267 protein-coding genes and 1 tRNA gene (1 of these 268 only partly in view) are annotated in these 343,526 nt (G+C 39.5%); 119 read left to right on the top strand and 149 right to left on the bottom strand.

The features are described 5' to 3' along the window. Positions 1-575 precede the first annotated feature (575 nt). The 4 genes from B3600_RS07525 to B3600_RS07510 all read right to left on the bottom strand — a co-directional run bounded on the left by B3600_RS07525 (position 576) and on the right by B3600_RS07510 (position 4,439). On the bottom strand, positions 576-1,022 hold the full coding sequence (locus B3600_RS07525) for a nuclear transport factor 2 family protein (protein ID WP_286752591.1): 447 nt from the start codon (positions 1,020-1,022) through the stop codon (positions 576-578). A gap of 241 nt (positions 1,023-1,263) precedes the next feature. Further along, positions 1,264-2,346, bottom strand: a complete 1,083-nt coding sequence (locus tag B3600_RS07520; RefSeq protein ID WP_286752590.1) for a S41 family peptidase — start codon at positions 2,344-2,346, stop codon at positions 1,264-1,266. A gap of 1,026 nt (positions 2,347-3,372) precedes the next feature. Continuing rightward, positions 3,373-3,822: a hypothetical protein gene (locus B3600_RS07515; RefSeq protein WP_286752589.1), complete on the bottom strand. Its 450-nt coding sequence runs from the start codon at positions 3,820-3,822 to the stop codon at positions 3,373-3,375. A 170-nt stretch (positions 3,823-3,992) separates the two neighbouring features. Beyond that, positions 3,993-4,439 (bottom strand): nuclear transport factor 2 family protein, encoded by a 447-nt coding sequence (locus B3600_RS07510; protein WP_286752588.1) that lies wholly within the window; start codon positions 4,437-4,439, stop codon positions 3,993-3,995. Positions 4,440-4,657: 218 nt separating this feature from the next. Between B3600_RS07510 and B3600_RS07505 the strand changes: the two genes are divergently transcribed. Further along, the gene (locus B3600_RS07505; RefSeq protein WP_286752587.1) at positions 4,658-5,416 is read left to right on the top strand and encodes a type 1 glutamine amidotransferase domain-containing protein; all 759 of its coding nucleotides are present in this window, start codon (positions 4,658-4,660) and stop codon (positions 5,414-5,416) included. A 289-nt stretch (positions 5,417-5,705) separates the two neighbouring features. On the opposite strand, the gene B3600_RS07500 is transcribed toward B3600_RS07505, so the two are convergent. Continuing rightward, the gene (locus B3600_RS07500; RefSeq protein WP_286752586.1) at positions 5,706-6,692 is read right to left on the bottom strand and encodes a PDDEXK nuclease domain-containing protein; all 987 of its coding nucleotides are present in this window, start codon (positions 6,690-6,692) and stop codon (positions 5,706-5,708) included. 133 nt (positions 6,693-6,825) lie between these two features. After that, complete coding sequence (locus B3600_RS07495) at positions 6,826-7,272, bottom strand: nuclear transport factor 2 family protein (protein WP_286752585.1); 447 nt, start codon at positions 7,270-7,272, stop codon at positions 6,826-6,828. 216 nt (positions 7,273-7,488) lie between these two features. Here B3600_RS07495 and B3600_RS07490 point away from each other — a divergent pair, with 216 nt between their 5' ends. Next, positions 7,489-8,766 carry a hypothetical protein gene (locus tag B3600_RS07490; RefSeq protein ID WP_286752584.1) on the top strand — a complete coding sequence of 426 codons (1,278 nt, stop codon included), beginning with the start codon at positions 7,489-7,491 and terminating at the stop codon, positions 8,764-8,766. 254 nt (positions 8,767-9,020) lie between these two features. On the opposite strand, the gene B3600_RS07485 is transcribed toward B3600_RS07490, so the two are convergent. After that, entirely contained in the window at positions 9,021-9,467 is a 447-nt protein-coding gene (locus B3600_RS07485) for a nuclear transport factor 2 family protein (protein ID WP_286752583.1), read from the bottom strand. Positions 9,468-9,644: 177 nt separating this feature from the next. On the opposite strand from B3600_RS07485, the gene B3600_RS07480 reads away from it, so the two are divergent. The 3 genes from B3600_RS07480 to B3600_RS07470 all read left to right on the top strand — a co-directional run bounded on the left by B3600_RS07480 (position 9,645) and on the right by B3600_RS07470 (position 11,489). Then, positions 9,645-10,196 carry a hypothetical protein gene (locus tag B3600_RS07480; RefSeq protein ID WP_286752582.1) on the top strand — a complete coding sequence of 184 codons (552 nt, stop codon included), beginning with the start codon at positions 9,645-9,647 and terminating at the stop codon, positions 10,194-10,196. 236 nt (positions 10,197-10,432) lie between these two features. Further along, a complete protein-coding gene (locus B3600_RS07475) occupies positions 10,433-10,951 on the top strand; it encodes a hypothetical protein (protein ID WP_286752581.1) in 519 nt (172 codons plus the stop codon). 4 nt (positions 10,952-10,955) lie between these two features. Then, on the top strand, positions 10,956-11,489 hold the full coding sequence (locus B3600_RS07470) for an STM3941 family protein (protein ID WP_286752580.1): 534 nt from the start codon (positions 10,956-10,958) through the stop codon (positions 11,487-11,489). 121 nt (positions 11,490-11,610) lie between these two features. Here the strand turns inward: B3600_RS07470 and B3600_RS07465 are convergent, their stop codons facing one another. The 12 genes from B3600_RS07465 to B3600_RS07415 all read right to left on the bottom strand — a co-directional run bounded on the left by B3600_RS07465 (position 11,611) and on the right by B3600_RS07415 (position 22,487). Beyond that, positions 11,611-11,853: a DUF7683 domain-containing protein gene (locus tag B3600_RS07465; protein WP_286752579.1), complete on the bottom strand. Its 243-nt coding sequence runs from the start codon at positions 11,851-11,853 to the stop codon at positions 11,611-11,613. Positions 11,854-12,013: 160 nt separating this feature from the next. Beyond that, on the bottom strand, positions 12,014-12,424 hold the full coding sequence (locus tag B3600_RS07460; RefSeq protein ID WP_286752578.1) for a hypothetical protein: 411 nt from the start codon (positions 12,422-12,424) through the stop codon (positions 12,014-12,016). Positions 12,425-12,506: 82 nt separating this feature from the next. Beyond that, positions 12,507-12,716, bottom strand: a complete 210-nt coding sequence (locus tag B3600_RS25570; protein WP_376749826.1) for a hypothetical protein — start codon at positions 12,714-12,716, stop codon at positions 12,507-12,509. Between the two features lie 582 nt (positions 12,717-13,298). Next, positions 13,299-14,057 carry an NADAR family protein gene (locus B3600_RS07455; RefSeq protein ID WP_286752577.1) on the bottom strand — a complete coding sequence of 253 codons (759 nt, stop codon included), beginning with the start codon at positions 14,055-14,057 and terminating at the stop codon, positions 13,299-13,301. A 151-nt stretch (positions 14,058-14,208) separates the two neighbouring features. Then, positions 14,209-16,857 carry a hypothetical protein gene (locus tag B3600_RS07450; RefSeq protein WP_286752576.1) on the bottom strand — a complete coding sequence of 883 codons (2,649 nt, stop codon included), beginning with the start codon at positions 16,855-16,857 and terminating at the stop codon, positions 14,209-14,211. Between the two features lie 21 nt (positions 16,858-16,878). Further along, positions 16,879-17,694, bottom strand: coding sequence for a GLPGLI family protein (locus B3600_RS07445; RefSeq protein WP_286752575.1), 816 nt, complete (start codon positions 17,692-17,694; stop codon positions 16,879-16,881). 464 nt (positions 17,695-18,158) lie between these two features. Beyond that, the gene (locus tag B3600_RS07440; protein ID WP_286752574.1) at positions 18,159-18,434 is read right to left on the bottom strand and encodes a hypothetical protein; all 276 of its coding nucleotides are present in this window, start codon (positions 18,432-18,434) and stop codon (positions 18,159-18,161) included. Between the two features lie 385 nt (positions 18,435-18,819). After that, positions 18,820-19,359 carry a hypothetical protein gene (locus tag B3600_RS07435; RefSeq protein ID WP_286752573.1) on the bottom strand — a complete coding sequence of 180 codons (540 nt, stop codon included), beginning with the start codon at positions 19,357-19,359 and terminating at the stop codon, positions 18,820-18,822. Between the two features lie 208 nt (positions 19,360-19,567). Beyond that, on the bottom strand, positions 19,568-20,278 hold the full coding sequence (locus tag B3600_RS07430; RefSeq protein ID WP_286752572.1) for a hypothetical protein: 711 nt from the start codon (positions 20,276-20,278) through the stop codon (positions 19,568-19,570). A gap of 352 nt (positions 20,279-20,630) precedes the next feature. Then, a complete protein-coding gene (locus B3600_RS07425; protein ID WP_286752571.1) occupies positions 20,631-21,053 on the bottom strand; it encodes a hypothetical protein in 423 nt (140 codons plus the stop codon). A 62-nt stretch (positions 21,054-21,115) separates the two neighbouring features. Continuing rightward, entirely contained in the window at positions 21,116-21,679 is a 564-nt protein-coding gene (locus tag B3600_RS07420; protein WP_286752570.1) for a suppressor of fused domain protein, read from the bottom strand. Positions 21,680-22,040: 361 nt separating this feature from the next. Further along, positions 22,041-22,487, bottom strand: a complete 447-nt coding sequence (locus tag B3600_RS07415; protein WP_286752569.1) for a nuclear transport factor 2 family protein — start codon at positions 22,485-22,487, stop codon at positions 22,041-22,043. Positions 22,488-22,860: 373 nt separating this feature from the next. Between B3600_RS07415 and B3600_RS07410 the strand changes: the two genes are divergently transcribed. Genes B3600_RS07410 through B3600_RS07375 form a run of 8 tightly spaced genes read left to right on the top strand, consistent with a single transcriptional unit; the run spans position 22,861 to position 33,854 of the window. After that, the gene (locus B3600_RS07410; protein WP_286752568.1) at positions 22,861-23,595 is read left to right on the top strand and encodes a PP2C family protein-serine/threonine phosphatase; all 735 of its coding nucleotides are present in this window, start codon (positions 22,861-22,863) and stop codon (positions 23,593-23,595) included. Positions 23,596-23,614: 19 nt separating this feature from the next. Next, positions 23,615-25,411 carry an SEL1-like repeat-containing protein kinase family protein gene (locus tag B3600_RS07405; RefSeq protein ID WP_286752567.1) on the top strand — a complete coding sequence of 599 codons (1,797 nt, stop codon included), beginning with the start codon at positions 23,615-23,617 and terminating at the stop codon, positions 25,409-25,411. A gap of 24 nt (positions 25,412-25,435) precedes the next feature. After that, positions 25,436-27,037, top strand: a complete 1,602-nt coding sequence (locus tag B3600_RS07400; protein ID WP_286752566.1) for a hypothetical protein — start codon at positions 25,436-25,438, stop codon at positions 27,035-27,037. A 14-nt stretch (positions 27,038-27,051) separates the two neighbouring features. Then, a complete protein-coding gene (locus B3600_RS07395; protein ID WP_286752565.1) occupies positions 27,052-28,911 on the top strand; it encodes a hypothetical protein in 1,860 nt (619 codons plus the stop codon). Beyond that, the gene (locus B3600_RS07390; protein WP_286752564.1) at positions 28,904-29,617 is read left to right on the top strand and encodes an FHA domain-containing protein; all 714 of its coding nucleotides are present in this window, start codon (positions 28,904-28,906) and stop codon (positions 29,615-29,617) included. The genes B3600_RS07395 and B3600_RS07390 overlap by 8 nt, the downstream gene beginning before the upstream one ends. 4 nt (positions 29,618-29,621) lie before the next feature. Next, positions 29,622-31,343, top strand: coding sequence for a hypothetical protein (locus B3600_RS07385; protein WP_286752563.1), 1,722 nt, complete (start codon positions 29,622-29,624; stop codon positions 31,341-31,343). Between the two features lie 4 nt (positions 31,344-31,347). Then, positions 31,348-32,868 (top strand): Hsp70 family protein, encoded by a 1,521-nt coding sequence (locus B3600_RS07380; RefSeq protein WP_286752562.1) that lies wholly within the window; start codon positions 31,348-31,350, stop codon positions 32,866-32,868. Further along, positions 32,865-33,854: a hypothetical protein gene (locus B3600_RS07375; RefSeq protein WP_286752561.1), complete on the top strand. Its 990-nt coding sequence runs from the start codon at positions 32,865-32,867 to the stop codon at positions 33,852-33,854. Before B3600_RS07380 ends, B3600_RS07375 begins: the two co-directional genes overlap by 4 nt. Before the next feature lie 146 nt (positions 33,855-34,000). Here B3600_RS07375 and B3600_RS07370 read toward each other — a convergent pair whose 3' ends face one another. Beyond that, positions 34,001-34,447 carry a hypothetical protein gene (locus B3600_RS07370; RefSeq protein WP_286752560.1) on the bottom strand — a complete coding sequence of 149 codons (447 nt, stop codon included), beginning with the start codon at positions 34,445-34,447 and terminating at the stop codon, positions 34,001-34,003. A gap of 360 nt (positions 34,448-34,807) precedes the next feature. Here B3600_RS07370 and B3600_RS07365 point away from each other — a divergent pair, with 360 nt between their 5' ends. The 6 genes from B3600_RS07365 to B3600_RS07340 all read left to right on the top strand — a co-directional run bounded on the left by B3600_RS07365 (position 34,808) and on the right by B3600_RS07340 (position 43,639). Further along, positions 34,808-35,125 (top strand): hypothetical protein, encoded by a 318-nt coding sequence (locus tag B3600_RS07365; protein WP_286752559.1) that lies wholly within the window; start codon positions 34,808-34,810, stop codon positions 35,123-35,125. A gap of 392 nt (positions 35,126-35,517) precedes the next feature. Beyond that, positions 35,518-37,230, top strand: a complete 1,713-nt coding sequence (locus B3600_RS07360) for a hypothetical protein (protein ID WP_286752558.1) — start codon at positions 35,518-35,520, stop codon at positions 37,228-37,230. A gap of 11 nt (positions 37,231-37,241) precedes the next feature. After that, positions 37,242-38,981, top strand: coding sequence for a hypothetical protein (locus B3600_RS07355; RefSeq protein ID WP_286752557.1), 1,740 nt, complete (start codon positions 37,242-37,244; stop codon positions 38,979-38,981). A gap of 7 nt (positions 38,982-38,988) precedes the next feature. Beyond that, a complete protein-coding gene (locus B3600_RS07350; protein ID WP_286752556.1) occupies positions 38,989-40,701 on the top strand; it encodes a hypothetical protein in 1,713 nt (570 codons plus the stop codon). 9 nt (positions 40,702-40,710) lie between these two features. Continuing rightward, on the top strand, positions 40,711-42,390 hold the full coding sequence (locus B3600_RS07345) for a hypothetical protein (protein WP_286752555.1): 1,680 nt from the start codon (positions 40,711-40,713) through the stop codon (positions 42,388-42,390). 217 nt (positions 42,391-42,607) lie between these two features. After that, the gene (locus B3600_RS07340) at positions 42,608-43,639 is read left to right on the top strand and encodes a hypothetical protein (protein ID WP_286752554.1); all 1,032 of its coding nucleotides are present in this window, start codon (positions 42,608-42,610) and stop codon (positions 43,637-43,639) included. An 80-nt stretch (positions 43,640-43,719) separates the two neighbouring features. On the opposite strand, the gene B3600_RS07335 is transcribed toward B3600_RS07340, so the two are convergent. Beyond that, entirely contained in the window at positions 43,720-44,166 is a 447-nt protein-coding gene (locus B3600_RS07335; RefSeq protein ID WP_201639637.1) for a nuclear transport factor 2 family protein, read from the bottom strand. 534 nt (positions 44,167-44,700) lie between these two features. Further along, positions 44,701-47,247: a tetratricopeptide repeat protein gene (locus tag B3600_RS07330; protein WP_286752553.1), complete on the bottom strand. Its 2,547-nt coding sequence runs from the start codon at positions 47,245-47,247 to the stop codon at positions 44,701-44,703. Between the two features lie 507 nt (positions 47,248-47,754). Between B3600_RS07330 and B3600_RS07325 the strand changes: the two genes are divergently transcribed. Further along, positions 47,755-48,666: a DUF6624 domain-containing protein gene (locus B3600_RS07325; protein ID WP_070565262.1), complete on the top strand. Its 912-nt coding sequence runs from the start codon at positions 47,755-47,757 to the stop codon at positions 48,664-48,666. A gap of 41 nt (positions 48,667-48,707) precedes the next feature. Here B3600_RS07325 and B3600_RS07320 read toward each other — a convergent pair whose 3' ends face one another. Continuing rightward, complete coding sequence (locus tag B3600_RS07320; RefSeq protein WP_146752988.1) at positions 48,708-49,076, bottom strand: hypothetical protein; 369 nt, start codon at positions 49,074-49,076, stop codon at positions 48,708-48,710. A 205-nt stretch (positions 49,077-49,281) separates the two neighbouring features. Beyond that, positions 49,282-49,728, bottom strand: coding sequence for a nuclear transport factor 2 family protein (locus B3600_RS07315; protein WP_286752552.1), 447 nt, complete (start codon positions 49,726-49,728; stop codon positions 49,282-49,284). 424 nt (positions 49,729-50,152) lie between these two features. Here B3600_RS07315 and B3600_RS07310 point away from each other — a divergent pair, with 424 nt between their 5' ends. Further along, a complete protein-coding gene (locus B3600_RS07310; RefSeq protein ID WP_286752551.1) occupies positions 50,153-50,506 on the top strand; it encodes an ABC transporter permease in 354 nt (117 codons plus the stop codon). Positions 50,507-50,543: 37 nt separating this feature from the next. On the opposite strand, the gene B3600_RS07305 is transcribed toward B3600_RS07310, so the two are convergent. From B3600_RS07305 to B3600_RS07290, 4 genes are all read right to left on the bottom strand, one after another. Then, positions 50,544-51,311, bottom strand: a complete 768-nt coding sequence (locus B3600_RS07305) for a hypothetical protein (RefSeq protein ID WP_286752550.1) — start codon at positions 51,309-51,311, stop codon at positions 50,544-50,546. 141 nt (positions 51,312-51,452) lie between these two features. Then, a complete protein-coding gene (locus tag B3600_RS07300) occupies positions 51,453-52,775 on the bottom strand; it encodes a BNR repeat-containing protein (RefSeq protein WP_286752549.1) in 1,323 nt (440 codons plus the stop codon). Positions 52,776-52,844: 69 nt separating this feature from the next. After that, on the bottom strand, positions 52,845-54,086 hold the full coding sequence (locus B3600_RS07295) for a DUF2264 domain-containing protein (protein ID WP_286752548.1): 1,242 nt from the start codon (positions 54,084-54,086) through the stop codon (positions 52,845-52,847). Positions 54,087-54,099: 13 nt separating this feature from the next. Continuing rightward, the gene (locus B3600_RS07290) at positions 54,100-55,215 is read right to left on the bottom strand and encodes a glycoside hydrolase family 88 protein (protein WP_201639643.1); all 1,116 of its coding nucleotides are present in this window, start codon (positions 55,213-55,215) and stop codon (positions 54,100-54,102) included. A gap of 431 nt (positions 55,216-55,646) precedes the next feature. Here B3600_RS07290 and B3600_RS07285 point away from each other — a divergent pair, with 431 nt between their 5' ends. Continuing rightward, the gene (locus B3600_RS07285; RefSeq protein WP_286752547.1) at positions 55,647-59,600 is read left to right on the top strand and encodes a hybrid sensor histidine kinase/response regulator transcription factor; all 3,954 of its coding nucleotides are present in this window, start codon (positions 55,647-55,649) and stop codon (positions 59,598-59,600) included. A gap of 73 nt (positions 59,601-59,673) precedes the next feature. On the opposite strand, the gene B3600_RS07280 is transcribed toward B3600_RS07285, so the two are convergent. From B3600_RS07280 to B3600_RS07255, 6 genes are all read right to left on the bottom strand, one after another. Further along, entirely contained in the window at positions 59,674-62,856 is a 3,183-nt protein-coding gene (locus B3600_RS07280; RefSeq protein ID WP_286752546.1) for a glycoside hydrolase family 2 TIM barrel-domain containing protein, read from the bottom strand. 87 nt (positions 62,857-62,943) lie between these two features. Continuing rightward, complete coding sequence (locus B3600_RS07275; protein ID WP_286752545.1) at positions 62,944-64,698, bottom strand: family 43 glycosylhydrolase; 1,755 nt, start codon at positions 64,696-64,698, stop codon at positions 62,944-62,946. A gap of 156 nt (positions 64,699-64,854) precedes the next feature. After that, the gene (locus B3600_RS07270; RefSeq protein WP_286752544.1) at positions 64,855-66,852 is read right to left on the bottom strand and encodes a RagB/SusD family nutrient uptake outer membrane protein; all 1,998 of its coding nucleotides are present in this window, start codon (positions 66,850-66,852) and stop codon (positions 64,855-64,857) included. 11 nt (positions 66,853-66,863) lie between these two features. Beyond that, positions 66,864-70,064 (bottom strand): SusC/RagA family TonB-linked outer membrane protein, encoded by a 3,201-nt coding sequence (locus tag B3600_RS07265; protein ID WP_083295897.1) that lies wholly within the window; start codon positions 70,062-70,064, stop codon positions 66,864-66,866. A 727-nt stretch (positions 70,065-70,791) separates the two neighbouring features. Continuing rightward, a complete protein-coding gene (locus B3600_RS07260) occupies positions 70,792-72,006 on the bottom strand; it encodes an outer membrane beta-barrel protein (protein ID WP_286752543.1) in 1,215 nt (404 codons plus the stop codon). Then, positions 72,003-72,581, bottom strand: coding sequence for an RNA polymerase sigma factor (locus B3600_RS07255; protein ID WP_236586116.1), 579 nt, complete (start codon positions 72,579-72,581; stop codon positions 72,003-72,005). Before B3600_RS07255 ends, B3600_RS07260 begins: the two co-directional genes overlap by 4 nt. Before the next feature lie 162 nt (positions 72,582-72,743). Here B3600_RS07255 and B3600_RS07250 point away from each other — a divergent pair, with 162 nt between their 5' ends. Genes B3600_RS07250 through B3600_RS07235 form a run of 4 tightly spaced genes read left to right on the top strand, consistent with a single transcriptional unit; the run spans position 72,744 to position 75,540 of the window. Further along, positions 72,744-73,601 carry a hypothetical protein gene (locus tag B3600_RS07250; RefSeq protein WP_286752542.1) on the top strand — a complete coding sequence of 286 codons (858 nt, stop codon included), beginning with the start codon at positions 72,744-72,746 and terminating at the stop codon, positions 73,599-73,601. A gap of 23 nt (positions 73,602-73,624) precedes the next feature. Next, positions 73,625-74,032 (top strand): c-type cytochrome, encoded by a 408-nt coding sequence (locus B3600_RS07245; protein WP_286752541.1) that lies wholly within the window; start codon positions 73,625-73,627, stop codon positions 74,030-74,032. A 10-nt stretch (positions 74,033-74,042) separates the two neighbouring features. Then, entirely contained in the window at positions 74,043-74,594 is a 552-nt protein-coding gene (locus B3600_RS07240; protein ID WP_286752540.1) for a YceI family protein, read from the top strand. 16 nt (positions 74,595-74,610) lie between these two features. Continuing rightward, entirely contained in the window at positions 74,611-75,540 is a 930-nt protein-coding gene (locus B3600_RS07235; protein ID WP_115050753.1) for a DUF5777 family beta-barrel protein, read from the top strand. Positions 75,541-75,692: 152 nt separating this feature from the next. Here the strand turns inward: B3600_RS07235 and B3600_RS07230 are convergent, their stop codons facing one another. Together B3600_RS07230 and B3600_RS07225 are read right to left on the bottom strand one after the other, a co-directional pair. Then, positions 75,693-75,878 (bottom strand): CsbD family protein, encoded by a 186-nt coding sequence (locus tag B3600_RS07230; RefSeq protein ID WP_046672091.1) that lies wholly within the window; start codon positions 75,876-75,878, stop codon positions 75,693-75,695. A 127-nt stretch (positions 75,879-76,005) separates the two neighbouring features. Further along, positions 76,006-76,401 carry a hypothetical protein gene (locus B3600_RS07225; protein WP_070565238.1) on the bottom strand — a complete coding sequence of 132 codons (396 nt, stop codon included), beginning with the start codon at positions 76,399-76,401 and terminating at the stop codon, positions 76,006-76,008. Between the two features lie 325 nt (positions 76,402-76,726). Between B3600_RS07225 and B3600_RS07220 the strand changes: the two genes are divergently transcribed. The 5 genes from B3600_RS07220 to B3600_RS07200 all read left to right on the top strand — a co-directional run bounded on the left by B3600_RS07220 (position 76,727) and on the right by B3600_RS07200 (position 83,662). Then, on the top strand, positions 76,727-77,092 hold the full coding sequence (locus B3600_RS07220) for a hypothetical protein (protein ID WP_286752539.1): 366 nt from the start codon (positions 76,727-76,729) through the stop codon (positions 77,090-77,092). A gap of 79 nt (positions 77,093-77,171) precedes the next feature. After that, on the top strand, positions 77,172-77,702 hold the full coding sequence (locus tag B3600_RS07215; RefSeq protein ID WP_286752538.1) for a sigma-70 family RNA polymerase sigma factor: 531 nt from the start codon (positions 77,172-77,174) through the stop codon (positions 77,700-77,702). Between the two features lie 42 nt (positions 77,703-77,744). Continuing rightward, positions 77,745-78,770 carry a FecR family protein gene (locus B3600_RS07210; protein WP_286752537.1) on the top strand — a complete coding sequence of 342 codons (1,026 nt, stop codon included), beginning with the start codon at positions 77,745-77,747 and terminating at the stop codon, positions 78,768-78,770. A gap of 25 nt (positions 78,771-78,795) precedes the next feature. Next, a complete protein-coding gene (locus tag B3600_RS07205) occupies positions 78,796-82,152 on the top strand; it encodes a SusC/RagA family TonB-linked outer membrane protein (protein ID WP_286752536.1) in 3,357 nt (1,118 codons plus the stop codon). Positions 82,153-82,162: 10 nt separating this feature from the next. Continuing rightward, positions 82,163-83,662, top strand: a complete 1,500-nt coding sequence (locus B3600_RS07200) for a SusD/RagB family nutrient-binding outer membrane lipoprotein (RefSeq protein WP_286752535.1) — start codon at positions 82,163-82,165, stop codon at positions 83,660-83,662. A 225-nt stretch (positions 83,663-83,887) separates the two neighbouring features. Here B3600_RS07200 and B3600_RS07195 read toward each other — a convergent pair whose 3' ends face one another. Beyond that, positions 83,888-84,778 (bottom strand): DUF6694 family lipoprotein, encoded by an 891-nt coding sequence (locus tag B3600_RS07195; RefSeq protein ID WP_286752534.1) that lies wholly within the window; start codon positions 84,776-84,778, stop codon positions 83,888-83,890. 89 nt (positions 84,779-84,867) lie between these two features. Next, positions 84,868-85,422, bottom strand: coding sequence for a hypothetical protein (locus B3600_RS07190; RefSeq protein ID WP_286752533.1), 555 nt, complete (start codon positions 85,420-85,422; stop codon positions 84,868-84,870). Between the two features lie 303 nt (positions 85,423-85,725). On the opposite strand from B3600_RS07190, the gene B3600_RS07185 reads away from it, so the two are divergent. The 6 genes from B3600_RS07185 (at position 85,726) to B3600_RS07160 (ending at position 96,303) form a co-directional block, all read left to right on the top strand. Then, positions 85,726-86,313, top strand: coding sequence for an RNA polymerase sigma factor (locus tag B3600_RS07185; protein WP_046672100.1), 588 nt, complete (start codon positions 85,726-85,728; stop codon positions 86,311-86,313). 56 nt (positions 86,314-86,369) lie between these two features. Continuing rightward, the gene (locus B3600_RS07180; protein WP_286752532.1) at positions 86,370-87,473 is read left to right on the top strand and encodes a FecR family protein; all 1,104 of its coding nucleotides are present in this window, start codon (positions 86,370-86,372) and stop codon (positions 87,471-87,473) included. A 180-nt stretch (positions 87,474-87,653) separates the two neighbouring features. After that, a complete protein-coding gene (locus tag B3600_RS07175) occupies positions 87,654-91,136 on the top strand; it encodes a TonB-dependent receptor (protein ID WP_286752531.1) in 3,483 nt (1,160 codons plus the stop codon). A gap of 24 nt (positions 91,137-91,160) precedes the next feature. Continuing rightward, positions 91,161-92,828 (top strand): RagB/SusD family nutrient uptake outer membrane protein, encoded by a 1,668-nt coding sequence (locus B3600_RS07170; protein WP_286752530.1) that lies wholly within the window; start codon positions 91,161-91,163, stop codon positions 92,826-92,828. Between the two features lie 11 nt (positions 92,829-92,839). Beyond that, positions 92,840-94,186: an alpha-L-fucosidase gene (locus B3600_RS07165; protein ID WP_286752529.1), complete on the top strand. Its 1,347-nt coding sequence runs from the start codon at positions 92,840-92,842 to the stop codon at positions 94,184-94,186. 353 nt (positions 94,187-94,539) lie between these two features. Continuing rightward, a complete protein-coding gene (locus tag B3600_RS07160) occupies positions 94,540-96,303 on the top strand; it encodes a hypothetical protein (protein ID WP_286752528.1) in 1,764 nt (587 codons plus the stop codon). Positions 96,304-96,370: 67 nt separating this feature from the next. On the opposite strand, the gene B3600_RS07155 is transcribed toward B3600_RS07160, so the two are convergent. The 4 genes from B3600_RS07155 to B3600_RS07140 all read right to left on the bottom strand — a co-directional run bounded on the left by B3600_RS07155 (position 96,371) and on the right by B3600_RS07140 (position 101,397). Beyond that, positions 96,371-98,785 carry a TonB-dependent receptor gene (locus B3600_RS07155; protein WP_286752527.1) on the bottom strand — a complete coding sequence of 805 codons (2,415 nt, stop codon included), beginning with the start codon at positions 98,783-98,785 and terminating at the stop codon, positions 96,371-96,373. 133 nt (positions 98,786-98,918) lie between these two features. Continuing rightward, on the bottom strand, positions 98,919-100,034 hold the full coding sequence (locus B3600_RS07150) for a hypothetical protein (protein WP_286752526.1): 1,116 nt from the start codon (positions 100,032-100,034) through the stop codon (positions 98,919-98,921). A gap of 94 nt (positions 100,035-100,128) precedes the next feature. Next, positions 100,129-100,731, bottom strand: coding sequence for a hypothetical protein (locus tag B3600_RS07145; protein WP_286752525.1), 603 nt, complete (start codon positions 100,729-100,731; stop codon positions 100,129-100,131). A gap of 132 nt (positions 100,732-100,863) precedes the next feature. Beyond that, complete coding sequence (locus B3600_RS07140) at positions 100,864-101,397, bottom strand: sigma-70 family RNA polymerase sigma factor (RefSeq protein ID WP_286752524.1); 534 nt, start codon at positions 101,395-101,397, stop codon at positions 100,864-100,866. Positions 101,398-101,552: 155 nt separating this feature from the next. On the opposite strand from B3600_RS07140, the gene B3600_RS25565 reads away from it, so the two are divergent. Continuing rightward, complete coding sequence (locus B3600_RS25565) at positions 101,553-101,744, top strand: GtrA family protein (protein ID WP_376749790.1); 192 nt, start codon at positions 101,553-101,555, stop codon at positions 101,742-101,744. A 97-nt stretch (positions 101,745-101,841) separates the two neighbouring features. Here B3600_RS25565 and B3600_RS07135 read toward each other — a convergent pair whose 3' ends face one another. Next, positions 101,842-102,777, bottom strand: coding sequence for a hypothetical protein (locus B3600_RS07135; protein WP_286752523.1), 936 nt, complete (start codon positions 102,775-102,777; stop codon positions 101,842-101,844). Positions 102,778-103,028: 251 nt separating this feature from the next. On the opposite strand from B3600_RS07135, the gene B3600_RS07130 reads away from it, so the two are divergent. From B3600_RS07130 to B3600_RS07120, 3 genes are all read left to right on the top strand, one after another. Continuing rightward, a complete protein-coding gene (locus B3600_RS07130; RefSeq protein WP_182329863.1) occupies positions 103,029-103,625 on the top strand; it encodes a porin family protein in 597 nt (198 codons plus the stop codon). Positions 103,626-103,830: 205 nt separating this feature from the next. Continuing rightward, positions 103,831-104,736: a sensor histidine kinase gene (locus tag B3600_RS07125; RefSeq protein WP_286752522.1), complete on the top strand. Its 906-nt coding sequence runs from the start codon at positions 103,831-103,833 to the stop codon at positions 104,734-104,736. Between the two features lie 9 nt (positions 104,737-104,745). Continuing rightward, positions 104,746-105,474, top strand: coding sequence for a LytR/AlgR family response regulator transcription factor (locus B3600_RS07120; protein ID WP_286752521.1), 729 nt, complete (start codon positions 104,746-104,748; stop codon positions 105,472-105,474). On the opposite strand, the gene B3600_RS07115 is transcribed toward B3600_RS07120, so the two are convergent. From B3600_RS07115 to B3600_RS07075, 9 genes are all read right to left on the bottom strand, one after another. Then, positions 105,475-106,383: a DUF6268 family outer membrane beta-barrel protein gene (locus tag B3600_RS07115; protein WP_286752520.1), complete on the bottom strand. Its 909-nt coding sequence runs from the start codon at positions 106,381-106,383 to the stop codon at positions 105,475-105,477. Positions 106,384-106,521: 138 nt separating this feature from the next. Then, the gene (locus B3600_RS07110; protein ID WP_286752519.1) at positions 106,522-107,283 is read right to left on the bottom strand and encodes an SDR family NAD(P)-dependent oxidoreductase; all 762 of its coding nucleotides are present in this window, start codon (positions 107,281-107,283) and stop codon (positions 106,522-106,524) included. A 36-nt stretch (positions 107,284-107,319) separates the two neighbouring features. Further along, the gene (locus B3600_RS07105) at positions 107,320-108,168 is read right to left on the bottom strand and encodes a TraB/GumN family protein (protein ID WP_286752518.1); all 849 of its coding nucleotides are present in this window, start codon (positions 108,166-108,168) and stop codon (positions 107,320-107,322) included. Positions 108,169-109,043: 875 nt separating this feature from the next. After that, the gene (locus B3600_RS07100; RefSeq protein WP_286752517.1) at positions 109,044-109,487 is read right to left on the bottom strand and encodes an SRPBCC family protein; all 444 of its coding nucleotides are present in this window, start codon (positions 109,485-109,487) and stop codon (positions 109,044-109,046) included. 277 nt (positions 109,488-109,764) lie between these two features. After that, positions 109,765-110,670: an AraC family transcriptional regulator gene (locus B3600_RS07095; protein WP_070565230.1), complete on the bottom strand. Its 906-nt coding sequence runs from the start codon at positions 110,668-110,670 to the stop codon at positions 109,765-109,767. Between the two features lie 201 nt (positions 110,671-110,871). Further along, positions 110,872-111,861 carry a DUF5007 domain-containing protein gene (locus B3600_RS07090; RefSeq protein WP_070565228.1) on the bottom strand — a complete coding sequence of 330 codons (990 nt, stop codon included), beginning with the start codon at positions 111,859-111,861 and terminating at the stop codon, positions 110,872-110,874. Positions 111,862-111,869: 8 nt separating this feature from the next. Then, positions 111,870-112,553 carry a hypothetical protein gene (locus tag B3600_RS07085; RefSeq protein WP_070565225.1) on the bottom strand — a complete coding sequence of 228 codons (684 nt, stop codon included), beginning with the start codon at positions 112,551-112,553 and terminating at the stop codon, positions 111,870-111,872. 17 nt (positions 112,554-112,570) lie between these two features. Continuing rightward, positions 112,571-114,184, bottom strand: coding sequence for a RagB/SusD family nutrient uptake outer membrane protein (locus tag B3600_RS07080; RefSeq protein ID WP_046671676.1), 1,614 nt, complete (start codon positions 114,182-114,184; stop codon positions 112,571-112,573). A gap of 4 nt (positions 114,185-114,188) precedes the next feature. After that, the gene (locus tag B3600_RS07075; protein ID WP_286752516.1) at positions 114,189-117,326 is read right to left on the bottom strand and encodes a SusC/RagA family TonB-linked outer membrane protein; all 3,138 of its coding nucleotides are present in this window, start codon (positions 117,324-117,326) and stop codon (positions 114,189-114,191) included. Between the two features lie 239 nt (positions 117,327-117,565). Between B3600_RS07075 and B3600_RS07070 the strand changes: the two genes are divergently transcribed. Together B3600_RS07070 and B3600_RS07065 are read left to right on the top strand one after the other, a co-directional pair. After that, positions 117,566-118,732, top strand: a complete 1,167-nt coding sequence (locus tag B3600_RS07070; protein ID WP_286752515.1) for an FN3 domain-containing metallophosphoesterase family protein — start codon at positions 117,566-117,568, stop codon at positions 118,730-118,732. Between the two features lie 47 nt (positions 118,733-118,779). Further along, positions 118,780-119,316, top strand: coding sequence for a GNAT family N-acetyltransferase (locus B3600_RS07065; RefSeq protein ID WP_286752514.1), 537 nt, complete (start codon positions 118,780-118,782; stop codon positions 119,314-119,316). A 25-nt stretch (positions 119,317-119,341) separates the two neighbouring features. Here the strand turns inward: B3600_RS07065 and B3600_RS07060 are convergent, their stop codons facing one another. The 3 genes from B3600_RS07060 to B3600_RS07050 form a co-directional block, all read right to left on the bottom strand. Continuing rightward, positions 119,342-120,184, bottom strand: coding sequence for an alpha/beta hydrolase (locus tag B3600_RS07060; protein ID WP_286752513.1), 843 nt, complete (start codon positions 120,182-120,184; stop codon positions 119,342-119,344). A gap of 187 nt (positions 120,185-120,371) precedes the next feature. Continuing rightward, complete coding sequence (locus B3600_RS07055) at positions 120,372-120,593, bottom strand: methyltransferase type 11 (protein ID WP_070565219.1); 222 nt, start codon at positions 120,591-120,593, stop codon at positions 120,372-120,374. A gap of 500 nt (positions 120,594-121,093) precedes the next feature. Beyond that, entirely contained in the window at positions 121,094-121,309 is a 216-nt protein-coding gene (locus B3600_RS07050) for a hypothetical protein (RefSeq protein ID WP_070565216.1), read from the bottom strand. Positions 121,310-121,630: 321 nt separating this feature from the next. Here B3600_RS07050 and B3600_RS07045 point away from each other — a divergent pair, with 321 nt between their 5' ends. Beyond that, positions 121,631-124,090, top strand: a complete 2,460-nt coding sequence (locus B3600_RS07045) for a bifunctional YncE family protein/alkaline phosphatase family protein (protein ID WP_286752512.1) — start codon at positions 121,631-121,633, stop codon at positions 124,088-124,090. Positions 124,091-124,161: 71 nt separating this feature from the next. Here B3600_RS07045 and B3600_RS07040 read toward each other — a convergent pair whose 3' ends face one another. After that, positions 124,162-124,758 (bottom strand): HD domain-containing protein, encoded by a 597-nt coding sequence (locus B3600_RS07040; protein WP_286752511.1) that lies wholly within the window; start codon positions 124,756-124,758, stop codon positions 124,162-124,164. A 181-nt stretch (positions 124,759-124,939) separates the two neighbouring features. Between B3600_RS07040 and B3600_RS07035 the strand changes: the two genes are divergently transcribed. The 6 genes from B3600_RS07035 (at position 124,940) to B3600_RS07010 (ending at position 130,638) form a co-directional block, all read left to right on the top strand. Further along, entirely contained in the window at positions 124,940-125,962 is a 1,023-nt protein-coding gene (locus tag B3600_RS07035) for an LLM class flavin-dependent oxidoreductase (RefSeq protein WP_286752510.1), read from the top strand. Positions 125,963-125,974: 12 nt separating this feature from the next. Further along, a complete protein-coding gene (locus B3600_RS07030; RefSeq protein ID WP_286752509.1) occupies positions 125,975-127,096 on the top strand; it encodes an NAD(P)-binding domain-containing protein in 1,122 nt (373 codons plus the stop codon). Positions 127,097-127,255: 159 nt separating this feature from the next. After that, positions 127,256-128,167: a hypothetical protein gene (locus B3600_RS07025; protein WP_286752508.1), complete on the top strand. Its 912-nt coding sequence runs from the start codon at positions 127,256-127,258 to the stop codon at positions 128,165-128,167. Positions 128,168-128,313: 146 nt separating this feature from the next. Next, positions 128,314-129,087 (top strand): helix-turn-helix domain-containing protein, encoded by a 774-nt coding sequence (locus B3600_RS07020; protein ID WP_070565203.1) that lies wholly within the window; start codon positions 128,314-128,316, stop codon positions 129,085-129,087. A 199-nt stretch (positions 129,088-129,286) separates the two neighbouring features. Next, positions 129,287-129,784: a DUF1772 domain-containing protein gene (locus B3600_RS07015; RefSeq protein ID WP_286752507.1), complete on the top strand. Its 498-nt coding sequence runs from the start codon at positions 129,287-129,289 to the stop codon at positions 129,782-129,784. Between the two features lie 350 nt (positions 129,785-130,134). After that, positions 130,135-130,638 carry a hypothetical protein gene (locus tag B3600_RS07010; protein ID WP_070565311.1) on the top strand — a complete coding sequence of 168 codons (504 nt, stop codon included), beginning with the start codon at positions 130,135-130,137 and terminating at the stop codon, positions 130,636-130,638. Positions 130,639-131,163: 525 nt separating this feature from the next. Here the strand turns inward: B3600_RS07010 and B3600_RS07005 are convergent. Further along, on the bottom strand, positions 131,164-131,970 hold the full coding sequence (locus B3600_RS07005) for a hypothetical protein (protein ID WP_053003475.1): 807 nt from the start codon (positions 131,968-131,970) through the stop codon (positions 131,164-131,166). Between the two features lie 338 nt (positions 131,971-132,308). Here B3600_RS07005 and B3600_RS07000 point away from each other — a divergent pair, with 338 nt between their 5' ends. Next, entirely contained in the window at positions 132,309-132,881 is a 573-nt protein-coding gene (locus tag B3600_RS07000) for a hypothetical protein (RefSeq protein ID WP_286752506.1), read from the top strand. 150 nt (positions 132,882-133,031) lie between these two features. On the opposite strand, the gene B3600_RS06995 is transcribed toward B3600_RS07000, so the two are convergent. Genes B3600_RS06995 through B3600_RS06985 form a run of 3 tightly spaced genes read right to left on the bottom strand, consistent with a single transcriptional unit; the run spans position 133,032 to position 134,362 of the window. Then, positions 133,032-133,547 (bottom strand): hypothetical protein, encoded by a 516-nt coding sequence (locus B3600_RS06995; protein ID WP_115049766.1) that lies wholly within the window; start codon positions 133,545-133,547, stop codon positions 133,032-133,034. Further along, the gene (locus B3600_RS06990) at positions 133,504-133,881 is read right to left on the bottom strand and encodes a hypothetical protein (RefSeq protein WP_046671699.1); all 378 of its coding nucleotides are present in this window, start codon (positions 133,879-133,881) and stop codon (positions 133,504-133,506) included. Before B3600_RS06990 ends, B3600_RS06995 begins: the two co-directional genes overlap by 44 nt. After that, the gene (locus tag B3600_RS06985) at positions 133,868-134,362 is read right to left on the bottom strand and encodes an N-acetylmuramoyl-L-alanine amidase (RefSeq protein ID WP_286752505.1); all 495 of its coding nucleotides are present in this window, start codon (positions 134,360-134,362) and stop codon (positions 133,868-133,870) included. Before B3600_RS06985 ends, B3600_RS06990 begins: the two co-directional genes overlap by 14 nt. A 727-nt stretch (positions 134,363-135,089) precedes the next feature. On the opposite strand from B3600_RS06985, the gene B3600_RS06980 reads away from it, so the two are divergent. The 4 genes from B3600_RS06980 to nudK all read left to right on the top strand — a co-directional run bounded on the left by B3600_RS06980 (position 135,090) and on the right by nudK (position 139,125). Beyond that, complete coding sequence (locus B3600_RS06980; protein ID WP_115049762.1) at positions 135,090-135,986, top strand: SIR2 family protein; 897 nt, start codon at positions 135,090-135,092, stop codon at positions 135,984-135,986. Between the two features lie 351 nt (positions 135,987-136,337). Then, positions 136,338-137,567 (top strand): hypothetical protein, encoded by a 1,230-nt coding sequence (locus tag B3600_RS06975; protein ID WP_286752504.1) that lies wholly within the window; start codon positions 136,338-136,340, stop codon positions 137,565-137,567. Between the two features lie 31 nt (positions 137,568-137,598). Further along, entirely contained in the window at positions 137,599-138,438 is an 840-nt protein-coding gene (locus B3600_RS06970; RefSeq protein ID WP_286752503.1) for a helix-turn-helix domain-containing protein, read from the top strand. A 105-nt stretch (positions 138,439-138,543) separates the two neighbouring features. After that, positions 138,544-139,125: a GDP-mannose pyrophosphatase NudK gene (nudK, locus tag B3600_RS06965; RefSeq protein ID WP_286752502.1), complete on the top strand. Its 582-nt coding sequence runs from the start codon at positions 138,544-138,546 to the stop codon at positions 139,123-139,125. A 23-nt stretch (positions 139,126-139,148) separates the two neighbouring features. Here nudK and B3600_RS06960 read toward each other — a convergent pair whose 3' ends face one another. From B3600_RS06960 to B3600_RS06930, 7 genes are all read right to left on the bottom strand, one after another. Beyond that, positions 139,149-139,481: a hypothetical protein gene (locus B3600_RS06960; RefSeq protein ID WP_286752501.1), complete on the bottom strand. Its 333-nt coding sequence runs from the start codon at positions 139,479-139,481 to the stop codon at positions 139,149-139,151. A gap of 232 nt (positions 139,482-139,713) precedes the next feature. Beyond that, entirely contained in the window at positions 139,714-139,974 is a 261-nt protein-coding gene (locus B3600_RS06955) for an Ada metal-binding domain-containing protein (RefSeq protein WP_286752500.1), read from the bottom strand. 10 nt (positions 139,975-139,984) lie between these two features. Beyond that, positions 139,985-140,698, bottom strand: coding sequence for a 2OG-Fe(II) oxygenase (locus tag B3600_RS06950; RefSeq protein ID WP_286752499.1), 714 nt, complete (start codon positions 140,696-140,698; stop codon positions 139,985-139,987). Between the two features lie 171 nt (positions 140,699-140,869). After that, positions 140,870-141,301 (bottom strand): MarR family winged helix-turn-helix transcriptional regulator, encoded by a 432-nt coding sequence (locus tag B3600_RS06945; protein ID WP_286752498.1) that lies wholly within the window; start codon positions 141,299-141,301, stop codon positions 140,870-140,872. A gap of 46 nt (positions 141,302-141,347) precedes the next feature. Next, positions 141,348-141,983: a nitroreductase family protein gene (locus tag B3600_RS06940; protein ID WP_286752497.1), complete on the bottom strand. Its 636-nt coding sequence runs from the start codon at positions 141,981-141,983 to the stop codon at positions 141,348-141,350. Positions 141,984-141,995: 12 nt separating this feature from the next. Then, positions 141,996-142,364: a DUF1304 domain-containing protein gene (locus B3600_RS06935; protein WP_286752496.1), complete on the bottom strand. Its 369-nt coding sequence runs from the start codon at positions 142,362-142,364 to the stop codon at positions 141,996-141,998. Between the two features lie 3 nt (positions 142,365-142,367). Next, positions 142,368-142,793: an organic hydroperoxide resistance protein gene (locus B3600_RS06930; RefSeq protein ID WP_159729772.1), complete on the bottom strand. Its 426-nt coding sequence runs from the start codon at positions 142,791-142,793 to the stop codon at positions 142,368-142,370. A gap of 167 nt (positions 142,794-142,960) precedes the next feature. On the opposite strand from B3600_RS06930, the gene B3600_RS06925 reads away from it, so the two are divergent. The 3 genes from B3600_RS06925 (at position 142,961) to B3600_RS06915 (ending at position 145,660) form a co-directional block, all read left to right on the top strand. Then, entirely contained in the window at positions 142,961-143,875 is a 915-nt protein-coding gene (locus tag B3600_RS06925) for a helix-turn-helix domain-containing protein (protein ID WP_286752495.1), read from the top strand. A gap of 93 nt (positions 143,876-143,968) precedes the next feature. Then, entirely contained in the window at positions 143,969-144,730 is a 762-nt protein-coding gene (locus B3600_RS06920) for an SDR family NAD(P)-dependent oxidoreductase (protein ID WP_286752494.1), read from the top strand. Between the two features lie 192 nt (positions 144,731-144,922). Further along, the gene (locus B3600_RS06915; protein ID WP_286752493.1) at positions 144,923-145,660 is read left to right on the top strand and encodes a metallophosphoesterase family protein; all 738 of its coding nucleotides are present in this window, start codon (positions 144,923-144,925) and stop codon (positions 145,658-145,660) included. 139 nt (positions 145,661-145,799) lie between these two features. On the opposite strand, the gene B3600_RS06910 is transcribed toward B3600_RS06915, so the two are convergent. The 10 genes from B3600_RS06910 to B3600_RS06865 form a co-directional block, all read right to left on the bottom strand. Next, on the bottom strand, positions 145,800-147,956 hold the full coding sequence (locus B3600_RS06910; RefSeq protein WP_286752492.1) for an IPT/TIG domain-containing protein: 2,157 nt from the start codon (positions 147,954-147,956) through the stop codon (positions 145,800-145,802). 61 nt (positions 147,957-148,017) lie between these two features. After that, positions 148,018-151,269 (bottom strand): TonB-dependent receptor, encoded by a 3,252-nt coding sequence (locus B3600_RS06905; RefSeq protein WP_286752491.1) that lies wholly within the window; start codon positions 151,267-151,269, stop codon positions 148,018-148,020. Between the two features lie 100 nt (positions 151,270-151,369). Further along, entirely contained in the window at positions 151,370-152,368 is a 999-nt protein-coding gene (locus tag B3600_RS06900; RefSeq protein ID WP_286752490.1) for a fasciclin domain-containing protein, read from the bottom strand. A gap of 3 nt (positions 152,369-152,371) precedes the next feature. Then, entirely contained in the window at positions 152,372-153,715 is a 1,344-nt protein-coding gene (locus tag B3600_RS06895) for a fasciclin domain-containing protein (RefSeq protein WP_286752489.1), read from the bottom strand. Continuing rightward, entirely contained in the window at positions 153,705-154,826 is a 1,122-nt protein-coding gene (locus tag B3600_RS06890) for a fasciclin domain-containing protein (RefSeq protein WP_286752488.1), read from the bottom strand. Before B3600_RS06890 ends, B3600_RS06895 begins: the two co-directional genes overlap by 11 nt. Positions 154,827-154,837: 11 nt before the next feature. Continuing rightward, positions 154,838-156,043, bottom strand: coding sequence for a hypothetical protein (locus B3600_RS06885; RefSeq protein WP_115049744.1), 1,206 nt, complete (start codon positions 156,041-156,043; stop codon positions 154,838-154,840). Further along, positions 156,043-157,677 (bottom strand): DUF4397 domain-containing protein, encoded by a 1,635-nt coding sequence (locus B3600_RS06880; protein WP_286752487.1) that lies wholly within the window; start codon positions 157,675-157,677, stop codon positions 156,043-156,045. Before B3600_RS06880 ends, B3600_RS06885 begins: the two co-directional genes overlap by 1 nt. A 103-nt stretch (positions 157,678-157,780) precedes the next feature. After that, on the bottom strand, positions 157,781-161,245 hold the full coding sequence (locus B3600_RS06875; protein WP_286752486.1) for a carboxypeptidase-like regulatory domain-containing protein: 3,465 nt from the start codon (positions 161,243-161,245) through the stop codon (positions 157,781-157,783). A gap of 131 nt (positions 161,246-161,376) precedes the next feature. Continuing rightward, positions 161,377-162,576 carry a FecR family protein gene (locus B3600_RS06870; RefSeq protein WP_286752485.1) on the bottom strand — a complete coding sequence of 400 codons (1,200 nt, stop codon included), beginning with the start codon at positions 162,574-162,576 and terminating at the stop codon, positions 161,377-161,379. A 60-nt stretch (positions 162,577-162,636) separates the two neighbouring features. Beyond that, positions 162,637-163,257: an RNA polymerase sigma factor gene (locus tag B3600_RS06865; protein WP_286752484.1), complete on the bottom strand. Its 621-nt coding sequence runs from the start codon at positions 163,255-163,257 to the stop codon at positions 162,637-162,639. 198 nt (positions 163,258-163,455) lie between these two features. Here B3600_RS06865 and B3600_RS06860 point away from each other — a divergent pair, with 198 nt between their 5' ends. After that, entirely contained in the window at positions 163,456-163,929 is a 474-nt protein-coding gene (locus tag B3600_RS06860; RefSeq protein WP_286752483.1) for a DinB family protein, read from the top strand. Between the two features lie 4 nt (positions 163,930-163,933). Here the strand turns inward: B3600_RS06860 and B3600_RS06855 are convergent, their stop codons facing one another. Next, positions 163,934-164,320, bottom strand: coding sequence for a winged helix-turn-helix transcriptional regulator (locus B3600_RS06855; RefSeq protein WP_112374037.1), 387 nt, complete (start codon positions 164,318-164,320; stop codon positions 163,934-163,936). 167 nt (positions 164,321-164,487) lie between these two features. On the opposite strand from B3600_RS06855, the gene B3600_RS06850 reads away from it, so the two are divergent. The 6 genes from B3600_RS06850 to B3600_RS06825 all read left to right on the top strand — a co-directional run bounded on the left by B3600_RS06850 (position 164,488) and on the right by B3600_RS06825 (position 169,229). Continuing rightward, positions 164,488-165,480, top strand: a complete 993-nt coding sequence (locus B3600_RS06850) for an NADP-dependent oxidoreductase (RefSeq protein ID WP_286752482.1) — start codon at positions 164,488-164,490, stop codon at positions 165,478-165,480. Continuing rightward, a complete protein-coding gene (locus B3600_RS06845; RefSeq protein WP_112373615.1) occupies positions 165,477-165,944 on the top strand; it encodes a cupin domain-containing protein in 468 nt (155 codons plus the stop codon). The genes B3600_RS06850 and B3600_RS06845 overlap by 4 nt, the downstream gene beginning before the upstream one ends. A 102-nt stretch (positions 165,945-166,046) precedes the next feature. Then, entirely contained in the window at positions 166,047-166,613 is a 567-nt protein-coding gene (locus B3600_RS06840) for a Crp/Fnr family transcriptional regulator (RefSeq protein ID WP_286752481.1), read from the top strand. Between the two features lie 58 nt (positions 166,614-166,671). Then, on the top strand, positions 166,672-167,253 hold the full coding sequence (locus tag B3600_RS06835) for an NAD(P)H-dependent oxidoreductase (RefSeq protein ID WP_286752480.1): 582 nt from the start codon (positions 166,672-166,674) through the stop codon (positions 167,251-167,253). 122 nt (positions 167,254-167,375) lie between these two features. Next, a complete protein-coding gene (locus tag B3600_RS06830) occupies positions 167,376-168,650 on the top strand; it encodes an adenylosuccinate synthase (RefSeq protein ID WP_286752479.1) in 1,275 nt (424 codons plus the stop codon). Between the two features lie 12 nt (positions 168,651-168,662). Further along, complete coding sequence (locus tag B3600_RS06825) at positions 168,663-169,229, top strand: Crp/Fnr family transcriptional regulator (RefSeq protein ID WP_286752478.1); 567 nt, start codon at positions 168,663-168,665, stop codon at positions 169,227-169,229. 113 nt (positions 169,230-169,342) lie between these two features. On the opposite strand, the gene B3600_RS06820 is transcribed toward B3600_RS06825, so the two are convergent. The 3 genes from B3600_RS06820 to B3600_RS06810 all read right to left on the bottom strand — a co-directional run bounded on the left by B3600_RS06820 (position 169,343) and on the right by B3600_RS06810 (position 175,651). After that, complete coding sequence (locus tag B3600_RS06820; protein WP_286752477.1) at positions 169,343-170,578, bottom strand: porin; 1,236 nt, start codon at positions 170,576-170,578, stop codon at positions 169,343-169,345. Between the two features lie 280 nt (positions 170,579-170,858). After that, complete coding sequence (locus B3600_RS06815; RefSeq protein WP_286752476.1) at positions 170,859-172,394, bottom strand: RagB/SusD family nutrient uptake outer membrane protein; 1,536 nt, start codon at positions 172,392-172,394, stop codon at positions 170,859-170,861. An 11-nt stretch (positions 172,395-172,405) separates the two neighbouring features. Continuing rightward, on the bottom strand, positions 172,406-175,651 hold the full coding sequence (locus B3600_RS06810; RefSeq protein WP_286752475.1) for a SusC/RagA family TonB-linked outer membrane protein: 3,246 nt from the start codon (positions 175,649-175,651) through the stop codon (positions 172,406-172,408). Between the two features lie 473 nt (positions 175,652-176,124). On the opposite strand from B3600_RS06810, the gene B3600_RS06805 reads away from it, so the two are divergent. After that, positions 176,125-176,484, top strand: a complete 360-nt coding sequence (locus B3600_RS06805; protein WP_286752474.1) for a VOC family protein — start codon at positions 176,125-176,127, stop codon at positions 176,482-176,484. A gap of 51 nt (positions 176,485-176,535) precedes the next feature. On the opposite strand, the gene B3600_RS06800 is transcribed toward B3600_RS06805, so the two are convergent. The 4 genes from B3600_RS06800 to B3600_RS06785 form a co-directional block, all read right to left on the bottom strand. After that, complete coding sequence (locus B3600_RS06800; RefSeq protein WP_286752473.1) at positions 176,536-177,225, bottom strand: energy transducer TonB; 690 nt, start codon at positions 177,223-177,225, stop codon at positions 176,536-176,538. Between the two features lie 131 nt (positions 177,226-177,356). Then, on the bottom strand, positions 177,357-178,289 hold the full coding sequence (locus tag B3600_RS06795; RefSeq protein ID WP_159332777.1) for a DUF1735 domain-containing protein: 933 nt from the start codon (positions 178,287-178,289) through the stop codon (positions 177,357-177,359). Between the two features lie 11 nt (positions 178,290-178,300). Continuing rightward, positions 178,301-179,884, bottom strand: coding sequence for a SusD/RagB family nutrient-binding outer membrane lipoprotein (locus B3600_RS06790; RefSeq protein WP_159729811.1), 1,584 nt, complete (start codon positions 179,882-179,884; stop codon positions 178,301-178,303). Positions 179,885-179,895: 11 nt separating this feature from the next. Continuing rightward, positions 179,896-183,033 carry a SusC/RagA family TonB-linked outer membrane protein gene (locus B3600_RS06785; RefSeq protein ID WP_159332775.1) on the bottom strand — a complete coding sequence of 1,046 codons (3,138 nt, stop codon included), beginning with the start codon at positions 183,031-183,033 and terminating at the stop codon, positions 179,896-179,898. 1,116 nt (positions 183,034-184,149) lie between these two features. Between B3600_RS06785 and B3600_RS06780 the strand changes: the two genes are divergently transcribed. Next, positions 184,150-184,434, top strand: a complete 285-nt coding sequence (locus B3600_RS06780) for a hypothetical protein (RefSeq protein WP_286752472.1) — start codon at positions 184,150-184,152, stop codon at positions 184,432-184,434. After that, on the top strand, positions 184,431-185,516 hold the full coding sequence (locus B3600_RS06775; RefSeq protein WP_286752471.1) for a hypothetical protein: 1,086 nt from the start codon (positions 184,431-184,433) through the stop codon (positions 185,514-185,516). Before B3600_RS06780 ends, B3600_RS06775 begins: the two co-directional genes overlap by 4 nt. Positions 185,517-186,623: 1,107 nt before the next feature. Here B3600_RS06775 and B3600_RS06770 read toward each other — a convergent pair. The 4 genes from B3600_RS06770 to B3600_RS06755 all read right to left on the bottom strand — a co-directional run bounded on the left by B3600_RS06770 (position 186,624) and on the right by B3600_RS06755 (position 194,701). After that, on the bottom strand, positions 186,624-188,069 hold the full coding sequence (locus B3600_RS06770; protein ID WP_286752470.1) for a SusD/RagB family nutrient-binding outer membrane lipoprotein: 1,446 nt from the start codon (positions 188,067-188,069) through the stop codon (positions 186,624-186,626). Between the two features lie 18 nt (positions 188,070-188,087). Further along, the gene (locus B3600_RS06765; RefSeq protein ID WP_286752469.1) at positions 188,088-191,321 is read right to left on the bottom strand and encodes a SusC/RagA family TonB-linked outer membrane protein; all 3,234 of its coding nucleotides are present in this window, start codon (positions 191,319-191,321) and stop codon (positions 188,088-188,090) included. Between the two features lie 726 nt (positions 191,322-192,047). Beyond that, positions 192,048-193,319 carry a serine--tRNA ligase gene (gene serS / locus B3600_RS06760; RefSeq protein ID WP_286752468.1) on the bottom strand — a complete coding sequence of 424 codons (1,272 nt, stop codon included), beginning with the start codon at positions 193,317-193,319 and terminating at the stop codon, positions 192,048-192,050. A gap of 308 nt (positions 193,320-193,627) precedes the next feature. Next, a complete protein-coding gene (locus tag B3600_RS06755) occupies positions 193,628-194,701 on the bottom strand; it encodes a class I fructose-bisphosphate aldolase (protein WP_115049722.1) in 1,074 nt (357 codons plus the stop codon). Positions 194,702-194,812: 111 nt separating this feature from the next. Between B3600_RS06755 and rsmI the strand changes: the two genes are divergently transcribed. From rsmI to B3600_RS06735, 4 genes are all read left to right on the top strand, one after another. Then, on the top strand, positions 194,813-195,478 hold the full coding sequence (gene rsmI / locus B3600_RS06750; RefSeq protein ID WP_175441977.1) for a 16S rRNA (cytidine(1402)-2'-O)-methyltransferase: 666 nt from the start codon (positions 194,813-194,815) through the stop codon (positions 195,476-195,478). A 36-nt stretch (positions 195,479-195,514) separates the two neighbouring features. Next, the gene (locus tag B3600_RS06745; protein ID WP_112373631.1) at positions 195,515-196,276 is read left to right on the top strand and encodes a PH domain-containing protein; all 762 of its coding nucleotides are present in this window, start codon (positions 195,515-195,517) and stop codon (positions 196,274-196,276) included. 23 nt (positions 196,277-196,299) lie between these two features. Next, entirely contained in the window at positions 196,300-197,925 is a 1,626-nt protein-coding gene (lnt, locus tag B3600_RS06740; protein WP_286752467.1) for an apolipoprotein N-acyltransferase, read from the top strand. 208 nt (positions 197,926-198,133) lie between these two features. Continuing rightward, on the top strand, positions 198,134-199,270 hold the full coding sequence (locus B3600_RS06735; protein WP_286752466.1) for a cysteine desulfurase family protein: 1,137 nt from the start codon (positions 198,134-198,136) through the stop codon (positions 199,268-199,270). A 172-nt stretch (positions 199,271-199,442) separates the two neighbouring features. On the opposite strand, the gene B3600_RS06730 is transcribed toward B3600_RS06735, so the two are convergent. Beyond that, on the bottom strand, positions 199,443-199,862 hold the full coding sequence (locus B3600_RS06730) for a copper resistance protein NlpE (RefSeq protein ID WP_286752465.1): 420 nt from the start codon (positions 199,860-199,862) through the stop codon (positions 199,443-199,445). A gap of 84 nt (positions 199,863-199,946) precedes the next feature. Continuing rightward, positions 199,947-200,279 (bottom strand): tetratricopeptide repeat protein, encoded by a 333-nt coding sequence (locus B3600_RS06725; RefSeq protein ID WP_046674005.1) that lies wholly within the window; start codon positions 200,277-200,279, stop codon positions 199,947-199,949. A gap of 401 nt (positions 200,280-200,680) precedes the next feature. Here B3600_RS06725 and B3600_RS06720 point away from each other — a divergent pair, with 401 nt between their 5' ends. From B3600_RS06720 to B3600_RS06700, 5 genes are all read left to right on the top strand, one after another. Next, positions 200,681-201,418 (top strand): electron transfer flavoprotein subunit beta/FixA family protein, encoded by a 738-nt coding sequence (locus B3600_RS06720; RefSeq protein ID WP_286752464.1) that lies wholly within the window; start codon positions 200,681-200,683, stop codon positions 201,416-201,418. Positions 201,419-201,438: 20 nt separating this feature from the next. Further along, positions 201,439-202,413 carry an electron transfer flavoprotein subunit alpha/FixB family protein gene (locus B3600_RS06715; RefSeq protein WP_286752463.1) on the top strand — a complete coding sequence of 325 codons (975 nt, stop codon included), beginning with the start codon at positions 201,439-201,441 and terminating at the stop codon, positions 202,411-202,413. Positions 202,414-202,528: 115 nt separating this feature from the next. After that, positions 202,529-203,155, top strand: a complete 627-nt coding sequence (locus tag B3600_RS06710; protein WP_046674002.1) for a bifunctional nuclease domain-containing protein — start codon at positions 202,529-202,531, stop codon at positions 203,153-203,155. 45 nt (positions 203,156-203,200) lie between these two features. Further along, complete coding sequence (locus tag B3600_RS06705; protein ID WP_070565037.1) at positions 203,201-204,571, top strand: nucleoside permease; 1,371 nt, start codon at positions 203,201-203,203, stop codon at positions 204,569-204,571. Between the two features lie 39 nt (positions 204,572-204,610). After that, positions 204,611-205,936: a mechanosensitive ion channel family protein gene (locus B3600_RS06700; protein ID WP_286752462.1), complete on the top strand. Its 1,326-nt coding sequence runs from the start codon at positions 204,611-204,613 to the stop codon at positions 205,934-205,936. Positions 205,937-206,355: 419 nt separating this feature from the next. On the opposite strand, the gene B3600_RS06695 is transcribed toward B3600_RS06700, so the two are convergent. From B3600_RS06695 to B3600_RS06685, 3 genes are all read right to left on the bottom strand, one after another. Beyond that, positions 206,356-207,915: a calcineurin-like phosphoesterase family protein gene (locus B3600_RS06695; RefSeq protein ID WP_286752461.1), complete on the bottom strand. Its 1,560-nt coding sequence runs from the start codon at positions 207,913-207,915 to the stop codon at positions 206,356-206,358. Positions 207,916-208,260: 345 nt separating this feature from the next. Next, complete coding sequence (locus B3600_RS06690; protein WP_286752460.1) at positions 208,261-208,764, bottom strand: hypothetical protein; 504 nt, start codon at positions 208,762-208,764, stop codon at positions 208,261-208,263. Positions 208,765-208,855: 91 nt separating this feature from the next. Further along, complete coding sequence (locus B3600_RS06685) at positions 208,856-209,428, bottom strand: C40 family peptidase (protein WP_046673998.1); 573 nt, start codon at positions 209,426-209,428, stop codon at positions 208,856-208,858. 175 nt (positions 209,429-209,603) lie between these two features. Here B3600_RS06685 and B3600_RS06680 point away from each other — a divergent pair, with 175 nt between their 5' ends. After that, positions 209,604-210,500 (top strand): EamA family transporter, encoded by an 897-nt coding sequence (locus B3600_RS06680; RefSeq protein ID WP_112373638.1) that lies wholly within the window; start codon positions 209,604-209,606, stop codon positions 210,498-210,500. 174 nt (positions 210,501-210,674) lie between these two features. Here B3600_RS06680 and mtaB read toward each other — a convergent pair whose 3' ends face one another. Then, entirely contained in the window at positions 210,675-211,997 is a 1,323-nt protein-coding gene (gene mtaB, locus B3600_RS06675) for a tRNA (N(6)-L-threonylcarbamoyladenosine(37)-C(2))-methylthiotransferase MtaB (protein ID WP_112373639.1), read from the bottom strand. 266 nt (positions 211,998-212,263) lie between these two features. Here mtaB and B3600_RS06670 point away from each other — a divergent pair, with 266 nt between their 5' ends. The 3 genes from B3600_RS06670 (at position 212,264) to B3600_RS06660 (ending at position 215,017) form a co-directional block, all read left to right on the top strand. Next, entirely contained in the window at positions 212,264-213,085 is an 822-nt protein-coding gene (locus B3600_RS06670) for a thymidylate synthase (RefSeq protein ID WP_070565019.1), read from the top strand. A 61-nt stretch (positions 213,086-213,146) separates the two neighbouring features. Beyond that, positions 213,147-213,641 (top strand): dihydrofolate reductase, encoded by a 495-nt coding sequence (locus B3600_RS06665; protein WP_115049706.1) that lies wholly within the window; start codon positions 213,147-213,149, stop codon positions 213,639-213,641. 167 nt (positions 213,642-213,808) lie between these two features. Beyond that, on the top strand, positions 213,809-215,017 hold the full coding sequence (locus tag B3600_RS06660; RefSeq protein ID WP_286752459.1) for a serine hydrolase: 1,209 nt from the start codon (positions 213,809-213,811) through the stop codon (positions 215,015-215,017). Positions 215,018-215,224: 207 nt separating this feature from the next. On the opposite strand, the gene B3600_RS06655 is transcribed toward B3600_RS06660, so the two are convergent. Further along, entirely contained in the window at positions 215,225-216,232 is a 1,008-nt protein-coding gene (locus B3600_RS06655; RefSeq protein WP_286752458.1) for a D-alanine--D-alanine ligase family protein, read from the bottom strand. Between the two features lie 147 nt (positions 216,233-216,379). On the opposite strand from B3600_RS06655, the gene B3600_RS06650 reads away from it, so the two are divergent. The 6 genes from B3600_RS06650 to B3600_RS06625 all read left to right on the top strand — a co-directional run bounded on the left by B3600_RS06650 (position 216,380) and on the right by B3600_RS06625 (position 223,071). Beyond that, a complete protein-coding gene (locus B3600_RS06650) occupies positions 216,380-217,366 on the top strand; it encodes a PASTA domain-containing protein (RefSeq protein WP_070565008.1) in 987 nt (328 codons plus the stop codon). A 194-nt stretch (positions 217,367-217,560) separates the two neighbouring features. Continuing rightward, positions 217,561-218,601, top strand: a complete 1,041-nt coding sequence (gene mltG, locus B3600_RS06645; RefSeq protein WP_112373644.1) for an endolytic transglycosylase MltG — start codon at positions 217,561-217,563, stop codon at positions 218,599-218,601. Further along, positions 218,601-219,008 carry an acyl-CoA thioesterase gene (locus B3600_RS06640; protein ID WP_070564999.1) on the top strand — a complete coding sequence of 136 codons (408 nt, stop codon included), beginning with the start codon at positions 218,601-218,603 and terminating at the stop codon, positions 219,006-219,008. Before mltG ends, B3600_RS06640 begins: the two co-directional genes overlap by 1 nt. A 1-nt stretch (position 219,009) precedes the next feature. Continuing rightward, on the top strand, positions 219,010-219,975 hold the full coding sequence (locus B3600_RS06635; protein WP_070564997.1) for a YihY/virulence factor BrkB family protein: 966 nt from the start codon (positions 219,010-219,012) through the stop codon (positions 219,973-219,975). A gap of 224 nt (positions 219,976-220,199) precedes the next feature. Beyond that, positions 220,200-222,131 carry a 30S ribosomal protein S1 gene (gene rpsA, locus B3600_RS06630; protein WP_070564994.1) on the top strand — a complete coding sequence of 644 codons (1,932 nt, stop codon included), beginning with the start codon at positions 220,200-220,202 and terminating at the stop codon, positions 222,129-222,131. Between the two features lie 100 nt (positions 222,132-222,231). Beyond that, a complete protein-coding gene (locus B3600_RS06625) occupies positions 222,232-223,071 on the top strand; it encodes a sulfurtransferase (protein ID WP_286752457.1) in 840 nt (279 codons plus the stop codon). Between the two features lies 1 nt (position 223,072). On the opposite strand, the gene B3600_RS06620 is transcribed toward B3600_RS06625, so the two are convergent. The 4 genes from B3600_RS06620 to gyrB all read right to left on the bottom strand — a co-directional run bounded on the left by B3600_RS06620 (position 223,073) and on the right by gyrB (position 231,206). Continuing rightward, positions 223,073-224,974 carry a RecQ family ATP-dependent DNA helicase gene (locus B3600_RS06620; RefSeq protein ID WP_112373646.1) on the bottom strand — a complete coding sequence of 634 codons (1,902 nt, stop codon included), beginning with the start codon at positions 224,972-224,974 and terminating at the stop codon, positions 223,073-223,075. Next, a complete protein-coding gene (locus B3600_RS06615; protein ID WP_286752456.1) occupies positions 224,971-227,055 on the bottom strand; it encodes a ComEC/Rec2 family competence protein in 2,085 nt (694 codons plus the stop codon). Before B3600_RS06615 ends, B3600_RS06620 begins: the two co-directional genes overlap by 4 nt. Next, a complete protein-coding gene (locus B3600_RS06610; protein ID WP_286752455.1) occupies positions 227,052-229,088 on the bottom strand; it encodes a ComEA family DNA-binding protein in 2,037 nt (678 codons plus the stop codon). Before B3600_RS06610 ends, B3600_RS06615 begins: the two co-directional genes overlap by 4 nt. A gap of 159 nt (positions 229,089-229,247) precedes the next feature. Beyond that, positions 229,248-231,206 (bottom strand): DNA topoisomerase (ATP-hydrolyzing) subunit B, encoded by a 1,959-nt coding sequence (gyrB, locus tag B3600_RS06605; protein WP_070564980.1) that lies wholly within the window; start codon positions 231,204-231,206, stop codon positions 229,248-229,250. Between the two features lie 191 nt (positions 231,207-231,397). Here gyrB and B3600_RS06600 point away from each other — a divergent pair, with 191 nt between their 5' ends. Beyond that, positions 231,398-232,015 (top strand): OmpH family outer membrane protein, encoded by a 618-nt coding sequence (locus B3600_RS06600; protein WP_046673981.1) that lies wholly within the window; start codon positions 231,398-231,400, stop codon positions 232,013-232,015. Positions 232,016-232,103: 88 nt separating this feature from the next. Continuing rightward, the gene (locus B3600_RS06595; RefSeq protein ID WP_046673980.1) at positions 232,104-233,009 is read left to right on the top strand and encodes a CorA family divalent cation transporter; all 906 of its coding nucleotides are present in this window, start codon (positions 232,104-232,106) and stop codon (positions 233,007-233,009) included. Here B3600_RS06595 and tsaB read toward each other — a convergent pair. The 5 genes from tsaB to mscL all read right to left on the bottom strand — a co-directional run bounded on the left by tsaB (position 233,004) and on the right by mscL (position 235,225). After that, positions 233,004-233,711: a tRNA (adenosine(37)-N6)-threonylcarbamoyltransferase complex dimerization subunit type 1 TsaB gene (gene tsaB, locus B3600_RS06590; protein ID WP_286752454.1), complete on the bottom strand. Its 708-nt coding sequence runs from the start codon at positions 233,709-233,711 to the stop codon at positions 233,004-233,006. The genes B3600_RS06595 and tsaB overlap by 6 nt on opposite strands. 14 nt (positions 233,712-233,725) lie before the next feature. Next, positions 233,726-233,980 (bottom strand): membrane protein insertion efficiency factor YidD, encoded by a 255-nt coding sequence (gene yidD, locus B3600_RS06585; RefSeq protein ID WP_083295891.1) that lies wholly within the window; start codon positions 233,978-233,980, stop codon positions 233,726-233,728. Continuing rightward, positions 233,943-234,359: a ribonuclease P protein component gene (locus B3600_RS06580; protein ID WP_070564971.1), complete on the bottom strand. Its 417-nt coding sequence runs from the start codon at positions 234,357-234,359 to the stop codon at positions 233,943-233,945. Before B3600_RS06580 ends, yidD begins: the two co-directional genes overlap by 38 nt. 60 nt (positions 234,360-234,419) lie before the next feature. Then, positions 234,420-234,578 (bottom strand): 50S ribosomal protein L34, encoded by a 159-nt coding sequence (rpmH, locus tag B3600_RS06575; RefSeq protein WP_075991291.1) that lies wholly within the window; start codon positions 234,576-234,578, stop codon positions 234,420-234,422. A gap of 239 nt (positions 234,579-234,817) precedes the next feature. Continuing rightward, a complete protein-coding gene (gene mscL / locus B3600_RS06570; protein ID WP_046673978.1) occupies positions 234,818-235,225 on the bottom strand; it encodes a large-conductance mechanosensitive channel protein MscL in 408 nt (135 codons plus the stop codon). 278 nt (positions 235,226-235,503) lie between these two features. On the opposite strand from mscL, the gene B3600_RS06565 reads away from it, so the two are divergent. After that, positions 235,504-236,145, top strand: a complete 642-nt coding sequence (locus B3600_RS06565) for a response regulator transcription factor (RefSeq protein ID WP_070564968.1) — start codon at positions 235,504-235,506, stop codon at positions 236,143-236,145. 29 nt (positions 236,146-236,174) lie between these two features. Here B3600_RS06565 and B3600_RS06560 read toward each other — a convergent pair whose 3' ends face one another. From B3600_RS06560 to mraZ, 14 genes are all read right to left on the bottom strand, one after another. Beyond that, entirely contained in the window at positions 236,175-237,317 is a 1,143-nt protein-coding gene (locus B3600_RS06560; RefSeq protein ID WP_070564965.1) for a sugar phosphate isomerase/epimerase family protein, read from the bottom strand. An 88-nt stretch (positions 237,318-237,405) separates the two neighbouring features. Then, a complete protein-coding gene (gene ftsZ / locus B3600_RS06555) occupies positions 237,406-239,103 on the bottom strand; it encodes a cell division protein FtsZ (RefSeq protein WP_046673976.1) in 1,698 nt (565 codons plus the stop codon). A gap of 140 nt (positions 239,104-239,243) precedes the next feature. Then, positions 239,244-240,620, bottom strand: a complete 1,377-nt coding sequence (gene ftsA, locus B3600_RS06550) for a cell division protein FtsA (protein ID WP_070564959.1) — start codon at positions 240,618-240,620, stop codon at positions 239,244-239,246. Between the two features lie 25 nt (positions 240,621-240,645). Beyond that, the gene (locus B3600_RS06545) at positions 240,646-241,482 is read right to left on the bottom strand and encodes a cell division protein FtsQ/DivIB (protein ID WP_286752453.1); all 837 of its coding nucleotides are present in this window, start codon (positions 241,480-241,482) and stop codon (positions 240,646-240,648) included. Then, the gene (gene murC / locus B3600_RS06540; RefSeq protein ID WP_286752452.1) at positions 241,475-242,830 is read right to left on the bottom strand and encodes a UDP-N-acetylmuramate--L-alanine ligase; all 1,356 of its coding nucleotides are present in this window, start codon (positions 242,828-242,830) and stop codon (positions 241,475-241,477) included. The genes B3600_RS06545 and murC overlap by 8 nt, the downstream gene beginning before the upstream one ends. Before the next feature lie 7 nt (positions 242,831-242,837). Continuing rightward, complete coding sequence (murG, locus tag B3600_RS06535) at positions 242,838-243,941, bottom strand: undecaprenyldiphospho-muramoylpentapeptide beta-N-acetylglucosaminyltransferase (RefSeq protein WP_286752451.1); 1,104 nt, start codon at positions 243,939-243,941, stop codon at positions 242,838-242,840. 13 nt (positions 243,942-243,954) lie between these two features. Beyond that, a complete protein-coding gene (locus B3600_RS06530; protein ID WP_046673971.1) occupies positions 243,955-245,154 on the bottom strand; it encodes an FtsW/RodA/SpoVE family cell cycle protein in 1,200 nt (399 codons plus the stop codon). A gap of 30 nt (positions 245,155-245,184) precedes the next feature. Continuing rightward, positions 245,185-246,558, bottom strand: a complete 1,374-nt coding sequence (gene murD, locus B3600_RS06525) for a UDP-N-acetylmuramoyl-L-alanine--D-glutamate ligase (RefSeq protein ID WP_070564947.1) — start codon at positions 246,556-246,558, stop codon at positions 245,185-245,187. A gap of 2 nt (positions 246,559-246,560) precedes the next feature. Next, positions 246,561-247,805 (bottom strand): phospho-N-acetylmuramoyl-pentapeptide-transferase, encoded by a 1,245-nt coding sequence (gene mraY, locus B3600_RS06520; RefSeq protein ID WP_046673969.1) that lies wholly within the window; start codon positions 247,803-247,805, stop codon positions 246,561-246,563. 4 nt (positions 247,806-247,809) lie between these two features. Next, a complete protein-coding gene (locus B3600_RS06515) occupies positions 247,810-249,270 on the bottom strand; it encodes a UDP-N-acetylmuramoyl-L-alanyl-D-glutamate--2,6-diaminopimelate ligase (RefSeq protein WP_286752450.1) in 1,461 nt (486 codons plus the stop codon). Beyond that, positions 249,270-251,387, bottom strand: coding sequence for a penicillin-binding protein (locus B3600_RS06510; RefSeq protein ID WP_286752449.1), 2,118 nt, complete (start codon positions 251,385-251,387; stop codon positions 249,270-249,272). The genes B3600_RS06515 and B3600_RS06510 overlap by 1 nt, the downstream gene beginning before the upstream one ends. A gap of 8 nt (positions 251,388-251,395) precedes the next feature. Continuing rightward, on the bottom strand, positions 251,396-251,809 hold the full coding sequence (locus B3600_RS06505) for an FtsL-like putative cell division protein (protein ID WP_286752448.1): 414 nt from the start codon (positions 251,807-251,809) through the stop codon (positions 251,396-251,398). Positions 251,810-251,823: 14 nt separating this feature from the next. Next, entirely contained in the window at positions 251,824-252,738 is a 915-nt protein-coding gene (rsmH, locus tag B3600_RS06500) for a 16S rRNA (cytosine(1402)-N(4))-methyltransferase RsmH (RefSeq protein WP_286752447.1), read from the bottom strand. A gap of 4 nt (positions 252,739-252,742) precedes the next feature. After that, positions 252,743-253,204 (bottom strand): division/cell wall cluster transcriptional repressor MraZ, encoded by a 462-nt coding sequence (gene mraZ / locus B3600_RS06495; protein WP_286752446.1) that lies wholly within the window; start codon positions 253,202-253,204, stop codon positions 252,743-252,745. Positions 253,205-253,639: 435 nt separating this feature from the next. Between mraZ and aspS the strand changes: the two genes are divergently transcribed. The 3 genes from aspS to B3600_RS06480 all read left to right on the top strand — a co-directional run bounded on the left by aspS (position 253,640) and on the right by B3600_RS06480 (position 258,086). After that, positions 253,640-255,391, top strand: a complete 1,752-nt coding sequence (aspS, locus tag B3600_RS06490; RefSeq protein ID WP_286752445.1) for an aspartate--tRNA ligase — start codon at positions 253,640-253,642, stop codon at positions 255,389-255,391. A 97-nt stretch (positions 255,392-255,488) separates the two neighbouring features. Continuing rightward, a complete protein-coding gene (locus B3600_RS06485; protein WP_286752444.1) occupies positions 255,489-256,877 on the top strand; it encodes a LutB/LldF family L-lactate oxidation iron-sulfur protein in 1,389 nt (462 codons plus the stop codon). A 72-nt stretch (positions 256,878-256,949) separates the two neighbouring features. Then, the gene (locus B3600_RS06480) at positions 256,950-258,086 is read left to right on the top strand and encodes an acyltransferase (RefSeq protein ID WP_286752443.1); all 1,137 of its coding nucleotides are present in this window, start codon (positions 256,950-256,952) and stop codon (positions 258,084-258,086) included. A gap of 188 nt (positions 258,087-258,274) precedes the next feature. Here B3600_RS06480 and B3600_RS06475 read toward each other — a convergent pair whose 3' ends face one another. After that, positions 258,275-258,811: a hypothetical protein gene (locus B3600_RS06475; protein ID WP_286752442.1), complete on the bottom strand. Its 537-nt coding sequence runs from the start codon at positions 258,809-258,811 to the stop codon at positions 258,275-258,277. 100 nt (positions 258,812-258,911) lie between these two features. Beyond that, a complete protein-coding gene (locus tag B3600_RS06470; RefSeq protein WP_286752441.1) occupies positions 258,912-259,820 on the bottom strand; it encodes an energy transducer TonB in 909 nt (302 codons plus the stop codon). 72 nt (positions 259,821-259,892) lie between these two features. Between B3600_RS06470 and B3600_RS06465 the strand changes: the two genes are divergently transcribed. Next, entirely contained in the window at positions 259,893-260,714 is an 822-nt protein-coding gene (locus B3600_RS06465; protein WP_286752440.1) for a hypothetical protein, read from the top strand. 67 nt (positions 260,715-260,781) lie between these two features. On the opposite strand, the gene tsaD is transcribed toward B3600_RS06465, so the two are convergent. Further along, entirely contained in the window at positions 260,782-261,783 is a 1,002-nt protein-coding gene (tsaD, locus tag B3600_RS06460; RefSeq protein ID WP_046673959.1) for a tRNA (adenosine(37)-N6)-threonylcarbamoyltransferase complex transferase subunit TsaD, read from the bottom strand. 52 nt (positions 261,784-261,835) lie between these two features. Between tsaD and B3600_RS06455 the strand changes: the two genes are divergently transcribed. Further along, complete coding sequence (locus B3600_RS06455) at positions 261,836-266,215, top strand: translocation/assembly module TamB domain-containing protein (RefSeq protein ID WP_286752439.1); 4,380 nt, start codon at positions 261,836-261,838, stop codon at positions 266,213-266,215. On the opposite strand, the gene B3600_RS06450 is transcribed toward B3600_RS06455, so the two are convergent. From B3600_RS06450 to B3600_RS06440, 3 genes are all read right to left on the bottom strand, one after another. Next, the gene (locus B3600_RS06450) at positions 266,208-266,405 is read right to left on the bottom strand and encodes a hypothetical protein (RefSeq protein WP_112373665.1); all 198 of its coding nucleotides are present in this window, start codon (positions 266,403-266,405) and stop codon (positions 266,208-266,210) included. The genes B3600_RS06455 and B3600_RS06450 overlap by 8 nt on opposite strands. 101 nt (positions 266,406-266,506) lie before the next feature. Beyond that, positions 266,507-267,832: a trigger factor gene (locus B3600_RS06445; RefSeq protein ID WP_046673958.1), complete on the bottom strand. Its 1,326-nt coding sequence runs from the start codon at positions 267,830-267,832 to the stop codon at positions 266,507-266,509. Positions 267,833-267,900: 68 nt separating this feature from the next. Then, positions 267,901-267,982 (bottom strand) — tRNA-Leu (locus B3600_RS06440). A gap of 149 nt (positions 267,983-268,131) precedes the next feature. Here B3600_RS06440 and B3600_RS06435 point away from each other — a divergent pair. The 5 genes from B3600_RS06435 (at position 268,132) to B3600_RS06415 (ending at position 273,318) form a co-directional block, all read left to right on the top strand. Next, positions 268,132-268,743 (top strand): hypothetical protein, encoded by a 612-nt coding sequence (locus B3600_RS06435; protein ID WP_286752438.1) that lies wholly within the window; start codon positions 268,132-268,134, stop codon positions 268,741-268,743. Further along, entirely contained in the window at positions 268,740-269,042 is a 303-nt protein-coding gene (locus B3600_RS06430) for a winged helix-turn-helix domain-containing protein (protein ID WP_046673956.1), read from the top strand. Before B3600_RS06435 ends, B3600_RS06430 begins: the two co-directional genes overlap by 4 nt. 51 nt (positions 269,043-269,093) lie before the next feature. After that, a complete protein-coding gene (locus B3600_RS06425; RefSeq protein ID WP_286752437.1) occupies positions 269,094-269,585 on the top strand; it encodes a hypothetical protein in 492 nt (163 codons plus the stop codon). A 4-nt stretch (positions 269,586-269,589) separates the two neighbouring features. Further along, complete coding sequence (gene creD, locus B3600_RS06420) at positions 269,590-271,056, top strand: cell envelope integrity protein CreD (RefSeq protein WP_286752436.1); 1,467 nt, start codon at positions 269,590-269,592, stop codon at positions 271,054-271,056. 180 nt (positions 271,057-271,236) lie between these two features. Further along, positions 271,237-273,318 (top strand): S9 family peptidase, encoded by a 2,082-nt coding sequence (locus B3600_RS06415; RefSeq protein ID WP_286752435.1) that lies wholly within the window; start codon positions 271,237-271,239, stop codon positions 273,316-273,318. 169 nt (positions 273,319-273,487) lie between these two features. On the opposite strand, the gene B3600_RS06410 is transcribed toward B3600_RS06415, so the two are convergent. Both B3600_RS06410 and B3600_RS06405 read right to left on the bottom strand, forming a co-directional pair. Continuing rightward, on the bottom strand, positions 273,488-274,435 hold the full coding sequence (locus B3600_RS06410; RefSeq protein ID WP_046673953.1) for an MlaD family protein: 948 nt from the start codon (positions 274,433-274,435) through the stop codon (positions 273,488-273,490). 61 nt (positions 274,436-274,496) lie between these two features. Beyond that, complete coding sequence (locus tag B3600_RS06405; RefSeq protein WP_046673952.1) at positions 274,497-275,297, bottom strand: N-acetylmuramoyl-L-alanine amidase family protein; 801 nt, start codon at positions 275,295-275,297, stop codon at positions 274,497-274,499. A gap of 201 nt (positions 275,298-275,498) precedes the next feature. On the opposite strand from B3600_RS06405, the gene B3600_RS06400 reads away from it, so the two are divergent. From B3600_RS06400 to B3600_RS06390, 3 genes are all read left to right on the top strand, one after another. Further along, positions 275,499-278,132, top strand: a complete 2,634-nt coding sequence (locus B3600_RS06400) for a putative LPS assembly protein LptD (protein WP_286752434.1) — start codon at positions 275,499-275,501, stop codon at positions 278,130-278,132. Between the two features lie 275 nt (positions 278,133-278,407). Further along, on the top strand, positions 278,408-279,667 hold the full coding sequence (locus tag B3600_RS06395; RefSeq protein ID WP_286752433.1) for a competence/damage-inducible protein A: 1,260 nt from the start codon (positions 278,408-278,410) through the stop codon (positions 279,665-279,667). A gap of 112 nt (positions 279,668-279,779) precedes the next feature. Next, entirely contained in the window at positions 279,780-281,141 is a 1,362-nt protein-coding gene (locus tag B3600_RS06390) for a dihydrolipoamide acetyltransferase family protein (RefSeq protein WP_286752432.1), read from the top strand. 83 nt (positions 281,142-281,224) lie between these two features. Here the strand turns inward: B3600_RS06390 and B3600_RS06385 are convergent, their stop codons facing one another. Beyond that, positions 281,225-282,601 (bottom strand): MATE family efflux transporter, encoded by a 1,377-nt coding sequence (locus tag B3600_RS06385; RefSeq protein ID WP_070564888.1) that lies wholly within the window; start codon positions 282,599-282,601, stop codon positions 281,225-281,227. A gap of 241 nt (positions 282,602-282,842) precedes the next feature. On the opposite strand from B3600_RS06385, the gene B3600_RS06380 reads away from it, so the two are divergent. The 5 genes from B3600_RS06380 to B3600_RS06360 all read left to right on the top strand — a co-directional run bounded on the left by B3600_RS06380 (position 282,843) and on the right by B3600_RS06360 (position 287,897). Further along, positions 282,843-283,364, top strand: a complete 522-nt coding sequence (locus B3600_RS06380; RefSeq protein ID WP_046673947.1) for a Sec-independent protein translocase subunit TatA/TatB — start codon at positions 282,843-282,845, stop codon at positions 283,362-283,364. An 85-nt stretch (positions 283,365-283,449) separates the two neighbouring features. Further along, positions 283,450-285,687 carry a Tex family protein gene (locus B3600_RS06375; protein WP_286752431.1) on the top strand — a complete coding sequence of 746 codons (2,238 nt, stop codon included), beginning with the start codon at positions 283,450-283,452 and terminating at the stop codon, positions 285,685-285,687. 184 nt (positions 285,688-285,871) lie between these two features. Continuing rightward, entirely contained in the window at positions 285,872-286,582 is a 711-nt protein-coding gene (locus B3600_RS06370) for a hypothetical protein (protein WP_070564880.1), read from the top strand. A gap of 5 nt (positions 286,583-286,587) precedes the next feature. After that, the gene (locus tag B3600_RS06365; RefSeq protein WP_286752430.1) at positions 286,588-286,866 is read left to right on the top strand and encodes a hypothetical protein; all 279 of its coding nucleotides are present in this window, start codon (positions 286,588-286,590) and stop codon (positions 286,864-286,866) included. A gap of 782 nt (positions 286,867-287,648) precedes the next feature. Beyond that, positions 287,649-287,897 carry a hypothetical protein gene (locus tag B3600_RS06360; protein ID WP_286752429.1) on the top strand — a complete coding sequence of 83 codons (249 nt, stop codon included), beginning with the start codon at positions 287,649-287,651 and terminating at the stop codon, positions 287,895-287,897. Between the two features lie 185 nt (positions 287,898-288,082). Here the strand turns inward: B3600_RS06360 and B3600_RS06355 are convergent, their stop codons facing one another. The 10 genes from B3600_RS06355 to B3600_RS06310 all read right to left on the bottom strand — a co-directional run bounded on the left by B3600_RS06355 (position 288,083) and on the right by B3600_RS06310 (position 304,508). Continuing rightward, a complete protein-coding gene (locus tag B3600_RS06355) occupies positions 288,083-289,351 on the bottom strand; it encodes a family 16 glycosylhydrolase (RefSeq protein WP_070564865.1) in 1,269 nt (422 codons plus the stop codon). A 173-nt stretch (positions 289,352-289,524) separates the two neighbouring features. Continuing rightward, positions 289,525-290,682 (bottom strand): sialidase family protein, encoded by a 1,158-nt coding sequence (locus B3600_RS06350; protein WP_286752428.1) that lies wholly within the window; start codon positions 290,680-290,682, stop codon positions 289,525-289,527. A 68-nt stretch (positions 290,683-290,750) separates the two neighbouring features. Further along, complete coding sequence (locus B3600_RS06345; protein WP_286752427.1) at positions 290,751-292,739, bottom strand: family 20 glycosylhydrolase; 1,989 nt, start codon at positions 292,737-292,739, stop codon at positions 290,751-290,753. A 6-nt stretch (positions 292,740-292,745) separates the two neighbouring features. After that, positions 292,746-293,963, bottom strand: a complete 1,218-nt coding sequence (locus B3600_RS06340; RefSeq protein ID WP_083295890.1) for an AGE family epimerase/isomerase — start codon at positions 293,961-293,963, stop codon at positions 292,746-292,748. A 32-nt stretch (positions 293,964-293,995) separates the two neighbouring features. Next, the gene (locus B3600_RS06335; protein ID WP_286752426.1) at positions 293,996-296,101 is read right to left on the bottom strand and encodes a GDSL-type esterase/lipase family protein; all 2,106 of its coding nucleotides are present in this window, start codon (positions 296,099-296,101) and stop codon (positions 293,996-293,998) included. A 34-nt stretch (positions 296,102-296,135) separates the two neighbouring features. Further along, entirely contained in the window at positions 296,136-297,371 is a 1,236-nt protein-coding gene (locus tag B3600_RS06330) for an MFS transporter (RefSeq protein ID WP_286752425.1), read from the bottom strand. A gap of 51 nt (positions 297,372-297,422) precedes the next feature. After that, positions 297,423-298,562, bottom strand: a complete 1,140-nt coding sequence (locus B3600_RS06325) for a hypothetical protein (protein WP_286752424.1) — start codon at positions 298,560-298,562, stop codon at positions 297,423-297,425. An 88-nt stretch (positions 298,563-298,650) separates the two neighbouring features. Continuing rightward, positions 298,651-299,571, bottom strand: coding sequence for a dihydrodipicolinate synthase family protein (locus B3600_RS06320; protein WP_115049664.1), 921 nt, complete (start codon positions 299,569-299,571; stop codon positions 298,651-298,653). Positions 299,572-299,645: 74 nt separating this feature from the next. Then, positions 299,646-301,211, bottom strand: a complete 1,566-nt coding sequence (locus tag B3600_RS06315; protein WP_286752423.1) for a RagB/SusD family nutrient uptake outer membrane protein — start codon at positions 301,209-301,211, stop codon at positions 299,646-299,648. 9 nt (positions 301,212-301,220) lie between these two features. Further along, positions 301,221-304,508, bottom strand: a complete 3,288-nt coding sequence (locus B3600_RS06310; RefSeq protein ID WP_286752422.1) for a SusC/RagA family TonB-linked outer membrane protein — start codon at positions 304,506-304,508, stop codon at positions 301,221-301,223. Positions 304,509-304,656: 148 nt separating this feature from the next. Here B3600_RS06310 and B3600_RS06305 point away from each other — a divergent pair, with 148 nt between their 5' ends. The 3 genes from B3600_RS06305 to B3600_RS06295 all read left to right on the top strand — a co-directional run bounded on the left by B3600_RS06305 (position 304,657) and on the right by B3600_RS06295 (position 310,235). Further along, the gene (locus B3600_RS06305) at positions 304,657-305,385 is read left to right on the top strand and encodes a FadR/GntR family transcriptional regulator (RefSeq protein ID WP_112373680.1); all 729 of its coding nucleotides are present in this window, start codon (positions 304,657-304,659) and stop codon (positions 305,383-305,385) included. A gap of 336 nt (positions 305,386-305,721) precedes the next feature. Beyond that, positions 305,722-307,254, top strand: a complete 1,533-nt coding sequence (locus tag B3600_RS06300) for a sulfatase family protein (protein WP_286752421.1) — start codon at positions 305,722-305,724, stop codon at positions 307,252-307,254. A 293-nt stretch (positions 307,255-307,547) separates the two neighbouring features. Beyond that, positions 307,548-310,235, top strand: coding sequence for a carboxypeptidase-like regulatory domain-containing protein (locus B3600_RS06295; RefSeq protein ID WP_286752420.1), 2,688 nt, complete (start codon positions 307,548-307,550; stop codon positions 310,233-310,235). Positions 310,236-310,283: 48 nt separating this feature from the next. Here B3600_RS06295 and B3600_RS06290 read toward each other — a convergent pair whose 3' ends face one another. Next, complete coding sequence (locus tag B3600_RS06290; RefSeq protein ID WP_112373683.1) at positions 310,284-310,895, bottom strand: hypothetical protein; 612 nt, start codon at positions 310,893-310,895, stop codon at positions 310,284-310,286. Positions 310,896-311,324: 429 nt separating this feature from the next. Between B3600_RS06290 and B3600_RS06285 the strand changes: the two genes are divergently transcribed. From B3600_RS06285 to B3600_RS06275, 3 genes are all read left to right on the top strand, one after another. Next, the gene (locus B3600_RS06285; protein WP_286752419.1) at positions 311,325-314,444 is read left to right on the top strand and encodes a SusC/RagA family TonB-linked outer membrane protein; all 3,120 of its coding nucleotides are present in this window, start codon (positions 311,325-311,327) and stop codon (positions 314,442-314,444) included. 130 nt (positions 314,445-314,574) lie between these two features. Then, entirely contained in the window at positions 314,575-316,014 is a 1,440-nt protein-coding gene (locus B3600_RS06280) for a SusD/RagB family nutrient-binding outer membrane lipoprotein (protein ID WP_115049657.1), read from the top strand. A 102-nt stretch (positions 316,015-316,116) separates the two neighbouring features. Then, complete coding sequence (locus B3600_RS06275) at positions 316,117-316,542, top strand: tetratricopeptide repeat protein (protein WP_046673933.1); 426 nt, start codon at positions 316,117-316,119, stop codon at positions 316,540-316,542. A gap of 10 nt (positions 316,543-316,552) precedes the next feature. On the opposite strand, the gene B3600_RS06270 is transcribed toward B3600_RS06275, so the two are convergent. Then, positions 316,553-317,428, bottom strand: a complete 876-nt coding sequence (locus B3600_RS06270) for a glycerophosphodiester phosphodiesterase family protein (protein ID WP_286752418.1) — start codon at positions 317,426-317,428, stop codon at positions 316,553-316,555. Between the two features lie 276 nt (positions 317,429-317,704). Here B3600_RS06270 and B3600_RS06265 point away from each other — a divergent pair, with 276 nt between their 5' ends. Beyond that, positions 317,705-320,035 (top strand): TonB-dependent receptor, encoded by a 2,331-nt coding sequence (locus B3600_RS06265; protein WP_286752417.1) that lies wholly within the window; start codon positions 317,705-317,707, stop codon positions 320,033-320,035. 1 nt (position 320,036) lies between these two features. Beyond that, positions 320,037-321,218, top strand: coding sequence for a PepSY-associated TM helix domain-containing protein (locus B3600_RS06260; protein WP_286752416.1), 1,182 nt, complete (start codon positions 320,037-320,039; stop codon positions 321,216-321,218). A gap of 338 nt (positions 321,219-321,556) precedes the next feature. On the opposite strand, the gene B3600_RS06255 is transcribed toward B3600_RS06260, so the two are convergent. The 7 genes from B3600_RS06255 to B3600_RS06225 form a co-directional block, all read right to left on the bottom strand. Then, positions 321,557-323,041 carry a RagB/SusD family nutrient uptake outer membrane protein gene (locus tag B3600_RS06255; RefSeq protein ID WP_286752415.1) on the bottom strand — a complete coding sequence of 495 codons (1,485 nt, stop codon included), beginning with the start codon at positions 323,039-323,041 and terminating at the stop codon, positions 321,557-321,559. A gap of 36 nt (positions 323,042-323,077) precedes the next feature. Next, positions 323,078-326,188: a SusC/RagA family TonB-linked outer membrane protein gene (locus tag B3600_RS06250; RefSeq protein ID WP_286752414.1), complete on the bottom strand. Its 3,111-nt coding sequence runs from the start codon at positions 326,186-326,188 to the stop codon at positions 323,078-323,080. A gap of 230 nt (positions 326,189-326,418) precedes the next feature. Next, a complete protein-coding gene (locus B3600_RS06245; RefSeq protein ID WP_046673927.1) occupies positions 326,419-327,144 on the bottom strand; it encodes a LytR/AlgR family response regulator transcription factor in 726 nt (241 codons plus the stop codon). Between the two features lie 75 nt (positions 327,145-327,219). Next, positions 327,220-328,539: a RagB/SusD family nutrient uptake outer membrane protein gene (locus B3600_RS06240; protein WP_286752413.1), complete on the bottom strand. Its 1,320-nt coding sequence runs from the start codon at positions 328,537-328,539 to the stop codon at positions 327,220-327,222. Between the two features lie 21 nt (positions 328,540-328,560). Further along, positions 328,561-331,899 carry a SusC/RagA family TonB-linked outer membrane protein gene (locus B3600_RS06235; RefSeq protein WP_286752412.1) on the bottom strand — a complete coding sequence of 1,113 codons (3,339 nt, stop codon included), beginning with the start codon at positions 331,897-331,899 and terminating at the stop codon, positions 328,561-328,563. 19 nt (positions 331,900-331,918) lie between these two features. After that, complete coding sequence (locus tag B3600_RS06230; protein WP_286752411.1) at positions 331,919-334,522, bottom strand: zinc-dependent metalloprotease; 2,604 nt, start codon at positions 334,520-334,522, stop codon at positions 331,919-331,921. 380 nt (positions 334,523-334,902) lie between these two features. Then, positions 334,903-336,270, bottom strand: a complete 1,368-nt coding sequence (locus B3600_RS06225) for a sensor histidine kinase (protein WP_046673923.1) — start codon at positions 336,268-336,270, stop codon at positions 334,903-334,905. A gap of 162 nt (positions 336,271-336,432) precedes the next feature. Between B3600_RS06225 and B3600_RS06220 the strand changes: the two genes are divergently transcribed. After that, positions 336,433-339,606: an AsmA-like C-terminal region-containing protein gene (locus tag B3600_RS06220; RefSeq protein ID WP_286752410.1), complete on the top strand. Its 3,174-nt coding sequence runs from the start codon at positions 336,433-336,435 to the stop codon at positions 339,604-339,606. A 114-nt stretch (positions 339,607-339,720) separates the two neighbouring features. Continuing rightward, positions 339,721-340,248 (top strand): hypothetical protein, encoded by a 528-nt coding sequence (locus B3600_RS06215; RefSeq protein ID WP_286752409.1) that lies wholly within the window; start codon positions 339,721-339,723, stop codon positions 340,246-340,248. Positions 340,249-340,263: 15 nt separating this feature from the next. Here B3600_RS06215 and B3600_RS06210 read toward each other — a convergent pair whose 3' ends face one another. Then, positions 340,264-340,686, bottom strand: a complete 423-nt coding sequence (locus B3600_RS06210) for an NUDIX hydrolase (RefSeq protein ID WP_070564777.1) — start codon at positions 340,684-340,686, stop codon at positions 340,264-340,266. Between the two features lie 128 nt (positions 340,687-340,814). Further along, entirely contained in the window at positions 340,815-341,972 is a 1,158-nt protein-coding gene (locus B3600_RS06205; protein ID WP_286752408.1) for an aspartate aminotransferase family protein, read from the bottom strand. 218 nt (positions 341,973-342,190) lie between these two features. Between B3600_RS06205 and B3600_RS06200 the strand changes: the two genes are divergently transcribed. Further along, positions 342,191-343,526, top strand: the 5' portion of a protein-coding gene (locus B3600_RS06200; RefSeq protein ID WP_286752407.1) for a PLP-dependent aminotransferase family protein. Its footprint extends 101 nt past the window's final position; the window shows 1,336 of its 1,437 coding nt (coding positions 1-1,336); it begins with the start codon at positions 342,191-342,193; its stop codon lies beyond the right edge, outside the window.

Raw genomic sequence — 343,526 nt, 5'->3', positions numbered from 1 at the left:
ACAGTTGGTGTTACACTCCCTTTTCATAAGGAGAACGGCGTCTCCTTATCTAATACTAGGGTCTAGCTCCTCCGTAGTGACCAAAAGATGTGGAATTCCAGCCTGGCTCAGGATTATTCATACTATATCCAATAGAGTCTACAATAAGATCTGCAACTTTACTTTAAAAAAAAGTCGCCAATAAATCTTCCACCATCGATTGTCGACATTTCATTAACACTCAAGTCTTGAGCATCAAAACTTTTCAAATCTAATTTATTCATTTTTTTTAAACTTTGAATTTACTCCAATAAAACTATTTAGAAATGACTATTGTTCTTACAATACAAAACGGCTACAAGCTACCTTTTGAAAGAAAGGTCCAACATAAAAATTGGCGTCGTACAGTGAAAATCCAATAGTCTTTAAAAACATTGGATGACGAAACAAAAAAGAGGAAACAATAGGAAACATAAAAATTACTGTACAAATAAACGCTAAGAGAAAGGGTCTGATGAGAATCAGGCCCTTTTGACGTAAAAAAGCCACATCTCACGACATGGCTTCACAACATATATATTTGTAAGGGATGGCTCCTATTTATAAGAATTGATCGATTTGGATACTTTCCAGTCATTGCCCACACGCTCCAACGTAACCAGATCTGTTTTGGTGAAGTTCTCAAATTTCAACGTGACTTTAGCTACCATATAGTCTGCCGATTCTTCTAAGATGTCTGTGCTTACTACACAATTCAGCTTTTCTCCGTTTTGTTTCTTCAAAGATTTAACCACTTCGCTACGGCTGTTAGACTGCACATTGGTTGCTTGGATCTTTTGATTAAAATCAGCTGCAAATAACTGCTCTACGCCTGCAGATTCACCTTCTGTCGTCACTGCAACATAATGCTCAAGGGCAAAGTCTGCTGTAGAAAGGTTAACGTTTGCTTTTGCTGATTTGGAACCCGGTCCTTCAGCTGCCATAGCGAAAGTTGATACGGCGATTAGGGCTGCTGCTGCGAATGTTTTTACTAGAGTTTTCATAATGTCTTTATTTTATTGTGTTAGTTTATCTGTTCTTATTTGTTGACTCAAAACTACAACACAATAGGCCTCTAGCCTACAGGCTTTAGACCAACAATCAAGAAAACTCGGTGAATGGAAGGAATGGGGAGGTGAAAAGACTCACTGCAATGATTATTTTTTACTGTTGTAATGATCTTATGGTCTTTATTTGAATAATGATCGTTTGCTATAAAAATACGCTATGTGAATCTATGTATTTTCATAAAGAGAAATTACTTCGCTTGCTTAGAATTTCCAAAGCTTTCTCAATATAGTCTTTCTTACTATTAATCACCGCTTCTAATAATTGATTCGTGGTTTTAATATTTGAAAGATCAAATGGCAAAAGAAAATCAGGATTCACTCCTTCGTTAATTTTATATTTTTTCCCATTACGGTCTTTTAAAACACTTATAGTCAAATCCAGCGAAAAATTATTCCCAATCTCATAATATTGATTGGTCGATGTGAGACCGTATGTCTTTTGACCAACCGTTATCACATTTTTCTGTCCTTTAAAATGTAATAAAAATGCCTCGGCAGCACTGGCGGTATAATAACTGGTCAAAATAATAATGGGAACTTGCGTATTCTTCAATTTAATGGGCGGACGTTTTTTGGGATCTAGCTCTAAAATATCATATACTTGCTTAGCTTGTTCCCCTTCTGGTTTAAGAACTACCGAAATCTTTTTTTCCTCCCCTTTATTCAAAACATCTGAATAGCTGTAATCGACGTCAATTAATGACGCAAAATGCCATATCATGGGATAGTTGGCTCCACCACTGTTTTCGGTAAGGTCTATTATCCAAGCTTGGGGATTATTATCATCCAAAAATTTGAGCTGTTTTCCAATAGTATCTATATATTTTGCCTGCTCCAACCTAACTGGAGGAATATTTATATAAGCATATTTTCTGTCAATCATATCATATCTAAAATTTTTGGGTGGCAGGCCTGCATCTGAATCAGTCATCTTCGCCATCTGACGCAACTGAACCATAAAATCCGCTTTGATGCTCGTATCGGTCTCATGATATTGTATAGAAGAATGCACATCCCGGAGATCACTCAGAACCGTCTTGAATAAGGGGAGTAAATCTTTAGCTTCTTTAATACCACAACTTTTCTTGATGATAATCGGAGCAATAGAGTCCCAATTTACATTGGCACTGGAATATGCATTGGATTTAACTGTATCAATAAAAGCATTTGTTAATTGCAGGATGTCCTTATTTTGGGCAACTGCACTAAAACAGAACGTAAAAAACGATAGTACAATAAGTAAAGAAGATCTCATCATGCTCAAATATAAGATAAAAAGAAAAATTTTTTCATTGATTAATTACTTAAATAATAAATCTTAGTTTGAAAACAGAGCAAGATAGGCACGCAAAAAAGCCACATCTCGTGGCGTGACCTTAAATAAGGCTCAATCTATTTTAGAAATAGTCATTTTAAGCTTTCTTTTTCACATCGCACTTACCAATCATTTTCCGTTCAAAGGAACAAAAAAAGTAGCCGGTTCATAATCATCTTCCGCTAACAAAAACCTTTTAAATAGAATAAATAGGCTATAGAATATTTTGCAATTAATGGGCTCTCTAAGTTCCAAATTGTAGATTTTTCCGTGTCCAATGCATTGCCCTTGTTAAAATAAGATATGCATTAAAACTGATACATTCAAATATTAACTTATACTTATTCACAATTTTCAATCAGTTTTTAGATAATAATTAATCACTTGTTATTCAGTTTACATTAAGTAATCACTGGCGATCACTGAACAAGTTTTGTTTAAACACTTAATTTGCCCCCTCTTTAAACAGAATTTGTTGAAAAAAATTTAAAAGAATGGAGAGCGGCTAAAATAGAAAAAGCCACATCCTGAGACATGGCTTCACAACTTGTATATTTGTAAGGGATGGCTCTTAATTATAGGAATTGATTGATTTGGAAACTTTCCATTCATTCCCCACACGCTCCAACGTAACTAAAAATCACTCCAATAAAACTATTTCAAATTGACTATTGTTCTTACAATATAAAACGGCTACAAACTACCTTTCGAAGGAAAGGTTCAACATAAAAATTGGCGTCGTACAGTGAAAATCCAATAGTCTTTAAAAACATTGGATGACGAAACAAAAAAGAGGAAACGATAGGAAACATAAAAATTACTGTACAAATAAACGCTAAGAGAAAGGGTCTGATGAGAGTCAGGCCCTTTTGACGTAAAAAGCCAGATTTCAGGATCTGGCTTCTAAACTAAAACGTACTACCCCTAGTTTTCGGGATCCTTTATTTGCTCCAATAAACATATCATCCGCTAATAATCAGCCTTTGTTATAAGCATCCATCTCATTATATTGAAAATGAAAAATAATGCAAGCCAAGCAAAAGAAAACATATCCGGGTATTGTAAGACAGCATGTAGGCTATAAAGACCTGCTATCCCTATAACTATCGAAAATATCCTATCTAATGTAGTTCCCAGTCTTCTTTTTACGATATATAACGAATGCAGTAAAACTGTTGTACAGATTAGAATATAAATAACCGCCAGTAGAGCTTGAACAACTAAGTCCCACATGTTGATGAAATCAACATAATTCAGGCAAGTAAAAAACTGAAATAGAGCAAGAAATAACACCATAAAAAAAAGGAGCGTAAATTTTTCACCCGGTAGAGGTAAAAGCAACAAAAGCAATATTATAATGATATTAATAAACGCTTTATATTTTACTAGTCTTTCCATTAAGAAACTATGCTTTTTCATAATTGATTTATTTAATATCCCAAAGCTACCCTTCTTTTAAGATCAAAAATTTGATAAAAGGCAAAAAAAAGACATATCTCTTTACCATGGATGTTGTCTATACGCCAAAACAAAAAAAGCCACATCTTCCGATATGGCTCTACAACATATATATTTATTTGGGATGGCTTCTACTTATACGAATTGATTGATTTGGAAACTTTCCAGTCATTGCCTACACGCTCCAAGGTAACTAGATCTGTTTTAGTGAAATTCTCAAATTTCAACGTCACTTTAGCCACCATATAGTCTGCGGATTCTTCTAAGATGTCTGTGCTTACTGTACAGTTCAGCTTCTCTCCTTTTTGCTTTTTCAAGGATTTAACCACTTCGCTACGGCTGTTAGACTGCGCATTGGTAGTTTGGATCTTTTGATTGAAATCAGCTGCAAACAACTGCTCTACTCCTGCTGATTCTCCCTCTGTCGTTACCGCAACGTAGTGATCTAAAGCCAAGTCCGCTGTGGAAAGGTTAACGTTTGCTTTTGCCGATTTTGTTCCCGGTCCTTCAGCTGCCATAGCGAAAGTTGATACTGTGATTAAGGCTGCCGCTGCGAATGTTTTTACTAATGAGTTCATAATGTCTTTATTTTATATTGTTAGTTTATCTGTTCTTATTTGTTGACTCAAAACTACAACACAATAGGCCCCTAGCCTATGGCCTTTAGACTAACAGACCGGAAAACTCGGTGAATGGCAGGAATGGGGAGGTGAATTTTAATTTTGTGATGTAGGTCACGGTAAATTACCATACAAAATCAAGAAATTTGTTCCAACAAGAAGAAAATCAAAGCAATATGAAAGCAAAACAACTCTTTAGGCAAATAGGAATATTTTCGGCTTTATTAATCTTAATAGTAACGCATTGCTATGCAACAAACCGAAAACCAAAAATTCTATTCGTAGTGACTAGCCACGATACAAAAGGCAATACAGGCGAAAAAACAGGTTATTATCTCGGGGAAGTCTCGCATCCATGGGAGGTTTTAACAGCTGCCGGATATGAGATTGATTTTGTTAGCCCACAGGGCGGAAATCCACCTGTGGATGGATTTGACCTAAATGATCCCGTTAACAAAAAATTCTGGGAGGATAAATACTACCACAGTAAAATTACCCATTCACTCAAACCTTCTCAGGTCAAACCTGAAGAATATAAAGCTATCTTTTATGCCGGAGGACATGGTGCGATGTGGGATCTTCCTTTCGACTCATCAATCGCAAAGATTGCCAGCAAAATATACGAGGCAAATGGGGTCATTGCAGCTGTATGTCATGGACCTGCAGGCTTAACCAACATCAAACTGAGCACCGGCGAATATTTGATAAAAGGGAAAAAAGTTAATGGCTTTAGCAACGAAGAAGAAGAGCTTGTAAAGCTCAGCAATGTTGTTCCCTTTTTACTAGAAGATAGACTAAAAGCAATAGGTGGGATTTATGAAAAATCCGAACCTTGGCAGTCCCATGTCACCGTTGACGGTAGATTGATCACTGGCCAAAATCCACAATCAGCCAAGGCTGTAGGCATGGCCATCGTCAGGGCATTAGGTGAGTAAGGTATCCTCAAAAAAAGCAACATCTAACGACGTGACCATAATAAATAGATGATTTACTTTTTATAGTGTTAGTTTTTTCATCTAAATAATTTGTTCTTCATTTGTGATGAAGCTATCATTAGCATTTCCATCGATGCTCATGATGGTTATTGTTCTTATTTGTTGACTCAAAGCTACAATACAATAGGCCCCAAGCCTACTGGCTTTAGACCAACGATCAGGAATACTCGATGAGTGACGGGGAAGGAAGAGGTAATTACACCGACGATATATAGTAACAAATAACAATCTAAATATCACTATTATCAGCCTGTTCAAATAATTCGTGTAACTTTTGTTGAAGTAGCTTTTTATCGGGTAATTGTGTTTTATATTCCGCGACTACTGTTGGTGAAAGACTGCGGCTCAAAGCATACTCAACCACCTCACTATCTTTATCTTTACATAATAGAACACCAATACTTGCGTTCTCATTGGATCGCTTAACGTCTCGATCAAGAGCCTCTAGATAAAAATTCAACTGACCAAGATGCTCGGGCTTAAATTTATCTACTTTTAATTCAAATGCCACTAAGCACTGTAATCCTCTATGAAAAAAAAGTAGATCAATATAAAAGTCAGAATTTCCCACTTGTACTTTATATTCTTGGTCAATAAATAGGAAGTCTCGCCCTAGCTCAAGAATAAAATCTTTCATCTGACGAAGCAGCCCTTTTTGAAGATCTCCTTCATTATAGGATTCTGGTAAATTTAAAAAGTCAAAAACGTAGCTATCTTTAAACGCTTTATTAATGTCTACCTCAAATTCTCTCGGCAGTGACGAGAGTTTTGCATTTCCAATCATTGTGCGCTCAAAGACAGAACTATTAATCTGTCGCTCCAACTCCCTGGAACTATATTTTTCCTCGATAGTTAGCTTCAAATAAAATTCCTTTTCTTCAACTGTCTTGGTACGGCTAAAAATTAAAACATTATTTGTCCAACTCAATTCTCTCGTCAATGCCGAGAGTTTTTCACTGCTGCGATACGTTTCGTAAAACTGTTTCATTCGCCAAAGATTCTTATCTGAAAAACCTTTCAATTCAGGTTCGTGCTGTTTAATGAAAAAAGCCAATTCTTTGACGACCGACTGTCCCCATTCGGAAGTTTCAATCCGCGCGCTAATATACTTTCCAATACGCCAATATAAATTCATTAATTCCGTATTAACTGCCTTAATAGCTTTAGATTGAGATTCTTTAATAAGCTGAATAATTTCTACAAAACGCTGCTCCATGTATAAAGGATTATTTCTCAAATATATAAAAATCTAAAAAAATTAGCAATCAAAAGAAAATATCATTTTTAGAAAAAACACCACATCATTCGATGTGGTGTCATAACATTTATATATTTACTTGAGATGGCTCTTATTTATACGAATTGATCGATCTGGATACTTTCCAATCATTGCCCACACGTTCCAAGGTAACTAGATCTGTTTTGGTGAAATTCTCAAATTTCAAAGTCACTTTAGCAACCATATAGTCTGCCGATTCATCGATGATATCGGTGCTTACTGTACAGTTCAGCTTTTCGCCTTTTTGCTTTTTCAATAGTTTAACTACGGCACTACGGCTGTTAGACTGTGCATTGGTAGCTTGGATCTTTTGGCTGAAATCGTCGGCGAATAACTGCTCTACTCCTGCTGATTCTCCCTCTGTAGTTACTGCAACGTAGTGATCGAGTGCCAAGTCTCCTGTGGAAAGGCTAACGTTTGCTTTTGCCGATTTTTTTCCCGGTCCTTCAGCTGCCATAGCAAATGTGGATACTGCGATTAGGGCTACTGCTGCGAATGTTTTTACTAGCGTTCTCATAATGTCTTTATTTTATTATGTTAGTTTTTTGTTCTTATTTGTTGACTCAAAATTACAATACAATAGGCCCCTAGCCTACCGGCTTTAGACCAACGCTCAGGAAAACTCGGTGAATGGCGGAAATGGGGAGAGGAAAGGGTTTAGAATAAAGCATTGAATTTTCGATAATCAGACTATAACAGCTATCTTTAATAGCAAAAGCTTCCACAAGTCCAAATGATTGAAATTTACCATCAACACTATAAAATATTAATCTATACCGATCACCAATATACAGTTGAGTCTGCCGATAATCTCAGACGCTACAAACAGGTATATGTTGATGATTCTCGTGATCGATATAGCAACGTATCTAACATTGCCATTTTAGTAAATCATGGTCAAGATGAAGTGGCTAGTGCCATTCTTTGTGATACAGGGGTTTTCACAGGATTGAGCGAATCCTCCTTTATAATCGAGGAAAGTGTGCTTTATATTTGCGCGGGGAATAAACTGTATTATTTAAATATACCAGACTTAACACTCAAATGGACAGGACAAGTAGATCATATAACGAATTTCAGTGTTCAGAAATTAGAAGATGATCTGCTCGTTCATGGTGAACTCGAAATCACAAGAATAACAAAACTCGGAGAAATAAAATGGCGATTTGGAGGACACGATATCTGGGTAAATAATAATGGCCATCAAGAAGTGACAGTATTACCGAAAAGTATACAACTGGTTGACTTCCAATCAATTTTTTATGCTATCGGATTTGATGGAAATACTATTTCTAAAAAAGCAGCGGATTATACAACGGCTATCATCTATTCATATGATAAAATCATAGGGTCAGCACAACTAGAAGCTGGGGATTTTTCTATGGGAGGCCTATATGGATACTTTAACCCCAATCAAACATATTTCGCACAGATTCAGCAGCACGCCCAGGAATTTCTAAATACAAATGGTCAGAATTTAAAAGAATGGCTGGCCTTAAGATTAAATATTCAACTCGAAAATGGACTGTTTTTATTTCCCACAGGAGGTATAACGATAGAAGATAGTGAGGAATTGCCAGAAGAACCTAAAAGAATCCACCTAGCGGGAGTTGACACTAAAATAATTGAGGATTTTATTATCGAAAATCCTACAACAGCCTTTGTAGAATATCCTTGGGATGCAATATCAATTGAGAAAAAATTAGCTTTCGAAGATATGCTGTATAAAGAAATCGATTCATCAGGATCTATAGTCGATTATTTACGGAGCCATTCTACGAACACTATTTTAAAAGGAGCCACAGTTTCAGCCTTTTGCATAAATGTTAATTCATCTCAGGTTTTATTTGAAATACAAAGTAAAAAGATCGATCAACGCTTTGCATTAATAGCATTCAAGCAATCCGATCGAGATGGAACTCATTTGTTAAAAGGTATTAAATTATTTAATGATTTTGACGAATTCAAAGATCTCAAGATGTATCCAGACAGAAATCAATGGGAGAAATAAATTGAAATGAAAAAGGAAGGCAAGATCTTCATATAGTATAAATAAGCCTATACAATTTATCAAAAAAATTTATTCCAATAAAACTATTTTCAAATAGCCGTTGTTCTTATAATACAAAACGGCTACAAGCTGCCTTTCGAAAGAAAGGTTCAACATAAAAATTGGCGTCGTACAGTGAAAATCCAATAGTCTTAAAAAACATTGGATGACGAAACAAAAAACCTATAGCTTCGCAGAGCACTAGTTCTTGAGATTTATTTATATGAATTAATTGATTTGGATACTTTCCAGTTCTTGCCCAGACGCTCCAAGGTAACTAGATCTGTTTTGGTGAAATTCTCAAATTTCAAGGTTACTTTAGCAACCATATATTCTGCCGATTCCTCGATGATATCGGTGCTTACTGTACAGTTCATCTTCTCGCCTTTTTGCTTTTTAAAAGATTTAACAACTTCGCTACGGTTGTAAGACTGTGCATTCGAAGATTGGATCTTTTGATTAAAATCTTCAGCAAATAACTGATCTACTCCTGCTGATTCTCCCTCCGTAGTGACCGCAACATAGTGATCAAGTGCCAAGTCTGCTGTGGAAAGGTTAACGTTTGCTTTTGTTGCTTTTGCTCCAGGTCCTTCAGCTGCCATAGCGAAAGTGGATACTGTGATTAAGGCTGCCGCTGCGAATGTTTTTACTAATGCCTTCATAATGTCTTTATTTTATATTGTTAGTTTATCTGTTCTTATTTGTTCTTATTTGTTGACTCAAAACTACAACACAATAGGCCCCTAGCCTATTAGCTTTAGACCAACGATCAGGAAAACTCGGTGAATGGCGAGAATGGGGAGGTAAATATTTTCTTATCTTTAAGAAAATATGCTAATATGGTTGACTTAACACGTAGAAAGGTTCTTGCGTATCATTTAAGACATTTAGCTGTCGGACTTATCAGCAATGATGACTTTGAGGAAGAGATAATAGACAATGTATCCTTTGGTTGTCTTCCTGAATATTATTATTCTTCAAAACAAGCCAAATTTGATGATCCTATCATAAGACCAATGCTCGAATTAAGCTGGTGTTTATATAGCGATTTAGAAAATCATAAATTTACTGGTAAAAACCAGCTTTCTGATAAAGAGCTGAAAGACATTGCTCGGTTTATTTTATTCCTACATTCGGATTTTGAGTACGAGTGGCCTTACTTTGATCGTATAAATCCGCTATTTAGGTTTTCATTTAAAGACTTGTTATTTACTGCTCTCACTTTGGGACAACATTATGGCGTAAAACTAAATGAGCAGAAACAGCAGTTTGAAGAATTTATGCATACAGGAGATCATGAGCTATGGCCTTTTATCAGCAAAAAACAGTATGAACAGCAATTGAGAAAGCAACCATTTTTAAGAGGCATAAATTCAATAAAATCCAACTAAGGGTGCTGATAGAAATACGTCGAATAATGACACTTCCACCAAAAAAAATCAAATAATTGAATTTATCGTATTGTTTTAAATAGCGTAGTTCATTATTTTTAGGGAAATACAAAATTTAACAAAGACCATATAAACGAGATATCAAAACACGGGTATCAGAAAAACACTTTAACCTTTAAATTATAATAAGCATGAGAATGACCCAAAGCAACCTACGTATATCTGAATTAATCCACATGAAAAAACTAATATTTACTGTCCTTTTCGTATCATTATTTTCACTAGGTTATGCCCAGACTACAGTTCAGATCTCAAAGACATCAAAAGGAGCACCTATTATGTTTGTTGATAGTGTACAGATAAGCCAAGCAGACCTGCAAAAATTGAATCCTAACGACATAGCTTCAGTCAAAGTATATAAAGATAGTCAAGCATTTAAACACATTGACAGTAATGCAAATGGAGCCCTCTACGTTGAAACAAAGCAATTCTGCAGAAAACGCTTTCTTAACTACTTCAAATCTAAATCATCAGCGTTCAAGCATCTATTGGAGTCCCAGGGCAGCGATGACGGTTTTCATTACATCCTTCATGGAAAATTACTTAATAAAGGCTATGAGGAAAAACTCGCAGCTATTAATGACAAATTTTTTAAATCCATAACAATCATTGAAAAAAAGGAACTTGTGGACAGATATGGTGCTACGGACAAGAATTTCGGAATATTAATTGTTTCGGATGAGCCAGAAATTTAAAATAATGGAAAATAAATCTGAGCATATAATTCGCTTGTATAGCAACAAAAAGAAAACATTGTTAATGCTAATTGGTTCGCTACTGTTTGTCGCAGGTGGTATTTTCTTTGTAATGCATCCGGATAGTTTTGACGGTGAACCTCTAATAACGAGGATGATCGGTATCCTATGTATTTTATTTTTTGGTCTCGCCGCCATCGTATTCGTCCGATATTTGATTTCAAACCGGCTACTTCTTGAGATTACGGATCAGGGGCTGCATATCGGCGATATACACAAAACTTTTATCGGATGGCAAGATATCAGTGGCTTTAAGGAAATAGCGATCTATTCAACCCCTATTATCGTTATCCTAATTAAAAATAGTAAGGCAGTGATAGATGAGGAGCCCAACATGATCAAAAAGAAAATGATGCAGTTTAATATGAATTATGGTTCGCCATACAACCTTAGCAGCGGCAATATGGCTATAAGGCATAAGGAGCTATTCAGACTCTTGAATGAAAAACTCATAAAATATTCAAATAACAACGTATAACAAAACCGAATATTTCTCCGCTAAGGCAAAAAGCAGAGCCATTTCAAAAACTGTCAATTTGTTTCATTACAATCCTTTTTTACTAAAAGCTGATATTTCTATTTGTAAAGTCTCATAATTATCAAGCCTGAAAACAATCAATTTGATATATATATTTATCAAATTCGAATTCAATGTCTACATATTTTTTTAGAATCTCAGATTCCGCTATATTAATATCATACGGATTGTACATTAAAGGATCTTCAATCGGAGGTCTAAAAGTCTCCTTCAAAATAGCTAAAGGTATAACGTCTATATTAAATTCACCAATAAGCCCCTCATCTCTTCTATCAAACCAACTAATTATACGTTCTATTTTCATAAAAAATCATCTTTATCATATTGCGCATAAGTTTGGTTATAAACGCTGAATACTTTTAAAATGGTTCGTGGAAAACATCTGTTCTTTGCTTCAAAAGAGTCAACAAAAACACCTACTTGCTTAAATACAGTAATCATAGAGCCTGGATGTTTGATACACATCATTCACAAACTTGATTGTCTAAACTATGAAGATTTCCTATACTATCCGTATAAAATTTTAGTGAAACACGGCTAGCATCAAAAACTGTTCTATTAGTGAAAATATATGTACTTCTGGGTTTCAATGAAAAAGAATTCATTTTACCAAACCGAAACGACTCATCTACCCTGTTTTTATTATAAATATCTTTTAAATCTACAGTCTTTTGATGTCTTACATTACCCTTCAATAAAAAGTAATACGAAGTATCGTTTTCTTCTATTTCAAAACGTACAATGTCTCCTTCTTTTGATACTATTTTTTTTTCATTCAGATTAATGCAAATATTATTTCCAGCACAACCTACCATTGAATAAGCTATCATCACTAAATATAGAAAGAATACATCATTATTTATTTTCATCATCATTTTTATTAACTACAATACTCATTTTTGGCAACAATCCCTTAGATTACTTACAATATCAAAAAGAAAATCTTTACAATAGAAATTATAACCTATATTTCCCTTGGTTAATATCCTTTTCAAATATTCTCAAATTTGATTTTGCAGTAATTGACTCAAGTTCAGCTCCTCTTTTATATAATTCGTAACTCATCTTTAAATCTTGCCGAATCCCTTCGCCTCTTTCATAAAAATCCGCCAGGTTATTATAAGCCTCTGCATAGCCACCAGTAGCGCATTTTGTATACCAATAGATACATTTCTTTGGATTGTATAATGGGTTATTAACACCTAAAAAACTAATTGAATCAAACTGTTGCGCATAATCATATTGACCTTCCGGATTACCGCTATAAGCGCTTTTTTTAGGTGATCAAATGCCAGCCAATATAATTTGTGCTTTTCAAAGTTCTTGTCCTTTCTCAAAATCTATGGTTTATTTCTTATTTCCCAATAAGGGATTTCTATTTTAAGCCAACACAATTTATAAAAAAAATCACGCTGATAAAACTATTTCAAATTGGCTATTGTTCTTACAATACAAAACGGCTACAAGCTACCTTTCGAAAGAAAGGTTCAACATAAAAATTGGCGTCGTACAGTAAAAATCCAATAGTCTTTAAAAACATCGGATGATGAAACAAAAAAGAGGAAACGATAGGAAACATAAAAATTACTGTACAACTAAACGCTAAGAGAAAGGGTCTGATGAGAATCAGGCCCTTTCGACGTAAAAAAGCCACATCTCCCGGCGTGGCTTTAATAAATAGATGATTCACTAGTGGTTTGTCTTTCATTACTGGCAAACCACCAGTTGTAAAATTCTATTTATACGAAGTTAATAAAAATCCGTCCAAGAATATGGACGAGGATAGGTCAGTTGATATATGGTTTGTTCTCTTTTAGACAGGTTATTATAATAAGCACTGAATTTCCTTAAATATTCTTCTCCAGTTCCCATTCTCCAAAACATATCTCTGCTGTCCTTATCGGAAAACTTCAACCAAGGCGGCTGCATAGCGTTTTGAAGTACTTGAAATTGTCCAAATTGACCTAGAAAATCCCGTACTTCCATCAATGCAAAGCCCAATAAATTTTGACCACGCCAACAATAAATGTTTTCAATATCGACGTCATCTTGTGCAAGTCCAATACCCCAGATGGTATCAACGGGGCTTGCCTCAACAAGAACTCTATTTTCTGTTTTTAACAGGTATTCGGCCAGCGCCCAATGTTGATTAAACTTATGGATGTTTCCGTTCTTAACGATCTCAACTTTGCGTTCATTCCAAATCTGATCATCATAGCCTACAACTTGCCTTCCCAACTCTTTGGCCTCACCCGGTTTAATACAGTTAATGATTTTCTCAAAGTTCTTTTTATCATCAAAAAGCAATGCTTTTTGGGCCATCATCCAATGTTCCGCAGTCCTATAGGTAATATTGTCTACGGTAAACGGACTCTCATACCATTGACTGAAAACAAATTTTCCAACTTCCTGATTTTGCTTACCTGTATGCCCCCAAAAGAAGAGAAATTTGAAGCTATCTCCATTTTCAAATCTATCTGTTAGCCACTTGATATTATATCGTACCATATTCTCCATTCAAAATCCTCCGCCCCAGTGCTCGAACTGCCAATGTAGAATTCCGGGCCTTGATGACCTTCACCTCCTTGTTTAGGACAGTCATAAGTGGAGTTTCGGGGTTTGTGAGCCTTAAGTTAACAAATTCTTTGGGAGTTAAACACTAAATTTTAAATCGCATTGCTAGCAAAACCTGTCTTGGTCTGAGTTCGAAATAACTCTGTATAAGCTCATAGTCTGAGGAAAATTGCTGCAGATAGTTTTTATTATTCAAGATATTGGTTGCTGTCAGCTCTAAATCGGTATGCCAATGGCTTAGCCTGAACCGATAAGTTGCGTCCATAAAATACTGACTCTTTTGTGCCTTGACATTATTTGCATATAATGAATTGGACAAGGTGATCAAATGTAGATCATGAGGGGCAATTACCAGATTGAAAAAATGATTGTTATACAACAACTCATTGCGCTGTCCAGCGGCCAATCTATTGTGGGTCCGCCCCATGGCAACTCGGTAATCTCCAGAAATTAACGATGAAGACGAATTGATCAATTCAAGTGTGAATGACTGACTATTTACATGTTGTTTGACCAATTGCTCATTCAGCAAATAATCTGAAGTAGTCCAACTGAAATTTCCGTTTAACTTTGCTACAGTTTTGATACGAACAAATAGTTTGGAAAATCCACCACTGATCCCATGCGACAGGCTCTGTGCATCTTGATTAATAATTTTGGTCGCGCTGCGGCCCATACTGTCCAATACCGTACTAAACATATAGTCACGCCAACTTTTTCTGAAATTATACCCCAGATTGGCAAAGCTTGCTTTCAAGGTGTTTTTATACGCATAATGTATTCCTGTGTTCAGCTCTTCATTCTTGAGTAAGCGTGCATCATACTTTTGGATACTGCGATACTGACTGATGATGTACCCATTATAGAAATTGTCGAGCCCACCAAAAGTTCGACCTCCACTCAGGTTGGTACTGATCGTATTTTTTCCATTAAACAGATAAGACACCGAAGCAGACGGATTCCAGCTGCTCCGCAATTCATTTTTCAGACGCTGTACACCCTGTTGTTTGACATTATAGTGATATTGACTGAATGGCAGATTAAAACTGTATTTAAACTTCCGCGCTTCTTTTCCAATTTGGAGCGCCATCCGTAGCTGCAGCTGCGCGCTATTCATAGCATTGAAATAACCGCTATCCAGGACGCGAATGTCATCTTGATCATGCAGCTCGATATAGCTGTTTAACGTACTGTTGTTGTAATTCAGGTTGATGCTAGGTGAGAAAGTCCAGGTTTTGATCTTGCGCGATAAACTCAGGCCATTTTCAAAATTAAAGCTCTTAAATCGAACGATCTGTCCCATCTGATCATAGGGCATCCCGCCATTGAGCAACGATTCAAATTGACCGGGATTGACCGAAAGACGTTGGGGTGTACTGTGCCACTCTAAAGTAGACGTGATATTGACCAACTGTTTGCCTATAAAACGGCCGAGTGAAAAAGAATTGAGAAAGGCTTCGTCTGAGAATTTTTTGTCCTGCTGTATCGGGATATCTTCATTAAAAAGAATATTGCCGACACTGTTGTTCCAATGTTTACGATAATTGGCACTGTTGCTAAAAAAAACGTTTGACTCGTTCTTTTCGACCAGCACCCCAATATTCAACTCATCGATACCATAGCGATTGTCCACCACCTCCTGATTGTGAATAACTTCGTTGTTTGTAAAATATTGTGTCGACGTAGATCCTTGCAGTTTTCGATTATCATGAAAATAAGAAAAATTACATTTGACTTCGAAACCATTCTTTAACTTTTGAATCATATTGCTGCTCATTAGAAAGATTTGGTTTTTCAACCATTTTTTCTGATCGAAGCCAGGAGTGGCTACCTCACGAATGGAGAGATAGGATGGTCCATCTGAAAAGCGAGATCGCGCTGTAAAATAACCAGTGCCTGAATAGAATGGTTTTAACTGCTGTGACACATCATCGCCAACATTGTTCGTCTGAAATGAATTGAGCATTTGAAAGGTCTTGGCAAATGTCATGGGCGTAATATTAACATCCCAAAGCCCGGGGGCTGCCCCAAGACCTAATTTACCGGTACCTGTTGTGGTAAATTTCTTAAGCTGCAAATTAAGGGTGGCGCGATTGGAAAGGACCAACTTATCCAACATTTTGATGGGTTGATGATTTTCAAGGATCTGGACTTTCATAACCGCATCTGCTGGAAGATTTTGATTGATAAGCCCGTAACGTCCGCCCATCATGTCCAAACCATTGACCCGATACTGTTGAATAGGTTCGCCCTGGTAAAAGATCTGACCGTTGCGCATCTCTACACCTGGAAGCTTCTTGATGATATCACCTATTACACGATCTTGCGCTCCTGTAAAAGAAGCTACATTGTAATTGATCGTATCTTTTCGGTTGTACACTGGCACATCCGACACCTTTACCTCTTGTATCTTCCGCACCTCACTTTTTAAAATATAAGCATAGTTTGCGGTCGCATTGACAACATGTACGCTACGTTTGGCGTAGCTGAGATGATTAAAATCCAACTGTACTGAATCTACGTCGCTAGCTTTAACAATAAGTTTGAAAGCTCCACTGGCGTCACTTTTTGAAAAGCTCAATATAGCTGCAGAACCGATCTTTTTATAAGACACGGTGACATTGGCGATCGGTTTTTGATTTTCGTCGAGTAATTTGCCTGTAATAATGGTTTGCGCAAAGGAATGGCCACCTATCCAGATAAATATGATCGTGAAAAAGAGTTTAGCTAGCATAGCATCTATTTGCACATCTCATTAATACCGCTCGATAGGATTGTTATCTGTTTTCATTTCTGCACGAATATTTATTTTACTTTCGTCAGATAATATAGCTCCGGTCAATAGCGCATATTCAATCATATTATCCCTTAATTTTTGCCTTTCCTTATAAAAATTAGCTTTTGTTGTCTTTTGGATAATAAGGTCTGGGCGTAGTTGATCGAAAGTGGCCGATACACTGTTTACTTTGCTTATGGAGGCCATATCGAATGTGAAATACTTATCCTGATCTGATATGGACAACACTAAACCTGGTAGTCCACAAAACTTATACGGACCATCTGAAATCGGTATATCCATGGTGAACCACGCGATCCATTTTCGCCCGCCCCAGTCCGTCGTTGCTTTTTGACAAACAAAATGATGTATATGGGCAGTGTCCGGGTGTATTTCCCATTGCATATCCGCCTTATTTTCCTCATAGTAGGACAGCTCATTATTTCCATTAAACCCCACCCCGTTTATAGGATCGTAAGTGGAAATGACATCTCCCCGTTTTACAATTAAAAAGTTATTGGGTGCTATACGACCATAACTGTAGAAAAGCATATTACTGCCGTGTTTCAGTGCCAGTGCTGAATCTGCTCTAAATTTTGATAGGGTCTGAAAATGACTTTCTTGCTCACCGATAGTCAATTGTGTAAAAATACTTTTCCGCGAAGCACTGGATGTACTATCGTACTGAAAAGTAAACTTATACATGATCTTCATATCGAATGCCACCGGTTTGACCTGAGCCTGAACGGTAAATTGAAAAAATAAAAAAATTAGTGCGTAAAATAGTATTTTCATAATTAAAACGGATTCATTTGAGTAGGATTAAAGCAATTCTGCGAGGCTGTTCTTATTTGATCTAACGGAGGAATATTATTTATTTTAGCTACTTCACCTTATTGCTAACTGACAAAAAGACACAAGTATAATTTAGATTACTATTTTTACCTTTAAAAAGAGCAGATTTACCCATAAATTAAGCATTTCGTTTGGTTAAAAAATTACAAATCAGAATAACTAGCGTTACTAAAATGTGTATTTACACTCCAAGTTATATATACCTTACCGGATATTAAAATATTAAATTAAATCAATCGATTGCGCTATTTTAAATAGAAAATAAATTACGAAAAACTCACATAGTCGGTGGGCAGAAAAAAGCCACATCTCCCAAAGCGGCCTTAATAAATAGATGATTCACGAGTGGTTTGCATTAATTAAATGGTATAAATTGGATCTGTTGCAAAAATCTATTTCATAGATTATTTAAAAATCATTTTTATGATAACTCTACCAATGAACAGTATAGTCCATAAAAGTGTAGTTCCGGCAAAAACAACTATGGGATGAATAATCAAAGAAATCAAAGCTCCGGAAATACCTATAAGATGTTCCCCATTAAAATTCGCGGGCTTTTGTCCTGTATAAGCAAGCATGGATACAATCAACGTGAAAGGCAGAATACCGAAAAATAATTGCCAAAAAAGTATGGAGAATTTAATATTTAATTTACTTGAATTTTGGAAATAAACCTTCATTTGTATCTAATTTTAATAATCATTTTCCAATTCTGTAATGAATAAATTTGGATCTTCAATGGCATATCTTAAGCAGATTGAATCTCCTTCGTGAACATTATTAGGATTTTTACTCCAGCCACTACTATTTTCGTATTTTTTATTTCATCGGTATATTTTACACGAATACTATGATATGACCTTTATAATAAAACATATTGGTAACAAACCCTTTTACATACCGATCGCTTCTATTGACAGCTTCAATCCTTACAGCTCTTTCGTTTTCACCCGTTTTCCAAATCCAATAAAGACCTCCGAAAACAATACTTGCAATTAAGATATTGCAAAAACCAATCTAAACCTATCCATTAAAATAAATATTGTTTTTATTATACATCGAAAATTACTTTCTTAAATTTATAAAATGCATTTGTACAATGGGCACAGTGTCTCTTGAAAATATCCGAACCTGCATTCCTTCGCCATTTTTAACAATATTCCTATAAGAATTGCTATCTCCTATGGAATGCATCAGACCATCATCATATTGGATGAGAAGTATCTCGGAATACGTAGAATTTATATTCAGACATACATGTTCCGTACGGTCAATGCGACGCTGGAACAAATTGAATACCCCATAACTTTTAAAATAAAATGCCTCACATAAATAAATCTCTAAATCTTTTCTTATGTGTTGATAAGCTAAACTATCGGTAATCTCAATTGTACTCGGATTAATTGTACGAATAAAATTCCCGTTATTTTTAGACATTTCAATCGACATTTGGGCCGGATAATGATAGTTTACAAACTGTCGGTTCTCCATCAATGCGATAGTAAATAGATAGTAGAATATACCGATAAATATGAATACAATAAAGCCACAAAGGCTATATAAAAGGAACCATTTACCTTTTTGCATTTTAGTTTTTGCTACCATAATTTTTCTTTAACCAGCAATTTATATAACCTTTGCTTGTAATCGAGACCAAAATTTATGCTCTCGTTACGGTTATTAAAACGAAAGTATACAACATATTCCGTTTGATTCCCGCTTTTAGATTGATACTTTTCATTTTAAGATGATATCATAATAGCATCGTTTTTTATTTAACTTTATATGTTTTAATTATATACCGTCATTATTGCTAAAATGGCATTGTTACCACTCGTGCATTATATTTACCTTTTTTAATCTCAAATAAAACTGCATACCCACCAGCCCCATCGCCGTTAACAGTACTGATGTATAAAATATCATTTGAGTCATCATAGTAGCATGTTGCAAACTCGTTGTTTACATTAAATAGGTTTTCAATTTCCTTTGCCGGGATCTGGATAAATCTCCCCTTTATAGTAGCTTGAATAGAGGTGTAATGGCTTGTAGGGATTTCGCCATCTGTTCCCCAGACCTGCTGCCCTCTAAATTTGTCTACAACGGTATAACCATCATATTGAGTCGATGAAAAATCACCTTTATTTTTTTCATAATCGAAACTATCGGAATTTATTTGCACGGTTATATCTTTTGCAATAAATTTTACGGTGCCTTCATCAGAAAGTACAGTAGGGATCTGCTTGTAGGATTCTATATATTTAATTCTTGAATTGTGTACATACCCAGTAATGCTCTTATTTCTTTTGTCTGTATAATCAACAATTACCCAATCGCCAAACTTTTCATCAGGAAATGCATAAACAATTTCATCAGCAGCAATTTTTGAAACAACCACGCTATTCACTGTAGCTTGTTTTCTCGCATTTACATAGCCGTCTTTGTCAATGATTTTTGCAAATTGGGCCGAGGCCGACTGGCATACAGTGAGAAAAAGTAGTACTAAAAGATATCTGTGATTCATTTGGTATAAAGTTATTACTGATAATATTTTGACCCCGACTAATAAGATCTTGGACCATACGATCTTCCTTACGATGATTCATATTTACGAATATGGGTGAAAGATAATAATTCCCCTACCTTTATATCATTTGTTGATTAAAAATCTTTTAAAATAGATGCTCGGACTAGCTTTTTATGAATTTATATAATGAAAATCCTTTTACCCGTTTTCTACTGAAAACTCGCTAGCGTTAATGACTTTTTGTAGATAAATTTCATCACTAAACAATTCTAAATGCTCTTGCAACAATCATTATGTCGTTAGAAGTGGAAGCGGTTTTAATAACAGAACAGTATAATTTATTATTAACTCATTCCATAAGATTTGAAATCATATTCCTCCTCCTTAATGGATTATTTATGATTTCCTGAATGAATAATCCCCAATCCTGTTCCAAATCATTTAGATCGTCAAATGGCGCTGGGTAGTTGAATTTAGGAGCAAATGGAAAAGAAAATCTAACAATTAGGTCTTCTTTATGATAAATCAGAAGCTCCATTGTATTCTCCGCTAGTGGTATCAAATTTACTTTACAATGATCTCCCACATGGAACGTTGTTGTACCAAATAAAAAATAAAGTTCATTTTTCTCTACGTACAAAGCTGTCAAAACATCTTCAATCTGTCTGTACCATCCATAAATATTGGTGACTGGCTCCAAATTTTTAAACTCTTTGCCAGATTCTAGATCAAACAGTATATCGTGTAATTCAAAATTTCGTAGTAGTTTCATAGCTATCTATTTTTTAGAAAAGTTGGTATTTTTAACTACTAAATCCCCAGAGATTATTTCATTCAAACCAACGTGTCCCTGAATGGATCTAAATAATTTAATCCTCGTTCTTCAAATATTTCCTCAAGCTTTTCGGCACCATTTTCCTTTTTAAAAGCTACCTCCTCCTCCGTAATCGGCAGCAACCAATAGAAATGGACTGACTTATTGTTATCGAGGGTAAGAATTTCGAGTTTGGGTCCGTCGAGATAAGGTAGCGAAATAAGGCCATAAGAGCAAGAAGAATCCAAGCGCCATCCTCTTCCCCAGTTAATGGTATGCCAATGGCCCAGACTCGCGCCAAATTTATGATAATGTGCTACGACTATTAATGATTCAACTAATGTTTCATCTTGCTCACTAGAAAACATATGCAGTTCGAGGGCAAATTCATCATGCAAGCCAGACATACCTATAGTCGCATAAGCCCACATGTTCCGTTCGGTTGTTGGGGGAAATTCCAGCACCCTAAAATGATCGCCTAGATCCTTATAGGGACCTTTTGGCCAAGTCAAAACGTTATATTCCTTTCCCCAATTACAGGTATAGTGTTCTAAAAGTTTCTGATAATATAAGGCTGTATCCATTTTTTAATTTATTAAAAATAATCTACTCCTATAAAACTATTTCCATATAACTTTTGTTCTTACTATACAGAACGACAACAAGCTTCATTTCGGCAAGAACATTTAACATAAAAATTGGCGTCGTACAGTGAAAATCCAATAGTCTTTAAAAACATTGGATGACGAAACAAAAAAGAGGAAACGATAGGAAACATAAAAATTACTGTACAAATAAACGCTAAGAGAAAGGGTCTGATGAGAATCAGGCCCTTTTGACGTAAAAAAGCCACATCTCCCGACGTGGCTTCGAACTAAATTTAAGCATATGATACACTAGTGCTTTACTTGTAACTTCGTTTCGCAACGCACTAGTTTTTAGATACTATTTATAAGAATTGATCGATTTGGATACTTTCCAGTCATTGCCCACACGCTCCAAAGTAATTAGATCAGTCTTGGTGAAGTTTTCAAATTTTAGAGTCACTTTAGCTACCATATAGTCTGCTGACTCTTCAAGGATATCGGTGCTTACAGTACAGTTCAGCTTTTCGCCTTTTTGTTTTTTCAAGGATTTAACCACTTCGCTCCTACTGTGATTTTGCGTATTGGATGATTGGATCTTTTGATTGAAATCTTCGGCAAACAATTGTTCTACACCTGCTGATTCCCCCTCAGTAGTTACCGCAACATAGTGTTCTAAGGCAAAATCTGCTGTGGAAAGGTTAACGTTTGCTTTTGCTGATTTTGAACCCGGTCCTTTAGCTGCCATAGCGAATGTTGATACGGCGATTAAGGCTGCTGCTGCGAATGTTTTTACTAATGCTTTCATAATGTCTTTATTTTATGGTGTTAGTTCTGTTGTTCTTATTTGTTGACTCAAAACTACAACACAATCGGCCCCTAGACTACGGGCTTTAGACCAACGATCAAGAAAACTCGGTGAATGGGGGGAATGGGGAGGTGAATTAAGTGGACGTAATCACACAAAGATTATTGAAAAAAATAGCAACAAAAAATAAAGCATTATTAAGCTTTTTAACTAAATTTATGTAAAAGTGGAGCATACAAAAACAAAATGTTGTTCCCCACGTTGTACAGAAAATTAGCTATTTAGTACAAGAAGAGTATTGAAGCCAAATTGCCGTTAAGAATCTATATAATTTAGATTTGAACCGCTACCTATAATTACTAAAATAACCAAGATGACCGCAATTTCAGCCATATATGCGCTCATAGAAAAGGGCAAAAGACAAAACGTGGAAGATTATATCTACCCGAGATTAGGATCGGCATTACTGACTGACCGTATCTTTATTGTATGCGATGGTGTGGGCGGCAATAGTAAAGGAGAGGTCGCTAGTCAAATCGTCGCTGAAACCTTAGGCAATGGATTAAAACAAGCTCACTTTCCAATTAAGGTAAGCGACATCCATCATACTATTCTCCAAGCAAAGGCTAATCTACAAAACTTTGTTAATTTACATCCTGACGCTGAAAAAATGAGCACCACACTAACATTAGCTAGTTTTTGCAACAACAGTATCCAAATCGCGTGGTGCGGCGACAGTAGAATCTATCATATCCGCAACGGTGAGATCCTCTGGAAAAGCAAAGACCATAGTTTGGTACAGCACCTAGTAGATATCGGGGAAATCAGGCCTGAAGAAATGCATACCCATCCAAACCGAAATGTAATCCTACGAAGTATTTCTATCCGTACCTCAATCGAAGACATTAGTTTTTATAGGCTTACAGATCTCCAAAAGGGTGATTATATCCTGCTTGCCTCAGATGGTATTTTTGAGCAGCTAAGCGATCATGTTATTGCTGCTATCATCCAAAGTGATCAAGGAGACAAAACTAGACTTGTTTACCAATACTGTGAAGGAAAGACCAATGATAATTATTCTATGTACCTCCTTCAGATCGATCAATAAACCATGAAATACAAAAGTGATGCAATTTCAAGACCGCTATAAATATAATCCGCAGACTGACCTACTCGGTAAGGGTGGCTTCGCACGCGTATACCGGGCGACAGATACACTGCTCGACCGTATTGTTGCTGTAAAAGTATTCAATACAGCCGACAGTGGACATTACACAGTATTGGAAGAAATTAAAAAGGTTATCAACTATGATCACCCCAACCTGCTGCGTTATTATGATGTGGCTATCCTCGAAAACACCAATGCTTTTGGTGAAAAAGAGGTACTGCAGGTCGGTATCATGGAATATGCAAACGCAGGTGATTTAAAGTCATTCGCACAGAAAAATCCCGATTCACCAATTTTATTCCAGCTATTACAGCAGGTACTTAATGGTTTGTATTTTTTGCATAACAAGGGCATCATCCACCGCGACCTCAAACCACAGAATATTTTATTAAAAGAAGAAAACGGAATATTGACAGCGAAGATATCTGATTTTGGTATTAGCAGGCTGATTGATTCGCAAACAAATAGCGCCTCCTTAACCATAGGAACGATAGAATACATGGCGCCCGAGCAATTCAGCCCCAATAAATATGGCATCGAAGGCAAGATTTCAGCAAATGTCGATCTTTGGAGCTTTGGAATTATGGTGCATGAGCTGATCACCAACAAACCGCCTTTTGGACACCGCAGTGGTGATACCACAGCAGAACAGATTATGAGCTCTATCCTCTCGGCCGACCTGCCCAAGGAAGTTGATAATATCAGAGAGCCCTATCAGTCGGTCATAAAAAAATGCCTGGTTGCTGATGCTAAACAGCGGATCAAAACAGCGACCGAACTGATTCAATATTTTGATGTAGCAAATCGAAACGACCTTGAAACGCAGGTCCTCGATTTACCCTCCAAACTTCATCCAAAAGAAACCGCAAACGAACAGATTGCCGATCGTTCAGAGAAAGCCGCACTGCAAGAAACCCGGATCTTGGAAAACTTATCTTTAAATGAAGAAAAAGAGGATTCAACAAAACGGCCATTAGCTGCAAAACCAACAGGTTCCACCGAAAACGAGGTCAATGATCCGACGTCACTATCAAATACGGCTAAGAAAAGGATTAGAGCCAGACGAAAGGGAATTATTGTTGCTGTAATAGCATGCGCGGTCATTGCGCTAATTGTCCTAAAATATGTTGGTTTCAAAGCGACCGCCCCCAGGGAAAGCCCAGAAGCAAAATTCTACGTCAATGTCCAACGTTTATATAATGAACATAAACCTGACAGCATACTTCAAGTATTGAAAGATTCTGCAAATCTTCAACTAGCTAATGTTTCAGGTAAGGCGGTACGTTACTACACACTCGCCCTTATTGAGAAAGCCGATACAGCTGCAGCAGTTCCCTACCTGATCAAAACGCAAGAAATGGATCTAAACGAATTTTCTTATTTAATGGGTGAACTCTATTATGTCGGTAAATACGTAAAACAGGATTATAAAAAAGCCAAAATTCTTTTTGAATCAACTCAAAATGACCCACGCTCATTAGCTATGCTAGGGCATATTTACTTCATGGGACTGGATGTCGCGAAAGATTACCCAAAAGCAATTCAATACTACGAAAGGGCCGTACAGGGGGAAAATACCGTAGCAATGTACGCATTGGGTTATGCATACGCTACTGGCGAAGGCGTGCCCAAAGATTTCGAAGCTGCAAAAAAATTATTAAATGATGTCATTAGAATACACGATAATTATAACCTAGTTGAAGCTGCACAAAATATATTGTTTGAATATGACCCAAGAGCTGCCGCAACTCCATAAAGAGAATTCTATAAAAAAGCTGCCATGTTACGAACCGATGAAGAAATATTAGCTGAGTTACAATTATTGTTAACTGAAGCAATAGAAATAAAAGATCGCATCCTCGCTATCTTACCGCAGGCTCATGATGCACAAACTAATATTTCAACCTTTGAAATATTACTGAGCGGTTACGCGTCTGAAACGAAAAGCAATACTGACATTGCCAAACAAGCCGCTCTAGATGCAAAAAATGATGCTCAAGCTATCGAACAATGCCGCCAAGACTGCCTACAGGACGCCGAAGTAACTGAAAAAGCCAAGCAAGATGCCTTGCAAGATGCCGAGGCAACGGAAAAAGCAAAACAGGAGGCCCTACAAGACGCTGAAGCCACAGAAAAAGCAAAACAGGAGGCCCTGCAGGATGCCGAAGCAACCGAAAAAGCAAAGCAGGAGGCCCTACAGGATGCCGAAGCAACCGAAAAGGCCAAGCAGGAGGCCCTCGAAGATGCGCAAGCGACCGAAAAAGCCAAACAGGAGGCCCTCGAAGATGCGCAAGCGACCGAAAAGGCCAAACAGGAGTCTCTTGAAGATGCACAAGCAACGGAAAAAGCAAAGCAGGATGCGCTTGAAGATGCGCAAGCAACGGAAAAAGCAAAGCAGGATGCGCTTGAAGATGCGCAGGCAACGGAAAAAGCAAAGCAGGATGCGCTTGAAGATGCGCAAGCAACGGAAAAAGCAAAGCAGGATGCGCTTGAAGATGCACAAGCAACGGAAAAAGCGAAACAGGCAGCCATACAGGATGCTGAGGCAACCGAAAAGGTGAAGCAGGATGTTATACAGGATGCTGAAGCTACAGAAAAGGCTAAACAGGAAGCTTTACAGGATGCCGAGGCAACCGAAAAAGCTAAACAAGAGGCCCAGCAACATACGGAAGCAACCGAAAAAGCCAAGCAAGAGGCTATGCAACATGTAGAAGCTGCCGAGAAAGCTAAACAGGAAATCTTGCAAGATGCTGAAACCACAGAAAAAGCAAAACAGGAGATCTTACAGGATGTTGAAGCGACCGAAAAAGCAAAACAGGAAGCACTCAAAGATGCCGAAGCTGCTGAAAAAGCGAAACAGGAAGCCATACAAGACGCTGAAGCCACGGAAAAAGCCAAACAGGAGGCCTCGCAAGATGCATCTGCAGCCGAACAGGCAAAGGTTGATGCCAAACAAGATGCTGTTGCTTCAGAGGAAGCCAAAAATAAAGCCAATACGGAGCTAAAGGAAGCTGAAGACGCGAGTAACAAAGCACAACAAAGCGCAAAAGAAGCCGAGCAGGATGCCGCAGAGGCACAGAAACAAGCAGCTGATTCCAAAGCCAGCGCAGATCATGCGGCAGAAAGTGCTTCCCGGGCAGAACAAGAAGCTAATATCGCAAAAAGCAAAGCGCAGGAGGCAACAACAGATGCAAACCAGGCTGAATCATTAAAAAATGATGCCCAATATAAATATGATAGTATCACGAGTATGATAGATGATATCAGAGATTATGCCCAGGAGGCCGCAAATAGCGCCCAGGAGGCGGCAGCAGCAGCCAAAGAAGCTGGTGACTTTGCACAGGATGCCAGAAGCTGTATGAATAGAGCATGTGGTTATTAAAAAGCAGATAGACTATGCCTACGTTATTACAACAATTGAGTACTGCAAAAGATATCCTCGAACAATTAAAACGGATCGAAGGAGAGCTTTTGAGTACAATAAATGATAATCCGCTAAATTCAGTCATTGACTACTATATTCAGTCCAAACAGGAAGCAATCCTTGCTCGGCAGTCTGCACAACAAACGGAGCAATTCCGGCAAGAAGCAATCCAAGATGCGCAGCAGATCGAGCAGAACAAACAGTCCGTACTTCAAGATACTGAAGTTACTGAAAAAGCTAAGCAAGACGCTATTGAAGATGCTCAAGCAACTGAAAAAGCCAAACAGGAAGCACTACAGGATGCTGAAGCAGCCGAAAAAGCCAAACAGGATGCTATACAAGATGCCGAAGCTACTGAAAAGCTTAAATTAGCGGCTATCCAAGACGCTGAAGCAACCGAAAAAGCCAAGCAGGATGCGCTCCATGACGCTGAAGCAACCGAAAAAGCTAAACAAGAAGCACTACAGGATGCTGAAGCGACTGAAAAGGCTAGGCAAGATGCCTTCCAAGATGCTGAAGCTACCGAAAAAGCGAAGCAGGAGGCATTACAAGATGCGCAGGTAACTGAAAAAGCGAAACAAGATGCTCTGCAAGACGCGCAGGCGACCGAAAAAGCTAGGCAGGAGGCACTACATGATGCCGAAGCAACTGAAAAAGCGAAACAAGATGCTCAGCAAGATGCTGATGCAACGGAAAAAGCAAAGCAGGATGCACTACAAGATGCCGAAGCAACTGAAAAAGCCAAGCAGGACGCCTTACAGGATGCCGAAGCAACCGAAAAAGCTAGACAGGATGCACTGCACGATGCCGAAGCGACTGAAAAAGCCAGACAGGAGACACTGAACGATACGGAAGCCACCGAAAAAGCAAAGCAGGAGGCCTTACGTCATGCTGAAGCAACTGAAAAGGCCAAACAGGAAGCTCTACAGGATGCCGAAGCAGCCGAAAAAGCGAAACAAGATGCCTTTCAGGATGTCCAAACAGTTGAAAAGTCAAAACAGGAAGCCCTACAAAATGCGGAGGCTACTGAAAAAGCAAAACAAGAGACTTTACAAGATGCACAAGCTGTTGAAATAAGCAAGCAGGATGCTTTGCAAGATGTAGTGGCCATTGAGAAAGCAAAACAGGATATCTTACAGGATGCTGCAGCTACTGAAAAGATCAAACAAGATGTTTTAGCAAATGTCTCAGCGACAGAAAAAGCCAAACAGGAAATTTTGCAAGACACACAACTTATTGAGAAAGCCACTAGGGAGGCAATCTTGTATGCTGAAGCAGCAGAAAAGGCAAAACAGTCAGCACTACATAATGCGCAGGAAACCGCAATAAAAAGTCAAGTTGCTATTCAGTCAGCAAATGAAGCGGACAAGTTCAGCGCTGATGCCCAGACTGACGCCACTGATGCTCAAAATGCGGCCGAAAAAGCTAAAGCCTGCGTGCCTGAAGCTCAAAAAGCAGAAGACATGGCTCGTCAATCGTTAGCTGAAGCCAAACGTTATGCTTCTGATGCTAACCAGGAGGAAGCTAATGCCAAAGACGCCGAAACAAAAGCCACCATGTATGCCGACGAAGCCAGTAGTGCAGCTCAAGAGGCCAATATCGCAGTGGAAAAAACAAAAAGCATAGTTAGTGATCTAGAACACCTTGAAGGGGAAACACATCCAAAACATAACCAAGCCAACATGGAGAATGAACGTTGTCGAAACTATATGGTTCAGGCAGATCAATCCGAAAGTTATGCAGCCATTTCTCGGGACAATGCTTGTTCAGATGCTTCTGATGCCGAAATCTGCCGCCTCTACCCTAAAAACAACTATTCAAACAATGAATAAAGCGAATATTATCATGGATGATCTCAACACTTACCTCGAATTTTTGGAACTCCCTCCAAACACCACTCAGGACATTATCTTACAACGGATTAATGAAAAGAAACGTTTATTTGAACAACTTCTGTCAAATGCACCAAATGATTATCTCAAAAATATACACACGCGTAACCTGGTCAAATTGACGGAGATTAAGACCTTTATCAACAGAGGTTATATTGAGACCTCTCAGGAAAAACAGATTAACACTGAATCAAAGTCTGCTAAAATACATCAGGCTGACAGCCACGATATGCCTATTCCCGCACAATCCTCTCCAAAAACAGCTGCGTGGCTAATCAGACACACCGAAAACTTGCCTCCTAAATCTTTCTCCTTATTCGACGGAAAGAACTTTATTGGTCGGATCTCCAATAGGCAACAACACGAAATCTTAATTGAAGATGATATTTATGTTAGCCGAAGCCATGCTTTTATTGAAATGAAAGGTAATAATTATCTTATCGTAGATACTGGTAGCAAAAATGGAACATATGTCAATGGCCAACATCAACGTATCAGCAGCATTCCGCTCCATGATTCCGACACTATCCAACTTGGCAATACGAAGTTTGTTTTTAGGGCAGAAAGCCATAAGTCAATAGACGATTTGGTCGAAGAGGTCGACCGTTCAGCGTATATGAAAACAATAGTTATCGATATTTTATAGCGTTATGGGAAATTATAGCTTTATCCAAGATAGGATAAGTCAGATTCAACGCGAAATTGGGATGACCAATTTCACGGGATTTTTTGAAATGGCAATTGAGGGGCTTTCGGGCATAACGGAACAAACGAAACTTCCTATGGATGTATATCACGCGCAAACCGCCTTACCCGAAATTCGGAAAACTGTTAAATCGCTCCACAACAATGGACGTTTTGTCTTTAACGATCTTGACGACCCGAAGAAAGTCGGTATTTCTTCCTTCCCCGGACTCCAATCTGCCGTTGCCTTACTATTTTTAGATGAAGACTTTTTGGAATCAGATTTTCTACAGGAACTTATGTTAAAAAAAAAGACGGACTATAGGCTTATTTTTTATCGTAATTTCAGCGCTGATTTGGATATTGTTACTTTACTGCGGAAATATTTCCCGTCCCATATAGAACTCATTGACCTTTCATCCTTCGTTACACAGACTGACGATCTATTCGCACAGATCGAACGTAGTATTAGCGTAAGTAGCTATACCTACGAAAAGCTTCTTGACCTATCTATTAACCAAAGTGTTACACCTATTATCGAAGCATTAAGGGATCTTATATCGACAGAATCAAAAATTGCAGCTACTCAAAAGCAACTCGCAGTTCAGGATAATGTTATTTTACGTAAAGAGGAACCCGGATCACTCAACAGCGAAATTAGCACGGCTACGCGTCAGATTCTTCAAAAAAACATGTTGGATACCGAAAAAGCTTTTAAAGCTAAATATGAGGAAAAAAATAAATCCAACATCGGAGAGTTTTATTTGCAATCGGATATTTTTGCCAGTATGCTTTCTTTTGACGACCTCCATCAACAGGATATCGCCGAAAAAAGTGAAAAGATCGAAACGCAAATCAAAGACAGTAAACTCGCAGATTACAAAAAGTCAATTGCTGCTGGGCTTCGGGCCGATATGCAGCAGGATCTCAACTTTTTGGATACTTCTGCTGCTGAAACCATCACAAAAATCAATCATCTTTTACAAGAAAAGGGATTAAAAAAAATCGATTCAAACAATCTTGTCAATCCCAGTATATTCATCGAAAATACAATTAGTGCCAACAACTATTTCCAACGCAATTATACTGGGGAGGTAACAAAAAAGGGTGTCATGGAATATTTTGTTGCCTTACGGGATTATACGGGTATTATCATGGTGGTCGTCGGACTTTTTGCTCCATTAACCATGCTTTCCTCTGTTCCTACCGACGAAAAGGAAGGTATTTGGGCTTTTCTAAGTGCCGCAAGTCTTTATCTAAAGCAGGCGAAAACATTTATTCAGGTTTTTACGATTATAACCATCTTTTTTATGATCATCTATGGCATATTTGACTTACGAAAACGAATCCCGAGAAAACGCCAGGAAGAAAAAGATCGCGAAGTAAAAAAAGCAAGGGAAAACCTAATGCAGGAAGGCAAAAGAATATATTCAGATACTTCACGCGATTGGATTGCAGCATTAGCAAACTATATTCGCGAATTTGCACAAAATATCAGCAATGAAGTCGAACAGATTATCAAAGGTACAATAGCAGCCAAACAGCAAGCATTGTCAGACAAAAGGATTGATTTTCAGATCAATCAGCAGAGTGTCGACCTAAAAATTAAAAACATCCAACTCGCAGAAAAAGAATACGAGTTGCTGTATCGAAGACTCATGGAAACGAACAATAAATTAACCAGTTAATGCAATGGTATTAGGTATAGATCTTGGTTCAAGCAATACAGTCATTGCAACCATAGCAAAAGATGGCACGCCTGTAATTGTGCCAGATTTTAATAGTAAAAATGAGCAATCTACTCCCAGTATAATCATGCTCGAAAACAATCGGGCATTTGTAGGGACTGTTGCTCAAAACCTATATGAGCTCTACCCCGACAGAGAGTTGCTTAAATTTTTTAAACGACGGTTTGGTACTCAGCTTCCCCTTTGTACAGCTTTACAGAATAGTCCTTTCTTCAGCGAGACTGCTGCGGCCATGGTATTGAAAAAAATAATCTTCGACGCTAAGCTTTTTGTGAACGAACCGATAGATAAGTGTGTTATTACTATTCCCTCGCATTTTAATGATGCGCAGCGACGTTCTGTAATCGAAGCTGCGAAGTTGGCAGACTTAGAGCTAACAACGATATTGGACGAACCTATAGCCGCGGCGATACTTTATAGAAAGCAGCTGCACAATAATGCGGAAGAGCTCATTATGGTATATGACTTGGGCGGCGGGACTTTTGACCTCACTCTATTAACCAACGCCGATGATCGTATTCACGTTATTGCCAAAGGTGGTATCAGCAACCTTGGGGGAAAAGAATTTGACGAAATAATTGAAAGAAAAATAAGGGATACTTATCAAATACTATATAGGGAAAATATAAAAGATAATAATCTCAACAAAAACAAACTGAAAACCATAGCAGAGGAAATTAAGATCCGACTCAATACGATAGACCAAGAAGGGTTTAGTACCTGGATTTACCTCGATAACCATTTTTTTAAGATATTTTTTGACAAAGCAGCATACATTGCTCTCGCTAGTAAGTTGATTGAGAAGACCGAACAAGCAGTCAACAAATCGTTACGATCAGTTGGATTACAACTGACCGATATCCACAAAATCGTCCTCATAGGTGGTGCCAGCAGCAGCCCGTTGGTATATGATTATTGGAAACAAAAAATAGATCTGGACAAGCAGACCATTATCTATCATCAACCACTCACCAGCGTAGCGAAGGGTGCGGCACTGTATGCCGACAGCATTTCCAAAAATGCTATGGGATTTCAATCCTCAATCGAACTGAACAACGTAAGCACTTATCACATTGCTTTGCAAGATATTAATTCCGGTGAACTTGAAGTTATTGTGAGTAAGAATCTACCACTTCCCGTTAGCGGAATCAAGAGAATATATATTACCCCACAGCAGCCTACGCAATATCAATTTAGACTAGTACAGTTTTTTGATCAGAGTGAGGAAGTTCAAGAACTAGGCTTGATCAGGATTCCTGAAGTCCCATTAAAAACAGTGGCGTATGAGCTGGAGCTGATCGTTGAAAACAAGGTAAATGGCACATTAGGTCTTAAGGTCAAGGATAGTCAAACAAAACAAAACATCAAATTTGACTTTACAAAAAAAAGCCAGTTACATGAATATAATTTTGATGAACAGTACAAATTAATCAACAGTTATTACATCAACAGTATTTCGTCATGAAAAAATATATGATGGTTATCCTTTTCGCTACAGCAGTAGTATACAAGAGTGGCGCTCAGGTAATTCCAAACTTTAAAAAAGCGGAAGAAAAAAAAACAAAAACTGCAGCTACTACCGCAACATCGGCAAAAAGGACAAATTCAGAACTCACTAATAAATCAAAAAAGAAAACAATAAAAAACGGATATGTTGAAAATTATTCTTGGAGACCTATCCATGGAGATGATATGACCTATACAGGTTACATAAGCAATGGTCTTCCTAATGGAAAAGGCAAATCTATCGATAGATCGCTTTATATATATGACGGAAATTATATTAATGGTCAATTTGTATCAGGTTCAACATATACTATCGCGAATAAAATTGATAAAACTTACAGTAAACGTTTAGAGGGAAGATTCAATGAAAACGGCTATCTCGAAGGGGAAGGAACTGAATATAGTCAATTTAACGGATTACTAACATACAAAGGAGAATTCGTCAACGGGCAATTTAAAGGACGAGGAATTTATTACGCAAATTCGTTGGAAGTAACGCACAAGGAATTATATCAATACAGATACGAAGGAACATTCGACCGGGTATTTATTGAAGGTACGATCTATTTCGGCGATGGTTGTAAATATGTTGGTAAGCTTGAAGGCATCATTTATTCAACAAATAAAGGGAACAATGGTATATACTATTTTACCAATAGTGATAGCTATCAAGGTGAATTTTCTTCACAAACTTTGAATGGTCGCGGAACATATATTTGGAAAAGCGGGACCAAGTATACAGGTAATTTTGAAAACAATCAAATAAATGGTGAAGGGGAGTTGACCACTGGAACCAAAATGTATAAGGGACTTTTTAAAACACTAGCAGATGGTCGAATAACTTTAATTGAGGGTGGAACTGGAAAGCAGCACACTTTTAGCCGACAGGATGGAACTGCTCCATATCCGCTCCAAAAACCAAAGAAATATAATCTTGTCTATTGATACGGAACGGTACCTATTGAAACAGATTTTACTACGTTATAATCCAAAATAAAAGTCTACATGTTGGGGTTAGCTTATTTTAATAATTGAAAAAGCCACATCTCACGACATGGCTTTACAACTTATATATTTGTAAGGGATGGATCTTATTTATACGAATTGACTGATTTGGAAACTTTCCAGCTATTGCCCTCCCGCTCCAAGGTAACCAGGTCAGTCTTGGTGAAGTTCTCAAATTTCAAGGTTACTTTAGCGACCATATAGTCTGCTGACTCTTCAAGGATATCGGTGCTTACTGTACAGTTCAGCTTCTCTCCTTTTTGCTTTTTAAAGGATTTAACGATTTCGCTACGACCATGACTTTGTGCGTTGGACGCTTGAATCTTTTGTTTAAAATCTTCAGCAAATAACTGCTCTACGCCTGCTGATTCTCCCGCAGTGGTCACCGCAACATAGTGATCAAGTGCCAAGTCTGCTGTAGATAGATTAACGTTTGCTTTTGTAGTTTTTGCGCCCGGTCCTTCAGCTGCCATTGCGAATGTTGATACGACGATTAGGGCTGCTGCTGCGAATGTTTTTACTAATGCTTTCATAATGTCTTTATTTTATGGTGTTAGTTCTGTTGTTCTTATTTGTTGACTCAAAACTACAACACAATCGGCCCCCAGCCTACGGACTTTAGACCAACGCTCAGGAAAACTCGGTGAATGGCCAGAATTGGGAGGCGAAAATATGTAGGATTACCATCTCTAATTTTTGAGCAGCTTTCAGTTTACTGAGCAAACTAAATATCAACTAAATAAGAGCGAATATTAGATCAACTCTCACGAATACGAATCCCTCAGCCCAGTCAAATTTCTTGTGATTACTTTTAGTTTCAGATAATTAAAACATGCCCAAAAAGGCATACATTATTTAACAAATAAAACTTAAAAACAATGAAAAAGTTATTGATGAGTTTGGTAGCCCTAGCTGCGCTATCAAGCGCGGCCTTCGCCGGCACTGGAGCAAAAGCCGCCAAAGAAAATGTAGATGTAAAAACAACCGCCAACATCCCGACCAAAACTATCGCAGAGGCTAAGGCTAACGCAGAGGCAAAGGCAACAAATGCGAAATTGATTAGATGTGTTTACGTATTGAATGTTTACAACAGTAGCGGCGAAGTGGTAGCTACCCATACGTCGGAAACCTATGTGCAAAACTCCTGCTCAGGATTCTTCGGAAGCTGCAAAATTATGTATAGGCATATGCTTGCCAATGGCGATCTGTAATCTGGGGATCACCGTTTTCTTAGATTTAAATATGCAATAATAAGCGAGGCTTAGGCCTCGCTTTTTCTTACCCGACTATCCTATAAAAATAACGTTCATTCTTTCATCACTCAACTTTCTTTCGGAATATGTTAATCGGCAACAATCAATAATTCAAACAACAGATATCGTTTGAAGACTTTTAATAGCACAATTTGAATGTAATCCGATGTTTTGTTATCTGAGAAATTTATTGAAGAAAAAAATCATCAATTAAACAATTAACAAAATAAATAATTTACACAGGATTTCATTGTTTAGCTACGCTAAAAAACATTTATGAAAGAAAATATAGCCATAAAAGAAAGAAAAATAATTATATCTTTGGCTACTTATTAGCCAAGTAAAAAGAAATGAAAAGTACTCTTGTTAGCGGGTTCAACCAATTGCAATGGAAAACACTCAGTCTGTATTTTCTAGCTTTAATGATTTGCTTTAGCTGTAAAAAGACTGAACAAACCACTCCTATAGTAGATAATCCCTTAAAATTGGAAACCATCGGAGTTGATGCGGCAAACAAAAAGACCATCGTTTTTGCAGGACGTGTATTGTATCTCAATAGTGAAAAAATAAAAGACCACGGATTTTTACTCAAATCAGGTTTCGGAGCTTCGGCAATTGAAAAAAAATATGCCTTAGGTGATGCTGTTCAAATTGGGAAAGTACAAACAAAGATTGAAACGCCAGCTGAAGTCCTAGAAACTGGTGTGGGAACGTATCGATTTTACATAGAAACCGATAAAAACACCTATTTCGGAGAAACTGTCCGGTTTCAGCTATCAAATTTCCTCGTAGATTATCAAATGGGCTTAAGTGCAACTGCGGGCGAAACAATTACAGTAAATGGTGATTTTAAGGATTTCAACAAGGAAAGCTATAAACTTAGCTACGACTTCAACAACCCCAAAGAGGTTGCTTATAACATCGACGCCACCAAGAGGAAAATTACGTTCGCTGTACCAGCTGGTTACCGTCATGGTGTAGATCTCAGCTTCTCTCTAACTCCTATCCAACCCGAAACGAATTTTAATAGCAGTATCGGTCTTGCATCCGTCAGGATATTGGGTACACTAGCTCCTCCCACGTCATATAACTATAATTATGACGATTACCTGCGCCTATCGGGAACTGGACTTCCTCCAGATCGTCCTTCATCATTTTATGTTATTATCGGCGACAAGCTGTTCCCCTACTCTCAGGAACTATTGCTAAGCGATATGATTTATGATCAACCCAAAACAGCCTACCGCATAGGGTATTATAATGGCCGGGATACAGTCATCTTCGATAAGAAAATTACCCTTAACATTCCAAAACCGACAGATTTGTCCATCCGTCAGTCTCATGTTCATCCGGGAAGGTCGATTTCCGTAACGGGTATTATCCCGTATAAATATAGCTTCATGCCTGTAATGAGCGTAGGCGGTAAAAGTGCCCGGTATAGTTGGACCTGGAACGGCGATGATAAAATAACTATCGGAGATATCCCGGATGGAAGTTATCCATTTATTATGGAAGGCCCTTTTGCCAAATTTGAAAGTAAAGAAAAAATTGTTGTTCAATCGTTAAAAGTAACTGATGCGGGTTCATCAAAGGGCTATTATGGTACTTCAGTAAAAATACTGGGTAATTTCATCCGCGGTGACGAGTATATTGCAAGACTAGGGGATCAGGGGGACCAAAATTTGCAGGTCGCCAATGGTAGCGCCGTACTCGAAATCCCGAATATTAAGCCTGGTAAAGTAAAGATCACCGTGTTATACAATGACGACCATGGCAAGCAGCATACTGTCCCTACCGACCATCAGATTGAAGTACTCGCTCCTATCTTTGACGATTTTTATCCAAAATCGGGTAAGCCTGGCGACGTCATCACATTAAAAGGTAAAGGACTGGGCTACTGCGCAATTTACATGGGTGACGTTAGGTTAATCTCCGTAGGTGGTACAGTAGACGAACCGCAGGTTTTTATACCAAGGAATATTTTCTTCAAAGGAAAAGTACGCATCAGTGCACAATACCAAAGTGATTGGATCGAATGCAAGGAGACATTTGAATTATTATAATCGAAAAATTTATGAAAATGTATACAGTGGGGGTAACAAAATTAATAATATCAATTTTGATATTATTTTGCCTATTCATCTCCTGCAAGAAGGAAAATAAGACGGAGGCTCCGACCAACATCACAGTAAGCGCCGTCACGGGAAGCTTTGAAAAAATGACCCAATCGTCGATTGTCCTCCATGGGGCCGTAGGCGATGTAACCATGCTCCCTAATATTACAGAATACGGTTTTGTTTTGAGTACAAATGGAAATACAGGATATGCAAAGCCCGAATCCGAAATTGTATTGGGTAAAAAGTTATCCGAAAAAGATGTTGTTTTCACCTATAAACCTGAAGACAATTTTGACATGAATACGATCTATACCTATGCGTTCTATGTCAAGACCAAAAATGGCTTTTATAAAGGCACATCAAATTCATTTCAACTGGATGGCATGCAGGTAGAATCGCCTTCGGAAATCTTAGGTATGCCCGGCGAACAAGTGAGCCTCAAGGGTCGATTTTCGATGTTGGACGACAGCTATAAATTATATGGCATGCTGGACAGAAGCCAGCAAATAGCCTATCAAATCGCTGCAGATGGTTCAAGTCTAACATTTAAAATCCCAGATGTAGAAGGCTCTCAGCATGGAAAAAAACTAAGAATAGAGCTACAGAAAAATTCAACAGTAGGGAGTTTCAACAGACAGCTAGTCCAAATCAGCTTATTGGGCAAGCTGATTCCTCCAGCCATAGAATCCTACAGTTTTACAGATCTGATACATTTTTATGGAGCCTGCTTACCCGGATCGGGAGGAAATGACAAATCATTCCAGATTATTATTGGCAACATCACAATCCCTTATACGCATGAAATTGCCATTAAAGATCTGAAAGGTCTAGTAGGGAAAAGCTTTAAAATAGGCTACAAAAATGGCCGGGACTCCGTGCTATTTGCAACAGATTACAGCATCCAGGCGCCCAATGCTGCTGACATATTTTTTGTCAATCCTGTAGCCCACCCGAATACCCACGCTATCGTCAATGGCTTTTCATTCTATTCATTCTTTGATATGTACCAAACAAAATATTATGTTGGAAAATATCAGGTTAATGAGATGGAGGTTAATGGAGATTATCAATCGGGAGCCATTTCAATACCGCTCAAGAATATCCCAGAAGGCCAATATAAATTGCGTCTGGACAATGGATTTTTTAATATTGAAAGCACAAAAACGATACAGATCAAGAAATTTGACTGGACTGCCATTGATAAAAAGGAGGCCTATGTTGGCGACTACCTAACACTCACCGGAAATTTTATCAAAGGGTTTGAATACACGATTTATGGAGACGATTTCTTTAAATTGCCAGTTGTATGCGCCGAAGACGGTAAATTAACTTTCCAGGTACAGACCTTCTTTGAGGAGACTGAATCGCTACATATTGTATACAATGAACTGTCCGAAACCGGATGGCATTTGTACACGCATGAGAAGGCATTACCATTTAAAAGTTTAGGTATGACCTTCGACAGCTTATCCCCCAAAATGGGATTACCGGGCTCTATTGTGCAGCTCAAGGGAAAAGGAATTGGTTTGGCACATATGATCCGGGTTGGCGATACACAGGTGTATCCACTTGTAAAAAGCGTGGATGAAGTTACGATTGCCATTCCTGTTTTTCTCACAAAAGGTAAAGTGAGAATCTCCGCCTCAACCTGGCGTAATACTGTGCTATTATCACCGGACTACTTCGAAGTCCAATAATGTAATTATGATGAAAAGTTTAATCCAACAGTTGCTAATATCCCTGGCAATAGTCACAACAACGTGGGCATGTAAGAAAACGGAAGAAGTCGTGGTCGTTCACACGCCCATGAAAGTGATTGCCAATGCTCCCACAGAAGTAAAGGATTCGCAAATCACCATGCATGGTGAAATAGAAAACACAAACGATGAAGAAATTTTAGATGTAGGCTTTATCTTATCCGAAATTACAAAAACCGGGAGTAGCTTATTACAGGAAATCTCGGCTGGTAAACAAAAACTGACAGCAGGCAAAACTGTAGATTTTACCTTAAACGTAAAAGAGCCTTTTGACCTAGATTTAATTTATCAGTATGTATTTTATGTCAAGACTGCCAAAGGTTTCTACAAAAGCCCGGCTGTTCGTTTTAATGTCGACAATATTAGCGTAACAGATACCAAACCTATCTTAGTTTACCTTGGAGAGACAATTATATTGAAAGGAAACTTTAAGCAATTTAAGGATAACTACTATTTAATTGCCAATAGTGATCCACAGCAACGGTTGGCATTTACACTAAAAGACAACAAGACAACATTGGCGGTAACCCTGCCGAAAGGAGGATACTATCATGGAAATTCAGTGGGCATTACACTTCAGAAACCAATCAATGGCAGTCAATTTGTAAGTTCCAAACAACTGATAGAAACAAAGATTGTTGCTAAAATCACAGAACCAAGTAAATACAGCTTTGCATATAATGAAGGTATCCAGATCAACGGTATTGGATTGCCCCAATATAATGCGAATAACCTTTACCTTCTGATTAATGACCAACGCATACCATTTGCAAACTACCTACTGTTCAAACAATTAGTAGAACTAAAAAGCGGATCTTTCCGATTGGGATATACCAATGGTCGCGATAGTGTTTATCTAGCGAAAGAAATCCAGTTAGAGCAACCACCAGCAGATGATTTCGAATTAGCAACCACGCAAACGCATCCCGGCTGCAGGATAGAGACCAAAGGAATTAATTTTTATAAATATTTCGGTGATGAAATCAACAAGTTATTTATAGGCAGTTCGGCAGCGTCCGGTTTTATCGGAAGTAACGGATACAGTGCCCATGTCACTGTACCTAACAATCTACCGGAAGGAAAATACCCTATAACGTTGACAAGTGGCCTATCGACAGTGACCAGTAAGCAACATCTCGAAGTGAAGAAGTTACATTGGAATACGATCAATCAAAACACTTTTTTTACAGGTGATACTGCCCGCCTAACAGGAAACTTTTACAATACCGTCGGCTACAACCTAGAATTTGTGGGTGGCCCCATACTATATAGTTATGAGATGAAAAACGATCTTGTTAGTTTCAAAATACCGCAACTGACTCCCGGCAAGTATAAAATAAAGACATTTTATTATGGATTCTACAATAGCGAAAAATACTATGCTCCTGAAGAGAAGACCATTGAAATTGAAATGCCTATAATCACTGATTTCAGCCCACACACAGTTACCAGCGAATATGCTATCACGTTGCAGGGCAAGGGCCTTTCTGACGACTTTAAATTTTACTTTGGAGACCAAGAAGTAAATGCTTTCATTTCAGATGCCGAAAATAAGCGGATAATCTATATCCCTTACGATATAAAACCTGGTAAATATAAGGTCTGGATGAGTACTAAATATGGAAAAGTTGAAGCAAAAACATTGCTGGAAATCAAATAACAAAAAATCATGAAGCAGCAAATTATCAAATTGACTTTTACAATGCTTTTGTTTTTCGTTCTTGCATCGTGTAAGAAAGAGGAAAAGATAATTGATAAAACACCGATAACAATAGCGACCTTAGAAGCTGGCGATCTTAGAAACAACCATGCGATTTTATATGGCGAAATCCATTATCTAAATGATGAAGAGATACTGGACTACGGCTTTAAGATTGCATTGAGAGAAGAAACAACCTTCCGTACCATATCTTTGGGAAAACAGGCAAAAGTTGGTATCCTCAGTTATGACCTACAATCGACGTTTAAAATCGGTGAAGTCTATCGCTATATATTCTATGTAAAGACTGACCAGAATACATACGAGGGAAACCCCGTTCTCTTTACTGTAAATGATATCTGGGTAGATAATTCCAAACTCCAATATGCGAGTCCAGGCGACGTCATCACGATTAAAGGCCGTTTTAAGCAGGTGGATGATTCATTTAAGCTCTCCATCATTAGTAACTATTCTGGAGAAAATAGTGACGTTCCTTTTACTTTAGATAAGGAAAAAGAATCGCTAACGTTTACTATGTCGACGAAGAATGTATACCATGGGGAAGATGCTCGCGTGGTGTTATCAAAAAAAATAGATTATCAGAGTCTTCAGCAATATTTATTGAGTTATAAAATTGCAGCGCGGTTGTTGCCACCAAGTCCAGGCACCCATTATTATACAGATCCAATTAAGCTGAATGCGATCGGCTTATCGCCCCACAGATCTCACGACTTTAAAATTATCTTAGGTGATAAAGTCGTACGATATGAAGATAATTATTATGCACCCTACATACCACTTAATGGACATTCCTATAAATTAGGCTACATCTGGGGGCAGGATACGGTTTATCTCAAAGAGACATGGGACCTCGAGGTTCCCAATATGAAAACAGCAACGCTGAAGTATAAAATAGTGCACCCTTTTGGACATACGGAACTTGAAGGCCTTGATTTCTTTAAATATCTGGTCAATAGCACGTATAAATTAGCGATAGGAAAGTATCAGGGAGAGCTTGCCATGACCAATTTTGAAAAAGATATTCCGGTACATGTTGGCGATATTCCGGAAGGAAAATATCCGATAGCGATCAATAGCAATGTATATGGCGATCTGAAAATCAACGACCAGTTGACCGTTCAAAATCTTCGTATTACGGCTGTAGACCCAGGGACATGGTATTATGAAGACCCTATCCGGATAAAGGGAAATTTCCTACCCAACCAGGAGTATGTTATCAAACTGGGTGAATTTGAGATATATTATGGCCTACCAAAAAATGGTGAGCTCGAATTTCCATGTTCATTTACACTTGTAAAAGGAGATAACAACATTCAAATCGGCTATGCAAAGTATGGCGGCAGTTTTTTTGAGGTGGACCGTAAAGTCATAAAGGTAAACGGATTAAGCATAGACAGCTTTTATCCGACCAAAGGTGCTCCTGGAGATATTGTTAAGTTAAAGGTACGAGGTGCCAAGACAAATTATTATCGGATTGAGGTCGGCGGAGTTGAGGTTAGCCCAATATCGGTCAAACCTGGAGAAATGGAATTTATGGTGCCAACAGTCAACCGAAGGGGAAAAACAAAAATAAGAATTCTGATTAATAGTCAAACCTTCGAATCAAACGACTATTTCGAAGTTCTATAGCATCATTAAAACAATGCGTAATATGAATATGTCCTTAGCATTAGTTTAGGATTAACAAATAGGAAAATGAAGTGTCTAGCAGAAACGGATAGGATATCAAAAAAATAATCCGACTTCATAATGTAATACCGCTACAGCTGCGAAAGAATTATTATGATAAAATGGAATATAGTAGGTATGCTTTTGTTAATAGATGTACGACAAATCCAAATGTGAAATGGAACTCTTTGATAAAACTTTAGATTTAAGCCATAGGGGAAGAAGCCTTTTTTTACTGTTTTTTGCCACTGTACTGTTAACAATCCATGTCAGTTGTTCCGGTCAGCCGAGTCAACACGCCACTGCTATTGACTCAATTAGAATTATAGCAAAGAATGCTGATAAATCCCAGGTATTCCCTAAAAGAATAACGCTTGGAAGTCCTGTTTCCAAGGAAATAGGATTATTAAAAAAAGTAGTTCTTGAGAATAAGAATGTAGATACGAAAGAAGAGTATGAAAACAGCTCATTTTCGGGGGTAAAATATTTTTTCGACCCTAAAAACTATATCATTTTAAAGGTCAACACAGACTATCCAGCAATTTTATTCGAAAAATATAATTATACTGCTAATCTTGACTTGACGAAAAACTATCATCAGTTCTATCAACACCCAATGGTTGGTTTTATGCAAAACCATCAAATTTATATAGGTGTAAATGCAAATTCAGCTTATGAAAACCACAGCCTGTTTCCTATAAAATTTAACGAGCATAATCACAGTCTCGTTGAAAAAATCGATGACAAACAAGTCAATAACTATCAATTAATAAATAAAGTTGCTATTGATAGCTTGGAATTAAAGAACGGTTCCAATAGAGTTTATTTTAATAACGACTGGAACCTTTTAAAAGAACCCAAGCCTAAAAATGAATTTTATGAAAAGGTAGCACGCTTAAAAAATTCACTTAAAGCTGCTGCTCAAAAAAGGGATATTAATCCCGAAGATATTGATTTATCCATCTCAATGGTAATCGATAAGGATGGAAAAGTTAATCAACTGGACGCTTATTTGGAATACTCAATTCCGGAGAAACAATCTATTCGCATAGAAGATGTGGTATTAAAATCCTTTTTACAATCTTTAAAGATTGATCTTATCAACAATTATTCATTTTTTATTCCAGCTCAGAATAGAGATAAAAATCAAGTGAGCGCATACTTTTTAACCCGATTAAATATTGGATTACCTTATCGAAATTTTAAATAACGAAACAAAAGGGCATAAATCCGAAAAAGCCACATCGCTCGACGTGGCTTCACAACATATATATTTATAGGGAATAAGCATTATTGGTAGGAATGAATTGACCTGGACACCTTCCAATCGCCATTCTCGTAAACCAAAGTCACGAGGTCTGTCATGCTAAAGCTGTCAAATTTCATTGCAATTTTTGCAATCATATAATCTACTGATTTTTCTACGATCTTGATATTTACTTTGCAATTTAGCTTTTCTCCGTGTTGATTTTTCAACGATTTAATCACAGCGCTACGACCATAGGTCAATATGCTGTTAGCCTGTATCTTTTGGTTGAAATCGTCCGTAAACAACTGCTCCACGCCTACCGATTCCCCCTTGGTGGTGACTGCAAGATAGTGATCCAGTGCTAAGCCTGCCGTGGAAAGGTTAATGTTTGTCTTTTCTGATTTGTCTCCCCATCTTTCAGCTGCCATGGTGAATGTGGACAAGGCGATTAAAGCTATTGCAGTGCAATTTCTTACGAATGATTTCATGATACCTTTATTTTATTGTGTTAGTTATCGTGTTTCTACTTGTGGGTCCAAAACTTCTGTTTAATATGCATTTACCCCATGGTCTTTAGACCAGTGATCGAAGAAACTCGGTGAATTGTCATTTACCAACAAGAGATTTCGATCCGGAAGCATGCCGAAGAAATTTAGGACACATTTCGACAACCACATGCCAAACACTATACCAGTCGGCCAAAGGCGTATATTTATGCTTTCTGGGCCTTAAAATGGCCTTTTATTAATCTTCTTTTAAAAAATAAATGTGCGCTTGCGAACAGTTTACAAACGTATTGTCCGCATCCGTACAATGGATAAAGCGTTAAATAGAGACCGTATCAATTACGCAAACACGGCATTTACAGAAGCAAAAAAGGAATGAGAAGGAAGGAATAACAAACATAAAAAAGCCCGAGAACAATCGGGCTTTTCCAAACGGCAAGTGCTACAAGGCCATTGCTATTCGGTATAAATGGACAAACATCCTCAAATCTGTCTTACGGACAAATCTACAACGTGTTACTTCAGTTTCTGTAAGCGCTCTTTCGCCGCGGGCACAATATCATCGTTTTTATCATAATTGTCAATCACACTTTTCAAGGTACTCTTCGCCTGGAAGGTATTGCCTTTGCGCGCATAGGCATCAGCAAGCAATAGGAAGCTCTTGGCAACCCAGTATTCTTGTGCTTCCCGATTGTTGATCACATCAAAGGCTGTTTCCAGCGCCTTATCATATTCTTTGTTATCATACTGCATTAGTGCCACGCGATAGCGCGCCTCTGCTCCGACTGCCGACTGGCTCTTCAACGCGGCCAGGTTAAATTCTTTCATGGCAGCCGCTACATTCTTTTCTTTTAGCAAGGCTTTTCCACTGTATAGGTGCGCTTTCGCAATTTCTTCCTCGGTTGCGTCCTTGTAATTCTTGATCAGGCTTACGTACTTGGCCATTTGCTCCATATCGCCGAGTTCGAAGTAACACACCATCAGGTTCGTTACTGCGTAGCCATAGTTCTTTTTATATTCTTCGTTGAGCTCCAATTTTTTGAGGTGTACAATGGCCTCGTTGTATTCCTTGAGGTCCAGGTACAGCGCAGCCACCGTCAGCAAGGTATTCTCTGAATACTTGCTCGTCCAGTCGTTCAGGATGATATTCAGATCATGCAGTGCTTCCTGTGGATGCCCCGTACGATACGAACTCACCCCACGGATGTAACGGGCGAATTTTTCTTGTTTGGGTTTTGGAAATTTATCGAAATAAGCATTGATCGCCTCCACAGCGGCTCCGTATTCTCCCCTGGCGAATAGAGACTGTGCGGCCTGAAAAGCCATATTATCCAATTCCGCAGGACTCAGATTACTGACATTGGTACCCACGGCATAACGGATATAGCTTGAAGCATCCCCCTGATCGAGGTAGATGTTTTCAATGAAACGCATGGCCTGCTCTGCCTCAGCAGTTCGGGTATACTTCTCCACCACCTTCTCGAAAGTCGCTTTCGCCGCTTCGGGCTCATCGTTATTGTACTGCACGAGCCCTATGGTCATTAAGGCGCGGGGAATATAACTGCTACGGGGGTACTTTTCGACCATTGCTTGCAGCCCTTCGATAGCGCGGCCATAATCACCCATCGTGAAATAAGTGTAGGGAATTTCAAAGGCAGCATCATCTGCATAGTTCGAAGATGGAAATTGTTTCAGTACGGACCGCAGCGTACTGAGCTTGGTTTCATTGTCGCCTTGTAGACCAAATAAAATACCACGCTGGAAGAAGGCATAATCCTGGTTTGGCGCTTTGCTATTAATCAGCTGGTCGTAGTACTTGTTTGCCCGACCATAATCGCGCAGACACAAATACGAATCACCTAGACGTGCAATAACATCATACCGTATATTTTGATCCACGGTATTTCCTCCGGCAGTCAGAAAGCGTTCAAAATATTTGGCCGCCAACTCAAAACGGTTGTTTCGGTATGCCGCATACGCCAGCCCGTAATTTGCATAATTATAGACATCAGTATTCCGAGCGACGGGCAGGCTTAGAAACTCGGAGAAGTTTTCTACAGCTTCACCAAATTTGCGCACTTCATACATGGCTTCTGCTTTCCAATAGGTCGCAAGAGCCGCCATTTCAGCATTGACCGGAAACTTTTCAGATCGCATAAACATAGATATGCTATTTTCGAAAGCACGCTCATTATAAAACTCCAATCCGCGGTAGTAGGTTACCTTTTGATAGATCGCATTGACTTCCCGACCGCGCTCTTTTAACGATTCCAGCATACTGACACCAGCATGGAAATTGGTCGTCCCCCGTAGAATTTCAGCGGATAGTGTTTCCGCACTTTCCTTTCTTTTTGAACCCGGATCGACAGGTTTCACTTCCTGGGCGATATATTTCTCGAGGACTTTTTGCGCAGCCTGGGTGGAGTCCATTGCAAACAAGATTTTGGCATAGTTAAATAGCGCATCGGCCTTCACTTGTCGGTCCAAATCCAGCTTTGTAGCTTTGACAAAAGCATTTCGTGCAGCTTGCTTGTCGCCCGTCTCCAGTGCGATATGACCTAAGGTCATGATGGCCCCTTGATAAAAGGCATCCGAAGGTTTTATGGCCTCCAACATACCGCTCGCTCTTTTGTATTCGCCGGCTCCGTAAGCCAGGTAGCTGATGCGATAATTATCGATATTGCTTTGTGAAGCGTCTGGATGCCGTTGCATCAATTCGTGGTAATAGGCCTGTTTATATTTTTGCTGTGCTAAATAGGTGGCAGTGGCAATCTGGCGCAATTCGGTCTCAATAGCATCGCGGTTGATAAGCGTCATATCCGGGCTGCGGCGCACCTTAACGGCATCAGCCAGCATGGGCCGGTAGTCACGTACGACGTCAATGGAATCCATGGTTTGAACTTCACCAGCGCCACTTTGCACACTATGCTGTTGTGGTTTCTCTTTCTTATCTTTCTGCTGTTTCCCCACTTCCTGCGCATAGCCTGTAAGCAGTAAAGCCGAAAGCGTTCCTGTAAAAAGGTATTTAAGATAGTTGTAGCTCATTCTTTCTTTCAATATCATTGTTCGTCCGTATTTCTGAGTTTTTCCAAACGTTCTTACGCCAAGGAGGCTGTAGTGCAATATTTATCTAAACAAATAGCCAAAACTAAAGAATTCTAGCCACATTCAGTAAATTATCAGCCTGAAAACAGACGCATTAGGTAATTTTTACCTTACCGTTGTTTGATTTTTACGATTTAGAATAACATAAGCTATTCCCAATGCGTCCTCGGCAACCGAGTTGATTACAATAATGAAGCCACTTTCTATAAATTCAAGAGATAATCGCATGGGCGACCTCAACGGCCAATACTGCCCGCATCTTGGCCTAGACGTACATTTTTTCTACTTCTAAAAAATAGTTCTTTGATTGGAATAAAGATCTGAGGCAGGGAAAAAAATCAGTAAAAAAGCGAGTGTTTAATAGGGCCATTTCAATAGGTGCTTATTTTTCCAATAGGATAAATAAAAAACATATTCTTATTATTAATGACAATATATTATATTTAGGTATATAAATATAAACATATGTTTAAACCATTTCTTATTCTCTTCCTAATTTTCATTTCCTGCCACGTGAAAGCTCAAAAAAGCAGTTCTTATTTTTATTTAAAGAATACCGCAGATAGTTTAATTTTTGAAAAGAAGACACCTGAAGCTTATTTGTTATATCGAAAAATGGTCAAGATTAGTGATATAGATCCGTTTATTGATATAGAATTGGTAAAATTAGCACTAAAAGTAAAAGACAGTAAAACAGCGGAAAAATATTTAAAGCAATCTATTTTAAACGGTGCTTCTTTAGGGATGTTAGAGGTTGACAGTAATGTAAATAGTTTTTTAAAACATCATACCAATTGGAGAAAAACCTACGATTTACTTCGTCAAAAACATCTAAGCAAAATAGCTCATTTGGAGGACCGCACAACTTTACTTAATATGTTGGAAAAGGATCAGGCATTGCGTTCCTTATTGGGAGTTATTGAATACAAAAAAGCTGATTCTCTTATTTTCGCTAGTGACACGGCTAATATGGCCGTGATAAAGGAGATTATAGCGAGAACAGAGTTTCCGAATCTTGAAACTGTTGGCATGGATGGCGTAAACGCTATCTTTATATTATTGTTACATACTTTAAACAATGGGATTGAGGATGCCAAAAATATTGAAATTTTGACACCATTGATGAAAAAAGCGGTTATAGACCTCAAGTATCCACCTTTCAACATGGCTTTAGTTATCGATAGACACCGGGCCATAATCCGTCAAAAACAGATTTATGGATCATACTGGGAAATGGGTAAACAAAACAAAAGAATTGTTACACCGATTGAGAACATTGATGAGGTAGATGTACGAAGAAAAGAAATTGGGCTACCACCGCTAAGTCTTTTAAGGAACCAAAGAGGGTATGAATTACCTGTGGATTATAAAAACTAAGTGATAATTTCAATTCAGCCAAAAAAAAACATCACCTTGATTTAATCTGCCTTTTCATAAAAAAAATCGCAGGTATCATCTACAACAATGACAATACTATTTCCCCGTTTTTTTATGACTAATTCACACGAAGCAGTACCTCCAGAATAACGCAAAACCAATCGCGTATCAAATACGCCGTATGCTACATGGTATTCTCCATTGCCAAAAAAAGAACTTCGATATTTATTGTTATCCAACAAGGTTAGCTCATCATCTCTATCCGGAAGCTCTGCACCTGCAAAGCATTCGTGATACTTGAAGTCATATTTCCCTAATACCATCGAATGCGTAATCAATCTTGAATAAATAATTGCTGTAGCGATTAAAAACAAGATAAGTAAGAATGGCCAACTTCTAGTTTTCTTCATTCCTTTAAATAAAGATATTATTGTTCTTTGAATTTACGATTAAATTTAGAATTAAAACTTAAAAGAACAAATTTACAATCATAAAAATCTGTGATCATACAAAAAGCCACATCGCAGGATGTGGCTTCTAAACTAAATTTATAAACATGTGATTCACTAGAGCTCGGCTTTTGCTATGACTGAGCTGGCCTCAAATTATGAGCTACTATTTATACGAATTGATCGATTTGGACACTTTCCAGTCATTTCCTTCACGGACAAAGGTTACTAGATCGGTCTTGGTGAAATCTTCAAATTTCAAGGTCATTCTGGCCACCATATAATCGGCTGATGTTTCAAGGATCTCCGTACTTACCCTACAGTTTAGTTTCTCACCTTTTTGTTTTTTCAATGATTTTACCACTTCACTACGGCTATTTGACTTCAAGTTTGCTGTTTGAACCTTTTGATTAAAATCTTCAGCAAACAATTGTTCTACACCAGCCGATTCTCCTTCAGCCATGACAGCAACATAGTGCTCTAAAGCAAAGTCTGCGGTTGACAAGTTAACAGTTGTTTTTGCTGTTTTTGATCCTGGGCCCTCAGCTGCCATTGCACATGTTGAAATTGCGATTAAGGCTGCTGCTGCGATTGTTTTTACTAGCGTTTTCATAATATCTTTATTTTATCGTGTAAGTTTTTCTGTTCTTATTTCTTAATTCAAAACTACGGTTCACTAGAGCTCTAACCGACAGATTTTAGACTAGTTCCCCACAAAACTCGGTGAATGACTGAGATCAAAAGGTGAACGTCAAAATACATTAAGAACATAAGATCCATTTTATTAACTCCGTGCCAAATACTATACCATTTGCCCTGTGCGTTCAATAACGGCTCCCATGACCTATTAAAGCACATTTCGTATCTTTTTCAAAAAAAGTAGATGTACGGATGCGAACAGTTTAAAACAATATCGTTCACATGCGTACACTATATTAAATGCTGGCAAAAAGATGAACTGAAGCCATAAGAGATAGATAAAAGCTACGAGCATCGATACAATAAAGCAAGGTCAAATTCTCTTAATTTTTGCCTTGTTGTCTATCGTTATTGCCTGTTTAGGGCTATTCGGTGTAATCACATTCGCTATTCAATTGCGGATAAAGGAAATTGGTATACGTAAAACATTAGGCGCAACATTAAGCAACCTCGTTTATCTACTATGCTCTGATATGGTTAAACTGGTCGGTATAGCACTGTTGATTGCACTGCCGCTCGGATGGTTATTGATGAATCAGTGGCTGCAAGAGTTCGCTTATCGCATTTCGGTCAGCTGGTGGATACTTGCTCTCGCAGGGATTATTGCACTGGTAATTGCTATTCTAACCCTATGTACCAGAGCAATAGCCGCTGCAAAAGCTTATCCGGTCGACAGCTTAAAAGTGGAGTAAGAATTGTATCCACTATACTTTCGCGTAGTTATGATTGTTATTGATAAAATTCCTTGCGTACAAAATCGTTTTTATTGAGCTTATTTAGCTCTCTTATCAAATAATAGCGATGTAGAAAACCCGTTAAGACGACAATCTTTTTGCCTGGATATATTCGAGCTATCTCATAGATGTTAGATGCCATTGTTTGATTTCTTAAATCCCAGAAGTCTGACATTAATCTGAATCCATCTTTATAACTGATCTTGTCTCCATCGGGTTTTGTGACAAACCTTTCTGAAAACTCAGACCTTGCATCTGTAATTTTCAGTAATTCTTGATATTGATAATATTGTCTTTTTTCAGCAATACTATCCGTAGTATGATTATTGAAATTTTCGGGAGATAACGTGGCAATTTTTATTAAATCTCCTGAGATACGTTGAAATTCTTGGTAAATATTGGCTTGTCCGCCGGTCAATTTTTGAGCACGGTACAAACTGTCGATCAATTTAACGGTTAGGTTATCAGTAGGTACCATGCCTTTTTCTTTACGGTATTTGTTTCTTCCTTCAAAATCAAATGGAAATCTCAGGGTTTGTGGATTCTTCATCAAATAAAGATTGCTTGCTTTTATTTCATTTCCCTCGGGGTTATACTGAGCAGTTTCATATTCCTTCATCCCTTCGCGGTCTACTTCATGAAGAATAATATCAGGCTTAATATGGTTAAGAATTCCAACTAAAATTTGAGCATTATAATTTGGAACACTATCGTGAATATTTCCGATTACATATAGGACTGTTTTACTTTTTTGTCCAAACACATGTGTAAAGATTAGAAATAACAAAACAAATACGGTTGAAAGTTTCATAACGTGCAGTTTACTTTTTAAGATTTTTTAATATTTTAGCGCTAGAGTATTAATAGTATTCTCTAATATAAAAAAAACACAGCAATCTCTTCCTCAATCACGCCATTCTACTACCCGTACGGCTGTCGCGGGAGCATCAGCTAGACCCTCAGCATCCTTTTGCACTGTAGGCTGCACAAATAAAGCAATTTTACGTTTCTTTTGCCACAACTGGGTATCATATGTAGGTTCCCAGGCTCCTACAGACTGATCACAAAGATCAATAATATTATTAGCCTCTTGCTGCATCCCATTCAACCTCAGTATCGAAGGTCGGTAACCGCGCTCTTGATCCCGAAAGACCAGCGTCAACATTGTTTTATGACCTTTTCCGCGAACCAATAGCTGCGGCCTGGCAATTGGAATATCCTTTGTTCCACCACCACTCAGCGTAAAGGGTGTTTTTCTAAAATCAAAAGACCGGATCTTCCATTCACCCTCTTGTAAATAGATGACCTTGTATTGTGGGATCTCTGATCCTGCGTCACGCCAGTAACTGGCGATAAAAGGATTCCCTTTTTCATCCGCAGCGATAGAGGTTTGATTAATCAATTCGTGCTGTTGTGGGATACGGGCTGCGTATTCAACGGTAGATTCTTTCATAGGCAGCTCGTACTGCATTCCATTACTCTTTTGCCAGGTTAATCCGCCATCGTTTGAACATGCATAAGCCATATCATGATTGCTTTCCACATTGGTACTTTCCCGCCACACCCAAGAAAGATGTATCGTTCCCCGACGATCCACATAACTTTGCCAATAGGCATTTCTCCGCCCCTCGCCATCAATCAGATTGCTATGCATCCGCTCCCACTTCTGTTGTTTACTGTCGTACCTATTAACCACAAGATTACCATGACCGGATCCGCCATCACGATATAAAAACAGCAACTCACCACTGGGCAACTTTAAGAATTCAGGATAGGTCACCTTTGATTCATTTTGTCCCAGCATGGCTTGCTCATAACCTAGCACAAGACTATTGGGGTGAAGGGTACGTGCATATCTCAACTTGCTGTCATGCTGATCCCAGCAAACGTGGAGATATCCTGCCTTATCCACCATAATACTGATCACATTATGGGCATCCTTCACATGCCCAGTATAACCCGAACGTCGCAACTTCCAGACCTTGCCAGAAAGTAACCGCTGACCTAGAACTACATATCCAGCTTCGTCATAATAAGCGATATATTGGTATTTACCATTGCTGGTTAATGAATTTTTACGAAATACGGTTGTGTTGACCGTGTTCTTTGCCCAACCATTTCCGACAAGCGTATTCTTAATTTTCTGCCCTTGTGCATTGTAAATAAACAAGAGGCACGCGCAAGCGAGCATCTCTACTCTTATTAGTTGATTTAGATATTGCTTCATTGAATTTTTTATACATTTGCTGATTCCGCCAAGTCCTTTTGAAAGGAGTCTTATCACCGGAATTTGGGGTTATTGAATGGCTTTGCTCTGATCTTTATGCCAGTCCTGTCCTGACCAGATACGCCGTGCACTCCAGTCGCTTGCTTCACTTGTCCAAAAAGAATCTCCGTCGGGTAATCCTAAAGGCAAAAAAATTACTGAACATAAATAGGGGCTCCCCTGATTATTGTACGGATCGCCCAAGCCCGGCTGATTACCATACATACCCAGTGTCAACCAGCCATTTTCATACGTATTAGGATTTTCAGTCGATTTTCTCAGTACCGCAGACAGTGCTGCCTTCACCTGTCCTTCGCTAAGCTCCACAGGGAGCCGTTTCTTGAAAGCCATATCGGCGAGATGATGGAAAGCTGCCGCACGATAGATTACAGACCTTCCCGTCGGTGGGAAGCTGCCATCGGCATTGATCATCCGCTCCTGAATTAGGGCATAGCGCGCATTGCGGAGCTTGATTTTTGCAAACATCCCATCATAGTTTTTAGTTTTCAGCTGTATGAAATCCATAATTCCGGCCAGGAAGGGATGGATAACATAACTATTATAGTAATCAAACGCATAATGCGGACCATCCATATACATTCCATCGCCAACATACCACTGTTCCAATTGCTGCAGCGCATAATCAACGCGCATCACGTCCCAATCATCCGAATACTTCGCTAAAAAAACTTCATTCATCGCTGAAAAGAGCAACCAGTTTGAATAACCCGGCCGAAATTGGCGGGTAATTTTTATGGATGCTACCAAATTCTTTTTTGTCTGTTTGTCGATATGATCCCACAGCCAAGGACTTCGCATAAATCCCAAAGCGATAAATGAGGCATCAACAAGTTGTTGACCACCGAGATCAAAACGCATAAAATCCCGCGCATTGCTGTCCAAAGCATTTTTAAGTGCTTGAACAGTCCATGCTCTATACTGATCGCGTAACTTTATCTCTTCAGCCGAACCGCCATCCAAAGAAAGCCAGGGCGCTATGCCTGACAATACCCTTCCCAAGACTTCAACATATTGTACTTTGATGCGCTGTTCCTTATTATCCACGTGTATAGAAGTCATTTGTGGCATAGTTAACCGTAGGCTATCATGGGCCAGACTGCGGAGGACAGGACGCAGCATCTGATCCATTTCTTTAAGCCAAAAAGCTCTATCCGTCTCCTTTGCTGATACAGGTTTCTCCTTCAAGCCCTGTCCAAGGGCAGTATGGCCTGTCAGAAAAATGACCAAGAACAATAAAATCTTATTTTTCATTTTCAAATCCAATCTATTTTTGAGCTAAATAACGATACATTTCCGAGCCGGCTAATAAAAACGCACCTACACCAAAAGGAGCTGTAGAGTTGGTACCCACCACCTGTCCGGGGATAGCTTTTTCACCGATCGGTTGTACGTACCCAACTCTGCCATCGGGTTGTAAAGCGACCTCACTAAGATATTTCCAGCCTTTAACCGCAGCATCTTTAAATTTAAAATCGCTTAGCAATCCGTTATTTATTCCCCAGAGCAATCCATAAGTAAAAAAAGCGGTTCCGCTTGTTTCCCTGCCGGGTGCATGTTCGGAATCTAACATGCTTCGAGTCCAGAATCCCTCCTGCTGTTGACAACTCATGATAGCGGCTGCCATTTCCTTAAAACGCTCCTGATAGTAGGTATAATGTTTATCCTCCTCAGGTAGATCTTGAAGAACCTTCGCAAATGCCGCGAAAACCCAGCCATCGCCCCGGGCCCAAAAATCCTTTTTGCCGTGTAAGCTCTGGTGTTTGGGGAAAACATATTTTGCATCACGGTAATACAATTTCGCTTCCTGATCAAACATGATACTATCGGCATATTGCAAATAAGTATACATCTTATCCAGATAAAGTGAATTCCCTGTCAATTTGTACATTTTAGTCATCACTGGCATCACCATATACAAACCATCGGCCCACCACCAATAGTCCTGTTTATTGGAGTGGATCTGATATTCCATGACTTCTTGAGCACGTGCAATCTTTTCAGGGCTTGGCGATAAATGATAGAGATCGATATAGGTTTGGAAACAGATTTGCCAATCACCAAAAAGAACGTGTTCGTCTGTTTCCCCATAGTTGTATTTCCACAGTTGCGTATCGGTAGACTTGGCTCCTTTCCAATCATTGTATATCGCCCAATCCGTAGAATATTTTAAGTCTCCTGCTGATTTTGAAATCTTATAGAATTCCATATTTCCGGTATGATAAGCTGCCTGATCCCAAAACGCCCAAACTTCGGGCTTATGATGAGACTGCCAGTATTGGTTTGCCTTACTTAGCTGAGCTAGTACGGTCTTTTTGTTCAATTGCTGTCCAAATGAAAAATGTCCTACAAACAATAGACATAAGATTAAATTGATCCGCATATATTTAGATGTATCGTATTTTTTGATAAACTAGCACATAAGCTGCTTAAATTGGTTTGTACATTATTTTAATAGAGACACTTATTACTTTCATCCCGTCCACTTTTTGCTTTTTGAAGCAAAATCTTACTCGTAAAAACTGTTCGCCTTAAATAAACGTACAATATACACTTATTTTAAAAAACAATCGTATCTTTAACCATATAATCTTCAAATTGACTTTTTCTGATCACAAAAAGTTGTTTTCAAGATAATAACCTATGATAAGGAAGAATCGATAAATTATCTGATATCGGAAATACCATACTAACATCGCTGCTAACATGCCTAGTTTGAACAGACTCCTACATTCACGTCAGGCCTTGATCCTGATATTCGTTCTCATCCTTGTTCACACAAGCACGCTGACCCACGCGCAATTCCCCAAGGAGATGAATAAAGATTTATCCAATAGTTCGGTGAAATCTATATTTCAGGATAGTCAGGGCTTCATGTGGTTTGGTACCTACGACGGGCTAAACAGATTCGACGGTTATGATATAAAAACCTACAGAAATCAGCTAAATAACGAAAATAGCATTCCGCATAATTATATCTATTGTATAGCAGAAGACCATAATAAAAAATTATGGATAGGAACTGGTCAAGGAATTGGAGTCTACGACCGAAATTTTGATACTTTCACGCGTTTAAATTATATAGACCAAAAATCTAAACGGTCATATCATCTCAATGCCGATACGAAATCCATTCAAATCGATAGTGATAATAATATTTATATCGGCACAAACGGCTGGGGGCTATTTTACAAAAGTCATCAAGAAGCATATGCCATACAAATTGCTTTTAAAGATTATAAATCGAACCTATCCACCTTATACTACCACGTATCGGCCACGCATATTGACGCGACCGGCATGGTATGGGTTTTTATAGAGGGACGCGGTTTATACGCTTTCGACAAAAAAACTCAGCAGTTGAATCTTGTATCGAAGGCTATTACGAGTGCAACCTGTATGGCTAGCACAAACAGCGGTGAACTCTTTATTGGTAATTACGAGGGGCTATTTGTTTGGAAAATCAAAGACCATATGCTTTCGTCCTTGTATCCACAGGAGCTTAAATCGAGCCAGATCAACATGCTGACGCTGGAGGGGCAAAACAAACTTTGGTTAGCCACCCAAAACAATGGCATTTTTATACTTAACCTATCTCATGGAAAAGCAGCAAATAAAAATGTTCTACAGCCCGTACAATTTTCACTGAATAGCAAAACCATTTATACGGTTTACATAGACTCCCAGCGTAAAATATGGATTGGCACCGGAAAGGGCGGCATTGAGACCATTGATAACAATGGCTATAAATTTAATTATTTGCAGCAGAAACATTATGCGGGATTTAACTTAGCGCACAAATTTGTACGTTCTTTCGTTGAGTATGATAACAAGATCTGGATTGGTACCGAAGGTGATGGCCTTTATGTATGGGATAACAAGACCAATCAGGTTCAATCTTTTCAAAAAGGGCCACAGCAATTGCCAGACAATACGATAAACCATCTTTTGACCGGAACTAACGGAGATCTATGGATCGCAACCGAAAGGGGCATTGCGCGTTATGCAAAAGGTTCGGGTTTAAAATATTATGTTTGCAGGACGCCAAATGGGGTCGTAAATAACAGTGTACAATTACTTTTTAAGGATCAGGATGAGAAGATCTGGGCAGCGACATTTTCTGAGGGAAGAGTGTATACATATAATCCGACAAGCGACCAATTTGAAGTCTTCAGCGAAGACATCTATGATATCAATTGCATGATTGACGATAAACAAGGCAATATCTGGATGGGGAATTACAATGAGATCATACAGCTAAACAAGAAGACACGAAAAAGCGCCAGGTATTTAATCGGAAAACCTGTTCGTGCCATTCGGCTCGGAAAAAATAACAGACTTTGGTTAGGAACAGAAGGTAAAGGGCTCTTGGCATTTGATAGCAAATCAAAAAAGATTGTCGAAAATTATTCCACAAATGAAGGTTTGAGTAACAATGCCGTACTTAATATTTTGGAAGATAAAACCGGGAAACTATGGTTAAGTACCTTTAATGGCCTCTCGAAGTTCGATCCTTCCACTAAAAAAATTGTACGATACGAAGAAACGGATGGGCTTCAAAGCAACGAATTTTCTTATGGAGCAGCATTTAAGCTCAAAGATGGCCATCTTCTTTTCGGAGGAAACAACGGTTTTAACATCTTTGATGCAGATAGTATCAAACTGAAAATTTATGAACCTGCCTTAGCAATCACAAGTCTTAAAATTAACAATAAAAAGATTGCCGAACTGAGCGACCGGGTCGATATTGGAAAAGATAATACTATTCACAAATTGACCCTTCCCTACAATCAATCTACTTTTTCGCTGGAGTTTGCCGCCTTGGAGTTTGATTCGCCACAAAAGATAAAATATAGATACCGCTTGGAAGGTTTAGACAAGCAATGGAACGATGCCGGGTCTACCCGATCTATCAATTACAACGGCCTGCATGAAGGAAATTATACCCTGCTTATTCAATCGACCGACTCGGAAGGCAATTGGACAAATAAGCAGATTAAGCTCGAGATTCAAATTCTCCCGCCTTGGTATAGAAGCTGGTGGGCTTACCTGCTTTACACGCTGGCTATGATCTATACGGGGCTATGGTATCTGCGCTATCGGAGGAGGCAAATCGCTTTAAATTATGAAATACAGCTTTCAAAATTCACCATCCAAAAGGAAAGAGAACTCAATGAAAAGAGGCACGCATTTTTTACCAATATATCGCATGAATTTAGAACACCGCTGACCCTAATTATTAATCCGATTAAAGATCTGCTGAAGACCAATAAAGAGTCTGAAGACAGGGCTTCCCTTCAGGTAGTACACAGGAACGCCAAAAGGCTTTTGAGCTTGGTGGACCAGCTGCTTGTATTTAGAAAAACAGAGGACGGTGCCGAACAGCTCAAAACCAGCATTTTCGACTGTCAAAGCTTTATGAAAGAAATATTTCTATATTTCGCTGCCCAGGCAAAATTACAAAAGATAAATTATCAGTTCCAGGAAAATTCCGATCCGGTCTTTGTCAATGCCGACAAAGAAAAAATTGAGATCATCTTATGCAATCTCATATCAAATGCCTTTAAATTTACGCCTTCCGATGGCGCTATTCATATTGCTCTATCGCAACAGGGTAGGGAATTAACCATTCAGATCAAGGATTCGGGAAAAGGTATCCCCGAACATCTTGGCGATAGAATATTCGACAAATATTTTTCGGATCCACTGACTGGCCCCAAAAAACAAACGGGATTCGGGATCGGCATGTATCTGGTCAAAACTTTTGTTGAAATGCACGCCGGAAAAATAAGTTATACGAGTTCAGCAACAGCGGGAACAACATTCGACCTCGTTTTGCCGATCGTGGCACAACAAATGCCGGCCGAAGAACCATTGGCAGATGTAGCGCACCGCAACGAGTCGGGGATTCAAATGCTATACGATGCACAAGTGGTGACAGAAACTGCTCCCACATTTCCAACGGCCATATCAAGCAAAAAATTCAGTATCTTATTGGTTGACGACGACGATGCGATCCGCAGCTATCTTACCGACATTTTTAAGGTAGAATATACGGTCTATGGTGCCCGTAATGGCGTTCAGGCATTAGCTATGATCAACGAAAAACAACCTGATCTGGTCATAAGTGATATTATCATGGAAGAGATGGATGGATTGTCACTCTGCAAAGCCGTAAAATCTAATGCTACGCTCAACCATATTCAAATCATCCTGCTTACTTCAAGTACTTCCGACGGCACGAAGTTAGCCGGAATTCAATATGGTGCCGATGATTATATCCACAAGCCATTTGATTCGGAAATATTGTTGCTTCGGGTCAAGACATTACTGCAGAACAAAAAGAACCTTCAGGACTTTTTCCTTAACGCTATCACATTACAGTCGAATGAGCTAAAGATATCGATCACAGACAAGCTATTCATAGAACGGTGCATTGAGATTATTGAAGAGAACCTACTGGAAGAATTGACTGTAATAAGCCTTGCCGAAAAAACGGGGATGAGTCATTCGTCACTTTATAAAAAAATTAAAACAATTTCAGGCAAATCGATCAATGAATTTATCAGGTCGGTACGACTCAAAAAAGCAGCAGAAATGCTTATTTTGACAGATTCGAAAATTAATGAAGTAGCTAACTTAACAGGTTTTTACGATCAGCGCTACTTTAGACAACAATTCAACAAATTGTTTGGCGATACACCATCCGACTATGTCAAAAAGTACCGAAAAGCATTTCAGAATGAATTCCATGTAGACCGGCCTTAGTCTGAATTGTTAAAAAGTAAAATAAGTCCTGTACAACAATCACGAGCTCTTTCTGCTGTACAGGACGCTATAATTATTCGACTGGTTTTATAACGAAGGAGAATGAATAATCTTTGTACGGCAATGTATATTCGTGAAGCGGCCATGCTCCCCAGCTATTGATTCCGCCTACGCCCATTTGTCTGAGGTCAATATTAACTTGCGTTTGTTTCCTTTTGACAAGGTCAGCGGCATGGCGTTGTTGTCGCTTGGGACCGTCGTCCAAATCCTTATCAAAATAATGCAAGGCACTCATACTGAAAGTAGAATCTGCCGTAAAAAACAATCCCTCACCTTGCTTATTTCTTATTTCCATCCACCTGACATCGGTCTTATTACCTGTCTCCTGTGGCATTACATAAGGAAAATACTGTTGATCGACGGTCTGTTTATAAATTCCGACATGCGATGCAAAATTACGGTCGATGTAGTTCTCCTGTGGTCCCCTACCGTAGTAATTAATGGCCTCAAATCCAGCAGGCATGATCCATTGCATGCCGAAACGTGGCAGAACAGCAACCTTTTTTGTGGTGTCAGCCGTGAATGATTGAGAAACGCGCATTTCACCCCGTTGATTAATGCAGTATTTCATTGCTAACTGTCCATATACCTGAGGCATTTTGTAGGCCGCATAGACATAGACCAGGCTATCGATTAATTCGGATCTAATTTCAAGTAATTCAATAGAATCCGTAACCTGTTTCCAAGATTTCAGTTTTTCAGGTGTATTTGCACCGAAATCGTTATCATTCGGTGCACGCCAATAATTAGTCTTAAATAAAGCATGCTCATCCATTAAATCCCGTCCTTTGTAATGATATCTGGTCAGCCATCCTGATTTAAGGTCAAACTCCATCTGCAGCTGTTTTGCCGAGATAATCAGATTTCCATCTTTTCGCTCAGTCTTAATTTTCCCCTGTGCCACAATGGTTGTCTTAGGTTGAAAAACACCACCTAAAGACAACTGTTCGGTTGCAATAATATGCCCCATAGGAAGTAAGGGTTCGGCTTTTTTCAATCGATAAGTCAGATTCAGAAATTTCTCCCCACGTGCATCTGTTTGATAAGGGATAAACAGCACACCAGATTGTTGCGGCAACACATTCAAGTGACTGATTAAACCAGATTGGGCTTTCTTTCCATCAACAATAAGCTCCCATTGAAGTTCAACATTGTCAAGTCCGGTAAAAAAACGTTCATTGTAAACCTGTATCTTTTTCTCCTTCATTAGGCTGCTATGGATATCTTGATATACTTTCTTCATTTCCCAGGCATGCGGATAGGGTGTCCTATTAGCATAAAAAATGCCTTTGGAAGCATAATTCCAGTCCGTTATGGCTTCCTTAGGCTCATAGTCTCCACCATAGGTATAAACCGTATCGCCTTTAGCGTTGATTTTAATAAAACATTGGTCCACAAAATCCCAGATATATCCGCCTTGGAATATTCCTTTATTTGCCCGAATGATGTCCCAATAATCCTTAAAGTTTCCTAATGAATTTCCCATGGCATGGGCATACTCACATTGAATAAAGGGCCTTTGGGGCTTAGGGTTGCGCGCTGCATAATTTTTCATCGCCGATGGGCTTGCATACATGGGAACAATCAGATCGGTATTCCAATCAAATCTTAATTCCCCATAATTATTCACAGCCCTTTCGTATTGTACAGGGCGACTTTTATCGAGCTCTTTCATCCGGAGGTAGGCCCGATAGAAATTGTAGCCATTTCCAGCTTCGTTGCCCATGCTCCAAATAATTACGCTGGGATGATTCCGGTCGCGCTGAATAAGACGTTCAACACGGGCAACATGTGCCTTTTCCCAGGTCGGCCTATTGGCCATCGTATAAGACAGATCATAGCCCATGCCATGAGATTCGATATTAGCCTCATCAATCACATACAATCCATATTGATCACAGAGTTGCAACCAATATTCGGCATTGGGATAGTGGCTGGTACGGACAGCATTGATATTGAACTTTTTCATGAGCTGTACATCACGCAACATATTTTCTTTGGAGATCACATGCCCTGTTACAGGATCTGTTTCGTGCCTGTTTATTCCCTTGATAAGTATAGGCTGTCCATTCACGTGCAACTGACCTTCTTTGATCTCAACCCGACGGAAGCCCACTTGCTGGGGAACGACCTCGCTGAGTTTACCCTCGTGGTCTATTAGCTTAACAGTCACCTGGTATAAATTTGGCATTTCGGCCGACCATAGTGCAGGACGCTCTATGGTCTGTGCAATATCCATCTCTTGTCCCGAGACTTTAACAGTTTTAACTGACACAAGACGACCATTTCTATGTAATGAAACCTCTGCTCTTAACTCATCTTGACTGCTCTGGTTAAAAATCAGCTTAGTATTTAGCTGTCCTTCATCAAAAGAATCGTTGAGGGTCGGTGCCAACTGAATATCACGTAGATATATCGGTTGCCGTGCCAGCAGATAACAGTCTCGTGTGATTCCACTGAGGCGCCACATGTCCTGATCCTCCAAATAATTTGCAACTCCCCAACGCATGACGCGCATTGTGATTAGATTTTTTCCTTTTCTCAAATATCTTGTTACATCAAACTCGGAAGGTAATTTGCTATCCTCCCCATACCCCACATATTGACCATTTACCCAAACAGATAGATTTGATTTGGCAGCCCCAATATGGAGGATAATAGGTTTGCCCTGCCAATCCTCAGGAATGACTACCTCTCGGCGGTACACCGCCGTGGGGTTGAAATCCATCGGCACAATTGGTGGATTTGGTTTTCCGATCAAATAAGTGAATTCAAAACCGGAGGTCGTATACATCGGGAAACCGTATCCATTGAGTTCCCAGTTTGCAGGCACCTGAAAATTAGCCCAAAGATGATCATCATAAGTCAACGATTCAAAATTGGCCGGTAATTTTGACGGACTATCTGCCCATTTAAATTTCCAGGGACCATTCAAACTTAAATAAGCGGAAGATTCACGCCAATCGCTATTGACGATCTGAGACGTATTCGGAAAGGTCACAAAATCGGTATGCATGGGCAGCCGGTTTTCTTCGGTTATCGTTTCATCCAACCAAGGGATTCCTTTTCGGACAAGAGTATCTAGCTGTTGCATTTTACGCGGTCCATGTGTCAAGGTAACACTGGACTGCGCATGTCCAAAATTGAATATCAAACTATAGAGTAGAATAAGCACCAATTTATTCACAAACTGCATGTTTTATTATTTAGCGATTAAGAAATCAATTCAAAAAAGAGTGGTTTGTTTCACAGAATGTAGGTTAAATACGGCCATACGGCAGGCCTAGTGAAATACACTTAAATCCCATTGATCCTTCCAATTTATCTGTACTTTTTCATTCTGGAGATCTACCGGTAGCCAGATATATCTGCTATCCATAAGATCTTTGGGGTTCCAGCGGTCGGCCATAAAGATAAAGGCATCTGTTTTTCCTGCGACAGGAAGAATAAATGTGGATTGACCGCCATAAGTCAAAGCCGAATTTGGCCCTTGCATTGGATCCCCTAGGGATTTCCAGGGGCCAAAAAGACTCTTAGCGACATGGAGCTCTGCACGATTTGGAGCCCAGCCGGTGCATCCGCTGGTGATCAGATAATACTGATCTTTATGCTTGAATAAAGCTGGGGCTTCCCGATGATTCCGGAAGAGTAAGGAATCTTTTGCTGTCACATGCAGGTAATCATCGGTTAATTGAACCAGGCGTAAGGCATAGTTTTCGTCCGATGAATAGATTTGGTAAGCCCTGCCATCGGTGTCTACAAATAAACCCATATCACGTGACATATTGTTATTTGGCCGGAAGCTGTGGACAAACTGAAACGGCCCAAGCGGAGAGTCACTGGTAGCAACGGCGGCCCTGGCTGCTGCATAGCCTTGCCCTTTCAACTCAAGATGGAACCACATCACATATTTCTTCAGCTGCTCATGATAGATAACCTTTGGCCGTTCCATAATACAGCCCCAGGCAATATCGCTTGTAGAATCTGCGCTAGGTGTGAGAGCCAATCCTTCAAACTTCCAGTTATACAAATCATTGGATGAGTACACATTGACGCCCTGGGATGTCGTTCCGCCACGTTTCTCACCATACCAATAATATTTTCCATTTTGATGAAGTACGCCGCCGCCATGGGCATTGATCACATGACCGGATTGGTCTTTCCATATTTCCCCTGGCGTAAAACTATTCATTTCAGCACGTTCTATTTTTTGATAGACCCGGATATAATCAATTTCATATTTAGCGGGAAGTAATTTATCAGCTATCGTGCCACCGTTTATTCCACCGAGGGCCAAATTTAACAGGAGATAATGTGGTTGGGTAAATGGATTGAATCCTGTACCGTCCCGATTGACCAATTGATCCATAGGGACGTGAAGCATTTCCATATCATCCACATAAAGCGTAATGGCATCTTCATCCCAAACCATGCGCCAGATATGAAATTGATCTGCCCAAGCCTTTCCGCCAAGATCTTTGACTGCTTTTGTCTTACCGAACCAATGTGCTTTCCACCGTTGGTCAGTGCCAGTTGCGATATTGGCTAATATATTGCCGCGATAATATTCCATGATATCTATTTCACCATTGGATGGCCATTCCTTGCTCGTGCCTAAAGTCCAGAATGCGGGCCAAAGGCCCTCTCCAACAGGGATACGCGCGCGGATTTCAAAAATTCCGTATTTCCAGTGCTGCTTTCCTAAAGTATTTATCGAAGCCGAAGTATAGGTTATCTTTTTACGGCTGGCAATCCAATCAGAGCTGCCCTGAATAAAACCCGGATGATTACGTTGTTCTTTTTTTGCTTCAATAACCAACAGGCCATTACGACAGAAAGCGTTTTCCTTTTGATACCATTGCTCTTCCCGGTTACGTTTGAAACCTTCTTCGTAACTCCATTTAGTCGTGTCGGGTGCACCATTATAATCAAATTCATCCGACCAGACCAATTTATACTGCGGTAGGATGGGCTGTTGACTATAGGCGATAAAACAACTTGACAGCAAACTAAGACAGACAGATAAAAGTTTTTTCATGATTTAGTTTAAGTTTCTTTGAGTTAACTGCTCGTGATGATCAGTAAACAAAAATATCCCCCTTTTCCTACGTAGTCAAGGGGGATATTGAGTCAAAAAGAGGGATATATTCGTATTTGTGTAATAATGAGATGACACATATCCCTTTTTATATTTCTACAAGCCGGTTGGGGCAGTTCCACTGATCAGTGACCATCCTGGATTCTGATAAATAACGGAATTTTCTGCTGTTCCATCATCCGAAGCCAACTGGAGATGCTCGACGGCAATAGGTGCAAGATAATGCGCCATGGCAAATTTCACCCCAGTATAAGACAGGGCATTGCTTCGGATCTCCAATGGTCTGAGGTATTCACTCCGTGCAGGATCTGAAACGACAGATTTATCATTGGTAGCGCCATAAATCAGCTGTTCGGGTTTGTACCAATCTTTCATCGGCCCCCAGAGTTTAAAGCCTTCAAAATGGTCTGCTGTTGTAATCAGCTGGTCCATCGCACGCCAGCGCTTGAGATCCATCCAACGTAGACCTTCCGCCATGAGTTCGCTTCTGCGTTCGCGACGTATATTGTACAATGTAGGTGACACAAACTGTCCTGCAGAATACGCGCCCCAATCTTTCTTCTCTTTCTCCATTTGTGTTGCAGCAATGGTTGCATTGAAATCTTGGTCGACCTTAGCACGTGTACGCAATGAGCGCCAATAGGCCTGCGCCTTCGTATCTAAATTTTGATTCTTTTCGAAACAGGCCTCCATATAATTGAGGTAAGCTTCGGTAGCTCGGAAGGTAATACTACCCGTAAATCCCTGTCCGTTTAGCGTTTGTAAACCGTCGTATGAAATACCTTTACGTATAGTATACCCCGTTGTATAACGTCGTTCCCAATCGGTATCGTATACAGTCGGGGTGGGCTCTATGAGCGTGTAGTGAGTACCTTGTCCAATATTGACCAATACATTCTTTTGGCCTGGCTCTTTTAAAAACAATTGTAAACGACCATCGCGATTTTTCCGAACATCTGTGATGTAATCATCGCCCGCATAACCGCTGCCCGCGGCGTAAATAGGCAGTCCATTGGACATCAGGAAGCTTTCAACAAGGCCGCGTGTCAAACCAACCGCATAATTGCCACGCTGTGCATATACCGGTACATTGTGTGTCACCAAACTCTGGTTGTATTGTCGCCACAAAAGTACTTCGCCATAGCTGGACATATCCACGGCACCAAACATACTGAAGTAAGGATTCTCATTGTTGGCAGATTCTATTATTCCGGTGTTGCTCACCAGCGGCACATTGTCAGCAACCGCAGCTGCCGATTCCATGGCCTGCGTTAAAAAGTAGTCGATCTCTCCGGCAATACTTCCCGTCGGAAATGCATAATTGCTATTGTATGATTTTGCCGCACCAGGCCATCCTGGTCCTTTAGGGACGAATGCGGTTCCGCTAAAGTATTTGAGCCAGGTACCTTCGTACAAAGCTACTCGGGACTTGAACAGCTGGGCTACATTTTTTGAGATCCGCTGTTTCTTGCCATCGGGAGAACTTTGGTTCAGCAAGGTAATGGCCGAATCCAAGTCTGAAAGTATAAAACGCGCGACTTCATTTCTTGGTGAACGCTTGCTCGCTTCCACTAAAATACTCTTATCCTTATCCGACATCACATTGCGAATAATCGGAAAATCGCCCAAGGCCTGCAATTTCCCAAAGTAAACATAAGCCCGTAAAAAATAGGCTTCACCGATATAATGTGCTATGTTACTGGAATTTCCGAGAATACGATTTTCCTTCCATTTGGGAACCACCGTATTGATAAAATAATTCATCTGATAAATACTTGAAAAATCCCAGTCACCGCCGTTCGATCCAACGCGCCATTGGCCTGGAATAAACTTATTATCGAGTGTTGGAGTAGCCATATTGTCTGTATTTCCGTCGATGCCGAACGTGCCAAAGGACCAGTTGCCATGCGAAGGAAACAGTCCAGCATATTGATTTACGGTATAAGCAGCAAGTTGTGATTCCTCATCCAGATACGCTTCAGGTATGATGGACGAAGGGGGTGCAATATCCAAATATTTATTGCAGGAAGCTAGGCCTACCAAAGCGACAAGGCCCAATTGCATCAATCTAAAAATAGTACTATTGAATTTCATAATGAATCGACTTAAAATGTAACACTTAAACCTGCAGACCATACTTTTGTCAATGGATAAACCGTTCCGTTGCTTCCGCCATCAATAGTTTCGGGATCAAACATTCCCGCTACACTTGAGCCGGTCCAGATATTTTCTCCGGAAACGTATACGCGTAGACGCTCCACACCAAAACGTTTGGTTGTTTCTTTCGGTAAGGTATAGCCTAGCTGAATATTTTTTATGCGGATATAGGCTGCATTTTGCAAAAAGCGCGTCTGCGTCTGTTGATTTTTGGAGGTTCCAAAAACAGGACGTGCGTAATACGCATCAAGATTTTCGCCCAATGGATTGTCTGCGGTACGGAAATAATCAAGATGATCGACCAAGCCCGTTGACCACCATTTTGAAGTTGCTCCCCAAAAATAATAGCCACCTTGCCAATAGTCGCGTTTCATGACACCTTGCATGAAAACACTAAAATCAAAATTTTTGTAATCCGCATTCAGATTCAATCCAAAGGAGTAACGCGGCGTGCTGTTTCCAATCACACGACGATCACCAGGATCGGCCTCTGTATTGCTTCCACCATCTATTTTTCCGTCGCCATTCAAATCCGCATACATGATATCGCCTGCCCCCCATTGTGTTCCTAATGCATTTTGTCCACCATTGGGCAAGCTCGCCAGATGTTGACTCATCTGTTCCTCTGTCTTTGCGATACCAAGGGTTTGATATCCCCATATTTCACCTAACTTTTGGCCTTCCCGATAGTTTGATAATGACCCTATTGCGTTTGGATAGCGTGTTACTGTTGTGGTATAATCCGACAGGAGAAACTTTGCTCCATATGCGAAACCACTGGCTGTACGGTCATTCCAGCCCAGTGTAGCTTCAAACCCTCTTGTTTTTAAGTCGGTATTATTTGTTTGAGGAACCTGGGTTCCTAATGTATTAGGCAACTGTGGAGCTGGGCCGACCATATTAAATGTTTTCCGTTCGAAGACCTCAAAAGACCCAGAAAGACGGCTATTTAAAAAAGCAAAATCGACGCCTAAGTTTTTGGTATTGATGGATTCCCAGGTCAATAAGGCACTTACCAAGCCTGGAGCCGAAGCAGAATTTGGTCGAGCATTATTAATTAGCCAAGCGCCATTGGCTGTACCGGTTGGTTGCGTGACATAAGTCGGATACCAGACATCGGTATTTTGATTACCCAGTTCTCCGTAGGAAGCTCTTAATTTCAGCATATTAATAAATGGTGCCGACTCTGCAATAAAGTTTTCTTTGGCGATGTTCCATCCTGCAGAAACTGAAGGAAACCAGCCCCAGCGGCTATCGCTGCGGAAGCGTGATGAACCGTCATAACGCAAATTAGCTTCCAATAGGTATTTTTCTGCATAATTGTAATTCAATCGGCCGAAGAAACCCGCTGTTGCCCATTTTTGATATTCGCCAGATACAGAAGGCACTACTGCTTTTCCATTGATGTCTGTGCCGGAGGTCAGATTCAATACCGGTTGATCCGGGATAATGATTCCGTCGCGTTGCACACCGAGATTGCGATAGGCCGTGTGTTCAATCTGACCACCGACCATAACTTTAACATGATGGTCGCCCCAGCTCTTATCGTAATCAGAAAAGATATTAATGTTATAGTAGTTTTCCTTTAAACCAAATTCGTACACATTGGATGAGTTTTTATACAGATACGGATCACCATTCACGTCATGGTTGTAAAGACGCTGCGAGTCCCAATGACGAAATTGAGTTGTGGTTCTATAGTTAAAATTACCAGTTGTACGCCATCCTTTAATAGGTTCGAGGATGAGTTGTAACTGTTGGTAAATGTAATCCTTACTTGATTTATCCTGTCCGCCTTCTTTCATGGCAAGTGCAGGTGAGGGAGAACTGAACAAGTATCCATTTGGATCATACAGAGGCAGCGTTGGCCAGCCCTGTCTGCCTAAATCATCATAAAAACTATTGGTCAATGCAGCCGGACGGTCGTAGTCTTCACGCACCAATCGCGCGTTGTAATTTACCTGAAAGATGTCAGATACTTTAGAATTGATTTTAGCAGCAACAGCGTAACGGTCGTAATGATCCGTATTGAAGGCCATCAACCCTTGTTGTTTCATAATATTACCTGAAAGGTAATAAGTTGTTTTTTCGGTTCCACCATTGAGGCTTAGGTTGTGCTCCTGAGCAAAAGCCTGATCCCGATACATGACATCGAACCAATCGTTGTTGTCGTTACCATAGGCATATCCTTCAGCCCAATACAATTTATTGTTTGGATCGACTATCGTCGAATTTTTCAGGCTTCCGTTTTGATAATCCAGGATGCGCTGCAGATGCTCCGCGGAGAAATGTGGTGAACCACCTGCGTTGACTTCGGCCTGATTAAAGTATTGCGCAAATGTATAAGAATCCATCATCTTCGGCATTAATGTTGGGGCATTCATACGAAAGCTATTATTATAATTTACCGATGTACGTCCAGCCTTTCCAGATTTTGTAGTAACTAAAATAACCCCAAAGGCAGCTCTAGAGCCGTAAATTGAAGCCGCTCCAGCATCTTTTAATACAGATACGCTTTCAATATCCTGTGGATTTAGTGCCGCCAAAGACCCTTCAGAACCATCGATTAAAATCAGTGGTGCCGAAGAAGAGGTTCCGATGGTGCCCGTCCCCCGGATATTAATGGATGGATTGGTTTCCATCGTTCCCGAGTTTTGGGAAATATTTAGTCCTGGTGCCAGTCCTTGCAGTGCCTGGATCGCATTTCTTACCGGCCTATTTTCTAGTTGCTTGGCATCCACCACCGCAACCGAACCGGTCAGGTTTGTTTTTTTCTGCGAACCGAAACCAACCACCACCACTTCATCCAAAACATCTCCTTCGGAAGCATCAAGTTGCACGTTAAGCTCGTAGTTCCCTTGGCTGATCTGTTTGAGCTGACTGAATTCAAAGCGCTGTTTCGCATAACCTAGAAAGGTAAATTCTAATGCCGTGACTGTGGCAGCACTGATCGTATATTTTCCCTGTGTATCTGTTTGTGCTTGCACTGTGGAACCGATATTTTTGACGGTCACTCCGGCCAGTGGCCTATTATTTTCGGTAACCTGGCCCCGTACAGTTATTGACTGCGCATAAGTCTGCTGTAAGCTTAAAAGTAAAAAGCAGATACAACAAAGCCAGCACGGTGTGAATACTATTTTTCTTTTCATAAGTAAAACTGTTTAGTAATTAAAATATTTTGATGAAGCGTAGTACGGCAATATGAGGTAGCATTATTGCGTTTCATTGGGAATTCAAGGATCAAACAATCCACTTTTGATTGGTAAATTCATCATAATTAAACTTGGTTATTTAGCTGTTTTTGAGTTTTAGCCAGCTTACTTTTCCTACACCTATTTTTTATATGATTTGGAGCGGGTATTCAGCTAATCAGGCAAACACTCTTGGTTATTTAATATTGCCAACACCATAAAATGTCGTATTGACACTTGCAATATTATCAAAAACGTTACAACGGAAGGGGGGTAAAATCTTCTTATTTTAAGGGGCAAATTCGTCAAATCAGGCTTTTTGCCCTCAAAAAAAAGCCGCATCTCCCGACGCGGCTAAACAACCTATATATTTAATTATAGTGAATGACTAAAATGAAAATTGAACTTCAAAATGCATAAAGAACATAAGATCAATTTTGTTAGCTCCGTGCCAAATACCATACCATAGGGTCCTCTAGTTCATTTATACCTTCTGAAGCGCATTATAGCCTAATTTAGGATCTGCTTCAAAAAATGAAATGTACGTATGCGAACAGTTATTATTCGAATTGTTCACATACGAACAGCACATTAGAAATGAAATAGAAGATTAGTACGCCCAGAGGTGCTCCCTGATGCGAAGCTGTACCGAACATGCCCCAAACGAAAGCCGAGCGATTCCGCATTACAAACTCATTCCCAAGGTAAACGCGACGCCTTTAGATTCCAGATCTACATTTCCGTAACCTATCCCTGTCAAAGGCATTTTAACAAAAGGTTTTACGCCAATATTAATTTTATCGTTAATTTTCTTCTCAATGGAGATCGAGAAATCGGCAACACCAAAGATATGCTGGTTCTCTCCATTCACTTCATAGACGGCACTTTTCTGAGATCCGCCATAGCTACCTCCACCTTCGTAGTCGAAGGTATATTTTTCCTTTAGCATAAAATAGCTCGAAAGTCCCGCACTAACATTGAACTTGACTTTTTTACTTTTCAAAACCGTATAACTCGCTGTCAGTGGTACATCAAGAACATCACATACAGCGCTCACATTGCTCGGCAATTGTGCCATTTCCGGTGGATTTGATGGTGCATAAAATTTATACGCTGACGTATAATTCTTTTTAGCGTAGGTAGCACCCACAGACACACGCAGTGCTTTTGTGAGAGGATAGGAATAGGCCAAACCGATATTTTCACTAAGGGAGGATTTACCTGCCCCCCGCACGCTTGTCAGATCTGGCCCGGCCAAGAAACTAACAACCGACCGCTCTCTTTCCTGCACATTGGATCCCATACTTTCTTTAGGCTGATAAATGGCAGCCAGACGCTCCCCTGTCCCTTCAACCGGTTCTTCTCTTAAGTTGAAATGAGGCAATCTTTGATTGTTATATTCCATGCTTGGAATTGTGAATACAGTATTTAGTTTTCTTTCTTGCCCGATTATCGGATTTGAATCGGCTATCTTCCCCAAGCGGATATCTTGCAGTACAATGGTTTCATTTGAAATCTGGAACACATTATTCGCACGTTTGTTCGGCTGAAATGCAATCCAATCTTGATCCCGTTTGGTTTCGTCTGGCGAATACTCCTTAGGTTGAACAGTTTTGTTCTCCGGAACCTCCTTTTCAGGCGAAATACCGGCTGTATTTATTTCACCTGGTAAATTATTGGTTTTAAATAACGCGCTATTCCAAACAAAAAAGATCGTTAAAACTGCTGCAAGTGTAGCGGCCAAGCTCGTTAAGACGACGATCTTTCGTCTCTTTACACGCCTTTCATTGTCCAATCGCGATTCTATATCTTGCCAATGTGATTCATCAAAGTCAAAGTTAGCATCACTTAAGCCCGACTTAAATAGCTCATCAATCTTATTCTTATCCTTTTCCATCATCTTTTCTCCTCCGTTTTACCAAATTTTACCCCTTGAACTTCCACCATTTCCGCCAGTCTACCACGTGCTTTATGCAGATTAGATTTTGATGTTCCAATGGCAATTCCCAGCATGCCACTAATTTCTTCGTGTCCATAACCATCGATCGCATAGAGATTGAACACTGTCCTGTAGGCAGGTGGAAGCTGCTGTACCATCGCCAATAAATCTTCATAGTTTAACTTTTGACTGATGCTATCATCCTCAATAATGGTATGCTCATACATGGATACATCTACCAAGATGCCCTGTTTAATCTTTGCCCGATAAAAATCAATTGCAGTATTTGTCATGATTTTTTTGATCCATATGGAAAAAGGCTTCTGAAAATCATATTTGTTGATGTTTTTAAAAACCTTGAAAAAGCCTTCATTTAAAATACTGATAGCATCTTCCCTGTTATTAGCGTAGCGCAGACATATCCCTAAAGACATAGCGTAGTAGATGGTGTAAAGATCTTTCTGGGCCCTGCGGTCCTCATCAATACATCCTTTAATAATATGGATAGATTTTTCGTCAACTTCTGTTATCGCCACTCGATATTGCTTCTTTCTTTTGATAAATATAGTATTAAGTCTTATACGAGAGGATAATCGAAAAGGTTGCCTCCAAAAAATATTTTTTTTCGACTCAATTTCCAAGCAACCTTTTCGCTGACCTGATCGTAATATCAAGACATTATTTTAAAACATACCATTATGAAATCAAACCAAAAACAAGTCAAATTAACTTTTATAGGTGGTCTATTGACCTTAACATTGTTTTCTGCATGTTCAAAAAGCGATGGTGAACCTGGCAATGTCGAAAATAAAAACAAGGGCGTGCAAATGTCTGCCAATACCCAATTTGGTAATATTCTGACCGATGCCGACGGTAAAACACTCTATTTCTTTTCGAATGATACAAAAGGAGCTTCGACCTGCAGCGGTAATTGTTTGGCCACTTGGCCGGTTTATTACAGCAGTGAAACAAGCACAGACCTAAAAATTGACAAAAGCCTGATCGGTGAAATAACACGTGAAGATGGCTCGAAACAAAACACATTTAAGGGCTGGCCGCTTTACTATTATGCAGGCGATAGTCAATCCGGTCAGGTGAAAGGAGATGCTGTCAATAAAATATGGTACGTGGCCAAACCTGATTATTTACTCATGGTTGCGAATGCGCAACTTATCGGACACGATACTAAAAACTATTTAGGCGACTATACCGAAGGAACCGGAAAAACAATTTACCTGACCGATGATAAGGGCAGAACGTTGTATGCCTTTAAACCCGACAAATTCAACAAAAACAATTATACTGCTGCAGATTTCAGTAATGATGCGATCTGGCCTATCTTTCAAAAAGAGACTGGAGCTCTGCCTTCGCTTGTTCGTACGGCTGACATCGCTGTCATTACCGTCTATGGAAAGAAACAATTAACGTTCAAAGGATGGCCCTTATATTACTTCGGCCAGGATACACAGCGTGGAGATAATAAAGGGATAAGTTTCCCACGCGTTGGCGTTTGGCCAATCGTAAACGACAACTCTGCCGTTGCCCCTGCTAACTAAGCCAAAACTAACTATTCAAACTTATGGCACAAAATCTAAAAACCGTAAATCCTTGCCTCAGAGCACATCATTACCTAGTCATTTTTTTCTTTACCTTAACAGTTCTCTCCTTCTCCGCCTGTACCAAAAAGCAGGCGCAAGAACTTACGAACAATCCGGATAACGGCACTGAAACTGTGACAGTACTAAATGTGTCTTACACGAATTTTTCTAAAGCACTCTTTGAAACGAAATGTAGTTCGTGCCACGCGACAGGACGTTCGGCAAGTGAACGATGGACGTTCAGTGGTTATATCTCCGTCAAAGACAATATTGCAAAGATTAATAATGCGGTACTGGTGACCAAATCCATGCCACTAGGCAGCTCACTCTCCGCAAAAGAAATAGAACTGCTGGATGCATGGATCAAAAGGAATTCACCTGAAAACTAATGTTAGGCATATGAAAAAAATCAACATGTACATAGCGCTCTTCATGATGCTCATCGCTATGACGACCTTTGCGCAGCAAAAGGCTTCTTTTGTTTCAAAAGAGACCAGCATCACCTTTTTTAGTAATGCGCCATTGGAAGACATCGAAGCCAAAAGTACCTTAGGCGCTTCGGCGATGAACCTTCAAACCGGAGATATCATCTTTCGGGTAAAAAATACATCTTTTCAATTTGACAAAAAGCTCATGCAGGAGCATTTCAATGAAAATTACATGGAAAGTGATCAATACCCCGTATCAGAATTTAAAGGCAAAGTCGACAACGCGGACAAATTAACAAAAGATGGCAGCTATACGCTGAACGTAAGAGGCACACTTCTGATCCATGGGGTTACTAAACCTTACAGTACAAAGGCAACATTTACTGTTACAGATGGCACGATAAAGGCGGTAGCAAATTTTCAGGTCAAACTTGCAGATCATAAAATTTCTATTCCTTCCATCGTTGGAAAAAAAATTGCTGAAGTAGTCAAAATCACCGTTGATGCGACCTACAAACCATAATACGAATTCATTACAAATGAGAAAAATACTACTTATACTCCTTTGCTTTCCTTTCGCAAAGTCATTTGCGCAGGAAGATCTCGATAAATTAATCCATATCGATGCACCCAAAAATGAAAAAGTCACGGCGACCTTTAAATCCGGCAATTTGATCAATCTCAAGACCACAGAAACAATTCATCGTAATGAAATGGACTTTAGAGTAGATCACCGCTTTGGCGATATCGCGGGCAGCGCGGGTGGAGGTAAAAATTTCTTTGGCCTCGATAATTCGACCGACATCCGAATAGGTTTTGATTATGGTTTATTCGATAACCTGAACATTGGAATCGCCCGCGCGAAGGGCGCAACGGCTGTTCGGCAGCTATTTGAGGGGAATGTGAAATACCGATTTATCGAACAAACCGTCGACAATAGCATACCTGTTTCCGTAGCTTTTTTTGGAAGCACTACCCTATCCGCGATGGAAGCTAGTACGGATAAGTCTTCAGCAGCAAGCTTTGAGAACTTCAATGACCGATTGAGTTATGTAACGCAGCTCATCATCGCCCGAAAATTCAGTTCAGATCTTTCGCTCGTTGTAGTTCCTTCTTATCTTCACCGAAATTATACGGCTTTTAATGATCAGAATGATGTATTCGCTATCGGTATCGGTGGGCGGGCTAAGGTTAGTAATCGAATTGCGCTAGTCGCAGACTATACATTGCCTTTCCGAAAAGCATCGAACAAGAAGTACCGTGAAGAAGTGGGTGGTCAACGTTACTATAATGCTTTGGGTGTCGGTCTAGAAATGGATACCGGAGGCCATATCTTCCACCTCAATTTTACCAATGCGACCGCAATACAAGAATCTCAGTTTATCAGCGAAACAAATAGCTCATGGGGCAAAGGGCAATTTCGCTGGGGATTTAGCATTGCGCGACGATTCAATTTTAACAAAAAATAAAAGGTATTGCGCTGTTGGGGATTTGTAACGAAAACAATCCGTACAAGGCAATAGGAATTCAACAAGCATAAAAGTTCATTGAGGAAATTGCTATCAAATTAAAAAAGCGGATAACAATGCTGTTATCCGCTTTTTATCACACAATACTAAACCTACAAATCGTTCAACCACTTATTTACCTCATCTTGTGTTTTACCGGTCTTCTTTTGAAGCTTACCTACCAATTCGTCTTCTTTGCCCTCAGCATACAATAGATCATCGTCGGTAAGGTCTGCATATTGTTGTTTTACCTTGCCTTTGATTTCGTTCCAACGGCCTTTCCATGTTAATTCGCTCATAATTACTTTGTTTTATTGTTTGTTAATAGAACAGTATCGCTCCGTAAATCGTTTAGAAAATAATGTTATAAAATGTTAAACTCACAACATTCACCTGGCAAACAGGCGCTTTCTATTTTTCGCAAGACTATTTCCGATTACAATTGGCCGTCCATGCCTTGCCGTCTTTTGTATAACCAATTGTCAATTTACCGGCATCAATACGGATAAATCCCGTGCCTGCTGAGCCGATATTAACTAAGACGTTATCCTTTTTTTCAAAATCTACTCCATTGAGATTAGGAATGCCATTTCCAAAAGCAAAATTATAGGTATCGCCAACTTTTGTTACAGTAACCGTTCCTTCTCCCGAGGCAACATCGTTATCATTGTTGTTCATGTCATCAAAGCCAATAGTGCCTTCATATTTTCCAACAAAAAGATCGTTATCAGCCGGATCATCATCTTTGCTACATGATGTAAAGCCTACTAATACTGTTAAAATAAGCATACCTAGTCCCAGTGTTTGAATTAATTTTTTCATACGTCGATGTGTTAATGTGAATAATTTATGTATTACAGCAGGGTAAAATTCAAACTTTGTGCCAGTCCAAATACAAGATTCGAAACATACGTATCAAAACGCCCAAGAAGAGGTATAAATACCGAACTAGCGAATAAATACACAACGATCGTATACAGATATCCGAAATACTCCATTTCTATTAATAAGTCATTATGATTTTTTTGTATTTTTAAGACCTTAACTGGTTTTTCCCACCACATTGGAGTAATCTAACTCAAATGTAGTAGGAAAAAACTCGGTATGATGCATGATTAAATCCCATATAAAAAAAATAGCCTTATTTATGAAATTATTTTCCGTCTTTCTATTTTTTATTGCCCTCCAGTCTTGCACCTTTCAGCGGATAGAAAAAAAAGAAAAAGGCTCTTTGTATATCAATACATCAATCCCCGCACATAGTTCCTTAGCCATCTCAGCCGAAGATGCCAGTCCATTTTCCATTGCGGCTAAAAAAATGTCGATTGGTCGGATAAAAATTTTGAATGAATCAGGGGAGATTGAGATGGAGAAGAACAAAACATACACACTGAATGTCAACCAGAAAGGGAACATCGTATTCCTAAATCAATCCAATCAAGGAACTAATATCCAATTGAGAGTCTATAACCATACATCGAAGATCATTCAGAAAACAAATCTCATCCACTAAGAAAAGAGGCAAAATATTTTTTAAAAAACTTGGAGCGAAAGCGCATTATCGCTAAATTCATTTATTCCAAGCCTACACTATGGAAATCAATTATGCGTCTATTGTCCGAAGATTTGAGGAATACTTTGACCTATGGAGTTCCAAAGTATACCAATATGCGCTCAACAAAACCAAATCTTCTTATCTAGCCGAAGAAACTGTGCAGCGTGTATTTATCAAACTCTGGAAAAATATGCGTGACAAAAATATTGATTCCAGCATAGAATCCCAGATATTCTGTATCACCCGAACAGTAGTGATTGATTTGGTCAAAGCAGAGTATAATCGAAAGAAACTTTTGGATCACGATCAGACAGTTGTCTTGCGGCATAGTCCTCATGATGATTTTTATGCCAAACAACTTTCATCCACACTCCATGAAATTGTCGATAAATTACCAAAGAAACGCAGGGAGATCTTTATGCTAAGCCGGTTTTCCAATCTTTCGCATCAAGAAATTGCTAAAAAGCTAGCCATATCGACGAAAACCGTAGAAAACCAACTAACGCTAGCACTAAAAACTATTCGCAAGGCTTTATTGTTCAGTATACTGGTGCAAATTATTTTTTAATTTCATTGGGGGCTACCTCATTTTCGATCGTAATCTTATTAGATGAAGATTACAAAAGAATTGATCGACGATTACCTAAGCGGTAAAGCCAATGCGGAAGAAATTGCGGCCATAGAAAACGCGCTAGCTAATAACGAGTTTTATTGGGAGGATCTTATGCCAGAGGCGGAATGGCAAGAATATGAGGTGGATTCGGACTTTAAAAACCAAAAAGAAATAAAAGCGCATATTTTCAAACAAATAGGGCAAAAAAACAAGAATCAATTTAACTGGTTAAAATATGCTGCCATTATTATCTTCATTGGAATCGGAGCTTGGCTGGGGTTAACCCAAATCGATTCTCCTAAACATACCACCGCATACCGTAGCGCGAAGAAAGTCCAGCCCACATCGCAGGAGCAACCAAGTAATTTATATTATATCAATTCAGGTAATACCATTCAACAAATTGCAGTTCCAGACGGATCTACGATCGAACTATACCCCAATTCTGAAGTAAAATTCAGTTCAGATTTCACAGGGATTAGCTCGCGAGAAATTCTATTAAAAGGCAAAGCCAAATTTACTGTGGCAAAGGATAAGACCAAGCCCTTCCGAGTTCATTCGGCAGGTTTGACAACAACGGCACTTGGCACCGTTTTCAGCGTCGACGAAGAGGGTGCCGCGATTACGAAGATAAAACTATATGAAGGTCGTATTGAAGTCAAAAGCGATACAGGTTACCGAAATGAACAATCCTTAAATCTGCAGTTTCTACCCAATGAGGAAATCAGCATTGACCGGAAACAGCAACAGATTATTGCTGAGACCCGAATCAATGCTTCTCAATCCAGTAAACGGGGATCTTATCTAAAAACATCGGAACAATTGATCTTTAAAAACCTCCCCTTACAAGATGTGCTTCATATCATCAGCCATAATTATGCAGTGCGGCTGAGTTTTGATCCCAAAGATATTCAAGATAAATATTATAGTGGAACGTATAAAAATACAGCATCAGCCTACATCAGCGTGTTGACTGATATCCAAGCACTTCATAGCATAACCATCCATGTACAAACCGAATAAAATTCACTTAATTAACCCACAAATTATGCACAATTATTTACCTTCCAAGCATAGTATCCTGACTATGCTATTGTTGAGATCCAACATTCGAGCCGACGTAAACTGGGCACTGCGTCTTGGACTCATGGGGCTTTTGTCAACAAGCTATCTTCTTGCTAATGCCCAACAAAATGCGACCATTAACGGAGTAATCAAAGATGAAGCTGGGAAGCCCATTCCTTCGGCGACGGTTACCATACGTAAAGCGACGAGCGGAATGAAAAAAACAACAACCAGCAGGCCTGATGGGACTTTTTCGCTCGACCAGATTCCCGCTGGACAGGGCTACCAGATCAGCGTATCGTCTATCGGTTTTAAAAGCAGAGAACTTTTGGATTACACCATTACAGAAAGAGACAAGCTAGCGATCAATATCAGTTTGGAATCGAGTGCGCAAAACCTACAGGAGGTTGTCGTTACAGCGCTTGGTATCAAACGCGAAAAAAAAGCGCTCGGTTATACGGTCGCTGAACTCAAAGGCGACGAGCTGACGCAGGGCAAGGAAACCAATGTGGCGAATGCTCTATCGGGTAAAGTTGCCGGCGTGCAGGTGAGCCGCGCGGCATCCGGTGCCGGAGGTTCATCCAAGGTCGTGATACGTGGTAACAACTCACTTATCGGTAATAGCCAGCCGCTCTATGTTGTTGATGGAGTACCGATTGATAATCAAAACATTTCATCTCCAAACCAATCTGGGGGAACCGATTATGGAGACGGAATCGGAAACATCAATCCCGAAGACATCGAAACCATGTCGGTATTGAAAGGCCCAAACGCTGCAGCCCTCTATGGTCAGCGAGGAAGTAACGGCGTTATCTTGATCACAACTAAATCTGGGAAAGCTGGTAAAACCCGCTTTAGTTATGGTACAGATTTTTCATTGGGCAATGGCTTGGTTTTACCTGATTTTCAGAATGTCTATGGCCAAGGCTTGAATGGTACATTTACACACTTCAGAAAAGATGACGGCACAATTGTCTCCATGAGTGAGGCCCTGAAAAATGGCTACAGTGGTATGCCTAAAATGAGTGCTGGACGTGACCGTACAACACGGGCTAGCTGGGGTGCAAAAATGGAAGGTCAGACTTATGAAGACGCTTATGGCAACATCTTACAGTTAACACCAAAGCCAGATACCTACTCGTCATTTTTTCAAACAGAGAAACAGTTTGTCAACAACCTTAGTATCGATGGCGGAACCGACAAAGTAAACTACCGTTTTTCATTTGCCAATACAGATGTAAAGGGGTATATCCCCACCAATACGTTAAAGAGAAACAATTTCGGTTTACGTACCCAAGCCAAAATAACCGATAAATTTCATATCGACATCAAGGCCAACTACATCGCCCAAAAGGGACAGAACCGGCCTACATTGGCCGATGCTGCAGACAACCCGGCTTACCTATTCATCAGCCAGCCGCGAAGCTTGGGCAACGACATCATGGCCCAGTATAAATGGACCGCACAGGAGATTAGTAGACAGCTCGGATTTTCTGGATTGACGGAAGGATTGGAGAAAACATATGCCACCAATAGTTCTACTGCCAACCCCTTTTGGACCATTCATGAAAACCACAACGAAGACCGGCGGGACCGTATTATAGGCTTGCTCCGTCTAAGTTACGACTTCGCTCCTTGGCTTAAGGTTACAGCGACTGGAGGGACCGACTTCTATACCGATCAACGGTTCCGCTACCGCCCCATTAATACCTACCAGAGTCTAAACCGAAAAGGCGACATCCGAGAAGAGGTCATCAGAGCCCGCGAAGACAATTTTGATGTTTTGGCCAGTTCTAACTTTAAATTGACCGACGATATTAAACTCAGTGCCAACTTAGGGGCCAGCCATCAAAGTAGGTATTTGCGTATGACCGGCAACTCGGGCAATCAATTTATTGTTCCCAATCTCTTTGTAATCAATAACACCACGACAAATAGTTACATATTTGATCTGATCGAGTCCAAGATTAATTCGGCTTATCTATCGGGTCAATTCAGTTACAAAGACTATTGGTTTGTTGATTTCTCCGCCCGTAACGACTGGTCTTCGACTCTTTCAAAGGAAAATAATTCGTTCTTTTATCCTTCGGTAAGCTCCAGTTTGGTCTTATCGGATGCTTTCAAATGGCAGTCTGAAGCCCTGTCTTTTGCTAAAATCAGGGCCTCTTGGGCACAAGCAGGGAGTTCAGGAAACCCTTATCAGCTGACAGGAGCCTATAGTCTCAACCAGTACACCCACGGTGGTGTACCGATGGCTTCGTATACAGAAATTATTCCTGATCCGAATTTGAAAAACGAATTGACCACGTCGATCGAAGCTGGGGCAGATCTGCGATTTCTGAAAAACAGACTTTCGTTCTCTTTTACCTACTATCAGGCCAAGACAAAGAATCAGATTCTGGACGTACCAATCGCCCCTTCCAGTCTCTATGTAAAAAACAGGATCAACGCTGGAGAAATTAGCAACAGAGGTATTGAATTTGTCTTGGGAGCAACACCAATCAAAAGCGAATCGGGTTTTGAATGGAATACCACCTTCAATTACAACCGCAACCGAAATAAAGTAGAATCACTCTATCCCGGTGTAGAAAGCTTTTTACTCGCTACAGACCGCGGGATAAATGTGGTTGCGGAGGTCGGAAAACCATTTGGCCAGCTCATTGGGACACAGTTTGCATGGATCAAAGATGAGCAGGGAAATAGATTGATCGATCCTACGACTGGGCTGCCTTTGCGCACAGCTGGGCGTGTAGAAACTGATCTTGGCAATGCGCAACCCGACTGGCTGGGAGGTTTTGCCAATACCTTTAAATATAAAGGTTTCAATCTATATGCGCTTGTCGACATCCGCCAGGGCGGCGTGATCTTCTCCCAATCGAACCGTGAGCAGATTATTTATGGTACTTCTAAAAAGACCTTAGAAGGCCGTGATGGCAGCTACATTGCCGAGGGGATCGTGGGACAAAAAGATGGATCAGGCAATTGGACAAGCACAGGAACAAAAAATAGTAAGCAGGTCGCCGCACAAGATTATTGGAACATGGTTGCGAGTGACAAAGAGGTCATGGTATCCGAAGAAATGATCAATGATATGAGCTATATTGCCATGCGCGAAATCAGTCTTTCGTATTCTTTCCCGAAGAAACTGATGCCGCATAAACTCGTCAGCTCGCTAAAATTGGGCGTGTATGGACGTAACCTCTTTTACTTTCAACGGAAAACGGATGGATTTTCACCAGAAGCTTCTGCTTTCAACGTAAACAATAGCTCCATCGGTATAGAATCAACGTCCCTTCCAATGATGCGCACATTCGGTATTAACCTCACTGTTGGCCTGTAAACCTATTATCATGAAAAAGAAACTATTTAAAAATACATTCATCGTCGGACTTTTTTCTGTGGCTGGACTAGGTTCCTGTACCAAAGATTTCGAACGAATCAACACGCCCCCAACATCTGTCACCACTGTAGATCCTTCCTTACTGATAGCCCGCGTTCTACGTGATGGTACTTTTCAGGAGTCTGGAGAACTACCCAACAACAAGTTCGGCTCTTGGATCCAACATTGGGCGGGGGGGCCGGTAGTACCTGTATCTCGATATTTTGAAGGACCCGAAAATCTTATTTGGTCACAGCATTACACCTTGCTCCGCAATATCGTTCAGATTAAACAAGAATTGAGCGGCAAGGAAGACAATGCAGAAGGCAGGAGTAAACTGGCTATTGCCGAACTTTATGAAGCCTACCTCTATCAACGCCTTACAGACTTGTTTGGGGATATCCCCTACTCCGAGATTACAAAATCCAATAAGGAAATTAACCGTACACCCAAATTTGACAAGCAAGAAGATATCTATCCGGCACTCATTCAAAAAGTCGATGCTGCTATTGCGAGGCTGACCAGCGGAGACCTGTCTTACGGCTCCTCAGATTTCTTTTACAAAGGCAGCATTGACAAATGGAAAAAATTTGGCAATTCGCTCAAATTAAAGCTCGGCATACGCTTGCGGTACGCCAATCCTTCTTTGGCGCAGAAAACGGTTACCGAAGCCATGACCTCCACAGTAGGTCTATTCAGTAGCAACAGTGACAACGCGGCTGTGCCGACTTACAACGATGCTCAAGCTGAAAACCAAAACCCTATCCTGCGTCAAATGACAACAGGAAGTGCCGATCTACGTTATCTTGCCAATACATTAGTCGATAAACTAAAAGAATACAACGACCCTAGGCTTCCACTACTTGCCGAACCAGTCAATGTCAATGGTACGGCAACCTATCAAGGTATTGGGGTCTCGCTGACCGATAATCAACTATCCCAATTGATTCGAGCCAATTATTCAACAGCGAATAAATCAACTTGGTTTAGTCTTAGCTTTGCTCCAATTCCGAGTTATGCTTTTACTTATTCGGATATCTGTTTCTACAAAGCCGAAGCGGCTCTATTAGGCTGGGGAGCTACAAGTGCCAATGCCCAAACATTCTTTACAGAAGGGGTGAAAGCTGCGTTGGCGCTTCCGCCCTACAATATGGCGGCAATTCCAACTTCCTACGAACCTATATTAAGTTTAAACAGTCTGACTGACGAACAGAAGATGGAGAAAATAGCGACACAAAAGTGGATTCACCTATTTGGCAGAGATATGGAAGCATTTGCTGAGTGGCGACGTACGGGATATCCTCGATTAACCCCCGGTCCTAACCCAGGTTCCACCAACGGACAAATACCACGTCGGGCGATTTATTCCAGTGAAGAGGCTGAGCTGAACGCGTCGAATCTCAAGGAAGCTGCGGCACGAATGACAAATGGCGACTCCTTCCTATCGAAAGTTTGGTGGGACAAGAAATAAACGTACACCTGTAATCGGAATTATAAACAAAAGGAGCTGTTTACGATTATTCCGAGAATTACGAATACATAGAGAGCTGATGTTACTATCGGCTCCCTATTTATTTCGTCTAATCTAAAATTCGTCAGGTTGTCAACGTTGACCGAATAACCTATAAATTAAAGGTGCTATCGGATCCTTTTAAATAATTTTCACAGCACAGAATAGGCGAATGGATGATAAAAACTAGGTCAATTGCAGATCGTCAAGGCTAATATTCTCCTTCTTTAATGCGGTGATTTCATCTTCCAATTTCTTTAAATTTTCATTGATCAGCGTTACACTACTTTTTGGAAGAACCGTCTCCCGATCATTGGATTTGATGGATTGTGTTGTCACAATCAATTCCAAATCGTAGTCTGCCAGGTTGATTCCTTTGACGGGATAGTTAGCGAAGTTCCAAAGTTTAGGATACTCTTTTTTTTGCTGATTAAAAACGATCGTGTTGACCCGGGATTCACCTGGCTGGAGTACACTGTCAGATTCGCCAAAAACAGATTGCTCGTCGCTGATAATAGCTTGTGAAGACCGTTTTTTCAGTACATACGAAAAACCTTGACTTCCTGTTAGCGGCTGTTTGCCTATATACTTCATACTTACAATGATTCTTGGGACAGACTCGCCAAAAAAATCTTCGAGATCCAATTCAATAGGTTCCAATTGAAAGACGGCCAGGTCTTTTTTTACCCGTTCAAATTCAGATTTCTGCTTTTGCAAACTATCTATTTCTTGTTGAAGATGCACTATTTTCCGTTCCTGCTGCTTTTGAAGGATATCATCGGCCAGGTCCAATACAGCACCGTAAGATTTGCCATCGATCAGACCTAACGATATATGGTTTATTGATTCTTCATGATACTTTTCAGGTTCATTCATTTTGAGCCACATCGCTTCGGATAATGCCACTCGCAAGGCCTTTTCCAAGTTCGCTTTTTCTTTATCATTCAGCTTTGCTTCTACTTTTTTACGAGAACTATCAAAGGACGATTGATCCTTTCCACTTAGTTTCTCGCTACAAGAGCTTAAAGACAATGTCAAGAATAGTCCTATAAATACGATTTTTATTACTTGTTTCATTTTAAACATATGTTATTTTCGGATGAATTTTTACTACCTTATTTTCTTTCACCATCTCAGGATGGTTTCGCTTATTTATTGATGAAATTTTACTTTTTCTTGAGTAAAAGATACAATTTATCGTAATCTTCCCAATCACCGAAACCCGCGAAATTTGGTTTTTCGCTCCATGAAACCATAGCTTTACAATCAAAACAGATCTTAGCGATCCCCATGCATTGCTTATTTTTATAGAACACAAGGATATCTCGAAATTCATAAATACAAGAGGTGTCGACATGATCGGTTCTTGTTTTTAAGAAAAATAGTGAGTCGACAGTACTATAGAGAGATTGATCCAGTGAGCCTCTAACATATCCTATATTCTTCAAATGAGATAAAAGGGAAAGATCCAACTTATCATCTTCCAATATTGATAACAAAAGACGCTCTTTCTCAGATTTATTCTTTTTGTCCTCCAATTCACCTATTTTAAATAAATCAATATCCATAAAATAATACTCCAGTGAATCAAAATTAGATGATATCGGGACCGAGGACTCTTTTTCCCGCTGTTCTAGGGTACTTCCACTATTTATGCAACCTTGCAGATAAATGGCACTGAAAAGTAGAGATCCAACGGTAAAACATATTATTCTTTTCATAACTAACAATTTACAGGCTTTTGAGTGGTTTAGCTATTTCCAAAATTATCAATTTCATTTTATAATCTAATAATACACATATCGGTATAGAACTGAAATAAACGTTTTTTCTATTCAAGTTATTGGAAAGCGTTAGGAGAAAGCAATAAAAAGCTATCGCAAATATTGACTAGTAGAGAATCATATTAGTCTGTAAATGGGCATTCTTGAAAAACATCAAATATTACGCAATCGTGTGCATGCAAACAAAAGCTGAATAGATTTGCTCAACTATGCATTGTTTACTAATATTGTCCATTGATCATGTACAATAAGCAAAAAATAGAAGAAAGGGATCTACTGCAAGAGCTAAAGAATGGGAACTCTCTTGCCTTTCAGAAGCTCTATAACACTTATTTTGCCTTATTATATCTTCACGCAACCAATAAGTTGCAAGATCGCGAAGCCGCTAAGGATATCGTCCATGACTTATTTGCTTCGATTTGGCAAAACAGGTATACGTTGGCTATCCAGGGAGAAATATCTGCCTACCTCCACAGTGCCATACGCTACCGTGTAATAGATCACATCGCCAAAGAACAATCAAAAACTAAGTATTTGGCCTCATTACCTCCTATTACAACACATCATACTGGAGGTACAGACCATTCCCTAAGGGAGAAATTGCTTCAGGAACAAATAGATCGTGTGCTTAATAAGCTTTCCCCACGCGTAAGAGAGGTCTTTGAACTGAGTAGGGAGCACTATCTCAGTCACAAGGATATCGCAAAAAAGCTTAATCTATCAGAACATAGCGTTCGCAGTTATATGAAAGAAGCCCTACGTCTGCTTCGCAGTAAATTAGGAAGCCTGCTTTGGGTAAGCTTACTGTTTTTTTGTAAAATTTTCTAATCCCCCCCCTCTCCCCCCTTCTCATCCGTCATATAGAAGTAACCAACTATATTATCATGATGAACCAAGAGCATGGAAATGGCCCGTCCTTACTTAAGAAATATCTAGAAGGGAAATGTACAACACAAGAACAAGCGCTTGTTGAAGAATGGTATCTTAATCTAGGTGAAGACCAAATTCCATCTGACAAGGAGCTAATTTCGGATGTAATCGAACTACAAAAAAGATTAAAGGGAATCTCTAAAGAGCAGCCTTATAATAATAAAGGGTACATTATAGCAATTGCTGCAATTCTCCTCGCTTTTTTTACAATTGGAACAATACTATATCTACAACGGAATAATAATCAAGAAAGCAAACATGAATTGTTTGTTGATGACATTGCGCCAGGCAAAAACAAAGCGTTATTATCAATAGATGGACAACCAGCAATTGCTCTAGACGGAAAAAATAGCAGCATTATCTCAAAAGAAGGCTCATTGGGATACAATAATGGAACGACGATCATTGAAACGGAGAATGTAAAAACAATCCGGCTTTCAACACCTGCTGCCGGTCAATTTGAAGTCGTGCTGCCTGATGGTACCAAAGCATGGTTGAATGCCTTATCTTCTATCACTTATCCAGCGGCCTTTATTGGTAAAGAAAGACAAATCCAGCTGACAGGTGAAGTCTACCTGGAAGTTACCAAAAATATACACAAACCATTTGTCATACAAACAGCACAACAGCGTATTGAAGTACTGGGGACAAGTTTCAACGTCAATACCTATAATGACAATGGCCGTTCATACACGACACTTGTCAGTGGCAGTCTGCGCATTATGGACACAAAGACTAAACATCAGGCCCTCTTAAGTCCGGGGCAACAGGCAATTGTCAATGGAAAAGATGCTATTGAAATAACAACCAGCGGTATTGAAGATAGTTATGCATGGAAGGACGGTCTTTATGTACTGCATGAGGAGCCTTTGAGCCAATATGCACGCAAGATCGAACGTTGGTATAACGTTGAAGTCGAGATGGGCCCCTATGGCGATCGTAAGTTTTCAGCCATTATCCCAAGGGACGCCAAATTATCTGAAGTGTTGCAGGCTATTGAGTTGAAGTCAAACGTAAAATTCACACGAGAAGGAAGGAGGATTGTAGCTATGCGATAACCTGACAAGAAAAGCTTTTTCATCGACATTCGAGAAGAGATCCGAAACCAATTATTGTGTTAGTTCCTCAGAAACCTGGAACGAAAACCTATAACCGCCAATGTAAATCTGACTAATATGGTCTCCGCAACCAAGGACTGTATAGATGTCAACCTGCATTGTTTATTAAACTTAAAAAATATGAAAAAAGATCATCCAAGGTATTATTACCAATACCTGAAATCTTACAAGACACACCTGTCTATGAAACTAACCTTTGTTCTATTATTGGCTTCCATTATGGCGGCTATGGGAAATGTTCGCGCACAGCGCATTAACCTCAACCAGCATAAAGCACAACTGAAAAATATATTGATTGAGATCAGTAGACAGTCTGGTTACACGTTCATTTATGACGAGAACGACCTGAAAAATATTAAACCGATCACGATCAGTGCTAACAATAAATCGATCAGCTCTCTATTGGATGAACTCTTAGTCGATAAATCGTTAGATTATCAAATAAAGGGACGCTCTATCGCTATAGGGCTTAAATTGGCGCCAAAGCTTATTGCTAAAAACGTCAATGACAATATTCAAAAACGGACAATCACAGGGCGAGTGACAAACGAAAATGGGCAAGCTCTTCCTGGTATAAATGTTCTTTTAAAAGGTAGTACCATCGGCACAAGTACCAATGCCCAAGGGGAGTTTTCCCTTACTGTACCGGAATCAAACAGCATTTTGATTATTAGCTCCGTTGGATATGCAACAGCAGAAATACCCACGCAGGGGAAAAACGAAATCAATGTTGTTCTAAAGGCAGCAAACAGTAACCTCGAGGAAGTCGTTGTTGTCGGATTCGGTACCCAAAAGAAAGAGAATCTGACCGGAGCAGTCTCAACTGTAAGTGCCAAACGTCTAGCTGATCGTCCAATTGCGAATTTAGGTCAAGGACTACAAGGTTTGGTTCCAAACCTAAACATCACTTCGGCCAATGGCAAACCTGGCACTGGTTCTCAATTCAATATCCGCGGTACAGGTTCGATCAATGGCGGTACCGCAGGTCCACTGATTTTAGTAGACGGGGTACAACGTGACCCCAATTCTATTGATCCTTCGGATGTGGAAAATGTAACCGTTTTAAAAGATGCTGCTGCGGCAGCTATATATGGCGGTAGAGCGGCCTATGGCGTCATCTTGATTCAGACAAAGAATCCGAAAAGCCAAAATCCACAAATCAATTATACAGGAGAATACACCATTTCCAGGCCTACCAAAATGGCCAAATACATCAATTCGATCGATTACATTAGGATGCACCGCCAGGCAAATCGAAACGGACAAGACGGCGGAACCACGGCGACAGAGTCTTTTACAGAACAAGATTCTATTCTTGCAAATGCCTACTTTAACGATCCTGTCAACAACCTTCCGGTGTATGTAGACCCTTCCAATCCAGCCAAGTATCGTTATGTAGGAAATACAGACTGGATTAAGGAACAATATCCAGGTTGGGCGCCGATGCAAAGACACAATCTATCATTACAGGGTGGCCGTGGTGCAACTTCGGTCATCACTTCTTTAGGATATCTACAACAAAAGGGGCTTTTTAAAGAGGCTGGCCAAAAGTATCAACGTTTGAATCCATCGATGAAAGTAAACTCTGAGATTACAGATTGGCTGACCTTAACAGGAAATTTCGCCCTCACTCATATAGACGATAAAGAAACCGCCGGAGTCGTTACGGGGGGAACATCATCTGGATGGATCTCTGGAGACTTGAGACCGACTATGCCAATTCGACATCCTGATGGCAACTTTTCAGGACAGGGCAGTTTTACCAATCCTTTCGCTGTAGCGGCTAACAATGGAAAAAGAAAACGATATTCTAATGACTTATGGCTAACCGGAGGAGTGAAAATCAAACCTATCGAACATGTGTCGGTCGTCGCTGATTATACCTGGAATGCCTACAACAACTTTTTACAAAGCCATCAGATTCCTTTTAAGGAATATGGTGTGAATGGGATTCTGCTTGGCACATTTCCTTGGACAAATCCTTCATCTGTATCAGAAACAACAGATAACCATAATTACTTTGCTTTAAATGCTTTTGCTACATACGAAAACACCTTCGCGGAAAAGCATTATTTTAAAGCAATGGCGGGTATCAATCGGGAGAGCAGCCGCTACAAACGATTAGGCATTTTCGCAAATAATCTTGTTGACCCTACCAAACCCGCTATTAATCTAAATAATGATCCTAGACCAAGTGTAACCGGAGCTGAAAACGAGTGGGCACTCTTTGGAACAGTTTTCAGACTGAACTATATTTTTGATAAGAAATACCTATTGGAAATCAATGGTCGCTACGACGGATCCTCCCGTTTTTCTGCAGATAAAAGATACGTTTTCACCCCCTCTGTTTCTGCAGGTTGGCGGATTTCTGAAGAGAACTTTATGGCGGGAATTAAGGATGTTGTCAATGACTTGAAATTGAGAGGATCATACGGTGAATTGCCTAACCAAGGCTTTAACAGTAATGATCTGTACTCTGCGACTAATTTCTATCCTTACCTGCCAACAATGCCCGTAAACAATAGTGTAGGTTATATTTTTGGTAATCAAACCGGTGTAAGTGTGGGGGCTCCAGGGCTTGTAAGCACAAACTTTACCTGGGAAAAATCGGCCACGACCAATTTCGGTCTAGATTTCGCCTTACTTAAAAATCGTCTTACCGGTAGCTTTGACGTTTACGAAAGACGTACACGCGATATGCTTGTTGCAGGGGTTCCACTGCCATCCGTACTGGGAACAGCCGCACCGAGCCAAAATGCAGGTACATTGGTTACCAAGGGATGGGAACTTAGTGTTGGTTGGAATGACCGCATAGGCGACGAGCTTTCCTATGACTTGATGCTTTCGCTATCGGACAATCATGCCAAGCTCACAAAATATCCGCTGAATACTACCAAAATATTCAATAACTGGTATGAAGGTAAATTAGACGGCGAGATATGGGGTTTTGAAACACAGGGTTACTTTCAAAGTCAGGAAGAAATCGATTCGGCCCCAAAACAGACCCAAGTATGGGGTGGTACCTGGAGACCTGGCGATATCCGTTATGCAGATTTAAATAATGATGGTAAGATCGACTTCGGCAACAATACGGTCGGTAACCCTGGGGACCGAAAAATCATCGGAAATTCCACCCCTCGGTATTCGTTTGGCCTTAACATGGGGTTAAATTACAAGAACTTCGATTTCTCCGCTTTCTTACAAGGTATAGGCAAACGAGATACCTGGATCAGCAATAGTGCTTTCTGGGGATTTACGAGCGAATGGAATGTCCCTTTTGTCTATGCAACAGATTATTGGACACCAGAAAACAGAGATGCTTATTTTCCGAGGCTACGATTTGGTAATGGTGGCAACTCGCAACAGCAGACAAAATACCTTCAAAACGCTGCCTACCTTCGGGTGAAACAACTTACACTTGGTTATTCATTACCTAAAAAATGGACTGAACGGGCAAAACTTGGCCGTGCACGTGTGTATATTTCGGGACAGAATCTCCTTACGTTTACGAGCTTATTTGATGCCTTCGATCCAGAAGTTCTCAATTTTCAAGATGCTCCACAGAGTAAATCGGTGGCATTTGGACTACAACTCGGATTTTAATTGATAATATTTAGCTTTTAAATTATGAAAACATTAAAAACACTACTCATACTCGGTTCATTGGCATTTATTGCTTCTTGTAAAAAAGATAGCTACCTAGACAGGCTACCTTTGTCCTCGATCACCGAACCAACCTTCTTCAAGAACGAAAATGACCTGATGCTCTATGCGAATCAGTTTTATACTTCTCTGCCTACCCAAAATTTTATCCAAGACAATCAGTCAGACGATAAAGTCCCGAGTAGTATAAACGCTTTTTTAGCTGGCCAATATGTTGTCCCCAATACAGATGCCGGTTATAACTGGACAAATATTCGGAATGTAAATTATTTCTTACAGCGCTACAACAACGCCGAAGCTAGTCAGGCAATTAAAAATCAATACGCCGGTGAGGTCCGGTTCTTCCGCGCCCTTTTTTATTGGGGTCTCTCCAAGCGTTATGGAGATGTTGCCTGGTACAGTAAGGATCTTACGGAAAAAAGTGAAGAGCTCTATGCGCCGAGAACGTCGCGGAATATCGTGATGGATTCGGTCCTAGCCGACCTAAATTTCGCTCTTGATAATATTCCTGCCGACAACGTTTCTGCGGGTCGCTTGCATAAGTATGCCGCTGCTGCGCTCAAAGCCCGGATATGCTTATGGGAAGGAACCCGAAGGAAATATTTCAGCGTCGAAGGGAGCGAAAAATATCTTCGCGAAGCGGTCAGTGCTGCCGAACTTATTATGGGATCAAATAAATATTCTCTATACTCCACCGGGAACCCGACAACGGATTATTATAATCTATTTATCCAGCAAGAACTCAATGGCAATACCGAGTCTATCCTTGGAAGGCGCTACCTCCAAAGCATCCTAATGAATGGTATCAGCAGGACTTTGGGCGAGACAGGAACCGGTTATAGTAAGGATTTCGTCCAAAATTATCTTTGCTCAGATGGACTACCCACCGCGCTTAGCACAAAATATAAAGGGGACAATACGCCTGAGGATGAATTTGCCGATCGCGACCCACGGGCCAAACAAACAATTGCAACCAAGGGTTTCGTATTACTACAAAACAGCGACGGATCGAAAGACATTATCGATTTACCGAGAATTGGAACTAACACTGCCAATACAGGATATCAGTTGATTAAAGGAAGAAGCTCAGACCCTGCTATGTGGCAAGCCAATCAATCGACTCTGGACTTCTTTATCTTCCGATATGCTGAGATATTGTTGATTTATGCCGAAGCTAAAGCAGAACTAGGGGATATCAAACAAACAGATATCGACAAAAGCATCAATCTGCTGCGAAAACGTGTTGGTATGCCTGATATGATTATTGCTTCGTTAAAAAGAGATCCCAATTCGGTATTTCCAGAGGTTCCGGTTTTGATTGACGAAATTAGACGGGAACGCAGAGTCGAACTGGCTGACGAAGGTTTCAGATTTGACGATCTGTTACGCTGGAAAGCAGGAAAAAGAATCGAACGTCCTGAAACTATATTAGGGATGAAACTTACTCCAGCTTTGAGAGCCAAATATCCAGCGGCACAAGTCAATGGTATAACCGTCAATGGCGATTTTTATATTCGGATCTACACTGCACTAGAAAAAAGATCATGGAATGACAAAATGTATTTATTTCCAATACCGTTAGAGGAAATAAGTTTAAACCCTGCATTGGGACAGAATACAGGATGGCAATAGTACGAATAAAAATGAAGAACTATATTTTAATGATCCACTTCCTTTTGTCGGGCTTACTTTGTAACGCCCAACAAAAGGAAGTGATCCCTTCTCCGGCCCATGTAGCATGGGCTGAAGCGGAGATCGGGGTGATTTTTCACTTCGATGTTGTAAATTATGTACCTGACTATAAATGGCAACAATGGGGCTCGCACCCTCCTGCCTCAGTCTTTAACCCTAGCAAATTGGACACAGATCAATGGATCAAGGCTGCCAAAGCTGCAGGTGCAAAATATGCTGTGCTCGTCGCAAAGCATTGTTCGGGATTCAGCTTATGGCCTACCAAAGCACATGACTATAATATCAGCAAATCACCTTGGAAAGCAGGAAAAGGCGATATCGTAAAGGATTTTATCCAATCCTGTCAAAAATATGGCATCAGACCTGGCATCTATGCCAGTGCTTCCGCCAATGGATATTTGCATGTGAATAATCCAGGTAAAGTTCAATCAGGAGGCCCACTTACGCAGCAACAATACAATGATGTTGTGAAAACGCAGCTTTCCGAATTATGGTCAAATTATGGTAAGCTGTTTGAAATTTGGTTTGATGGTGGGGTACTGCCCATAAAAGATGGCGGACCAGATATTGCTCCGTTACTAAAAAAACTACAACCTGATGCTGTGGTTTTTCAAGGTCCAAGTGATGCCAAAAATTTAATACGATGGATAGGAAATGAAGAAGGAAGAGCACCGTATCCCAATTGGAGCCGTTCGGATTTTACGACATCAGCTACCGGAACAATTGTTATCGATGGTTTGAACGGCAATCCAAATGGATCACTATGGTGCCCCGGAGAAGCCGATTTCCCTATGCGCACCGGTTGGCAAGGTGGATGGTTTTGGAAAGAAAATGGACAGAAGCTCCTTTCGGTGGATCAGCTAGTGGATTCCTACTATACCAGTGTAGGCAGAAATTCCAACATGTTACTGGGCATTGTAGTCGATACGAGCGGCCTAGTTCCTACGGAGGATGTTGATCGACTAGCGGAGTTTGGCAGAGCATTGACCACTGTCATATCCCATCCCGTAGCAATCGTTAAAAACAAAGCAGCAAAAGACTTTACCCTAGACCTGAAAACGCCTAAAACTGTAAATCAGGTCATCTTTGGTGAGGTAATACAGCGTGGCGAGCGTATTCGAAAATACACCATAGCCGCCTGGATCGATAATAATTGGGTAAACGTTGCTTCTGGTGAATCAGTTGGCAACAAAAGGATACATAAGTTTGACAAGATCAAAACATCTAAAATTCGCTTTCATGTCATCGAAGCGACAGAAACGCCACAAATCAAAAGCTTTGCAGTTTATGACATTTGAGCCTCAAGAAATCATTGCCCAAGGAGCAGCGATAAAGGAGTCCTTCTTTAAGCTGCTTTAATACGTTAAATTTCAAATGAGAATTAGAAAAAAAATAACTCCATATAAAAGGGGAACCACAACGACAAGAAGAAACAAAGAATTTCATCTTCAAAAAGTAAGGGTCTGAATTATGTCAGACCCTTTTCTATACATGTAAACTCAGTTGAGCATGTAATGGGAAAATTTATGTTCATTAAAAGTTTACACAGCTAAAATCTAGTAGTAAAACAACTACAGCTTTATAAAAATTAACCGCAACAAAACTTAACTATAAGATTTTTGGTTTACTTTTGCGATAGATATATAATATTATGAAACAGAAATTTTACCTGCCACTTCTAGCATTGACATTGACCGCAATTATTAGCTGTAACAAAAACAATGATAACATTGATGATCCTAAAAATCAATCTGTTGTTATTGACAATAATGCAAGTCAACTGAATGCACGTTTAGATCATCAAAATGCTGGTTTATTGCCGTTATCTAATCTTTTAGCATCCGGTAAGCGAGCAGCCAATGGTTCGACAGTCACTGCTACTCAAAACCCAGACTTCTCGTTAGCATTGGTCGCACAAGTCGCTCCTCCGGATTATGAAGGCAATAAGCTTCGTGCAACCCATGTTGCTGTTTCGGGCAACTACGCTTATGTAAGTTACAATACCGAAGGCGATCGATATCTTGGTGGTGTCGATGTCATCGACATTTCAGATATTAACAAGCCACGTCTTATCGTAAATGCCAAATTGCCGAATATCGACATAAGCTCATTAGCGGTTGATGGCAATAGCCTACTCTTAGCTGGAGCAGCAGATGAAGGTGTATTGGCAAAAATGACCTCCCCTGCAGTTCTTATTGTTTTACCGCTTCAGAATGGCTTACCTACCGATGCTTATCGTTATACAGGTCTACCAAGTTATGTGGCAACAGATGTTACTTTTAACAACGAAAGCCAGTATGCTGTTTCAGGTAATGCTGGTGCTATTTCTAAAATCAATAAATCTTCGGGTGCTATCGAAAAATCGGTAACTATTGCGGATCTCCTATCTGTAAGAACATACCAGAATCAAGTGTATGTGCTTTCAGGAACACAGGGGATAAAAGTTGTATCCAATAATCTTGATCCGGTTAAAACAATCAATGTGGGTCAAAATCCAAGTTCAGCAAAGCGTACTATTGATTTTTACAGCAGTTATCTTTTAGCTTCTGAAGGCGCTCAGGGCTTGGGTATTTATAGTATAAATACAGGAGCTTTGGATAAACGCATTAGTATTCCAGTAAGTCCTGATGACAGCAACATGGATGCGGAAGATATTGTGACCAATGCTGTATCCACAAACGACAAACGTGTGTTTGTTGCCAACGGTGGCGCTGGTATCGCAGCTTATCAATTTGACACACAAAACAACTTTAACTATATTGGTAGTGCAAGTTTCAATGCGATTGACAATAGTTCAAGTAATTTTGTCATCAGTAGAGATAACTATGTTTTTGTCGCAACTGGAAAAGGTGGCTTAAAAATTCTTAAACTCATCGATCTGAAACCAACAACTCCGAGCTGTAATGGTACTTATCCTGCTTTCACAGGCAGTACACAAGGAGACCTGAATGTTAATAGTGAAGCGAGCTACTCGGATACAAAAACATTTGCTTCAAACGTAAATATCAACAGGAATTTTAACTGGTGTGGAACACTTAATATCAATGGAAATTCTGTTAACATCAACAGCGGTGTATTCAACATGTATGGTTCAATAGCTTTGAAGCAAAACATTAACGTCAATTCAACGATGAATTTGGTAGGTTCAGGCGTTATTGGTGGAACCTTTACCGTGAACGGGAGTGGCATATTGAGCGTAACAGGTTCACTTTCTCAGGGAACTGTCGGATCAAAATCCACTTCATTTATCAATGGTAAAGTGGTTATTGACGGTGAAGTTGTCGTATACGGTAACTTGACTATTAATGGTAGCGGAAAGGTAGAATTTGCCAACAGTAAGTCTAAATTAATTGTTTATGGAAGTCTTACAAATTGGGGAAGCGTTACTAACGGAACAATTACACAAGTCAAATAAGACATTGTATAGCTATTAAGCAGATCATAAAAAAGCCACATCNNGATGTGGCTTTTTTATGATCTAGTTAAAACCTCAGGCTGAGCTGCACAGCAAAATTACGTGGCATCTGAGCCACGATTACCCCCTGTCCTGCAAAATATTCGCTATTGGTCAAATTATTCATACGCACTGCAAATCGATATTTATCTCTTTCCAGAAAAAGAGATGTATTGACCAGCGTGTATGCCGGAAAGGTGAACCGACCTGTCGCTTCTTGATCTACAGTAATCTGCTCACCGACACGGTTAACACCAAGTCCGATTCCAAATCCATGAAGGGTTCTATTCTGAAATACATAGCTAAGCCAAGAGTTAAAGACATTTGCCGGTCCTGCAGATGCAGGTCTTCGCCCTTCAACTGAAGCATCAGCTTTCTGAAATTTACTATCGTTGTAAGTATATCCGGCCATAATATTTAATCCTCTCACCGGGTTAGTGATCAGTTCAAATTCAACACCTTTACTACGTTGTTCTCCATCCTGGATCGTGACAATAGCAGATTGTCCATCCTGGGTAACTTCAATATCCCTGCTCATATTATTCACCGTGATATCATAATAAGATGCAGTCATGTTGAAGCGATTTTTCCAAAGATTAGCCTTTAATCCCGCCTCCCATTGTCCAGCCATTTGCGGCTTTAAAATATTACTATAACCTACAATTCCTTTATTGTCAACCGGTGCAACATTACTAAAGCCATTCATGTAATTCGCATAAGCTGAAAGCTGCTCCTTTACCAACTGATAGACCATACCAAATTTGGGGGATAAAGCTGTTTGTTTATATTCTCCATCACGAACGTTCGTATTCAGATTGAGCTGTCCTCTGGAATCAAAATGGTCTAAACGCAGACTTAAAAGGGTAGTCCAGCGATCTGTCAGGTAGACAACATCGGAGATATAAGCGCCATAAACATTGTTAGATGCGTAGGTTCTGATCATATTGCCTTTTGATTTCTGAATACTTGCCGTTGCCAGTTCCCGGGAAATAAAACCATAGCCACTTGTCAGATTTTGGGCATTTACGGTATCGTACTTCACGATAGGTGAATGGTTATTACGTAAGGACTGATTGAGATAATCAATTCCAATTAGCAGTTTATTTTTAATGCTTCCCAACTGGAATGTACCATTGAGATTGTGTTGTATGCTTGTTGAAGCAGCCTCAGAATTGTTCCATTGCACGTTGCGCTCAAGCAAAGCATCACTGGTATTCCCGCGGATGAACTGATACTGATAAAGGCCTTCCGTTTTACGAAAATTTCTGGAGATAATGGTCTGGGAAGTCCAGGTATCTGATATCCGATAATTGATCTCACCTTTGATATTAATTGCCGGAGCTTTCAATGTCATATCGTTATTAGAATAGGATCTTGTCCAGTCAAAACCTAACTCTTTCGGTGTTCTGGCAAAAAATTGGCGGTTTCTGCTCAAGAAGATAATAGGCGTATTAGTACCTTCGTAATTATAGATTTGTGCTCCAAGGTTAAATGTCAAACGGTCACTGACCTGATAATTGAACGTTGGCGCGACAAAGAATGATTTTCTGAATTCGGAATCCCTAAATCCATTCTGATATTGATAAGCACTATTCAATCGAAATAGTGTTTTTCTATTGCGATCTACAGGACCATAGACATCGGCAGTCAGTCGATTGAGATTAAAACTTCCAAATGTATAGGCTACTTCGCCACCAAAATAGTCACGGGGCTTCTTTGTCGTCACATTAATCAATCCGCCAAAAGAAGTCACGGCACCACCATACAAGGTTCCTGCTGGTCCTTTGATTACTTCTATACGTTCTATATCTGCTGGATCAATCTCCCCATTTGTCGTAGCGGGGACGCCATCCACCATAGAAACCTTCGTTGGAAATCCCCGCAAACTGTAATAGAAGCTACCGTCGCCACTACCTCGACCAGGACTACCCTGCATCTTAATCATACCAGGTACATTACGCAATGCATCAGAAACGTCAGTAGTCAATTGCTCCTTCATGATCGTTTGGTTGATGCTGGTATATGCCTGCGGATTTTCCATATAAGATAGTGGCATCTTGGCAATCATTGTTGTATCCTGATCCAAGAATTTGTTTCTTTTATATCCATACACGGTTACCCCATCTAAATTGTTCATTTTTTTGATCACATAAATGACAGGAAGGTTGTCTGCATTTTCCCTAATACTGATATTTTCACGGATAATCTCCACGTCATTGACAGAGGCCTGAAGAATGTATTTTCCCGGAGGTACATCATTAAAATAGAATTCACCAGCGGCATTGGTCCTAGTCTGGTAGGCCGTATTCAGGAGTCTCAATAGTGCATCTTTTGCCGGAATGCTTTCGGATATCATAATCTTTCCTTTGACTTTGTCCTGCGTTTGCGCCGTGGCAGCAAAGGATAATATGCAACATAAGAAAATTGATAAAACTGATTTCATAACTGAAAAAATAAAAAAACATGAATAATATATATACAACAACAAATATTTACACTAAACGAAAAAACTAGTCAATAACATTCCCATTGCTGTTAGCAAACAGCATTTCAATTATTCGACAAATATTTTATCGTTATCTGATACGGGCGATATAGATACCACTTCCGCCAAGAGCCTCTATTCTAGTTTTGAAAATTTGGCCATCATCCTGTTCAAGAAAATGATAGGTACCATCTTGCGCTCCGAAATTGGAAAAATATTGTTTACCATCCACCTCACCCACTGGATAAATGGTTCCATATTTCTCTAAAAGAGGTTGATCCTTATAGGTCATTTTATGCAAATCAACCACCGCCAATTTGGTCGGGTAGTTAAACCAGGCCCCGGGATCTTCTGGAACTCTCCATCCCTTTTCAATATACTGCACCAGTACATCTTTACCTTTGATATAAATAACCGACACGATACGATGCGCATCAAGTACTTTCTGAAGATCGACAAAGAAGTCCGTATCAAAGTTCCCATCTTTCTGAACTTTCAACAATCCTCCTGTTGGCGGTGAATCTACTACAGGTGAATAATCCTGTGCTCGCGCGATATACTTAGAAGGTCTATAATACAGGCCGCCATTCAAAATATCCACAGCAAAATTATTATACCCTAGCGACATACGTGAATCACTTGTATACTGTATTTTCTTTCCCTTGTAATTGAAAACAGCAACCTGGGCATTGGTCGGAAATTTAGCAAAGCTATTGGGATTTGTTCCTATAGGCAATAGTACGGTATGATCGTCCGTTACAAAGGAATAATAGGTGTTTGTATTGACTTCTGTAGCTTTTCCCTTCGGAAGTGGTTGTACGTTCAGAGATGCTGTAACACGCATTGTAGTTGGATTGAACTGGATAATCTTTCCGTCGGCAAGAAAGAATGCGTAAGCCTCTTGCTCGGAAATAAAGGCTAACGAACCAAATGATTCACTGTTAACTAAGCTTTTGAAATGAATAGAGTCAGTCGCCGTTATCTTCATCTGTTTATCTACATGATACTTCCTCAGCATAGCAGAGATACCATCCCAAATGTAAGGATGCTCGCCATAGGAATATATCGCATTTTCGCGCCCCAAGAGCAACATATCTTTGGGATCAACTTTTTGGGGTATATCCCGATAGGCTCCCAAATAGAACATCCGCCCTTTGGGGGTATTCACACGCGTTCCGATCACAATCAATCCATTATCGTTATTCATCTTACTATTTGACGGACTGTTGCAAGCAGTCAGAAAGAGAGCTAGCAGACAGATCGTTAAAATAGCGTAATTTGTGATTCGAAATCTGTAAATTTTATACATTGTTTTTAGCTTTTCCCGCATATATTTTCACATCACCGCGGATGAAACGCGAACAATTATCTTCTGGTGAAAGATTGCTTTCTTGTACAATAGAATGTTTGCCATCGATGGTTTCCAGATAATAGGTCTCGCCTGGTGCCAAGGTGTATTTCTCGCCGTTGCTACATTCAATTGATTTAACTTTAGATGAACGGTTGAAGACCTGAAGGTATCCCGAAAATTGTAATCTGCAGTGGTCGTCCAAAATCTCAACATCACCCTGGGCAGAAGTAATGACAATGGCATCGGAGTAGCGCTGATCGCGTGAAGTCAATTGTTGGCAGATTAAACCTATTAGTAATAGTAATCCAAGAGCCGCTGTCAACGGAAGGTAGTCACTTTTTTTCCGTGTCCCCACAAGCTTGACTACATTTGTTCCTATTATATTTTCATGAACACGATCCCATACAGATGCTTTCATGGCATACAATTCATTCGTTGGGATAATACTAGTTTCAACTGAATGATCATCGAGCCATTCTTCAACGGCTTTGCGTTCGGCTTCGCTGGCCGTATGCTCATTATATCGTTTTAAAATATCTGGGTTAATTTCCAAAATACAGCTCTTGTGTAATACGTATTGTTGTTATATCAATTTTTCAAAGGAAACGTCAATTATCTAATTATAGCCCCTTTATTAGTATAGTTGGCCAAAGTACCTAATACCCTTAGTCTGTTTTGATTTTTTTTATATTTTTCGATCGATACTATTTTTGATCGCTTTCAAAGCTTTGGTCAGATGTGCTTCAACAGTCTTTTCAGCGATTGACAAACGTTGCGAAATCGTACGGGTATTAAGCCCCTGTTCTCTGCTCATAACAAAAACTGTTCTGCACTTGGGAGGTAACTGATCGGTTATTGCATGGATCCTCTTCTTTAAATCCCTGAAAAAGACAGTTTTCTCAGTGACATTATCGCTCTTTTCCTGCTCAATATAAAGCTGCTTAAGATGTATGTTCCGACGATTACTGGTTTTGAGGTAATCTAAAGCTGCGAGTTTAGCAGCACGATTCAAATAATGTTGTATAGGGATGGATAGTTGGATTTCAAACCTTCTTTCCCAAAGTCTGAGATAAATATTCTGTACAAGTTCTTCTGTGATCGCGTGGTCTCTTACTTGTTTAAAAATAATATTGAATAACTGCTCGGAAGTATTCCTATAAAGGACCTCAAAATCATTAGGAGTCTTAAAATCAACAATTATGGTATTTTCGCTCTTCACAGTTATTTAGAATAAATCTAATTTAATGCAATTATAAGAAAAGATAGCGATGTAATCCTAATTTTTTCTCAATTCAAACCATTTGTCAATCATCTACCCGCTATAGGTAGGCAGATTTATATATTTGTCAAGTTCTAGGATTTACGGTTTATACGATGTTAGGTAGATATCTATTCTCCAATCTCGGTTCTTTATTGATAAATTACCTTCTGTTGAAGTTATTTGTTGCGCAATTTCTTTGTTATCCTACTCCATCACAAATTCTCTGCACTTTTATTGTTACTATTTATAGCTTTTTAATGCAAAAGAAGTTTACTTTTAGTCTCTCGTTAAAAGAACCAAACTAACGGCGAATTTCAAGGTATTCTACAAAACAGAAAACCATGCACTACACGCCTCATGAAAGTAAATGCCTACATCGCTAGTTTAGTAGAATAAATAATCTTATTGCAAAATAGTCAGTGGGATCAGCGGAACCTTTTGCTTCCAGGTACCCTTCACTTGGAATTCGTGCCCGGATGTTTTATTCTTGATGGTGAAGATATAATTGCAAGTTCTTTCGAGGTATTTAAATTCACCTCTCACGGTCATCTGGGCATTGGCTTTGAGCAGCAATTCTTGTTTATCTCCAGATTTAATATAATTTTCAAAAGTTTTGCCTTTGCTGTAAGGAACTTTACCTTGCCAGCGAACTCCACCATTTACCATTAATTCATCCATGAAAATCGTAGAATCTGTTTTATTGAGCCAGTCAAAAGCACCGTAGCTGTCACTTATGAATTCGGAACTATATTTTACGTCCTTAAAAATGGCAGTGATATCGACTTTTCGCTCTCGATTTGAGCTATTTACCAGATTCATCGCAGTACACCCTTCGGTACTGACATAGATCTTCCGGTTTTCTTTTACTTCTTTGATTTCTTTTTTGACCAACTCATATCCATCAGCCCTAGTTTGAATAAAATTCACTTCATCCATTTTATCCGCTGACAATATGCCAATGGCAAAACTCCTGGGCTGATCACTAAAATTTTCCAATAAGGTCAATTTAAGCTCGTTATTAATTGTTTTTTCCAACTGTAGCCATCCACCGTCAACTCCAATCGAGCCCGTAAGCTCCAATTTGAGCTTTTTTCCAGTGGAATCTTTCAATATTTCTCCTGTAAGGACATCTTTGACATAGGACACATACCATAAATCCGCTTTGATCGGAATCACATTTTCCTTGATTCCGGTTTGTAAGTTGACAGCTTTAAAACCGGGATCTATTAGACCTCCTTGTGAATTAAGTCCTTCTTTAGAACAGGATGTTAGTATAAGCAGACAAAACGGCCATACCAGATAGGAAAAGGAAAAAGTTCGCTTCAATGGATTTTTCATGAAATCGATTATTTGTACAACACAATTGACCAAACAAAATGTATCTTGTAAGTTAAAAAAAAACAATAGACCTTTTCCCATCAATCCTGAAAAAAATACGCTTAAGCCAGAAATCTTGACAAACAAATAGAAATCTTGACAGACTAATCATCCCTATATTAACCTTCGTCACTACAAAAATGCCGTTCGTCAAACTCTTTTTGCCAAGGAATTGATCCTTCGTTCTTTTGAACAAATCAAAACAATATAAAATGAATAACAAAGCAATTTTATCATGCATCGTATTATTTGCCATGATGTTTAGCAAAAAACTGTTTGCTCAGGAGCAACCTTTCATTCAATTGGGTATTAAAGGGGGAAGTAGTCTCAACAAACTCAATACCGAATTAGCAGACTTAGATGACAAATATGCCATAGGGTTACACGTAGGAGGTATGGCAAGAGTTAATCTTGGAAGAGCTTATATCCAGGGTGAAGCTCTTTTCAATAAGCGTAAAGCAGCACTTAAACCGCAAGGACAAACCGAAAGCAAACTCAAATGGAATGCGATAGATATCCCCGTCGTTGCAGGCTACAAAATCTACCAAAATCAGGACATCAATTTCCGGGTATTAGCTGGTGCAATTTACAGCTATACGCTAAACGACAACTTGCCGCCTCTAAAAGCAATACAACAGGGAATGAAACATTTTGACAAATCAAACTTACAAGTTACCGGTGGTCTGGGAGTCGATATTCAGCGATTTACACTCGATGTTCGTTATGAACGCGGTTTTTCTGACCTTAATAAATCTTTTAAATCCAAACCACAGGCATTTTCCATTGGATTGGGTTACTTTATCTTCTAAAACAATGAATAAGTTTTACCTTTGGAGCTACCTAGGAATCAGGCTCCAAAGGTATTTTTTTTTTAATCGTCATATGTTCAAAAAAAACTATTTAAATAAACATCTTTTTCTCATTTCTTTTTGGTTTGTTCTTGGGTTTGCTGTATGGATTCAAATAAAAGGCGAGTTCGATTCGCTCCAGGCGTTACTGCACACCTCGCTAATCATGGCTTCTTCGATTATTGTATCGCAGTGGCTGAGTGACCGAGTTCTACCACGAGCGATCAAGGCTCAACAAATGAAACCTTTTGTACTAAAAGCAGTGCTTTTTGTAGTTATTTTAGCTATTTTAATTGGTGGCATAGATTACTACTTCATTCTCACCAAAGAAGGAATAGCTAACCATGAACGGACAGATCTAATACTCACTCATTTCTATCAAGGTATTCCATCTTCCCTACTGATCAATGGTACGGCCTGCGGGATTAGATTTTATCAGGAACATGCTGATATTCAACGCATCCACAGTCAATTGCAGCAGAATTTCCTTGAAAGTCAGGTGAAATTTTTACAAGATCAGGTCAATCCTCATTTTATGTTTAATGTCTTGAACCATATTCATATCCTCATGAAAAAGAATGTGGAAATGGCCGATTATTTGCTTCTGAAATTTTCGGACATTCTGAGGTACCAGCTCTATGAGTGCAACCAACCCCTCGTACTTTTAACACGCGAACTGCAATATTTACAGGATTTTATAGCCATAGAAAAAATGCGATGGGGCGACGAACTGGATGTAAGCTGTTCATGGAATCAATCTTCAAAGGATTTATATATTGCACCATTGATGCTCATCTGTTTTGTCGAAAACGCATTTAAACACGTAAACCGTCTTCCAAATCAAAAAGGAGGCATAGAGTTATCCTGTGTTGAGGAAGAAGGAAAACTTCAATTCAACATCAGTAATAGTTATCAGGACTATCCGCAATTAGCTTCGACTGGGCACTCGGGCATAGGGCTGGAAAATGTAAAAAAAAGACTGGAACTGCAATATGAAAACAACTATTCGTTAACAATCCATAAACTTGACAACAGTTTTACTATACAACTGACCATCGATCTTAACAGCTAACTATTGACAATGGAAGAAATTAAAATGAAATGTATCATCGTAGACGATGAACCTATGCTGCGCCAACATATTGCCGAAATGACCGAGCAGATCGATTTTTTGGATTTAGTGGAAACATTTCCTTCAGCACTAGCTGCAACTTCGAGGTTACAGCAGGGCGATATAGATCTTATTTTTTTAGATATTAATATGCCCTATCTCAATGGTATAGACTTTTTAGACTCCCTTGAAAACCCGCCTTTATGTATCTTCATCACAGCTTATTCAGAATATGCTTTGGAAGGATTCAGACTTCAAGCTGTTGATTACCTCCTCAAACCTATAATTTTCCAGCGTTTCTATCAGGCCAGCACCAAAGCTTATCAGCTTTTTCTACAGCGGAACAAACCCTTACAGGAAAGTAGTCCGAATGAGAATATGTTATTTGTAAGACAGGGGGATGCTTTTGTTAAAATCTCCTGGACAGATATTCTGTACGCGGAAAGTATGCAAAATTATACAAAACTTCACTTTAAAGAGCGTACAATTACAATCCATCAAACCATGTTAGCTTTGGAAGAGGCATTACCCGGCAACCATTTTTTTCGTATTCACAAATCCTACCTAGTCAATGTAAACCACATTGACATCATTACTGGAGGGAGAGTATATATACAGGACCAAGAATTGCCAATCTCGCGCACAAAAAGGGAGGAGCTTCTCCAAAATATTGTTTTTAAGAAGCTCCTTAGCCGATGATTAAGGCATATTCCATTTAAATGCTACGGAAGTATAGAAAGTCGGTGAAAATCGGGGATCTTCCTGCGTTTTATTCTTGAATAAACTCTTTAAGGATCGATCATTTTCTACATACAATCTGGCAAGTGTGCTTCCGCCGGTCAGCTGGAGCTTCAGGCTCTTGCCCAAATTGAACTGAGGCTGAAGCCCAGCTGTCAATAACATAAAACCGGCCAAAGTAGATTTCCCATTCTTTTCTCGCTCTGCAGTCATACCATCTAGATTAACGACAGCACGAAGATCAACCAATTCATTGAGGTGATAGGATGCGGATAGACCTTGCGGGAAATTCACATTGAACTTCACTTTTCCATTTGTTTTCCAATCAAAATACAAACCTGGCAGGATCATTGGCACGCCAAAACTATTGCTCAATACAGGTCCAAATCCAAACGCTAAATTCGGTCTAAATTTTTTAATAAAAAGCACACCTCCCTGCCCCAGTATATCCTTACCATTTACTTTAACGAGGTCTGAATAAATCCCAACGGAGGCGAAAGTCAATAGAGACCAATTTTTCCTTAATGAGGTCAGGTATTGAAGTCCCATTTCCGCATTGAGCATTTCAGTCGGGAATAAGGGTTCTTCATACCCTCTATTTTCCATCTTTGCATAAGCTGCCCCTATCTTCCAGGACCAGCGTTTTATATTGCCAGAAGAGTCTATTTTGGTGGATAGTGGAACTTCCAGGTTAAACTGTATTCTCCTAAAATCGCTCTTTGAACCTGTCTTAACACTATCTTCAGGGCGAATATAATTTGATAGTGGGACATAATCCACAGCAACCTGTCCCGATACTGCATTTTGAGCATGTGCAGTCAGCGTAGTAAAACCGCTGAGTATAACTGCACATAATACTTGTTTCCTCATGTTTTTTCAACAAAGGAAGCTTTTGGACGGCTCAAGCACCAATCTTTTTGATATAGTGCATGTATACGTTGACCAAATGCAAATTTATCGCGATGTCAAAAAATTTATAACGGCAAGAAGTGCGGATCAAAAGCAATGTTATAGATTAAAATCACACATTGCCGGCATATTAATTTCCTTTACACAGCTTGCCGCCGAAGTAGAGATAATAAATCGTAATGCTTGGATTACATCTTGCAGGGGAATAAGATTACCTTGTGTTTGTACAATAACGTTTTCTATTGTTTCATTATGATCAAATTCTGTCGCTAAATAGCCCAAATTTAATATGGAAACACCTATTTTATCTTTTCTAAGGTTTTCTCGTAAGGAATGGACAACACCACGTAATGCAAACTTTGTCGCAGAGAATGCAACTTCTTTTCCACTGTGGTTATCTAAACCCCAAGTAGAACCAATCAATATAATCTTAGCGTTGGACGATTGTCTTAAATTATCTATTACCGACTGTACATTTAAAATGCAAGACGTAATATTCGTATTGATTAAGTTTACTATTTCGGAGGCGCTGTTATCTGCAAAATTATACGCTTCCGTAAATGCGTCTTTTTCCCATATCCCAACATTATAGATAAAATAATCAATCCGTTGATTTCCTATTACCGCCTTTATCGTCTCCGAAGATTCTTTCGGTTGGGATAGATCGGTAGCAATCCATCGGATGTCTGAATTGGCACTTAAATAATTTGGTTCATTCCTGGAAATACCAAATATTAGATCATTCTCATTTGGCAAATTCAACGCTATAACTCTGCCTAATCCCCTACTTATACCAAAAATCAAATATGTCTTGCCACCTGTTTTCAATATCTCTACTGTTTCGTTGTGCTCGGATGCCATTTTTTTCTTAGTTTTAAATATCCACTAAGATAAGATTTATTTTACGGCCTCTACTTTGAATCCTTTTTCTCGGAGTAAGGTAATCAGCCCCTGATCACCGGTCAAATGCCCTGCGCCAACGGCAATAAAACAGGATTCTTCATTGATCATAGGGGGTATCAGGTTACTCCAATTCAAATTTCTCCCAATTAACAATTTTTCTTTTTGTTCTTTCGTCATCCAGGCTGGATCTTGGAGCAATTTTGTCAACTCTTCCAAATTCTCTGATTTATAAGCTTGAACCATCTTGACTGTCAATGCAGGGTATTCGTCCAACTGAAAAACAGATTCCATGAACAATTTGGGTGTAATAAGATCCTTCAGCAAATTAAATTGAAAATCAGGTGTCTCCAACTCTCCTATTACCTTTCCTTGGCTGGTCGCAAGTGCTGACAGCTCGACCTCATAAGACTTCATCTTTGTCGGATCCGGGCAATTAAATCCTTTCATCGAGAACAAGGATATAACAGCAACAGGTGATACATAATCCAACAATTTGATTGAAAGCTGCTGTGCGATCAACACGCTGTCCATCTTTTTGATATCGTCTTCAGAAAATGACTTTATAAAACTCGGATCCGAAACAGTAAATGCCTGTAGAGATTTTGCATTTTCTGGTTTGGAAAGATCAACTTCAAAAACTACCTTTTTACTAGCATTTAGTGCATCTAAATTCTTCTGTTTGATGACAAAGTCGTCTGGACACAACATATGGATCGTACCGAACAAATAAGAATCTTGTTTTAGACCATTACCGGAAATTTTCCATAACATCGAACTTTCTTGGGCAAAGCTATTAATGGTCATACAAATCAGCAGCGCCAATAGAAGTAATGTCTTTTTCATAAGATCGTATAAATTGATTTTTTATATAAAAAAATATAATTTTTGGCTTTTCACCAAAATATTATCTACTGTTTATGGTATTAAATGCTAGTCCTCAAAAATTCTCGCTGCTGTTTTTCGCTTTTAATATCTTCAATGTTTTTTTCAGTCAACCAGGCTCTAAAATGCTCCGGATCTTGTGGTGTAAAATGGATTACTTTACCACATTTTAAAAGTAGGGAAAAGATTCCGCTAGCGGCAGCGAATTTTATGATTTCGTTCGAATGGTATCCAAGTTGGGAAAAATACTCCATTGTTCTTATTCAATTCTAGAAATAAATGCTTTCCACACCAATGTAGATCCATATGGCCATTGATCTTTCAGAAAGCATATTAATTTTTATTTCTTCACAGTTTTATAATTCATTCAAATATCGTAAATTATTTCAATTATTTCATCAAACAGATTATTAATTTAATTGTTATTTTCATAAATTAATCAAACAATTAACAAAGCTTCTACCAGAAATTATAGCTATCCTAGTTTCAATGAATTCAGATCCAATCAATTCTTTCCACAGTGGGGAGGTTTTATTTCGACCACATCAATCTACATAACATCAGGAGTAAATCTGAAGATGAGCTGGGATCTAATGGATATATGATAGACAGCTTAGAATCAAGCCTATGGTACTTTTGGGGGGAAGAAAAATTATAGAGGCACTGTTTTAGGGATTATTAATCTCGGAGGAGAGACAGATACTGGAGCCCCCCAAGGGCAGGCTCACAGTTATATATTATTATGATAAAAAATCCATTCCGGAAGCTTGGTTGTCACATCCAACCCACTATGAAGATAGTAATACCTTAACAGAAGCTATATTTGCTAGCAAGGATCAATTCGAAAAAGGCTGTCCTTTACCTGTTTCAATATATGCTTCTAAACTTTTCACAAATTGTCGCCATCCATCTGTACAAATATCATAGCATTCGATTTCAGGGGATAAGCCAATATGTTCAAGTTGCAACACAATCCCGTTTTCTTTTTCTGTGATGTCCCAAACGATCGTTGTGCCAATCCATTCTTTTTGATTATTCAATCCGGGAAGGGCTATCAATGAATCTTCGACATGCCAAACAACTTTTGCATTTTCATGTAAGTCTTCCACTTGCATTACTTTGTAAATAAGATCTCCAAAGCGAATTGTAAATCTATCGTCCTTCTTATTGGAAGAGCCCTCAAACATGATTGTCCACCAAAATGGTATTTCATCGGTTAGTGCTTTAAAGACCCGATCCTTTGTTACACCCAACTGGATAGTTTGACTATAATTTTCCATTGCCAATTTTTTTTTATTAAATACGGCCTCGATTTTCCGTTATTATTAACGAATTTATAGATAGATTTTCCAATCGATCTTAGCATAAGACAAGTTTTTCTTTAGTTTTAGGTAGTAGCGGATAATAGCTATATTACTTTTATACTCCAAACAACACGTTACTAATCAAATATAAAACCATCTATGAAGACTATGCTTCAAAAATTAGGAATATTAGGATTTCTGATCGTACTAAATCTCTCCACATAAAAGCCACGTCTCACGACGTGGCCTTAAACTAAACATATGAAACAATTGTATTTTCTGTATAGCGCTGATCATAGCGCAAAATATACTCTTTCGGTGTGCAGCCGATAATCTGTTTAAATACGCGGTTAAAATTTGTAATGCTATTGAAGCCGCAGTTGTAAGCAATAAATGAGATATTTTCCAAATGTAAATGATCTTTTCCCAATTGACTACAAACCTCATTAATTCGTATCCGGTTTAGATAACCAACTAAAGTGATTCCACAGTGTTTTTTGAAATAACGGCAGAATGCCTGTGGCGATAGGTGTGCCCTTTCTGCAACACTTTCTAAAGTAAGCCCATGTTTAAAATGTGTATTGATATAATGACAAACCTTCTCTATGCGGTTATTTTTTCCAGTGGAACCGACTACAGTCTCCATCGGTTCGGGACAGAGCGCATCTGTTCTCTTTGAAATTTGGGCTAGTGTCCGGAGCAAATAGAAGAAATGCATCATTTTATCGATCTTTTCCGATTGTTTTAATAACAGCATACGCTTAGATACCATGTCGAAATCCACCTCCGGAATCTTAAATCCCCTGGAATCCTGACTTAAAAATTGCTCCAAGGATTCAAATTCACCCAACATAAAAAGTTGTTTCAACCTCCCTTCCGGATCAAAAAAGATCGAAATGGATCTAGCGGCATCACCAGCCTTATCCTCGGATACAGATTTAAATACATGTGCTTGGTGAGCAGCGATGAAAAATATATCGTTTTCCTTAAAGGGATGGAGGGTTTCATCCACAAGCAATACACCTTTTCCTTTCGTAATCCACATTAACTGGGCTTCTTGATGACGATGCAAATGTGGATAGAACGATTCCGAGATATCCTCCTGGACAGTGATGCTTTGTCCTTTAATTACAGGAATATTAAATTGTAACGTTTTCATAGCATGCTAGTATTAGGTTACTCAACATTGGTTTTACTAAATATAGACAACAAGCGTAACATATTGAGAAATGTCAATCGCACATCTAATAAAATGTCAAAATTTGCTCATAATTGGTTAATTTTCGCACTGTGGGCATCTAAGTTTAATATAGATCTGGGTTTAATAAAGTGTGGGGAACTTACTATGCTCCCCTAATCTTTATTGTGTAATACGCGTTACCGTTGGCAGTTTTACCTGAACCTCATAAGTACCTTCCATCAATAGCTGGAATCCAAAAACAGGGTTGACATTATTAGCACTTAAGCCGTCGATTTGGGCATACTTCATGGGGATGCGATAGTAATTGAGAAAACCCCAATCTGTTCCATCTTTTCCAATTAATTTAGCAAGCGGAAAAGGTGCAACCTCAAAATCACAGATCAACGAATTATCTGTCACTTGGACTGGATTAAACTTCACATGAGATTCAAACATCGGTCGATCCCCCCGTTTGATCACTTCTCCATTTTTAGGATTGAATGCATTTCCATTTTTATCGACGATCTTTAGGATAACACGAGCGCCATCGTTTGAAATTTTTGTACAAGTCACTTTTGGGGCTGTAATTCCGGTAAAAACTTCTGCAGCGCTCGATCCACTTGCCGCTTGATAGGTTACTTTAAACATATCATCAATCGTAGGTTCTACAATCTCGATGGTGGCCAATTTAGGGAATACACGCTCTCCTCTAGGGTTGGTCATTTTGACATCAAAATTAAAACGCCCTAAAGGTAGATTGGCAGAAGCTCGATTAAAAACCAGCTGTCCACTGACTGTATTAAATTCCATCGGGGCTTTCTTTACTGTTTCTCTCTTTTTATTGAGTAGTTCGACCGTGGTATCTGTCTCGGCATTGAACACTAAACCAGGCTTAAAGGTTAGAATGTCAAATTCTTTAAAAAAGACATCCGGTGCGGGCTGACCTGTTGCTTCATCGTTTAAGTTTAACAATTCGAATGTATAGGGGGGCGTAGAACCATCTGTATTAATACGGTCAGACATCGTTAGGGACATTCCACGTTTGCAAAAAATGGTATTATCTTTATATCGTATACCTTCGCTCAAAAAGCCGTTTTCAATTTTCTTGCAGCCAGAAGTTAGCGCAAAAGCAAACAGCAAGCTATATAAAATTTTTAAATTCGTTTTCATATCAGTTTCTAATCAGCCATTTTTCCGGCGTTAAAAAATAAACGATGTGTGTTTTGCAATACATGCAATACACCTGTCGTCGTCCTAATTCCCGAGGTTTGACAATCATAGGATTTATCAAGTTGATCTTTTGGAATCGCATTATAATCGGGTTCCTCAGCATCAAGAGTACCGATCACCTTTGTGAAATTGAGATAATCTACATAATCCAGATAATCGCTGTAGTCACGTGTTCTGCGCAATTTGATATTGAACCTGACATTGGGAATTGCACCAAGCTTGCTTACAAAATATTTGTTGTCAGGGCTGAGATTTTCTCGTGTGATCTTTCCATCGAATAGGTAGATCATCATCGAATCACGTAATTCTTTGACTGGGATGTTATTGATCCCGAACTGAATATTTTCGTTTCCCACCTCAATGATCCTTTGTTGTTTTTTGGCGGCTACATAATCCCGTACGCCATAATCGCTCGTTGCAAAGAACGTGACATCTGAATTCACAATATCTTTAATACCGGCACGGTCTATAATCTTAACCAACGAATCAAAGCTACCATGCTGCTTCAAAAAATCATAAGTTGTCTGGTTCACGTTGGCATCGCTCTTTCCACCATCGACTTTATAATTATCCTTCTTACATGCGAAAAGAAAAATTAATATTGACGCAAACAATCCTGTTATCTTTTTCATAATTCTTTTTTTAGTGCTTACACCTTTCCTCTCCAGTATGAGGTCTGTGTCAACTTGTTATTATTTTTGAATAGGGCTGGATTAATTGGCCAATAGAATCCTTCCTGACGGAAGCGGGACTCCGAGAGCCATGGAACAAAATTGCTGTATTGCCTTGTTCGCAATAGATCATAAAAAATATGCCCTTCGAGATAAAGTTCTTTTCCTCTTTCAATAATATATTCGTACATGACATCGTCTTTACTCGATGTATTATCCACGAAGGCAGATTCATCGGCGCCATTCCTTTTTCTAAATTCATTGATGATGTCTATTGCTTTGGAAACTTGATTTCTATAAAGTGCAATTTCGGCTTTCAACAAGCGCATATCCGCTAACCTAAAGACAATCAGATTATTGCTAACATAAGCATCTTGCTTTTGTGAGGGATTACGGTAGACAACACTTTGATATTTTACGCAAGTAGGTTTATCACTGTTTAGATCGGTAAAATTACGTCTACAACGAATATCACTATCGTCGAAGACCTGTGAAGGCATCGCCTTCCACTCCCACTGCTGCAAACTTGTATTCCAATACCAGTCCCAAACCTGGTCTATTTTATAAAAATGATTTGTCAGATAATCTGCATTGACATAACACCTCGAATTTGTTCCAGAAGTTGCCAGCTGCGCAGTTCTCAAAAACATATTGGCAATATGTTGATTGGTTCCTTCGCGTGTATTTTCACTCATTGCAATTTCAAAAATACCTTCACTCGAAAGTCCTTCGAAAGTCTTATAATAATTAGATGTGTCGGTCAATGAATACATACCATTATTTAAGATTTCATCGATGGCTTTATCTGCTTTGTCTACCGTTTCGAGATCAGGTTGGTTTGAATTGACATCACTCATTGTTGCCTTCCAAAGGTAGAAATGAGCTAACAATGCATTCACCGCGCCTTTATTGGCTGTGACTTTGGCGTTCCCAACAAGTGAATATTGCCAAGGCAACAATTCATGTGCCTGCAGTGCATCCTTCTCGATCTGCGCCATAACCTCTTTTTTGGTACTCCGTGCTAATTCTGGAGCAGAAATAGGGTCGTCGTATTCTTCCGTTACCACGGGCACGTCTCCCCACACGCGTAGCATCATAAAATAAGTGAACGCCCGTAAAAAATAAGCCTCTCCAAGCATCTCATTTTTGAACTTCGTTGGATTGGTCACATCGGTCAGTAAATCGTCCGCCACCTTAGGAACTCGATTAATAATGATATTGCTCATCGTAATCGCTTTATAGTACTTGGTCCAATCTCCAAAATTCTCTACATTGTATTGAAATGTAAAATCTCCATTTTGGATCCCTTCGAGTCCATCACCATTATATTGGATTGTAAAATAATTCTTGGCAATTGCATCGCCATACATAAAGTATCGTGGACTCGGATTCCAGTTACCCGAATTCATCACATCCCGTACCAAAGCATAGTTACCTGCCATAGCACTCCGTAAATCCCCTGAGCTTTTCCAATATGCGCCCGCGAAAGTCGAATTGACGGGTTCTTCCACCAAAAACTTTTTACATGACCCTAGCAAGAAAACCAGCATCAATAGCACCGCTAGTCTATAGTTTAAAAAAAATCTTTTCATCGTCTTAAAAAGTTAGTTCAAATCCTAATGTATATTTTCTTGGAATCGGATAACCACCACCGTTATACTCTCCATATGGGTTTACAGCCTCGGCATCCGGCAATTTTTTTGATTTTTGCCAACGGGCAACATTATCCACTATACCAAAGAATCTCACTTTGGAAATACTCCATTTCTTGCTGATCCGTTCAGGGAGGTTGTAAGAAAAAATCAGGTTCTTAAATCGCATATAGGAACCATTTTCTAAAAAGAAAGTCTGCGCAGAGGTGTAATAGTAACGATAGGTGCCGATATCATATTTTGCGTATTCGGCCTTGTCGCCGGGCTGTTTCCAGATATTGAGTTTGTCCAGATCCCGTATCGAATAGTAAGCAAAATTTGAAGTCGCATCGCCCGAAGTGGAGTTACTGAATTGATCTGATTCAAAAAGATTCAGTACATCCCTCCCAAAACCGTAGGTAAAAAACAAAGTAAGCGAAAAGTCTTTATAACTAAAGACGTTATTCCAGCCTCCGGTCCACTTAAAATTAGGATCTCCAATCGCCCTTTTATCTGGATTAATACCACTATTAAATACGTCTACAAAATAATCGCCATCTATATCTTCAAAATAAAAATCTCCGGGATTGAATGTTCCATTGGAATTTCGATAGCGTTCGCCTGTATATGGATTGACCGGAATATCGTCCAGGGTCGAGAAAACCCCCAGAGTTTTATAGAGATAAAATGCATTGATCGGGCTGCCCACCGAGAGGATATGAGATTTATCAAATCGATCGCCATCCATGACCATATCGCGGCCGCCATTTGGCAGATTCATGATCCGATTCTTGACATAGGAAATATTTAAATTGGACCGCCAGCTCAATGTGGAGCTACGTGGGAACATATCAGCAGACAATTGAATATCGACACCTGAATTGCGGATTCCTACCGAATTTGTTTTGGCGTAATCGTATCCGGACGTGACGGGAAGCATGACGTCAAATAGCCCATCATAGTTTTCCTTATTAAATACATCTACCATAGCTGTAAAACGTCCCTTGTACAATTCCATATCGACACCTAAATTCCATTGCCTATTGCGCTCCCAGCTGAGATTTTTTTGGGCAACGCCATTATTAAAGTTTGGTGTAATAGCCACTTGGCCATTATAGGAAGTTGCTCCGGAATTACCCTGATACCCCCCATTATTGACATTATAGAGATTATACTGCAAATAGTTACTTTTAGGGAGAGATCCGGTCAATCCATAACTTCCTCTAATTTTAAGTAAGGTGAATATAGGATTGCTTTTCAGAAAATCTTCTTCAGTTAAAATCCAGCCGACAGATGCGGACGGAAAATATCCCCATTTGTTGTTTTCTCCAAATCGGGACGATCCATCCGCACGGACAGCCCCTGAAAACAGGTATTTACTATCAAAATCATAGGAAAAGCGACCGAGATAGGACAGCTGTGACCACTTTTGCAAATCGGAGTTGGCACCGATGTTATTTTGCAGAAATCCTGTAACCACTTGGATCTGATCCGATACCCCCTGACTACCCCATGCGGATACATTTTGCATTTTATTTTTTTCCGCTTCCTGACCCAGTAGTACATTTAAAGAGTGTTTTCCAAACTGTTTGATATAAGTTAAAAAGTTCGATATCCTGACTTGGCTATTCTCATAAGAATAAGCTGACGAATAATTACCGGCACCGCTCATCAAAGCTGATGGCCTATTATAAGCCCTATTGGCCATATCTTTGATATAGGCGGATTGGGAAGTAAAAGTTAATCCTGGTGCAATATTGAAAATCAGATTTAGATTGGTATTCAGATTAGAAGATTCATTGTTATCAAGACTACTATTATAGGTACCCAAAAGGTAAGTTTTTTTTGCATCTGAAAGATTAAAAAGTGATGATGGCATACTACCGGCACTCAAGGCAATTGGGCTCACGTCACTCCCGCTTCCTCGCGCTCGCTTATTATACGAATAGGCCACAATGGGATTGATCGTTAAACGTTCATTGATTGCCTTACTGGACAAATTGAGCCTTCCAGTATAGCGTTTAAATCCGGTTGCTTTAATGATTCCCGCCTCATCGTAATAGTTCCCACTAAAACGATATGAACTAATCGCTGACCCGCCGCTAACAGAAAGATCTGCACTCTTAATCTTTCCTTTTTGGTAGAATAGATCCTGCCAATCTGTATTCCCATTGAATGCAGGGTTCAACGAATCGGTAAGCATAAAGGGCAGATTTCTGAAATCGTTGGAAGAAAGCTGATTCTTTAGTATCCTCATCTTCTGCTCACGCTCGGTTCTTCCGAGTGTCACTTCACGGAGTTCGGGCCGTTGCGTTAGACCACCATATCCGGTTAACATAAAACGCGGATCTCCGTTACGCCCTTTTTTCGTCGTGATCATGATCACCCCATTTGCTGCCCTAGAACCATAAATTGCGGCGGCAGAAGCATCTCGGAGCACATCCACAGATTCGATATCATTCGGATTCAGACCTGCTAGATAATTTGTTCCTGTTCCTGTATTCGGGCCTACAAATTGTTCCGTTGGCTGCGGAACTCCGTCAATAACATAGAGTGGATTACTAATGACATTGTAATAATCGTCATTGGAGTAATTCAGGCTAACGGCCGATGTACCACGAACAGCCAATGTCGGCGAAGCACCTGGAGCGCCAGAAAAATTCTGAACGTTGACGCCGGCCAATCTTCCCTGAAGCAACATATCAAAACTGGCTGCCGGAAGATTTTCCAGATCTTTACCCGAAATACTTGAAATCGCAGCGGTCGCTTTTTTGCGGGAGGTACTCTGGTAACCGATCACTACGGCTTCATCTAGAATACTCAATGTTTCGACCAGGGTAAAGGTCATTTTGCCTGCCTCGGGAATGGGTTGACGAGCCCGCTCGTATCCGATAAAACTTGTCTCTAAGATATCTCCGGATTTACCTGAAATCTTAAAATTCCCCTGATCATCGGTCTGTGTACTGTTGGAAGTACTCGTGTTTCTCAAAGTTACTCCGGCCAATTGTTTACCATTTTTATCACGTACGGTTCCCGTGATCTGCTGGCCCAGTGCAATTAGTGAAGTTAGAAACACAGATAAAAATAAAACTATCTTTTTCATTTGTGTTTGATTAGGTGCTCTTACTTAGGTTATTCCAAATATAAGTGCCAAACACAGGTCACATTTTCTTAATTATTACCTGTTTACAGCACTTTTTTAGCAAAAAACAAAACGAGACATCTTTTAGTCTAGCAAGACTGTTACATTTCAATCCATAGCTTGTTCACACAATTTTATATCTTTAGCGCAAGAAAAAACCGATTTAGGTTCCAAAATCAATTATAGACCCAGGTAATACAATGACTAAACTAAAATGCATCATCCTATTGTTGTTCTTCAATTGTTTTATGGCAGTTGGTCAGGATGCGATCAGAATAAATCACTTACCTTTAATTCAAGGATTAACAGAGCAATCTGTTTCCATTATTTGGACGACAGACAAGCCTGCTACTGGCTGGGTTGAGCTGGCCCCAGATGACTCCAGTCACTTTTACTTTAAGGAAAGACCAAAATATTATGCGGCTGCCTATGGCTTCAAAAAAGTAGGTACGTTGCATCAAGTTACATTGAACAACCTAAAACCTGGAACACGCTATAGATATCGTGTGTATAGTCAAGAAGTCCTCAAACATGTTGGCGTCAATGTACAATATGGAAAAGTAGTAGCCAGTGATGTTTATCAAAAGGCACCCTTATTTTTCCAAACCTTTGGCCATGCCAGCTCCACCCATTTTACAGTTGTCAATGATATTCATGAGCGCAATGAGGTACTCGATAAGCTACTGGATATCGGCAATCTAAAGACAAGTGACTTTGTGGTATTCAACGGTGATATGGTTAGTAATCTACTCAGTGAAACACAGCTGTATGAGGGGTTCATGGATACCGCCATTAAAAAGTTCGCCAGTGAAAAACCAATGTTTTATGCAAGAGGCAATCATGAAACACGTGGACCTTTTGCCATTGAATATCCCAAATATTTCCCAACACCAACAGGTAAACTATATTACCAATTTAAGCATGGGAATACCGGTTTTATCGTCTTAGATTGCGGTGAAGACAAGCCCGATACCGACATTGAATATAGCGGTATTGTAGACATGGATAACTATAGAAGCGAACAAGCGGCCTGGTTAGCTCAAGCAGTTGAGAACCCGTCATTTAAAGATGCTAAATATAAGATCGTAATCTGCCATATGCCCCCTTTTGGTGGCTGGCACGGGGAACAGGAGATTTTGGAGAAATTTGTTCCTATCCTCAACAAAGCAGGAACACAGATCATGTTATCAGGACATTTACATAGACACATTATCAAAAATGCGACAAATACAGTACAATTTCCGATCATTGTAAATTCCAACAACAATGTGCTCCGCGTAGATTTAGACGACGAAAAAGGAATCTTCAAAATTCTCGATCAGCAGGGGAAAATGGTCGATCAAGTAATCATTAAGCCGTTAAAATAAAGCGGTAAATTCGCGTATGAAATAACGAACACCATTTTTATGAAACGATGATCGATTTAAAGCCGCTCTCACTCGAAGATGTCTCTCCATTTTATGAATGGATCAATGATGAGATGTCTATAAAGTACTCCCTTTCTCTTTTTCAGTCGCTAAACACAAGGGATCAAATCGACAATTGGTTTCTCTCCGTTGTCAACGATTCTAAAAATTTTAATCGTGGAATTTTCCTAAACGACTCTAATAAACTGATTGGTTATACAGGCATTTGTAATATTTCCAAAGCAAACAGATCTGGAGAGTATTTTATTTTTATAGGTGATCGCGAAGAATGGGGGAAGGGAATAGGCACTCAAGTTACCAAATTAATCTTAGCTATCGGATTTGGAAAACTAGAGCTCAACAGAATTATGCTGACGGTATCTGAGCCAAACTATACAGCCATAAAAGCATATGAAAACGCTGGTTTTAAATTGGAGGGAAGAATGCTTAAAGCCTGTTTTAGAGATAATCAATTTCACGACAAGCTATTGATGTCAATCCTGGAAGATGAGTGGCGTGATCGCACAAAACTAAGTATAAAATAAAACTAATCTCAGAATAGACATATTGCTACTTTGAATAGGCCGTTTTTGGATACAACTTCTTAAAAGCGTTGTAGACCGCTTGATGTATTACAGTCGAATGCAATTCATCAGGCATGTAATCAAATACAAAATGAATCTTCTTATTTCGTTTAAGAATCTCCGATAACGCTATAGCCTCATCAAACATTCTTATGTCTTCTTCCTTGTTGGGGATACCGAGATAAACCTTTATATTTTTTTTCAAATTAGTTTGCAGAAACTTCTCCCCATGCGTCAATAAAGACTCTTCTCCCCACCATAAACTTGGACTTATAATAATATAATCATCAAATAATTCGGGTTGTTTAAATAATATTTCTGATGAAAAAAGTCCTGCCAATGATTCTCCAATTAAAGTCTGTTTTCCGTTCGATTTAAAATTGCCATTTATATAAGGGATCAATTCATTTTTCAGGAATATCCGGTATTTTTCTGAACCACCATACGAAGGAAAGCTCGCTTTTTGAAAACCTTCCTTTTCTATAAAATCTGTGTTTTCAACAGGGAAGGTAAAATCTCTCCTTCGTGTGTTTCCACCGATTCCAACAACAATACTTTGCGGGAATCTATCGATCCAGGGTTGTGTACTGAAACGTACAATACCGGCTATATGAAAAAAATCTTCATCCATACTACCATCAAGAACATATACTACTGGATAGCGAACAGAATCATTGGGGTTATAATTGTCGGGAAGATGAATGTTGATCATTCTGTCTTCAGCCAAAACTTTTGAATGCAATATCTCTGATGTGCCTATCGTTAACGGTGTTCCATTTTGTGCAAAACAGTCTGTATTAAGAATAAAGAGCATTAAAAAAATGAGCATGCTATTGCCTATCATATCCGATATATTACGCTTACCAACAATGTTTTTTTGAGTAATCTTATATTGAAATACTTGACTATTAGACATAACATCCTTAGGGACTGCCAACAGTTTTGTTCAACAAATTACCAGCGCAATTTACAACGAAAATTAATATAATAGTTAGCTTTTTATTTTATATGAATGATTAAATGATTCTTTCGCAACGATAACCCCACTCAAACATCTTTCTAACAATGCTGTTGGTCTCAATTTCCAATTGCGAAGATTCAATTCTTAGAATACGTTCTTCATCTTCAAGATCGAAGTTAATTTTATAAGATGAAAACAGGCTGACAAGAGTTGCAACAATTTGCTGTGCATCTTTCATTCGATAAACATTGGTTTTAAATATTTCGACTCGTTTCATTAGATCAGATTAAGTTCCATTCAAGAAATACGGTATTAGTCCTATTCCGTTTACTCATTCTAAACTACAATACGGGGCGTGCAACAGCTACAAAATTTAGATAAAGACAGTAAAAAACTCGGTAAATATGGGAAATTAAACGGTGAACATCGAGTTGCTATTTAATAACTGAATTGTAACCGTTCATAAATCCCTGAATAAGTTCTGGTAGATTCAATAATAGAAATACGCAAATGACAATAGCAATAATGGCATAAAAAAACCACGACGAACTTTTCTTTTTCATAACAAGCTATTTAAGAATAATCAATTTAAAAATATAGGCTTCCCAAAGCTAGAAATTACGCTAGAGCTCTACACAAATGAACAGATGCCGTAACATACCCTTTGGATTTTTCACTATAACTCAATATACGAAATTAATCTATATAACAAAAAAGTAATTTAAAAATTATATTTTTCAAAAATAAAAACAGCAGCTTCAAATAAGAAAGTTCATGTTATAAAATGGAATCTTTGCAGTCGGTATATAAATGAATCTTATCTTGCCGCATACTGTGTAAGGTATTAGGCTTTACAGTGCCATTGATTGAAGATTTATATTCTACCATCGTGTCTCCAATATTGGCCTGGGAATCTTTAGTTTTCACATTGGTAGAGAGGCTTACCAATCCTACTATAGTTAAAATTGCCAATGAATTAAAGAAGTGTATCATAAATAAAGATTGAATAGTTTATCCGCCCAATTTCAAAAAACAAACTGTAAAACACCATAATTTTTCGGTGAAAAAACAATTTTCATCGGTAAACAACAGAGTTTTACCTATTAACCGATCACCCCTTGTTATAAACGATTACAAAGAGTATTCCGTGCAAAATTTTCTGATCAGTCCTGTATTACAGATTTTCAGAGGCCCTTGACCATACTAAAAAACAGCGCGTCATCACCTACACTAAGTTCGCGGTCCAATATTAAGTTTTCTTTAATTTTGAAGCTTCCTATTTAGTCTGACTACTCAATTTCGTAAATATGTCCCATGAAAAGAATAGGAACATTTATTTTGACAACGTGTATGTTTGCAACCTCACAACTCACATTCAGTCAAAACAATATACAAAATAGGATTAGTTCAATTTTGGAAAGCAATAAAGTTGGACTACCAAATGGCTGGACACTAACCCCTGTTGGGAAACAGATAGAGCTCGGAGATTTACCGCTGAACTTAGTTATCAGTCATCATAAAAAGCTTGCAGCTGTCAGCAACAATGGACAAAGTACACAAACAATAGATCTTATCGATCTCGCTTCACAACGAAAAATCGATAGTATTGCTATACCAAAATCTTGGTATGGATTGGCTTTTTCGAGCGATGATAATACACTGTATACTTCTGGGGGACATGATAACATGATCAGGATCTATAAAATCAACGGTGGAAAAATTGCATCCAAAGATTCTATTGTTCTTGGCAAGCCATGGCCCAATAAAATAGGAATAGCCGGATTGGCTGTAGATGATAAAAACAAACAACAATTATATACTGTCACCAGAGAAGATAAAAAACTATATGTCATCGACTTAAAAACCAAAGCAACGAAAGCAACTTATGATTTGGGAGCTGAGGGGTATACCTGCCAGCTAACACCTGATGCAAAACAACTCTATATCAGCGTCTGGGGCGGAGAAAAGATTTTAGTATGGGATGTTACACAAAATAAGATAACCAAAGAGATCCCTGTGGGTAGCCACCCAAATGAAATTACGTTTAGTAAAAATGGTAAATGGCTTTTTGTCGCCAACGCAAATGACAACTCGGTATCCATAATCGATACTAAAACAGGAGCAGTCGTAGAAACATTGAATGCAGCATTGTATCCTAATGCTCCAAGTGGATCGACCAGCAATGGTGTTGCTTTGTCCACAGATGGTAAAACCCTTTACATAGCCAATGCAGACAACAATTGTTTAGCAGTATTCGACGTAAGCAAGCCTGGGAGATCTATTTCGAAAGGATTTATTCCAGTGGGCTGGTATCCAACGAATGTAAAAGTAGTCGATAAAACAATTCTGGTTACAAATGGTAAAGGCTTATCATCCAAAGCTAATCCAAAAGGTCCCAATCCGACAGACCAAAAGGAAAAAGTCGATCGTCATGCAGGCGACCTCAACAAACCAAAAGAGATACAATATATTGCCGGTCTTTTTAGGGGAACGTTAAGCTTTATACCTGATCCTAAACCAGAAGAACTCGCCCTATATTCTCGTGCGGTATACCGGAATACGCCCTATTCGAAAGAAAAAGAGCTGCAAACAGAGGGTGAAGCCGGCAACCCTATTCCAATGAAAGTTGGAGCCCCCTCTCCGATCAAATACGTATTTTATGTCATCAAAGAAAATCGTACCTACGATCAAGTTCTAGGTGATGTTAAACAAGGAAATGGAGACGCTTCACTTTGTTTATTCGGCGAAAAAATCACGCCTAATCAACACAAAATTGTCAATGAATTTGCACTTCTAGACAATTTCTATGTCGATGCGGAAGTTAGTGCGGATGGGCACAATTGGAGTATGGGTGCTTATGCCACCGACTATCTGGAGAAAACCTGGCCATCAAGCTATGGCGGTCGCGGCGGCACTTATGGAGGAGAAGGGGAACGAGAAATAGCCAACAATAAAGGCGGATTTATTTGGGATAATGCCAAGCGACATCAGGTATCTTATCGCACCTATGGTGAATTCGCAGATAAAGGAAAACCCAACGTAAAATCTTTGGAAGGGCATGTTGCCACTGGATATACAAGTTATGACCTGAGTGTTGCCGACACCACACGTATAAGACAATGGAAAGCTGATTTTGATCAACTCATCCAAAAAGGAGAAATGCCCCAATTGACAACCATTCGAATCAGCAACGACCATACGGAAGGGATGCGTGCCGGCAAAAAGTCCCCTTATGCTCATGTAGCGGACAATGACCTCGCTGTTGGGATGTTTGTTGACCATATCAGCAAGAGTCCAATCTGGAAAGAATCTGCGATCTTTATACTGGAAGATGATGCCCAGAATGGTCCTGACCATGTGGATGCACACCGTAGTCCTGCCTATTTGATTAGCCCTTATGTAAAAAGAAGATCTGTAGATCACACCATGTATTCAACCTCAGGGATGATTAGAACGATAGAGCTGATTTTAGGGATGAAACCAATGACGCAATACGACGCTGCTGCAACACCCATGTGGCGATCGTTTAGCAATAACCCCGATTATACTCCATTTGATCATGTCGACGCAAATGTAGATCTCAATGAGCGCAATCCAAGTAAAGGGAAACTAGCTGTATGGAGTGACAAATATGATTGGTCGAAAGAAGACGCGGTACCTGATTTGGTATTCAATGAAATTCTATGGCAGGGACTTAAAGGTGAATCTGCTCCAGCTCCAAAAAGAGCCGCCTTCCTAAAGGTAAGCGAACAAAAAGAGGATGATGACGATTAATGTATATTTATAAAACCACAATGGTCAGCAATAGTATCGGGATTACTGCTGGCCATTGATGAGTATCCTACCTACTCTCCTTTTTTCAGAATCCCCCGAGCAACTCCAGCATCAATCAATTTTTCTGCATATTCCCACAATACTGCTGAGCCATCCTTAATGACAGATTTTTTTTCATAAACCTTTTCATAATTTACACCAGGTTCATTCCAGGTTCCACCATTATTGGAACTATTCTGTAAAAGTGGCTCCAATCGATCCATCGCTCGTGCGAACTGTGCTTCCGGCGTTTGACCAGCTTCAAATTCTTCCCAGATCGCAATGAGTTCCTCTGCTTGCTGCCCAGGCAAAATTCCAAAAATCCGCTGAGCTGCCAAACGCTCCGCACTTGTATTGGTATGGTTTTTTCCTGTATCATAGATAAAAGTATCACCTGCATCGATTTCGACGATATCATGTATCAATACCATTTTGACTACCTTCAATAAATCCACTGATTGATTTGCATGTTCTAAAAGCACAATAGCCATTAGGGCAAGATGCCAACTGTGTTCAGCGTCATTTTCGGGACGGTCACTATTGAAAAGTTTTGTCCTGCGCTGGATATATTTAATCTTGTCGATCTCCTTAATAAACTCGATCTGTTGTAATAATTTGTCTGAAAGCATCACTCTGAATCACTTATACAATTGAATAATACATAAAATTACTCTTTTTGAGCCACAGCCTACTTGTCATTTGGCAAATTCATTCAAACCATATATTATTGACACCCATCGGACAATCCAAACTACCGATATAATCGCAACATTTATTAAATTTGATTGACATCAAATCCCATTGTGATTTATGAAAAAAATAGGCTTTTTATCTTTTGGCCATTGGTCCAAGCATCCCGCATATAGTACGCAGACCGCAAGCGATACTTTATTGCAATCCATAGATCTAGCAGTAGCTGCTGAAGAAATAGGCATAGATGGTGCATATTTCCGTGTACACCATTTTGCGAATCAGCTAGCATCTCCCTTTCCTTTATTATCGGCCATTGGAGCCAAAACCTCAAAAATTGAGATCGGCACCGGTGTCATTGATATGCGCTATGAAAACCCCCTTTATATGGTGGAAGACGCTGGAGCTGCAGATCTAATCTCCGGGGGCAGATTGCAGCTCGGCATCAGCAGAGGATCGCCTGAACAAGTAATAGATGGTTGGCGTCACTTTGGTTACAATATCAACGAGGGCGAAACAGATGCTGATATGGGAAGGCAAAAAGCATTGGAATTTTTAGAAAAACTTAAAGGAATTGGTTTCGCTGAACCAAATCCCTATCCAATGTTTCCAAACCCGCCCGGTCTGCTGAGGCTCGAACCCCATTCGGAAGGGTTACGTGATCGTATCTGGTGGGGAGCAGCATCGAACGCCACGGCTGTATGGGCTGCTCAAAACAGAATGCACCTGCAAAGTTCCACTTTGAAATATGATGAAAATGGCAAACCTTTTCATATTCAGCAGGCCGAACAAATACGTTTATATAAAGAGGCCTGGAAAGCAGCAGGGCACCCTAGTGAACCCCGCGTTTCAGTCAGTCGATCCATATTCGCTCTGGTCGATGATTTAGATCGTTATTACTTCGGGCAAGAGGCTGACAAAACAGATAAAATTGGGATAATCGAATCGGACAAGCGGACGATTTTTGGGCGAAGTTATGCCGCAGAACCAGATCAACTCGTGAAAGAATTAGCGCAAGATGAAGCAATACAGGAAGCAGACACGCTATTATTGACCATTCCAAATACGCTAGGGGTCGACTACAATGTCCACATTCTTTCAGCCATTTTGGAACACGTAGCTCCCGAACTTGGTTGGCGTTAACTCCTCTTTCGTATGATAAAGAACATTCGCTACAAAACAAAAATTACAGTCATTGGTGCGGGTCAGGCTGGACTTTCTGCTGCTTATCATTTGAAGAAGCTCGGACTTAAAATCGGGCCGGATTTTATCATCCTGGATGAAGCCTCTACACCAGGAGGAGCCTGGCAATTTCGCTGGGACTCCCTTACCTTAAGTACAGTCAATAAAATACACGATTTGCCCGGCATGTCGTTTGAGGAGACTTTATCAACAAAAGGGGCGGAAGTTCAAGCCAACACCGCTGTTCCCCATTATTTTAAACTTTATGAAGAAAAATTTGGACTTCAAGTATATCGACCAGCTAAAGTAGAAAAAGTCTACATGTACCAAGATCGCTTTCATATCGATACGGCAGAAACTCTTTTCTCAGCACTCGGTATTATCAACGCCACTGGAACATGGGAAAACCCCTATATTCCTACCTATCCAGGTGCAGAATTATTTCGGGGCGAGCAACTCCACACAAAGGATTTTAAAACTGCAGAGTATTTTCGTGGCAAACATGTTATTGTTGTTGGAGCCGGTATTTCTGCCATTCAGCTATTGGACCAAATTTCCCAGGTTACAACGACAACCTGGGTAACACGACGACCGCCTTTATTCAGAGAGGGGCCATTTGATGACATGGCCGGGCATAATGCGGTTGCTATGGTAGAGGAACGTGTACGATTGGGGCTTTCACCTTTGTCTGTCGTTTCCGTTACGGGCCTCCCCTATTCTACAGAAATCCAGGAGATGGAAAAACGGGGTGTCCTTCAACGTTTTCCAATGTTTCAAGAAATAACAGAAAAGGGGATCAAATGGGCCAATGGAACAGAACAACAAGCAGATGTTATACTTTGGAATACAGGCTTTAAAAGTTCATTGAGCCATCTAGACGCAGTGCTACCAAAAGAAAAACAGGGTGGCATTCAAATGGCAGGCAGACTAGCGACTATGGTCGCAAAAGAACCAAGAATTCACCTCGTGGGTTATGGTCCATCAGCATCGACAATCGGTGCAAACCGTGCAGGTAGCGCCGCAGCTAGAGAACTTCTAAAAACGCTTTCAGCTGCCGACCTGAACACAAATAAATTTAGTGGGAGCCAACTATAATGGTAGTTTCAATTTTGAGTACAATAATAAAAAGTCAATTTATTTTGTACGCTATTTAACAACAATACAAATCATAATATTAAAACCATTATTGTCAAAGTTCACTGAACAAAAGTATTTCAGACGATCAATAATATGCACCGGCACAGTTTAATTAATATGAGATATGTCAAACAGCAACTCCGCACAAAAATAATAAACCAGAGCTGGAAATTATTATTGGGGCTATTCGCAATAACATTTTATAGCTGCAATTCTCGAAACGATAATACGCATATAACTGACTCTTTTTTACTCTACCAAAAAATCGATAGCTTAAAAATTCAGGATTATAACCTCATAGAACAGAACTGTTCTTTTATAGCCGAAAAACATTATAGATTTTCCGTCTTTAAGAACGACTCAGCGTGTTTCTTTCAGGTAGAAAAGTTAGAGGATAATCATTGGCACCTCATTATGCGAGATATGGATTATGGGACCAATAATTCAGGATTATCTTTTACCGATCAAAATAAAGACGGTTTTGAGGATATTGTATGGAACAAAAAGTGGCAAGAACATGCTTATTTGTTTAATCCTAAGGTTGAGAACTTTATTGAGATAGGTGAATACCACAATAGCCAACCACTTAAAATCAAAGGGAAAACCATGCTTTATAAGCATAGTTTTCCTATTCAGTATTTCTGGAACGAAGAGAAATCCAGGAACTCAATTTGCGGAGAAATCATCGAAACACATTCAGAACTCTTTGCGATTGATGAAAATTATCAGAAAATCAGCATTGCAACATTGGATAATTTCGACAGTTATGATTATCCCTCGGTTGACAGTTGCGTACAGGCTATTAAATGTTATACCCCTCCCTACAGGGGACGTTACAGCAAAATAAGCATTTGGAATGTTGGAACAGCAGTGGATTCAGTCGTTTTAAAAAGTGACCTGAGTCATTACAACCCTTCATTGGATTCAAATTGGATTGCCAATTATTGGCAAAATAATTATGTTAAATTACTGGAACATGCACAATTATTTCAGGTGAGAAGAAAAAAACCGCTCTACTATTTCAAATAAGTTGAATCAACGACATATACTTTAAACACTACGGGTCACAGTAAATCCACTAATCGAAATCCAACGATTATCCATATATTCTTATTTCATATTTCTGTATATTTAAAATTATAAAAAGTCGTAAAGCAAAGCCAAACAATTTATAAATGAAGCCTCAGATTATCTGTCCAGATACATCCATTGCATTATTCGTAAAGGCGATCCTAGTGTTTGAAAGTCAGACGAATGATTGCGTAAACTTACCTTTTTATGCTGATGGTTACCCTGGTTTATTGTTTCAACGATGCTATGGTGATTTTACAATCAAGCCTCATGATAAAAAAATGTCAAAGATTTTCCTCTATGGTCAGACAATAAAACCGATTTCAATCGATGTAAAAGGCCCTTTTCAGATTATCGTTTTTCAATTTTACCCATTTGTATTACGGACATTTTGGGGCATCTCGCCCGAAAGCATAAACGACGACTGTTATGATCTAAATACTCCTTCAAATACAACCTTCCACCAACTTACCGGCACATTATCCTCATTTTCAACAACTGAAAACAGCATCCAACTATTGACACAATCGCTTCTCAGCTTTTTCGATAGCAAGAAAAATAAACTTGATTTTTCGATTCAGCGAGCAATTCTTGAAATCATCGAAAGCCAGGGCCAAATCATTATTAAAGAAATTGCAAAAAGAGAAGCATTGAACATCCGAACTTTTGAAAGAAGGTTTCTCAAGGAAACTGGGATATCCGCTAAACAATTCGCTAAAATGGTACAATTTCAGGCCGCTTTTAAACAGCTCAATAGCAAAGACTTCCGAAAGATAACGGAAATTGTTTATGAAAATGGATTTGCCGACCAATCGCATTTTATTCGTGTCTTTAAGACTTTCACAGGCACAACTCCAGCGTCATTTAACAAAAAATAGGTTACTGTCGTTTTTATTCTATATTGACTCCCTGATTATCACAACTTTTGTATTGTCTAAGGTCGAGAGCAACGAAAGTGTGTATTTTTTTTAGCCTCAACTCCTTCGAAAAATTTACGATAAGAAAACAATGCTTTGATAAATCAGAACGCTTAGACAATGAGTTCAGCAAAACATGATACATCAAAAAAATATAGACATGAAATTACAAGACATCATTTTAGCGCTGGCAACAATATTTTCGGCTATTATATCAGGCTTATTTTTTTCGTATACCTTTTCGGTCAATTTGGGGCTAGATAAACTCAGCGATAAAGCCTATTTGACCGCCATGCAAAATATTAATAAAGAAATACTAAATTCAGCTTTTTACTGCTGTTTTCTAGGCGCTCCAATTTTATTATTGATGGCTACAATATTATCTTTGGATCTATCGTCACCAAAATTTTATCTAATACTAGTAGCATGCCTAAGCTATATCATTGGTGTAATTGTGGTCACAGGCACACAGAATGTCCCCTTGAACAATCAATTGGCCTCGATCGACCTATCTATATCTCCAGAAAAATCTTTAAGACTTGCACGTGATGCCTTTGAAAAACCCTGGGTATTTTGGAATAACATCCGAACTTGCTGCTCTTTACTTACACTCACTTGTTTAATTATTAACTTGGTATTTTTTAAAGCAAGAAATTGATCATAATATGAGGTAATAGTTTAGGATCAAATACCATATAGCCCGTTTACTGGCATTTCCACCGAAAAAAACTTGCTATTATTTACCGACCTCTTTTAGACGAAAAAAAGTCCAATGTATGCGAATTTAAATCCATTCCCCCCGAATTTAAATCAAGTGCTAAAACCTCTTCCTCAATACCTTACTTTTATAAAAATTAATCGACGGATGTTATTGAATGTGAGTGTAAATCAGCATGAAGGCAGGTATATCGAAGATTCCAAAAAATCTTCGATAGATTACCAAAACATTAATAAGCAGAAGTTATCTATCAATAAAAATAGTCTTTACAATTAATGAAATTTTTCCCCATGAAAACTAAACACTTAATTTCAACATCATTATTAGTATCTTCAGCCATAGGGTTGTTCTCATCTTGCAATGGTAGTTCTGTCGATACGGTAAAAGCGATCGAATCAAACTATGACAACCAAAACAAAACTATTACGTTAACAGGTGAATTTGATGCGCCTTCTTTTACATTCTCATCAGGAAAATCAAAAACTATGGCCATGAATTTCGTAGTTAAATCTCATGCGTTTAGTTCTGAAAAGTTCACTGCATTCAGCGTTATATTACCTGTAGGGACAGAAAAGAACAATGTTTTATTTGAAATTCCTACAGATCAGAAAAATTATACGCTTAAGAACTTTTATGTATTTGACGATAAGGGAGAAAAAATCAACCTAGATTCTCATACAACATTCAAGATGACAGGAACAGTACACTACAATGAGATGGAAAAACCTGTAAATGAACGGGAAAAAGATAATTTTTCCTATAAAATAACCGATGTAAGCTTTGTCAAAGATTAAAACTAACAACAATTGATAGCATAAGAAATAAAAAAGCCAGATTTCGAAACCTGGCTTTAAAAATAAACATATGATGATTAGTAAATGGCAAGTCCATAGGTACAGCTTAGTAGATAGTTCAATTATTCGAAAATTCCTCCACCCCGCGTTGATAACCTACGCACATGTACCTATTATTTCAATTGAACGCTACGAACATGCCTGAATAATGAGCAACCAATATTCTCGTCACGTTATCAGTCTTCTTAACGTTAAATATATACTAGGAGCGCCAAGATAGGACGCAACAACATGTCCGCATACGTTCAATTTATAGCCAAATATAGAAATAAAAACTAATATAATTAGTTTTTATTTCTATATTTTTTAGCAACACCATACAAACTTGGTACGGATAACTTTCAATTAACAGTGCGCGATTGGGTTAATTTATCGCATATATAGCTGAAGCAAAAAGGTCCATCTATTAACTTTGGTATGAAAAGATGAACCGTCAAACCGAAAATAATCCGAGCTAGGCTATTCCTAAAGCGAACGGCTGATATCTACAACATTAAAAATTTGGTCAACATCATCCAAACTTACTGCAAAATCTGGGTACCTTGTTTTATCAGCGTTTAGCGAACGAAGGGTAAGAATTCCGTTATTGACATCATGATGAGCAATTTCTTTAATAATAACTCCTTCATATTTATGTACAACAACCCAATACCGATATTTGTGGGTATGAAATTTTGATTGCCATAACTCTCTTTTAATCAAACGTCCCGTCACAATATCACCGTCCAATACACTTGCGTCTGTTCCATCGGTCATACTATCACCACTAACTTCAAAAGAACGATAGGCACCTTTATGAAACTCAGTGACTGTAATAAAATGTGCCGGTAAATCGTCCATATATTCAGCATCAGAAAAGCCAGAAAGATACCCGGCTTTAGCTTTCTCTGTGACAAGTTTTGTCTGCATCAAATATCGTCCTGGGGAAACTTCAAAAAATATATTATTCTTATTTTCGTCAATAAACTTGACGTCCTCCGAAAAATATCCTATTGACTTACCATTACCAATACTAAGCATGGCTATCGTGTCGGGTTGCACTAAAGGAGCTACCTCCATTCTTTCACCTTTTCCATACAGCAACCAGTCATACTGAACATGAGGAAAAGCCGCTTGAATACGTGTTTTCATCGTAAGTCCAATAGGATACTCTCCTTTTTTAATACGCGAGTACACCTGCTCGCGTACCCCTAGTAAAGACGCGAATTCACGGTTAGTAACGCGCATCTCCAAGCGTAAAACTTCAAAGTTATTATTTGGATAAGTTTCCATAGTCGATCGGGTATTTAACAAATGTTACACAAATATATAACAATCTGACACTAAGTTACACAACTTATTAAACCTAAACAAATAGACAATCAAAATAAAACAATAAAATTCTAACTATCAAAGCATTACAGTTAAACAAATAAGTTTACTATTTCATATAAAAAGTAAAAATTAGGTTTTAATAAACTTGCAAGATTAACAAATTTGTTTAACTTTGTTAAACAATAAAAAAAATATAGACCCCTAGAATAGATAAGCAGGGTAGTAAGCAGATCAGCTATTCGTAGGATTTGCAATTTGCGAGACGAAAATCAGTTCATACTTAAAGATAAAAGAAAATGGAACAGCTCATGTCACAACATCTCAGACAGCCCATTGTATACCCAGTGGATTATTATCAACTACAAAAAACCAGCAATATTTTACGAAAAGAGGAAAGCAGTATAGTAACCGACAAAAATCGTTCACAACGTATGAACACATTATATTATTCATTCATCATGAGTTTCTTAAAAGAAAATCATCCCGAGATACTAAAATCCATCGATAAGATCTATGAATCTGATCTTTCCAAAATCAGCCAAGTAATTGACTGTTATTGTCAATTTGTGGGCATTCCTTCTCAGCAGATTATGGGCGAATATATCAATTACAAGGACATACAGCATCGTTACAAAGCTATCGCCGTTGTTCTACGTATCTTTCAGCCGGAAAAATTAAATAATCTGAAAACAAAAGTAAAAAGTAGCATATACAAGGAACTTGGTCCTTACTTAAAAATAAACAATGACACATTACAGAAATCTATCATCTGTGCTTGCAATCAATTTGACCTCTATCGTGATTTCAAAAAAGAGATTAAACAGATTGCCAATTATTACCTTATTGACCGGCATTTCGATGGGGATTAATATTATTTTATACAATCACAGCAGCTCTGCTCATTCAGCAACTGTATCCAGCTCTACAAAATAGTCCTTGAATTTTATACTCAAGGACTATTTCGTGTTATTTACTGAATTTTACTAAAATATAATGGTAACGATCTTTTTAATGGGTAACTACCAAATTCTGATCAACTTACGTTTATTTATCCACCAAATAATCAAGCCGACCAATATACTGCACCCCATTAAAAAATAAAGAAGACTTGACACTGCTGGTTTTGCAACCTCTTTTGATTGTTCTTTAGTTAGCTCCGTTTTCGTTTCAATTTGCTGACTACTTTTTGCTTTGTGATCTTTCCAATTGGTATTTAACCTTCTTTCAAGCTGCAGCTTTTCAGAATAATGTTCCTTTTTCGCATAGACTTTCCCCTTATGTAGCTGAACAACGCCATCCTGCATAATCTGAATCCCCTCACCTTCAACTTGCATCACATATTCATCTGTTACCAAAGCCTCTTTAGCTAATCCAACAACTTGTATATGTCCTGTCTTCTGTGCTATAGTAGCAGACTCTGTATTTTTTTCTTTGATGCCAAACTCTTGTGATGCATTGGTTTTCTCAACCTTTTTAAACAAACCGCAGCTGCTAACCAGTAGCAGCATTGCGATTATCTGTAGTGTATTTTTCATTTTTAACGCGCTTTAATTCAATCTGTAGCCTATTATAAAGTTTCATAAGATCATCATATTTTACCTGCAAATCCGCTAAAGTCTTAGCACAAGACATACGTTCGTCATTTGCCAAATGTAACCCTTCATTAAGATCTTCAATGATCGTCCGTAAATGCTCAATATCTTTCTCTAACCTATTGGCATAGCCTTCCCATTTTTCAATTACCTTTCCGGCATTCTCAACATTTGTCGCCTCCACCTCGGCTTGCTGCTTAGGCCTTCCAACAAGATACCCCCCTACAGCTGTCGCTACAGGGATAATCAATTTCTCTAAAATCTCAAGTAATTCCATTATAACTTCCTTTTGTTAACGGTTTAAATTTTTCCCAGGGAAATTGTACCCCTGGATCCTCCTTTCTTCCAGGTGCAATATCCGAATGCCCTAAAATCTCTCGAATCGGATAAGTACGGATAATTGCTTTACATACTGCTATTGCCGCATTGATCTGCTTTTCAGTGTAACTCTCCATCCCTTTATTTTGCAATTCGATTCCAATGCTACAGTTATTCAAATCTTTTTGACCGGCCCAAGTACTAAGGCCTGCATGCCAACATTTTGTATTAAAAAGCGCCAATTGCGTTATGATACCATCACGACTAATATGAAGATGAGCGGAAACCTTGCTCCGGGAATCGGTCATCCAATCAATTGCACTTGTAGCATTGGACGCACCGTCGTAATGCATAATAATATAAATGGGTTTAATAATCCCACCTTTGTTTGGTGTTTCTCTATAAGAAACACCGATAAGTTTGTTTTCTTTAATTTCCATATCACGATTTTTTTATGAATTAATCTGTTCTTACACTAAAAAACTTGTATTGAGAGAAGGGAAACACACTTTATTACGAGTTATTTAGCTTCTGTTTTATACAAAGTTAAGCGTGATCCTGCGCAGTGAAGCGCACTATTAGCTGGATGTAAGCGGTAGGTTACAGATACCGAATATTGTGCAAAATTTTCATCGATGTACGTATACACCAAAAGCGAGCTTAACAGGACTTGCTCTTCATAGCACTCTCAAAAGCGAGAATAACACAACAAAATACTACTATAATTTATGGGAATATGTTGCCAAGACCGTGATATCATTGTCAAGCCATATCACAACAGACCATCCTTGAAGAGACATCAAACATTTCCTGTATTCCTTTGTTATTTGTTTGTTATAGCATAGGATGAGTTATACCGTGAAGGCTAGGAAGTTGGTTCGCCTAGCCTTTTTTGACGAATAAAACCAACATATTTGACTGATCCGTCCATCGCAATGACGTAGCCATTTTTTACAGAAGTTTCAATTTACATCACATTGTTTCCATGCGGTATATAATGAGATTAAGAACGCTTTCGTCGCTGTGGTCATGTACAAAATCCTTCGATTTTTTATTAAATTCGTATGGAAGAAATCTAAATTCAATCGATTAAATGTTATATCAAAAGATGCGATCGATTGACATCTTCATTTAACTTTACAGACGTAAATCTTGATTTACAATACAATGAACAAGTTTGCTTTATTAGTCGGGAACGACATTAATAATATTTCACCAGGGATAAGCTGGAGTGATTTGCTACACAACATCAAAGAAAAGTATAAAGTTAGCTCATTGGAAAATGGACAAAAACCGTTCCCTATGTTGTATGAGGAAATATTCCTTAACGCAATTCGAGAAAAGCATATTAATGAAAGAGAACTTAAAAGCTATATATCGGATTGTGTCTCTCAAATCAATCAAAATGAAATCCACCAATTAATTCGGGATCTCTCGATCGAAAATATCATCACAACTAACTATGAATTCAGTTTAGAAGGAGAAACCGCAACAGCAAATGCTGGCCTTATCCGTGAAACAACCTACAGTGTATTTCGTAAACACCAAATCGGCAACACGAACTATTGGCACATCCACGGCGACTGCCTAAATCCCTCTTCCATTAACCTCGGTTATGAACATTACTGTGGTCAATTGCAAAAAATGAGGGATTATGTCGTTAATGGGACAAATTATAATTCGCAAACAGTCTACAAGGCTGCATTAATTAAAAGATTAAGTCGAAAAAAAGATACTAAACTCCAATCATGGATTGATTTATTTTTTACAAAGGATATCCATATCCTAGGCCTATCGCTTGATTTTGTAGAAATAGACCTTTGGTGGTTGCTAACCTACCGCGCCAGAAATAAGTTTTATAGACGAAGTACCTTTATTGAAAATAAACTCTTCTATTATACAACAAAAAAATGGTACGCGCTCTCCAAAGATAAAATGCAATTACTTCAAGCAAACGATGTTGAAATTGTTGTTATTGACGAAACCGATAAAACGAAATACTACAAGAAAGTCCTCGCCAGCATCAAAAAAAAATATAGGTTATCCAGCAAAATATTAAGTTGAACCTCAAAGCAATTTATAGATTTCTAGCTTGTTATCATGTCACTAATAGAAAAAAATTTCGCGTTCCCAAACATAACAAATTTATATTAAGCATTGAAAGTTTGCTGAATCGTCCAAAATCTGAACAGAAAGTTCCTTAGGCACATCATCCATTAGTTTATTTCATCAACACAAGTCAAAAAGACACTTATAAACCAGAAAACCAAATATTTATAACATATAAAAGTATTTTATTAAATCGATTTTGAGAAATAAAAAAAATAAATCATTTTTGCTATCATTTAGCTAAGATTAACAGGAAAAGTCATACCGTAAGGGATTATCATTTATATTTTATTTTTATTGATCTATATGTCATTTAAGAGAATTACCTATTTCTTTTTAGGCTTTTTGTTATTTATTGGTTGTAAAAGAGATATTCATCCAGGAATTGTACCACCGGATCCAGAAGTCATTGAAAAAGATAAATTACCCATACCTACAGGTTTCACAACTGACCTCGGTTCAATAAAAATTAATACAACTGCCAATGCAAACCAACCTGGCGAAGAGTTGCCAGGCTGGATACGCGATATCTCTGGCAATAGTGCGAGTTATTGCCACCCAGATGTTGAATATTTCCCTGCCGGTTTTAAAGGATACAAATATTGGATGGTATTTACGCCATATTTTGGCATAATAGGGTCAGATCGTACCGCCTCACTCTATGAAAATCCGACTGTGGTAGTTTCTAATGATGGAAAAGAATGGATCACTCCGGCAGGATTAATAAATCCTATTCAACGACGTCCGGCACTAGAAGATTCTTTCATCCAAAAAGATGGTAGCCCCAATCAAGGTTATTGGTCCGATGTAGACTGGAATTTCAACGGTGAGGAATTCGAACTATATTATAGAGGTTGCTTTTTCTCAAGCAAAATTTTAAAAAAATGGGGTGCCAAAAGCGCAAACAACAATAAAAAATTAAATGAAGAAGCTGAACGTGTTATTGTAAGGCAGACATCAAAAAATGGGATTGACTGGACACCGCTGGAACTCGTGTATAATAGTAATGAACCAACATCTTTCCAAGATAACCACATCCTTTCTCCAACATTTGTGAGAAATTCGACAAGTTTAACGACCAGTTACGAAGTGGATTTCATGCCTAGCTACAAAGCACCAATTATGACCAATATCCTATCGCGTATTTCTACAAATGGATTAGATTTTACAGCATATCGCGACAGTAAGAAAGTTGAATTTATGAACAAACCTTGGCTAGAATTCAGCAAGGGGTATTCGACTTGGCATCTGCAAGGTTCCTATATTGATGGATATTATTTTTTATGTCTGGCAATTGGAAACGTCGACCGATTTACCTCAGATATGAATTATCTCGCCTATTCAAAGGATGGTATACACTTTCGTGTATTCGAAAAACCTTTAGCTGCGGCCAATGTATACCGCTCTTCTGTATTCCCAAAGACATCTTCCTTAAAAAGCATTGAATTTGGCGCCGTAATTGGTTATAAATCCGGAGCCTTTGGCTATCGTGAATTCACCATCAGCAAACAGGTATTGGAAGATGGTTTAAAATAAAATAGTTATATTTAGGTTCAAAGTCATTTCGATGGAGTTATTTCCAACAATAGATATTCAAGAATTTAGAAAAGACCAGCTTGCGGGTAATCAAGGATATTTATACTCGGAATTACGTGGTGAACATCATATAGCGCGTCCACACCAGCATCATTTTTTTTTATTGGTACTTTTTGACCAAGCAGAAGGTGTTCATACGATTGATTTTAAAGATTACCATATTGATCGTCATCAAATCCATATCCTGTTTCCAAAGCAAGTTCATAGTTGGAAATTAGGGGCCAATACAACTGGTTTCCAATTGATGGTCGATAGGGAACACTTCGAGAAATTTTCGCCCAATTTCCATTTTTCATTTGCTTACTATCAACGTACTCCTGTTATCTCACTCTCTAGCGAAACATTTGCTCTGCTTTATTATGAATTTAATGCAATAAGAAAAGAACTTGAGGATCACAATTGCGTTCCTGCAATTATCTACTCTCGCACAGCTGTCGTCGCATCTATAATAAGCAAAGAGGTACAGAAAATAGTACAAAATGAACAAAATAATGACTCCAATCCACGTCTTTTAAAGTTGCAAGAGTTAATTGACATCCATTTTCAGCATGAGAAGTCGGTATCTTTCTATGCGAAACAACTTAATATATCCACTCCGCACCTTACTAAAATCTGCCGTCAAAAGCTCGAAGTATCTCCGAGCCAGCTCATTCAACAACGAACTATCTTGGAAGCAAAACGATTGTTAAAAGCAACCGACTTATCTATCAAAGAAATTTCGTTCAAACTTGGTTTCGTTGACTCCCCTTACTTCTCTAATTTCTTCAAACAACACACAGGTCTGAATCCAAAACAATTTAGAACGCACTGAGGTTCATCAACACTTCGTATAAATTCATCAAGGCTTCTCTTAGTTTTTCCTGCTTAGTTTGGATTGCAATTCTTATTTTTATCTTTTGACTTTAACGCGCTAAAAATGGCAATAAAAGATATTAAAATTGTAAAAACTGAAATTCTATCAGACAACTGGTACACTTTAAAAAAAGTGACTTATCAATACAGCAAACCCGATGGCACGATACAGCAACAAAGCCGAGAAGCTTATGATCGTGGCAATGGAGCTGTCATTTTACTCTATAATACCAGTACTCAAACAGTCATATTAACAAGACAATTTCGAATACCCACCTACATCAACGGGAATGAATCAGGTATGCTTATCGAAGCTTGTGCAGGTCTTCTTGATCAAGATTCTCCCCACGACTGTATACGCAGGGAAACAGAAGAAGAAACAGGCTATCAGATTAAGGAAGCAAAAAAGATCTTTGAAGCTTATATGTCTCCAGGTTCTGTAACTGAAATTCTACATTTTTTTATAGCAGAATACACCAATAACATGAAAGTTGGCGATGGCGGTGGTTTAGAAGAAGAGGAAGAGCATATTGAAATTTTAGAAATCAATATCGAAGAAGCACTACATATGATTGATACAGGTGAAATCAAAGATGGAAAAACCATTATGCTACTACAATATATTCGTTTAAAAAATATACTGTAGACGCCTATTTTAGATGATTAGGGCTACTGATTAACTTTCTCAAAGATAAACTTTGGGTCTTGGAAATTGACGGTTGAAGGTATATAATGTGGAATTCCCATATACACTTGCTCCGTTCCTGTACCTAAAATATACAGAGACCCTTTTTTTAATAAAACAAAGGGTCTTCTTTTTTTCTGTCCCCAGCCAAATGGCGTATAATAATAGTCCCCAAGCAATGTGTCTTTTTGGATATTCCCGCGAATATCTCCCGAATCAACCTCACCTCCAGGTCTATAAAAGAACAATTTGCCATAAAAACGGCTCTCAAAAAGATTAAGATCCAAACGGGCACTATCCCGTTCATTATGCGCCATATAACTCAATACTTTAGTATCTCGCCTTCGCTCTTCACAGCTTATCAACAGCAGAGCCGAAAAAATAAAATAAACAGCAATCGAAAATAAACGCATTTTTCTTTTGATCTACGATAACTAACCCTGCCTCAAGATAAACACAAAATTCAACAATACACAAGGAAATTGACATAAGATACTTTTTCCAAACTCGATTTACTTAGATTCTCTATCTAAGAGAACTTAATGCGACCTACACTTCACCAAATCTCCTATTTTTTTCCTTCCATTCAACATAGTTCGCTTTTAAGCAGTGCCCACAAGGACGATATTGATGCTTTAGCGCTTCTTGCTCAGTGGCAAAAAAGACCCTGTTCTCCCGCTTCATCCTTTTTCCCGAAATACAACAAAGCAATCCATAAATTTTTAGTTTTTCATTGCCTCCTAAGCGAATTTCTCCGGTTCGAATCTTGGCGTGCAATGAAGCATCTGATATATTTTTATGCCATTCCATTGTGCGGGTTTTATCTCTCGGCGTCGTGAAAAATAATACCCAACGCATGGCGTTCACCTGCCGTAACTTCACTCACCCCGTGTTTCATATTAACCCTAAAATATCCGATTCGTCCTTTCTCAGGCCTAAAATTTGTCGCAAATAGGACGAGATCTCCCTTTTGGGGTTTTAAAACAATAGCCTTTGACTGCGCTCTAGGTATTTGTTGCGTTAGGACAAATTCCCCCCCTGTAAAATCTATTTCTGGCTCGTTCAACATAAACACCGCTTGCATCGGAAAATAGATTTCTCCATATAAGTCCTGATGTAGGGTATTGAAACCTCCTTGACTATATTTCAAAATCAATACTGTTGCCTGTTCTTGTCCTTTCAAGCGACAATCCGTCAAAAGGTCTTCATGTTTCATCGAAAACGACTTATCGACTTTCAGCGCACGAAACCAAGCATTAGCAATGACGGCCAGATGGGGATAAAGTTGGGATCGAATTGTTTGAATCAACTCTGGTAGTGGGTAGTCAAAATATTTGTACTCTCCTATTCCGAATCGATATCTCTCCATAACGACAGTTTTACGGTAGAGCGTCGAATCGCTATACCCTTTTTTTAATAGATCGCATTGTAAATCTGTCAATAGATTTGGAATGACTACATAACCCTGTTTATGCATTTCTTCTGTAATCGCAGGCCAATCTAGATTTTCTATGTTTTGAATGACATTTTCCATACCACGAATCTCCACATTATAGTCCTGTCAAAAAATCCGAAATATGCTAAAATGATGTATAATAAAAGGCACGTGAACATTTATAGCTCAAGACAATCCATATCAAAAAAAAAGGATTAAATACAGGCAGGTGTATTTAATCCTTTTTTTTGATATCATATCGTATAAAAACTAGCTGTTTCCAACATTATTCACGATTTTTTCTGCCAAGGCTTTAAGCTGAACCATATCAGCATAGTCGAGCTTTAAGGCTTCAAAAATCTGCATGGGAACACAATTTGCCTTTTCTTTTAATTGTAATCCTTGCTTTGTAAGTTTGATTTTGACTACCCTCTCGTCAGTTTTACTTCGTGTTCGAGTAAGCAAAGCTTTAGTCTCCAAGCGCTTCAATAGTGGCGTAAGCGTTCCATTATCCAGAAATAACTTAGCTCCTAATTGATTTACTGTTTGCTCATCATTCTCCCATAAAGCCATCATGGTGATATACTGTGGATAGGTCAAGTCAATCTCTTCAAGAATAGTTCGATACTGCTGCATAATTTCCCTATGTAGCACATACACTGAAAAGCAAAGCTGTTTATCTAATTTTAATAAATCATCCATCTTGCAAAGTTATTGAGTTTTCGAGGGATTGAAAGAGAATAATCAACTATTTATACTCAACGACAAACTCTTCCTTGGGTACTCGAACCTTTTTCATTGACGAAATCCAATCTCTCGAAGAGTCCGCCACACCAACATACATCAATGAAACGCTTTTAAGTCCATGTTTTTCTAATTGTAAAACCTCATCCACGACGCGGTTATCGAAGCCCTCGGCAGGCGTGGAATCAACGCGGAGTTCCGCTGCTTGAGCCAAAGCTAAACCTAAAGCAATGTAAGTCTGTCTTGCCGTGTGCGCAAAATTTCTTTCTGCAGCTTCATTCAGATAAATAGATTTTAACTTGTCCGTATAGGAGCCAAAGCGTCCCCTTGGCAAATCCCGTTCATCTGTAGTAAAATCATAAACTTTATCAATACGTTCTTCTGTATAACGATCCCATGCAGCGAAAACAAGCACATGTGAGCATTCACGCATACAGTCTGGATTTAGTGCTCCTTTTGCCAATTCTTCTTTCAATGCCTGATTTTCAACAATCAATATTTTAAATGGCTGTAAGCCCGAGGAAGTCGGTGCAAAGCGCGCTGCTTCAACGATTTTATCTATATTTTCTTGACTAACTTTTTTTGTCGGATCGTATGCTTTCACAGCATGACGCCATTGTAAATCTTCTATTAATGACATATAATTATATTTTTATTTTACGAGTATAACGGATAACAACGCCAACAATGCAGGAACTCCTTGTACAAAAAATATCTTTTTGCTCGCTGTAATTCCACCAAAAATACCGGCAACAAGGACACATCCTAAAAAGAACAGGCGTACATTGTGACTCCAGATGGGGTCATTGATAAAAAAAGACCAGGCTAAACCTGCAACGAGAAAGCCATTGTAGAGCCCTTGATTTGCAGCAAGCCCCTTCGTTGGCTTAAATAATTCTGCCGGGAGAGCCTTTCCAAAACTACGTTTTCCTGCAGTTTCCCAAGCAAACATTTCCATCCATACAATGTATACATGTTCTAAAAGTACGAGTGCTGTAAGCACGTTGGCAATATAATTCATATATTATTCGTTAGTTGATACCGTCAATTTGACATCCATATTACCCCTAGTTGCATTTGAATAAGGGCACACTTGATGTGCTTTTTCAATTAATTGTTGTGCTAACTCTAAGCTTACGCCAGGTATATTTGCATGTAATTCTGCAGCCAATCCAAAACCACCATTATCCAATTGTCCAATACTCACATGTGCAGTTACCGAAGTCTCTCCAGTTTTTACTTTTTCTGACCTAATGACCAAATTCAAGGCACTATCAAAACACGCAGCGTAACCTGCAGCAAAAAGCATCTCTGGATTGGCATAATCATCATTCGCACCTCCTAGTCCTTTTGGCATACGAACAGCTAAATCCAGTACACCATTTTCACTTCTTACCTGACCGTTTCGTCCTCCTTTGGCTGTCGCGCCGATGTTATATAACGTTTTCATATTTCAATTTGTTTTGTTTGTACAAATGTATGGTAAGAAATTATATTGTGCAAAATATAATATTGCAATTTACATTAAGATGAGAATAGCAAAATCTCAAAAACATAACTGCGAGTATCGAATGTAATTTAAAACCAGTACATTTGATTATTGCAAATCGAATTTAAATGAAAACAACTTCCATTGAACAGTTTTATCAGGAGATCAATGCGAGCATTCCAAAAGAGATCGCAAGAGAGATTGGTCATTTTAATGTATTCAACTTTGAGGAACTTGCAGCTACATTAAAAGATAAACCGATCATGCCCTACAATAAGCGTACGTACTATAAAATAAGCTTAATCACAGGGAAAAACACGGCTGAATATGCCGACAAAGTGATCGAAATCGATGAATCAGCACTTGTATTTGCTACCCCAAAAGTTCCTTACCATTGGATACCGAAAGACGAGCATCAGAAGGGTTATTTCTGCGTTTTCACCGATGAATTTCTAACCCGAAATAAAAGTGGTGTTAACATAGATGATCTCCCTATCTTTCAACCGGGCGGCCTTCCGATTTTTCAATTATCAGAAGAACAACGTATTGAAATAGAGGAAATCTTCGTAAAAATAAATAAAGAGCTTTCTTCAGAGTACGTCTTTAAATACGATCTGTTGCGAAATTATGTTCTTGAGATCATTCATTATGGGCAAAAGCTGCAACCCAAAAGTATAACAAATCCCACACATAATGCCTCTAATAGAATAACCTCATTATTTATAGAATTGCTAGAAAGACAATTTCCCATTGAATCTCCAATGCAACGTTTACAACTACGGACAGCTAATGATTTTGCGGAACGACTTGCCATACATGTCAATCACCTGAATAAAATTTTAAAGGAAAATACGGGAAAAACAACCAGCCATGTCATTGCAGCCAGAGTCACACAGGAGGCAAAAATTTTACTGCGACAAACCGATTGGAATGTCTCTGAGATTGCTTATTCACTTGGCTTTGAGGAGATCGCTCATTTTTCCAATTTTTTCAAGAAGCAAACTGGCTTTGCCCCAAACATTTTTCGTTCTCAATCGTTATAATTTGAATTTCGCAAATATCCATTTGTATTTCGCAAGGAAAAGTATAACTTTTCGGAGGATCTTTGTGCTGTTGGATCTTTAAAACAAATTAAAATGGCTACAAGTAAAATAGCATTGGTAACAGGCGGAAGCCGTGGTTTAGGTAGAAACATGGCTGTTAGCCTTGCAAAAAAAGGAATCGATGTCATTCTAACCTACAATAGCAATCAGGAGGAAGCAGATCATGTAGTTGCTACGATACAATCTTTAGGTCAGCATGCAGCTGCATTCCAATTGGATGCAGGTAATGTGCAGTCTTTTGATCTCTTCATCGAACGAGTTACACAGCATATAAAACAAGAAACTGGGCAATCAAACTTCGATTTCCTAATCAATAATGCAGGAACCGCCTTATATGCCCCCTTTATAGAAACCACAGAAGAACAATTTGATACAGCTTATAACATCCATTATAAAGGGGTATTTTTTCTCACGCAGAAAGCTCTTCCCTATTTGAATGATGGTGGACGTATTATCAATATTTCCTCTGGTCTCGCACGTTTTGCATTTCCGGGATCATCTGCCTATGGCTCGATGAAAGGAGCAATAGAGGTACTGACGAGGTATCTTGCCAAAGAACTCGGTCCTCGAGGTATTGCAGCAAACGTTGTTGCTCCTGGCGCGATCGAGACTGATTTTGGTGGCGGGCATGTGCGGGATAACAAAGAAACAAATGCGCATATTGCAGCTGTTACAGCTTTAGGACGTGCTGGTGTACCTGACGATATCGGCGGCGTGGTGGCCTTCCTCTGTACCGAAGACGCAAGATGGATCAACGGACAACGTATTGAGGTATCCGGTGGAATGAATCTTTAGTAACGTACCACCTAAATAAGCACATATCTGAGGCTATTAGCTATGTGCTTATTTTAAAGTATTTCTTCACCAATTTCAACCAACTACTCCCCTTTTAGTACAAAAATTATAATGCTATTATCATTTTCTTCCTTACCTCGTAAATTGTAGGTTGACTGATTACCCGAATGATTATGTTTGTAGCATAAGAATATGATACAACTTGCCATAATAAGTGATATTCATGCCAATTTAATTGCATTGGATGCGGTATTAAAAGATATCAAAAATAGCGGATTAACACAAATCTACTGCTTAGGTGATCTTGTTGATTTCGCCCCCTGGGGGAATGAAGTCATTGACAGAATACAAGAAAAAAACATTCCATGTCTACTGGGAAACCATGACCAAAGAATTGCTTTTGACGAAGCCATTATCCCTTTACCACACCATGATGTAATAGAGACTTCAAATCGAGAAATCGCCATCAACATAAGCAAGAAGGAGATATCGGCCCCTCATAAAAAGTGGTTAGCAACATTACCCTACAACATTGAACTAACCTTCAAGCTTGGAACGAGTTTTAGGAAAATCCTTCTTGTCCATGCCAGTCTCCAAAGCAATGACGAATACATCCATGAATCAACTCCAAAGCATGCTCTATCGACCCTATTAAAGCAAAGAGCAATCGATATTCTGGTGATGGGACATACACACCATTCTTATATTCAACAGGATGGAGACGTCTTTTTTATCAATTGTGGTTCGGTGGGCCGAAGTAAGGAAAAAGACAGAAAAGCAACTTACACAATAATCACCTTATCTGAAAAACAAATTAATGCCGAGATCGTTAAAGTCGACTACCCAATATCAGCTGTCGCAAATGCAATTTACGACAGCAATATCCCCGATTTCTACGGAGACTTCTTACTTGCGAATAATACACTTTAATCATTGTCAATTTGCCACAATAGCTAAAGCTGTCGTTTCATTATTAACATAAAAATCCCCGACACATACTCCGCATTATTTTTAAAGAGAGGAGCTCCTAAAAAACAATACGATTGCATCGGGGATTTATGTACAATTGTTATTTCAAAAACAGTTTCCGAATAGCTTTATTACTAACATCCAGAAGATAGACATTACCATCTTTATCTACTACCACATCTTTTATCAGACCAAAACGTGCTGTCGATAAAGTCCCATCCACATATCCATTCGTTCCCTTTATCAAAGTAATCACTTCTCGTGTCGACATATTGACCTCCCGAATAGCATAATTGTGGTTATCGGCAACAATCAATCTGTTATTTAATCCTGCTGTGATACCGCCTATTCCGTTGAAATATGTGTTCGTTCCAATCCCATCTTGATAGCCCGCATCCGAACCTCCAACCCAACGTTCCCCACGTGCATCACCCGGTCTTACAATTTCGATCCCGTTATTGCTGCTCGTGTTCTGATCCGAATAATACAAAACTCCTTGACTATCCACAAAGGGCTTAGCCATTACCCAACTAGGTCCGGGTACCTTCGTATAACCTCCAGCCAGGTTGACTTTGTTTATTCCCTGCGCAAAACCAGCTACTGCCACATATAAATTCCCTGACAGATCTAAACACATTGCACCCGGAGAAAATCCTTTTGCATATACAGTACGTTTGCCCGCAGGTGTAATTTTAAAAATCTGATTTGCTCGCTGATCGCTGACATAAATATTATTTTGTGGGTCAACAACTATTCCTGTAGGATAGTCGAATACAGCATTGGCACCATCTACCTGCAAAATAGATACACTTCCAGTCGGGGACACCTTTTTAACTTGTTTATTCTCCGGATCTGCGACATATAAATTTCCCTGCGCATCTATCGCCATTCCAGCTAGGTTATTGCCGAATACCGTACTTCCTGGCCCCCCTACGAATGTCATTACACCTGCGCGACGGAACGGTTGCGGTGCTAAAGCATCCTGACCGCCAACGATTACCTTTACCTCGCCTGTTGAAACACCCTGTGGTGCCTCCATAACCAACTTATTCTCACTAGCACTTGTCACAGGGGTCAAAACACCATTAAAATAAACCCTATTTTCGGCAGCATTTGTACTAAATCCAGTTCCCAATAAAGTTACACTTGTTCCCGCCAAACCATTGTCTGGACTTATAGAACGAATACCAAGCGTCTGATCCTTAAACTGTGGTCCTTCCACGGATTGATCGTTGACTACAACCCTTACCTTTCCAGATCCAGTTCCACCAGGAATGATCAACTTAAGCTGATTTTCACTACTTGAAGAAATAGCAACTTGCTTTCCATTTATAAAAACCTGATTTTCATCAAGTTCTTTACTAAATAATAGCCCATTTATTATCATTTCAGCCCCTTTTGGGCCACTCAAAGGAGAGACTGCGCCGATTTCAGGCTTGCCTACAACCGTAAATTTCGGACCCGAAATCTTCTGTTCATTGATATTCACGGATAGAGGTCCGGTACTGACACCAGCTGGAGCCACTACGACAATTTTTTCAGGACTAGACTCCAATACGACCGCGATCTTTCCATTGAAATCAACGATATTCCCCGAATTGACTTTTTCGAAGCCTTCACCCATTAGGGTAACTTTGGTTCCCGCCCCACCTGTTAATGGTTTAATACTGCGGACGACCTGATAAGTAAAATTCTGTCCTTGCGACTTTTTACCATCCACACGAACTTCTACAGCACCATACCCCGCATCTTCCGGAATTTCTGCAACGATTAATTTATCTGTAACACTCACAACCAAAGCTTTTTTGCCATTAACATAGACTTCTGCAGGTTTATCTGTACTACCAAAGCCCTCCCCATCAATCCGTAGTTGGGTGCCGCCTGTACCATTTGTCGGAAAAATTTTTGAGACTGAAAGATCTTGATAGGTATACGTACCAACATCAAAACTATTACTTCCATACTTCAAGACAATTCCGCCACTTTTGTCACCTTTTGGCACACGTAAAACAACCGATGTTGGAGTAGCGCTAATCACCTCTGCCGAACTCCCTGCAACTGTTGCAGAAAATTCTGTAATTGCCCCGCTGAAGCCTTCTCCTTCAATCGTAACTAGTGTACCTGCTTTACCAGAATTAGGGTAATAACTATCCACTTTAGCCGGAATTTTATCGACCAATTCTTCCTTTTTACTGCAACCGATCGTCGCAATAGCCATCCATATAGATATGATGACTAGATTAATTGTATTTTTCATTGGAATAAATTCTTATAACTATATATCCGCTATCCTTTTAGGTTTTTCCCAAATGACCAAACTAGAATGTATATCGAACCCCACCTTGTATTTGTGCTCTTGAGTTAAAATAATCGATGCTATAAGGCTGCCCAGGATCACTAAAGGTAAATACGGGCCAGCTATCAGCATTTTGCCTCGGCGGAAATAATGATGGGGTAAGACCCACACTACTCGTCGAATTAAATGTATTGGGCGAAAAATATTGAATACCCCATTTCTTGGAAATTAGATTAGTCAAGTTCATAACATCCACCGAAAATGTTATAAATTGTTTCTTTGACTTCTGAAGAAAGAGATCATGTGCAATTCGAAGATCTGCCTGTACATTCCATGGTGTACGTCCCATATTACGCGCTGTAAAATCACCCCTACGGGAGCTCAGATAATCATTACCATCAATGAACCGATTAAAAGCATCTGCTTGCTGCTGAGCAGAAAGACCATTTGCAAGATCTTTAAAGTAATGAATTGTTTCCGTCTGTCTTGGAATATAAACCAAACTTACTTGTTGTGGCAAGCCTTGTATGCTGTTATTGACGATACCATAGGTAAATGGACTTCCAGATTGCGCACTGACATACAAGGTAAAATTCGTACGCCCTGCATTACGCCAAGTTTGTTCGTAATTTATACTCGAAACGATACGGTGACGGATATCAAAATTGCTGTAAGCTAACTTTGGATTATTAGGAATAAGTGACTGATTCAGTTGCCAGTTACTTTCCATAGAATTACGTACGCCATTACTTAAATCCTTTGATTCTCCATAGGTATAGCTCAGCGTGGCATTCAATTTTTCTTTGATCGTTTTCCCAATGGTCCCTGTTATACTGTAGCGGTAACCTTGATTGGTATTACGCAGAAGATATACATTCGAGAAACGATTATCCACAGTACCGCTATAAACAGGTTGTTGTTTATTGACGTCATACCCATACCATAATGGGTTATCCTTGTTGTTCAGCTGCTGAAATAGAACATCTTTAATATTCTTTGTATAAATACCTTCAACCGTAAATTTCCAGCTTTCAACTTTGTAATCTATACCCAAACTGGACCGCAGCACCTGCGGCAGTACAAAATTGTTATCGACCAGATCAACCTGCGTTTTTCCGGTACTTGGATCATTAATAACAGCGCCATTCTGCGCTATAAACTCACCTATTCCATTCGGACTTGGCTTTATAGGGTCAGAGCCGGGTGCAAATGGTTTCTGGTCTGCTTTTTGATCGAAAGCACCATAACTGTTACCCGTATTATAGTATGCATAAGCCAACCAGGCAAACGGTATACGTCCTGTAAACAAACCGGCGCCACCCCGGACAGTCAGTTGCTTATTGTCCATTGCCTCCCATCGAAAGCCAATTCTCGGAGACAACTGTATTCTATTTAGAAACTCATTTCTTAACCGATTTGGTGGCATATAGGTGTAGGTTGTGCCAAAAGTGGGGTCAGACCACATGTCATTGACTTTATCACTTCGTGTCGGCATTGTTGGCAATGCTGCCAAATCCGCACGAAGTCCAGGTATGATTTGGAAACGATCATTGATACGGATTTCATCCTGAATGTAGAGACTATACATATCAACAGAGAAGTTAGCCGCGGGATGATCCAGAATGTAAGAACGTGAATTATCCTTATAGTTGTAACTTCCTCTTACGCGATACGGAACATTCGCGACGAAATCCGCAATACTATTGTAATCAACCCGACCATTCCAACTGTTAACAAACCCATACCGAATGCGATAAAGCTCATTATGTGTTCCAAATAACAATTTATGCCTACCTTTTGTCCAATTTAGATTGGCCGTAATCTCCCAGGTACCTTGTCGCATATTAAATATACTAGCTTCACGATCAGTTCCAAGATAAATTGTTGTGCCCGGTGTACGCCCTTGTATCTGTACCTGAGGTAAGGAAGGATCACTTAAAGGGTCGCGTCGATCATTTACCTGTGTATATCCCAACACAATATTGGAAGAAAGATTATTACTAAATCTACTTTTCAATTCTGCAACGGTACTTGTTTGGTTGTTTTCTTGTTCAAAGGCCATACTACTGAACCGAAAATCCTGTTGATCCCGATCCATATGAGTTGCCTTACTAAAGATTGTATTGTTACGGATTGCCAACTGATGTTTGGCATTTATATTCCAGTCTAAACGATTGAAAAACTTGGTTGACCGGGACCAATTTGTATAATTACCTGCGGTTCCAATATTAAAAATATCACCATAGCGTGAACGAGCGGCTTCGGCTATTGCTTCTACATCGCGCTGCTCCAAAATATGAGCTGTTTCGATAGTCCCAACACGCAACTGCGTAGGATCTTGGCGCCTGGTAAACTCCTCATTACTGAAAAAGAATAATTTATCTTTTATTAAAGGAAACCCTATTCGGAAACCTGTTTGATAATCATAAAAATCTTTATTCATTTTCCCCAAAGTTCCCACCCGGTCCTTACCCGTTAACGCGGCATTCCGTCCATAGGCGTAAACCGATCCTTCAACTTGGTTTGTACCACTTCGCGTGACAGCATTGACCGAACCGCCTGTAAAATTTCCGATCTTGACATCGTAGGGAGCCAAATATACTTGCATATCCTGAATGGCGTCTATTGATATGGGGTTTGTTCTTGTACTGCTCCCTGCCATTCCTGAGGTCCCCGTTTGTCCACCAAGAGAGGGGCTAAAACCTATTGCATCATTATTGATGGCACCGTCTATCGTGACATTATTATACCTAAAGTTTGTACCACCGAAACTATTATCGCGACTTCCTTGCGGTGTAAGCCGAGTTACATCAGTAATCGAACGGTTGACTGTAGGCATATTCCTTACTTGCGCGCCACTGAAATGATTTCCCGTCCCTACTGTCCCAGCCCTTGTATCAGCTTTCCGGCCAGTCACAACGACCTCACTAAGTGTTTCATTACGCTGTTGCATAATAAAGTCCGTCTGCAAGGTTTCTCCCAAACGCACAAATATATTTTCTTTACGTTCTGTTTGTAATCCAATGCTACTTACATCAACTGTATATGGACCGCCAATACGAATATTATTTAAAGTAAAACGTCCATCTTTATCGGTCGATTGCACATAACGGGTCCCTGTTGGTGTGTGTATCACAGTAACGGTCGCCTTCTCCACAAGAGTTCCACTGCTACTTTGCACCTTTCCGTTAATTGTACCCGAAGTTTCCTGCGCAAAAGAATTGAGCGCTTGCAAAAGAAACAAAAAGAGTAAAATTAGCTTTAGTATTGACATTATAGGATAGAAAGTCATGGTTGATCTTCCTATGCATATACTGTCATTTTGATATCTATTCATTGCTATGTTTCATTAATTCGTTAGATAAATCTTCTTATTACTGTGTTAGCCGGAGCCCCTGATCAACAATATGTAGTACCCCATCTCCGGTAAGGATATCCTGTTTCTGTAATAAGACATCATTTGTATTCCCCAAACCCCGAAGTGTTATGCCGCTAAAAGAGCCCGGAGAACTGGTATTTGGAACCAACTTAATGTCAACACTGTTACCATCTAGCATGGTTTGCTTAGACATATTTGTATCACCCGTACTCAAGATATAGTCGTACACAAAACGACGGTCATGGAGAATATGATAGCGGACTATCTTTTTCAGGTCGTCCAAATTGGCCAGCTCCACATCCTGCACGGATTGAAATCCCAGCAGAGTCATTGCAGCATTATTCGGTGCAAAAACCGTATAGGCTCCCTGATTTGTTTTTTCGGATAAAATGCCGGTCCTTTTTATAGCACGAGCAAATATGCTGATACTCGCATCTGCGTTGATAGCATCGACAATCTTATCATGTACATAGGGAGTCATAACGCGGTCGAGCACTTGAATCAGTCCATTAGATGCAGGCAAATTTTGTGTCAATATACGTGCTCCATTCAGTGTCAGTACTGTATCGGCGCCTTTGACCCAGTGTGTGGCATAGACCTTACCGCGACGTGTTTTCAATTCTTGATTAAACAGAAAAGGAAGCTTATTGAGCTCATATTTTCCATCCAGTATGTGATAATTAGCGATATTAGAAACTATTGCTGCGCGTTCAGACAGCATGCTCACCACAGTTGGATAACCCGCCTTTCCAAAGGCATTGTCGGATGGAGCAAGCAAAGTATAGGGACCTTCGCCCTTTTGCAGCTCTTTATCCATATTACTGACGCGCAATGCAGCATTAAATACCGATAAATTAAAATTATCGGCAACGACCAAGTTGACCTTATTATTGTCAAAATTCGTCGTGTTTTCTTCCTTTTTACAAGCAAATAATAGATTGATCGTCAGCAAAAATAGGCTACACTTGCTATAACTAAAATTATGTCGTCTCATCTTTTATTTAAGTTTAAATCCTTTTGGAAGCAGTAGGTTATCAACAACGTGGATCGGTCCATTAACCGTATTGATATCTGTCTCAATAATATTGATCGGTGCTTGCTCGGCTTCTTTGATTTTCATTTGGATCTGGTTTCCATTTTTAGAAAAAGCTAAAGGCATCTTATAAGCGTATCGAACCTGACTACTCCCCCCTATATTCACATAATAATCGTTTAACAAGGCAGGATCCAGATCATTACTATAAAAGACTGTATTATTGGACATCGCTATGCCATAAGCAGGATCCTCAGTTGCAAACACTCTGCCCCAATTGCGATGAAAACTGAATAAAGTATCTGTCGGATATGATCCACGTGGTTCAAAATACAAGTCGTCGTATCTTACATCTCCCCGTTTAGCATTAAAAGCTAGAATATCGGCCACGCTATTAAACCCTGCTTTTCGAAAGGCATCATCTGTTGGTGCAAATGTGGCTGTCAGGTTGAGATTAGGTAACTCATTGTAAAATGGATCCCTATCGATATCCCATCCTCGTTGATAGGAAACTCTGGCCTCTGGATAATAGCTCAAAAACTCCTCTTTACTCATACGATATCCCCATAGAGGCTCAATATCATCCAACATTTTTTCATAAAACATTTCCTCGGATAAACGTTGGGATTCCACAAAAAAAGTAAACCTTCCGTCAGCTATTAGCGTCTCCAATATGGTCATAGTAGGCTTTTCGATCACTTTTTCCAACATATAGATACCGCCATTTGTCGCGGGCTCATAAGCTAATTTTCCTTTAGACTTACCATTGACTAGCAAATCGCCATCTTTCACAGCGAGATAATGACGATAAGCATAGATGTCGTAACGTCTGCCGACTGGCTCGGTATTATCATAAAAAGGTACTCGATAATTTTGATTTTTTAACATCGATCGAACCATGAGACTATATTTACCAAGTTTAATTTGGTTAAGATCTCCTAAAAAACTGTAAAATTGAACGAAATCGGCAGCTTCCTCAGTAGTCATTTTTTGAATAGTCTCTAGTGTTATTCCAACTTGCTTTAACGCATTATCGGTTGGCGCCAATACGGTCACTTTTGTATTGACTCCAGCAGCCTTAATCAGTGCTACAATGTTACTTTTCTGCCATGCTGCTAAAAAAACTTTTGCTTCGTTATGCGTTGTCAATAGTTGCGTAACATCCTGTGAAGCTTCGTTTTTATAGGGAACTTCCTCCCCCACAAGCTCCGGCATAAACTCAGTTTTTTGGCAAGATAGCAGTACAAACACAGCAGTAGTACATAACAATAGCATATACCAAACGGCATTTATTGATTTATTTTTCATCTTTTCCTTTTTTTATCGCTTGATCTGGGCTTACCAGCCCTTGATCTAAATCATGTACCAGACCATTACTACACAAATAGTCCATTTTAGCGCCGACAGCATACGTTACATCGGCGAGTATAATCGAATAGAAAGTATCATTGTCCCGGAGTCTCATATTATAACTCAATTTCCAAGTCGGATAGACTTCATTGGCAAAATATTCCATATAATGTACTTTATCTTTCAAGTGGTATTTGTAATTACCGTTCGAATTAATGATCGTAAAAACCTGTGAATCCGATATAAAAAAATGTTTATCGTACATGATGTAGGCACCAAACAATACCTCAGGGACGTAATTCTGTGGAACAGCACTATCCAAAAATTCCATCGTAATCCCTCTCTTTTCTAGGGCCTCATTTGTTGGTGCAAATACCGTAAAAGGGCCTTTTCCAGCAAACTGATCCCACAGACCAAATTTCTTCAGTCCAGCCACAAAAACGGTATAGTCTTTCTTGTCACTGAGCCAATCCTGAATATTTTTTTCAAATTGTGGTTTCATAACCTTATCCAGCACATGCAACACCCCGTTGGATAAAACCACGTCTTTGCGGATCGCTTTCGATCCGCTAAAAAACAGCATATTCACGGGATTAGTAGCCCCAGGTGAGACAGAACCGATTGAGGCATACAATTCGGAACCTTCGAGTGTTGCATACCTAAAATCCACTGAGTTACTCGGAATATCGCTCACATAAAGACGCCTTGGGAGAATATGATAAGAAATCAGTCTCCGCAAGCTATCCTTATTCATTCGATCAAAATCGGTTGGGCGAAACACACCGATCTCATTAAAAGCGAGATCGTTTGGAACGAGAACTGTAAATGGACCTTTGCCATTTAGTTCGACATTCAGACCAGTTCTCTCCAACGCTGCATCAAAGAGGCGCATTTCATAATTATTACGAATAAAATCGGCTGCCGGTCGTATATTTTCATTAGGTTGGGGCACCGTGAGATTATCATGTTTGCAGCCTTGTAGCAACAAAATAAATAAGCACGCAGAAAACCAGCCTATAGCATGAAGCAGTGAAACCTTCTGTTCTATTTTGCTATTATATTGAATCATTTCTGCTAATTTTAGTAAATAGGTGGAGCATATTTTCGTTGTATAGTCGTTAGGTAGACGCGACCATTGACAATTTCGATCGTATTGACCGTTGCGAAAGTGCGTGGATTATCCTTTCCCGAATGTACGTTGACCAACAAATTTGGAAGCAGTGTTCCGTTTTCATTACTGGTCAATCCTACTTTTCCGTTTAGGAGACAATTAAGTACAGCCCAGTTGCCACCTGTATTTGTCTCACTGTCATAAAATGGATTCGCGACGGGATCCATTCCAGGTGTAAAAAAGTCAAATCGTTGCCAAATAGCTGTGCGGATACCGTTGGATTTACTACTCGCCCATAACGGAAAACTTGCATAGGCGTTCACTTCATTTGAACTTGTATTACGTTTAACGGTCGTCAAAAAACGCCCTTGGTAACCATTTACTTTCGCAGCATAATGGCTGAGCTCTTCCTGACTTTCATAAAGTGACAAAAATACATTCATATCATCCTTAACACCATTTTTGAAGCTTTTCAACCGATAATCATCATCTTTTAAGCTTGCATCGGCTTCCCAGAACCCTTTTGCACTCATATTGTAAAAGTTTACGTACACCAATGAATCTGATAAAGGGAGTTTATAGAAATTTTCATGTCTCAATAAGACTCCATGATCCTTCTTTAAAAAATCCCTTTGCAAAAGATGGAGTGTATAAACTTCTTTGCTTTGAAGATTGATCACCGTGTCAATTAGAATGTCATTTTTCAAACGATCTTCCAATTCGAAGAAGGGTACCGTATTTTTTGGACGATACGCAAATACGACCCTTACTTCGCCTGAAGGCACCTGAGCCCAGCTACTTAGGTCAAATCCGTTTAAAATAGGACCGACTAGGACATTTTCCTTTCCTGGATATTCGGGATTGCTTGGGTCTGTACTGTTCCCGATGTGAGAAGGATATGGGGGAGCATAAGGATCTCGTTTATCCAAGAAATCACCTATAATTTCCGCTCCTGTAAATTTTCCATCAGAACCTATTTTTGGATTGATAAGCATACAGAAATAGGGTACTTTATCATCTTTGCTACCCATAGTCTGTACGTAATTGACATTATTAAAAACACGTAGATAAGCCGGCTCGGCAATCTGTGTATATTCAATTTTCGTACAGGAAGCAAGCAATAGTATAAAAATGGCCAGTAGCCAAATACGACTTGATATATTTTGCTTTTTCATTATTTATTATGTTTGATAATGATCATTCGCGCTTTTTCTTTATCGGACGATCCCGAACCACTTTTTCCAATCAATGCTACAGTATAAATCCCTGGCTCAAATGCTGGCAGAGGCCTTCCAATGGTTGTATACAGCGATTTATTTGCTATAAACTCCGTCGATTGCAATACGTCAATATCGTCGGCCCAGACACCTGGTATTACGTCTGGTTTAGAACGATAAGCCATTATTGCGTAGGGATTCGCCATAATATTTACATTGGTATAAGGCATATTAATCGAAGGGATCCCAGGTTGCAGATTTACATTGCCACTGTTTCCGAAAGGCTGTCCGTTAGGTAGCGTAAAGGTGATATAAGGATTGCTTGCCGATAGATTTAAAAAGCGATTAAAGAAGAAGAATTTAAAAGCTAGCCGGCTGTATGTCCCATCGTCTTCAGCCGGTAAAGGGAGCGTACCACTCAGATCATTGGAAATGAGAAGCAACTGAGCCTTTCCATTTCGATCAGGATAGAGCCATAACGTATAATTTTGATTGCTCCGCAATTCCTGTTTAATCGTCGCAAGTACGTTTCCAGTTGCATCTATAGCCTCAATATCATATTGCTTCTGGGTAAACACACTATAATTACTTCCTTTTCCAAATCCGATACCACTGGCAATAACCTTTCCATCGACCCTAAACCCTATCGATTGATCCTTATATGCATTTACACCTTGTATCCTCAAATAACTTTGATTCGTTGGCGCAGCAATATCTGTAATGATCTGAAACGAATTTTGATAGGCTGAAACTGTCTCATTCAGCTCATTGGAGAAATAATTAAATCGCTGTGGAGTGACTACGATCGTATAAACACCACCAGGTTGAAAATCCTGAATCGGAGCATAAGTAAAATTAGTAGACTTCGCATAATCTTTTGGGATGGTGGAAGTCGGTAAATCAATGAGCCCGTACTCAAACCGACCTGAGCCCAAAGAAGGAAGGGGTCTGCCATCTGCTACCAATATCTTGAATTGATAAGTCCCATAAGGCAACTCGATGTAATCAGAACTAATCTGAGAAGCTGCTATTGCACTGGTTTTTTGATTCACCAATGTACCATCGGCATAGGCTAAAGAAATTGGACCAACGAGATTTTCTTGCGGACCATTCATTCCAATAGCTGGATTTTTAATTGTCCCACCGAGATTAACAATGCGGATTTTAAAATGGTCTGGCTTAGTGGGACTAGTCGTAGCACGCGTTAGTGCAACAACTTCCGGTTGACCATTCATGAATAAGGAAGGAAGCAAAAAATAATCCTTAGGTTGCTCATAACTATTGTCAACCTTGACTTTAAAATCATGGTTCAAACCAAAACCCTGATAAAAGCGAGCTGCAAACGTAAGGTCTGCCTCTTCTTTCTGGTCAAAAAGATCTTGTGGAACTGTCCATATCTTTGTCAAACGTCCGTCTGTTGGGAAATATGAGGTTCCAGGATATTTATGATTCCCCGGATTTAACGGATGCAACACAACAAAACTTGTCAAGCTGTCGCCATTAGCAACAACCTGATTAAAGTCAGATAGATTAACAATTCTAGTATTTGAATTTGGCCGGTTTTCAGTTACAGGACGATTGTCATTAATCACATCCAGTTTTTCCTTTTTACAAGAAACAAAGGATAAAAAACATAAAGCTGTAACAGCAAAAAACCGACAACTCACGCGTTTACACATACTGATTTTCATTGGATTAAAATAAGTTATAGGTAAAACCGATCATAATTTCCGCACCGCGCTTATAACTTCTGTTGATATACTCATTTCCATACCACTTTCCTCCGGTTTGCGGATTCGCATAAACAGTTTTAATAGCAGGATTCATTATATTTTTGGCATAGCCTTTAAACAAGATCCGTTTATTTAGCTTTTGGGAAAAAACAAAATCAAGGTAAGGCACGGGCTGTGTATACAGATCTGGTTCCCCTGTCAGATTAATTTGGACTAAGCGTTCCCCAACCATATTAAAGGTCACAGTGAGATCGGTTCCTGATTTTTCGTTATCATAGTTTAACCAAGCATTAATCGAATAGGGAGCCTGTTCAAACAACGGACTATTTTTTGGGGTATATCTATCCAGTGAACGATTTGCTTCATAACGCTCCGCAGATTTCTTAATTTCACTTTGAGCCAATAAAAGATTGGTACCCAAAAACAAGTTTTTTAAAGGATCATATAATGTTCCCAAATTCTTGACAACTTCAAATTCCAATCCCCATACCTTACCAATATTACCGTCATTCTGAAATTGGATGGTTGGAAATTCAGGATAAGTAGCAGCTAACCCTTGGGTTTTTAGATTAAAGACCTTAACCAATTGATTTTCTATACGCTTTCCAAAAGCCGACACGGCAATAACCTCTCCTTTAGCAGGAAACCATTCCCATCGAAAATCCGCATTTTGGGTATATTGATTTTTCAAATTGGGATTACCAACAACTAAGCCCATTTGAAAGGCATCAAATTCAAATACATTGGTAATCTCACGCAATTCGGGTCTCGCCAGAGTCGTGTTGAAGGCCCCACGAAAATTCATATTGTCATTCAACGTATAGGTTGCATTGACAGAATAGAATGGTTTATATTTTGTTTTATAGACAGAATTGGGATTAATCGGATCCAGAGGAATACGTGTACCATCTGGAGATGTTGCGGTCAGTGCAGGGTCTAAAAATACATTCGCAGTATCCACTGTCGAACCAATATTTGTCATCTCAAACCGAACTCCTCCGGCCATGCGGAATCGTTCAGCAATCTTGAGATCCAGCATACCATATAATGCATTGGTTTCAAAATAACCTTTGTAGTTATTTGGCGATTTTTGGCTATTGTATAGAAAACCACCTACTGGCATCATACCTTCACCCTGCCCCGCTTTTGGTAATACAACACCTACAATTTCATTGCTTACCAAACGGTCTAAATTACACTGAACATCATATAATGGAATTGATTTATTTCCAGTGAAATTAGACCCTGGCAGAAACAGCTGGTTTTCTGTAAATTTACGATCTCTAAATAAATAATTGAATCCCGTTTTAAACAACTGCTTTTCACCCAATAGCCTGAAAGGAAAACTCAGATCAGCTTTTGCATTAAAATTATCTTCGTTCAAATTTCTCCATCTCCGACCATTAGGTTCAGCTTGAATAATACCATAATTTCCGAATCCGTTTACATAGCCCGATGTAAGTGCATAGAGATGTTCAGAATATACATAGTCATCAAAATGAGCCTGCTCACCTATAATGGGACGCCGATACCATCCTCCACCCCGAGGTTTGTAGTCTACAAGACTAGCAAATCTAAAATCCGGGTCATTCTGTGTGGACTTTGACGTTGCAACATTATAACTCAAACGAGGCGAGAGCTCATTTTTCAAAAACTTATGTTCGCCCTGTAGGTTAAAGGTATTCAGATTACGGAAAGTCTGTTTAAGCGAATGAATAGTACTTCTGACTTCGCCAGGCAAACCCGAATACTCATAGCGTCCATTTAAATTTGTTGCGATAGACTCTCCTCCCCAGCTTCCCAAATATTGCATACTGACCTCATGCTGTGGATTAAAACGGTAGGTGACCCCTACAAGTGTACCATAGTTTAGTGTTTCGGTTCCTGTATTTTCACGATAAGTTTGATACTTCCCCATAAAAAGACTATTCGGTGTAATATAATTAGGGATATTTCTAAAACTAAAAATATCAGGATTACCAGTCACTACCCCTTGATAGATGCTATACTGGGTCAGTTCACCCTGATAAATATCAGCGGTTCTTCTATAATAATTTCCTCCGACAACAAGCCCCAGTTTGTGTTTTCCAAAAACATCATAACTATTACCGAATGTTGCCGAGTAAAGTTGATTCATGGGCGCGCGGCGGTATCGAGTTGTCATAACGGGATCAAACCCTTTCATAATCGCATTAACCCGGTTTACCTCCTGGTATCCTGAGGGACTATAGTTGCTATTGGCGATCATATCCTGGATAGAACTTAATCCATTGGGATATTGCGTTGCAAGATTTAGAAAATCCGAGGAAAGGTCTTTTTTATTGATTCGTGTTCCAAATAATCCCATCTCACTGTTCCAAAAGCTGTTATAATTCCCACCCAAACCAATGTTGGAATTGAGCCCGGTTTGAGCGATAAGCTCAAATGTCATTTTCTCAGGTACAGATTTCGTTTTCAGCTCAACGATACCCGAAGCAGCATCGGCAGGTTTGTCTGGTGTTACTGTTTTATAAACGGTAATATTATCCAATAAGGAAGCTGGAACAAGATCCAATGGGATGGCACTACGGTCAGGATCAGAAGAAGCCAATCTTACGCCGTTCAACTGACCGATCACAGATCGATCACCTAGCCCTCTTACTGCCACATATTTATCGTCAGTCACCGTAACACCAGTAACGCGCTGTAACGCCTGTGTAGTTGTGATACTGGCCGTACGCTCAATCAATTCGGCCGAAATAGCATCCTGTACAATAGAAGCGCGTTTACGTTCTTCCAGCACGGCCGTTTCAGTGTTCATTTTACGCCTTGCCTGAACGGTGACCTCTTCCAATGCTGTAGCAAGAGGGCTCAATCCAATAACAAGGTTTTCCTTTACATCATTAATTTCAATTTCCTTGGTCTGATAGCCCAGATAGGAAAGAACGAGAACAGTAGGAATTTTAGAAATCGATAGCGAAAAGTTTCCATTTGTATCAGAATTCGTTCCTCCAGATGTCCCTTTAACACGGATAGAAACACTGGCCAATGTCCTTTTTGTCTGTTGATCAATAACTCGACCAACCAAGCGCTGCTGCAATACATCGGCGGGCTCTTCCAGCACAGTCCGAAGCGCCGTAACAACAACCAGTTTATTTTTCACAACATAACCGAACGGTTGTCCTGCAAAACATATATTCAATGCTTCTTCAACAGTTGCATTGTTTAGATTGACATTAACGGGTTTTGCTCGGTTAAAGAGCCCATTATCGTAAAAAAAGTCATAACCGCTCTGCTGCCTTATTTCTTTTAAAATAGCTGGGATATGACTATTTTGTTTGTTAAGTGTAATACGTTGACCGTAAGTAAACGCACTGACTTTCACCAACAAACAAGTTAAAAATACCATGGTGATTTTCATAACACGCATGCATTGATAAAAACTCATATATTTGTTGTTGTTAATATTATTTGATGATCATTGAATCGCAACATGATCGATAAGCTTAACACATTGACCAAAGGTGTTACCAGCACCTTTGGTTGTTTTTATCCGGCTTATCGTAAAAATTAGATAGGTCAATCTATCACAATAAGCCTCCTTCCATTTAGCGTTAATTTTACTTTTCCTGTTGTTTGCAACATATCAATAATGGTAGATAGCGGCTGAGAACGCGATACCATACCATCAAATTTCAGCTTTTCAAGTCGTTCGGGACATGCTACATCCACGTTGTACCACCTTGAAACTTTACGCAGCAGACTTACTAACTCCTCTCCTTTAAAAACAAAGTCACCATTTATCCAAGCTACTTCCTGAGAGATATCGACATTTTCTACACGCAGGGCTTCATTTAACAAGGCCCGCTGCCCTGGTTTTAAGAGCACCGATTCATTTCTTTTTTTCGAACTAACGCGTACAACTCCCTCCAATAAAGTTGTTGTTGTATAAGGTTCGTCATCATATGCGTTCACATTAAAATGCGTACCAAGCACCTCAATTTTTTGATTTGCTGTCTCCACGTAAAAAGGAATTCGCCTTCCCACTCCTATTCCCGTCTCAATTTTTGCAATTTCAAAGTAAATCTCTCCGGTCATATGGACATGCCGTTCGTTTTCACTAAATTTCAAAGGATAGGTCAACGTCGAATTTGCATTGAGAAATGCTTTGGATCCGTCGGGCAATATAATTTGATATTGGTTTCCGCGATTGGTCGTTATTTTATTCACAGCAGTGCTGGCTGCTTCCCCTTGTTCAACGGCTTTATAAACCAATTCACCGTCTTTATTCTTTTGTATTTCTACCCCGCCTTGAAGTGCTACCACACTTCCATTTTTTATATCAGCTAATGAAACAACGGAGCCATCTTTTAGTGTTAATAGAGCATCATCCTTTCCTGGAGCACCAATATGCTGCACGTTTTTTGGCTGTTCTTCAGCAAGCTGTTGTTTAAATAGAAACAGTGAGATAGCGCTAACAGCGACTAGGAGCGCCGCAATTTTTAACCAGACAGCCATACCAATTTCTGTAAAGCGGTGTTGGTTAGCGCGCTTTTTTATTTGAGACTGCAAACGATCATAGTTTGTTTGAACGGATAGTTCACCCGCATAATGTCCCATTGCCACAATGGTCTCCTGCAACTCCGCTATGGACGCTTTATGTTCAGGATATTTTTGTAACCATTTTTCCCATTTTTCGATATCCTCTTTATTCGTTCCCTTGCAATAGTTCACAAAAGATTCGTCCAATAATAACGCATGCAAATTAAGTTCGTTCATACCACTCTAATCGTAATTTATACAATAGAGTGGGCAGGGTCATTTTTTCACTACTCGTTTTTAATAAAAAATCAACAAAAATGAAGAAAGTAGCCCTACGGCAACTTTAAGAAAGATTTCTTGTTCACTAGAAAGGTTATTTTTTATTTTTTCTAGGGATTTATAAATGGTATTATAGATCGTATGGATCGAAACCTGATTGGCATCAGCGATTTCCTGATAAGAAAGATCCAAAAAAAATCGTTGGTAAATCACCAGCCGTTGTTTTGTTCCCAATTGCTCCATATGCTCCTCAACCAACTGTGTTACGGTATTTGTTGTTACCGCACGTATATGTTGTTCTTCAACAGAGTGATGGATTGACGGATCATGGATTTCTTCCACAAAATCCAAATCTGTCAGTTGCAGTGTTTCCTTGCGAAAAAGTTTTTGAAAGAAAACCGTAATAATATAATTATGATGATTGCGTATTTTTTGATTGTCAGTCTTCTTTTCCCAAAGATGTAGAAATACATCATTCACACTATCCTGAATACGCTGTACCGACATTTTCTTTTTCGTTCCCAAATAGGAAAGATAATGGTAATAATGTTTGTATAAAGCATAAAATGAATCTTCACACTCCTCTTTCACAAATTGGTCCCAAACATTTTTTAGATCTCTTCCGGTTAGTGTAAACATAGTTTCGTGGTAACAATGACTTTATACAAAAAAAGAAAAGTCTTATTAACAAGAGATTAACTGAAGATGAAGAATCGGAAAATTGTATGTAAATTGGACAGATAGTCGATTATAATTCCTCGACGATGCTGTATAGTGTAAACGTATAATAAAACAAAAGCAGTAGAACAACTGATTATTAGAAAGATAAATTACAAAATGGAAAGACGTATATTTATTGCAGACAGGCTTCGCGAAGTTTTTTTGAATGGACGTTGGATTGCCAACACCAACTATCAGGAACAACTACTGAATACGACCTGGGAACAGGCCATATTCAAAATAAATAATCTGAATTCCATCGCTGCGCTAACCTATCATATCAATTATTACCTAGAAGGTTTACTAGCTGCATTTACGTATGGAAAATTGGAAATTAGTGATAAATACAGCTTTGATATCCCGCCTATCCAATCCAAAGCAGACTGGGATACACTAGTAGATCGATTCCTAAAAAACGCAGCCACATTTGCCAACAGCATTGCCCAATTTGAAGAAAACCTCTTCGATCAGCCATTTATTGATAAAAAGTATGGATCTTACCTCAGAAATATCGAAGCTGTAATCGAACATAGCTATTATCACCTTGGTCAGATTTCACTGATCAAAAAGTTAATTCTTCAATCGGAATAAATTGCTATTTCGTTAATGCAGCGAGTTCTTGTTTCACTTTCTCTCGGTATTCCAACCCCCAACTGACCAGTGATTCGGTAACGGGGAATACACTTTTACCATAGGCGGTAATTTTATAGAACACTTTCACGGGGTCTTCACTGGGCTGGCGGGCGACTAACAAGTTTAATTCAAGGTCTCGAAGTTCTTTTGTCAACACTTTTGCAGAAATTCCCTGAATCTCCCGTTCCATTTTTTTGAAATAAATTTCCTGCAACTCCCGATTAGCCAAATAACGCAATATCATCAATTTCCATTTTCCGCCCAAAATATCCAGCGCGTCACGTATAGCGCGCAATTCTTCTGTACAACTCGCCTCCCGCATTTGATTTCCTTCCAAAACTTGTCCCATATTGATTTCCAACGACTAGTTACCACTTGTTAACTACCAACAAATATATAGCAAACGAAAGGTAGATTTGTCATATCAACTATATAAGATGAAAGAATGCTGATATAACATACATTATTTCGGCAGGAATTTTTCATAGGGATGCCATCATTTAAATAAATAGCGATATGAACGCGGTTATACTGGATAAAGACAATCAATTGATAAATGCGGAGGTTGAGCTTCCTCAACTGAAGTCCAACGAAGTGAAAATTAAAATATTAGCTTCAGCACTCAACCCCATAGACTACCAGATGCGTGAAAATGAATTTGAACGACGTTATATATTTTCACCCATACTTGGTAGAGAAGGGGCAGGAATTGTCACAGATAAAGGTTCAGATGTAAGTGAATACGCAATTGGAGATGAAGTATTTTTTGCCTGTGGCAGCATGGGCAGTAACGGAACCTATGCAGCATACATTCAGTTACCAGCCGGCCTCGTTGCCCCTAAGCCAAAAAATATTTCGTTTGAGCAAGCAGCAGCACTTCCTACCGCTGGCATCACCGCATTGCAGGTTTTCGACCGAGCAGCAATTAATCCGCAAGATCATATTTTCCTAACCGGAGCGTCTGGAGGCGTGGGTCTTTTTGCATTAAAATTACTCCTGGCTAACGGCATTAAAAATATCGTTGCGACAGCAGGAAGTATGGGCAGTATTGAAAAATTACGCCAACTAGGACTGCAAAAAGACAGTGTCATCAATTATCGAAATGAGAATTTAACGGAAATAATCAAGCTTAAAAGTAATCAGCAAGGTATTGACGTCGCTATTGATGCGGTGGGGCAGCATCTCTCGGAAGTCGCCGCCGCAGTATTAAAACCCTATGGAACTTATATCGACATCACACATTTTACGACCGCGGCAGCAAGAGACCAACTATTTAGTTCGGCCGCACAGATCATCAATATATCCAACTTTATCCACGCCCAAAGACTGAATTATCCCTATTTCAAAAATGGACTGGATCGAATCAGACACACTATTGAGCAAGAAATTATTCAACCCGCCCCTATTTATCTTATTGGTAAACTGAGCCCCGAAACAATAGAAAAAGGGCATCTAATGTTGAAAAAAAACCAGACTCAAGGCAATAAATTAATTATACAAAATCAATGAGAACTATACCTAGACGAATCGTGACAGGCATACGTGCCGGAAAATCCTTTATCGAAGCGGATGCATTGGTCGATAATGTATCAGAGCACTATCCCAATCTTGTTATTTCCGATATCTGGCAAACCAGCCAAATGCCGGCCAAGTTTGAGAAAGAGCATCCCATAGAAAACAGCGCTATACCCCAAGTCATCAAAAATGGCACGTACTTCCGCTATGTACAGATCCCACCCGATCGGGAACTTGGTATAGAAACGACGATTGGTACCCCTCATCCCCTCATGCATCAGACAGCAAGTTTAGATTACATCGTTATTCTTTCAGGAGAGATTTACTTGATTACAGATACAGAAGAAACGCTTTTACAAGCCGGCGATATTGTCATCCAACGCGGCACCAATCATGCTTGGAGCAATCGCTCCGATCAAATGTGCCTGCAATTGGCCATTCTAATTGATGCGAATTAAAAATCTACCCTGTTGGTCAATCGGCAAACTAAACATTGAGCCGATTAAAACACATCGAATCTATCTTGTAGGAACACCGCAATTTTTCTAAGTTTGGACTTCATGATAGCAACATATTTTCGGTCTTTGCGTCTGTTCGACGAAGAAGAGATCAATCAGATTGTTCAGCTTTTTGAATACAGAAAGCTGAACAAAAACGACTTTTTTGTTAAAGAGAATCAACCTTGTCATGAGGTTGCATTTATACAATCAGGGATCTTCCGTTCTTATTATAGCAGTGCGAATAGGGCAGATATTACCTATTGTTTCCGCTTTCCCAATACATGGATAGCGGCCTACTCCTCCTTTATTACAGGCGGGCCAAGTATGGAGACCATGCAGGCCATTACCCCTGCCGAACTGTGGACGATCAAAAAAAATATGATTGATAAGCTTGCTAAAAATAGCCTAAAATGGACAAAATACCTTAAAATGATTGCCGAGGAACAATATCTTGAACTTGAAAAACGCGTCTTTCAATTACAAAAAGAAACCGCATCACAACGTTATGCCAATTTACTCAAAGATCATCCTGATTTTATCCAACAGCTTCCTTTACAATACCTCGCTTCCTATTTAGGCATTACACAACGTCATTTAAGTCGTATTCGCAGCGAAATTTCTTTTTAGACATTTGTCCTGTAAAGACGGTAGCCCTATTTCTATTTTTGTGATGTAATAAAACATCATGGAGAAAAAAATACTGATTATCAATGGCCACCCGAATCGGGAATCTTTCAATTTTGGCATCGCAAATGCCTATCAAGAAGCTGCGGCAGCGTCCGGAGCTACAGTACGAACAATCCATATTATTGACCTAGATTTCAATCCAAACCTTGAATTTGGTTATCGTAAACGGACAGAACTTGAGCAGGACCTACTTCTTGCCTGGGAAGACATCTTATGGGCCGATCATTTGGTCTGGATACATCCCGTTTGGTGGGGCGGTCTTCCAGCCTTGATGAAAGGCTTTATCGACAGACTTTTTTTACCTGGACGGGCTTTTCAATATCGCGAAAACTCTCTATTTTGGGACAAATTACTCAAAGGAAAAACTGCCCGGATCATTACAACACTCGATCAACCAAGTTGGTATTATGCTTTAGTTTACGGCAGGCCAAGTGTTAATCAACTAAAAAGATCCACCCTTCAATTTTGTGGAATATCGCCGGTTAAAGTCACCTATATCGGAATTATCAAAACTTCCGATCCTATTAAACGGAATAAATGGCTACAAAAAGTACAACGGTTGGGACACAAACAAGCTTAAGTGCAATCCATACGCATTAAGACTGCTGGCCAAATGATAATGAGGAGCACTTTTTGCCAAATGGCAATTGTCCTCCGCCTTGCAAGCCCTAGCTTTGACCATAAATTCAAGACAAACGCAACATGGACATTCTAATTGGGCTCCAATGGGGAGACGAAGGTAAAGGAAAATTCATTGATCTGATCGGAAGCGACTATGACATTATCGCCCGTTTTAATGGCGGCGCAAATGCCGGACATAGTATTTACTATCAAGGTAACAAAGTTACGCTTAAACTACTCCCATCAGGCATCTTTTCACCGCATGTTAAAAACATTATTGGCACCGGTGTGGTAGTTGACCCATTAGCATTTAAAGCAGAAATCGAAGAACTAGCGCACATTATGCCAGATCAAGATCTCGTTGATAGAATTTTGATATCCCAAAAAGCGCATCTCGTTTTACCGACCCATCGTTATTGGGATATCTATATGGAACAGTCCCCACTGTATCGCACGATAGGAACGACCAAAAATGGAATTGCGCAAAGCTATTCCAATAAAATACTCAGACAGAACCTTCGCGTTGGTGATATTCACTCGGATAGTTTTGACACTGACATATATCAAATTTTAAACCGCCAATACAAAGAACTACAGTTTTTGGGACAAGAAATGCCTGCATTCGAAGAGCTCTACCACAATTTTATTCAAGGATGCACTTCCTTAAAACAAGTGCCAATTATAGATACTGAAATCTTTCTGAATAAGGCGATCCGAGATGGCAAGAAGGTATTGGCGGAAGGCGCGCAGGCAACTCTGCTTGATATCGACCATGGAAGTTATCCCTATGTGACCTCATCAAATACGATTGCCTCCGCAGCCTGTGTAAGCTTAGGTGTGTCGCCTAAACTGGTGGATAAAATTTATGGCGTTACAAAGGCCTATTGCACCCGTGTGGGGAATGGTATTTTCCCAACGGAGATCACAGGACAAGCTGCCAATGATTTACGGGAAAAGGGAGCTGAATTCGGTTCCAATACCAAACGTCCCCGTCGTGTCGGCTGGCTGGATATCCCAGCATTAAAATATGCCATTATGTTAAACGGAGTTACGGAACTCGTTCTTACGAAGGCCGACATTTTGAACGAAATGGCTGACATCCCCGTCTGTACCCATTATGAAATAGATGAACAAAAAATTTCTTTAGCATTTTCCCAATCTTCTGAACAAAAAATTAAACCGATCTGGAAATATTTAAAAGGTTGGAATACCGATTTCTGTAATATCAAGCAAGCAAACTTGCTTCCACAAACCTTGAGGACATTTATATCTTTTCTCGAAGAAGAATTAGAAGTTCCCATAAAGTATCTTTCAACAGGACCTCAACGTGAAGAATTGATTAAATTAGCTAAGTAATATAAAGGGAACATGGAGCAATTACTGGAATACATCCGAAAATTTGGACAGCTCGATTTGCGAGAAGAGAACTTAATTCGACAAGAATTCGAAAAAAAGAGTATTCCAAAGTCAAGCTATTTTGTCGCTTGCGGTAAAGTAAACAATAGCATTGCTTTTGTGGAATCGGGGGTATTCCGTTCGCTCTATTACAACAGTAAAGGCGACGATTTTACGCGTTATTTTATTTATGAAGGTCGTTTTATTGGGGATCTTCAGAGCTTCTTGGATCGAACACCTTCCAACGACTATATAGAATCCCTCACAGATAGTGAGATCTGGAGCCTTGATTTTGAGAATTTTACGCTTCTTGAAAAGGAAATTAAAGTTTGGCCGTTGCTGATGGCCAAACTTTATGCTTTTGTGGTGGAAAGTAAGTTAAAAACGGCAAATACCATGATGAATCTCGATGCCAAAGAACGCTATCTCCTGTTCTTAAAACTTTACCCGGGTTTAGCCAATCGTGTTCCATTAGCCATGTTAGCGTCCTATTTAGGGATTACCGCATCATCACTGAGCCGGATTCGGAAAAACATCTAAGTGTCGGGAGATCTCTAAATCAAACGGCCTAAACAACCTACTATATTGGTCAAACTAAATATTGATCCTCCCCCTCAACACCGATATTCGCGAAAAAACAGCACTGAGCCAATTTACCAACGATAAAGCAGCCTTGTAGTGAAAACATTATCTTTCAGATCAGCCGAAAAGTTGGGTAAACTTGTGGTTTCGTTCGTTACATGCTCATTATATACGGTCAGTTTTATCCTATTGTTAATTTGATATGCAAGACCATAGCCCAGCGTACTAAACTTAACATCGCCATCGGCCGTAAAATTATCAGGCATGCCGATTGTCATGCCACTTGCTTTCGTATTTGGATCATATACGTCATACGCTATCAATGCAGTAATACCGGTCTTCGCAATCTCCTGCGTAAACCAAAGATAATATCCATTAAATTTACGTTGATAAAGGTCTGTTGTCGGCTGGGTTGTAAAACTTCTGCTGGCGTAAGGTCCTTTAATATCGACACCACCGGCAACTCCAGGCTGGTCTCCTGCCACATATTCGGTTTTGAAACTGGATTTCCCGAAGCTATTATCAAACTCTACCTGTAAGTTTGCTCCATAATAGTTCCTGCCGATGGCTTTACCTTCATTCTCATCACTGGTATGCGCTGTATAACCATTGCTATTGGGCGTATAGTACGTTTTCGTATCATTACGCACTGAACCTTTATAGAACGAGCCGCCAAAGCCCAAATGAAGTTTTTTATCGGCTAAACTATCAAATTTAAAAGCAAGATTACCGATCAGATCCTTTTTAGAATCATAGTCCTTAGCGGAGTGACCACTACCGTTCACCAAGGCTAAATCTAAATTTAAGAATTTAACTTTACCCCCAGGATGATAACTTACCATCCCTCCAAGATCACGTTCGCGTGGCATCAACGTCTGGAATACACGTGCCCGTTCCGGAAAGTCACGATAGCCCGATGAGTATACAATGGAATATCCAAAAGGTCTATTGAAAAGTCCCGCCGTTAAACTAAGGCCTTTTTGACTTGGGTGACGCAATTGAATAAAGGCATCCATTAACTGCACGCCATCTTGAGTAGCATCCAATTGAAAGACAATACTGGAGTACGTATCCACCCGATCAATTTTAAGACGTCCCCTGCGGATCATAAATCTGTTATCCGAATTCTTTGAAAAATCCCCACCTGAAAAGGACGTAATTCCAGGAGATTGCGCCTTTTGAAACTGTGTTTGAAGGTACCCCGTAATCTTGATATCATGTGGATCATAGCTGGAGGGCGCATTATTATTTTGCGCAAGTGCTACAACGGGTCCTATCAGAGCTAAGAGTAAAAGTGCTTTTTTCATGAGAATTTTAAATAAATTATCTTTTTCGCTTTTGATGATATGATACGAGCAGAATCATTTTTCCTTCTTCTATTCCATCATCTTTCAACGGCGTAAAAATAGATTCTCAATATTAAGTTAATATTAATAAATTGTTAGTCTATTAATTTATATACATAAAATTAATGATTTGGTAATATATCACCTTGCAGGTAGTTTCTATACATTGAGAAATTTTTAAAATAAAAAGGCCGATACAAAATTGTACCGGCCTTTCAATCCTATTGATTCATACCTAGAATTATTCCAACCCCTTATTATAATCGCTCTCACGAAGAGGAATAGACCAAGTCCACTTATTTTTATCTTGAGGATTAATCGTAACAGCTAGAGATGTAAGGAAATTACCTCCGTTCGCATTATTTCTTCTTACAATAGAATCTCCCCAACGTTTCATATCAAACCAATCGAATCCTTCGCCCCATAGTTCAACCGCGCGATACAGCTTAATTTCATTAAGTAGATCTGTGCCTGTTTTTGTACAAACATAGTTGACATTCCTTCCTGAAGTAGCGTTTAATGTATTAAGCACACCTTGAACTTCGCTTGCTGCTTTATTTTGGAAAAATTTCGCTTCAGCTTCAATGAGGTACATCTCGGAAGCCCTAAAGTGATTTAAGTTTCCAACACCCGGTAGATCATTCGCTTTAAACTTAAAATTCATGTAAGCGTATGGCACAGCGTTAGACTGTAATTCAGGATATAAGGCAAATGCCCTAGCCTTCATCGTCGCTCCGGCCAATCCTGTAGCTGTTGTATACGCTTCGCCTTTTGGATCTAAGAAAAGATCTCTTCTAATATCTGTTGAAGGAATTTTATCGAACAATTCTCTACTGATACATTTCGGCGCTGTTCTAACAGCACTTGCCGATGAATTATATGCAATATACGATTGAAATGAATAGAAGTATAACGTTTCATCAGACGCACCGTAGCTACTCCAAATCCATTCTCCATTTGGATTTGCAAAGCCACTTTTATACTCCGTATTGTTCATCAATTTATAATTAGCACGCGCTAGAATTGCATATTTCTCAGCATTGACATAATCCTGCTTGTTCAAAGCAGCTCGAGCATAAACCGCATAAGCAACATCTTTATTCACTTGATAATTGGCATTTGGATTACGGTTAATTTTTGAAGATTCATATAATGAAATGGCATCATTCAAATCCGTATAGATCAAATCATAAGTTTGGCTCAAGGTTGATAAAGGCATATCTCCAGTTGACACATCTTTTCTTAACACCAATCCATTTGTCTGCCCATTATTTGAGTCACTCCATCTATTTCCATAGATTTGAGCTAGCATCATGTAACTGTAAGCACGGTAAGTCAATGCTTGCGCTTTTATAAATTGTTTGTCGGCTAAGTTTCCATTCGCAGCATCTATATTTTCGACAATTTGATTTGCGTTACCAATGATCTTATAGTAATAAAACCAAGGATAATACAAGTAAATACTTGTTAAGTTTTGATTATAATTTGCATTAATAATGTCTGCCCAGCCACTTAAGTTGACAAAAAAATTGTTTCCAGGATAGTTTCCATAGTACATTTTGATTGTCCCCTCTCCATTAAAGCCTTGGCTACCTAAATACTGTTGGGTCATCATTTTTGCCAAACCGTTAACGGCTACTTCAGCATTTTTTGTCGTCTCAAATACTTTAGAAAGCTCAACGGAATCTGTAGGACTTGTATTTAGATAGTCTTTTTTGCAAGAAGAAACAAGAATCATTCCTGCTAACAATACTTTTATATATTTATTATTTTTCATTGTTTGATTTCTTATAATCCAATTTTTACACCAAAAGAAATTGTACGTGGAGTAACCCACGCATTTGTGCTGGTACCATTCCATTGCTGTTGTGGGTTCATTCCTTTACGTTTTGTCATTGTAGACAAGTTTTCAATTCCAGCAACAACTCTCACGGAAGACAAATCTATTTTACTAACCAATTTTTTTGGCAAACTATAACCCACCGCAATATTCTTGATAACCAAATAGGATCCGTCAACTAAGAAACGATCGCTAGTAGCATAATTATTCATACTACTTTGAGAAAAGTTAATAGCTGGAATGCCATTTACATCCAATCTATTTGCCGAGGATGCTGTCATTCCATCAGGGATACCGTTCCACGATTTCATGATATCCGAGTGCAACGCACTTGGAGTACCGGACATGGCCATCAAACCAGCATAGGAAGAATCGTATACTTTACCACCGATAGCGTAAGTGAATAACGCTGAGAAGCTGAAGTTTTTATACTCAAAGCTGGTATTGAAACTTCCATTCATTTTAGGAATAACCGATCCGGACCAGCCCCTTAGACCATAGCTAGAAGCATTAGTTACGTAGTATTTTCCATTAATTTCAACAAGTTCCGCTGTAGGGATCTCTGCTTTTCCTGGCGCAGAACCATTCACATTAAAACGCTGTGTATCTGCCAGGTAAAGTGAACGACCAGTAAGCTGATCTACCCCAGCATATTTAAACAACCAAAAATCATAACGTCCACCGCCTTCAACCCATTTGAAATTACCAGTTACAATTCCGTTCTCCCTATTCTCTTCAGGTAGTGATAAAATTTTATTTGTCAACCAAGTTGCATTGGCACCAACATTCCATCTCCAACCATCACCTTTTAACACGTCTACATCAAAAGTTAACTCAAAGCCTCTATTTGACATTGAGCCTATATTTTTTGTAACTGTTGATACTGCACTTGAAGATGATGTTGCTCCGGCAGATAATGGTAGATTAACATCGAAGATCAAATTTTGTGACTGCTTATTAAAGTATTCAAAGCTCAAGTTTGCACGTTTGAATAATCTTGCCTCTATTGCTGCCGAGAAAGAGCTTGAAGTTTCCCATATTAAATCAGGAGAAGGGTTTTGACTTTTAAAGACCGCACCTGCATTCGCATTCTGGCTTAACTCATATAATGATAAATAGGAATATTTATTTGCACTTTCATCATTACCTACTTCACCGTAAGATGCTCTCACCTTTAACTCATTAACGGTATTCAGCATATCTTTAAAGAAATCTTCTTTAGATACACTCCAGCTACCACCTAATGACCAAAAATTCCCCCAACGATTGTCTGGGCTGAATCGAGATGAACCATCTCTTCTAAACGACGCCTCCGCAAAATATTTACCAGCGTAATTATAACGAGCACGAGACAAGAAACTTTCTACACGATAATCTTCCTGATAGTCATACAGCGATGTAATTTTGGTAAAATTTACCATATCAGTTTGGCCTTCAAAAATTTCATCTGTTTTATAGCCATATAGATAACTCCAGTTGTCAGAATAATTCTCATGTCCTGCCAATAAGTCCAGATGGTGTAAACCAAAATCTTTGTTCCAGGTCAATAATTGTTGAACTGTATAGTTTTTGTAGCGATAAATATTCCTAGCCGCTCTACCCTGACCGGCACCATCCCCTATTATTGCGTTATTATACGTACGACGTTCTGAATTGCGAAGATTTAAATCACCGTTTAAAGTTAGTGTAAAATCTTTCAGAAACTTGAACTCAAGAAAGCCTCTACCATTTACTGTATTACGAACTGTTTGGTCTCTGTTTAATTCATTTTCCCAAATGGTATGTCTTCCGACATATTGCAATCTTGTGGATTCACCATTATCATACTGTATTTTTCCAGCCTCGTCCAATGCATAAGATCCGTCTGCATTATGCAAATGAATTGGATAGATTGGTGCTATCGATCTTGCATAATTATACGGATTAACAAATGAACCTGCATCGTCAGTAGAACCACTAATTTGATTTGAGATCTGATGTGAACCTGCTAAGTTAAAGCCATATTTAAACCAATCTTTAGCTTGCAATTCCGCATTTAGACGACCTGTAAACCTCTTTAAACCCGAATTTTTAATGTATCCTTTCTCGTCTAGGTATCCTGTCGAATAAAAAACCTTTGCTTTATCTGTAGCAGTAGTTCCATCAATGTTATAATTTTGACGATGGCCCACACGATCTACTTCTTTAAACCAGTCCAAATCGTCTGCATATCCATTTTTTATTTGGGCATCAGAGACAAGCTTTCCATTGGAATCAAATAGTTTATCATCAGCTTTATCATAGATGTTTAATTTCAAATAGTTGCTCACCAAAGATTTGGTTGCTTCATCATTTGCAGATTGAACTGTTGGATAGGATGCCGAATTGTTAGTCAGTAAACTATTTCTATATCCCTGCCACATGGCTTCCATAAATTGTCTATCATTCACGCGATCGTATTCGGCAATACCTCTCGAGTAGAAACCCTGATCTGTTGAGATATTAACCTGAGAACGGCCAGCCTTACCCTTCTTGGTGGTAATAATAATTACCCCATTACTAGCCCGACTTCCATAAAGTGCAGATGATGAAGCATCTTTTAAAACTGAAATACTTTCCACATCATTGGGGTTGATATCGGAGATATTACCACCAAAAGGTACACCGTCCACGACATAAAGCGGGTTGTTAGATCCATTCAATGATGAAAATCCACGTATCCGTATACTAGGTTCTGCGCCTGGCATACCAGAAGTATTGTTCAGTTGAATACCAGCAGCAGATCCCTCTAAAGCTGCAAATGCATTGGTAACCGGTCTCTTTTCGATATCTTTTGCGGAGACAGAAGTTACAGATCCAGTCACAGATTCTTTTTTGGCAGTACCATAAGCGACTACAACGACCTCATCTAATGCCGTATTCTGATCCTCTAAAGACACATTGAATAATGATTGTCCTTCTTTAACGATTACAGTTTTATCAGAATGACCGACAGATCTAAAAACCATCATTTTACCAACTGGAACTGATAAAGAATATTTTCCATTTGCATCTGTTTGAGTAGCAATGTTTGATCCTTGAACGGCAATTGTAACTCCTACCAACGGTTTCCCATCAGCGCCAGTTACACGACCGCTAATCTTCTTCTCTTGCGCAAAAGCAACAGACGACAGGATCATACTCCCCACGAAAAAACTGAGTAGTTTGTGTTTCATATGTTTATGTTTGTTTAAATAAGTAGTTTATCTAACTAAATACGATAAAAGCACCGAAGAAACTTTTAATATATGTTTTTCAAAAGTGATGAGCCCAACAGGCTAATACAGTTAGTGTGCAAAACTAGACATGAAATGTTAAGGTTTTGTTAAAAGCAAAGATAAAACAATCTTTTAAAGATGCAACAAGAAGTTAGAAATAGAATCAAAAAACTGGAAAACAAACGATATAAATCATAGTATTTCACACAAAAAAACGACACAAAAAATACTAAATACCAAACAATTACACAAACAACTCACCTTAATCCAAAAAAGTAAATATTTTTTTCATGAAGTAACAATAAATACTGCAATATTTTGTATTTTTCATCATAAAACTATCATTACAATCGATAACAATATAAAAAAAAACACATAACTACTATCAAAAAGACAAAACAATAGTTCAAAACAATCAAAGGCAAATAAAGATGAACTACAAAAGCTTAAATCCAATATTATATACAAAAAACTTAGATCAAACTATTCAGTTCTATACTGAAAAACTCGGGTTTACATGTGTTGAAAAAAACGAAGCATTGAACTGGGCTCTACTGCGAAGTGGAACCATCGAAATCATGTTTTCGCATCCTGTTGAAAGCATTGCTTTTGAAACAGCACAATTTACAGGGTCCCTTTATTTTAACATAGATGATATTGATAATTTATGGGAAGAATTGAAGGATATTGTCAAAATATGTTACGAAATAGAAACTTTCGAATGGGGGATGCGCGAGTTTGCTATTTATGATAATAATGGATATGTACTTCAGTTTGGCGAAAAGAAATAGAGGTAGCAAATACTACCTCTATTTTAGGAATTGATAAAAACACTTTACTAATTAAATATGAGATCTAAACTCTTTCAAGCTTAACTTAAATGGAACAACAACCGAAGACTTTACAGCCTCCCCGTTTTGGGTTGCTGGCTTCCATTTACCTGCTCTGTTTAGGGCACGTTGTGCACTCGTTAACACACCATAACCAGGATCATCTTTTAATTTAACACCAGTAATTTTCCCATCTTCTTTCACAATAAAATTTAACTCATAATCACCAGACAAGCCTGCTTTCAGTGCTTCAGGTGGATATTGGAAATTTTTATAGAATTTTTCAATGAAAGTAGACATGCCTTCAATTGGTTCTGCCTTTACTAGCAGCGACGAACTAGCAGATTCTCTCAAGCTTAACACTTTGTAAGGAAAACGAACCCACGAAGCTACTGGTGATCCATTCTTCTTAGCAGGTTCCCAATCCCCCGATCGTTTAAGAATATCGATCAAGCGGAGTGAAATTTTATCGCCCAAATCCCGAACGATATCAATTGAATCAATTTTCCCATGTTCGTTGACACGAAAATCAAGAACTACTTCGCCCGAAATATCACGTTGTATTTCGGAATTCGATAATTTTAATTGCTTATTCAATTTCGCTGCGAACTGCTCATCACCCTCTTTAGGACGGGCTGGGTTATTCTGGCCATATAGACTTATGGACAAAGCCAGAAAGCATAAGGTACCTAATAATTTCATAATATAAGTTCTAGAGATTGTTAACTAAATATAGGTAATTATTACATAAAAACATAGACTAAGGCACCACTAAAGAAAATAATTTCACATAGAAAAGGTCGNNCGACCTTTTCTATGTGAAATTTGTAGCACTATGGTCTAGGAGAATCAAATTTGATCTGAAGATCAAGAATTTCTCTCTTATTCGTTGTTTGTGCCCAGTCAAAATTTAATGTAAATGTTTTTGTTGCAGGATCATATTTATTGACCTTCCCCGCAATATTTCTTAATGTCGGTGCACCTAAAGCAAACATAGTGACTTCATTAGTAGCAGGGTTAATTGTCGCCCGCAAGTTGTCGATACCAGCAATACCAGAAGTACCACCTGCCCATCTCATATTTGTAATTTCGACAGTGTTTCCATCTATTGATTTAAGCGTAACCTTTGGATTACCAGCCAAACTTCCGTTCAATGCATCACCAATATTTAAAGCACCGCCAGTATAACGTTGTACAAGCCCTTTTTCAACGGTGTAAACACCGTCATATAAGTTTTTCGGTACAACACCTAAGACTATTGCTCCAAAATTACCAGAGATTGTCCCCTCACTTACAGATTTGATTTTTAATCCCAAAGCATAGCTTTCTTTAAAATCGAATTTTTCAGGAAAAAACTTGATGTTTAAGTTTCCAATTTTTTGACCTTTTGGAATTGTAATCTCGTAAGTTGAAACAGTATAATTCGCTGTTTGCAACGGTTGATATTTCGATCCATTCTGTGCATTATAAGCAGTAATTATACTATTATCCAATTCTAGTGTAACTTTAACATCCGCTTTCGGATTATACACCCCTGCTATTTGAACAGGAATTGCAAAATCCGTTGTTGGAACCATATCAAAAGCCTGAATATACAGCGGATATTTACTAGATGTCCCCGAAGATGGCGCTACAAAGTTTTTAAACTCGATGATATTTTCAACATTCCCACCTGCATCGGGACCGATGATTGCATCATCCTTCAAACAACTTGTGAACATAAACGGTAACAACAGTACCGAAATATAATTTATAATCTTTTTCATTTCAAATCAATTTATTTTGCCCAAAACAATTTATCAGTGTATTTATTCACCGTCGGGATATTTGCACCGTTATAACTGAACTCACTTGCTGGATAAGGTAGCCTAGCAAGATTTTTATCAGGAGCGGTCGAGCGTGACTCAGTAGAAATAAAGTTCAACTTACCATTACCAATCACATTTCCACCTGCAATTTTCGGATAACCAATTCTACGGTATTCATTATACGCCTCGTGCCCAAATAAGAAGTTCATTGCTATATATTTCTGTGTCACAATAGCCTCTAATTTTTGGTCTTTTGTTTGTGCTGCAGACCAGTCTGCCAGGTATTTACCTGCATTGGCAGACACGTAACTTGTCAAATAAGTAGCCGCATTTGCACCATTTGATACAACATCGGACTCATTTTTATTTAAATAAGTGAAAGAAGCTTTAATTCCGTTTTCAAAAAATGTTTTCGCATCACCTGAAAGTAATCCTTCAACGACAGCTTCTGCACCAAGAAAATTACCTTCTGCACCAAGCATTAAAGGTTGACCTGCAGATGGTCCTTTAATAACACCATAACCTCTATAGTTTGTTGCACTGATTGTTCCTGAGGCTGGTTTCATAACCCAAGCAGAAGGAGAGATTCCCACTGGCGGATTGTTTGTATTTCCCAACTGGTTTACGTTTGTTGAAATACCATTGGCAAAAAACAAGTTCGCACGTGCTTCATCACTTAATTTAGATCCATCAAAAAAAGCCATTACAAATGGTGTAGGGATAAATTGCGTTCCCCATGTACCTACAGCAGCACCATCAGCACCATATGCCCAGGTATTCCACATTGGATTCTGTTTTCCCGCAATTTTAGTAAATCCAGGTTGTACAATCACATCATCTGTAATTACACCAATAGGATCTATCGTCTTATTTGCAAACGCCGCTTTACTGCCTGCACGCAATACCAACCTTAATTTAAGTGTATTAGCAAATTTAGCCCAAGAGGTATTATCTCCTTTGAAAATGATATCCGATTTTTTAAATACATCAGAAGAAGCATTTGCCTTAAAATACGCCACCGCTCCATCGAGCTTTTTAGCCAAATCGACATAAATATCACTTGCTTTATCGTATTTCGGTGTTAAGAATGCTGCTCCTTGCAGTGCTTCAGAATAAGGAATGTCATTGTAGGTATCTACTAAATTAGCATAGTTGTAGGCCATCAACACTACGGCAGCTTGATTTAAATCCTGATAACCCGCGTTTCCGGAGGTATTTTTAACAACATAATCCAAATCCGTAAGTGTATTATAAACCCCGCTCCATAAACCACCGAACGCACTTGTTGCATAATCGTATGTCAGGATATCTCCCCAACCCGAGACCCCACCAGATGTCGCATAGTATCCTACAAAGCGTGCTCCATAGGTATTAAAACCTGGAACTTGCTGAGCTGTAGCGACCATAGCTTGCGGTAACACCAATTCAGGTGTAGAATAAGTCGGTGAATTTGGGTTAGTATTTATATCTAACGCTTTATTACAGGATTGTAAACCTTGTGTACAAAGTGCAGCTACCAATCCCAACATTATATATTTAATATTTCGTTTCATTTGTAGTAAGATTAAAAAGTTAAACTAACAGAGAATCCAAGGTATCTCGATGGTGGGGTTTGGCTCAAACCAGTTAAACCAATCGCATTTCCGTTTGAAGAACCATTTCCGTCAGAGTATTCTGGATCGGTGTAAACGTTCGTTGCTGGAGTCCATAAGAATAAGTTACGACCTTGCGCACTTACTCGAGCTCTTTTAATTACTTTTTGTCCAGCTAACCAACTTTTAGGAATGTTATAGGTTACTGACATTTCACGAATCTTCCAGAAAGCTGCCGAAGTCACATAAGTTTCATCAATATCCCTTCTTCCGGTTCCCATTGTCCAATAATCTGAACCGCCATCATACACTGTTATATTCGTGTTAGCGACATAAGATTGTGTTGCATCATCCCAATAAGATGAATTAGGGATAACAAAACGCTCTCTATCATAACCGACAGTATTGATTCCTGATCCAGAAAAATCAAAAGTGCTTGCTCCTCTATGATAGATATAATTTCCAGTGCGGTATTCAGCACTCGTATAGAACGTCAGGTCTTTCCAAGATAAGCTAAGATTCAACCCAAGTGTGTGCGTAGGCATTGCAGGCCCCATATTGATCAAGCTTTCTGTTTTTGTTGGATACCCCGTATTTTTATCTACAATAATCCGTCCTTGAGGGTCTCTGTTATAACCATAACCCATGATCACTGGAAACTTCTCTCCTGCAATTGCGTATGATCCAGTACTTCCTCCATATGTTCCCAAAGCCAATTGTGTTAGACCTGCTCCTACTGCCTCTACTCTATTATCAATATAGGTAAAGTTACCGCCTACCGTTAAATCCCAATCCTGTGTTCTGATCGGTGTAACCGTCAATTTAGATTCAATCCCCTTACCAGTTGTAATACCTGCATTGACCAGGTAATTGCTGTATCCAGTTGCCCATGAGATGATAGCTGGAACGGTATTATCTGTTGTTCTATTGTTAAAATAGGTTGCATTTGCAGTTATCCGATTATTCCACCATTGTGACTCAAAGCCCAACTCAATTGAGCGAGTCATTTCAGGCTTTAATCCAGGCTGAACAATCTGATTTCCGATTGTAAAACCGCCGACGCCATTATATGGATATCCTGAGCCTTGGCTGAAAGTTGGAACAGTTGCATAAGCTCCAAATGTAGAAGTACTACCTACGTTAACTTGTCCCACTTTTGACCAGTTAGCAATCAGCTTCAAGAAATTTAATGGTTCAAAATCTTTCAATCCGTCAATAGCATCAGTCGCTACAAAAGATAATGCTACACCTGGATAAAAGAACGATCTATGATCTGGATCAAGAATAGAAACCCAGTCATTACGTCCAGTCAGACTCAAGTAAAGATAATTTTTGTACGCAACATCCACTTTTCCAGATAAACCAAATGTACGGGCGAGGTATGAAGATTGACCCGCGCTTGGATTGTTCAATGAGTTCCCAAGATTATAAATATCAGGAATGACCAAGCCACTTACAGAGGCGTTCATACCTGAATATTGATTTTGTAAAAATTGGAAGAGTAAAGTATAATCAAACTTGAAATCACCATTGGTATGTGTCGCATGGGAAATAAAGTCTGTTGCTATATTTGTAGTATAGTTAAATGCATCTGTAACATTACCCGTAATATTATTAGCCTTATAGGAACCATGAAGCCCTGCTGCATAAGGTGTAAATGAATATTTACCCGTCGTATATTTATAAGACTGATTGGCAGTTGTCATACCAACACGGCCTGTAAAATCTAACCATTGTAATGGTTTGAAACTTAAGTCAATGTTCCCCATAAAATAGTCATTACGGATATTCTGACGATTATTAGCAGCCACAAAATATGGGTTATTATAATAAGCATTGTAATAACCGCTAGGGTCAGCAAACGGATTATTTTTCCAGTCTTTATAACTTAATAAAGGGATTTGTCCAGGTTGATTCAAAACTGCATCATAAATGGAAGAATTCGCTGATGTCTGATCATATCGATTTTGTGCATAGTAAGAAGAATACGAAATATTCAACTTATCACTTAATTCTCTAGCCCCATTTACGCGAGCTGAAGCTCTTGTGTATTTATCTCCAGGAACCGTACCTGTAGAATTTAAATACTGACCAGAAAAACGGAATGAGCTTTTATCGAGCTTTGATGCAACAGACAAGTTGGTCATATTAGTAACGCCGGTTTCCCAGAATTTATCTTTATCACCGCTATAAGAATATGGTGTATATTGCGTGCTTCCATCTTGGAGCGGATCGCCAATTAACACATTTGAACCGTCAAATTTAGGTCCATATTGTTGGTTTTCATAAGGTGTGTAAATCTGAACATATTTATCCGCACCAGACCCGAATAACTTCTGCATCTTAGGTAAAAAAACCGAATTTTCAAAAGTTGTTGTGTTATCGATTGTCACTTCTAGGCCTTGGGAAGCAGCACCTTTTTTCGTTTTTATGATCAAGGCACCATTTGATGCTTGTGATCCATAAAGCGCAGCAGCAGAAGCACCATTCAGTACGGTGATATCTTCCACATCATCAGGGTTTAGATTACCCAGCATAGCTGAAGGAGAAATGATATTATCAATAACAATTAAGGCTTGGTTATTACCCGTTAAAGAGCGCATTCCCCTCAATACTACGCGGTAATTGGGATTTACACCACTACCAACTCCTTGTACTGTTAGACCCGCAACTTTTCCAGTAAGGCCGGTCACGATGTTTGTCGGTTTTGCCTTTTGTAGATCATCTGCTTTAATAGTTGTTTGGGTAACACCAATAGAACGACGACTAGCCTGAAGACCCGCACCAGTTACTACGACTTCATCAAGAACAGAAGCATTGTCATTCAGTTGTACGTTATATAAACTTGAACCTTGTGCAACGGTAATTGTTTTGTCTGAATAGCCTACAGAGCGAAAGACTAAAATTTTTCCAGTAGGAACATTAATAGAATAGTTACCGTTTGCGTCGGTTTGTGTGGCTTGGTTAGTGCCTTGAATAACAATAGTAACGCCTGGCAACCCCTCGCCATTTGTACCTGTCACTCTTCCACTAACCTTCTTTTCTTGGGCGAATGCTACCGAAGTTAGGATAGCACCACCCAATAAAAAACTGAGTAGTTTGTGTTTCATATGTTTATGTTTAATTAAGTATGTTTATTTAAATTCTTGGCAATAAAGCAGCTTGGCTAGCAATTTTTTTACTTCTCAATAATTATTATATGCTATGTTAGTTAGTCATACATCTTTTAATCGTGCTGTTTCAGCTGTTAAAAAATGTTAAATACAAATTTATAACTTTTTTTATCTTTTGCAATGCAAGCATAACTTTGTGATAACATTTATTTTACAACACATCACAAACTATTGATAATTAAGATATTATTTTCAAACACAAACGTAACAAAATGTAATTATTTCCCAACGTGCGGAGCCTTATCTTACAAAAAGAAACTTAAAAGGAACAGATTAGGAAGATCCTTTTTTGAGTTTAGCTCAGCTATCCTTTTTATGTCAGAAATATCAAGAAAAAGTTAAAAAACAATCAAATCCAATGAAATACATAAAAATGAAAAAGCTCTCAAGAAGTTTAATCCTCTTGAGAACTTAAAATATTTCACTAGGTTCGGAAAGATTATCTTCCTTCCAAGACCAGCATTTGCATGATTACATACCCACCAAACCGCTACATCTATTGGAATATTTTTTTGCATTCGGATTATACAAAGTAGTTGTTTGTGGAAATGGGAATCTTATAGGGATGATAGACATCGTAGCTCCTGCATTTGCTTAATTTTTACCTTAGCTGGACTTAGTACTTGAAGCGTACTAAGAAGATATCTTTATAAAAAGCCCCGAGAATCTGGCTTCGATATTTTTTCAAGTGGAGTGTTGACTTTCTGTCATTCGGCAAAGTCTTATTTTCAAAATTCATTTTTAAGAAAAAAATGCCTTGCTCCTTGATCGGAGTTATATTTTGAAAAACTGGCAAGAAAACGCCATTATCAGCCATTTTTAATCGAGAACTACAGAAAAAACCAAATAAATTCCATTAACCACAACTTTCAATTAAACTATAGATGTCATAGAATATTATTGCATCTGAAACGATACCGTAAGAGATAGCTTAATGATAATAATATTAAAGCAGTATAACAGATTATTGCACTACACTTTTGTGTAGAACGCAACCTTCAATACACACTTAAAAGTAAAATTATTTATCTTACACGCTAATTATATTACCAAGTGAAAAGATATTTATTATTTATTGCGCTGCTAGGGCTAGGCTTTGGCGCGTGTAAGAAAGAGCAGGCTGCTGAGCCTGACCAGGACAGTTTTGTGTTAAAAAACGAAAGATTCAGTATTGAAGAAACCAAAAAACTATTTAGTATTTTGGTTGGTCTTCCTAAGGATGATCTAACTTTTGTAAAGGACAGTTTAGGATTCAGATATAAAAACATAGAGCACATTCATAAAATAGAACCGTTTATGGAAGATTTGAAAGAACTAAAGAAAAATCTTGCAAAATGAAAAAAGCCTTAACCATTTTAATTTTAATGTGTTTTGTATTTTTAGCAAAGTCACAGGGTGATGATTCAGGAAACGCACTTTATCCAAATAATTTTACAGTCACTAATCCTGCAGTTTTAAACAATAAAATTGTAATCCCATTTGATTACACACTTACTACGCTTGATATAAAAGGATCATTTGGAATAACTGTAAGCGGAATGTATAAGCCTTATTTCAGTGATATTAAAACTAGTATCGCAGTTATGAGTGGTGACCAAGTGATTGCTTCAGCAGATGGGCCAAGTTTCAACCGGTCAGATTTTACTGTTGGTGGAGTTGTTTATAACAATTCAACTTATAAGGATTTTAAACTAACAATAAATAGAGGACAAACAACGGGTTATCAACCATTCGAAGGTACAACTATTGTGCTTCGATATAAATATTATTTTAATCCCGCTGTGGGAATTCCAAATCAAGAAAAAGCTGGCTGGGCTCCAGAAGTTACATTTGGAAGAGAGTGGTTTAAACATGATAAGATATATCCTATAACAATTTCTGCTCCGTTGCCTTCAATAAACGGTCCTAGTTCCATTTGTGATGAAGCGAATTATTCTATTATTAATCCAGGTACTGTAACATTGGTAGATGCTACCAATATTGCACTATTATCAAAATTAAGCGAAAGCCAATGGAAAATAACTAGAACTGGTACGGCCAGCGGTTTTGTTAAGTTGAAATCAACTTCCAATGGAAAAACTGTTGAGAAAGAGATTATTGTTGGAACACCGACGCTTGTCATATACGGAGATGGAGACATAACCGCACCTAAAGGAGTAGGAATTCAAGATGCAACTTTCGGGGTTGACAAAGATATTCCTGGAGCGACATATGAGTGGCATATCATTGGATCAAGTAGGATAACTTTTCCGAATGGTAATACTGGAAAAACCGTAATAGTTCATGTAAAAAGTCATCAGGGAACGATTCCCTACCAATGCAAAATGCGGCTAAGAATAACAAACTCATGTGGCACGTCCGAAGATATATTTTACAACTTTACGGTTATACCTACCAATGGTGGTGGTCCAATAACTTAAACGAATGATGCAAAGTTATAATGTAAGTAAGATTTTTGGCTTGCTAGGTCCAAAAATTCCTGCTCATTGAGCTATCTACAGATTCAAGACAATTCGCAAGAAATTAATCCTCAATATTAGGATTGATGATAATTTTAAATATTTTACCAGTCCTGAAAAATAGATACAGATTTCAGTGATTAAAAACACTTAAAATTAGACAGTGGTATCCGATAGGTTACTACTGTCTAATTTTGTAAGTCCTGAGTACATATGCATCTGATTTGGAGTTAGTATATGATTTGACCAATGTGATAGTCTGTCATTATTATAACTATCGATTACTTCTGCTGCAATCTGCTTTATCAAATGCCGATCTAAATGGTAGGTATGAGTCATGAGCTCTTGCTTCAGTATACCGTTGGCCCGTTCAGTGATGGTATTTTGTTAAGGATCACAGTTTTCCGTCATACAACACCTGACGTGCCACTTGGTTACGTAATATTGATATTCCCTCTACATTATATTGTATCCCTTTGTCGGAATGATGGATTAATGGTTGGTTTGTTTTTCTTTACTTTTATACCATTTTAAAACATGTGATGTACTATATGATTCCCCATACCTCAAAAGCCAGCAATCTTCTTCGAATAGCGTCTGTAATGAAATTCAGATAAAAAGGGCTTTCTCATTCTCCGGTATAAGTGATATCACTCACCCGAACCTGCTTGGGACGGTAAAAAGTTACTTCTTAATAATATTCGCATATTTTCTAACATAGTGATCCTATGATAGCTTCTTTTAGGAGTAATTAACAATTGGTTGGCGCGAATAATATCAAGGAAATACATTTATAAAAGTGAGACGCAAGTTTTATTCTAACTAAATTTCCTGATTTATAAAAATAATTCACTATTGTATCGCTAATAAGCGATATGCCCCTTGCTTTAGAAGAAAAAGCTTCCATATTGGCTCCTGTCAAAACAAGCATAATTAAAACTGAAATCGATCTTTACATAAATATAATTGCGCTAACAAGGAGAAAATGTAGCTTTTCCCACAATATATCTCAAAAAAAAGCAGCAATTTCTTTCGAAATTGCCGCTCATAAAAAGTCAGTCCAATGGATTATTTAACATCCCACCACACACGTTCAGTAATAATCTTTGTACCGGGATAGTTTGAATTTGATGTCAATTCACTATTTGGATACAATAAACGCTGAGGCATTTGTCCAGCTCCGATAATTGAAGCTTTAGATTGAATCAAGAAATCTGGATATCCAGTTCTACGGTATTCGGTCCACGCTTCAAAATTCTGAAAACCATTTAATGCAAAATATTTCTGTGTAATAATTGCCTTCAATTGTTCTTCCTTACTCTTCCCAACAGGAAACGTTACAGACGAATTAGCAAGGTAAGTTGAAGCATTTAAGCCAAGTCCACTAAAGGATGCTCTAATGGCATCTTCATACAATGTTTTAGCATCTCCAGCAGCCCATCCTTTTGAAACAGCTTCAGCCTGCAAAAACAAACTTTCTGTTTTAGAGAAAATTTTAACTGGAGCAACAGCTGAGATGGTTGACCTTGCGTTTGCACCAGTCAACGCTGACGGAGGTGAAACAAGCTTTGTATTTTGTCCTCTAAAATCACCTTGAAGAAGGTAAGCAATAGTATCTTGACCACTCAATTTATCATAAAGTTTAAATAAGCGATCATCACTTATTCCTTTCATTGCTTGAACAGACGTCCCACTTGCGACAACATTCTGAACATAATCCAAACCTACAGTTTCGGTGTAGAAAGGATTTTGGTTACCACCCGTCGTGGTAAAAGCTATAGAGACATCCCCATCAACAAAGGTAGGATTTGTAGCGTATAATGCTTTAATGCCTGCCTGAGCAGTTGCAGCATCTACACTTGAAATACGAAGATATCCTCTCAATTTTAGCGTATTAGCAAATTTAATCCACTCATCATTGTCACCGTTAAAAAACATGTCCTGCTCTCCTGGAGAAGTGCCCAAAGATCCTTTTAACAACTCAATACCTTTATCTATATTTTCAAAGATAGCCGTGTAAACTTCTTTTTGAGTTTGATATTTAGGATTAAGATTTGACGCCCCTTGCAGTGCATCGTTAAGTGGAATATCTCCAAATGCATCTGTCGCAACCTGCAATGTATATGCTTTCAATAAATAAGCCATACCAATTGTATAATTATTGACTCCTTTTTCGGAGTTAATAATTATCTCAGCATTATTTAAAGTACTTCTATAAATTGTAGCCCAAACACGATCAGTATTTGTTGTCTTAAGGTTATATTGATCGATAACTTGATATTGCGATGAAGAAGGGCTTTGTGTCCAATATTGCGCCCATAGTCCACCATAAACCTGTAGCTGATTACCAACTATTTGGCTTAGTCCTGCTTCAACCGTAGGTAGCAATAAATTCGGTTCCACTTTTTCTGGATTATTTGGATTTTCGTTTACATCCAAATATTTATTGCAACTCGTAAATGCTACAGTTCCTAATAATGCAGCAAAAACAAACTTTTTAATATTCTTGTTCATTTTGATATTCTTTAAAATTTAGAAGGAAACCTTCACATTTACACCATAATTACGTAATGAAGGTTGAGCCGTATAATCGAAACCTTGTGCATTTCCAGCTCCTGAAGAATTTACTTCTGGATCGGCATATTTGTTCTCGCTCGGCGTCCAGATAAACAAGTTGTTTCCAAATAGTCCAACCGTAACATCGCCAAATGGTGTATTTTTCAATTGCTCTTTCTTAAATTTATAAGAAATAGTAAGATTGCGTAATTTCACATAAGAAGCGTCCACAACATTCATACCTGCCTCTAAATATGGATAATAATCCACTTTATCGTACGTTGCAATCGTATTTACAACACTATTTCCTTTATCATCTAAGTACACAGAATTCGGGAAGATTTGACCAAAACGAGCACCACCAGTTTCCGTTGACGTGCCGTTGAAAGCCATAATATCTTTCGTACGCGAATAGAATACGCCACCGTGTTTCATATCAAACAATGCACCCAAAGACCAATTTTTGTAATTAATAGTTGTTCCCAAAGAAGCCTGGAATTTGGGATTGTAACTTCCTAAATATTGTGCTTCTGATGTTGGAATCGGTAGACCGGTTTCTTTATCCACAATCGTTCTACCTTCTGCATCTTTAGCATTTGTAACGGCATAAAACTCACCATAAGGATGACCTTTTGCGGCAACAATTGACATTCCGGAAAAACCACCCAAAGTTACCTGATCTATTCCATCCATCAATTCAACAACTTTGTTATTGTTTTTAGTGAATGTTCCCATCAATTCCCAGCTAAAATCTTCCGTTTTTATAGGAGTACCTCTTAAAGCCAATTCAACACCACTATTTTTAATTTTACCAGCATTAACGACATTAAATAGATAACCTGTAGAATTTGCGATTGGAATAGCTAGGATTTGATTTTTTGAATTATTGCTATAATATGAAAAATCCACAGTCAAGCGATTTTGAAAAAAGCCCAACTCTGTACCGATCTCAGCTGAAGTTGTAATTTCTGGCTTCAAATTAGCGTTCCCAAGATCAGTTCCCGACATAAATGCTGAAACGTTACCGAAAGGAAATGTTGTGCTACCAAATCCACCATTTATCTCACCCCTTGAAAAAATAGTTAGTAACTGATATGGGTCAGTATCCGAACCTACTTTTGCATAGTTAGCACGTAACTTTCCGTAAGATAAAACCTTCTTAATTTCTGGACTTAATAATTCAGAGAACACAAATGAACCACTAACACTTGGATAGAAGAAAGAATTATTTTTCTTAGGTAATGTTGATGACCAATCGTTACGGGCAGTAGCCTGTAAGTACACGAAATTTTTATATGACAAGTTTAAATCGGCGTAGACTCCAACTAAACGACGTTTTGCCCATGAATCCTCAATCAAATTCAACGGTCCATTTGAATTGGCAAGATTATATAATCCAGGTTGAACCAGACCACCACTTTCATTTGTCGCAATTCTTGAGTTCGATGTATTTCGCTGACGAATATTATTACCTAACATCAATGAACCTTGGAAATCCTCGTTAAATTTATGTGTCCCTGTGACCATAAAATCATGAATAATTTCAGTTACATTAAATTCATCGATACGATATTCTCCGTTATTGATTAGGTCATTTCCTTTAGAATAGTTACCTGATGTCTTGTCAATCGGAGTAAAACTATACTTTGGTGATTCCGAACGTCTACGATCCGTGTAATGATCCACACCGACGCGTTCTTTAAAATCCAACCACTCAAATGGTTTATATCCAACATTAAAATTACCCATGATACGATTTACATTATCGTAGTTATTGTAATTTTGAAGTACCCAGTATGGATTTCTTGTATATGCACCATAGTAACCATATTCATTACTGTGAGCCAAGCCATTCGCATCTATATATCCATATGAATTGTAAGGATTGTTCAGATCTTTAAGACTGGTAACAGGAATATCCCTTGGAGTCTGCAACAAGTTGTTATATACGGAAGCTCCCCCTTGACCACCGGCAACATTATTGGAATTTATCTGGCTATAATTAGCAGAAATTCCAGCATAAAATTTATTCGAGAACTCTGTTTGTCCGTTAAATCTTACACCATATTTATTAAAAGTGTCTTTGTTCCCAGGGTAAACACCATTTGAATTCAATGAATTTAATCCCAAATAGAAGGTCGACTTCTCACTTCCACCTGAAAAACCTAGGTTATTATCCGTTGCAAATCCCGTGTTGAAAAAATCACGAATGTTATTCTTTACTGCCGAATAAGGTTTAACCTGTCTCACACCATTAATAGCCTGTCCCCACTCTTGATCTTTTCCCGTAAACGGAGCTCCCCATGACCAGTTTTCTTTTGGATCATTGACAAAAACTAGATCTCCAGCTTTATTGTACCCAGAATACCCCTGTCCATATTCATTTTGTAGATCAGGCAATTTTAGGATAGACGAAAATGTATTCGTTGAATTGAACGTGATATCTGTCTTTCCACCACCTTTTTTACCCGACTTAGTTGTAATAATCAATGCGCCATTGGAAGCGCGTGAGCCGTACAATGCTGCTGCAGCTGGGCCTTTTAATACAGTCATAGACGCAATATCATCAGGATTGATGTCGTTTCCACGATTACCAAAATCAACGCTCGAAAGTGAACCACCTCCACCAATAACGCTCGAGTTATCGATTGGTACCCCGTCGATTACGATTAATGCCTGGTTATTCCCAGAAATAGAAGAACCTCCCCGCAAAACAACACGAGATGAACTCCCGGGAGCATTTGATGTAGATGTAATGTTCACACCCGCTACCTTTCCAGCCAAAGAGTTTAAAGCGCTGGAATTTTGTCCCGAACGGAGCTCTTCATTGTTTAATGTTGGAGCCGAATAACCCAATGTGCGCTTCTCCCTTTTGATCGCATTAGCTGTCACAACAACTTCTTCTAATGCATTGTCATGATTTGCTAAAGAGACATTGAACACCGAACTATTGTTATTAACAATAATGGTTTTTTCATCGAAACCAACTGAACGGAATACGATAACTTTTCCCGTGGGCACGTTTATTGTGTAATTACCCTCAGTATCTGTCTGTGTAGCTAGATTAGTACCTTGTACGACTACTGTAACCCCCGGTATTGCTTTACCATCAGCAGATGTAACACGACCACTAATCTTTTTTTCTTGAGCGAATGCAACCGAAGTCAAGATCATACCGCCAACAAGAAAACTTAGTAATGTTTGTTTCATGTTTTAGTTAGTTAATTTTATTATTTTTCTAATCCTATATATTGATATATTTTTATATCCATTAACAAAATTGCTTAAGCACATATAGCTCAAACAGCAAAACGCGAAAAAAGTTTAACACTGTTTTAAAAATAACAGTTGAAAATATTAATAGAAAATAGACCAGGTAGATGTAGAGTCGGTCATTTTGAAAAATACTCAGCTGTAAAATATCTTCTCTTCAATAATTTACAGTCAATAATAGTTAGTGCGATTTTTATTAGCGGTGTCAAATATAGAAAGCCAAAGTTGCTTTTACAAGTTTTTTAACATAATCTATTGATAGCAGGAAATACCGCAAGAATAAGTTCACAATTTTACAAATTGTTACAAAAGAAGCATTATAGAATAAAAAGTCATCAAACAATTTTTAGACAGAATTTTATACGGAACGAACCATAATTAACAAAACATTAACAATGTTATAAGAAAACATTAACATGCCATTCTATTATTTTTTCATATGGAAATTATAGTTAATTTATAATGATTCTAAACATCTAAAAATCGAGTTATAACAAAACCTTCATGATTTCGCAGACACTAACGCAATGAAAGCAAACTGACGGTTCTTTCTGGCCAATAAGATCAGACACTTTCAGAAAAAAAAAGACGCTCTACCTTCTCAGGCTGAGCGTCTTTCATGATGTTATTAAATAAGTCTAAAGATGACTTATTTATTGAAACTTAATCGATATACTCAAATTTGGTGTACGGAACCAAAACCGCGGGAACCTTAATTCCTTTTTCTGTTTGGTTATTCTCCAATATCGCTGCGACGATACGCGGTAAAGCCAATGCCGAACCGTTCAAGGTATGTGCCAGTTGCATCTTGCCGTCAGCATTTTTAAAACGTACTTTCAAACGATTCGCTTGATAAGTTTCAAAATTGGAAACGGAAGATACCTCCAACCAACGTTTCTGAGCAGAGCTATATACTTCCATATCATAGGTCAATGCAGCAGTGAAACTCATATCTCCACCACAAAGGCGCAATACACGATAAGGCAGCTCCAATTTCTGCAACAGCCCCTGTACGTATAAACTCATCTCTTCCAGCACTTCATAGGACTTTTCAGGATGTACAATCTGCACCGTCTCCACTTTGTCAAATTGGTGTAAGCGGTTTAATCCGCGTACATGTGCCCCGTATGAACCTGCTTCACGACGGAAACAGGGTGTATAAGCGCAATGTTTAATTGGAAATTGTGCTTCCTTCACAATCTCGTCTCTATAAATGTTGGTGACCGGAACTTCAGCTGTAGGGATCAAATACAGATTGTCGTTACCCACATAGTACATTTGTCCTTCTTTATCCGGCAATTGTCCTGTAGCAAATGCAGAATCTTCATTGACCAAAATGGGCACCTGTACTTCCTCATATCCTTCTTCTGCTGCCTGATCCAAAAAGAAATTGATCAAGGCGCGTTGCAATTTAGCTCCTTTACCCTTATAGATAGGAAAACCTGCACCGGCAACTTTTACGCCAAGCTCTAAATCAACAATATCATATTTGTTCAACAATTCCCAATGCGGCAATGCCTCGTCCGACAAAGCTGGGATTTCGCCATGGCTCAAAACAACTTCGTTGTCCTCAGCACTTACACCTGCTGGAACCGATTGATGCGGTAAATTAGGTAATTGTACGATCTTCTCATTCAATTGTGCCTCAATTGTACCCAATTGATCCAAAAGTTGCTTCACTTGCTCTTTATATCCCGAGGATTTGGATTTAACGGTTTCAGCTTCTTCTTTTTTACCTTGGCGCATCAGATCTCCAATCTGTTTTGCTGCCGCATTAGCCTCTGCCGAAAGTGCGTCCGATTCCGATTGGATCTTACGGCGATCTTCATCTAAACTGATGATTTCGTCGACCAATCCAATTTCCTTGAAATGCTTGACAGCCAATCTTTCGATTACCGTATCCCTGTTCTCACGGATATAATTTAATTGCAACATAATATAAATGTGTTATTTAAAATAGTGAACAAACTTAGATAAATTTGCCTTTATATACAAGCTATTTTATTCCTAAACCACCATTCAAAAGGCTTTTTGACTGCTTTACGGCACTCTATTTCCATCGCACCGGTTAACATTCATCAACCCATTGAAGGTCTGTCTTCAATGGAATAGATCTTTACAAACCCTTATCCATAGAAAAAGCGTATCGATTAAATGCTTAATCGATACGCTCTACAATTTGATTTATACTTGCAAACCCTATGCTGAGACTCAACCTGATGAACTCAGGGGTCGCGCATTTGCTAAGCTATGCTTACTTCGTCGCATAAATAAACATCCTGAATGGCATGTAATAATGCGACACCTTCATTCATTGGTTTTTGAAAGGCCTTACGGCCGGAGATCAAACCTGTTCCACCTGCGCGCTTGTTGATAACCGCTGTTTTTACAGCTTCTTGTATATCATTCTGCCCCGAAGCCCCGCCAGAATTGATCAAGCCTGCCCTACCGGCAAAGCAATTAAGCACCTGGTAGCGGCACAGATCAATAGGATGATCGGAAGAAAGCTGGGTATACATGCGTTCATCCAGCTTTCCATAACTGCTTTTACCCATATTCAGCGCTTTAAAGCCGCCGTTCAATTCGGGTAGTTTTTGTTTAATAATATCTGCTTTGATCGTTACGCCCAAATGATTAGCCTGTCCGGTAAGATCCGCAGCCAAATGATAATCTGTATCGCCAACTTTAAACGCCGAATTGCGCAGATAACACCATAATACCGTCGCCATCCCCAAGGAATGGGCTTCTTCAAATGCTTTTGCTACCTCTATAATCTGACGGTCGGATTCCTCAGACCCAAAGTAAATCGTTGCCCCTACCGCAACAGCCCCCATATTCCAGGCCTCGCGAATCGTTCCGTACAAGATTTGATCGGCTCGATTAGGATAGGTCAATAGTTCATTATGATTTATTTTAACCAAAAACGGAATCTTATGTGCATATTTTCGCGCAACAGCGCCCAAAACACCAAAGGTAGAAGCCACGGCATTACAATTTCCCTCCAAGGCTAGCTTGACGATATTTTCTGGATCAAAATACTGTGGATTTGGCGCAAAAGAAGCTCCTGCACTGTGTTCGATTCCCTGATCAACAGGCAGTATCGAAAGATAACCGGTATTGGCTAATCGACCCGTTCCAAAAAGTTGCCCCAAACTCCGCAAGACCTGAGGACTACGGTCACTCGAACTATATACTTGGTCAATAAATGCTGCTTGTGGAAGATGAAGCATTGTTTTGGAAACTGCGGGTTGATCAAATTCTAACAAATAACTCGCTTCAGCACCCAGATGTGCCTGTATTTTTTCAATGTATTGCATAATTTATTTAAAATAAAGTGATGGAGTTTACCATAATCTTTAAAATAAAACTCCAAAAAGCACAGAATGTTTTAGCGCATATTATATAGTAAAAAAAACTTAACTTTGACCATGTTATATTTAGTTCCAACACCTATTGGCAATCTGGAGGACATGACGTTTCGTGCGATCAATGTCCTGAAAGAAGTGGACCTCATCTTAGCAGAGGATACCAGGACCAGTGCTCCGCTTTTAAAACATTTTGGAATCGACAAAAAAGTATTTGCGCATCATCAGCACAATGAACATAAAGCGGTATCTGAAATCATTAAATTTCTGAAAGAAGGGCAAAACATTGCTTTAATTTCGGACGCAGGGACACCGGCGATCTCAGATCCGGGTTTTTTACTGGTACGTGAGGCCATCAAAGAAGGGCTCGAAGTACAGTGCCTACCAGGTGCAACAGCTTTCGTACCCGCGCTTGTCAATTCGGGGCTTCCCAACGACCGTTTTTGCTTTGAAGGCTTTCTACCCGTAAAAAAAGGAAGACAAACACGCTTAAAAGCGTTGGCCGAAGAAAAAAGAACGATGATCTTCTATGAGTCGCCACATCGTATTCTCAAAACCATAGAAGAATTTATCACCGTTTTTGGACCAGAAAGACAAGGGTCGATATCACGTGAGTTGAGCAAACTCTATGAAGAAAATGTTCGGGGAACATTAACTGATTTAAAATTACACTTTGAAAACAATCCGATTAAAGGAGAATTTGTATTTTGTGTAGCAGGATTGGAATAAATTTTGACAATCTTTAGGTATTAAAAAGTATTTGACATGAACATGGAACAATTTGCACAGGACGGGCAGGACATAAAAATCATTGAAAAATTGGTGACTAAAGTCCAAGATATGCTTACTCCAGGAGAAAAAATAGATTATATCGCAGTTCAAAAGAAACCTGCTGTAACCATTTTACCGGATAGTATCACGATTAGTAATAAACGCATTTTTATGTGCGAATTTACCAAACTGGGCTTGGCCACTGATTTTGAAATCTTCGGCTGGCAAGACATCAAGGATATTGCTTTTAAGGAAGAAATATTTGGTTCAAAAGTGACTGTTATCCCTTTTACAGGAGAAAATCTGAGCATAGATTATATCCCGAAAGTTCAGGCGAGAAAGCTTTATCAATATATCAAAGCTGCACTTGAAAATTATAAAAAAGCCGAACTGGCCGCCGAAAAAGAAAAAATAGTCATTGCTCCAACAGTTGCAAAGGAAGTGATCATCGAGCGACAAGAAAGTAATACAGCAGTTCAGCCAGCAGTTACAGCGCCTGCTCCATCGGCGCCACAGTCCTATATATCGGGCCAGCCAACTCCGGCGGCGCCAATTCAGGCACAGCAACCGACCGGATCAATTCCTGCTGTTCCTCCAGTTTCAGCAGCTCCTATCGTCCCACCTGCTCCCGCCAAAGAAGAGGAAGATGATGAGATTACCTTAAAGCTCAAAAAATTAAAAACACTCTTCGACAAACAATTGATTACCCAAGAGGAATACGAGAGTAAAAAGAGAGAAGTTTTATCCAGTTTATAATCATAAATGGGAGAAAATATATAGTGAAAAACAACTATTTACTGGCACTTTTAAGTGCCTTTTTATTGTGGTTGGGCTGGCCTCCAATCCCCTATTCCAGTCCATTGTTATTTATTGGGTTTGTTCCACTACTCATTGCAGTGGAAAATATTATCCGGAGTGAAACATTCAAAAAGAAAGGCCTCAACATATTTCTTACTGCAGGACTCACCGCAGTTGTCTGGAATACGGCCTCTATTTATTGGGTATACAACTCCATTTCGGCAGTTATGCCGCCTTTTGCAGCTGTTATCATCAGTCTGATCCCTTTTTGCCTTGGCGCCGCTTTAATGGCGCTAGCTTTCAGGCTTTATGGGCAATTACGACGTAAAACGAACATCCTGTTATCCCTTTTCGGATTAATGGGATTCTGGATAAGCTATGAATTTCTACACGAATCCTGGGATTTAGCCTTCCCCTGGATGACTTTGGGTAATGGTTTCGCCAATTTCCATCAATTGATCCAATGGTATGACATCACAGGGGTTTATGGCGGAACAATATGGGTCTGGCTGGTCAATATCTTAGTATTTACACTTTACCTCAATCGAAAAGGACTTTATCCGATCAAACATAAGATTGTCCCGATTGCTTCTTTGGCTGTAGTATTGTTAGTTCCCAGCACCTACTCGCTGATACGTTACTTCAACTACGAAGAACATCAGAATCCGGCACAGATTGTCGTTGTACAACCGAATATTGACCCTTATATTAAATTCAATTTAAGTCCTGAAGAACAATTAAATACCTTATTCTCTTTATCAAATTCGGTCGCCAAACCCAATACAGAGTTTTTTATCTGGCCTGAAACTGCGCTTTCACAGAACGGCGATTTTGATGAGGAAAACTTTAGGGAAACTTATTCTTACCAGCGCATTTTAAAATTTTTAGATCAATATAAAAATGGCAATGTACTTTCAGGTATTGAAAGTTATCAGCTGTACAACTATGCAAAAACACCTACTGCGCGTGAAATAGCTCCTAATGTATATCAGGATAATTTCAATGCCGCAACATTGATCGATTATTCCTCCAAACTTCAGTTTTACCATAAGTCCAAACTCGTTCCGGGCGTAGAGCAAATGCCTTTTGGAGCAGCGATGAACTTCCTGAAACCTCTATTTAAAGCATTCGGTGGTACGACGGGTGGCTACGGAAAACAGGCTGAACCTTCGGTATTCTATGCCCAGAGCGGTATTGGTGCCGCACCCGTTATCTGCTATGAATCCATCTGGGGCAATTATGTTTCCAAATACGTCAAAAAAGGCGCTCAGTTTATTGCTATTATCACTAATGATGGCTGGTGGGGCAATACTTCCGGTAAAGACCAGCATTTACAGTATGCAAAACTGCGTGCGATTGAAAACAGGCGCTGGGTTGCCCGATCGGCAAATACAGGGATTTCAGGCTTTATCAATCAACGTGGTGATATTGTACAACAGACTAAATGGTGGCAGCCTGCGGCCCTAAATCAGGAAATTAATTTAAATGAAGAAATTACGTTCTACACGCAAGCAGGTGATATCGCTGCCTATTTGGGTTTGGCGCTCGCACTAGGAGGAATTGTGATACTCATCGTGGTCAGACCAAAAAAGAACTTGTCAAAATAGAAAAGTAGCGCCAAACTGAAGTAATAGATTGGCGCTATTTTTTTCATCAGAACGGAAAAATACTCATCTTATTCCTTTCCAGGCAAAAGAGCCTAATTCTGATGAGACCCGCTACGCCAGCACTGTCAGCTACAATTAGGAAAATAAAATGATAAAAATAAGTCATTTAATACCTCTAATTTACTTGAGAGATTTGTAATTTTGCAGCATGCAAGTATATTTTGATAATGCAGCGACTACAGCCTTAGATCCTGAAGTAATAAAAGTAATGGTCGATGTGATGGACAATAACTTTGGAAATCCATCTTCTATCCATAGTCACGGACGACAAGTAAAAACAATTGTAGAAAAAGCACGTAAAACGATTGCCAATCTACTTCATGTATCTCCAGCAGAGATCTTCTTCACATCGGGCGGAACCGAGGCGGACAATATGGCCATCGTTCGGTCAATCGCCGACTTTGGAATAACCCATGCCATCACCTCACCTATTGAGCACCATGCGGTATTGCATACGTTAGAGGAGTTGGAGAAAGCTGGTAAGGTACACCTTGATTTATTGGAAGTTGACCAGAAAGGTAATTTAAATCTCAACCAGCTGGAAGAACTTTTAAGTACCAATCCGCGTACTTTTGTTTCCATTATGCATGCCAATAATGAGATCGGAAATCTCAACGATATTCAACGCATCGCCGAGTTATGCCAAAAGTATAATGCGATATTCCATTCGGATACTGTACAGACCATGGGTCATTACCCACATGATCTTGGCAGTCTGAAAATAGATTTTATAACCGGAGCTGCCCATAAATTCCATGGCCCGAAAGGAGTTGGTTTTCTTTATATTAACGCCAACAACAAAATTAAACCATTGATCTACGGTGGAGCACAAGAACGTAACATGCGTGGCGGAACAGAAAATGTCTATGGAATAGCGGGTCTTGCCAAAGCTTTGGAACTTGCCTATGAGCACATGGAAGAACACCGCGCTTATATTCAAGGACTCAAATCTTATATGATCGACGAGTTGCAAAAAGCAATCCCCGAAATTGATTTTAATGGTGTTATTGAACCAGAAAAATCACTGTATACCGTACTGAATGTTTCTTTCCCATGTAGTGACCTTGCTGACATGCTTTTATTCAACCTGGATATTGCAGGGATCTCTTGTTCTGGTGGCAGTGCCTGCAGCTCAGGAACAGACATCGGATCGCATGTATTGGGTGCAATCAAATCAAGCTCGGAGCGTCCTTCGGTTCGTTTTTCATTCTGCAAGCATAATACAAAGGAAGAAGTCGATTTTGTGGTAGCAACCTTGAAAGAACTTTGTACAAAGAACAAATAACATTTATAGGTAAAGCGTCAGGCATGCCCCGCAAGTGAAAAATAAATTATCAGGCTTGCAGCAAGAAGGAACTTATTCAATAGCCGAAAAACAGCTATACATCCAAAAACATAAAAAGCCGAAAGTATACTTTCGGCTTTTTTATGTGTTAATATAGCCCTTAGGCTATATATCAATTTTTTGTCAAGACATAATATTTGGAAATATCACCCGTAATATCATTTCCGGAAAGATCCAGCTGGCTGAGTATCCGATTTCCTAATTTGAACTTATAATCGACGCCGTCCAATGTAATGATGTTGCCATCCAATTTCCATTTCCCTTCACGCATAAACACATCATCACTTTTATTAAGGTATTTAGATGAATATTGGTAGGTGTTGTCTGCGCGCAATGAAATAAGCGTTTCTATACCATCACAATCCGCACAAGGCATGACACCTCTATATTCACCAATCACTACTTCCGCCTTATCCCTACCTTTTAGGTCTTGTAAATTATCTTTATAGACCGCAACACTTTGTTTGGGATTATCACATCCCACCATTCCAATTGTCAATAACAAACCCACAATCCAAATATACCTTTTCATCTCATTCCAAATTCAAAAAAATCAGCATCTAACAGTTACACCAATAAATTCATAACAAATTAAATACCAAAAATTTAGAAAAGATTAAAAATCATCTTCATCATCGTCTGTCAAGAATGACAATGCACCTTGTAACTCGCCCAAAGCATGGAAATTACGCGTCTTGCGAGCGATCTCAATCCCGGATCTATAGGTATTAATCGCGGACTCCTGTCTATTCAATTTTTCGTACAATTTACCCAAATGATAATACGTTCCTACATAATCTGGATTTGTATGTACTAAATTCTCAAATCTTACCATGGCCTCTTGTTCATCTTCCTGCTTGAGATATTCAGCTGCAATCGCATATTTTAAAAATGGATCTTCAGGGCTCTCTTTCAAAAATTCATTCAGTTGATCCAATCGTGTCGACATATCTTTTTTATTTCAAACTTAGACAAATTGCATATTATATGCAATTTAATTGTATATCCACTAAAACAATTCCCCGTCTCTCCATATCACACGAAAGGTTTTTATAAACAGGAACCCCGAATGAGCTGTGATGCTTTATGAAATTACTATGCTAGCATATAAAATGACAATTTACTGACGTAATAAATCTATTGTCAAGAACCGGCTATTTAAAATAAAAAATTACAAAAAAGACAACAAAACACCTCAATATTATATCACATCAAAAAAAATAAAAGAAAAAAACTGGTAAAATTACAAATTCATCAAAATCACAAGACGACTTTTTAACAGCATTTAAAACGCCTTAGCACTTTTTAATTGAAAGAAAATATGGTAAGTTTGAGTAAAACCAATCGTATATGAAAATATTAGTTTGTATAAGTAATGTCCCTGACACTACATCCAAAATCACTTTTACAAATGACAACACTGCATTTAATACAGCTGGTGTACAATTCATTATAAACCCTTATGATGAAATTGCTTTATCCAAAGCAGTTGAGTTGGCCGAAGGTGGAAAAGGAACCGTAACTGTCATCAATGTGGGCGATGCATCGACTGATGCAACCATTCGAAAAGCATTGGCAATTGGTGCAGACAATGCTGTACGGATTAACGCCGTTCCGCGCGATGCTTGGTTTGTTGCGAATCAGATAGCACAATATGCCAAAGACAATGCATTTGATTTGATCTTAACCGGCCGCGAATCAATCGACTATAACGGTGCTCAAGTGGGAGCAATCGTAGGAGAACTGCTGCATATCCCTTCTGTTTCCATTGCCAAAAAAGTTGACATTGCGGGCGACGCAGTCACAGTTGAGCGCGAGATTGAAGGTGGAAAAGAAGTATTGACAGCAAAGCTACCCATCGTCATTGGCACTGCCGAAGGTGTTGCCGAACCCAAAATACCGAATATGCGTGGTATTATGAGCGCACGGACCAAACCATTGGATGTGCTGGAACCTTCCGCAATAGACGTTCTTGAACACATTGTCAGCTATGAGACGCCTGCTCCACGGGGTACGGTCAAACTTGTTGACGCTGCCGAGGTAGAAAAATTAGTTTCTCTTCTTCACGACGAAGCTAAAGTTTTTTAATCTTTAAACGCTAAAACACTATGTCTATACTCGTATATGTAGAAAATACTGATGGAAAATTCAAAAAATCAGCTTTTGAAGTTGTTTCTTATGCAAAATCCATCGCCGACAACATACAGACTGATCTTGTGGCTATTTCAATCGGAAATGTCGCTGAAGACGAACTTGCTGGTTTGGGCAAGTACGGTGCTTCCAAAGTATTAAATGTCAATAATGAACAACTTGCTTCTTTTGTAAACCAAGCGTATGCAAGCATCATTGCTGAAGCCGTAAAAAGTACCGGTTCAAAAATACTTGTGCTGTCCAACTCATTCTCAGGTAAGGGACTCGCTCCACGTATTGCAGCCAAATTGGAGGCTGGTCTGGCCGATGGCGCACTCGAATTGCCGACCATTAATGGCGACAAACTGACTGTCAAAAAAACAGCATTCTCCAATAAGGCTTTCGCTACGCTCGAACTAACCTCGGATATAAAAGTCATCGCACTTAGTCCAAATGCATATGAAACAAAAGAGACCGGTGATAGCGCAAATGTCGAAACTTTTGCTCCGAATATTGACCAAACAGATTTTACAACTATGGTCAAAGAGATTGTTCGTGCAACAGACAAAATATCCCTACCGGAAGCTGAAATCGTCGTCTCTGCCGGCCGTGGTCTAAAAGGACCTGAAAACTGGGGGATAATTGAAGAACTCGCCGATGTGCTTGGCGCGGCTACAGCCTGTTCAAAACCCGTATCCGATGCTGGCTGGCGCCCGCATTCGGAGCACGTAGGCCAGACAGGTATTGTAGTGAGTCCCAATCTCTATATCGCAATCGGTATCTCCGGAGCAATCCAGCATCTGGCTGGAGTAAGCTCATCCAAAACAATCGTTGTCATCAATAAAGATCCAGAAGCGCCCTTTTTCAAGGTGGCCGACTATGGAATTGTAGGCGATGCCTTCGACGTCGTTCCGAAATTAACGCAGGCATTGAAGGCTTACAAAGGTATTTAAAGCTTTCATCCGATATATTCTCCCCATTTATCCAAAATGAATGGGGAGTTTTTAGTTGTTATAATTGCATATAAAAGCAAATTTATCTAAGTTTGTAGACCGCTTTGGAATTAAAATGAAGAAAATCAGATTAGATATCGTTGGTTTATCCTATAGTCAAACACAATCTGGCGCTTATGCTCTTGTATTGGGAGAAGTGGAGGGCAACAGAAGATTGCCCATCATCATCGGCAGCCATGAGGCTCAAGCTATTGCTATTCGGATAGAGAAAATGATTCCTAGTCGTCCGCTCACACACGACCTATTTCAATCTTTTGCAGATTCTTTTGGTATTAAACTCATTGAAGTACTGATCTATAATTTGATTGAAGGGATATTTTATGCTAAAATTATCTGTTCCGACGGCAACAAGATTGTAGAGATTGATGCCCGCACATCCGATGCAGTTGCACTGGCTGTACGGTTTGAAGCTCCGATCTATGCCTACGAATTTATTATGTCCTCTGCTGGAATTATCATTGAAGGACATGAGTTTGCATTTTTGGAAAACCTGGACAAATCCAACAAAGTTCAGGATCCAAGTGTTGTTGAGGTCGAAGAAAAAACACCTTCAAAATCCCCACAAAATCCTTTCTCCTCGTTGACAGATGAGCAACTGGAGCAAGCACTTAATCAGGCATTGACCGAAGAAAACTACGAGCAGGCTGCCTTGATTAGGGATGAGATTTCCAAAAGAAAATAACTCCTTTCATTAAAGCGAAATAAAAATTTTAAATAACATCGATTTATGTCTATTAAATTAAGATTGACCATTATGAGCTTCTTTCAGTTCTTTGTCTGGGGAGCATGGTTGATTACAATAGCAAACTATTGGTTTGGCACAAAACAATGGGATGGTACACAATTTGGAGCTATTTTCGCAACCATGGGGATCGCTTCTTTATTTATGCCTACCCTGATGGGAATTATCGCCGATCGTTGGATAAATGCCGAAAGATTATATTTTATCCTTCACTTATGTTATGCGGGTGTTTTATTCTATTTACCGCAGGTAAATGATCCAAACACTTTTTTTTATGCAATGCTAGCGGCGATGTGTTTTTATATGCCCACTTTGGCCCTATCCAACTCCATTGCATATACGGCATTGAATGAAAATAACTACGATTTGGTCAAGGCATTCCCCCCTATCCGGGTATTCGGAACGATAGGCTTTATCGTCGCCATGTGGATCACCAATTTAACCGGCAACAAGGCTACAGCTTATCAATTTTATATCGCCGGAACCGCAGCGCTGGCTTTAAGTCTCTATGCTTTTACGCTACCTAAATGTCCACCAAAAAAGTTACAACAGGAAGATGCTTCCTGGACACAACTATTAGGCTTAGAGGCATTTAAACTTTTCGGAAATTATAAAATGGCTTTATTTTTTATTTTTTCGATGTTCTTGGGGGCCGCACTCCAACTGACCAATGCCTACGGTGATGTATTCTTGGATGAATTTAAATTCTATCCTAAATTTGCAGAATCTTTCGTTGTGAAATATTCGACTATCATTATGTCGATTTCCCAGATATCCGAGACACTATTTATTTTGGCTATTCCATTTTTTCTCAAAAGATTCGGTATAAAAAAGGTCATGCTGATTTCGATGTTAGCCTGGGTATTACGTTTTGGATTATTCTCCTTTGGTGACCCTGCAGGCGGACTTTGGATGATTGTATTATCCTGTATCGTCTATGGTATGGCATTTGACTTCTTTAATATCTCAGGTTCCTTATTTGTCGAAACTTCGACAACATCAAGCATACGCAGCTCGGCACAAGGTTTGTTTATGATGATGACAAATGGTTTTGGTGCCGTTGTAGGCAGTTTTGCATCGGGTTGGATCATTGACCACTACTTTACCAAAAGTTTTCAAAACAGCAAAGATCTCGCACAATATTTAGATACAACAATCGACAACACCCATTTTCTACATTTTCTGCAGGAAAAGAGTATCTCAATCTTACCTGACGGCATGTTAAGTGGTAACCTCATGCTAAAAGACTGGCATGACATCTGGCTAGCTTTTGCCATCTACACCTTGATTATAGCAGTCCTTTTTGCGGTCTTCTTCAGACATAAACACGAGCGTGAACCGCTCAATTCAAAATAACAAAAAGCCGCTAATTGCGGCTTTTTGTATATTTGTAACATGCAAAGCACAGCAACGGAATTATTCAAAGACTCTCAATCCCACATCTATAATTGGACATTTCAATGGATTAAACAATTTGGCCTTGATAATCAGTGGAGTCATTTTGTTAACTCGATCCTTTTACTCTTACTGGTTGTCTTGTTTTTGATTGTCATTGACTATTTCACCAAAAGAACATTACTCCTGTTAACAATCAAAGCCATCAGACGTAGTACAAACCGCTTTGATGATCTGTTGATCCGTAATAAAACACTGAAACTTGTTGCTCATTTTGTTCCGATCTTAGTGGCACAATACATCATGCCCATTATCTTCATGGGTTTTCCAACCTGGAAAGAAAACAGCAATAAAGTACTTGACATAGCGACGACTGTCGTCAGTTTATTGATTATTCATTCGCTCCTGAAAAGTTTGCGGGATATGCTGCGCATGAAAAAATCTTTTGCCGACAAACCCCTGGAGAGTTATTTACAGGTCTGTCAGATTATATTATTATTTATCGGTGGAACGATCTGCTTTTCGATATTGACAGGAAAATCTCCCTGGTCCTTCTTATTATCCTTGGGTGCCGCATCCGCAATCCTGATGTTGGTATTCAAAGACACTATACTGGGATTTGTTGCCAGTATACAAGTTTCGGCCAATGACTCCATCCGTGTCGGAGATTGGATAGAGATGCCCAAATATGGCGCCGATGGAACGGTCAAAGAAATTAATCTCAATAATGTAAAAGTACAGAACTTTGATAAGACCATTACGACGATACCAACACATACGTTATTGTCGGATTCGTTCAAAAATTACAGGGGCATGCAGCAGTCGGGAGGTAGGCGCTTAAAACGGGCCATAAATATCAAAATTTCCACGATTCGATTTTTAGAAAATGAAGAAATCGAAAGGCTCAAAAATATACAGATCCTGCGGCCTTATATCGAAGAGCGTGCCAGGACAATTGACCAATTCAACATCGAACAGCAGATAGATCAATCAAGCCCCATAAACGGTCGCAAAATGACCAATTTAGGGATGTTCAGAGCGTACACTCTCACCTATTTGCGTCAAAACCCCAATATCCACAAGACCATGCCCCTAATGGTACGTCAGCTTGCTTCAACCGAACACGGTGTTCCAGTCGAACTTTATTTCTTTGTAAACGATATCCGCTGGGAATATTACGAAGGAATTGTTTCGGATGTATTCGACCACCTATTTGCCGCCACAAAATACTTCGACCTGGAGATCTTTGAAAATCCGGCATCGGATGATTTTCGGCGTGCTATCCGGCTTAAAAGCCTTCATGACTTCGCAGACCAACAACAATAAAAGCGAACGGAATGTTCTTTCTGGACAATAACGTCAGACACTTTCAGAAGAAAATATCGCTGTCGAACCAAGTGTTCAGCGAACTATGTGTTCATATATTGCTAAGGTTCATACCAAACGAATTACCAGGCAAAACCTTGTCTGCATAAATCAAATGAACTGTAAGAACAGGCCAGCCGAGAAGCAGTTAAATGCTGGTATCGTAAGATAGCCTAAAAGGTCTAAAACAGTGAAAGGTAATCTGGGGAGATTACCTTCACTTTAAAAACAAACTAAATTTTCAGACGTGTTTCACAACAGATCTACACATTAACCCTAACTCTTTATGAATCAAAAATTACTCTACACAAATATAGGATCGTTATGTTAAGTGCATCTTAAGCTATCTTTAAACTTAAAACAACTCTACAAATGGTTATTTATCTCACCTCAATAGTCTTTGTTGCCAGGTGTACTCTATTGAAAAGATCAACCGCCTGAACCTCAATCTGATATTTACCAGCTTTAAGTTTGGGCAAATTAGCTGTCCACAGATGACTGGATTTTTCGGGGTTCGAAGGTCTACGCGTATTCTTTAATTCAGTTGCTGTATCGTATTTAGCAAGAGAATTTAGGAATGCCGGATCGTTTTCATTGACAAAATCCATTTCCTTCCATTCGCCCTGATTGATTCTATACGTTACCTTGTCACCTTCCTTTCCAATGAAAAAATTAGCGTATATCGGATATCTCTTTGTGTATTTTTCTGGAACGACCGATGCGCCATATAAATCGATCTGATACGTTGCTGGCTTACCGACAACCTTATAATCAAAACTGTATTGGTTACCCTCGATTTTTAAGATGGCATACCCTTTTGGTGTACCGTCCCGCATTGTAGAAACAGGAATTCCCTTTTCATTCAACTCGCCCGAATACCAGTCGCCCGAGGTTGTACCCACATTATATTCATGATGTGGCTTTTCTTGTTTCCATCCTTCGTTTTGTCCATAAAAATATTGCCGCTGAAAGTGTGTATGCGCGGATAAAGACAAGGTATGCTTAAATGGAGCCAAAATATCGAACAGACGTTGTCTATCTTCGTTACGAAAGACATCCGAGTTTTGATGGTATAAAGGAATATGAAATGTCAACACAATCAATTTATCTTTAGCAACGTTTTTTAAGTCATTTTCCACAAAATCAAGCTGATCTTTACGGAATCCGCCTAAATAACCTTTACCTGTCCGTGGATTCGGATAAATGATATTATCAAGAATGATAAAATGCGTATTTCCATAGTTGAGCGCATAATTATTGGGGCCAAACGTCCGCTCGAACGATTCATCGGAGAGGCTATCCACTTTAGCATCATAGTTCATATCGTGGTTTCCCATGACATTATACCATGGTAAGCCCATCGTGGAAATCACCGATTTATATTTTGGCTGAAGTGAAAGATCGTCTCCCACCAAGTCGCCTAAGCTTATTCCGAATTTCGCAATTGTCTTATCGGAAATTTCATTGATCACACCATTTTTGAAATAGGCCAGTTCTTCCTCCGTGTAAGCCTGTGGATCCCCAAAAACGAAAGCTGAAAAATTAGGATCCTCATCTTGTTGATACATTGCAAAATTTACAGCAGCAGGGATTTTTCCTGTAGCAGCAACAGCAGGGTATTTTGAAACTGGACTACCGTTTACCTTATGGATATAATAGAATTTTGGGTGGTTATTTTCATCCAAGGGCAAAGCATAGCCTGTTGGTTTAACCACAAAAATGATGTTGTCATTTCCAACGGGCAATTGGTAATTACCATCTTTATCAGTCGTTGTCACTTCACGCCCGTTACTAACAGAAACAGACGCAATGCCTTGTTCGTTTTTATCTAATTTTCCGTTCTTGTTTACGTCCAGATAAACTTTTCCTTTTGCAAAATCTTGCGCCTGCACAGCGTTTACGCATGCCCAGGAAATTGCTAGTGCCAAAAATGCTTTCATATGAAATTTTGTTTTGGCGCTAAAGTATTCGATTCAGGTTAACGGAGTATAAAGAGAATATAAAGAATTTATCAAAAAAACAAAGGAAGCCATTTAATACTCTTGTATTAATTAATCCATATTTGGCAGTATGGTTATAGGGACCTTATCCGTGTTTTATACGTATTCATCCGAATGAGGTCCCTATCAGGTCCCTATTAAGTCCCTATAAAATCCCCATTAACATATATGTTGTTGGCCGGTTAAATCCTTCTTCCATCCTTTGTTTTCAGACGGATATTCGGCACAAAAAAAGAGAAACCAATGACTTGATTTCTCTCTTTACCCTTAGGGCCTATTTCTTAACTATCTGGCTTGCGCAGTTGCCAACATGCGGTTGACTTCATCGATCATTGATTTTGCCGCATCGTGCATCCGAGGGTTGCCTGCAAAATCTGCATCCAAAGTGATATGCTTGGACTTATCTTTATAGGTGAACTCTAAATAAAAGCGTGGGACTTTAGAATTTGTTGAATCCTGCTGCCATTCAGGACCGGTCATATCGGTATCCAAGTTCCAAAAGCCGAGCTCCATTGCTTTGCGATGCAGGTATAATAAATCGTCTTTTGTAAATTTTACAGTATCGGTAATTAGAGAATCTTTTTTGTCTAAATATTTATAGATACGTGTTTTTGAATTGTATTCGTTGACCATGTGGTTCGGCTCGCCATATTTGAATTCAATGGATTCAAAATCGGCAAAACGAAAAGGGGCATTTTTGATCATATTACTGTAGTAATAAACACAATACATCAAAAACGGCACAATAATACAAAGGCCCAAAAAAATCTTCTTACTCTTGATTGTCATTTCTATAAAATTTTGACAAAAATAAGGATTTATACAGGGTATAAAAGTTTATATCAAGATATGACATAAAACCTACATGAAATTCACGCGTCTAGATATTGGGAGAGCCCGCGTCAACAAAGGTCTTCGCATACCAACTGTCGGAAAGATCAGAGATAATAACACCTTTCCGTGTCGAAACATGAACGAACTTATTATTATGCAGGTATACACCAACATGATCTATTCCATTTCGTCCGAAAGAAAAAAACACGAGATCTCCTTCTTCAAGTTTATCGACCTTTTTTCTCTTTACTATTCCTTCCATGTCACGCGAAGTCCGCGGCAAATTCCCTTTGTATACTTCAATATAGAGCAGATTAACAAATCCCGAGCAATCTACCCCCGATTTGGTCTGTCCACCCATACGATGCGGTATCCCCATCCAATCGTCAATAAAAGAATAAAGATGCGGATTTAGTTTTTTGGTACTCACATTGAGCAAGTCTGCATAATTGTCAAGTTTGGATCCCGAAAAAGTTTTTCCACGCGCTGAGCTCGCATCTGTCAAAACCGAACCATTGGAAGAATGTGTTTTGGAGCTAAGTACCTTTTTCTTCGTTGAACAACTGCTCAAAAATAGAACTGCACCTAAAAAGAAGATAAAATAAGATCTGACACCCATGCTGTTCGATTTACGTTCTTGCTTAACAAACTTACTTGCATGACAAACTTAATTAAATTGCTGTTGATATCCAATAAATTTGCTTGCCCCCGGAGATTGCTTTTCTTGATAAGAACGTCAGATAAGAAAAAGAATTGTTCAGAAATCGTAACTTTGACGCCTAATTTATTTGAGAATGGAAAAATTAAAAGGTGCATTAGCTGTCTTTTTAGGTGCGAGTAGTTTTGGGATACTATCAACGTTTGTTAAAAAAGCCTATGGTAAAGGGTTGAATTTAGGAGAGGTAACGGGAATTCAGGTATTGTTTGGCATGCTTATCCTTTGGCTTATCTATATCATCATCAAACTCTTTTCGGCAAAGTCATTTCACTCTTCAAGCAAAAAATCTTCATGGATCAAGATATTAATCAGTGGTACTTCGACCGGTTTGGTGAGCATTCTCTATTACAAATGTGTACAGCTCGTCCCGGCTTCGTTGGCCATCGTACTGCTCATGCAGTATATCTGGATCGGTGTGGTAATCGAATTTATCTTTTTCAAGGCAAAACCTTCAAAAAACAACCTGATTGGTATCGGCATTGTACTCATTGCAACATTATTAGCGACTGGACTTCTTGAAAAAGGCTTGCAACACCTCAACCTAACAGGTGTCTTATTTGGTCTTTTAGCAGCGACCGCCTATTCGGTCTTCATGATCGTCAACGGTCGTGTCGGCAATGACTATCACCCCATTCAAAAAAGCGCTATTATGGTAACGGGGGCCTGTATACTGGTCTTCACCTTGTTTCCACCTGCTTATTTATGGAATGGTCAATTTGATGGTAACTTCCTCTATTTCGGCTTGATCCTCTCGCTATTTGGCACGGTCATCCCGCCTTTATTATTTGCCTATGGCCTACCGAAAACGGGCTTCTCCTTAGGCGGAATATTAAGTTCGGCGGAGCTACCCGTAGCCACCTGTATGTCGTTTTTTATACTTCATGAAAGTGTATCCACGATACAATGGCTCGGGGTACTTTTGATCTTGGGTACCGTCATCTGGTTAAATGCAGCAAAGAGCAGTACGCATTAGGCGACCGATCCACTTCCGGTCGGAGTACTGCAGTCAATTTGATCAGGAACACAACTGTGTGCTGCAATCAATAGGGAAATTATGGAATTCCCGTTAACGAAAAAAGGCAATCTTATTAGAGAAGATTGCCTTTTTTATATGTTAAACCTTTGTATGTTATAAATCTTAAAAAGGTTAATGTGTCAGTGTCTCCGGAATTTCTTCTACTTCCACTTCACAGGAATCCGTTACTTCAATAAATTTAACCGGCACAACCTCATTCACCAATAATGGATCGTATAAGGTCCGTACTTTGACATAGTTTTTAGAAAAACCATGCATATAACCATCTTTTTCGTCTGCTTCAAACAAAACATCACCAGTCTCACCAAGCTGTGACTCATAAAACGCACGGCGCTTCTTCTCCGAAAGGATGTGCAACATTTTGCTACGGTCGCTGCGTTGAGCTCCCGGTACAGCACCGTCCATTTGAGCAGCAATCGTATTCTCCCTTTCTGAATAGGTAAAGACATGCAGGTAAGAAATATCCAAATCATTCAAGAAATTGTATGTATCGATAAAGTCTTCACGTGTTTCTCCCGGAAATCCGACAATAACGTCAACACCGATACAGCAATTAGGCATCAATGACTTGATAAAAGCGACGCGCTCTGTGTAAAGCTCTCTTTTGTACCTTCTGCGCATTAAACCCAGAATTTTATTGCTTCCAGACTGCAATGGCATATGGAAATGTGGAACAAAACGTTTTGATTGGGCCACAAACTCAATAATATCATTGGAAAGAAGATTGGGTTCTATCGAGGAAATACGGATTCTATCAATTCCTTCGACTTCATCCAGTGCTTGTACCAAATCCAAGAACCGGTCTTCGCGCTTACCATCCCGAATGCCAAAATCGCCAATGTTTACACCTGTTAAAACGATTTCTTTGACGCCTGAAGCTGCAATTTCTTCTGCTTGACGCACAATATCTTCGATCTTGCCCGAGCGACTTCCGCCACGTGCCAAAGGAATCGTACAAAATGTACATGAATAATCGCAGCCGTCCTGTACTTTTAGGAACGTACGCGTACGATCGCCAATCGAATAAGCCGAGACAAATTGATTGGTCTCATCGATTGGACCATTATAAACGATCGTTTTTTCCTGTTTCGTCAAATCATTGATATGCTCAATAATATTAAACTTTTCAGCTGCACCTAAGACCATGTCCACTCCGGGAATCTCTGCAATCTCTTTTGGTTTTAGCTGCGCATAACAGCCAACAATCGTAATATAGGCGTTGGGAGAGTGCTTTAAAGCTTCCTTCACTACTTTTCTACACTTCTTGTCAGCATTATCCGTTACCGAACATGTATTGATTACATAAACGTCTGCACGGCTATTGAACGCTGTGGTATCATAGCCCGCATCTTTAAATAAACGACCAATGGATGATGTCTCCGAATAATTCAGTTTACATCCAAGTGTATAAAAAGCTACTTTTTTATTCTCCATAATATTTTGCAAAATTACATTTTTTTTCAGTAACCCCTCTTATCATTTTAAGTTTTGACTTTCTCGTTATAAGGATTTTCCTTAGTTTTGACTATCTTGAAAGGTTGAATGCACCGGCGGCTTATTACGGACAAACTAAATTAGAGCCGGACATGATGTATTCAAATATTCCCCGATTGAGAATCAGACACATAAAATAGTGCTATTCGTTCTGTCCAGTTCGATTATAGCATTGATATTTGGTATTTAATAATTACTTTTTACAGATGAAACAATATTTAGATTTACTCAGACATGTATATACGAATGGTGTTGTAAAGACAGATCGTACGGGCACAGGTACCAAAAGTGTCTTTGGATATCAGATGCGTTTCAACCTTCAGGAAGGTTTCCCTTTGGTAACGACGAAGAAATTACACCTGCGATCCATTATCCATGAATTGATCTGGTTTCTTAAAGGTGAAACTAATATTCAGTATCTCAAAGAAAATGGCGTAAGCATTTGGGACGAGTGGGCTGACGAACAAGGAAATTTAGGCCCTGTATACGGATCACAATGGCGCTCCTGGCCAACACCCGATGGCCGTCATATCGATCAGATCACACAGGTTATCAACCAGCTAAAAAATTCACCGGATTCACGCCGTATTATTGTATCGGCATGGAATGTTGCCGAAATAGAGCATATGGCATTACCTCCTTGTCATGCCTTTTTTCAGTTTTATGTCGCTCCGGCACAACCTGAAAAAGGTATCTTAAAGCCGCAATTGTCCTGTCAACTCTATCAACGTAGTGCCGATATATTCTTGGGCGTTCCTTTCAACATTGCCTCTTATGCTTTATTGACGATGATGGTCGCACAGGTTTGCGACATGGAAGCCGCAGAGTTTATCCACACCCTTGGCGATGCACATATCTACAGTAATCACTTCGAGCAAACGGAGCTCCAATTGAGCCGCGAGCCAAAAGCGCTACCCCAGATGAAAATAAACCCTGAAGTAAAAGATATCTTTGATTTTAAGTTTGAAGATTTTGAATTGTTAAACTACGAATCCCATCCACATATCAAAGCTCCGGTGGCCGTTTAACAAGGAAGGTACCTGATTTTGTAATATATTTTAGCGAACGAATAATCACCTTATATCAAAAATGAGCAACCCAACGATCACATTAATCGTAGCTGCGTCGGAAAACAATGCCATCGGAATCGACAATCAGATGCCTTGGCATTTACCCAACGACTTTAAATATTTTAAGAGAAATACCGTTGAGCACTCTGTCCTAATGGGCAGAAAGACTTTTGAGGCCATAGGCAAAGCATTACCAGACAGAAGGAATATTGTCATTACACGTAATGCGAATTTCCAGGGAGAAGACATTGATGTTGCCAACAGCATCCAAGAGGCACTCTTGTATTGCCGGGATGAACGTGAGGTATTCATCATTGGTGGCGCAAACATTTATCAGCAAGCGTTACCCTTGGCAAATAAAGTGCTTCTGACGCGCGTACATACAACTATCAAAGGTGACGCTTTCTTTCCTGAATTACCGTCAGAAGAATGGGAATTAGTTTCCTCAGATTCGCATCAGGCCGATGACAAACATGCATTTGCTTATACCTTTGAAGTTTATACGCGAAAATAATTCCATGTTTACGACTAGCAAAACGCAATAGGATCATGGAGCTTTTTGCTTCATGATCCTATCACCATTAAAAGCTATAGAAGAGCTTAATCGACAAGACTAAACAGGCGCGACACTTTGATCTAAAGCACATGCAAAAATACCTCACCCTAATTCTTACTCTATTCATGTCAGATCTATACGCTCAGAAGATAGATACTGTTTACCTGGAAAAATTACTCCAAAGTCATCCCGATCTATTTCAAAACATATTAAGTCATCCGACGAAAAATGAAGTACAAATTCTGTATACACAGATTGATCGTGACAAATCCAATAAGCCACATTTCAGGTCCTATAGCTATCGACTGAATCCGAACTGGTATTTTTATCCCGCAAGTACAGTGAAGTTGCCGACAGCAATTCTGGCTTTGGAAAAAATCAATGACCTGCATATTGCCGGTCTCAGCAAAGATACCCCACTACGCATCGATTCTGCTTTTGAAAAGCAGACTAAGGTTCTTGTGGACGAATCCGCAGCCAATGGCCTTCCATCTGTTGCTCAATATGTTAAAAAGATCTTATTAACCAGCGACAACGATGCCCAAAACAGGCTTTTCGAATTTATTGGCCGTGCAGAACTGAATGCGAAACTAAAAAAATACGGCACTAATTACAGCCGCATTGTCAACCGTCTTGCTATTGGCGACAAAGGCATATGGGCCAAACATACTAACCCCGTCACCTTTTATAAGGGGAAGGATATTATCTATAAACAAGAAGCACAGTTCGATCCCAAGGATTATACCATCAAGCTGTCCAATACGCTTCAGGGGAAAGGTTACATGAACGATAAAGATGAACTTGTTCATGAACCCTGGAGTTTTGAAGGATTAAATGTATACGCTTTGCAAGATCAACAGCTGATATTGAAGAAGCTGTTATTTCCCGAAGCATTTCAGCCTCAAGAAAGATTCAATCTGAAAAAAGATGACTACGCGCTCCTCTATGATTATATGTCGCGCTACCCCTTTGAATCGGATTTTCCAAAATATGATCCAGCAGAATTCTGGCCAACGTATAGCAAGCTCCTTTTTTATGGCCGTGAAAAAAATGCGATCTTAAATCCCAACATCCGGATCTTCAACAAGTATGGAGATTCCTATGGCTATAATATTGATAATGCCTATATCGTCGACTTTGAACATGGCGTGGAATTTATGCTCGCCGTTGTTGTACAGTCCAATGAAAATGGCATCTACAACGATGGACGCTATGAATATGAAACAGTAACCTATCCTTTTTTAAAAAATATCGGCCAGGTAATTTATCAGGAGGAGCTGAAAAGAGTTAAAAAGTTTAAACCCGATCTATCGAAATTTGATTTCAGAAAATAAAACACAAAAAAGGCTCTCAGAAAATTGAAAGCCTTTTTTGCGCATCGTCATCGTGGCGTATTTTTATCCCCCTTGGCTAGAAGGCTGCTTATGCGAATGATCAGCGGGCTGTGGCTGGGAAATGCAGTATATCATCATCGGAATGTATGCTTATCCGCGCTCCAGCCATATAGTCCCTGCCTCAAGTCTTACTGAGATAGAACAAAACTATTTCGATTGTAGAGCCGTTTCGATCAACTCCCCGTAAAAATCCCCCTCCTTCATTCCAAAAGCCCGTACCTGCTGCGGAATAAAGCTTTGTGGAGTCTGCCCCGGAATGGTATTAATTTCGATAAAATAAAATTTATCGGTATCGTTTTCTAAAAAGAAGTCCACCCGAACCATACCCTTACAGTTCAATCTCACATAAATTTCCCTTAAAATACGTGCAGCGCGCTCCTGCTCTTCCGTAGTCAGGTATGCTGGTGTAATCTCTTCGGTCAATCCAGGTACATACTTGGCTTCATAATCAAAAAATTCACGTGTAGTACGAACTTCGGTAGCCGGCAAAACAACGAGTTCGCCTTTTGAATTCCTAAAAATTCCCTCGGAAAATTCGCGTCCAGTCACAAATTCTTCAACAATAACCTGTTTCCCGGTATTCTCTGCATCAAAAGCTTTATCAATCGCTTCCTGCAGTTGTGCCGATTCCTTTACTTTGGTCATTCCGATACTACTTCCACCGGCATTAGGTTTCACAAAATACGGCAGCGAAAGATTGCTTTCGACGATTTTAACCGCTTCAGGGCGTTGCGATTCAAACAATAAGACCGATTTTGCCAAATGCAACTCGGGAATATCCGATAAGATCGCTTTTGTATACCCTTTATTCATAGTCAATGCCGAAGTCAAGGCATCACATGAGGTATATGGAATATCTAATAAATCAAAATAGCTCTGAAGTCTTCCATCTTCTCCGGGCACACCATGCACCATAATAAATGCTAAGTCAAAGCTTAAGGTATCTCCGTTCAATGGAAGTGTAAAATCTGCTTTTGAAATCGGATGCCGCTTACCGTCCAAATCTTCATAGTACCATGCTTCTTTGGTCACTGTAATCAAATATATATCGTATTTGTCGTGATCAAGTTGAGAATTGACAAAGGCAGAACTTTTAAAAGAAACTTCAGCTTCTCCTGTATAACCTCCAGTTATTAATGCTATTTTTGCTTTCATAAATTTTAGCGATTCGAATAGCAAATATAATTTGCTATACACGGAAAAACGAATAATTTTGTGAGGAATAATTTTATTTAATCATTCTGCAAACTTGGCTTTAATATTGCGGTTCTATGCAGAATTAATTTTTATCAAAACAGAGAAATGTCCAAAGTCGTACAATATCTTCAGACCCCTACTTTTAGGAAAAATCTTATTGCCGCTTTTATCGCGATAGTATGTCTATTCCTTTTCGTTTATGTTGGACTGAAAATATATACCAAACATGATGAATCTATAGCCGTTCCTAAAGTGAAAGGCCTTCATATCAGTGCTGCCATCCAGGCGCTGGAAGACGCGGGGCTGGAATATCAAATTGACTCCGTCTACCAGATGGACGCCAAACCAGGAATGGTCATCGAGCAGGATCCCGAACAAGGATTTCATGTAAAATCGGGGCGGACTATTTATTTGACCATTATCACACAAGTTGCACCTGAAGTTGCCTTTCCGAATATAAAGGATAAAACATTGATCGAAGCAACGGCTATTTTGAAAAACCATAACCTTAGAATCGGAGACACTTCTTATGTCGCCGATATCGCTAGGGACATCGTATTGGATGCTCAATTTGCTGGACAATCAATCCGTAACGGGCGCATGATTCCTAAGGGTTCACGTATAGATCTAGTTTTGGGAAATGGACTCGGTGCTAATGAAGTGGAAATACCCAACTTAATTGGTCTTCCATTAAACGAAGCGAAGTTTGCCCTATCTGGAGCTGGTCTAGGCCTAGGCACAGTGACTTATGATCCCAATGTAACGGATACAGCCACCGCAGTAATCAGTGTACAATCACCAGGAATAGAAAAAGGCTTAACCAGCTTAGGGGCTAAAATAGACATAACGCTCTCATTGACGGCACCAACAACAACTACAGGTGCTCCAGCTGGAGGTACGCCAACTCCTAAACCACAGGCAAACCAAACACAGGTTACTCCGCCAGCAGCAAAAGCTCCGGTTCAGTCTAAGCCCGTTGCTCCAGCGAAAAGTACCACAACAAATACGCCAGCAGCTAAATCGACAACAACAAATCCAACTGCAGGGCAGAAAAAAGAAAAAGAAAGTAAAGGGAATAGTCTTGGCTTTTAAGTGTATTGACTTAAAAATGAAGCTGCATGGCATAATCTCCATTATGATGGATTAGCGTTTGTTGCAGATTCAGGAATTGTATAAAATATAAAGATGAAACCGATCCATATCTGGGCGATTTCATCAACCATTGACCGCTAAAGGCTTTATGAATGCCCTTAATAGCGAACAACAAATGAATAAAAAATTTTAGCATGGAAAATAAAAAAGGAATACCAAGTTGGTTAAAAATCATTGCCCTGATCGTTATCGTTGTCGGAGGTTATTTTGCTTGGACATTTTATAAAGCATTTTATGCTTCCAATGTATCGGGAGAGAAAAAATACCTGTACATACACGAGGGCGAAAAATATGAAGATGTATTGAAATCAATCAAGGATTCAAATCTTGTGGATGACATCGCTTCCTTTGAGCGTGCCGCACAATATAAAAAATATGAGCAAAGTGTAAAACCCGGACGTTATCTGTTAAACCCTGGTATGAACAATAGACGCTTAGTTGGCAATTTGATTGGTGGCTACCAAGAACCTGTAAAATTCAGATTTTCCAATGTGCGACTGAAAGAGAATATGGCCGCACTCCTTGGTAAAAGTTTTGAGGCAGATTCTGCAGAATTTATCGCGGTACTAAATGATGAGGCTACAGCACAGAAATATGGATTTACAAAAGAAAATCTGATTGCTATATTTATCCCCAATACCTACGAAATTTATTGGAACACCAATCCCGAAAAAGTAATTGCTCGTTTTGATGATGAATGGAAAAAGTTTTGGAATGCAGATCGCACTGCAAAAGCAAAAGCACTTAACCTGACACCGCAACAAGTCAGTACATTGGCTTCTATTGTCAAAGGTGAAGCCTTACACCAGGATGAAATGCCCATGATCGCCGGATTATATTTAAACCGCCTCAAAAAAGGCATGTTATTGCAAGCTGATCCTACCGTGATCTTTGCCAACAACGACTTTACCATTAGAAGGGTATTGAATAAGCACCTTAGAACAGACAATCCTTACAATACTTACATCTATAGGGGCTTGCCTCCAGGTCCTATTTCAATTCCAAGTATTGCTGCAATTGATGCGGTCTTAAACTTTAAGCAACATGATTATATTTACATGTGTGCTAAAGATGATTTTTCGGGCTATCATAATTTTGCAAAAACAGAGGCTGAGCATTTGATCAATGCACGTAAATTTCAACAGGCATTGGACGCCAGAAATATTAAAAAATAATGTTTGTATTTGACCATCAGATTCGTGTCCGCTATGCAGAAACAGACCAAATGGGGTATGTTTATTATGGAAATTATGCTGCATTTTACGAAATAGCGCGGACTGAAATGCTGCGGAGCACGGGGATATCGTATAAGGAGCTGGAAGAAATGGGGGTCATGCTCCCCGTTACGGAGATGAAAACAAAATACCTAAAACCGGGCAAATACGATGATTTGATCACGATACGGGTAACAATCCGCCAGAAACCTGCCGTCCGTATTATTTTTGAATATGAACTGTTCAATGAAAGCGGAGAACTACTCAACCAGGGCGAGACAACTTTGGTCTTTGTCAACATGGAAAAAAATAGACCTTGTATGCCGCCACAGGTTTTCTTGGATAAGATGAGTAACTATTTTAATTGATATGGGGAAAATCCACCAATGGCTATTAAATATTGAACCTTATTTTAGATTAATCGAATGGAGTAAACGTGTCGTACTACCTGGCTTTGGCTCGCTACCACTCTATACTGTGGCCGTATTTTTCTTTCAGGAGCTATCGAGAGATTCCATTGTCAGCAAGGCTTCTTCCCTTTCCTATAGCTTTTTATTGGCCATTTTTCCGGGTATCATTTTTTTATTTACATTGATCCCTTATATTCCGATCAATAATTTTCAGGAACAGTTGCTGGACTTTCTGGCCGTGGTTATTCCCAAAAATGCTTTTCTGGTTGTTGAAACGACTTTGGAGGATATTATTAAAAACCAAAATGGTGGATTACTTTCTTTCGGTTTTTTATTTGCGGCCTATTTTGCAACCAATGGTATGGCCTCTCTGATGAATGCCTTCAATAAGGCTTCCCTCATGACGGAAAGAAGGCCATGGGTCAGAAAACGTTTGCTTGCCTTAGCCTTGGCTTTCCTAATTATTTTTGCGTTAACAGTTGGGATGACAATATTTACCCTAGCTGGCATTACCATAGACTACCTCAAGGAAACAACAGGTATAAAGTCGAGCTTCTGGGCCATTCTACTTAAAGTAGCCCGATGGTTGATAATATTTGCTATTTACTTTTTCACGGTAAGCTGTATTTACAAATTTGGTCCTTCCAACTCCAATAAATGGAAACTCTTCAGTCCCGGAGCTTCTATGGCTACCATTTTAGCAATATTGACGTTTTCCATATTTACCTTTTATATCAATCATTTTGGTGCATATAACAAACTCTATGGATCCATTGGGACACTGATCGTCATTATGCTCTGGATTTACCTGAATACGCTTATTTTATTATTGGGCTATGAGCTTAATGCAGCAATAGCGCTGTCTAAACAAACCATTGTTATTGCCAAACCACGCATTTTCAACTCTTTTAAGAGAGACGAATAGGTGTATAAAATTATTTAAAGCTTCATTTACCCCGTCAGGTTGGCAACAAATGAACGGTAGAAGACGCTAAACGAGCGTTCGAACAGGCAGCTTTACATGTCTAAAGCAAAAGGCCTGTATAACTGAAAGTCTTTCAATAAAATAAGAAAAATAAAATTTTGCATTTAAAGTTTTTTTGTACCTTTGCAACTCCTACAAAGTAGGAAAAAGGAGAAAATTAATTAATGGCAAAAAAACAAGAAGCAGAAAAAGAATTAGCAGCGAAAAACGCAGAGCTACAAGGTGCTGACACTAAAGTAGTGAAAGACACTGAAAAAATTGAATCAGAAGCTGATTCAAACTTAATCGACGAAATCAAATCAAACACTTGGATCACACCAGAAGGTGAATTTGACTGGGATGCAAATGATAAAGGTTTCGGAAATTATAGCGAAGCTGAACGCGCTAAACTTGAAGCACAATACGCAGATACTTTCAACCAAGTTAACCAAGGTGAAATTATTGAAGGTACTGTAGTTTCTATCAACAACAAAGACGTAGTCTTAAATGTTGGTTTCAAATCTGACGGTTTAGTTTCTTTATCAGAATTCCGTGACTTACCAGAATTACAAGTTGGTGACAAAGTTGACGTATTCGTTGAATCTCAAGAAGATGCTAACGGTCAATTAGTACTTTCTCGCAAACGTGCTAAAACTCAAAAATCTTGGGAAGCTATCAATGAGGCATTGGAAAATGATGCAATCATTACTGGTTTCGTTAAGAGCCGTACTAAAGGTGGTCTTATCGTTGATATCAAAGGTGTTGAGGCATTCTTACCTGGATCTCAAATCGATATCAAACCTATCCGTGACTACGATGTATACGTAGGTAAAACAATGGAATTCAAAGTTGTGAAAATCAACCACGAATTCAAAAACGTTGTCGTATCACACAAAGTATTAATTGAAAACGATTTAGAAAACCAAAAATCTGAAATCGTTGCTAAATTAGAAAAAGGTCAAGTATTAGAAGGAACAGTTAAAAATATCACTGATTTCGGTGTGTTCATCGATTTAGGTGGTGTTGACGGTTTATTGCATATCACAGACATCTCTTGGGGTCGTATCGAGCATCCAAAAGAAGTTTTATCGTTAGATCAAACAATCAACGTTGTTGTATTAGACTTTGATGACGAGAAAAAACGTATCGCTTTAGGCTTGAAACAATTATCTGAGCATCCTTGGGAATCTTTAGATACTGCATTAGAAGTTGGTTCTAAAGTTAAAGGTAAAATCGTAACAGTTGCTGATTACGGTGCTTTCTTAGAAATCATCCCTGGTGTTGAAGGTTTGATCCACGTTTCTGAAATGTCCTGGTCACAAAACTTACGTTCTCCACAAGAGTTCTTGAAAGTTGGTGATGAGATCGAAGCGCAAATCTTAACGTTAGATCGCGATGAGCGTAAAATGAGCTTAGGTATCAAACAATTGACTCCAGATCCTTGGAAAAATATCACTGAGCGTTACCCTGTAGGTTCTAAACAAACAGCTGTTGTTAAAAACATGACTAACTTCGGTGTATTTGTTGAATTGGAAGAAGGTATCGATGGTTTGATCCACATCTCTGATTTATCTTGGTCTAAAAAAATCAACCACCCTAACGAATTCACTAAAGTTGGTGAAACATTAGACGTAGTTGTTTTAGAATTGGATGAAGAAAACCGTAAATTATCTTTAGGTCACAAACAATTGGAAGAAAACCCTTGGGATACTTTCGAAACGATCTTTACTGAAGGTTCTATCCACGAAGGTACTGTGATCAAAGTTGGTGACAAAGGTGATATCGTAGCTTTACAATATGGTGTTGAAGGTTTCTGTCCTTCTAAACACTCTGTTAAAGAAGACGGTTCTTCATTGAAAGTTGATGAAGTTACTTCATTCAAAATCATCGAGTTCAACAAAGAGAACAAACGTTTGGTAATTTCTCACTCTCGTATCTGGGAAGAAGAGAAAGAAGAAGCTCGCAAAGAAGAGTCTAACAGCCGTAAAAAAGACGCTAAAGCTGAGTCTTCAGCTGTGAAAAAAGTAAAAGATTCTGTTGAGAAATCTACTTTAGGCGACTTAGACGTATTAGCTCAATTGAAAGAGCAAATGGAAAATGATAAAAACGCTAAGTAATTAGCAATTTCAATCCATAAAAAGCGGCTGTTCCAAAAGAACAGCCGCTTTGCTTTTATAGGGATGCTTTTGTAATTTTGTAGCAATAAACTTTATTGTTATGTCATTCAAATCAGCCTTAATCAACCCCACCGAACTTATGGAATCATTGGGACAGCATACAGACATTGTCCTCCTTGATTGCACCATCGACAAAGTTGGCCAATCCATCAAGGACGCCAAGTTCGAAGTACTACCCCATTCTCAATTTTTTGACATCGAAGGGAAACTTTCGGATTCTACTTCTAAATTACCACATACCCTTGTATCGGCAGAAGTATTCGAACGGGAAATGCAACGCCTAGGAATCAATCAGGATAGTACCGTCGTGTTATATGACAGATGGGGTGTTTATTCAAGCCCAAGGGCATGGTGGATGTTTAAGGTCATGGGTTTTGAACAGGTATTTATTCTAAATGGTGGCGTCCCCGCTTGGAAAAAAAGTAAATTACCGCTCGTAGACCAGTATGCAGCTGCTGTAAAACCCGGTAACTTTAAAGCCCAATTTCAAGCCAACCATTATGCTGACAAAGAATATATCTTAACACATTATCGGGATGCTCAAGTGAATATTTTTGACGCCAGAAGTAAAGGTCGATTTAGTGGTTTAGTCGCTGAACCTCGAAAAGGCCTTCATGGTGGACATATCCCCCATTCCAAAAACCTCCCTTTCGAAGAATTACTTGATGGAATCGTTTATAAACCCCTTGGTGAACTGAAACAGCAATTTGATCATCATAATGCTACCGGAAATGAATATGTATTCTCCTGTGGATCGGGTATCACGGCCTCAATCTTAGCATTTGCTTCTCATCTTGTTGGTCACGAGCAAATCCGCGTATACGATGGCTCTTGGTCAGAATGGGGTCGCGAAGAGCTCAATCTACCCATCGAAAAATAGTTTAAAACAAGGTATTCCAAGAGTAGAGATTATCCTCCAAGCGGATTTTTTCCGCATCCAGGAGATCGCGGATAATCTCTATTCTTTTCTTTTCTGTACCTATCGTCAAACTAGCCACCAAATCGTGAATGTTTTTAGCGCCAGCGAGCAAACTACTTTTGATTTCTGCTTTTATATCTGCGCGCTGCTTTTTCTGATGATTACGGATCAGACACAAATCGCATACTTCACAGAACCCCGCATTTTTTTCTCCAAAATATAACAACAGCGACTGACTGCGGCAATTGCTACGTTCAATATAACCGATCATGCCATTGACTTCTTCTTCTTTCACCTGATGGCGATCGCGAATAAAAATATGATCGATATGCAGGTGTTTGTAATCGACGCGGTTCTGCAAAAAGGTCAATTGTGGCGCATCTGTAGAAGGCAGATAACTCGCTATTTCCAATGACTCTAACGACTTCAATAGCTCGACAACACGATCATAAGGCAGACCCAACTTACGTGCAAATTCGTATTCATTAATGAGGATATAGTTTTCAAATACACCACCATAGCTGCGTAAAATAGCCTTAATGAGCTTATCATATTTTACATACTGCACCTGAACTTTATACAATTCGGCGCTATCAATTTCAAATTTAAACCGTGAGGGGATTGTGACAGCTTCGGACAAAACCAACCAAGTGTCCCGCTCCAGAAACTTCAGCGCATTCATAACAGGAACCAATGGCAGCTGATATTTTTTGGCAAAAGCAACAACATCAAAATCTACAGTCACTCCTTCTCCAGCACCATAGGGAATCTGAAAATGATTACACAGGTAATGATAGGTCTGTTGAATAAATGGAATATCAGGGAAGCTAGCTTGCAAATTATCGACAAGCTTCTGCTCATCTGTCTTTTGATAAAGAATAACGGGATAGGCCTTCTTGCCATCTCTTCCTGCCCTACCGGCTTCTTGATAATAGGCCTCCAGTGAATCGGGCAAATCGAGGTGAATCACAAAACGCACGTCAGGTTTATCAATTCCCATCCCAAACGCATTGGTAGCTACAATAACGCGAACAACATTTGTCATCCACCCTTGCTGTTTCTGATCCCGTTCCTGCCCCGAAAGTCCGGCATGGTAATAATCTGCCGAAATGCCGTTATTGACCAAAATACGGGCTATCTCCTGCGTTTCTCGCCGGTTTCTGACATAGACAATACCGGATCCACCCAACTTATGTATAATCCGGACCATACGTCCCATCTTATCCTCTTCTTCAATGGCCATATACGCCAAATTGTCCCGGAGAAAGCTTTTGACAAATACATTTTCTTTCGGAAAGCTCAGTTTCTGTTGTATATCGCTGATGACACGCTCCGTTGCGGTCGCTGTAAGGGCTAGAAAAGGCACCTTGGGATGCAGTTCCCGTAATTTAGCAAGTTCTAAATAGGGCGGTCTAAAATCATATCCCCATTGAGAAATACAATGTGCTTCGTCTATCGCAAATAGATTTACATTCATAAATCGTATGCGCTCCCTTACTACATCATTGTACAATCTTTCAGGAGAAAGATAGAGAAATTTTATTTGCCCATAGACGCAATTATCCAAGGTAATATCCACCTCCCTCTTCCGCATTCCAGCATATATTGCGACCGCCTGAATTCCATTTTTTTTCAAATGTTCAACCTGGTCTTTCATCAATGCGATAAGCGGTGTAACGACAATACAAATCCCTTCTCGCATCAAGGCAGGTACTTGAAAACAGATCGACTTCCCTCCGCCAGTTGGCAACAAAGCCAAAGTATCTTTACCTGAAATGACCGATTGAATAATTTCTTCCTGCAGGGGTCTAAATGAATCGAATCCCCAGTATTGCCTTAAGATTGATATACTATCTTGCGTCATAAATTCTCCTTATCCCAAACATACGCAAAATTATCTTTCATGAGATAATTCTGTATCCCCAAACTATCTAACGTACGTTGCATATGCTTGGATTTTTCCTGTGAATTGGATCCATCCAGTATAACAAGTTTTGGTCTAATTTGCCTCAATAATCGGGGTAAACCATTTAATAAATTTTTCCTAACGATAACGAGGTCAGCATATGGCATAGTTTCTACGGCATGGCACAGAATAGCGATTTTACCCAAGGGGAGCGTAACAAGATAGTTTTTACGCTCCTGGCCATGCAAAGCCACAAACTGAACTTCTTCTTTCGTCAATAATTGAATTTCTCTTCCACATGCATATTGCAAGCCCCGGGCTTGCAAAGAATCAAATGTGCTGTAAACGATACCGCGCCCACCTTTGAAATAACCGATCGTCAACTCTTGTTTCGTATTATAGACCCGAAATCGTTCTGCATCTTTATTTTCTAAGCGTTTTTGCACAGTGATCAATAGCATTCCAATTGCACAGCATCCCCCTAACCAAACGTATTTTTTATCTTTCCACTGAAAAGCATATAAACAAGAAAACAGTGCAAAATAGGTCAAAAATAGGAGCTCAAGCCCCATAGGATCAACTTTTATTGTTGAAAAAGCCCAACGGTCAATACATTTCAAACCGTATAAGATGAAAGCAATGAGATGCTCCAAGAGCAAACCCATTAAATCGTTAATCCCCTCCATTGGATTAATTGTCATGATAAAACCGAGATACATCGCTAGGGTTGAAGGAAAATCGACTAATAAGTTGGCTACCAGAAAATAAGTTGGGAATTGCCCAAAATAATAAAGACTCAGTGGTGTTGTCAGTATTTGCGCAGCAACAGAAACAGCCAATGTATCTCTCAAAAGCCGCAATATCGGTCTTTTGACCGGAAGGAATGCTTCGACAAGCGGCGAGCATATCGTCATACCCAAAACAGCTAAAAAGGACAGCTGAAAACCCACATCAGCAACCGCCCTTGGAACGACCAGCAGAATCAACACTGCGGCAATAATAAGCGAATTGAGCGTTGAAAAGCCTCGTTTAAAATGCTGTGCACAGAGTACAAAACTAATCATAATAGCCGCCCGCGTAATAGGCGGATCAAGTCCTGCAATAAAAGCATATATCCAGATCATACTCCATAACAAAATTAGTGGCAACCATCTGAGATAGGAAGGCCAGGCAATTCGTTTGAAAATAAGGGATAAAAATCCGAATAAAACAGCAACATGCATTCCGGATACACTTAACACATGTATCGTTCCCGTATTGGTGAAGGCCTGTATGCTTTCGGCACTGATATCGCTCCGGGAACCATATAATAAAGCTGACACAATAGCAAAGTTCTCATCCCCTTTAATATGGGGTCGAAGCTTGAGCAAAAAATATCTTCTCATTTGTAAAGCGAGCGCAATCAACGAAAAAGTCGTTGTTTCTTGCCGGCTGATCAGCTTGTACTGACCAGAGACTGCGAAAAGTTCATGGTAGACATACTGCCTTTTCAAATACGCCCTATAATCAAACTCCATTGGATTGAATGGCGGAGCTATTTCCCGGGGCTGACCTTTTAACCACAATAGGTCACCAAACTGCAGCGTATTCTTCTGGCTGGATTTTAGGGATAACATGAGTCTACCTGTCGTTTCTATAAATTCACCTTTTTGGTAAGCCCCTATTACCTCTGTAGAAAAACGAATGATACCACGCTTCACTTTGGGCTCTTCAATAATTTTGACCACATAACGATCTGTCATTATATGGGAGAAATGACCGATTGCAACCAAAGGGTCCTCGCGCCAAAATTGGAAGATCCCAAATAATACAATAGATACATAATACCCGCAGGTATACCCGTATTTGCGAATTGTACCTTTAAAAAAATAACTAATTATCGTTAACAGAGTCATCACAACCAATACCTGCTGTATAAATTGAAAAATAGGGCGCGAAATCGGTATTTTAGGGACGAAAAGAAGTGTCGCAATATATAAGATAGCTATCTTAAGAATAGGCAGCCGCTCTAATCTTTGTGTAAAACTTAGCTCTTTCATAACTGCCACCGCAACTGTACCTTAACCTCGGATTTTCTATTGCCCTCAATTTGGTCTAATCCAGTCCCGATATGCTCTCGTCCCGGATAATAATAGACAGCATATTTGGCCCATACCTGAAGATGGCGACTTAATCGATACTGTAGGTTGAAATACATTCTCCATCCCCTTGTATTGTACATTCCAAACCCAGAGGCATATAATACGTCTCGCTCATAAGCATAGATCCGATTGTCATAACTTGCCGCATCGAAATACGCAATCCGCATATTCGACTGCAATTTTCCAGTGGTAGACTTCCAAAGTATATCCTGATAATACATATATCCGAAACCATTTTCCTGATACTCTTTTTGGAATAAATTGGCTTCTACCCGGGAGCGAATAGTCCATATTGAACTTAGGCGGTATTGAAATTCTATCCTGAACTGCTGTTTGCCGGTATTCACAAGCCCATGCTCGGTTTGCCCCTCTCCCTGGTAGTTCACTTGTTTCAATCGGTTGCGATAGCGCAACGAAAGTTGGCCTTTTTTGTACCACATGTAACTCAGCTGGCTAAAGAAATCGGCGCCTGTAGATAGCGTATCAGCCTGATACTTTGCTCCTGGAAAACGAAATACATCAGCATAATTCGACCAGAGCAATTTTCTTCCCAGTTGATAGGTAAGTCCCAAATAAGCACCCTGTTCGTTGGAGCTGTTATCCGATTCACCAAATCCTTGTCCATAAAAAGTATGAAAATTCTTCTTGTAGTCCCGAAGCAATATAACCGATGATAAACGTGGATGTAAACTTATGATAGCTCCTGTCAATAATGCTGAACCGCCATCGATACTATTGGCATATTCACCAAATAAATACGTATTTCGAATCGTATAGTTTACATATAAACTTATATTTCGGAGCAAATCACCTTCAAAGTCCGCCTCTTGCCGTATAGCATTGCCTTTTGTTTTAAAGGCATTCAATTGAGTCTGATTGAAATGAATACCCATTTTGATCCGTTTATAGCGCCACAATAGATTCAGTCCATAGGCTAGTTGAGATGCGGCATGACGGTATTGCTGTTCAGTTGCTGTCCGATGCAGTCCGGTACTCGCGATTGTTGAAATCGTAGCAGGAGAAGCGATACGGTTAACTTTTCCATCAATGGATCGATAGGAGATATAGGGTGTAACCTCAAATTGACCGATCTGTAGTGTCCCGGCAATGCCCCGCATAAAATTTGCCTCATTTAAGGAAGTATATGACTTTACTCCAATCCCTTGTCTTGCTGTATGCTGTACCAATCCCCCTTTTCCAAAATTCAAACCGTTCCACATACTGAGCCCTTGTCCGAATTGTAAAGCATAGTCGCCGATTACGATATTCCTGAAACGGCCAAAATTCTTTATCGATACACTTAGGCTATAGAAATCAAATCCCATTTTTTGTTTATCCCTAAAAAAGGGCTCTCCGGCATCTTTCTCCATATTGACCGCTAATTGAACCACAGCGTTCAATTGGGCTCTATACCTAAAAGCATAGCGATTGGCATCGCCGAGATAATGGGATTTCGTCGTATCGACAATACGGTACCCTTTTGCTTTTTCGAGTGTCCGGGCATATCGTACCGTAAATTCCTGTTTAAAATTTCTCGATTTCAGGGTTTCAAGAGGAGATCCGGGGCCTACCCTCACAAAAGGTAACAGTAAACTGATTACACGCTCATTAAATCCTTCAATAGACTGTAGTTCAAGCACGTCAATAAAATTTCCTGAAATGGTCCTATGCTCCAGTAGACGCTCGATCAATAAAGGGTCCAAAAACTGTAATTCTGTGAGTTCTCTTCCATCCGTTTTGTTGAGATCGATCGGGTGTTTGAGATAATGATACCACTTTTCAGTGAATTCACTCAAATCAGCATCTGCTGCGAGCTCATCCGATAAGCTTTCAAATAAATCTTGGAGATCGATTTTTTCATTTGTTTGCGCCAAACAGGTTATTCCAATAAAACAACCTATAAAGAGCAAAATTTTGCTACAATATTTCATAATAGGTTTTAATTAATATTGGCTAAATGCTAGGCGATGAACCCTTTATCCCGGCAGAAAAACGATTCACTCCTATGAAATTAGGAAATATAAAAGAATAAAAAAAGCCTGATGAAAAAATTTCATCAGGCTTTTTCTATTCTTTTATGATCAGATCAATTAAATATCAATTTTCGCATAACGTGCATTTTTCTCGATAAATTCACGACGCGGGGCAACTTCGTCACCCATCAACATCGAGAAGATACGGTCACATTCAGCTGCATTTTCAATTGTCACCTGTCTTAAGGTACGCGTTTCAGGATTCATGGTTGTATCCCATAACTGCTCAGCATTCATCTCTCCAAGACCTTTATAACGTTGTACGTGTACACTATCTTCTTTACCTGATCCTTTCAAACGTTGAATCGCATTGATACGTTGGTCTTCATTCCAAGCGTACTCATGCTCTTTCCCTTTTTTCACCAAGTATAGCGGCGGTGTAGCGATATATACATATCCTCTTTCGATCAATTCCTTCATGTATCTGAAATAGAATGTCAGGATCAAAGTTGTAATGTGGGACCCATCCACATCGGCATCGGTCATGATGATGATGCGGTGATAACGTAACTTTTCAAGATTCAGCGCCTTAGCATCTTCGGCTGTACCCACACTGACGCCCAAAGCTGTAAACATGTTTTTGATCTCCTCATTTTCGTAGATCTTATGTTCCATTGCTTTTTCGACGTTCAGGATCTTACCACGTAAAGGCATGATCGCCTGATGTTTTCTATCACGACCAGACTTGGCAGTACCACCAGCAGAATCCCCCTCGACAAAATAGATCTCACATTTTGTAGGATCATTGTCTTGGCAATCGGCCAATTTACCAGGAAGTCCGGAGCCTCCCATAACGGTTTTACGTTGTACCAAATCACGGGCTTTACGTGCAGCAGCACGTGCTTGAGCCGCAATGACAACCTTTTGAACGATAGATTTTGCCTCACGTGGATTCTCTTCCAGATAAACGCCTAAGATCTCACCTACGGCAACATCTACAGCCCCCATGACTTCAGAGTTACCTAATTTTGTTTTGGTTTGCCCTTCGAATTGAGGTTCTGCAACCTTCACTGAAATTACTGCTGTCAATCCCTCACGGAAGTCATCACCTGTAATTTCTACTTTTAAGTTCTTAAGCAAGCCTGACTTGTCCGCATACGCTTTCAAGGTACGAGTCAAACCACGACGGAAACCTGCAACATGTGAGCCACCTTCAATTGTATTGATGTTATTCACATAAGAATGGACATTCTCCGAATAGGTATCGTTATACTGTAAAGCCAGTTCAACAGGGATACCTTGTTTTACGCCTTCAACATAAATTGGTTCTGGAATCAACGACTGACGGTTACCATCCAAAAACTTCACAAACTCTTTCAGACCGCCCTCTGAATAGAATGTCTCTTTCTTTTCAGAACCGTCTTCATTTGCTTCACGCTCATCATTCAACGTCAAACTCACACCTTTATTTAAAAAGGCAAGTTCACGAAGACGATTGGCCAATGTATCGTAATTATAAACCGTTGTCTGCGTGAAAATCGTCGCATCTGGATGGAATGTTACAATAGTACCCGTCTTATCCGAAACACCAACTTCCTTCACATCATATAAGGGTTTACCTATTTGGTATTCTTGCTGGAAAATCTTTCCATCGCGATGAACCTCGGCCTTCAAAAGAGTAGACAGCGCATTCACACAGGAAACACCGACACCGTGCAGGCCACCAGAAACCTTGTATGTATCTTTATCAAATTTACCTCCGGCGTGCAATACGGTCATTACAAGCTCTAGAGCTGATTTATTCTCTTTTTTGTTGATGCCTGTAGGGATACCACGACCGTTATCCCGGACAGAAATCGAATTATCTTTATGGATAGTAACGAAGATATCTGTACAATATCCCGCTACAGCTTCATCGATTGAATTGTCAACTACCTCGTATACCAAATGGTGCAATCCTTTTACACCGGTGTCACCAATATACATGGATGGACGCTTACGAACCGCCTCTAAACCCTCTAATACCTGAATATTATCGGCCGAATAGGTGGATGCATTTTTATTTTCTTCGCTCATTGAAAACCTCTTAAATGTAATATTCAAAAATACGAAATTTTGGCCGATTTATCAAGTCCATAAGGAAGTATTGAGCCTATATTCCGAATTATAATACCAGGGATAATTTTACTTTTTTATTACTAAAAACTAGAATTTCGATTTTTTTATGTTAGGTTTGTTTTCAGTAATAATTTGCAAATAACAAAAAAATGAACACTATATTTTCAATTGTATCGAAAGTTTCCTTTGGCCTTTTATTGGTTGGAACTATTGCATCATGTAACCAAGGTGCAAAAACAGCAAACGAACCTGCAAAAAATGATTCCAATACGGTAAGCAAGGAGAGCCAGGGAAGTAACAAAGATAAAATCGTCTATTTAAATTCGGATTCACTTTCTGAAAAATATCAATATTTTAAAGACATTAAATCAAAGCTTGAAAACAAAGTAAAGAAAGCACAAACAGATCTGCAATCCAAAAGTACTGCGTTCCAACGGGAAGTTGCCGAATATCAAAAAAATGCCGCTACAATGTCTGCTCCTGATAGACAAGCTACGGAACAAAAACTGGCACGTAAACAAGATGAGCTTGCACGTTTAGACCAAACAGCTTCTTCTTCCATTGCAAAAGACGAGTCTGAAGAATTCAACAATGTCTATAATAAAATTACTGAATTCCTGAAAAAGCATGCTGCAGAAAATGGCTACAAGTTGGTGCTGACTTATTCGAAGACCAACCCAACTGTATTGTATGCCGACCCATCTTTGGAAATCACGAATGAGGTAATCAAACAGTTGAACGAAGAATATAAATCTTCAAACAAATAGAAGATCATCACAATTAAGGAAAGCCATCGACTAAGTTGATGGCTTTTTTTATTTTCTTTCTTATCTTGTCCTTACTAAAATTAGATTTATGGTCAGAACGATTGTTGAAAAAGAAATCGCAAACTACGAATGGATAGATATAGCTGAGCCAACTTCAGAAGACTTCGCCTTCATCAAAGAGCGCTTCAATTTGAATGAAGCTTCGATCAAGGATTCCAAAGAACCAGAACATCTACCTAAAATTGAAGAATTTGAGAATTATACTTTTGTCATTCTTCGTGTCATGTCGGACAATTTCAAAGAAAATTCAGACAGTATCGGAGAAATCACCGATCGCCTGACCATCTTCTATGGAAGTGATTTTGTGATTACGGTACACAAACGTCGCATCGAGTTTTTAGAAAAACTTAAAAATATTGAATTCACGTCCATCAAGACAAAAAATAGCCGTAAACTGGCTGTATTTATCACGACTGCAGCTGTATTTACCTTTAGCCAAACGTTAGAGCAACTTTCCACACGAATCGATGCTTACGAAGAATTGATATTCCTCAAACGCATGAAACAACAGCCGATACTGAAAAATCTTTATTTTATCAAAAGGCAGATTGATGTTGCGCGAAAGGTCATCTTTCTCTACAGGGAGGTCGTCGAGCATTTTCATTCTTCGTCAAAAAAAGATGTCTATACCCGGGATTTAAAAGATCTGCAGGTCCGGACATCAACCTTGTACGAAAACTTATCAGAAAATGTAGCTCAACTGCTTAATGTGTATTTCAACATCTCATCTAATCACACCAATGAGATTATGCGTATCCTGACAATTTTCTCCGTATTTTTTATGCCCATCACTTTTGTGGCAGGAATTTATGGAATGAATTTCAAAAATATGCCCGAACTTGAATGGTACTATGGATATCCAGTAGCCATGGGGATCATGGTGGCCATATCCCTTGCCATTTATCTGTGGTTCAAAAGAAAAGGTTGGCTATGATAAGCCAACCTTTTTCTTTGCCGTAGTAACCAAAAAATCTTTAAGATAGAATGGCTCGAAATAAGCAACATCCTCAAACTCTTTCCGCTGAAATTTATCAAAGGCCAACGTCGACAGAAAAGCCGCGGAATCATCAAATCCGCTCAATACATTGACTCGATCCGTTGCGTTGAACAAATCTTCAAATTTATCGGCACCCGAACCAAATAAATGGACACGATTGTAGTTCAGCAATAATTCATTGAAATAATCGAAATCGATAATTTCTGCTGATGTTGCTTTCACCAATGCAGCATTATGGTCATAAACAGCCGTATACACTTCCATACGACGGGCATCGATCATGGGAAGATAAGCATCACCTGCTGTTAAACCAAATTGCTCCTTATACCCTAGAAACAAAGCTTCTAACGTATTAATAGCGATTAAAGGTATATCTAACGCATAACAGAGACCTTTGGCCGTAGATACCCCTATACGTAAACCTGTATAAGAGCCAGGTCCCATGCTCACCGCCACAGCACTTAAATCCTGTATCGTTCGGTTAGTCTGTTTAAGGACTTCGGCGATCAAAATAGTCAATTTAGCTGCATGAGCATTAGGTTCATCGAGATCGAGAACCTGTAACGTTTGACCATTTTCACTCAAAGCAACCGAGCAAATCGTGGTTGAAGTATCAATTTGTAAAATTAAATTATTCATCGTCATTATAGAAATCAAGGTACAGGATCATGCCCGTGGCCGCCCCAGGGATTGCAACGTGCAATTCGTTTCAAAGCCATCCACCCACCTTTGAAAGGACCATATTTCAGAATCGCTTCCTTACCGTACTGAGAACAGGTAGGTGTATATCTACAATTAGCGCCTAAAAACGGTGAGATAAAAACTTGGTAGAAACGAATAATAGCCAAGAAAATAAAACTAAACAAGGGTCTAATCCCCTTTTTCCAAATAAACTTCAGCACATTCATCCTGCAATTTTTTCAGCATTTTATTCATTGCGGTGCTAAACACATCATACGCTAAGATCTGCTTGCCTACATATTGAATAGCTAGATACAAAGTTACATTATGTTTCAACAAAAACGGAATCAAATCATTCGATTTTTGTAAACGGTAACTCTCACGCATCATTCGTTTAATCGAATTGCGATCAACTGCTCTTTTGAACCTACGTTTGGATACGGAAATAATAGACTGACTGGAGGGAATATCGTCAGCCTCATTGTTTTTCTCGAAGATAAAAACAATTCTAAATGGATACAAGACAAAAGAAGAACCGCTTTTAAAAAGCGTATCAATACGCCTTTTCGCACATAACCGTTCTTCTTTTGTAAATGTATTTTTCATACGATGACTTAATCTTATTAGAAAAAGCTCTTATAAGCGGCCACCGATCCTTGTCAAAGATTAACCTTTGTGACGGTATTCGTCAGACACTGTAAGACGTTTTCTACCTTTAGCTCTACGTGAAGCTAATACTCTTCTACCGTTTGCAGAGCTCATGCGCTCTCTAAAACCGTGTTTGTTTCTTCTTTTTCTTTGCGATGGCTGAAATGTTCTTTTCATGACGCTATTATGCTAATTTGTTCTTACTTCAATTAATACAAAACTCCCCAAGAGGAATGCAAAAGTAAAGTTTATTTTAGACAAAAACAAACAATATTACGAACATTTAAAGTTAATGTAAAACGGATAAGCTAATTTATTCAGCTACAGCTTCAAAAAACAATTTTTCAACTACCGTAAAATAAAAATCAGCACAGTTTGACTGTGCTGATTTTTATAAATGAAGTATAAACCCTGCCCTATTTATTTTTCAGAATATCTCTGATCTCAGTCAAAAGCGTTTCTTCTTTTGTCGGTGCTGCAGGGGCCGCCGGAGCTGCTTCCTCTTTACGTTTCAACGAATTTAAAGCCTTAATAACACAAAAAATACAGAATGCTACAATTAAAAATTGAATAACCACATTAATAAAGTTTCCATAATTAATAGATACTTCAGCTTGTTTAGTCGCTTCATCAGCAGCTTTCAAAATCAATTTTTTGGATGAAAAATCAACACCCCCAGTTAAATAACCAATGGGTGGCATGATAATATCATCAACCAATGAGGTAACAATTTTACCAAAAGCTCCACCAATGACAACACCGACAGCTAGATCTACTACGCTGCCACGCATTGCAAACTCTTTAAACTCTTTTAAAAATCCCATATTTAAATTTTTTAGTCCATGAATTATGACAAAACTAATAATTGTCACATAAATCTAATTAAAATATGCTAATTTTTTATCGTTAAACTCATATTGTGCTATATTTTCTAACCCATGTCCTATTTTATAAAAAAGACATGTACGCCGCACCCCACTAATTTTTATTAACTTTAATTTCTTATATTTGCCCGTTAACTAGTAAAATATCAAGATATATTGTATATTGTTAGTACTTTATTTCATACAGTAATTAAAGCCCAGCATCAGATAGCATATCTATGAAAAAGATTCTTATAGCAGACGACCACGGCATTGTACGATTAGGAGCCTCCGTTATTATTAAAGAAACTCTTCAAAAAGCAGAAATATTCCAAGCTGAAACCTTTGACGAGGTTCTTGAAAAAATAAAGGTAGAGGATTTCGACCTATTATTATTGGACATTAATATGCCGGGAGGAAATAATATACGTGTCGTTGAGGAAATCCTTCAAATTCGGCCAAGCATTAAAATTTTGATTTTCTCATCTTATGACGAATCACTTTATGCTTTACGTTATATCGAAGCCGGAGCAGTAGGCTACCTAAACAAAACAACAGCTATGGCTGAACTTTCCAATGCTATTTTGGCTATTCAGGATAGAGGAAAGTATATGTCGAGCAACGTACAGGACCTATACATTCAGAAATTGACGCAGAGTAAGTCTGAGCTGACAAAACTAAATCCGTTGGCACGTTTGTCAAATAGAGAGGTGGACGTTGCTAAACAATTGATAAAGGGACTGGGGATTATTGAAGTATCTAGCTTGTTGGACTTAAGCCCTTCAACAGTGAGCACGTATAAAAGCAGAATCTTTGAAAAACTCAATGTTTCTAATATTCCTGAACTTATCGAACTGTTCAGAATACACTCCAACAACTAGTCATTTTGTTGGAGTGTATTTTTATCATACTAAATTAACTCATCCATCGTAACAACAGGAACATCTTTTACGTTCAGATCTTTTAAAGGTTGAGATTTCTTATAAGAATACCCCACCTCTGCTTCTAAATCCCATAGCATCGGTGCCAAAAAGTTAAGACAGGTTGTAAAACCTTGAACCGTTGCAGAAAAATCACCCGTGTCTTTCGAGTTTTTAGCTTCATTTTCGATCTCAAAGGGACCACTGAAACCACGCTCTTGCAATAAGTCAACAAACCCGCGCCAATCCATACTGTCAGATCCGCCAAAGCCTGGCAACATAGCTTCGTAATGATGTCTATCCCAGTCGTGGCCCGGTATACTTACATTCGCTTTTTTAGCCAATTCGGCGTCAACATGCTGCATGGGATACATCCCGCCCCAATCAATACGTGCAGCAGTCTGTAGATTACGCGTAGTCTTCACATGTATACGTTGTAAGCGCGTGATGTCCGTATTACGAATAACGTCTATTGGGTTTGTATTTTGCCAGACATCATGTGAAGGATCATAGATCTCACCATGAGCCTTACTTGGTATCATCGCATACATTAATTTACGAGCAGCAAGCACTGCTGGAAGATTGTTATAGGTAGAGCTATAACGTGATGAGCGCCATCCTTCCATTGGGCAGTTCTCATAAAGGATCGTTACACCTAAACTCTCTGCATAATTAACAATGGGCGCAAATACACGCTTGTATTCTTCAAGATTTTTCTGAAATCCATCAATTTGATTGCCCAATTCATGATTGTAGCCCACAAATGTCCCTACCTTAACGTTATTTGCATCACCTCCCAGCAAATGTGCAATACGGATCAATTTCAATAAATGATTTTGATTCTTCACTCGTTGCTCAGGATCTCCGCCAATCATATTTTCAAAAGCACCAAGCGAAAGTTTTAAATCAGCCTGATTGAACAGCTCAATGATTTCCCTCGCTTTTGCAGGAGTAAAATCATCATAATCCAAATGCGTTGCGGTATGATCTTCACGGGTACCATCTTTTCTAAACACACAAAGGTCTATCCCCCCTGCTCCGATTCTTTTGGTCGTCTGAATCAACTCTGGTAAGGATAATTTATCAAATGCAGAACTCATTACCCATACAGGGTTATTTAATTTTGTCGTCATAGCTTGTATAATTGTCTTATTTCGGTATTTAAAGATACTAAAAAAGCCATCCGATTGGATGGCTTTTTGTTATTTTATGGTGAATCAATTAGTCTACATTATCATGTAGGAAAGAATTGTTCGGTCTAATTTCAGTATTTCCGTCTTCAAAGGAAAGTGTAAAACGAGACACCTGAGATTGTGAAGAATGCGGTGTATCTTCCAATGACATTTGTTTCCGCTTATAAGCAGGCTCGTTTTCCAACTCATGTAGACCATTAGAAGATTTTAGTTTCATGCTCAATTCTTTAAGACGCAAGATGCGTTCTTTTGTACGAACCAGCTGATCTTCAAACGAAACTTGCTCTTCTTCTACCTGAGGGACTTCTACTTGCTCATTTGTTGTACTTGATGAAAATGTAGGTTTTTCCTCATATCCTGACGCAGAAGGAGCTGTGTAAGAATCAAACACTGTTGGCATCTGGAATTGAAACACTGACGGTGAGGTTTTCAACTGAAAATCACTATCTCCAAATGAAGTTTCCTCTTCATAACCACCATCAAAACCCAAATCATGACGTATTACTTGTGGTTCCTCAACAGCTACCTGTTGTTGTACCGCATTTCTGGGAGAAGTGAACAAGTCAGATTGCAAATTATTTGGAGTAGAAGTATTTGTAGAAGGTGCTGGTGTATCCACACGTTGAACCGGAGTTACGAAACTATTCGTAGCTGGAACTTCTCTTGGTGCTACCTGAGAAACAGGTTTGATAAAAGAATTAGCCGGTTCAGCAGTTAAGGGCATAGACACCTTTGTATTTTCACGTTCTTTATCACGTTCTTCAGATGTTTGAAAACCAGTGGCAATAATTGTTACTGACAATTCGTCTTCAAAATTCTCATCAATACAGTTACCCCAGATCAAATCTGCTGACAAACCAGCTTTTTCCTGAATGTAATCCGTAATGATCGCAACTTCATCCATAGTTACTTCTTTCGTTCCAGAAGTAATATTCAATAAAATATAGCGAGCACCTTCAATCTCATTGTCTTTCAACAATGGAGAAGCTAAGGCACCTTCCACTGCACGTAATGCACGATCTTCACCTTCGGCAACAGCATTTCCCATTATGGCAACACCACTATCGTTCATAACAGTGCGAACATCTTTAAAATCGACGTTTACATAACCAGGGATAGTTATTATTTCGGCGATACCTTTTGCCGCGGTAGTCAATATATCATCTGCTTTTGCAAAAGCCGCAGTCATCGTCAAATTACCAAAGATCTCACGAAGGCGGTCATTTGAGATCACAAGATAAGAGTCTACATATTTACGTAATTCCGAAAGTCCTTCCTCCGCTTGTGAACGACGGCGTTTACCTTCAAACGTAAAGGGCGTAGTTACAATCGCAACAGTTAAAATACCCAATTCTTTGGCAGCTTTCGCCAATACTGGACTAGCACCGGTACCAGTACCACCGCCCATACCAGCTGTAATAAACAACATCTTGGTATTGGTACCCAACATACGTTTGATATCTTCAATACTTTCGATCGCTGAATTTTCACCTACATCAGGATCTGCTCCTGCTCCCATTCCTTCGGTCAGACTTATCCCCAATTGAACTTTATTTGGGATCGGGCTCAATTCCAATGCTTGCGCATCAGTATTACACACGATAAAATCTACCCCACTAATTCCTTGTTTATACATGTGGTTTACGGCATTGCCGCCACCACCACCAACCCCAATAACCTTGATTATTGAAGATTGTTCTTTTAACATTTCAAACTGTATTGACATAACTTATCCCTATTTAACTTACAATGAAGATGATATCAAAACGAATCAAACCCACTATATGTAATGTAATAATAATATAATTTCAACAAAAGTTTTCCACATTTGTTAAATTGTGGAAAACTTCAACTATTGTGGAAAACTTACTTCTTATCTAAAAAACTTGCGTCATCGATTTCATTACCGTCTTTGATAAAACGTTTGAACCATGACAATAATCCTTGCTCCTTTTGTTGTTGTTCAGAAACTTCTTTTGTTGTCACCGTAGCGGCCTGCACTTTTTTAGATGGGGCGTGCATTTCTCTCCGGCTATCTTCCTCTTCCTCGTGCGACTGGATTCCCTTGATCAACAAGCCGATACTTGTTGCATACAACGGACTTTTCAATTCTTCAAACAACGGTTTTGGTAAAACCTCGTTCTTAGAAAGATATTCATTCGGAAATCCGATACGACAATCTATTCCAGTAATATATTCAACAAGTTGTACCAAATGTTTTAATTGAGCACCACCACCGGTAATCACAATACCACCGATCAGTTTATTTTCATATCCAGAAGATTTGATTTCATAATACACGTGCTCAATAATTTCCTCCATTCTAGCTTGGATGATATAAGCTAGGTTTTTAACAGAAATTTCTTTTGGTTCACGACCTTTTAATCCGGGCACGCAAATCACCTCATTTTCTTTGTTTTCATCAGCTAAAGCTGATCCAAAGCGAGTTTTCAACAATTCAGCTTGGGAACGCAAAACAGAACATCCCTGACGGATATCTTCTGTGACGATATTACCGCCTAAAGGAATCACAGCTGTGTGACGAATAATTCCTTCATGGAAGATGGCAACATCTGTGGTTCCACCACCGATATCTACTAATACAACACCAGCATTTTTTTCGTCTTCATCCAATACAGCTTCTGAAGACGCTAAAGGCTCGAGAATCAATTCAGCAACTTCCAGATTGGAATTATCAATACATTTTTTGATGTTTTTAATATCAGTTACACGTCCCGATATAATATGGAAATTTGCTTCAATACGACGCCCCGCCATACCGATAGGTTCGCGAATCCCCGGCTCGTTATCTACCGTAAATTCCTGTGGTAAAACATGTATAATTTCTTCTCCTGGAGGCAGTACCAGTTTATACATATCCGAAATCAGTCGTTCGATATCGCGTCGAATGATTTCGTCGTCACCATCGGTTTTGGTAAATATTCCACGGTGTTGAATACTTTTGATGTGTTGGCCAGCAATTCCCACATTCACCACTTTAATATCCACATTGGACTGTGCTTCGGCTATCTCAACAGCCTCTAAAATACTTCCCACAGTTTTCTGGATATTAGCAACTACTCCGCGGCTTACACCGGCAGAGTCCGCTTTCCCCACACCTAATAATTCAATTTTGTTTCCTGAGCTACGTCTCCCAACCGTAACACAAATTTTGGTAGTACCAATATCGAGTCCCACGATAATTGGGTTTTCTCTTTCAATTTCTGCTGCCTTTGAGTTCATAATTTCCTGTATTGTTGCTGTATTACTATAATGTATTATTTGCTACTTTTTTTGTTTGATCGCCTGAAAAACTCCAGTTTCCTCGTTTTTCACAGATGATCTGACCTCCATATTTCACATTGACAACACCGTAAGCATTTATACCTACCTTTGGCATGATCTGCGTATAAAAGGTCTTTAATAATTCAAATTTTTGTTCCAATGAATCTGCCGATCCAACAATTAATTGCTGTGTCCCTACACGAGGTACAAGTTCAATATCCTTATCCGAGTTCACATATATCTGCACAACCTGATTACTCCATAATTCGTCATTTTTGATAAATTCAACGACCTTAACCAAATCTTTAATCAATGGTGTTGCTATGGTATCCAGTGCTTCATTATATCCTTCTGCGATATTCCCTGTTGCAACCATGATGTGCGGTATATACTTCAACGTTGTCGGTATCTTCAATCCTTTGGGGTCAACATAAAACTCCTTTCCATTTTTGTTGATGATCCGCATGACAGCCTCGCGCTGATTAATATTAATTCTGATCGTACCATCCATATCGGCATGTATACTGGCATCGGACACATAAGGTAATTTACGTAAGGTTTTTTCAACTTTCTGAAAGGGAATTCCATTGACTTTCTTTCCCACGAAACTACCATAGTTATGTTCTATTAACTTAGAGATATCCGCCTGATCAATAAAGGCTTCTGTACCTTCAATGACAATCTTAATATCTTTACAAACTTGTTGCTCATCACGTTTCCCCACAATAGTCATAATCACGACGACAACAATTACACCTATAAAAAATAGTGTAAAGTAGAGGACACGATTCCATTGTATGTTACGTAATTTTTTAAGCATGCTCTAAAATTGCCTGTAACGGTTTAACCAATTTGTCAATATCACCTGCCCCAACTGTAACAATCAGTTCCGGCTTTTCATCGCGTGCAAATTCCAAGACTTCTTCTGCAGTTACAAGCTGTTTTTCCGCTGCCGTAATTTTATCCAATAACCAACTCGAATTGATCCCTTCAATAGGAAGCTCCCGTGCAGGATAGATTTCCATTAACAACAGCTTGTCAGCCATGGACAATACCTCGGCGAAACCATCCACAAAATCCCGCGTACGCGTAAATAAATGCGGCTGAAAGACCACATTTAACTTTTTCGTAGGATACAATTTCCGCATCGAAGTTAAAAATGCACGCAGTTCCTCTGGATGGTGCGCATAATCATCAATATACACCGCTCCAGGTTTACGGACAATATATTCAAACCTTCTTTTCACGCCTTTAAATGTCGTCAACGCTTTCTTAATAGCTTGGTCTGCAATCCCAAGTAAACGGGCTACCGCAATCGCAGCTACCGCGTTTTCAACATTGTGGATACCAGGGATACCTAAATGAATATCATCTATTCGTCCGTTGGTATCTTGGTAATCAAAAAAGAACTCTCCATCGCGTACATGCACATTGGAAGCATATGCATCAGCGATTTCATGGCCTGAATAACTGATTTGCCCCTCAAACTCGAGGCCTTTTTTTATAATACGTGTACCTCCTTCAACAACTTTATCCAAGAACATTTGGAACGATTCAAGCAAATGGCTCCGATCGCCATAAATGTCCAGATGATCCGCATCAGAAGAAGTTACTATTGCGATATTGGGGTGAAGCGTCAGGAATGAACGATCAAACTCATCAGCCTCAACCACAACTGTATTATTATTTCCATAAAGCACATTGGTACCGTAGTTAGAACTGATTCCACCCAAAAAGGCCGAACAGTCGTAGCCCGAATCTTTCAATACATGTGCCACCATTGTAGAAGTTGTCGTTTTACCATGTGTACCAGCAACCGCTACTGTAAATCTACTCTCACTAATGATCCCCAAAACTTGAGATCGTTTATAGAGCGTATGTCCCTGGGATTCAAAAAAAGCTTTAATCTTCGAATCTTTAGGAATAGCCGGTGTAAAAATGACTAATGTCTCTGCTGCAGATACGTGAAAAATAGCATCAATCGTGTTGATATCATCCTGATAGGAGATCGCAATTCCTTCCTTGACTAAGGTTTTAGTCAGCTCAGTTTCTGTACGGTCATATCCATTCACCTCACAGCCCAAATGCTTAAAATAGCGTGCAAGACCACTCATGCCTATACCACCTATTCCGATCAAGTAAACTTGTTTTATTGCATCTAGATTCATACTTCGTCTATTTTTTATTAACCAATTTATACACTTCCTCGGCAATCTGTACGTCAGCATTCAACTTACCGAGTCTTTTAATATTTTCACTTAATTGTGCGACATGATCTGCGTCTTTTAATAAAGTTAAAGCAGCAGGAACCAAGTCTTTCTTTGCATCACTATCCTTAACCAATAATGCAGCTCCCTTATTGACCAATGCCATTGCATTTTTGGTCTGATGATCTTCGGCCACATTGGGTGAAGGCACAAGGATAACAGGTTTTCCAACCACACAGAGCTCAGAGATGGTACCGGCTCCAGCACGGCTAATAATCAAATCTGCCGCAGCATAAGCATAATCCATGCGCTGAAGAAAGGCCAGCATCTTGATATTACCTGGAAGTTTACCTGTCAACTCCGCCTGTAGGTTTTCAACATAGAAACTACCGCATTGCCAAATCAGCTGCACTTCTTCCTCCTTTAGCTCATTCAGGTAAGCAACAACACTTTCATTTAATGTTTTAGCCCCCAAACTACCGCCAAGTACCAAAATTGTTTTTTTGTGTGGATCTAACGCAAAGAACGCTAAGGCCTCCTCTCTTTTTCCCGCTATCGCAATAGACTCGCGTCTTATTGGATTGCCGGTGAGCAATACTTTGTCCGCAGGAAAGAATTGCTCCATCCCCTCATAAGCCACACATATTTTTGCAGCCTTAGCACCAACTTTTTTGTTGGTTACACCAGCATAGGAATTCTGTTCTTGCACGACTGTTGGCACCTCCAGCTTATTGGCCATCATTAGCAATGGACCTGAAGCAAAACCACCTACCCCTACAGCCACATCCGGTCTAAAATCCTTAATTATGCTTTTTGCTTTATTTAAACTTTTCATAAGCTTAAACGGCAAAAAGATATTCTTCCACAGCTGCTTTCTATTGATTCCCTGAATGTCGAGTCCAACAATCTTATATCCTGCTGCGGGCACTTTATCCATTTCCATCCGGCCATTGGCACCCACAAATAGAATTTCATTTGCAGGATCCATTGCCTTCAATGCATTTGCAATTGAAATCGCCGGAAAGATATGTCCTCCGGTTCCACCACCACTGATAATTACGCGAATTGCCATGCTTAATTTATTATTATGCAGGAATAGATCCTATAACCACTTTTTTCGGTTTAGGCTTTTCATCCAGCTCTTCTTTACCTTTTAATTCTTCAATATTTCTACTCACACTCAGGATGATTCCCAAGGCGACACTCGTAAATAAAATCGAGGTTCCTCCCATACTCACTAGTGGAAGCGGAACCCCCGTTACTGGTCCCAATCCGACGGCAACAGCCATATTGGCCAAAGCCTGAATTGTCAAACTAAATCCCAAACCCGCAGCCAGAAAAGTACCAAAAGCTTTGGGACTCATCGTGACAATACGTATACATCGATACATAAATGCCAAATACAGAAATAGCAGAATCACCCCCCCGACTGTTCCATATTCTTCAATGATAATTGCGTAAATAAAATCGGAATAAGGGTGCGGCAACACATTACGTTGCACACTATTTCCCGGTCCTTTTCCAAAAAGCCCACCAGTTGCTATAGCAATTTTCGCATTGTTTGCCTGATAATTTTTATCATCCTGGAAGGATACCGTTTTATCCACTTTTTCAGTATGAAAAAAAGATTTTACCCGGCTGATATAAGTCGTTCTACGGGGACCAAAGAAGATAACCATCATAAGGAGAACCCCTCCGCCACAACAAACAATGGCAATCTGCTTAAAACTAATCCGTCCGATCAAGAGCAATAAAACACTCACGCCAAACAGCATCAATGCGGTAGATAGATTGGCCAAGGCAATCAGAATAAACACACCACACACCGACCCCATAATGGGTAAGAACGATTTTTTCACATCTTTGATCTCTTCCTGCTTTCGGGATAACATCCTTGCAAGAAAGACGATAAGTGACAACTTTGCTAAATCCGATGTTTGAAAGGTCAAACCTATACCAGGGATAGTCAACCAACGACTAGCTTCATTAACTTTACTTCCGAACAACAGCGTAAACAACAATAAAGGGATTGTAATACCCATCATTATTTTGGATATACCCGCATAATACCGATAATCTAACTTGTGAGAAAGATACATCAGGACAAAGCCTATGGCAATAATAGAGAAATGCTTTAACAGATACATTTCAGTCCCTTTCCCTTCTTTATAAGCCAAGGTACCCACCGAACTGTATACAGCCAAAAGTGACCATCCCGATAAGATAATCACAATGATCCATATCCATCGATCACCCTTCAATTTAGACATTATATTCTGTAGCATATCCTTCCTCCTCTTATTGGGTTACACCATTTATAATTCCATTACAGCAGCCTTAAATTTATCGCCACGATCTTCATAATTCTTAAACCAATCAAAACTAGCGCAAGCAGGAGACAATAAGACGGTGTCACCTTTTTGAGCTAAGTGGGACGACAATACCACGGCATCTTGCATGGAGGTACTGTTGACAATAATCTCCACATCTTGTTCAAATGCTTTATGAATTGCAGCCGTATCTTTTCCTAAACAAACGATAGCGCGCACCTTGTCTTTGACCAAATCAGCAAGCATACTGTAATCGTTTCCTTTATCCACGCCCCCCAATAACAACACGATTGGTGTAGAGAAACTTTCCAAAGCATACCATACCGAATTTACATTCGTCGCCTTTGAATCGTTAATGTAATTTACACCGCCGATACAGGCTACATGTTCAAGGCGATGTGGAATATTCACATACGATCCCATACTTTCTTTCATCACTTGATTTCTCAATTCCTGCACTTTCGCAATTAACCCAGAAGCCATGCTATTATAAATATTATGCTTCCCCTGCAATGACAATTCCTCAGCTCTCATAGTGAATGTATCGTTATTTGGTGTATTAATAATTATTGTTTTGTTGGCATTTAAATAAGCCCCCAATTCAACAAGTTGTTCTTGTGTAAAAGGCAAATAGGTCCCTTTACTATGATGTCTTTCCAATCCTTTAACTGTTTCCGGATCGTCCAGGCAGTATATAAAATAATCCTTCTCCGTTTGATTCTGAATCATTCTGAATTTTGAATCCACATAATTTTCCATTTTATGGTCATAGCGATCCAAATGATCAGGAGTAATATTCAGTATAACAGCAACATCTGCTCTAAAATGGTACATATCGTCCAGCATAAAGCTCGATATTTCCAATACATAGCAATCGAACTGTTCTTTAGCCACCTGCAATGCAAAGCTTTTCCCGATATTACCTGCCAATCCGACGTTTAAACCGCCATGCTTAAGCATTTCATAAGTCAACATCGTCGTCGTAGACTTTCCGTTTGACCCTGTAATACAGATTAACTTTGCATCCGTATATTGCGCCGCAAATTCAATTTCTGCAATCACAGGTATATTCTTTGCTCTCAATGCAACGACCAATGGTACGGTCGCTGGAATACCAGGGCTTTTTACAACCAGTGCAGCATTCAAGATACGGCCTTCGTCATGTTGACCTTCTTCGAAAGCTATTCCCTCCGCTTTTAGTTGTTCCTTATAGTGGTCTGCAATAAGCCCTTTATCTGACACAAATACATCAAATCCCTTTTCTTTCCCAAGAATCGCCGTTCCAACACCGCTTTCGCCTGCCCCTAAAATGACCAGACTTCCAGATTGAGGATAATATGTTGTTGCAATATTTGACATCATTATCTAATTTTCAATGTTACAATAGTAAGAATGGCCAATATGATTCCTACAATAACAAAACGTGTTACAATTTTCGCTTCATGATACCCCTTCTTCTGAAAGTGATGGTGCAATGGTGACATCAAAAAGATCCGTCTACCCTCACCATATTTCTTCTTCGTGTATTTGAAATACGACACCTGAAGAATAACCGAAAGGTTTTCCAACAGAAACACACCACACAAAATTGGGATCAATAATTCTTTCCGGATCAAAATAGCAAAGGCAGCAATAATACCGCCGATCGCTAAACTTCCCGTATCACCCATAAAAACTTGAGCAGGATACGTATTATACCATAAGAAACCTACGCAAGCGCCAACAAATGCCCCAGCGAAAATCACGAGTTCTCCGGAATTGGGGATATACATAATATTGAGGTAATCTGAAAAGATCACGTTACCCGACACGTACGCTAAAATGGCTAAAGTAACACCAATGATGGCGGATGTACTCGTGGCTAAACCATCGATACCGTCCGTAATATTTGCGCCGTTTGAAACTGCCGTAACGATAAAAATAACAACAACTAAAAAGACGATAAAAGTCAGATAATCGCTCTGTAGTCCAAATATTTTAAACACCTTGGCATAATCAAACTCATTATTTTTATAAAACGGAATATTCGTCTTCGATGATTTTACGTTTTCAGCGTAGGTCTTCTCACCTGTACCTTCATTGATAACCACTTCAACAGGCTTGGTAGAGGTTGGTTTATCGACCCCTTTTCGAACTACGATATCTGGATGAAAGTACATCGTACAAGCAATTATTGCTCCCAAGCCAACTTGTCCAACAACTTTAAACTTACCAGCTAAGCCTTCTTTATTATGTCGAAAGACCTTGATATAATCATCTAAAAATCCAATTGCGCCCATCCAAAGTGTTGTCACAATCATGATAATCACATAGATATTCGTCAATTTAGCAAATAACAAGGTAGGGATAAGAATACCTGCAATAATGATGATCCCACCCATTGTCGGCGTACCAGCTTTCTTTTTTTCTCCTTCAAGCCCCAAATCACGAATTGTCTCTCCAACTTGCTTATTATGCAAGAATTGAATCAATTTTCCCCCAAAAACCGTGGTAATAATCAATGAAGCGATTACAGCCATAGATGTCCTAAAAGAGATGTATTGAAACAAACCTCCTCCAGGTATATGAATATATTCGCTAAGCCACGTAAAAAGATGGTACAACATATTTCTATTGTTCGTTAAATGTATTCTCTAAAATTTCTTTATCATCAAAATGATGTTTTACACCATTTATATCTTGATATTTCTCATGCCCTTTTCCTGCAACCAGGATAATATCCCCAGGATTAGCCAGCTGATATGCTGTCCTTATCGCTTCCTTACGATCAGCTATAGAAAGCGTCTTCGCCTTTTGGTCTGCTGCCACACCGGCTTCAATATCTTTAATAATCTGATAAGGATCTTCTGTACGCGGATTGTCGGACGTAATCAAAAATCGATCACTATAACGCAGAGCCGCTTCAGCCATTTCAGGTCGTTTAGTTTTGTCCCGATCGCCTCCGCATCCCAATACGGTAATGATTTTTTGTTCCGGACGTCGCAATGAGCTAATGGTCTTCAACACATTTTCAACTGCGTCAGGAGTATGCGCATAGTCCACAATTCCAAAAACACCAGAAGTCGATTTCATCGTTTCAAACCGCCCCTCTGCCCCCTTCAAGGTACTGAGTGCGGTCAATACTTTCACCGTTTCCTGCTCAAGCAAGATAGCGGCACCATAAACCGCCAAAAGGTTATATGCGTTGAAATCGCCGATCAATTTTACCCATACTTCCTGTCCATCAACACTCATCAACATACCATCGAAATGGCTTTCGATCACCTTTGCTTTAAAATCCGCTCCAGAACGTAAGCCATAGCTTTTCCGATGTGCCACTGTATTTTGAAGCATGACCTGACCATTTCTATCGTCAGCATTCGTCAAAGCAAAAGCATTCGCATCCAGATCGTCAAAAAACTTCTTTTTCGCTTTAATATAGTTATCAAAAGTTTTATGGAAATCCAGGTGATCATGCGTAATGTTCGTGAATATTGCACCCGCAAACACCAAGCCTGCAATACGTTCCTGAACGACAGCATGCGAACTAACCTCCATAAACGCATAATCACAACCATCATCAACCATATCCCGTAACAATTTATTCAATTGAATAGGGTCTGGTGTTGTATGCGTTGCTGGTATAATCTTTGTTCCAATTTGGTTTTGTACTGTAGATAATAAGCCTACATGGTAGCCTAGCTCAGTAAACAGCTGAAACAACAATGTGGCTACTGTCGTTTTACCATTCGTACCGGTCACCCCAACAAGTTTCAACTGCTCAGCAGGATTTTCGTAGAAATTAGCCGCAGCAACCCCTAAAGCATAAGCAGAATCAGCCACCAAGATATAAGCGACAGAATCTAACGTCTCTTCGGGCAACTCCTCTACAATAACGGCTCTTGCTCCCGAGGTAATTGCCTTGTCTACAAACAAGTGACCATCTGTTTGAACACCCCGCACTGCGATAAACAAACTTCCCAACTCCACTTTTCTGGAATCAAAGCACAAAGAGTGCACATCGACCTCTTCAAGGTTCCCTACAACCTGCTGTACAGGGATAGCATGCAATACTTTTTTTAAATCCATCATTACTTAAGTTCTAAATTTATCGCCGTTCCAAAAGGCAGTTTCTGCCCCGCAGCTAACGACTGTACCCCAACTCTTCCTTTTCCTGTCACGTGTGCTTTAAATCCTGCATTCTCTACAACATATAAAGCATCCATCAATCCCATTCCAACAACATTCGGAACAATCCCTTCTTTATATTTTAAATCTATGAATGGTACGCCTCGTGTTGAGGTATCCACCTCTCCCCGCGCAATTGTATCCCAATTCACGGTATTGATTCCCAACCTATCGTACACTTTTTTACTAGCTTCCTTCGAACCTTGCAAAGTCAATGGCATTCTCCCGCCCACATTGACTGCTTTAAACGTTTTTTTCCCCTCCATCTCCATATCGTTTGCATATACCATGTCTGCAAGCTCTTTAAATACGGGCCCTGCAATCGATGCACCGTAATATCCATTTCTCGGGTTACGAATCACCACAATAATGGAATATTTTGGATCTTCAGCTGGAAAATACCCCGCGAATGAAGATTGATATCGTCTAGCACCGTACCCTCTCGAGCCATCAGCCATCTGTGCGGTACCTGTTTTACCACCAGAGCTATATAACGGACTAGCAACACTTCTACCTGTTCCTTCAGTCATAACACCTTCCATCATTCCCCTCACCTCTGCTAAAGCATGATCCGAAGCGATCTTTTCGTTAATCACTTTCGCTTGAAACGTTTGAATAGTATTTCCTAAATGCCGAATTTCCTTAACAAATAGCGGCGCTATCAACTTTCCGTTATTTGCGACAGCATTATAAAATGTCAACGTTTGCAATGGTGTAATTTTCATTTCATAGCCGTAAGCCATCTGTACCAACGATAACCCACTCCAGCTTTTGCTTTTCGACGTTTTCACCAAAGGCACACCTTCCCCGGGAATCTGTAGATCGAGCGTCTTACCAAAACCAAAAGAATGTAGCTTTGATGTAAACTGATCCGGGTTATCTTTATAGGCTTGATATACAAACTTCGTAACACCCACATTCGACGACTCCTCAAAAGCCCTTTTCGCTGAAATTACAGACTTCTTAGGCGCATGTGAATCACGAATCGTATGCTTATAAATTGGCCAGTTACCATTACCAATATTTACTGTTGTACTCGAATCTATTTTCTTATCATCAATCAAAGCCAGATAAGAAGCCAACTTAAACGTTGAACCTGGATCTGCACTTTGCGCAATCGCAAGATTGAACTTTTCACGATAGACCCCATCTTTGTCACGCATAAAATTGGCCACCGCACGCACCTCTCCTGTTTTCACCTCCATCATCACAACACAGCCTTCATCTGCATTACTTGTAATCATCTGCTTCTCCAGAGCCCTTTGCGCCATATCCTGCATATTCACATCAATGGTAGATATAATATCAGACCCATCAACGGGGGCAACCTCAATATCTTTGTTAACAGGAATCCATACTCCGCCAGCAATACGCTGCATCAACCTCTTCCCGCTTTTTCCGTCGATATATTCGCCATACGCACCTTCCAGTCCAACATGAATATCTTCTTTCACATTTTTATATCCGATGGTTCTAGCAGCGAGATTGACAAAAGGTAAAATACGCTTATTCTGCCTATCTGTAATCAAACAACTTGGAAAACGCTCCTTGTTGACTTTAGCAGATTTAAGTAAAGGAAATTGTTTTACCCTTTTTAAATCCTGATGTGACACATTACGTTTGAGCAACAAGTAGCGCTGCTTTTTATTCCGTGCCTGTTTTAATAATGTCAAATACTGCCGAGATGATTTATCTTTAAAAAAATCAGCAAGTTTAATAGCCAAGGAGTCAACTTTCAAATTGAAATACTCTTCATCTTCTTCGGGAATCGCCATTGCATCAAAACGAAGCTCATATTCAGGCACCGAAGTAGCCAACAAGCTTCCGTCATTTGAATAAATATTACCACGAGCAGCTTCCACCTCCCGTTCCTGAATAGAAAGGCTATCCGCTAAAGCTTTCCAATGCTCTCCATCGACATACTGCAACTTGGCCATTTTTCCAAATACCAAAAACGCAAGTAGTACGATAAGCCCAAAAGCAAAGTAGACACGCACAAGAATCGTATTTCTGATACTCATAACTCTTCCTATTTATCTTCTTTATTCTCTATAACTTCAACCTTGATCGGTGGCTCCACACGCTCTTTCAACCCCAAAGAATCGACACGTTTGGCAATTTCTGTCTGTGTAGACATTTTCATCAGTTCGGCAGAGAGAGACTTATGATCCCAGCCCAATTCCTTTACCTCTTTACTCACTTTATCGATACTCCGAATAGTTCGCTCTGCAAAATGACGATTGGAAATGTACAACAACATCAGAAAGGCGATAAAAGCTCCGAAAGGCAAGTATTGCAATATTCTATTTAACGAAAGGTCTCCAACGGTAAAAAGCGTTTTAATAAACGCTTCTGTTTCTTCCGCCTTTTCTTCGACAGTTTCTTGTAGTTCTTCCTGAACTTCTTCACTCAATTCTTTCTGTCTTATCGTATTTCTGCTCATCCTCTCGCTCCATTTTAAGACAAATCCAACTTTTCAGCAATACGCAGTTTCGCACTGCGCGATCTATTATTTACCGCCAACTCTTGCGCAGATGCCGTAATTGCTTTACGGCTCAACACATGAAATGGCTTAATTTCATTTCCAAAAAAATCCTTTTCAACTTCCCCTTTAAACTTACCTTTAGCCATAAAATTCTTAACCAAACGGTCCTCCAAAGAGTGATAGGACATCACAGCCAATCGGCCTTCAACACCGAGCACATCAACTGTCTGCAACAAAAATTCCTGCAAAGCCTCCAATTCACGGTTCACTTCTATACGAAGAGCCTGAAATACCTGTGCATGGTACTTATGTTCTTTACCCTTTGGAACCAGACGTTGAATCACCTCTTTCAATTCAGCAACAGTCTGGATCGGCTGTGACAAACGCGCAGTGACAATTGTTTTCGCAAGCGACTTAGCGTTCATGATTTCACCATACATACCAAAAATACGGTGAAGATCCTCCTCCGAATAGGTTGCCAACAGCGACTTCGCATCCAAATCACCAACTTGATCCATACGCATATCCAGGTCTGCATCAAAGCGAATAGAAAATCCACGATCTGCAGCATCAAATTGATGCGAAGAAACACCTAGATCTGCTAAAATACCATCTACGGAACGCACACCTTCCAAACGAAGGCTATTCTTTAAAAACCTAAAGTTTTGGTGTATCAACGTAAAACGAGGATCGTCGATTGCATTTTCCAATGCATCCGGATCCTGATCAAAAGCAAACAACTTCCCCTTCGGCCCCAGTCTCTTCAGAATCTCTCGAGAATGGCCACCACCACCAAAAGTCACATCCACATAAATACCATCTGGCTTAATAGCCAAAGCATCCATGCATTCTTGTAACATTACCGGAACATGATATACATTCTCCATACGTTTATATTCCAAAATTAATATCTCCCATTACCTCTGCCGCCAAAGATGATATATCCTCTACACCGCCATCACCCATCAATTCCTCATACCCTTCTTTCGACCAAACCTCAATCTTATTAAATTGACAAGCCAAAACCAGCTCAGTGCTTATTCCTGCAAATTCCAGCAAACTTTTGGGTAACAAAACACGACCCGCAGCATCCAATGTCAATTCCGTAGCGCCACGCGTAAAAGCACGGACAAACGCCCGAACTTTAGGATCGAATTGATTCAATTTCGCCAGTTTAGCCGTCATCAAATCCCACTCTTCTCTTGGATAAAATACAAGATGTTTCTCAAAACCGCGATTCACCACAAGACCATCCCGCTCTACATGAGGCATTTGCCTCTTGAGCGCAGCTGGTAACACCATTCTTCCTTTGGCGTCTAACTTGCATTCGAATTCTCCGATCAACTGAGTCATGTCGTCAATTATCCTATTCTAATTTAAATGTAAAAGTATACACTTTCTCCCACTTTCCCCCACTTTATAACATAAAAAAGTTTTCCACATCAACAAATCGCTACAACAAACAGAAGTCGACTTCAAAAAAAATACATGTAAAACCTTATTTACAAGCAGTTAAAAGCCAATTTTCCTGAAAAATAAGCTATTACGCCAGAAGTGATTTTTTGCTCTTTTTTTTATCAAAATCAGCAATGAATTGTAAAAATTTCCTCTTTAGAAATTTAATTTTAGCCAATTTTTGTCCCAAAAGGGGGCAAAGTGGGAGGAGTCAAAAACAGAAACAAAAGATGTGGCAGAAAGTGGGAGAAGGCTCCTCAAATAACCTTAACAGAATTCGTTATTGTCGAGTAAAACCAATAATTTTGCGTCAAATATAATTTTCATAACGATATGCACAGAACACACACTTGTGGAGAATTAACACTAGCTGACTTAGGGAAAACGGTTACCCTAAGTGGATGGGTTCAAAAATCGCGCGATTTGGGCGGTATGACTTTCATCGATGTTAGAGACCGATATGGTATCACACAATTAACGTTCAATGCAGATGATGATGCGTCCTTGCGCGCAAGTGCCCGTGAGCTCGGAAGAGAATATGTCATCAAGGTAACTGGAGAAGTTATCGAACGCTCTAATAAAAATGCTAAAATCTCCACTGGAGATATTGAAATCAAGGTTTCAAATCTTGAAATATTAAATGCCGCTAAATTACCTCCTTTTACAATAGAAGATGAAACAGATGGTGGTGATGATATCAGAATGAAGTTCAGATACCTGGATTTACGTCGTAATCCTGTACGTGAGAACCTAATTTTACGTCATAAGACCTCTCAAGAGGTACGCCGTTATCTTGACTCCCAAAACTTTCTGGAAGTAGAAACCCCCTATCTGATCAAATCAACTCCAGAGGGAGCACGCGACTTTGTCGTACCTTCCCGTATGAATCCTGGAGAATTTTATGCGTTACCACAATCCCCACAAACCTTCAAACAATTATTGATGGTTTCAGGTTTTGATCGCTATTTCCAAATTGTAAAATGTTTCCGTGATGAAGATTTGCGTGCAGACCGTCAACCAGAGTTCACGCAAATAGACTGTGAAATGTCTTTTGTAGAACAGGAAGATGTGTTAAATATCTTTGAAGGTCTTGCAAAACATATCTTCAAAACAATCAAGGGAATTGACCTAGGTACCGTTCCACGTATGACTTACGCAGATGCGATGCGCCTATATGGATCAGACAAACCAGACATCCGTTTTGGAATGCAGTTTGTCGAACTAAACGACCTTGCCAAAGGAAAAGGTTTCCCTGTATTTGATGCAGCGGAGCTAGTGGTTGGTATCAATGCGGAAAATTGCGCGCATTACACCAGGAAACAACTGGATGCATTGACAGATTTTATCAAGCGTCCACAGATTGGCGCAACAGGCTTGGTATATGCGCGTGTGAATGAAGACGGTTCAGTGAAGTCGTCCGTTGATAAATTTTTCACACCAGAACAACTGTCGGCAATTGCAGAAGCGTTCCACGCGAAACCTGGCGACCTATTGTTAATTATGGCTGGTGGAACAGACAAAGTTCGCAAACAACTCAATGAATTACGCCTTGAAGTTGCGTCGCAACTTGGTTTCCGCAACAAAGAAACCTTTGCTCCATTATGGGTTGTTGATTTTCCACTATTGGAATGGGACGAAGAAAGTGGCCGTTACCATGCCATGCATCATCCATTCACATCTCCAAAACCGGAAGACATCCCACTTTTAGATACCAATCCTGGAGAAGTAAGGGCAAATGCCTATGACTTTGTTTTAAACGGTGTAGAAGTAGGCGGTGGATCAATCCGTATCCACGACAGAGACCTTCAATCGCTCATGTTCAAACATTTGGGATTCAGCCCTGAAGAAGCAAAAAAACAATTTGGATTCCTGATGGAAGCCTTTACCTATGGGGCTCCCCCACACGGCGGATTGGCTTTTGGCTTTGACCGACTCGTATCCTTATTGGCAGGTTTAGATTCCATCCGCGACGTGATTGCCTTCCCAAAAAACAATTCGGGAAGAGATGTTATGATTGATGCACCGTCAACCATTCACCAGGAGCAACTGGACGAACTGAGCTTAAATATTGCGATAAAAGCATAAATTATTTAACTCGATTTTCGAGAAACAATTTATTAACAGTATATTTAAAAGTTGGTAATTTTTACCAACTTTTTTTTGTGAAAAATTAGCAGATTAGATGGCAGAGAGTACCGCTAATACGTTTATTAAGGAAAGTGCGCAAAAAGCATTTGACACCAAACACCGCGATATTATCAATTACAATATCGACAAATACAGCATGGCTTTCGAAAAAGGCAAGAGCAAATTTGCGGACCTTGAAAATAGTAAGATAAAAGCGAACCTGATCAAATGGAAGGTCATGGAAAATCTCGATCGCTATTTGTTGCAATTTGAAGCAAACTTCACGGCTCGAGGCGGAAAAGTAATCTGGGCCAATGATGCTACGGAAGCCTTGGACGAAATCTATTCGATCATTGCACGTAAAAAAGCAAAATCTGTCGTAAAGTCAAAATCGATGGCGACAGAAGAGATTGAGCTTAATCATTTTCTGGCTTCCAAAAATATTGAAGCCATAGAAACTGATCTTGGCGAGTATATCATTCAGCTGCTGGATCAAAAGCCCTATCATTTTGTTACACCGGCCATGCATTTGAGCCTGGAAGATATTGCCAAGCTTTTTCACGAGAAATTTGACACACCACTAGATGCATCTGCAGAGCAACTTACAATGAAGGCCCGTGAATTACTTCGAGATCGTTACCTATCGGCAGAAATTGGGATTACAGGAGCCAATTTCTTAATTGCCGAAACTGGAAGTATAGCAATTACCGAAAATGAAGGAAACGCCCGATTGACATCGACCTTTCCCAAAACACATATCGCCGTCGTTGGAATAGAAAAAATCATTCCCAATGTACAAGATTTAGAAGTCTTTTGGCCACTCCTGTCCACACATGGCACGGGTCAAAATCTAACAGTATACAATACGCTACTCACTGGGCCAAAACAGCCTTATGAATCAGATGGGCCCGAAGAAATGTATGTTATACTGCTTGACAATGGCCGCAGTAAGCTCTTAGCGCAGAAAGAACAACGTCAGGGTTTGTACTGCATTCGTTGCGGAGCCTGTTTAAATGTATGCCCAATCTACCAGAACATCGGTGGACATACCTATGAAACGACTTATCAGGGCCCAATTGGATCGCTCATATCGCCACATTTAAATGGCATGAAGGAATTCAAACACCTGAGCTACGCCTCCACACTCTGCGGAAAATGCACCGAGGTCTGCCCCGTGGGTATTGACATACAGCGCATGCTTCTCGTTAACAGAAAAGATTCAGTTGATCAGGGTCTGGCAACAAAAACGGAACAAAAAGTCTGGCAGTGGTTCACCTACGGGATAATGCGAAGAAAACTGATTGATTTCTTTGGCGGAAAACTCAAGAATTTCTTCCTCAAGAAATTCTTTCAGAAAACCTGGGGAGATCAACGGGAGCTACCAAAATTGGCAGACAAATCTTTCTCTAAACAATGGAAAGAACATCAAAAAAATAAAGAATAACAAAAAAGTGGCATTAGTCGATCAAACTAATGCCACTTTTTTTGTTAGCTTCGCTCCCAAACCTCAATACAAATGACTTCTGAAAATACAAAAACTTATCTTCCCTGGATTGATTTCTTACGTATTCTTGCCTGCTTTATGGTACTCATATCCCATAGCTGCGACGCCTTTGTCGGAACATTTGACAACAGCAGCACCTTTCACCAAGGTGTGTTCTGGGGAAGTATTGTTCGCGCCTGTGTCCCCTTATTTGCGATGATGTCAGGTATCCTCCTATTTCCCGTTAAAACCGATCTGGCTACCTTTTATAAAAAGAGAATCGGAAGAATAATTGTCCCACTTATCTTTTGGTCAATTGTATTGCCAATAGCTTTTTTTGTATACCTGAACTTTATTAAAAGTAGTCCCAGTGCTTTGATCGATATGAATAATTTTACGATGCAAGCAACGATTACAAAAATTTATACAGCAATCTTTAATTTTAACTACGATACTACCCCTCTTTGGTACATGTACATGTTAATTGGTTTATACCTCATCATACCTATCATTGGCAGCTGGTTGAATCAGGCAACAAAAAAAGACATTCAATATTTTCTTGCATTCTGGATAGTCACACTCCTCATTCCATACATAAAAATGATAGCTCCAACATTGGGATATGCGGGCAACTATGACCAAATGGGGATCTGGGGAGTCTGTAACTGGAATGAATTTGGCACCTTCTACTATTTTTCAGGTTTTCTGGGTTACATTGTGTTGGCTTATTATCTGGTAAACTATCCTTTTCAATGGTCTATCACCAAGACCATAGCGATTGCCTTACCTTTATTTATCGTTGGATTTTTAGCCACATTTTTTGGCTTCTTGGCGACTCAAAAGTACTATCCAGGAAATTATGCCAATCTCGAGGTTATCTGGTATTTCTGTAATATCAACGTAGCGTTCATGACCATTGCTCTTTTTCTTGTCGTTCAAAAGCTGAAGATACCCGAATCTAAATGGATAAAACGTCTTTCATCAGCCACGTTTGGTATTTACTTAGCGCATTTTATCATTGTTCAAGCATTGACAGACATCTTCTTGCCTATTCCTACTCTTCCAGCCACATTGAAAATTTTCTCCATAGCGCTCTTAGGTTTTAGCTTAAGTTTCCTGATCACCAAGCTGATGGATAGTAATTCAATAACAAGAAGGTTTATCAAATAAGCGCATCCTGATGGGAATACCGAAGCATTTTGCAGTCGTGTAACCTTTGAGCTAGACAAAACACGTCGAACAAATGATGAGCTTAGGTATTAAGCATGAGCTTACATAATAAGAAAGAGGGAACCAACGGTTCCCTCCTCTACTAACACTCACCAATATTTAATATGAAAACTATCCTTGTTTAATCTTTATGATGCTTTTACGTCTGCCTCATTTGTTTTAGTTACTTCACCTTTTTTAAAGTCTTTTCTTTTTAGCTGTCTGTCTTTTTTCCAATGTTCTTTGTGCATTTTACGATTTTCAGCGTAGGAATCCTTTAACGTTTTTTGTTGCTCTGGAGTTAACATTCCCATCATTTTTTCATGTTCTGCCACACGTTGTTTTTTCACTTTTGCTCGATATTCTTTGCGTTCAGCAGCTAATTTCTGATGGTCCTTTGCTTGCTTCAAATTAAAAGCATAGATATCTTTACGCTGTTTATCTGTAAATTTCAACTTTTGATCCATGCGATCAGTTTTCATTTTAGCAACTTCCTCTGGAGTTTTATTTTTAAAACTATCGTGCATTCTTCCTGTTTTATGTTTATGCATAGAAGCTTGCACTTCTTTCATTTCTGGTTTAACATCTTTTTTTTCTTGAGCGAAACCGGCTAACATCAATCCAGATAGCGCCAAACTTAACATCAACTTTTTCATTTCTTTATTTTTTATAAAACCAACAATCATTCTTTTTAATAAGTACTCATTTTCAACTTATTTATCAGTAAGAGTCGTCTCGGCTATCGAAAGTTTAATTGATGATCTGTTAAATAAAGTTAAGAAGCATTTATTGGGAGACAGCACTTAAACGGATCGGTAAAGTATACGCTACACGTACTTTAAGCCCATTTTGCACTCCTGGTTTCCATTTTTTCGCTTTCTTCAATAAGTTTATAGCAGCATCTCCCGTACCAAATTTCATATCACGTTTAACAGCAATATCTGTCAGTGATCCATCTTTCTCAACGACAAAAGAAACCTCTATAACACCCGAAACTCCTTGGTCTAAGGCCTGTTGTGGAAAGTTGTAATTCTCGGCGATCCACTTCATAAAAGCAGGCAGTCCCCCCACAGGTGTTGGCATAATTTCTACTGATGTAAATGTATTGTTAGCATTATCATCAGTTCCGCCTCCCGATAATGAACCATCTTTATAACCAGTAATATCACCATCTCTTTTTGAAGAACCAAATTCACCGCGCGCAATATATGTCCCCGATGGACTTGCTTTCAATGTGATCCTTGAGGTCATTTTATTGGGGTTTTTCAACTCATCCTGACTCACAAGCTCTTCGGTAACTCTGCTCGCTGCGGTCACTTTTATATCGGGCATCCGAACCAAATCAAATTTGGATACATCTTGGGCAACCTGCTGCGGAGCTTTTTCCTGCATCATAACAGGTTCTTCAGGAACCTCCTCTTTTTCCTCCACCTTCTTTTGAATTTCTTCCAGCATGTCGGGTCCAATATCTTGTACTTCATAAATCACGGTTGGAACAGTTTGCTTAAAATATTTATTATATGTATAGGATCCTGCAATCAGCAAAACTGCAAAAGAAACAACAATTCCTAACCCCATATTTGTTGCTCTATCAGAGAGATTTCGCAACTCGTAAGCACCGTACATTTTGTTGCGACCAGCAAAAATAACGTCCAGCCATTCTTTGCGGTAGATATTCAATTTAGAGTTCATCATAACATTAAAGTTTAAATCTTTTCATTATGATGAGCGAAAGCCTTATATTTCACAAAAAAATTCAAAATACTTATGAAGTCACTTTTTTCAGCTATTTTTCTACTTACATTGTATGCTTGCGGGAACAATCAAAATCAATCCAAAACTGCAATCAAGCACGAAAACAAGGAAAAGACTATTTCGCCATATTTTGGTTTTTTAAACCAACAAAAAGATTCGCTTATCGCTTTACCTATGGATCAAGCGATGGAAGGACCTGAAAAATACAACTATGTGATTGTGGAAAATCAGGTAAGCCCGCTTGAATTTGTTCAGAATAAAATGGACAACAAAGAGAGTAACGGAAGACAGACCGCCCAGAACTTTGCGAATAGCGAAGGGTCATTGTTTAAAATTAGCGATGCGATCAAGTCTGGCGAATTTGGTATGCTTGTCAACAAAGCTTTTATAGATCAGTATAAAATTGAGAAATTTACAAAAGTTCAAAAAGAAACTTCTCCAGAGATTAAGGAGCAGCTTGAAAAGAAATACAATAGGAAGATTAATAAAAGTACGACAGTTGCGATCCTCAGTGATCAGTCCGAGTTTAATCTTACGGTGTTTGAAAATCAACAAGACTCTGCTTTAGCTGTATTTTCCTACGCAAAGGACGAACAGCTGATCAATTTGGATTTCCCGGCTTTATACGATGATATCAGCACTTGGCGTGTTGATGATGGCGGTCAGTTTGACAACGAGGCTTTTCAGATACTAACCGTATTGCGTTCTGAGCAAGGAATTAGTTTTATCAGCATTTTTTGGGGTGCTGAGGGTTATGAACTGAACTTTTACCAGCCAAAGAAAAATTTATTTACCTCTGCGGCACAAGCTTATGGGTACAGTTCCCCCTTATAAATAAACAAGTTTAAGTTTCCCCAGCACCGAAGGACAGTGTCCGGGGAAACTCATATTACCGTATTAACTACAGATGCATCCTAGCCATAGGAGCAACGTCCTGACCAACGAAATCTTTCTTTAAAAACTTGTGATAACCTGCAATAGCAATCATCGCTGCATTATCAGTACAATATTCAAATTTTGGAATAAACACCCTCCAATTGTATTTCTCGCCCATTTCAATTAAGCTTTGCCTCAGGCCAGAGTTCGCCGAAACGCCACCCGCGATGGCAATATCCTTAACACCAGTTTCCTTTGCTGCTTTCTTTAATTTATTCAGTAGGATTGATACAATACGCGATTGTACACTAGCACATAAGTCGGCCATATGGTGTGTCAGAAAATCTGGGTTCTGCTTCAATTGATCTTGAACCAAATACAATATCGCAGTTTTCAATCCTGAAAAACTAAAATTAAGACCTGGAATCTGTGGTTCGGGCAGCTTATAAGCGGCTGAATTACCTTCTCTTGCAAATTTATCGATAAGCGGTCCACCGGGATAAGGTAGATTCAGGATTTTAGCTGTTTTATCAAAAGCCTCCCCTGCCGCGTCATCCAATGTTTCTCCCAAAAGTTCCATTTCAAAATAATCTTTCACCAATACAATTTGCGTATGACCCCCAGAAACAGTAAGACATAAAAACGGAAAATTCGGCTTCGGATCCTCAATAAAATGAGCCAGGATATGCGCCTGCATATGATTTATGTCAATTAAAGGGATATTCTGTGCAAGTGCAAATGATTTTGCAAATGATGTTCCAACCAAAAGTGCACCTAATAATCCAGGCCCCCGCGTAAAACTCACTGCATCTATTTGATTTTTGCTTACTTTTGCTTGGCGAATGGCTTCTTCCACTGTTGGAATAATATTTTGTTGATGAGCACGTGAAGCAAGCTCGGGAATCACTCCACCATATTTTGCGTGGATTGCCTGAGTTGCAATAACATTTGAATGAATTTCACCGTTAATACAGATAGAAGCGGAGGTTTCATCACAAGAGGATTCAATCCCTAAAATAATAGCCATAGCTTGAGGTAATAAATTTTAATACAAAAGTATCAAAAAAATAATTAAAATAGTGTCAATAGTCCTTGGTAGTATATTCATTATACTGCTTGCATTGGCGTTATCACTACAGTTGAAACCGGTACAAAATTATGTTGCCCAAAAAGCTGTCGACTATTTATCCAACGAACTAAACACTAAAATAAGCCTCAAAAGCATCTATTTCAAACCTTTTAAATCTATTGTAGTAGAAGATTTTCAACTCTATAGTCCACAAGGAAAAGAAATATTAAAATCAGGAAGGTTAGAAGCCAACGTCAACCTTTCTCAATTCATTGAATTGAACAAAATTGTGATCAACAAACTAACCATTGAAGATACCGAAGCCACTTTTGAGCAATTTCAGGACAGCTCCAATATCTCATTTTTAATCCGTTACTTTAACCCACCTAAAAAAGAAAAAAAGAAAAGTTCAAAAAAAATCATCTTCGATATAAAGGAACTGATTATTAAGAACAATACATTTAGCTATGTTAATCATAGACGTAAGCATTACAATAAAGTGGTCGATTTTGGAGATTTAGGTATTTCCAAACTTAACGCCCATTTTGATAAGATAAAAATAGATTCCAATCAAATTTCGGCGAACATAAAGACATTCAATCTGCGCGAAAAGAAAGGTCTAGTGATCAAAGGCCTTCTTGGACAAACGACAGTAAGCAAGACAAGCATTGAACTCAGCGAGCTTATGCTAGCCACCAACCGTTCTACATTCAAAAATTACATCAAGCTTAGCTACAACAGCTTTGACGATTTTTCGGACTTCATCAATAAAGTTCATGTAAAACTTCGTGTTCGGGACTCCCGTATTCACTCCGAGGATATTGCTTTCTTTTCCTCTCCTATGCACCAAGTCAAATTTGACGTGAATATCAAGTGCGCAAATTTAGAAGGAACGGTATCTTCCATCAACGCATCACAGGTCGATTTAACAATTGGAAAAAAAACCAGTTTGGCAGGTAAGCTTCAGATTATCGGTCTACCTGATATTGACAAAACTAAATTTATTGTTCCCAGTGTAGCAATTTCCTCTGAGCACAAAGACTTAAATGCCGTTATTAGCGATCTCGGAAATCTAAAAAATTTTAAACTCCCTGAAATTGTCCAGATATTCGACAAATTTTCATTCAAAGGTAGCCTAAATGGCCTATACAATAAATTTAAGACCAAGGGAGTATTCACGACTGCAATCGGTAATGTTGAGGCGGACGCCTTATTGGATATCCAGAAGGAAATAAAATATGCGGGAAATTTTCAATCTAAAAAGTTCGATGTAGGTAGGATAACAAAACTAAAAGATCTGGGAACTACAGGCTTCAACCTACAGGTTGACGGAACAGGTACCGACCCCAAGAAACTGAGCTTAAAGATAAAAGGAGATCTCAGCAATTTCAATTTCAAGAATTACAGCTATCAATATATACAAATTGAAGGAAATACAGCTAAACAGTTAGTTCTTGCTTCAGGGCAAATATATGATCCAAATTTAAAACTACAGTTTACCACAGATATCGATTGGTCTTTCAAACCCAACTATCACCTGGATGCTGATATCCAACAAGCTAATCTAAAAAAACTCAACTTCTTTCAGGGGGATTCCATCAATATTATTAACACGAAATTCCACACCAGTTTAATTGGGGACAACATCAATAATATTACCGGTGAATTTAAATCAGACAGTGTCAATTTCACTTCCTCTAAGGGTCAATTCGTCATCCGCGATATCAATTTCCTTGCCGAAGGAGATGAAAATGCACGCTCCCTTACCTTGCAGTCGGCTATCGGACACATTGATCTCAAAGGAAGAATAGACCTCAATACAATCGTTCCTTATTTTAAAGCTTTAGCCATGCGATACGCTCCGGCAATCGGGTTTGAAAACAACATTTTTAATCGCCAGGACTTTGACCTGAATATTAATATAACTTCTTTTAAACCAATCGCAACATTCTTCCGAAAGGACATTGCTTTAGACAGCGGCGCTACACTCAATGCAAAATTTGAAAGTGAAAAACAAACGGCCAGTTTTAATTTTTACGCATCCGAATTCAAATACAATGGTATTCGACTAACTCACCTGATTGTGGATCAAAATGCCAATTTGAAAAATATGGAATTGCAGACCTCCATCGATCGCATCAATTTCACCGACAGTACCTATATTAAAAACGTCAATATTTCAAATACCTTGGCAAACGACAGTTTACAATTTAACATCAAAATGTCGGAACTTGAAGCAAGCAATAGTCTGGATCTTAATGGCGTCATACGCTTTGCCCATGCCAAACCTGCTTATATCAATTTCTATCCATCGAATATCTTAATCAATAGAGAGCGGTGGCTTGTCAATAATGATGCGCAATTGAAAATATCGAAAGGAAAATGGTACTTTGAAAAACTGACGCTGAGTCATGACGAACAAAAAGTTCATATCGATGGCATCCTGTCAAACGAAGTCAGTGATCAGATCAATCTCAAATTTCAGGACTTTAATCTTACATCCTTAAACGGTATTACCAAGCCCCATGGTATCAATCTCTCCGGCAACTTAAACGGAAATATTGAAGTTAATTCTGTATTCAAAGCTCCATTTGTTGTAGCCAATATAAAAACTTCACCTATCCTCTATAACAATATTCCCATCGGCTCACTAGCCCTGAGTGCCAACTACGACCCCGAGAATCAACTGGTAAAACTAGACAGCAAGATAGAGGAAGGAAATAAATTAATTCAGTTACAAGGTTCCTATAACCATTTAAGTGAAAACAATAAGCTTAATCTCAAAGCTAAACTCGTAAACACAGATGTGTTTGTTTTCCAGCCCTTTTTACGAAGCCTGGTATCCAATATTCAGGGCAAGGTCAATGCAGACCTCGATATCGAAGGCGATATCCTGAACCCCAAAATTACAGGTTCCGGAAAATTGGATAATGCTTCGATGGTTATCAATTACCTCAAAACACCCTACCGACTTTCTGACGAAATTGCGGTTACCAATAACCGAATTTTTCTCGCAGGGCTAAAAGTATACGATCCCAAAAACAATATAGCAACCATTGATGGCGTTGTAGATCTCAACAAACTGAGTGATCCCGATATCGATGTAACTGCAGAGACGAAGAATTTCCTGGTATTAAATACCACAATAAAGGACAATAATGTATATTATGGCACTGCTTACGCTTCGGGCACTTTTCAGTTTAAAGGACTAACGTCTGCCATGAATATCAATATACGGGCTAAATCCGAAGAAAACACCGTTATTAACATTCCCTTTAATAGTGCCAGTACAATATCAGATACGGACTTTATCTACTTTATTGAGAAAGACTCGACCAAAACGAAGAAAAACGTTAAGAAACGAGATTTCAACGGTCTGACGATGAATATGGACCTCTTGATCAACCCGAATGCAGAAATAAATCTATTCTCCACTATGGGCGAGTTATCAGGAAGGGGAAATAGCAATCTCAACATGCGGATATCTTCATTGGGAGATTTTGAAATGTTTGGGGATTTTATTATAAACAGCGGAAAATTCAATTTCACCGCTCAAGATTATATCAACAAGATTTTTGATCTCAAAGAAGGCGGAACAGTACGATGGGCGGGAAACCCAACTGAAGCGAACATTAATATCAATGCCATCTACCAACAAAGAACAAGCTTAGCACCGTTGTATAATGCTGCAGGCCGGGAAGAAAACCCTGAACGTGTATTGGCACAGGCCGATATGATCCTAAAAGGGCAGTTAAGTCAGCCGGAAATCACGTTTGACATCAACTTTCCACAAAACCCCGGAGTTAAGGATGAACTGCAGGGATACTTTTCAGATGCCAACAATGTCAATCAACAGGCGCTTAGTCTAATCGTGAGACGAAGTTTTACACCTGGCACACAGACAGACTTTGGTAAAGAAGTCAATAACACTTTGCTATCTGCAGGAACTGAAATAGCATTCAACCAAATCAACAACATCATAGCCCAATCGCTAAACATCAATTTCTTTGATATTAATATCAAATCTTTAAATGACGCATCTGCCTCACTACGTTTATTCAACGACAGACTTGTTTTGACAGGCGGTATCTCCGACCGTAGAAGTCAGGCGCTAACAGATTTGAACGTGTTTTCGGATCGGGTCTCAACCGATGCCGAGGCTATGTTTTATTTAAGAAAGGATGGACGCTTGGTCCTACGTGCTTCCAATCGCCTAAATACACGCAACTTTCTTCTTAGCCCCAATGACGGCGAATATATTAGTGCTTTCGGACTACTCTATCGGCAAGAATTCAACACCTTCTCGGAGTTCTTGAAAAGGCTATTCCCTTTTGGTAAGAAGACGATTACAACAGCTCCTGTTGAAACAAAGAAAAGCAAGGTCAATTAAGCTTGCTGAATAATCCCTTTGCTATTTCAATAGGTCTCTTGCCATTCCAGTAGGCTTCTTTCAATTCTGGCAGTCCACCTTTAATCCCAACCGCATTGCCCCTATTCTGAGCTCTGCCTCGATTCCACCAGTCGACCTTTCCAGCTCCATATAACTGCCGACACTGGCGGTCGGTGGATAATCTGAACAACTATAAACGAATTGTGCATAAGCCGCTACCAGGCTGCACCGCAATAAAAAAAGTCCCTCCAAATAAATGGAAGGACTCTTTTTTTTATTTAAAAAATTCGATTATGCTAATTTCTCGAATTCTTTGTATTCAATGTCAGTAGCGTTCAATTTCACTAAACCTTTCAAGTGATCAAATACTTTTAAAGCTTTAGCTTCTTCGAACAAACGATTACCTTGCTCTCTATCTTGCAATAATTGAATTGCAAATTGGTTCAACTGCTCATCAGAAGGCTCTTCGTTGATGTTATACATCTTGATTTGCGCGTAAATACGTTCTTTTGCTAAATTGATAACTTCATCATATTTAACTTCAAGACCATTTTCAGTAACAACGCGGTTTTCGATGATTGTCCATTTCAAGTTGTTCAAGAAGTCAGCAAAACCTTCGTTCAATTCTTCTTCAGAAATGCTTGGGTTAGTTGCTTTCAACCATCTCTTCAAGAATTCTTCAGGGAAAGATACATCAACTTTCTCCATACCAAAAGTATACATATCATTACGTAATCTTTGATCTGAATTTTGTTTGAATAAGTTCTCAACTTCTTCTTTCACTTTTTCTGTGAATTGAGCTTCTTCTGTTACTTCACCTTCTGCGAATAATTTATCGAAAAATTCTTGGTTTAGATCAGCTTCCTCTAAACGGTTGATATTCTTAACAGTCAATTCAAATTTAGTGACGTCTAAAGCAGTTGCTTCCTCTTCAGTGATACCTAAGATACGTGCTAAATCTTCAGTTTTGAATGCTTTTTTAACATCAATCTTAACAACATCGTCCTTTTTAAGACCAACTAATGATTTTTTGATCTTAGCATCTTCTACGATATCTGTGCGGATAGAAGTTGTTTTTTCTAGACCTTCCTCTTTATCTTGTTTCAATGTTGCATATAATACATCACCTTCTTCAGATACTTCTGGATTAGTCATTTTTCCATAGCTACGACGCAAGTTCTTGATACGATCTGCCAATGTCTCTTCATCAGCTTTGATTTCGTACGAAGTAAATTCAGTCTCAGCAGTAAAAGGCAATTCAAAAGCAGGAGCAAGACCAATTTCATATTTGAAGTTGAAATTGTCTTTATAATCCCAGCTGTATTGTGCATCATCTTCCAAAGGAAGTGGTTGACCTAAAACTTCTAATTTATTTTCAGCAATATAATTGGTGATTTTCTCATTCACTAATTTATTGATCTCGTCAAATAAAATAGATTTACCATAAGTACGTCTGATATGTCCCACAGGAACTTGACCTGGACGGAAACCTGGTAATTTTGCTTTTTTAGCTTGCGCTTTAATCTCTTTGTCGACTTGAGGATTATAATCTTCAGGTGCTAATGCGACGTTGACTACCGCATTGATTGCATCTACATTCTCGTGTGAAATATTCATACTCTTTTTAGCTATATCGCATTCATAAAAAAATCCTCCCGAGGTTTTAAGTTCGGGAGGACATCAAGTGCGGAAGAAGGGACTCGAACCCCCACGCCTTGCGGCGCCAGATCCTAAGTCTGGTGCGGCTACCAATTACGCCACTTCCGCATTAGGATTTCTTTTGATGCCACAAAGATAGAAACCAAACCTATATCCTGCAAGTATTTTCTACTCTTTTTTTTATTTTTTTTCAATATTCTCCCAACCCCTTGCATAATTCATTATTATTCATTTACTTTGAATATCAAAGTACTTTTATGGAACAGAAAGATTTATTTAGAGAACTTGGACAGATCAGATCATTAATGGAAAAATCGTCCAAATTTGTTTCAATAAGCGGATTATCAGGTGTACTCATGGGCTGTTATGCTTTGCTGGGAACACTATTGGGATACTATATTCTACAGCAACCCGAAAGTACCGCGCTACTCTTGGGCGAAAATCTGAATAAGCCCCTACTGTTTTTAATGATTGCGCTCATCGTCCTCTTATCATCCCTGGTGACCGGCTGGCTAATGGCACGTAAAAAAGCGAGAAAAAATAAGCAGTCGATTTGGAACATTACAAGCAAATCTCTTTTATTTGCAGTTTCAATCCCCTTACTAACGGGTGCCATGATTTCCTTGTTGTTTTTTGTCCAAGGCTACTACCAGCTGATTGCTGCTATGCTCCTGATCTTTTATGGACTGGCACTGACTGCGGGTAGCATATATACCTTTGCCGAAGCAAAAGGCCTGGGTATACTGGAAATCTGCCTGGGTTTGATTGGTATATGCTTCCCGGACAACGGCTTATTATTGTGGGGATTAGGATTTGGTGTGCTACACATCATCTATGGTTTTATCGTTTACAAAAAGTACGAATCGTGAAATTAGATCTTTCCTTATATGACAAAATATTTGAAAACAGAGTTCGCCTCCAAATTATGAGTGTTCTCGCTGCCAATGAAGAATATGATTTTAATTCATTGAAAGAATTGTTGGATGTAACCGACGGTAACCTTGCTTCCAACCTAAAAACATTGGAAAAAGAGGAATACATTAGTGTCGAAAAAAGCTTTGTAGACCGGAAGCCGAACACCCGATACAAAAGAACGACAAAAGGACTTAAAGCCTTTGAAAATCACCTTATTGCACTTGAAAATTTAATAAAGCAACAATACAAATAATTTTTTTATTCATTCACTTTGAAAATCAAAGTACTTTTAAAACATGATTAAATGAAAGGAATTCGATTAAAACTGATGCTGCACCTCTATAATTGGTCTTCCAAAGTATATGCAGACATCTTTAAATGGAACAAAAAAGCTTGGGGAATATCTAAGGCAGATTTTATGACCTACCCCGTTGGAAGCATCGGCCATAATCTGGGGCTCTTTTATGAAAGTAAAGGTTTCGATGTCATGCCCAAACTGGAAAATCACGATGTATTTCATATCCTGACTGAAACCGGAACAGAGATACAAGATGAAATTGCCATGCAATTCCTCTTACTTGGTAATGGAAAGATCAGCCTCTATCTTATGGCAATGATTTTTATTGGCGGAATCTTATTTCCCGAGCATTTCGGTTATTACAAAAGACATTTTCAGAAAGGTCGATCGCTCCAAAACTTCCATCATTTAGAATTTAAAGAAATCCTTCATTGGCAATTAACGGAGCTTCAAATTGCCTTATACAGTAAAAATATTCAAATAGATTTAAACAACTAAAATCATGGACTACAACAATTCATCACCGATAGAGCAATCGTCATTTTTTGAGAAAATCAGTAATTCCACTGTCCTAAAGTTATTTGTCATTTTCTTTCTTTCCCTGATATTGCTCATTCCACTTTCGTTAATAAGCGATTTAATAGAAGAACGGAAAAATAGGGAACAGGAAGTTTCTGGCGGTATTGCATTAAACTGGGGAAAGGAGCAGGTTATTTCCAGTCCTGTGTTGGCTATCCCCTATCGCGAGACTATACCACTTTCTGCCGAAAAAGCCGAAAAATCGAACCTTAGAGAAGAGCTGAAATGGATATTTGTCTTACCCAAAACATCCAATATCACAACCGATATAACGCCACAGCATCTCTCTCGAGGTATTTATAATGCCGTAGTTTACAACAGCAACATCACATTAGACGGTTCTTTTGACAAAATATCCCTAGAAAAACTCGAGATCCCAAATGAGCAAATTGACTGGAAAGGCAGTAAGCTTATTTTCGGCATCCAGGATTTTAAAGGCTTAGGCAAGCGCCCATCCTTGAATTGGGATGGCGATGAATTGACTTTCGACCCAGACTTTAATAATCTCAAATTATTTACGCAAAATTTAGTCTGTCCTGTACCTTTGGATCCGCAGAAAACAGACAATCGTTTTAAGATAAAACTAAATCTAAAAGGATCCAAATCATTGAATTTTCTTCCGCTGGGTGATCAGACAAACATCCAGGCTAAGGGTAACTGGGCTAATCCAAGTTTCACAGGTGCATTCTTACCGGGCAAACGTAATACCGAAACCTCCAATTTTTCGGCTTCCTGGGAAATCCCTTCTTTCAGTCGGAAGCTGCCGCAACAATGGACAGGCGATGCCCGTTCGATCTTTCAGTTCGATAACAACCTCGAAAATGGAAATGAGGGCAATGAGCAAAAGCCAGCACAAGCCGTCAGCACTACAATTGCCTCTGCAAATAACCTATTGGATAACGCAGATATGATTACAATTAACTTCCTACCAGATATCAATAACTATCAAAAAACAACACGGGTCGCCAAATATGGTATTTTAGTTATCATCCTGACCTTTACTTCGCTCCTATTCACCGAGGTGATCAAGAAAAAACGGATCCATATCATCCAATATATTCTGATTGGAGCAGCGATGGTTCTTTTCTATACATTGCTGCTCGCGCTATCCGAGCATATTGGATTTAATCTAGCTTACTTAACGGCTTCAGTCGCTACAGTTATGTTGATTGGCAGTTTCATTAAATCAATTACCAAAGACCAGAAATCGGCGCTATTGCTGAGTTCTATTCTGGCTTTATTTTATCTTTTTATCTATATCCTCATGCAACTTCGGGATTATTCCCTTATCGCTGGAACAATTGGCATCTTTATCATTTTGGCGATTTTGATGCGCGTTTCAACAAAAATAAACTGGTATCAATTTGATAATAGCCATGTGGATCAATAAACAACGTCTTCGACTTTATTGGGTATTAATTCAGATACTATTAAAAAAATAAGGATTTACAATTCTAATAAGCCATTTCTAAATGAAAGAGATGGCTATTTTTTTACTCGACTTAGCATTTATGACCAAATTCTGTAACTTGCGAAGAAATTTTTCAGCGGCATAGATATGTTTAAACAGATGAAAAAACTTACAATACTTACATTAGCGATTATGGCGTGTAACCTAAGCAATGCGCAAGAAAGCAAAGACGGAAAAAATAACTCCAAATTAGTGTCGGAATCGCCACAACCGATCAACCCAACTACACTTTGGGACCTTGGTCGTGTTTCGGCCGAAGGACTTTCTGCAGACGGCAAAACATTGGTATACGGTGTTTCCAATTATAATCTGGAGAGCAATTCAAGTGAAAAAAATCTCTATACAGTTTCACTCACAAACGGGACTAGCAGTCAGTTCACCGACCAAAAAGGTGGTGAAACAGTCGTTCAGATCGAACCAAATGGCGACGTCATTTATTTGTTAAAGGGGCAGTTATGGAAGAAGAACCTATCTAAGGCTGAAGCAGTTCAATTGACGAATGGCGATATTGCTTTAGAAAATGTCAAGTTTTCTCCTGATGGAAAACAAATACTCTTCAGCCAGTCCGTGCTCGTAAAAAAATACCACAGCACAGATAAATATCCCGAACTACCAAAGTCGGACGCTTATATCTATGACAACTTAGACTACAGACATTGGGATACCTTCAATGATGGCAAATTCAGTCATCCTTTTGTGGCGAGTTATATTGATGGTAAAGTTGGCGAGCCGGTAGACCTATTAAAGGATCAAGCTTTCTACAGCCCTCAGGCACCATTTGGTGGCGCAGAAGATTTTGCCTGGTCTCCCGATAGCAAGGCAGTGCTCTATGTCTGTAAAAAGAAATTCGGAACAGATTATGCTGTCAGTACCAATACCGATATTTATCGCTATGATCTCGCTAGCGGAACGACGTCTAACCTGACAGAAGGAATGAATGGGTATGATACAGCCCCAACCTATTCTCCCGATGGGAAAAGCCTAACGTGGCTCAGCATGAAGACCGATGGTTATGAATCGGACAAAAATGACATCATGCTATTTGATAAGAATAGCTCGATTCGACTTAACCTAACAGCACATTGGGATGGTACCGTCAATAGTTTTATCTGGAGCAATGACAACCGGAAAATCTATTTTACAGCTGCAACGAAAGGCACAGTTCAATTATTTGAACTTGAAGTACCGACCAATATCAAAGCTAAAAGTTTACCAAAAATACATCAAATTTCAGAAGGTGACTTTGACATCACCGGTATTGTAGGCCAAGTAGCTGACAAATTAATCGTTAGCTCGACAAAGTTTACCCGTGCAACAGAAATCTTCAGCTTTGATCTAAAAACCAAATCTTTAACTCCGGTCACTAAAGTCAACGATGCAAAATATGCAAGCATCAGCGAAAACAAAATTGAAAAACGTATCGCAAAGGCATCCGATGGAGCAGATCTGTTTTCATGGGTAATCTATCCGCCAAACTTTGACCCTGCAAAAAAATATCCAACCATACTTTACTGTGAAGGTGGCCCTCAATCTGCCCTGACGCAATTTTACTCCTTCCGTTGGAATTTACAATTGATCGCATCACAAGGCTATATTGTCATCGCTCCAAACCGCAGGGGTATGCCTGGCTGGGGTGTAAAATGGAATGAAGCCATTTCTCAGGACTGGGGCGGTCAGCCAATCCGGGATTACTTGGCAGCGATAGACGATATCTCCAAAGAATCCTATGTAGATACAACTCGTCGTGCGGCGATTGGAGCTAGTTATGGTGGGTACTCGGTTTATCAGCTAGCTGGCGTGCATCAAAACCGTTTCAAAACTTTCATTGCGCACAATGGTTTATTCGACATGAGAAGCTGGTACGGTACCACAGAAGAACTCTTTTTTGCCAATCACGAACTGGGTGGGGCGTACTGGGATAGCAAAAATGAGAAATCCTATACCGCATTCAACCCCATTGAAAAAGCAAATAATTGGCACACGCCAATTTTAATCTTTCAAGGCGGAAAAGATTATCGTGTTCCAATCGGACAAGGGTTAGCGGCATTCCAATTGGCTCAACTCAAAAAAATTAAGAGCCGCCTGGTCTATCTACCTGATGAAAATCACTGGGTACTGTCAGGACAAAACGCACAAGTTTGGCAAAGAGAATTCTTTACCTGGCTTAAGGAAACTTTATAACGAGGTGTGCAAAATCCGCTTGTAAAATCAGGTATTTTCGCAACTGACAAAGTCGGCCTTCACCTGTTTAAATTCCAAAAAGCGTTACTCAGGGAGTGAACATATAAAAACAAAAAGCCTGCAATATGCAGGCTTTTTTATGTATCCTATTTGATCTGATTGCTGAAATCTATTTCTCGCCTTTTTTTCCAAAGATGGAAAGTTTGATATATTTCCCGGGTTTCTCTTTCACATCCTTCATCAAATTATCCATTTCCTTTGAAGCATTATTGAGATTATTATATAACGCTTCGTCATTTAACAATAAACCAATAGATCCTTTACCACTATTGATTTTTCCCGTGATCTCCTGAAAATCATTGACTGCGGCATTTACTTTGTTCATGGTATGTTCAAAATCCAATCGAGCGGCCTTATCGGTAATATTATTCAAATTAGACATGATCGCATTGATTTTCTCGCCATTTTGTGAAAAATTGGATGTAATTGATTCGAGATTGGCCATGATTCGATTGAGTCTCCCCTTTTCATCCCCCACTAGACCTTCGACATCTTTGGTGATGCCTTCTACATTTTTCAAAGAAGTGGAAATGCTATGAATACTTCTTTTAAAGTCATCCTGAAACTGTTTGTCTAAGACATTATTGACAACCGATAATGTTGAATCCAGTTTAATGGTAATTGTTTCGATCCGTTTTTGAATGGGTTCAACCTTATCCATAATATTCGGTTGGACACCTGAAGCTAAAAAGTCCCCATCCTTTGCCAATTCCTTACTGTTGCCCATTTCGAAAACAATGGCCTTACTTCCCAACAAATCTGTACTTGAAATCCGCGCAATTGTATTCTTTGGAACATCATAATGGGAGTGTATTTTGAACTCTGTCTTAATTTTGCCATCAGGTAGGAGAATCATTTTTGATACACGACCGATTTGATAACCATTTACTAAAACAGGTTTTGATGGAGTTAGGCCATCGACAGCTTCATAAGTTGTGTAATATGTGTTGTCGCTGCTAAAAACATCATTTCCTTTTAGAAAGCTATAGCCAATAAATAATAAAACTATCGCAACTGTTGCTAATATGCCGACTTTTGTCTCGTTTGAAATTTTCACAAATAATCTATTTAGTAATGATCATTAATTTAAGTTTAAAACAGCATAAAAGCAAATCTGTTTAGCGTTCTACAGAATTTTTATAAATTTTCAGAGCGGAAACTAAATTATTGACAATTTCCTGTTGCCCTTCATCAGACAATAGGTAGCTCTCTTCTTCTCTATTACTAATAAAGCCAATTTCTGTAAGCACAGCGGGCATACCTGCTTCAGCCAATACAGCTAAGCCTTTCTCCCAGAATCCTCTACTATATCGCCCTGCCTTCACATACTCACCTTCAATCATCTGCGCCAGACGAATACTTTTTTCACGGAATCGGTTTTTCATCAAGGAGAAGATGATAGCACTTTCAGGGTCTTTTGGATCAAATCCCTGATAATTTTCTTTATAGTTTGATTCCAGTAACAAGGACGCATTTTCACGAACTGCAGCATCTTGCTGTCCCAAACGATGCGAACCCGAGACCAATGTTTCGGTACCATGTGCGCTAGCACCACTGGAATTACAGTGTATTGAAATAAATAAATCTGCTTTATTGGCATTCGCCAAGCGAATACGTTTGTAAAGCTCAACAAATTCATCCGTCGTTCTCGTGTAGATGATCTTGATACCCGGAATATCTTTCTGAATCTGCTTTCCCAATTTTAACGCAACTTCAAGGGCTACATTTTTCTCCAACGATCGCCGCCCTTGTGCTCCGGTATCTTTACCACCATGGCCCGCATCAATTACAATCGTTTTTATTTGGTAGTCTGGAGGCACTGCTTGCCCATTGTTTAATGTGAAAGAATTCAATAAAAAAAATCCCAAAGTAGCGAACACAACGCTACACCATTTTCTAATTCTTAAATCTGATTTCATTGAATAATTATTTGCTCTACTATAAACGAATCAAAATGCGTCAATATTATTTCTTTAATAGATAACGATATTTAACATATTTTCTATTGCTTTTTTGACTAATTTTGTCTCTCGAAGTTTAACATTATTTCACAAAAATAACATTTGTCTTTAATTTTGAAGTCGTTAATCAACATTTTAACACTATTTATCATTCTTGCAATGAGCAATGCTAGCTTTGCTCAAAGTAATATTCCATTAAAACAGAACGGACTTCAAGGTAAAGATCCTATTTCGGCGACCAATAAATCGCAAGATACGAGTAAATCGAAAACTGCAGATACGACCAAATCTGTAAACGATACAACCAAGAAAAAAGGAAGTGGCTTGCAGGCCGAAGTGAGCATTATTGCGGTTGACTCGCAGAAATCTGAAGTTGCCAAGAATATCAGTCACCTTTATCGCGGAGCAAAAGTAAAGTACCAAGATTTTGAACTTTCTGCCGATTATATCCGTCTTGATCGAAACAAGAAAAAGATTTTTGCTTCTGGGATCTACGACAAAAGTGGTAAATATGTAGGGCGTCCTATTGTCATCATGGGTAATGGTGAATCACCGAAAACAGTAGATTCACTCTACTACGATTACGAAAAGCAAGAGGGAAATACCTACGGTATTATGACCGAAGTTGATGGTGGATTTATCCAGGCCAATGTTGTTCGAAAGAATATCTACGACGAAATGTCGATTTACAAGGGATTATATAGTACCTGTAATCTACCCTATCCGCATACCCATTTTGGAATTCATATCACCAAAGGAATTGTCACTAAGAACCAGATTATTTCTGGTCCGGCCTACCTTGTCGTGATGGGTGTACCGATGCCCGTGGCATTTCCATTTGCATTTTTCCCAAAACCAGATAAAAGAGCATCCGGGTTTCTCTTCCCTTCTTTTGGAGAAGATTATACCAGAGGATTCTCCATGCGGGATATCGGTTGGTATTTGGCCTTCAACGATTACTGGGACAGTGAGATTAGAGGTTCCTTGTATTCTAAAGGTTCGTGGGAAGCTTCCATCAATACGCGCTATACCGTCAACTATAAATTTAACGGTGGTTTTAATATCCGTTACGCCAATACCAAAACAGGTATTGAAGGAACATCCAATTACGGCTCCAATAAGGATTTTAACGTCACATGGAACCATACCCAACGGCAGGAAGCCAATCCAGGAACATCTTTCTCTGCAAGTGTTAACTTTGGTACAAGTTCTTTCTTTCAAAATACCGGAACCGGAAGTACACAAAATACCTATGAAAATCTTGCCCGTAACCGTATGGGATCGTCCATCAGTTATGGAAAAGTATTTGCCGATGGTAAGGTAAACCTCACGGCCAGCTTAACGCATAACCAGGACATGGCTACACGCAGTATACAGATGAGTTTACCCAACATCAGCTTAAATGTATCCTCTTTCAATCCATTTGACAGCAAAGACCGTGTCGGTGAACAAAAATGGTATCAACGCATCAATGTCGGTTATAGTTTCCAAGCGCAAAACTCGGTAAGCACCATTGATACATTGTTGTTTAAACCAGGAGGTTTCAAAAAATTCCAAAATGGTTTCCAACACAATATTCCAATCAGTCTATCACTCAATGCTTTTAAATACTTCCAGTTCAATACCAGTGTAAACTATACCGAACGTTGGTATTTACAAAGTACGCGACAAAGCATCGACAATACCGCTGCAGGTTATAAACAACGTATCGATACCGTTCAGGGATTCAATCGTGCATACGATTACTCGGTATCGACCGGACTTTCGACCAAGGTTTATGGACATTACTATCCGAAAATCGGTAAGCTTCAGGAGCTCAGACACGTCGTTACACCGTCGATCAACCTGAACTATAGACCCGATTTTTCGGATCCAAGATATGGTTTCTATCAGCATTATAATGATCAATATGGAAACAGAAATGTATACTCAATCTTTAGTCAGGGTGTCTACGGATCTCCTTCTGCAGGAAAATCTGCGGGGATAGGTTTTTCCATTGACAATAATATCGAAGCAAAGGTCAAGAGTAAATCCGATACAACAGATGGCGGTTTGAAGAAAATCCCTATTCTTCAAGGTCTGACGTTCAGTGGAAATTACAACTTTGTGGCCGACTCGCTAAAGTTGTCCCCAATTACTTTCTCTGGCCGTACAGCTTTTTTCGACCAAAAGATGAATGTAAACTTCAACGGTACATTTGATCCTTATTCGGTCAACGAAAATGGTGTCCGTGTCAATCGCTACGCCATTAAAGACGGTAGCCTTGCGCGCCTGACAAACTTTGGTCTTTCCTTTGACTATAGTCTGAATCCTAAGGCTGCGAAATCACGTAATAACAATATTGATTCTTTAAGAAAAGAAATGACAGGAGCGGGTATGACTCCCGAACAGGCACAAGCCTTAGCTCGAATCAGCTCAGATCCAAACGCATTTGTGGACTTTAACATCCCATGGAACCTTGCGGCATCGTTCAGTTTCAATATGGCAAAATCGTTCAACTCCAGTACACGAAGAATGCAGAGCCAGATCACAAGCACATTGAATTTACATGGCGACTTCAGTGTTACGCCAAAATGGAAAGTCACCTTTCAATCGGGGTACGATTTCAAACAGAAGGAAGTGGTCATGACCTCTTTCAATATCTATCGCGATCTGCATTGTTGGGATATGTCATTTGGCTGGATGCCTTTTGGGCGGTTCCGAAGCTACAACGTCACCATTCGTGCCAAGGCATCGATCTTACAAGATCTTAAGCTCACAAAAAGAGCCAGTTCAGGAGGCAGTTATTTTTAAAATAACTGCTTTTTTTTGAAATGTTATATTCATATTGGCCAAAAAGAATTTTCAGTTTCTTTTCAAAAAACTTCTTCCATCAAATACATCTTAAACATTTCGTTGAGCCGCAATTTTATGTAAGTTTATATACTGAATCTTCTGGGATTGAATTTTCATTTTTTAGGCGCTAGCGCATGGACATTTTAACACCAGAAGATTGAGAAAATCAAACACGATACATACCCACATATGTATTTTTCACCGTAGGGATGTGTCGCATAATTATTTTAAAGATGAAAGCAGAGATTATTACCATAGGCGATGAGATTCTCATCGGTCAGATTATTGATACCAATTCAGGCTGGATTGCCAAACAACTGCTCCAATTCGAAGTCGATATCGTTCAAATGACATCGATCCCTGATACAGAAGAGGCTATTTCAACGACATTGAAAGAGGCTTCAACGCGGGCAGATCTTATTTTAATCACTGGAGGCCTGGGCCCGACGAAAGATGATGTGACAAAAAAAACGGCCGCAGCATATTTTGGAACCACCTTGATCCGCGATGAGCATGTACTTCGGCATGTGACCAACATATTTGAATCGCGCAATCTAACAATGCTCGACATCAATCTACAGCAGGCCGATGTTTTAGCAAATTGTGAGGTCCTATTTAACGACTATGGCACCGCGCCCGGCATGCTGGTCCATCAGGACCAAAAGAGGTTTATTTTTATGCCTGGCGTGCCCTTTGAGATGAAATTTCTGATGGAAAAACATGTGCTGCCCCTATTAGCCAAACAGGATCCTGACTTATTTATCTGTCACGAGACCATTTTGGTTGGCGGAATCGGAGAATCATATTTGGCAGAAGAAATAAAGGATATCGAAGCAGAACTTCCTTCCAGCATAAAATTGGCCTATCTACCAACCTTGGCCTTTATCCGATTGAGACTCTCTGGAAAAAGCAGGAATAAATCTGACATTATGCTCCAGGTTGCCCTTTTTAAAACAAAGCTACTCCATCGTTTACAACACTATGTCATCGCGGACTATGACACAAGCATCGAGCCCTATCTGATTAAAGAGCTTGGCCGCCGAGGTGCTACATTGACTACTGCAGAAAGTTGTACCGGGGGTAGCCTCGCCGCTTCAATAACCGCTGTAGCGGGAAGCAGCACGATATTCCTTGGTGGTACCATCCCCTACTCCAACGCGTTAAAACAACAATTGTTGAACGTCGAGGAAGAAACACTAATCCAATATGGAGCAGTAAGTGAGCAGACTGCTATCGAAATGGCTTCCGGTTCAAAAAAGGCATTTTCTTCCGACTATGCTATTGCGACAACTGGAATAGCGGGGCCAGGTGGTGGAACAGCTGAGAAACCAGTTGGCACTATTTGGGTGGCTGTTGCCGGGAAAAAGGAAATTTTAACCAAGAAGTTTCAATTTGATAACGACAGACTGATCAACATCGAACGTACCCGTATGAATGCTTTATTACTTCTATGGAAGTTGCTTGTAAAAGAAAAAGAACAGGATACACAATAAAGTAAAATAATATTTCAAAAAACACGTTATTTAAGGAATAATATTTTAAATTGTTGAAAGTAAACCACAATTTATTTAACTTCGTTTTTCTATAACGAGATTGCTAAAAAATATGGCTTTATATAAACTCTTGCTCCCAAAAATGGGAGAAAGTGTATCCGAGGCAACAATCACAAAATGGTTAAAACAACCTGGTGACCTGATTGAGGAAGATGACACTTTATTGGAAATTGCAACTGACAAAGTTGATTCAGAGGTACCTTCCCCTGTAAAAGGTGTTTTAAAAGAGCATTGCTATACCGTAGACCAGACTGTCCAAGTTGGTGAAGTCGTTGCAATTATAGAAATTGAAGGCGAAAATGAAGAACCTGCGATTCAAGCACAAGAAAATATCGCTCCTTCAGCGGCAACTCCCGAAGAGATCATAGCATTGAACATCCCAGGTGTAGACCAGCTGCCCAATGTAACAGCTGAAATTCCATCTTCTTCATACGAAAATACCCTTCGCTTCTATTCACCTTTAGTGAAAAATATCGCACGCCACGAAGGATTGTCCCAGGATGAACTTGACCGTATCCAGGGTACCGGAGCAGAGGGAAGAGTGACTAAGGAAGATATTTTAACGTATGTATCGCATCGGGATTCCTCCTCAAAATCGACAAAAGCCATTCCGGCAGAGCACACGAACACTAGCACGGGCATGGGTACGGATTCTCCAAAAATAACCTCCAGCGCTCCGTCGCATGTTCACACCGTTGCCAATGGCAGTGATGAAATCATTGAAATGGACCGTATGCGGAGATTGATAGCAGACCATATGGTCAAAAGCGTACAGACCTCTCCCCATGTATGTTCTTTTGTTGAGGCAGATGTCACCAATTTAGTTTTGTGGCGCAATAAAGTTAAAGATGCTTATAAAAAACGCGAAGGAGAAAACATCACGTTTACCCCTTTGTTTATCGAGGCTATTAGCAAGGCTCTCAAAGATTTTCCATTGGTCAATATATCGATCGACGGTTACAATATCATCAAGAAGAAAAACATCAATATTGGTATGGCTGCAGCATTGCCTAATGGCAATCTCATCGTTCCGGTCATCAAAAATGCTGACCAATTAAGCTTAGTCGGGTTGAGTAAAAGTGTCAACGACCTCGCACAACGGTCACGGGCGAATAAATTGAAGCCTGACGATACCCAAGATGGTACATTTACATTCACCAATATCGGCGCTTTCGGTAATATTATGGGAACGCCTATCATTAACCAGCCGCAAGCTGCAATCTTGGCTGTCGGTACCATTACGAAAAAACCAGCGGTTATAGAAACAGAGTATGGCGATATGATTGGTATTAGACATATGATGTATCTGTCACTCTCTTACGATCACCGTGCAATCGATGGTGCTCTCGGAGGTACTTTCTTAAAACGTGTGGCTGACTACCTGGAAAACTGGGATAGCAATAGAGTAATCTAGCAATCAGAATAAAAAAACGGCTCTTAACAGAGCCGTTTTTTGTTATTTAGTATATACTTTTGTTACTTAGTATATACGTTTTGTTACTTAAACATACTTTGTTCGAACTGTATTTTTTTCTTCTTAATCACCAATTGAAACCGCAGGTACAGTAAAAGCGAAGAGCTTAGCAGGCCCAGCGTTAACCCGTACCAAATCCCCTTGATACCCCAGTTAAACACGACGCCCATGAGGTAGCCGCTTGGTAGCCCAATAATCCAATAAGCGATAAATGTGATTAGGGTTGGTATATTCACATCCCCCATCCCACGTAACACTCCCAGACCGACAACTTGCGTACCATCAAACAATTGGAAAAGGCCCGCAATAATCAACAGCTGAGAAGCAATAATCACCACGGCATGATCTGAGGTAAAGATATAAGGCAAATAATCATTCAATAGCGCGAACAAAGACGCTGTAATCACCATAAAGATCAACACCAATTGATACGACGTGATGGCAAATCGTTCGAGACGAAAAAGATTTCGATTACCATAACTATTCCCTACCTTGATTGTTGCAGCAGCAGCAATACCACTCGCCATCATATACGTCATCGCGGCCAGCTGTATGGCTACTTGATGAGAAGCTTGCGCTGTCGCACTTATGGTACCCGCTAATAAGGATGCCCCTGCAAAAGCCCCAATTTCAAAGACATATTGCATAGCCACGGGTGCCCCGATCCGTACGATCTTCAACAATCGCTCCCGATCGACCAATGTCACTTTAAAGTATTGAATATATCCTTTAAATTTCTGCGATCGCAAGACATAGGTCATCATCACAGACATCATTAACACACGGTCGATCAATGTACTGTATCCGACTCCCTTGACCCCCATTGGGCTGATGCCAAACATCCCCTTGACAAAGATGATCGCCAAAATAATGTTCAGTACATTCCCCCAAATAGTTACATTCATCGCTTGCTTAGTAAACCCCAGGCCTTCAGCAAATTGCTTAAAGGTGCTAAATACCATTAATGGAAGCATCGATAAACTCAGAATAAGCAAATAAGGCTTTGCCTCCTTCACCACAGCCGGATCTTGGTTGAGGTGATCGATCGCCAACATTGAACCAAAATAGACCAATGCGAATAACAAGAGTCCCGCAATAATATTTAACCAAAAGCTATTAGACAACAAAATAGCACATTCTTTTTTATTATCACGACCATTCTCCTGCGCAATCAACGGCGTGATGCCATACGCTATCCCCAAACCAATGACCATAACAACCATAAAAACAGCATGTACCAACGAAACTGCCGCCAATGGAATGGTTCCTGCAAAATGTCCAACAATCACACTATCTGCGGTATGCACCAGCGTATGTCCCAATTGTGAGATCACCACTGGCCCCGCCAATACCATCGTACTTTTGTAATACGGTTTAAATGTTTTAAATTTTCCCAACATAATCGATTTCCCAAAAAAATAGCCACAAAAATACGAAGATATTTCCGCCCTATCGTCATATTAAAAAATATTTAGCAAAAATATAACAATTTACACCCATCAAATAACCGCACTTTGTTAAGTAATTTTTATGTTTCAAATACCTTAAAATTATCTTAAATTTACTTTTGGGTCTAAGAACTATAGAAATATAAATGTACCTTAGCATCTAGTTAGTAATCAAAAGAAGAGGAAAAAGAGTATGTACAATCCAGTAATAGCATTTCTAAACATCGGAACACAAGAGATGATCTTAATTGTGTTTGCAATCTTGTTACTTTTTGGAGGCAAAAAACTTCCTGAATTGGCGAGAGGTTTAGGAAGAGGAATACGTGAGTTCAAAGATGCATCAGAAGGTATCAAACGTGAAATTTCAGATCAAATCAATAATTTCGAGAAAGACATAGACGTTAAAACAGAAGTAAAAGAAGAAACTGTTCCTAATGATGTTCGTTTGGCTGAAGAGCAAGCTCAAGCAGCACACGAAGAAGGGGCTAAGCCACAGGAAGCCGTAGAAGGTTCAGAAACAGATCAACCAAAGAAAAAATATGAATTCACAACACCTGCCGGTGTCGTCGAGCATAACCCACATAAACAACCCGATTATGGCGAAGAGCCATCTCACATCACGTACGGGTATAACGATCATTTTGCTGAAACGAAAAACAACGAGGTAGAAGATAAAAAAGTTCCTGAGCAGGACAATACCAGTAAACCTGCTTAATTTTACTACTTTAGTTTATAATTAGATATACTTAGAGCTGTTGAATCACCATTCAACAGCTCTACTTTTTAAGATTAAACCGACAATGAGCTTATCAACACACGAAATTACCATTGCTAATGAGCTTTCTATTAGCGAAAAACAAGTTCGCACGACTATAGCACTATTAGACGAAGGTGCTACCGTTCCGTTTATCTCACGCTACCGTAAGGAAATGACGGGTAGTTTGGACGAAGTTCAAATCACCACGATCAGAGATCGTTTCCAGCAGCTGCGTGATTTAGATAAACGTAAAGAAGCTGTTCTTAAATCGATCAACGATCAGGGAAAATTGACACCGGAGCTTGAGCAGCAGCTTTTGGGTGCCGAAACCATGGCCAGTCTCGAAGATATCTATTTGCCTTACAAACCCAAGCGTAAAACTCGCGCCAGTGTGGCACGTGAAAAAGGTCTGCAACCTTTAGCGGATCTTATTTTAGCACAAGAAATAGGAGATTTCCTCCCCCTTGCCGACAGTTTAATAGATGAAGAAAAAGGCGTTAAGAATACAGAGGAGGCACTAGCCGGTGCCCGCGATATCATCGCAGAGATCATTGCGGAAGATGCGACAGTGAGAGCCAAAGCGAGAGCGATATTCCTCGAAAAAAGCACATTTGTTTCACGGGTAGTTCCTGGAAAGGAAGAAGCTGCACTAAAGTATAAAGATTATTACGAATGGTCTGAACCGTTGAAAAATGCACCTTCACATCGTGTGCTGGCCATGCGCCGCGGAGAAAAAGAGGAATTACTCTATTTAGATATCGATATCAATGAAGAAGAAATTCTACCAAGTATCGAATCCATCTATATTAAGGGTTCCAACGATGCCGCAGCTCAGGTAAAACTCGCCTTGGTCGATAGCTACAAGCGGCTGTTAAAACCTTCTATGGAGACGGAAATTCGTGTATTGACACGTCAAAAAGCCGATGAAGAAGCCATCAAAGTTTTTGCCGACAATGTGCGTCAACTACTTCTAGCCGCTCCACTAGGGCAGAAAAGGCTGCTCGCGATCGACCCAGGATTTCGTACAGGCTGTAAAACGGTTGTTCTGGACGAACAGGGACAGCTTAAAGAAAATACGGCCATCTTTCCGCATACAGGAGCCAATGGACTTGCAGAAGCAAAAAAAACAATTCAGTATCTAGTATCAAAATATGATATCCAAGCCATCGCAATCGGCAATGGGACCGCCGGTCGTGAAACGGAAGAATTTGTACGGAGACTCGGATTAAATAACGTTACCATCGTAATGGTCAATGAAAGTGGAGCCTCTATTTATTCGGCTTCCGAAACTGCCCGTGAAGAATTTCCAGATCAAGATGTTACGGTACGCGGCGCAGTATCTATTGGTAGACGGTTGATGGACCCATTGGCTGAACTGGTTAAGATCGATCCAAAATCGATCGGTGTCGGACAATATCAGCATGATGTAGATCAAAATAAACTCCAGACTTCATTGGATGATACCGTCATCAGTTGCGTAAATGCTGTCGGTGTCGAATTGAATACGGCCTCCAAACAAATTTTATCCTACGTTTCCGGTCTTGGTCCATCCCTGGCACAACAGATCATCAAATACCGGAATGAGAACGGTCCTTTTGCCTCCAGGCGCGAACTGAAAAAAGTTCCTCGCCTTGGCGATAAAGCCTTTGAACAAGCTGCAGGCTTTCTACGCATCCGCCATGCCGCAAACCCACTGGATTCGTCGGCGGTACACCCCGAGCGTTATGCATTGGTCGAACAAATGGCCAAAGACCTTGGCAAAAAAGTAGAAGATCTATTGACTGACGCTGACTTGCGAAAATCGATCCCTTTGAAAAACTATATCTCAGAGGAAGTTGGATTACCGACATTGAATGATATTCTCAATGAATTAGCGAAACCCGGATTAGATCCAAGGGAAAAGTTCGAAGCATTCTCATTCACAGATGGCGTCAATACCATTGGGGATTTAAAAGTGGGCATGAAGCTGCCAGGAATCGTGACGAATATTACAAATTTCGGAGCCTTTGTTGATATTGGCGTACATCAAGATGGCTTGGTACATCTAAGCCAATTATCGAATCGCTATATATCGGACCCCCATGAAGTCGTCAAAGTACAGCAACACGTCATGGTAACAGTAACAGAAGTAGACGAAAAGCGTAGTCGTATCGCATTGTCAATGAAAACAGATGAAAAGCCTGCGCTACCCAAAAACAAAAAAAATGAACCTAAAAAGCAGGCCGAGCCACAAACGGATATGGCCAGCAAGCTCGCTGCATTGGCGAGTAAGTTCAAATAGATAGTTGTAACATCCTATCGAAAAGCTGACCGTTCGCCGGACTGCCCCTCATAAAAGTGCTTAACATTTTTTGGCGGTACTGCGGCGACTGGTCAGCTTTTTTTTGATTCGATTAAATCCAATGTCCATCATTCGTATCGCTGTTTTATTTTGTATCTTTAGAGGAAACAAGTTTAGACCCGTTATGAAAAATTGTACCTTACTATTCTTCCTATTTTTTGGAATTTATTTTTCTAAAATCCAGGCACAGCAACTTCACGACGGAGCCTATCTATACCAGGATGGCATCAATAAACACTTAATGCTCGTTAAAGATCATTATATCTCGTTTATAAGTTACGATGATGTCAGAAAACGTTTTCAACATACCTGGGGTGGGCCACTTGATAAACAGCCTAATCTGATCAATATCGCCATCGAGTATAATTCACAGGATTCATCTGCCATCGGCAAAACAACTCAATTGCCGTATCGGAGTGAAGCAGACTCCCTTCGCCTAAAAATAGCCAATAGCTATCATCTCTATATTAAACAGAAAAAAGTCCCGCAGGACCTGGACGCACTTTGGCGCATCACTGGTCGCCAACAAGGAGAAAAAATGCAGGATATTCCGAAAGCAGACCGTAAAACAATCAAAATATTGGTTGATGGCTATTTTCAATGGATAGCGATTAATCCTGCACAAAAAGGTTTCTATGGTACTGGCGGGGGCAATTATCAATACGATAACAATCGGTATACTGAAAAAATACAATTCTTTTCGAGAGACAATAATCGAGTTGGGCAAGAACTGGCCTTTGACGGTGAAATTGTAGATGGCAGATGGCAGCATAGAGGAAAAAGCTCGAAAGGAGACGATATTTATGAAATTTGGAGCAAAGAAATAACTGAATAAAAAATATGACAATAGAAGAATTTCAATCACTTGAATGTCCACTTCAGCATTGGACAGCGGTACAAAAGTCACTTTGGTATGATCTGAAAGGAAATTGGAAAACCGCGCACGACCTCATCGATCAATTGGGGGGAACCGACGCAGCACATGTTCATGCTTATTTACACCGCAAAGAAGGTGATCAATGGAATGCAGAATATTGGTATCGCCGCGCCAAACAAAATGTATACAGAGGCAATCTTGATGATGAGTGGAAAGAACTCTTCAAGTGTTACGTTGTGTAATAACAATTACCCTATTTTCGGACAGGGGCTGTTCTCTTTTATATACACATGCGGAAAGTTTGCCCAATAAAATAGGCAAAATTTTACCAAAAATTAACTCAATCCTTTTTCAAACTACTTAACATCTTTAAAAACATAAAAATATTACCAAATAAGATATAACATCAACCAAATCAAGTGATATTACGTAACAAAAATAACACAAAGAAAAATAGTATAAAACTAACAAGTAGAATGGCACAGATATTGAATATAGTCTACTATACTTGAGAAAGTATACTTTTCATAAATTTAGGTTAATAATTGGTTAGGTTAAACACTTGAAGTTCCCCACTTCAAGTGTTTTTTTTTAAATCAATGCTTACTATCTTAACCCCACGCACCGCTTTTCTTTTTTAAGGGTCATACCGCGTCACTCCCGTCATTTTTTTCCATTAATTTCTGTCGGAACAAATGGGTGTCAAAGAGCGATCAAATTCGTCTTTTTCACAGTGCTTGTTCAGTGATTGTTCAGTGATTGTTCAGTGATCGCTCAGTGTAGACTGAATAAGTAATGATTAAAAACTGTATCAATACTGATTGAATAGTGGGATTAGGTATACGTTGGTATTTGCATGTATCAAGATTAATATTTACCTTAACTATTTGTAATCAAGCAATTGCGATGACCATCACAAATAGTTTGAGGCCCAAATTTTCACTCAACGGTCCGACAAAGACGAACAATATGCAGCATAACTTGCTGAAGATCGTTTCCACTTCCTGATCTTGCGGAATTACAATTGACGGAGGAAGAAATTTCAAGTCTCATTGGCGAATATAAAAGCGAGCAACCTCCTATTCAGATAAATATTACGAGAGAGGGCAACAAAGTATTTGGACAGGTCGTTGGTCAATCTTCATTTCAGCTAAAAGCGAAGGATAGAAACACGCTGGTCCAACCGCAATTTGGTGTAAAGATCGTTTTTGAACGTAACGAAAACAAAATGACACTCTATCAAAATGGACATACACTCGTTTTAAGGAAATAAGGAGATACTGCCGTTAACTACCGCAACGATTCATGGCCCTTATTCGGCATTATCTGACATTTTTAATTAGGTAGTTATGAAGTTATATCGACATCCTTCATGCGGACCGATACCCTCGTCATCACGCAATATCGCTAAAAGAGCTGTGGCTGAACTAAAACCACTGCTCTTTCAACTAAGGTGTTTTACAGTTTTTCTAAATAGAAATCATCACCATACACAGTACCGCTCAAGGGTTTATAGAAATAGACCGTAGCCGTAGTATTATTGGCGCCAGTTGTAAAAGTAACCGAAGCATTGGAATAGCTTGTCGTACCAATAGTCGCATTGACTGCAGTTCCACCAAAGTTTTTGACGCCGATACTAACTGACTGGCCAGCTGTAGACACTTTGGCGTAGCCACCGAACCGATAGGTCGTATTTGGCGTTAAACCGGTCAGGTATTGTTCAATGGATGTCTCCCCGCCCGTTTCGCGGATGCATCTGCTTCCTGTCCGGGCGTCGGTGGAAACGACCGATGATCCGCCACCCCATGTTGTCCATGGATAGATGGTACCACTTTCGAAATCGCCATTGCTAAATAAAGGTAGCTTATACACACGTACATAATCAACCTGCATACTAAAGGGCAGGTCAGCATTTGTGATCGCTCCTGGCCATCCAGCTCCACCGGCCTGATTTAAAATCAGATAAAAAGGTACGTCAAATGGCCATTGTTGCGTTCCGCCACCAGAAACCCTTGCGTAGGTATATTGCAATACATTGTTGACGTAAAATCGAATGTCGTTTGGACTCCAGATCATCGTATATAAGTTGTAATCTGTCGTATTATAAGTGGCCGCTTTTGAAGCGGTGCTTCCACCATTTGCATTGGTAACCGAGCTATTATGGATTGTATGATACATCACACTTTCGTTGTTGACATGCTCCATAATATCAATTTCACCACAGGCTGGCCAGCCTCCATACGCCGTAGCCGGTTCGGGCATCATCCAAATCGCAGGCCAGGAGCCTCTTCCTTGTGTAAACTTAGCCCTCACTTCAACTTTACCATAAGTCATACTAAATTTTCCCATCGACTTAACTCCACCCGCATGATAGGCAACAGGATCTCCGGCTACAACAGCATTATCCATACGCAATACAAGATTGCTCCCGTCTTGGGATGCATAAGCCGGCAGGGAGGTCATATACTTATTCCATGCGACAGTGCCCCTGTCTGCATAAGACCATTTTGTGGAATCAAATCCCCCGTTACTATTAAACTCATCCGACCAGATCAGTTCGTAATCTGTTGTCGCTACGGCAGTAGCATTGAATAGCTTAGTCGAGGCCTTCGCCTTACTGACTTCCGGAATCGAAGTTTTTGTTGTTGTCGAGTCTTTTTTGCAGGCAAAAATAGACAGGCTAGTTGCGATTAGGCTCAACACCAGCCAAAATTTGGTTTTTCTCATTTAGTTTTGGATTATTGGTTTTAATTAAGTTTATAGCGTTATTTGACAGCCTGTGGAGCAAGCTGCATTAGAAACGAAGATTCATTTTTTTCTTTCATTTCTTCCTTCCTGTTTTAACCAAAAGGAAGAAATGAAAGAAAATGTGTATTATTTCGATAACACGATGTGCCTGATTATTTAAAATTTACTGGCAGAAAGACAATTTTGCTGTAATTCTCTTTTTCAAATAGAACACCGAGTTTATTTTTATTTAAAAGTACTAAATCGGAATAAGCAGCATAATCCCCTTTCACACCTTCGGGAGCTTTGGCAACGACCTGATTGAAATACCATGTTTTGCCCTGATCTTTACTTAAACGAACGGTTAGATTGTCCCTTCTGTGGGTTGATGCAGCATTACAAACAGCCAATACATATTTCCCTTTCTTTTGCCAGGAAAGTACCGAGCCCTGGTTGACTGGATCGGCCAGATTTTTATCATAATAGGTTGTATCCCAACTGACACCACCATCACTGGAATAGGACACAATCCTCGATTTTACGTTACCTTGTTGATTACGGGAATTCATATACAGTCCTGTATGCGATATTTGCGCGGCCATGGTTTCATTTGATCCTTCAAATTTCACGCTCGCCCCTATCTTGAAGGTCTTTCCATGATCGTCCGAATAATACGAATGCGCAAAATAGTCCTTGCCATTTTCTTTTGGATTTCCTTCAGAATGGTTAGCAGGAATATAAATGCGTCCTTTATACTTACCAGAATCAAATTGTAAAGCATGCCCAGGTGTATTCGCATAGGTTCGCCAATCGTCCTTAAAGGTATATTGCGCATTCACTGACGGTTGATTGGGGCGATGTGTCTCGAGCGTAATATTCTGTGGCTTGGACCATGTTTTACCGCCATCGGATGAACTAATTGACCAACATTCCCGCAAGCCATTCCCTTTGCGCACTTCTCCCTCATGATTATTCCCCGTATTGTAAAAAAGTAAGAGACGTCCTTGAGGATATGCTGGATCCAATAGATCAACTACAGGTGCTGGATTTCCGACCTGTAAATTATCGTTGTCCACAGCGACTTGCAATGGCCCCCAGGTCTTTCCATTATCCTTACTAGTTTTATAAACAATATCCACATTACCAAAATCGCCAGCATGATCCACCCGACCTTCGGCAAAAGCAATTAACTGCCCATTTTTATCCTTTACAATGGCAGGTATACGATAGCTTTTATAGCCCTCTTCGCCTGAAACAAACACATTCACTTCCTGTGCATGGCAGATACTGGCTAACATTGCAAATACCACCATTGTTCCTAATTTCTTCATATCGATATAAGTTTATTGTTACTTTTCTTTAAAAATTTCATCTGCATTCATGCATTGTGACATACGATTTACTGCTCCCTTTCAATCGGGAGGCAGGTAAACATCCATTTTAGTGGATTTTGCCAGTCTTTCCCTTGTAATTTCCCCACAGGCAGTTTGACTACAATGGTATTCCAGCCCTTGCGCAATTGAATCATCGTAGGACTTCGGTAACTGTATCCCTCATCAATTAAGGGGACTTCCAAGTCTCCTTTTTTGCCCGCCTGTTGCCAATCTGGCGGAAGCACTTTATGTCCATTGACCCAAAGTGTGCTCATTCGATCGTCCCAGGTCCCCAAATGTGGTGAATCACTGGCATACGAACGCGAGAGATCATTAAAACCGATCCAAAAACCTTGGTCGCCCCCTTTTTCACTCCACACTTTGCTCAGGGCATACACGGTACTATTTTCAAGTGGACGGTCAATCGCCCCTTTAACAACATCAGCCCACCAATGGCGCAATACAATGGTACCTCCGTAAAACTCGCCGATCTTTTTCAAAGCGTTAAAATCTCCTGCAGCTTCATTTTTTAAGGCCATACCCAGATCGCCTTTATTTTCCACAGGCCCGTATAATATCCATTTTTGCCTACTTTGTTGGTGGTAGGGAAAGATAAGACCATTAAAATACAGTTGTTTATGTGTAAGTAAACGCTTTTCAAATTCGACAAAATCAGCCAATCCTTTCACATCCGTTTTGATATTACTACGCCATGCAAAATCCCCTCCCCCTCGCCAGCTGCGCTCCGCAAATGTCAATAAAGCGGGGTAAACTCCATTTTGACGAAATAGATCGTTTTCATTCTTCACCGCGCGATCGGGCCATGAACATAGCGTAGCACCCATTAACTTTTCATTTTCTGAAGACTGTCCGCCCAACTGCCTATAGAACAAGGTCGTCACCGTTTCTAAAGGATCCATGTGATTGATGTACAAGTGCTTTGAATCAATGACTTCAAAAGGCGAATCATTAGTAATAGCTTTTGGGCCACCCATCCAAAGCTGCCGGATTGTGTTTGGCTGCAAATTGCCGCCGGGTTCCCAACCAATAGTTTTTAGACCCAAATCCTCCGTCCATGTTGTCATCATCGGTAAAAATTCTTGATTATGAATTTTCACCTCATCCCCCCCAATATGCAGATAAGGTAGTCCAGGATAAGTGTTTGCAAATTCCTTAACCAGTTCCTTGAGGATAGCTATGCCGCTATCGCTCTGCATATCAGTTTTAAAATAACGGCGAAATGCTGCTGAATGTCCCGGCATATCAATTTCGGGTACAAGTTGGATATGCCGATCACGACAATACCGAATTAGTTCTTGCATTTCCTCAACGGTATAATACTTTCCCTTCCAACGCTCCATATTCGTCGAGTCGGTCAAACCGGGATATTTTTTGCTGATCAGTCGCCAAGCAATATCCTCAGTGAAATGAAAGTGAAAAATATTCAGTTTATAGCGCGCCATGACATCGATCTGCTCCTTTAGCACATCCATTGACTGAAAATTTCGTCCGACGTCTACCAAGTAACCGCGCCAGCGAAAGGAAGGATAATCGGTAATGGAGCAATAGGGCAACTTGCCATCACTGCCTCTGAGTTGACCCAGAGTTTGTAAGGCATAAAAAACACCGCTACTCGTTCTGGCTTCGATCTGTATTCCCTGTTCATCTACGTCGATCCGATAAGCCTCCAATGATGCCGAAGGTAAAACCAATTCGTGATCACAAACAATGGTGATATTTTTATTCTTGAAGTTGTCGAAAATAACCTGAGTTACATTCCAATCTTTCAACAAGAGGCTTAACATCTGCCTATCAGCATTTTCAACCTCCCCTTTGATATGCACATGGACAAGATCCGGCAAACAATAACGCCCTGTTTTCCAGCTCACAGCATGGGGCATAGGAAGCAAAGGAGGTTTGATTGAATCCGGTAGACAGCATAAAGGACTGATTAAAATAAGAATAACCAGCAGACCGGATAGCAATGTACATGTAATGGACTTTTGGTGCTCCATAATCTTCTACTTAAGGGAATTAAATTCCTTTAAAGTTTGCATACAATACCATTCTTGGCGAGGGAGATGGAAAGGACCTTTAAACAAATTCCCTTTTGCGGTTTGGGCAATCTTCCCATCACGATGGAGGTAACCATACCACTCGCCATTGATTTTATCGTGAAAATGATCATAGGCATACTGATTGATCTGCTGATGCCAATTTTTATATTTCTCATTCCCAGTCATCAGGTAAGCGAGTAATGTTGCGATAATCGTTTCATTCTGCGGCCACCAAAATTTCATATCTTGCCAATATTCTTGTACTGGCTTTCCATAGACATCTTGAAAATAGAGTATACCACCATATTCTTTATCCCAGCCCCGTTCCCACATATAATCCAACATACGACAGCCTAGATCAATCAAATGCGGATCGTTTCCCCGGGATCTAGCTTCATGTAGGATAAACCAAGCTCCTTCGATAGCATGTCCGGGATTGAGTGTACGACCGTCAATATGATCGACAATTTCACCTTCAGGTCCTACTTGTTCCATCACGCAGCGAATATCGTCCTTAACAAAATCACGTTCAATCTGTGCGATACAATCACTGATGACACGATCACAACGCGGATCCCCAATGGTCTCACGAATCTGCTGTGCCGTATTGATCATAATCATCGGCACACCTATTCCCTTCATTGGCCTTGTGGCTTCATACTTTGGTTCGATCAATTTTTCTCCATTTGCATACGCGAGGCAAATTCCCAACAGATGTCGTGCTTCATCTGCTATCTCCTCGTCTCCAGTAGCTTTTGCATAGGCTGCAAAGGCGATTGCTGCGAAAGTCTCCGAAAAGAAATAGCGACGCATACGAATAGGATCGCCTAGGCGGTCAACATGAAAATACATTTTTCCATTAGCGTCAAAACAATGCTCTTTCAAAAATTCATAGCCGATTCGGGCTCCTTCCAGCCATTCCTCTTTTTGTTCAACCGTATTGTAAAGTGTGGCCAGCAACCAGCATGCCCTTCCCTGTATCCATACGGCTTTATCGGTATCTATCAAAGTCCCATCCTGATCGCGCATGAACAAATATCCGCCATATTCATGGTCAATGGACCGTGGAAACCAAAATGGTACAGTGTCTTTTAAAAGCTGATCACGATAGAATACTTCCAAATCCTTCAAGTAATCCCTGTCTATTATTTTTGCGGTATCTTTTATACTTATCTGTTTCATGTGTTTTACTACTTACATCAATTCATTTCTATTTATTGAATCTTCAAAGCGAAAGTGGATACCGGTGTTCCAATTTCATTTTGAAGATTTGCTCTACTGAATGGTTCGAATCCATACAGGATTTTGGTGATTTGGAAATTCGGTTTAACGATCTCGATGGTATTATCTGATAGGATATTTGCGTTTACATTGAAAATCCGTCCTTTATTGTCCATCAGCTGAAACCCTCTTACCGCTGTATTTTCCTGAGTTTTTAATTTTTTACATTGATCAAATATCAATACCAGCTTATCCTCATGAAATGCACAACTGACCGGCTCAGGATGATCGGCATTCAGTTCAACGTTATACAAGTGTTCCTGCACTAAATTTGCCAAGCGCTGGCCTATTGTAATCTTTTCACGGGGATGTACATCCAAAGAATCTCCTACATCGAGCGTTACGGCCATGTATGTACCTTTAATGCCCTTTTCCAATAAGCGTTGTGCGTTTCTAAAATCTCCCCATGAAGGCCTGTCTATACTGGAGAGCTGCGCGAAGAAAAAGGGCAGTTCTTGGTGAAAATTCTTCCGCCAGGAAGAAACCAATGTTTTAAAAAGACGTTCGTAAAGTTCTATATTATGCGCATTGCTTTCACCTTGATACCACAGTATTCCTTTCAACCCGGTGTTTAACCATTTGCTGACGCCAGCTTCAAAATTGTAAGCTGGTTGATACGGATGACGTTGATTTTTCACGTTCGAACCAGCGAGATTCTGACCCGCACGTTCCCGACAGAACTCCTGCACAAAATCAGATTTTTGCCAGTTATGAATATAAGAAGCCAGCAAATCATCGTTTTCCAATGATTTACGGTCAATCCACGACTCCGTATTGGATCCACCGACAGACAGATCAATAATGCCAATAGGAATATGTTGTTCTTTGGCTATTTGTTCAGCAAAACCATAAGCTACTGCGGAGAACTGTGCTGCTTCATCTTCAGCCGCTTGCCTCCAGCTGCCGTTGAAATAGGCCAAATCGTTTACTTCCCTTAAGGTTACGGTATCCCATGCAACGGCATTGGTCTCCACAAGGTTGCGGCACTTAAAAAGGCGCAGATTGTGTAGTCTGCCGGCATTTCTGATCAACGAATCACTGTTTGTGGCACGGCGAAGTTGAAAAGCCATATTCGATTGTCCCGAAGCGAGATATACATCGCCAAAAAGAATATTTTTCAACACTACTTTCTGTCTGCCAGAACTTACTGCGATTTCATAAGGTCCCCCAGCTTCCATTTTGGGTAACTTGATTTCCCAGGAACCATCAGGATTGACCTTAGTCTTATAGCTTTTCTTATTGAAAACAATGTTGATCTCTGCGGCAGCAGTGCCCTTACCAAAGATGCTATTCTCCCAATTACGCTGGAGCACCATATCCGAACCGATGGTTTCGGCCACTTGTAGTTTTTGGCTAAGAGGTACCAGTGCATTAGCCACCTGTCTCGCAATCATTGTTGCTCCTTGCTTATTTGGATGCAAGTAGTCGTCGAAAAGATCTATTCGATACCGAAGCGGGGTGTTGAGATCAATCAGTCCGACTTGATTATTTTGAGCAATCTGAGGAATCAATTCCTGAATCTGGTTGTACCAATCGCGGGTTCCTGAGAGAAAACGCGGATGACCGCTAAAGATAGGCGTCAATCGACAGATGTAAATTTGCATTTTGGGATTAACGGATCGTATGGAATCAATCAAATCCGCGTAATCTGATGCAAAGGAGTATTTATAATTTGGCCAGTTTCTCGGATCGGTATCATTGAGTCCCAAATGTATAATGGCAACATCGGGTTTAAAATCCAAGGCCTTCTTGTATTCCTCTGTTTTAAAATAAGGTCTATGCCCCTTACGTAAAAGAGTGGCTCCTGAATGGCCAAAATTCCGTACTTCAAACCGCTGGCCCAACAATGACTGAAGCTGCCCTGGATAAGAATCCAGCCTAGGATTGCCGAGGCCATAACCAAAGGTTACGGAGTTACCAATACAAGCTACCTTTGTCCGGGGCTGTCCCAAGGAAATTAAGATGGAAAGGATCAAACAAAAAAGTAGGCCTCCTTTTTTTGAAATACTGATAGGCATTATGTGGATGAAGGGTTTCATATTCATGATTTATTCATTCAGGATATAGCTGCGGTTACTTTTCCAGTGTTTTCGGTTTAAGAAATAGGATTTGCAAGAGAAGTGCTAACAGTACCGCAGCCCCCAATAATGCAAAGCCTAACCCAAAATGGCCTTCATCCTTAAATCTTCCCAGCCATTGTGTGATGACAGCTCCAGCAAATACACCTACCATATTCATAAAGCCATAAGCGGTTGCCCGCAAATTTTTGGGAACAACCTGACAAAGAATAGGCATATTGTTGGCATCGAAAATACCAAAGCCAATTCCAAAACAGACTGCCGCCCCCACAACTGCAGTTAAGGTCTGACCTAACCCTAAAAACAATAAAGCCGGTATAGTCAGTCCAAGACCAATGGCACTGGTATAGATGCGACCGCGGATATGTTTTTGCACCCATCGGTCACTGAGTATTCCGCCGGCGATAACCCCGATAAAGGATGAGATCGCAATTGTAATTGTCGACAATGGACCTGCACTGGCCATTGGAATATTTAGGCTATCTGCAAACAATGTTGGCAGCCAATTTTTGATGGCCCAACCCGGTAAGCTTGGAGCGGCGAAATAAAACAATAGAATCCAGAATGCTACATTGGAAAATAGCAGCAGTAAGCTTTTAAAGAGGGGTAATTGATCTTCTGAAGTACGCTCATCAGTTGACGGTTCGTGCTTCTTCTCCAGGAGCAAGACTGCAAGTAGGAGGGCATAACATATTCCGATAATTCCAAACCAATGAAAAGCAGTATGCCATCCTTTTGAAGCGGCTAATGTTGCACCAAAACCGCCTAAAGCCTGTCCCGTATAGAGTCCTGTCATATGTAGCCCAATGGCCAGCGATCGATTTTTTCCAGTATGGTAATCGGCGATCAAGGAAAGGGCTGTCGGGATATACAGCGCTTCACTAAACCCCATAATAGCCCGTAGTACCAATAGTGTTGTGTAATCGTGCGCCATCCCCATACCATAAGTTACCGCTGACCAAACAAAAAGACTGCCTACGATCAGCCATTTTCTATTGCTACGATCGGCAACGATACCCGCTATCGGACTCATAAGACCATAGATGTAAAGAAACACGGCCATCAATACACCAAAAGTCTCAGCACGCTGCAATTGTGGAATATCGACCTGCATGGCTTCGCGCATAGTTGATAGCATCTGCCGGTCCATATAATTCAGCAGGGCTACCCCCCAAAGGAGTGCTACAACGAGCCACGGGTAAAAAGATTTATGTCGTAAAGAAGAGATCATCTTAAGCTTTATCAGGGTTATATGAATTTTTTATATCTTATTTTTTCAATCCTATTTATTAGAAAATGTTGCTACTAAAATCTCAGGAGTACGAACGCCTGCCTTAATTTCGCCGCTAGGCAAAATGATCATGTCGTCCCAGACCACCGCTGTCGTGGTCACCGGCCCATCCGATGGCAGATCCGCCATCCGGCTCCATTTTTTAAGATTCAAATCATAGCGCCATATTGCTCTACCGAAACCAGGATGATTGATTTGCAATTTGTTTTTAGCATCAATAAGTTGCTGTCTCTTCGATGGATTCGCTTCCTTTTTAGCGTCAAAGATCAACGATTCCACCCGATGGAAGGTATCACCCCGATCTGCGCTCAGCAACCATATTCCTTGGTCGGGTAATAAACATGCGGTTCCTGCCGCAGCAGGAAAAGGAATGTCTGCCTGTTTAGACCAGGTACGACCATCATCGGTAGAGCACCATAATTCATGGTATAACGTTGAAGGGCTCTCAGGATGAGCCTTTCTTCCACCCAGTAGATAAAGATTATTTTGGCTATCAGACAACAATTGTACATGGGAGACGGCATAGGGTAATTTTCCCACACAGCCCCATCCTTTTTCAAGATGCGCCAGATCCAATTGCAACACTTGGTCCGATACCGTATCCTGCTTTTCACCACCGACGATGACGAGTTTATTCCCATAAACTACCGCTCCCATATTGGCAAGCGGAAATGGGAGATCCGGAAAGTCTGACACCGAAATTTTCTTGTTAGAGCCATCGTATTTAATTAGTCGACAAGCGGCTGTTTTTCCTTCAGGAGTCTCTCCACCGATAACCAGCAATCCATCGGGTAGACTCAGGCTGGCAGTGTATGCAACCGCCATAGAAAGACTATCCTGCGCTGCTAAGCGTAGTCTTACCCCTTCTTTTCTGTAAATAAATACTTCTTTTTGGATCTCTTTCGCACCGCCTTCCCAGGGTGGTAAATGCGGGAAATTCGCTCCACCGGCAATCAGAAGACAATCGCCTGTGACACCAGCTATTGGTCCTGCCAAACCAATATGCGCCTTTCCATCTTGCATAGCCGGCAACGTAATGCCTTTATGCCATTCCAATTGACCGACTTGCGCATCAACAGCTCCTGTAAACAGTATTCCCACGATAACTCCCATCCAATGTTGTTTTGTCATATCTATTTATTGTTGAACATACTCGCCAAGCTATTCTTAGTTATCTCCTGAGGGAAACACGTTAGCCCACAAGAACAAGTGAGCTAACTTAATGTGCGCAAAAACCCTGAAAGCCAACTTTCACCGCATCTTCCGTAAACAGTTCAAACTGCTCAACAGACATATTTTTCACGGGCAATCTAAATGCTCCGCAGTCAAGCCCAATTAATTTCATATACGCTTTCCCTACTGAAATACCACCATACTTCCCTAACAACGTGATCATATCGATAGATTGCTGCTGCAAAGCATTAGCTTTTTCAAGCTCTCCCTTATCATAAGCCTCCATAAGTGCAAGGTATAAAGGTGCTGCGTAGTTATAGGTACTTCCGACCGCTCCTTTGTTACCTAATACCAAAGCGGACAGCATATTCTCATCTCTTCCCCATAACATATCATACTTGCGATCTGCATAATTCATACAGCTTAGAAAATCCATAAAATCTTCGTGTGTATATTTGATTCCCTTAAAATTGGGTATCACCCCATCAATCTGCTTCAACAGGTCGATCATCTGGAAATTTCCGCCGGTCAATACAGGAATATGATAATAATAGAAAGCCGTATTCGGTGCCGCACGTGCAATTTCCACACAACATTTTGCCAATTGATCCACATTAGCAGGTTTGAAATAAGATGGTGCAGTAAATGACACGACATCGACCCCTGCTTGCTCGGCCAGCCTAGCCAATTGTTGGCATTCTTTGATATTCGTTCCACCCAGAAGCATCATGAGTGTAAATGCATCATCCTCTTTTGTCAATCTGGCCCAAGCTGTCATCACTGCAACTTTTTCCTCAAAAGTCAACGACACCCCTTCTCCGGTAGAGCCACAAATAAAGGCACCCGTGACGCGGTTGCGCTTTAACATCGCATAGTATTGCGGAATCAGCTCAAGATTCAATTCTCCGTTTTCATCGAAAGGAGTAAATGGCGCTGCAATTAATCCTGAGATTTTTTGATTTAGCATATGGTATTTTATATAAAAAGTTAACAATATCCTGTCTCAGACCTTCGCGTGGGATTGAGACAGGATATTCGTTTTTAGGTTCCCTTATAACCTGGATTTTGCTGATCATTTAATTTGGGATCTACAGTAAGTGTCCCCAAGTCTATTGGCCATAAGATTTTATGTTTCTGACCATCAATATTGTTCAATACGCCGACTAAGTTCAAATCTTTACGAAACACCAATGGTTTTCCAGCAGAATCCTGCATGCGTCGCAAATCGAACCATCGCTTGCCCTCGGACACAAATTCCTTTGTACGTTCATAGAAGATCGCTAATTCGTTTGCCTCAAAACTGCTATTTATAAACAAAGGTGCTTTTCCAGCGTATGCCCGATTACGTACAGCCATGATTTCGGCAGTTGGATCCTCTCCCAATTTATTCTTAATTTCCGCCAACAATAAATAGGCTTCCGATAGACGATAAACAGGATAATCATCAGAATAGTTACGAACGCCGTCTATCAAAGTTCCCAAGAATTTTCTAAATACTATGGCAGATGTATTTCCTTTATTAAAATTAAGGAATGTTGCATTTGCCCTCGTATCAGCCTTTTCATATAATCTGTAGAGGTCCATTTTATACTCGTAACGGATCAAACCCGTGGATCCAGCCTGAAGAGGATCTTTTGGAATTGCCTGCCCATTATCATCTACATAGCCTGTGATATCATCACTTGCCGCATAAATGAAATTACTGAAAAATGAAGTCGCTTCTCCATTTAGGTAACGAAGTACAAAGATCATTTCAGCATTACCTTTCATCGCTGGTACACTGGCAGATTTAAAGGCCTCTGCAAAATTGCTGACAAGCGTATATTTAGGAATTACTTCTTCTATAGCGGCTTTTGCAAGTTTTAATTCCGCAAGACTATTCTCTGGGGCCTTTCCATCCACATCAACTTTGGCCGACCATAAATATACCTCCGTTTTTAACATTTTTGTTGCCGCCAAAGACCATTGTCCTTTTTGATTTTTAGTCTCGTAGTTTCCTGAAAACGATTTTTCCGATTTATCAACTTCCGATTTGATAAAGTCTAAGGTTTCTTTTTCCGTTTCTGTTCGCGCCTTATATGCTTCTTCTGCCGAGGTCGGGGTATTAATTGCTGCTTGTGGTTCTGTCACCAAAGGCACCCGGCCATAAGTTCTAAACAAATAGAAATAATAAAAAGCACGCAGTCCGTAGGCTTGCCCCAAATAGTAACCCTTTTGCAGATCTGTCAAATAATCGGCTTTCTCAACCTGATAAATAAAATTGTTTACCTGAAAAATTGGCGCGTACAATCCAGCCCAGCCCGATATGCCAGGAGAACTTTCACGAATATCCTGTGTAATTATCCCTGCTGAGTTCAATGATGCTGTTCCTGTAAAACTGGTACCATCTCTTAAGGTTCCCCCACGCAGTTCACCCAAATTCCATAAGTTTTGCTGTTGTCCACGTAACTGGGTGTGGAGTCCCAACATAGCACCAGCAACCTGCTCGTTGCTTTTCCAGAAACTGCCGCTGGCAAAGTAATCCTCGGGACTAAGGTCTAAGTCAATTTCTTTGCAAGAAGAAAACAGAAAGACTGCAAGACCTATATATATAAATATCTTTTTCATAATTTGGAATTAAAATGTTAATTGAAGCCCAAGTATAAATGTTTTAGGAAGAGGGTATCCGCCTCCATTTTGTCCCACACTTCCACTTTCAGGGGAGAACAATGTATTTTTTGACCAATAGTGTAAATTTTGGCCTGTGGCGGAGATGCTTAAATCTTCCATTTTTAATCGGTTAGCAATGGATTTAGGCAAGCGATAAGAGACATTAATCTCTCTAAATGCCAGATAATTTCCTTTATTATAAAACATACTACTTTCCCGACTCGTATTATTTTTAAATAATTGATCTGCCCAATAATAAGTCGGATATTTTGCATTTGGATTTTCAGGTGTCCATGTATCAAATACACTTGTTGTCGTATTGAATGTTCCCTGCATCATTCCAAGAAACCAGGCTCTCGGTCCGTCATAAGCAACATAGCCCAATGCGTAATCAAAACGGGTACTCAAGTTAATATTCTTCCAGCGCAAAGCTGCACCAAATCCGCCCGTCCATCTCGGCACTGTATTTCCCATATACACCCTATCATAAGAATTGATTATACCATCTCCGTTTACATCCTTCCACATAACATCGCCTAAAGCTAATGGATAGTATAAATTCTTCTCACTACTGGACAACGCATTATAGACATCCGGATGTACCAATGTACGTGCACCGATCAGATCCTTCAATTGCAAGGCATAGCTATCCAACTGTTCTTTTGTCCGAATGATCCCGATGGCTTCATAAGCATAAGCAACATTCGGGTCTTGCCCCTCCTGATTGCCTCCTACCCAAATGAGTTCTTTGGAGTTTGGATCATAAACCTGTAAACCGCCTTGTCTGTTATTTTCAACGCCATTAAAAGGCAATTTTAAGATCTTGTTCTTATTATACGCCGTATTCCAATTAAAGCTTAGATCCCAATCTTTCCTTCTCAGCATTTGATAATTCACCCCAATTTCGACTCCCTGATTCTGCATATCACCATTGTTGGTCGTAATTGTAGTAAAACCGGCTGAAGCTGGTAATGATAAACTTGCAATCTTATCTTTAGTCGTCCGATGATAATAGGCAAGACTCAAATCAATCTTATTTAAGATTCTGGATTCAAGTCCGACTTCTTTTGTAATCAAACTCTCCCATTTGAGGTTTGGAATTGAAAGCGTGGACATGGTGTACCCCACTTGCCCATCATACTTGTTTGTGCCATATGAACCTTGAAGTGTATAAGATCCGATTCCACTGACATTACCGTTCCCTCCATAACTAGCGCGTAATTTTAACGTATTTACGACTTTATCAGTGCCTAAATAATCCTTCAGGAAATCTTCACGGTGTAGAGCCCAACCGACTGAAACTCCAGGAAAGGTTCCCCATCGATTATTTAGTAATGTCGAATAACCATCTCTACGTGCAGTCAATGTCAAAAGGTATTTTTCTTTATAGTCATAGTTTACTCGTCCAAAATAGGACATGATACGTTGTCGATCATGGTATGAATCGATACTTCTTTTATTGGCCTCTGGACTCGTTAATCCAAGATCCATAAAGTCGTCTGTTGGAGCTCCACTTCCCGCAGCTGTAAATCCATTGTTATACGTATCAAAAAATTCCGACCCCAACATCGCGTCAATATGATGCGAACTCGCGATTTCAGTTCTGTAATTTAAGACTGCGTTATAGGTTTGATTATATATTTTATCATAGGAAGCCGAGGAATTTCTTGTGCGAACATAATTTCCTGGGCTGGCTATATAATCCTTATTAAAGGACTCCGAAGTAGACTGGTTAAAAAACCAGTTTCCACTGACGCGTAAGCTAAGATTCTCCAAAAAATTAATTGTAAAAGCTTGGGTAAGCGTAAGCTTCTGATTTAGATTTTTACGAATGAACTTATCATCATTTACCAGAGGGTTCCCATCTTGATAATCACGACCAACGAGCAGATCTCCATTGGCATTTGTACCACGCATTGTTGGAGGGGCCCCCAGTGCCCGCGTCATATAGTTTCCTTCTCCGTTAATAGCGTCACGCCATTTCGTATACGCGAAATTCACCCCTGACAATGAATGTAGCCAAGGTTTAACTTTATATTCGCCATTTAACACAAAAGTTGTACGATCATAAAAAGTATTGATTGGCATCCCTTTCTCGTTATACTTCCCCACACTTCCATAATATTTACCTTTATCGTTCCCACCTTGTAATGCGATATTATAATCTTGCGTCAAACTAGCATCACGAAGTGCATATTTAGCATAATCAAAATCTTTAAAAATTAGTTCTTTTCCAGTTACAGGATCAATCATGGTCTGCCATCCCTGTTGCAACAATTCACGATTGGTATCATCGAGCAACATGGTACTCCACACGGCATTGCTGGTAAGATTACCATCTAGGATATTTCCTTTATCATCCTTATATTTATTCCCCGTACCAAAGGGGCCCACACTCGTTAATTGATTCAATTGGGACGGTTGATATTGCCCAGATACCTGAACACCTTTTCTACTCCAGTTTAAGTAATCTTCGGCACTTAGGAAATCAAAAGGGTTGTTCAATTTATTGACACCAACTTTAGACGACAATGTAATATTGGAAACACCTTCTTTTCCCCTTTTTGTGGTTATCAATATCACACCGTTTGCAGCCCTAGCACCATAAATTGCTGTAGCAGAAGCATCTTTTAAGACATCTATCGATTCAATGTCATTTTGATTAATGTCATTAAATCCATTTCTAATCAAGCCGTCAACAATAACCAATGGCGTGCCACCGCCGCCATACGTAGTCCCACCTCGAAGCACAACCGTGGGTACAGCTCCCGGTCTTCCTGAAGTTTGCTGCACTCGAATACCCGGTATCGTACCCGCTAAAGCAGAAGCTGGGTTCGAGCGAACTCCAGTTTCAAGCACTTTTTTATCCAAGCTGCTTACAGACCCCGTTAAATTCGACTTCTTCATTTTTCCATACCCCACCACCACGACTTCATCCATTTGCTCAACCTTGGACTCGAGTTTGATATCCAATTGATTTAATTGCCCAACTTTCACTTCATATGGTCTATACCCCGTAGACGTGATCATTAATACGGTATTGGGATTCGTGCTGATCGAGAATGTTCCATCAGCGTTTGTCTGCAAAGATTGGCTGGACCCTTTGACTTTTACAGTAACATTGCCAAGCAATTCCCCTGTCTTTGCATCGGTAATTTTACCCCGCACGGCATGGTCTTGTGCTTGCGCTAAGAGCATGTTGCCCATCAAAATAGACAGGCTGAGAAGGGTTCGTAATTTTAGGTTTGAATACATATTGGTTTGTATTAAGTATTACATATATGCAAATATATAAATTACAAAATGTAAAAAACAAATTTTAATTAAATTATGTATAACATATTAATCACATTTATTAATTATCTTTGCCTTATCGCGCCTAATGCGCTATTATGTAATATATATGGAACCGAATTCTTCGCTCATAGAACATCTGAATACAATTGATACTTCTTCTCTTGTAGATCGTGCCGAAAAAGAAATCATCAATCTTTTTGTCAATCAAGGCTTAAAGGTTGGAGATGCTTTACCTAAGGAAATTGAGCTGGCAGAAACCCTTGGCGTAAGTCGTACGGTGGTTCGCGAAGCCATGTTGCGGTTGCGTATGGTCGGATTGATCGAGTCCAAAAAACATCGCGGAGCTGTTTTAACGAGTCCAGATCTTATAAAACCCCTACGCAAATCACTTTATCCGACCATTATGGAAAACAAGACCTTACAGGATCTTTTTGAAATGCGTATGGTTCTGGAGATAGGTATGGCGGATATTCTCTTTGAACATATACAAGAAAAGGACATTGAGGAATTGGAAGCGATCGTTGCAAAAGAACCTATAGATGCAGATAATACTATTTTCGACATTGAAACTGAAATTGCCTTCCATGGTAAGCTTTACGAAATAACTGGAAATACGATTCTCAAAGACTTTCAGAACATGCTTTTACCTGTTTTTCAGTATGTGCACAGCAGTGGCTTACTGACCAGTCCCAGCTCATCGAAAAGCTTTATCTCACACCGAGGCCTAGTAGATATATTGAAGGTGGGCAATGCTGAGGTGTTTCGAAATGCCATGCGCAAGCATCTTGATAATCATTATCAGCGCCTCTTTTTATATAAGAAATCTATTGGATAATCTGTTTAACAGGATTGATTCACTTTACGATAGAAAGGCCCGATTATATGGTTGGGCTTTAAGCATCTACTAAAGCGAAGAGTATACACTTAATATTGCCTTAAATCCCATAATTGTCCTATAAAAAAGATCTGATCTATCCTTTATTCTCATTGTAATCCGAATCAAAAATACAGCGGCAATGATATGAAAAAGTAAATTCACTCACTTAATTATTTTATGTAATACATAATAATCATTATCTTAGTCAGCATTATAATGCTTCGCTAACGCTATACTATTTCAAATCGCATAGCTTAAAAAAGCTTGATTCATTCAATTTAAACCGAAAACACAATGAAACTCAGGATCTTTTTATTTGCTGTACTCGCAACATTTCTGCATAAAAATACATTTGCACAAAAAAAGCCTAATATCATTATCATTATTTCCGATGATCATGCCTATCAGGCAATAGGCGCCTATGGTTCGAAATACGGAAAAACACCACAGATAGATCGCATCGCTGCTCAGGGTGCTCTATTTAAAAATGCGTTTGTAAACAATTCCATCTGCGGACCATCCCGGGCTACATTATTGACGGGCAAGTACAGCCATAAAAATGGATTCAAAGACAATGAAACTTCTGAATTCGACTTTAGCCAAGATCTTTTTGTGAAACAGCTCCAAAACGTAGGTTACAATACCGCTTGGGTGGGTAAAATTCACTTAGGAGACAAACTGCAAGGTTTCAACTATTATGACATTCTTGTTGGGCAGGGAACCTATTTTAATCCAGATTTTATCAGCAAAGAGGGCCGCAAACGCACTGAAGGGTATGTATCCGATATCGTAACCGAAAAAGCAATTGATTGGTTAGATACCGTAGATGCTGAGAAGCCCTTTTGTCTAATCATCGGTCACAAAGCTACACACCGTACCTGGATGCCGGATCCAAAGGACTTTGGGAGCTATGATGCTGTAAAATTCACCTTACCGGCTACTTTCTACGACAATTACCAAAGTAGGCCGGCAGCTGCATTGCAGGAAATGTCCATTGACAAGGACATGAAAATGGGCTACGATCTCAAAATGTTCAATTCGTTGGAAGACATGATGGCCGACGGTAACTTCAAGCGGATGAACCAAACTCAAAAGGACAGCTATATCGCCTATTACCGTCCTATTTATGAACAGTTGAAACAGGGTAATTTGACAGGAAAACAGCTCGCTGAATGGAAATTTAGACGATATATGATTGATTATCTCAATACTGCCCAATCCATGGACCGCAACATCGGGAAAGTATTGGATTATTTAGATCGAAAATCCCTCGCTGAAAATACAATTGTAATCTATCTTTCAGACCAAGGTTTTTATATGGGTGAACATGGCTGGTTCGATAAACGTTGGATGTATGAGGAGTCTTTTCGTACACCAATGGTCATGCGGTACCCAGCCCTGTTACACCCAAACTCAACTATAAATGCTAAAATTGTCAACGCTGATATCGCTCCCACGCTATTGGAATTAGCTGCTATCCAAAAACCGAAAGATATGCAAGGTGAATCTTTTGTTCATGTTCTGAAAAATAACAGCGAGGAACATCGGAAAGATCTGTTCTATCATTATTTTGAAAATGGCGAACATGCCGTGAGCCCCCACTTTGGTGTTCGTGATGATCGGTATAAATTGATCCGCTATTATAAACGGATCGAAAATTGGGAACTCTTTGACCTTCAAAAGGATCCCAATGAACTCCATAATGTCTACAAGGATCCTACCTATCGAAGCGTCGTCAAACGGATGAAAAAGAAACTTCTCACGCAAATGCGACAATTTGATGACAAAGAAGCAGAAGCAATTTACAAAATCAACATCGACCAATAATGCCATGAGGGTATCCGATTTACTGGATACCCTCATTTTAATACAATACCCTTCTTCAACTTACTTATCAAAATGCTAGCTATATCGTGAAGCACAATATAATCATCGCAAAAAGATTGCCCTTCAAACAAATAATTCAAAAGATATTGTAACAAATAAAATCCGCAATCGATTGTTTTTTTAATAAATTTTCATTTATAATATAAAATTCATTTCTTTAATATTGTATTAAAATGATTTACATTTAATCATTTTGACCCTCAATATAGCCAAGATATACGTACTTAAATTTTATGAAAATTTACTTATTTTTAATTTTATTACTAACCACAACTATAGTTATAGGCCAATCGAAGGGAAAAGTTCTCGGAACGGTATTTTCTCAAAACGCGGAACCATTAGAAAAAGCAACTGTAACGATTCTCAATTCAAAAGACTCTTCCGTGGTTTCCTATCTCCTTACTGATACAAAAGGTAAGTTTGAATTTGTTAAAATTCCAACAGGCACCGCACTAACACTTTTTATTTCACATGTCAATGCAAATCCCTTTCGTCAAGAATTCAATATTCCTAACGGAGAAAATTATGATTTCACTCTATTAAAGCTCGATTCCAAAAGTCTCGATGAAGTAGTCGTCAATATCGTTCCCCCCGTGCGGATGAATAAAGATACGTTAGAATATAACACCAACTTCTTCAAAACTCGCCCCAATGCCAACGTAGAGGAATTGCTCAAAGAACTACCTGGTCTGCAGGTCAATATGGATGGTTCGATTTACTATCAAGGAAAAGAGGTTTCAAAAGTAAAAGTAAATGACAAGGATTTCTTTTCGAGTGATCTCCGTATTGCTACACGAAACCTGGACGCTTCGCTTATTAAAACTGTACAGGTGTACCGTGATAAGGGTGAAACAAAAAAGGATAATGAAGACGAAGATAAACTGCCGATCACGATTAATTTAAAATTTAAGAAAGATTTCCTCAGAGCGAGCTTCGGTAAGCTCTATGGCAGTGCCGGTACCCGGAGTAGATATGAGGCTGGCGGTTTATTCAATACATTTAAGGATACACTCCAGCTGAGTTTAATCGGTTTCGGAAATAACATTAACCGCCAAAGTTTTGACTACAATGAATTGAACCAAGAAGCTGGGCTTGGTCGTTCCGAAAATTATGGTTTTGATAATTTTGGAGGTAGAAACTATTCAGGTAAAGCCAACGATATAGGCTTAGGATTTAACCTCAACAATGACTGGGGAAAGAAAACCAAGTTGAATATCATGTATATGCTGAAATATAATAAAGCCGAAAATCAGAATACAGGCAATCAAATTTCTTTATTCGACCAGGAAAAACAATATTCAGAATCCAATTACCAACAACAGGAGAGATCTGTAGGGCATAATATCAAAACCCTGCTCCGTCATCGCATGGACACCACAGCCTACTTTGAATTTACACCGAGTTTGGGTATCAATACAAAAAACAGCTCAACCTTAGGAAGGAACCGCTCCTATACGGATCTCAAAAAACTAAATGACGCAACAGGTACAGGAGGAAATAATGAAAATACACTAAACTATTCACATGGTTTCTATATCGAAAAACAACTCCATAAAAATCATATTGTATCGTTTAGAAATACGGTTTCCATCAATACCAATGAAAAGACCGACAGCTCTTTCCAGCTTACCAATATTTACGATACAGCGAATCCTCAAACTAGTCTATGGCATAAAAACCTAACACAAAATAATTCCAACAATCTCTATTTTAGTGCTGCCTATTACAATAAAACTATTAAAAAACTCAACTTTGATTATTATTTTACCTATGTCACCAACCGGCAGGGACCACAGGAGAGTGTGTACATCAACCGCGACAGTACTGGAGAAGTACATGCTGCTCCCTATGAAAATAGTTACCGTTACAAATACCAGGATTATATTACGGGGATTATATTTTACTGGAGACCAACCAAAGATTTCAACGTAAAGTTTGGAACAGCCTATCAAGTAAAGGCAAATCATTTTGATTTACTTAAAATCAATTCGGTCGAGAAATCATCTTTAGGCTACTGGCTTCCCAATATTAACATCCGTTATAAAGATCTAAACCTCGGCTGGTACAAAGATCTCGAGTCTCCCGAACTCTACGGAATTCAACAGCTCGTCATGGATCTAAATCCATTGTATACGCGAAAGACATCTTTTATATTCAACAATATCGAAAAACAGAATGTTAGTATATCCTACTATAAGTATACCTCGAAATTGCAGTTTAATGTAAATGGAAATATCAATTATGTCAATAACAGCATCGGGAGCCGTAGCTGGCGAAACAACAATACAGGACAAATGACCACCCAGATGTTTCTCGCTGGCTCAAAATATAACTATAGTGCCTATACTTACCTGAGATACAACCTAAAAGCTAATAAAAATTGGTCATTCTATCTATCGCAAAACAACAATATCTACACCTATGAAAATTATAGTTCCATCAATGATGTTGATAATAAAGGGACCAATATAGGGATTAATGCCAGCCAACAATTTTCCGCGACGTGGAAAAACATGGTGACGATATCACCACAGTACACTTATTCTTGGAACAAAAACATAAATTCGGTAAAAGATAACCCCGACTTTATTGAATCAACCTATTCAACACATAAAATTGGCGCAGGATTGAATATTAATCCGATCCACGGGTTTTCATTGGAATCTACCTACTCGCTAGATAACCGGGCCAGCGGATTGAGTGGAAGAAAAAACTACCATATCTTAAATGCTTCAGTCTATTACACATTGAAAAACAATTCACAGCTAAAATTGACTGGCTTTGACATATTGAATCAGAATACCCAAAATTATTGGGGCAGTCAGGGCAACAGGACGTATTTTGGAAATTCACTAACATTAAAACAATATTTTATGGTAGGTTATATTCACAAGTTTAATATTGTCAAAACAAAGAAATAGATCAGGTAAAGAGCTGAAGCTTGTTCATAACAACGATAAAAATAATCATTACAATCTTTCAATATTCGATATCTTACTTTTCATTTCTTCAAGTTCAGCTCGTGATAAACGTTGCTTTTCAGAATAGCTATCTGCATGTTGCTCGCGCAATTTGCGTAGGCCCTTTCGGCTATCCGCTTCATAATCGTTTAGGTCAAAGGTAACAGAGTCTTTCGTTAAATTGGCGATGCGATAAAGCGTACGCATGGTTTTTCCATCTTTTGTATAAGAAACCTCATACACATCGCCAACCTTTGGATCTTTCAGGTATTTTTCCTTCTTTTTTGCACCGGAAATTCCTGCTATAACAATAGCGGATACAAAAAGTCCAATCAGAACTAAGCCCGCAAAATATCCAATAGGTGTTTTACGGATAGTTCCCGATGATATGGACTGAAGTGTTTGTGGGTCGATTTCACGTTGATAACTTAGCTTTTTGCAATGGGTACACATGGTAATAATCTCCGAGGCATATGGAAATAGGGGTATCCAAAAAATATGAATGTACTTCACTTGTCTGTATGCAAAAAGAGACTGAGCAGTACCACAATATGCACAGTTGCCAATCGCCGATTGCGATCTGTTAGCTAATACCTTTGTTCTTGTGCCAAAAATAATCATTGCGTTATACGTTTTATTACATGGAATGGCTGAACAAGAATGTTACCCTTTCCTATTTAAGAATACAAAGATTTACAATTCGTGCGTCGCCGTTTATGATTCGTATCCGCCAATCAATATTCTGATAGGCAACATATTGCATAGAACATATGAAGGTATTCCGGAAAGAAAACGAACTTGATTAATTAGCCTCCCCGCTCCTTTAACGACTACATCTCATCATTCTGACTCAAAAATTACAAAAAACAAAAAAACAAAGTATAGTTATCAGGTAGATTTTATATATTTGCATTAACATTTTTTAACACATGAAACAGCATACAGATAATATCCTTGAAAAACGAATGTCCTAAGGGGATGTTTTTACAGGTAAATTTCAAATATCTCCTATAACCCAACTCAAACAATAAACTCACAATTATAATTAATATGGCAAAAAATAACATAAATTTTGTCGTAATGGCCGCGCTTTGTCTTAGTACTGGCGCGCTATACGCACAAACCACTATAAAAGGAAAGGTAGTCGACAACAACAACAATTCTATCCAAGGGGCTACAGTTACCGAAACAAGCAGTAAAAAGCAGGTTCAAACAGATGCAAATGGATTATTTGAGTTCCCTTCGACCGGAAGCTCACTCAACATCAGCATTCAATACATTGGCTTTGAAACTAGGACTGTTCAAACCAATCCTACAGGTTTCACGACTGTTCAACTTCTGCCAACGACTTCACAGCTCGACGAAGTCGTTGTGACGGCATTAAATATCTCGAAGGAAAAAAAGACATTGGGATATTCTATTCAGGAGCTGAAAGGAAAGGATCTTTCGGAAGCTAAAGAAAGTAATTTAGTCAATTCACTTGCGGGAAAGGTTGCTGGCGTTCAGGTAACAAATAGCCAAGGTAATATGGGGTCCTCCCGGATTATTATCCGCGGAGAAACATCAATTGCGGGAAATAATCAGCCATTATTTGTGATCGACGGAACCCCCGTTGATAATTCCCAGTTGGGTACGAGCGGTAATCGGGATTATGCTAATGCAATCTCAGACATCAACAGTGAAGATATTGAATCCATCAGTGTACTAAAAGGACCTAATGCCGCTGCATTATATGGTTCAAGGGCCGCCGCAGGTGTAATTTTGATTACAACAAAATCCGGAAAAAAACGCAAAGGACTAGGAATAAACATCAATTCAAATAATACAATCGAACGACTTGCCGTTTTACCCGATTATCAAAATGTTTTCGGACAAGGTGCCGATGGAAAATTTAGCTATGTAGATGGCAAGGGTGGTGGGATAAATGATGGTGTGGACGAAAGCTGGGGGCCAAAGATGGACGGCAGACTGATTCCTCAGTTTTATTCCAATGGTGAAGCCGTGCCATTTGTAGCACATCCAGATAACGTCAGGAGTTTCTTTGGTACGGGAAGAACCTTAAACAATGGTATTTCAATTGCCGATGCAACTGACAAAATTGATTACCGTTTCTCGTATAATAATAGCAATCAAACGGGGATTGTTCCAAATTCTTCCATTGAAAAAAACAATTTCAATATTAATACACGTTATAAAATCACAGAAGATCTAACCCTTACGGCCAACGCAAACTATGTACGCACGAATTCTGGTAATTTACCAGGTGTTGGCGGTTTCCGTTCGAATGGTTACATGTTACAATTTACGTGGTTTGGAAGGCAAGTGGATGTTTCGCGTCTAAAAAATTATCGGGATGCTAACGGCAATCTAGTCAATTGGAACAATAGTTATTATAGCAACCCTTATTTCATTGCGGAAGAGAATACGGTTCAGCAGCAGCGCGACCGCATTTTTGGCAATATTGGTTTGAACTATAAAATCAATAAGCATTTGACGGCAAACTTCCGTACAGGTAACGATTATTATACGGATCGGCGTAAAATTAGAATCGCATATGGCACGAATGGTACGCCCTATGGCTCTTACGAAGAGGATGCTTACACCGTAAATGAAAATAATACGGAGTTTACTTTAAATTATAACCGTCCCCTTTCCAATGACTTCACATTGGACATCCTAGGGGGTGGAAATATACGAAGCCAGTCCCGACAACGGAATAACCAAAAGGCACCGCGTTTGGCAGTACCTGACGTATACACGCTGGCAAACTCGAGAGATGCGTTGATCTCAACAGGTGAGTATAGTCCCTTGAAAGCTTACAGCATTTTTTCTTCCGCACAATTAGGCTATAAGAATTATGCTTTTTTGAATCTGACGGCACGAAATGATTGGTCTTCAACTTTACCCGTTGATAACCTATCTTATTTCTACCCATCAGCAAACGCAAGTATCGTATTGACAGATGCTCTTGCTATTCAAAGCAATATACTCTCTTTTTGGAAATTACGTGGCGGATGGTCTAAAGTAGGTAAAGACACCGATCCATTTAATTTAATAGATTCTTATCTTTTTAGTGCGCCTTACGGAAATAGCCCGCAATTATCAGTCAATGACATCAAGAAAAATCCAGATCTAAAACCTGAAACAACAACCTCGACGGAATTAGGTACCGAGTTGGCCTTCTTCAAAAGTCGGGTACGTTTGGATCTAAGTTTATATGATATCAATAGTATCAATCAAATCCTAAGCGTTGATGTTAGCCCTTCAACAGGTTACAAAAAACAACTTGTCAACGCCGGAAAAATCAATAATAAAGGGTTGGAAATTCAACTCGGTGTTACCCCGTTAAAAAAACAGGATTTTCAATGGGACATCAATGTAAACTTTGCGACGAATAAAAGTAAAGTCGTAGAATTAGATGATGCCGGATTATTAAAAAGCTATACGATCGGTTCTTCGGGAACAGTACAGGTCCTGGCTGCAGTCGGGAAACCCTACGGAACTCTCTACGGAACCGGCTTTTTACGAAATGACGCCGGACGTATTATTGTAAATGCAGATGGGACACCTGCTACCGACCCTGTCAACCATTATTTTGGAAAATTTACACCCAACTGGTTAGGTGGCATTACCAATCAATTCCGTTACAAAGACTTTGATCTAAGCTTTTTGATCGACATCAAACATGGTGGAAAACTGTATTCTGGCACGAATGCTACCGGTACAGGAACAGGAGTATTAGCCTCCACGCTTCCAGGAAGAGATGCTGAACATGGCGGCTTGAGTTATACTGTCAACGGTATTACCTATGATGACGGTATTATTGCAGATGGCGTTAATGCAGATGGTTCGGAAAACACGAAAGTTGTTTCGGCACAACAATATTATAAAACGTTATATAGAACCAATGAAGCAAATGTATTCGATGCTTCCTATGTCAAGTTGCGCGAGGTAAAACTAGGTTACCAATTACCCAATCGCTGGATTTCCAAAATTGGTTTTCAGGGAGCATCTTTCTCTTTAGTAGGTCGTAATTTGTGGATTATTCATAAAAATGCGCCCAACATTGATCCGGAAACAGCTTTTAATACAGGAAATGCCCAAGGTTTGGAAAGTTTGCAATTGCCGACAACCAGAAGCTTTGGTTTCAATTTGAACCTGAAGTTTTAAGAAAATGAAACAATCGGATTAAAAATAGAACAAAACTTACGGATTTATACAAGTAACTGGCAATTAACAAAGCAAATAAGGTACAAGTACCGTTGATAACAGCTAATTGATAAACAAATAACGATAGAAAATGAAAATAAATAACAAACATATAGCAGGACTTTTTCTCTTACTGGGCCTAACGGCGTCCTGTAAAGACGAGTTGGCAAAAGTAAACCAAAATCAGAATGAAGCAGAAACTCCTCAGCCGGCCTACCTGCTGACCAGTACGATTAAAACGACAACAGATAGCTACTGGGGTATAAGTAACAACCTCGCGTCTAGCTTGTTATTTGTTCAACATTGGGCGAGAATACAGTATACTGATCCCGATCGTTACATCTTTACAAATAATGATTTTAACGAGGGTTGGTCTACCTGGTACTCGAAAAGCATTAGCCAATTGAAAATCATTCAAAAACTGGCGGCAAGCACAGGAAATGACAACTATAAGGGGGTGGCAATCGTCCTACAATCTTGGGTATTCTCGCTACTTACGGACGCTTATGGTGAAATACCTTACACAGAAGCGGGAAATATTGACGTTTATCTTACACCACATTACGATACGCAAGAAAAAGTATACACAGGCTTATTAAACGATCTGAAAAGTGCTCAGGCTTTATTAAATCCGAGTGGAAAAAATATTGAAGGAGACATTATTTATAACGGTAAGATCGCACAATGGAAGCGTTTTACAAATGCCCTCCGTCTACGTATTGCTTTACGTATCGCAGACCGATTACCAAGCCTCTCCAAAACAACATTACAGGAGATCGCTGCAGAAGGAAGTGGCTATTTGACTTCAAATGCAGACAATGCACAGCTCATCTATCGCGACGCTCCCTATCGTAATCCGGTCAGTGCATCGTTTGAAGCACGGGAAGACTATAGAGTCAGTAAGACAATTGTCGACAAATTGCGTTCACTTAACGATCCGCGCTTAGGTATTTATGCCGATACAACCACTACCTCAACGCCAGAAAAATATATCGGCGTACCAAATGGTTTAACGGCAAGCGACGCCAGTAACTTAGGATTCGCCCGTACTTCAAGACCTGGTATCTATTTTAGAGACCCACATGCTCCAGCAGTAATCTTAAGCTTTTCGGAAACACTTTTTGGTTTGTCAGAAGCAGTCAGCAGAGGATTTATTACAGGTGACGCAGCAGACTACTATCAGAAGGCAATCCGTGCTTCTTTGGAGCAATACAACGTTGGCAATGATCAAATCGTTAGCTATCTCAGCCAGGCAGCCATTAAGTTCGATTCCAATAGCTACAAAAAATCCATTGGCGAACAAAAATGGATTGCCTTGTATGGACAGGGCTTAGAAGCCTTTGCAGAATGGCGTAGGTTAGATTATCCGCAATTAACACCAGCGAAAGCTGGTGCTTTAAATGGCAAAATTCCTTTGCGTTTTCTCTACCCGGGAACCGAACAATCACTCAACGGAACGAGCTATCAGGAAGCTATCGCACGTCAGGGCAGCAATACATTACTCACTAAATTGTGGTTTGATGTAGAATAAATGTAGATTAAAACAATTTCAAAAAAGCGGAAGAAGTTAATTTTTCCGCTTTTTTTCTGTAGATTTCTTATCTTCGTATAGCACTCTAAAGAATAAAATGCTATGGACGATCAAACATTAGACAGAATAGACCAACTTAGCGAGGAAGGAAACATCCAATGTGATGAAGGCAACTATCAGGAAGCTATTCGGGTGTGGACCGAAGCGCTTGATCTAGTCCCTAGTCCACAAAATGTTCATGCGGAAAGCCTCTGGCTCGAAGCTTCCATTGGAGATGCCTTTTTCTTAATGGACGATTTTCGCAATGCACTCTCCCATTTTGAAAAGGCAAAACAGAACATTATCGAAAATGCCTATGAAAACCCTTTTATCATGCTGCGCTTAGGACAGTGCTATTTGGAAGACAATAATAGCGAGTCTGCCCAGGAATATCTTCTACGTGCCTATATGATGGAAGGAAGAGACATTTTCGACGATGAATCACCTAAGTATCTTAAATTTTTAGATGACAATATCGATTTGGATTGATAATAATCCGTCAAAACGAATCGATTACTTCGCCGACTTCCATAGGAAGATCAGACTCAAGAATGGAGGCTCCTTCCGCAAATATGGCCTTATACTTCTCGGCACGTTCTGCCTTTGTCTTCAATTTATCGTAGGTAGGTGCTGCTGAAATCATGCACATCACACCCTTTCTGTTGAAAAATTGATACATCGTCTGATTGGAATCCTTTAGTTCTGGCCCGATATAGACAATCATACGGTCGTAGGGTAATCCAGCGGATTTAAACTTCTCCAATGCAGCTTGATCTTTGATATGCATGGACATATACTGTTCTGGATTCTGCGCCAAATAAAACGCTGCCTGTTCAGTATTATGTACCGTAACCCACACCCAACTGTAGGCATTGTATTTTTTTAGTATTGCTGCTGTAGCCGCCAATGGTAAGTCTTTTTTATCTAAGTTGAGGATAGTTTTACCCTTTGCCCATTTAATAACTTCATCAAGTGTGTTAATACCATAGTTGGTCACATTTCCAGCCTGATCCTTTAGTTTCAGTTTACGCAATTCATCCCAGGTATAGTCTGCTATTTTTCCTTTTCCGTTTGTGGTTCGATCCAATGTCGCATCATGCATCAAAATAGCAACACTATCCTTGGTATAACGCGGATCGATTTCAAAAATAGCCGTTGTTTTTTGCAGCACGGCCTCAAATGCCGCAATCGAATTTTCGGGAAGCCCAGCCTCAATCGTTCCCCGATGACCACTGACAATTTTTTTGTGGCTAGCATAGGTAAAATAATCTCGCATCGCCTGTGGAGAAGCAAACGCGAGTGAGTGGATTTTTTGTCCGACGACGATTGAGTACGACGAAACAAAAAGAAAAAAAGCAAAAAATGTTCTTCTCATGAATTTATAATTACGTTAAAATCTCTAAGCCTGCGACACACAAAAAACAGTATGCTAAATTAATCATCCAAGATCAATAAATCTTTAATAAAGCATTCAATTCGTGTAAACCCCTGCCCGTGCTTACCAATTCATATGCATCAAGTGCGACAAAATGAACTTGAAAATCACGACCTAACATCTATAAAAATCAAAAAAATAACGTATAGCTGTTGGCACAATGATAAAATAAACTATATTTGCGCATTAATTTATATTTGATCTAAATAAATTACCATGAAAAACAGAACATGCTATACAATGTTCAGCAGTGGAATACTTTTGCTTTTAAGCGCTCAACTCAATGCACAAGAATTATCCCTAATTGTCAAGGACAGTGACAATAAACCATTAAGTCAAGCGAATATCAAAGTTGACGGAAAAAACGTCGGCTATTCTAATCAACTTGGACAATTCATTTTTGCCAAAAGACCGTTGAATAATCCCATTCAATTGCGTGTGTCTTATACAGGCTTTTCAACGGTTGAAAAAATGGTTAATTTAGATACCGTTCAACAGCCCCTGTTATTTCAGCTCAATTCTACTCAACTTTTAGATGAAATTATCGTAACAGCTGGACGTAAAGCGGAAAACATTTCAACTGTTCCTTCTTCAGTTTCTATTTTAACCACAAAAGAAATCGAAGCTCAAAGTCAAATAAGCACCAATCTTTCCACAATTTTGGGTAATACCATCCCGGGCTTGGGAACCTCAACCAACAAAGCGACCAATTCTGGACAAACACTGCGTGGGCGATCTGTACTGGTGTTGATCGATGGAATTCCGCAATCTACACCTTTGATGAATGGACAACGTGATCTCCGGACCATTGACCCAAGTGTCATCGAGCGCGTGGAGGTTATCAAAGGTGCCACATCCATCTATGGAAATGGATCGGCAGGCGGGATTATCAATTACATCACACGCAATCCCTCCAAAGACGCTGCAGCTATCCAAGGAATCACCAGTCTACGAACAACATTCAATCCCGTACACAGCGCCGGCACCATGGGATATCGCATAGGACAAACCTTGTACGGACAAAAAAACAGATGGAATTATACCGTTAGCGGTTCGGCCGATTATGTTGGCTTGCAGCGCGATGGCGACGGAGTTCCCCTTGGTCAGACAGACGGTCTTTCGAACACCTATCAATACAATGCATTTTTAAAGGCCGGATACCGTATCGATAGTAGTTCCAATATTACAGCAGTGTACAACTTCTACAGAAGTAACCAACACAACAGATACATCAGCAAAACGGGTGTATATGGTCAAACGCCAACGATAGGCGTAAAAGGCGATGATCCAGGTAAACCTGCCGGAACTCCGTATAACCACAATGCCATGTTGACCTATACTAAAAGTAATCTATTCGCTTCGACAGCCTTAACTGCTTCTGTATACTACAATACATTTCGATCCATGAACCGTTATGTTGAGAAAGCCTCTGCATGGTACGGTCCGGGACAAACACAGATCAACTCGGAGAAAAAAGGCCTACGCGTTAACCTAAACACACCTTTCCAGGTATTGGGTTCCAATGCGGATATCACCTATGGTGTGGATTTATTAAATGATGTTACGGATCAAAATCTGACCGATGGCAGGGTCTATATTCCCTATATGAATATGTTAAACGTTGCTCCATACGCCCAGGTAAAAATTGATTTCCTAGAAAACTTAATCTTTAAAGGCGGTGTACGTTATGAAAATGCAACAGTCAAAATAAAGGATTTCAATACCATCGCTACAGGTCCCAACAACGAAGGAAGTATTGCTGTAAAAGGAGGCAATATCCCCTACAAAGGAGCGACCTTCAATGCAGGTTTGCGTTACAACAAATTCGCGATCTTTAATCCCTTCGTGAGTTTCTCTCAAGGTTTCGCGATCAATGAACTTGGCCGTATTGTACGTCGGGCAACAGATAATGATTTAGATAGCCTAAAAACTGATCCTATTATCACCAATAATTACGAAATCGGATTCTCAAGCAATTACAGCATTTTCCAGCTATCAGCATCTTGTTACTACAGTACTTCAAAAATGGGTGTTGAACTGGTGGACATTGGCGGTTACCTGATGCCACAACGTCTTCCAGAAGATGTGTATGGTTACGAAATTGCATTAAGCGCTCATATTTCGCCTCAATTGACCATCGGTGGAACCTATGCCTATGTGGAAGGAAAGTCAAAAAAAGACGATGGATCAAAATCCTACCTCAATGGTTCACGGATCTCGCCAGACAAAGCAACGGGATACATCTATTACACGCCAATCAAACCCTTAACTTTTCAGCTTTTTTGGGTACATACCGGGTCCCGGGATCGCTTTCTTCCAAACGATAAAGGCGTCTACAAAAACAGTGAAGGCCCCGTTAAAACTGTTGACCTATTTAACTTAAATGGAAATTACCAAGTAAACAAACAATGGTCTATCGGTATGGGTGTAGAAAACTTATTCAATAAAAACTATTACCCTGTTGTCAGTCAATATCGTGCCTTAAATGAAGAATACGTCAAAGGACAAGGTATATTGGCCTCATTTAACATTAACTATAAATTTTAATATGTTTAAGACCGTCATTCTTTGGTTGCATAAATGGCTCGGAATCATCACCGGAGTTGTGGTATTCATCCTAAGCCTGACGGGCAGCATATACACCTTTCAGGATGAGCTCAAGCTCTGGGCTTATCCTGAAAAATATTTTATCTCCGATACAACCATCCACTCAAAAACTCCACTACCATTAAGTACACTTCTTGACAGCGCACAGAAAAGCCTCAAAAAAAATCAAAAAATCACGCGGGTTGATCTCTATCCTTCGAAGAATCGTACCTGGGTATTTCGTGCCATAAAAACGGACGAAAAAGCATTTGGCCATTGGAATTATTACCGCTATTACAAACGCGTTTTCATCAATCCATATACTGGCCAGGTACAGCAAGTAGAGAATTCAAAAACAGAGTTCTTTCAGTTAGTGCTTCAGCTTCACCTAAACCTCCTCTTGGGCAAGCAATATGGCCACCCTATCGTCGCCTGGTCAACGGCCATTTTTGTCCTTATCTTACTTAGTGGTATTGTTCTTTGGTGGCCAAAAAAATGGAAGGGCAAGAATCTCAAGCGCAGTTTTTGGTTAGATACCAAAGTCAAATGGAAGCGACTGAACCACGACCTCCACAATGTCATCGGATTTTACAGTTTATTTATCGGATTGATTTTTGCCATTACGGGACTCGCTTTTGCTTTTCCGGATTTTAAAAAGACCTATAGCGCAACATTCAATTTATTGCAGTCGCCAACAGCTTCTTCCACACGTAGCTCCCCTATACCCTTGCCCGCTGTGGAAAAGAAATTTCAGGACAATGCGCTGCGGTATGCCTTGACAAATTATCCGGATGCTGAAATGATGTCGATCCGACTAAAAAAAGAGACCGAAACAGCAATGGATATACAGGTGAGACATCATGAAAAACGAAGTGGTGTATTTGACTGGCTTTATTATAATAAAGAAGAAAAGAGTCTTACAGCAGTCAAATCCAGCAACGAATTGCAGTATGGGGATAAGCTCGGTGCACTTAACTATGATATTCATACCGGTGCCATCGGTGGACTCACAACAAAAATTATTGCTTGCCTAGCTAGCCTCTTTTGTGCTTCCTTGCCCATCACCGGATACATCATCTGGATGAACAAAAGCAAAAAGAAGAAAAAGAAAGGTTATCAACATAATGTTAATAAGTACTGTTAATAACTGTATTTTTCTTTTAAACAGGTTTTCAACAGCGTTATTAACATAATGTGGAAAACTAACCCTCACCCTATTTACCGACGCAATCTCTTGTCCAAATTTACAGGAACACGATAAGCCAGCTGAAAAAACAACATACAAGAGGAAAAAGATGACAACCTTTAAATCGAGAAGAGCCCAACGCGAAGCAGGATCAACAGGGCGACACTAAAAAAAGGAAGCATTCTTCAACATAAGGAACCACAATATACAGCCTAAGAAGAAGGGCGAGCGGGAAAAAAGAAAATCCGATGCACAGGGTACACCGGATTTCTTCAATAATAAACCAACAACTAACTTTACAGATTCGGGTTCCGCACAGTCTCTTCGTATGGGATAGCAAACAAATAATAAGGGCTATTTTCCACAAAATTAGATCCATTAGGAAACTTAATAACCCGGTGCCCCTGCCCGTTCACTAGCTTCGGTTTGCCATCTGCACCCACAATTTGGACTTGAATAGGCTTGCCGTCTGCATCAACATAAGATTTTCGTGCAACCTTTCCTTGTGTTCGAAGAATATCCGACAGGGCAAATCCTTCCCCCCAAAGCTCTTTTCGTCTTTCAATCAGGATCGTTGCAATTAATTGATCCGTATCATTTCCTGAAAACAGCTTTGCATTCCTCGCTGCACGCAACTTATTCAAGGCCGCTACTGCTTTATCTTTTTCACCAGCCCGTGCGTACCCCTCGGCAGCGATCAAAACCATTTCCGAAGCACGCATATACACAATGTCACCGATCAAATTCGATTTAAACTTAAACTTCTTATACCGTAGAAAGCCCTCCCGACCGGGTAAATTATCCCATTCAAATAAACCGTAACGCACATCACTGGTATCGAATAAATCTTTAAAATAAGGATCGGCCATAAAACTATAGTAATAAGATCCAGCTGACGAAACATCCAAATAATGAAATGTATAACTTGCCACATTTTGCTCGTTAGTCTGCTGATGCCCCCAAATCCACTCGCTATTTCCAAGATCATTAAAACCCGCCTGATAATCTGACGGAGTCATTAAATTATACTTCTGAGCTGCTTTTTCAGCATACGCTGCGGCCAGTTTCCATTCGCCAACCTGCAGATAAGTCCGAGCGAGCAAACCATAAACAACCTCTGCATTGATTTCGTATTTATCCGCTCGACCAGCAGAAGCCAACAAGCTTTCACTGTCTTTGAGATCTTTCAAGATAAGTTCATACACTTCTGCCTGTGTTGACCTTGATTTTCCTTCAGTCGATAGTGTACTGGGTTCGGTATAAATCGGAACAGATTTCGCATTTTTGTCCTTGAGGTAACTAAACTGATAAAAGGTAGCAAGATTTAAGTAGGAAAATGCACGTAATGCTTTAGCTCTTCCCTTTAACACATTTTTAGTTTCAGTAGAGCCTTCGGCCCCATCTACCTTTGCAATGACATTGTTCATGTTATCGATCACCTTATACAACATAATCCAAAAAGAATTGACACGATTTGATCGATTATTTGTCAATTCGGTAAAGGCATAAGCATCACGATAGCCATATTTGGTGGTCACCGCCACATCACTTCCCATCGCATCACTAGTACGCATCACCGCTGTATATCCCGGATTAGCATAGGTAAAATAGGTATCATTTAAATACTTCCAGGTACCGTTGATCACCGTAGCAACATTGTCGGTGTTTTTAAAAACTTCACCTTCAGGCACTGCGGTCGTCGGATCCAGCTCAAGCGCATCCTTACATGATGCATTCACTAGGGAGAGCGCCAATATGATATATACAATTTTTAGTTTCATGATTTTCATTTAAATTCTCAGATTAACAATAAGGCATTAAAAAACAAGCTGAATACCACCAGAGATTGTTCGCATTGCCGGATAGCGAAAATAGGTCGCCCCATTCACCGTCTGTTCTGGATCCATTCCTTGATGACCATAAAATGTCAATAGATTTTCGGCTGTTGCAAAGACGCGAAGTTTTTCTACACCTATCCGCTTCAATAAATCCGAAGGTAATCGATAACCTAAACTTACATTTTTAAGGCGTGCATAAGTGCCACTGTAAAGAAAGCGTGTGGACGAAGAAGTCCAATTCAAGTTATCAGTTGTCAATTTAGGCACATCGGTCTGCGTATGCTCAGGCGTCCAGCGCTCGAGGATCTCCTTTGACCAAGCGCGTCCTGGATTATTACCGCTATGCATAAGCTGAATATAATCGTTATCTAATATCTGTCCACCCAAACTAAAACTCAATAAAGCAGACAAATCAAAATTTTTGTAGGTGAAACTGTTTTGAATCCCGCCGACAAGATCCGGCAATGAAGTTCCGGCAATAAAATTACCAGCCTTACTGTATTCCGAAGTTTTTTCACCTGTTTTATTACCGTCCTTATCAGCAGTATACCATTGCGGCAGACCGTTATCTGGATTTACTCCAGCCCATTCCGGCAGATAAAAATCATAGATACTTCCGCCTACGCGCAGGAGTTTATTCCCTGTAATGATCGGTTTGTTATCTTTTGGCAAAGCTGTAATCTTGTTTTTATAATGCGAAAGATTGACGTCTAAATTCCATTTAAAATTTTCATTTCGAACGGGGACAGTACGAATATCCACGTCGACACCTGTATTTTTCAGCGCTCCTATATTTGCATCATAGCCTGTATATCCTGTTGAATAAGCCATCGGCATTGTAAATAGCAAATCTTTACTTCGACGGTTAAAGTACTCCACACTTAACGACACCCGGTTCTCAAAAGCGGATACGTCAACCCCCACATTCAAATTAAGGTTCGACTCCCATTTTAGATCCGGCGTAGCCAACCTGCCGGTATAGGTACCGCCCTTACCTAAGCTATTGGCAATCGTATAAAGTCCTTTATAAGCATAATAGGTACCTAAATTATCGTTTCCTTGTCCACCATAACTCGCTCTGACGGTTAACTGATTAACCGTTGTATTATCCTTCAGAAAATCCTCCTGCTTCAGTTTCCATGAGCCGCCCACAGACCAGAATGTACCCCAACGTTTATCCGGCGAAAAACGAGATGAGCCATCTGTCCGTAAGGAAGTTGAAAAATAGTATTTGTTATCATAGTTATACTCCGCTCTTCCCAAAAAGCTCAGTAACCTATAATCAACACTGGATCCTGTAAAATTATTAAGTTGAGATGCAGCAGCAGGTTCGTCAAAATAAGGAAGTACAAACTGTTGTCTGCTACCATTTATATTACTGCTGTTAAAATCATAGTATTCCTGTCCGGCCAATACATTGAGGGAATGCAAACCAAACTGCTTTTCATAGGTCAGCAAATTATTCCAGGTCTGTGCGACCGTACGTACGTTTGAACGATACACATACCCCCCGGTGTTCACACCATCGCCCAACAATGGATTAGTGTAGTCGTGCGTATTTCCATTGAGATAATCAAGACTATAAGTCGACTTAAACTTTAAGTTTTTAGAAAACAAAACTTCCAAATAGGTTCGCGCAGATAGATTTTCACGGCGGATATCATTTCGATCCAAAGGAAGAGATGCTGCCAGATTATTACGTGGAGTCGCACCACTTGGACGATATTCTCCAAAATCGTAAATCTTGTTTCCGGCTCCATCAAGGACATATGAGCCATCCGCATTCCGCTCATAGTACGGATAAAAAGACGGGACCAGTCTCGTAAAATTTATAATATTAGCCGTATTACTGTCTTCAGACTGCGGGTATTTTTGTTGTGTACTGCTACCACCTATATTCAGACCTACATTTAACCAAGACTTGACTTTACTGTCAATATTTGCACGCAGATTATAGCGTTTAAAGCCCGATTCAATTGCAATTCCTTGATCATTGAGATAACCTCCTGAAATGTAGTAGGTACTTTTCGCACTACCACCGCTAAATCCGAGGTCTGCCTGTGTACGCACCCCAGTACGTTGCAATACGTCGGTCCATGGATCATTCCAAAGCGTTTTTGCTCCAGCAACCAATTTACCATCTACGCCGACCGGCTGTGGGTATTGACTGCCGTAAGGATTAATATTTAAATCTGTCAATACGGTCTTACTTGCATTGGACGCCGCTTGCTCTGCCGTAAGGCCATTTGATAGGTTTTTATTTCTTAAAGCTTCCCAATAGAGTTGAAAATATTCATCGGTCGACACCTGATCATAGTCACGAACTGCACGTGTTGAATAGCCCTGTGTAAAATTGAGATTAATCTTGGTGTTGTCGGAAGTCACACCCGACTTTGTGGTAATGATAATCACCCCATTTGCCCCTCTGGAACCATAAAGTGCACTTGATGCTGCATCTTTTAAAACAGAGATGGACTGAATGTCATTCGGATTGATGGAGTTAATATCTCCTGCATAGGGACTACCATCTAACACGATCAAAGGTGCACTGGAGGCATTAATGGAGCCGATACCCCTAATACGGATGGCTGCTTCAGTACCTGGCTGTCCCGAGGACGCCACGGACTGTAAGCCCGGTACCTGTCCCTCTAATGCTTTGGTAATATTTGACACTTGTCTATTTTCGATCGCTTTGCTGCTTACTGTACTGACCGATCCCGTTATGTTTGTACGTTTGGCAGTACCGTAAGCCACGACCACCACCTCTTCCAGATCTGTACTGGAGGGTTTCAAGGACAATGTTAAGTTTGTGCTTGTTGCTTTTAGCTGTTGAGATTCATAACCAACAAAAGAAAATTCCAATACAGGTAATACGTCACCTGTGACATTGATTGTAAACTCTCCTTTTGAATTCGTTAAGGTTCCTTGATTTTGCCCCGAAATGCGAACATTTACTCCAGGAAGTAGGTGACCGGTATTGGCATCAACAACTTTTCCTTGTATAGCCCGCTGCTGAGCATAGAGCCTGTTCATATTGACCCCCGATAATGCTATAGCAGCAATAGGAATGTATTTAAGTTTTGCGTACATCGTAAGAATGCTTTACTAAATAAGTTAAGTGTGATTAAAAACAAAAAACACGGCGGCTTCTTGCACTCGAATAAAAACTACTTGTTTAATAGATTTTATTCGAGTGCAAATATATAACAAAATCCATTGAATTACTAGATTTTAAGAGCTAAAAACAAAAAACACTAATACTCAGCAATTTAATTTATAATTATGTCTAGAAAAATATTTTTTAGTTAGCTAACTCACCATTATTGATCAAGCCATTTTTGAAACTTCGGGGACCGTTCCTCACTAACAATGACGACAATTCCTTCTGGGGTTGAAGGCATTAGCTCTAACTTGATTCGATTTCGACTAATCTTTAACATGGACTGGATGGCATCTATCCGAACAAGGAATTTCCTATTGATCTGAAAGAAAACTGTGGGATCCACCTGTGAAACGAGATGTGTGATGGTATCTTCAATAATATATGCAATTCCCGATCCTTTTTCTACGGCATACAGCTCTTTGTCTTCTGCCATAAAATAGGCAATATCAGCAATGGCCAGCGACTTTAAAAAATTACCGTATTTCACTAGGAAGCGCTGTTTGAGCCGAGGTTCTACGTTGGGTAGTAGCGGTTCGATACGTTTCATGATCTCCGCCAACTCGTCGCTATCGAAAGGCTTTAACAGATAGGCATAACCCTTATTTTGGAAGGCCTCCAATGCATATTGTTCGTAAGCAGTCGTAAAAATCAGTGGCACATCGATCGATACCTGTTTAAAAATTTCAAAGCTCAGCCCATCCATCAGGTGGATATCCATAAAAATCAGATCGAATTGATTTCTATTGATCGTCGTCACCGCTTCCTGAACCTCTTTTGCATTGGTAAAGATCAATTCGCTTTCTCCATAGAGCGCAGTCAACATTTCCTTTAAGCCTACAAAAGCCCAGTCTTCGTCTTCGACAATCAGTATTTTCCATCCCATGGGTTGAATGTAATAAAAAATCCATTTCCTAAAAAAAGAAAATGGATTAATATATATAGGATAAAAAAAAATCGATTATTTTAACAGATCGGGATTATTATTGATTGCCTCCTGTGGATAACGAATCACATAACGTGGATCGTTCTGCTGCAGGGTTACCGTCCTACCGAAACTACTGTGTGTGATCGCCGGTCTTGTCGTCCGTTTTAGATCATACCAGCGTAATCCCTCTAGCGCCAGTTCACGCTTGCGTTCCAGCAGAACCGCATCTAGCAATTGCTCCTTTGACAAACCTGCGTCGGCCTTCGTTTCTTTGGCGTATGCATCTGCGGTAAATCTGTTTTTCTTTAAAGCAGACAGGTATTTTAATGCTTCTGCTGTATTTCCCAGACGAACATAACATTCGGCCATCGTCAAATAAAGATCAGCATTTCTAAAACTCACGTTAAAACGGTTGTCTCCACCTTTGAGGGATACATAATCGCCCCCACTTTTTTGGAAGTAACGACCTTTTCTCAAATCACCTGCTAAATAACTGTCTAATAAGGCCGGTGAAATAAAGGAACTTGTACGTACTCCAGGAACAGATACTTTTTCCAAAGCCATAATCATCTCTGTGGATTCAAAATCATTCGGAAGTAGGCTTCCAGCAACATTGAGATCAACCAATTTGTCATTTATAACCAAAGCTTTTTTAGCGGCATCAATTGCTTCCTGCCACTCACCGCGGTATAAATGAACGCGTGAGGCCATTGCAAAAGCAGCGCGTTTGCTAAAGCGATAGTTAACACCTTTTGCCTGATCATCCACAGTCAGTAACGCTGTCCCTTTTTCCATGTCAGTCAGGATCTGCGTATAAGACTCTCCAATGGTCGCGGGAACAAAACGTTGTTCCAGGTCAATCTTTGTTGATAAAGGAACGCCCCGAAGCCCTGCATTGCTCGCCGAATAGACCTCACTGTAAAGATTTAACAACTCAAAATGAGCATAAGACCGCATGAGATAAGCTTCACCCTTGATCTGGTCTACTGTACCATTACTAGCCAACTTGTCATCGATCGTACTGATGATCTGATTCGTATAAAAAATACTTTTATAGAATGCCAAATAAGGATAAGCAATTGTTGCAGGATCGGGGTTTTGATCGTTCCAAAGATAGATATCTTTGGTTCTAGCCGCATCTGTCGAACTTTCATCCAACAATAGTTCATCTGTACGCAAGGACAAATAAGACTTATGCGCAGGAAAACCAGTATAACTACTTGTCATTAACCCTCTAAAATCACTTTCCGAGGCAGGAATGACCGTTCCTACCGGTTGTATATCTAAATATTTATTGCAGGATGCCAATGCACTAGCAGCCATTACCATTCCAAAATAAACTATTTTTTTCATGTTATAAATCAGTTAAAAGAATTAAAAACTTGCTGACAGACCAAAAGCAAAAGATTTGCTGATCGGCTGCGCATAATAGTTTCCATAAGTCTCCGGATCAAAATACCCTTCATAATTTGCTCCGAAAACAAATAGATTACGTCCTTCTACATTCACGCGTAAATTGCTTGCACCAATTTTTTTGCTTAGTGCAGGAGGTAGTGTATATCCCAAACGTACGCTATTGATACGGACATAACTCATTTTCTTAGCCCAAATATCATACTGGCTGAATGAATTGATTGGATCATTACTCTCCAACCACGCGTAGGCCATCCAGCGGTCATTTAATTCAGAACTTATACTTCCCAAAGCAGGCATATTACCACCCTTTTGTAGGACATTCAAAAGATCTGTTGTATAATTCTGTCCGCGGTCGACCTTCGCTGGATTATAAGTCGGTGTACGGCTTACCCAACGCTCCAGATTGAAGACAGCTGAAATCGCCAAGTCAAAGTTAGCATAACGGAAACGGTTGGTCATACCACCGATAAACTTCGGATCTTTACTACCCTTGTATTTAAATTTAGAACGGTATTCTGCAGCTGTCATGTCGGTTTGCGACATATAACCCGGCAAGAAATCAGCCCAAGGATCGTATAAACCATAAAACTCTTCAAAGCTTGAAACCGATCCATCTTGATTTCTAAATTGCATCACACCATCTTTATCCAGTCCAGCCGTTTCCAGCACATATAGACCACTGATTGGGCGCCCTTCCTGTGCCTCTGGTGCATAAGCCTTCGGATCATTCATAACCTTCAATAACTTATTGTCATTATGTGCGATATTAAAGTCCGTTGACCAGGAGAATTTATCTGTTTGAATCTGACGGCTTGATATGGTCAGTTCTACACCTTGGTTTCGTGCTGAGGCCCAATTGACCTGCACATTCTGGAAACCGTTTTCTAAAGGCAATGCACTATAAGCTATTAGGTCGGTACTTTTTCTGTTGTAATAGTCAACCGTAATATTCAATCTATTCTTCCATAGACCTAGATCAACTCCAGCATTATAAGATTGCGTACGCTCCCAACGTAATTTATCATTTGCAGGTATCTCAACCGTAACTGTTCCTTCATTATAACCCGAAATTAAAGTCGAATTTCCATACCTTCCAACGATAAATGGATAGGTATTCCGATCGACATTGCCCTGGATACCGTAGGAAGCACGTAAACGGAGATCCGATAACGCCGTTTTTCCTTTGATGAAGTCCTCCTCAAGTACGTTCCAGGATCCGGACAAAGACCAGATTGGTAAGAAACGATATTGCGGATCTACACCGAACATATTTGAGCCGTCATAACGAATACTACCATTGACGTTGTATTTACGATCAAACGTATAGGTCGCATTTCCATAAAAAGAGGCATATGAGTTCTCGATATATCCCTTACTATACTGAAGGAATTTGGCGTTTGTTTGATCATTACTATTTGGAAAAACAATACTTTGTGTAGTTAAAGTCGCTGGATTGTAGCCAAAACCTTTGGTTGATACGGCTTTATTCGTACTACGGCGCAGCTCTGTTCCTCCCATCAATTCCAGCTCATGTCTGTCGTTCCAAGTTTTGTTATATTTTAGGTAAGTTTTCCAATTATATTGGAAGATACTATTATTGATATTTTCGATCTTACCTCCTGTAGGCAAGAAATATTTATACGTTTTAGTTGCAGAATCGTAATACCGCGTCGAAGCCCGCAACTTGCGCGTATTATAACTTTCCTGATCGGCAAATTTTTCTGTGCTGTTTTCATCAAACTGCAAACCAAATTCGGAGCGTAATGACAATTGTGGAATAATAGTATATTCCAGGTAACCAATCGCTTTCAGTGCCTTATTCGTTAACGTATATTTGGTATTCTCCCTTTCTTCTATAGCATTGAAAGGAATATAGGTATCTTTTTCATAGCCTTCAATATCCGGATCATAATTGTATTTACCAGATTGATCACGTACAGTCAAGTATGGATTAACCAAACGCATATAATTACTAGGATTAGTAAAGGCATCGTCATCCTGGATTGGGTTCTGCCTATTTGAAACGGATCCTAATAGATTGATTCCAGCTTTGAATCTGTCGTTAATATTGAAGTCATTATTTAATGTCAAAGAATAACGACGAAGATCTGCTCCTTTTGTTGCTCCCTTCTCATCGTAAAAACCGCTGGACAAATAATAACGATGCCCGTCATTACCACCAGAAATTGAAGCTGAATACTGCTGATTCAAAGCTTGACGATAAAGTTCTTTTCCCCAATCCGTCTGTTGTGTGCGCAATTGATTGATTGACTGCTGTACTTCAGGTGATAAGGCTGCCAAACCACCCGAACGGTAAGCATCCAATGCATTTGCTTTGTTTAATATCCGCATAACGGCCCCCTTATCCGCACGATAATTTAAATCGGTGCGGTCGGCCATCAAGAGTTCAAAGTCCACTTTTTCATTGGCATCCATCAGGTTGAGTTTACCGAAATCCGGACGTTGCGTCACAAAAGTATTTGCTGATACCTGCAGTTTTGCAGGTCCAGATTTCCCCCTTTTTGTGGTAATCACAATGACTCCATTTGCCGCCCTCGCGCCATAGATGGAAGTCGCCGCTGCATCCTTTAATACCGTAATATCGGCGATATCGTCAGGATTGATACCCGCAATCGGAAGATTACTCAAGCTATTCAAATTGTCTTTGTCAATTCGTTTGGGCAATTCAGCTCCTTCAATCGGTAAGCCATCGATGACCCATAAGGGGTCTTGTGTGCCATTGAGTGATACCGTACCCCGGATACGGATCTGTGGCGCGCTGTTAGGTCCACCATTAAAATTACTCAGCTGCAAGCCTGCGACCTGACCAGCCAACATTTCGTCGATCGATGAAACTCCGGTTTGTTTGATATCAGCGACATTGATTTTATTGTAAGCCGTCGTATTCTTACGTTTTTTGATATCCGTATAACCTGTTACGATCACTTCATCTAAAGATTCACCACTTGGCTGAAGCAAGATTGTCTTATGATCCTGAAATACCGGCACCTGAATACGCTGGTACCCGACATAGCTAATCGTTACATATTTTAAATTACTAGGCACTTTTAAGCGAAATTCTCCAGCCGCATCGGTCAATGAACCCAATGCCGACTGCTGCACCTGATTAGGTACACCGATATCTTCTGCTACTGCCGAACTTTCAACGACAACTGTCGCCCCCACGACAGGTTTTAAAGTGACCGCATCCAGAACCTTTCCTTTCAATTCTCTGGATTCCTGCGCATGCGCAACGTGCACACACATGAAGGTCAACGGTATTAAAAACTTATTCATTTTGGTAGATGTTAATATATTAGTTTAATTCTAAGGTATTTGCAATACGCAATAAAAGATCCATGTAATGCGATTTTGTCGTCGCATCACCAGTCCGCTGCTTTTGTTTCAACAACTGGTAAATCTCATATAATTCAGCGCGTTTATAAGTCAGCATATCCGAAGTACGGATCATACCAGTGACATGTACATTCCGCAGTCCAGCTTTTGAAGAGGATGCATGTTGTGGATGTAAACATAGATCAGGTTGCGTCGCTTCAACCAGCTGCTCGATACCTGCTAGTTTCTTCGCATTTAGTTTCTCCATCGATTTGTTGGTAGAGACCATCAGCACATCCACATAGTTTTGTTGCAGCATCCGTGTTTTAAGATCCAACGATTGTCCGCTGATGGTTTTAGCAAAAACCGTCTGACGTACAGAAGTTAAAAACTCCGGTGCGCTCCATGCTTTCTTACTTCCGAAAAGATTTTCCATCTCAACCATACGCAGCAAACGTTCATCATTGACCAGTTTATACAACATAGCGTATTGAAATTCACGTTGTAAGTTATAAGGAGCGTACTCAAATGGTCCTATCGGAGAATCTTTCAATGGAAAAGTTTTTGCCATCAGCTCCGGAACGAACAACCATTCGGGCATGTAAAAGACATTCTTCTTGAGGTACTCCAAAGCACGTAGTTGTTTGTCTTTTGGTACTGGGCTATAGGCATCTTTTTGATCACCCAAAACAGCATTTTCGAGGTAAATACCACCAATATTATTTAAAACATGATCAGCATATGCATACCATTGTCCAACCACGCCCATATACAACTTACCGGCACGGTAGTAATCATCGCCGACATTGGTTGTCCAATTGATAATATTAGGCATCATGCGACGCAGATTCAGCATACCATATTCGCCAGCCTTCATGGCGTCATCACCAAGATCTTCCGATTGAGCCCGCGGATCAACGATATTTTTAGAGTCCTGCTGTTCACCGTAATGATAAATAGGATCATGTACATGGCTATCAATTTCCTTTCTCAGCAAAGGGATTTCATCCCAAGGCTGTGTTTTGCCATACCAGCGGTAGGCCCAGCCAATGGCATACTTGTCGTAAGCACCGATCACGGGAGTAATCTGTTCTACGCCATCCTCAGGCTGTGCGACATAATTGAAACGTGCGTAATCCATGATGGAAGGAGCGGTCCCTCCCATTTTAGCGGTGAAGCTTTTGCTACGCAACGAATCAACAGGGAAACTTGCCGAAGAGCCCATATTGTGCATCAATCCAAGCGTGTGTCCAATTTCATGGGACGACACAAAACGAATAGCATGTGCCATTTTCTCATCGGAGAAAACATTAGCACGTACTGATGTATCTACGATACCGGTCTGTATGCGCATCCAACTGTTCAAAATAGTCATGACGTTGTGCCACCAAATCACGTCAGCTTCTAATATCTCCCCTGAGCGTGGATCAACAACAGATGGCCCCATGGCATTAGCTTGAGCAGATGCTGCGTATACAATAGAAGAAACATTAGCGTCGTCTGGATCAAATTTGACACTATCCGGCTGTTGTTTGGCCAGAATTGCATTTTTGAAGCCAGCAGCTTCAAAGGCGACCTGCCAATCATGTACGCCATCAATAATGGCCTGACGCCATTGTTTTGGGGTCGCTGGGTCCAAATAAAAGACAATCGGTTTTTTGGGTTCGACCAGCTCCCCTTTCAGATAGCGCGCTTTGTCTTCGTCACGCGGTTCCAAACGCCAGCGATTGACCAGATTTTTCTTATCCAGTTCTTGTTGTTTATCGTTAAAATACCAACGCGGCGAAGTAAAGAAACCAACCCTTGGATCTGCAAACCGGGCAACCATAGGCGTTTCAGGCAGTTCGTAAAGGTTACTTGTAATTTCCAAAGAAACCGGTACAGATTCATTACCTTCCGTCACCTTGGTAGAAAATACAGACTTCACAACGATATTATTCGCATAGGATTTGATATCTTCAACTGTAGATATACTGGTTTTAGGTGAAGTTCCCAAACCCAAGGAAGTAAACACATCCGTAAAACTCTTTTCTGAACCATCAAATACCTTATTGACTTTGATTACAACAGCACTTGAATCTTTTGAATAACTTTCAATCTTAAAAGATTCAATATAAGAAGGGCGGTAATTATCGTATACCGAAGCGGCTATTGCGTCACCTTTAGGGACTTCCACCTGAGGTTTGATCTCCGAAACCCACACTTCTTTCTTCTCCTTGCGGAGTGTAAACCGGATGACCTTATTTTCATAATTCATTCCTTTGTTTACCCCAGCCTCATTTAAAGCCAATGGAACGGAAGACAGCTTCTGTATCAACAGAATATCCTGCCCCATTTTCTTCAATGGAATTTCAAAATAGTAATTATTTTCCTTACGAATTACCGTAAACATACCAGTATCAACCCGGGCATCTTTAAACAATTTGTCGTACGCAGCTGTCGTATCTTTCTTGGCAATAGAATCTTTAGCAGAAGTAACCGTTTCTTTTTTTCGCAGGCCTACTGTTTGCAATAATGAACAAGATTGCATTAGACCAGCGGAAAATAAAAGACCTATGGCTAACTTAGTGTAAGTGTTTTTCATCAAATAAATATTTTGAGCCCTTGTTTTCAAAGGTGATATCTGAGCTCGTTGCACTCCATGTGTTTTTCAAAAGTGATGACGGATCATCAAGCTATTATCTCGTGTTATCCATAAGCTAATTTTAGCTTACTACAGAACGATTAGAAAGTAATTTTGTCTATTCCAAGCAGGTCAATTCCAAGTCATTTATACTTAAAACTTATGCTATTTGATCGGATAGGATTAGGCTAACCACGAACTAATATTTCTAGATTAGGAGCCAAATTTGTTAAAAATATTATACAGAAAAGTATGCAAAGCGATGAACACGCAGTTTAAAGGTATGAACACGCGCTACTAAAACATGAACACGTAAACCGACCATCTTTTATTCTTCATTTTCAACTGGATGAGAGTGGTAAGTATACCGAAAAAAAGTCCGATTCTATCCCGTACCGAAAGCCCGACATCGCATAATAACGATAGATGGATGCTAAATAATTAAGCCCATACCCCTCACCTTCCAGCTCTGCCCCCTGTCTGGGCTGCCAGTTATTGCGGATTTCCAGCACGTTTTCTTCAACAAGATAGATGATCTGAATCTTCAGCGGATGTTCGATCGAAATACGGGTATGCTTGATCGCATTTTCTACCAGCATCTGCAGGCCCAAACGTGGAATTTTCCGATCCAAACATGTTGCTGGCAGCCGAATTTCCATATCACTTAAGGCCGCTCCGAACCGCACCTGCTGTAAAAAGAAATAGGCTTTGGCCAATTCCAGCTCCTCCCCCAATGATGACCATTCGGCTTCATCTGTGCGGAGCATCTTCCGGTAGACTTTTGTCATCTTGCCAATAAAAGACTTCGCAAGATCATTGTCCTTTCCAATCAGGTATTGAAGCGACCCAAATGTATTGAATAAAAAATGCGGATTGATCTGCTGCCGCAGTTGAACCAACTGCATGCGCGTATATTCATTCTCTTGCTTCAGGGATTGCAGTTTCAGTTGCTGAATCTTGCGACGCTCCACGATATTAAAGTAGATTAACACCATAGCTACCAACATCAAGCCCACACCAAGCAAGATGCTATACGTTAGCAATTCTTGGATTTCCTCTTCAATACTCAGCAACAGGACATACACCTTGATTTCACCACCCACTAAAAGAATGTTACAGGGATACGAATTGACCATAACGTCCAGCTGAAGAAAATCAGATTTCACAATCTGTCCTTGTTTTGCAACTGCTGTACTGGCCCGCTTACCCCACTTTCGATTATCTGGAGAATACACACATAATCCACGGTCGTCGTAAATCTCGAAATAAGCTCGTCTTCCGAAATTGAGTTCCGCGAAATAGGCATTCAATTTTACTACATCCAGATAAATGTGATATAGTCGGTGATTTATTGTCCGTGTGCGTAACAAGGTAAGCATTCGCTGATTGACAGAGTCCGCTTGTCCAACCGGCAAAACGACCAACAGCGAGTCAGCACTTTCTTTTAGATCAAAGGCGGGCTGATTTAAGATCTTTTTTTCCGAAAGGAATAGATCTTGCTGCAACAACTCCAATTGCTTTTTGACAAGCAACATATTCTCATCTGCAAAATCGATCAGTATCCTCTTCTTAAGGAGGTCTACTTTATGATGGATAATACCGAGCAAGCCCCCCCCAATCAACAACAACAAAAACAAACAGGCAGTCAGGATGATACTATTCTTCTGTTCGGCATTTTTAAATCGAAATTTCACGCTGCAAAAATACATGAAATTTTTAAAAGCCTATGCAAAGCACTTCGCAAGAAAGGCTTTAACGCGGCCTCTTGTCAATGAAAAACGACATAATCCAAGCCCTTTTCAAAATAAATGCATCACATAACTGAGATTAATAATAATTTTCTGATTTTTGTAACCACAAAAAATTCCAAAGTGTCAAAAGCAACATTTATAAAAGTTGTGAAACGTATCGCTATCGTTTTTACAAGCATCGCCGTACTACTCGTTATCAGCATATTATCTATTCCTTATATATTCGAAAATGAAGTAAACAGCAAGGTCAAATCGCTCGTAAACGAGCACATTACAGGTGAATTAAATTATTCCAAAGTAAGATTAACCTTCTTTGATCAATTCCCTTTGCTTACTGCATCGATGGATGATGTCTTATTAAAAGGGGCCGAACCTTTCAAAAACGACACGCTGCTCGCTGCAAAAAAAGTCAGTTTTGGCGTGGACCTTATGAGTCTTCTCAAATCTAAAATTGTAATCGACAAGTTTATCGTGAACAGCGGGAAGATCAATATCCTGGTTGATTCTTTGGGAAATGCCAATTACAATATTTATAAATCTAGCTCCGCTGATGCTACAAAAACACAAGACAATTCCGAAAGCAGTGCTTTAGCCTTCCAACTGATTAAACTTGAAAAAACAAATCTCCATTATGAAGATCGCTCCATTCCGCTACAGATAGAGGCAAAAGATCTGGAATATGAGGGTAAGGGAGATCTGATGTCAAATATCTTTGACTTGAACACACGTGCAAAAATTGCATCCTTTTCATTTTCCTTTGACAATGAATTGTATGTGGACAAAAAGTCGATCGATGCCAATTTGCTAACACGGATCAATACCAATAATTTATCTTTCGTCTTCGAACGAAATGATATTAAAATAAATCAATTACCGGTTCGTTTCCGTGGGTTGTTGTCTTTTATCTCCCATGGTTATCATCTGGATTTCAAATTAAAATCACAGGAAAGCACCTTGGCCGAATTACTTTCATTAGTCCCAAATAGCTACGCTTCTTGGATCAAGGACCTCTCCGTGAAAGGTACATCGGAGGTTTTTGTCAATTTAGAAGGAGACTATATTGTCGACAACAACAAAATGCCTAATCTTTCCCTTGGACTCATGGTCAACAATGGCTTTCTCGCGTATAAACAATCCAACAATCCGCTGACAGACTGGAATGCAAAATTACGGATAGACCTGCCGGCACTGAATCCAGACTCACTACAAATTGATCTGAAACAATTTGACTTTAAAGTTGCTTCAGGCTATTTCAATGCACAGGGCAACATTGCGGGTTTACACCCTGTAACCGTGCATGCCAACATAAAAAGTGATCTTGATCTCGGTAAACTCAATGAATCCCTACAATTCCCAGACTTTTCATTTGGTGGAAAATGGAATCTTGACGCAAAAATCGACGGAACATACGCCAAAGCTATTCGTAAGGTAGGACTTCAAAAACGCGAACAGGAATACATTGCATCCATTCCTACTTTTGATATCAAAAATACACTCGTCGATGGTAAATTCAAATTGGCGAACCTCCCACAGGGGTTGGACAAAATTGCTTATCGTCTGGAAGCAAAGGATCCCGATGGCCAATTAAAAAGTGCATCAATAGCAATCCATGATATTTCTGTTCAGGCGCTTAACAACTATATAAAGGGTTTTATTTCAATAACAGATTTTAATAAAATTGCGGTCAACTCGGATTTAAAAGCTTCATTTAATTTAGCAGATATCAAAAATTTCTATCCCATTAAACAAGTTGAATTGGCAGGATTAGTGGATGTCAACCTCATGGCAAAAGGTTATGTGGATCTCAAACGAAACATTTTTCCCGAAACCAATACATCCATCGTGATGAAGAATGGCTTGATCAAGTCAAATGATTATCCTATCCCGATGGAAAATATTCAGGTCGAAGCCTTTGTCAATAGCAAAAAAGGCTCACTTCGAGATCTGAATGTCAAAATCCTACCGGTATCATTTACATTTGCGGGCGAACCATTTTTCTTGAATGCAGACCTCAAGAACTTCAATAATATTAAGTACAGCATACAATCCAAGGGTAAGCTCAATCTCGGCCCTATTTATAAACTCTTTGCATTAGATGGTACCAATGTCGATGGTTTTATCTATACGGATTTCAGTTTAAAAGGTTTACAGAGCGATGCCACCAATGGTCATTATAACCGACTCCAAAATAGTGGTCAGTTAAGTATTGGAAACATCCAGGTTCAGTCCGACATGCTTCCACAGCCTATTGCAATTAGAAGTGGGAACTTCAGTTTTTATCAGGAGAAAATGAATTTCGATAAATTCTTGGTAGCCTATGCGAAGAATGATATTTCCATCAAAGGATATCTCAACAACATTATTAATTATGCAACAAGTAGTCAAGCACCGTTAAAGGGGCAATTTACACTCAGCAGCAAGAAAATCAATGTGGATGATTTTATGGTTTTTGCTTCTCCGGCCACATCGACGACTGCAAGCTCTTCGGAAAGTGGTGTAGTTCTTCTGCCTAAAAATTTGGACATTCAGGTCTTGGGGCTTGTCAATGCCATAGCATATAATAAAATGAATATCAAAGACTTCAAAGGTGACCTACAGGTAAAAGACGGTAAGATGATTCTTCATAAGACAAACTTTGAACTAGCGGGACTGAAAGTAGATATGAAAGGAAGCTATCGTCCTATAAATCCACGTAGAGCAAGTTTTGATTATGCTGTAAAAGCTGACAGCTTTGATATTCAACGCGCTTACAAAGAGATACCGCTATTCAGAGAAATGGTTAGCTCTGCCAAAAATGCTTATGGCCTGGTTTCATTGGATTATAAATTGGGTGGTTTATTGAATGGCAATATGCAACCAGTAATGCCCTCCATCGTCGGCGATGGATCCCTAACACTGAATCAAATTAAATTCAGAGGCTTCAAGTTACTTAATGGAATTAGTCAATCTACTTCCAAGGAAAAATTGAAAGATGGCGAAGTGAAAAAAGTTGTTATTAAATCCCATATCAAAAATAATGTGATGACCATCGAACGCACTAAAATGAAAATGATGGGATTCAGGCCTCGTTTTGAAGGTCAAGTGACCTTAGACGGACGGATGAACCTAGGTTTTCGACTGGGCTTACCTCCTTTTGGAATCTTTGGGATACCTATGCGAATTACGGGCACTCCAGATAACTTTCACTTAAAAATGGGAAAATACAAAGAAGAAGATCTCGACATGGAAATGGATGACGAGGACAACAAAGTATATAAAGAATCTCAAAAGACGCAAGAATCACAGGCTAAATAAACTCGCAATAAGTTCTAGTAAAGTCTGTCAACACAATAGTGCTGCAGTAAAAACGTTGTTTAATATAACAGAAAGATTTGTTAACTTAAACAACGTTTTTAATTTTTGAAAACCATGAGATATATACTAATTATACCCATTGCAATGCTATCCATTTGCAGTTGGTCCAGTTTCAAGACCGTTAACGATCAGAAAAACCCCTTATATGGGAAAGTATTCCGTGAGATCAATGAAATTGCTGAATTAAAATCTTATACTTATACAACTGGTGCGCTTATTGAAACCGACAAGAATACCCAAGGAGACTTTCGCTTTGCTGCCGGCTATTTTACAAATGCCAAAAATGGTGTTTGTATTTTAGAGGAATTGTTACCCGATGATAGCAAAGGTAAAGTCAAATATAAGATTTTGGATACCATCAATATTCAAAAACTGAAGTCCAACGAGCAACTCAGCTTATGCAACTGCAAGCAAGTTGACAAACCAGACAGCGAAATTATAGCTATTAGCCGGGTCGATGAAAGCAAAGAATATTTCGACAAAATCATCAAGGCATGGCGAATGGATACCAAAAGCCAAAAAATTATTCCTTTAAAAGACACAAAGGGTATCAGCTGCCTCAATGAAGGCTATGGCATCTAGCGGCGACAGGATTTTTTAAATCAATCCGTCAGCCTTCAACTTGTCAAACACATGCAAAACGCCAATGACCTGGATAGGTTCTTTCTGGTACTCTTGGTGTGAAAAATAACGAACGGCGCCAATCTCATTACTGGGTTCGATCTGCTCTGTTAATGGGTACAGAAAACAATCCTGTTCCATGATAACCTCTGGCACAAGCCCGTACGCCGGAGCTGTTACATGGCAATAATACGAGATTTTATCCGGATCCAGATTGATATTCAACTCCTCCAAAATCTCGCGACGTAGGGACTGCAGGGCTTCCTCCCCTGCATCAATCTTCCCACCTGGCAGATACCATGCCTTTCTATTGTTGCTATACGCCAATAATAATTTATCTTCCTTAATACTCACTAAACCCGCTGTAGGCAAATATTTTTTTGTTGTCTTGAAATCCATTATACGCTATTACTGATTAAATACGCTAGATGTGAAATTACTTCTTTTACAACATTTATCAAAGCGCAACAGCTCATCTGGAGAATCCTTCGTTAAAACTTCGCAAAAAATCAATACAGCGGGTCCAATCAATATACCGAAACATCATCGGCTAGTTTCTCTTTATGCACAAGCTTCCGTAGACTCTTCAAAAATGTCTCCGCGTGATTTATGGTGAAACAGAGCGGCGGTAATAGGCGGAGGGTATAGCGTCCTGCATATCCTGTAAAAATCTTTTCAGAAAACAAAAGTTCTTCCCGTAGGTGTTGAATATCGTTTTCAAACTCTACGCCAATCATCAATCCTTGCCCCCTCACTTCACTTACGCCATGAATTTTTCTTAATTCTCTCAACAGAAATTCACCTACAGCTGCGGCATTATCAATCAATTGCTCTTTTTGGATGACATCAAGTACAGCCAGTGCCGCCGCGCAAACCACATGACTACCGCCAAAAGTAGTGCCCAATTGCCCCGTGACCGGCTTTATTTTAGGCGAAATAATTGTCGCCCCCATCGGGAGGCCATTTGCAATCCCTTTGGCCACCGTAATTAAATCGGCTTCTATCCCAGCATGCTGATGTGCAAAGAAACGTCCCGTGCGCCCATACCCGCATTGAATTTCATCCAAAATAAGCATAGTCCCAGTTTTCGTGCAGATTGCTCTTACTTCCTGTAAGAAACTAGGACTTGCCCGATGAATCCCCCCGACACCTTGAATAGGTTCAATGATGACAGCACAATATTCTTCGGTTTCCAATTGTTTTTTCAAACTGGAGATCTCGTTGAAGGGTGTAAAGACAAATTGTTCACTGTCATTTAATGGTGCACGAATCGACCGGATATCCGTTGCCGAAACCGCGGCTGAGGTTCTCCCATGAAACGCATTTGACATCGCCAATACTTTCCTCCTTCCCGTATGGAACGAAGCTAACTTCAGTGCATTTTCATTCGCTTCGGCCCCCGAATTACTGTAAAAAACAGCATATGTAGGATAACCACAGGCACTGCCCAAGCGCTCGGCCAAACGATCCTGAAGATCGTTTGTAACTGCATTTGAATAAAATCCGATCTTATTCATCTGTTGTATAGTTTCTTCAACAACATGCGGATGGCTATGCCCAACAGAAATAACGGCATGACCACCATATAGATCTAAATAGGCCTGCTGCTGTTTATCATAAACAAAGCAACCAAGGGCTCGTTCGATCGCAATATCAACTTTCTCAAAAACGGGAAATGGTTTCATGAATGACTTCGATTAGTAAAACTCAAAAATCAACTTAAATCTCCTTTCATTCCTAGTCCAAGATGGTTATTTATTCCTAGTCCAGCCGTCACGTACAATAAACAAAACAACTCATCTTAAATAGAATAGCGCAGCACTGATCATGCATCATCTATCCGATGTATTTTAATCCTGCAGAACAATTGTATATTTGAACAATTACCCGATACAATAGCCTCATGCTTAGACCTTGGAATTTAACGATAGATATTGACAGATCCTCTTCAAAAGCGATTTACATCCAAATAGCGGATAACATTGCTGCTGATATACAATCAGGTCGATTGGCGAAAGGAACGGCCTTACCCAGTAGCAGATCTCTTGCAGCCCAACTAAAATTAAACCGAAACACGGTAATTGATGCCATACAGTTGCTGTTGAGCGAAGGCTGGCTGGTTAGTCAGGCACGTAGAGGTATATTTGTAGCGGCTCAATTACCTTATGGCTCTAACCTATATGTTGCACAAAAGATCGAATTATCTGATCATCAAGCCCCCACACGTATTATATTCGATGATGGTAATCCAGACAGCAAGATTGCCCCGATAGAACAGCTCGGACGGGCCTATCGTCAAATTTTTAAACGCAGCGCACGTTGGAAAATGATGGGCTATGCCGATCCCCGAGGACATCTTGATTTTCGGGAAGAAATCGCCAATATGCTCAACATCGAGCGCAACATGCACATTGATAAAAATAACCTATGCATCAGTCGTGGAAGTCAAATGGCCATGTACCTGGTCGCCCAATGCCTATTACGGCACGATGATTATATCTTTGTGGAGTCCCCTGGATACCATTCAGCCTGGAAAATCTTTGAAAAAGCAGGTGCGCGATTGATTCCGATCCCTGTCGATACCGATGGTCTTATTGTTGATGAACTTCTCCCACATTTATTGAAAAAAAGCAATATTAGGGCACTGTATCTTACTCCACATCGACAATATCCAACCACTGTGACCTTAAGCAAAGAACGGAGATCACAATTAATAGCATTATCCAACCAACATAACTTCACGATCATTGAGGACGATTACGATTACGAATTTCATTTTGAACAAGCGCCCTATTACCCACTCGCTTCACAGCAGGAACTGATCAATACTGTTTACATTGGTACACTCAGCAAAGTTGTTGCACCAGCACTCCGTATCGGTTATCTGGCGACAAGAAACGAGCAGCTACTCCAGCAGGTTACCGAACTTCGCTACATCATCGATATACAAGGTGACAATATTATGGAGCAAGCTGTCCTGGAACTCATTCAGGATGGAACAATTCGTAGACATATCCGAAAAGCAACGCTGCTTTACAAAAAGAAACGTGATTTCATGATCGCCCAATTGGACAAATATCTGCAGGATCATGTGAGCTATACTTCTCCACAAGGAGGATTGGCGGTTTGGCTATCATTTAAACATCAGATCGACTGGGCATTTTTATCCCAAAAATTAAGGGAAAGATCAGTCCATATACCGCATCCCGAAAACTACAGCAGAGAAAATATTTTTGGTG

The organism is Sphingobacterium sp. UBA2480 (assembly GCF_002341965.1).
GTDB classification, from domain to species: domain Bacteria; phylum Bacteroidota; class Bacteroidia; order Sphingobacteriales; family Sphingobacteriaceae; genus Sphingobacterium; species Sphingobacterium multivorum.
The sequence above is the reverse complement of the archived record's forward strand: the minus strand, read 5'-3'. Positions and strand labels throughout refer to the sequence as shown.

Excerpts from the sequence above, each read along its gene's own strand:
- B3600_RS07525 (WP_286752591.1), bottom strand. The coding sequence starts at position 1,022 with ATGAAAACTCTAGTAAAAACATTCGCAGCAGCAGCCCTAATCGCCGTA.
- B3600_RS07520 (WP_286752590.1), bottom strand. The coding sequence starts at position 2,346 with ATGATGAGATCTTCTTTACTTATTGTACTATCGTTTTTTACGTTCTGT.
- B3600_RS07515 (WP_286752589.1), bottom strand. The coding sequence starts at position 3,822 with ATGAAAAAGCATAGTTTCTTAATGGAAAGACTAGTAAAATATAAAGCG.
- B3600_RS07510 (WP_286752588.1), bottom strand. The coding sequence starts at position 4,439 with ATGAACTCATTAGTAAAAACATTCGCAGCGGCAGCCTTAATCACAGTA.
- B3600_RS07505 (WP_286752587.1), top strand. The coding sequence starts at position 4,658 with ATGAAAGCAAAACAACTCTTTAGGCAAATAGGAATATTTTCGGCTTTA.
- B3600_RS07500 (WP_286752586.1), bottom strand. The coding sequence starts at position 6,692 with ATGGAGCAGCGTTTTGTAGAAATTATTCAGCTTATTAAAGAATCTCAA.
- B3600_RS07495 (WP_286752585.1), bottom strand. The coding sequence starts at position 7,272 with ATGAGAACGCTAGTAAAAACATTCGCAGCAGTAGCCCTAATCGCAGTA.
- B3600_RS07490 (WP_286752584.1), top strand. The coding sequence starts at position 7,489 with ATGATTGAAATTTACCATCAACACTATAAAATATTAATCTATACCGAT.
- B3600_RS07485 (WP_286752583.1), bottom strand. The coding sequence starts at position 9,467 with ATGAAGGCATTAGTAAAAACATTCGCAGCGGCAGCCTTAATCACAGTA.
- B3600_RS07480 (WP_286752582.1), top strand. The coding sequence starts at position 9,645 with ATGGTTGACTTAACACGTAGAAAGGTTCTTGCGTATCATTTAAGACAT.
- B3600_RS07475 (WP_286752581.1), top strand. The coding sequence starts at position 10,433 with ATGAAAAAACTAATATTTACTGTCCTTTTCGTATCATTATTTTCACTA.
- B3600_RS07470 (WP_286752580.1), top strand. The coding sequence starts at position 10,956 with ATGGAAAATAAATCTGAGCATATAATTCGCTTGTATAGCAACAAAAAG.
- B3600_RS07465 (WP_286752579.1), bottom strand. The coding sequence starts at position 11,853 with ATGAAAATAGAACGTATAATTAGTTGGTTTGATAGAAGAGATGAGGGG.
- B3600_RS07460 (WP_286752578.1), bottom strand. The coding sequence starts at position 12,424 with ATGATGATGAAAATAAATAATGATGTATTCTTTCTATATTTAGTGATG.
- B3600_RS07455 (WP_286752577.1), bottom strand. The coding sequence starts at position 14,057 with ATGGTACGATATAATATCAAGTGGCTAACAGATAGATTTGAAAATGGA.
- B3600_RS07450 (WP_286752576.1), bottom strand. The coding sequence starts at position 16,857 with ATGCTAGCTAAACTCTTTTTCACGATCATATTTATCTGGATAGGTGGC.
- B3600_RS07445 (WP_286752575.1), bottom strand. The coding sequence starts at position 17,694 with ATGAAAATACTATTTTACGCACTAATTTTTTTATTTTTTCAATTTACC.
- B3600_RS07440 (WP_286752574.1), bottom strand. The coding sequence starts at position 18,434 with ATGAAGGTTTATTTCCAAAATTCAAGTAAATTAAATATTAAATTCTCC.
- B3600_RS07435 (WP_286752573.1), bottom strand. The coding sequence starts at position 19,359 with ATGGTAGCAAAAACTAAAATGCAAAAAGGTAAATGGTTCCTTTTATAT.
- B3600_RS07430 (WP_286752572.1), bottom strand. The coding sequence starts at position 20,278 with ATGAATCACAGATATCTTTTAGTACTACTTTTTCTCACTGTATGCCAG.
- B3600_RS07425 (WP_286752571.1), bottom strand. The coding sequence starts at position 21,053 with ATGAAACTACTACGAAATTTTGAATTACACGATATACTGTTTGATCTA.
- B3600_RS07420 (WP_286752570.1), bottom strand. The coding sequence starts at position 21,679 with ATGGATACAGCCTTATATTATCAGAAACTTTTAGAACACTATACCTGT.
- B3600_RS07415 (WP_286752569.1), bottom strand. The coding sequence starts at position 22,487 with ATGAAAGCATTAGTAAAAACATTCGCAGCAGCAGCCTTAATCGCCGTA.
- B3600_RS07410 (WP_286752568.1), top strand. The coding sequence starts at position 22,861 with ATGACCGCAATTTCAGCCATATATGCGCTCATAGAAAAGGGCAAAAGA.
- B3600_RS07405 (WP_286752567.1), top strand. The coding sequence starts at position 23,615 with ATGCAATTTCAAGACCGCTATAAATATAATCCGCAGACTGACCTACTC.
- B3600_RS07400 (WP_286752566.1), top strand. The coding sequence starts at position 25,436 with ATGTTACGAACCGATGAAGAAATATTAGCTGAGTTACAATTATTGTTA.
- B3600_RS07395 (WP_286752565.1), top strand. The coding sequence starts at position 27,052 with ATGCCTACGTTATTACAACAATTGAGTACTGCAAAAGATATCCTCGAA.
- B3600_RS07390 (WP_286752564.1), top strand. The coding sequence starts at position 28,904 with ATGAATAAAGCGAATATTATCATGGATGATCTCAACACTTACCTCGAA.
- B3600_RS07385 (WP_286752563.1), top strand. The coding sequence starts at position 29,622 with ATGGGAAATTATAGCTTTATCCAAGATAGGATAAGTCAGATTCAACGC.
- B3600_RS07380 (WP_286752562.1), top strand. The coding sequence starts at position 31,348 with ATGGTATTAGGTATAGATCTTGGTTCAAGCAATACAGTCATTGCAACC.
- B3600_RS07375 (WP_286752561.1), top strand. The coding sequence starts at position 32,865 with ATGAAAAAATATATGATGGTTATCCTTTTCGCTACAGCAGTAGTATAC.
- B3600_RS07370 (WP_286752560.1), bottom strand. The coding sequence starts at position 34,447 with ATGAAAGCATTAGTAAAAACATTCGCAGCAGCAGCCCTAATCGTCGTA.
- B3600_RS07365 (WP_286752559.1), top strand. The coding sequence starts at position 34,808 with ATGAGTTTGGTAGCCCTAGCTGCGCTATCAAGCGCGGCCTTCGCCGGC.
- B3600_RS07360 (WP_286752558.1), top strand. The coding sequence starts at position 35,518 with ATGAAAAGTACTCTTGTTAGCGGGTTCAACCAATTGCAATGGAAAACA.
- B3600_RS07355 (WP_286752557.1), top strand. The coding sequence starts at position 37,242 with ATGAAAATGTATACAGTGGGGGTAACAAAATTAATAATATCAATTTTG.
- B3600_RS07350 (WP_286752556.1), top strand. The coding sequence starts at position 38,989 with ATGATGAAAAGTTTAATCCAACAGTTGCTAATATCCCTGGCAATAGTC.
- B3600_RS07345 (WP_286752555.1), top strand. The coding sequence starts at position 40,711 with ATGAAGCAGCAAATTATCAAATTGACTTTTACAATGCTTTTGTTTTTC.
- B3600_RS07340 (WP_286752554.1), top strand. The coding sequence starts at position 42,608 with ATGGAACTCTTTGATAAAACTTTAGATTTAAGCCATAGGGGAAGAAGC.
- B3600_RS07335 (WP_201639637.1), bottom strand. The coding sequence starts at position 44,166 with ATGAAATCATTCGTAAGAAATTGCACTGCAATAGCTTTAATCGCCTTG.
- B3600_RS07330 (WP_286752553.1), bottom strand. The coding sequence starts at position 47,247 with ATGATATTGAAAGAAAGAATGAGCTACAACTATCTTAAATACCTTTTT.
- B3600_RS07325 (WP_070565262.1), top strand. The coding sequence starts at position 47,755 with ATGTTTAAACCATTTCTTATTCTCTTCCTAATTTTCATTTCCTGCCAC.
- B3600_RS07320 (WP_146752988.1), bottom strand. The coding sequence starts at position 49,076 with ATGAAGAAAACTAGAAGTTGGCCATTCTTACTTATCTTGTTTTTAATC.
- B3600_RS07315 (WP_286752552.1), bottom strand. The coding sequence starts at position 49,728 with ATGAAAACGCTAGTAAAAACAATCGCAGCAGCAGCCTTAATCGCAATT.
- B3600_RS07300 (WP_286752549.1), bottom strand. The coding sequence starts at position 52,775 with ATGAAGCAATATCTAAATCAACTAATAAGAGTAGAGATGCTCGCTTGC.
- B3600_RS07295 (WP_286752548.1), bottom strand. The coding sequence starts at position 54,086 with ATGAAAAATAAGATTTTATTGTTCTTGGTCATTTTTCTGACAGGCCAT.
- B3600_RS07290 (WP_201639643.1), bottom strand. The coding sequence starts at position 55,215 with ATGCGGATCAATTTAATCTTATGTCTATTGTTTGTAGGACATTTTTCA.
- B3600_RS07285 (WP_286752547.1), top strand. The coding sequence starts at position 55,647 with ATGAATAAAGATTTATCCAATAGTTCGGTGAAATCTATATTTCAGGAT.
- B3600_RS07280 (WP_286752546.1), bottom strand. The coding sequence starts at position 62,856 with ATGCAGTTTGTGAATAAATTGGTGCTTATTCTACTCTATAGTTTGATA.
- B3600_RS07275 (WP_286752545.1), bottom strand. The coding sequence starts at position 64,698 with ATGAAAAAACTTTTATCTGTCTGTCTTAGTTTGCTGTCAAGTTGTTTT.
- B3600_RS07270 (WP_286752544.1), bottom strand. The coding sequence starts at position 66,852 with ATGAAATTCAATAGTACTATTTTTAGATTGATGCAATTGGGCCTTGTC.
- B3600_RS07265 (WP_083295897.1), bottom strand. The coding sequence starts at position 70,064 with ATGAAAAGAAAAATAGTATTCACACCGTGCTGGCTTTGTTGTATCTGC.
- B3600_RS07260 (WP_286752543.1), bottom strand. The coding sequence starts at position 72,006 with ATGATGGAAAAGGATAAGAATAAGATTGATGAGCTATTTAAGTCGGGC.
- B3600_RS07250 (WP_286752542.1), top strand. The coding sequence starts at position 72,744 with ATGAAATCAAACCAAAAACAAGTCAAATTAACTTTTATAGGTGGTCTA.
- B3600_RS07245 (WP_286752541.1), top strand. The coding sequence starts at position 73,625 with ATGGCACAAAATCTAAAAACCGTAAATCCTTGCCTCAGAGCACATCAT.
- B3600_RS07240 (WP_286752540.1), top strand. The coding sequence starts at position 74,043 with ATGAAAAAAATCAACATGTACATAGCGCTCTTCATGATGCTCATCGCT.
- B3600_RS07235 (WP_115050753.1), top strand. The coding sequence starts at position 74,611 with ATGAGAAAAATACTACTTATACTCCTTTGCTTTCCTTTCGCAAAGTCA.
- B3600_RS07230 (WP_046672091.1), bottom strand. The coding sequence starts at position 75,878 with ATGAGCGAATTAACATGGAAAGGCCGTTGGAACGAAATCAAAGGCAAG.
- B3600_RS07225 (WP_070565238.1), bottom strand. The coding sequence starts at position 76,401 with ATGAAAAAATTAATTCAAACACTGGGACTAGGTATGCTTATTTTAACA.
- B3600_RS07220 (WP_286752539.1), top strand. The coding sequence starts at position 76,727 with ATGAAATTATTTTCCGTCTTTCTATTTTTTATTGCCCTCCAGTCTTGC.
- B3600_RS07215 (WP_286752538.1), top strand. The coding sequence starts at position 77,172 with ATGGAAATCAATTATGCGTCTATTGTCCGAAGATTTGAGGAATACTTT.
- B3600_RS07210 (WP_286752537.1), top strand. The coding sequence starts at position 77,745 with ATGAAGATTACAAAAGAATTGATCGACGATTACCTAAGCGGTAAAGCC.
- B3600_RS07205 (WP_286752536.1), top strand. The coding sequence starts at position 78,796 with ATGCACAATTATTTACCTTCCAAGCATAGTATCCTGACTATGCTATTG.
- B3600_RS07200 (WP_286752535.1), top strand. The coding sequence starts at position 82,163 with ATGAAAAAGAAACTATTTAAAAATACATTCATCGTCGGACTTTTTTCT.
- B3600_RS07195 (WP_286752534.1), bottom strand. The coding sequence starts at position 84,778 with ATGAAACAAGTAATAAAAATCGTATTTATAGGACTATTCTTGACATTG.
- B3600_RS07190 (WP_286752533.1), bottom strand. The coding sequence starts at position 85,422 with ATGAAAAGAATAATATGTTTTACCGTTGGATCTCTACTTTTCAGTGCC.
- B3600_RS07185 (WP_046672100.1), top strand. The coding sequence starts at position 85,726 with ATGTACAATAAGCAAAAAATAGAAGAAAGGGATCTACTGCAAGAGCTA.
- B3600_RS07180 (WP_286752532.1), top strand. The coding sequence starts at position 86,370 with ATGATGAACCAAGAGCATGGAAATGGCCCGTCCTTACTTAAGAAATAT.
- B3600_RS07175 (WP_286752531.1), top strand. The coding sequence starts at position 87,654 with ATGAAAAAAGATCATCCAAGGTATTATTACCAATACCTGAAATCTTAC.
- B3600_RS07170 (WP_286752530.1), top strand. The coding sequence starts at position 91,161 with ATGAAAACATTAAAAACACTACTCATACTCGGTTCATTGGCATTTATT.
- B3600_RS07165 (WP_286752529.1), top strand. The coding sequence starts at position 92,840 with ATGAAGAACTATATTTTAATGATCCACTTCCTTTTGTCGGGCTTACTT.
- B3600_RS07160 (WP_286752528.1), top strand. The coding sequence starts at position 94,540 with ATGAAACAGAAATTTTACCTGCCACTTCTAGCATTGACATTGACCGCA.
- B3600_RS07155 (WP_286752527.1), bottom strand. The coding sequence starts at position 98,785 with ATGAAATCAGTTTTATCAATTTTCTTATGTTGCATATTATCCTTTGCT.
- B3600_RS07150 (WP_286752526.1), bottom strand. The coding sequence starts at position 100,034 with ATGAATAACGATAATGGATTGATTGTGATCGGAACGCGTGTGAATACC.
- B3600_RS25565 (WP_376749790.1), top strand. The coding sequence starts at position 101,553 with ATGTTAGGTAGATATCTATTCTCCAATCTCGGTTCTTTATTGATAAAT.
- B3600_RS07135 (WP_286752523.1), bottom strand. The coding sequence starts at position 102,777 with ATGAAAAATCCATTGAAGCGAACTTTTTCCTTTTCCTATCTGGTATGG.
- B3600_RS07130 (WP_182329863.1), top strand. The coding sequence starts at position 103,029 with ATGAATAACAAAGCAATTTTATCATGCATCGTATTATTTGCCATGATG.
- B3600_RS07125 (WP_286752522.1), top strand. The coding sequence starts at position 103,831 with ATGGCTTCTTCGATTATTGTATCGCAGTGGCTGAGTGACCGAGTTCTA.
- B3600_RS07120 (WP_286752521.1), top strand. The coding sequence starts at position 104,746 with ATGGAAGAAATTAAAATGAAATGTATCATCGTAGACGATGAACCTATG.
- B3600_RS07115 (WP_286752520.1), bottom strand. The coding sequence starts at position 106,383 with ATGAGGAAACAAGTATTATGTGCAGTTATACTCAGCGGTTTTACTACG.
- B3600_RS07110 (WP_286752519.1), bottom strand. The coding sequence starts at position 107,283 with ATGGCATCCGAGCACAACGAAACAGTAGAGATATTGAAAACAGGTGGC.
- B3600_RS07105 (WP_286752518.1), bottom strand. The coding sequence starts at position 108,168 with ATGAAAAAGACATTACTTCTATTGGCGCTGCTGATTTGTATGACCATT.
- B3600_RS07100 (WP_286752517.1), bottom strand. The coding sequence starts at position 109,487 with ATGGAAAATTATAGTCAAACTATCCAGTTGGGTGTAACAAAGGATCGG.
- B3600_RS07095 (WP_070565230.1), bottom strand. The coding sequence starts at position 110,670 with ATGAAAACGTTACAATTTAATATTCCTGTAATTAAAGGACAAAGCATC.
- B3600_RS07090 (WP_070565228.1), bottom strand. The coding sequence starts at position 111,861 with ATGAAAACGAATTTAAAAATTTTATATAGCTTGCTGTTTGCTTTTGCG.
- B3600_RS07085 (WP_070565225.1), bottom strand. The coding sequence starts at position 112,553 with ATGAAAAAGATAACAGGATTGTTTGCGTCAATATTAATTTTTCTTTTC.
- B3600_RS07080 (WP_046671676.1), bottom strand. The coding sequence starts at position 114,184 with ATGAAAAGATTTTTTTTAAACTATAGACTAGCGGTGCTATTGATGCTG.
- B3600_RS07075 (WP_286752516.1), bottom strand. The coding sequence starts at position 117,326 with ATGAAAAAGATAGTTTTATTTTTATCTGTGTTTCTAACTTCACTAATT.
- B3600_RS07070 (WP_286752515.1), top strand. The coding sequence starts at position 117,566 with ATGACTAAACTAAAATGCATCATCCTATTGTTGTTCTTCAATTGTTTT.
- B3600_RS07065 (WP_286752514.1), top strand. The coding sequence starts at position 118,780 with ATGATCGATTTAAAGCCGCTCTCACTCGAAGATGTCTCTCCATTTTAT.
- B3600_RS07060 (WP_286752513.1), bottom strand. The coding sequence starts at position 120,184 with ATGCTCATTTTTTTAATGCTCTTTATTCTTAATACAGACTGTTTTGCA.
- B3600_RS07055 (WP_070565219.1), bottom strand. The coding sequence starts at position 120,593 with ATGAAACGAGTCGAAATATTTAAAACCAATGTTTATCGAATGAAAGAT.
- B3600_RS07050 (WP_070565216.1), bottom strand. The coding sequence starts at position 121,309 with ATGATACACTTCTTTAATTCATTGGCAATTTTAACTATAGTAGGATTG.
- B3600_RS07045 (WP_286752512.1), top strand. The coding sequence starts at position 121,631 with ATGAAAAGAATAGGAACATTTATTTTGACAACGTGTATGTTTGCAACC.
- B3600_RS07040 (WP_286752511.1), bottom strand. The coding sequence starts at position 124,758 with ATGCTTTCAGACAAATTATTACAACAGATCGAGTTTATTAAGGAGATC.
- B3600_RS07035 (WP_286752510.1), top strand. The coding sequence starts at position 124,940 with ATGAAAAAAATAGGCTTTTTATCTTTTGGCCATTGGTCCAAGCATCCC.
- B3600_RS07030 (WP_286752509.1), top strand. The coding sequence starts at position 125,975 with ATGATAAAGAACATTCGCTACAAAACAAAAATTACAGTCATTGGTGCG.
- B3600_RS07025 (WP_286752508.1), top strand. The coding sequence starts at position 127,256 with ATGAGATATGTCAAACAGCAACTCCGCACAAAAATAATAAACCAGAGC.
- B3600_RS07020 (WP_070565203.1), top strand. The coding sequence starts at position 128,314 with ATGAAGCCTCAGATTATCTGTCCAGATACATCCATTGCATTATTCGTA.
- B3600_RS07015 (WP_286752507.1), top strand. The coding sequence starts at position 129,287 with ATGAAATTACAAGACATCATTTTAGCGCTGGCAACAATATTTTCGGCT.
- B3600_RS07010 (WP_070565311.1), top strand. The coding sequence starts at position 130,135 with ATGAAAACTAAACACTTAATTTCAACATCATTATTAGTATCTTCAGCC.
- B3600_RS07005 (WP_053003475.1), bottom strand. The coding sequence starts at position 131,970 with ATGGAAACTTATCCAAATAATAACTTTGAAGTTTTACGCTTGGAGATG.
- B3600_RS07000 (WP_286752506.1), top strand. The coding sequence starts at position 132,309 with ATGGAACAGCTCATGTCACAACATCTCAGACAGCCCATTGTATACCCA.
- B3600_RS06995 (WP_115049766.1), bottom strand. The coding sequence starts at position 133,547 with ATGAAAAATACACTACAGATAATCGCAATGCTGCTACTGGTTAGCAGC.
- B3600_RS06990 (WP_046671699.1), bottom strand. The coding sequence starts at position 133,881 with ATGGAATTACTTGAGATTTTAGAGAAATTGATTATCCCTGTAGCGACA.
- B3600_RS06985 (WP_286752505.1), bottom strand. The coding sequence starts at position 134,362 with ATGGAAATTAAAGAAAACAAACTTATCGGTGTTTCTTATAGAGAAACA.
- B3600_RS06980 (WP_115049762.1), top strand. The coding sequence starts at position 135,090 with ATGAACAAGTTTGCTTTATTAGTCGGGAACGACATTAATAATATTTCA.
- B3600_RS06975 (WP_286752504.1), top strand. The coding sequence starts at position 136,338 with ATGTCATTTAAGAGAATTACCTATTTCTTTTTAGGCTTTTTGTTATTT.
- B3600_RS06970 (WP_286752503.1), top strand. The coding sequence starts at position 137,599 with ATGGAGTTATTTCCAACAATAGATATTCAAGAATTTAGAAAAGACCAG.
- nudK (WP_286752502.1), top strand. The coding sequence starts at position 138,544 with ATGGCAATAAAAGATATTAAAATTGTAAAAACTGAAATTCTATCAGAC.
- B3600_RS06960 (WP_286752501.1), bottom strand. The coding sequence starts at position 139,481 with ATGGCGCATAATGAACGGGATAGTGCCCGTTTGGATCTTAATCTTTTT.
- B3600_RS06955 (WP_286752500.1), bottom strand. The coding sequence starts at position 139,974 with ATGGAATGGCATAAAAATATATCAGATGCTTCATTGCACGCCAAGATT.
- B3600_RS06950 (WP_286752499.1), bottom strand. The coding sequence starts at position 140,698 with ATGGAAAATGTCATTCAAAACATAGAAAATCTAGATTGGCCTGCGATT.
- B3600_RS06945 (WP_286752498.1), bottom strand. The coding sequence starts at position 141,301 with ATGGATGATTTATTAAAATTAGATAAACAGCTTTGCTTTTCAGTGTAT.
- B3600_RS06940 (WP_286752497.1), bottom strand. The coding sequence starts at position 141,983 with ATGTCATTAATAGAAGATTTACAATGGCGTCATGCTGTGAAAGCATAC.
- B3600_RS06935 (WP_286752496.1), bottom strand. The coding sequence starts at position 142,364 with ATGAATTATATTGCCAACGTGCTTACAGCACTCGTACTTTTAGAACAT.
- B3600_RS06930 (WP_159729772.1), bottom strand. The coding sequence starts at position 142,793 with ATGAAAACGTTATATAACATCGGCGCGACAGCCAAAGGAGGACGAAAC.
- B3600_RS06925 (WP_286752495.1), top strand. The coding sequence starts at position 142,961 with ATGAAAACAACTTCCATTGAACAGTTTTATCAGGAGATCAATGCGAGC.
- B3600_RS06920 (WP_286752494.1), top strand. The coding sequence starts at position 143,969 with ATGGCTACAAGTAAAATAGCATTGGTAACAGGCGGAAGCCGTGGTTTA.
- B3600_RS06915 (WP_286752493.1), top strand. The coding sequence starts at position 144,923 with ATGATACAACTTGCCATAATAAGTGATATTCATGCCAATTTAATTGCA.
- B3600_RS06910 (WP_286752492.1), bottom strand. The coding sequence starts at position 147,956 with ATGAAAAATACAATTAATCTAGTCATCATATCTATATGGATGGCTATT.
- B3600_RS06905 (WP_286752491.1), bottom strand. The coding sequence starts at position 151,269 with ATGTCAATACTAAAGCTAATTTTACTCTTTTTGTTTCTTTTGCAAGCG.
- B3600_RS06900 (WP_286752490.1), bottom strand. The coding sequence starts at position 152,368 with ATGAGACGACATAATTTTAGTTATAGCAAGTGTAGCCTATTTTTGCTG.
- B3600_RS06895 (WP_286752489.1), bottom strand. The coding sequence starts at position 153,715 with ATGAAAAATAAATCAATAAATGCCGTTTGGTATATGCTATTGTTATGT.
- B3600_RS06890 (WP_286752488.1), bottom strand. The coding sequence starts at position 154,826 with ATGATTCAATATAATAGCAAAATAGAACAGAAGGTTTCACTGCTTCAT.
- B3600_RS06885 (WP_115049744.1), bottom strand. The coding sequence starts at position 156,043 with ATGAAAAAGCAAAATATATCAAGTCGTATTTGGCTACTGGCCATTTTT.
- B3600_RS06875 (WP_286752486.1), bottom strand. The coding sequence starts at position 161,245 with ATGAGTTTTTATCAATGCATGCGTGTTATGAAAATCACCATGGTATTT.
- B3600_RS06870 (WP_286752485.1), bottom strand. The coding sequence starts at position 162,576 with ATGAACGAACTTAATTTGCATGCGTTATTATTGGACGAATCTTTTGTG.
- B3600_RS06865 (WP_286752484.1), bottom strand. The coding sequence starts at position 163,257 with ATGTTTACACTAACCGGAAGAGATCTAAAAAATGTTTGGGACCAATTT.
- B3600_RS06860 (WP_286752483.1), top strand. The coding sequence starts at position 163,456 with ATGGAAAGACGTATATTTATTGCAGACAGGCTTCGCGAAGTTTTTTTG.
- B3600_RS06855 (WP_112374037.1), bottom strand. The coding sequence starts at position 164,320 with ATGGGACAAGTTTTGGAAGGAAATCAAATGCGGGAGGCGAGTTGTACA.
- B3600_RS06850 (WP_286752482.1), top strand. The coding sequence starts at position 164,488 with ATGAACGCGGTTATACTGGATAAAGACAATCAATTGATAAATGCGGAG.
- B3600_RS06845 (WP_112373615.1), top strand. The coding sequence starts at position 165,477 with ATGAGAACTATACCTAGACGAATCGTGACAGGCATACGTGCCGGAAAA.
- B3600_RS06840 (WP_286752481.1), top strand. The coding sequence starts at position 166,047 with ATGATAGCAACATATTTTCGGTCTTTGCGTCTGTTCGACGAAGAAGAG.
- B3600_RS06835 (WP_286752480.1), top strand. The coding sequence starts at position 166,672 with ATGGAGAAAAAAATACTGATTATCAATGGCCACCCGAATCGGGAATCT.
- B3600_RS06830 (WP_286752479.1), top strand. The coding sequence starts at position 167,376 with ATGGACATTCTAATTGGGCTCCAATGGGGAGACGAAGGTAAAGGAAAA.
- B3600_RS06825 (WP_286752478.1), top strand. The coding sequence starts at position 168,663 with ATGGAGCAATTACTGGAATACATCCGAAAATTTGGACAGCTCGATTTG.
- B3600_RS06820 (WP_286752477.1), bottom strand. The coding sequence starts at position 170,578 with ATGAAAAAAGCACTTTTACTCTTAGCTCTGATAGGACCCGTTGTAGCA.
- B3600_RS06815 (WP_286752476.1), bottom strand. The coding sequence starts at position 172,394 with ATGAAAAATAATAAATATATAAAAGTATTGTTAGCAGGAATGATTCTT.
- B3600_RS06810 (WP_286752475.1), bottom strand. The coding sequence starts at position 175,651 with ATGAAACACAAACTACTCAGTTTTTTCGTGGGGAGTATGATCCTGTCG.
- B3600_RS06805 (WP_286752474.1), top strand. The coding sequence starts at position 176,125 with ATGAACTACAAAAGCTTAAATCCAATATTATATACAAAAAACTTAGAT.
- B3600_RS06800 (WP_286752473.1), bottom strand. The coding sequence starts at position 177,225 with ATGAAATTATTAGGTACCTTATGCTTTCTGGCTTTGTCCATAAGTCTA.
- B3600_RS06795 (WP_159332777.1), bottom strand. The coding sequence starts at position 178,289 with ATGAAAAAGATTATAAATTATATTTCGGTACTGTTGTTACCGTTTATG.
- B3600_RS06790 (WP_159729811.1), bottom strand. The coding sequence starts at position 179,884 with ATGAAACGAAATATTAAATATATAATGTTGGGATTGGTAGCTGCACTT.
- B3600_RS06785 (WP_159332775.1), bottom strand. The coding sequence starts at position 183,033 with ATGAAACACAAACTACTCAGTTTTTTATTGGGTGGTGCTATCCTAACT.
- B3600_RS06775 (WP_286752471.1), top strand. The coding sequence starts at position 184,431 with ATGAAAAAAGCCTTAACCATTTTAATTTTAATGTGTTTTGTATTTTTA.
- B3600_RS06770 (WP_286752470.1), bottom strand. The coding sequence starts at position 188,069 with ATGAACAAGAATATTAAAAAGTTTGTTTTTGCTGCATTATTAGGAACT.
- B3600_RS06765 (WP_286752469.1), bottom strand. The coding sequence starts at position 191,321 with ATGAAACAAACATTACTAAGTTTTCTTGTTGGCGGTATGATCTTGACT.
- serS (WP_286752468.1), bottom strand. The coding sequence starts at position 193,319 with ATGTTGCAATTAAATTATATCCGTGAGAACAGGGATACGGTAATCGAA.
- B3600_RS06755 (WP_115049722.1), bottom strand. The coding sequence starts at position 194,701 with ATGCAATACATTGAAAAAATACAGGCACATCTGGGTGCTGAAGCGAGT.
- rsmI (WP_175441977.1), top strand. The coding sequence starts at position 194,813 with ATGTTATATTTAGTTCCAACACCTATTGGCAATCTGGAGGACATGACG.
- B3600_RS06745 (WP_112373631.1), top strand. The coding sequence starts at position 195,515 with ATGAACATGGAACAATTTGCACAGGACGGGCAGGACATAAAAATCATT.
- B3600_RS06735 (WP_286752466.1), top strand. The coding sequence starts at position 198,134 with ATGCAAGTATATTTTGATAATGCAGCGACTACAGCCTTAGATCCTGAA.
- B3600_RS06730 (WP_286752465.1), bottom strand. The coding sequence starts at position 199,862 with ATGAAAAGGTATATTTGGATTGTGGGTTTGTTATTGACAATTGGAATG.
- B3600_RS06725 (WP_046674005.1), bottom strand. The coding sequence starts at position 200,279 with ATGTCGACACGATTGGATCAACTGAATGAATTTTTGAAAGAGAGCCCT.
- B3600_RS06720 (WP_286752464.1), top strand. The coding sequence starts at position 200,681 with ATGAAAATATTAGTTTGTATAAGTAATGTCCCTGACACTACATCCAAA.
- B3600_RS06715 (WP_286752463.1), top strand. The coding sequence starts at position 201,439 with ATGTCTATACTCGTATATGTAGAAAATACTGATGGAAAATTCAAAAAA.
- B3600_RS06710 (WP_046674002.1), top strand. The coding sequence starts at position 202,529 with ATGAAGAAAATCAGATTAGATATCGTTGGTTTATCCTATAGTCAAACA.
- B3600_RS06705 (WP_070565037.1), top strand. The coding sequence starts at position 203,201 with ATGTCTATTAAATTAAGATTGACCATTATGAGCTTCTTTCAGTTCTTT.
- B3600_RS06700 (WP_286752462.1), top strand. The coding sequence starts at position 204,611 with ATGCAAAGCACAGCAACGGAATTATTCAAAGACTCTCAATCCCACATC.
- B3600_RS06695 (WP_286752461.1), bottom strand. The coding sequence starts at position 207,915 with ATGAAAGCATTTTTGGCACTAGCAATTTCCTGGGCATGCGTAAACGCT.
- B3600_RS06690 (WP_286752460.1), bottom strand. The coding sequence starts at position 208,764 with ATGACAATCAAGAGTAAGAAGATTTTTTTGGGCCTTTGTATTATTGTG.
- B3600_RS06685 (WP_046673998.1), bottom strand. The coding sequence starts at position 209,428 with ATGGGTGTCAGATCTTATTTTATCTTCTTTTTAGGTGCAGTTCTATTT.
- B3600_RS06680 (WP_112373638.1), top strand. The coding sequence starts at position 209,604 with ATGGAAAAATTAAAAGGTGCATTAGCTGTCTTTTTAGGTGCGAGTAGT.
- mtaB (WP_112373639.1), bottom strand. The coding sequence starts at position 211,997 with ATGGAGAATAAAAAAGTAGCTTTTTATACACTTGGATGTAAACTGAAT.
- B3600_RS06670 (WP_070565019.1), top strand. The coding sequence starts at position 212,264 with ATGAAACAATATTTAGATTTACTCAGACATGTATATACGAATGGTGTT.
- B3600_RS06665 (WP_115049706.1), top strand. The coding sequence starts at position 213,147 with ATGAGCAACCCAACGATCACATTAATCGTAGCTGCGTCGGAAAACAAT.
- B3600_RS06660 (WP_286752459.1), top strand. The coding sequence starts at position 213,809 with ATGTCAGATCTATACGCTCAGAAGATAGATACTGTTTACCTGGAAAAA.
- B3600_RS06655 (WP_286752458.1), bottom strand. The coding sequence starts at position 216,232 with ATGAAAGCAAAAATAGCATTAATAACTGGAGGTTATACAGGAGAAGCT.
- B3600_RS06650 (WP_070565008.1), top strand. The coding sequence starts at position 216,380 with ATGTCCAAAGTCGTACAATATCTTCAGACCCCTACTTTTAGGAAAAAT.
- mltG (WP_112373644.1), top strand. The coding sequence starts at position 217,561 with ATGGAAAATAAAAAAGGAATACCAAGTTGGTTAAAAATCATTGCCCTG.
- B3600_RS06640 (WP_070564999.1), top strand. The coding sequence starts at position 218,601 with ATGTTTGTATTTGACCATCAGATTCGTGTCCGCTATGCAGAAACAGAC.
- B3600_RS06635 (WP_070564997.1), top strand. The coding sequence starts at position 219,010 with ATGGGGAAAATCCACCAATGGCTATTAAATATTGAACCTTATTTTAGA.
- rpsA (WP_070564994.1), top strand. The coding sequence starts at position 220,200 with ATGGCAAAAAAACAAGAAGCAGAAAAAGAATTAGCAGCGAAAAACGCA.
- B3600_RS06625 (WP_286752457.1), top strand. The coding sequence starts at position 222,232 with ATGTCATTCAAATCAGCCTTAATCAACCCCACCGAACTTATGGAATCA.
- B3600_RS06620 (WP_112373646.1), bottom strand. The coding sequence starts at position 224,974 with ATGACGCAAGATAGTATATCAATCTTAAGGCAATACTGGGGATTCGAT.
- B3600_RS06615 (WP_286752456.1), bottom strand. The coding sequence starts at position 227,055 with ATGAAAGAGCTAAGTTTTACACAAAGATTAGAGCGGCTGCCTATTCTT.
- B3600_RS06610 (WP_286752455.1), bottom strand. The coding sequence starts at position 229,088 with ATGAAATATTGTAGCAAAATTTTGCTCTTTATAGGTTGTTTTATTGGA.
- gyrB (WP_070564980.1), bottom strand. The coding sequence starts at position 231,206 with ATGAGCGAAGAAAATAAAAATGCATCCACCTATTCGGCCGATAATATT.
- B3600_RS06600 (WP_046673981.1), top strand. The coding sequence starts at position 231,398 with ATGAACACTATATTTTCAATTGTATCGAAAGTTTCCTTTGGCCTTTTA.
- B3600_RS06595 (WP_046673980.1), top strand. The coding sequence starts at position 232,104 with ATGGTCAGAACGATTGTTGAAAAAGAAATCGCAAACTACGAATGGATA.
- tsaB (WP_286752454.1), bottom strand. The coding sequence starts at position 233,711 with ATGAATAATTTAATTTTACAAATTGATACTTCAACCACGATTTGCTCG.
- yidD (WP_083295891.1), bottom strand. The coding sequence starts at position 233,980 with ATGAATGTGCTGAAGTTTATTTGGAAAAAGGGGATTAGACCCTTGTTT.
- B3600_RS06580 (WP_070564971.1), bottom strand. The coding sequence starts at position 234,359 with ATGAAAAATACATTTACAAAAGAAGAACGGTTATGTGCGAAAAGGCGT.
- rpmH (WP_075991291.1), bottom strand. The coding sequence starts at position 234,578 with ATGAAAAGAACATTTCAGCCATCGCAAAGAAAAAGAAGAAACAAACAC.
- mscL (WP_046673978.1), bottom strand. The coding sequence starts at position 235,225 with ATGGGATTTTTAAAAGAGTTTAAAGAGTTTGCAATGCGTGGCAGCGTA.
- B3600_RS06565 (WP_070564968.1), top strand. The coding sequence starts at position 235,504 with ATGAAAAAGATTCTTATAGCAGACGACCACGGCATTGTACGATTAGGA.
- B3600_RS06560 (WP_070564965.1), bottom strand. The coding sequence starts at position 237,317 with ATGACGACAAAATTAAATAACCCTGTATGGGTAATGAGTTCTGCATTT.
- ftsZ (WP_046673976.1), bottom strand. The coding sequence starts at position 239,103 with ATGTCAATACAGTTTGAAATGTTAAAAGAACAATCTTCAATAATCAAG.
- ftsA (WP_070564959.1), bottom strand. The coding sequence starts at position 240,620 with ATGAACTCAAAGGCAGCAGAAATTGAAAGAGAAAACCCAATTATCGTG.
- B3600_RS06545 (WP_286752453.1), bottom strand. The coding sequence starts at position 241,482 with ATGCTTAAAAAATTACGTAACATACAATGGAATCGTGTCCTCTACTTT.
- murC (WP_286752452.1), bottom strand. The coding sequence starts at position 242,830 with ATGAATCTAGATGCAATAAAACAAGTTTACTTGATCGGAATAGGTGGT.
- murG (WP_286752451.1), bottom strand. The coding sequence starts at position 243,941 with ATGGCAATTCGCGTAATTATCAGTGGTGGTGGAACCGGAGGACATATC.
- B3600_RS06530 (WP_046673971.1), bottom strand. The coding sequence starts at position 245,154 with ATGCTACAGAATATAATGTCTAAATTGAAGGGTGATCGATGGATATGG.
- murD (WP_070564947.1), bottom strand. The coding sequence starts at position 246,558 with ATGTCAAATATTGCAACAACATATTATCCTCAATCTGGAAGTCTGGTC.
- mraY (WP_046673969.1), bottom strand. The coding sequence starts at position 247,805 with ATGTTGTACCATCTTTTTACGTGGCTTAGCGAATATATTCATATACCT.
- B3600_RS06515 (WP_286752450.1), bottom strand. The coding sequence starts at position 249,270 with ATGATGGATTTAAAAAAAGTATTGCATGCTATCCCTGTACAGCAGGTT.
- B3600_RS06510 (WP_286752449.1), bottom strand. The coding sequence starts at position 251,387 with ATGAGTATCAGAAATACGATTCTTGTGCGTGTCTACTTTGCTTTTGGG.
- B3600_RS06505 (WP_286752448.1), bottom strand. The coding sequence starts at position 251,809 with ATGAGCAGAAATACGATAAGACAGAAAGAATTGAGTGAAGAAGTTCAG.
- rsmH (WP_286752447.1), bottom strand. The coding sequence starts at position 252,738 with ATGGAGAATGTATATCATGTTCCGGTAATGTTACAAGAATGCATGGAT.
- mraZ (WP_286752446.1), bottom strand. The coding sequence starts at position 253,204 with ATGACTCAGTTGATCGGAGAATTCGAATGCAAGTTAGACGCCAAAGGA.
- aspS (WP_286752445.1), top strand. The coding sequence starts at position 253,640 with ATGCACAGAACACACACTTGTGGAGAATTAACACTAGCTGACTTAGGG.
- B3600_RS06485 (WP_286752444.1), top strand. The coding sequence starts at position 255,489 with ATGGCAGAGAGTACCGCTAATACGTTTATTAAGGAAAGTGCGCAAAAA.
- B3600_RS06480 (WP_286752443.1), top strand. The coding sequence starts at position 256,950 with ATGACTTCTGAAAATACAAAAACTTATCTTCCCTGGATTGATTTCTTA.
- B3600_RS06475 (WP_286752442.1), bottom strand. The coding sequence starts at position 258,811 with ATGATTGTTGGTTTTATAAAAAATAAAGAAATGAAAAAGTTGATGTTA.
- B3600_RS06470 (WP_286752441.1), bottom strand. The coding sequence starts at position 259,820 with ATGATGAACTCTAAATTGAATATCTACCGCAAAGAATGGCTGGACGTT.
- B3600_RS06465 (WP_286752440.1), top strand. The coding sequence starts at position 259,893 with ATGAAGTCACTTTTTTCAGCTATTTTTCTACTTACATTGTATGCTTGC.
- tsaD (WP_046673959.1), bottom strand. The coding sequence starts at position 261,783 with ATGGCTATTATTTTAGGGATTGAATCCTCTTGTGATGAAACCTCCGCT.
- B3600_RS06445 (WP_046673958.1), bottom strand. The coding sequence starts at position 267,832 with ATGAATATTTCACACGAGAATGTAGATGCAATCAATGCGGTAGTCAAC.
- B3600_RS06435 (WP_286752438.1), top strand. The coding sequence starts at position 268,132 with ATGGAACAGAAAGATTTATTTAGAGAACTTGGACAGATCAGATCATTA.
- B3600_RS06425 (WP_286752437.1), top strand. The coding sequence starts at position 269,094 with ATGAAAGGAATTCGATTAAAACTGATGCTGCACCTCTATAATTGGTCT.
- creD (WP_286752436.1), top strand. The coding sequence starts at position 269,590 with ATGGACTACAACAATTCATCACCGATAGAGCAATCGTCATTTTTTGAG.
- B3600_RS06415 (WP_286752435.1), top strand. The coding sequence starts at position 271,237 with ATGAAAAAACTTACAATACTTACATTAGCGATTATGGCGTGTAACCTA.
- B3600_RS06405 (WP_046673952.1), bottom strand. The coding sequence starts at position 275,297 with ATGAAATCAGATTTAAGAATTAGAAAATGGTGTAGCGTTGTGTTCGCT.
- B3600_RS06400 (WP_286752434.1), top strand. The coding sequence starts at position 275,499 with ATGAGCAATGCTAGCTTTGCTCAAAGTAATATTCCATTAAAACAGAAC.
- B3600_RS06395 (WP_286752433.1), top strand. The coding sequence starts at position 278,408 with ATGAAAGCAGAGATTATTACCATAGGCGATGAGATTCTCATCGGTCAG.
- B3600_RS06390 (WP_286752432.1), top strand. The coding sequence starts at position 279,780 with ATGGCTTTATATAAACTCTTGCTCCCAAAAATGGGAGAAAGTGTATCC.
- B3600_RS06385 (WP_070564888.1), bottom strand. The coding sequence starts at position 282,601 with ATGTTGGGAAAATTTAAAACATTTAAACCGTATTACAAAAGTACGATG.
- B3600_RS06380 (WP_046673947.1), top strand. The coding sequence starts at position 282,843 with ATGTACAATCCAGTAATAGCATTTCTAAACATCGGAACACAAGAGATG.
- B3600_RS06375 (WP_286752431.1), top strand. The coding sequence starts at position 283,450 with ATGAGCTTATCAACACACGAAATTACCATTGCTAATGAGCTTTCTATT.
- B3600_RS06370 (WP_070564880.1), top strand. The coding sequence starts at position 285,872 with ATGAAAAATTGTACCTTACTATTCTTCCTATTTTTTGGAATTTATTTT.
- B3600_RS06365 (WP_286752430.1), top strand. The coding sequence starts at position 286,588 with ATGACAATAGAAGAATTTCAATCACTTGAATGTCCACTTCAGCATTGG.
- B3600_RS06355 (WP_070564865.1), bottom strand. The coding sequence starts at position 289,351 with ATGAGAAAAACCAAATTTTGGCTGGTGTTGAGCCTAATCGCAACTAGC.
- B3600_RS06350 (WP_286752428.1), bottom strand. The coding sequence starts at position 290,682 with ATGAAGAAATTAGGAACAATGGTGGTATTTGCAATGTTAGCCAGTATC.
- B3600_RS06345 (WP_286752427.1), bottom strand. The coding sequence starts at position 292,739 with ATGGAGCACCAAAAGTCCATTACATGTACATTGCTATCCGGTCTGCTG.
- B3600_RS06340 (WP_083295890.1), bottom strand. The coding sequence starts at position 293,963 with ATGAAACAGATAAGTATAAAAGATACCGCAAAAATAATAGACAGGGAT.
- B3600_RS06335 (WP_286752426.1), bottom strand. The coding sequence starts at position 296,101 with ATGAAACCCTTCATCCACATAATGCCTATCAGTATTTCAAAAAAAGGA.
- B3600_RS06330 (WP_286752425.1), bottom strand. The coding sequence starts at position 297,371 with ATGATCTCTTCTTTACGACATAAATCTTTTTACCCGTGGCTCGTTGTA.
- B3600_RS06325 (WP_286752424.1), bottom strand. The coding sequence starts at position 298,562 with ATGACAAAACAACATTGGATGGGAGTTATCGTGGGAATACTGTTTACA.
- B3600_RS06320 (WP_115049664.1), bottom strand. The coding sequence starts at position 299,571 with ATGCTAAATCAAAAAATCTCAGGATTAATTGCAGCGCCATTTACTCCT.
- B3600_RS06315 (WP_286752423.1), bottom strand. The coding sequence starts at position 301,211 with ATGAAAAAGATATTTATATATATAGGTCTTGCAGTCTTTCTGTTTTCT.
- B3600_RS06310 (WP_286752422.1), bottom strand. The coding sequence starts at position 304,508 with ATGTATTCAAACCTAAAATTACGAACCCTTCTCAGCCTGTCTATTTTG.
- B3600_RS06305 (WP_112373680.1), top strand. The coding sequence starts at position 304,657 with ATGGAACCGAATTCTTCGCTCATAGAACATCTGAATACAATTGATACT.
- B3600_RS06300 (WP_286752421.1), top strand. The coding sequence starts at position 305,722 with ATGAAACTCAGGATCTTTTTATTTGCTGTACTCGCAACATTTCTGCAT.
- B3600_RS06295 (WP_286752420.1), top strand. The coding sequence starts at position 307,548 with ATGAAAATTTACTTATTTTTAATTTTATTACTAACCACAACTATAGTT.
- B3600_RS06290 (WP_112373683.1), bottom strand. The coding sequence starts at position 310,895 with ATGATTATTTTTGGCACAAGAACAAAGGTATTAGCTAACAGATCGCAA.
- B3600_RS06285 (WP_286752419.1), top strand. The coding sequence starts at position 311,325 with ATGGCAAAAAATAACATAAATTTTGTCGTAATGGCCGCGCTTTGTCTT.
- B3600_RS06280 (WP_115049657.1), top strand. The coding sequence starts at position 314,575 with ATGAAAATAAATAACAAACATATAGCAGGACTTTTTCTCTTACTGGGC.
- B3600_RS06275 (WP_046673933.1), top strand. The coding sequence starts at position 316,117 with ATGGACGATCAAACATTAGACAGAATAGACCAACTTAGCGAGGAAGGA.
- B3600_RS06270 (WP_286752418.1), bottom strand. The coding sequence starts at position 317,428 with ATGAGAAGAACATTTTTTGCTTTTTTTCTTTTTGTTTCGTCGTACTCA.
- B3600_RS06265 (WP_286752417.1), top strand. The coding sequence starts at position 317,705 with ATGAAAAACAGAACATGCTATACAATGTTCAGCAGTGGAATACTTTTG.
- B3600_RS06260 (WP_286752416.1), top strand. The coding sequence starts at position 320,037 with ATGTTTAAGACCGTCATTCTTTGGTTGCATAAATGGCTCGGAATCATC.
- B3600_RS06255 (WP_286752415.1), bottom strand. The coding sequence starts at position 323,041 with ATGAAACTAAAAATTGTATATATCATATTGGCGCTCTCCCTAGTGAAT.
- B3600_RS06250 (WP_286752414.1), bottom strand. The coding sequence starts at position 326,188 with ATGTACGCAAAACTTAAATACATTCCTATTGCTGCTATAGCATTATCG.
- B3600_RS06245 (WP_046673927.1), bottom strand. The coding sequence starts at position 327,144 with ATGGGATGGAAAATACTGATTGTCGAAGACGAAGACTGGGCTTTTGTA.
- B3600_RS06240 (WP_286752413.1), bottom strand. The coding sequence starts at position 328,539 with ATGAAAAAAATAGTTTATTTTGGAATGGTAATGGCTGCTAGTGCATTG.
- B3600_RS06235 (WP_286752412.1), bottom strand. The coding sequence starts at position 331,899 with ATGAATAAGTTTTTAATACCGTTGACCTTCATGTGTGTGCACGTTGCG.
- B3600_RS06230 (WP_286752411.1), bottom strand. The coding sequence starts at position 334,522 with ATGAAAAACACTTACACTAAGTTAGCCATAGGTCTTTTATTTTCCGCT.
- B3600_RS06225 (WP_046673923.1), bottom strand. The coding sequence starts at position 336,270 with ATGTATTTTTGCAGCGTGAAATTTCGATTTAAAAATGCCGAACAGAAG.
- B3600_RS06215 (WP_286752409.1), top strand. The coding sequence starts at position 339,721 with ATGAGATATATACTAATTATACCCATTGCAATGCTATCCATTTGCAGT.
- B3600_RS06210 (WP_070564777.1), bottom strand. The coding sequence starts at position 340,686 with ATGGATTTCAAGACAACAAAAAAATATTTGCCTACAGCGGGTTTAGTG.
- B3600_RS06205 (WP_286752408.1), bottom strand. The coding sequence starts at position 341,972 with ATGAAACCATTTCCCGTTTTTGAGAAAGTTGATATTGCGATCGAACGA.